The following is a 430,382-nucleotide window of genomic DNA, read 5'->3' on the forward strand; positions in this document are numbered from 1 at the left end:
GTGTTTGGGGCGATCCTGATGGTCGCGGTGGCGGTGGCGGTCGTCGCGATCCTCAGGGTGCCGGTTACCAATCTGATCGCATTCGGGACGACCGCGCCGGTGGCCGGTGCCACGGCAGGCGTGGCCGCGGGCATTGCCGGCGGCGCCATCGCGGGGACGGCGGGAAGTATTGCAAGCCAGGGGTTTGGGCTTGCGGCAGGTATCCAGGACAAGTTCAACTGGAAGGGCGTGGCGCTCGCCGGCATCTCGGGTGGCATAGCCGGAGGACTCAGCCAGTTTGGCGCGTTGGCAAAGGCCGGCGAAATCAACGGCACGCTCGGCAAGGTCGGCAAGTTCCTGGGCGGCACCGGGGTGCTTGGCGGAGCGGCCTCCTCGATCACCGGCAACCTGGTCAGCCAGGGCCTCGGTCTCGCGGTTGGCCTCCAGAGTAAGTTCGACTTTGCCGGTGTCGCAGTAGCTGGCGTAGTCGGCGGGATCAGCGCCGCGGCAGGCGAGGCACTCGCCAGCAAGAGTGGACTATTCGGCATTCATGCCGGCCTTGGGAGCAACACCAACGCCGCTCTGAGCGGCACCGCGAGCGGCCTCGCCGGCGCCGCCGCGCGCAGCCTCATCGAAGGCTCCGACTTCGGCGACAACCTCATGGCCGCACTCCCCGATATCATCGGGGCAACGATCGGCCGGGCGGTGGCGCGAGGCGTGATGGCAGGGAGTCAGCGCCAAGGTCTCGCGGGCCTGTCGCGAGCATCCACGGCACCTGAATATGGGGCATCGTCTCTCGACGGAGACGATCTCTTCGACCTGGGATTGCTGAAGCGGGTGCTCGGCCTCGACCTCTTCGGCGAGGAAGAGATCGTCGTCGTGGGCCAAAGGGATCGCATGACCGCCGAAGGCTATGATTTCCTGCGGCGCCTTCAGGATTCCTCGATCGCAGGCTCGCTATTCGATCGCGGATATCGTCCCGGCAACGTGTTCCTGCAGGGACCGACCAGGCCGACACTCCAGACATACATACGTCGCGATTTCAGCCGGAGCACGCTGCGCCTCCATGCTACCGCGGGGCCCAGCGCTGTGTCATCGAGCGAGACCGGAGCCGGTTATGACAGCATGGGGCAACCGCTGAATGGCCGTTCGAACTATGACGCAGGAAGGCAGCTCAACAACATCATCTCGGATGCGAACAAGGTATCCCTTGGCACCACGCTCGGGCGGCTCGGCGGGTGGCTAACCTACCGTGTGCCCGATGCGGCACAGCGCAACGCTGAAATGTTCGATCCCTATCGCGGCATGACGCCGCAGGGCCGTATGTTTGCACAGGAGATGGACAGGCTGGCTGGTGGTACCGTCTCCGGGATCAGCTATGGTGTCGCGAACGAGTTAGGTGCGAGCGCGGCGGTCAAGGATCTTGTCTATGGCCTTGGGAGTTCGGCGGACGGGTTGTTGCTATCCGGCGCGGCATTGAGGGGGGCCACGATCCAGCCATTCACTGGGCAGAATAGTCTGACCGTGACCGGGGGGCGGACGACGTCCGTTCCCAACCCCTATGGTAAGCTGGGGGGACCGGAGCATCGCGCGACGGTAAGCGTCATTGTGGCGGATATCTCGGCCCGCGGTCTCAAAGCCCGTACGGAGTTCAGCATTGCGACACCGAATGGAGATAGGGGGTCGCGTTCCATCGATGTGGTCGCCATTGACAGCGCCGGTCGAGTGGTCGAGTCCTATCAGGTGGGCAGGCAGACCGGGGCCGGCAATCCGGTTGCCCGCGAAACAAGGGCGATCAACGATATCAGAACGGCACGGCCCGATCTCAATCCCGTGTTCGTTCCCTACAACAAATAAGGTCGATTGCAGATGGCAGGCCGTCAGTTCAGCTTTTTTCTCGGCCCCGCGGATCAGCAGGCGCTAGAGGATGCCATTCGCGCGTCGGGCGATATCGTCTTTCTTGCCGATCGCTCCCACTCGACGAATGGAGAGGAGTTGACCTCATCGATAATCGATGATCCTGAGAAACAGCCCTTCGGCTGTTTGATCGCGCGCCGTACCGATCTCGCCGAGATCCGGTTTAAGCCGACCGGGTACCGTGACGATGATTTCGCCTGCAATGTAACATATGAGCCCGTCGTCGAGTTTGACCGTTTCTTTCTCTTTAAGAATTTCTTGCGTGCTGGACGATTTTATCGCGTCGATAAGTATTGGAACGAAGATGATGAACTCATGAGCAAGTCACCCGAGTTCATTGAATGGGCAGATAGACTCTACAAATTGGTGAAAAAATCTCTCGTCCGGGTAGAGCAGGGGCACTTTGCCGGCGCTGAGGCACTGGCGATGCGCAAATCTGGTATCCCATTTGAAGGCTTGGATATAGAGTTTGCGTCGCTAGAGGACCAAATCGTCCTTTCTAGCCAATGGCTATCTTAGTCTTTTGGTTCGGATTATTGACAATTTTGGGACGCCATACCTAATTTCCGCCCACACTGCAGCGTGACGCGCCCAGCGTATCATATGACGATTCGTGTGAAGCTGTCTTTTGTATCGATCGAGCGGCTTGCAATGTAGGATTTTGCCTGCTGCAATAGCGCTAGGCTGCGCGCTGCTGCCCCGCTCTTTGCATCCGTCGTAACGATCTGAACGTCCGCGCAACGATATTTCCCTGCCGCGCAATTTTATGAGTGAATCTGCGGGCAAAAGTGCGAAGTTAAGCCTACGAAATCCTACAACCGGTGCTGAGGAGAATAGCCGCACGGGCATCGTCTACGACACCGCGGGCCGGGTGACGAGCGAGACGATCGCCGCGCGTCAGACCGTCACGGGCAGCACGTCCGCCACGACGNATAGCCGCACGGGCATCGTCTACGACACCGCGGGCCGGGTGACGAGCGAGACGATCGCCGCGCGTCAGACCGTCACGGGCAGCACGTCCGCCACGACGACCACGACCTACACGACCTACGGCTATGGGGTCGGCGCCGGCACGGGCTATGCGCTGGGTGCGGTGGTGACGATCGATGCCGATACCTGGCAGGGGGGATCGGATTCGGCGGTGCCCGATACCCGGACCACTTATGGTTACAGCTGGTTCGACGGNGGTGCGGTGGTGACGATCGATGCCGATACCTGGCAGGGGGGATCGGATTCGGCGGTGCCCGATACCCGGACCACTTATGGTTACAGCTGGTTCGACGGAGCGGTGCAGTCCTCGATCCAGTACCGCCCGGACATGAACAATTCGACGACCTACAATACCAACTTCGGGCTCACSGCCTCGGGGCAGGTGGCGAGCGCGACGATCGCCGACGGCCGGCCGCGCAGCGTCGCCTTCACGCTCGATGCTTATGGCCAGGCGCTGCGCCGGGACGAGGCCGACAGCAATCCCAATCTCGGCGATCCGCACCAGCTCTGGTACCGCTTCAACGGGCGCCAGCTGGGCACGATCGGCAACGACACGCTCGAGGACGAGGCCGACAGCAATCCCAATCTCGGCGATCCGCACCAGCTCTGGTACCGCTTCAACGGGCGCCAGCTGGGCACGATCGGCAACGACACGCTCGAGGACGGCGACTATGCCGGCTCGATCGCGGCGCGCCAGACCGCGCAGGGCACCGGGCCGTTCCGGGGTGGCCAGAACTATGGCGGCGGCTTCGCGCGCTTCGGCGAGGCCTATGTCCCCTATACCAGCTATGCCCAGGGAGCAGGCGGCGGCAGCTACAGCGCCGAGGGCGGCGAGACGCTGTCGCAGCTGGCGGCGCAGATCTGGGGCGATGCCAGCCTGTGGTACCTGCTCGCCGAGGCCAACGGCATGGCCGGCGACGCCAGCCTCGTCCAGGGTCAGGCGATCACCATCCCGCAGGGCGTCACCCGCAATTCCAACACCGCCACCACCTTCAAACCCTTCGACCCCGCCGAAACGCTGGGCAACCTCAACCCCACCACCCCGAAACCGCAGAAGAAGGCCAAGAACTGCGGGGTGTTTGGGGCGATCCTGATGGTCGCGGTGGCGGTGGCGGTCGTCGCGATCCTCAGGGTGCCGGTTACCAATCTGATCGCATTCGGGACGACCGCGCCNGTGTTTGGGGCGATCCTGATGGTCGCGGTGGCGGTGGCGGTCGTCGCGATCCTCAGGGTGCCGGTTACCAATCTGATCGCATTCGGGACGACCGCGCCTGCAGGAACCGCAGGTGTGGCCGCGGCGGCTGCTGCAGCTGGCGTAGCAGTCCCGACGACGGCGGCGGGAGCCGCGGCACTTGCGGGAACAGCCGCCACCATCGCTGGCGGCGCAGTCGCCGGGATGGCTGGCAGCATTGCGAGCCAAGGCTTTGGTATGGCGACGGGGATCCAGAAGGGAGGCCTCGATTGGAAGGGGATTGCACTGGCTGGAATTTCCGGCGGCGCTGGTGGAGGGCTGGGCCGGGTTGGATTCCTGAACGGCGGTAGCGGCGCTCTGGGTGTCGCGCAGGACATCGCACGCGGTGCACTCGGCAATGCCGCGACGCAGGGGATCGCGGTCGCCACAGGATTGCAGAGCAAGTTCAACTTTGTCGGCGTTGCGGTCGGCGGCGCCGTCGGCGGTGCGGTCGGAGCGGCCAATTTCGGTGGGTTCGGCGGGCGAGTGGCCTCCGGTGTTGCCGGCGCGCTCGCCGGCGGCGCCATGCGCAGCCTGCTCGACGGCTCGGATTTCGGCGACAATATCCTCGCCGCGCTGCCGGACGTGATCGGCACGACGGTCGGTGAGATCGTTGCGGGCGCGGTTATCGGATCGCCGAAGGAAACTTCGATGGCACGACACCGCCGGAGAGGCGGGATAGAAATCGCCCAGGCTGTCCAGAGTACCAGCGGGAACGTCCGTACGGACGCAATACCCAACGATCCTCGCGCCCTCACCGGAGAGATCGTGGTTACGGCGCAGAGGCCCTCCTGGCTCGATCGGCTGGCGGGCAGCATCGGCGATGGCCTGTCGGCACTGTGGCAGTGGAGTGGCGGCGACCACCTGGTCGATCGTTTGACCATGTCGATCAGCCAGGCCGGTTCCGGGGCAGACGCGATCGTCTCGCACATCGTGACGACGAACCAAAACTATTATGGGAATCTCTACAACCAGACCCTCGGCCCGGATTCCGCATACCAGCGCTACATCGGCCAGCGTTTCCTCAGAGCGCTTACGCCGGTACTGACAGCCATCGCCGATTCACCGCTGGGCGATCCCCAGATCGGAATGATAGCTCAGGAATTTCATCCCGCTGCTAGGCTGCCGGGCGCGGGATTAGCCATTGTGCAGCGCGGCCTGCAAGCATTTGCGAGCGGATCGAAACTTACCGCTCGAGTGGCGCCAGCGGCTAAAAGTATCGTTCCATTCGTTGATGCCGCAGAAGGTGCATCGGCGAGGCACATCGCTTGGAGCTCGGATTTGGGCGCGATCAATGACACAGCCGCGGCTTTGGGTCAGCGAGCACTACGCAATTCCGGGGGGGATTGGACAAAATCTGAGGCGCTTTTCAATCGCTACCTTTCGCTGGCGGATGTGAGATTGGCTCGCACCGGAAGTGGATATGCGGTTGAGTTGCAACCTGCTGCAATCGCAGGAGGTGAGCGCGTACCTAGCTTTATCTGGATGCACCGTGGCGATGCGGCTTCTCCGCTAATTATGGGCAGCGATGGAGCGCCTCGCCTATTCGCTTACCCAGGATCACGCCGGCTCGATGCAGGCATTATCGATATGACGGCGACAGCAAACCAGCACGGCTTGAGGCCAGTTGTAAGTGGCTATGACATCACGCTAAACGCAGCCAAATCTCCCGCTGGGGCATATTATCGAGAGTATTTTGGGAACATTCCTATTACCGACATTCGGCTGAGAGCGAGAAACTGACATGGTGACCGCAAATGATATAGGCGAAGTTATTGCATCTGATTTTCTTCAGCCTACCGTCGAAAGGCTAGGCCAGCAGTTGCGCCGAAATATCAAGCTCAGATTAAAGGTCGCACTTGACGGGGAATCTACTGAATGTCGCATTTCCTCGTCAGAGCAGGAAGGGTTTGAAATACTTGATGGCGAAACCCGCGTATTAGCGTCAGATACTGCGATTGCAGGCCGCTACAAATATCATCTGCAGTGCATTTTTCCCGAGCAGAGCGACCTCGAAGGTTTCTCGGGCATAAGGCTCAACGGCGCGGTAGTGATCAACGGAAATTGCGAAAGTAACGATTATTCCGGCTTTATGTACACCTACAATGAGTGGGATTGGGGCGCGAAAGTCAGAGATTTGTAACCGCTGAGGCGGTAGCGGCGAGAGCCCTTGCAATGTAGATTTCACCTGCTGCAAGCGCGCTTGGCCGCGCGCTGCTGCCCGCTCCTTGAGTCCGTCGTAACGACTCTGACCCACGCGCAAGGATATTCCCCTACCGCGCAACTTCATGAGTGAATCCGCGGGAAAAGTGCGAAGTTAAGCCTGCGAAATCCTACAGCCGGTGCCGGTGAGCACGTCAATCGGGGCGGCGTGGCGATTCAGGACATGGTGCTTCGGAACACTTCGACCCGTGTGCCGCCGACGATGCTCGCCGGATCGGACCATTCTTCCACAGAAGTGCGACCAAGCGTGCAATTTAGATGCTTGACGACTTCTGCCGAACCATGTCTCATTGTGGAGTTGGGTTGGGGGAAAGTTGATGTCGGGACTCATCGAGTCTGCGACAGCAATTTTGGGTGCGTCCGAAAAGCGTCTCGAAGTTGCTGCGCGCAATGTCGCGAATGTATCTACGCCCGGATACAAGCGAAGCAGCGGTTTTTCTCAGATTCTCGCGTCCGCGCGCGTGGGCGATACTGTTCCCGATATTGTCGAGCGCAAGGACTTCATGCAGGGCAAGCTGATCTCCAGCAAGAACCCGCTCGATCTGGCGGTGAATGGCGACGGCTTCTTTCAGGTCCGCGCGGGCGATCAGTTGCTCTACACGCGGCAGGGCCAGTTCCAGCTGGCGGAGAACGGGGCCGTCGTCTCGTCGCAAGGCTATGTGCTGCAGCAGGCGGGCGGGGGCGACCTCGTGCTCGACAATGCCGCGGTCACGATCCTCGATGACGGCGCGGTCCTGGATGACGGCCGGCCGGTCGCGCGGATCGGGCTGAGCGCGCCGGCGGCGGGCGCGACGCTGACTGCGCTGGGTGAATCGCACTTCGCCGCCGGCGGCACGATGGAAGAAGTCGCCGATCCCTCGATCCGCCAGGGAATGCTCGAGAGCTCGAACGTCGCGATGGGCGATGAGATGGTGACGATGATGGCGGCGATGCGCCAGGCGGAAAGCGGCGCGCGGCTCGTGCAGGTCTATGACGAGCTGATGGGCCGCGCCCTCACCACGCTGGGAGGGGCACGATGAGCGACGCTTTCCATGTCGGTGCGGTCGGGCTCCAGACGCAGCAGCAGGCGCTCGAGGCGCTCGCCAACAACATCGCCAATGTGAACACGCCCGGCTTCAAGCGCTCGGAAATTCGCTATGCTGACGTGGTGGTGCGTCGTGCCGAGGGCGATGCGGCCTCGGCGCCGGCCTCCGATCCGCAGACGCTGGCCGGTGTGATGCTCGACTCGCAGTTCATGCTCAACGAGCAAGGCGAACTCGAGCGCACCGGCCGCAGCATGGATCTCGCCATCCAGGGCGCCGGGTTCCTCGAGCTGATGGGCCCCGCGGGGCAGACGTTGCTGTGGCGCGGCGGCGCACTCAAGATCAATGACGACGGGCTGCTCGCAACCGACAAGGGGCTGGCATTCCGCGCCGCGATCACCGTTCCGCATGATGCGACGGCGATCGAGATCGGTTCGGACGGCATTGTCCGTGCAACTGTTCCGGACACGGTCGAGCCGGTCGAACTCGGCCAGGTCCAGCTCGTGCGGGTCGATAATCCCGCCTCGGTGTCGCGCCTGGATGGCGGACTCTATCGCATGGGTGACGATACCCAGCTGATCGAGGCGCAGCCCGGAGAGGATGGCGCCGGACTGCTCGTGCAGGGCGCGATCGAGCGTTCGAACGTCGCGCTCACCGACGAAATGGTTCGGCTCATGATGGTGCAGCGCGCCTACGCGGCCAACGCCCAGATCGTCCAGGCCGCCGATCAGTTGATGGGCATTGCGAACGGCCTGCGTCGTTGATCATGCTTTCGTTCCTCCTGATACTGGCCTTACCGGAGGATCGCGGCTGCTTCGAAGCGGCCCGGGCACTTCCCGCCGGCACTCCCGTCGCCGCGGAGAATGTCGTGTCCGTCGCCTGCGAACCCGGTCGCGCCGCCGCAGGCTTGCGGTATGACAAGAGCGCGCAGGTGGCGCTGCTTGTCGCGGCGGTTCCTGAGGGTGAATATCTCGGACGGCTTCCGCATCCGCCTTCGGGGCGCATCGCGAAGGGCGCGCGCCTCACGCTGCGCTCCACGGCCGGGCCCGTCGTCATCGAGCGGGGAGTGACTGCACTGCAGGCCGGCCGTTCGGGAGAACGCATCTTCGTGCAGGATGCAAATGGCGCGACCTTTGCCGTGACCCTGCGGCTTGCGTCCGGAGCCACGGAATGAAGTCGGTTCCGATCCTCTGCAGCTTCGTTCTGGCCGGCGTGGCGCTGCCGGCCGCCGCGCAGGACCTCTATCAGGGAGGCAACTGGTCGGCGATGGCATCGGATCGCCGCGCAGCCGCAATTGGCGATGCGATCACGGTGGTGGTTCTGCAAAGCGCCGAGGCGTCCAACACCACCCAGTCGTCGAGCCGCCGTTCGACCGATTTCGGCGGAGGCCTGCGTGCGGGAGGCGTGGACGAGAGCGGCCAGCTGAATTTCGGCGGAGGTTTCACCGGCCGCGGTGAGATGCGCAGAAGCGAGAAGCTGGTCGCACAGTTGAGCGCTACGATCGAGGAAGTGCTGCCCAATGGCGACTACCGGATCGTCGGCCGCCAGCAGCTTCACGTCAATGGCGAGAACACGACCATCGGTGTGCGTGGGCGCATCCGCCCCTCGGACATCGCGAGCGACAACAGCGTGCTGTCGAGCCGCATCGCCGATGCCCAGATCGACTATGACGGAAAGGGCTTCGTCTCGCGCGGTGCGAAGCCCGGGCTGATCACGCGGCTGTTCAACCTGCTGGGGCTGCTGTGAGGCGGTTTCGTAGTCTGGGCGTTTGTGCGATCGCGTTCGGGCTGTTGGCCGTGGCATCCCCCGAGGCGCTCGCCCAACAGGTGCCGCTAAAGGGACTCGGCCGCTTTGGCGGATGGCGCGACAATGCGCTCGTCGGCTACGGTCTGGTGACGGGACTTTCCGGCTCGGGCGACACGCGTCGCAGCGGCGTGACGCGTCAGGCGATGCGCAATATCCTCAGTCGGTTGGGCACGAATGTCGCCGACGACCAGATCAGCAGCCGCAACGTCGCGGTGGTGATGGTAACCGCCGTGCTGCCCCCATCCGCGAATGTCGGTGACCATATCGATGTCACGGTATCTTCGGTTGGCGATGCGCGTAGCCTCGCCGGCGGCACGCTGATCATGACTCCGCTGCTGGGGCCCGATCAGCGCACCTATGCGCTGGCGCAGGGTCAGCTGGTCGTGGGCGGGTACCGGTTCGAAAGCGAGCTCAACCAGCAGCAGCGCAACTATCCGACAACCGCAGTGCTCCCGGGGGGCGCGACGATCGAGACTGCGGTTGAATCGCGTGTCGCTGCAGGTGATGGCGAGCTTTCCTTTCTTCTCACCAATCCCAGTTTCTCGACAGCGCAGCGCATCGCCGAGCAGATCAACGGCCGGCTCGGCGCGAATGCCGCCAAGGCGCGTAACGCCGACGAGGTCCGGATACGCTTCGCGGGCGGATCGGGCGAGGTTGCCCCTTTCATCGCCACCATCGAGAATATCCTCGTCGAACCCGATCTCCAGCCGCGCATCGTGATCAATGAGCGGACCGGCACCGTGGTCGCAGGCCGTGACGTGATGATTTCGAGCGTCGTGATCGCGCAAGGGGACATCAAGGTGACGGTGACTGCCGAGAACATAGCCTCGCAACCGAGCTTCATCTCGGGCTTCGCCAGCGATGTGCGCAGTCTCGTCGTCACCAACACCAAGCTCGACGTCGAACAAGGTTCGGCCGATGCGAGCTTCCGCTTCCCCAACACCTCGGTCGCGGACCTCGTCCAGGCGCTGACGCGTGCGCGCGTCGACACGCGCCGGACGATCAGTATCCTCCAGGCGATCAAGGCGGCAGGCGCGCTGCACGCCGAGATCATCGTGCAATAGGTCAAACCCATGGACGCGATTTCTCCCCTTTTGATCGCCAAGGCGCTCGACGGCCTTCACGCCCGCTATCAGGCCACGGCCGAGAATATCGCCAATGCGAACACGCCAGGATATCGGCCCATCCAGGTGACGTTCGAGGCGCGCCTACAAGCGGCCGCACGTCAGGGGGACGAGGCGATCGCAGGTGTGTCTCCGCGCACCGAGAGAGCTTCGGTATCGAGCATTACCGGTGGCATGCGGTTGGATCTCGAGGTCGCGACTGCCTCGCAGACGGCGACGCGATACGCCGCCCTTCTGGATATTCTGGGACGCGAAATGGCGATCAGCAGGGCCGTCGTCCGAGGGGGGAACTGAGCAGATGGACGCAATCGAAATCAGCCGCACCGGGCTGGATGTCGAATGGCAACGGCTCGAGGTGATCGCGCAGAACCTCGCCAACATGAACACCAGCCGGACCGCGTCGGGCGAACCCTATCGCGCCGTCCGCCTCCTCTCGGGGCCCAAGGTACGCTTCGCCCGACTGCTCGGCGCGGGCGAAGCGCCGGCGCGGCCGCAGGGGGTCGCGGTCCTCGGCGTCGAACAGGTCGGGAGTGGCGTGCGCCGCGTCCATGAGCCGGGCCATCCCGATGCGGATGCGCAAGGTTTCGTCACCTATCCCGATATCGATCACGCCGCGGAAATGACGCTGCTGATCCAGACGTCGCGCGCCTATGAAGCCAATCTCACGGCGATGTCGTTCGCGCAGCAAATGTATGCGCGCGCGCTCGACTTCGGCAAGCAGTCGTGAACGGGATCGAGGCAATTGCCGCAGTGGGCAACGGTGAGGCACCGCTCGCGCTGCGCGTCGGTCCGGAATCGGCGCGGCCCGGGCCGGTCGCGAGCACCGGCTTTGGCGATATCCTCATGGCTGGATTGCGCGGTGTCGATTCGAAGATCGCGACTGCCGACAAGCTCGTCCAGCAATTCGCGGTGGATGACTCGGTGCCCGTGCATCAGGTGACGATCGCGCTCGAAGAAGCGCGGCTCTCGGTCGAGCTGGCGATGCAGGTCCGCACCCGCCTGGTCGAAGGGTACCGCGAGCTGATGAACATGCCGCTATGAGTGAGGCGATTCCTGCCGGAACAGGGGCCGGGGTCAACCGGCAACTGCTCATGTTCGGCGGCGTCTTCGCGGCGGTGGTCCTGCTCCTGGCCCTGGCCTATTATCTGTTCCTTCGCCCCGATTATGTGGTGCTCGCGCAGGACTTGCGTCCCGCCGACGCCAGTGCCGTTGTCGCTGAGCTCGACAAGCGCGATGCCGACTACAAGCTGAGGGATGGCGGGGCGACGATCATGGTCCCGGCGGATCGCGCGGATGCGACGCGGCTGGCCATATCCGGATCGGATGCAGCTGCGCGCGGACAGATCGGCTTCGAACTGTTCAACAAGTCCGACATGGGCCTCACCAACTTCGCCCAGAAGATCAATTACCAGCGCGCGCTTCAGGGCGAGCTGGTGCGCACTATCATGCAGATGGAAGGCGTGGAGAGCGCTCGGGTCCATCTCGGTCTGCCGGAGCGGGCATTGTTCCGGGGCGAACGTACCCAGCCGAGCGCCGCGGTCACGCTTGCGCTGCGCCCCGGCATGGTTGCAGATTCCGCGCGCGTTGCGGGAATCCAGAGGCTCGTCGCGGCCGCGGTTCCCGATCTTCCCGAGACCAAGGTCGTCGTGCTCGACGCTCAGGGTAGGGTCATCAGTGTTGCGCCGCCGGCAGCCGAGTCTCTCGATCCGGTCGTCGACGAGCAGCAGGCGATCAAGGCCTATTACACTGCGCGTGCGCGCGCCGCAGTCGAGCAGCGGATGCCGGGCCAGAAATTCGCCGTGCGGGTGCTGCTGCTTCCGATCGCAGAGAGCGCGCAGACGGGCACCGCCGCGACCTCCACGGATTGGACCCCGAGTGGCGAAGGCCAGGCGCGAAATTTCCGTCTGCGCGTCCTGCTCGTCACTTCCGCGGCGCTCGGGGCCGACGACCAAGCAATTGCTCGGGAAGCCATTGGCCGCGCGGTCGCGCTCGATCCCTTGCGGGGTGACGATCTCGGCTTCGAGGTCGGGCCAGTCGAGCCGGTCGGCGCATCGCCGGCGCCGCCGTCAGTTGCGAATGCAGGTCCCTTTCGCGAAGCGCCGCCGCCGCTGTCGACGATGCGCGATCCGCAGACGGGATATGGCTGGATCGCCGCCGCCGCTCTGGTGCTGATCGCGGCATTCGGGCTTGTCCTGTTCGCGCGCCGGCGAGGGGCATCGGGATTGGGCTCGAACGAGCAGGAAGCGTTCGCGGCAAAACTGCGGCGTCAGCTCAATCTCGCCGAGGACGCGCCCGATGCTGCTCGCTGAGAACGCGCTGCCGCTTCTGCTGGAAGAGTTGAACGCCATGCCGGCACGCGATCGTCGCGCGATTCTCGCACGGCTGTCGTCCGGCGAACGCGAGCGTCTCGCGCAATTGGCCAAGCCTATGAGCGTAGCGCAGGCGCCGGCCCGGTCGAGCGATATCGAGGCGCGCATCGCGGCGCTGCGAGCAGGGGACGCAGGCGTTATGACACAAGCCGCTGAGGAAGCGCTGCGGCGCTTGCTCGACATCGGATCTGTATCGGCCGCAGCTGCGCGCAAGCCTCAGCCCGGCGCATCGCTGATGGATTCGTTCGGAACCATGCTCCGGCGAGGGCGCGGGTCCGCATGAGCGCACTTCTGAAGCCTGGCGCCGGAGAACGGGTTCGCGCGTTCGGGGGCGGCATCGGCGCGCCCGCTGTGGGAGCCATGCCCGATCCGCGCGATCAGGAATGCGAGCGCCTGCGCGCGCAGCTTGCGTCGCTCGAGAAGAAGCTCGCCGAAGTCGAGGCCGCGGCTACCGAAGCCGTGGGCATCGCGCGCGAAGAGGGGCGCAGCCAGGGATTGCGCGAGGCCGAGGATCGCGAGGCCGAACGCGTCTCCATGCTCGGTGCGGGAATCGACATCGCGATCGGCGACTGGAAGAAGCGTCTCGAGGATTGGGACGGCCTCGCCGCGGCGCTCGCTGGTGCCGCACTCGGCAAGATCTTCGAGCCGCACGACGATCTCAAGGAGCGCGTGACGCGCATGCTAGCGCGTCAGCTTCGCGAGATCCGACGGGCGAGCGTCGTCGCCATCCATGTCAGCCGGAACGATTTCTCCGACGGCGACGCATTGGATCTACTCGGGCGGCGGCTCTGCGCTGACGGTGCGTCGCTTGCGATCGAGGTCGATCCGGAGCTGGAGGCGGGAGCCTCTCGCATCGCCTGCCGGCTCGAGCAGATCGATCTCGACGCCCGCGCACACTGGTCGAAAATCCTCCGGCTGCTCGACGAGATGGCGAGCGGAGTCGATGCAACATGAATGCGCACCCGCTTGTCGGCCGCATCGAAACGGCAGTCCTGGCGAGGCCCTATGGCCATATTCGCAAGGTCGCCGCCGGTTATTTCGAGGCATCGGGCCCCGCCTGCACCGTCGGCGACATCTGCAGGATCGAAAATGACGACGACGGGACGTCGATGCTCGCCGAAGTCGCCTCCTCCGACGAGAGCGGGCTGATCCTCGTGCCCATCGAGCGGAACGGGGCGGTGCAGCCGCGCGCGCGCGTCTATGGGTTGCCACTGGGAGACAGAATCGGGGTCGGCCCGGGCTTTGCGGGACGCGCGATCGATGCGCTGGGGCGGCCGATCGATGATGGCCCGGCGATCCGGGCGGCGGCGACCATTCCCCCGAGCGGCACGGTCCCGCGTCCCCTCGATCGAACGGCGCCGGCGCGCGTCGCGAGTGCCGGGATCCGTGCAATCGACGGCCTGCTGACCTTGGCGATGGGGCAGCGCATAGGAATCTTCGCGGCAAGCGGCGTCGGCAAGACCAGTCTGCTCGAACAGCTTGCCGGTCAGATCGAATGCGATCGCTGCGTGCTCTGTCTCGTCGGCGAGCGCGGACGTGAAGTCGAAGGGATATGGCATCAGCTGTCCCGGCGTGACGATGCGGATCGCTTCACGCTGGTGGCTGCCACATCGGACGAAAGCGCAGCGCTGCGGGTCCGCAGCGTGAACACGGCGCTGGGACTTGCCGAATATTGGCGCGACCAGGGCGAGCATGTCGTGCTGGTCATCGACTCGGTAACGCGGCTCGCGATGGCCCTTCGCGAGATCGGCCTAGCCGCGGGCGAACCGCCGACGGTGCGTGCCTATACGCCGAACGTCTTCGCCGCGCTGCCGCGGCTCGTCGAGCGGTGCGGCGCGGTGCGCGCAGGCGGCGCGATCACTGCGGTGATGACGGTCCTCAGCGAGACCGACGATGTCGACGATCCGATCGTCGAAGTGATGAAGTCGTTGCTCGACGGGCATATCGTCCTGTCCCGAAAGCTCGCCGAGCGAGGCCACTTCCCGGCGATCGATGTGCCGCGCAGCATCAGCCGGCAAGCGCCCCGATTGATGTCGCCCCAACATGCGGCCGCAGCGCGCAATGCGGTCGCAATGCTCGGTACCTATGAAGAAGCAAGGCTTCTGATCGAGAGCGGCATGTACAAGCCGGGCGCCAGTCCAGAGATCGATCGCGCGATCGCCATGCGGGAGCGGCTGGCCGGATTCCTCCAGCAGCGGCAGGATGAGAGCCCTGCCTTCGACGACAGCGTCAGCGCCCTTCGCGCGGCAATGTCGAAGGCCCCCCTATGACCAGACACGCCAGTTCCGCGTTGATCCGCATCGAAGAACTACGCTTGATGCAGCGTGTCGTGGCACAGGTTGCCGCAGTCGAGGCTGCAGCGCACGAGACGTACACACTTGCGGCACTGGACCGGGCGATCAGCCAACGCGACGGCACGCTTGAACAATGGCACCAGCAGCTTTCCGGTTCGGTCTTCTCGCCGGAGATATCGACCGGCTTCGCCGCCGCGTTCCAGCGTAGCGACGAACGCGTTGTGCTGGCCGGCGACACTGCCACCGCCGCCACCGCGGAACGTCAAGCGTGCGATCAGGCCTGGCGCCAGAGCGACGCCCATTGCCGCCAGGCCGGCTCCTTGCTCGCTGAGAGCCGGCGATACGAAGCACGGGCGCGTGACGAAAAGGCCATGGAGACGGCTGCGGACCGCATCTCCCTCAGCTGGAGACGCCGGTGATCCAGTCCCTGCCAGGCCCGTGGGGGGCGCCGCTGCGGCCGGATTCGCCGGTCGAGCCGCGAAAAGCTCCGCTCGATTCCGGCTTTGCCGGGCTTCTCGGCGCTGGAGACCGTCCGATGGTGGTGCGAGAAGGCGCCGAAGTTCCTTGTTCCGGGGCACCCGGATCGCCGTTCGAACCGCTCGCTGCGGACCTGCCTGATCTTGGGGCCGCAAAGGAAGCGAACAGTGCTGCCGAGCGCTTCAACGAGCACGGCTTTTTCGGTGATGCTGTTACGTCACCCGATGCCGGGAACGTCACCGCGCCACCGCAAGAGGGGGTGGCCGCGGGGGGATCCGTCGTCGGCGAGGCGCCGCTCGAAGCGTCTGCGCTTGGTGATTCCAGCTCGCTGATCCTGTCGGACCGGCATGTCTCCGCAAAGCTTGGGGAAGAACCTTCGCAATCGGCACCTGCTGGACGTGCTGGCGGCGTCGCTCGCACGGCGCCGCAGAGGGCGAGCGCAAGTCCTGCCAACGCTCCGTCTGTCACCAGCGAGAATGGTGAGACCTCCGACGGTGTGCAGGAAACCGCGTCGCCGGGCCGGCGCCTGCTAGCGGCCGCTGCAAACCGTGCAGCGCAGGCCGCGACGCGGGTGGCCATCAGCGAAACGGATCTCGGCCTTCGCGTAGCGGCGCTTGCCGGCACGTTGTCGGCCGACGAGCGCACGCGTCTGCGTGACGAAATCGCCGCTCTGCTCTCGCGGCACGGCCTTGTGCCCGGCCACATTCACATCGCTGCCCGGCGTACGCCGCGGGCTTCGGCCCAGGAGAATATCCGATGACCACCGCGATCCAGGCCGTCGACAATAGTGGCCAGAGCGCACAGCAGACCGCCAGCACTTCGGATCAGGCGGCCAGCGCCTTCGGCTTGAGCTTCGAATCGTTGCTCAAGATCATCCTGACGCAGCTGACCTATCAGGATCCGCTGAAGCCGATGGATAATTTCGAGTTCGTCTCGCAGCTCGCGCAGTTCTCGCAGATCCAGCAGGGCCAGACGATGAACGATCGTCTGGAGCAGCTCGTGTCCGCGCAAGGGACGAGCCAGGCGACCGGACTGCTGGGGAAACGCGTCGACGTACCGGCCGGCTCCGCGACGATCTCCGGCAAGGTCACTGCCATCTCGTTCCAGAACGGATCGCCGACGGTGACGATCCAGACCGACGACCAGCGAACGATCAATAACATCGCGATCAGCAGTATCAGCCAGGTCAGATAGGGAGAATAGGCATGTTCGGAGCCATTTATATCGGCCTCAGCGGCCTGAATGCCTATTCCAAGGGCCTTCAGCAGGTGAGCAACAACGTCACCAATCTCAATACCTCAGGATTCAAGAGCTCGACGGTCTCGTTCCAGAACTATTACAGCGCGAAGGACAGCGGTGGCCTGTCCTATACTCCGAACGACCGGAACGGCGGAAACGGCGTCGGGATCGCCGATTCCAGGCTCAGCTTCCAGCAAGGCGAGCTGCGGCAGAGCGACCGTGACCTCGATCTCTCGGTCGACGGGACCGGGTTTCTCGTGCTGCTCGATGGCACCGAGACTCTCTATGCCCGCACCGGGAGCTTCGAAGTCGACAAGGATGGCTATATCATCCTGTCGGGCACCGATTATCGGCTCGCTGCGCTTGATTCATCCAATCATCCCGTCGCCCTATCGGTGGATGCAGTGCGCACCAATCCGCCCAAGGCGACGACGGCGATCAAGTTTGCCGACAATCTCTCGTCGACCGCGACGAGCTTCGCGATAAGCGATCTCACCGTCTACGACGCCAGCGGCGGCGCGCATGTTTGGAAGGTCGCCTTCGCCAAGGATGCTGACGCCGGCGCAGGTGCGTGGAAAGTGACCGTGACCGACAACAAGAACGTAACGATCGGCACCCAATCGCTAAAATTTATCGGTAGCACGGTCGATCCAGCGACAGCCAGGCTCGACTTCACCGACGCGGCCGCTGCCTTCACTGTCTCGCTCGACTTCTCCGGCGGAGTGACATCCTATTCGTCGGGCGAGGTCTCGACCATGCGTTCAGCATCGATCGACGGACAGGCGGTTGGCACGATCACCACCGTGACGGTCAACAGCAAGGGCAAGCTGGAAATCGGCTATTCCAATTCGCAGAAACAGGAACTCGGTGCCATCGCGATCGCCGATTTCCGCGATCCCCAGTCGCTGGAACAGCGCACTGGCGGAATCTTCGCCCAGACCGGTGGCGGCAGCCACGAGTTCCTCAACAGCGAGGACCCGCGGGTCGGCAAGGTCGTATCGAAGCGGCTGGAGGCCTCCAATGTCGATCTGTCGCAGGAGTTCGGCGATCTCATCCTGATTCAACGCGGTTTCCAGGCCGCCTCGCAGATCGTCAGCGTCTCCAACGACATGATCCAGCAGCTCTTCGGCATCCGCGGTCAGGGATGATCGAGGCACGTACCTGGCTGCCGGCGGATGCCAGCCCGGACAAGGCTCAGGCCGCATTGACGCGCACGGTCGCGATATGGTCCAACCACTGGTTTGCAAGGAGCGAGGAGCCTCGCGCCGGCAGGTTTGGGCGGGCGAATGAGATCGGCCGGGACCTGCGCGACGTCGCCTGGCATCGATGCGATACGGGCGCGGCGGTCGGTATCGGCGCAGGCGGCACGATCGCGCTCGGCGCGCGGGCCATGGGCGTCGCATCAGACATTGGCGATCGCACCGCGGCAGATCTCGCCTTGTTGCGACAGCTCGGCGAGGAATGCCTTCAGGATCTGCGCAAGCGAGTGCGGGCCCTGCTTGACCTCGAGTCCAGCGTGCAATGGCGCGAGACGCCGCAAGCGCCGGCTCCGGAGGACATGGTGGTGCGCAGCGAACTGGGCTCCCGAGGCGATGCCGTTCAGCTCGCCATCGCTATGCCCCCGTGGCTGTTGGCGCGACTCATCAGATCCTGCCTTCCCACCGCTCCCGAACTCCCGCCGCTCGCCACGGCGCAAGCGGCGCTCGCAGGCGCGGAGCTCCGTTTGTCAGCCATGCTGGGCGGCTGCGAACTGACACTGGCCGAAGTCGAGGCGTTGGCTCCCGGCGATGTCCTCGTGCTCGATCACCTGGTCGACCGGACGATGCCGCTGGCCATCGAATATCGCATCGCCGGGCGCGGCACCTGCACCGTCGCCGGGACCGGCGAGCATCTCGGACTTCAACTTACTCAAGCTCTTGTTGGATGAACAATCTCGTGATCGATCAGAGTAAAGGCGCCCCGGCAGAACAGGCCGACGAAGCGCCGCGCGTCAGTACCAAGCTCATCCAGAATGTCCCGGTGCAGCTCGAGGCCTTTCTCGGCGGCGTCCGGATGACAGTCACCGAACTGGCGGCGCTAGGGCCGGACAGTATCGTCACGCTCGACACACCGCTCAACCAATCGGTCGAGGTGCGACTCAATCAGCTCGCGGTGGCGCGGGGCGAACTGGTTGCAGTGGGTGACCGGTTCGGAGTCCGGATTTCCGAAATCGTGCAATGGCCTGAGTGACGATGCGTGTTGGACTGGCCGCCTCGGCCATCTGGTTCCTGAATAGCGCGGCCCCCGCGCTCGGCAGCCCGCATCGGCTCGGCGGCGGCGGCGGCGGGGTGGAGGTCTCATTGACGCGGATCGTCATGGCGTTGGTGTTGGGGACGATGCTCGCCGTGCTCGCCGCATTGTTCATCCGGCGCTCAGGCGGGAGACCCGACCTGAAGGCCCTGCGCCGCGTGTTCACCAACCTCCCGTCGATGCGCCGCATCCAGATTATCGAGAGCCGTCGCGTCAGCCAGCACGCCGATCTCTGCCTGGTGCGCTGCGATGACACGGAGTATCTGATCCTGACCTCCGCACAGCAACAGCAGATCGTGCGTACCACCGCCTTGCTGGACGCCCCGCTTGAGGATGGCGCGGCATGAGACTGCGAACGCTGCCTAGCTTGGCACTCGCCGGCATGCTGTGCGCGCCCGCGGCGGCGCACGCCGCCTTGCCCGGCGGCGGTTTGCCCGGAATCGGCACCGATGCGGTGCGCACGATGTTGATCCTGACCATGCTGGCGGTCGTGCCCGCGATCTTGATCAGCATGACCAGCTTCATCCGGATCGTCGTGGTGCTCTCGATGGTGCGGCATGCTTTCGGCATGCCCGAGACGCCGCCCAATCCGGTGCTGGTCAGCCTTGCGCTGTTTCTCACCGCCTTCACCATGTCGCCGACCTTTTCCGCAGTGAATACCGGTGCGTTCGAGCCGCTGATGGCGGGTCGGATTTCGGTCGAGCAGGCGATGGCCCGCGGCAGCGGCCCCTTGCGCGAATTCATGCTGGCACAGACGCGCGATTCCGACATCGAGGCGATCTATGCGATCGCGAAGACGCCGCTTCCCGACAAGCCCGAGCAAGTCGAGATACTGAAGCTCGCGCCCGCCTTCATGCTGAACGAGCTGCGCGTCGCCTTCACCATCGGCTTCGTCATCCTTCTGCCCTTCCTGCTGATCGATCTTGTCGTCGCGAGCATCCTGCTCGCGCTGGGCATGATGATGGTTCCGCCGGCCACGATCTCGCTCCCCATCAAGATACTCATGTTCGTGTTGATCGACGGCTGGGGCCTGATCGTGCAGGGCGTTCTCGGCAGCTTTCGATGAAGCGGCCCGCACGCAAGGGGCTCGATCTCTTGCTACTGCCCCCGCGCGTGGAGGCGTCGCTGTGGCGGCGCCTGCGCTACGAACAGGAACTTCGTTGCCGCGAGCAGATCTTCACGCGCTACCGTGATCTCGCCCGTACGATCGCCGCAAGGCAGCTCCGGGCGCGCCCGCGCAACGGAGTCGAGCTCCCCGACATGGAGCAGTTCGCCTATGAAGGCCTCCTCGTCGCGATCGATCGCTTCGATCCGCTGCGCGGCATTCCCTTCCCGGCGTTCGCGCGGCGACGGATCCTGGGAAGCATCTTCGACGGCGCCTCCAGGATGAACGAAGTCGACGCGCAATATAGCTATCGCAGGCGGCTCGAGGCAGAGCGCGGCCGGTCGCTCGTTGCCGCCGCCGGGCAGGAAGACGATCCCCTTCACGCACTTGCCGCGCTCGTGAGCGGGCTTGCGCTCGGGCTCGTCCTCGCCGAGACGCATCTCGTCGAGAGTGAAGACGGGCGTGACCACCGTCCCGGCGCGTATGAGACGCTCGCCTGGCGCGAACTGCAGGCGCGGCTCGCACAACAAATATCGCAGCTACCGGAGCGCGAGGCCGTGATCATTCGCCAGCATTACGAAAACGGTGTTAGTTTCGCGACGATCGCCGAGATGCTCGGCGTATCGAGGGGACGTGTTTCGCAACTCCACGCCAAGGCGCTGGCGACGTTGCAGAAGCGCCTGGGACAAAGACGATAGGACGAGATGGTCATGAGCCTGTGCAGCGATGAGGAAATGGAGCAGCTGCTCTCGGCGATGAGCGCGAGCGCGCCCGACGAGCTGGCGCTGGCGGAACGGCTGGTCGAGGCCTATCCCGAAGATCCGAGGCTGCAATTCCTGCGCGGCTCCATGCTCGCCGGGCGGGCGCGCCCGATCGAGGCGCATGCGGCGCTGAGCCGTGCCGTGCAGCTTGCCCCCGACTTTGCGCTGGCGCGCTTCCAGCTCGGCTTCTTCGAACTGACGTCGGGCGAAGCGGTCCGCGCGCTCGCCACCTGGGAGCCGCTGACCGAGCTTCCCGCCGACCACTATCTCGCGCTCTTCGTTACGGGGCTGCGGTACCTGGTGCATGACCGTTTCGGTGAGACCGTCACCGCGCTCGAGGCGGGGATCGCCGCCAATGACGAGAATTTGCCACTCAATCGCGACATGCAGCTGATCATCGATCAGTGCCGCGCCCTTGCGCCCGACGGACCTCCAGCCGAGGCGGAGACGTCCGCCACATCCTTTCTGCTCGATCAGCTCGGCGCGCGCGGAACGACGCATTGACCCGTATCGGCAATGTCGATCAGGTGCTCTTGCTGCTGCGCGAGCAGCTGGAGCGCTCCGGCCGGGGCCGGAATGCGGAGCGCAGCGCCAGTACGGCGCGATCGACGGCGGCCACCGCTCCGCCGCTGGAGCGTGCCCGCGCATTGGCTGCGCTCGACGGGCTGCTCGAAGAGGAGGTTCGCCGCGCGGTGGTCCGCGGCCTATTGCTCGACGCGTTCGGCGAATCGATGAGCAACGATCCGGCGTTTCAATCCGTAATCGACAATGTGCTGCGTATCATCACCGACGTGCCGGGCGGGGCTGAACTTGTCGATCGCGCGGTGGCGCAGCTGCGCGCAGATTGAACTTTTCGCTCGAGGTCGTTCAGCCGAGCCGTGTGCCGAGGCGCGCCAGTGCCTGCGCAACGGTCCGGCCGCTGGCGTCGATTTTTGTGTGGAGTGCCTTCTCGAAGATTCGCTGCGCCGTATCGGTATCCCCGGCACCGGCGGACAGCAGCATCGAAGCGAGTGCTGCCGAGAAGCATTGACGGTCCAGGCGAAGCGCGACTTCGCATTGCTGCCGGGCTTTCTCCAGCTTGCCGTCGAGCAGGTCCACCACTGCGAGTGATCCATGCGATTCGGCGAAATTGTCATCGAGCGCCAGGGCGGTCTCGAACCGCTGTCTGGCGGCCGCGTGGTCTCCCGCGATGAAATGCGCCCAGCCCGCGGCGATCCATGAGCCGAGATGGGTTCCGAATAGTTCCGCTCCCTTGTCCAGATCGGCCGTGGCACGGACCTTGTCGCCGCCGAGCATACGCACCAGACCCCGGCCCACCAAGGCACGTGGCGATGAAGGCGCGCGCGCCAGGGCTGCATCGAAGAGCAGCGCGGCTTCGTCGGGATCGTCCTCGCCGAGCGCGAGAGTGCCGAGTGTGGTCAGCGCGTCCGGATGATCGCCGGCCTGTTCCGCCGCGCGTCGCGCGAGCTCGAGATCCTCGATGTCGATCGCGAGGGTCGCGGTCACCGCAGCCAGCCCGCGATGCCCCGGATGCAGCGCGAAAAGATGACGAGCCTGCGCCGTCGCGGCATCGAAATCGCCGCGATCGTGCAGCAACTGCACCAGCAGCTGTGCCGCCTGCGGAAGCGATTCCACGCTTGCCTGGTCGAGCAGGTCCAATGCCGCGTCGAACTTGCCGGCCATGGCCAGCGACCAAGCGCGATTGAAGCGGATCGCCGGTGCATCTTGGCCCGCCTCCATCAGCCGGGCGAAGTATGTGGCGGCGCCTTCCCAGTCCTGGCGCCGCATCGCGATGAGACCGGCGAGGTGCAGCGCCTCGAACGGGAGGGGCGCAATCCGCTCGTGCCGGCCGAGCAGGGCAGCGGCCTCCTCATATTGCCCTTCCTCGAATGCCGCCGAAGCGGCATCGGCTATCAGCCGGACATTGTCGGGATCATGGTCGAGCAATGCGGCGAGACGCGCGTAACGACCGGTTGTCGCGGACGGGGAAGGGGCTTGGGACATCGTCGATAATTATCCTTCCAGCCGTACTACGTCGAATGATTTGAGGCTGATCCGCATCGGAATCTCGCTCACCGAGAGGATCGACAGCCTCGGGATGCTGCGGCGTGTCAGGCTCCTGAGATGACGGCGAATCTCGGCTCCACACAGAAGCACGGGCGCGCGGCCCTGCTTGAACATTTCATCGGCGAGCGGTGAAAGCTTGCGGATCATCTGTTCGGCGAGCCGCGGCTCAACGACCAGTGAGCCATTGCCCGTGCTGGCGCTGATGCTGGCGACGATCTGGTTCTCGACCCGCGGATCGAGGCTGAGCACGGCGAGGTCATCATGGCGTCCGCGAAGCTGCTGGCAGATCGTGTAGCTGATGCGTTGCCGCACCAGTTCGGTCAGCTCGGCCGGGTCCTTCTGGTTGCGCGCGAGATCGACCAGATGTTCGACGATCAGGTCGAGATTGGCGATCGATACGCCTTCCGCGAGCAGGTTCTGCAGCACGCGCTGGACGTCCGACACCGCAAGCGTGTTCGGCACCAGTTCCTCGACCAGCCCCGGCTGCCGCGAGCGCACATCGTCGAGCAGGGCGGCGACCGAGGCGCGGGTGAGCAGTGTACTGACTTCGCTACGGACAATGTCGCCGAAGTGGGTGATCAGCACCGTCACTGGATCGACAATAGTGTAGCCCTCTTCGCGCGCCGCCTCGCTATGTGCATGTTCGATCCAGAAGGCCGGCAAGCCGAAAGCCGGATCGGTCGTCTGCACGCCCTCCAGCGGCGCCTTGTTGCTTTGCGAGGCGATGGCGAGGGTCCGCTCGGCATCGATCCGAGCCGCGCCGTAACGCGCGCCGAAAAGTCGGATCTCGTATTCGTCACCGGCAAGATCCTCGCTGTCGACCAGTTTGACGGCGGGGAAGGCGATGCCGAATTCCTGCTCATGCGCCCGTCGCAGGCCGGCAATCCGCTCGAGGATGAGCGCTTCCTCGCTGCGCCAACTGGCGGCAAGCGCGTTGCCGAGACGTACCTCGAGCGCCGGCGCGGAATTGGTGCCCGCAGCCGCATCGGCGGCGTCGTCGATGAAGGTCTGTGCCTCCACGGCGCGAAGCCGGCGAATGCGCCACCAGGCGGCCAGCGCGGCTATTCCGATCAGCGCGATCGGCCATTTGGGCATGCCGGGCATCAGCAAAAAGGCAAACAGGACGGCGGCCACGATGAGGGGAATGCGTGGCTCGGAGGCAAGCTGGCGGAAGACCTCGCCACTCAGCTGGCGATCGGCAGCAGATCGGGTCACGATGATGCCCGTGGCGATCGAGATGATCAGCGCAGGCAGCTGAGTGGCGATCCCGTCGCCGATCGTGAGCAACGTGAAGCGATGGAGCGCCTCGCCCCATTCCAGCCCCATCTGGGTCACGCCGACGATCCAGCCGGCGATGATGTTGATCAGCAGGATGATGATGCCCGCGATCGCATCGCCCTTCACGAATTTGGACGCACCATCCATCGCGCCATAGAAGCTCGCTTCCTTCTCGAGTTCTTCGCGGCGGCGGATCGCCTCCTTCTGGTCGATGAGCCCCATGTTGAGGTCTGCGTCGATGCTCATCTGCTGGCCGGGCATCGAATCGAGCGTGAAGCGCGCCGCGACTTCGGAAACACGCTGCGCGCCGCTGGTGACGACAACATATTGGACCACGATCAGGATGGCGAAGATGACCAGCCCGACGATGAAATTTCCCTGCACGGCGAACGCGCCGATCGACCCAATGACTTCGCCTGCATTGCCGCCGGTAAGGATCAGGCGGGTAGCGGCCACGTTCAGCGAGAGCCGGTAGAGCGTCGCCACCAGCAGCAGCGAAGGAAAGGTGGAGAACTCGACGGGCTTGCCGACATAGAAGGTCAGCAGCATGATCGACAAACCGAAGCCGAAATTGAGGATGATCGCCAGGTCGAGTAGCGCCGGTGGGATCGGGACGAACAGGATCACCAGAATGGCGATCGTCGCGCTCACCAGCGCCAGATCCTTGTTGTTGCGTAAGAAGTTCTGGAACATGGGTTTCAGGACTGACCGGATGGGAGGGGTGCTGACGCGTCGCGGCGTAGCTGGATGTAGAGATCTGCGACGGCTTCGAAATTTGCCGGCGGGATTTCATCGCCGGTGCTGCATCCGCGATAGAGCGCGCGCGCGAGCGCCGGCCTGGCGAGCACCGGGATGCCGCGTCGCCAGGCCTCTTCCTTGAGCGCGAGCGCGAAGCGGTTGCGGCCCCTGGCCGTCACGGTCGGTGCACCCATACGTTCGGGATCGTAGCGCAGCGCCACCGCGAAATGCTGGGGGTTGACGACCAGCAGGTCCGCGCCGGCGAGCTGCCCGAGATCCTGGCTTGCCGCCACGAACTCCTGGTGGAGCTGTTTGCGCTTCGATTTGATGCGAGGGTCTCCCTCGCGGTCCTTGGCCTCGCGCGTGACTTCGCGCCGGCTCATCCGCATCTGCTTCGCGAATTCGCCGCGCACGAGGATCTGATCCAGTACGACGAACACGAAGGCGATCAGGATGTACACGAGGATGAGGCGCATCATCGCCTCCGCGAGGAGGCTCGGGAGGCGCTCGGTCTCGCTCGCGGTCGTGGCGTACCGGGTCACCGCGTCGCGAAGAAGCAGCCAGGTCGCAGTGATGTAGACGGCGGTCTTGAGAACCGTTTTGAGTGTTTCCTTGAGGAGACGCGCCGAGAATAGTCGTTTGAGGCCCTTCGCCGGGTTCAGGCGCGTAAAATCGGGTTTGAGCGGGTGTGCGGTGAAGATGAACCCGCGAAGCTGGAGGATCTCGAGCAGCACGACGATCGCAAGGATCGTTCCGCCGAGCAGCATCAGCGGCTCGAGCACGCTCCAGTAGATGCGGCCCGGAAGTGCGCCCGCCTGTTCCGGCTGACCGGCGGCGTCGATGCCCGCGACGATGGTCTCGCGCGTCAGTTCGGCAAGCGTGTGCGCAAATCTCTCTCCAGCGATCCCCAGAAACGCGGCGAGCCCGAGCAGGCCGCCCATGAAGCCAAGCTCGACACTGCGCGGGACCATGCCCTTTTCGCGCGCGCGCCTGAGCTTGAAGGGCGTGGCGGTCTCGCTGCGGTTATGCTCCTGCTGTTCCGCCACCGCGCTCAGCCCAGCTCGACCATGGTTTCGAGCGCTGCGCGCAACAGTCGGACGAAAACCGCGCCGGAAAGCGCGAATGCGATCGGCAGCAGCAGTAATGTCGCCAGCGCCTTCACCTGGAAACCGAGCAGCAGCACGTTCATCTGGGGGAGCGTGCGGGACATGAAGGCAACCGCCAGATCGAGCACGAACAGCACGAGCAGCACGATTCCGGCAAGGCCGATTGCCATGAGCATCGCTGCGCCCATGAAGTCGACGAGAATACCGGGATCGCGGCCGATCGCCGCGCTGCCGAGCGGCGTGTGCTCGACCGAAGCCGCCCATGCGCCGAGAAGGTCGCCGCCGCCGCCGATCGCGAAGAACAGCGCGCCTCCGGCATAAGCGAAAAGCGTGCCGACCAGAGGCATCTGCGCCCGCGTGGTGGGATCGACGAGCACAGCGAGTCCGTACCCCGCCTGGATGTCGATCGCACGACCGGCGGTCAGCAGCGCCGCAAAGGCGAGCTGCAGCGGGAGTGCCAGCGTTGTGCCCAGCAGGAGCTCGCTGACTGCGAGCATCGGCAAGCTCGTCGCCCCGAAAAGGTGATGGTCGGTCGCCTGCGGATAAGACGCCACGAGCCATCCCGCCAGGCCGATGCTGAGTATCAGCCGCACCATGGCAGGCACCCGCATCAGCGTGAACGGCTGCGAGAAGGCAAGCAGCGGCGCAATCCTCAGGCTGAGGAGCAGTGTCGCTATCAACTGGCCGGTGAGCTCTTCCATTCCGGGGGCGTCAAGCAGCGAGGCTCGGGATGGCGAGAAACAGCCCACGGGCGAAATCGGTGATCCGCGCGATCATCCAGGGCCCGAGCAGGATCAGTAGCGCCGCAGCGATCAGCAGCTTGGGAACGTAGCTCAGTGTGATTTCCTGGAGCTGCGTCGCCACTTGGAGCACGCTCACGACCAGTCCGACAATCAACGTCGCCGCGAGCACCGGGCCTGCGACGATGATGCAGTTCCACAGCATGTCGTTCATCAAGCCGAGCGCGCGATCTGCTTCCACTCGAACAGCCCCCCGGCAGTAATCAAGCTATGCCGGCTGCCCCGAATCCCCCGGCCCGGCGCGTTCGATCATAGGCACGCGGTCGACACCGGCAATGCGAAAAGCGCCGCTCGAATCTTTTGATGTGGAAACCGCGATTCGAGGGATCAGGCGGTGGCGATTTCACAGGTGCCGGAACGGGTTGCGAGCGCGGCTCGGGCAATGCGGGGCAACCGGACCTCACGCGTTGCAGGGCTGCCCTTCCGTTGCAGGCCGGGCGCGTCGCGTCGTGAGCAAGAGGGCCAGCAGCCCGGTAACCGAAGTCGCAGCCCCGGCGAGGGCCACGGCCGGATAGCCCAGGCCGGCAGCGATCACGCCACCGCCCAATGCCGCACCCAGCGCGTTTCCAAGGTTGAAAGCGCCGATATTGACGGCCGAGGCGAGGTTCGGCGCATCCGCGGCGGCGGTCATCACGCGGATTTGCAGCGGTGGGACCAGTGCAAAGCTCGCGATGCCCCACAGGAAGGTCAGCACCGCCGAAGCCCCGGGGTGCGGCATGAAGAAGGCGAATGCGATCAGGATCGCAGTCAGCGAGGCCAGTGTCACGATCAGGGTGCGATCGACCGAGCGGTCCGCGAACTTCCCGCCCAGCCAATTGCCCACCGTCAGCCCCAGGCCGAAAATGACGAGCATGGCGGTCACGAAGGCCAAAGAGGCATGCGTCACGTCGTGCAGGATCGGCGTGATGTAGGTGAAGACAGTGAACATCGCGCCGGAGCCCAGCACGGTCAGCGCGAGCGCGCCCAGCACTTCGCCGCGCGCGAGGACGCGCAGCTCCGCGAGGGGGCTTTCGCCTTCCGGTGCCGGCAGCGGGGGCAGGGTCAGTCGCAGCGCGACCATCGTGGCGACGCCGAGGGCGGCGATGCCCCAGAACGAAGCCCGCCAGCCGAGATGATCGCCCGCCCAAGTCGCGAGCGGCACGCCTATGACCGTGGCGATCGTCAGTCCCATGAACATGGCGGCGACCGCGCTCGCGCGCCGTTCCGGCGCGACGAGGCCGGCGGCGACCACCGAGCCCACGCCGAAGAACGCGCCGTGATTGAACGACGTGACGATGCGCGCCGCCAGCAACATGCCGTAGCTGTCGGACATGGCCGCGAAGAGATTGCCGGCGGTGAACACGCCGGCGAGCCCGATCAGCAACGTCCGCCGCGGAACGCGCCCGGTGGTCAATGTCATGACGGGCGCGCCGATCATCACGCCGAATGCATAGGCGCTGATCAGCAGGCCGGCGGCGGGGATGGAGACGCCGAGATCGTCGGCGATCACCGGCAGCAGTCCCATGGGCGCGAACTCGGTGACGCCGATCCCGAATGCTCCGACGGCGAGGGCGAGGATGCCCAAATTGAGCTTCATCATTGCCTCCTCAGACCATCGCCGGGTTCAGGCGGGCGAAGCCCTCCTGCTGGCGATAGGGCGTGTGGGGATAGGGTGGCAGCACCTCGCTGGCGGCATCGAGTGCCGCGATCTGCTCGGGCGCGAGCGACCAGCCCGTCGCGCCGAGGTTCTGGCGGAGCTGCTCTTCGTTGCGCGCGCCGATGATCACCGACGAGACCGTCGGGCGGCGCAACAGCCAGTTGATCGCGATCTGGGGCACGGTTCTGTCGGTCTCAGCCGCGATCGCCTCGAGCGCATCGATGACCCGATACAGGAGTTCGTTCTCGACGGGCGGGGCGAATTGCTCGGTCTCGTGCAGCCTGCTTCCCGCGGGGATCGGGCGATTGCGACCGATCTTGCCGGTCAGGCGGCCCCAACCCAGCGGGCTCCAGACAAGTGCGCCGATGCCCTGATCGGCCCCGAGCGGCATCAGCTCGGATTCATAGGCGCGGCCGATCAGCGAATAATAGACCTGGTGCGCCACCAGCCGGGGCCAGCCATGGCGCTCGGCCAGGCCTTGCGCCTTCATCAGCTGCCAGCCCGGATAGTTGGATACGCCGGCATACCGGATCTTGCCCGCCGCGATCAGCAGGTCGAGCGTATGCATCAGTTCCTCGGTCGGGGTGGACGCGTCGAAGGCGTGCAGCTGGAGCAGGTCGATATAGTCGGTTCCGAGCCGCAGCAGCGCTTCATCCACTGCCCGCACGAGCCGGGCGCGGGATGCTCCCCAATCCTGGGGCTCGTCGCTTGTCGGCAATCCGGTCTTGGTCGAGATCAGCACGGCGTCACGGCGTCCCCGAACCGCTTCGCCCAGAATCTCCTCCGAAGCGCCGCCCGAATAGACGTCGGCCGTGTCGAACAGCGTCACTCCGGCGTCGATGCAGATGTCGATCAGCCGCCGTGCCTCGGCGGCATCGCTTTGACCCCAGGCGCTGAACAGCGGCCCCTTTCCGCCGAAGGTGCCGGTGCCGAAGCCGAGCACCGGGACGCGCAGGCCCGAACTTCCGAGTTGCCGATATTCCATGATCCACCGTTATGCTGTTGTCGACGCATAGATGGACGGCGGCCCATTGCTGGAGTAGCGGCGGCGAACGCGAAGGATTTATGCGATGGATGCAAAGCTGAGTGGAGGATCGGACAGGGCGCGGGCGCTGGCACTTTTCTCCGCCGTCGTGGAGGGCGGCAGTTTTTCGGCGGCCGGACGCGCCCTCGACATGAGCCCCTCCGCCGTCAGCCGCGCGGTCGACCGGATCGAGGCGCGGTTGGGGGTCAGGCTCTTGCTACGGTCGACCCGGGCGCTGTCTCTCACCGCGGAGGGCCAGGCCTATTTGCAGGCGGCACGCCGCATCCTGACCGACCTCGACGATGTCGAGCAACAGATCGCAGACCAGGGTGCGCCGCGCGGGCGGCTGCGGATCAACGCCGCGCTCTCTCACGGCCGCCTTTGCGTCGTGCCGCTGCTGGGGGAGTTCGCCGCCCGCTTTCCGCATATCCTGATCGACATCGCGCTCAACGACGCGCTGGTGGACGTCGCCGGCGGACAGGCGGATGTCGCGATCCGCTTCGGTCCCCTGCCGGACAGTTCGCTCACCGCCCGAAAGCTGGGTGAGACCCGGCGCGTGATCGTGGCGTCGCCGGAATATCTGGCGCGACATGGACGACCGGAAGTTCCCGAGGACCTGCACCGCTTCAACTGCCTCAACTTCAATTTCCGTCGCGTGGAGCCGATCTGGCCATTCCGGAGAGAGGGGCGGGACTTCGCTTTGTCCGTCGCAGGCAATATCGAGGCGAACAACGGCGAGACCCTGGGCCAGCTGGCGGCCGCGGGCGTCGGCATCGCCCGGATCGGCCGCTTCAGCGTGGAAACGGAGATCGCCGACGGCAGGCTCGTGCCGCTTCTCGAGGAATTCAACCCAGGCGACGTGGAGCAGATCCACGCGGTATTTGTCGGGGGCGTCAGCACGCCGGCTCGCGTCCGCGTCTTCGTGGATTTCCTCGCGGTGCGCTTGCGCTGACTAAGGGCGGCCAGGCGCGGGCGGGGCCAATTCGAAGATATGGACGGTCGGACCCGCGCGCTGCCCCTCGGCGGGGGTAATGACGGCGCGAAGCCTGCCGCCTTGCGTGAGCGTTGCATATCGGCGCCATTCGGTCGCGAAATCGGCCTGCGCGTCGCGATAGCGGTCATAATGGGTCAGCACCGCATAGCGCGCGCGGCAGCTTTCGAGGCGCGGCGGGGGGACGCTCGCCAGATCGACGATCGGACTGCCCGACCGTAATGTTTCCACCTCGGCATAGCGGATTCGACCCGCGAGCATCGCCCGGGCATCGACGCATCCCGCACTGCCCAGTGGAAACAGCAATTTCCAGGGTCCGTCGACCAGGTCGAGCGCCGCGTGCTCGACAAGGATCGTCGCGTCGGACGGAACATGCGCGCGGACCCACGCCGAGGCGAGCTGGCGGGTATCGTTCGCGCGCGCGACGGCGCGATCCTGCACCGGCGGAAGCATCGGCAGGATCAGGAGCAGGCCGGCGACCGGCTCGACGAGCCGCAACGGGCGGCCCGTCCAGGCGCGCGCCATATCCGAAAGTGCGTGCACAGCGTGTCCCGCCATGATCGCGACGAAGGGCAGCAGCGGCACCAGCCAGCGCTCCCAGCGCAGCGCCTGGATCGAGATCAGTACGGCGAAGGCGCATACGCCCGGCAACAGCGCGATCGCCGGCCCGCGATTGCGCCGCGACAGCAGGATCGCGCCGAAAATGGCCAGCGCGACAACGGCCGCGCCGAACGATCCGGACAGCGAGCGCAGATACCATCCGATATTGTCGAGCAGACCGCCTCCCGTCGATCCCGGATGCACCGGCCGCGCCTCCCCGGTCAGGTTTCGAACGACCGCGGGATAATCGAGCAGCAGATAGGGCGAGGCCAGGAACAGGGTCGCCACGGCCGCGCCGGTGAACAGGAGCAGGTTCCGCGCTTCGCGCTTCCCTTGCCCGATGCGCCAGATTCCGGCGACGATGGGGCTCAGAGCGATCGTCGCGGCGGGCCATTTGGTGGCGCAGCCGAGTCCGACGAAGATGCCGGCCAGCAGAGTGTCGCGCAGCCTGCCGTTCTCGGCGATCGAGAGCGAGGAAGACAGGCAGAGCAGCATGAAGACGCTGGCCTGGATGTCGGTGCGAATGAGCTGCGAATATTCGATATGCACGGCGTTGACCGCCAGGAAGGCCGCGGCCAGCAATCCGGTTTGCGTGCCGCCGATCCGCCGGCCGAGCCGCCACGTCAGATAGACGCAGACGACCCCGCAGGCCGCGATGAGCAGCCTGGCCGGAAGGAACAGGATGCCCGGATCGGCATAGACCGCGCGCACGAACGCGTCGGTATCGGCATAGCGGCCGGTGGCGATGCCGATACTGCCGACGATCAGGTCGATCAGCGCGAGGCAATAGAGCGTGATCGTGCCCGGGTGACCGAACCAGCCGGGGTTCAGGCTGTTGTTCCGCAGCATCTCGATCGCGGTCATCATGAACAGCGGTTCGTCGGGGTCGTTGAGCGCGGGAAGCCCGAAGCCGATCCCGTGAACGCGCAGCCCCGCCGCCGCCAGCAGGATCGACAGCAATATGCCGCGTTGCGTCCAGGAATCGCGGATCCGCTTACGGGCTGGGAGGAAGGATAACGTCATCGTGCTGAAGTGATGACGTGGAGTGACGATGCGAACCGTAATCCTGGCCGGCGGTCTGGGCACCCGGCTCGGCGAAGAGACGTCGGTGCGGCCGAAGCCGATGGTCGAGATCGGCGGCATGCCGATCCTCTGGCATATCATGAAAATCTATTCGTCGAGCGGTTTCAACGACTTCGTCGTGTGCCTCGGCTATAAGGGCTATCTGATCAAGGAGTTCTTCGCGAACTATTTCCTCCACACCTCCGACGTGACGATCGACCTGCGCGGCGGCAACGGCATGGAAGTCCATTATGCCCGCAGCGAGCCGTGGCGGATCACTTTGGTCGAGACCGGCGCGACGACGATGACCGGCGGGCGCCTGGCTGCGATCCGCCCCTATCTCGATCCCGATGAGCCGTTCTGCTTCACGTATGGCGACGGTGTCGCTGACATCGACGTTGGCGCGCTGGTCGATTTCCACAAGCGGCATGGACTGCGCGCGACGATCACTTCGGTGTCGCCGCCGGGCCGCTTCGGTGCGCTCGAGTTCGATGCGGGCAAGGTGGTCGACTTCAAGGAGAAGCCTGCGGGCGATGGCGGCCAGATCAATGGCGGGTTCTTCGTCGCCGATCCCTCGGTGCTCGATCTGGTCGACGGTCCGGATACCGTTTGGGAGGCCGGGCCGCTCGAGCGGCTGGCGCGCGGCGGGGAACTGATGGGATACCGCCACGACGGTTTCTGGCAGCCGATGGATACGCTGCGCGACAAGATGTATCTCGACGAATTGTGGAAGACGGGCAACGCCCCGTGGAAGCGCTGGTGAACAGCTGGCGCGGGCGCCGCGTGCTCGTGACCGGGCACACCGGTTTCAAGGGCAGCTGGCTAAGCCTGTGGCTCAACGCCCTAGGCGCCGAAGTCACCGGCTTCGCCTTGCCGCCGCCGAGCGAACCGAGCCTGTTCGCGGCAGCGCGCATCGACCAGATCGTCCACCATGTCGAGGGCGACATCCGCGATCTGACCGCGGTGCGCGCGGTTGTCGAGGCATCACGGCCGGAGCTGATCTTCCATCTCGCCGCGCAGCCGCTGGTACGCATTTCCTACCGCGAGCCGGTCGAGACCTATGCCACCAACGTGATGGGGACGGTGCATCTGCTCGAGGCAGCGCGCCGCGCGCCCGGCGTTAAGGCGATCGTCTGCGTCACCAGCGACAAATGCTACGAGAATCGCGAATGGGTCTGGCCTTATCGCGAGAGCGATCCGATGGGCGGGCACGACCCCTATAGCAGCAGCAAGGGGTGCGCGGAGCTGGTCGCGGCGGCGTATCGCAGCTCGTTCTTCGCCAATGGGCCCGCGCTTGCCACAGTCCGCGCCGGCAACGTCATCGGCGGCGGCGACTGGGCCGAGGACCGGCTGGTGCCGGACCTCGTCCGCGCCTTCGAGGCGGGCGCCGCGCCGCTGATCCGTTCACCCGATGCGGTGCGGCCATGGCAGCATGTGTTGGAAGCTCTAGGTGGTTATCTCCAGATTGCGGAGCGACTGCTCGCCGGGGAACGCCAGTTCGCCGATGCGTGGAATTTCGGACCTTCGGATGACGATACGCGGCCCGTTTCGTGGATCGTCGAGCGGATGCGCGCGGCTTGGGGCGGTGCGCCGCAGCCACAGGCCGATCATGGTTCGCGGGTGCACGAGGCAGGCCTGCTGCGACTGGACTGCTCGAAGGCGCGGGCGGCGCTGGGTTGGCGGCCGGCGTTGAACCTCGAACAGACGCTCGACTGGATCGTCGCCTGGCACAAGGCGACCGGCCGCGGGGAGGATGCGCGCGCAGTCACCCTCGCGCAGATCGCCGCTTATTCGGCCGCCGCCAGCCAGGGTTCGCTGTCCGTCGCAGCCTGAGCCGGGGCGGTCGCCAGCGTGAGCATGTTGCCCAGCCGCAGGCCCAGCGAGACATCGGGCAGCGGTACGAGGTCGAGCTTCAGGCCCAGCGTCCACGCCGCCTGGCGCACGAGGAACGGCAGCGGGAAATAGTTGCGGCTGCGCGTCACCTGTACTCCCGCATAGCCGGCGCGGCCGAGCAACGCGGTGATCGTCGCCGGATTGTAGAGCTCGGGATGCTGGAGGCAGAAGGGCGGCCAGCGCGTGCCCATCACGCGGCGCAGCAGCGACTTCTCGTTATGCGTCACGATCAGCAGCGTGCCGCCGGGCCGCAGCTTGGCGCGGATCTGCGTCAACATCGCCAGCGGGTCGAGCAAGTGATCGAGCACATGCACCATCACCGCCAATCCCACCGAGCGATCGGGCACGGGTGACAGGTCGTCCATGTCGGTGAGCAGGGTCGCCGGTTCGCCTCCAGCCGAGGCGCGGAGCGTGTCATGGATCGCGCGGTTGGGTTCGAACAGCCAGAAATGCTCGAAGCTTCCGCGTGTCGTCGCCTCGCGGACGATATGGCCGGCGTCCGGTCCTATCTCGAGATAGCCTCCGTCGAACTCACCTCGGACCGCGTCGAAATAGCCTTTCTGGGTAGCCGCGATGGCATCATTGGAGACGATCTCCATGTTGGGCGCCATGCTCGAATAGAGTTTTCCGAGCCGTTCGCGATCGAAGAATGCCGGGTTGTAGAGCAGCCCGCAGCCGAGGCAGCGATGATAGGTGAAGAAGCGTTTCTCGCTGAACAGGCCGGACCAAAAGGGGCGTAATGCCTCGACGGTCATGGTTTCGGCGCGAACCGGGCTGTGCGCTTCCTCGCGCGTGTGGCTGACGCCGCAGGCGGGGCAGGCGCGCTGGAGGAATTCGCTCATACGAGGCCCCCGGCGGATCGGAAGGTGACGCGGCTATGCCAGAACCAGCTGCCGAGGATCAGAAGCGCAGTGAAGCCGAGCTGCGCGATGATCGGAGGCACGCCGCCGAGCTCGACCAGCAGCGGCAGCGCAGCCCAGTTCGCGGCGTAGTTGAACAGGTAGAAGCCGGAGAAAGTACCGAACTCGCGCGCCAGATTGCCGCGGGTACGAAACACGCCGATCTTGTAGGTCGCGAAAGCGAAACACAGGCTGATCGCCTGCGCGACGCCGAGCGCGATCAGATAGTGCGTGTGGAACGCGGGAACGCTCCACAGCAGCAGCGGATAGATCGCCAGCCCGAACGCGGTGTTCGCCGCGCCGGCGAGCAGGAAGCGCAGCGGACGCTCGGCGCGAGCCATCATTCCTCCTCCAGCAACGCGATGCGCATGTTCTCGCGCAGCGTTTCGCGCGGCAGGAACGGCGAGAGGTCTTCCAGCGGCGGCGAGGTTATCCGACCATCGGGGTGCGCCTTGGCGCTGAGCTTGGGAGCGAAGGCGACATGCTCGTCGACCATGATCTCGCAGACCACCGGCCCTTCGGCGGCAAGTGCGTCGGCGATCGCGCCGGGAAGTTCGTTGTGCGATTCCGTGCGGAAATAGGCGAAGCCGAACGCCGCCGCGACCTTGGAGAAATCGGGGAAGGTGACGTTGCTCTTGGGCCCGCCGCCGACCTCGACGCCGTTGAAGAAGTTCCGGTGCGTCTGGAAGATGGACACGTAACCGTTATTGTTGATCAGGAAGACCTTCACCGGGAGGCCGTAGCCCGCGATGGTCTGCATCTCCTGCAGGTTCATCATGATGCTGCCGTCGCCGGCGATCGCGATCACGCGCTGCTTGCCGCCGGTCGCCGCGCACACCCCGATCGCGGCGGGAAGGTCATAGCCCATCGTCGCGCAGCCGGAGTTGGTCCATAGCCGCTGCCCCCGCTTGATCTCGGCGACCTGGAAGCTGACCACGCAGGCGCTGCCGTTGCCGGTGACCACGACATCGTCTTCGCCGAGCTGCGCGAACAATGCGTCCATCGCGGCATAAGGATGGATCGAGGGACCGTGGTCGCGATATTCCGGCAGCATCGCGGGGAAGCGCCGGACGCGCTCGCGCGACCATTCCAGCCATTCCTGGTGTTCCGGCGTCGGCCCCGCATAGGGCGCTTCGACCAGGGCGGGGATCAAGTCGGCGAGGTCCGCCACGACGGGCATATCGGGCGACACGGTCGGCTTGCGCAGCTCCACCGGATCGATGTCGACCCAGATCTTGTACGCCTCGCGCGCGAAGGTCTTCCAATTGTAGCTGACCTGGCGGATGTTGAGCCGGCTGCCGAGTATCAGCAGCAAGTCGGCGCTTTGCGTCACCATGTTGCCGCCGCGGTCGCCGACCGTGCCGGGCCGCCCGGCATAGAGCGGATGCGCGTTCCACAGCACGTCATGCGCGTTCCAGCCAGTGACGACCGGCACGCCGAGCTTCTCGATCAGCCGGAGGAAATCGGCATGCGCGCCGCTCAGCCGCACGCCGCTGCCGGCGAAGACGACAGGGCGCTCGGCCGCCCGGAGCTTCTCCAGAATGGTAGTTGCCGTCGCGCCGAGATCGGTCGCCTTCCACGGCTCGTCGAGCTCGGCCGGATCGAACCCGGCAAGCTGATCGGGATCGATCTTCGCCGCCTGGACGTCGAGCGGAATGTCGAGCCACACCGGACCGGGCCGGCCGGACGTGGCGAGGTAGAGCGCCTTTTCGAGATGGTAGCGGATGCTGAGGGGGTCGAGGACCATCGTGACGTATTTGGTTATCGGGCGGACGAGCTCCTCGATGTCGAGCTCCTGATCGCCGAACTGGCGCAAGGGCAGGCCGGTGGCGCGGACAGTGGTTTCGGTCTTCACCTGGCCCGAGATCACCAGCATGCCGATCGAATCGACATAGGCGCCGTAGACGCCGGTGATCGCATTGGTGCCGCCGGGCCCCGACGTGACGTTGACCACGGCGAGGCGGTTGGTCAGCCGGTAATAGGCCTCGGCCGCCATCGACAGCGCCTGCTCGTGATGGGTGAACGTCGTCCTGAGCTTCGAATGCGTCCCGAGCGCGTGGTTGAGGTGCATCGCGCCGCCGCCGGTGAGCATGAAGACATGGTCGATGCCGTGCGCGGCGAGCCGTTCGGCCACCCAGTCGGCGAGCTTCACTTTAGTCATGGTTTCCATCCGTTGGAGAGCGCGGTGCGGCGGATCGCGTCGTCGAGGCTGGTCGTCGCGGTGACGCCGAGTTCGGCGCGAATGCGCGCGGTAGAGGGTACGTAGCGACCGGGGTTCCAGCCGGGGTCGGGCTTGCCGAGGATCTCGACGCCGGGGCCGCCGAGCAGCGACGCGGTGCGGCGCGCCAGTTCGGCGATCGACACCGCTTCTTCCGAACCGACATTGCAGACCGCGCCGGGCTTGCCGGCAATGAGCAGCGTCCACAGCCATACGGTGAGGTCGGCGGCATAGAGGTACGAGCGTACGGCCTCGCCCGATCCCACGACGCGGATCGTCCGCTTTTGCATCGCGTCACGGATGAAATTGCCCGCGGCGAAATGGGTGTCGAGCGAGAGGAGGGGGCCGAGCAATGCGAAGATGCGCGCGCTGACCACATCCAAGCCGAATTGCTTCGCGTAGATCGCGCAGAGCATCTCCGCGGCGCGCTTGCCCTCGCCATAGGCCGAGAGCGGGTCGCAGGGATCGGGGCCGCCGCGCCAGTCCTCGGCGACGTGCGTTATGTGCTGTGGCTGTGCGCCATAGACCGCGCCCGAGCTCAGGAAGAAGAAGCGTGCGCGGCAGTCCGTGGCAAGATCGAGCGCGCGCCGGGTTCCCTGGACGATCGTGTCGAACATCCGGCGCGGGTCGTTGGCGTTGAGCGCTGCGCTTGCATCGGTCGCCGCGTGGATGACATGCGTATAGTCGTTGGCAGGAGTGGTGAAGCTCGTCGTATCTCCGGCGACAAGACGGAAGCGTGCGGCGAGGTGCGGCACGCGTTCGGCAAAACTGTCGGGATCGCGGCTGAGCAAAGTCACTTGGGCATCGACGCTCGAGCGGGCCAGCGCTTCGAGCATCCAGCGGCCGATGAATCCGGTGCCGCCGGTCATGAAGATCCGCGCCCCGGAAAGCCGCGGCCAGAGCGGCGCGAGCGCCTTATCGATCGCCGCGAGGTCCTGTCCGAAGATCATGCCGGCGCGAGCCCGAGCGACGGGCGGTGCGTCCGATGGGCGCGGACCACCCGGACGATGCTGTCGAGCGCGAGCGCCCAGAGGATCAGCGCCACCAGCCCCGGCCGGACGAAATGGCCGACGGCGAGGCCGAAACTCGGCGTCACCGGCTGGCCGCTCAGCCAGCTGTTGGTGGAGAGTTCGAGCACCGTCGACAGCGGCCAATCGGTGACGAGGCACAGCAGATAGGCACAGACGATCGCGACGATCGGGCCGACACCCTTCCACGGCTCGAGCAAAAGGAGGAAGAGCAGGAAGGTCTGAGTGTAGCCGCCCGGCGACTGCGTCACGAGATACGCGGCGAGCAGGATCGTCGATATGCGGTGGAGGGGAAGGGCCTTGGGCTGGAGCCATGCGCCCGCCAATGTGAGCAATGCGATCGCCTGGCTGGCGCGGATCACGATGGGCACGAGGAACTCGATGTTCTCGACGGTGCGCGAGGGTACGAACTGAAGTATCGGAATCTGCGAGCCGCGGACCAGCAGCAAGGGCGCGTAGCTGGTCGAATAATGGATCTCGTTCCACACCTGCCCGCTCTGGAAGACGACCCAATTGGCGGTGTTCGCCACCAGCTCGACCGGCGTGCCGGCACCGACGATCGCCAGCGTGACGAGATAGAGGAAGATCGTGGCGATCCCCGCCAGCTCGAGTGCGCGCCAGTCGCGCTTCACCGCGTGGGCGAGCACCGGGAGCAGCAGATAGGGCTTGAAGTTGATCGTCACCGCTTCGGCCAGCCAGCGCCACGGTCCGCGTGTGACGAGCGGGCCATGGGCGATGACGAAGCAGGCGAAGGCAACGAGGATGAGGTTGCCGCGCTCGAGCGTGAAGAGGAGCGGCAGACCGAGCCCGAAGGCGATCGTGCGCATCGGCGCGGTGCGCGGATCGGCGCGGCGGAAGCTCAGCCAGACCAGCACCACGTCGAGCACGTAGAAGCCGAGTATCGTCGCGGTGCCGAGCCAATCGCAGTCGCGGGCGTAGAACGGTGACTGGAGATAGCAGCCGGGCAGGCTGAACAGGTCGAGGAACACGAACGACAAAGGCGGGTAGATGCTCCGCCACACGTCATAGGCGCCGGGGCGGTTCGCCCAGAAAGCGGTGTTGAACCAGTCCATGAACGTGTCGTTGGTGTCGAACACGAAGGGTTGCGGCAGATAGCCGGTCGCGCGGAACGCCATGGCGGTGGAGACCACGCTCGCCACCACGGCGAGTGCGAGCAGCAGCTCCGGCAGGAGGCGCAGGCGCCCGTTCACGGCCGCCGGATCAGGGTGCGCGCCGCCGGCCGGGCGCGATCGGAGGGGAAGTTGATCCGTTCGGCCTCGATCACCAGCGGCACGTTGCGGCTGCGCTCGGCGAGCACGCGGACCTGCTCGCCGATCAGGCCGAGGAACAGGAGCAATATGGCGAACATGCCGAAGCCGCATGCGAAGCCGAACAGTGCGAGGCAGGATCCCCCCGTCACCGTCGCGATCGTCGCCGCGACGAGCAGCGGCAAGGCGATCCCTGCGGCGAAGAACGCGAGCAGGATCGGCAGCCGCAGCAGCGACTTGGCCGATCCGGCGAGGCCCGACAGCGCGAAGGAAGCCAAAGCGGCGAAATCGTTCTTGCTCGTTCCAGCGGCGCGCTCGGGCCGGTCGACGGGAATTACGGCCAGCCGGAAACCGCTTTCGACGAGCATGCCGCGGAAGAAAGGCTCGGGTTCGTTCCACGCTGCCAGCGTGTCGATCACTTCGCGATCGTACAGGCCGAAGCCGGTAGCGCCGGGGATCACGGGATAGTCGCCGAACTTGCGCAGAAAGGCGTAGCCCAGCCGGCGGGTGGCGCCGAGCAGTGGCGAGGCGCGCTCCGAGCGCCGCTGGCCGAGCACGACCTGCGCCCCCGCGCGCCACTGACGGACGAATTCGCCGATCATCGCCGGCGGGTCCTGGAAGTCGGCGCACATGCCGATCACTGCCGCGCCCTCGGCCTGGTAGATGCCATAGGTCGGCGAGCGCATCTGGCCATAATTGCGATTGTTGAGGATCGCGCGGATCCGCGGGTCTTCGGCGCAAAGCGTGCGCATCAGGTCGCGGGTGCCGTCGGTCGAGTTGTTGTCGATCAGCACTATCTCGTGCGAGCGGACGTGCCGCGCCGCCTCGACGGTCACCGCGGCGCAGATCGCGCGCACATTCTCCTGCTCGTTGAAGCAGGGGATGACGATCGACAGTTCGGGCGTCATTGCGCGGCCTTGGGACGCAAGCGCAGGTCGATGCCGGTCGCGGGGGCATAGACTTCAGTGAACAGCGCGAGGGCTATCAGCAGCGCCAGCAGCGCCACTGCGGGAATGTTGTACTTGCGCTCGGAATCGAGCCGCGGCGCCTCGATCAGCTGGACGTCCGACGCGGTCTCGGACGCCAGCGTCTCCACCGCGACTTCCTCGGACGAGCGTGCATAGACTTCGTACAGCGCCTGCGCGAAGCGATAGTCGCGATAGAGGTTTAGATACTCACCCGAAACTTCGGACAGGCCGGCGACATTAGGACCAGCGACCCCGGCGCTCGGGCTGGCGGTCCGCGCGATCTGGCCGCGCAGCGACGCGACTTCGGACTGCACCGCCTGGAGCTGGGGGTTCTCCTCGCCCTGGAAGCGTTGGAGCGTCTGGAGCTCGACCAATTTGGCCTGCAACTGCGCCTCCAGTCCCGCGCGCAGCGACAGCGCCGAGCCGAGCTGCGCCTCGGGTTCCGCCAGCTTATTCCGGCGCCGGAAGCCATTGAGTGCGGCTTCGCTCTTCACGACGCGGTCTGCCGCTTCCTTGAAGCGCTCCTGCACTACCTCGCGCTTGCGGCGGACTCGGTCGCGGCCCAGCGCGATGATCCGGTCGCTGATCGCCTGCACATAAGCGCGCGTCATCGCCTCGGCCTGGCGCGGATCATGGGTGCGGACCTCGACTTCGACGATCCCGCCGGTCAGCGAGTGGATGTCGGCTTTCTTCCCCAAGGCGACGCGGGCGCGATCCTGGCTGGCATAACCTCTCGGACCGACCAGCTTGAGCTTCTGGATGACGGCATCGGTGACTTCGGTGCCGCGCGCGATCGCGAGGTACATGTCGATCGGCTGCTTGGCGCCGCCGAACAGCGCCGCGAATCCCTGGAGCTGCCCGCCCAGCGCATTCATCATCGAGCCGAGACCGATGCTGTTATTGTCCTGCGGCACCAATTTGGCGCGGGCGACATAAGGCTGGGGGAAGACGCATAGGACTGCGAGGAGCACCGCCAGCACCGCATAGCCGATCCGGCGGCGGCGCGGTTCCTGTACGAACGCGATCGGGCTCAATCCGTCAGCCCCTTGATCGTGGCCGCGCCGACCAGCCCGCCGAATAGGCTGCCCGTGATGTCGCGCAAGCGCGCCCAGAACTCGCCGCGATTGGCGTCGATTGGGACGTAGACGAGGTCGCCGGGCAAAGCGGGTGCGCGCAGCACGCGCTTGCCGTCGGCCAGCACGGTGCCGTTGGCGCGCACGACGAAGACTTCGCCCTTGTCGCCCATCTTCTGCACGCCGCCGGCCAGCCGGACGAAATCGCCGATCGTGGCGCCATCGCGATAGGCGAAGGAGGCGGGTGTCGGCACCGCGCCGAACACGCCGACCGTCACCGGGTGCGGGGGCACGTAGATGGTGTCGTTATTCTCGAGGATCAGGTCGCCCGGAAGCGCGGTTGCAGTCACCGGCAGGTCGAAGACGAGGCGCCCACTGGGTTTGCGTTCGCGCAGCTGATCGACGATCGAGCGGACCAGGGTGAGATTGGCGGGCTGGACCAGCTGGGCGCGATTGGCCGAAGTCACCGGCTGCGAGGTCAGCAACAATTCGACATCCTCGACGGCGCGTTCGAAGCTCTGCTGCTGCTGCGCCTTGACGCTCTCGCGGGTGATGACGCTGGCATAGGGAAAGGCCTGTGCGGTCAGCCCGCCGGCCTGCGTCACCACGTCGGCGAGGCGCGTACCCGGCTTGAAATAATAGCGGCCGGGCTTCGATACCTCGCCGCTGATCGTGACGAGCACCGCCTGTTGCTCGAGTGGGCGGGCGATGCCGACATTGGAGAGCACGCGGACGATGTCGCCACGGCGCGCCTTCCGGGTCGCCGCTTCCGACGCGCCCAGTTCCTCCCAGCCCGTCTGTCCGCGGCCGAGCGAATCGAACACCATCAACCGGCTCGCGTCCGCCACCGTGTTGACGCCGCCGGCATAGAGGATCGCGTCATTGAGCGTCTCGCCGGGAGCTAGTTCGAAGATCGCCTCGCGATTCACGCTGCCGATCACTGCGACCTGCTCACCGGCCGGGGCGATATAGAGCACGTCGCCGTTCTGGAGGACGGCATCGCCGCTGCGGTCGCCCTTGAGCAGCAGATCGTAGAGGTCGAAGTCCGAGACGACCCGACCGCCTCGGCGCAGCTGGATCGAGCGGAAGCTTCCGCCCGCGGCCGGCCCCCCCGAAGCCAGCACGGCGTTGACGAGCGTCGACAGGCTGCCGACCGTGTACGAGCCCGGCGACGCGGCAAAGCCGGTGACATAGACCGTCACCCCGTGCAGGCGCCCAACCGCAACCTCCAGCTGAAAACCGCGATACTGCCGTGAAACCCGGCGCGCGATGACGTCGTGCACGTCGCCATAGCGCACGCCGCCGACGGTGATCGCGCCGATGCGGGGGACGAAGATGCGCCCCTCGCTGTCGATCGTCAGGCGGAGGTTGGCTGCCTGCACCGAGCCGGTGAGGCCGAGCAGCAGTTCGTCGCCCGGGTTGAGGCGATAGTCCGGTGGCACGGTCGCGCTCGGGCCGGCAGTGAAGTCGCGCGCGCCGGGCACGAGCAGGTCGGCGCCGAAGCGCCTGAGCGGCGTGCCGGCCGCGGCGGAGACGAAGTTCTCGAATTCGCTGGGCGGTGTCGGGGGCACTGGCCGGGTGGCATTGTCCTGCGGCCGATCAAGGGCGCCGCGCGGATCGGGCGCGAGGACACCGATGACGGTCGGTTGATAGGGTGCGGCCTCGGCCTGCGGGACCGCGACCTGCGCCGCGGCGGCGCGGCGGCCGAGCGGGTCCGCTTGCTGTTGCTGCCCCGCCGCGACCGGCGAGGCGAGTTGGGCAGTCGCGGGCAAGGGTGCGGCGGCGAGCGCGCAGCCGGCCAAGAGCTTCCATCGGGAAATCATGCGGCGAGACGATCCTCTTCGACCAATCCGGCCGCGGGGTGGAGAAGGACATCGGCGGCGCGCTCCCACAGCCACGGGCTGGCGGCGGCGAGCACGCCGATGCCGCGGCCGCCGACGCGCCACGGCGAACCATCCCAATGCGTGACGAGCCCACCCGCCTCGGTGACGAACAGCGCACCGGCGGCGTGATCCCAGGGAAGGATGCGCTGGAACAAAGCGACATCATCCTCGCCGTGCGCGAGGCGCGGATAGCTTGCGGCGGCGCAGCGGGGGACGGGGACGACATCGAGGTCGAGATCAGCCCGGGCGTGCACCCGCGCGCGATGATCCGGGGCTAGGAAATGGGTGCCGAGCGCAGCGCGCGGGCGTGGCGCGCCGCTCGGACGGGCACGAACGAGGGCGCCGTCGCAGGTCGCGCCCATCCCGCGCACGGCGTGGCACATCCGGCCGTTCAGCGGATCGAGGATCCAGCCGGCGACCGTGCTGCCATTCTCGACCAAGGCGACCATCATGCCGAACGGCGCACGGCCGCCGGCGAAGTTGGCGGTGCCGTCGAGCGGGTCGATCAGCCAGACCAAGCCTTCGCCGACGCCGTCAAGCAAGGCCGGATCTTCCTCTGCCGCTTCCTCGCCGATGATCCGTGCGCCGAGCCCGAGCGCCGCCAGTCCGTCGTGCAGGCGAAGCTCGGCCTCGCGGTCGACTATGGTGACGACTTCGCCCGCGCTCTTGATGGCGATCTCCGCGTCGGCGAGGCCGCGGAAGCGCGGCATCATCACTTCGGCGGCGACCATGCGCATCAGCGCCGAGACCTCTTCGTGCAGCGGCATCGGATCAGGCAGCCGCGCTGGCGAGACGATCGGCCGCCGCGTCGGCGCTGCGCTCCTGGATCATGCGGATGCGCGACGAATCCTCGTCCGCAATCGCGCTATAATGATCGCGCTTGTTCTCCAGCCAGGCGAGTTCGAATGCCACTGCATTGGCGATGCCTGCCTCGAACGACGGCGAGGTGGCCGCCGCGCCGTCGAAGATCACTTTCCGGGTCTCGAACCGGTCCAGCCGCACACTGCGGATCTCGCGCAGGGCAGGCCCTGCTTCGACCGCGATCGAGCCGCCGACCACGAGCGTGAGATCGTGCGTGGCGCAGGCCTGCGCGACCCGCAGCACGGCGTCGGTGATCTGGCGATCGTTGATCGCGTTGCGCGGCAGCCCGCGCGAAAGGGTGAAGTCGACGCGGCCGAAGACGATTCCGTCGAGCTTTTCCCTGGCGATCGGCAGCATCGCGCCGAGATTGCGCAGCGTCGCCTCGGTCTCGAGGTTGAACAGGAACTGCGTGCCTTCGGGATTATCGCCATAGGTCTTGGCCCTGGCCTCGGCGAACTTGGTGAGGGCGTAGGGTGTCTCGACCATCGGCGCGATGACGTGATCGACGCCGTAGAGCTTCGAGGCGAGCAGGTCCGACACCGCCTCGCAGCCGCCGATCTTGAGCGCGACCTTGAGATCGGCGCGATGCGCGAGCTCGAGCAGGCGCAGGAACTCGTCGGGTCGCGTGCCCTCGGCCTCGAATTCCGCCTTGACCGCAACGACGCCATAGCGGTCGCGACCCATTTTGAGCATGTCGAGCATGCGGCGTTCGGTGGGGTTCATCCTCGCCTCCCTGGCTGAAAAAGCATGTACTGGCAGGGAGTGAGACGGAGCTTGGGCGGGCTTCCCGCAAGATTTCGGCAGGCGGAATTTTTTTCGTTCCGGGCTTACGGGTCGTCCCGAACGGCTCCGTCAAAACAATGATGCCCGGCCTGTTGCCTTTCCACCTGGTTCTGTTGCTCTCGTCCTCCCCGGACTCTGAGCCGGTGGCGCCGGGCATCACCGAACTCCCCGGCGGCAGCCGTGCGGCTTTCCGCGGCGGCGATGCCGATATGCCCGCGCCCGTCCCGGAGCCGCAGGTCGAGGCGGAACCTCGGGATGTGCCGGAACCGCGCGTAACCCTTCCTCGCCTGTCCTCGCGTTTCGGAAGGCGAGGGGATCCGTTCCGGCGGGTGGCTGCAATCCACTACGGCGTCGACATACCCGGCCGCATGGGGACTCCGGTGCTGGCATCCGCACCCGGCGTCGTACGCTTCGCCGGCGCTGCGGGGAGTTACGGCGAAATGGTCGAGATCGATCATGATGGCGCGCTGGCCACGCGCTATGCTCATCTGTCGAGAATCCTCGTGCGCCCGGGGACGCGCGTCGAGCAGGGGCAACCCGTCGCGCTGATGGGATCGACGGGGCGCTCGACCGGCAGCCATCTCCATTTCGAAGTGCGTGTCGGCGGCCGTGCGGTCGATCCGCTGGCGTATCTGGGCGTCTCGACCCCGCAACCGGTCAAGGCTTGGATCAAGGCGGATACGCCCCATATCTCGGCCTTCGCCCGGGCGCGCGCCGGACAATCGCAAGGACGCGCCTTCTGAACCGCTATGGAATCTCCTTTGCAGCAGGCCGGTCTTCGCGTCCCGAACATTTCAGGCCGTCAGCGGCTCATATCGTGCCGCGTTCGATGAACCGCGACGACGAGATCAGCGGGCTCCAGCGCGTTATCCTGAACGAACGCGGCCGGCTGCTCCGCTTCCTCGCCGCGCGCGGGTTGAGCGACGATGCCGAGGACGCGCTGCACGATCTGTGGCAGCGCGTCGCGGCCGCGCCGGCCCAGCCGATCGCGGATCCGCTTTCCTATCTGTTCCGCGCGGCCGAGAATCTGGTCCGCGACCGTCGCCGCTCGATGGTGAGCCGAGATCGGCGGCACCAGGACTGGCACGAGACCAGCGTGCCCAGCGAAGAAGCACCCACCAGCGAGCGATCGCTCATCGCCCGCGAACGCCTGCGCGAAGTCCATTCGACGCTTGCGGCGTTGGGGCCGCGAGTCGAGCTCGTGTTCTGCAAATGTCGGCTCGACGGGCTCGGCCAGGCGGCGATCGCCCGCGAGCTGGGGGTCAGTTTGAGCTCTGTCGAGAAGGATCTGCAGAAGGCGTATCGCGCGCTCGCGCAATTGAGGGCGCAATTCGATGCGGAATGATCGCCTCCGCTCCGTCATAGGGACATCATGGCGATGAGCGCACAGCAGCTGGAACTCGCGGAGGCCGCTCGGCTCTGGGCGATTCGCGTCCAGGATCCGGCGTTCGCCGACTGGGACGGCTTCACCGAATGGCTCGAGCGCGATCCGGCGCATCTGGGTGCCTATGAGACGGCGCTTGCCGACGGCGCCTGGGGAGCCGAGCTGCTCGCGTCGGCGCCGGTCGAGGCGCCGCCGCGGCGGAACTGGTGGCTTCCCGCCGGCGCGGCCGCTGCGGCAGCTATTGCGGTGGTCAGCGGCTGGGCGGTGCTCGATCGCGATGCGCCGGCGCAGCATATCGCGACCGCGCCGGGCGAGCATCGCACGATCGATCTGGCCGACGGATCGAAGCTTGCGCTCAACGGATCGACGCGAGTCACGATCGATCCCGATACACCGCGGCAAGTGGTGCTGGAGCAGGGTGAGGCGCGGTTCGAGGTCCGGCACGATGCGAGCGATCCCTTCGTCGTGCTGTCGGGCGGAGCCCGGCTCGTCGATGCGGGGACGATCTTCAACGTGGTGCGGGAAGGCGACGCGCTCGAAGTCGGCGTTGCGGAAGGCGCGGTGATCTACGAACCGGGCGCAAACGAAGTGCGGCTCGCTCCCGGCGATACGTTGCGGCGTTCAGGCAGGGGCGCGAAGCCGGTGCTCGGCCGGGCGAAGGCGCAGGCGATCGGCAGCTGGGCGTCCGGCGAGCTGCAATATGACGAGCCTTCGCTCGAAGAGGTGGCGCGCGACCTGACGCGCAGCCTGGGCAAGCCGGTGCGGACCACACGGGGCGCCGAGCGGATTTCCTTCACCGGGACGCTGATGCTGCAGGGCACGCCGGAGGAAGTGCTGGCGCGCGCGGAACCGCTGCTCGACGTCAAATTCATTGCAACTGGGGAAGGATGGACGATGTCCCCGGCCCATGGTCCGCCCCGCTAGCCCGCTCGCCCTGATCTGCTTGATGGGGACGTCTCCCGCGCTTGCGCAGGAGCGAGCGGCCGAGGTCGACATCGGTACATCGCGGCTCGATGCGGCGATCAAGCTGCTGAGCCGCCAGACGGGGGCCAGCATCGGCTTTCGCGATACGCAGCTGGCGAGCACCCCGGTGCGCCCGGTGCGGGGGCGGTTCACTGCCTCGCAGGCGCTCGAGCGGATGCTGCTCGGGACGGCCGTTCGCGCGCGGCGGGTCGCGCCGGCAACCTATCTCATCGAACGCTTTACCGCACCCGCGGTCGTCAGGCGTCCACGTCCGGCACCGAAGCCGACGGTACAGGCGGAAACCGCGCCGCCCGCGGAAGAGATCGTAGTCACCGCCACCAAGCGCGATATTCCGCTCGGCGCCTATCCGGGCGGGGTCCAGATCGTAGACGGATCCGCGCTTTCCGCGGCCGAGGGCCTGCGCGGTACCGAGGCCATCGAGGCGCGGATCGCCAGCGTGGCTTCGACTCATCTCGGCCCCGGCCGCAACAAGCTCTTCATCCGTGGCATCGCGGATTCGAGCTTTGTCGGCCCGACCCAGTCGACCGTCGGCCAATATTGGGGGAACAGCCGGATCACGTACAGCGCGCCCGATCCCAATCTTCGGCTCTACGACGTGCAGAGCGTGGAGGTGCTGGAAGGGCCGCAAGGCACGCTCTACGGGGCCGGATCGCTGGGAGGCGTGGTGCGCGTCGTGCCGCGTTCGCCCGATCTGCGAAACTTCGAAGGCGCGGCCTGGGGCGGGGCGATGGCAGTCCAGCACGGCCAGCCCGGCGTCGACGGCGGCGCGATCCTCAATATCCCGCTGAAGGAGGACGTGATCGGCCTGCGGGCGCTCGCCTTCGGATCGGTGGAGGGCGGCTATATCGACGACGTCCAGCGCGGGCTCGAAGACGTCAACCGGGTCCGCACCTTTGGCGGACGCGCGGGCCTACGTGTCGATCCGGGCGACGACTGGACGGTCGACCTCAATGCCGTGGGGCAGCGCATCGACGGCGACGACAGCCAATATGCCGAGCGCGGCGTCGGCGAGCTCGATCGGGCGAGCGGCATCGCCCAGCCGTTCCGTAACGATTACTGGCTGGTCGACCTGGTCGCGCGCAAGGATTGGGGCGCGCTCGAGCTGACATCGTCGCTCGGCTATGCCGGGCAATATGTGTTCGAGCGGTTCGAAGGACCGGCGCTCGCCGATGTGGCCGATCCCACGGTCCGCCCGACCGTCAGTGCCTCCACTGCGGCCTATTCGCAGGCCAACCGTATCTCGATGGTGACCGGCGAAGTGCGGCTCGCCCGTCGCGGCGTCCACGGGACAGGCTGGCTCGTCGCGGCGAGCCTGCTGCACAATCGGGCGCAGACCAATCGTCGCATGGAAGTGTCCCCCTTCGATATACCGCTTACCGGCGTCGCCAATCAGGTCGAGGAAGCGACGCTCTATGGCGAGGGGACAATCGAGCCGCTCGATCGACTCACGCTGACGTTCGGCGGCAGGCTCACGCATGCGCGACTCTCGGGAAGCTCGGAGGACGTGGCCGAGTTGCTCGCCTTTCGGGTCGATCCCGGTGCGCGCGCCTCGCGTTCCGAGACGCGCCTCCTGCCGTCGATCGCCGCGGCATATCGCGCGGGGAACCGGCTGACATTGTTCGCGCGCTACCAGCAGGGCTTCCGGCCCGGCGGCATTGCCGTTCGCCGCGAGTTCATTCAGCGCTTCGCCGGCGACCGCGTCTCGACGCTGGAGGCGGGCGCGCGCTATCGCAGTCCGGCGCTCGATCTCGCACTCAGTGCTTCGGCGACGCATTGGACCGACATCCAGGCCGATCTGATCGACGGCTTCGGTTTTCCGACCACCGCCAATGCCGGCGATGGCCGCGTCTTCTCGATCGGCATGGTCTCGCGTTGGCGCCCGGTCGCGGGGCTGGAGTTGGACGCGGCCCTCTATCTCAACAACAGCAAGGTCACCGAACGCGCCCTGGTGGCGTTGCCGGCGGAAGATCTCGCTGCGACGACGGAGATGCAACGCCTGCCTAACGTGGCGGATGCCACCGGCAGGATCGGCATCGCCTACACCCGGTCGCTCGGCGACGGGCTGGATCTCGTTGCGAACGGCTATGCCCGCTATGTCGGCAAGTCGACGCTGGGGATCGGGCCGATCCTCGGGCGGCTGCAGGGCGATTATGTCGATACCGGCTTCGAGGTGCGCATCGGCGAGACGAAGCGCGGGGTGAGCCTCGCGCTCACCAATCTGCTCGACTCGCGCGGCAATCGCTTCGCGCTCGGCTCCCCCTTCCTGGTGCGGGACCGCGACCAGACCACACCGCTGCGGCCGCGGAGCATAAGGCTGGGCTTCGACCTGGGGTTCTGACGCCGAGTGGGTCGATACTTCTGCGAGTGCCTCCTGCCTCAAGTCCTGAATCCGCACCGGCCGATCAGGCCATCCGAATGTCCGGGGGTGGCTGCGATGTTGCCGGGAGATTTCTGAAATATTTCCAGGAAAGAAGCCGCACCTCGCTCCCCCGCCTATAATTTGAAAACAGGGCGGGATCGTAAAGAATTGACGGGGTGGAATCGTGAAATTGCGCTATTTTTTGCTCGCATTTTCGGCAATCGCAAGTGTGCAGCCGGCCGTGGCTCAAGTATCCGGCGAAACCTTGCCGGCGACGAATAGCGATGATTCCGTGCCACGCGATGATAAGACATCGCATGCTCCTGCGCAGGAAGTGTTCTCGACGGGCGTCGCCAAAGGACGCGATCGGCTCGACAGCGCAACGTCGACCAGTGCACTCAAGGGCAGCGAGGCCGAAAAGCTCGGACCGCGGCCGCTGGCCGACATCCTGCGGGCGATGCCCGGCCTCCGCGTCGAATCCGGCATCGGCGAAGGCAATGCGAACTACACGGTGCGCGGCCTGCCTCTCGCGGCGGGCGGCTCCAAATATATGCAGATCCAGGAGGATGGCCTCCCCGTCGTCGAGTTCGGCGACTTCTTCAACTTCGCTGCCGACGTGTTCTCACGCGCCGATTTCAATCTGGCGCAGATCGAGACGATCCGCGGTGGCTCGGCTTCGACTTTCGCGTCGAATTCGCCCGGCGGCCTCATCAATCTCATCTCGAAGACCGGCGAGGTCGAAGGCGGCGCCGCCCAGTTCACCAAGGGACTCGATTATGGCGAGAACCGCTTCGACATGGATTACGGCGCGAAGCTGAGCGACAGCGTGCGTTTCCATGTCGGCGGCTTCTATCGCTGGGGAGAGGGCCCGCGCGACATCGGCTTCACCGGCTACAAGGGTGGCCAGATCAAGCTGAACATCACGAAGCAGTTCGCAAACGGCTATATCCGCCTGCACGGCAAATATCTGGATGATCGCTCGCCGACTTTCGCGCCCTATTTCTTCAGCCTGACCGGCACCAATGACGATCCCGTGATCGCCAACCTGCCGAACTTCGACATCCGCAAGGATTCGGTACTCTCGCCGCATATCGGCCCGGTCGTAACGCTCGACGGGAAGAACGAATTGGCCCGCTTCGCGCTCGCGAACGGCATGCATCCGGTCTCCAAGTCCGTCGGGCTCGAGGCGCAGTTCGAGTTCGGCGGCTGGACCTTCACCAACCGCGCCCGCTACTCGGCGAGTTCGGGCGATTTCCTTCGCGTGTTCCCCAACACCGCCGACACCGTTGCGGCCTTTTCCGCCTCGCTTGCCGGCGCCGGCGCGAGGGCGACCTACGCGACCGGTCCCAATGCGGGGCAGATCGTCCCCGCGAACGCCAATGGCAACGGCCTGCTCGCGCTCTATTACATGGCCGAGACGCGGGCCCGCAATCTCAACAACTTCACCAACGATTTCCGCGCGACCCGCATCGCCCGGGTCGGAGGCGGCAATCTCACCGTCACCGGCGGCGTCTACAAGGCGATCCAGAAGCTGCGTTCCGAATGGCTGCACTCGTCCTTCGTCGCCGATGTCGCCGGCGACGCCGAGACCGCCATGGTGAACGTGACGAGCGCCGCAGGCGTCCCGCAGACCAATGGCGGCTATTATGCTTATGGGCGTGGTCGCACCAGCAAGTTCCGTCGCATTTTCGACGTCAAGTACGACATCACGGCGCCTTACGGCTCGATCAACTATCATGTCGGCAAGATCGCGATCGGCGGCAGCCTGCGCTACGATATCGGCCGCGTGCGCGGCTCGCTGTTCGGCGCGGACCTGGGCGGGGGCCGTGTGGGTCTGATCTCCTACGATATGACCGGCGATGGCGTGCTGACCGCGCCCGAGCGCAGCGTCGCCTATTTGCCGCTCTCCCAGCCGGCACCGGTGAACTATGATTACGCCTATCTCAGCTACTCGGCGGGCGTGAACTATCGCATTGCCGAACCGCTCTCGTTCTTCGCCCGCTACAGCCGCGGTGCCCGCGCCAATGCGGACAAGATCCTGTTCACGCCGGTGGTCAGTACCGTGGACGGCAGCGCCAGCGACCAGGACAAATATGACGAGGTGCGGCAGCTCGAAGGCGGCATGAAGTTCCGCAAGGCGGGCGCGACGCTGAACGCCACCGCCTTCCTCGCGCATGCAGACGATCACAACGTGCTCAACGGCTCGGCGAACCAGACCATCCGGGCCTATCGCGCTTATGGTCTCGAGCTGGAGGGCGGTTACCGCCATGGTCCGTTCAGCCTCACTGCCGGCGCCACCTACACCAAGGCGAAGATCACCGAGGACAAGCTCGATCCGACCCTGACCGGGAAGGAGCCGCGTCACCAGCCGGCGTGGACCCTGCAAGCTACGCCGCAGTTCGAAACCGGCCAGTTCACGGTCGGTGCCAACGTGATCGGCATCACCAGCAGCTATGCGCAGGACAGCAATCTGCTGAAGATGCCGGGCTTCACCGTGGTGAACGGTTTCGTCCAGTTCCGCCCCGCCGATCGCGTGCAGCTCATGGTGAACGCGGCCAATCTGTTCAATACCACCGGGTTCTTCGAGATCTCGCAGAGTACGGTGCCGGCGAACGGCCTCGGTTCCGGCCGCGCCATCAATGGCCGCACCGTCTCCGCCTCGCTCCGGTACAATTTCTGATCGAGCGCGCGGCGTGTGCCCCGAAAGGGTCACGCGCCGCGCGCTCGAGTCAGGGGCCTGAAGCATCGGCTTTCGGTGCCGGCGCGCTAAGAGGCGTCGGCCGGCTGGCGGACTGGCGTGCAGAAATTCCGCATCCCGTGACGGAAAACCGGCGCGTCGCACTCGTGTCCGGCAGGGAGAAGGATGATCAAGGGGCGGGAAGACCTGGCGAAATGGGTGGGAGCCGAGATCCTTCCCCACGAACGCGATCTGCGCATCTGGCTGCGGCGGCGCTTCGTGGCCGCGGCGGAGGTGGAGGATATCGTGCAGGAATGCTATTGTCGGCTTGCCCGGTTGACCGACGTTTCGCGCATCGCCGAGCCCCGCGCTTACCTGTTCGCGGTCGCGCGCAACATCGCGCTGGAGCACCGCAAGCGCGCCTCGGTCGTCCGGCTGGAAGCCTTGTCCGACATGCGCGACGGGCAAGGCGGCGTGGATTTCCTCTCTCCCGACCGGATCGTCGAGGCGCGGCAGGATCTCGGCCGCCTCCAGTCCGCTCTCGAAACGCTTTCCGATCGCGCTCGCCGGATCTTCATCATGCGCAAGGTCGAAGGGCTGAGCCAGAAGGAGATCGCGGAAGCGCTCGGCGTGACTGAAGCCGTCGTGGAGAACGACGCCAGCCGAAGCTTGCGGGCCGTGCTGCGAGGCATGACCGAACCGGAGCCGGAAGGCATTTCACCCCACCAGGCTGGAGGCTCGCGTGCAAGATCGCATTGAGCAGCAGGCCGCCGAATGGGCGGTGCGGCACCCGCTGCGCCGCGACGAACAGGCGCAACTCGACGATTGGCTCTCGCAGGACGAACGCCATGGCGGGGCATTGCTGCGGGCGATGGCGGGCCTGAGCGCAATCGAGACTGCGCTTGCCGCGGAAGCCGACACCGATGAGCCGGTCCATGCCGAGGACGCGTATCGGCCAACGCGGCGATGGCTGTTGGGCGGAGGCGTCGGGCTGACCGCGGCGGCGGCGGCGAGCGTCGTCCTCGGATGGCCTCGGCTGATAGGGCAGCACATCACGACTGCGCGAGGCGAGATACGCCGGCTTCCCCTTGCCGACGGCTCGGTCGCGACGATCAATTCGGACAGCGACCTGCGGATCGTGCTGGCCGGCGACAGCCGTCGTGTCGATCTCGCGCGCGGGCAGGCATGGTTCCAGGTCGCCAAGGATCGGACGCGGCCCTTCGTCGTCGATGCCGGCATCGCGCAGGCGCGCGCGGTGGGGACTGCGTTTTCGGTGGTTCGGGGGAGGGACGGCGTGCAGGTTGCCGTCACCGAGGGCGTCGTGGCGGTCTGGCCGTCCGATTCTTCGGGAATGATGACCATATTGGAAGCCGGCCAGTTCGCGAACTTCAAGACGGCGGGCGCGGCACCGACCATCGGATCGGCCCCTGGCGAGATCGAGCGCGCGCTGGCATGGCGGAACGGCGAGATCGCGCTCGAGAACGATAGCCTCTCCGAGGCCGTCGCCTCGTTCAACCGCTACAACCGGAAGCAGATCGTGCTGACGGACCAGAGCCTGGCGGAGGAGAAGCTCGTCGGCCTGTTCAAGCTCGACAAGCCGGAGAATTTTGCATCGATGCTTGGCGAGTCGCTGGACCTGGACGTGTCCGTCACCTCCGACGAGATCCGGCTGGCGCGGAAAAATAAGATAAATGATGACGGAAACCCGTGAACGACCACTCGTGGAAGGGAGAGCGCCAACAAGGCGTCATCGCATGAGGGGGAAGGAAGCTTGCGCGCGCACCATCATCTATTGGCCACGTCGGCCATAATCTGCTGCTCGGCGACCGCGTCGTTCGCGACTGCGCAGGTCCGCCAGTTCGACGTCGCCCAACAGCCCGCCAGTTCCGGAATCCCGATTTTCGCGCGCCAGGCGGGAGTCGAGATCCTCGTATCCGGCCCGATCGTCGACGGCGTCCTCGTCAATCGCGTGCGCGGCAGCATGGAGGTTTCGAAGGCCCTGCGTCTGCTGCTGGCGGGGACCGACCTGGTTCCGATTGTCAACGGTTCGAAGATCGTCCTCAAGCGCGGGGAAGCGCCGCGGCGGGTCGTCGCCTCGGCGACGCCGGTACGTCCGCGGCCGTCGCCCGGCCAGGACGCTTCACCTGCCGCGCCGGCGAATGTGCAAATGGAGGAAGCGGCTGAGCCCGAGCAGGAGATCGTCGTCACCGGCGTCCGCCAGTCGCTCGAGCGTGCCGCGAAGATCAAGGAAGGCGCGGTTCAGGTCGTCGACGCGATCGTCGCGCAGGATATCGGCAAGTTCCCCGATCCGACCACCGCCGCCGCGCTCCAGCGCGTGCCGGGCATCCAGGTCCAGAACGACAGCAACAACGAGCTTTCGGGCGTGCGCATCCGCGGCCTCGCCGACATCATGACCACGGTCGACGGGCGCGAAGTGTTCACCACTACCGGCCGCGGCTTCAGCCTGGTCGACATGCCCGCCGAAGCCCTGGCGCGGGTCGAGGTGTTCAAGTCGCAGACCGCCGACCAAATCGAAGGCGGCGTCGCGGGCGGCATCGATCTCAAGCTCAACAAGCCGTTCAACTTCAAGAAGCCGGCGCTGGTAGGGAGCGCGCGGCAGACTTACGCGTCGCGCGTGGGCAAGGCGAACCCCGCGCTCAGCCTGCTCGCCACCGACCGGTTCGATACCGGAATCGGCGAGATCGGCGTGCTGGTCAACGGCACCTGGTCGCACGCCGATTCGATGCGGACGACGGCGTTCATGGACATGCGTCGCAGCTCGGGCGTCGCGCCGCTCAACACGCCGGGCTATCTGATCCCGCAGGTCATCCAGAATATGCCGGATGTCGGCGAGGTGACGCGCAAACAGGTCAATGGCGCGATCCAGTGGCAGGTGAGCCCGTCGCTCCAGGTCTATGTCGATGGTTTCTACACCTATTTCCAGACGACCGCTGGCTTCACCGGGTTCAATCCGCAGCCCTTCACCAGCGGCACGACGATGCGCAATGTCGTCGCCAGCGACAATTGCTTCGACGCGCGCGTCAACGCCAACGGCACCAACCCGACGATCAGCGTCGATGCGCAGGGCAGGTCAATCCTCCAGGCCTTCACCCTCCAGCGGATGTGCGGCGTGAAAAGCGTCCAGTTCAACAATATCGTGATCAACCAGAACTCGTCCTCGCTGCGCTTCACCCAGGAGGCAAAGCAGATCGCCGGCGGGCTGCGCTGGGAGCAGGACCGCGCCAATGTCGTGCTCGATTTCGGTTACCAGACGTCGAACAGCCTGCGCGAGAATGTGAACCTCGAGGCGGGGCAGCGCGTCGCGACGATGCTGCTCGAGACCGATGTCGACGGCGGCCCACGCGTCACCGTGCCCGCGGGCGTGCCGATGAGCAGCGCCAATTTGTCGCTGCGAAACGCGTTCAACCAGAATTTCACTGACGCCGACGGCTCGCTATTTCAGGCGCGCGCGGACGGCGATTACGAGGTCGGCGGCCTGCTCAAAAAGGTGGAGGTCGGCATCCGCTTCGCGCGGCGCGAGGCGGTGCAGCGCGACGTCCAGTCCACCACGCCGATCCCCTACGGCAATATCGGCACCGGGACCGAAGCGACGGCGCGGCTGATCTCGTCGCTGCCGCTGTCGCCGAACATCATCGGCATCATCGGCGAGCTGCCGCGCGTGAATGGCGGGACGAGCTTCGTCGGCATCGCGCCGTCCTATCTTCGCTCGGAAACCGGGCGGAGCGAGTTGCGCAGGCTGTTGAACCTGCCGCTGCGCCAGCCTGACTGGAACCCCACGCGCCAGTTCGACGCGAAGGAGACCACGCTCGCCTCGTACGTCCAGGGCACTTACGAAGTGTCGCTCGGGCACGTCACCCTCGACGGCGTGGTCGGCGTGCGCGTGATCAAGACCGATCGCGACATCAGTACCTTCCGGAGCGTGTCGAGCGCGTCTGTGCCGGTCGACGTCGGCACCTCCGATACCGACGTGCTGCCGACCGCGACCGCGCGGCTCAAATTCCCCGGCGGGTTCCAGGCCAGACTGGCCTATTCGCGGAGCATCCGGCGACCGGAGTTCGGCGACCTGAACCCGACCCAGTCACTCGCGATCACGGTCAATCCCTTTCAGCTCAGCACCGGGTCCGCGGGCAATGCCGAGCTGCGGCCGCAGCGTTCCGACAGCGTGGACGCGACGCTCGAATATTATTTCAAGAGCGGTTTCATCGCAATCACCAGCTATTATCGCCGGATCAAGGATCGCGTCGTCAACGCGTCGAGCCAGGAGACGATCGACGGCATCAACTTCCTGATCTCGCGCCCGCGCAACGTCGGCGAGGCCGAGCTCAAGGGCATCGAGACCAGCGCCCAATATTTCTTCGATTTCCTGCCGGGGAATCTCGCCGGCCTCGGTATCCTCGGTGCGTTCACTATCGCGGACTCGGAGATCGGCGGCAGTGATCTGCTCGCTGGCAATTCGCTCCAGGGCGTCTCGAAGTACAACTTCACGATCGGCGGGCTCTACGATCGCGGCAAATTGAGCGCACGCGTCGTCTATACCTATCGCTCGAAATACTGGAACGAGGACAATAGCGGCGGTGTCCAGCTGCGCCCCCATGATCCGGATCGCCCGGTGACGGACCCGTATCTGCCGACGCTGCTCAGCTGGATCCGCCCGGCGGGCCGGCTCGATTTCAGCGTCGGGCTCGATGTGACCGATGCGCTGCGCTTCGACATCGGCGGGACGAACGTGCTGCGCAACGAGACGAAGCAGTATCGCGGCGCGTCGTGGCTGAACAGCAAGGTCTATGGCGACGAGACCACCTACACGATCGGTGCGCGGGTGCGGTTCTGAGCATGTCTGTGTCGCGCAAGGAGAATGCGATGAAGCCTGGATATGTCCTGCGGTCGGTGATCGCCGCTGCCTCGCTGATGACGATCGCGCAGACCAGTGCCAAGGCGCAGCCGGCCGAGGCGCCGGCCCGGCCCAATCTGGTGGTGTTCCTCGCCGACGATCTCGGCAACGATCTGACGCCGTGGGGCGACAGGAATGTGCGGGCGCCGAATATCGCCAGGCTGGCGCAAGACGGGATGGTGTTCGATCGGGCCTTCGTCGCCTCGCCGGCGTGCGCGCCGAGCCGCGCGGCCTTGCTCACCGGGCTGATGCCCGCGCGCAACGGCGCCGAGGCCAACCAGAAGCCGCCGCGCGCGGATGTCCGCAAGCTGCCTTCGTATCTGCAGGCGCTCGGCTATGAGGTCGTCGCGTTCGGCAAGGTCTCGCATTACAAGCAGACGGGCATGTACGGCTTCGATCATTTCGAGCACGACACGTTCCACGATCCCGACGGCGTCGCCTCGGCGATCGGCTGGCTCAAGGCGCGCAAGGACAAGAGGCCGCTGGCGATCTTCGTCGGCAGCAACTGGCCGCACGTGCCCTGGCCGGAAAGTGCCGAGGGTTATGATCCGGCGGCGATCTCGCTGCCGCCGAAGACAGTGGACACGCCGACGACGCGCGATGCGCGGGCACGCTACTACGCGGCGGTGTCGAAGCTCGACAAGGAAGTGGGCAACACGCTCGAGGCCGTCGATCAGGTCCTGGGCAAGGACACGTTCGTGCTGTTCTCGTCCGATCACGGCGCGCAATGGCCGTTCGGCAAGTGGAACCTCTACGACACCGGCATTCGCGTGCCGACGATCGCGCGCTGGGGCGGCCATATCCGGCCCGGCACGCGGACCGATGCGATGGTCAGCTGGATCGACATCCTGCCGACCCTGGTCGACGTGGCGGGGGGCAAGGCGCCTGCTGGAATCGACGGCAAGACATTCGCGCCGGTGCTCCGCGGCGAGACCGACAAGGGCCGCAGCGAGATCTACACGACGCACAACAACGACGGCAGCATCAACGTCTATCCGATGCGCAGCGTGCGAACCGATCGCTGGAAGTATATCAGCAATCTCCATCCCGAATATGTCTATACGACGCATATCGACCAGTGGGTGAAGCGTGTGGATTCGGGGAAATATTTCCCCTCCTGGCGTGAGGCCGCAAAGGGCGATCCGGCCGCGAAGGCAATCGTCGACGCTTATTATCGTCGCCCGAAGGAAGAGCTCTACGACCTCTCGGTGGATCCCGACGAGAAGCACAATCTCGCCGCCGATCCCCGGCATGCAGACGTGCTGAAGTCGCTGCGATTCCGGCTCGCGGCATGGCGTGCCGAGCAGCACGACGACCATCCAGTGGAAGGGAAGCCGCATTTCGAGGAAGGCTCGCTTTATGGCGAGCCGGACCCGGACCCGAAGCCGCAGTAGTGGTTAGACAGCGCCACCGGAGCGTGCGAGGACGTCTTCCGCAGGCGCTGGCCTTGAGCGGGATTATCGTTACAGGTCCCGCGCAATGTCGCGGCTTGCCCAGCATCTCGAAGATCTTCAACGATTGGAGGCGCTCGGACGTCTTCGAACGCTCCGGCCGCGTCTGGGCACGGATTTCGCTTCGAACGACTATCTTGCGCTCGGTACCGCTTCGCGCATCGGCGAAGCGGTACAGGCCGCGATCGCGCGCGGCGTACCTGTCGGCTCGGGGGGATCCCGGCTGCTGCGCGGCAACGACTCTGAGCATATGCTGCTCGAAGCCGAGGCCGCGGCGTTCTTCGGGGCGGAGGCGGCACTGTTCTTCTCGAGCGGCTATGCGGCAAATGTCGCGGCCTTCGCGGCGCTTCCGCAACGCGGAGATCTCGTCGTCTACGACGCGCTCATTCATGCGAGCGCGCATGACGGCATGCGGCTTGGACGCGCCGAAACGATCGGCGTCGCGCACAATAATGCTGGTGCGTTCGAGGATGCGGTAACGGATTGGCGCCGGCGCGGCGGAACGGGGCGTGCGTGGATCGCAGTGGAGAGCCTCTACTCGATGGACGGCGACCGCGCGCCGCTGGCCGATCTCGTCGGCATCGCCGGGCGGCACGACGCTCTGCTGCTCATCGACGAGGCGCATGCGACGGGAGTGTTCGGCAAGGATGGTTCGGGGCTCGCCGGTGACTTCCACAATGCGGACAACATCGTCACGCTTCACACCTGCGGCAAGGCGCTGGGATGTGAGGGGGCGTTGCTCTGCCTGCCGGCGACTTTGCGCGATTTCATGGTCAATCGCGCGCGTCCGTTCATCTTCTCGACCGCGCCGTCGCCTTTGATGGCAGCCGCCGTCCGCGAGGCACTGCGCTGCCTTGTCGACGAGCCCGGACGTCGCGCTGCGCTGCGCGCGCTTGTCGCGCACGCCGAAGGCGCGCTCGCCGGCTGCGGCGTCCGGCCGACCGGAAGCCAGATCCTGCCCCTGATCGTCGGCGACGACGTGCCCGCCATGGCGCTCGCCGCCGCGCTGCAGGCTCGCGGCTTCGACGTTCGCGGCATTCGCCCGCCGACGGTGCCGGCCGGCACCGCACGGCTGCGCATCTCGTTGACTCTCAATGCCAGCCACGCGGATGTCGATGCGCTCGCCGCGGCCATCGAAGCAGTGCAATGAGGGGGCGCAATCTCGTCGTCACCGGCACCGATACCGATATCGGCAAGACCGTGTTCGCGGCCGGCCTCGCCGCCGCGATGGGAGCCGCCTACTGGAAGCCGATCCAGGCCGGGCTAGAGGATGGCGGCGACAGCGTTCGCGTGGCCGCGCTTGGCGTGAAGTCGGCGCTGCCCGAAGCCTATCGCTTGAGCACGCCCTGCTCGCCGCATCGCGCGGCCTCGCTCGACGGCGTTCGCATCGACTTGGAGAAACTGGCGCTCCCGGCGCTCGCCGGGCCGCTGGTCGTCGAAGGGGCGGGGGGCGTCCTCGTGCCCATTCAAGACGACTTGCTCTATGCAGATCTATTCGCACGGTGGCAGGCTCCCGTGGTGCTCGTCGCGCGCACCGCGCTCGGGACGATCAACCACAGCCTGCTCTCGATCGAAGCGTTGCGCGCGCGCGGGGTGCCGATCCTCGGCATCGCCTTTGTGGGGCCGTCGGTGCCCGACAGCGAGGAGACGATCGAGCGCCTGGGGGGCGTGCGACGGCTGGGGCGCCTGCCATGGCTCGATCCGCTCGATGCCGAAACGCTGGCGGCGGCGTTTGCGAATGCTTTCGATATGGAGGAATTCGCGTGAGCGTCTCCGCCATCTGGCACCCGTTTACCCAGCACGGCCTCGGCGAGCCGATCCCCGAGGTGGTGCGTGCGGAGGGTGCGGCGCTCCATACCGCGGACGGACGGCGGATCGTGGATGCCATCTCGTCCTGGTGGGTCACCACCCATGGTCATTGCCACCCCGTGATCATGGCGGCGATCCGGGAGGCCGCGGGACAGCTCGACCAGATCATCTTCGCGGGCTGGACCCACGCGCCTGCCGAGGCGGTCGCGGCGGGATTGCGGGCGCTGATGCCACCAGCGCTGGCGCGGGTGTTCTTTTCGGATTCCGGATCGACCAGCGTCGAGGTCGCGCTCAAGATGGCGCTCGGCTATTGGCGCAATCGCGGCGAGCCCAGGCATCGCATCATCGTGATGGCGCACAGCTATCATGGCGACACGATCGGCGCGATGTCGGTCGGCGCGCGCGGCGTGTTCAACCAAGCCTATTCCCCTTTGCTGTTCGACGTGGCGACGATCCCGTTTCCCGCGGCCGGTGCGGAGCAGGAGACGCTGGACGCGCTCGAGGCGTTCTGCCGGGAAAAGCCCGCGGCGCTGATCGTCGAGCCCTTGGTGCTGGGCGCCGGCGGGATGCTGATCTATCCGGCCCGGGTGCTCGCGGAGATGCGCCGCATCTGTTCGCAGCACGGCGTGCTGTTCATCGCCGACGAGGTGATGACCGGCTGGGGGCGGACCGGGACTTTGCTCGCCTGTGAGCAAGCCGGCGTAGTTCCCGACATCCTGTGTCTGTCCAAAGGGCTGACCGGTGGCGCGGTGCCACTGGCGGTGACGATGGCGACCGAGCCCATCTACGCCGCGCATTATGCCAATGACCGCGCGCGGATGTTCTTCCACTCCTCCAGCTATACCGCCAATCCGATCGCCTGCGCCGCGGCGGCCGCGAACATCGCGATCTGGCGCGAGGAGCCGGTGCTCGGGCGAGTCGCCGCGCTGGCCAGATCCCAGGCCGTCCGGCTGGAGCGGCTGGCCAGCACGCCGGGCGTGCACAATGCGCGTGCCCTTGGCACGATTGCGGCAGTAGAGCTCGGCGCGGGGGAGGGCGCCTATCTCTCGGCGCTGGGGCCGCGACTGTTGCGGTTCTTCGCGGACCGCGACCTGCTGCTTCGGCCGCTCGGCAACACCGTCTACGTGATGCCGCCTTATTGTATCGGCGATGCAGATCTCGATGCGATCTGGGACGCGATAGGGGAAGCGGCGGGATTTGTCTGAAAATGGCGCGGATGATCCTCGGCGCAGCGCTTCGAACCCGGCTCCCCTGATCTGAACGCCGTCCCTGTTCGCCGTGCCATTGTCGACTGAATCGGCCGAAAATAGCGGTCTTGGCGTCCGCGGATTGCCCGGCTATGGCGAAGTCGTGCCGGTTTAGCTCAGTGGTAGAGCAATGCTTTTGTAAAGCGGAGGTCGTGGGTTCGAATCCTACAACCGGCACCATCCTCGCAAGCAAACCGACGCGTTCAGTGCCGATCCGGCTCGACGCGGGAGCCGATCATCGTCGCGCGTGCCCGCCGCGGTGCCGCGGGCACTCCGCCAATGGCCCGCCCCCTCTCGGATCCAGCTGCGGCACGTTCGGATTCGAGGTGAGCCAATATCCTGGCCATACGACGTACCGAACTCATGGTCGTCGCTTCAGCGGCAAGGATGGAGGGCAGTGAACCCGGATCGCCGCGCACACAAAAAACCTGATCACTTCAATTCCTCGTGACGGGCAGCGCGAGGTATCTGGCGGGGCCTTCACCTGCTCGCAAGCGCCGTTTACAACTTGTTACACCGCGCGTCGGCGGGCTGGAGCTTCAATGCATCCAGCCTCGTTTCGCTCCCGCAAGAATTGTAAAATGTCGTAACATCAAAGGTTTCTTCCTGACTTCAGCTACTCTGAGCGCGGCCTTCCCAGGCCTTGCCGGATCGAATTTCGAGTCATGCCTCCGCCGAGTTGAGCTTGAGCGGCAGTTTCGTCTATGGGCGGCAGGATCGCGGAAAGGGTATGCAGATGAGGCGAGTTGTGGCCGCGGCATTGATCATGGCGCTTGCAGCCTGCACCTCTCCTGTCGGACGTGAAGGCCCGGTGCCGCCAGCCGGCAAGGCACTTGACGACGCCAGCTTCGTCCTTGCGTCCGCGCCAATCGCGGGCGACTCTGTCGCTTCCGAGATGGTCTCGCTCATGCGCCGTGCACTGGTTGCCAAAGGATATCGCGAGGCGCCGGACGGCCGATACCGGCTCGAGGTCGGTCTGGCGGTGGCGCCCTTGCAAGTGGCGGTTCGCGGCGACGGAGATGGCCCGATCAGCCGGGAAGAGGCCCGCAATCCGGTCGTTCTGTGCCGCCCCCGGCGTTATGTGCTCACCACCGGGATGATCGATCGCACCGACGGCAAGCTGCTGTTCCGCAATATGACGGCCGCGCGGCATTGCGGAACCTCGCTCGACAAGCTTCTCCCGCGCATGGTCGAAGCCGCCATCAGCAGTCAGGCGTCGCCGCCGGGAGGGCGGGGATCCTGACGATGAAACGAGAGCCGTTCGGCGTCGCCTCCTGATAGCGAAGACTGCCGCCATGCCGCTCGGCTACTGCGCGGACATAAGCGAGACCGAGGCCGACGCTTGGTTGGGTGTCGGAACTGGTACTGTCGTAAGGCGCGGCCAGTCTGGCACGCCGCTCGGGCGGCACGCCAGGACCACGATCTTCCACCAGAACCTCGAACCAGCCGCCGCGCACGTCCCGGATCTCGTGGATCGCGCAATTGATCTCGCAGCCTTCGGGGCTGAACCTCACCGCGTTGTCGAGAAGGTTCAGGAATGCCCGGGTGAGGGCGTGCCTTTCGCCCGCAACGCAGCGGAATTCGTCGGCGGCCGGCGTGACGATCCGTACGCCTTTTTTCGTAGCCTGCGGCCACAATGCGTCGGCGGCCTCTCCTAGGCAGTCGTGAAGATCGGTCTCCTCGGGATCGAAGCGGGTTTCGCGCAGTCGCGCGAGCTGGACGAAATTGTCGGCGAGCCCAAGCGTGCGTCGGGCATGATAGCCGATTTTGTCGGCCACTTCCGGTGAAAGCGCAGCGCCACCTGCGCTCTCGATCAGCGTGATGATCGAGGCCTGCGGCGAGCGCATGTCATGGCTGAGGAATTCGAGCGCCTGCGACCGGTCGCTCTCGGCGGCGCGAATATCAGTGATGTCCGCGAGGAGATGGATCCAGCCCCGCTGCGCACCGGCAGCATCGGCCAGGGAAGAGCGCCGTGCCGAGAAATGACGCCCGTCAGCTACGATCAGGTCCTGGGACGGTGTTCCATCCTCGACGCGCCGGAGCAGATCGGGAACCTCTTCGAGCAATGCCGCCGCGCCGCGATTGGTCACGAGGACCTCTCCGTCGAGGGTCGTCACGATGAGCGGGTCGGTCACGCCCTCGATCGTATCGCTGACGAGCCGCTTCAGGTCCCGAAGCGCCGCGATCGATCCACTGAGAGCAACAGCGTTCCTGCCCGTCCGATCGAGCTGCGCGCCGTCCATCGGCGCAGCACCGACATCGCCGGAAAGCCGTGCCAGCTCGGACGAGACTGCCTTGTCGATCGCATGCAGCCGCCGCCAGCCCCAGAGCGGGTAGACGAAGAGCACACCCAGCAATGCCGGGCTCGGCGGTAGCCACAGGCCCGCGGCCGCCATGAGCAAGACAGGGCTCGCCATCAGCAGGAGGAACACCGCCAGCGATGCAATCAGGGCTCCCGACGGCCTCAGCACCCAGAACAGCGCCAATAACATGATGGCGGGAAGCGCGCCCGCGACGAGCCGGACGGCAAGCGAGGCTTCGTGCACGAAGCGGTCGGCGAGCAAGGCATTGAGCAGATTGGCCTGAACCTCCACGCCGGCAAGCGTGCCTGCGCCAGCGACGTCGTGACGGTCGCCGAGGCCGCCGGCGCGCGCGCCCACGAGGACAATGCGATCGCGCACGAAATCCGCAGGCAGCCGCCCGCGCAGCAGATCGTCGAACGAAACGGTGCGGAAAGCGCCTGCCGACTGGTAGGGAACCAGCACCGTCATGTCGCCGCTGCGGGAAGCGCGGGCGAACGCCGGAGAGGGGTGGCCCAGCGCCAGCCTGTACGCTTGCTCGGCGAGGTGCGGCCAGCGCCGTTTGCCGTCATCGACTTCGAGCAGGCCGGCTCTGGCGGTGCCGTCTGCCTCATGCGGAAGCGCAACCTGCCCCAGTGCGGCCGCTGCATTGCCGATCGGCCCGACCGGTGGGACGGTCTCGAAGGGGAGGCCATTGACGCCGGGTACATCGAACAGGACGGGGAGTGCGACGCGCGCCTGCCGCAGGGCTCCGCCGAGCTCCGCATCTTCCCCTGCCGATCTGCCCGGTTCAGTGAAGAGCACATCATAAGCGATAGCTGCGGGCTTCGCCGCCGCCAGCTTCCGGATCGCGGCGCCATGCACGCTTCGCCGCCACGGCCATTGTCCTGTCGCTGCGATGCTCGCATCGTCGATCGTCACGAGGAGGATCCGATCGGACGGGGGCGCCGCCCGCAGCTCTAGCACCACGTCATAGATCGCATCGTCGATCTTCGACGTGGCGCGGCTCCACGTAATGCCGACGCTCAGTGCGAGCACCAGGACCGCGATGGCGCACCACTCCAGCAAGAGCCGCCGGCGCAAGCGCTATCGTCTCCGGGATCCGGAAGGTGCCGTGATCGTTAGCTTCTCCGGATCGGTCCACGTTTCGGTGACTTCGCCTTCCTCGACCTGGAGCAACCCCAGGCGCCAGAAATAGAGACCGGCTGGAAGATCCTGAAGCGTGAGCCCATCGTGAACCAGCGCGACTTCGTCGACCACCGGCCGCGTATTGGGCGAGCCGCGCATCAGCTGGAATCGATATCTCCGAATCCCGCGCCCTGCACCCGACCACCGAAAGCGATAGCCGTGCTCGCCCGCCTCGACCCTCCCGTGGATCGAGGCGAGCCGGCGTGTGAAGCTGTAGGATTGCGCCAGCCCCTCCAGCCCGCTCGGTGCGACTGCGGATATGCGTACGAAGAGATTGCCGTTGGGGATTGCCGCAAGGGCAAACACTCCACGGTCGGAGAATTGTTCGGCGACATTGTCGATGAACCCGGCATCGGTCGCGATCACCGCGCGATATCGGACCGCCCCTTCCAGTGGCTGCGCTCGGAATTCGACGAGATCCCCCGTCTGGAGCGTCGCGGGATCCTGAAGAGCCGGAGCCGGCAAAAGCTTTTCGGCGTGCGGCGTGCCATCAGCGCCCAGCGTCGCGCCGAGAGCCCTGTCCAGCGCCAGCGCGTTCGATCCCCCCGGCTGCGAGAAGACGACCTGGCCCGCGAGAACCTCGGTCGCCGCCGCCGTGCGAGACTCCTCGAACGACACGCGAAACTCGGTGCCGCGAACCGCGGTCATGCTGACCGGCGTGCGGATCCGGTAGCGTCCGAAATGGGAGTCCAGCGGCGTGACCTTCGTCTCGAGCCGCCCCTTTTGCACGTCGATTCGGTAGTCGATCGCGCCGGTCAGGAGGATCCGGCGCAGTTCGCGAATGCGAACGCGGCTCTGCGACGGGATCACGACCTGCGATCGATCCGCGAGGATCAGCGTGACGAAGCTGTTCGTGGCGGTGGCGATGTCGGTGCCCTCGCCGATCACCGCGCCGGCGGCCGGCATGACCATGCGACCGGCGACCGTCAGGCTGACGGAGCCGCGATAGCTCGCCAGCCGGGCAGGTTCCACCTTGAAGCGCAGCCACGCGCGCGGGATGGTCAGCCGTCGCCCGACCGGCAACCGCTTTGGGTTGCGAATGCCCGCGAGGCTGAGCAGCGCCCACCAGCGACGTTCGGGAACCAGGAAATTCTGGCTCAACCGGTCAAGCGTATCGCCGCGCCGCACGACATAGGTGATGACATCAGCTTGCGGGGAAGGCGACACAGCGGCGGCGGTCTGCAGTGCGACCGCAAGAAACATGGTCACCCCTCTGCCCCGAAACGCTCCATGCGATAACCATAGCCAGAAATCGCCACGATGCGGTAGCCATTCTCCGGTGTCAGCTTGAGCTTGGTGCGGATCCTCGAGACGTGCATGTCGAGCGTTCGAGTTGAGAGATCCGCGGCGCTCTGCCAGATCGTCTCCAGCAGGTAGCTTCTCGAGAGCGCCCGGTGCATATTCTCGAACAGTGCAAGCGCCAGCTGGAACTCTTTCGCGCTGAGCGAAACATCCTCGTCGCGGACTTGCACGCGCTCCGTGAGGCGATCAAAGGCATAGGGTCCGAAGTGAAGCACGCGCTCCTGAATGGCAGTGGGCATGGCGCGCCGCAGCACCGCTTCGACCCTCGCGACGATCACTGATGCCGTTTCCGGCTTCACGACATAGTCGTCGGCGCCGGCGTGCAGTGCTGCTGCGACATCGTCCTTGTCGGCCCGGCTGGTGAGCATGATGATGGCAGTTGCCCGGGAAACCGCGTCCCGAATTGATTTCAACAGATCCATTCCCGAGCTGTCGGGGAGATTCCAGTCGAGCAGGACCAGATCGAAGGTCTGGCGCCGCAACGCGGCCAGCAAAGCGGCACCGGTGCGATAGCCGATGCAGGAATGGCCGGCGGCTATCAGCGCGGTCGCCGCAAACTCAATGATGCTCTCGTCGTCATCGACTACAGCGATCCGCATGCAGGGCCCTTATTCGGTCTCAACTGAGCCTGGCCTGAGGGGCCGTTCTGGATCGATCGGAATCGATCCCCGGCTGGCATGCCTCCTGCATCTGTCGAGCGGTGGCGCTTTGGCTCCGGGCCGCCCGGTGCTGCAGCTCGTATGCGGATGAACCGTGGGGCGCTGTCATCGACATGGGACGCTGCTAGCAACGTGCCGGGAGAGCGACAATCGCAGCCTTGTAAACAGTTGTAACGCCGCCGCGCCCGTCGGAACCCGCCAGTCCGTGCCGAGCCGCCGTGAGGGGCGATCGCCCGTTGGCGCGCCGGCCCCGGAAACTGCCTCGAATTCGGACGAATCGGATCGCGTCGGCTCGGCTGACGACTTCGCGTACCTCTCGCTGGCGTCATTCGGCAATCCGCACAGGTGGAAGCCAGGAAGTCGGTAAATCCCGTTACAACAGTTTACTAGTGTTCGCAGTTCTTTGGGGAGTAGTTTTGCCTTCGCAATGAGCCCCGCATCCCATCTTGCCGAAAATAACCTGGCATATCGCACGAATATACTCGTGGTGGAGGATGACGTCCGGGTGCGTTCGCAGATCAGCCAATATCTCCGATTGCGGGGCTTCGCGGTGTTTGAAGCTGCCAGCGGCGATGATGCATTGGAGTTCCTTGGTCGCGGCGACGCCGGCATCGCCTGCGTATTCTCGGACGTCCAGATGCCGGGAAACTGTGACGGAATCCAGCTTGCGCGCTGGATCATAGAGAATCGGCCTGGCGTTCCGGTCCTTCTCACTTCGGGCAGTTGCCGCGCGGAGGATCTCGATCCAGCCCTGCGCGAGACATTGCGTATAGTCCCGAAGCCTTACCGGGGTCATGCAGTGGAGGCCGGCATCGTAGCATCGGTGGAGCGGTTTCACCGTCGCGCATCGACGATTTCAACTGCTTGGCCGAAGCATGGCCATGGTACGACCGAACAAGGACACACCCCTATAGCCTGATAGAAGCAACTTGCCGCCCCCATCCGGGCCCGATCGGCCGGGATCATTCGAATTGCCTTGCTGCCGCGCCTGGCCAACAAGTTGACGATCGTTCTCTGGCGCGCGATCCTGCGGCAACGTCTTTTAGAATGAACACGCCTTGAGCCTAAGTGCATTCATCGAGCGCATCTTCGATTGCTCTGCCGAAGCGGCGCATCAGATCGAATCTCGCGCCCGGCTGCGCTTCTATTCGACAGGGGCGACGATCGTGCACCAAGGTGAGCGATGCCAGGACGTGTATCTGTTGGTCCTGGGGAGAGCACGGTCCTTCGTAGTAGCTCCCGATGGCATGCTGGTCCGCTTCTACGACTTTTTGCCCGGCGATCTGTTCGGCGCGCTTTCCGCATCGGATGGACAGATCCATCTCAGCGAAATCTCCGCGCTGGAAAATCTCGATTCCGCAGTTTTCAGCGGGACTGATTTCCTCATTCTGTTGGAAACGCATGCCTGTGTGGGTCTCGCGCTTTCGCGGGGGCTGCTGCGCCAGCTCGAACGGATATCGGAGCAGATGCTATCGCGCACGACCCTTTCGGCAGCCGGGCGCGTTCACGAGGAACTGCTCCGCCTAGCCGAGGGGGGCACGACGATCTCTCCTCCGCCGGTGCTCTCCGAATTGGCCGCGCGCATTTACACCACACGCGAGACGGCATCCCGGACGATCAGCGCACTCGAGCGACGCGGGATCGTTCGCCGCGATGCCGAAGCCCTGGTGATCGTCGCGCCGGGCCGTCTGGCGGAAATGGTGATCTAGCGTTCGCGCAGGGCGTAGAGCGCGAGCGGCTGATCCTGCGCCGTACCGGACAATTCGCCGACCAGTTCCAGCCGTGCGGGGTCGTCCATTCGCGCGCTTGCGGCGAAAGCGGCCCCGAGATGCTCGGAGAAATAGATTGCCGTCGGGGATGTGACGTCGAGCACCCTGCCGACGCGCAACGTTGCGCCTCCGAGCGCGACGACGCCACCGCCGAACGGGGCGGGCATGAAGCGCAGGACGCCTAGGTCTCCTGCGATGCGGACCGGTCCGCTGGCCATGAGCACGGTTCGTAGCCGGACCGCTTCGGATGCAGCCTCCTCAGCCGATCCGAAGTAAAGCATCACTCCGTCGCTGCGCCAGCTCGGGGGCGCGATCAATCCGGGCGGTTCGGACAGCATCGCCAGCCGCTCCGCCATCCGCTCGCCTGCGGTGTCGCCACCTGGTTCGCGGAGACTGACGGCAATAACCGCCGCAAGCCGCCGGTCGCGCGCTTCGCGCTTCGGACGACTGCGCCCGATGGGCATGTGGCCGGTATCGAGCACATGCTGTCTCCGTCCGGTCGCCGCCCAGATGCGCGCGAGACGTGCGCTGTTCGGCGCGGTCGGCACGCCCTGCGGGGCAGCGCTGATGATGAGTTGCACGGCGCGAGTCTGCAGCTGACGGGCACGCATCACGGCGCCTCCCATGGCGAGCTCGTCGGCGAGTTCGCCCATAAGTGCATCGCTCGACTCGCCTTCCTCGTCAATCTCGCGGACCGTTGTCGCCTGCGACAGGATCGCATCGAAGCGGGCAGCGTCGCGGCCGAAAGCTTCGACCGATCGACGCAAGAACGCCGCGCGATCGGTCGGAAGCGTAATATGAAGCTCTGCTCCCCGCGCGAGTAGCCGCTCGGCGATCAGCATATCAGCGCCAGCGGCCAGCGACCCGAAGCCGAAACCGATATTCTCGGCCGCGAGCATGGAGTCGATCCGGCCAATCTGCTCGGCATCCTCCTCGATGCGCATCTGCCCGGCATAATGGAGCGTGTGCGGTGGGCGATAGGCGTCGAGCCAGCTTTGATCGAGCTGCAGCTCGGTCAGGATCGTCGCGAACTGCCGGAGCGTGGTGGCATGATCCTCCCAGGCGCGCGGCGCCAGAGCCACGGCGCCGCGGAACGCGGCTTCGGCGGCGTCGCGCGCGCCGCCCAGCAGCAGCGCCTCAGCGCGCGTCGCCTCAAGATAATAGGGTGTGTCAGGTTCGCCGATGCTCGCGTCGAGCAACGCGACCGCATCGTCCGCCAGCTGTTGTGCGGTGTCGCGTGCGCCGGCGATCAGCGATAGCGTCGCGGCGTTGATCAGCGGATAGGTCGCCGGACGGAGACGCGCTGCGGCCGCATAAGCATCCGCCGCCTGCGCCGCTGCTTCGCGCCGTGCAGTGCCCGACAGGCTCAGCGCACGGTCCTTGAGCAGCCGGCCGCGCAGCGCGAGCACGGCCGGATCATCCTCCACCCGATCGAATCCCGCGGAGCGGAAGAGCTGCCACGCCAGCTCTTCCGCTCCGGACCGTGCCAGCGCGGTGATCGATATCAGCGTCGGCCGAAGCGTGTCCGTCATGAGGGAATTTGGATCATGTTATCCGGCATCTCCTCTCAACCGCCTCGATTCTCGACATCCGGATCGATAATCACGGGGAGCCGACGTACGTTCCCGCTGGCATCTCGGTCGAGGAAGTTGATGTGCAGATTGATGCTGTGCCGAACTCGATCGTCTTCAGCGGGCCGGTCCGGAAAGGGAGTCCTGGCGCAGAAGGAAACGGCTGCAATCCTTCCGCCCTGCGAGTGGGGAATGAGGCGGTAATACTGCCCGCCCAGATCTTCCTTGGTAGTGACGCCGTCCCTTGCATCGAATTCCCAGAAATCGCCCTCCAGTTTCAGGACGATGTAGCATTTCTTAGAAATTGGGAAGTCGAGCGGCGTTGGATTTCGAGTAAATGGTACTGATCCTGCGACAAATTTGGCGATGACATCTTCAGGCCTTTCGCCCGGTTTCAATTCGTATCCCGGGATGCCGCCTTCCGTGTTTTCGATGTGGAAGGTCAATGCCGGCGTGGGGCCGTTGGCGGGGCCGGCTGATTTGATATAGAGCGCCATCAATTTGATGTGACGGATATCGTTTTCGGGTGTGCCGGAGGGCAGTGGTAGTGCGCTCATCGTGTTTCTCCTGCTCGAGAGGGTACGCGACGCAACTCCAACCGCATTTCGTCGAGCGTCGCGGCCAATCCTCGATTGGCCGGATCGCCGGCGACGAGCTTTTCAAGATCCTGGATCGCCTGCCGCAGGCGCACGGTACCCGCCTCGACGGCGCCCATTTCGCGCTCCAGCGCGGCGGTCGCGCGCTCTGACCAGATGCGTTTGCGCTGCAATTGCGCATCGTCCGGTTCGGCCGCGAGGAGCCGTTGAAGGATGGCGCTTTCCGCCACGCGGTGGCGGCCGGCAGCAGGAAGATCGTGGAGCAGTTTGCGATAGGCATCCGCCACCCAGGCATGGCGATTTGCCACGTCCAGCTGACTTTGCCGTTCGTTGGGCGCCAGCACCGCTGCACGCTCCATCGCTCGAAGCGATTTCAGGCAAAGCTCGATCAGACCCGAGAGGCGCTTCTGCTTCTGGCGCAATGTGCAGAGGTTTCCCGTGGCATAGCCGATCTCGCGCAGGCTCCGCACATCGCTCGGGGCGACCGCGAGAAGTCGTTCGGCGAGCTGGGCATAACGTTGGAAGCCCGCATCCGCGGCGGTGAGGTCGTCACGTCTCCACGCAAGATCGCCGATCCAATATTCGCTCTGCGCATGCGCGAAAATGATGTCGGGATCCTTTGGCGCCCGCGCGAGCAGGGCTCCAGTGGTGCGCCGCGCCTCGATGAAGGCGCCGGATGCATTGGCATAATCCTCGCGGTCGAGATCGTCCTCGCCCATGTCGTGCAGGATCTGCGAGCGCCGGGCCAACTCGCCCGGACGCAGGTTGGCGAGATCCTGCGCGGAATAATAAGCCAGCGCGCGCCGATTGGCGGCGGTGAGGACATCGAGGCGGTTCACCGCCTTCAATCGCTCGCGCAGATCGGTTTGCATGAACTCGACCAGCCCTTCCGCGGCCGTCCGCCGCTGTTCCGCCTCGTGCCGCGCGCGAATCGCGACGACACTCAACGCCGTCAGCGCTAGCAGGCCGACCAGCGCCGCGACCGTGACGGCCGTCACGCGCCGCAACCGGCGCTGCGCGTCGCGTTGCACGAGCTCGCCCAGCGGCACCCCGGCGAGACCGGCGAGCAGCTTGAGCAGGCCCAGCCGGCGGCCGTCGCCCTGCTTGCGGAAATCCGCCGCCAAGGGCTCGTTGTGTTCGGCGAGCGCAGGCCCGGGAAATGCGTCGGTGGGCTCGCCGTCGACCAAGGCAAGCAGCAGCGGCGACTCTGGATGTGATTCGCGAAAGGCTTCGATTTCGCGTGCGACCCAAAGCGAGGCCGCGGCAGCGGGCGAGCAGACGACGATCAGGGCTTCCGAAACCTCGATTGCACGCCGTACTGCCTCGCTGAGGCTCGTGGCCGCGGCGAATTCCTCCCGATCGCGGAAGATGGGGCCGAGCCGGGCCGGGACGGTGCCGAAAGAGCCCGGCTGTCCGGTCAGGCGGCGGGGAAAGCGATAGGTTTCGAGGCGTCGATGCAACCAGCGTGCGATCTTCGCATCCTGATGGCTGTAGCTGATGAACGCGCGATAGCGTTCCCCGGTCATGACGCCCCCCTGTCCCCGTCGGAAAGGTGCCAGAGCGGAATAGAGGTGGCAATACGCGCCCTGGCGTGATCGCCATCACGCGCTCCCCTTCCTTGCTTGGCCTATCCTCTACGCACCGCATTCCTGCGACGCATTCTGGAAGGGGAAGGAAATGACCGACATCGTGCTGAAAAATTACGCCGCGGCGCTCAACGATCGCGTTGATGAGCTCGCGCAGGCGACCGACGAGGCAAGTGTTCAGAACGTGCTCGACCGCACAGAGGCCGAAGTCACTCGCAACACGCCCCTGCCGAACACCTTTGTGTACAGGGCCACCGTTCTGGTGCTCGGGGCGAGCGTACTGAGTGTGATCGCCGGACAGATATTGATCACGCTCACGCCGAACGGTCCTCAAATCCCCGACGGCCTCATCGCGATCGGCTCGGCCGCGATCGGCGCGCTCGCCGGCCTGCTTGCCCCCGTGGGGTCCCGCTAGATGCGCTTCACCCACAGGTCAGGAGAGATGCCATGAAATCCATGCTCCCCCTCATGCTTGCCGGCTCGCTATTGTCCGGATGCGCGGGGCGCTACGTGCCGCTTTATGTCTCTCCCGAGCCGGTTGCGGATGCGACGATTCCGGGACGCATCGCGGCCACGCTCAACCGGCTGCATGCCAGGGGCGAAGCGTTCGCGGCAACCTATGGCAAGGCGTCCCGGGAAGCGGATCTCGTCGAAATCCCGTTGATTGGCGCGGCGGTCGCGACGGGGCTGATCGCGGTCAACAAGCCCAAGAGCGGCCCCGACACCGTCGCCAAGATCGCAATCGGGGCGGGAGCCTATACGGCGGGACGCTCGCTCGCCATGCCGGCGAACGGCCCCGATGCGTTTCGGCGGGGCGTCGACTCGATCAATTGCGTGCTCGTCGAGGGTTATGCCTTTGTCGGGGCCGAGGTGGACGCAAGGGTCGACGCGTTGCGGAGGCGCACACGCGAACTCGACATCGAAATCGGCCTCCTCGCGGCCGCAGTGGCTGAGGACGTGGCCACGAATAGAGCGGAAACGATGCCACTCGAGCTGGCACGTGCCAACGCGCGGCTTGCGATTGCGCGGGCACAGGAGGTTTCGAAGGCGGCCCGAGCCCAACTCGGTGCCTATTCGAATGCACCGGGGGTTTTCGAGCAAGCCACCGCGACGATCGTTTCGACGCTTGCCGCGAAGTCGTGGGTGCGCATCACGATCGACGTCTCGGAACTCGCCAAAAAGTGGACCGAACCGCCCGCTGCCGAGGGAGCTGGAGGGTCGCAGGGGCTTCGCGGAAGCGCAGCCGCGCTCATCATCCGGCTCGATGAAAGCCGCAAGAAACTCGACGGCATTGCCGCGGCCGTCGCGGCCGCGAATGAGTTCGACTTCGTCAACCGCCTCACCGCGGTCGTGAAATGTCCGTTGCTGATCTGATCCGAGGTGTAGCCATGGTCGAGAATCGCCGCCGCCCACGCAAGGCGCCCACCACCGTCAGCGAAGATCCGGTTCGCGCCTTCTTCGATCAGGACGCGCTGGGATGGCTGGCGCATCCCAATGTCGTCGGCATTGCCTTGGGACGCAAGCAGACCGCAGGGCAGGACACCGGCGCGGAGGCGATCGTGTTCCGCGTCGCGCGCAAGCTCGAGGATCGCGGCGACATTCTGGCGATCGGCAGCAAACCCATTCCAGCGGAGATCGAGATCGGTGGGCGCCGGTATCCGACCGATGTGCTGGAGGGTCAGTACCGCGCGGGTTCGAGCAACGCCCCGGTCGATCCAAAGCAGCGCTTCCCCTTCATTTGCCCTGGCGTGAGCATCGGCAATGCCGGCGCCGTGGGCGATGCCGGCACGGGAACCGCGGTGGTGCGCCATCTTGAAAGTGGAAAGCTGGCGCTATTGTCTTGCGATCACGTTCTCGGGCGGCGCGACGGCAACGACTTGGCGATGCAGCCGGGGCGCGCCGATGCGGGGCGGCCCAAGGATGTATTTGGGCGCTTGCTGGGCCAGATGCGGGACCTCGACGGCGACGCGGCCATCGCCGCCATCGAACACCGTCCGGCCGAGCCGCGCATCGCCGGCTTGGGAGTTGCGGTGACGAAACTCGGGGTGCCAATGCTCGGGCAGAAGCTGGTGAAGGCGGGGCGTTCCAGCCTCATCACGAAGGGGGAGGTAGTCCAGTCGATCGCTGTGACGCTCATGTCGTATCCGGACAGTGCGCCGATCAACATTCGCGGGTTCGAGATTCGGCCGATCGACAACCAATCCTCGCTGGAAGGCGATTCCGGGGCGCCTTGGATCTTGCTCGACTCAGTCACCGGACGCCCGACGGAGACGCTGATGGGGATCCATGTCGGCAGGACTCCAGACGGAAGGAACAGTTTCGCTTGCTTCGCCACCGACGTGTTCAGACGACTGGGGATCGCGCTAGTGGGCGCGGAATTGGATCGCATTCCCGTCGGACGGCTCGCCAGCATCGGCACTGCCAGGACGCGCGCGACGCCGGCACTCCGTGTCCTGGCCCGCTCAGGCGTGGCACTGCGCGCTGGTCCGGGAGTTGAGTTCAAGCGCCTCGACAATCTGCCTTTCGGTGCGACCGTCTGGCGCCTTGGTGTGGAACGAAACTGGACCAAGGTCGACCTCAAGGGAGATGGGGCTGCCGATGGATTCGTACATTCCGAATTTCTCACGGCGGAGGACGGTGTGTCCCTTTGAATAGAGGCCCGGCTCAGGCGAGTACGGACCCGCGTCAGGGAACGCCGAAGGTCCAGCCCTCCGTTCGTGCCAGATGGGGCGTCAGACCCGTCGGGGCCCAAAGTTCAGGCTGTGACGCGGCGACGCGAAGCCAGGCGGCGGAGAGGATCGCGTCGGTGGCGTGGTCGTCATAACGGGGAAGCGTGGCGTGCGGCCTGGAACCGAACGCGGCGAGCATCACGTCGAGAGTTTGGGCGTCACGGATCTTGGAAATGCCCTTGCGCATGCCGGCGAGGCGGGCGGGGAGGGAGGTGTAGATTTCGACGAGGAGCGGGCCGCTACTGGGCGTGGGCACGAACGGCCATAGACCGAGCTTGCCGCGCAGACGGTGGAGCACGCGCATGCCCGTCAGGCTCGATTTGCCGACCTGGCTCGCCCCGACGAGGTTGAAGCAACTGTAAGGCGAAAGCCGCATCGCTTCCTGGCCATGCTCGCAGACCCGAAAGCGCCCGCGGCCCGGCGGAAACAGGTCGCCGCAATCGCCCCGCTGGCGGAAATGGCGGCGCGCGTGCGGATGCCCGACGAAGCTGGTCGCAGCGAGATGGGGATCGCCGACGCTCAGATCGTCGACCAGCTTCCAGAGCGCAGGCCCGTCCGGCGGCGACATATCCCAGGCGGGGAAATAGGCGCCCTCGTCCTGGAACGGGAAAGCGGGGGAGAGATCTAGGCCGATCAGTGCGCGGGTGCCGGCGGCGGCGAGCTGCTCGAGCCATTCGAGGATGTCCTGCCGCGACCAACGCCGGTCGACCAGCTCGGGCGCCGAGGTGCCCGCACGGGCATGCGCGACGGCAAGCCCCTTGGGGCGCTCGACCGCTTGCCCTGACCAGTCGATCGCGATGAAATCGGTGAAGTTCAGGGCCGCTCCGCCATCCCCGCGGCGATCCGCTGCGGCTTCTTCGCGCGGTCCCACCAGGCGCGCTGGATGTAGAGCTCGACGCGTTTGCGGCTATCCGTGCCGTAGCGGACGAGCAGCATCGGGTAATTGGCATAATGATCGGTCTGCCAGAAGGTGTCCGGATCGGTTTCGAACAGGATATCCTTCTCCGGCGTCGTGACCATCAGCGCGAAGCTGCCTTTCTCGCGGCCGGGCGACAGGAAGCCCTTGCCGTTGACCTTGGGGCAAAGCGTGCCCCACCACGACGCCATCTCGACATCGGGCAAGGTGCGGGCGAAGGCGCAGGCATCTTCCCAATCATTCATCGCGGCGCTTCTCGCGCATCTCGTTCCACCACGCCATGCGCTCGGCAATGCGCTTTTCCATGCCGCGGTCGGTGGGGGCGTAGAAGGTCTGGGGCGCCATTTCCTCGGGCCAGTAATTGTCGCCCGAAAAGCCGCCCTCGGCATCGTGATCATAGGTATAGCCCTTGCCGTAGCCGATCTGCTTCATCAGCTTGGTGGGCGCGTTGAGGATGTTCTGCGGCGGCATCAGCGAACCGGTCTCCTTCGCCGAGCGCCACGCCGCCTTCTGCGCCGCATAGGCCGCATTCGATTTGGGCGCGGTGGCGAGATAGAGGCACGCCTGCGCGATCGCCAGTTCGCCTTCCGGCGAGCCGAGAAAGTCGTAGGTGTCCTTGGCGGCGATGCACTGGACCAGCGCATTGGGATCGGCGAGGCCGATATCCTCGACCGCGGCGCGGGTGAGGCGGCGCAGCACGTAGAGCGGTTCCTCACCGGCGGTGAGCATCCGCGCGAGATAATAAAGCGCGGCCTGCGGATCGCTGCCGCGGATCGATTTGTGGAGCGCCGAGATGAGGTTGTAATGCCCCTCGCGGTCCTTGTCGTAGACCGCGACGCGGCGCTGGAGGAAATCGCCCAAAGCCGCGGGATCGAGCGGCGCCTCGAAGCTTACCGAGAACAAGGTTTCGGCCTGATTGAGCAGGAAGCGCCCGTCGCCGTCGGCGCTGGCGACCAGCGCGTCGCGGGCCTCGGGCGTGAGGGGGAGGGGGCGTTCCTCGAGCTCCTCGGCCCGATCGAGCAGCTTGCACAGCGCCTTGTGATCGAGCCGGTGGAGGATCAGGACCTGCGCGCGGCTGAGCAACGCGGCGTTGAGCTCGAAGGACGGGTTCTCGGTGGTGGCTCCGACGAGCGTGACGGTGCCGTCCTCGACATAAGGCAGGAAGCCGTCCTGCTGGGCGCGGTTGAAGCGGTGGATCTCGTCTACGAAGAGCAGGGTCTTGCGGCCCATCCGGGCATATTCGCGGGCCTCGGCGAAGACCTTCTTCAGATCGGCTACCCCTGAGAACACTGCCGAGATCGCGACGAAGCGCAGGCCCACCGCATCGGCGAGGAGGCGGGCGATCGTGGTCTTGCCGGTGCCGGGCGGGCCCCAGAGGATGATCGAGCTGAGCTTGCCCGCGGCGACCATGCGGCCGATCGCGCCTTCGGGGCCGGTGAGATGTTCCTGGCCGACGACCTGATCGAGCGCCCGCGGGCGCAGGCGATCGGCGAGCGGGCCCGTGGTGGGGGCTTCGGCGGGAGCGGTTTGTTCGTCGGTGGCGAAGAGATCGGGCATCGCCGCCAAGATAGGCGCGCGGGGCGCCGGATACAAAAGTGACGAACACTGCCCGTAAGAGGCTTGCGTAAATGTATTCAAGATATATCTTAGACGCATCAAGACTCGCTAATGAAGGATTTGAGATGCGATTTGGATTTCACCACGGCCGCCATGAGCGCGGCCAGGATTGCGGCGGCCGGCATGGCGGGCCACGCGGCGGCGGCTGGGGACGCGGCGGCCCCTGGGCGTTCGGCGTCTGGGGCATGCACCCGGGCCGCGAAGGCGGACGCGGGCGGCGGATGTTCGACGGGAGCGAGCTGCGGCTGATCCTGCTCAAGCTGATCGAGGAGCAGCCGCGCCACGGCTACGACTTGATCCGCGAGATCGAGGAGCGTTCGGGCGGCGCCTATGCCCCGAGCCCGGGCGTGATCTACCCGACGCTGACCTTGCTCGACGACATGGGCCAGGTCGAGGCCAAGGCCGAGGGCACGCGCAAGGCGTTCGCGATCACCGAGGCTGGCAGCGCCGAGCTCGCGGAGAAGGCGGCCGAGGTCGAGGCGCTGTTCCAGCGGCTCGCCGAGCTCGGCGAACACCAGGCCCGCACCAGCGGCGGCCCGATTCGCCGTGCGATGGGCAATTTGCGCGCCGTGTTGCAGGAGCGACTTGGCGGTTCGGAAGTTGATCCCGAGACCTTGCACCAGGTCGCCGACATCCTCGACGAGGCGGCGCGGAAGATCGAGCGGCTCTGAAAATGCCGCGACTGGAGATGCTGCGGCGCCGGCTGGGGCTGGCGCCGCAAGGGAAGGAACGGGATATGACGATCACGACCGCGAGCGCAACGGCACTGGTGCCGACCGGGAGCCCGAGCAAATATCTCCAGCAATTGTGCAAGCATTGGGCGCACAACCTGCAGGTGGAGTTCACCCCCGAGAACGGCACGGTGATCTTCCCCAGGGACGCGCGCGGGGCAAGCCACCCGGGTGACGCCGTCGCGACGTTCAACGTCGCCGAGACGGGGCTGGAGGTGCGCATCGATGCGTCGTCCGAGGAGCAGCTCGAAGGGCTGAAGGGCGCAGTGGCCCGACATCTCGACCGCTTCGCGTTCCGCGAAGCGCCGCTGGCATTCGACTGGCAATAGACGCTTCCCGCTCGTCCTTTTCGTCATCCCCGCGCAGGCGGGGATCCAGGGTTTCTTTGCTGTATCGCTTGTGACTCTGGATCCCCGCTTGCGCGGGGATGACGGAATTGGGAGCGAGGAACCACAGAATTGAGGGCGGGGAGGGTGACCGCATCCCTGTTCACGCTCGCCACCCGCTGCTAGCAAGCGAGCATGCCGGATAAGCGGGGAATCATCGTTGTCGGGGGAGGCACGGCGGGGTGGCTGACCGCGGCCTATCTCGCGCGTTTTTTCGAGGGGCGGATCGCGATCACATTGCTCGAATCGCCCGAGATCGGCATCATCGGGGTGGGCGAAGGCGCGTTTCCGACGATCCGGTCGACGCTCCAGTTTCTCGGCATCGACGAGACGCATTTCATCCGCGCGGCATCGGCGACGTTCAAGCAGGGCATCCGCTTCGACGACTGGCTGCATGCGCCCGGGCCGGATGGCGCGCGGCACCATTATCTCCATCCGTTCGAGGCGCCCTTCTATACCGAGGGCGGGAGCCTGGTGCCCTATTGGCTGCTCCAGGGCGAAGCGACGCGGCCGCCCTTTGCCGAGGCGGTGACGATCCAGAACCGGGTCGCCGAAGCGCGCCGCGCGCCCAAGAAAGCGGGCGAGGGCGATTATGCCGGGCCGCTGAACTATGCCTATCATTTCGACGCGCGGCGGCTCGCCGAAGTGCTGGAAGCGCGCGCGGCCGAACTGGGTGTGCGCCATCTCCGCGGGCTGCTGACCGGCGTCGAGCTGGCGGAGGATGGCAGCATCGCCTGCGTCCGCACCGACGCGCACGGGGCGCTGGAGGCGGACCTCTATGTGGATTGCTCGGGTTTCCGCGCCGAATTGATCGGCAAGGCGCTGGGCTCGCCCTTCAAATCGGTGAAGCACCAGTTGTTCACCGATCGTGCGCTGGCCTGCAAGATCCCGTACGACCGGCCCGACGCGCCGCTGGAGAGCTTCACCGTCGCCACCGCGCACGCGGCGGGCTGGACATGGGACATCGGGCTCGAAGGCGCGCGGGGCATCGGCTGCGTCTATTCGTCGGCGCATATGTCGGACGAGGAGGCGGCCGAGGTGCTGCGCGGCTATATCGGCCATGATGATTACAAGGCGCGGATCATTCCGTTCGAGCCCGGCTATCGCGAGGCGCAATGGGTGAAGAACTGCGTCGCGGTCGGCCTGTCTGGCGGGTTCCTCGAGCCGCTGGAATCGACCGGGGTGGTGCTGATCGAGGCGGCGGTGGCGATGATTGCCGAGCTCTATCCGCATAACGGCCCCGCCGACGCCCCCGCCGCGCGCTTCAACCGGCTGATCGCCGGGCGCTATGCGAACATCGTCAACTTCTTGAAGCTCCATTATTGCCTGAGCCGGCGTCAGGAGCCGTTCTGGCGCGACAATGCCGATCCGGCATCGATCCCCGAGGCGCTGCGGGAACTGCTCGATCAGTGGCGCTGGCGCCCGCCGAGCCGCTTCGACTTCCTCCTCGATCTCGAGAGCTTCGCCTTCTTCAACTACCAGTACGTCCTCTACGGGATGGAATTCCGGACGGACCTGGCGTCGGGGCGGGGGGATTTTCCCAATGTCGCGGCGGCGGAGAAGCTGTTCGCGCGGATCCGGGCGTTCAGCGAACAGGCGACCAAGGACTTGCCGGGCCATCGCGCGCTGATCCGGGAGATCAATGCGGGGGCGTCGCTGGGGGCTTAGGGAAAAATACCCGCCCCGCGATGCGCACGGGGCGGGCACAGGGGGAACCTCAGGCGGTGGCCAGGCGGCCGTCGATCGCGTCGAGCTCGCCGGTCTGGCGGGCCTTCCTGCCGTAGACGATCTCGAAAACCGGGGTGGCCATCACGGTGGTGACGATCGCCATCAGCACCAGCATCGAGAACAAGGTCGGGCCGATGATGCCCTTTTGCAGGCCGATATTGATGATGATCAGCTCCATCAGCCCGCGCGAATTCATCAGCGCGCCGATGCCGAGCGCGGTGCGGTTGTCCTCGCCCGAGAGGCGCGCCGCGGCATAGCAGGCGCCGAACTTGGCGAGCACCGACACGGCGAGGATGCCGAGGGCGATCAGCAGCAGCGACATGGAATTGACCATGTCCATCCGGGTGTTGAGCCCCGAATACGTGAAGAACATCGGTAGCAGCAGGACGACCGCGAGCGGCTCGACCTTGCGCTTGAGTTCCTCGACGAACAGGCCGCGCGGCATGCAGGCGCCGATCAGGAAGCCGCCGAAGATCGCGTGGATGCCGATCGCGTCCATCAGGAAGGCCGAGAGGCAGAAGAGCAGCATGGTGATCGCGAGGACCTGGCTGCTCATCTCGCCGCGCTTCTCGACTGCGCGGCCGAGCGGCGCGAGCAGTTTCCGCCCGTAGAGGATCATGAAGCCGGCGTAGAGCACGGCGCCGCCGATCGCGATCACTGCGACGCCTGGCCCGGCGCCGAAGGTGGCGAGAACCACCGCGAGCACGCACCACGATGCCGCATCGTCGAACGCGCCGGCGGTGAGCGAGAGCGTGCCGAGCGACGAATTGGCGAGGCCGCGCTCGTTGATGATCCGCGCGAGCATCGGGAAGGCGGTCAGCGCGATGCAGGCGCCCATGAACAGGGTGGCGTTGAACTGGCTGATCCCCGGGGTGAACAGCCCCGGCACGGTGAGCAGGAACGGCGTGATCAGCCCGGCGAGCAGGAACGGCGCGGCGATGCCGGCAGCCGAGACGCTCGCGGCGCTCTTCGCCTTGGACTGGAAATGGTCGAGGCGCAGCGTGAGGCCGACCATGAACATGTAGAGGCCGACGCCGAGCTGTGCGCCGACATAGAGGACGTTGCGCGTTTCCTTGGGGAAGATCGCGAGCTGGAGATCGGGGAGGAACAGCCCGAGCAGCGACGGCCCGAGGATCACGCCCGCGATCATCTCGCCGACGACCTGGGGCTGGTGCAGGAATTTCTGGCCCAGCCAGCCGACCACGCGGCAGGCGAGGATGATCACTGCGAGCTGGAGGAAGAAATGGACGCTGAAGTCTGCCGGCGAATAGCTCTTCGCGGCGTTGACCGCCGGGCCGTGCGGACTGAGCACGTCGGTCAGCGTGAACCAGGCATTGTGCAGGATATCGAGCATGTAACCTCCCCTCGGACGGCAGCTTGTGTGCCTGTCGCGTCGCCCCAAGGAGCGCGGCGTGGGAGACCCGCGCAACTGCAATCCATGCGGGGCCGTGCATTTTTTCGGCCGGGCGGATGTTTCTGTTGCGCGTCGTGCACACAGTAGTAACGTACCTACATGACAACGTGGACAATATAGGTACGTAGCTACGTCATGAAGGTGCTCAGCAGCCGCGAATTCAACCAGGATGTGAGCGCCGCGAAGCGACTCGCGCGGCTCGAGCCGGTGTTCGTCACCGATCGCGGACGACCGACGCATGTGCTGATGAGCATCCAGACCTTCAGGCAGATGAGCGGCCAGCGCGAGAGCATCGTCGACCTGCTCGCGATGCCCGGCGCGGACGATGCCGCGCTCGGTCCCGCCGAGCGCTGGTAATGTACCTGCTCGATACCGGAATCGTCTTCGAACTGCGCAACGCCCGGGCGGGGCAGGCCGAGGCGGGGCTCGCCACCTGGGCCGCCGGCGTGGCGCGCGAGCGGCTGTTCCTCTCGGCGATCAGCCTGGTCGAGCTCGAGGCGGCGGTGGCGCGGACCGCGCGGAGCGACAAGGCCGGAGCCGCCGCCCTGCGCGGCTGGATCGACAATCAGGTGCTGCCGGCGTTCGAAGGGCATATCCTGCCGCTCGACACCGCAGTGGCGCGTCGCCGCGGCCAAATTCCGCTCGCCGATACGCGCGATGCGTTGTTCGCCGCTACTGCGCTGGAGCACGGGCTGACCCTGGTCACGCGTAATGCCGCGGCGTTCAGGGGCGCGCGGCTCAAGCTCTTCGATCCCACAGGCTATCAGCCCGATAGCGTCGATGAGGACGGCGACTGGCGGGCGGCGGCGCGCAACGGGCCGCTCTGGCTACGTAGCCTATTTGTCCGAGGATAATCGCAGTTTTTTAACCTGTGGTGCGTAGCCCTTGACCGGCAGAGGTGGGCAACATGTTCCAGGCGGTCGTCGAATTGATACCCGGAGCCGAGGGCGGTTCCCTTCCGTCGTGGGGCGAGCGCCGCGCGAACGATCGCACCTTGGCCGATATCCAGGCGAGCGTGCGTGCACGAGGGAGCAAGCTCCGGGTCCGCGCCGAAGTCGTCGACATCTCCACCGACGGATGCCGGATCAAGGCCACCGATTATTCCACGGGCGACGATGTGCTCATCGCGCTGGCGCATCTCGCGCCGATCGCGGGGCGAGTCTGCTGGGTGCGCGACGGCGCGGCGGGCGTGAAGTTCGGGACGCGGCTCCACCCCTCGGTCGTGAGCCATCTCGCCACGCTCTGAGGCTCAGCCCTTCGCGCGGCGGTCCATCACTTCGAGATAGGTGTCGATCACCTTCTGGTTGATCGCATCCCATTGATAGGTCTGCGCTTTCGTGTGACCGGCGGACCCCTGTGCCTTGTGGAGCGCGGGATCGGCGACGAGGCGGGCGATCGCGTCGGCATAGGCATCGCAATCGCGCGGCGGGACGAGATAGCCGTCGACTCCGTCGTCGATCAGATCGACCGCGCCGGTCGCACGCGCGGCGACGACGGGGACGCCGCAGGCCATTGCTTCCAGCGTGACGTTGCCGAAGGTCTCTGTGACCGAAGGATTGAACAGGACGTCCATCGAGGCGACGGCGCGGCCGAGATCGTCGCCGCGCTGGAAGCCGGCGAACGCCGCTTCGGGGACGCGTTCGGCGAACCAGTCGCGCGCGGGGCCGTCGCCGATGACGAGGACGCGGTGGGGCACGTCGCGCTCGCGCAGGACGCGGCAGACGTCGGCGAAGATATCGAGACCCTTCTCCAGCACCAGCCGGCCGAGAAAGCCGATCGCGAACTCGTCATCGCCGACGCCGAGGCCGCGGCGCCATTCCATGTCGCGGCGCGTGGGCGTGAAGCGGGCGTGATCGACGCCGCGCGACCATATGCGGACCGGCGTGGTGACGCCCCAGGAGCGGATCAGCTCGGCCATGGATTCGCCCGGCGTCACGACCTGATCGACGCGATTGTAGAAGCGGGTCAGCCCCTTGATCATCAACGGGGCAAGGAAGCCGATGCCGTAATAGGCCGGATAGGTCTCGAAGCGGGTATGGAGCGAGGCGACGGTGGCGATGCCGCGGTCGCGCGCCCAGCTCACCGCGCGATGGCCGAGGATCTCGGGCGCCGAGACATGGACGAGGTTGGGCTTGAAGGCGGCGAGGTCCTCGCGCGTCGTACGCGGCAGATGCCAGGCGAACTTGTATTCGGCGCGGCCGCCCGGGACGGGAAGCGCGGGAACGCTCACCAGATCGCCCGTTGGGGGGAATGCCGGGGTGTCCGTGGTCGGCGAATAGACCCGCAGCGTCACGCCCTGGCGCAGCAGATAATCGGCGAGTTTGTTGAGCGCCTGGTTCGCACCGTCGCGGACGTAATTGTAATTGCCGCTGAACAGGGCGACGCGGAGGTCGGACGCTTGCATCGCGCGGGCGATAGCGGGGGCAGGGGTGAGGGGCAAGTTTGGCTCGCTCCGGGCGGATTCCTCACTGGCCGGACTCAAGGTTTGGGGCCCCATACTCAAACGCGTCATCCCCGCGAAAGCGGGGACCCATCTCCCGCAATATCCACCAGCGCGCCGGTGCATTTTGCCGCTCGGTCAGGAGATGGGTCCCCGCTTTCGCGGGGATGACGAAGAGAGGGGCCGGCTTGTTAGCCACAGCTTGGGGCGGGCCGGCAACCTGCCCGCCGATCCGCGGCGCCAAGCAAGTCCATCGTCCAGCGAAATGCAGTTGTTCCCTTCCTGTTCCTGCGCTAGCGTGGCGGCATGGCGAAGCCGAAGAAGCGATATGTGTGCCAGGCCTGCGGGTCGGTATCCTCGCAATGGGCGGGGCAATGCGCCGATTGCGGCGACTGGAACACGCTGGTGGAGGATGCCGGCGGCGTCGTCACGCCGTTCCAGGCGAAGCACAATCTCCAGTCGGGCGGGCGGGCGATCCAGCTCGTCGGGCTCGATACCGACATTGCGCTGCCCGAGCGGACGGGGACCGGCATTGCCGAGCTCGATCGCGCGCTGGGCGGTGGCTTCGTCGAGGGGAGCGCGACGCTGATCGGCGGCGATCCGGGGATCGGCAAATCGACCCTGCTGCTCCAGGCGGCGGCCAAGATCGCCAGCCGCGGGCTGAGTGTCGCTTATGTCTCGGGCGAGGAAGCGGCGGACCAGGTGCGGCTGCGCGCGCGGCGGCTGGGGCTGGGCAATGCGCCGGTGCAGCTCGCCGCGGCGACATCGGTGCGCGATATCCTGACCACTTTGGGGCAGGGCCCGGCACCGGCTTTGGTGGTGATCGATTCGATCCAGACGATGCACTCAGACCTGATCGAAGGCGCGCCGGGGACGGTGAGCCAAGTGCGGGCGAGTGCGGGCGAGCTGATCCGCTTCGCCAAGGAGCGCGGGACGGCTTTGGTGCTGGTCGGCCACGTCACCAAGGACGGCAGCATCGCGGGCCCGCGCGTGCTCGAGCACATGGTCGATACCGTGCTCGCCTTCGAGGGCGAGCGCAGCCACCAATATCGCATCCTGCGCGCGGTAAAGAACCGCTTCGGCGGCACGGACGAGATCGGCGTGTTCGCGATGCGGAGCGAAGGGCTGGCCGAGGTCGGCAATCCCTCGTCATTGTTCCTGACGCACCGCGACGAGAGCGTGACGGGAACGATCGTCTTCCCCGCGCTGGAGGGCACGCGGCCGGTGCTGGTCGAGGTGCAGGCGCTGACCGTGCGACTGGCGAGCGGCGCCACGCCGCGGCGCGCGGTGGTCGGCTGGGACAGCGGCCGGCTGGCGATGATCCTCGCGGTGCTCGAGGCGCGCTGCGGGCTGAGCTTCTCGTCGTGCGAGGTCTATCTCAACATTTCGGGCGGCTATCGGGTGCAGGATCCCGCGGCGGACCTCGCGGTGGCGGCGGCCCTGGTGTCGGCGCTGGCCGAGCGGCCGGTGCCGGCCGACGCGATCGCGTTCGGCGAAGTCGCGCTATCGGGCGAAGTGCGGCCGGTGGCGCACGGTGCACTCCGCTGTCGCGAGGCGGCCAAGCTCGGCTTCGGCCGCGCGATGGCCCCGGCGGCGCAGGCCGATACCGGCGGGCTGGAAATGGCGGGATTCAAGTCGCTGGGCGCGTTCGTGGATCATTTGCTGGGGCGGTGAGGAACTTGATCCTCCCCGGTACGGGGAGGGTCAGAAGACCCTCAGCGCGGCAGCGTGATCGGCGGCGAATAGTCGGCCATCGTCATGAACACGCTGTCGACCTTCGTCACCAGCTTGCCGGCCGCCTCGGATTGGGCGACCACGGCGCGCCATTCGGGATCCGCGCCGAACGCCTTCCAGTCCGCCTCGCGTGCCTCGCGGCTGGGATAAGCGAGCACATAGATCACGCGCCCCTCGGGGGCGTCCTTGGTCGGCTGCTCGTTCCAATAAGCGACGTTGCGCATGCCGTGCTTCTCGAAAAGCTTGAGCGTATGCTCGCGGAATCGCGCATTGAGCGCGGCGAGCTTGCCGGGCGCGGGATAATAGATGCGCAATTCATAGACGGCGGTCTGCGGATCGAGCGCCGCATGCTGGGCGAACGCCGGGGCCGCGATCGTGGCCAAAGCGAGGCAGGCGAGGGCAAGACGCATATGCGAACTCCGGAGCGGTGAAGGCGAACGATCGCACGCAACGCGCCCTCTCCGCTACCACTTAAAGCCGCCTCAGAACCGGAACGTCAGCGCCGCGCTCGCTGAATGGTCGAGGTTTCGGCGCGAGACGGCGGCGCGATAATCGAGATTCACTTCCAGTCGCTCGCCGATAGCCGCTGCGATGCCGAGCCCGCCGACGAAGCCGTCCTCCGCGATCGGCAGGCCGATGCTCTCGAAGCGGGCGCCGTCGAGCAGCATCGTGACGCCCGGCACCCTGTCCCCGAACACATGCTGCCATCCCGCGGTGCCGTGCAGCGAGAGCTTGCCGCCGCCGATCGGCAGCGCCGTCTCGCCCCGCAGGCCCAGCGTGGCGTAATTGGTGGCCATGGTACCGTGGGCGAGCGCGAGCGCCGCGGTGCCGCCGCGTTCCTGTCCCTGTTCGACATCGAGCGCGACGTGCGCGATGTTCGCGAAGGGCTCGAGCGCGGCGCCGCCCAGTTCGAGGCGCCAGGCGAGCTCGGCAAAGGCCTGGGCGGTAGTGGCGCCGTAATCGGCGCGGACCTGTCCCGCGAGCCCACCGCCGCTGATCGCGCGCCGGGTCGCGACGTCCTGCCAGCTGAACGCCACGCCGGTGCGCGCGGCGAAGGCGCCGAATCGCGCTCCGGCATAGAGGCCGGTATGATAGCTATCGACATCGGCGTCGCCGCTCCCGCGCAGATCGGCGTGGTGATAGCCGCCGAACACGCCCAGCCGAACGTCGCCGTCGGGCGTTTGCGCCTCGATCCCGGCGAGCCCGCCCGCCGTCGAGCGCTCGAGCCGCGCGGCATTGCCGTCGCTGCCATAATGACCCCAGCCGCCGATCGCCTGACCCCAGGCCGATATTCCGGGTTGCCCGAGCGGCGCGCGCATCCGGGCGAGCGCGGTATCGCGGGTCAGGCGGCTGTCCTCGACCAGGGCGGTGCGCAGCGAGGCGTGGAAATCGCCCGATACGCTGTCGAAGGCGAGCCGGGCGCCGGCGGCGTCGGCGTCGATCACCGCGTCGTAGAGCGGGCCAGCCACCATCGACTGGAGCGCGGTGCCCACTGCGCGCTGGTTCTCGCTCAGCGCCACGTCCTGGAACTGGACGTCGTTGCGGTCGAGGGTGAGGCGCACCACCGTCGGCATATAGTCGAGCCGCGGGGTGAGGAAGGCGAAGCTGGATGAGACGCCGTCGAACTTTCCTTCGATGCCGCCTCCCGCGATCAGGATCGTATAGGTCGAGGACGGACGATAGGCGCCGCCGGCGCCGATGTGGAATACCGAGCCGGCGAGATGCGCGACACCCTCGACATAGACCATGTCGCTGAGCACGCCCTGGGGATCGACGTCGACTGCGAAGCGGCTGCCGGGCTCGAAGACGAGATCGCCGAGGATCCGCATCGACGCGACGGGGCCCGAATCCGGCAGTGCGGGGCTGGGGCTCGGAGAAAGCGTACCGCCCCGCGCGACGAAGACCGAGCCGACCCAGCCGTCGCCCGACAGCATCGCGTTGTTCTCGACGATGACATGGCCCGCCAGCGTCCCGTCGACCAGCAGCTCGCCGCCGGCGATCCGCGTGGTGCCTTCGAAAGTACTCGAATGCCCGGTTAGCGCGAGCCGTCCGGCGCCGGTCTTGGTCAGGCGCCCGTCGCCGCGGAACAAGGTGGCCATCGAAACATCGGCCGGCGTATCCAGCTGGAGTTCGCCTCCGCCGAGCAAGGTGGTCACCCTGCTCTTGTAGCGATCCGCCTGCGCCACCAGGCGGCCTTCCTCGACGGTCCAGTCGAGCCGGCTCTCCTTGGCGAGCGTGAGCACGCCGCTGCCGCGCTTGATCATGTCGCCGGACTGCCCGTTCAGGCCGACGATCATGTTGCCGAAAGTGCCGTTGGCACGCTGGTCGAACACCACCGTGCCCGCGTTGAGCAGCGTGTTGCGGATCGAACCGGTGTTGCCGACCAGCGTGCCGCCTTCCACTTCTGTCGGCCCGGTATAGCTGTTGACGCCCGAGAGGATCAGCGTGCCGGCATCGTTCTTGACGAGGCGGGTGTAGCCCGAGATCGGCGCGGAGATCTCGGCGACCATCGTCGAAGCCCATTCGCTGCCGTCGCCGACGCGGAACACGGTGCGCTCGTTGCCTGCGAGGCGGAGGCCGCTGCCCGAGAGCGTATAGCCGGTGACGGCGAACTGCATCCCGCCGGTCTGGATCGCGCCTGCATTGCCGGCGTCGATCACCACTTGCCCGCCGCGCCTGTCGAACACCGAGAAGCCGGTGGCGACGCTGGTCTGGTTAGTCTTGCCGGTGCGATCGGTCCAGCCGGCGATGTCGCGGCGCCAGATGCCCGGGCCGCCATCGATCGCGCCGTTGGCGAAGCGCGTCGGATCGCTGCCATCCCAGAATTGCATCGGCATGCCGCCGACTTCGGAGATCAGGTCGACCGCCCAGGGAATCGTCGTGCTAATCGAGACAAGCGAGCGTTCCTGCCCCGTGGGCAAGGTGCCGATGGTGAGCCCGTTGTTGGTGAGGTTGCCGCCGAAGTTGATCAGTCGATAGACCCCCGCGCCGATCGGGCCGGTGCCGGCGATGTTGATCGTGCCGTCGAGCGTCAGATCGCCCTCGACATAGAACAGCTGCGGGGTGGCCAGATTGCCGAGCCGCGCGTCGATGATCGCGCCGGGATCGAGAACGAGCGAGGACATGCGGAGAAACTCGCCGGGAGTGCCGATCAGCCGCCCGCCGTCGCCGACCGCGACATCTCCGACCGTGCCGTTGCCGCCCAGCCGTCCGCCATCGCCGACATGGAGCGTGCCGCCGAGGCTGCCTTCGACGCGCAGCGCGGCGCCCTGCACTTCGCTGTGGCCGGTGAAGCTGCTCGAATCGGCGGTGAGCGCCAGCAGGCCCTTGCCGGCGACGTCGAAGCGGCCGGCACCCGACAGCGCGTAGCGATAGGTGGACGTGACTCCGGCGACATCGCCCGAGCTGAGCGTCAGCCGCGCGCTGTCGGAAATATCGATATTGCCGCCGAACCCTTCGCCCTCGGCGATCAGGCCGCCTTGCTCGACGCGCCAATCGAGCTGGCTGCCGCCGGCCAGCGTGAGCCTGCCCGCGCCGCGCTTGGTCATTAGCCCCCAGGTGCTGGCCAGGCCGCTGACGCCGCCTTGAAATGTGTCGTCGAACGCCTGGTCGAAGATCACATGGCCGCCATTGTCCAGGTTGCCGCGGATCGAGCGCGTGTCGCCGATCAGCGTGCCGCCATCGACGCGCGTGCCGCCGGTATAGCTGTTGTTTCCGGTAAGGATCAGCGTGCCGAGCGCGTTGTAGAGCAGTCCGCTGGCGCCGGTCAGCTCGCTGTCGATCCGGGTGGTCACGCCGTCGCCGGTGCGAACCGACGTGAACGGCCCGCCATCCAGCAGCAGCCGGCCGCCGGAGAGGCGATAGCCGTTCACTTCGACCAGCATCGAGCTGATCGCCGGCACGCCCGCGCTGTCGTCGATCGTCACTGTGCCTGGCGCGCCGCGGAACACTGCGAATGCGGGCACGGGATTCATCGGGCCGTTGACCGCACCGGCGGGGTCGGTCCAGTTCGGCGCGGTCGCGCTCCACGTGCCGGAGCCGCCGTCGATCACGCCGTTCTGATGCAGCACGGGATTGCCGCCGTCCCAGAAGCGAAGCGTCGGCGCCGTGACCTGAGCGGTGGCAGCGGACGGAGCCGGTTGCGGCGAAGGGGGCGTTGCCGGGGCGACCGGCGGGGGCGATGCCGCCACCTGCGCCTGCGCCGCCCCCGATGCCAATACGGTGCCCACGCCGCAAAGCAGCACCGCGCGATAGCCGCAATGGATTCTTGCCCGCCGCGCAAACGCCCCGTGTCGACCGTTTAGCCGCACAAGCGCCTCCCTGTTACGCAATACTATACCAGTATTCCCTCAGGACCGGGCGATCTTGGCAATGGTTTTGCGCCAACACGTGAAGGCGGCGCGGGGAGACGATTTCGCGGCGATCAGCCGCGCGGTGGTCTGGAAGGACTATCAATCCACAGCGCCGCATCGCACTATGGCGCCATGAAGCAATCGACTGCGATCAAGATCGCCACCGGCGTCGCCGCCGCCGCCATCGGCGGCCTCTTCCTCTATTCGCGCGCGACGCGGCCGCCGGTGATCAATCCCCAGGTGCCCGAGCCCGCAAAACCGGTCGAGCTGGCACGTTATCTCGGCAAATGGTTCGAACTCGCCCGGCACGAGAATCGCTTCCAGAAGGGGCTCGACGCAGTGACGGCCGAATATACGCTCGACGAGGACGGCCGGATCGGCATCGTCAACAGCGGCGTCCAGGGCGGGCCGCGGGGCGAGCGCAGCTATGTCGAAGGCCATGCGATCGTCGCCGACGATGCGACCAATGCCAAGCTCAAGGTCTCCTTCTTCGGGCCGCTCTACACCGGCGATTATTGGGTGCTCGATCATGGCGACGAGTATGAATGGTCGATCGTCGGCGAGCCGAGCGGGCGCTATCTCTGGCTGCTGAGCCGCGAAGCGAAACCCGCTCCCGCCGTGGCCGAGGCGTTGCTCAAGCGCGTCGAGGCGCTCGGCTATGACCGCTGGGCGCTACGGGTGACGCGGCAGGGCTGAGCGGCGGGACGTCCGCTGTCGATCCGGTTGCTGACGCAGCCGCTATTTCTTCACTCGTCACCACGGCCTTGTGCCGGGGTCCACTGTGCGGCACGCGAGCGCCTCAAGGATTTGGCTGCTTTCTTGCGGCATGGTGGACCCCGGCACAAGGTCGGGGTGACGAAGAAGTAGAGTTATCGGAACCGAATATGACGCCTATCGCCATGCCCGGCAGCCGATTATCAGGGCGGCGGGAGGGATGCGTTTCATGGCTTTGACCGGACTCGATATCGTCGTGCTGCTCGCGATCGGCGGGGCGGCGGTGCTGGGATTCCTCCGCGGGTTCGTGACCGAGGTGCTGGCGCTTGGCGCGTGGCTGGCGGTGGTGCTGGTGCTCAAGCTGTTCCACGCGCCATTCGCCGAATTGATGTCGGGTGCGGTGGGAACCGCGCAGGGCGGGGCAGTGCTCGCCTTCGCGATCCTCGCGGGCGTGACCTATCTGGGCGGGCGGCTGATCGCCAACACGATCGGCTCGCGGATGCGCCAGAGCATCCTCGGCCCCATCGACCGGGCGCTGGGGTTCGGCTTCGGAGCACTCAAGGGACTGGTGCTGGTGAGCATCGGCTTCCTGCTGCTCGTCCTCGTCTTCGATACCGTCGGCGGCGGACCGACGGGGCGGCCGGACTGGATCACCCATTCGACGACCTATCCCTTGCTCGACAAATCGAGCGCGACGGTGGCGGATTTCGTCGATCGGCGCCGCAAGGGCGAGCCGGTGTTCGGTGGGGACGAGGGCACGCCGGCGGGGAATTCCGCGAAGTAACACAATCCTCCCTCGCTTCGCGAGGTAGGATTTTTATTGAGGGGGTCGCATCCTCGGCGTGTGTCCCTTAAGTCGGGGGCGGAATGAACGCGCCCCTCTACAACACGCAGATCCTTCGGCTCGCCGCCGAGATTCCCTTTCACGAGCGGCTGGCGGACCCCGCCGGCAGCGTCGAGAAGCGCTCGCCGGTGTGCGGGAGCCGAGTGACCGTCGACGTGGATCTCGACGCCGAGGGGCGGGTCGGCGCAGTGGGGATGCTGGTGCGGGCTTGTGCGCTGGGGCAGGCATCCGCGGCGTTGATGGGCGCGCATGTCGTCGGACGGACGCCTGGGGAGATCGCCGCGGCGCGCGACGAACTGGCCGCGTGGCTGGCGGGCGAGCGGAGCGATCCCCCGGCCTGGCCCGGGCTCGACATCCTCGCGCCGGCGATCGCGCATCGCGGACGCCACGCCTCGATCCGGCTGGCGTTCGAGGCGGCGGCCGAGGCTGCGCTGCAGGCGCACGGCTGATGGAGGATCATTCCGGCCTTTCGCTGCTGCACGACGGCGTGCCGCTGCTCGGCTTCGCACTCGTCTTCGTCCTGATCTTCCGCCGGCTCGGGCTGGGCGCGACCCTGGGCTTCCTCGTCGCCGGCGCGGTGGTCGGGCCGCAAATGCTGGGGCTGGTGGGCGACGCCGAGAGCAAATTGGGCATCGCCGAGCTGGGCATCGCATTGCTGCTGTTCCTCGTCGGGCTCGAGCTGAGCCCGTCGCGGCTATGGCGGATGCGGCGCGACATCTTCGGGCTCGGCCTGATGCAGGTGACCCTGTGCGGACTCGCGGTGGCCGGGATCGTCTGGCTCGCCGCCGAATCGACCCTGGCCGCGGCGTTGGCATTGGGCCTGCCGCTCGCGCTCTCCTCGACCGCGCAGGTGTTGCCGCTGCTGCAATCGGCGGGCCGGCTGCGGACGCCGTTGGGCGAGCGCGCCTTTGCGATCCTTTTGTTCCAGGACCTGTCGATCGTGCCGCTGATCACGATCGTCGCCGCGATGTCGCGCAATCCCGCGGACTTGCACGGCCCCCCCGGCTGGCTGCTCGGGATCTATACCGTGATCGCCATCGTGGGACTGGTCCTCGCCGGGCGCTATGTGCTGCGCCCGGCCTTCCGGCTGATCGGCAATCTCGGCGAGCGCGAGATGTTCGTGTTCGCGGGGCTGTTCACCGTGATCGCGAGCGCGGCGATCATGGAGATGCTGGGGCTTTCGGCGGCGCTGGGGGCGTTCATCGCCGGCGTGATGCTGGCGGATTCGCCGTACCGCCACGAGCTGGAGGCCGATGTCGAGCCGTTCCGTGCGATCCTGCTCGGCCTGTTCTTCCTCGCCGTGGGGATGACGCTCAACTTGCATGCGATCGCCGATCGGCCGCTGTTCGTCGCGGGCATGGCGCTGGCGCTGATCGCGACCAAGGCGGTGCTGATCATGGGGCTGGGCCTGCTGTTCGGGATGAAGCGACGGCCGGCTTTCGCGCTGGGCATATTGCTGAGCCAGGGCGGCGAGTTCGGATTCGTGCTGTTCGCGCAGGCCCAGTCGGCGATGCTGATCACCGGCGAGGCGGCGAGCATCTTCGGGGCGATCGTGACGCTGTCGATGGCGACGACGCCGTTCCTGATGATGGCGACCAGGAAGCTGCGTACCGAGCCCGAGCGGAACGCCGACGGCATGGAGACGCCGCAACACGAAGGCTCGAACGCCGTGGTGGTGGGCTATGGCCGCTTCGGTCAGACGGTTGCGCAGATGCTGATCGGGCAGGGCATACCGGTGACGATCGTCGATACCGATGTCGAGATGATCGAAACCGCGGGGACCTTCGGGATGAAGGTCTATTATGGCGATGGCACGCGGACCGACATTCTCCGACAGGCGGGCGCTGCCGATGCCGAGTTGCTGCTGTTCTGCCAGGACGGCGACGGGCTCGATACCGAAGCGCTGGAGGGGATCCACCATGCCTTCCCCAAGGCGACGATCTTCGTGCGCGCTTATGATCGGCGATCGGTCATGAAGATGAAGGGCGCGCCGATCGCGGGCGCGGTGCGCGAGATGCTGGAGAGCGCGATCGTGATGGCGCGGCGCGCGATGGACGCAGTGGGCGTCGACGCCGCCGAGATCGAAAAGACCGAGGCCGAATATCGCCGCCGGGATTACGAGCGGCTGAAGCTGCAGCGCGAGACCGGCGACATCTATGCCGCGCGCGATTCGATGTTCAGCCAGGCCGGCCAGGCCGCGGCGGCCGAAGCGGACCTCGAGCAAAAATGAAGAACCGGCCCTTCCGCGAACGCATGGGCTTCACGCTGGAGGGCATCCGCACGGGCTGGGCACGCGAGGCGAGCTTCCGCACGCAAACCGCGCTGGTCGGCGTGGTGCTGGCGACGGCTCCGAAGTTTCTGGCGGAGATCGGATGGTGAGACTGGTGACGGTGCTCGCGGCGCTTTCGGGCGCTCTGGCGGTGGCTGCCGGGGCGTTCGGAGCGCATGGCGTGACGGGCCAGCCGGCGGAATGGCTGCGGACCGGCGGGCAATATCAGCTGATCCATGCCGTGGCGGCCCTGGTCGCAGTGCGGATGGGTGCACGCATTTCGCCCTGGCTGTTCGTCGGCGGGGCAGGGGTGTTCGCGGGTACGCTGTACCTGATGGCGCTGGGGCTGCCGCGCTGGCTGGGTGCGATCACCCCGATCGGAGGCGCGGCGCTGATCGCCGGATGGATCTGCCTGGCGGTCGGCGCGGCGCGTGCGCGGGATTGAGTCCCGGCGCGTTAGCCCACCGGTACGAAGGCGAGGTGCTGGAAGTCGTAGCTGAAATCGGCGAGCGGTGAGAGCGGCTTCATCGTCACGCCGGTGACCTTGCCGTTCGCGACGACGAAAGTGACCGTCGCGTCTTCGCCCGCGCCCTTGGGGAAGCGCGTGCGGAAGGTATCCGGACCCCAGGGCTCGAGCGCGCTCTTGAACACCGGGGTGGGCAGGAAGTCGATGTGGAGCCCTTTGCCGCGCGTGGTGACGAGGATGTCACCGTACCAGGGATCGCGATAGCGCCCGGCATAGGCCGAGAGCGGCAGGCTGGGTCCACCGGCGGGTGCCTTGTCGACGCCGCCGCTGCCGAGCTCGGCGAGACCTTCGGCTTCCTGCTTCTTCACCCGCGCCTGTGTTGCCGCGACCCAATCGAAGGCGGGGGCGCCGACGATCTGGTCGAGCAGCGCATTGCGGATGCCGCCGGAGACCGCGTCCTCGGTGTTCGACAGCACCACCACCGCGGCCTTGCGGCCCGGAAGCATCGCGGTCTGGGTGACCTGCCCCGAGAGGCCGCCCGAATGGTGGATCAGCCGTTCGCCGCGATAATCCTGGATGAACCAGCCGAGCGCGTAGGTCTGGGTGACGCCGCGCGCGGGCCAGGTGTCGTTCGGGCCATCCGAAGAGGCGACGATCGTCTGCGGCTTCCACAATTCGGCCTGCTGCGCCGGGCTCCACAATGCACGGCCGTCGGGGAGCTTGCCGCCGGCGAGCTGAAGCTGGAGCCATTTGGCGACGTCGCTGACACTGGCGTTGATGCCGCCGGCGGCGTCGGTCATGATCCCCTCGTCGGGCGCGATGACTTCCATCGGCCCCATGCCGCGCACTGGCGGGCCCAGCCGGGCGTGGCGACCGGCGACGTCGGTCGTGTTGAGGAAACGGAGTGCCGGCACGGCGTCGGTCATGCCGATGGGCCCGAGCAGCCGTTCGGAGACGAAGGCGTGCCACGGCTTGCGCGAAAGCTTCTCGATCAGCAGGCCGGCGACGACGTAGAGGATGTTGTCATAGGCATAGCCTGTGCGGAAACCGCGCTCGGCGGCGAGAAAGGGCAGGGCCCGAATCGCATCGCTCGCGGGACGATCGGTGGCGGGGAACTGCATCAGGTCGCCGGCGCCGAGCGCGAGGCCGCTATTGTGGACGAGCAGGTCGCGGACGGTCATCAATTCGGTGACGCGCGGATCGTGCATCCGGAAATCGGGAAGGTAGTCCTTGACCGGCTTGTCCCACGCGACCTTGCCCTCGTCGACCAGCATCGCCAGCGACGCGGCGGTGAACGACTTCGAGTTGGAGGCGATGCCGAAGCGGGTATGCACGCCGACCGGCGCCGGCTTGCCGAGCGTGCGGACGCCGTAACCCTTGAGATAGACCGGCTGGCCGGGGCGGATCACCGCGACGGCGATGCCCGGGGTCTCGAAGGCGGCCATGAAGCGCGCGACCACACCATCGATCGCGGGGTCGGCCGCCTCCTGGGCGAAGGCCAAGCTCGGCAGCGCCGCGGCGCCGAGGCTCGTCAGCGACAGCGCGAGCGCCTGGCGTCGATTGAGTTGCAGGCCGCTCATGCTGGGATCCCCGATCTGTGAGGAGACCAGCCTAAGCCGCTTTACGGGAGGGGCAAGCCCGACGCTTACTTGTTGACGATCTTCTCGATCTGCGCGGCGGTGACCGGATGATAGGTTGATCGCGCCCCTTCGAAGAAGCGTTTCGCGATCGGCTGGCCCCATTCGCCCTGCTTCATCAGCCCCTCGTAGATCGGGCGGATCAACAGCCCGCGGCCGACGCTGTTCACGAAGACCTGGATCGAGTTGAGCGCGGGGTCATAGCGATTGGCGATCGCCAGCTCGGCCCAGGCCGAGCGGACATAAGCGTTGGTCGAGCCCGACAGCAGGAGCGTCTCGTCGAGCTCCTTGAGGCGCGCGGGCGTCTGCTGGCGCGGCAGGCCATTGAGGAAACGGAGCCATTGCTGAGTCGCCCAGCCCTTGGGATCGACCGCCGAGACCGGGCCGCCCGCCTTGACCGCGGCGAGCTGGGCATCGACCTTCGCCAGCGTCGCCGACTGGACGTGGACTGCGTTCTCAGGGAGCCCCGGCTGATACGCCCAGCGATCGAGCTGGAGCTTGTCCTCGAGCGCCCCGTCGCCCCTGATCAAATTCTTGCGGATATCGGCGAGGAAGCCCGCGGTGGTCTGCGGCTGGAAGGCATGGCGGTCGAAATAGGAGCGCAGATACGCATCGAAGCGCTCGCGGCCGACCGCGCGCTCGATCGTGCGCAGGAAGGTCGAGCCCTTGAAATAATCGAGCTGCCCGGCGGTGGCGCCGGGATCGCCGTGGAGGCGCGTGGTCGGCGCGGCTTGGCCGCCGGCATCGGTGATGTCGCTCTGCAGGCCGTCCCAGTCGAGATCGGCGTACATCGCGGCGCGTTCCTTGCCGTAAACCGCCTCCATGATGCGGTTCTCGAAATAGGTGGTGAAGCCCTCGTTGAGCCACGAATCGGACCAGGTGGCGTTGGTGACGAGATTGCCCGACCAGCTGTGCGCGAGCTCGTGCGCGACGACATCGGTGTTCGAGCGGTCGCCGGTGATGATCGTCGGGGTGAGGAAGGTGAGCGTGGGGTTCTCCATGCCGCCGAACGGGAAGCTCGGCGGCAGCACGAGCATGTCGTAACGGCCCCAGCGACACGGCCCGTAGAGCGCCTCGGCGGCGTCGATCATCTTCTCGACATCGCCGACTTCATATGCGGCGCCCTCGACCATCGAGGGCTCGCTCCACACGCCGGAACGCGGGCCGGTGGCCTTGAAGGCGAGATCGCCGACCGCCATCGCGATCAGATAGGACGGAACGGGCTTGTCCATCTTGAAGCGGAAGCGTCGCTTCTGGTGGGGGACCAATTCGCCCTTCGCGCCGTCGAGCCGCTCGCCGCTCATCACCGCGACGAAGCCGTCGGGCACGGTGAGCGTCGCCGACCAGGTCTGGCGGACGCCGGGGCTGTCCTGCGTCGGGATCCAGCTGCGATTGTTGATCGGCTGGCCCTGGCTGAAGAGGTAGGGCAGCTTCTTGCCCGCGGTGAGCTCGGGCGAGAGCCATTGCAGCGCGCTGGCGCCGGGCTTGGTCGAGTAACGGATCGCGATCTGGTTGCCTGTGGCGGGAAGATCGATCGTCAGCGCCGAGCCAAGCTCCTTGTCGCGCGGCCCCACGGTGTAGCGCAGCGGCTTGCGGTCGGCGGTAGTGACTTCGGTGATGTCGAGATCGTCGACGTCCAGCACGATCTGCTTCGCGCCGGGCGACGGCAGGATGTCGAGCAATGCGCGGCCGGACAGCGTCTTGCTCTCGAAGCTCACGTCGAGATCGAGATCGACATGCGTGACGCGGGCGACCTGCGGCTCGGCGTGCGTCCAGACGTCCTTCGCCTCGGGGGTGGTTAGGACCGGGGCGGGCCTGGCCTGCTGGGCCATGGCGGGGGCAGTGATCACAAGCGCGGCGAGTGCGGGCAGGAGAAGTCGCATGGCGCGTTGCTATGCGGATCGGCGATGAACGGCAACTGAGTCAGGAAAGTTCGGAGGGCGTGAGCCGGATCGGAATCGGCGCGTCGAGCCGGTCGAAGCCGCGCTCGCGCAGCACGTCGTTGCTCTGCTTCGCCTCGCGGCCCCGGGCTTTATCGAGCGACCAGGTGATGTGGTAGGTGCTGCCGTCGGGGCGGTCGGTAGTGCCATGGATCGCGACGACCAGCGCCTGCAGACCTTCGCCGTCATTGACCTGACCGACGACTTGGCCGGCGGTTTCGGTAGGCAGGGGCTGGTCGGTCGCGGATTTCAAAGTGACGTGGTGCGCGATGACGTCCGGCCAAACGGGCGGAAAGCGCGCGATGAGCGCAGCGCGGTCGACCTCGTCCAGCAGCCAGCCGATGGTACGGGGTTCAGGCATAGTCGGGAAACGCGGCCGGCTTGGCGAGGTTCAACCCTCTACAGCTTTGCGGGAGAGGGAGATTTGTTCGTCGAGAAACGCTTCGACGTCGCTCAGGTCCACCGTCTTGTCGAGGAAGGTCTGGCCGATCCCGCGGGCGAGCAGGAAGGGCAGGGTGCCGGCTGCCATCTTCTTGTCGTGGAGCATGTGCTCGACCAGGCGGGCGCCCGAGGCCGAGACACCGGCGGCGGCGAGACCGTCCGGCAGGCCGATCGCGCGGAGATGCGCGGCGACGCGTTCCGCTTCCTGTCCGGAGCACAGCCCAAGCCGCGCCGAATAAGCGAAGGCAAGCGCCATGCCCGCTGCGACGCCTTCGCCGTGGAGCAGCCTGTCGGAGAAGCCGGTCTCGGCCTCGAGCGCGTGGCCGAAAGTGTGGCCGAGATTGAGCAAGGCGCGCCTGCCCGTGGTCTCGCGCTCATCCTCGCCGACGATGCGCGCCTTGGCGGCGACCGAGTGGGAAATCGCATATTCGCGCGCGGCGGAATCGCCGGCGAGCAAGGCCGCTGCATTGGCCTCGCAATATTCGAAGAAGGCGAAATCGTCGATCAAGCCGTATTTGACGACTTCGGCATAGCCGGCGCGAAGCTCGCGCGGCGGAAGCGTGTCGAGTACCTGCGGATCGATCAGGACGATGCTCGGCTGGTGGAAAGCGCCGATCAGGTTCTTGCCGGCGCGGCTGTTGATCGCGGTCTTGCCGCCGACCGAACTGTCGACCTGCGCGAGCAAGGTGGTGGGAATCTGGACGAAGTTGCAGCCGCGCTTGAGGATCGACGTGGCGAAGCCGACAAGATCGCCGATCACGCCGCCGCCCAATGCGATGACATGATCGCCGCGCTCGACGCCGAGATCGAGCAGCTTGTCGGTGAGCGCCTCGAGCTGGGTCCAGCTCTTGGTCGATTCGCCGGGCGGGAGGACGATCGCCTCGCTGGAGGTGCCGAGGCTGGCCTGGAGCGTGGCCAGATGCGCGCGCACATTGGCGTCGGTGACGATGACGAAGCGGCGGCCTTTGGCGAAGGGCGCGAGTGCCTCGCCCGCGCGGCTGAGCAGGCCGGCTTCGATACGGACGTCGTAGCTGCGGTCGCCCAGTGCGACGGGAACGGTATTCAAGTGCGGATCGCCTTCAGGATTTCATCGACGGTGGTGTCGTGCGGAGCCGCCACGCTCTGAACCCGGATCGGGGCGAGCGCATAGAAAGGATTTCTTAGCGTCGCCAACTCGGTGAGGATCTCCTCGGGATCGCGGCCGCGCAGCAAGGGGCGGGTGTCGCGGCGGCGGACGCGATCGGCGAGCACCGCGGGCTCGGCATCGAGCCATATTGCGATCGCTTGATCGAGGATCAGCGCTCGGGTCGCCTCGTTGAGGAAAGCGCCGCCGCCGGTGGCGATAACCTTCGGCGTGCCGTCGATCAGCCGGGCGATCACTCTGCGCTCGCCGTCGCGGAAATAGGGTTCGCCGAATCGTTCGAAGATATCCGAGATCGTCATGTCGGCAGCCGCCTCGATCTCGTGATCGGCATCGACGAAGGGCAGGCGCATGCGCTGCGCGAGGCGCCGGCCGACCGTGGTCTTGCCGGCGCCCATCAATCCGACCAGCACGATCGGCTTGCCCTTCCAGGGCACGTCATGGGCATGCGCTTGCAACATCGTCGGGGGGCTATACAGCGGGGGACGGTCTCGGGCAAAAGGCCCTCGCGTTTCTCAAATCACGGACCTTTCCATGTCCCGTTTCCTAGTCGTGCTCATTGTAATCGTCCTCGTGCTGGTGGGAGGAATCGTCTTTCTCTCGACCCGGAGCACCGAGAAGGAGCCGGTTCGCATGGAGAAGGTGGTCCCGCTTGAAAACCTCACGAAATAAGTTTTCGCGGATCGGGTTTGCGGCGCTGCTGCTCGCCGGCGTGGGGATGCCCGCGCTGGGGCAGGACACGCCCGAATCGCTGCTGCCGCCGGGGTTCGACGATCCCGCACCGACGCCTGCGCCCGCACCCAGGCCGGCCCCCGCGCCGACGCGCGCGGCCGAGCCGATCGCGCCAACGGACGGCGTGGCGCTGCCGCTCGACAATGTGTTGGGGAACGTGGCCCAGGTCGAGGTGCCGCAAACGGCCACGGTCGATCTGTCGCGATACGAGCTTCCCGAATTCGCGCGGCATTCGCTCGATCGGGTGGGCGTGCTCGCCGCGGGCAATACGGCATTCCCCGCCAATGCGTTCGGACGGAGCGACGGGCGCTTCCTGCAGGTGCTGATGCGGCGGATGAACGCGCCGATCGCGTCGCGCTGGGCATCGATCGTGCTGCGCCGCGCGCTGATGTCGCCGCTCGACACTCCGGCCAACGTCAACGGCGCCGACTTCGCCGCGGACCGCGCCTGGGCGTTGCTGCGGATGGGCGAGGCCAATGCCGCACGCGCGGTGATCGACGATGTCGACGCCGACAATTACACCACCTGGCTCTATCAGGTTGCGATGCAGACCGCGCTGGCGACCGGCGATCCGGCGGCTTTGTGCCCGCTCGCCGAGAAGGGCGCAGCGGCCATCCAGCAACGCGGCTGGGCGCTGGCGCAGGCGATGTGCCTCGGGCTCGCCGGCAAGCCCAATGAAGCGGGACAGCGGCTCACCCAGGCACGTTCGGGGACGAGCCCGTCGGACATCGACAATCTGCTCGCCGAAAAGGTGCTCGGCACCGGCGCGCAGGGGCGCCGGGCCGTGACGATCGAGTGGAATTCGGTGCCTCAGCTCACCGCCTGGCGCTGGGGACTGGCGACCGCGACGGGTGTCGAGGTGCCGGCAGAGCTCTATCAGACCGCGGGGCCGCAGGTCCGTTACTGGCAGGCACTGGCACCCAATATCGATCCGGCCGCACGCGCGGCCGCGGCCGAACTGGCGGCAACGGCGGGCGTGTTCTCCAACGCGGGGCTGGTCGATCTCTATTCGGAGATCGAGCAAAGCGGCGATTCGGGCCCCGGCCAGACGATCGCACGCGACCTGCGCACCGCTTATACCGACGGCGACGTGAACAATCGCGTCAAGGCATTGCGCACCCTGTGGGACGGCGCGAACAGCCCGCGCACGCGCTATGCCCGGCTGATCCTGACCGCGCGCGCGGCTTCGTGGATACCGGCGAGCGACAAACTGGAGGATTCCGACCGGCTGATCGCGGCGATGCTCTCCTCGGGATACGAGGCCGCCGCGCTCGAATGGCGGGGCGTGGTCAAGCCCCGCAGCGAAGGCTGGGCATTGCTCGCGCTGGCCGATCCGGGTTTGTCGCGCGTGGCCGCGGGCGATGTCACGGGTTTTGCCGACGGCGGATCGCGGCGCAAGGCGCAGATGCTCGCGGCGGGGCTTGCCGGCCTCGGCCGATTGAATGCGGGCGACGCACAGAGCGTGGCGGCGACGCTCGACGTGCCGATCGGCGGGGTCAATGCCTGGACGCAGGCGATCGACGCTGCCGGACAACGCGGCGACGCGGCGACGGTGGCGTTGCTCGCGGGCGTGGGCATGCAATCGGTGAACTGGGACCATGTCGCGCCCGAGGCCCTGTTCCACATCGTCGCGGCGATGCGCGCGGCGGGAATGGTCAATTATGCGCGGATGATCGCCGTCGAGGCGGTGACGCGGTCGGCTTGACCGGGCAGGCCGACCACGCGCTGATCGAGCGCTTCCTCGAAATGATGCGGGCCGAGGCGGGCGCGGCGGGAAACACCATCGCGGCCTATGGCACCGATCTGCGGCTGGCCTCCGAAGTGCTGGAAGGGAGGCTGGGCGAAGCAGGCTCCCCGGAACTCGAACGGCTGGCGGGCGAATGGCAGGCATTGGCGCGCTCGACGGTGGCGCGCAAGGCGGCGGCGCTGCGGCGCTTTTATGCCTTTCTGGCGGACGAGGGACTGCGCGCGGATGATCCGAGCGCGGCGCTGCCGCGGCCGGGGACGGCGCGGGCGCTCCCGAAGGTACTGAGCATCGAGGATGTCGACGCGATGTTCGCAGTGATCGCGGCCCGGCAGGCGCGGGTGCCGCCGGATCCGCTCGACCTGCGGCTCTCGGCGCTGATCGAGTTGCTCTACGGATCGGGGCTGCGCGCGACCGAATTGGTGTCGCTGCCGCGCAATGCAGTGGCGCCGGACCGGCCCTATCTGATCCTCAAGGGCAAGGGCGGGCGCGAGCGGCTGGTGCCGATCTCCGATCGGGCGCGGGCGGCGGTGGCGGCGTGGCGCGAGCACGTCGCCGGCGGTCGGCCGTGGCTGTTCCCCTCGGGCAAGGCGCATCTCTCGCGCGTGCGGCTCTATCAGCTCGTCCGCGCGCTGGCGGCGGAAGCGGGGATACCGCCCGATCGCGTGAGCCCGCACGTGCTGCGCCACGCCTTCGCGACGCATCTGCTCGAGGGCGGGGCGGACCTGCGCGCGTTGCAGACGATGCTGGGGCATGCGGATATCGCGACGACCGAGATCTATACGCATGTCGACAGCAAGCGGCTGGTCGAGCTGGTTAATCAGCGGCATCCGCTGGGCGAGGCACTGGGCAAGGCCGCGGACGCGGCGCGCGTTGACGCAAAGCCCGGCCCGTCCTAACCGCGCAGCGATGGCAACCTTCCTCGACTTCGAGAAACCGATCGCCGAGCTGCAGAGCCGGATCGACGAGCTGCGCCGTACCGCCGAGGGCGGATCGGTGGACATCCAGGCGGAGATCACGCCGCTCCAGGCCAAAGCCGAGCGGCTGCTCCACGACACCTATGCCCGGCTGACGCCGTGGCAGAAGACGCAGGTCGCGCGGCATCCCGAGCGGCCGCACTTCAAGCATTATGTCGCGGGACTGATCGAGGACTTCATGCCGCTGGGGGGCGACCGCGCCTTTGCCGACGACAATGCGATCATCGGCGGGCTGGGGCGCTTCCGCGGCCGCCGGGTGATGGTGATCGGGCACGAGAAGGGCGACGACACCGCGAGCCGGCTCAAGCACAATTTCGGGATGGGCAAGCCCGAGGGCTATCGCAAGGCGATCCGCCTGATGCAGCTGGCCGACAAGTTCCGGCTGCCGGTGATCACCCTCGTCGACACTTCGGGCGCGTTTCCGGGGGTGCAGGCCGAAGAGCGCGGCCAGGCAGAAGCGATCGCGCGCTCGACCGAGCAGTGCCTCAATCTAGGCGTGCCGCTGGTCGCGACGATTCTCGGCGAGGGCGGCTCCGGCGGCGCGGTCGCGCTGGCGGCGGGTAATATTGTGCTGATGATGGAGCACGCAGTCTATTCGGTGATCTCGCCCGAGGGCTGCGCCTCGATCCTGTGGCGCACCGCGGACAAGGCCCCCGACGCCGCCGAGGCGATGAAGGTGACCGCGCAGCATTTGAAGGAGCTCAAGGTGATCGACCGGATCATCGGCGAGCCGCTGGGCGGCGCGCATCGCGATCCCGGCGCGGCGGTGCTGGCGCTGGGCGATGCGGTGGAGGCGGCGCTGGACGGGCTCGACGGCATGTCGCCCGAGGCGCTGCGCCAGGCACGGCGCGCCAAGTTCCTCGCGATGGGCCGGATCTGAGCCGCACGCCGCCGGCATGACGAGCAAAAGGCCGACGGAACCGGAGTTCCGCCGCCCTTTTTGTTTGTCAGTCGAAGAAGGCTTACTCGGCCTTCATGTTCGACGTGACATTGCTGAAGGTCGTCTTGAGCTGGTTGCCCAGGCCCTGCATCGCGGCAATCGCGGCGACGGCAATAAGCGCGGCGATCAGGCCGTATTCGATTGCGGTCGCGCCCTTCGTGTTCTTCAGAAACCGGCGGATCATTGGTTCACTCCCTCCAAAAACCACGGCCGAACGCATACGTCCAGCTTCGTTGTATATGCGGAACAAAGATCAACGAAAGATGAAGGTGCGGAGCCGGTTTCGGTTGACGGGAGCGTGGGCAAGCAAAAAGGGCGGCGGAACCTTGGTTCCGTCGCCCTTCTCGTGATTTCAGTCGAGGAAAGCTTACGAAGCCTTCATGTTCGACGTGACGTTGCTGAAGGTCGTCTTGAGCTGATTGCCCAGACCCTGCATTGCAGCGATGGCGGCGACGGCGATGAGAGCGGCGATCAGGCCGTACTCGATCGCGGTGGCGCCCTTGGAATTCTTAACGAAGTTGCGAATCTTCTGCATAACCGGTCTCCAACGTTCTAGAACTACTTCATTCACCCGGCCGGCCCGGAGATCCGGTACGGCATCAACTGACCTAGTGGAGGGAAGTAAAGAAACGGATAAATCGAGCCGTTTCCAAGTCGTTAACTACGTTCAGCCCGCGGTCTGGACCTTGGTGCTGACATTGTCCCACATATCGGTGGTCACCGTCCCGAGCGCGAGCAAGGCCGCCATGATGGCGAGCACGATCAACGCACAGATCAGGCCATATTCGATTGCCGTCGCCGCTTTGGAATCGCGGATCAGGCGATGGATCGACTTGGTAAGGGCTCGCATAACGCCCGCTTCTCCCCCAGAGGATTGGTGGAAAATAGAGAAAGAGAATTAACGAAGTGTCGAGAAAGCCTTCCGGATTGTTGCTGGTCGTGGCGGTTGCGCTGGTCGATGGCGAGGGTCGCGTGCTCGTGCAGCAGCGCCCGCCGGGCAAGCCGATGGCGGAGCTGTGGGAGTTCCCGGGCGGCAAGGTCGAACAGGGCGAGGTTCCGGAGGCGGCGCTGGTGCGCGAACTGGCCGAGGAGTTGGGCATCGAAATCGCGATCGAGGCGTTGGCCCCGATCGCCTTCGCCAGCGAAGCGCTGGGCGAACGGCATCTGCTATTGCTGTTGTACGTGGCGAACACTTGGCGGGGCACGCCCGAGCCGCGGCATGCGAGCGCGCTGCAATGGGTGCGTCCGGCCGAGATGCGCGCGCTGGCGATGCCGCCGGCGGACGTGCCGCTGGTCGATGCGCTGGAGCGGTTGCTCTAGTCCGGCCGTTTCGGCTTGAGTGCGTCGGCCAGCGACGCAGTGGCGCTGCCGCGGCGGGCGGGCTTGGGTTGCGAGGGATCGGGAGCCCAGCCGGTCAGATAGACGATCTCGAAGCGTTCGGGCGTGCGGCCGTCGGGCTCGGCGCGGTCGGCGAAGGCAGCCGAGGCACGGACCAGGGTGTCGCGCGTAAGCGGTGCCGGGTTGGGCAGCAGGTTGGTCGCCGCCATGCCGCGCAGGTCGCGTAGCAAATTGGGCAAGCCGGCATAGCGCACCACCAAAGTTTCAACATCTGCGACGGGCAGCGCGAAGCCCGCGCGGGCGAGCAAGTCGCCCGCCGAGCGCACATCGATCTGCGGATGGAAACGCGCCGCGGGACGCTCGGCCTCGGCCTCCTTGACGCAGCCGCGCAGCGTCGAGAGCGTGCCGGCACCGGCGAATGCGCCGAGAAACAGTCCATCGGGACGCAGCACGCGGCGGGCGAGCGTGAGTGCGCCGGGGACATCGTTGACCTGATCGAGCACGCCGACGGACACTACCAGATCGAACGATGCATCGGCGAAGGGCAGGCGGTCTTCGTCGCCCTGTACGCCACCGGATGCCTTGGCAAAGCCGAAGCCGGCGTCGAGGTGGGCGATGCGCGCGCCGGGAATCGCGAGATCGCCGCCGAAGCTGCCGAGATCGAGCACGTCATGGAACTCGCGCCGTACGGCGTCGAGCCGCTCCAGCAGCCCTTCGAGCATATGCTCGCGCAGAAAGGCGAAGCCGGCATAGCCCGGAGCGGCGCGATCGCGGCGACGGCGGCGCGTGGCGCGTGAGAAGATTTCGGAGGCTTGAGAATCGGACACGTGCGGCTTGTGCAGCGGCGCGGCGCCCGCGACAAGGAGCGGCATGGCTGCGCTCGCTTCCCTTGCACGGCTCGCCGACCTCGCGCTGCCGCCGCGCTGCCCCGGCTGCGGCGAAGTGACCGGGGCCGATCATCGTTTCTGCGCTGCGTGCTGGGGAAGCCTGCGCTTTCTCGGGCCGCCCTGGTGTGCGAGCTGCCAATTGCCGTTCGCGTTCGATCGCGGCGAGGGCGCGCAATGTGCCGAATGCATGACCGAGCCGCCGCCGCATGACGGGGTGCGCGCGGCGGTAGCCTATGGCGATGTCGCCCGCGATGTGGCGCTCAAGCTCAAATATTCGAGGCGACTGGCCTGCGCGGAGACGATGGCACAGGCGATGGCGCGGCTGATGCCCGAGGGCGCCGACCTGCTGGTACCGGTCCCGCTCCATCGGTGGCGCATTTGGTCACGCGGGTTCAATCAGGCGGCACTGATCGCCGCGGCGCTTTCGAAGACGAGCGGAGTGCCCATGGATGCCGCAGCGCTGCGGCGCGTGAAGGCGACGCCGGTGCTGCGCGGGCTGGGAGCGCGGGGACGTGCCAGGGCGGTGGCGGGGGCATTTGCGCTAGCCGGGGATGCGAAAGCGCGGCTGGCGGGCAGGACGGTGGTGCTGATCGACGACGTGCACACCAGCGGCGCGACCGCGGCGGCCTGCGCGCGCGTGCTCAAGCGCGGCGGCGCCGACAAAGTGATCCTTCTTTGCTGGGCGCGCGTTCTGGGAGAGGAAGCGCTGGATTGACAAGCGCGGTCGCGAACCACAATTCGAGAGACAAATGGCCAAGATCGAAATCTACACCACCGCGTTCTGCGGTTATTGCTATCGCGCCAAGGCGCTGCTCGACTCGAAGGGTGTCGAATATGAAGAGATCGACATCAGCATGGGCGGCCCACGCCGCGCCGAGATGATCCAGCGCGCCGATGGCCGCACCAGCGTCCCGCAGATCTTCATCCAGGGCAAGCATATCGGCGGATCGGACGATCTCGCCGCGCTCGACCGTCAAGGCGGACTGGACCCGTTGTTGGCGGCATGAAAGCAGCCCTGCTCCAGATGACCAGCGGGATCGATCCCGCCGCCAATGCGCGCACCCTCGTCGAGGGGGTCGAGCAGGCGAAAGCCGGCGGGGCGGCGATGTTGTTCACGCCCGAGATGTCGGGGTTGCTCGATCGCGATCGGGATCGTGCTGCGGGATCATTGGTGCGCGAGGAGGAGGACCGGGTGCTCGTGGCGGTGCGCGAGGCGGCGGCGAAGCACGGGCTCTGGGTGCATCTGGGCAGCCTCGCGGTGCTGCGCGAAGACGGCAAGCTCGCCAATCGCGGCTTCGTGATCGACGAGACAGGCGCGATTCGCGCGCGCTACGACAAGATGCATCTGTTCGATGTCGACTTGCCGAGCGGCGAGAGCTGGCGCGAAGCGAACAGCTACGCGCCGGGCGAGCGCGCCGTGACGGTGGCCACGCCGCTGGGGGTGCTTGGGCTGGCGATCTGCTACGACCTGCGCTTCCCGGACCTGTTCCGCGCTTTGAGCGATGCGGGTGCGACCTTGCTCGCGGTGCCGGCCGCGTTCACCCGCCCGACCGGCGCGGCACATTGGCACGTGCTGCTGCGCGCCCGCGCGATCGAGGCGGCGGCGTTCGTAATCGCGGCGGCGCAGACCGGCATGCATGCCGATGGGCGCGCGACGTGGGGCCATTCGCTGGTCGCGGATCCGTGGGGCGAATTGCTGCTCGACATGGGCGAGCCGGCGGGCCTGGGCTTTGCCGAGATCGATCCGGCGCGCACCGTGGCGGCGCGCGCCCGCGTGCCGGTGCTCAAGCATCGCCGCGCGATCCCGCCGGTCGAATCGCTATGATCGTCTTCGATCTCAAATGCAGTGGCGGGCACGTTTTCGAGGCCTGGTTCGGATCGAGCGCGGCGTGGGAAGAGCAGCGCGCCGCCGGTTTGGTCGCGTGCCCGATCTGCGGCAACGGCGAAGTCGCCAAGGCCGTGATGGCGCCCAATGTCGGCGCCAAGGGCAATAGCCGGACGGCTGCCCCCGCCACGGCCCCGTCGGGCGAGGCTCCACCGCCGGAGGTGGTGAAGGCCGCGATGGAGATGATCGCCTCCGCACAGACGAAGATGCTCGAAACCTCGCAATGGGTGGGCACCGCCTTCACCGACAAGGCGCGCGCGATGCATCTCGGCGATGAGCCGGCGGCGCAGATCCACGGCCAGGCCACGCCCGAACAGGCGCAGGAACTGGTTGAGGAAGGCGTGCCCGTGGCGCCGTTGCTCGTCCCCGTGGTGCCGCCCGAGCGCTGCAATTGATTCCTGTCGCGGCGCTGGCTACCAGCGGCGGCGTGGCCCGGTAGCTCAGCAGGATAGAGCAAGCGATTCCTAATCGAGAGGTCGGAGGTTCGAATCCTCTCCGGGTCACCACTCTCCTCACATAGCGCACCGATGCGCTCCCAGACCGGTTGGCCTAGCCTTCCGTCAGTCCAGATTCCGCTCCAGCGATTGGCTGTTTCCCCGGCCTCGGAAACAGTGCGCCGACTCGTTTCGAAACCAATTGACAAAATGGTTTATTTAATCGCATTTTGATCGGGACGACGATGGCGGGCCCGAAAGGGACTCGCTGCGGATGGAGCGGGCACGCAGAGGCCCACATGGAGGAGGCCTCGGGGAATGCTGGCAGTTGTGCGCTCATTTGGGTCTCGCAGCCTTCGCTCGGCTGGTGCCGGACTCCTGCTGGCCACGGCGTGCGGCTTCGCATTGGGTGGCGCGGTCCACGCCCAGAGCGATCGTCAGGCGCGCGAGCCGGTCGACGAGGCCAATCCGCTGGTCGGCACCGCGCCGCTCGACAGACCCGAGCTGATCGGCAACGCGCCGCCCGCGGGCGAGCCGCTTTATTCGGGGCTCACGTCGCCCGGGGCGCGGTTGCCGCACAGCGCGGTCGAGGCGGCGCCGGTCAATTCCAATGTCGAGCTGAGCTATCTCTGGGGTGTCGCGACGCCCTATTATTACACCAGCCCGACGATGATCGGCTTCACCGGCGGTGGCGGCCCGACTTATGGCGCGCGGGCGACGCCGATGCTGATGCCCGTGGTCGGCGACTGGACGGTGCCGCCGGTCTACAGCCAGGCATATTACGACAAGACGCGCGAGACCGCGGCGCCGGGTTATTATTCGGTCTTTCTCGACAGCTTCAAGACGACGGTCGAACTCACCGCGACGCAGGCGACTGCGCTGATGCGCTTCACCTTCCCGGCAACCGAGCGCGCGCACGTGATCCTCAACCTGCAGGGTCGCGGGGGCACTGTCGAGATCGTCGGGGACCGGACGGTGCGCGGCGTCGTCGCCACGCACAACGACAACGAGGCGCGCGACGGGCGCTATTTCGTCGCGGAGTTCTCGAAACCGTTCAAGAGCTTTGGCACCTTCCGCAAGTCGCCGGGCAACCAGCGTGGCTATGGCATCGGCGACAAGGACGTCCTGCCCGGCGCGCGGACGATCGAGGGCGGCTTTGCGGGCTCCTATCTCGACTTCACCACGCGGCGAGGCGAGGCCGTGCTGGTCAAGATCGCGCATGGCGCCAGCTACGAAGCGGCCGAGCAGCGGCTGCGCACCGAGAGTCCCGGCTGGGATTTCGACGGCGTGCACGGCAAGGCGCGGGCCGAATGGGCGAAGCTGCTCAATCGGGTGCAGGTGACCGGCGGGACGCCGAAGCAGCGGATGCTGTTCTATTCGACCCTGTTCCAGTCCTTCGCCAGCCCGCGGCTGGTGGCGCGCAAGGGCGAACAGTTCACCGATACGAAGGGCAAGACCCAGACCGTCGCCTATGACCGCTACGGGCCGGTGCCGTTCTGGGATACCGGGCGCAACCAGATCGTGCTGCTCGAGCTGATGGAGCCCGAAGTGGTGCGCGACATCATGCAGTCCGAGCTCGACATGGCGCGCGAGCGGGGGTTCATGAACACCTCGTTCCACGGCGACAATGCCGTGTTCCTCTATCTCGGCGCGATGCGGCGCGGGATTCCGTTCGATTATGCCGCGGCGTACGAATTCCTCCGCAGGAACGCGACCGACCCGAAGGGCCCGCGCGACTTCCTCGCCGAGTATGACAAGCAGGGCTGGATCTCGGACGAGATCCCCGCGGGCAATCCCAGTCCGCCTTATGCCGGCGGCAAGGCGGGGGCGGCCAAGACGCTCGAATATGCGTGGGACGATCACGCGATGGCCGAAATGGCCGGGCGGCTGGGCAAAAGCGACGATGCACGGCTGTTCCGCAAGCGAGCGGCCAATTGGCGCAATGTCTTCGACCGCTCGATCGGTTTCGTCCGCGGGCGCACCGCCGACGGCAAGTGGATCGCGCCGTTCGATCCGGCCGAGCCCTATTACAACTTCATGATGAAGGAGGCGTCGGGCTGGTCGACGCTCTGGCTGGTGCCGCACGACGTGCAGGGGCTGATCGATGCGCTGGGCGGCCGCGCCGGCTTCAATGCCAAGCTCGATGAATTCTTCACCAAGCCGTACAATCCCAAGGGCATCTGCCGCGACTGCACCGGCATGATCGGTCAGTACGTCCATGGCAACCAGCCGGACCAACAGGCGCCGTTCCTCTATGCGTGGAGCGGCCAGCCGTGGAAGACGCAGGAACTGACCCGGCGCATCCTGAGTGATCTCTATGGCAGCGATGAAAGCGGCTATGGCTATCCCGGGATGGACGATCAGGGCGCGACTTCGTCCTGGTACGCGATGGCGGCGATGGGTTTCTATCCGGTAGATCCGTCGAGCGACGAATACATCATCGGCAGCCCGATCTTCGACCGATCGATGCTCCGGATGGGCAACGGCAAGGCGCTCGAGATCGTCGCGCGCAACAATTCGGCGACGAACCTCTACATCCAGTCGGCAACGCTGAATGGCCGGCCGTGGAGCAAGCCGTGGTTCCGCCATTCCGATATCGCCGACGGCGCCAAGCTGGTGCTGACCATGGGGCCGAAGCCGAGCAATTGGGGCAGCGCGCCCGGCGACGCACCGCCTTCGATGTCGCGGCACTGAGGGAGAGAGACATGCGATTGTTGACCCTCGCTTCGGTGCTGGCGCTGCTTCCCGCGACGGCACTCGCCCAGCAGGCGTCGCGCGACGACGCCGTCTATACCGGCGCGATCAGCACGCGCTGGGGCAAGGCAGTGACGCCCGAGAACGCCTGGCGCAGCTATCCGCGGCCGCAGCTCCAGCGCGATGCGTGGCAGAATCTCAACGGCCTGTGGGATTATGCGATCGCCAAGGCCGGCACGCCGCAGCCGCAGGCGATGGACGGCAAGATCCTCGTGCCGTTCCCGGTGGAATCCCGCCTGTCCGGCGTAGCGCGTCGCGTGCTGCCCGAGGATCGGATCTGGTATCGCCGCCAGTTCACCGTGCCTGCCGACTGGGCCGGACAGAACGTCATGCTCAATTTCGGCGCGGTCGATTATTCGGCGATCGTCTGGGTCAACGGCGCACCGGTCGGCGCGCACAAGGGCGGATCGGACAGTTTCGGCTTCGACATCACCGCCGCGCTCAAGCCGGGCACGAACGAAATCCTGGTGCAGGTTACCGATCCGACCAGCGCCGGCAGCCAGCCGCGCGGCAAGCAGATCCTGAACCCCGAAGGCATCTGGTACACGGCGTCGAGCGGCATCTGGCAGACGGTGTGGCTCGAGCCGGTGCCCAGGCTCCACATCGCCGATGTCCGCGCGACGCCGAACATCGACACCGGCAAGGTCGAAGTCGATGTCGCGCTGAGCGCCTGGGCTAGCGACACCGACGCGGTGCGCCTCAGCGTCAAATCGGGCGGCAAGACGATCGCCTCAACGATCCTGCGCGCCAACCGCCACGCCAGCATCGCGATCCCGAACGCGCATCTGTGGTCGCCCGAGGATCCGTTCCTCTACGATCTCGTCGCCGAGCTGGTGACAGTGAAGGATCCCTGGGCCGGCAAGCCCGAGCGCGATCGTGCGGCGTATGACGCGCGCTTCACCCGCGGCGAGGCCGATACCTATGCCGCGGCACAGGTGACCGGAGCCCCGCGCGATCGGGTGAAGGCCTATTTCGCGATGCGCAAGATCTCGGTGGGGCCGGGGACGGTAACCGGCCAGCCGATGCTGCTGCTCAACAACAAGCCCTATTTCCAGAACGGCACGCTCGATCAGGGCTGGTGGCCCGACGGCCTGCTCACGCCGCCCTCCGAAGCGGCGATGCGCTACGATCTCGAATTCCTGAAGAAAGCCGGATTCAACATGGTCCGGAAGCACATCAAGGTCGAGCCGGCGCGCTATTATTACGACGCCGATCACATGGGCATGCTGATCTGGCAGGACATGCCCTCGGGCGGCGGCGAGGACCAGTTCCTCGCAGGCACCAGCCAGAGCCAGGCAGTGCTCTCCTCCGACATGATGAGCGATCAGCAGGCCGAGCTTTCGCAGATGATCGGCGACCTGCGCGCCTTCCCCTCGATCGTGACCTGGGTGGTCAACAACGAGGGCTGGGGCCAGTATGATTCCGCCACGCTGGCGCGGCTGGTGAAGGGCATGGACCCGAGCCGGCTGGTCAATGCCGACAGCGGCTGGCTCGACGTCGCGCCCAGCGCATCGGATATGTTCGACATCCACACCTATGAGGACGTGCCCAAGGTACCGACCCGCCAGGCCGATCGCGCGATCGTGATCGGCGAATATGGCGGGGTCGGCTGGCCGATCGAGGGCCATTTGTGGCGCAACGACAAGCGCTGGAGCTATCAGGTCACGACCGACGCCAAGGACTATCTCGCGCGCTATCGGCGCAAGTTCGAAGAGATCGTCCGCCAGGCCAAGGTCCATGGCCTCAGCGCGTCGGTCTATACCCAGACCACCGATGTCGAGGGCGAGATCAACGGCCTGCTGACCTATGACCGCGAGGTCGCCAAGGCGCCGGCCGAGGCATTCGCCCGCATGGCCAAGCCGCTTTGGGAGGCGGAGTCCAAGCCCGCCGCGGTACCTGCAACACCCTAGTTACCAAGCATAATCCTGCTCAAGCGGCGATCTCTCCAACGGATCGTCGGGGGGCGGACACATATCAACTCGATCCAATTGACAAATTGCTTTTAATATTCAGGATACGCACCGAGCGCGAAGGCCGAAGGCCGGCGCGGGGACACACACAAGAGGCCGGAGGCGAGAACGTCGCGGCGAACTGGGAGGAGAGTAAAATGAAATTTCAGCAGATCGAACGGTCTCGCGGACCCTCGCGCAAGCGGATCGCGCGCGACCTGATGCTGTCGGCGAGCGTGCTCGTCGCGATGTGCGGCACGGCGCATGCGCAGGATGCCGGGGCGACGCAGGGCGCCGGCACCGCCCAGGACGCGACGGCGCCGGACGCGCCGCAGGCCGAGGGGCAGGAAGGCGACATCGTCGTCACCGGCTATCGCGCCTCGATCGAGGAGAGCCTGTCACAGAAGCGGCAGGCCAATGCGTTCGTCGACGTGATCACCGCAGAGGATGTCGGCAAGTTCCCCGACAAGAACGTCGCGGACTCGCTGCAGCGCGTGCCCGGCGTGATCATCGATCGCGACGGCGGCGAAGGCAGCCGGGTCAGCATCCGCGGTCTCAGCTCCGATCTGACGCTGACCGAGCTCAACGGCAACTTCATCGCCTCGGCGGACAGCGGCGATCCCTCGCGCTCGTTCAACTATCTGCTGCTGCCTTCGGCGCTGATCGGCAGCGTCGAAGTATTCAAGTCTCCCGAAGCGCGCCTCGACGAAGGTGGCGTCGGCGGCGTCATCATCAACCGCACGCGCAAGCCTTTCGAACTCGATCCCTGGTCGGGCAGCGTCTCGGCCGAGGGCACCTATTCGGACGTCACCAAGAAGGTCGAGCCGAACGTCACGGGGCTGCTCTCCTGGCATAACGAAGACAAGACCTTGGGCTTCCTGGTCGGTGGCACCTATCAGGTGCGCACCAATCGCTCGCTCGGCGCGTCCGCTGACAGCTGGCACTGGTGGACCGACGACAAGGCCACCGGTCCCGCGACCGACGTAAACGGCAACACTTTCGCCAATGATTCCGCGATCGATTATTGGAACAGCGGCGACAATGCCGGCCAGACGACGCTCGGCGGCACGCATTACAGCGGCTATTGGGCGCCCCAGTCGGTTGCCGAAACGATCACCGATCAGAAGCGCAAGCGCCTCGGCATCCAGGCGACGATGCAGGCGAAGCCGTTCGACAATCTCGAGATCACTGCGAACTATTTCCGGTTCCAGCTCAACGGCGATTATACGCGCAGCACGATCAAGGTCCCCGAATGGGGTTTCGGCAGGTTCTTCTCCGACGCGACGTTCGACAAGAGCGGCACGATCATGACCGGCGCGACCTTCACGGTTCCACCGGAAGGAACCGGATGCCGGGTGACGTTCTGCACGATGGAAACGCCCGCGCCGCAGGACACCTATGTCCGCGAGAAGAGCGTCTCCAACACCTATGACGTGCGCGGCAATTGGGAACTCGGCCACCTCAACGTCGATTTCGTGTTCGGCAAGACCAAGGCCACCGGCGGCCCGTCGTTCCAGTTCTACGCCCAGGCCAAGCCGCGCAACGGCACCGTAAACGGCAATGCGCTCAGCCAGTGGAACTTCACCGACCAGTCGATCGCGATGGCGTTCTCGCCCAACGTGATCCAGAACATGCTGAACGGCGTGGCCCAGATCGATCTCGGTTCGACCGGCTCGGGGTTCACCAACAGCTCGATCTCCCAGCGCTACGCACAGGTGGACGTGACCCGGAGTTTCGACGGGTCGTTCATCGACTCGATCCAGGTCGGCGCAAAATGGCGCGATGGCCGCGTCCATCGCGAGACTGGCAAATTCGAATGGTATTCGGATGCCGCCAACACGCTGCGTTTCCAGGATACGCCGGGCGGCGCATTGGCCTTGCCGGAGATCTTCTATCCGAATTCGCTCGGCAACATCGCCGGCGGGTTCCAGACGACCGCTTTCCCGGCGATCAACATCAAGAACTATATCGGGTATCTGAACGACACCTATAACGGGCCGGTTCGCGTTCCCGAGCCGCAGAACGTGTACAACATCCGCGAGAAGATCTGGGCCGGCTATGCCCAGGCGAACTTCAAGATGGACAATGTCCGCGGCAATATCGGCCTTCGCGTGGTCAACACCAAGCAGGACGGCACGTCGACCGACCGCATCACCTACGAGAACGAATATTGCGTGAACGGGCCCGGTGGTCCGTTCGACCCGAACAAGCCCGTGGGCGCGGACGGCAATTGCACGGTGATCCCGGAAGCGCAGCGCCAGGTCCGCGTGTTCAGCCCCAATTCGGAGAGCAAGAGCTACACGGATTTCCTGCCGAGCTTCAACATTTCGTGGGAGGCGATGCCGAACCTGCTGCTGCGTGCGGCAGCGTCGAAGGTCATCGCGCGGCCGGGTTATGGCGATCTGGCGGGCTCGCGTGGTCTGACGTTCAATTCGGATGCGTTCGTATTCGATCGCGCGGAATTCGGCGCGCTGCCGGGGTGGTTTGGCGACGGCGGCAACTTCGATCTGAAGCCGTTCAACGCCTGGCAGTATGACGTCGGCGCGGAATGGTATTTCCACCCTGGCTCGGTGCTGGGCTTCACGCTGTTCCGCAAGGACGTGAAGGACTTCATCGTGCCGGTCGTGATTGATCTGCCGCAGGAAGTCGCCGGCCAGACCGTGACGGTGCAGCAATATGCGACCCAGGCCAACGGCACGAGCGCAGTGTCGCAGGGTGTCGAGGTCTATGCGCAGCATACGCTGGACTTCGGCCTCGGCGCGCAGGTGAACTTCACCTATAACGATACGTCGCAGGCCGCTGTCACGCTGAACGGGACCAAGCTGGGCGAGTCGGCGTTGGTCGGCAGCGCGAAGACGCAGCTCAACGCTTCCGTCTTCTACGAGCACGGTCCCATCCTGCTGCGTGCGTCGTACAATCGCCGCGGAGAGGTCGTGCGTGGGCTGGCTTCGGGTCTCAACATCTATGACGACCCATACGATCAGGTCGATCTCAACGCCGCGGTCGACGTGTTCCGGAACTTCCAGATCACCGGCTCGATCATCAACCTGACCAAGTCGGAACAGCGCCAGCATCTGGGCAACGACACGAAGGACCGTTTCGTCTCGAACGTCTATTCGGGTCGCCGCGCCTATCTCGGCCTTTCGTACAAGTTCTGACGAGGCGCATAAGACGCACGTCGGAAGCCCCCAACTCCCCTAGGAGGTGGCCCATTCCCCCCGGGCCACCTCCACCTTTGTGCAATCGGGCGGGCTTTCGTAACTAGCGGGGAAGGGCGGGCTTCAATCGAGTGACGAGGCGGCATGAAATCCTTGGTTAGGACTGGTCTGATCGCCGCGGCGGCGCTGCTGCTCGCGGGATCTGCCCCGGCGCGCAATCCGATCGTGCCGGGCTGGTACGCCGATCCGGAGATCCACGCATTCGGCGACCGCTACTGGATCTATCCGACCTATTCCGATCATGGCGCCACGCCGGACGTGTCGCCGCGTTTCACCCCGGCGCAGCTGGAACTGCGCAAGCAGAAGATGGTCCGCCCGTCTTACGGCATCCAGACCTTCTTCAATGCCTTCTCCTCGCCCGATCTGGTGCATTGGACGAAGCACGAGCACGTGTTCGACGTCGCCAATGCCGGCTGGGCGGCGTTCGCGATCTGGGCGCCTTCGGTGATCGCGGCGAACGGCAAATATTACATGTTCTTCAGCGCCAACGACATCCAGAAGGATGGCGAACTCGGCGGGATCGGGCTGGCGGTGAGCGACAAGCCCGGCGGTCCGTTCAAGGATGCGATCGGCGAGCCGCTGATCGGCAAGTTCCACAACGGCGCCCAGCCGATCGACCCCTTCGCGTTCCGCGACAAGGACGGGCAGGTCTATCTCTATTATGGCGGCTGGCAGCACTGCAACGTCGTCAAGTTGAGCAAGGACCTCAAGACGATCGTCCCGCATGCCGACGGCGCACTGTTCAAGGAGATCACGCCCCCCGGCTATGTCGAGGGATCGTTCATGATCCAGCGGAACGGCATCTATTACCTGATGTGGTCCGAGGGCGGCTGGACGGGCCCCGATTACAGCGTCGCCTATGCGATGGGGCCGAGCCCTACGGGTCCATTCAAACCGATGGGCAAGATCCTCCAGCAGGATTTCAAGATCGCGCGCGGGGCGGGGCACCATTCGGTGGTCAACGTGCCCGGTACCGACGAATGGGTGATCGCCTATCACCGCCGTCCGCTGAGCGAGACCAGCGGCGAGCGCCGCCAGCTCGCGCTCGACCGGATGGAGTTCAATCCGGACGGCACGATTCGGCCGGTGGTGATGACCAATGACGGCGTGGCGCCGCGGCCGATCATGCCGACGCGAAAGCGTTGGTAAGATGCTGACGCGCCGAATCCGGTCAGGGACTCACATTTCCTCCGTCACCCCCGCGAAAGCGGGGGCCCATCTCGCGAAGCGTGCCGCGTGCGGATCGGGCAGGAGATGGGTCCCCGCTTTCGCGGGGATGACGAAAAAAGGCAATGTCCTGGATAGGTTCTCGATGGGGCCGAAAAAAGAGGGGAAACTGCGGTGAACAAGCGTCTTGTAAACGCACTGCGTGGTGCCGTTGCGCTGCTGATCACGACAGGGCTGTGCCTGCCCCCTCCGATCCTCGCCCAGAGCGCACCGAAGGAGGCCCTGGTCGATCTCGCCAATCCGCTGATGGGCACCGACTCCAGCCACGGCCTCTCCTACGGCAACACCTATCCGGCGGTGGCCGTGCCGTGGGGTATGAACTTCTGGACGCCGGTCACCGGCAAGATGGGCGACGGCTGGGGCTACACTTACGACGCCGAGAAGATCAACGGCATCAAGCAGACCCACCAGCCCAGCCCATGGATGAACGATTACGCGGTCTTCGCGCTGTTCGCGGAGACCGGTGCGCTCAAGATCGATCAGGAGGAACGCGCGAGCTGGTTCAGCCACAAGGCCGAGGAAGCACGGCCGTACAAGTACAAGGTCTATCTCGCCGATTACGACGTGACCGCCGAAGTCGCGCCGACCAACCGCGCCGCGCAGTTCCGCTTCACCTTCCCGAAGAGCGACGACGCGCACATCATCCTCGACGCGCAGAACGGCGGATCCTCGGTGACGATCGATCCAGCGCGGCGGCGGATCACGGGCTATGTCCGCAACAATCACGGCGGCGTGCCGGAGAACTTCAAGAACTACTTCGTCGCCGAGTTCGACAAGGCCTTCGAAGTCACCCGCACCTGGGACAGCAACGGCCAGCTGGGCGCCGCCCTGAGCCGCGAGGACGGCCGCACCGGCGCTGTCGTCAGCTTCAAGACCAGCGACGGCGAGCAGGTCGGGGTCAAGGTCGCGTCGTCGTTCATCAGCCTCGAACAGGCCGAGCGCAACCTAGCGAGCGAGATCGGCCGCGACGGCTATGACGCGACCGAGGCCAAGGCCAAGGCGGCATGGGAGCGCGAGTTCCGCAAGATCGAAGTGAGCGATCCGAGCATCGACAATCGCCGGGTCTTCTATTCGGCGCTGTACCGGATGCTGCAATTCCCGCGCACGTTCCATGAGATCGATGCGGCGGGGAAGACCGTCCACTACAGCCCCTATGACGGCAAGGTCCATGACGGACCCCTGTTCACCGACAACGGCTTCTGGGACACATGGCGCGCGGTGTTCCCGTGGTTCGCATTGGTCTATCCCGAGCTCGACAGCCAGATCATGCAGGGTCTGGTCAACACCTACAAGGAGTCCGGCTGGCTCCCCGAATGGGCGAGCCCCGGCCACCGTGACGTGATGATCGGGTCGAACTCGGCCAACCTGATCGCCGACGCCTATCTCAACGGCGTACGCGGCTTCGATGTCGAGACTCTGTACGAAGCGATGGTCAAGAACGCGACGACGTCGCAGGGCCGCCCGACCGACAAGCGCGGCCGCACGCTAACGGCCGTCGGTCGCGAGGGCGTCGAGCTATACAACCAGCTCGGCTATGTCCCCTACGACGTCGGCATCAACGAGAGCGCGGCGCGCACGCTCGAATATGCCACGGCGGACTTCTCGCTGTCGCGGCTCGCCGCGGCGCTCGGCAAGACCGAGGACGCGAAGAAATACGCCGCGCAGGCGCAGAATTACCGCAAGCTCTACGACGCGGAATCGGGCTGGATGCGCGGACGCAACAAGGACGGCAGCTGGATGAAGCCGTTCAATCCCTATGCATGGGGCGATGCCTTCACCGAGGGCAATTCGATGCATTACAGCTGGTCGGTGATGCAGGACGTGCAGGGCCTGATCGACCTGATGGGTGGCGACCGGAAGTTCGTCGAGCGGCTCGATTCGATCTTCACGCTACCGCCCTTGTTCGAGAACAGCTATTACGGCTCGGTCATCCACGAGACCCGCGAGATGCAGGTGGTGAACATGGGCCAGTACGCCCATGGCAACCAGCCGATCCAGCACATGATCTATCTCTACGACTGGGCCGGCGCGCCGTGGAAGGCGCAGAAGCATGTCCGCGACGTGATGACCAAGCTCTATTCGGCGACGCCCGACGGCTATCCGGGCGACGAGGATAACGGCCAGACCTCGGCCTGGTACGTCTTCTCGGCGCTGGGCTTCTATCCGGTGACGCCGACGGTGGGCGAATATGCGATCGGCAGCCCGCTGTTCCAGAAGGTCAGCGTCAAGATGCCCACGGGCAAGACGCTGACGATCGAGGCGGCGAACAACAGCGCGGCGAACGTCTACATCCAGTCGGTCAGCTTCAACGGCAAGAAGCACGACAAGACCTGGCTGACGCGCGAGGCGCTGCAGGGCGGCGGCACCCTCCACTTCGTGATGGGCCCGACGCCCAACAAGGCGTGGGGCGCGACGAAGGCGGCGGCGCCCTTCTCGATGAGCGCACCGGGAGAGCGTAAATGAACCGTCGTGACATAATTGCCGGAGCAGGTACGCTCGCGCTGGCGACCGGGCTCCCTCGCGCGGCATTCGCGCAGGGCTTGGTCAGCAAGCGGCCACCTTTGAGCGAGCGTCGCTTCACCAGCAAGGCCGTCGAGGCCGAAATCGCGCGCGTGAAGAAGAAGATCGCCGACCCCGAACTCGCCTGGCTGTTCGAGAATTGCTACCCGAACACGCTCGACACCACCGTCACGCTCGGTGAAGTCGACGGCAAGCCCGACACCTTCGTCATCACCGGCGACATCGATGCGATGTGGCTGCGCGACAGCTCGGCGCAGCTCCAGACCTATGTCCATCTGACGCCGAAGGACGCCGATCTGCGCCGGCTGTTTCACGGCGCGATGCAGCGCCAGGCGCGGTGCATCCTGATCGATCCCTATGCCAACGCCTTCACGCGCGATCCGGCCGCCAAGTCGAACCTGCCGGCGATCAACGACAGGACCGAGATGCGCCCAGGCGTCGCCGAGCGCAAATACGAGATCGACTCGCTCTGCTATCCGATGCGCCTCGCGCATGCTTATTGGACCGCCACGCGCGACAAGATCCCGTTCGACGATCTCTGGGCCAAGGGCATGGCGCTCGCGGTGGCGACGCTCCGCGAGCAGCAGCGCAAGCACGGCCCCGGCGGCTATCATTTCCAGCGCGTCGACGCTTCGCCGACCGAGACGCTGATGTTCGGCGGCTTCGGCGCGCCGACGAAGAAGGTCGGGCTGATCCATTCGGGCTTCCGCCCCTCGGACGACGCCTGCGTCTTCCCGTTCCTGATCCCGTCGAACCTGTTCGCGGTGTCCGCGCTCAGGATGCTCGCCACCGTGCTGCGCGAGGCGCGCGGCGATGTTGCGGGCGCGCAGGATGCCGAGGCGCTCGCCGCCGAGGTCCAGCAGGCGCTCGACGCGCACGGCAAGATGCCCGACGGAAAGGGCGGCGAGGTCTGGGCATTCGAAGTCGACGGCTATGGCAACGCCATTTTCATGGACGACGCCAACGTCCCGAGCCTCTCCGGCCTGCCGCTGCTCGGCGCGGCCGACCGCAACGACCCGCTCTACCGCCGCACCGCCGCGCTCGCATGGAGCCCGCGCAACCCTTATTTCTTCGCCGGCACCGCGGGCGAGGGGATCGGCGGTCCGCATGTCGGCATGGACATGATCTGGCCGATGTCGCTGATTACCCGCGCGCTGATGAACGACGATCTGGCAGTGGTCGGCGCGTGCCTCAAGACGCTCAAGGCGACGCATGGCGGCACCGGCTTCATGCACGAGAGCTTCCACAAGGACGATCCGACGAAGTTCACCCGCAGCTGGTTCGCCTGGGCCAACGGACTGTTCGGCGACCTGATCCTCGACATCGAGAAGCGCGCCCCCGCGCTGCTCGCCCAGCGCAATTGAACGGAGCACGACCATGATCGCCGCAAATCGCCGCCAGCTTCTCGGCGGTGCCGGGCTCGCCGCTCTGGGTTCGGCCGCGCCGGGGCTGGCCCGCGTCCAGGGTACGGCAGCGACGAAGCCCGATCTGTTCATCGGCACCGGCGGGCACGGCCACACCTTTCCGGGGCCGTCGCTGCCGTTCGGCATGGTCCAGCTCGGGCCCGACACCGACAATGCGCGCTGGGACGCGTGCTCGGGCTATCACCGCACCGACGGCTCGATCATGGGCTTCTCGCACACCCACCTCTCCGGCACCGGCATCGGCGACATGCTCGACGTGCTGGTGGTGCCGACGCGTGGGGCGCTCGAGCTCGATCCGGGCAAGCTCGACGATCCCGACAAGGGCTATCGCCAGCGCTTCTCCGAAGAACATGCCGAGCCCGGCTATTACCGCGTCAAACTCGAATCCGGAGTGCTCGCGGAGCTGACCGTGACCGAGCGCACCGGGCTCCACCGCTATCATTTCCCGAAGGGCGCCGGGCACATCTTGATCGACTTCGCCCACATGATCATCGACGTGTGGGACAAAGGCATCATCGTCGACCAGGCCTCGCTGGCGATCGACGCCGACGGCGTGCTCACCGGCAGCCGTCGCGTGCATCGCTGGGCGAAGGGCCGGCACGTGCATTTCGCGATGCAGCTTTCGCGCAAGCCCAGCCGCGTCGAATTCTTCGGCGACGACAACAAGCCCGCGCCCGCCGGGGCGAAGGGTGTCGCCGGCAACAAGCTCAAGGTGGCGCTGTTCTTCGACGAAGCCGGCGGCGATCCGATCCTGGTCAAGACCGGCATCTCGGCGGTCGACGTCGCGGGCGCCAGGGCCGCGCTCGCCGCCGAGGCGCCGGGCTGGGACTTCGACCGCGCCGCCACGGCCGCACGCCGCGCATGGGCGAACGAGCTCGACAGCGTCCGCGTCGAGGGCGGGACGCCCGCCCAGCGCACGATCATGGCGAGCGCGCTCTATCATTGCTTCCTCGCGCCGACGCTCTTCACCGATCGCGACGGGCGCTATGTCGGGATGGACCGGCAGGTGCATCAGGCCCCGGCGGATACGCCCGCGTTCAGCACCTATTCGCTATGGGACACCTATCGCGCGCTCCATCCGCTGCTGACGCTCGTCCAGCCCGAGCGCGCGGCGATGTTCACCCGCGATCTGGTCCGCCAGACCCAGCAGAGCCCCTATGGACCGCCGGTCTGGCAGCTCCAGGGCGTCGAGACCGGCTGCATGATCGGCTGGCATTCGGTGTCGGTGCTCGCCGAGGCACGCGCGAAGGGGATCCAGGCGGACTACGCCGCCGCCTGGCCCAATATCCGCCGCCGCGCCTTCGACCGCGACTTCAAGGACAGCGACGGCTCGCTTGGCCGCGGATATTATTACGACCTCGGCTACGTCCCCGCCGACAAGATCTGGGAGTCGGTCAGCCGCACCCAGGAATATGCCTATGACGACTGGGCGATGGCGATGCTCGCCGAAGCGGCGGGGGCGAAGGACGATGCGGACAAGCTGCGCGCGCGCAGCCGGAATTATCGCAACGTGCTCGACGCGGGGACGCGCTTCGCCAAGCCCAAATTCTCGGACGGCAGCTGGTGGGCGAACTATGACCCGATCCAGCTGGGCCACGACGTCAAGAAGCATCGCGACTATACCGAGGCCAATGGCTGGCAGGCGACGTTCCTCAACCAGCACGACGTCTATGGCCTGATCGATCATTTCGGCGGCGACGCGGCGTTCGAGAAGCAGCTCGACGCATTGTTCAACGCGCCCTCGACCTTGCCCGAAAACGCCCCGCCCGACATTTCGGGGCTGGTCGGCCAATATGCACATGGCAACGAGCCCAACCACCACGTCGCCTATCTCTATGCCTATGCCGGCGCGCCGGCGAAGACGCAGGCGATGATCCGCCGGCTGTGCACCGAGATGTACAAGGCCGAACCCGACGGCGAGATCGGCAACGACGATTGCGGACAGATGAGCGCATGGTTCGTGCTGAGTTCGCTCGGCTTCTATCCGGTCGATCCGGTGAGCGCGGTCTATGTGTTCGGTTCGCCCTTGTTCGACCGCGCCGAGGTGCGGCTGGGGCGGGGCAAGACGCTGCGGGTCGTCGCCCGGGGCAATGCGCCCGATGCGCCTTATGTCCAGTCGGTGCGCTGGAACGGCAAGCCCTGGACGCGCAACTGGATCAGCCACGCCGATCTGGCGAAGGGCGGCGAGCTGGAGTTCGAGATGGGCCGCGCGCCGTCGCGCTTCGGCACCGCGAAGGCGGATCGCCCGCCCTCGTTCGGTCGAATCCCGGCGTAGATTGAGGACTTATTCTATTCTTCGTCATCCCGGCCTCGAGCCGGGATCCCGCTTCTTCCGCTCGCCCGAAACACAGCGGGACTCCGGCTCAAGGCCGGGGTGACGGTAGGAATATGGACCTCCAATCTAGCCTAATCTCCCCCGCATGATAAAAGCGCCGCTCGATCGTTGCGGGGTGGAAACGGACGATGGCCCGATACAGAGACGCACTGCCCCAACTCGGCGGCGACTTCTTCCTGACCGATGCGGGTCTGGAAACCGATCTGATCTTCAACCACGGGATCGAGATCCGCGAGTTCGCCGCGCACACGCTGTTGCCCGAAGCCGCGGGCCGGGCGGCGGTGGAGCGCTATTTCGAAGGTTTCCTGAACCTCGCCCGCCAGACCGGCGCAGGCTTCGTTCTCGATACCACGACATGGAAGGCGCATCGGCACTGGGCAGTTGACCTCGGTCAGAGCCCCGAGGAGCTACGCGCGGTGAACGAGGACGCGGTCGCACTGGCGAGCAGCCTGCGCGCGCGTTTCGAGGGCGGACCACCGATCGTCCTCAGCGCAACGATCGGCCCGCGCGGCGACGCCTATCGGCCCGAGCGCCGGATCCGGGCGGACGAAGCCGCGGCTTATTATGCCGAGCAGCTCGGCTGGCTGGCGCCGACCGAAGTCGACATGGTGACCGGCCTCACCTTCACCCAGGCGAGCGAAGCGGCTGGGCTGGTGCAGGCAGCGACGAAGCTGGGGCTTCCGGTCGTCATCTCCTTCACCGTCGAGACGGATGGCCGGCTTCCCGACGGCCAGTCGCTCGCCGACGCGATCCGCGCGGTCGATACGCAGACCGACGGCGCGACTGCATATTTCATGGTCAATTGCGCCCATCCCGACCATTTCTCCGGCGTGCTGCACGACGCGGACTGGGCGCGGCGGATCCGGGGCATCCGCGCCAACGCCTCGCGCCGCAGCCATGCCGAGCTCGACGAAGCGCCCGAACTGGATGCGGGCGATCCGAAGGAACTGGGCCAGCTTTATGCGGCACTTGCCGCGCGCATGCCCTGGCTCAACATCTTCGGCGCGTGCTGCGGCGGCGATCTTCGGCACGTCACCGAGATCGCGCATGCGCTGAACACGCGGCCGGGCCGGCACTCCAGTTAACGCTGGAAATGTAGGATTTGTTCTGCTTTTGTTCGGTCATGGGCGAGCAGCAGAATCTCCAGACCGCAACTTTGCTTGGCGACACGTCAGTTGACGCAAACGCGTCAACCGCTCACCGGTTGACACGGCGTCGCGAACCGCAAAACCCACGCAAATCCGCGGTTTTTGCAGCCAACCAAAAGGTTGGAACGCCAAAGACAGCCAACCTTTTGGTTGGCTGTCGTTCAGGCCGATGCCTTCCACAGCGCCGCCTGCTTGGGCAGCAGGAAATGGCTGAACGGCAGGATCGCCGCGCCCACCGCAGGGGCGTCCTCGGAGAGCGCCGCGCGGATCACGGGGGCCACCATCGGCAACAGGCTCGCGCGTTCCTGCATCAGTTCGTTGGCGCGCTCGGCCAGCCGCTCGAGCAACGCGGTCGGCAGCCGGCCGCCGACCAGTACGGCCGCCGGATTGATCAGGCAGTTGATCGCGTCGAGCGGCACGGTGAGCTGGCGCGCGGCGTCCTCGATCCATGCGGCGACGCATGCGCTGGTCGCCTCATCCGGGTCGGCGGCGCCCATCACGTCGGCGAGCTTGCACCCGTTGCGTTCGAGATGCCGCGCAAGGCCGGACAGCGAGACCATCCGCTGGATCTCCTCGCCCGCAACCGTGCGCATGAAGCCCAGTTCGCCGCTGCGCCCGTCGGCGCCGCGCAGATACGATCCGTCGACCACCAGCCCGCCGCCCAGGCCCGACGAGATCAGGATGTAGAAGAAGCTGTTATTGGTGTGGCCGAGCCCCAATTGCATCTCGCCCATCGCGGCCGCCGCCGCATCGTTCTCGACGAAGACCGGCAGGTTGAGCGGCTCGCGGAACAAATCGACCATGTTGGTCTTGTCCCACGCGGTATATTCTGCGGGTCGGCCGGGCAGGTCGACCAGTCCGAGATCGTCGGGAACCGCGACGCCGATACCGACGACCTTGGCCACGTCCACGCCCGCCCTGCGCAGCATGTTCTTGATCGATCGGCGATAGAGCGCGCGAACCTGATCGGGCAGCGCGAAATCGACTTCCTCGGAGACGCGGATCAGCGTCTCGCCCGAGAAGTCGACCAGCACCAGGGTGATGTGATCGCGGTCGATGTTGACGCCGATCGAATAGCACGCGTCGGGGCGCACCACGAGCTTGGTGGGCGGCTGGCCGCGCCCGCCGCGACGCTGTCCGGCTTCCTCGATCAGCCCGTCCTGCAGCAGTCGCTTGGTGATGTTGGCGATCGCCGGGCCGGTCAGCCCGGTGATCCCGGCGAGTTCGACGCGCGTGAGCGGGCCGAGCACGCGGATGCCGTGCAGCGTCACGCGCTGGTTATGATCGGCGGCGCGCTCGAGATTGGTGCCGGAAAGGCGGGGGCGGGTTCGGGGTGTGGCCGTCATGCGATAGCGCTATCAGTCATCGAAGCCGTCGTCTTCAAGCCTATCATTCCCGACCCTCGACTGTCCGTCCCATCGTTTCCAGCGAGAGTCCCCGGGTTTCGGGGAAATATCGCCAGATCACACCAGCCTGCACCAGCATCGCGCCGGCGAACAGCCAGAATGGCAATGCCTGGGTATATTGCGCCACCACGGGAAAGCCAAAGGCGATCAGCGCGTTCATGCCCCAATGCGTGGCGCTTCCGAGCGATTGGCCGCGCGCGCGCACCGCCGTGGGGAAGATCTCGGACAAATAGACCCAGATCACCGCCCCTTGCGAGATTGCGAAGAACAGGATGAAGCCGATCAGCGCGGGCAATAGCCATGCCTGTCCCTGACCGGTCGAATAGATCGTGGCGACGGACGCCAGTGCGACGGCGGTGCCCATGGCGCCGACCAGCAGCAGTGGTTTCCGGCCGACGCGATCGATGATCGCCATGCCGAGCATGGTCGCGAGGAGATTCGCCACGCCGATCGCAACCGCCTGCAGGTCGGCCGAGACGGCGTCGAAGCCTGCGGCGGCGAAGATGTCGCCCAGATAATAGAGGATCGCATTGATGCCCGAGAGCTGGTTGAACATCGCGAGGCCGATCGCAAGCAGGATGGGGCGGCGGTGGAGCCGCCAGCTCAGCCGGTCGTCGCCCGGCGCGGTGGCGCCCGCGGCGAACTGCGCGAGCAAAGTGTCGGCATCGCCCATGGACAAGGTCTCGATCGCCTCTTTGGCTTCCGCGGTTCGCCCACGATGAAAGAGCCAGCGCGGGCTCTGCGGAACGCGGAGCATCAGGACGAGGAAGAGCAAAGCGGGCGCCGCAGCGACGCCGAGCTTGAGCCGCCACGCCAGCTCGCCGTCGACTGCCTGCGCAATCAGGAAGTTGCTGACATAGGCGCCGAGGATGCCGAGCACGATGCTCAGCTGGAAGAAGCCGACCAGCATGCCGCGCCGTTCGGGCGGGGCGACTTCGGTGATATAGACCGGCGCCAGCACCGAAGATCCTCCGATCGCGAGGCCGCCGAGGAAGCGGAAGGCGACGAGCATCGCGAGCCCGCTGCTCAATGCCGAGCCGAGCGCCGAGACGATATAGGCGACGGCGATCCACAACAGGATCGTGCGGCTGCCATAGCGATCGCCGGGCTTGCCCGCGCCGAGCGCCCCGATCAGCGTGCCGACCAATGCGGCGGATACCGCGGCGCCCAATTGTGCAGGCGAAAGGCCGAACGTGCCGCGAAGCGCCTCGGTCACGCCGGCGATTACCGCGGTGTCGAACCCGAACAACAGCCCCGCAAGACTCGCGGCAATGATCGCCGAGGGGTTCAGCTTGCCATTGGACGCACTCATCGCAATCCTCTCCCTAGCCGTTGTTCGACGGTTGAATTATGTAATTTGGATTATTAATGCGAACCCCGGGCTGTACAAGCCCAGGGATTCACAGGCGGGCACAGCCGCGGAGAGGGAGGGGGAATGTCGAAGGGTTCGTCGTCGTCCATGCGTATCTCGGACGGCGCTTCGACGGGGGAGCTCCCTTTTGCCGGCATCGAGCTCGGGGGCACCAAATGCGTGTGCACCCTTGCCTTCGGGCCGGGCAGGGTCCTCGACCAGCAGGTCGTGCCGACGACCAGCGCCGCGGAGACCCTGCCGGCGATCCTCGAGGTGCTCCACGACTGGTACGAGCATCCGGGTTTTCGCGCGCTGGGCATCGCCTCGTTCGGACCGATCGATCTCGACGCTCGCTCGCTGTCGCATGGCCATATCCTCGCGACCACAAAGGCCGGCTGGGCCGGCACCGACGTGCGCGGCACATTGTCCGCGCCGTTCGCGGTTCCGGTGGGATTCGACACCGACGTCAACGGCGCGGCGCTGGCCGAGGTCGCCTGGGGCAGCGGCCAGGGCATGAGCGATTTCGCTTATGTCACCGTCGGTACCGGGGTGGGCGTGGGATTGATCGTCCATGGCCGTCCCACGCGTGGCTTCGCACACAGCGAATGGGGTCATGTGCGCGTGCCGCGGCTGGCGGGCGACGATCATCCGAGCGTGTGCGGGTTTCACGACGATTGCGTCGAGGGACTCGCCTCGGGATCCGCTCTGGTGGCGCGCCTCGGCGGTCGGGCCGTTCACGACGTGGCGGAGGACGATCCGGTCTGGGAGCCGATCGTCCACACCATCGCAGCCATGGCGCATGCGCTCGTCTGCGGCGCGGGCCCCGAGCGGATCGCGATCGGCGGCGGCGTGCTCACCGCACAGCCGCATCTCGTGGCGCGGATAGAGAAAGCGCTGGTCGAGAGCCTCAACGGCTATATGCGGCTGCCCAGGATCGAGGGCTATATCACTCGTCCGGGGCTGGGCGATATGGCGGGTCCGATGGGTTCGATCGCGCTCGCCGCTACGGCCTTCGCGACTGTCTAGCCAAGTGCGGCGCGCTGTGCGAATTAGCAAATCAAACATAATAATTGCACGCATCGCCGGGCTTTCGCCGTGGCGGAGCGTGCATCGACAGGAAGGATAGCGCCTTGGCCCGTTCGAGCTCGCGTGCAACGCTGGCATTCGCCGCAGTGACGACACTGTTTTTCGCATGGGGCTTCATCACCTCGCTGATCGACCCGTTGGTAGCATCGGTGAAGGGCATCTTCACGCTCACCAATTTCCAGGCGCAGGCGGCCGCGTTCGCGTTCTTCATCGCTTATGGCGTGATGTCCTTCCCGGCGGCGGCCTTGCTCTCGCGCGCCAGGTCGATCCCCACGATCCTGATCGCGCTGGGCCTGATGATCGCAGGCTGCCTGGTGATGCTCGCCGCGGCCAATCTCGCGGTATTCACCCTCGTGCTGCTCGGGCTGTTCATCCTGGCCAGCGGGATAACCATCCTGCAGGTCGCCGCAAATCCGCTCGCGGCCGCGCTGGGCAATCCCAAATACAGCCATTTGCGCCTGACGCTCAGCCAGACCTTCAACTCGTTCGGCACCTTCCTCGGGCCGCTGCTCGGCGCGCACCTGTTCCTCAAGGGCGTCGAGGTCAAGGAAGGCACGGTGATCACCAGCGCCGTGCGTGCCGAGGCATTGGCCGGCATCGATTCGGCGTATCTGTGGATCTGCGGGCTGATCGCCGCGCTGGCAGTGTTCTTCTGGCTCAGCCGCCGCGTCGTCACCGAGGCCGCGCCCCCCGTCGCCTCGACAGCCGGCCTCTTCTCTGCGCTCAACTCGCGCTGGGCGCTCCTGGGCGCGCTCGCGATCTTCCTCTATGTCGGCGCCGAAGTCTCGATCGGCACCCAGATGGCGCTGCTGCTCAACGACGACAGCGTCTGGGGCCACTCCGACGCGGCCTTCGGTGTCCCGATCCTCGGCTATTTGATGGGCAGCGACGGCGTGCCCGGGGTTTCGCTTCAGGAAGCCGGCAAGGCAGTCGCGCTCTACTGGTTGGGTGCCATGGTCGGCCGTGCGATCGGCTCGGCGCTGCTCGCGGCGGTGCGCGCGCATCTGCTGCTGGCGGTGTTCACGGCCATAGCGGCGGCGATGTGCTTCTATGTCTTCGCGGTCGGCGGCGTGACCGCCGGCTTCGTCGCGCTGTCGATCGGCCTGTTCAATTCGATCATGTTCCCTGTGATCTTCACGCTGACGCTCGAGCGTTCCACCGGCACCGCGGAATCGACCTCCGGGTTGCTCTGCACGGCGATCGTCGGCGGCGCCCTGCTGCCGCTGCTGGTCGGCGCGGTCTCCGACAAGACCGGCTATGCGGTCGCGCTGATCGTTCCCGCCGCATGCTATCTGATGCTGTGTCTGTTCGCGGTGCTCGCGGGCCGGGCACCGGTCGTGCGGCAGGACGCCGAGACGCTCTCGGTTCACTGATCCGGGGCTTGACTAAACGATAACCCGCTGGTTATGGAAAAACCATAGCCAGCGAGTTATCGATTAATGCACAATGCTCGAGACATGCTCTTCAAGACGCTCGCCGATCCGACCCGGCGGGCGATCTTCGAGCGTCTGTGCAGAAGCGGCGAACAGACCGTCGGCGCGCTGACCGCGCATGCGGGAGTCTCGCAACCGGCGGTCTCGAAGCATCTCGGCGTGCTCAAACAGGCCGGGTTCGTCCTCGATCGCCACGAAGGCCGGCAGACCCATTATAGTGCGCGGCGCGATGCGCTGGCCCCGCTGATCGACTGGACGAGCGAGATGACCGGCTTCTGGCAAAGCCGCTTCGACGATCTCGAGGACCTGCTCAAGAGGATGGACCAATGACCGATACCGCGACCGAAACGCGCTCCGTAGTCGTCGAGCGCGAGATCGCGCATCCTCCTGAGAAGATCTGGCGCGCGCTCACCCAGCCGCACCTGATCGAGGAATGGCTGATGAAGAACGATTTCAAGCCGGCGGTGGATCACCGCTTCAATCTCAGCGCGGAGTGGGGTGTCCTCGATTGCCAGGTGCTGGAGGTCGAGCCCAACAAGACGCTGGCTTATACCTGGAACGGGCTGGGCCTCGAAAGCACCGTCACCTGGACGCTCAGCGCGGCGGGCACGGGAACGCGGCTGCGCATGGAGCAGGTCGGGTTCAAGCCCGACCAGAAGCTCGCTTATCACGGCGCAAAAGCCGGCTGGCCGCAATTCCTGGGCCGGCTCGAGGAAGTGCTGGCGCGGATGGACTGACGTTCCGCGCCGCCCTGCAATCACGGAGAAATCAAAATGACCGACACGCAGACCGCATCACCCTCCGAATTGATCGATGCGCGGATCGAGGAACTGGGCGACTGGCGCGGCGAGACGCTAAGCCGGCTACGGAAACTGGTGAAGGAAGCCGTTCCCGACGTCGTCGAGGAATGGAAGTGGCGGGGCGTTCCGACCTGGTATCGCGACGGCATGATCTGCACGGGCGAGACCTACAAGAACGCCGTGAAGATGACCTTCGCCAAGGGCGCGGCGCTCGATGACCCCTCGAAGCTGTTCAACTCCAGCCTCGAAGGCAATGCCAGGCGCGCGATCGACTTCCATGAGGGCGAGGAGATCGACGAGGAGGCGCTGAAGTCGCTGCTTCGCGCCGCCGCTGCGCTGAACCGGTCCAAATAATCCACTCCGCCAACTAAAGGAGATCGCCATGAATATGTGGGTCCGCCAGATTCATCGCTGGCTCTCGATGGCCTTCACCGCCGGCGTCCTCGCCTACATCGTCGCGATGGGGCAGGGGCAGCCTCCGGCGTGGCTGGGGCTGTTCGCATTGCTCCCGCTCATCCTGCTGCTGGTCAGCGGGTTGTATTTGTTCGCCCTGCCTCACGCCGCCCGCTGGCGCAGCGGTGGACGTGCGATCTCGCAGAGTGAAAGTAATGGCCGGCAGGCTGCCGCGCCGCCCGGCTGGGTTCCCTAAGCCCTGTTCTTGCGCAGGATCGCGAAAAGGATCGTGAGAAAGGCGACGAGGCGGACCAGATAGACCCAGCTGCGCTGCTCGTCGGGAATACCACCGAGCGCGAGGATCGCCTGGGCGATGCCGAGCAGGAAGAAGGCCGCGGCGAAGGCGAGGAACAACTCGTCGCGCGTGTCGCGCCAGAAGCGCAGGAAGAACAGGGCGGCCGTCGCGAAGCCGAGCGTGACCGCACCGGAGAGGAAGGCGAGCAAGGTCACGCTTCTTCCTCCATGTCCCAGATGAAGCCGAACAGGAGGACAGCCACCGCCGCCAGCGACAGCAATAGCCGCATCTGGCCGAAGTCGATGTCGCGGATCACCAGAAGATCGACGATCACGAACAGATTGTTCACCGCGAGCAGGACGAAGCACAATGCGCTCCACAGCAGCAGCCGCATGCCGCTGCGGCGATAGCTGCGCGCGAGCAGCAGCGCACAGGCGGTGCTCGTCGCGAAGCAGAGCAAATAGACGATCGCGGGGAACCAGGAAGTCATATCAATCCTCCCGCAGCTTGAACGCATCGGCGAAGCTGCTGAGGCTGGAGCGCGGCGTGACGATCATCCGTCGCACTGCGTCCGGCCGGGTGGCGTAGAGCGATTCGGCGGCGCTCGCGAGCGCCTCCACCGCATCGGAGGTCGGCTGGTAGCGAACCAGCTGGCCGGGATCGATGACGACCAGGCCCGCGGCGAGAAGCGCGTCGACACTCTGCGACACGACGAGGTCGCTTCCGCGCAGCGTGATCACCAGCTCCCGCTGCGGCCATGCCCGGTCGCGATGCTTCTGCAGGAAGCACAGCAATTCCAGCGCCCAGACCGAGCGAAAGGTCGAACGAATGAAGTTGGAAACTTCTTGCTTGGCCGGCATCCCGGGTGCCGTCTCCCATCCGCATGTTTCCCCCGAGTGTCGCGCCCTTCCTAATGCTTCGACAAAATGCCGCAACCGGCCACAAATCCGTGCATGCGTTCACTTTTCCTGAAGCATAGCTGTTGCTATGCTGGCTCCGGGCCGGGGGGCCGTAGTGCATTCAGGGCGGGGGGAATTTATTCCAGGAGTGCCAGGTGAACGCCGAACGACCTCGCGATACCCTCGATCGCCGTCAGCTCGTCGCTGCGCTCCGCAGCTTTCGGCGCGGTGACTTCTCGGTCCGGCTGCCCGAGGATCTTCCCGGCACCGACGGCGAGATAGCCGCATTGTTCAACGAAGTTGTCGCCATTGAAGAGGCGATGACCGTCGAATTCGAGCGCTTGTCGCGCGTCGTCGGCAAGGAAGGCAAGATCACCCAGCGCGGCCATGTCCGCGGTGCTACCGGCGGCTGGGAAGCCAAATTGCGGTCGATCAACGAACTGATCGAGGACATGGTCCAGCCGACTGCGGAAGTCGCGCGCGTCATCGGCGCGGTGGCGAAGGGCGACCTCTCGCAATCAATGACCGTCGAGATCGACGGCCGGCCATTGCGCGGCGAATTCCTGCGCATCGGCAAGGTCGTGAACACCATGGTGGAGCAGCTCGCCTCGTTCGCGTCCGAAGTGACGCGCGTGGCGCGCGAAGTGGGCACCGAAGGCAAGCTCGGCGGACAGGCCAAGGTGAAGGGCGTCGCTGGCACCTGGAAAGACCTGACCGACAATGTCAACGCGATGGCGACCAATTTGACGGGCCAGGTGCGCAACATCGCCGAAGTGACCACCGCGGTGGCGTCGGGCGATCTCTCCAAAAAGATCACCGTCGAAGTGAAGGGCGAGATCCTCGAACTCAAGAACACCATCAACACGATGGTGGACCAGCTCAATTCGTTCGCGTCGGAAGTGACGCGCGTGGCGCGCGAAGTGGGCACCGAGGGCAAATTGGGCGGGCAGGCGCGCGTGGAGGGCGTCGCCGGCACGTGGAAGGATCTCACCGACAACGTCAACTTGATGGCCGACAACCTGACCGGTCAGGTGCGCAACATCGCCGAGGTGACCACTGCGGTGGCATCGGGCGACTTGTCCAAGAAGATCACCGTCGACGTGAAGGGCGAGATCCTCGAGCTCAAGAATACTATCAACGTCATGGTGGACCAGCTCAACGGCTTCGCATCGGAAGTGACGCGCGTGGCGCGCGAAGTGGGCACCGAGGGCAAGCTCGGCGGGCAGGCGCAGGTGCCGGGTGTCGCCGGTACGTGGAAGGATCTCACCGACAACGTCAACCTGATGGCCGACAATCTGACCGGCCAGGTGCGCAACATCGCCGAAGTGACCACCGCGGTGGCGTCGGGCGACCTCTCCAAGAAGATCACGGTCGACGTGAAGGGGGAGATCCTCGAGCTCAAGAACACCATCAACGTGATGGTGGACCAGCTCAACGGCTTCGCTTCGGAAGTGACGCGCGTCGCGCGCGAGGTCGGCACCGAGGGCAAGCTCGGCGGTCAGGCGCAGGTGCCCGGCGTCGGCGGTACCTGGAAGGACCTTACCGACAACGTCAATCTGATGGCGGCGAACCTCACCGGCCAGGTCCGCAACATCGCCGACGTGACCACCGCAGTGGCGAAGGGCGACTTGTCCAGGAAGATCACCGTCGAGGTCCGCGGCGAAATCCTCGAGCTCAAGAACACCATCAACGTGATGGTGGACCAGCTCAACGGCTTCGCATCGGAAGTGACGCGCGTGGCGCGCGAAGTTGGCTCGGAAGGCAAGCTCGGCGGACAGGCGCAAGTGGAAGGCGTCGCCGGCACGTGGAAGGATCTCACCGACAACGTCAACCTGATGGCGGGCAATCTGACCGGCCAGGTGCGCAACATCGCCGAAGTGACCACCGCGGTGGCGAAGGGCGATCTTTCCAAGAAGATCACCGTCGACGTGAAGGGCGAAATCCTCGAACTGAAGAACACCATCAACACCATGGTGGACCAGCTCAATTCGTTCGCATCGGAAGTGACGCGCGTGGCGCGCGAAGTGGGCTCGGAAGGCAAGCTCGGCGGACAGGCGAAGGTCGAGGGCGTCGGCGGCACATGGAAGGATCTCACCGACAACGTCAACGATCTGGCGGCGAACCTCACCGGCCAAGTGCGCAACATCGCCGAAGTGACCACCGCGGTGGCGTTGGGCGACTTGTCCAAGAAGATCACCGTCGACGTGAAGGGCGAAATTCTGGAGCTCAAGAACACCATCAACACGATGGTGGACCAGCTCAACGGCTTCGCCTCGGAAGTGACGCGCGTGGCGCGCGAAGTGGGCACCGAGGGCAAGCTCGGCGGTCAGGCGCAGGTGCGCGGTGTCGCGGGGACCTGGGCCGATCTCACCGACAATGTGAATTTGATGGCGGCGAACCTGACCGGTCAGGTTCGCAACATCGCCGACGTGACCACCGCCGTGGCGCGCGGCGACTTGTCCAAGAAGATCACCGTCGACGTGAAGGGCGAGATCCTCGAGCTCAAGGACACCATCAACACGATGGTGGACCAGCTCAACGGTTTCGCGTCGGAAGTGACGCGCGTGGCGCGCGAAGTGGGCACCGAGGGCAAGTTGGGCGGCCAGGCGCAGGTGCCGGGCGTCGGCGGCACGTGGAAGGATCTGACCGACAACGTCAACCTGATGGCGACCAACCTGACCAACCAGGTGCGCGGCATCGCCGACGTGGTCACCGCGGTGGCGCAGGGCAACCTCAAGCGCAAGCTGACCGTGGACGCCAAGGGCGAGATCGCCGCCTTGGCGGAGACGATCAACTTCATGATCGACACGCTTTCGACCTTCGGTGATCAGGTGACCAACATGGCCCGCGAAGTGGGCATCGAGGGCCGGCTGGGCGGTCAGGCGCGTGTGCCGGGCGCCGCAGGCCTGTGGCGCGACCTCACTGACAACGTGAACCAGCTCGCGGCCAACCTGACCAACCAGGTGCGCTCGATCGCCGACGTGGCAACTGCGGTGACCAAGGGAGACCTTACCCGCTCGATCGCAGTGGAAGCGTCGGGCGAGATGGCCGCGCTCAAGGACAACATCAACGAGATGATCCGCAACCTCAAGGATCAGACCTTGAAGAATGCGGAGCAGGATTGGCTCAAGACCAACCTCGCGCGCTTCAGCCGCATGCTGCAGGGCGAGCGCGACCTCACCACCGTCTCGAACCTGATCATGTCCGAGCTCGCGCCGCTGGTGAACGCGCAATATGGCGTGTTCTACGTCACCACGCGCGAGGGCGACGATACCGTGCTCGAGCTCGCCGCCAGCTATGGTGCCGAGAGCAAGGAACAGCTCAAGCCGAAGTTCGCGCTGCGCGAAGGGCTGGTCGGACAGGCGGCGGCTGACAAGCGGCCGATCCTGCTCGAGCATGTCCCCGCCGACTTCCTGCGCATCGGATCTGGCCTCGGCGCAGCGGCGCCGGCCAATGTCACCATCCTGCCGGCGTTGTTCGAGGACGAGGTCAAGGCAGTGATCGAGCTGGCCTCGTTCGGCGACTTCAACGAGACTCACCAGAGCTTCCTCGATCAGCTGATGGAATCGGTGGGCATCGTGCTCAACACGATCGCCGCGACGATGCGTACCGAGGGCCTGCTGAAGCAGTCGCAGCTGCTGACGCAGGAGCTGCAGGCGCGCCAGACCGAGCTCACCACCAAGCAGGAAGAGCTGCACAACACCAACGAGGAGCTGCAGGAAAAGGCGCAGCTGCTCGAGAACGAGAAGCGCCAGGTCGAGGCCAAGAATCTCGAGATCGAAATGGCCCGCCGTGCGCTGGAGGAGAAGGCGGAGCAGCTCGCGCTCACCTCCAAGTACAAGTCCGAATTCCTCGCCAACATGTCGCACGAGCTGCGCACGCCGCTCAATTCGCTGCTCATCCTCTCGAAGCTGTTGTCGGACAATCCGCAGGGCAATCTCAACGAGAAACAGGTCGAATTCGCGCGTACGATCAATTCGGCAGGTTCGGATCTGCTCAATCTGATCAACGACATCCTCGATCTCTCCAAAATCGAATCGGGGACGGTGTCGATCGAGGTCGGCGAGATGCCGATGCAGACGCTGCGCCAGCACATGGATCGAACCTTCCGCCAGCTCGCCGCAGACAAGAGCCTTGCCTTCAACGTCGAGTTCGACGTCGGCCTGCCGGCGACGATCCGCACCGACGAGAAGCGCCTCCAGCAGATCGTGCTCAACCTGCTCTCGAATGCATTCAAGTTCACTGCGCAGGGCAGCGTCACGCTTGCGGTGCGGGCAGCGACCAAGGGATGGAGCACCAACCATCCCGTGCTGCGCGGCGTCGACACCGCGATCGAGATCGCGGTCACCGATACCGGCATCGGCATTCCGCAGGACAAGCAGAAGCTGATCTTCGAGGCGTTCCAGCAGGCGGACGGCACCACCAGCCGTAAATATGGCGGCACCGGCCTCGGCCTGTCGATCAGCCGTGAAATCGCGCGGCTGCTGGGCGGCGAACTGCAGGTCCGCTCGAAGCCCGGCGAGGGCTCGACCTTCACCTTGTTCGTTCCCCTCCAGGCGGTCGCACCCGCGACGACCGGGCAGCAAGGCACCACGGCGCGCTACGACAATAGCGGCGCAATGGTGCCCAATGCGCTGCCGGGCTCATTCGATCTCAGCGACGATCGCGACAGCCTGGGCGGCGATCCGTTCGTACTGATCGTCGAGGATGACCCCACCTTCGCCTCGATCCTGCTCGACATCGCGCGCGGCGCGGGGCTCAAGGGCGTGATCTCGGGTGCGGGAGCAGGGACGCTGGCGATGGTCCGGAAGCTCCAGCCGCAGGCGATCACCCTCGATCTCGGCCTGTCCGACATCGACGGCTTCGTGCTGCTCGACCTGCTCAAACACGACCCGCAGACGCGGCATGTGCCGATCCACGTCATTTCGGGCGCCGACAAGGTCGCCAAGGCAATCGACCTCGGCGCGTTCGGCGTAACCGAGAAACCGGCCGAGAAGGAGGCGCTGGTCGCGGTGTTCCGCGACCTCGCCGAACGCATCGAGAAACATCCCGCGGTGATCGAGTTGGTGCCTGAGCAGACCGAGCAGGTCGTCCAGGCCGGCCGCGCGGTGCCCGAACTGGCCGACGCCAAGATCCTCATTGTCGACGACGACATCCGCAACATCTATTCGCTGACCAGTGTGCTCGAGAGCTATGGCGTCGAAGTGCTCCACGCCGAGGGGGGCAAGGACGGTATCATGATCCTCGAGCAGACTCCGGGCATCGACATCGCGTTGATCGACATCATGATGCCCGAGATGGACGGCTACGAGACCATGCAGCAGATCCGCCAGCGCACCGAATTGGCCGACCTGCCGCTGATCGCCGTGACCGCCAAGGCGATGAAGGGCGATCGACAGAAGTGTCTCGACGCGGGGGCCTCCGATTATATCGCCAAGCCGGTCGATATCGACTTGCTGCTGGCGCTCCTGCGCGTCTGGATCGGCCGCTCGCGCGAGGCGTCGCATTCGAACGACGTGATCGTGGCAGAGCCGAGCTGAGGTGCAGATGCACTCGAAAATTCCGCCCACCGGGACCGCGACGATCGCCGAGGCCGCGCTTGTGACAGACCCCCAAGCCATCGAAGATCGTGCCCGGGTGCTCGTTGTCGATGACGACGAGCGCAATCTGCTCGCGATCCGGACCGTGCTCGAGGACGTGGCCGACGTCGTCGTGGCCAATTCGGGTGAGGAAGCGCTGCGCCAGCTCCTTCGGGGGGAATTCGCGGTGATCCTGCTGGACGTCTATATGCCCGGTATCGACGGCTATGAGACCGCGCAGATCATTCGCTCGCGCGAGCAGACCAAGCGCGTGCCGATCGTCTTCCTCTCCGCCGTCAACAAGGAGAGCCAGCATCTGCTGCGCGGCTATTCGATGGGTGCGGTGGATTATGTCTTCAAGCCGGTCGACCCGGTAGTGCTGCAGTCGAAAGTCGCCGTGTTCGTAGATCTCTTCACCATGACCAAGGAGATCCAGCGCAAGGCCCGGCAGGAGCAGGCCCTGCTCGACGCAAACCTGCGCGCCAATGCCGAGCGACTGCGCATCGAACAGGAGCTCCGTCTCGCCGAGCAGCGACAGGCGGCGATCATCCAGTCGCTGCCGATCATCCTCTATCTCGAGGAAATCGACGCGAACCCGCGCATCCCGAAGTTCGTCAGCGGCAATTTCGCGGCGCTCACCGGTTATGCGTTCGAGGAGATCCAGCAAGCGCCGACCTTGTGGGTGGATCGCCTCCACGCGGAGGATCGTGAGCGAGTGGTCGAGGCGATGGCCGGGCGCAGCGCGGGCCAGTCGCTTTCGATCGAGTATCGCTGGCAATGCGCCGACGGGCAGTACAAGCATTTCCTCGATCAGGCGGTGCTGCTGCGTGATGCCTTCGGCAACCCCGTCGAGTTCGCGGGAACGCTGCTCGACGTGACCGACCGCAAGGAACTGGAGAGCCAGCTCACCCAGGCGCGCAAGATGGACGCTATCGGCCAATTGACCGGCGGCATCGCGCACGACTTCAACAATCTGCTGGCCGCGGTGCTCGGTGGACTGGGGATGATCGAGCGGCGCGTGGTGCTGGATGAGGAGCAGGCGAAGATTGTCGCAATGACTCGCCATGCCGCCGAGCAGGGCGCGGAGCTGGTCAAGCATTTGCTCGCTTTTGCGCGTCGCCAGAAGCTCGAACCCGCCCCCGTACAGATTCCGCGCCTCGCGCAATCGGTGACCAATCTGCTCGCGCACACGCTGGGCGGGCTGGTCGAGCTGGAATGGAAGCTCCACGATCCGGTGTCGCCGGTTTACGCCGACGCCGCGCAGCTGGAGCTCGCCCTGATGAACCTGGTCATCAACGCCCGCGACGCGATGCCCGAGGGCGGTGTGGTCACCGTGGCCGCCGAAGACCGCGAGATCACGGAGCAGGTCGGCCGCACCGGGCTCACGCCGGGCCATTATGTCGTGATCGGCGTGGGCGACACAGGCTGCGGTATCGCGTCAGAGATGATCGAACAGGTGCTCGAGCCCTTCTTCACCACCAAGCCGGTGGGCAAGGGCACCGGGCTCGGTCTGAGCATGGTCTATGGCTTCGCACAGCAATCGGGCGGCGAGGTTCGGGTCGACAGCGAACTCGGCCAGGGCACTCGCGTCGAGATATGGCTCCCGCGAGCGCCCGACGCCGAAATCGAGGCCGAAGCGGATGCCGCGGGCGACGAGACGCTCAACGGCGTCACCGCCGCGATGCGGATATTGCTGGTCGACGACCATGACGGGGTCCGCGCGACCACCGCTGCGCTGCTCGAGGATCTCGGCCACAGTGTGATGCACCTCACCGAGGGCGCCCAGGCGCTCGAACTGTTCCGCAGCGACCCGGCCGCGTTCGACCTGTTGATCACCGATTATGCCATGCCGCGCATGTCGGGCGCCGAACTGGTGCGGCAGGTGCGCAGCGCGCGCGCCGATCTGCCCGCGCTGATCATCACCGGCTATGCCGAATCGGACATGGGCCCCGCCGAATATGACGACGTGCGTGTTCTCGACAAACCGTTCACACCCGAACAACTCAAGGCGGCGTTGCGCGACCGCCGCTGACGGCTCGGCGCTTTGGGCCGGGTCTCAGTCTGCGGCCGCGGTGATCCACCCGATCGCGACATCTTCATGCGCCCCGCCGATCCATGTGCCGGTAACCCCGAATGAATCGTCCAGCGCCACCAGATCGGCGCGGTAGCCGGGGGCGATCGTGCCGAGGCTATCGCCGAGGCCGAGGAGCGCGGCCGGCGCGTGTGCCGCCATGCACGCTGCTGCCTCGACCGACGTGCCGAGCATCTTCACGGAATTGGCGAGCGCCGCGGCCATGTCGAGATGCGATCCGGCGATAGTGCCGTCCTCGTCCCGGCAGATCCCGTCCACAACGCGGATGTGGCGACCCTGGAGCATGAACTCGTCCACGTCGTTGCCGACAGAGGGCATCGCATCGGTGACCAGCATGAGCTGCTCCGGCGGCTTGCAGCGCAGCGCGATCTTCAGCGTGGTCGGGCTGACATGGTGGCCATCGACGATGATTCCGCAGATCAGCTCGGGCCGTTCGAGCGCCGCGCCGGTCAGCCCCGGCGCACGCGAGGTGAGCGGGGACATGGCATTGAACAAATGGGTGATGCCGGTGGCGCCGGCCTCGACCGCAGCGATCGATTGCTCGTACGTGGCGTTGCTGTGACCAGCGGCGACGATCACGCCGGCATCGGCCAGGCGGCGGATCGAGGCGGGATCGGTCTGCTCGGGCGCGAGCGTCACCAGTGTGCGGCCGCGCTTCAGCAAGGTCAGGACGGCGAGGCCCTCGTCGTCGAGCGCGCGGATCTTGTCGGCGCGGTGGATGCCGCGGCGGTCGACATTGAGGAAAGGCCCCTCGATATGGATGCCGAGCACCCCCGGCACCCCTTGAGCGATCGCCTCATCGACCGCAGCGACGGCGCGGCGGATCACGTCGAGATCGTCGCTGATCAGCGTCGGCAGAAAGCCGGTGGTGCCGAAGCGGCGATGTGCCGCGCCGATCGCCGCGATCCCCTCGACCGTCGGCGATTCGTTGAACAGCACGCCGCCGCCGCCATTGACCTGGGTGTCGATGAACCCGGGGAGCAGCATCGCGCCCTCGAGGTCGTGGTGTGCGGAATCGGCGGGAACCTCGCTCGCCGGAACGACGCCGACGATGCGATCGCCATCGACCAGAACGGCTTCGCCGTCGCGAAGGACACCCGCGCGAAGCACGCGGCCATTGACCAGAGCAGTGACCATCAGACGGTTTCGGTGACCTTGGCGAGCAGGGGAGGGCGATCGGGGTCCAGCCCGCGACGCAGCGATAGCGCGTTGACCGCGCGATAAAAGGCCTGGATCTGCAGCATCGGTTCGATCGCAGGGTGCGCAGTCGGGTGCGGCAGCTGGACCGCACCGGGCACCTCGCCGCCGCTCACCAGCACGTCGCCGCCGCGCGCGAGCACATCGGCGACTAGCTCGTCGACGCCGTCGGCGGTCTCGTCACCCTGGCGGAAGACGAGCAGCGGGAAGTCGGGGCCGACCAATGCCATCGGGCCGTGGCGAACTTCGGCAGCGCTGAACGCCTCGGCATGGAGCCCGCAGGTCTCCTTGAACTTGAGCGCGGCCTCCTGCGCGATGCCGAAGCCGAGTCCGCGGCCGATGACGTACAGGCCCTGCGCGCGCGCCAGCCGATCGACCATCGGCGACCAATCGGACGCCCACGCCCGTTCGAGCAGCGCGGGGGCGCCGTACAGTGCCTCGAGCAATTCGCCGTCGCCGGCCCATTCGCCGACGAGGTGGAGCAAACCGGCAAGGCTGGCGATGTACGATTTGGTCGCGGCGACGCTGACTTCGGCGCCGGCATGGAGCGGCAGGAAGGTGTCGACATCGTCCGCCAGCGGCGAATCGGCGGTGTTGACCAATGCGACCGTGCGCGCCCCGCCTTGCTTTGCCGCGCGCATCGCCGAGAGGATGTCGGGGCTCTTGCCCGACTGGGAGATGCCGATCGCCAGCATCCCCGTGAGGTCCGCCGCGGCCCCATAGACCGATGAAATAGAAGGTGCCGCCGACGTGGTCAGCACGCCCAGCCGCGTCTCGATCAGATACTTGCCGAACGTCGCGGCGTGATCCGAGCTCCCGCGCGCGCAGGTGAGCACGCCGCGCGGGTGCGCTGCCCGCAGATCCGCGGCGAGCGCCGTCACTGCGGTCTGATTGGCGGCGAGCTGGCGGCGCACGACCGCCGCGGCTTCACCGGCCTCTTGAAACATCTTGGTCGTCTCGGGACTCGTCACTGCATCAGCCTCGCGTGTCGAGTTCGGCGACGAAATCATAGACATCGCCGCGATACCAGCTCCGCGTCGCCTCGATGACCCGGCCATCGGAAAGGAAACCCCGGCGCTCGATATAAAGTCCTGGAGCGCCCGCTTCGATCCCGAGCAATTTGGCCTGATCGGCATTGAACAGCACGGCGCGGAGCCGCTGGAGCGCGCGGACCGGACGATTGCCAGTGACTTCGAGCGCGGCATACAACGAGGCGCCGACGACTTCCTCGCTGTCGAGGCCGAAGCCGGGGATCGTCGAATATTCGAGCGCCATCGGCGTATCGTCGGCGAAGCGGATACGATTGAAGCGATACACCGCTGTGCCCGGGCTCAGCCCCAGAGTCAGGGCCTCGTCCGGAGTCACGGCACCCGACGATCGGGCGAGCCATTCGCTGCGCACCGTACGCCCGCGGGCGGCCATGTCTTCGGAGAAGGACGAGAGCTTGGCGAACTGCTTCTCGACGCGGCCGGCGACGAAGGTGCCCGCGCCCTGGCGGCGGATCAGCAGGCCCTCATTGACCAGCGTGTCGAGCGCCTTGCGTAGCGTGATTCGCGATACCGAGAGATCGGCGGCGAGATCACGCTCAGCCGGCAATGCCTCATTGGGCTTGAGCACCTGATCGCGCAACGCATCGCGCAGGGCGTCCTCCAGCCGCCGGTAAAGCGGGCCGCCACCGGTTGCATCGAGAGGTCGTATCTTTTCGGCCAGCAGCGGCATGTCGGCTCCCACCATTGGGCTTAGGTGCGTCAGAAGCAATACTAATACCAATAACATACCACAGGCTAGCCATAAAATGCACCTTCTCGGCGCATATGCTCGTCATATTTGTGAAAGATTCCCTCTTGACGAGTGTAGTGGTCTGACGGATGGTCTGCTTAGTGGTATGCAAATGGTATAAAAAAAGACATGCCATAAAAAATCATCTTAAGGGGATGAGACATGGGGATTCGGACTTTTCTTGTCGGCACCGCCAGCGCGATCGCGCTGCTTTCGGGCGCCGCCCACGCACAGACAGCAGATGAAACACCGGCAGCGGCCGGGGCACAGGACGGCGAGGAAATCGTCGTCACGGGCTATCGCGCCTCACTGGCGGCGGCGATCGAGACCAAGCGCAACGCCAATTCGATCGTCGATTCGGTTTCGGCCGAAGACGTCGGCAAATTCCCCAACACCAACGTCGCCGAAGCGCTGACATTGGTACCGGGCGTCACTGTCGATCGCCAGTTCGGTCAGGGCGAGAAGGTTTCGATCCTCGGCACCGATCCGGCGCTCAATCGCACGCTCCTCAATGGCCAGACGGTCGCTTCGGCCGACTGGTTCATCCTCGATTCGCCCGGTCGCACGTTCAATTACGCACTCCTCGCGCCGCAGCTCGTCAGCCGGGTCGATGTGCACAAATCGGCCGAGTCGCGGATCGATGAAGGCTCCATCGGCGGCACGGTCAACGTCGTCACGCGCAAGCCGCTCGATCTCAAGCCGTTCACGGTCGCCGGCACGCTCGGCTATCTCTACAATGACCGCTCGGAAAAGGGCGACGTGCAGGGCTCGGCTTTGGTCAGCTGGCACAACGAGGCCGGCACGCTCGGCTTCCTCGCTTCGTTCCAGCGCGCCAAGGACCAGCTCCGCCGCGACGGCCTCGAAGCCTATGGCACGATCACTGCGGACTTCTGGAACGGCCGCAACGATGCCGGCACCAGCTCGATCACCACGGGCAATTGCACCGGCACCTGCGCGACGACGCTCGCCGCCAATCCCAAGGCGGTGTTCCCCAACGCGTTCGGCACCTCCTATTTCGAGCAGGGCCGCGAGCGCCTGACCTATTCGGCGGCGGCGCAGTGGCGGCCGGTGCCCGAGCTGACGGTCGGCCTCGACTACCTCCGCATCGACGCGACCTACGACAATCTCAATCAGTCGATGTATGCCTTCCCGGGCAACACCTGGAACAGCGCCGGCGCGCTCAATGCGCTCCAGGTGCAGGACGGGATCGTCACCCAGGCATCGTTCACCAACGCGCTGTCGGTGCTCGACGCGCAATATCGCACCGCCGAGATGCATTCCGAGACCTGGCATGGCCAGATCGGCTGGGAAGGCGTCAACTGGGCCCTCAATGTCGAGGGCGGCATGTCCGACGCCGACGGCGGCACCAAGAAGCAGGTGTTCCTCGAGTTCCTCAACTGGGCGAATTACACCGTCGACATCAGCGGTGCGCCAAAGAGCCCCGGCACGCTCAGCTACTCCACCGACGTGCTCGGCAATCCCGCGGCATTCCGGACGGACCCGGGCTGGAGCGGCAACCTCGTCGAGAAGCCGACCAGCGACAAGGAGCGCTATGGCCAGGCGGATCTGACCTTCAAGTTCGACGGGTCGGTGAAGAGCCTGCAGGTCGGTTACAAATATCGTCGCCACGAGACCGGCCAGCGTTATGCGGGCGTCACCGTCGCTGGTGTCAACGTGCCGGCTTCGCAGTTCGATACGAGCCAGGTGAGCGACAATTATCTGCGCGGCTTCAACGGCGTGAACGACCAGATGACCGGCCGTTTCAAGATCAACGGCAATTCGATGGTCGATTATGTCGAGGGCGGCAGCTGGGTGCCCGGAGGTGGGGCGGTCCCGACGCCGTCGCAATTCGCCGCGGTCGAGTTCGCCGCCGGCAATTGGGATGTGACCGAGGATATCCACGCCGCCTATGCGCAGATCAATTTCGAGCAGGGCGCGCTGCGTGGCAATATCGGTGCGCGCTACGTCAACACGTCGAGCGAAAGCGCCGGTTTCGTCTGCACCGCGGGGACATGTGCCACAGCGGCGAACTGGACGTGGCAGGCCACGAACAAGAGCTATGAGAATGTCCTGCCGACGATCAATCTCGCGATCGACCTGAAGAAGGACCTGATCTTCCGTTTCTCGGCAACGCAGGTGATCGCACGGCCGAACTATGCCGACATGACCAACTCGTTCTGGCTGGCGGATTCGATCCTCACCGGCGGCGGCGGCAATCCCGATCTCGATCCTTATGAATCGGACAATTTCAACGCGTCGCTCGAATGGTATTTCGCGCCGCGCGCGATCCTGGCGGGCGAGGTCTTCGTCAAGAGCATCTCGAACTACATCCTGTCGCAGACCGTGCCCGAGGATCATTTCAACACGTCGCAGGGCCGTGTCACCACCTATAATGTCAGCCGTCCGTTCAACGCGGGTTCGGCGCAAGTGAAGGGCTTCGCGATCGCGTATCAGCAGAATCTGCCCTACGGGTTCGGTGTGCTCGCAAACTACACCTATTCGGACGGCGAAGGGCAGGACGGCGCGGACCTGCCGTATAATTCGCGGCACCAGGTGAGCTTCAGTCCGTTCTTCGAGAGCGGACCGGTGTCGATCCGCGGAACCTATACCTGGCGGTCGAAATATTTCACCGGGATCGACCGCGGCGACATGATGTTCGTCCGCGACACGGCGAATGTCGATCTCTCGGCGACGTACAACATCACCGAGAATATCGGCCTGACGATCTCGGGCATGAACCTGACCGACAGCGAGTATTACGCTTATGCCAACACGCCGCGCCTGCCGCGTGGAGTGTACCGTACCGGGCGCAGGGCGCTCGCTTCCGTGAACGTCAACTTCTGAGATGGCGGCACGTGCATGACAGGGCGGCGGAGATTCGAGAGATCGTCTCTCCGCCGCCCATTTTTTCGCCTCGTCGAAATGGCGGGCAGCCGATTGAGCGGGGCGCGAAACCGCCTAAGCTCGTCGTGCATCATCGCCGGGAGCCGCGCTTGATTTCCTTTGCTCGATCACTGGTGGCGCTCGGCGCCGTGCTGGCCGCGACGCCTGCGCTGGCGCAGGTGCCCGGGCTGTTGCCGGTGCCGGCGGAACTGCATGCGGGGAAGGGCGCGCTCGCGGTTAGCGGGAAGACGGCGCTGGTGGTGCCGGACGGAGATGCCGGCGCGCGCAATGCGGCCGAGCGCCTCGCGGCGCTGATCGCGGAATCGCGTGGCCTCAAGCTCGGGGTCGGATCGCGGGCATCGGGACCATCGATCCGGTTCGTCCGCGCCGCGACAGGCAAGCCCGAAAGCTATCGCCTCGACGTGACGCCGCGGGGCGCTGTCATCACCTCGGGTGATGATGCGGGTTTGCTTTATGGCGCGGTCACTCTGTGGCAGGCGATGACGCAGGTGCCGGGGAAGGGCGCAGTCGAGGTTCCGGCGTTCGGCGCCGTGGACGCTCCGCGGTTCGGCTGGCGTGGGCTGATGCTCGACAGTGCGCGGCACTTCCAGTCGCCCGCTTATGTGCGCAAGCTGATCGACTGGATGGCGGTCAACAAGCTCAACACGCTACATTGGCATCTGGTCGACGATCAGGGCTGGCGGGTCGAGATCAGGAAATACCCCAAGCTCACCGAAATCTCAGGCTGGCGCCATCCCGCGACTGCGCCCGGCGCGCCGCAGCTGCCCAGGGTCGGCGGCTATTACTCGCAGGGTGAGATTCGCGGCATCGTCGCTTATGCTGCGCAGCGTAACGTCACGATCGTCCCCGAGATCGAGATGCCCGGCCACGCGCTCGCGGCGATCCGCGCCTATCCCGAGCTCGGCACCGGCGTGCCGATCCCGCCGGGCACCGAGAGCGACTGGGGCGTCTTCCCCTGGCTCTACAATGTCGACGACAAGACCTTCGAATTCCTGGAGGATGTGCTCGACGAAGTGATCACCTTGTTCCCGTCGAAATACATCCATGTCGGCGGCGACGAGGCGGTGAAGGACCAGTGGAAGGGCTCAGCCGAGATCCAGGCGCGGATGAAGACGCTCGGCATCAAGGACGAGACCGCGCTCCAGGCCTGGTTCATGCACCGGATCGGCGAGCACCTGACGAAGCGCGGGCGCAAGTTGATCGGCTGGGACGAGATCCTCGAAGGCGGCCAGGTTCCGCCCGACGCGACGATCACTTCGTGGCGCGGGATCGAAGGCGCGATCACCGCGGCCAAGGCGGGCCATGACGCAGTGCTCAGCCCGTCGCCGACGCTCTATTTCGATCACCGTCAGGGCGCCGGAGACAGCGAGCCGCCGGGCCGCCTTGACGTAATGGACTTGAAGACGATCTATGGTTTCGATCCGGTGCCGCCGGAAATCCCGACGGCGCAGCAGCATCATGTCCTCGGCCTCCAGGCCAATCTGTGGACCGAGCATGTGCGTACCGAGGAACGCGCGGCGTGGATGACCTTCCCGCGGGCCTCGGCGGTCGCCGAGATCGGCTGGTCGGGGAAGGGGGCGAGCGACTTTAACGGCTTCGTCGATCGGGTAATTCCGCAAATGGCGCGGATGCACGGTCTGGGATTGAACGCGGCTATCAGCGCGTTCCAGGTAAAAACCGATGTCGACTACGCGCCCGGCAGGGACGATGTCACTGTCTCGCTCGCCAATCAGGCGGGGCTGACGATGCGCTACACCATCGACGGCAGCGCGATCAGTGCGAAGTCGCCGGTCTATGCCGGCCCGTTCAAGGCGAAGCTCCCCTTCGAGCTGAAGGCGGAAAGCGTGCATGACGGCCGCGGCGTGACCGGGGCGATCGCGCAGAAGGTCACGCAGCAAAGCGTGCGCTGGCGCAGCGACGAGGCGCTCAAGACCTGCACCAATCGCGTCGTGCTCGCGCTCGAAGACGATTATCCGGCGAGCGGCAAGCGCGCGGTCTTCGTCTCCGACATCTTCAATCCCTGCTGGCTCTGGGAGAAGGCGCCCGTCGGCGGTGCAAGGCAGGTCGCCATCACCGTCGGGCAGATCCCGTTCAACTTCCAGGTCGGCAAGGACCGCGACGGCATCAAGTTCCAGACCCCGGCGACGCCCGAAGGCGAATTCGTCGTATATGCGGACAAATGCGAGGGCCCGCGCCTCGCGGTGCTTCCGCTCGCGCCGGCCACCGGCAATCCCGGGCTGACCCGGCTGGTCGCCCCGCTCGCGCCGCGCGCCGGGACCGGGACCTTGTGCATCACCTACACCGCCAAGGGCGTCGATCCGCTCTGGGCGATCGACGCCGTCGAGCTGATCTCGTGAGTAATATGAACACCGATACCATCACGCTGATCGCGCCCTTTGCCGGCTGGCTCGCGCCACTCGAAGCAGTGCCCGACGCAGTTTTCGCCGAACGGATGATGGGCGACGGCTTCGCGATCGACCCGATCGAGGGCCTATTGCGTGCCCCAGCGGCGGCTGAGGTTTTGTCGGTCCCCGACACCGCGCACGCAGTGACGCTGCGGCTCGAGAACGGCGCCGAGTTGCTGCTGCATATAGGCCTCGAAACCGTCGCGCTCGGCGGAAAGGGCTTCTCCGCCAAGGTCGCGGCCGGACAGCGCGTCGCCGCCGGCGACCCACTGATCGAATTCGATCTCGATGCCGTCGCGGAGGGTGCCAAGGCGCTGATCACGCCCGTGGTCCTCGCCAGTGACGGCTACGTCCTGACACTCGAGGCGACCGGCCGGTTCGTCGAAGCGGGCGCTCCGGTCGCGCGCATTGCCGGCAAGCAAGTCCGCGAGGCGGCCCGCAGCGCCGCGGCGGAAGAACGCTTCGAGCGCGAAGTGACCGTCGATGCTGCGCACGGCATCCATGCCCGTCCGGCCGCCCGGATCGCGGCGGCGCTGCGACCCTTCGTCGCCGAGGTCGCGCTGGTCGCCGGCGACAAAAGCGCCAATGCGCGCAGCACGGTGGCGTTGCTCGGACTTGGTGTGACTTCCGGCAGCACGGTGCGGATCGCCGGCGTCGGCGCAGACGCGCGCGCCGCGGTCGATGCTGTGGCCGATCTGATCCTGTCGGGACTGGGCGAGGAGCATGCACACACGCCAGCCGCCCCCCTCATTCGCTCGCAGGGGCCGGTCTGTGCATCACCCGGGCTCGCAATCGGACAGGCATTGCAACTGCGCGCCGCCGACCAGGACGTCCCGGAAGACGGCGCAGGCATTACCGTCGAGCGCACGGCGTTGGACCAGGCGCTCGCCGAAATCGCCGGCAGCCTCGCCGGAGCGCGCGGTCCGGCCGCGGAGATTGCCGAAGCGCATCGCGCGCTGCTCGCCGATCCCGAATTGCTGCGCACCGCCGAGGCCGAGATCGCCGCCGGCCGCAGCGCCGCTTTTGCGTGGCGCGCTGCCACCGCGCAGGCATCCGACGCGATCCGCGCCACCGGCGACGCGCTGCTGATGGAGCGTGTCGCCGACCTGAAGGATCTCGAACGCCAGGTGGTGGCTGCATTGCTCGGCACGTCCGGCGCCAGCGCACCCGCGCTGCGCCCCGGCACGATCCTGATCGCCGACGACCTGCTCCCGTCGCAATTTCTCGCACTGGACGCCGCCAACCTCGCCGGCATCTGCACGGCGGCGGGCGGGCCGACTTCGCACGTCGCGATCCTTGCCGCCTCGGCCGGAATTCCGATGCTGGTCGCGGCAGGCGAAGGCGTGCTGGCGATCGCCGACGGCACGCCGTTGATCCTCGACGCCGATGTCGCCTCGATCGCTACCGATCCGAGCCCCGATGCGCTGGCCGAAGCCAGCGAGCGCCTGTTCGCTACCCGCGAACGTCGCGCCCGTGAGGCCACCGAGGCGCACGAGCCGTGCCGCATGGCCGATGGCACCCGCATCGAGATCTTCGCCAATCTCGGTTCGGTCACCGATGCCGCCGCCGCAGTCGCCGCGGGGGCCGAGGGGTGCGGATTGCTGCGCACCGAATTCCTGTTCCTCGAGCGCGAGACCGCGCCCGACGAGGAAGAGCAGCGCGAGACCTATTCGCGGATCGCCGCCACCCTGGGCGACCGCCCGCTGATCGTCCGCACGCTCGATATCGGCGGCGACAAGCCGGTGCCCTATCTGCCGATGGGCGAGGAGGAGAACCCCGCGCTGGGCCTGCGCGGCGTGCGGCTCAGCCTGGCCCGTCCGGACCTGATGCGGCTCCAGCTCCGCGCGATCCTGCGCGGCGTGCCGGCGGGCCAGTGCCGGATCATGCTGCCGATGGTCGCCGATCTGGGGGACTATCGTCCGGTCCGTGCGCTGCTCGCCGAGGTCCAGGCCGAACTCGGCATCGCCGAACCGGTGCAGCTCGGCGTGATGATCGAGACTCCGGCCGCGGCGATGCTCGCCGGCCAGATCGCGCGCGAGGCCGATTTCCTCTCGATCGGGACCAACGACCTGACCCAATACACGCTCGCCGCCGATCGCGGAAACGCCGCGGTGTCGCAGCGGATCGACGCGATGCACCCCGCCGTGTTGCGGCTGGTTCGCGAAGTGGGTAGGGGTGCGAAGGAGGCCGGGCGCTGGGCCGGGATGTGCGGTGGCCTCGCGTCCGATCCGCTTGCCGCGCCGATTCTCATCGGGCTCGGCATCACCGAGCTCTCGGCGACCCCCGCCGCCATTCCTGGGCTCAAGGCGGTGGTCCGTAAACTCGATCTGAACGCGTGCGTGATGCTGGCGGAGAAGGCGTGCGACGCCGCGTCTCCCGCCGAGGTCCGCGCGCTTGCGCGAGAGGCACAGGCATGAGCTTTCGACCCGCAACCCTTCTCGCCAAGGCGCAGCCGCTCGGCCGCGCGCTGATGCTGCCGATCGCAGTGTTGCCGATTGCTGCACTTTTGCTGCGGCTCGGCCAGGCCGACATGCTCGGCATTCCGTTCGTTGCGGCGGCGGGTGAGGCGATCTTCTCGAACCTCGGGCTGCTGTTCGCGGCGGGCGTTTCGGTGGGGCTGGCGCGCGAGAATCACGGCGCCGCATCGCTGGCGGGCGTGGTCGCCTATCTGGTCGCGGTCGAAGGCGCCAAGGTGCTGCTGCATCTCCCGCCCGACATCGCCTCGGCGCCTGCGATTGAGCAGGCTGCGTGGCGCGTCAAGGAGATCGGCAAGCTTAGCGTCGCGGCCGGCATCCTCGCCGGGATCACCGCGGGGGTGCTCTATAATCGCTTCTCGAACATCAAGCTGCCCGATTATCTCGCGTTTTTCGCCGGTCGCCGCTTCGTGCCGATCGTGGCGGGGCTCGCCGGCCTTTTTGGCGCGGTGCTGTTCGGCTTCGGCTTTCCCTGGTTCGAGGCGGGTGTCGATACGCTCAGCCGCTGGGTGCTCGGCGCGGGACCGATCGGGCTGTTCCTCTACGGCCTGCTCAACCGGCTGCTGCTGATCACCGGGCTCCACCACATCCTCAACAACATCCCGTGGTTCCTGCTCGGCGATTTCAACGGCGCGACCGGCGACATCAAGCGCTTCTTCGCTGGCGACCCGAGCGCGGGCGCGTTCATGTCGGGCTTCTTCCCGGTGATGATGTTCGGGCTGCCGGCGGCATGCCTTGCGATGTACCGCAACGCGCTGCCCGAGCGCCGCAAGGCCGTCGGCGGCCTGCTCCTCAGCCTGGCGCTCACGTCGTTCCTGACCGGCGTCACCGAGCCGATCGAGTTCACCTTCATCTTCCTCGCGCCCGTGCTCTTCGTCGTCCATGCCGTGCTCACCGGCATCGCGATGGTGGTGATGGATCTGTTGGGCGTGAAGCTCGGCTTCGGCTTCTCGGCCGGCATGATCGATTATGTGCTCAACTTCGGCCTCGCCACGAAGCCATTGCTGCTGCTGCCCGTCGGGGTGGCTTATTTCGTCATCTATTATGCCACGTTCAGCTGGTGCATCCGGCGCTGGGATCTGAAGACCCCCGGCCGCGAGGATGAGCCGCTCCCGGCGGCGCACAAAGCGGCGTCAGGCGCGCGCGGACCTGCGGTTCTTGCTGCACTGGGCGGCGGCTCCAATGTCCGCAGCGTCGATGCATGCACCACGCGGCTGAGGCTGGTGGTGGCGGACGTCGCCGCAGTGGACGAGGGCGCGCTGCGGGCGCTGGGCGCGCGCGGTGTGCTCAAGCTCGACAATGGCGGGTTGCAGGTCGTGTTCGGCCCGGTAGCCGACCAGATCGCCGGCGAAGTACGGCAGGCGATCGCTTCGGGACCGGCGGCGGCTCCGGCTGCTCCGCAGCTCGATCTGGTGGCGGTCGCCCGTGCGCTGGGAGAGGGAAATGTCCGTGGCGTGCGGGCCCGGGGCACGCGTCTGCTCGTGGACCTGAAGGATCTGGCCAAGGTCGATCAGGCGGCGCTCGAGCGCAGCGGCATCCTCGCGACGGTGATTCCGGGCGATGCTGCGCAGCCGGTCCACCTGATCGCCGGCGACGGCACCGCGCAACTCGCGGCGGCGCTTCAGCCGGCGAAGTGATTCAGGTCGCGCGCTGGATCAGTCCGGCGCGGTCGGCCTCGAGCAGATCGGCATAGGAAACCCGGCCGGTAGCGCTTTCGATCCAGCATTCGGCGTCGCCATAGCCGCCCTGGCGGACCAATACGAAGGCGCAGTCGCCGAACGGGCCGAACAGCGCCGTGACGGGCCCGCCGCGTGCGGAAGGCCGGTGCACATAGACTTCGGCAAAGGCGTTCATCGGCGGCAGATTCACGGCAGCATTGCTGCAGATCGTGTCCATAACCCCTCCCAGGTTTCCGTCCCTGATCCTTGCCGATCCCCGCGACTCTGATGGTCGGGTCCATGGATCGGTTGGACAGGTTTAGAGTATGCCGCTCCAAATCGGCAGGTCAATGGACAATGGACGCGAAATCGGTGCAACTTGTCTAACCAATCTGTTTGACGCAGACTTGGCGGGGCAGCCGCGAATGTGGCTGGTGCCGCATGAGGGGAGAGGGGGACCGCTGATTGGCACAGGGACCTGCGCATGCGGGTGAGGGACGGCTCGCCGACCGCGCTTATTCGCAGATCGTAGAGATCATCAACGGCGGCGATCTCCAGATCGGCGACCGGTTGCCATCGGAGCCGCGGCTCGCGGAGATGTTCGGCATGTCGCGAACCGTGGTGCGCGAGGCACTGGTCCGGCTGGCGGCCGACGGCATCACCGAATCGCGCCGCGGCGCCGGCTCCTATGTCATGCGGCGTCCCTCCGAACGGCTGGGCGCACACATGCCGATGGCCGAACTGTCGGCGACGCTCGGCACCTATGAGGTCCGCTTCGTGCTCGAGGCGGAGGCGTGCCGGCTGGCGGCGATGCGGCGCTCGCCTGCGCAAATGGAAGTGATCCAGGCGGCAATGGAGGAGCTCCGCGCCGCGTTGCTTTCCAACGGTCCCGCGCATGAAGAGGACTGGGTGCTGCACCGCTCGATCTTCGAGGCCACGGCGAATCCCGCTTTCGTCGCGGCGTTCGATCATCTCGAGGAGGGCATCTACCGGATTCTTCGCGCCGGCGTGGACATCTCGCGCGATCGGCCGCCCGAGGCGATCGGTGCGATGATCACCGAGCACGAGATGGTCGTCGAGGCGATCCGCGCGCAGGACGCCGACGGCGCCGCGCTGGCGATGCGCTGGCATTTGTCGCAGGGGCGGAAGAGGTTGATGCCCTGATCGCGGGGAGGCGGTGGCTTCCCTTCCTCGTCATCCCGGCGAAAGCCGGGATCTCGTGCCGCAGGCCGTTCGCGTGCTGCCTGAGGTCCCGGCTTTCGCCGGGATGACGACTATTTCCACCCCCCACCCAACGCCTTGTACAGCGCCACGGCCGCCTGGCCCTTGGCGGCCTTTGCCTGGTCCGCCCGGCGTTCGGCCGCCAGCAGCGATTCCCGTGCGCGGAGCAGGGTCAGCCGATCGTCTTCGCCGCTGGTCGCGCGCTTCTCGGCCAGCGCATAGGCCGAACGCTCGCGCCCCAGCGCGGCGCTCGCCTCCGTCTCGGCGGCGCGCACATTGAGGAAGCGGTTGATCGCCGCCTCGCTGTCCGAAAGCGCGCCGAGCACGGCTTTCTCGTAGCGCGCGGCAGTGCCTTGGGCGCGGGCGTCAGCGGCGCGGATCTGGGCACGGATCGTGCCGCCCGAAAAGATCGGCCACGAGAAGCTCGGGCCGATCTGGAGCCGCGTGCTGTCGCTCGAGAAGAGGTCGCCCGGCGTGCGCGCCTGCTGGCCGATGCTGCCGAACAGGCTGAAGCGCGGGAACAGGTCGGCAGTGGCGACGCCGATATCGGCGGTGGCCGCGGCAAGCTCGCGTTCGGCACGGCGGATGTCGGGGCGGCGTTCGAGCAGTTCAGAGCGGACGCCGACGAGGATGCGGTCGGGGCTGGCGGGCAGGCGGGCGGGCTTGCGGAGTTCGGGTGCGACGTCCTCGGGCGCCGCGCCGACCAGCGCCGCGATCCGGTACGCGGCCGCCGCCGCCCGCGCCTCGGCATCGGGAACGGCCGCTGCGCCGGTCCGGGCGGCGGCTTCGGCACGTTCCAGTTCCAGCCGCGATGCCTCGCCGGCGTTGAAGCGTAATTGGGTGAGACGGGCGAGCTCGGTGTCGGAAGCGGCGAGCGCCCGTGCAGTGGCGGCATCCGCCTGCGCCGCACGCAGATCGAAATAGCTGCGCGCGACTTCGCCGATCAGCGTCAGCATCACGTCGCGCTGGCCGAACAGGGCCGCGTCGGCGCGTGCGTTCGCCGCTTCGGTCTGGCGGGTGCGGCGGCCCCAGAAATCGAGTTCCCAGCTCGCGTCGAAGCCGAGGTCGAACAGCCGGAACTCGCGGTCGACTCCCGGGATGTTGCCGATCGGCAGCTGGCCGTTCTCGCTCAGCCGGTTCTCGGTGGCCGAGCCGGTCGCCTGCACGCTCGGCAGGCGCCCGCCCGCCACTGCATCGCGGTTCGCGCGCGCTTCGGCGAGGCGCGCTTCGGCTTCCTTGAGATCGGGTGCGCTCGCCAGCGCGCGGTTCACCAGCGCCGAGAGCTGCGGGTCGCCGAAGCTGTCCCACCAGGCGAGGTCGACTGCGCCGGGCGTGCCGGGTTCGAGCCAGGGCGCCTGGCTCGCCGCCGTCGGCGCGGGCCGCTGGTAATCGGGGCCGACGGTGCAGCCGGCGAGGGCGAACAGGGCGAGCAAAAGCAGGCGAGGCATCGGGGTCACTCCATGCGCGCGCGGAACAGCCAGGCCGATGCGGAGAGCGTCGCGCAGGCGATCAGCGCGAGCGGCCAGAGCTGGTGGAACACGGCGGCGGCGGGCATCGCCTTGAGGAACAATCCCTGGACGATGACGAGGAAATAGCGGGCGGGATCGAGATAGGTCACGACCTGCAGCCAGCCAGGCATGTTGTCGATCGGGCTGGCATAGCCCGACAGCAGGATCAGCGGCGTGGTGATCAGGAACACGCCGAGGAACGCCTGTTGCTGCGTCTTCGCGATCGCCGAGACGAGCATGCCGAGGCCGATCAGCGCGAGCATGTACATCGCGAGACTGAGGAAGAAGAGCAAAAGCGATCCGGTGAACGGCACGCCGAACACGAGCGGCGCGATGATCAGATAGAGGCTGCCATTGATCATCCCGATGATGAAGGGCGGGACCATCTTGCCGATCAGGATCTCGTGGACCCGCAGCGGGGAGACCATCAACTGATCGAAGGTCCCGAGCTCGCGCTCGCGCGCCACCGATTGCGAGGTGATCGCGAGGCCGGCGACCGAAGTGATGATCGCGACCAGCGAGGGCAAGGTGAACCAGATATAGTCGAGCGACGGATTGTACCAGTTGGTCACCACGCTGCCCGGCGGCGCGCGTGGGCCCGTCCGGATTACCGTGTCGGCGCCGACGCTCGCGACGATCTGGGTGAGGTAGCCGTTGACGATCTGTGCCGCGTTCGAGCGCCGCCCGTCGAGCACCACGCCCACCGTCGCCAGCTTGCCTGCGGCGACCCGGCGGTCGAAATCCTCGTCTATCACCAAAGCGGCGATCACCTTCTGGTTGTCGATCGCGCCGCGCAGCTCGTGCGGGCTCCGCAAGGGCACGATCTCGCGGAAATTGGGGCTGCCCGCGATCCGGCTGACGATCTCCGCCGAATGCACGCCCGAGCTGCGATCGAGGATCGCGACATCCACATTCTTGACGTCGAGCGTGGTGGCGAAGGTGAAGATGAACAGCTGCATCAGCGGAGGCACGAACAGCACGATGCGCGACTTGGGATCGCGCAGCACTGCCCACATCTCCTTAACGATCATCGCCCAGAGCCTGCGCATCTAATCGAGGCTCCGTCGGGTGACGCGGAATGAGAGTAGGAAAAAGACCATGCCGAAGCCCAGCATGATGCCGATATTGGGCAGCAGCAGCGCCCATTGATCGCCTGCCAGGAACACCGATTGCAGGCTCGGTATCAAATAGCGGGCGGGCACCAGATAGGTCAGCGCCTGGATCGGCCAAGGCATCGAGCTGATCTCGTAGATGAAGCCCGAGAGCAGGAAGGTGGGCAGGAACGCCGAGAGCAAGGCAATCTGGCTGGCAACGAACTGGTTCTTGGTCGCGGAGGAGATGAAGAGGCCAAGCCCCAGCGCCGGCATCAGGAACGCCGACCCGACGACGAACAGGGCAAATACCGATCCGCGGAACGGCACGCCGAACACGAACACGCCGATTACCGTGCACAAAGCCATCGAGGCGAGCGCAAGGAGATAATAAGGGATGACCTTGCTCGCGATGAACTCGGCCATCGAGATCGGCGTGGCCATCATCGCTTCCATCGTGCCGCGTTCCCATTCGCGCGCGACGACCAGCGCGGTGAGCAGCGTGCCGATCATCGTCATCACATTGGCGATCGATCCGGGGACGAGGAAATAGCGGCTCTTGAGCTCGGGATTGTACCAGAAGCGCGACGACACGCCGACGGGCGGTTCCGATGCCCCCGGGTTGCGCTCGAGCCCCTCGGCCGCGGCCCATTGCGCGCGGACGCCCTCGCCGTAAGCCGCGGCGAAATTGGCGGTATTGGGCTGCGATCCGTCGGTGATGATCTGGATCGCGGGCGCGCGGCCCTGTTTGACGCCCTCGCCGAAATCGGAGGGGATGACGATGATCGCGCGCAGGTCCCCCGAGACCATCTTCTCGCGCATCGGCTGGATCGTCCGTGCCATCCTGACCTCGAAATAACGCGAGGTCTGATAGGCCTGCGCCAGCCGCAGCGCCGGCGCGCTCGAATCCTGCAGCACCACGCCAATCCGTGTCCGGCTGCTGTCGAGCGATACGGCATAGCCGAACAGGAACAGCAGGATCAGCGGCAGCACGAAGGCGATCAGGAACGTGGAAGGATCGCGGAGGATCTGCGCGCCTTCCTTGCGGACCAGCGCAAGCAGGCGGCGAAGGGAGAAGCGGGTGGTCATAGCCCCTCCCCTTCAGGGGAGGGGTTGGGGTGGGGCAGTGCGGCAGGCGAAAGGGCTCGGTGAGACCGCCAGGCCCCACCCCCAACCCCTCCCCTGAAGGGGAGGGGCGTTAGAGAGAATGCGCGCCTCACGCCGCCTCCCTTTCGTCGCGTTTGCGGTCGAATTCCTCGATCAGCGCGATGAAGGCGTCTTCCATCGTCGGATCGTCGAGGCCCGCCAGTTTTCCTGCCTGTGCCTTGAGCTCGTCCGGCGTACCGGTGGCGATCTGCTCGGCGCGGTAAATCAGGGTGACGCGGTCGCAATATTCGGCCTCGTCCATGAAGTGCGTGGTGACGAGCACGGTCACGCCCTTCTCGACCAGCCCGTTGATATGCGTCCAGAATTCGCGTCGCGTCACCGGGTCCACACCCGAAGTAGGCTCGTCGAGGAACAGCACCGGCGGTTCGTGCATCACCGCGCAGGCCAGAGCGAGCCGTTGCTTGAAGCCGAGCGGCAACGTGCCGGCATTGACGTCGAGCTTTCCCTTCAGCTCGAAAATCTCGATCATCGCCTCGATCGCGCGCTTGGCCTTTTCGCGGTCGAGATCATAGGCGCCGGCGAAGAAATCGAGATTCTGGCGGACGCTGAGGTCGCCATAGAGCGAGAATTTCTGCGCCATATAGCCGAGCGAGGCGCGCGCATCGGCACGCGATCGGCGCAGATCATGTCCCGCCACGGAGCCGCTGCCGCTGGTCGGTGTCAACAACCCGCACAACATCTTGAAGGTGGTCGACTTGCCCGCGCCATTGGGTCCGAGCAGTCCGAAGATCTGCCCGCGCGGGATCGCGAACTGCATGTCGCTCGCCGCGACGAAATCGCCGAAGCGTCTGGTGAGGCCCTTGGCTTCGATCGCGCATTCGCTGTTCTCGGGGATCTCGCGATAGCGTTCGGCGAGGGCGCTGGTGCCCTTGGGCCCGCCGCCCAGCCGTTCGATGAAGCCGTCCTCGAAGCGAGGCGGCGCGGGCTCGACCGCGCCGCCTTCAGCATCGAGCGATTCGGGGGTAGGAACGGCCACGCCCTCCGCCATCAGCAGCCGCACCGATCGCCCCTGGATCGTGCCGTCGATCACTTCGTCGCGATCAAGCGTCCGGGTGAGGAAATGTCGGCGGCGGTCCTTGAAGCCGGTGACCCGGAACACGCGGCCGGCGACCTTGCCGGTCAGATCGGCCGGCGGCCCGTCGAACAGCAATTTGCCTTCGTTGAGTAGATAGACCGTGTCGCACTTCTCGGCTTCGTCGAGATAGGCAGTAGACCACAAAACGCCGATCCCCTGATCGGTCAGATCACCGACCATCGCCCAGAGTTCGCGCCGCGAGATCGGATCGACGCCGACGCCCGGCTCGTCGAGCAGCAGCACTTTCGGCGTCTTGACCAATGCGCAGGCGAGCCCGAGCTTCTGCTTCATGCCCCCCGAAAGCTTGCCCGCCAGCCGATCCTGAAAGCGCGCGAGATCGGTGAAGTCGAGCAGCCGGTCGAAACTCTCCTTGTGCTCGGCTTTCGGGAGCCCGCGCACTTCCGCATAGAGAGTGAGGTTCTCGATCACCGAGAGATCCTCGTAGAGTCCGAAGCGCTGAGGCATATAGCCGAGATCGTCGAGCTTCTGCCCGGGGGCCGCGCCGAGCACCTCCACCTCGCCACTGTTGGGAGCCATCAGTCCCGCGAGGATTCGGATCAGCGTGGTCTTGCCCGCGCCGTCCGGGCCGACGAGGCCGGTGACCTTGCCGGGTTCGATCGCCATGCTGACGCCGTCCAGCGCGGTGAGCGTGTCGAAGCGCTTCACCAGATTGGAGGTGCGGGCGACGGTTTCCACTAGCAAAGCCCCTCCCTCCTAGGGAGGGGTTGGGGGTGGGTAAGCGGCAGTCGGGCTCGATGCCCGGCTGTCGCTTTTGTTCGTGTCGTGGGAAGGGCTCGCTTCGCTCGCACCCACCCCCGGCCCCTCCCTTGCAGGGAGGGGAGAAGGCTGATCTCAATCCTCATGCCGCACCCGCGCGCCGATAACGCGCACCGTCACCGGCTGCCCCTGGCGCAGCGCGTCGTCGGGATCGTCGACGATCACGCGGAGCTGATAGACGAGGTCGGTCCGCAGATTCTCGGTCTCGACCGATTTCGGCGTGAATTCCGCGCGGGGCGCTATGTAGCCGATCGTGCCCCGATAGGTCTTGGCATTGCCGTCGGCGGTCACCTGCACTTTCATTCCCGGGCTGATCCGGCTGAGGTCGGTCTCGGCGACATAGGCGCGGACTCGCATCGGCCGGTCGATCGACAGCGTCAGCACCGTCTCGCCCGGCTGGACGATGGCGCCGGGTTCGCGGGCGCGGGTGACGACGGTGCCTGCGGTGGCGGCGACCAGCCGGGTGTCCGAACGATCGGTGGCGACGCCTGCGCGGGCGGCCTGCGCCGTTCGCACCTCGGCGGCAGCTGCAGCGATATCCTCCGGCCGGCTGCCCGCCTGGAGCAGCGACAGCCCCTGCTTCGCTTCGGCAAGCTGCGCGGCGGCACGGTCGCGATCGGCGCGGGTCTGTTCCCAGATATCGCGGCTGATCGCGCCGGGTTCGACCAGCGCCTGGCGCCGGGCATAATCGCGCTGGGCATTGGCATAGACTGCCTGCGCCGCCGCGACTCGCGCACGCGCCTGCGCCACGTCCTGCGCGCGTGCGCCGTTGCGCGCCTTGTCGTAATTGGCCTGCGCCTGCGCCACGCGCGCGTCTGCCTCGGCGATGCGGTCGTCGAGCGTCGCGGTATCGAGCGTCGCGAGCAACTGACCCTGGGTCACCTTGGCACCTTCCTCGACGCCAATCCCTGCGATCCGGCCGCCGACGCGGAAACCCATGTCGACTTCGCGGATGTCGACATTGCCGTAGAGCGTCAGCTCGGTTTCGGCGCGGTGCGGGATCAGGCCGAAGCCGCGCGTGGCGAATGCCGCCACGGCGAGCACCACGATCAGCGCGATCACGATCAGGCGGCGTCGGTTCATTGCGGCTTCTCCGAAAGGATGCAGAGCACGTTCGCACGCAGCCTCGCGCGCAGCAGGCGGGCAGTCTCATCGTCGATCTGGTCGACCTGCAGCGCCCGGCACACCGCGGCGCGGCCCGCGCGCAATATCATTGCCTGGCCGAACAACAGGATCGCCATCGCCACTGCCTCGCGGCGGGCGAGATCGGGGCGGGCACGTCCGATCAGCTCGATGAACGCATCGAGCACCGGGTGCATCGCGCGGTTGAACAGCACGTCGAATGCCTCGGTCGGGAATTGCTGCTCGCGGATGATGAAACGCGACCACGCCTCTGTTTCGGGCCGCAGCATCATTTGCGCGAACCCGTCGAGGATCGTCGCCAGTGCCTCTATCGCCGCTTCGCGCGATTCCTGCCCGGCCGCGACAGCGCGTGCGACATTCTCGCCCTGCAGAGCGCGAATCGATGCGGCGATATGCTCCGCGGCGGCGAGGTACAGGCCTTGCTTGCCGCCGAAATGATAGGTGATCGAAGACATCGCCGTACCCGACGCACGAGCGATGTCACGCGTGCTCGCCCCCTCGAAGCCGAGTCGGCCAAATTGGTCGATCGCCGTGTCGAGGAGCGTCGCAGAGACCATGGTCGCCCTTTGTTCGTTCGAACGAACAGTGCATATGCTTGCATCCTTGTCTTGGCAAGGCCCTTGTGCGGTCGGATTTGCGGGCGGATTTGCACCCTGTTTGGCACCTACGCGTTAATACTAGTGATTTTTCCACACTTTGTGATTATGTACCGATCATTATGGAAACTGCCACCTACACCACTGCCAAAGGGCGCCCGCGCGAATTTTGCGTCGACGAGGCGCTTGCCCAGGCGCTCCGCGTGTTCTGGAGCAAGGGTTACGAAGGCGCATCGCTCACCGATCTGACCGACGCGATGGGGATCACGCGCCCCAGCCTCTATGCCGCGTTCGGCAACAAGGAGGCGCTGTTCCGCAAGGCGCTCGATCTCTACGAGCGCGAGAAGCTCTGCTACATGGCGCAGGCGCTCGACGCGCCCACCGCGCGCGGCGTCGCCGAGCGGCTGCTGCGCGGCGCGCTCGAGATGCAGGCGAGCGACTGCGAACCGCGCGGCTGCCTGCGCGTGATCAGCTCGGTCGCGTGCGGAGTCGAGGCTGAATCGATCCGCGACGAGGTCATCGCCCGACGCAAATCCTCGTCGGACGCGCTGATCGCACGCTTCGAAAAAGCCGAAGCAGCGGGCGAGTTACCCGAACATATGAATGCCCAGGCGCTTTCCGGTTATCTGGTTGCATTGCTTCAGGGGCTCGCACTGCAAGCCGGGGCAGGGGCCAGCTACGAAGAACTCGAGCGGCTGGTCGAAACCAGCCTGGCGGTTTGGCCGACGAAATAAGCTGGGAGCTTATTCCGACGCTTTGCCGTCGATTGCCACCGCCGGCAAGCGATGCCGGAAGCTGCGGGAAGAGGCGCGATGCGGGCCCGACGAACGGGCGAGCCGGCGTGCGAAGAACACATACAGCAAGCCGAAGGCGGCGCCGGTGACCGCGAAAAGGATCATCTGCCTCGGACTCGCACTAACGTGACGCGCGCTGGCGAGGGGCGCTGCGAGGATACCGACCACCGCTCCACCGATCACGCAGAGCCATGTGCCCGCCGCGGTGCCGTGGCGAGTCGTCGGCCAGAGCAGCGAGAACAGGATCGCTGCGCCGGGTAGTGCCAGGATGAAAGCGGTGAACCAACTGGCGATTGCCAGCCAGACGAGCCAGGCTCCGCCGGGGAGCGAGTCTCCGGACATGATCACGATGGCGACGGTCGTCAGGACCGCGAAGACGGTCGAACCGAGCAGCGCGCTGGCCAGCACGGCGAGCGCATGGTGGCTGAAGCGAAGCGACTAAGGAGCGATGAGCATTCCCTGGGAATAAATGCCGGTGTTTAACAAGATGTTGCCTGGCTTACCTGACGGAGCGCGGCGCGGTCGCAAATCCCCACCGAAAATCCGTCGCCACCCTCTCGACAAAAAAGATACCGGCCAGTATAGAAAGCCCTTGACGCAACGCAGCACGATTTCTATACCAGTCGGTATGGAAGTGATCCGTCACCTTCGCAACCGGGACCAGACGAAGGAGCTGCCTATGCGTAAGCTTTGCAAACATCGAGGTCAGGCCACGGCCTGAGCCATCGGCGCCCCGCGCGCCGATCCACATTTCAGGCCCAGTCTGCCTGCCGCGCGAATGAGGTTCGTGGGGAGGAAGCTTGCGCCTTCGCGACAACAATCGCCGGTGATCCCGTGGGCCATGCGCCGCGGGCAAGGGAGCGGTGCGTCCGCCGCCGGCCAGAAGGGAGAAGAATCATGGCTTATCTGAACTTCGCCACATTGCAGGGCAGCCCCATTGCGACCCCTGACGATGTAACTGCAGCGCCGCGCACGCGGACCGGCCTTTCCGCGCTCGAATGGCAGGTGGTGGCGATCGCGCAACACGATCGGCTCTCGTCGCTCGAAAAGCCGGGCAAGCTCGCCACTGCGCTCACCATGATTTTCGGCGGCCAGCGGCCCAATCCGGAGCTGGCGGACTCGCGTCTGGAGGCGCTTCGTCGCCTCGCCGTCCACGCTTGGCACAAGGGCTATACCGTGCCGCGCGCCGCGATCCGCGCCTTTCACGAGGCGGGTTTCACCACCGAACAATATGAAACGCTGCTCGCCAGCATCAGCCGGGGCCGGGCAGCCCTCAATCAGGGAAATCGTGCATGAACATGATCACGCGTATCGATCCGGTCGAGCCGAACGAGGCCGAATCGGGTCAGCTCGACCGCAAGCCCCGCCCGCTCTGGCAGAAGGGCGCGTTCGTCGCGCTGCCGGTGCTGCTCGTGGCCGGCGGTGTCGGCTTCTTCAATCGTGAGTCGCCGGCGATCGCCGCGCCGCCGCCGCCCACCGTCACCGTTGCCCAGCCCCTGGTGCGTCAGGTCAGCGAATGGGACGATTATGTGGGCCGCTTCGAGGCAAGCCGCAGCGTCGAAGTGCGTCCGCGCGTCTCGGGGCAGGTCGTCGGCATCCACTTCACCGACGGTGCGATCGTCCAAAAGGGCCAGTTGCTCTTCACGCTCGACTCGCGCCCGTTCGCCGCGGCGCTCGCCGAGGCGCGGGCGGGCCTCGCCACTGCGCAGAGCGATCTGGCGCTCGCCCAGTCCGATCTCGGCCGCGCTGAACGGCTGGTCGCAGCAGAAGCGGTGTCGAAGAGCGATGTCGAGCGGCTCCAGGCGCGTGTCCGTGCGGCGCGTGCCTCGGTCGCTGCGGCTGAGGCCCGGGTCCGTGCCCGTGCCCTGGACGTCGAGTTCACGCAGGTCCGCGCTCCGATTGCCGGCCGCATTTCGGACCGCAAGGTCGATGCCGGCAATCTTGTCGCGGCGGGGGAGGGGGCGGGCGGTTCGCTGCTCACCACGATCAACGCGCTCGATCCGATCTACTTCACCTTCGACGGTTCGGAGGCGCTGTTCCTCAAGACCAAGCGCGCGCAGGCCGAGGGTAATACCCAGTCGCCGGTCGAGATCCGCCTGCAGGACGAAACCGACTATCGCTGGAAGGGCGGGCTCGATTTCACCGACAACGGGCTCGATCCGCGATCGGGAACGATCCGCGGCCGCGCGGTGCTGCGCAATCCGGACATGTTCCTCACTCCGGGCATGTTCGGCAACATGCGGCTTTCGGCGGGCGGCACCGCGCAGGCGCTGCTGATCCCCGATTCGGCCGTCTCGACCGATCAGGCGCGCAAGATCGTGATGACCGTAGGCAAGGACGGAACGCTCCAGCCCAAGCCGATTACGGTCGGACCCGTCGTCGACGGACTGCGCATCGTCCGCTCGGGACTGACTCCGCAGGACCGCGTCGTCCTCGCCGGGGCGCAGATGTCGCCTCCGGGAAGCAAGGTCCAGATCAAGCCGGGCAAGATCGAACCCCAGACTGTTGCGGCACCGCCAGTCGTATCGGCTCCGGTCACGGGCGAGGCCACTTTCGCCCGCTGACCGACCTGCCGCCGGGCGGTCCCCAAGGCCCGGCGGCAGGACCCAATCACTCCGTTCGGCCTGAGCTTGTCGAAGGCCGCATCGCCTCCGCGCGATCGGCTCATGGCTACGCCCTTCGACAAGCTCAGGGCGAACGGATCTGGAAATCCCTCTAACGAGGAGTAGGCCCATGCGCCTCTCGCGTTTCTTCATCACGCGCCCGATCTTCGCGGCGGTCATCGCGATCGTGATCACGATCATCGGTGCGATCGCCTATCTGGCGCTGCCGATTTCGCAATATCCCGACATCGTCCCGCCGACGGTGACGGTCTCCGCCAGCTATCCCGGCGCCTCGGCCGAAACGGTAGCCGAAACCGTCGCCGCGCCGATCGAGCAGGAGATCAACGGCGTCGACGACATGCTCTACCAGTCGTCCCAGTCGACGGGCGACGGCAGCGTCACGATCACCGTGACGTTCAAGTCGGGCACCAATCTCGACGCCGCGCAGGTGCTGGTGCAGAACCGCGTCGCAGTCGCCATTCCCCGCCTGCCCGAGGAAGTGCAGCGGCTCGGCGTGGTGACGCGCAAGACCACGCCGGACTTCCTGATGGTGGTCAATCTGATCTCGCCCGACAACTCGATCGATCGCAGCTACATCTCCAACTACGCGTTGACGCAGGTGAAGGACCGCCTCGCCCGCATCAATGGCGTGGGCGATGTCCGCATGTTCGGTGCACGCGACTATGCGATGCGCGTCTGGATCGATCCGGGCCGTGCCGCGGCACTCGACCTGACCGCGGGCGACATCGTCCAGGCGCTGCGCGGGCAGAACATCCAGGTCGCAGCGGGTTCACTCGGCCAGCCGGGCTCGACGCCCAGCGGCAACGCCTTCCAGCTCAACGTGGAGACGCAAGGCCGCCTCAAGGACCCTGCCGAGTTCGGGCAGGTCGTGATCCGCACCGATAGTGACGGGCGCCAGGTCCGCGTCAGCGACGTGGCCCGTGTCGAACTGGGCGCGGCGGACTATAACGCCAATACCTATCTCTCGAACCAGCCGACCGTGATCCTCGCCGCCTATCAGCGGCCGGGCTCGAACGCACTCGCCGCCGCGAAGGCGATCGAGCACGAGATGAAGGAGATATCGAAGAACTTCCCCAAGGGCCTCGAATATCGCGTCATCTATAATCCGACCGAGTTCATCGCCCAGTCGATCGACGCGGTCTATCACACGCTGGGCGAGGCGATCCTGCTCGTCGTGCTCGTCGTCATCGTTTTCTTGCAGAAATGGCGTGCGGCGATCATTCCGGTGGTCGCGATCCCGGTCTCGCTGATCGGCACGATGGCAGTGCTGCTGCCGCTCGGCTATTCACTCAACAACCTCTCGTTGTTCGGCCTCGTGCTGGCGATCGGCATCGTCGTCGACGACGCGATCGTCGTGGTCGAGAATGTCGAGCGCAACCTCGCGCGGGGCATGTCCTCGCTCGAGGCGGCGAAGACCTCGATGGACGAGGTGTCCGGCGCGCTCGTCGCGATCGTGCTGGTGCTGCTCGCGGTGTTCCTGCCGACCCTGTTCCTCAACGGCCTGTCGGGCGCCTTCTACAAGCAGTTCGCAGTGACGATCTCGGTCGCGACTGCGATTTCGCTGCTCGTCTCGCTCACGCTGTCGCCCGCACTCGCCGCCGTGTTGCTGAAAGGGCACGAAAGCGAGCCGAAGGGTCCGATCGCGCGCGTAATGCGGCGCGGGGCGGACGCGTTCAACCGCGGCTTCGAGCGGATGAGCGAGGGCTATGCGAGGCTCACCCGCGCGCTGGTGACGCGGCCCAAGCGGATGATGGTTACCTATGCCGGTTTGATCGCGGCGACGATCGGCTTGTTCTGGGTGACGCCCGTCGGCTTCATCCCGGCACAGGACCAGGGCTATTTCCTGACCGTCATCCAGCTTCCGCCAGGCTCGTCGCTCGAGCGCACTGACCAGGTGATGCGCAAGGTCGTCGCACGCATCTTGCCGATCAAGGGCGTGAAGGGTTCGGTGATGCTCGCGGGCTTCGATGGCCCGTCGCAGACGCTCGCTCCCAACAGCGCCGCCGCTTATGTGCCTCTGCTTTCGTTCGAGGAGCGCAAGAAGCTCGGCGTCAGCTATGCCGAGATCATGAACGAGGCGCGCAAGCGTACCGCCGACATCAACGAGGCGATGCTGCTCGTGGTGCCGCCGCCGCTCATCCAGGGCATCGGCTCGGCCGGTGGTTATCGGATGATGATCCAGGATCGTGCCGAGCACGGCTATGAGGAACTCGGCAAGACCGCGTACGGGCTGATCGGCAAGGCCAACCAGACCGAGGGCCTCCAGCAGATCTACACCTTCTTCAACACCGCCACACCGCGCGTCTTCGCCGATATCGATCGGCGCAAGGCCAATATGCTCGGCGTGCCGCCGGAGCGGGTGTTCGAGGCGCTCAACGTCTATCTCGGCTCGGCGTTCGTGAACGACTTCAACATGCTCGGGCGCACCTATCGCGTGACTGCCCAGGCGGACGCGCCGTTCCGTGCGACCGAGGCCGACATCGCCAACCTCAAGACCCGCTCGAACTCGGGGGCGATGGTGCCGATCGGATCGGTATCGACCTTCGAGAACAAGACCGGACCGTATCGCGTGACGCGCTACAACCTGTTCCCGGCAGTCGAGGTCGATGGCGATACCGCCCCGGGGTACAGCTCGGGCCGCTCGCTGACGACGATGGAGAAGCTCGCGAGCGAATTGCCACCCGGCTACGGCGCCGAATGGACCGGCATCGCCTTTCAGCAGAAGATGGCGGGGAGCACTGCGGGCCTGGTATTCGGGCTGGCCGTATTGTTCGTCTTCCTCGTGCTGGCGGCGCAATATGAGAGCCTGACCTTGCCGCTCGCGATCGTCCTGATCGTGCCGATGTGTCTGCTCGCGGCAATGGCCGGAGTGAATCTGCGCGGTATGGACAACAACGTCCTCACGCAGATCGGGCTGGTCGTGCTGATCGCGCTCGCTGCCAAGAACGCGATCCTCGTGGTCGAGTTCGCGCAGCAGGCCGAGGCGCGGGACGGGTTGTCGCCTGTGGAGGCCGCTGTGCGTGCCGCGCGCGATCGCCTGCGGCCGATCCTGATGACTTCGTTCGCCTTCATCCTCGGCGCCGTGCCGTTGCTGATCGCGAGCGGGGCAGGGGCCGAGCTCCGTCAGGCGCTGGGCACCGCGGTGTTCTTCGGGATGATGGGCGTGACCGGTTTCGGCCTGCTCTTCACTCCAACCTTCTACGTCGTCTGCCGCGGGCTTGGACAGCGTCTCGCGCGCAGGCGGCGTGGATCGGGGGAGGCACCCGAACCCGTGCTGCAACCTGCTGAGTAACCACTAGCCGTCATCCCGGCGAAAGCCGGGGTCTCAGGCGGCTCCAGTCCCGCCATCGCCTGAGATTCCCGCTTTCGCCGGGATGACGGGCAGGAGGAAATGATATGACTATCTACCGCACTATCCTCGCGACTGCCTCAGCGCTCGCTCTCGCGGCCTGCGCAGCCGGCCCCGACTATGTCGCCCCGGTCCACCCGCAGACTGCCGCCGGCAACTTCATCGCGACCAGCCCGGCGGTGACGCCCGAACCGGTCAAGGGCGATTGGTGGCGGCTCTACAACGATCCGGTGCTCGACCAGCTCGTCACCGACGCGCTGGCCGCCAACACCGACGTCCGGGTGGCGGTTGCCCGCATCGCCCGTGCTCGCGCGGCGCTGCGCGGCGCCCGCGCTGATCGGCTGCCGCAAGCAGGCGTGAGCGCCGGCGCAAATTACGGCCGCCTCCCCGAAGGGCAGCGTCCGCCGGGTGCCGCGCGCGAGGACTGGCAGATCGATGCCGGGCTCGACGTTTCGTACGAAGTCGATCTGTTCGGCCGCGTATCGCGCAATGTCGAGGCATCGCGCGGCGATGTCGCTGCCGCCGAGGCTGATGCGGACGCGGTCCGCGTGATCGTCGCGGCCGAGACCGCGCGTGCTTACGCCGACGCCGCCTCCGCGGCGGAGCGGCTCGCGGTCGCCGAGCGCATCGTCAAGCTGCTCGACCAGTCGATCGACCTGACCGAGCGCCGCCGCAATGTCGGCCTCGCGACGCGACTCGACACCGCCCGCATTGGCGCATTGCGGAACCAGCGTCAGGCCGAAGTCCCCGCGCTCGCCGCCGAGCGCGACGCCGCGTTGTTCCGCCTCGCCACGCTCACCGGCCGCGCTCCCGCCGACCTCCCGCAGACGGCACGCGTGCGCACCGAGACGCTCCGCCTCGACCAGCCGATCCCTGTCGGCGACGGCGCCGCCTTGCTCGCCCGCCGTCCCGATATCCGCGCCGCCGAGCGCCGCCTTGCTGCCAACACCGCACGGATCGGCGTCGCCACTGCCGATCTCTATCCGAAGATCAGCCTTGGCGGTTCTATCGGTTCGACCGGCAACGACGTGGGAGAGATCTTCACCGGTGGCCCGCTGCGCTGGCTGCTCGGCGGATTGATCAACTGGGCAGTCAATCCGGAGCCGGCCCGCGCCCGCGTCGCCGCGGCGGAGGCCGATACCCAGGCATCGCTCGCGACCTTCGACGGCGTTGTCCTTGGCGCGCTGCAGGAGACCGAGACCGCGCTCTCCGCTTATGCTCATGCGCTCGAGCGCCGTGCCGCGCTGCAGGCGGCGCACAACGAGGCGCAGGCGGCGGTCAACATCGCTCGCGCCCGCCAGCGCGAAGGCGACATCGACTCGCTGGCCCTGCTCGATGCCGAACGCACCTTCGCCGATGCCGAGGCGGCGCTCGCCGCGGCCGACGCGCAGATCGCCGACACCCAGGTCGATCTGTTCAAGGCGCTCGGCGGCGGCTGGCAGACGCCGCCGGCTTAGATCCTAACCCGTCACCCCCGCGAAAGCGGGGGCCCATCTCCTGAGCGATCGGCAAAAAGCACCGGCGCGTTTGTGGATGGTGCCGGAGATGGGTCCCCGCTTTCGCGGGGATGACGCGTTTATAACCGCGTCGCTTCTCCAGGCTGAATCATCGCCCCTTGCGTTGTTCCGCCGTCCGCAGCAGCCGCAGCACGTTGCCGCTCCACATCTTCTCGATGTCGGCCGCCGAATAGCCCGCCTGTTGCAGCCGCGCGGTGACCTTGGGCAGTGCGTCGATGTCCTCGAAGCCGGGGACTCCGCCGCCGCCATCCCAATCGGCGCCGAAGCAGACATGGTCGACTCCCGCCACGTCGATCAAATGGAGAACCAGCCGCATATAGGTCTCGAAATCGGCCTGCTGCGACGGCGCCGTCGCCTCGATCGCGCGCAGCCGCCGGGTGAGCGCGGCGACCTGCTCGGTGGTTAGCCCCAGCTTCGCGGCGTCCTCGAGCTTGTCGGCGATCTCCGAGCGTTCGGCATTGGGGTTCGATTTGCCGAGATAGGCGGCGTTGGCGCAAATCGCACCGCCCGAGGCAGCAAGCTTGCGGAGGCGCGCGTCGTCGAGATTGCGCGCATGATCGAAGATCGCCTTCGATCCCGAGTGCGACAGGATCACCGGCGTCTTCGATAGCGCTATCATCTGATCGAGCACTGCGTCCGAGGCATGGCTCGCGTCGAGCACCATGCCCAGCCGATTCATCTCGGCGACCCATTGCTTGCCCAGCGGGCTGAGGCCGTTCCATTTGGGCGTGTCGGTCGCCGAATCCGCGAACTGGTTGTTTCGGAAATGCACCGGCGACGCCATCCGCACCCCGCGCTTGTAGAATTCGCCGAGCAGCGACAGGTCCTCACCCAGCGGATAGCTGTTCTCGATGCTGATGAAGCCGAAGCGCTTGCCCGCTCTGTCGAGTCGCGCGGCGTCGCTCGCCTTGGTCGCCAATCCGATCCGGTCCGGGAATTTGGCGAATGTCGCGTGGATCTCGTCCGAGCGCTTGAATGCGAAGGCCTTGGCGGCCGCATAGCCCTCGGGCGTCAGCGGGCCAGACGCGGTGTAGATCACGAAGAACCCGCCATCGAGATCGCCCGCGTCCATCCGGCCGAGATCGACCTGCACCGGATCGGTCGCGTGATCGTGCCGGTCGCCGAAGCTCCAGCCCGGGCGGGCGAAATGGGCCGGCGTGTCGAGATGCGTGTCGAGCGTCAGCAGTTTCTTGTGCAGGTTCTTGTCCTCCCCGGGCGCGGCAAGGGACGCGGACGCGGTGGTGGCGAGCAGGACAAGCAGGACGAGCTTTTTCATCGGGACCTCGGATCAGCGACAACTTCCCGCAGCATGGCGTGGGGACCGGGCGCCGTACAGCCCGCCGAAGAGGCGCACGCCATAGCCACTAGGCATGGTGCAATCCGTGCTTGTATGTGAAAATTGTTAGCGCTAATAAATATTGTCACCCCACCCGATCAGAGGCCGGGGGACGATTGCGGAAGGGGTCAGAATACGGCGCAGGGCCGGACTCTTTCCTTCCGCGAACAAGGAGGGGGAGTTTGATGACTGAGGTTCGTTCCGGTCGCGGCAAATCACGCGCAAAACTGATTCGCCGCGGTGTTTCCACGCTTGCCCTCGTCGCTACGGGTTGGGCCGCGCCGGCCTTCGCAGCCGACGATCCGGTCGTCGCCGCTGCGCCGCCGCAGGATCAGACCCAGGCTGCCGCGCCGGCCGCCGAGACGCAGGATCAGGAGACGATCGTCGTCACCGGCATCCGCGCCTCGCTCACCACCGCGCGCAACACCAAGCGCAACGCCGATCAAATCGTCGACTCGATCAGCGCGCAGGATATCGGCGCGCTTCCCGATCGCTCGGTCTCGGAAGCGCTCCAGCGCATTCCCGGCATCACGCTCCAGCGCACCAACGAGAACCGCGATCCCGCGCGTCTCGCGGCCGAGGGCGGCGGCGTCTTCATCCGCGGCCTTTCCTGGGTCCGTTCCGAAACCAATGGCCGCGACGTCTTTTCGGCGAATAACGGCCGCGGGCTGAGCTTCGAGGATGTTTCGCCTGATCTGCTCGCCGGCGTCGATGTTTACAAGAATCCCTCGGCCGAAATGGTCGAGGGCGGGGTCGGCGGCATCGTCAATCTGCGGACCCGGAAGCCCTTCGACCAGGCGGGCCAGCTGATCGCGGTCTCGGGCGACTATAACTATGCCGACATGCGCAAGAAGGGCTATTGGTCCGCCAACGGCCTCTACAGCAATCGCTGGGACGTCGGCATCGGCGAGATCGGCATACTGCTCTCGGGCAGCATCAACAATATCGGCAACCGCACCGACAGCATCCAGCTCGGCACCTATACGGTGCGCGCGAACGGCGGCGCGCCCGCCGGATTCCAGAACATTCTCGTGCCCTCGTCGCTCGGCTGGCGCCGTATCGACTGGGAACAGAAGCGCACCTCGTTCAACGGATCGGTCCAGCTGCGCCCCGATCCCGACATGACCTTTACGTTCGAAGCCTTCGTCTCCTCGGCCGACCCGAAGGACATCGAGCATGCCGAGGGCGTCTATCAGCTGCCCGATTATGACTCGACCTATCAGCTGGGCGACGACGGCGTGCTCCAGGCGGGCACCTATCGCAACGCCAACATGGATCTCGACACCCGCTACGGTGAATCGCACAAGGTGACGCGCGACTATTCGATCAACTGGCAATGGACGCCGGACGATCATTGGGCGATCAGCGCCGACGTCCAGCGGGTCCACTCCACTTCGGACGTGCTCAGCTTCACTGCGTTCAGCGAGTTCGGCGTCGCCGGGGCCAATCTCGCCAATCCGGGCTTCGACGCGCGGCGCCCGGACATCCTCTTCGATCTGCGCGGAAACACGCCGAGTGTGAGCACGGTCGAGCACGGCGCGTCGCTCGGCAGTCAGAACAATTACTGGTGGGCCGCCGCGATGGACCATCTCGAGGATAACGCGGCCGGCCAATGGGCCGAACGGCTCGACGTCGAGTATAAGTTCAACGACGACAGCTTCCTAAAGTCGTTCCGTGCAGGCATCCGCGCGACGGACCGCGAGGCCGTAACGCGTCAGACGGGCTACAATTGGAGCCTGCTCTCGATGCAGTATTGGCTGGGGGGCGGGAACCCGGTCTATCTCAATCAGACCGGTTCGCCGGCGAATACGGGGCTGCCACAGCAATCCGAGCTGTTCAACTACGACGATTTCTTCCGCGGCAACGTGGGCCTTCCGGGCGTGGGCTGGTTCCCGTCCGCCGACCTGATGACCAACGGCACGGCGAATGCCTATGGCTATTTGCATTCGACACAGACCGCAGGCTGGGGTTGGGCACCGCTCACAGACCAAAGCTACGAAAACGCCAATCCGGGGACGGACAACGTGCTGGGCGGCGTCGCCACCCAGCAAGAGAAGACGCTCGCAGGCTATGGCATGCTGCGCTTCGGCTCCGATCGCTTCGACGGCAATATCGGCGTTCGCGTCGTTCGCACCAAGAACGAGGCGACCGGCTATCTGAGCGTCGGGACGATCACTTCGCCCTGCACCGCGACGCCCACTGCGCCGGCCTGTTCGGGGCTGGCGCCTGCGCTCGCCTTCTCGAACAATGGCGGCGGCGGGCGGCTCTCGAACGCGACTTATGAGAACAGCTACACCAACGTGCTGCCGACCCTCAACCTGCGGTACAAGGTGACCGACAACCTGCAACTGCGCGTTGCGGCGGGTAGGGCGATGGTACGGCCCAATTTCTCGCAGCTAAGGCCCTATGCCTCCCTCGGCTTCACGCTCAACCCCGCAGGGACCGGGCTGCTGCCGCAGCCCCTGGGCCTCACCGGCCAGGCGGGCAATCCGTTCCTCAAGCCGACCAGGTCCGACCAGTTCGACTTCAGCGCCGAATATTATTTCGGGCGTTCGAACAGCCTGACGTTCGCGGCCTTTTACAAGGACATCAAGGACTACATCATCTCGGGCAACGCCAACGAGACCTATGTCAACAACGGCCAGGCGATGACCTTCAACGTCACGCGCGCGGTCAACGGCGAGCACGGCAAGATCAAGGGCTTCGAGCTGGCGTACACCCAGTTCTTCGACATGCTGCCCGGCCCGCTCGGCGGGCTCGGTCTTTCGGGCAACGTTACCTATGTCGACAGCACCGGCGGGGCCAATCAGCCGGTCAACACGCTCGATCCCAACCAGACCCGCAATGCCGACGATACCACGCTGCCGCTCGAGGGCCTCTCGAAATGGAGCTACAACGTCGCCGCGATCTACGAGAAATACGGAGTCTCGGCGCGGCTCGCCTATAACTGGCGCTCCGAATATCTGCTGACCACGTCGGCCGCCAATCTGAACGCCCCGGTCTGGTCGGAGGATTACGGCCAGCTCGACGGCTCGCTCCTCGTCAGCATCACCAACAACATCAAGATCGGCGTGCAGGGCACCAATCTGCTCAACACGCGCACGTTCCTGGACGTCGGAGGTGCGGTCCTCCATCCGCGCTACAGCTGGACGGATACCGACAGGCGCATCGCCGGCATCATCCGGGCCAGCTTCTGATCCCAGAAACTGGGCGGCGCTCCTTCGGGGGCGCCGCCACTCTTTCTTCCGGGTTCGCTCGCGCCTAACCTCGAAGGCGTCCATGTCCGATCAGGCCATCCGATCCATCATCATCGTCGGCGGCGGCACCGCCGGGTGGATCAGTGCGGCCGTGCTTTCGCGCTTCCTCGATCCCGCACGCTGCAGCATCACGCTGATCGAATCCGAGGAGATCGGCACGATCGGCGTCGGCGAGGCGACGGTGCCGCTGATGCAGCATCTGAACGGCCTGCTCGGCATTGATGAGCGCGAGTTCGTCAAGGCGACGCAAGGCAGCTTCAAGCTCGGCATCGCGTTTCGCGACTGGGGCACGATCGGCAACACCCACTTTCACGGCTTCGGCGATTATGGCGACGCGATCGAAGGCATCGCGCCGCATCATCATTGGCTCAAGCTGCGTGGCGAAGGCGATGCTACGCCGATCGACGACTATAGCCTGCCTTATGCGATGGCCCGCCGCGGCCGGTTCGCGCCGCCGTCGGCCGATCCCGCCAGCCAGACGAGCTTCTATCGCTACGCCTTCCATTTCGACGCCTTGCTCTACGCCCGCTTCCTGCGGAATTACTGCGAGCAGCGCAGCGTCCGCCGCATCGAGGGCAGGGTGGTCGACACCGAGCTCGAAGGCGAGACCGGTCGCATCGCGGCGGTGGTCACTGCCGACGGCCAGCGCCACGCCGCCGACCTGTTCGTGGATTGCTCGGGGTTCCGCGGCCTGCTGATCGAGGAGGCGCTCGGCACCGGTTACGAGGACTGGCGCCACTGGCTGCCCTGCGACAGCGCAGTAGTAGCCCCCAGCGCGCTTATGGGCCCGCCGACGCCGTACACTATCTCCACCGCGCGTGAAGCGGGCTGGCAGTGGCGCATCCCGCTCCAGCACCGGATGGGCAACGGCTATGTCTATTCGACGCGCTTCACCGACGACGAACGCGCGCGCGACCTGTTCACCGCCAATGTCGAGGGCAAGCTCCTCGCCGATCCGCGCGTGCTGCGCTTCACCACCGGCAGGCGCCGGAAATTCTGGAACGGCAATTGCGTCGCGATCGGGCTGGCGGGCGGGTTCATGGAGCCGCTCGAATCGACCAGCATCCAGCTCATCCAGACGGCGATCGCCCGGCTGGTGGAGTATTTCCCCGACCGCAACTGGGATCCGCGCATCGCCGATGAATATAACCGCCTCACTACGAACGAATTCGAGCGGATCCGCGACTTCCTGATCCTGCATTACTCCCTCACTCGCCGCGACGATGCGCCGCTCTGGGACTATTGCCGGGCGATGGAGATGCCCGACACGCTCCGCCACAAGATCGAGGTCTTCAAGGCGACCGGCCGCGTGCCGCTGCTTTCCGAGGAATCCTATCAGGAGCCGAGCTGGGTGGCGATCTTCGCGGGCAACGGTTTCCTTCCCGATCGCTACGATCCGCTGGTCGACCGGCTCGATCCCGAGCGGCTCCGCGCCGGGCTCGCGCATCGCCGCCGCCTGCTCGCCAAGGCCGCCGAAACGATGCCGCCGCACGAATTGTTCATCCAGCGCTGCTGCCTGGCCGAAGCCGCGTGAGCGACGCGCAACTCCGCTCGATCCTGATCGCCGGCGGCGGCACGGCGGGCTGGATGGCGGCGGCGGCGCTGTCGACGGCGCTCAAGCCGCACCAATGCCGTATCGTTCTGGTCGAATCCGAAGAGATCGGCACAGTGGGGGTGGGCGAAGCCACGATCCCGCCGATCCAGCTCTTCAACAAGCTCCTCGGCGTCGACGAGTGCGAATTCGTGCGCGAGACGCAAGGCACCTTCAAGCTCGGCATCGAATTCGTCGGCTGGCTCCGCGAAGGCGAGCGCTATTTCCATCCCTTCGGTCGCTATGGTGACGATTTCGGCCTAACGCCGTTCCACCAGCAATGGCTGCGCGCACGCACGCTCGGCAACGCCACGCCGCTCGACGCCTGGTCGCTCAACCATCAGGCGGCGTATCGCGGCAGGTTCGAGATCCCGACGCCGCAATCGGGCCGGGTCTTCTCGACCTTCTCCTGGGCCTATCATTTCGATGCCTCGCTTTATGCCCGCTATCTCCGCGGGCTCGCGGAAAGCCGTGGCGTGGAGCGCATCGAGGGCAAGATCGCCGAGGTCGTGCTGCGGCCCGAGAACGGATTCGTCGAACGCCTCACGCTCGCCGACGGCCGCGGCCTCGAAGCCGACCTGTTCCTCGACTGCACCGGCTTCCGCGGCCTGATCACCGAAGCCCTCGACACCGGCTATGAGGACTGGACCCGGTGGTTGCCCTGCGACCGCGCGCTCGCCGTTCCGTGCGCGCGTATCGCGGATCCGGAGCCCTTCACGCGCTCGACCGCTCGCCCAGCCGGGTGGCAATGGCGAATCCCGCTCCAGCACCGCACCGGCAATGGCCAGGTCTATTGCAGCGGCGCGATCTCGGACGATGCGGTACACGCCAGCCTGATGGCCAATCTCGACGGCGCGCCCGAGGCCGAACCCCGCCAGCTCCGCTTCACCACCGGCCGCCGGCGCCGCGCCTGGAACCGCAACTGCATCGCGCTCGGCCTCGCCTCGGGCTTTCTCGAGCCGCTCGAATCGACCAGCATCCATTTGATCCAGACGGGCATCTCGCGGCTCCTGTCCTGGTTCCCGGACCGCAATTTCGATCCCTTGCTGGCGACCGAGTATAACCGGCTGGTCGATGCCGAGATGGAGTCGATCCGCGACTTCCTCGTCCTGCACTATCAGGCGAACCAGCGCGACGAGCCGTTCTGGCGCCAGTGCCGCGCAATGGCGATCCCCGATACGCTCGCCGCCAAGATCGAGATGTTCCGCGCCAATGGCCGACTGATCGAGCGCCAGCACGAGCTCTTCCATCCGCCGAGCTGGCTCGCGGTGCTGCTGGGCCAGGGGGTGCATCCCGCCACGCACGATCCATTGGCCGATACGATAGCGCCGCAGGAGCTCGCCGCGATCCTCGGCGGGATGCGTCAGGTGATCGACCAGGCCGTCGATCGCATGCCGACGCACCAGCAGTTCATCGAACACCATTGCCGCGCCGCGGCACGCCCGATCCCGCTCGCATCCTGAATTGGAGCCGTGACCATGAAGCTGCGCATCGTCATCCTGCCGTTGCTGCTGGCGAGTGCCGCGGCTCCGCTCGCGGCTGCCATGCTGCAGGACATCACTGCGGGGATTACCTCCACCAAGACGGCCAGCGCGGTCAGCATCAGTGCCGATCCCGCATTGTCCGATGGGCGGCTCGTGCTGCGCGTCGCCGCGCAGAACCGCACGCGGGCTCCAGTCCCGTTCGGACCAGCCTCGGTGCGCATCACCACTGCTGCGGGCGAAAGCGTCGCAATACGTCCGCTCGCGGCGCTGATCGCCGAAGTGCGTTCGGCCGCGGGGATGGAGGAATCGGGGTCGGTCTCCGTGGTGGCGGCGCCGGCGATCATGACCAACAATTCCGGCCAGAAGGACGTCAGCGGCTATACCGGCGGGATGGGTAACGTGGTTGCGCAGGGCACCCACAAGCGCAAACCCAGGCCCGCCGATGTCGCCGCCGCCGAGAAGCAGATCGCCGCGCTGAAGGCAGGCATCCTCGCCGACGCGACGATCGCCCCGGGCCAGCTTGCGGCGGGCCAGCTCGTCACCGAGAAGATCCGGTTCCCGGGCAAGCGCGAACGCGGACTGGTGGTGACGGTGTCACTTGCCGGCGAGGAACACAGCTTCCGCTTCGACGCGCCGGCGGGTCAGTAAGATCATGAAGTGGAGGAGGGAGCGTCTCCGCATGGGACACGGCGCGTGAAGAGAAGCTAGCGCGATCGAGCTTGGCCCAAACCAGCCGGGTTTTCGGTATGTCCGCTATCGATGGTTAGCCGCGAAAGGTCACACTAGGGTCACACTGCCTGCTTGGTTCTGGCCTGTTCCTGCGCAGGCGATCCAGGAGGGTGTGGACCAGGCAGCATCATACTCCTGTTTTCGCACGAGCACCGATGAGAGGGGCGTTACGATATCAAAGAGCTGGAGGAGGCTGCCAGGCGAAATCCTACATTGCAAGCATGTCTGCAAATGAGTGGAAAGCGGTCGATCAGCGATAACGTGGCCGTCTTGCACGCCCCTCCCTGGAAGGGAGGGGATGGGGGTGGGTGCCGCCGAGGCACTCGGCGGCGGTCGACAGAATATGCTGGCCGGCACCGTCGGGGTTGGCGAGCACGTCAGAGTTCCAGAGACGAAGCACACGCCAGCCCTGCGATTCAAGAAATGTCGTTCGCCGCGCATCGGCTTCCACGGTTTCGATGTGCTGGCTGCCGTCGAGTTCGATCGCGAGCTTCGCCTTCCTGCACACCAGATCGATGATGAAAGGCGCCTCGACGAATTGTCGGGTGAAGGCCGGGCGGAAGCGGGCGACGCGGTGCCAGATCGCAAGTTCGGCAGGCGTCGGGTTGTTGCGCAGCTCGCGTGCACGGGCGGTCAGGCGCGGATCGACACGGCGCAGCATGCGGTGAGCGTACAATGGCTTCGCTTCGCTCGCCAACCCACCCCTAACCCCTCCCTTGCAGGGAGGGGAACAAGAATGACTGATTCTGGGGCGTTAGCAGTCGGATCACCACATATCAGGGCGCTTTCAGCGAAGCTTTCCAGGCCACGCCGCCAGCGTCTGCTCTTCCCTTATTCAGCCGCGTCCGCCGCCACCGGCGTCCGTGCCGCTTGCTTGCGATAGTCGAAAGTCGCGAGGCTGGATGCCTTCATCTCGATCGAGAAGCCCGGCGCGGTCGGTGCGCGATAGGCGCCGTCCTCCACCACGCACGGATCCAGGAAATGCTCGTGGAGATGATCGACATATTCGATCACGCGCCCGTCCGTCGTGCCGGCGAAGCAGAGATAGTCGAGCATCGCGAGGTGCTGGACATATTCGCACAGCCCCACGCCGCCGGCGTGCGGGCACACCGGCAGGTCGTATTTCGCCGCCATCAGCAGCACGGCCAGCACTTCGTTGACGCCGCCCAGCCGGCACGCGTCGATCTGCACCACGTCGATCGCGCCGCGCATGATGAACTGTTTGAAGACCACCCGGTTCTGACACATCTCGCCGGTCGCGACGCGCATCGGCGCCACCGCTTCGCGGATCTGTCGATGTCCCTCGACATCGTCGGGGCTGGTCGGCTCCTCGATGAACCAGGGATCGGCGAAGGCCAGGGCGCCGAGATGGCGGACCGCCTGGTCGACTTCCCAGACCTGGTTCGCGTCGATCATCAGCTTTCGCTCGGGCCCCAATACCTCGCGCGCGATCGCCACGCGGCGGATGTCGTCCTCGACCGATTGCCCGACCTTCAGCTTCACATGATCGAAGCCCTCCGCCACTGCTTCTCGGCACAGCCGTTCGAGCTTGGCGTCCGAATAACCCAGCCAGCCCGCCGAAGTGGTGTAGGCCGGATAGCCCTTGTCGAGCAGCGTCGCGACGCGCTCCGCCTTGCCCGCGGCGCGCGTCTCCAGCAGCGCCACGCCTTCCTCGGGGGTGATGCAGTCGGTGATGTAGCGAAAGTCGATCAGTCCGATTAGCTCGGCAGGCGACATTTCGCCGATCAGCTGCCACAGCGGCTTGCCCGCCGCCTTGGCGAGCAGGTCCCACACCGCATTGACCACCGCGCCGGTGGCGAGATGGATCACGCCCTTCTCGGGACCGATCCAGCGCAATTGGCTGTCGCCGGTGATGTGCCGCCAGAATCGCGCGCCGTCCGCGCGGATCCAGTCGAGGTCGAGCCCCTCGACCAGTGGGGCGAGCGCCTCGATCGCCGCGCAGACTATGTCGTTGCCGCGGCCGATGGTGAAGGTCAGGCCGTGGCCCTCGAGAGCGGGATCGTCGGTCTCGAGGATGCAATAGGCCGCCGAATAATCCGGATCGGGATTCATCGCGTCGGACCCGTCGAGCATCTGCGACGTGGGGAAGCGGACGTCGAGTACGCGCAATTTGCGGATGATGGCCATTACGCGGAGACCAGCTCCCGATGCGCCTGCCGGCTCGTCATGCGTGCCCTTTCGATCATCGGTCTTGCTGCCCCTCCTGCATCGCCCGATAGTCCGGACGATACCATCGCGTGTTCGCAGATGATAACGATTTTCATAGGTGGGAATCGCCTGTGGCGCAAGTTTCCTGTTGTGTTAAAAGACATGGCGACGGAACCGGACACTGAATCGGGGGAATGGGAGGATAATGACAAGGCGACACTGCTTCGCGCTCGACCTGGTCGACGATGCTGCGCTCATCGCCGAGTACGAGGCGTACCATGCCCCGGGGGCGGTCTGGCCAATGGTTCTCGACCATCTCCATGCACAAGGCATCGAGGGGATGGAGATCTGGCGGACCGGCGACCGCATGGTGATGATCACGCAAGTCGCCGACGACTATCCCCGCGCGGTCGAGGCTCCCCCGGAGATCGCCGAATGGGAGACGCTGATGTGGCGCTTCCAGCGTGCGCTGCCCCACGCCGCGCCGGGGGAGAAATGGGTGCCGATGCAACGCATCTTCACGTTCGGCGAAACGCGATGATCGCGAATCGGGCGTCTGCCCGGGCCGCCTGATTCTCAGATGCGGCTGTCGCCCTCGACGAGCTGCTCGGAGATTTGCTCGGCCGCGAGCCGGACCAGTTCGCCGGTCTCCTTCGGCGAGATCGAAGGCTGGAGCTTCTTGAGATAGGGCACGGTCAGCGCCGCCGCGGCCATCCCGCCGCGCATCACTGGTGCCGAGATATCGGTGACGCCCGCGACGAACTTGCTCGGCGTGAGTTCGACCTGACGCTCGCGAATCTCGTCGGCATGCGCGCGGAACGCCGCCAGCTCGGCTTCCGGAAGCTGCGGATCGAGCAGGCTCTCCCAGCGGCGGCGCACATCCTCGGGCTGGAAGGCGTAGAGCACCACTCCCGACGCCGCCTGCACCAGCGGCCGGCGATAGCCGACGCGCACCGAGAAGCCGAGCTGCTCGCTCGACTCCATCCGCGCGACCACCACCATCTCGCCCTGGGTGTGCAATGCGAGATGACAGGATTGACCGACGCTCGATGCGAGCTGGCGCATCACCGGCAGCGCTGCCTCGATCAGGTTGCGCGTGCGCGGCTGCTGCATGCCCAGCGAGAACAGCCGGTCGGTCAGCCGATAGCCTTCGTTCGACGGATCCTGCTCGATATAGCCGCGGAACTCGAGCACCTGGACCATGCGGAACAGCTCGCCATGCGAGCGCTCGAGCCGGTTGACGATGGCGGTCAAAGTCATCGGCCGCGCCTCGGTCGCGAGCAGTTCGAGGACGTCGATTCCTTTTTCGAGCGCGGGGGCCCGATAGCGCGAGTCGATCTCGCTTTTGTCTTCAGCGGCCTTCTTCACGGCACCCCCTCATGGCGTTCTTGCCCGCACCGTGTAACTGTTGCCGGCTCCGGAATGAAGACGGAGCGGCACAGAGGGCGCGGCGGAAAAGTTGCATTCGTATGTGAAGAGTGTTTTTATATGCGCAAGCCCCGGAGAGGGCCATTGGAGGAGAGAATGAGCCACATGGAAGCCCGAGCTCCATTCGCCGCGCCGGAGGCGCTGCCGCGCGGCCGCCATGCCGTCGCAGGGCTGCTCCCGATCATTCTGATCGTCGCCTTGTTCTTCCTCTGGGGCGTCGCGAACAATTTGAACGACGTGCTGATCGCGCACTTCAAGAAGCTGTTCACGCTGAGCGACCTGCAGGCGGGACTCGTCCAGTCGGCTTTCTATCTCGGCTATTTCTGCCTCGCGATTCCCGCCGCTTTGTTCATGCGCGCACGGGGCTATCGCGCTGCCGTGCTGACCGGACTGGGTCTCTACGGGCTCGGCGCGTTGCTCTTCTGGCCGGCGGCGGGTGCGCAGAGCTATCCCTTCTTCCTCGCCGCATTGTTCGTGATCGCCAGCGGCCTCGCCTTCCTCGAAACCTCCGCCAACCCCCTGATCGCGCGGCTGGGATCGGAGGAGACCGCCTCGCGGCGCCTCAACCTCGCCCAAGCGTTCAACCCGCTCGGGTCAATCACCGGCGTCGTGCTCGGTAGCCAATTCATCCTGTCGGGCGTGACGGTCTCGCCCGCGCAGCTGCAGGCGATGACGCCCGCCGCGCTCGAGGCATGGCGCGCGAGCGAAGCCTCCTCGGTCCAGCTCCCTTACCTGGTGATCGGCCTCGTCGTGATCGGCTGGGCGATATTGATCCGTGTCGTCCGGTTTCCTCCGGTGGCGACCGAGAGCGACGTCGACGAAGGCGTCGGCGCGATCGATGACTTCCGCTCGCTGCTGCGCGAGCGCCGGCTGCTGTTCGGTGTCGTCGCGCAATTCTTCTATGTCGGCGCGCAGGTCGGGGTCTGGAGCTATCTGATCCGCTATGCGCAGGTCGCGGTGCCCGGGACCGACGAACACCGCGCCGCCAGCTATCTCACCCTCTCGCTGGCGCTGTTCATGGTCGGGCGTTTCGCGGGGGTCATGCTGATGGGCCGTATCGCGGCGCTACCGCTGCTAGCGAGCTTTGCCGGCATTTCAGCTCTTTTGTGCGTTGTTGCTGCCGCGATGGGCGGTTTCGCCGGAACTGCCGCGCTCGTCGCGACGAGCTTCTTCATGTCGATCATGTTCCCGACGATTTTCGCAGAATCGGTGGCGGGGCTGGGCGCGCGGACCAAATCGGCGGCGGCTCTGCTCGTGATGGCGATCATCGGCGGTGCGGTCCTGACCGCGGCGATGGGCTATACATCGGACGCGAGCGGCTCGATCCTGTGGGCGATGCTGGTGCCGGCCCTGTGTTTTCTCGTCGTCATGGCCTTCGCACTGCGGGCGAGGACGTTGCGGATCTGATCCGTCGTGCACCAGGCCCGATTCGGATCAATTCGACTCGCGGAAAAATGCGATCGCGTGCTTTCAATGTCCATGGCGAGGGCCCATGCATCCGGCGCGATCTGGCAGGCGTTCTTGCCGAGCTGATTGATCTGGGGACCGCCTGGCTGGACCTGAACTTTACCGCAAGCCATGGCAAATAGCCGGAAATTGCGCGATCGCTCCTGCCGGCCGAACGTCGGGCGCGGTGTCCGGAGCGGGCTTACCGGCTAGCGGTGCAGGACGGCCGGGCGGCGGAAAAGGGAGTTAAACGCCGCCCGACCGCACCCCTTAGGGGGGAACCCTCCGGAGCTCAACCTTCATACTCCTGAATACGTGTCGCGGCCAGTACGGAGAATCCCCGTAACGGGACAATCAGGGCAGCGGCCGGATGCCCTCGGTGCGGACTTTCCAGCCATGGCGGGGAAATCCAGGCGCGGTCCCCGACGAGCCTTCCCATCCCGCGGCCATCATCCCCACCGCCAGCAGCAGCGATCCATTCGACGGGAAATAGGTTTCGGCGGCGCGCGCATAGCCCGGTCCGTCGGGTCCCGCGCTTCCGCCGGCGGCGGCAGGGCCCACCAACTGCCTCTCCGCTTCCAGATGGACACGGGGGGTCATCCCGCTCACGCCCCAGCGATTATTGGGCAGGTCGCGAAACAGCCAATCGACTGCTTTCTCCGGATCGCCGAGCCGTGCCGCGGTCATCGCGGCCACGGGGAAGTCCCAGCCCCAGGTCTGACGCAGGTCCCAATGCGACTCGGTGGCGGTGAGCGTGCGGCGCATGGTGGCCCGATCGACCCGGCTCCCCGGGATCAGCCCGAACGCCATCAGGAAGGACGGATGATCGCGGTTGAGGCAGTGCGGCGGCGTTGCGTGGCGGCTGCACGCGAGCGAGGCGGCGGTGCGCCAGAAATCGGGTTCGGTCTCGACGGGCAGATAGAGGCCGTCGCGCTCGGTCGGCGACGCGAGGCCGGCGATCACGCGATCCCATTCCCTATTGCGCGCCAGCCCGCGCCGCTCGCGCCAACTTTGCGCGGTGCCGAGCGCCCAACGATAATATTCGAGCTCGAACGTCGGATTGACCGTGGTCAGCGGCGGATGATTCTCCTGCACCGGAATGATCGGCGGGCCGAGGGCGTAGCGTTCGCCATCGCGACGCGGCCAACTCGCGAGCAGTTGCGCGGTCTGCTCGACCATCTCGCCGTAGCGCGCCAGCGTCGCCCGGTCGCTGCGCGTGCGCCAGACCATTTCGGCCAGATAGATCGGGTGCGGCTGTTGCCACATGATGAACGGATTGACCGTGCTCGGGCTGTTCCAGCCATTGGGCCCGGCCATCTTGCTCCACCAAGCGCCTTCGACGCCATGGCGCCGCGCGACTTGCCGGGCGAAGGGCAGTGCCTGCAGATACCAGGCGAGGCTGCGTTCGAGCAGCTCCGGGCGGCCCCAGCTGGCCCAATGCGCGCCGTGGAATATCAGCATCTCGAGGTGGAACTTGCCGTTCCAGCTGTTCGAGAACAGGCCTTCCTCCTGCGGTGGATATGCACCTGCCTGATTGATCGCCGCGAGATATTGCGAGAGCACCACGCGCCGCTCGAGCTCGGCCGCCCGCGGATCGGTGCTGCCGCTGAAATCCACCGCGCCGCCGCGCATCCAATAGTCGCGCCAATGTCGTGCGACTGCGGCCACGTCGAAGGCACCCGGCTGCCGCCGCTCGCGATCGAAGCTGATGGTGACATCCAGCCGTTCGCCACCGCGGCGAAGCGCACGAAAGCCGTGCGTGCCGGTGCGCCTTACGGCGCCGCCCAGGGCATGGATCGTCGAATAGTGAAGCGTGTCGTCGAGCTGTCGCTCGGCCACCAGTCGATCGGGGCGCTGCTCGAGGATGCGGGTGCGGTGTGCATCGTCGTGCGTCCAGTCCGAAGGATCGGGATTGAGCTTCGCCGAGACGCCCGGATAGCGCATATCGACACCGATCCGGCCCGCTGCGACCAGCGGCGAGCGGATCGACACCATCACCATGTCGCGTGTCGGATGCACCCAGGTCTCGACGCGCACCGGCTGGCCGTCGAACACGAATCTGCTGGTCAGCGATCCCGACCAGAGATCGAGCTTCTGGCGGGTCGCGGACAAGTCGCTGAACTGCGCCTGCGCCCCGTCGCGCCGGAGCAGCGCCAGTCCGATCCGGCCGAGCGAGAAGCGGTGCGGATTCTCGCGCAGCCATTGCAACGCCGGCCTCTTCTCGATCTCGGACCAGTCGCGGACCCACGGATAAGGCTGGTTGCCGCGCCCGGGGACCGGCACCATCACCAGCCCGTCGCGCTCGGTATAGCCCTTGGGGTTGGGGAAGCTGTGCCACGCCCATTGCGCCATGGTCAGCAGCGGCGCGATCGGTGAATATTGCTCGGGAAAGGTCTGTAGCCCGGTGATGTCGGCAGTGAAGCCGAGATTGCCGTTGCCGAGCATCAGCGGGGCGTGCGGGTCGACGCGAGTGAGCGTCACGTTGTGGCGCGTCACCAGGGCGTGGCGGTCGATCGGTTGGGCGGGGGCGGGGGCGGCGACCGCTGCCACCTCACATACCGTCACCCCCGCGAAGGCGGCGAGCGAGCAAAAGCCCCGCCGCCTCATAAAACCGCGTCACCCCCGCGAAAGCGGGGGCCCATCTCGTGCGCGAACAGCAAAATGCACCGGAGGATTGGTGGACAGAACGGGAGATGGGCCCCCGCTTTCGCGGGGGTGACGGCTGGTGGGGCGGCCGTGCCAGCCAAAGCCAAACCTATGCCCGCTGCATCCGCGGCGGCTGGGTCACCGGATCCTTGTGCCCGGGCATCTTCGGATAGTTCGGCCAGTCGAGTCCGGTCACCAATTCGCCGATCTTCACCGGTTTGCCCGTCTCGAAGCAGCGATTGGCGGCGATCCCGATCAGGATCGAGGCGGCACCACTGCGCTCGTCCGCCGAACGCAACAGCGGGTCCTTCGGCGCGTTCGGATCGAAGATGTCGGCGAGCATCACTGCGTCGCCGCCGCCATGTCCGCCCGCGCCGGTGGAGGGGACGATGTCGCGCGGATTTCCGCGCATCGGCACGATCCGCGTCTTGATACGGTCGCCCTCGTCCTGGTTGCTCGCGCCGGCGACGCCCGCCTGTTCGACCACGCTGTGCTCGAGCCGGCCCTTCGTCCCGTTGAACGCGATGTGATAGCCTTCCCACGCATTGAAGGCATTGAGGCTGTAGCTCAGCGTCGTGCCGCCGGCATAGCCGACGATCACGTTCATCGTGTCCTCGATGTTGATCTCGGGACGCCAGACGCACTGGTCGCGGAAATAGCCGTCATATTTCTCGTTATCGAGATAGAGGGCCTTCAATCCCGGATCGGCGGCCATGTCGAAGAAGAAGCTGCATTCGGCCTTTTCCGGGCAAGTGTGGCAGCGCTGGTGCGGCCCGTCGAGCCCGAAGCGGCGTGCCATCTCGGGGGTGTAGAATTCGCGCTTGCCGGTGGCGGCGACGCTGACCGGCAGGTCCGAGAGCCACCAATTGACCAAGTCGAAATGGTGCGTGGCCTTGTGCACCATCAGCCCGCCCGAAATCGCCTTGTTCGAGTGCCAGCGGCGGAAGTAATCGGCGCCGTGGACGGTGTTGAGCAGCCACTGGAAATCGACCGACAGCACGTCGCCGATCTCGCCCGACATCAGCAGCTCCTTCACCTGGCTGCGGAACGGCGAATAGCGATAGTTGAAGGTCACCCGGATGTGCCGGCCGCTGCGCTTGACCGCATCGAGGATGCGCTGCGCCTTTTCGGCGGTGGTCGTCATCGGCTTTTCGGTGATGACGTCGCAGCCCGCGTCGAGCGTACGGACGACATAATCGTCGTGGAATGCGTCGGGAGTGGTGACGATTACCGCGTCGGGCTTCAGCTCGCGCAGCATCTTGTCGAAGTCGGCGGCGAGATAGGGCTGGGGCGGCTTGGCGCCCGCCTTGATCGCTTGGCCGGCCACATAATCGAGCCGGCCGGGATTGGTGTCGCACGCCGCGATCAGCTCGCCATGCGCCTTGTGCGGGCCCCATAAAGCCTGCTGATACATGCGGTTGCGGCTGCCGACACCGACCGAGACATAACGTTTGCGCTTGTCCGCGGCGGCGCTCGCCGCATGGGCGTCGAGTGCGGTCGCGAGCGCAGTGCCTGCCGCGAGTCCGCCGAGAACGTCCCGCCGCCGAACGGCAGGTCCTTCGCTACGATCCATCCTCTATCCTCTCCTGCCGGGCTTTTGTGCCCTTTTTCAACTTCAGCGGCGCGTCACCTCCACCAGGGCGTCGCGCGTGATCTGGTCGATGCTGGTGCAGCCGGTGAGCGCCATCGCGACGCGCATCTCGGCCTCGACCAGCTTGAGCATGTGGCTGACGCCCGCTTCGCCGCGCGCGGCAAGCGCGAACGCCCAGGCGCGTCCGAGCAGCACGCCCTTCGCGCCCAGTGCGAGCATCCGCACCACGTCGAGCCCCGAGCGCACGCCGCCGTCGGCGAGCACGGTCAGCTTGTCGCCAACCGCCTCGGCGATCGCGGGGAGCGCATGCGCAGTCGAGGGCACGCCGTCTAGCTGGCGGCCGCCATGGTTGGAGACGACGATCCCGTCGGCGCCGACCTCGGCAGCGGCGCGCGCGTCCTCGGCGTCGAGGATGCCCTTGATGATCAGCGGGCCGTTCCAGCGCTCGCGGATGAAGTCGAGATCGCGCCAACTCACGGTCGGGTCGAAATTGTTGCGCATCCAGGCGAAGAAATCCTCGAGCCCGGTATTCTTGCCGAGCACGGGTGCGACATTGCCGAGCTGGTGCGGGCGGCCATGCACGCCGACATCCCAGGCCCAGCCCGGGCGCTTCACTGCCTGCCACATGCGGCGCAGGCCGCCGGCCGCGCCGCTCGCCCCAGCGAGCCCTGAGCGATAGTCGCGGTAGCGTGACCCGGGTACCGGCATGTCGACAGTGAACACCAGGGCGTTGCATCCCGCCGCCGTCGCCTGATCGAGCAGTTCGCGCATGAAGCCGCGGTCGCGGATCATGTAGAGCTGGAACCAGAAGGGCGCCGAGGTGCCGCGCGCGACTTCGCCGAGCGGGCAGGCGGAAACAGTGGACAGGCAGAAGGGAATGCCCGCTTTCTCGGCCGCGCGCGCCGCCTGCACCTCGCCACGCCGGGCATTCATCCCCGCCAGCCCGATCGGGGCGAGCGCGACCGGCATCGCGAGCTTCTGGCCGAACAGCGTGGTCGAGAGATCGAGCGACGAGACGTCGCGCAGGATGCGCTGGCGCAGCGCGATTGCCGCAAGATCATCGACGTTCCGTTTCAGAGTCACTTCGGCATAGGAGCCGCCGTCGATATATTCGAACAGGAAATGCGGCAGGCGGCGGCGAGCAAGCTCGCGATAATCGAGGGTGGAAGCTGCTTGTCTCATCGCGTGATATGCTGTGCCATAAGATGGAACCTGCTGTCGAGGCCAGCTTCGGCTGTCGGCACGATGCGCGCAAGGCTCGGCGGTGACCAGCAGTTAAGTGACAATACCCGAATCGATCTGCGCCGGCGGCGCGTTCCGCCCCCATGAACGCATGGTACGAATGATGCTGTGCCATTTTTATCGCACGCATCAAATTTCGCGAGCACCGAGCCACCTTCTACGCATAACTAACTGATAATAAACATAAATCACCCGGGGCATTTTATGCCTGTCGGATGTTGACAACGTAAGACAATTTGGTAGCGTTAACATCGAGTGGCGACATAGCCGGCTCATATAAAAACCATGTGGCGCGCCTTCGCGCCAACAAGGAGGGGACAGATGAATAGCTCACGGCTCACGCCGGCGCTCGCGCGCACGGCTTCCGCAATCGCCATCACCGCTTGCCTGATGCTGCCAGGCATCGCGGCGGCGCAGGACGCCCCCGCGGCGCAGGCGGAACAGACACAGACACCGCAGGACGACACCGCCACCAGCGAGGATATCGTCGTCACCGGCATCCGCGCATCGCTGGATCAGGCGATCGCGATCAAGCGCAACTCCGCCGGCGTCGTCGACGCGATCTCCGCTGAGGACATCGGCAAGTTCCCCGACACGAACCTGGCCGAGTCGCTGCAGCGCATCACCGGCGTGTCGATCACCCGCGCCAATGGCGAAGGTTCGCAGGTCGCGGTCCGTGGCTTCAGCGGCGGCTTCAACCTGGTGACGGTGAACGGCCGCCAGCTGCCGGCTACCAGCATCGACACGAGCACCGGCAATGCCTTCGCGCGCGGCACCGGCCGCTCGTTCGACTTCCAGAATCTGGCGTCGGAAGGCGTCGCCACGCTGGAGGTCTACAAGACCGGCCGCGCCAACATTCCGTCGGGCGGCATCGGCGCATCGATCAATATCGTCACCCGCCGGCCGCTCGATGCGCGCGAGGACGGCCTGTCCGGCTCGATCGGCGCCAAGGCGCTCTACGACACCACGGTCGAGGATGCCGAAGGCGATCTGAGCAAGGTCACGCCCGAAGTGTCGGGCCTGATCAACTGGAAGAACGCCGGCGATACCTTCGGCGTCACTTTGTTCGGCAGCTACCAGCTGCGCGAATCGACTTCGATCCAGTCGAATCCGAACTATTGGAACATCGTGCCGCTGGCCTCTTTCCTGAGCACCGCCGGCCCGTACATCAGCCCGACGACGAACATCACGAATCGTCCGACCACGCCGTACGTCCAGATCCCGAACGACAGCCGTTATCAGTTCTCCGAGAATCGCCGCGAGCGCATCAACGGCCAGGCCGTCGTCCAGTTCAAGCCGTCGGACGCTCTCGAGATCACGGTCGACGGCCTCTATGCCCGCAACAAGCTGAGCGACGAGCGCAGCGAGCAGACCAACTGGTTCCAGCGGCCGTTCACTGACGTCACCTTCGACGACAACAAGCAGATGCAGAGCGCCGTCATTCTTGCCGAGGCGGTCCAGGCGGACAAGGGCTACGAGCAGCAGCGATACGCCACCGACACCGAACTGTACTCGATCGGCGGCAATTTGAAGTGGAACTTCACCGATAACCTCTCGCTGACGCTCGACGCCAACCACTCCAAGTCGACGACCAAACCGGACAATTCGAACGGTTCCTCGGCGACGACGATCTCGATCGGTGCGCCGGTCCGCGCGACGCACCGCGTCGACTACACCACCGGCTTCCCGCAGCAGTCGGAAACGATCAACGACTGCCCTGCGACGAACGGTGGCCGCGGCGGCAACTGCAACAACCAGCTCGACATCGGCGATATGGGAACCCAGATCGCGCGCACGATCACCTCGGAGCAGGAAGCCCGGATCAACCAGTTCGGAGCAGACTTCGCCTGGGACCTGGGCGAGGGGAGCCGCTTCAACTTCGGCGGCGACTATGTCGATTCGAAGATGCGGTCGACGACTTCCAATACCCAGCAGATGCTGGGCGACTGGGGCATCACCGACACCGGGATCGTCAAGCAGATGGCCGGCGATCTCGTCAAAACCTTCTGCATGACCTGCAAGTTCGATAAATATAACCCGAATTCGAGCGGTTCGGCGCTGGTTGCGTTCCGTGGGAACGCAGTCGATCTGCTCGACATCTTCTCGCCTTTTTATGTGAACCAGCCCGGCAGGAATATTGCGCTGCAAGGGTCGGCGGACGATACGGTGGGCGAGAAGACCTGGGCGGTCTATGGCCAGCTGGCCTGGTCCGGCGAGATCGCCGGACGCAAGGCGAACGCATTGATCGGCGTCCGTTACGAACAGACCAGGGTCAATTCGATCTCTCTCCAGTCGGTGCCGCAGGCAATTCGCTGGGCGGCGGACAACGACCTTTATGTCGACGGTGGACCCGCCGGTGATGCCATCACCATAAAGGCGAAGTACGACAATTTGTTGCCGTCGATGGACTTCAACATCGAGGTGTTGGACAACGTTGTGGCGCGTGCCTCGTTCAGCCAGACGCTGGCCCGTGCGGACTATGGCAATCTGTTCGCATCCGTGACTGCGGGAGCACCGAATCGCCCCACGGCTCTCGGCGCAGCGGCTGCGGCCGCAACGGTGCAGGACCCGGGTCTGTTGCCGCTGGAGTCGGACAATTTCGACGTGTCGCTGGAGTGGTACTACAAGCCTTCGAGCTTCGTCTCGATCGGCTTCTTCAACAAGAACGTGCGCAACTTCATCGGCACCCAGGTGACCAACGGCAATCTGTTCGGCCTGCGGGATCCGAGCTCGGGCGCGCCGGGCACACGTTCGGGCATTGCGCTTGATTATCTCAGGAACAACAACATCCCCCTGAGCGACATCAACCTGTTCGCCTACACGGCGCTCCTGGTGCAGAATAACGGGAACCAGGCAGCGGCGACGGCACAATTCCAGGCCAATTATACTCCGGGGACGGGTCTCGGCACGGCGTTCTACAATGCCCTTGCCACCGCGGTCGATATCATCCCCAACGCGAGCGACCCGCTGTTCAACTTCGCGATCAGCGGCCCGGTCAACAACCGTGAAGGCAATATCCACGGCTTCGAAGTCGCATGGACCCACTTCTTCGGTCAGACCGGCTTCGGCTTCTCGGCATCGTACACCAAGGTCGATGGTGACGTGAATGTGGACCCCTATGCCGATCCGAACGTCAACATCTTCGCGTTGACGGGCCTGGGCGACAGCGCCAACTTCACCGCCATCTACGACAAGGGCGGTCTTTCGGCCCGCGTCGCTTACAACTGGCGCGACAAGTATCTGTCGGGAACCAACCAGGGCGGCAACCGCAACCCGCTGTTCACCGACACCTTCGGCACGCTGGACGCGAACATCAGCTACGACATCACCCAGAACTTCTCGGTGTCGCTCGAGGCGGTCAACCTGACGAGCGAGCCGTTCCGTCAATATGCCCGCACCGAGACCAACCTGGTCTATGTCCAGGAGCTGAAGCCGCGCTTCTACCTGGGCGGGCGCTTCCGCTTCTGACCGAATTCGGGAGTGGGCCTTGGGTCCACTCCCGACAAAGGGGGAGAAAGGCCGCCGCGCATTGTGCAGCGGCCTTTTTCTTTTGTCGGTCGCAATCGCGCTGCTAGACCTGAGCATAGACAGGACCGGAGCGGATGAACCCCGTACAGATCAACAATATCGACCATGCGAACCTGCGCGTCAGCCCGAAGGCGGGCGCCGAATTCGGCGACGCCGCCAATCAGGCGCTGGTGTTTCCCGCCGAATTCGAGGAGCTGCAGCGCGAGTTCGCCATCATATTCCGTCGTCGCGAGACCGGGCTTCAGGCATATGCGCTGCTGGGGCTGGACCGCGACGAAAACCTGTTCCTGTCCGGCGACCATTGGACGAGCCGCTATGTGCCCGCGAGCCATCGGCGCGGTCCCTTCTCCATCGGCATAACGCGAAGCTCCGCCGACCCGGAGTCCGGCGAGCCGATGATCCATGTCGACATGGACGATCCGCGCGTCGGCGATGGCGAGGGTCTGCCGCTGTTCCTGGAGCATGGCGGCAATGCGCCCTATCTCGACCATATCTCCGGCGTGCTGCGGCTGCTCTATCAGGAGATGGAGAACGCTCCCGCCTTTTATGCGGCGCTCGACGAAGCCGGGCTGCTCACGCCGGTCACTCTCACCATCGATGTGAGCGAGGATCGGCGATATACCGTGCCCGACGTGCTCGTGGTGGACGTGGAGCGGCTCGCGGCCCTCACCGGCGAGCCGCTTGAGCGGTTGCACCGCTCGGGCGTGCTGCGTCTCGCCATCCTGGCGTTGGCATCGCTGGGCAACGTCCAGCAGCTGATTGCGCGCAAGCAAAAGCTGCTGGACACGATCGGCTGATCGCGATGCCTGCCATCACCCGCCGCACGCGCGTGATCGAGGGGGCGCACGCGTCCAGCCTGCCGGTTGCTGATCTCATCGCCGATGGCCGCCCCGCGATCCTGCGCGGGATCGCGCGCGACGTGCCGCTGGTCGCTGCCGGGCTGGAAGGCGCGGAATCGGCGATTGCCTGGCTCAAGCAGTTCGACGGCGGCCGTCCCGTCACGGCCTATGTCGGCGATCCCGCGATCGGTGGCCGTTTCGGCTATGCCGAAGATTGCACTGCGCTCAATTTTGCCAGGGAGCGCGGATCGCTGTCCGGCTATCTGGACCAGCTTCTCGCCGGCCTGGGCGATCCCAATGCGCCGGCGATCTATATCGGCTCCACCGATATCGATCAGTATATGCCGGGCCTGCGTGCACAGGCCGCGCTGCCGTTCGGCGATCCGCAGCTGGTGGAGAATCCGCCGCTGGTCAGCATCTGGATCGGCAACCGGACCACGGCATCCGCGCATTACGACATGTCGAACAACATCGCCGTCACCTTGGTGGGGCATCGGCGCTTCACGCTGTTTCCGCCCGATCAGGTTGCCAATCTCTATCCCGGCCCGCTCGATCCGACGCCTGCGGGCCAGGTCGTCTCCATGGTCGATTTCGACGCACCCGATTTGGCGCGCCATCACGGCTTTGCCGAAGCGCTTGCGGCGGCCGAGGTGGCGGAGATGGAGCCGGGCGATGCGCTCATCTATCCCGCTTTGTGGTGGCATCAGGTCGAGGCGCTCGATCCGTTCAATGCGATGATCAACTATTGGTGGAACACCTCGCCAGGCTTCATCGACACGCCCCAGACGACCCTGCTCCACGCGCTGCTCAGCCTGCGTGACCGCCCGGAACATGAGAAAAAGGGGTGGAAGGCGCTGTTCGACTACTACGTCTTCGGTGATCCGACACGCGCGGGCGCGCATCTGCCCGAGCATGCGCGCGGCAACCTGGCGCCGATCGACGAGACGAAGGCCCGGCGATTGCGCGCACAACTCCTGAACAGGTTGAACCGATGAACGAACAGGTCGTGAAGCGCGTCGTCATTGCCGGGGGCGGCACCGCCGGCTGGGTCGCCGCGGCGGCGTTGGTCAAGCAGCTCGGGCCGCTGATCGACATCACCTTGGTCGAGTCCGACGAGATCGGCACCGTCGGGGTAGGGGAATCGACGATCCCGACCTCGCGTTCCTTCCACGAACTGCTCGGCATCAACGAGCAGGCGTTCATGCGCGCCACGCAGGCGACCTTCAAACTGGGCATCGCCTTCGAGAATTGGGGCCAGATCGGCGATCGCTACATCCACAGCTTCGGCGAGATCGGCACGCGGTCGACGTGGATGGCCGATTTTCACCATTTCTGGCTCGAGGCGCGCGAACAGGGGTTCGGCGGCAGCCTCGCCGACTATTGCTTCGAGCTGCAGGCGTCGGAGGCGGGCAAGTTCGCCAAGGCCGAAGGGCTCCCGATCAACTATGCCTATCATCTCGATGCGACGCTCTATGCCCGCTTCCTGCGCGGGCTCGCCGAGCCCGCGGGCGTGAAGCGTGTCGAGGGCAAGATCGCGCGGGTTCTCCAGCATCCCGAAACCGGCTTCATCACGGCACTCGTCCTCGAATCCGGTGTCAACATCGAAGGAGACTTGTTCCTCGATTGCACCGGCTTTCGCGCCTTGCTGATCGAGAAAACGCTTCAGACCGGTTATGAAGATTGGACGCGATACCTCGCCACGAACAGCGCTTTCGCCGTGCAGACGCGATCGGTCGGTCCCGCCATCCCGCTGACCCGCGCAATTGCCCATGAAGCGGGCTGGCGCTGGCGCATCCCCCTCCAACACCGCGTCGGCAACGGCATCGTCTTTTGCAGCGAGTTCATGTCCGATGAGGATGCTCGGGCAAAACTTCTCAACGACATAGATGGCGATCCTCTGATCGAACCTCGCCTGATCCGCTATCAGACGGGGGCCCGTCGGAAGGTCTGGAACAAGAACTGCGTCGCGCTGGGGCTCGCCAGCGGCTTCATCGAGCCGCTCGAATCGACGAGCATCCATCTCGTCAAGGTCGCCGTGACGCGGCTGATCCAGGAATTCCCGTTCGGCGGCTGCCACGAGGCGATCGCGAACCGCTTCAACGATCAGTCACGCCATGAGATCGAGGGCATCCGCGACTTCATCACGCTTCACTATCATCTCACCCAGCGCGACGATTCGCCGTTCTGGGATCGCTGCCGGACGATGGAGATACCCGACAGCCTCGCCCAGCGCATGGCACTGTTCCGCGATGACGCGCATGCCTATCAGGACGGGAACGACCTGTTCCGGGTGGACAGCTGGGTGCAGGTACTGCTCGGGCAGGGGCTCGCGCCCACAAGCTATCACCGACTGGCCAAGATGATGGATCCCGACGAGCTGCGAACGGCGCTCGGAACCTTGAAGGCAAACATCGACAAGGGCGTCGCGCGGATGCCGTCGCACCAGGAATTCCTCGCGCAATATTGCCCCGCCGGCGACCCCTGACGCCGCCGGCGGGTGCGTGTTTACTGCGCGGGCTGGGCTTCGTTGCCCTCGTCGCGCGAGACGCGAGCGGTCATCCCCGTGGCGTCGGCATCGTCCTGCGTCTGCTCGTCCGTGCTGAGATCGGTAGGGACTGTCGCAGGTTGCGGAGTGGCGGTGACATTGTCGATCGGAGTCGCGGCCGGGGCCTCGGTCGGCACCACCGCGGTGTTCCCGACTTCGATCGGCGTCATGTTCTCGACATTGTTCGTCGGCGCCGCGGGCTCGTCGTTGCCGCCCGAACAGCCGCCGAGCACCAATGCCCCGGCCACTGCGAACAATGCGATTCGCTTCAAGCTCATGAAATATTCCCCTTTCAACGTGCGGCGACGGCGGTGATCGCCGAGCGCCTTTCGATCTTGGCCGCCAGCGTCTTGTCCCAGCCATAGGGATCGCCGCGGAAATTCATCTGGCCATTCGCGCTCGCGAACGCGGTCCAGTAGAGCAGATAGACATGGACTTGATCCTGCGGCTGGAGCTGGACGCGCTGGGTCTTGCCCGTGGCGAGCGCCTCCTGGATCTGCTCGGGCTGCCAGGCAGGGTCGTTGCGCAGCAGCAATTGCGCAAGCGGGCCGGGCTTTTCCAGCCGCACGCAACCATGGCTGTCGAGCCGGTCGAAGCTCGCGAACCGCGCTTGCGCCGGCGTGTCGTGGAGATACACCGCATAAGGATTGTCGAAGTCGAACTTGTAGAGCCCGAGCGCGCTCTTGGGCCCTGGCTGCTGCTGGATCCGGCGACCCGCGCCGGTGCCGATGATCTTGTAATTGTTGCGCGCCAGATAGGCTGCCCCCTTGGGGAACAGCTCCTTGGCAGCGATCCCGGCGGGCACGTTCCACGGCGGATTGAGCACGATCGAGTGGATGCGCGACTGGAGCATCGGCGTCTCGTTGCCCGGACGCCCGGTGACTGCCTTCATCGAGGCGATCGGGGCGTCACCCTCGAACACGGTGAGCACCGCTGCGGCGATGTTGACCTGGATGCGCTTGGCGGGAAGCTCCTGCGGCAGCCAGCGCCAGCGCTCCATATTCGCCATGATCTGGCGAACGCGATCGGCTGCCGGCACGTTGAGGGCGCCGAGGGTGCCCTTTGAAACCAGACCGGTGGGATTGAGGCCGTAGCGCCGCTGGGCACGGATAACGGCTTCCTTGAGCGCCGCGTCGAACTTGTCGCCCATGGCAACGACATCCCCGTCCTCGACTGCGAGCCGCTTGCGCAGCGCCGCGACCCGAGGCCCGCTCGCACCGACCGCCATGTCGGGACCGGCCGGGAGCGTGGCCCAGCCGCCGGCCGCTTCGATCTTGCGGTAATTGGCGAGGCCCTTCTGGAGTCCGTCGTAACCGGCATAAGGCGGCGGGAGCGCGCGGAACCAGGCGGCGATGCGATCACGCTTCACTGCATCGGCAAAGGCGGGAAGCGGATCATAAGCCGCCGGGCGCAGGCCCCAATCCTGCTGGAAATCGCTGATATCGAGCCGGCCCGAATGGACCGCGCGGGCATAATCGAGTGCGGCGCGAACCACCGCGTCGTTGCCCTGGAGGCGTGGCTGCGCGCTGCCGTCGTGACGCAGGCCGTGCGCGAAGCCGGCATCGGCAAGGAGTTGGGCCAGTTGCGTGGTCTGCGCGGCACTGAGCACCGGCGGCGGAATCACCTGCACGGGAGCGACGAGGGGCACCGGCTGCACCAATGGCACGGCGGGCGGGGTTTGTTGCTGGGCAAATCCCGGGGCAGCCAGCAGCGTGATGACGCTCGCCATCGCGGTGCCCAGCCGCACGGTTCGACCCAAAATCGCTCGCGATATCACACTCAATACTCCTGCCCGGATGCTTGCCCCCCGGCAATTCGGTTGAATCGAGGTGCTAATAGGCGAATTTTGGGTGCGAGTGCGAGCAACTATTAGCCCGCGGCCGAGATATGCCGACCGCGGGCTAAACGGGGGCGCGGATCGCTGTCCGAACTCGAGCCCGGAATCCGCGCCCGCAACGGGCCCCCTCTCAAGAACGGCAGCCACCGCGCGAGCTTGCCTGCTTTCTTCGCGCCGCTAAGCTCGGGTGAAATGCGGGAGGGTTGCCCAACCGCTGAGACAGGAGAGATCAAACATGTCGATCGTCCGTCGCGGCTTTCTGGCCGGCGCGCTCGTATTGCCGCTCGCGGCTCGTGCCCAGACGCAGGAGAGCTGGGAGGACAAGCACCAGCGCCAGCTCAAGGAGGATTGGCCGTGGCTCGGCCGCTATGCCGAGGAGAACCGGAAGCTGCTGGCATCGGGGGCGAGGACGAACATCGTCTTCATGGGCGATTCGATCACCGAGGGATGGCGTGGCAAGCGTCCGGACTTCTTCAAGTCCGGCCGCGTGGGCCGCGGGATCAGCGGCCAGACCACACCGCAGATGGTGTTGCGGATGATGGCCGACGTGGTCGCGCTCAAGCCGCGCTATGTCCACATCATGGCGGCGACCAATGATGTTGCCGGCAATACCGGCAAGATCACGCTCGCGCAGACCTTCGACAATTTCCGCATGATGACGGCCATCGCGCAAGCCAATCGCATCCAGGTGCTGATCGCTTCGGTGCCGCCCGCCGATCATTTCCCGTGGCGACCGGGGCTGGAGACGGTGAAGCCGATCCGCGAGATCAACGCCTGGCTCAAGAGCTACGCCAAGAGCGCCGGCGCGACCTGGATCGATTATTGGCCGGTCCTCGCCGACGAGAAAGGGGCGATGAAACCGGGCATGGCGACCGACGGCGTTCACCCCACCGAGCAGGGCTACGACATGATGGCGACGGTGATCGAGCCGTTCCTGCGGGCGCGTAAGATATGAAGGGGATCGCCGCGGCGGTCCTCCTTTTGTCATCGGCTCCGGCGGCGGCCCAGCGGCTCGAACTGGTCTCGCCGGATGGTATCAACCGCATCACGATGCAGGTCAGCGCCACCGGCACGCCGGTCTATACGGTCGCCCGCCGCGGGGCGCCGGTGCTCGCGCCGTCACCGATCCTGCTCGATCTCGATACGGACACTTTGGGCTATGGCTTGACGATCACCGGCTCAGAACCCACCAGCGGCGATGCCCGCTATCCGATCGTCGCGGGCAAGGCTGCCGAAGGGCATGATCGCTACAACCAGCTAACCGTCCATTTTCAGGAGAAAGGCGGGGCGACGCGCAAGCTCGACGTCGTGTTGCGCGCCTATGACGATGGTATCGCCTTTCGCAGCGTGATCCCGGCCCAGCCGGCGACCGCGGCGGCGATCATCCGTTATGAGCGCACCGGCTTCTATTTCCCGCAAACGTACAAATGCTGGGGGTTCAATGTCGGCAAGTTCGGATCGAGCCATGAGGGCGAGTTCGATCCGATCGATACCAGCCGGATGCGCGACCACAATCTCTTCGACCTGCCCTTTGTCTGTGAGACCGGCAGCGCCGCCTTTGCGCTCGCCGAGGCCGATCTGATCGACTTCGCCGGAATGTATCTGACCGGCCGCGGCGATGGCGGGCTCGGGCTTCAGCTCAAATTGTCGCCTTCGCTCGATGATCCGCGCATCGCGGTGCGCACTCGGATCGGCAGCCCGATCGTCACGCCGTGGCGCGTGGTGATGCTCGCCGACCAACTCGGCAAGCTGAGCGAATCCACCCTGCTCACCAATCTCTCGAGCCCGAGCCGCATCGAGGACACCAGCTGGATCAAGCCTGGCATCGCCAGCTGGGACTGGTGGAACGGCCCGGTGATCGCCAGCCTGCCCGGGCAGCGCACCAGCACTGCGGTCGCCAAGGCGTTCATCGACTTTTCGGCAGCCAATGGTCTGCCCTACGCGATGATCGACGAGGGTTGGTATGCCGGTGCGGGCGGGGGCGGGGTGCGCCGTCCTGGCGTCGACATCACCAGATGGTCCGACGCGATCAACCTCCAGGAAGTGGTCGACTATGCGAAGGCGAAGAAGGTCCGGCTGTGGCTATGGACGCATTGGCAAGCGCTCGACGAGCAGATGGAGGATGCGCTCGCGCTCTACGAGAAGCTCGGCATCGCCGGGATCAAGGTCGATTTCATGGACCGCGACGATCAGTGGATGGTCAACTGGTACACCAAATTGCTGGGCGCGGCGGCGCGGCACCATCTGATGGTCGACCTCCACGGCGCCTATCCGCCGCGCGGGACGACGCGGACCTGGCCCAATTTCATGACGCAGGAAGGCGTGATGGGCGCCGAGTACAACAAGTGGAGCCGCCGGGTGACCGCGCGCCACAATGTGACGCTCGCCTATACCCGGGGATTGCTGGGGCCGATGGACTATACTCCCGGCGGCTTTCGCAACATGACTCCGACGGAATTCAGGATCCGCAACGACCTGCCTTTCGTGCAGACGACCCGGGCGCATGGGCTCTCGATGTATGTCGTCTTCCTCAGTCCGCTGGGAAGCGTCGCCGACAGCCCGGACACCTATGCGGCCACCCCGGCGGGATTCGACTTCATCAAGCAGGTTCCAGCGACGTGGGACGAGACAAGGTTCCTTGCCGGAGAGACCGGCGAGTTCATCGTACTCGCCCGCCGCAAGGGCACGCGCTGGTATCTCGGCGCGATGAACGGGGAGACTGCCCGGACGGTGCGCGTGCCGCTCGCCTTTCTCGGCAAGAAGCCCGTCACCGCGCGGATCTGGACCGACGGCGACAAGGCAGATGCGGTCTCGCTGGAAACGCGCAAGGTCACGGCGGCCGAGACGATCGAGCTCCCGCTCGCAGCGAGCGGCGGAGCAGTGGCAATATTCTCAGACAAATAGGGTTCACAGCTGTCGCATTTTAGGTAAGTTCGGACAAATGACGTGGCGAAGATCGCGGATCTGGGAGAGCGACGATGAAGGTTACGCGCCGGGACATGCTGGTCGCGACGGGCGCGGTACTGGCGACCTGCGCGGCCGGTGCCATCGCCCAGACCGCCCCCGCGAAGCTCGGCCCGACAGTGTTCGACTGGACGAAGATGGACGCGAAGGCCACCGATGTCGGCGCGATCCGCAACCTTGTCCGCCAGCCCACCGCAACGCTCGACGAGCTCGAGATGCACGTCACCACGCTCAATCCGGGACTCGCCTCGCACCCGCCGCATACCCATCCGAATGAGGAGCTGGTGATCGTTCGCGAAGGCACGGTCGAGGTGCTGAACGGCGGCACATGGAAGCGCCTCGGACCGGGCTCCGTGATCTTCAACGCTTCGAATTCGCCGCATGCGTTGCGCAATGTCGGCGAAACACCGGCGACCTACCACGTGATCAACTGGAAGACGGCGGCAACGCCGGCGAAATGAGGAGAACCGCATGCACCGCCGCACGATGCTGACCGGCGCCGGACTGGCCGGAATCACTGCCGCGCTGTCGCCGGAAATGCTCGCTGCCCAGTCGCAGACCCAGGGGAATGCCGTTTCCGCCGACGCGGCGCCGGCCGGCCCGGAGCCGACCGCGAAGCGCCGGATCAAGTTCGGCGTCATCGGACTGGACCATGCGCATATCTACGGCATGACCGACGCGATGATCCGGGGCGGCGGCACGCCGGTCGCGTTCTTCGCCACCGATCCGAAGCAGATCGAGACTTTCCAGAAGCGGTACGGCAACGGCGTCAGGCTCGCCCGCAGCGAGGATGAAATCCTCGGCGACAAGGCGATCCAGCTGATCATCGGCGCGCCGATCCCCGATCTGCGCGCGCCGCTCGGCATCCGGGCGATGCGTGCCGGCAAGGACTATCTCGGCGACAAGCCGGCGATCACCAGCCTCGAGCAGCTCGCCGATGTCCGCCGGGCGATCAAGGAGACCGGCAGGAAGTTCGCGATCATGTATTCGGAGCGGCTCGAGGTGCGCGCCGCGGTCCATGCCGGCGATCTGGTCGCGCAGGGGGCGATCGGCAAGGTGATCCAGACCGTCAACCTCGCGCCCCACCGGGTCAGCGCGCCGAGCCGTCCCGACTGGTTCTGGGACAAGGCCCGCTATGGCGGCATCCTCACCGATATCGGCAGCCACCAGGCCGATCAGTTCCTGTTCTACACCGGCTCGACCTCGGCGCGGGTCGTCGCCTCGCAGACCGGCAATCTCAACTGGCCCGACAAGCCGAAATTCGAGGATTTCGGGGACATGATCGCCACCGGCAACGGCGGGACCGGCTATATCCGCGTCGACTGGTTCACGCCCGACGGGCTGCCGACCTGGGGCGACGGGCGCCTGTTCCTCGTCGGCACCGAAGGCTCGATCGAGCTGCGGAAATATGTCGACGTGGCGGGGCGGCCGGGCGGCAACCACCTCTTCCTCACCGACAAGAAGGGCGTGCGCTACATCGACTGCTCGAAGGTCCCGCTGCCGTTCGGGCCGCAATTCGTGACCGATGTGGTCGAGCGCTCGTCGATCGCGCAGGACCAGGATCAGGCGCTGCTCGCCGCCGAGCTGGTGCTCACCGCCCAGAAGAACGCCACGCGGCCGAAGCTGGGATGATGGGCACCCAACCCACACCCTTACCGTCACCCCCGCGAAAGCGGGGGTGACGATGTGTTTGGAGGATTGCGCATGAACCTCGACATTACTCGACGCGGCATCCTGAAGACCGGCGCGATGATCGCGGCGCCGACGATCGTCCCGTCCAGCGTGTTCGGCCAGAACGCCCCGTCGAACCGCATCACGATCGGCGCCATCGGCGTCGGGCGGATCTCGCGCAGCCACGACATGAAGGAAGTGCACAAGCACGCCGACGCGCAGATCGTCGCGGTGTGCGACGTCGACACGATCCGCCTCGGCGCGGGCAAGGAGCTGGTCGACGCCCGCTACACCGCCAGCACCGGCAAGCCCTATGCGGGCACGCGGATGTACCATGACTATCGCGAGCTGCTCGCGAACAAGGACATCGACGCGGTCCTGATCTCCACGCCCGACCACCAGCATGCCCCGCAGGCGGTCCATGCAGTGCGCGCCGGCAAGCACGTCTATCTCCAGAAGCCCGCCGCGCTGACCATCTCGGAAGGCCGCGCGATGGCCGATGCGGTCAAGGCGAGCGGGCGCATCGTCCAGATCGGCTCGCAGCAGCGCGGGCAGGACCCTTGGCCGCAATTCCACCGCGCCTGCGAGCTCGTCCGCAACGGCCGCATCGGCAAGATCCTTCGGGTCGAAGTAGGGCTGCCCGGCGACCCTTCAGGCCCCGAGGCGCCGCCGATGCCGGTGCCAAGCAACCTCAACTACGACGCCTGGCTCGGCACCACGCCCGAGATTCCCTATACCGAGATCGGCGTCCACCCACAGGACTCGTTCGAGAACCGCCCCGGCTGGCTTCGCATCGAGCAATTCGGCGCGGGCATGATCACCGGCTGGGGCTCGCACCATATCGACACTGCCCATTGGGGCATGGACATGGAGCATTCGGGCCCGGTCGAGATCTGGGGCAAGGCCGAATTCCCCAAGAGCGGCTTGTGGAACGTTCACGGCGCGTTCGAGACGCATGCGCGCTACGCCAACGGCGTGACGATGACCGTTTCCGGCGCGCTGCCCAACGGCGTGAAGTTCATCGGCGACAAGGGCTGGATCTTCGTCACGCGGAGCGGCGCAGTGACGGCGAGCGATCCGGGCGGGCCGCAGATCGATCCGCTCCAGGCGAGCGACCCGAAGATCCTCACCAGCGTGATCGGCCCGAACGAAGTGCATCTGCTCAAGGTCCCCGAGCAGCATCGCAACTGGCTGGATGCCATAAAGACAGGCGTGCCGGTGAGCGCACCGGCCGAGATCGGCCATCGCTCGCTTTCGACCTGCCTGCTCCACTGGACCGCGATGAAGACCGGCCGTCGCCTCAAATGGGACCCGAAGGCCGAGCGCTTCATCGGCGACGACGAGGCGAATGCGATGCTCAGCCGGCCACAACGGGCGAAATACGCGATCTAGAGGTCGCGACGCGCCGCGCGGACGATCTGGTTGACTCCGGTTGACTCGAAAGCGGGTTTTCGCGCGGCGTTGACACGCCATGGGCGTTGATATTCAACGATAAAATTCGTGGCGTGGTTGACACGGGTGCGCCGGACGCGCCTGTGACGCGACACCTTGGCTACACCTGCGCGCCACTGACGCGCCACCAAGGCCACACCCACACGCCGGGTTGGCGCCACCAAGGCTACAGGTACGCGCCATGCGCGTTGAAGGTCTTGCGAATTCGATCGATCCGACGGTGTCAAAGAGCGCGACGGCAAGGCCGACCGCCCGAGGCGAGCAGACGAAATCCTACATTGCAGGGGACGACTGCAGTTCGCCAAAGGCGGAACGGCAGTTTCCGGCGGGAGCCGGAAGGCGGCCGCCACTTCGCACGCCCGTTTTCGCGCCGCTTCGTCCGTGGGAGAACTACTGCAATCAATGCAAGACGATATCAGTGCTGGCTAATAATATTTCGCGGTAAAATGGATGAATAATCTGCGTTTCTACAGCGTCGATGATCGCTGGAGTTTTTGGCAGATTACACTTCGGCGTCACGTATCCAGATACGTTCTGTCTCTCCGTCAAGATACCATCACGATCTGAAGAACTATCCAAGATTCGTTAATTTTACAGTGACAATTGGACAATTATCGCGCACGGAATCGTCTAGACGCCTGCATCGGACGATAGGGAGATCATGGACGGGTGTAAAGTAGACCAAGCAACGATGCTTGCACACTTCGTTGCGAGTACCGAAGGTCGTGCGCTTTTCCTGGCCGATGTTGATGGGAGTATCCTCACCTGGAATCGTGGCGCCGCGCTGCTTACCGGCTGGGACGATGACGAGATAATCGGTCAACCTGTGACGATGCTTTATCCGCCCGCCGACGTGGCGGCCAAAAAGCCGTCTGCTGACCTGGGCCGGGCGGCGGCGGGGCAAACCGTTCACGAGGAGGCCTGGCGCGTCCGCAAGGGCGGCTCGGAATATCTGGCGGACGTCACGACCACCTGCCTCCGCGATGTGGATGGAGCGTTGTGCGGCTATGGCCTGATCCTTGTCGACGCCACCGAACGCAAGGCCGCCGAAGTCGCGCTCGCACGGAGCGCACTGCATCTGCGGTCTATCCTGGCGACCGTTCCGGACCCGATGATCGTGATCGATCATCGCGGCGTCATCCTGTCGTTCAGCGCTGCTGCCGAGCGCCTGTTCGGATTTTCCGAAGCCGACGTGATCGGAAGCAATGTTTCGATGTTGATGCCCTCCCCGGATCGCGACCGTCACGATACCTATCTCGAACGCTACCTCACCACAGGGGAGCGACGCGTAATCGGGATGGGGCGCATCGTCGTTGGCCGGCGTCGCGACGGCACCGACTTTCCGATGGAGCTCTCGGTCGGCGACGTTCAGTCGGACGGCCACCGCATCTTTACGGGGTTCATCCGCGATCTGACCGAGAAGCAGCGTGCGGAACTTCGGCTGCAGGAGCTCCAGTCGGAGCTGATCCACGTCTCGCGCCTTTCGGCAATGGGCACGATGGCATCGACGCTCGCGCATGAGCTCAATCAGCCGCTCACGGCAATCGCAAATTACCTCGAAGCAAGTCGCAAGTTGCTGGAGCGCCCGGAACGCAACGAGGCGATCGAGTCGATGTTCGTCGAAGCCATTGCGGAATCCGCGAAGGAAGCGCTCCGCGCTGGAACGATCGTGCGGCGGCTGCGTGACTTTGTCTCGCGTGGCGATGTCGAAAAGCACGTTGAGGAACTGCCGAACTTGATTGATGAGGCAAGCCGCCTCGCACTGATCGGCGCGAGAGAACGCGGCATCGAGGCCAATTACGCGCTCGATCCCAAGGCGGACGCGGTTCTGGTCGATCGCGTGCAGATTCAGCAGGTATTGGTGAACCTCGTCCGCAACGCCGTCGAGGCGATGTCGGCCTCGCCCGTGCGCCAGATCGTGATCGCCACCAAAGCTGACCGACGCGGCATGGTACGCATTTCGGTCGCCGATACCGGGCCCGGCCTCGCTCCCGAGGTCGACGCTCAGCTCTTCGAAGCGTTCACCAGCACCAAGGAGCGCGGGATGGGGCTGGGCCTTTCGATATGCCGCACCATCGTCGAGGCGCATGGCGGGCGCATCTGGGCCGAGCCGCGATCCGGCGGCGGCACGATCTTCAATTTCACGATCATGGCAGCGGGAGGGGAAGAAGCCGATGACGCAAGAACGAGTCATCCACCTCGTTGACGACGAGGATGCGGTTCGACGCTCCGCCGGCTTCCTGCTGCGGACGTCGGGATACAAGGTGTACACCTATGTATCGGGCGTCGAATTCCTCGCCGACGTGAAGCGAGCCGAGCGGGGATGCATATTGCTCGACGTGCGCATGCCGGTGATGGATGGATTGGAAGTTCAAGCCGAACTCAACCACCGTGGCGTGACAATGCCGGTAATCGTGCTGACCGGTCATGGCGACATCAACACCGCCGTCATCGCCATGAAGGCCGGTGCCTCGGACTTCATCGAGAAGCCGTTCGAGATGGAGGTCCTGACGCAGGCGATCGAAATCGCGTTTGTGAGACTGGAACAAGGCGTTGCCGCAAATTCGCATCGACACGATGCCCAAGTGAGGATCGCGGCACTCAGCCCTCGTGAACGCGACGTGCTGCGAGGGCTGGTGGCCGGCAGGCCCAACAAGGTGATCGCCCATGATTTGGACATCTCGCCGCGCACGGTGGAAGTCTATCGTGCCGGCCTGATGAGCAAGCTGGGGGTGCGCAGCCTCTCCGAAGCGTTGCGCATCGCGTTCGCGGCGGGCATGGCGGGGGATATCGGACCCGTGTCATTACAAGCTGGGGACACCACGTAAAGACGAAGCGGCCGCATCGGGGCATTGTTCGACCGAAATACAGGTCGCAACGTGTCCCAGCCAACCAATCCTCTGTCGCCAGCGCAAGGCATTCATATCCTTCTTGTCGAAGAAGACGAGAATATGCGCCGTTCGTTGCACCTGAAGCTGCGCGCGCATGGCTTCGAAGTCAGCTCCTATCCGGCTGCCGGACTTCTCCTCGCGGACGCCAGGAGCATGAGCGCCGAGATCCTGATCGCCGACTATCAGCTCCAGGGTACTGACGGAATCAAAGTTCTGTGCGAATTGCGCGGAATCGGCTGGCAGGGGCGCGCCATCCTGATCGCGGCCACTCCGTCCATCGCCCTGCGGGAAGCCGCGGCCGCAGCCGGCTATCATGCAGTGCTTGAAAAGCCGCTGCGCCCGAATGAATTGATCAGAGCGGTCACATCGCTCCGAGCGCCTTGAACTCCCGCCGCACGGCCCCGATTGGAAAGTCCGTCCACACCGCATAGAGCGGCCCCGCGACCGGCAAGAGGAGCTTCGCATGATCCGCACGGGACTGATCGGCTTCGGCCTTGGCGGCACGGCGTTCCATGCGCCGTTGATCCACGCCGTCCCCGAGCTGGATCTCGCGGCGATCGTCACGTCGCGCGCCGATGCAGTGCACGCGCGCTATCCCGGGGTGAGCGTGGTGCCTGAGGCTGCCGCGCTGCTCGCCGATCCGGCGATCGAGCTCGTGGTGGTCTGCACGCCCAACGACACGCATTTCCCGCTGGCCAGGGCGGCACTCGAGGCGGGCAAGCATGTCGTGATCGACAAGCCCTTCGCGAACGGGGTCGCCGATGCGGAAGTGCTGGTCGCGCTGGCGGAGGCGCGGGGAAAAGTGCTCAGCGTGTTCCACAATCGCCGCTGGGACAGCGACTTTCTGACGCTGAGGAAGCTGCTGGACGAAGGCGCCTTGGGCGAGGTGGCGCTTTACGAGGGCCGGTGGGACCGCTTCCGCCCTGCCTTGCGCGACAGCTGGCACGAGACAGCAGGCCCCGGCGGGGGCGTGCTGATCGATCTGGGGCCGCATCTGATCGACCAGGCGCTCGCATTGTTCGGCCCGCCGGAAAGCCTGACCGCCGACATCACTGCCCAGCGGGAAGGGTCGCTGGTGGACGATTATTTCGAATTGACCCTGCATTATGGCCGGATGCGCGCCGTGCTTTCCTCGGCCGTGATCATCCCGGCCCCGCGACCCCGCTTCGCCGTGCACGGCACCAAAGCGAGCTTCGTCAAGCACGGGCTCGATCCCCAGGAGGCGCAATTGCGCGGCGGCGGGCGCGCCGACGATCCGGGCCACGGCGTGGAGGATCCCGCCAATCACGGCGTGCTGGTGCACGGCGACGGGACGAAGCAGTCGATCGTGTCCGAGCGCGGCGATTATCGGCTTTTCTATTCCGGAGTCGCACGGGCAATCGCCGCACATTTGCCGCCGCCGGTATCGCCTTCCGATGCGCTTGCCGGCCTCAGGATCATCGAGCTTGCCCGCCAAAGTGCGGCGGAGCGCCGATCGTTACTCTTCTGATACGATCGGGCTCGGGCATTTCCCTTAGGTTCTGGGCTGGCCCGCCCTCACTATACCAAGTTGTTTCCACAGTGGCATCCGCAGGGTAGGGATCGTGCATGCTTAGCCTCTTGGCTGCGTTGTCGACTGGCAGCACCGCGCCGCGTGGAGCCTCCACTGCGTTGCGCGGCGATCTGTTCTGGGCGAACGCAATTGCCGATTCGATTCTGGCGCTCGCCTATTTCTCGATAGCGATTGGGCTGGCTCTGCTGATCCGCCGGCGGCGCGACTTCGCCTTTGGCTGGATGTTCTGGTGCTTCGCCGCATTCCTGATGGCGGACGGCATCGTGCACCTGATGAGCGTGACGGCCCTGTGGCGTCCGCTCGGTGGCGCGGCGTCGATATTCAAAGGGCTGACCGCGGCCGCTTCCATCGCGACGGCGGCAGCGCTCTGGGCCTTGCTGTCCAGGCTGGTTTCGATGCCCTCTCGCGCACAGCTCAGAGACCAGAACGCCGAGCTGGAAGCCTTGATCAAGGAGCGCGACGCCGCGTTCGAGGAACTGCGTGAGCATGTGGCGCAGCGGCAGGAGCTCGAAGCCGCATTGCTCCAGTCGCAGAAGCTCGAGGCGGTTGGCCAGCTTACCGGCGGCATCGCCCACGATTTCAACAATCTGCTCCAGGCGGTGGCGGGCAATCTCGAACTGATCGCCCGCAAGCCCGACGATATCGATCGGGTAGTCGGCTGGAGCGCGAGCGCGCTGAACGCCGTCGAGCGCGGGCGCTCGCTGACCGGCCAGTTGCTCGCATTTTCGAGCAAGCAGCGCTTCGACCTCAATTCGGTGCGGCTCGGCGAACTGGTCGGCGGCGTGAAGGACCTGATCGAGCGTGCCGTCGCCCCGCTCGGACAGCTGCGCGTCGAGCGGATCGATCCGGCCCTCAATGTCGAAGTCGATCCGCTTCAGCTCGAACTCGTGCTGCTCAACCTGGCATTCAATGCCCGCGACGCGATGCCCGAGGGAGGCACGCTGACGATCGCCGTCGATCGCGCCAGCCATGCCGCCGTCCGCGATCTTCCCGACGGCGACTATGTCGCGCTGACCCTGTCGGATACCGGCATCGGCATGTCAGAGGAAGTGCGCGCCCGCGCCTGCGAGCCGTTCTTCACCACCAAGGGGCCCGGCAAGGGCACCGGCATGGGGCTGGCCATGGCGTCCGCGGTGGTCCGTCGGTCCGGGGGAGCGCTGGCCATCGAGAGCCGGGAAGGGGAGGGCACGTCGATCATCCTGCTCCTGCGGGTCGCGACCAGCCAGCCGCGGCGCGTCGTCGGCGACGATGCCCGATCCGATGTGCGCGCCGATCTGTCGGGCTTCACCATCGCGCTGGTCGATGACGATGCGCAGGTTCGCGGCTCGCTGTACGACACGCTGGCTTCGGCGGGTGCGAAGGTGGAGGAAGCGGCCGAGGGCGGGGCGGGGATCGAGCTCGTCCGGCGGTTGCGGCCCGACCTGCTGGTGGTCGACTTCGCAATGCCGGGCATGACCGGCGCCGATGTCGTCCGGAAGGTGCGCGAGGAGCATCCCGGGCTGCCTGTGGTATTGGTCACCGGCTTCGCGGAGTCGGCGAAGCTGGATGCAGTCACCGGGCCGCAGGTCGCGGTGTTGTGGAAGCCGTTCGAGGCGCAGGAATTGCTGCGGAAAGTCGCCGGGCTGCTGCGCCCCTAGGGCAAAGCGCGGCGAAGCTCCTCGATCCATGTCGTCGCCACGCTGTCCGACGGCGCGCGCCAGTCGCCGCGCGGGCTGAGCGCACCGCCGGCCGAGACCTTGGGGCCGTTGGGCATCGCCGAGCGCTTGAACTGGCTGGTCTGGAAGAAGCGGAACAGGAACGCCTCGAGCCATTTGGCGATGGTCTCGAGGTCGTATTCGTTGCGCCCCGCTTCCGGGAAGTCGATCGGCCAGAGCCCGGCCTCGCGGTTGCGCCAGGCGTGCCAGGCCAGGAAGGCGATCTTCGAGGGCCTGAGGCCGTGGCGGACCACATAATGCAGGAAGAAGTCGTGGAGCTCGTAGGGGCCGATGCGGTCCTGCGTGCTCTGCATCTTGCCCTCGGCATCGGCGGGGACGAGCTCGGGGGAGATCTCGGTGTTCAGTATCTGGTCCAGCGTCGCGGCCGCCTGACCCTCGAACTGGCTGGTCTGCAACGTCCAGCGGATAAGGTATTGGATCAGCGTCTTCGGCACGCCCGCATTGACGCCGTAATGGCTCATCTGATCGCCGACGCCATAGGTGCACCAGCCGAGCGCGAGTTCGGACAGGTCGCCGGTGCCGACGACGAAGCCCTGGCGCTGATTGGCGAGGCGGAAGAGATAGTCGGTGCGCAGGCCCGCCTGGACGTTCTCGAAGGTCACGTCATAGACCGGCTCCCCCGAAGCGAAGGGATGGCCGAGATCGGCGAGCATCTGGCGCGCGCTGGGGCGGATGTCGATCTCCTCGCCGGTGACGCTAAGTGCGCGCATCAGCTCCCAGGCGTTTGCCTTCGTCGCTTCGCCGGTTGCGAAGCCCGGCATGGTGAAGCCGAGGATATCCGAACGCGGCCTGCCGAGCCGGTCCATCGCCTTGCACGCCACGATCAGCGCATGCGTCGAATCGAGCCCGCCCGAGACGCCGATGACGAGATGTTTGCTGCCGGTCGATTCGAGCCGTTTGCGAAGGCCTTCGACCTGGATGTTGAAAGCCTCGTAGCAATCCTCTTCGAGCCGCGACGGGGTGTTGGGCACGAACGGGAAGCGGCGGAGCGGGCGGACCAGCCCTCGATCGGCCATGTCGGGCTGGTGTTCGAAGGTGACGCGACGGAAGCGCGTTTCGGGGTGATCGGCGTAGCGCGCGCCGTCGTTGAACGTGCCGTTGCGCAGCCGTTCGAGCCGCAGTCGATCGAGATCCAGATCGGCGCAGACGATCTCGGTGGTCAGCTCGAACCGTTCGGAGCGGGCGAGCAGTTCGCCATATTCGTAGATCAGCCCCTGGCCGTCCCAGGCGAGATCGGTGGTGCTCTCGCCGGGGCCCGAGGCCGAATAGAGATAAGCCGAAAGGGTCCGCGCAGATTGCGAAGCACAGAGCAGTTCGCGCTCGCGCCCCTTGCCGATGACGATGTTCGAGGCGGAGAGGTTGCACAGCACGAGCGCGCCGGCGAGCGCGCCGTCGGTAGAAGGCGGGTTGGGCGCCCAATAATCTTCGCAAATCTCGATGTGGAAGACGAAATCGGTCAGGTCCGACGCGGCGAAGATCAGATCGGCGCCGAACGGCACAGTCTGCCCCGCGACAGTGATGTCTAGGCCAGTCAGGCCCAGCCCCGAAGCGAACCAGCGTTTCTCATAATATTCGCGGTAATTGGGCAGGAATTGCTTCGGCACCACGCCGAGGATGCGGCCGCGGGCGATCGCCAGCGCGCAATTGTAGAGCCGGCCGTTGCGGCGGAGCGCCGCGCCGACCAGCAGCACCGGCTTGAGCTTCGTGCTCGCCTCGACGATCGCGGCGATCCCCGCCTCGGTCGCGTCGAGGATCGCGTCCTGCAGGTGCAGGTCGTCGATCGCGTAGGTGGTGACGTTGAGCTCGGGGAAGACGAGCAGGTCGGCACCCTCGGCATCGCCCTGCTGCGCCAGCGTGATCGTCGACGCGGCGTTGGCGGCGGGATCGCCGACGGTGACCGAGGGCGTGCACACGCCCGCGCGAATCATCCCCTGACGGTGCAGCGAGAAAAAGGGGTGGGACTTCGCCATCACAGCGCCTCCGATAGCATTTCCAGCCCGACGCGCAGGCATTCGATCCGCACCGGCCCGCGGCCGATATCGCCGAAATGCTCCTCGCGATGGGCCGTGGGGCGGCCATCGCGCGCGCAAGCGAAGTGAACGAGGCCCGGTTCGTCGCCGGGCGCGCCGGCGCCGGCGAAGCCGGTGACCGCGAGGGCGACCTGCGCCTTGCTGTAGCGGAGCGCACCCTCGGCCATGCGCCGGGCGACCGCTTCGCTGACCGCACCGTTGGCCTCGATCAATTCGGGAGGGACGCCCAGCATCTCGGCCTTGGCCTCGTTGGTGTAGACGACGAAGCCGCGCTCGAAGGCATGGCTGGCGCCTTCGACATCGGTGAACAGCGAGGCCAGTAGCCCCCCGGTGCAGCTTTCCGCAGTGGCGATCGACAGATCCTTGTCGCACGCTCGCTCGAGCAGCTTGCGCACGGCAGCGTCCACCTCATCGGGGAGGACCGGCGAAAGCGTTTCGGTCATGTAAGGGTCCTAGTCCGTGGCGAGGGCTAATGCCAACCCGGCACGAAGCGGATGGTTGCCTTTCGGCGGCTTGGCGTCGAGCTATCGCCGCTCGCATGTTCAAGCGATGTTGATGACGACCTTGCCTTTCGCCCGGCCCGAATCGACATAAGCCATCGCTTCGGGTGTCTGATCGAACGAGAAGGTCCGATCGATTACCGGCCGGATCGCGCCGGCATCGATCAGGCGGGAAATCTCCGCCAACTGCTCGCCGTCGGCCCGCATGAAGAGGAACGAATAATCGACGCCCAGACGCCGGGCCTTTCTCCGGACCTTGAGGCTCAGCAGCCGCATGATCTGCCGGAAGAACCAGTTCGCACCGATTTCCCGCGCGAAGGCCGGATCGGGCGGGCCCGAGATCGAGATCAGCCTTCCGCCCGGTTTCAGCACCGAAAGCGATTTCTCCAGCACATCGGAGCCGAGCGAGTTCAGGACGACGTCATAGCCACTCAGGCGCTGGTCGAATTCCTCGTTCCGATAATCGATGACGATGTCGGCACCGAGGCCCTTCACCAGATCGATATTGGCGGTGCTGGTCGTGGTCGCGACGGTGGCACCGAGATGCTTGGCCAGCTGGATCGCGATCGAGCCGACCCCGCCCGAACCGGCATGGATGAGAATTTTCTGCCCCGGTTTGACCTGGGCGCGCTCGACCAATGCCTGCCAGGCGGTGAGCGCGACCAGCGGAATCGCCGCGGCCTCCTCCATGCTCAGCCCCGCCGGCTTGAGCGCGAGATCCTTCTCGTTCACGGCGATGCGCTCGGCGAACGTGCCGATCCGATCCTTTGCGGGCCGGGCATAGACTTCGTCGCCGATCTTGAACCGCCGGACGCCGTTCCCCACGCCGATCACCGTGCCGGCAAGGTCGTTGCCCAGCACCAGCGGCAGGCGATAGGGCAGGATGAGCTTGAACTCTCCGTCCCGGATTTTCGTGTCGAGCGGGTTCACGCCGGCGGCATGGATTGCGACGAGCACGTCGCCCGGCTGCGGAACCGGATCGGGCACCTCGCGGAGCGAAAGCGGCCCCTTGTACCTGTCGATGACGAATGCCTTCATGGTCTTCTCCAGATCGGTTCGGGGGGAGGGGGCCTGCCGTTTCATCGGCCGGATCCCGCATTGGCGCGATCGAGCAAGGCGAGCGTGGCTTCGTCCGCGCCGGGGCCGGGGCGGAATCGGATACGGTCTTTCGGAACCGCGACGCCGGTTTGGGGATCGACGAGCGCCAGGCGCAGCAGGCGCCCGGTCTCGCTGTCGACCGTCTCGACCGTGGGCATGCCGAAGCCGGTCGCGTCCCAGCGATCGCCCCACTCGCGTAGCGCCACGCCGACTTTCCAGAGGTCGCGTCCCTTCGCAGTGAGCCGGTATTCGTCGCGCGGAGGGCGATCCTGATACCGAACCCGCTCGACGATGCCGTGTTGCGTTAGATGCTTGAGACGCGCCGTCAGCGTCGCGTTGGGAATGCCGATGCTCGTGCGCAGATCGTCATAGCGACTGAGGCCGAGCGATAGATCGCGGATCAGCAGCAGCGCCCAGCGATCTCCGATCAGCTCGAGCGCGCCGGCGATAGAGCAGCGCATCCCCTCGAATGATTTGGATTTCATGACCGGGCCAATAGCAACTTCAATTATTGAAGTAACACTGCGCCGCGCCGGTTACAAGGGGCATCGGCGCGCGCCACGTGCGGGCGGCGCACGGCTATGGGCCGGTATTGCCGGCGGGGGCCGAGATCATCGCATTGTTGCGCACGGATCCCGACGGATCGCGCGCGAACATGCTGTAGGGTAGGGAGGACATATCGCCACGCCGTCATCCCCGCCTTCGCAGGTATGACGATTGGGGTGAGTCCCTGACTTGGGCCGGATGTCTCCGGCTCAGACCTTGGCGGAATAGATCATCCGGCCGGGGCCGAGGCGCTCGAACACCTTGGCGAGCTCGTTCTCGCCCACCGCGAAACAGCCCTGGCTGCGGCCGAGCTTGCCGTGCTTGGCGATCATGTCGGCATTCGAATACCAGGCCGAATGGACCACGATCGCGCGATCGAAGGCGTTGTTGTTGGTGGGATCGAGACCGAGCAGGCGCTGCGAATCGCCATGCTTGCCCACATAATAATCGGCGGTGAGGAAGGCGCCTTCGCTGGTCGCCTCCGAATCGATCGCGTTCGAGAAGCTGTGGAGCAGCCCGGTATGTTCGGGGTCCGAGCCGATGCCGTGCGCGACGAGATAGCTCTGCACTTCGCCGCTGCCGACGTTCACGATGTGGAAGCGCGGCCGATAGGACGGCGTCGCGAAATCGGCGATGGCGATGCGATCATGCGAGGGAATCCGCATCGAGTGCCTGTCGAGCGCCGCGATCGCGCGCTTGAACAGCTCCGGGCGGATGTTGCCGGGCGCCTTGGGCGCTGCCTTCGCGACTGCCGGTGCGGAAGGAATCGGCACCTGGGCAGGCACCGGAATCGGAGGCGCCGGCGCGGTGGCGATGTTGAGCGTCCGCGTCGCGCAGGCCGAAACCACCGCGCCGCTGGCCATGACAAGCGCCGATCTGATCAGCGCACGGCGCGTCTGCGCCGAGTTCGGATTTTCGATCACTCTTTACCCACTAACCCGCTTCTTATGCCCCGAGTGTATATCAGAGCCCCTTTCATATGGGATTAACATCGGGCCTGTCGCATGCGACTCACCGCATCTGCTGCCCGTTTCGCCGAGTTAAGTGCCGGATGTGGCAACAAAATCGCGCCAGGGGCGTGGCCAGGCCGGTGATTCGCCTCTCGGCACAATTCAGGTTAATTAGAGTTTAAGAGGGGCGGAGCGCGAAGCTTCCGCGGCTTCAGAAAGGCTATGACGATGAAGTCTGGCGCACGCGGCGCATTGTTCCTGGCGGCATTGGCACTTGTACCGGCCGCGCCCGTCGTCGCGCAGGCGCGCGAGGAAATGGCCCAACCGGCGATCCCGAAGCTCAGGGCCGGACAATCGGTGTGGTTCGAGACGCCCGAACTGATCAAGGCGAGCACGGCGGCAAGCCCCGTCCGCATCGTCATCGCGATCCAGCAGCAGCTGGCGCTGGTCTATCGCGGCGATCGGTTGGTCGGAGTCAGCACGGTCTCCACCGGCGCGCCGGGATACGAGACGCCGCTGGGCGAGTTCACCATCCTCGAGAAGAAGGCGTTCCACCGCTCCAATCTCTACAGCAATGCGCCGATGCCCTATATGCAGCGGCTCACCTGGGGCGGGATCGCGCTCCATGCCGGGCAACTGCCGGGCTATCCCGCATCGCATGGCTGCATCCGGCTGCCCAAGGGGTTCGCGCGGGAGCTGTACGATCTGACTGCGAAGGGCGGGACGGTTCTGGTGGTCGACGATGTGATGGACGCGCCGCTGTATCTGCCGCTGGAGCCGGTGCTGACTGCCGATACGCGCGGGCTGACCACGCCCGTGACGAGCTATACGGCGCCGCTGCTGATGGCGGATACCAGCAACCTGGGCGGTGCGGCTTATGACGTGCTGACGCTGGGCGGGGATCCGCCGGCGGATGCGGCGCGGCGGCGGCCGGCGTCTTGGGTGACGGGGCCGGCAGTCGAAACGCGACCGGGCCAGCGCGGCTCGCGCTAGCCCGACGCGGCACTCGCCCGGCGATCGATCGGATCACCGGGCGGGCGTGACGATCAGTTGTTCTTGGTTTCGACCGTGGTTGTGGTCGTCGTGGTCGCGGCGGGCGCGGCCCTGCGGGTGGTCTTGCGCACCGTAGTCTTCTTGCGTGCGCTCGAATAGCTCCGCACCGGGCTGGTCGAGCGCTCGACGGTCGTCACGGTGGTGGTCGGTTGCGCGGCGGCGGCGCGGACCGCTGCGGCATCGGCAGCCGCGCTCGCGGCGGCCTGTTGCGCCTGTTGCGCGCGTGCCTGCGCGGCGGCGGCGTCGCTCTGCGCGATTGCGGCCGCATCCTGCGCGGCGGCGCGCTGGCTGGCTTCGGCGGCGACCTGCGCCTCGGCGTTCAGCCGTGCGTCACGCTCGGCCGATGCCTGCTCCGTCTTGTTGCGCTCGGCCTCCTCGAGCGCCTGGTCGGCTAGCCCCGAAGCGCGGCGCGCCTCGTTGATCGTCGAATCGCGGTGGTCGCGGGCGAGCTGGTCGCGCGCGACGCGCAGCGATTCCTGAGCGCGCGCCATGGTCTCGGCGGCGTGGGTGGTGGCGCCGGCCTTCTCGGCAGCCTCGACCTTGGCGGTCGCTTCGGCGACGGCAGTACGCGCGCGATCGATCCGGCTCTGGGCCAGCGACGGCGTCGCGATCAGCAGCGCCGAAATCCCGACGCCGCGCATGATGACTCCCATGTATCGCATGTCTGCAACTCCTTGGTTGCCCCGCCCTGCGAACGGCTGCGTTATGCGCGAAGTTGCTGCTGCGGCGACGAAACGAGCCTATGCGCCGACCAGGCGAGCTTTTGCGGCGATAATCCGTGCGATTGCAGCATCGAGCGTGGCATCGTCCTTGACGAAGCAGAAGCGCACGATGCTGGTCACCGGTGCTTCGGCGTAGAGAGCGGAGATGGGGATCGCGACCACGCCGGCCGCGTCGATCAGCCGGTCGCAAAAGGCGACGTCGTCGAGTGCGACGCCCGAAGCGGCGAGATCGACCGAAAGGAAATAGGTTGCGGCGCTCGGCAGAACGGTGAGGCCCGCGTCCGTCAGCCCGGTGGCGAGGCGGTCTCGGCCGTGCTGGAAGCGATGGCGGGCTTGCTGCACCCATGCGTCCTGCGTCGCCAGTCCCTCCGCGACGGCCCATTGCAGATTGGGCGGCGTGGTGAAGGTGAGGAACTGGTGTGCCCGGGCGATGACGCGCGCGAGCGGCGGCGCGGCGCATGTCCAGCCGACCTTGAAGCCGGTCAGCGCGAAGATCTTGCCGGCGCTGCCGATCTTGACGGTGCGCTCGCGCATGCCGGGGAAGCCGAGCAGCGGGAGGTGCCGCGCGCCGTCGAAAGTGACATGCTCCCAGACCTCGTCGCAGATCGCGATCAGATCGTGCGCGACGCAGAAATCGGCGATCATGGCGAGTTCGGCGGCGCTGCACATTGTCGCGGCGGGATTGAGCGGGTTGTTGAGAACGAGAAACCGGGTGCGCGGGGTGACGACGGCCTCCAGCGCCGCCGCGTCGATCCGCCAGTGCGGCGGCTCGAGCCGGACGAAGCGGGGCACGCCMCCCGCCTGCCGGACCAGCGGGACATAGGCATCGTAGAGCGGCTGGAAGAGGATGATTTCGTCGCCCGGCTCGATCAGCGCGAACAGCGACGCCGCCAGCGCCTCCGTCGCGCCCGAAGTGACGATCACTTCCTCGGGCGTGAGATCGAGTCCCTGGTGGCGGCCATAATGATCGGCGACCGCCTGGCGCAGCTCGGGCAGGCCGGACATCGGCGGATATTGGTTGGATTTTTCGAGCAATGCGCGGGCCGCGGCTTCGAGCACTGCCTCGGGCCCGCGCCCGTCGGCAAAGCCCTGGCCGAGGTTGATCGCGCCGGTTTCGCGGGCGCGCGCCGACATCGCCTCGAAGATCGTCGTGCCCATCTGCGCGTAGAGCGGGTTCATCGCCGGATTCTGGCGGCTTGCAACCAACCACGCAACCGCCGCATTACCCGTCTCGTTGTAGCATGGCGTATCAGAAGGAAAACCATGACCACCAAGCCGCCGGTACCCGCCGAGAACCAGTCTCCTTATCCGATCGAGGAGCCTCCGCACGATCACAGTCACGATAACGAGACCGTGGCGGCGGTGCGCGAGATCGCTGCGGCCAAGGCGCGTCGCGCGCGCAGCGCACGCCAGCTCGGCATCGGTGCTGCCGTCGGCATCGGATCGGCCGCGATCGTCGCGGGCCTGCTGTTCTGGCGGGGGAACCGCAGGGACGGAAAATAAGGGCGCACCCGACGCGAACATGTCGATGGGCGGATCGCTGGAACACGATCACGCCGGGACCTCCGCTCCTCGCCGCCTAAACGCCCTTTTAACCACCACTGGCCCACAACGGCCCCGCAAATTTGCTCCGGGGCCCCATGGACGACCTGATTCAGGAATTCATCGCCGAGACGCGCGAGACGCTCGAGGCGCTTTCGGGCGAGATCGTCGCGTGGGAAGCGCAGCCTGCGGACCGCGCGCGGCTCGATGCGATCTTCCGCTTCGTGCACACCGTCAAGGGAAGTTGCGGCTTCCTCGATCTCCCGCGTCTGGGTCGGCTGAGCCACGCCGCCGAGGACGTTCTCGCGCAGGTCCGCGAGGGCGTGCGCACGCCGGATCGGCTGCTGGTCAACGCCGTGCTCGCGATCGTGGACCGGATCGGCGAACTGGTCGAGGCGATCGATTCGGGGGCAGCGCTGGATGATACCGGTGACGAACTTCTGATCGCCGCGCTGGCCGAAGGCGCCGAGGAGATCGCACAGACGAGTATGCCCGGGCTGCACCGTGCTGCGGCGCGCAGCGTCCGGCTCAACGTCGATCTGCTCGACCGGATGATGTCGGGCATGTCGGACATGGTGCTGGCGCGCAACGAGCTGGCGCGGCGGCTGCGCGGCGGCGACATCGATCCGACGATCGAGGCGGCGCTCGAGCGGCTCTCGCTCACCGTCGGCGAGATGCGCGACACCGTGACGCGCACGCGCATGCAGAAGATCGACGCCTTGTTCTCGGCATTGCCGCGGATGGTGCGCGACACCGCCGCGGGGCTTGGCAAATCGGTGCTGCTCCAAGTCGAGGGATCGGACGTCGAGCTCGACCGCGAGATGATCGAGATGATGCGCGATCCCCTGGTCCACATCATCCGCAATTCGATCGACCACGGCATCGAGGCGCCGGTGGAGCGCCGCGCTCTCGGCAAACGCGAAAACGGCCGGCTGGTTGTCTCTGCGCGTCAGTCGGGCAACCAGATCATCATCGAGATTACCGACGACGGCCGCGGAATCGACACCGAAAAGCTGATCCGCAAGCTCGTTGCCAATGGCCGCGACGAGGCTAGGCTGCGCGCGCTTCCGGAGCGGGCGAAGCTCGATCTCGTCTTCGAGCCGGGACTCTCGAGCAAGGACGAGGTCAGCGAAGTCTCGGGCCGCGGCGTGGGGATGGACATCGTCCGCGCCTCGATCGAGCAGATCGGCGGTCGGGTCGATCTCGACAGCACGCCGGGCAAGGGGCTGCGGCTCGCGATCCACGTGCCGCTGACCCTGTCGATCATCTCGGCGATCGTGGTCGGTGCGGGCGGGCAGCGTTTCGCGATCTCGAGACAGGCGATCGAGGAGATCGTCACCGATCATGGCGACGCCATCCGGATCGACACGATCGGCGGCGCGGAAGTGCTCAGCGTGCGCGGGCGGCGGATGCCGTTGCTCAACCTGTGCGAAGTGCTCGGGCTGACGCGCGTCACGCATAGCGGGCCGCGGATGATCTCGATCGTCAACATCGGCGAAGGCAGCTACGCGCTCGCCGCCGACATGGTGCTCGACAATGAGGAGCTGGTGATCAAGCCGGCATCGCCGGCGGTGATGTCGACCGGAGTCTATGCAGGGCAGACCTTGCCCGATTCAGGGCTGCCGATGCTGCTGCTCGACTGCACGGGTATCGCCAATGTCGCGGGGCTCGATTTCAGCCGCGACGACGAACAGGTTCAGGACGACGAGAAAGTGGCCGATGCGGAAGCGGGCATTCCGGCCTTGCTGTTCATCGACCTCGACGGCGCACGCCGCGCGGTGCCGCTGGCAGCGGTCGACCGCGTCGAGCAGGTTGATGGCGACAGCGTGCGCTTCGCCGCGGGCCGTTTCCGCGTGACCATCGACGAACGCATCCTGCCGCTCGCGTCGCAGGGCGAGATCGAAGGCCGCGCCAAGCTCAACGTGCTGCGCCTCAAGGACGGCGCCAACGAAGTCAGCTATGCGATCGAGGAGGCGCTCGACATCATCCGCCTGCCCGACGATCTGGTCCCTGCGCGCGAGCCCGGGCCGATCGCGGGCGTGGCGCTGATCGACGGCGAGCAGGTCGAGTTGCTCGATATCCTCTGGGTGTTCGACGAACATGCCGATCGCGACAGCGAGGCGCATGCCCCGCTCTGCCTGATCGCCGGCGACAAGGACGGCTGGATGGCATCGTTCGTGCGGCCGCTGCTCGAGACCGCGGGCTATCGCGTCGTCGCGCAGCTTGGCCAGGGCGAGATCCCCGCAGTGGTGCTCTCCACGGATGAAGCGTCGGCGGAACTCGCCGCCAAGGCGCCGGTGGTGCGGCTGCGCAGCCGCCGCGCGGCGGCGGGCGCGGGCGACGACAGCGTCTATCGTTACGATCGCGCGGGGCTGCTCTCCGCGCTCGAGGCCCGTGTGGCTGGGAAGCGCCGCTGATGACTCATCTCTATCTCATCGCGCAGGTGGCCGGTCGTGCCGTGGCGATCGATTCCGACCAGGTCGAATCGGTGGTCGATATCGGCGAAGTCACGCAGGTGCCGTTGGCATCGCGGCATATCCGCGGACTGGCGGCGCTGCGCAGCCGGGTCGTGACCGTGGTCGATACGCACACCGCATTGGGGCTCGACAGCGCCAGCCAGGCGAAGCGGGCGGTGATTACCCTTGTCGAGGGCCATCACTACGCACTGCTGGTCGACGCACTCGACGACGTCGCGCCGTTCGAATTGCTGCCGCTCGCCGGGGGCGTCGCGCTCGATGCCGCGTGGCGACGCGCCGGTCGCGGCATCGTCGAACGCGACGGCGAACCCATCCTCGCGATCGACCTCGCATCTTTGGTCCCGGGTTATTCCGGGGCGCTCAACTGATTTTGTTCGATTAACGCGACGCTTACGTCTGTTGCCGCACTATGATGGAACAGACGCCTGCTATCGGGGAACGGGGAAACATGAAGACTTGTCTTGTCGTCGACGACTCCAAGGTGATCCGCAAGGTCGCGCGGCACATCCTCGAGACGCTCGATTTTGAAGTTCGCGAGGCCGGTGACGGCCGCGAGGCGCTGGATTCGTGCATCGCGACGCCGCCGGACGTGGTTCTGCTCGACTGGAACATGCCGGTGATGAGCGGGATGGACTTCCTGCGCGCGCTGAAGGATTCGGGGCTGGCGACGCGTCCCAAGGTGGTGTTCTGCACCACCGAGAACGGCATGGCCTATATCCGCGCGGCGATCGAAGCCGGCGCGGACGAATATGTCATGAAGCCGTTCGATCGCGAGACGCTGGAGAGCAAGCTGCAGATCGTCGGCGTCGCCTGAACCCCGGAAACGGAAGTGGCCGTCGCACTCAGCTCGATACTGCCTGATACGCGTGGGCCCGTTCCTCCGGCGCAGGTGCTGATCGTCGACGATTCTGTCGTCGCGCGATCGGTGCTCGGCCGGATGGTGGACGGCACGCGGCACTTCCGCGTGGCGGCGGCGCTGAGCGACGTCGCCGCGGCACTCGATTATCTCCAGACTCGCCGCGTCGACATCATCCTGCTCGACATCGACATGCCCGGCATCGACGGGCTGACGGCGCTGCCCGACGTGATCGCGGCAGGCAAGGGCGCCCGCGTCCTGATCGTCTCCTCCTCCGCGGACGAAGGCGCGGCAGTGACGGTGCAGGCGCTCGCGCTGGGCGCGGCCGACACGCTGGTGAAGCCCGGGATCGGCTCGTTCGGGGGGCGCTTCGCCGAAGTGCTCGAAGAGCGACTGTCGCGGCTGATAGAGGCGCATACCGATTCACCGCCGGTGCCGAATTCGACCACCAGCTTCGGGCCGGTGGCGACGCCTCATGATTTCGATATCGTCGCGATCGGCGCTTCGACCGGCGGCATTCATGCGCTCAGTCAATTCCTGCGCGCCATCCCCGCGAGCTTCCAGACCCCGATCCTGGTGACGCAGCATCTTCCGATCTCGTTCATGGGCTATTTCGCCGCGCAGCTCGCGGTGCTCGGCAGCCGGCCTTGCGAAGTGGCGAGCGATCGCATGCGGATACGGCCGGGCCGGATCATCGTCGCACCCGGCGATGCGCATATGCGCGTGGCGAAGATGTCCGATGGCTGGTCGGTGCGGCTGACCGACGAGAAGTCGCTGAGCGGCTGCATGCCTTCGGTCGATCCGATGTTCGAATCGCTCGCCGAGGTGTTTGGCAAGCGCGCGCTCGCAGTGGTGCTCAGCGGCATGGGGCGCGACGGCGCGGAGGGCGCCAAGCGGCTGGTCGAAGTGGGGGCGAAGATACTGGTGCAGGATCGCGCAAGTTCGGTGATCTGGGGGATGCCGGGCGCAGTGGCCAATGCCGGCCTTGCGAGCGCGGTGTTGCCGCCCGACGAGCTCGGCCGGCTCGTGGCGTGGCAGGGGAGGGCATGATGCACTTCCCGGCATCGACATCGATCGCCTCATCGGGGGCGATGAACCTGATTTCGGCGCTGCTCGAACAGCGCACGGGACAGCAGATCGCGGCAAATCGCGCGTGGCGGATCGAGACCGCGCTCAAGCCTCTGCTGCGCGAGAGGGGACTCGCGTCGCTGGACGAGCTGGTCGCCCAGCTCGTCGCGACGCGGACAGGGGATTTGGGGGATCAAGTCGTGGATGCGCTGTTGAACCAGGAGACGAGCTTCTTCCGCGATGCGGCAGTGCTCGACATGATCGCCGATGCGACAAAGGCGATGCAGGCCGAGATCGGGCGCAAGGCTCGCATCTGGTCGTCCGGCTGCTCGACCGGGCAGGAGCCGTTGAGCCTCGCGATGCTGTTCGACGAGCGCGGCATGGGCGAAGGCACGAACGCGCCCGAGATCGTCGCCACCGATATCTCGCCCGCGGCGCTAACCCGCGCGCGCGCGGGCCATTATTCGCAGTTCGAGATCCAGCGCGGGCTTCCGGTGCGGCGGATGATGACGTGGTTTGACAGCAACGGCGGCGATTGGGCCGCTAAGCCCGAGCTGCTCCGCCGCATCCAGTTCCGCCAGCACAATCTCACCGCGGACGCGCCGCCGCCGGGCAAGTTCGATGTCGTGCTGTGCCGCAACGTCTTGCTCTATTTCTCGCAGGAAGTGCGCCGCGAGGTGTTCGCGATCCTCGCTTCGGCGATCCGGCCGGGCGGGCTGCTCGTGCTCGGCGCCGGCGAAACGGTGATCGGGCTTACCGACCGGTTCCGGCCGTGCGAGCAGTATCGCGGCTTCTACCGCGCCATCGACTCCGCGCCGGTGAAACGCGCCGCTTTCGGCTGACCCCTTGCGGCGAGCGCATCCGCGCTCGTACGGTCGGCGGCGATGACCAGCGGCCTATATATCATCGACGCACCGTCGCCCAATTTCGATGCGCGCGAGCTGCCCGTGTCGATGATCGTGCTCCATTATACCGGAATGGAGACCGCGCAGGCGGCGATCGACCGGTTGCGCGATCCCGAAGCCAAGGTCTCGGCGCATTATCTGGTCGACGAGGACGGGCGGATCCTGCGGCTGGTCGATGAGCGCCACCGCGCTTGGCACGCCGGCCGCTCGCACTGGCGCGGGGTGAGCGATGTCAACTCGGCCTCGATCGGGATCGAGATCGTCAATCCCGGGCACGAATTCGGCTACCAGCCCTTCACCGATGCCCAGATGAGCACGCTGATCCCGCTCGTCGCCGACATCAAGGAACGCCACGCCATCACCCGCGGCAACGTCGTCGGCCATTCGGACGTCGCCCCGGCGCGCAAGCAGGATCCGGGCGAATTGTTCAACTGGCACGCGCTGGCGCGGCTCCGGCTGGCGCTGCCGCGGCCGACGAAGAACCTGGTCGACCCCGGCTGGCCCGATGCCGGGTTCATGCTCGCGCTCGAACGCTTCGGCTATGACGTGAACGACACCGAAGCCGCGGTGACGGCGTTCCAGCGGCGTTTCCGCCCCGAATTGATCGACGGCGAGATCGACATGGAGTGCCGCTGCATCCTGCTCGCATTGCTGCTGCCCAAGCCGCAGGGAGAGGAATAAAACCTGCACGAAAAAGAAGGTTCGCGCGGCGTTCACTTTCTTCGGACATTCCATAGCAGCCAACTCGTCCTATCAGGCAAGGTCGGAGGCAGAACGAATGCTCAACGGTAGCGGAATGACGCGGATGGGCCCGGTACAGGTACGGCTCAGCGGCGTGATCAAGGTCGACGAGAACGACAAGGAAATCCCCGCGGTCAACACGCCGACGGTCGCGGAGGCGACGGCGTTGCTCGATCGCACCGCGCGCGTGAACGGCGCCGATGGGGTGATCGGCGTGGGTTCCGACTATCGCCGCATCGCGATCGGGCGCGGGCCGCTTTCGACGCAGACGCTGATCGCAGTGCAGGCGTGGGGCACCGCGGTGAAGAAGGCCGAGATCGCGGCCAGCGAATCCGACGTCTCGGCGGAGGAAGCCGACGAGGCATAGGCCTTGCGCGCCGCTCGCACGGCGCTAGAGCGGTTCCGCCAGAGGGTCGGGCGGCCGCGTCGATGCTTGCATCGCCGAGGAAAGTCCGGGCTCCACGGAACCACGGTGCCGGGTAACGCCCGGCGGGCCAGCTTGCTGGCTTAGGGAAAGTGCCACAGAGAGCAGACCGCCCACTGGTCCTTCGGGACTAAGGGCAAGGGTGAAAGGGTGCGGCAAGAGCGCACCGCGCGACCGGCAACGGAAGCGGCACGGCAAACCCCACCGGGAGCAAGACCGAATAGGGGCGGCACATGGGCCTGGTTCCGGCCCGTCGCCCGGGTTGGTTGCTTGAGCGGCGGAGCAATCCGTCGCCTAGAGGAATGGCCGCACATCGCGTTTCGGCGCGAGGACAGAACCCGGCTTATAGACCCTCTGGCATTTTAGAAATCTCCCGTCCCTTGCAGGGAGGGGAGAATTGAAGCCTCCGGCTAGCCTAATCGGGCGCGCGCCCCTATCTGGCCAGTCATGGCACGGGCAACGCGTTCATCCGACTGGGGCTTTCCACGCTGGCGCGCTTATGGCGCCGAGCGCGAGGCCGTGCAGGTGCGGCTGTGCGACCGGCATGGCTGCGAGGAACCGGGCGACCGGCCCGCGCCCAAATCGCCCAACAGCCCCGAGCGCTGGTATTTCTGCGAAACGCATGCCGGCGAGTACAACCGCAACTGGAACTACTTCGAGGGCCTGACCGCCGAGGAAGCGGCCAAGCGCGAAGCCGAGGAGCGGCGCGATGCCGGCGGCTTTGCGGAATCGAAGCATAATAGCTGGGCAGGGCCGGGCGACGGCAGCCGCTCGCGCGACGAGATTCGCGCGCTCGAAGTGCTCGATCTCGAAGTCGACGCCGATTTCGAAGCGGTGCGCATGGCGTGGCGCCGGCTCGCCAAATCCAACCATCCCGATGTGAAGCCGGGCGATGCCGAAGCGGCCAAGCGCTTCCAGGCGATCCAGGCGGCCTATGACGTGCTCAAGGTCGCCGAAGAGCGCCGGACGTGGAAGCCCGATTGAAGACCGGCATTCGTTCCAACTGGTCCAATGCCGTTCTCGTCTGCGCGAAATGCTCGAAGAAGCTGGGGGGCGGATTCGGTCCGAAGGGCAGGACGCCGCTCGCCAAGGCGCTTCGGAAGCACCTCGGGCTCAAGAAGGGGCGCAAGGGCGCGGCCGGGATCGTCGAAGTGAAGTGCCTCGGCGTGTGCCCGCGCGGCGCGGTGACGGTGGTGAATGGTGCGCAATCGCGGGACTGGCTGCTGGTGCGCGAGGGGGCGGATCTCGATACAGTGGCGGGGGAATTGGGGCTCTGAAATTCCTCCCTCGCGAAGCGGGGGAGGGGGACCACGAAGTGGTGGAGGGGGCTTCTCCGCGAGCGGTTCGCGTGCGGCCAAGCCCCTCCGTCGCCTTCGGCGCCACCTCCCCCGCTTCGCGAGGGAGGAATGGGTCAGGCCGCGTAACGCTGCGCGGTGTCGCGGATCAGGGCGATCATGTTGGGGATTCCCTGGGTCCGGTTCGAGCTGAGCTGGTTGCGCAGGTCGAAGGGGGCGAGGGCGGCTTCCACGTCGGTGGCGAGGATGTCCGCCGGTGCGCGGTCCTGCACCGTGAGCAACACGAGGGCGATGATTCCCTTGGTGATCGCCGCATTCGAATCGGCGAGGAAGTGGAGCGTGCCGTCATCGCGGCGGGTGGGATAGACCCACACGGCTGCCGAGCAACCGCGGACGAGGGTGGCGTCGGTCTTGAGGGGTTCGGGCATCGGCTCGAGTGACCGGCCCAGATCGATCAGCAGGCGGTAGCGATCGTCGGCGTCGAGGAATTCATATTCGTCACGGAGGTCGGCCAGGCTGGTCATGGCCGATCCGCTAGCCGGGTGGACCCTAGAGGTCCACCCCGGCGGCGATCGCCTCGAGCTTGCGGATGCGCTCCTTGAGGTCGGCGATCTCGATCCGCGAGGCTGCGGAAGGCATTGCCGGCTCTGGCTGCGATGCGGATGCGCGGTGCTCGACGAGTTCCTGGCGCTTGAGTGCCAGCCAGCCGCGCCAGCCCGACAGTCCCGCCGCAGTGACCATCGCGAGGCCGGCGAGGCCCGAGACGGAGAGCGCGATGTAGAGATTGGGATCGACGGTCATTTCATGTCTCCCTGATCAGGGGTTCTTGTCCCGCAGCGCTTCGATCTCGCGGTCGAGACGCAGGCTGCTGGCTTCACTGTCGGTAATGACCCGTTCGAGGACCTGGACGCGATCCTTGAGGGCGCGGACCTCGTCGCGGAGCTTCGCGGCATCGGCGGATGCCGTGTCGTTGCCGCGGAAGATCTCGTTGCCGTGCTTGTCCTTGTGGATGCCGTAGCGTGCCTTGAGGACGCTGCCGATCGTGACGATGACGATGATCGCGACAACCATTTCGAACGGGTTCATCCCATTTACTCCCTTGCGGCGCCTCAGGCGCCCTGTTGCTGCTGTTCCCGGGCCAGCTTTTCCGCGCGGCGGACGGGGCGGTCCCGGGCTTCGGCGAGGGCAATAGCTCCCCCGCACAGTGCCGTCAGCACTGCGAACACGACGATAATCATTTTACTGGTCCTCGGATTTGGCTGCGCCTTGGCGCAGCGGGGTTAGTTGAGCGGCGCTTCGCGCAGCTTTTCGATTTCATCCGCGACGGCGATGCCGCGGTCGGTGACGATGCGTTCGAGAACCCGGACCCTCTGCTCGAGCCGCTCGGTCTGGGCCGCATATTGCGCGGCCTTCTCGGCGACCATCTGCGCCTCGATCTCCATCTGGCGCTCCTTGAGCTTGAACCAGGGCCTGACGAACACGCCGCCGATGATGGCCAGCAGCCCGCAGGAGATGCCGAGGATCGGGATAAGCAGGGGGTTGATCATCGAAGCCTCCTCAATTGCTCTTGGTGCGCAGCTGTTCGATCTCGCGATCGAGGCTGTGCGAACTGTCGGTGACGATGCGCTCGACATTCGCCAGCCGATCCTTGACCGAGCCGAGCTCGGCGCGGAGCTGGGCATTCTCCTGGCTGATCAGCCGAATGCGTTCGACCATCTCGTCGTTCTTCTGCGGGTAGATCGCCTTGCCCCAGCTGTTTTCCAGCGGGTAGCCGTTCTTGATCCTGAGCCAGGTGGTGAAGATCCACCCCGCAATCCCGAAGGCTCCCAGCAGCAGCGCGCCGCCGACGATCCAGGGAAGGTTGTTCATCACGATCATCTCATTCATGTCGATGGTCCTTCCCTCAGCGCAGCGAGTCGATTTCGCGAGCGACGCGCTCGGCGGGGTCGGTGGCGATCCGTTCGAGGACGGCGATCCGCTCCTCGAGCCGGCTGATCTGGCCGGTCAGCCGCTCATTCTCGGTGGAGAGCAGGGCGATCTTGCGATCGGCCTCCAGATCACCGGCGGGCTGGCCGCGGCGGCTCCGGCGGCTCTCCTCCAGCGGGTAGCCGTGCTTGGCGCGGACCCAGGTCTGGAAGGCCTTGGATGCCATGACCGCCGCGACGATCAGCACCGGTACCAGCCAACTCAACTCCCTCATGTTCTTGCTCCCTTTGTCAGCCCCGCCTCAGCGCAGGCTGTCGATCTCGTCGGCGAGCCGGGTGTTGCGGCTCGTATAGTACATCTCGATGTCGGCGAGCCGGCGATCGATGTCGCGGAAGGTCGAGCGGACCTGGGCGGTCGAGCGGCTCGGGTTCGAGCGCACGCCCTGCCAGAACTTCTCTTCCTCGGGTCCCTGATAGAGGCCGGCCGGCTTGCTCGGCGCGAGCCATGCGATCAGGAAGTAGACGAAGATCGACGTGCCGCTGGTCGCAAAGGCGAGGAAGACCATCCCCACCCGGAGCCAGATCGCCTCGATGCCGGTGTAATCGGCGAGGCCCGAGCAGACTCCGAGAACCTTGGCATTCTGCTTGTCGAGATAGAATTTGGTGCGTGTACCGGACATCTCAGTTCCTCCGCGAGATATCGAAGGGGCTCGGTTCCTGGCGCGAGGCCGATACCGGGCGGAAATCGGGGTTGTCGGCGGCGATGATGCGTTCGACGGTGAGCAGGCGCTCCTCGAGCTGGCGAGCCGTGTAGTAGAGCTCGTCGAGGAGCTTCTCGTCCTCGCCGGTGATCGTCGCTGCCGTCTTCCACCGGGTGATATAGTGCATGATCACCCAGGGAAGGCCGACGAACAGGATCCCGACGATGACGATGGGCAGGAATACCTCTTCCATCGCTTACGCTCCCTTGGCCAGCCGTGCCTTCAGCGCTTCGAGCTCGGCATCGACCTTCTCGGACGAGCGCAGCTCGGCGATTTCCTCCTCGAGCGTCTTGGGGACGCCGCCCAGGCCTGCCGCATCGGCGCGGCCTTCGGCGAAGTCGACCCGGCGTTCGAGGACATCGAAGCGCGAGAACGCGTCGTGCATCTTCGAGCCGTTGGTGATCTCGCGCAGGCGGGTGCGGTTGTTGGCGCTCTCCAGCCGGGCGACGATCGAGTTCTGGCGAACCCGCGCCTCGCGCAGCTTGTTCTGGAGCTTGGTGATGTCCTCCTCGGAGCCCTTCAGGGCCTCGTCGAGCACGCCGATCTCGGTGCTGAGCTGCTCGACCATGTCGGAAGCCTTCTGCTTCTCGACCAGAGCGGCCTTGGCGAGATCCTCGCGGCCCTTGGAGAGCGCCAGCTCGGCCTTCTCGGTCCAGCTCTCCTGGAGCTTTTCGAGCTTGGCGATGTGGCGGCGCATTTCCTTCTGGTCGGCGATGGTGCGGGCTGCCGAGGCACGAACCTCGACCAAGGTCTCTTCCATCTCGAGGATGATCATGCGGATCATCTTGGCCGGGTCTTCAGCCTTGTCGAGAAGGTCGGTGACGTTGGCGGCGATGATGTCGCGGGTTCGTGAGAAAATACCCATTCTAACACTCCTTCGTATTGGGACCGCCGGGAGGAACTAGGGGGAGACCCTCCCGGCGGGGTTCCGCTCACCAGGGCAGGTGGAGCGGGGAGACTAAGTGGTGCCTCAGGCGATCGCCGGACCCACCGCACCGGCCATCAGGACGGCGCTGGCGAGGAAGGCGATGGTGACTGCGACAAAGGCGTTGCGGACATTGGCTGCTTCGTAGGTCATGATCTTGTTCCCTGAACCTGGTGTTTTCGTGGCCCGTTACCGAGCTTGCCAACATCTTTGCAGGAGGCGTGCCAATTGCTCGAAACCGCAGAATTCCGCCATTTTTGCTATTCATATGGCATTCAGCCCCAACTTAGGACTTGCCAAGAGTTGGGAAAATTCGCCAAAGGTTTGGCATGGAGCGCGCAACCCAGGTAATCGGCCAATCGGGGGCCTTTCTCGATGCCCTCGAGCGGGCCAGCCGCGCCGCTGCGCTCGACCGCCCGGTGCTCGTCATCGGCGAGCGCGGGACCGGCAAGGAGCTGGTCGCCGAGCGCCTCCACCGGCTGAGCCCGCGCTGGGACCAGCCGCTGATCGTGATGAACTGCGCGGCGCTTCCCGAGACGCTGATCGAGGCCGAATTGTTCGGGCACGAGTCCGGCGCGTTCACCGGCGCGACCAAGGCGCGCGCCGGGCGCTTCGAGGAGGCGCATCGGGGCACATTGTTCCTCGACGAGCTCGGCACGCTGTCGATGGCGGCGCAGGAGCGGCTGCTGCGCGCAGTCGAATATGGCGAAGTCACGCGGATCGGCTCGTCGCGGCCGCTCAACGTCGACGTCCGCATCGTCGCGGCAACCAACGAGCATCTGCCCGACAAGGTCGACAAGGGAACCTTCCGCGCCGACTTGCTCGATCGATTGTCGTTCGAAGTGGTCACCTTGCCGCCGTTGCGCGCGCGGCGGGGAGATATCGAAGTGCTCGCCGAATTCTTCGGGCGGCGCATGGCGTCGGAGATCGGGCTGGCCGACTGGCCGGGCTGGGGCCCGAACGCGCTCGATGCGCTGCTGACCTATGACTGGCCGGGCAATGTCCGCGAGCTGCGCAACGTGGTGGAGCGCGCGGTCTATCGCTGGGAGCGCGAGGGGCCGGTGGATTCGATCGAGATCGATCCGTTCAAGTCGCCGTTCCGGCCGCGGACCGCAGTTGCGGCGCAGGCCCCGGCCCCTGTCGAAGCGGCGCCGGCCCCGGTGGCCGAAGCCGAGCCGGTGGCGGCGTTCGACGGCGGGACCGACTTCAAATCGCGGGTGAATGCGTTCGAGCGGCAAGTGCTGTCGCGTGCGCTGGCCGAGCATCGCTTCAACCAGCGCTCGACGGCCGAGGCGCTGGGACTGACCTATGACCAGCTCCGCCACGCGCTCAAGCGGCATGAGCTGCTGGGAGCGGGGGGCTGACCATTCCTCCTGCTCCCCTCCCTGCAAGGGAGGGGCTGGGGGTGGGTGCGAGCGTAGCGAGCCCATCGGGCTGGGTGGAATGAAGAAAAGGCCGGGCATCGAGCCCGACCTCTTCTTCATTCCACCCCTTGCCCCTCCCTTGCAGGGAGGGGAATCTGCATCCCTCAATGATAATTCGTCATCGCCAGCAGCATCGGCAGCGAGAGCAGCACGTTCAGTCGTGAGGCGATCATCGCGGCCTTGGCGGCTTTCGCCTTGGTGGCGTCGTCGGCCTCGACCAGTCCGAGCGCCTTTTTCTGGTTGGGCCAGATGATGAACCAGACATTGGCCGCCATCACCAGCGCCAGCCACATGCCGATGCCGATCAGCCGGGCGTTCTCGCGCAGCAGCAGGGCGTCTTCGAGCTCGCCATAGAGCCAGGCGAGGATCAGCCCGGTGACCACCGTCAGCAGCGCGGCGTAGCGGAAGAAGAACAGCGCCTTGGGCGCGATGAACTTCGATATGCCGGGTTTCAGCTCGGCCGGGATCTTCGGCATGGTCGGGATCTGGACGAAGTTGAAATAGTAAAGCAGCCCGATCCACGTGATCCCGAAGAAGACGTGGAGCCATTGGAACACGCCGTTCCACAAGCCCAGCGGCGGGTTGAAATAGGGCGCGAACATCAGCCCGATCGCCAGCACGAGGCTGACCGCGAGCACCGCGTGCAGATTGCCGAAAAACTTGTCCATGTGGCTGCTCCCCTTGTTTGCGACGCCGATTGCCCCCGGCGCCGCGCACGACAGCTTATGATCGGAATTTTCGTTTGTCACACGCAATGAAATTTGCGGGACAGGATGGGATTTTCGGGGCTAGGGGGACCGCTTCCCGCCGCGGTTCGTTGGGCGGGTGAACCGAACACGGAGTATCCCCATGGCTTTCGAACTTCCCGCGCTGCCCTATGACAAGGGTGCGCTCGCCCCGCACATGTCGGCGGAGACGCTCGAATTCCACCACGGCAAGCATCACAAGGCCTATGTCGACAAGACCAACGGCTTCGTGACCGAAAAGGGCCTCGACGGCCTGAAGCTGTCCGAGGTCATCCAGAAGGCCAAGGAAACCGGCGACAAGGGCCTGTTCAACAACTCCGCCCAGGTGTGGAACCACAGTTTCTTCTGGCAGTGCCTCTCCCCCGAGAAGCAGGCGCCGACCGGCAAGCTCGCCGATCTGATCAACGACGGCTTCGGTTCGGCCGAGGCGCTGGTGAAGCAGCTGGTGACCGAATCGACCAACCATTTCGCCAGCGGCTGGGGCTGGCTGGTGCTCGACGGCGGCAAGCTCAAGGTGACTTCGCTGCACGACGCCGACACGCCCGTGGTGTATGACGGCATGCTGCCGCTGCTGACCATCGACGTGTGGGAACACGCTTATTACGTCGATTATCGCAATGCGCGCCCGGCCTATCTCGATGCCGTTTCGGCAAACCTGATCAACTGGGAATTCGTCGCGCAGAACCTCGACGGAGCAGGCGTCAGCCGCGCCGATCAGGGCTGATCGCCAACGGACGAATAAGAAAGGGCGCCGGACCGGGTCCGGCGCCCTTTTTGATTCGAATTGAACCCGTCATCCCGGCGAAAGCCGGGATCCAGAGCCAAATGCCGCGTCGTCTGTGACTCTGGGCCTCGGCCTTCGCCGGGGTGACGGTTGGTTGTCGCTCAGCCTTCCGGAGGCAGCGGCGTATCCTCGGGCTTCTCCAGCTGGAGGCCGTGCTTGAGCAGCATCGGGATGTTGAGCATCGCGAAGACCAGGGTCATCGGGATCACCGCCCAGGTCTTGAAGGTGACCCACTGGTCCCAGGTCAGCACCTGGCGCATGACCTCGTTGAGCACTGCCATCGCGAGAAAGAAGCCGGTCCAGTTGATCGTCAGCAGCCGCCAGCCCTTGGCGGACAATCCCGGATAGGCGGTCTCCAGCAGCATCTGGAGCAGCGGCTTCCTGGTGATCAGGCCATAGCCCAGGATCACCGCGAACATCGTGTAGACGATCGTCGGCTTCATCTGGATGAAGGCTTCGTTGTGGAAATAGATGGTGAGCGCGCCGAACGGCAGCACCAGGGCAGCGGTGATCCACAGCATCGGCGAGATGTGCTTCGCCTTCCACCATGAGAGTAGCATCGCGGCCACCATCGCCGCCATGAACGCACCGGTCGCGGCGATGACCCGCTGGATCTGGAGGCCGGGAGCATAGGCGTTGACGAGGAAGAACACCGCGAGCGGACCGAAATCGATCAGCATGCGCAGGCCCGGCGAAGGGGCAGGGCGGGGAGTGGACTGGTTCATATTTGCTTCCGTTCGCCCTGAGCTTGTCGAAGGGCCGTCCTTCTGCTCGCCGGGAATAAAGGGGTAAAGCGGGCCTTCGACAACCCTGGATCAGGTCCGGGGCGAACGGGGAGAGGTGAGTTCCTCCACCCCCGCGATGATGCGCGCCACTTCGTTGGCGTCGAACGGGCGCAGGTCGTCGACCTTTTCGCCCACTCCGATCGCGTGGATGGGGAGGCCGTATTTCTCGGCGGCGGCCACCAGGACACCCCCTCGCGCGGTGCCGTCCAATTTGGTCATGACGAGGCCGGTGACGCCGGCGACTTCCTTGAACACTTCGATCTGGCTGAGCGCGTTCTGGCCCGTGGTAGCGTCGAGGACGAGGACGACGTCGTGCGGCGAGGCCGGGTTGAGCCGGCCGAGCACGCGGCGGATCTTGGCGAGCTCGTCCATCAGCTCGCGCTTGTTCTGGAGCCGGCCGGCGGTGTCGACGATCAGCACGTCGATGCCGGTCGCAGTCGCCTGCTTGACGGCTTCGAAGACGATGCCGGCGGCGTCGCCGCCCTCGGGGCCGGTGACGATCGGCACGCCGATCCGCTCGGCCCAGGTCTTGAGCTGGCCGATCGCGGCGGCGCGGAAGGTGTCGCCCGCGGCGAGCATCACGCCGTAGTCCTGCTCGATCAGCAGGTTGGCGAGCTTGGCGATGGTGGTGGTCTTGCCGCTGCCGTTGACGCCGATGACGAGGATCACCTGCGGGCGCGGAAACGCCTCGATCTCGAGATGCTTCGCGACGGGTGCGAGCGCCTTCTCGATCTCCTCGGCGACGACGAGGCGGATGCCGAGCTCTTCCATGTTGCGCTCATATTGGCCCTCGGCGAGGCGGGCGCGGACGCGCGCGGCGGTGGCGGGGCCGAGATCGGAGGCGATCAGCGCCTCCTCGATATCGTCGAGCGTCGCTTCGTCGAGCCGCGCGCCGGAGAGGCCGGCGAGGTTGCCGAGCAGTCGATCCGAAGTCTTCTTGAAGCCGCCGAGCAGCCGATCGTGCCACGAGGGAGTGGTGCTCATGCGATCAGCTTTCCGTCCTGCACGGCCTTGATGGTCACGGTCACGATGTCTCCAACTTGCGCATGCGGCATGCGGACTTCGGCGAAATTGCCGGCATGGCCGCGATCGCCGGGGCGCTCTACCAGCACTTGCTGCGCGCTGCCTATCAGGCTTTGCAGCCAGCGCGAACGGCGCGTCGCGGCGGCTTCGCGAAGACGGGCGGCGCGGGCCTTGACGATCTCGGGTGCGACTTGCGGCATGCGCGCGGCGGGGGTGCCGGCGCGGGGGCTGTAGGGGAAGATGTGGGGGTGAACCACGTCGCAGTCTTCGAGCAATGCGAGGGTATTGGCGAACATCGCCTCGTCTTCCGTGGGGAATCCGGCGATCAGATCGGCACCGATGGCGATTTCGGGGCGCGCGGCCTTGAGGCGTTCGGTCAATGCGATGCTCTCGGCACGATTGTGGCGGCGCTTCATCCGCTTGAGGATCATGTCGTCGCCGGCTTGCAGGGAGAGGTGGACGTGCGGCTGGAGGCGCGGCTCCTGCGTGAGCAAGGCGAACAGGCGATCGTCGATTTCTACGCCGTCGAGCGAGGAAAGACGCAGCCGGTGGAGTTGGGGGACATGCGTCAGGATGCGCTCGACCAACTGGCCCAGGCTGGGCGCGCCGGGAAGGTCGGGGCCGTAGCTGGTCAGGTCGACTCCGGTGAGCACGATTTCGGCATGGTTTTCGGCCAGCGCGGCGATGCGGTCGATCACCGCGCCGGCAGGCACCGAACGGCTATTGCCGCGGCCATAGGGTATCACGCAGAAAGTGCAGCGATGATCGCAGCCATTCTGCACCTCAACAAACGCCCGGGCGTGGGTGGAGAAGCTTGCGGCGAGGTGCGGAGCGGTTTCGCGGATGGCCATGATGTCCTGGACCAGCACCGCATCACGTGCCTGCCAGGCTTCCGACGAGAGCTTCTCGGCATTGCCGATGACGCGATTCACTTCGGGCATCGCCGCGAAGCCGGCGGGGTCGATCTGCGCCGCGCAACCCGTGACGACGAGTTCGGCGTCGGGCTGTTCGCGCCGGGCGCGGCGGATCGCCTGGCGGGTCTGCTTGACCGCTTCGTTGGTGACCGCGCAGCTGTTCACCACGATCGTGTCTCGCCCCGTCAGCAGCGCACGGATCGACTCTCCCTCGGCAAGGTTGAGGCGGCAACCCATATTGATGATCTGAGGAGAGGAGATCGGCATTGGCGAGCGATCTAGAGTCGACGGCGTCGGAAGTCCACGTGATGGCCGAGGAAGTGCTCGGCTTCTGGTTCGAGGGGCTGATGCCCGAGCAATGGTTCGCGAAATCCGACGAGCTCGATCGGGAGATCGGCGCGCGCTTCGAAAGCCTGCGCCGCGAGGTGCTGGAGAGCAGTGCCGCGGGCTGGCGCGACGACCCGCGGACGTTGCTCGCCGCTGTGATCCTGCTCGATCAGTTCAGTCGCAACGTGCATCGCGGCACGCCCGAAGCCTTCGCCGCCGATCCGCTCGCGCAGGAATTGGCGAGCCTCGCGGTCGAGCGCGGCTGGGACCGCGACATGACGCCGGAGCAGCGTCAGTTCCTCTATCTGCCGTTCGAACATGCGGAGAGCCGCGCGCTGCAGGCGGTGAGCCTAAGCTGCTACGAGGCGCTGGGACTGGAGGAAGCGCTCGAATATGCACGGCAGCACGCCGAGGTGATCGCGCGCTACGGGCGGTTCCCGAGCCGCAATGCAGCATTGGGGCGCGAGTCGACGGCGGAGGAGGTTGCGTATCTGGCCAAGCCGGGGGCGGGATGGTGAAGCACCTTCACCTTATCGTCACCCCGGCGAAGGCCGGGGTCTCGTGCCGTTTCCCGCTCGCCGCCCGAGATCCCGGCCTTCGCCGGGATGACGGTCAGCCTACGAGGCGTTGGTCGGTGACTGCCACAGGCGCTTCTAATTGACTCGAATGGCGGAGCAGGCGGCGCTCGGCGAGCAGTCGGCGGACGCCCGCGATCGAAAGCGGCTTGCCGTAATGCCAGCCCTGCGCTTTGGCGCAGCCGAGCGCGCGGAGCCGTTCCTCGATGGCCGCATCCTCGACGCCCTCGGCGGTGATCGGCAGGTTGAGGCTGTCGCCGAGGCTGATGATCGCATTGACGATCGCCGCAGAGTCCGCGCTCTGATTCAGGGACATGATGAAGCTCTTGTCGATCTTGATGCGATCAAAGGGCAATGCGCGCAGGTGGGCGAGCGATGAATAGCCGGTGCCGAAATCGTCGAGCGCGAGCTGGACACCCTGATTTTTGAGGCTGCCGACGATCGACTGCGCCAGGGCGAGATTGTCGAACAATGCGCTCTCGGTGATCTCGACCTCGAGACGATTGGCGGGGAAGCCGGTCTCAGTGAGCACCTTGATCACCTTCTGCGCCAGCCACGCGTCGCGCAGCTGCCAGGGCGAGATGTTGATCGAGACGCTGAGCGAGGGATCCCAGTCGCGCGCCGCGAGGAACGCTTGCCGCATGATCGACAGCGAGAGCTCGCCGATCATGCCGGTTTCCTCGGCGATCGGGATGAACAATTCGGGGCTGATCGTGCCGCGCGTCGAATGCTCCCAGCGCGCGAGCACCTCGAAGCCGTACAGGCGGCCGGTCGAAAGATCGATCTGCTGCTCGAAATAGGGGACGATTTCCTGCCGCGGGATAGCGAGGCGGAGGCCCGATTCGAGATCGTTGCGAGTCTGCAGCTCGCGCTCCATCGACTGATCGAACCAGGCGAAGCGGTTCCGGCCGGCCTTCTTGGCCTGATACATCGCGATGTCGGCGGCACGCATCAGCGCATCGATGCCCGCGCAATCGAAGTCCGAGCGCGCGATGCCGAGCGAGCAGCTGATGTGGAGGCGCAGACCTTCGGCCTCGAACGGTTGGGCCATGCGGCTGATCAGTTTCTCCGCGATGCGCTCGACGGTCGAGGGTTCGTCGGCGTCGAACAGGAACCCGCAGGCGAATTCGTCGCCGCCCAGCCGCGCGGTGAGCGCGATCGGCGGCATGAAATGCGCGATCTCGCTGGCGACGGCACGGAGCAGCGCGTCGCCCACGGCATGGCCGTGCATATCGTTGATCGTCTTGAAGTGATCGAGATCGAGCATCACCAGCGCCATTGCCTTGCGGCGGCGCTGGGCGCGGACGAACATCGCCGCGCCTTCCTCCGCGAGGCTGCGGCGGTTGAGGAATCCGGTCAGCGGATCGCGACTGGCGAGCTGCTGAGCGCGTTCCTCGGCGGCGGCGCGGATCTGGAGCTCACGGTGTAGCGCGGAGTGACGGCGCCAGCCGAACAGGATCAGCGCTACATTGAGCAGGAGTGCGATCACCAGCGGCTGGGCCGGCGGCTCGGCGCCCTGGAGATAATGCTGCAGCGACTGCGACAGCACCGCGCTGCCGATGCCCACGAACAGCAGGATTGCAGCGACGCTGATCGCGCCCGTGACCACGCTGGTGCGCGGAGCGTGGCCTTGCATCATGTCTTCCTCGAAATCTCGCGACATGGTCGACGCACGCCCCCTAAACGATAACGCTTGTTTTGGCCGTTGAGGGTGTAGATCGGGTTAAACACGGAGCTTTCCGAAACCTTACCGCGGCGCGAGGTGCGAGGTTGCGCTCCGCGCCATCTGCCGCTATGTGCGCGTCCGACCGTTCCCGTGGGACGCGAACATTGTGCACCCCAAGGGGTGACGCCGGCCGACGAGGTTTCGTCCGCCGGCGTGTTTTGCGTTTGGGGGCGGGTGTCAACTTCGGAGTGAACTTGGTCTCATGTTCGATAGTCTGAGCGAACGGCTGGGCGGCGTCTTCGAGCGCCTGCGCGGGCGTGGCGCGCTCAACGAAAGCGATGTCCGCACCGCGATGCGCGAAGTGCGGATCGCGCTGCTGGAGGCCGACGTCGCGCTTCCGGTGGCGCGCGACTTCGTCGAGAAGGTGACCGAGCAGGCGATCGGCCACCAGGTGCTGCGTTCGGTCACTCCGGGCCAGCAGGTCGTCAAGATCGTCCACGACGCGCTGATCGACATGCTCGGCAGCGACACGTCCGAGCTCGAGCTCGGCGTCACGCCGCCGGCGGTGATCATGCTGGTCGGCCTGCAGGGCTCGGGCAAGACCACGACCACCGCCAAGCTGGCGAAGCTGCTCAGCAAGACCCAGGGCAAGAAGGTGATGATGGCGTCGCTCGACGTCAATCGCCCGGCCGCGCAGGAACAGCTCGCGGTGCTCGGCACCCAGACCGAAGTGGCGACGCTGCCGATCGTCGCGGGCCAGACCCCGGTCGAGATCGCCAAGCGCGCGCTCTCCTCGGCGAAGCTGCAGGGCTTCGACGTGCTGATGCTCGACACCGCGGGCCGCCTCCACGTCGATCAGGCGCTGATGGACGAGATGAAGGCGGTGGCGGACATCGCCAATCCGGCCGAAATCCTGCTCGTCGTCGACAGCCTGACCGGCCAGGACGCCGTCAACGTCGCGTCCAGCTTCTCGGCGCAGGTGCCGCTCACCGGCGTGATCCTGACCCGCATGGACGGCGATGCCCGCGGCGGCGCGGCGCTGTCGATGCGCGCGGTGACCGGCAAGCCGATCAAGTTCGCCGGCATGGGCGAGAAGCTCGACGCGATCGAGCCGTTCCATCCCAAGCGCGTCGCCGGCCGCATCCTCGGCATGGGCGACGTCGTGTCGCTGGTCGAGCGGGCCGCCGAGTCGATCCAGCAGGAAGACGCCGAGCGGATGGCGGGCCGGCTCGCCAAGGGCCAGTTCGACATGAACGACCTGCGCAGCCAGCTCCAGCAGATGCGCCGGATGGGCGGACTGGGCGCGCTCGCCGGGATGATCCCCGGCATGAAGAAGGCGCAGGCGGCGATGGCGTCGGGCGCGGTCGACGAGAAGATCCTGCTCCGCATGGACGCGATGATCGGATCGATGACACCGAAGGAGCGCGCCAAGCCGGAACTGCTCAACGCCAAGCGCAAGATCCGCGTCGCCAAGGGCAGCGGCACGACCGTCCAGGACGTCAACAAGCTCATGAAGATGCATCAGGAGATGCAGACGGCAATGAAGCGGCTGAAGAAGATGGGCGGCCTGAAAGGCATGCTGGGGATGCTCGGCAAGGGCGGCCCCGGCGGCGGGATGGGCGGCGTCGGCAACGCGCTCGGCGGGCCCGAAATGGGCGAGATGATGGGCAAGATGGGCGGCGGCCTTCCCGGGCTCCCCGGCGGCGCCAACCTCCCGCCAGGTTTCGAAAATTTCCTGAAAAAGAAGTAATTTAACTCAAGATTGTAAGAAGGAATAACAATGGCACTCTCTATGCGTCTCTCGCGCGGCGGTTCGAAGAAGCGTCCGTATTACCGGATCGTGATCGCCGACGCGCGCAGCCCGCGCGACGGCAAGTTCATCGAGAAGATCGGCACCTACAACCCGCTGCTCGCCAAGGATTCGCCCGAGCGTATCAAGCTCGACGGTGATCGCGCCAAGCATTGGCTGAGCGTCGGCGCGCAGCCGACCGACCGCGTCGCCCGCTTCCTCGACGTCATCGGCGTCAAGGAGCGTGCCGCCAAGAACAACCCGAACAAGGGCAAGCCGGGCGAGAAGGCCGTCGAGCGCGCCGAGGAGCGTGCCGAGAAGGCCAAGGCCGCTGAAGAGGCTGCTGCCGAGGCAGCCGCAGCGCCGGCTCCTGAGCCGGTCGCTGAAGAGCCCGCCGCTGAGGAAGTTGCTCCGGCCGCCGAGGAAGCCGTTGTCGAGGCTCCTGCTGCTGAAGTGACCGAGGAAGCTGCTCCGGCCGCTGAGGAAGCCGTTGCCGAGGCTCCCGCTGCCGAAGTGACCGAAGAAGCCGCGCCTGTCGCCGAGGAGGCTCCGACCGAAGAGGCAGCTGCCGAGGCTCCGGCCGAAGCCGCCGAAGAAAAGTCGGAAGGCTGAGGCACTTGCGGGCCATCATGCGTTTGTCCGGGCGAACCATGTCCAGAGGAGCGCAGGATGGCCAGCAAACCCGATACCGGTCCGGACACCGAGGATCGTGAGAACCCGGGAAGCAACCAGACCAACCCCGCGGGCGCATCCACCGATGCGCCTGCGGAAGGTGGCGACGATGCGCCGCCGCAGCAGCCGGGCTCCCCTGAGGGGTGAGCCTGGCCGCCCGCCAAAATATCGTCACCCCGGCGAAAGCCGGGGTCCAGGGCTGCAAGCGTGCGGCCTGAAGCATGAGGTCCCGGCTTTCGCCGGGATGACGGTTTTATGAGCGACCGCCCCGTCACGCTCGCCGCCGTCATCGGCGCGCACGGCATTGCCGGCGAAGTCCGCCTGAAGGTCTTCGCCGACGATCTCGCCAGCTATAAGAGCTTCAACAACGGCGCGCTGACGCTCAAGAACCTGCGCACCGGATCGAACGGCGCGATCGCCCGCTTCGCCGAAGTGGCCGACCGCAACGCCGCCGAGGCGCTGCGCGGCACCCAGCTGACCGTCCCCCGTTCGGCGCTGCCGCCGCTCGAGGAGGGCGAATATTATCATGTCGACCTGCTCGGGCTTCCCGCGGTCTCCGATGCCGGGGACGCGCTGGGCAAGGTCGTCGCGATCGACAATTATGGCGCGGGTGACGTGCTCGAGATCGAGCGTCCGGACGGTAAGCGCTTCATGGTGCCGATGCAGCCCGAGGCGGTACCCGAATGGGATGCCGAACGGCTGGTGGTCCATAGCGGGTTCGCCGAATGAACCGCATCGCGGTTCTCTCCGATATCCACGGTAATTTGCCCGCGCTCGAAGCGGTTGTCGCCGACGCGGAGGCGCGGGGCTGTTCGCGCTTCCTGAACCTCGGCGATATCCTGTCCGGGCCGCTCTGGCCGGCCGAGACAGCGGACTATCTGATGGCGCGCGACTGGCCGACGATCGCGGGCAATCACGAGCGGCAATTGCTCCATATTCCGCCTGCGCGGATGAACGATTCCGATGCGTTCACCTGGTCGCGTCTGTCGGAAGCGCAACTCCGCTGGCTGGACGCGCTGCCGGCGACGCTGGCGTTGGAGTCGCTGTTCCTGTGCCACGGAACGCCCGGCAGCGACCTGGAGCATTTCCTCGAAACCCTAGAGCAGGACCGGCTGCGGCGTGCCACGGAGGCCGAAGTCGCGAACCGGCTGGGCGATCGGGTGGAGCCGCTGACACTCTGCGGCCATTCGCATATCGCCGGGCTGTCGCGGCTGGCGGATGGGCGGCGCGTCGCCAATCCGGGCAGCGTCGGGCTGCAGGGATATCTTGACGATCACCCGCATTCCTATGTCGTCGAAGGCGAGGATGCGCGGGCGCGCTATGCGATCGTCGAAGCGACCGAAATCACGTTCCATGCGGTAGAATATGATCACGCCGCTGCCGCTGCGAAGGCCGGGCGCGAGGGGCGGGACGACTGGGCACGGGCGCTGGCCACAGGGAAGCCGTGAGCGGAGTTTCGCTTGCCTCTGAATACCTACAATGCTAATGTATATTCAGATGCGAAAGGCCCCTGGTCTTACCGCTGAAGCTCCGGACCACCCCATCTGGTCTGCGCTCTCCCGTTACACCATCGGTCCCGAAGACGCGGCGCTGAGCTTTGCCGAACGGCTGGCGCGCGAGAATGGCTGGAGCCGCGCCGAGGCGGAGCGCGTGATCGAGGAGTATAAGCGCTTCTGCTTCCTGGCGGCCACGGTCGATCATCCGGTCACGCCTTCGGATCAGGTCGATCAGGCATGGCACCTGCACCTCACCTATAGCCGCGATTATTGGGAGCGCTTCTGCCCGGTGCTGGGGCGGCCGCTCCATCACGGCCCGACCGCCGGCGGCGCGGACGAGCAGCACCGTTATTTCACGCAATATGCCGAGACGCTGCGCAGTTACGAGCGCGTCTTCGGCTCCCCGCCCGCGGATCTGTGGCCCGACGCGGCGCGGCGGCTGAACGAGGACCACAAAGCGCGCCGCGTGCACCCGCGCGACGCGATCATCGTACCCCGAAAGGCGATCCGGGCGGCATTGTTGCTTGCGACAGTGCTGGCCGTGCTCGTGCTCGGGGTTCTCTTGCTGAGGAGCTAGACTTTATGCCACTCGGACCCTTCGATCTCACCGGCGGGCCGTTTCTTCTGCTCTACGGCGTGCTGCTGATCTTCACCATCATCGTGGGGATCGCCATTCCGCGCCGGCTCAGGCCCGAGGGCAGGGCGCCGCGCAATCCCGACCTGGATCATCTCGCTTTCCTCGCCGGCGGCAGTTCGCGGCTCGCCGAGGCAGTGACGACCCGGCTGCTCGCGACCAAGCAGCTGGTGATGGACGGGAAGAAATTCCTCGCCGGCGGGCTCGGCGGCACCACGGCCGCCGAACGCAGCGTCCTCGCGCTGCCCCAACCCGCCGATTGGGGCCAGATCGCGGGCGCGGTGGAGCGCCACGCCGATCCGATCCGCGAGCGGCTGATCGCGGAAGGGCTGCTGATGGACGGCTGGACCGGGTTCCAGCTGCGCTTCTGGCAGACTTTGCCGTACTTCCTGCTGTTCGCCTTCGGCTGGGCCAAGCTCCAGATCGGCGAAGCGCGCGGCAAGCCGGTCGGCTTCCTCATCGCGCTGCTGGTGATCACTGCGGTGCTCGCGCTGCTTCGCTTCGCCGTGCTCGACCGGCGGACCCGTGCGGGGCAGGAAGTGATCGACGAGGCGCGCGAGCGATCGGAACGGCTGCGCCGCGCCCCGGCGGAAGGCGAGACCGGGCTTGCGGTGGCGCTGTTCGGAACGACGGTGCTGATCGGTTCGGCCTGGGGCGAGTTTCACCGGATGCGCGCGAACAGCGGCGATAGCGGCTCGGGCGGCGGTGGTGGCGACGGCGGAAGCGGCTGCGGCGGCGGAGGCTGTGGCGGGGGCGGTTGCGGCGGCTGCGGCGGCTGATCAGCGCCGCAGGGGGCGCTGCTCGGCGAGCATGTTGCGGATCGTCGTAGCGGCGACCCCGGCCTCGCCCATCGCGTGGCTGATCTGATCGAGCCCCTTGGCGACGTCGCCGGCAGCGAACAGGCCGGGCACCGAGGTGCGCTGGTGATCGTCGACTTCGAGGCACCCGTCCTCGGCCGCCCGCGCGCCGGCCTGGATCGCAAGGCCTGAACGGATGCGCGAGCCCAGAGCGGGATAGACGCTGTCGAAGGCGAGACGGCCCTGCGCGGTATCGAAGGCGAGCTGGTCCCCTTCGATCGCATAATTGCCGCAGGGTCCATGGATCCGGGCGATGCCGGCTTCGTCGAGTTCGGCAATGCGTTCGTCCGGCAGCGCGTGCTCCCCTTCGGGAGCGATCAGCGTCACATCGGCGGTGTAGCCGCGCAGGAAGAGTGCCTCGTTCGTACCCCTGTCGCCGGTGCCGATCACGCCGACGCGCCTGTCGGTGACTTCATAGCCGTCGCAGATCGGGCAATAGCGGAGCAGCCCGCGCTGGAGCGCTTCGGCGTGGAGCGTGTCGTCCATCTCGGGGCGGTGATTGACCACGCCGGTGGCGAGCAGGATCGCGCGTGCCGGATAGTCGCGCTCGTCGACGCGCGCGATGAAGCCGGTTTCGGCGACGCGCAGCGCGGTGACTTCGGCGAGCTCGCGGACCGCGCCGTATTTCTCGGCCTGCTCGGCCATGCGCGCGAGCAGGTCCTTGCCGGAAATGCCCTCGGGATAGCCGGCATGGTTGCGCGTGCACGGGATCAGCGCCGCGCGGCTGGTGCCGCAGTCGAACAGCCGGATGCTGAGGTGGAAGCGGGCGAGATAGATGGCGGCGGTCAGCCCTGCGGGGCCCGCGCCGATGATGATGCAATCGTCCATCGCGCCCTAACGCACGCCGCGCCGTTTCAGCGCACTTGGCGGGCGACGATAGGTCTGGCGGAAGGCGGCGTTGAAAGATCGCACGCTGCCGAACCCCGCGGCCAGCGCGATCTCGGTCATGCCGAGATCGGTGGTGTCGAGCAGGCGCTTGGCGCGCTGGATCCTCGCGGTGCGTGCCGCCGCCAAGGGCGTGGTGCCGAGATACTGCCGGAACAGCCGCGACAGATGCCGTGCGCCGATGCCGAGCCGGGCGGCGAGCGCCTCCACCCGGGCATCGTCGAGCGCGCCCTGTTCGATCAGCCGCAGCGCCCGGTCGACCGTGGCGCGCGTGCCCTTCCACGCCGGCGAATGCGGGGCCGTCTCGGGGCGGCACCGCAGGCAGGGGCGGAGCCCGGCCGCTTCGGCTGCGGCGGCGCTGGGGAAATAGGAGACGTTGCGCGACAAGGGCTGGCGCACCGGGCAGATTGGGCGGCAATAGATGCCGGTCGATTTGACGCCGATGAAGATCACGCCGTCGAACGCCGGATCGCGGGCATAGCGCACCCGTTCGCACTGGGCGAAATCGAGTTCGGCCTCCGGGGCGTCGAGCGGCGTCATCGGGCCGATCCATAGGCCTTTGCGCGGTGCCTGTCCTCCTGCGCCGGCTGACCGCGTCCGAATCCTGCCAGCAGGCGGGTGCGCGCGGCGCTATCCGGTGTGCAGACGCCGACAAGGAGAGGCTCCATGGCATCGATTCATCACGACATCTTCATCGCCGCGGCACCCGACGCGATATGGCGCGCCGTCCGCGCCGTCGATCGGCTGCACGATCTGCTGGTACCCGGCTTCGTCACTGCCACCGAGATGCTGGGCGGGGAGGGCGCGCCGGTACGCCGCGTCACGTTCGCCAACGGCCATGTCGTGGACGAAGCGATCGTGTCGGTCGATGACGGGCGTCGCCGGCTGGTCTGGACCGTCCAGCAGTTCGAGCATCACAACGGCGTGCTGACGGTGACGGAGGCGGAGGGCGGCGCCCGGGTAAGCTGGACCGCCGATCTGCTGCCCGATGCGCTGGCCGGGACGGTCTCGCCGATGATGGCGCAGGGACTGGCGATCATGAAGGCGCATCTCGAGGGCGCGAAGGCCTGAGCACTTGCCAAGCCCGCGCGGCGCGGGCCATGGGATCGCATGCCGTTCGCTGCCACTGTCCTGACGCTCTACCCCGAGATGTTCCCGGGCCCGCTGGGCGTGTCGCTCGCCGGGCGGGCGCTGCGCGAAGGGCTGTGGAGCCTCGATGCGGTGCAGATACGCGACTTTGCGACCGACAAGCACCGCTCGGTCGACGATACGCCGGCCGGCGGCGGGGCGGGGATGGTGATGCGCGCCGATGTGCTCGCCAGCGCGCTCGACAGCGTCGCGCCCGGGCGCCCGGTGCTGGCGATGACGCCGCGCGGCGCGCCGCTCACGCAGGAGCGCGTGCGGGCGCTCGCGGGGGGCGAGGGGGTGACGATCCTGTGCGGGCGCTTCGAAGGGATAGACGAGCGGCTGTTCGAAGCGCGGGAGATCGAACAGGTATCGATCGGCGACTATATCCTGTCGGGCGGGGAGATGGCGGCGCTGACCTTGCTCGACGCTTGCATTCGGCTGCTTCCCGGAGTAATGGGCGCGCCTTCCAGCGGCATGGACGAGAGCTTCGAAACGGGGCTGCTCGAATATCCGCAATATACCCGACCTGCACTATGGGAAGGGCGCACGATCCCCGAAGTGCTGCGATCGGGGGATCATGCGAGGATCGAAGCCTGGCGACGCGCCCAGGCCGAGACCGACACACGGCTAAGGAGGCCGGACCTTTGGGAGCGCCATGAGGGCGCTCGGGTCCATCCTCCCTCTGGCGCGCGGCGACGAAAATAGGACGAAGAAAATGAACGTCATCCAGACGCTCGAAGCCGAGCAGATCGCCAAGTTCAACGAGACCAAGAAGATTCCGGAATTCCGCCCGGGCGACACCCTCCGCGTCGGCGTGAAGGTCGTCGAAGGCGAGCGCACCCGCGTGCAGAACTATGAGGGCGTGTGCATCGCCCGTGCCAATCGCGGCATGGGCTCGAGCTTCACGGTCCGCAAGATTTCGTTCGGTGAGGGCGTCGAGCGCGTCTTCCCGCTTTATTCGCCGAACATCGACACGATCGAAGTCGTCCGCAAGGGCATCGTCCGTCGCGCCAAGCTCTATTATCTGCGCGGCCGCACCGGCAAGTCGGCGCGTATCGCCGAGCGTCGCGACGTGCGCCCGACCGACGAGGTCGCCGCAGCCGAATAAGCTTTCGAGCAGGGCAATGAAGAGGGCGCGGTGGCGAAGGCTACCGCGCCCTTTTTCGTGGCTCACTCGTAGCTGACGATCTCGAATTCGGTGCCGTCGTAGTCGAGGAAATAGAAGCGGCGGCCGGGATCGTAATCGGCGTGCGCGAAGGGCACGAGCCCCGCGTCGATCACGCGGCGCTCGATATCGTCGAGATCGTCGACGAGGATGCCGACATGGTTGAGCGGCCGGCCCTTCTCGAAATCACCGGCCTGCGGGCCGCCGGGAGGGGTATAGACCGCGAGATAGGTGCGCTCGTCGCCGACATGGATGACGCGGCCATTGTCGCGCGCGGCGCCTTCCCAGCGGACGTGCCAGCCGAACAAGCGATTGAGCAGGTCCGCCATGCGCTCGGGATCGCTGACGGTCAGATTGACGTGTTCGATATAAGGCTGCGGCATGGGGTCCCTTTCCTGTTTGGAAGCCATGCCGCAAGCAGCTACAACCTCAACCTAAGTTGAGGTCAAGCATAAAATCGGAGAGTGGCATGGGGCGCGGAAACGAGCTTCTGACGATCGGCGAGCTGGCGGCCCGCACGGGGCTGTCGGTGTCGGCGGTGCGTTTCTACGAGGGCAAGGGGCTGGTGCATCCGATCCGCACGAGCGGCAACCAGCGGCGCTTCCTGCGTGCCGACATCCGCCGCATCTCGTTCGCGCTGATCGCCCAGCAATTGGGATTCACGCTGCCGCAGATCGCGACCGAGCTGGCGAAGCTGCCCGAGGGAAGGGCGCCGAGCGCCGCCGATTGGAAGCGGATCAGCCGCGGCTTCCGGCAAGTGATCGAGACCCGCGTGGCGCAGCTCCAGCGTACGCTCGACGATCTCGATGGGTGCATCGGCTGCGGCTGCCTGAGCCTTCGGAAATGCGCACTCTATAATCCCGGCGATCGCGCGGCGGCGAACGGCGCGGGGCCGCGCTTCATCCTCGTCTCGCGCAAGGTGGCGCTCAATCTGCAGGACTAGCAGGACTTTACCCGGAGAGCAGGCGCCGCAATAAGGCGGGTTCGCCCGCGCTCGCGGTGCGCAAACTCCGGAGAGTCGGGAATGCGTGAATGGTTGCTGGGATTGGCTTTCGTCGCGCTGGGAGCACCAATGATGACCAGTGAAGCCGCCGCGCAGGGCAAGGACCTCACGCTCGAACGCGTCTTCGCCAGCCCCGATCTCACCGGCAGCGCGCCGCTCCAGCCCAAGCTTTCGCCCGACGGGAAGTTTCTCACGCTGCTGCGCAACCGCGCCGACGAGAAGGAGCGCTACGATCTCTGGGCGATGGACACCGCCACGCGCCAGTGGCGGATGCTGGTCGATTCGAAGAAGGTCGGCACCGGCGCCGAGCTTTCCGAAGCCGAGAAGATGCAACGCGAGCGCGACCGCAGCATCGTCGGCAAGACCGGGATCCTGGGCTATGACTGGGCGCCCGACGGCAAGGCGATCCTGGTGCCCTTGGACGGCGAACTCTATCTCGCGACGCTGGACGGCAAGATCACGCGACTGACGCAGGAGAAGGGATCCAAGCTCAATCCGGTGATCAGCCCCGCGGGCGGCTATGTCAGCTATGTCAACGACCAGAACCTCGTGGTCGGCAAGCTGGCTGGCGGCGCGCTCGCCAAGATCACCGAGGACGGCACCGGCACCGTCCATTGGGGCGAGGCCGAGTTCGTCGCACAGGAGGAAATGAACCGCTTCACCGGCTATTGGTGGTCGCCGGGTGATCGCTACATCGCCGTCGAGCGCTTCGACGAGGCGCCGGTGGGCGTGGTGACGCGCACGGCGATCGGCGCTTCGGGCACCAGCACGTTCCAGCAGCGCTATCCCAAGGCGGGCACGCCCAACGTGCTGGTCGATCTCTACGTGATGGACCCGACGGGGACGAACAAGATCAAGGTCGATCTCGGCAAGGAGACCGACATCTATCTGACCCGCGTCGACTGGGCGCCCGACGCCAGCGCGCTCTACGTCCAGCGGATGAACCGCGACCAGAGCGTGCTCGACATGCTCAAGGTCGATCCGGCGACGGGCAAGTCGATTGTGCTGTTCAGCGAGAAATCGGGGCCGAAGAGCTGGGTGAACCTGTCCGACGCGTTCCAAGCGCTCCGCGACGGCAGCCTGATCTGGTGGTCCGAGCGCGACGGCCACGGCCATCTCTATCGCTGGAAGGCGGGCAAATGGACCCAGCTGACCAAAGGCGACTGGGAAGTCGCTTCCGAACTCGCCGGCGTGGACGAAGCGAAGGGCCGCATCTTCTTCCTCGGCAACAAGGACGGCGTGCTCGAACGGCATTTGTATTCGGTCGACCTCAAGAAGCCGGGGGTGGTGACGCGGCTGACCGAGGCGGGCTGGTGGAACAAGGCAGTGATGGACGGCGCGGCGACGCGGGCGATCATCACGCGCTCGAACACCAATCAGCCTTCGCAGGTCTATCTCGCCGATGCCGCGGGCAAGCGGATCGCCTGGGTGGAGGAGAATGCCGTCACCAGTGCCGCGCATCCCTATAATGCCTATCTAGCCAGTCATCGCGAGCGGCGCTTCGGGACGATCAAGGGCCCGGACGGCAGCACGCTCAACTGGGAGATGATCACCCCGGTGCTCGCGCCGGGCAAGCGCTATCCGGTGTTCTTCCAGCATTATGGCGGGCCGCATTCGCAGACCGTGAGCAAGGCGTGGGGCGGGGCGCTCCAGCAATATCTGGTCGATCGCGGCTATATCTGGTTCCAGATCGACAATCGCGGATCGGCCAATCGCGGCAAGGCATTCGAGGACGCGATCTTCCACGCGATGGGCTCGGTCGAGGTCGAGGATCAGGTTGCGGGGGCGAACTATCTGAAGACGCTGGACTATGTCGATCCGGACAAGATCGTGACCTATGGCTGGTCCTACGGCGGCTATATGACGCTCAAGATGCTCGAAGGCGCGCCGGGCGTGTTCGCCGCGGGCGTGGCGGGCGCGCCGGTGACCAAATGGGACCTCTACGACACCTTCTACACCGAGCGGTACATGGGCGATCCGACCAAGGTGCCGGCGGCCTATGCGGCGTCCGACGCGATCGGAAATGCGGCGAAGATAGCCGATCCGCTGCTGATCCTGCACGGCATGTCCGACGACAATGTGGTGCTCGACAACACTACCGCGATGGCCTCGACGCTGCAGAAGCAGAAGGTGCCGTTCGAGATGATGCTCTATCCCGGCCAGACCCATCGCGTCGGCGGGCCGGGGATCAGCGAGCATCTGTGGGGCACGATCCTCAACTTCCTCGATCGGCATACCAGCGAGGCGAAGAAATAGGCTTTCGCGCCGTCGGTCGCCTTATCGGGCGGCCGGCGGAGGCTTTCCGAAAATTATAGATTTTGCCCCTCGCCACGCAGCTTTTGGTCTGTTAGGGGCGCCACATGCTTCGAAAACCGCGAACTAGCACGCGAATTACCAAACGCGCCTGACGCTCAGGCGCGCGCGAAGCCGAGCTTTGCGTCGAAGCAACTGGAATGCGCTGGCATTCCACCTCATCTACAACCAATGAACCGTTCGTCGGCGCAAGTGCGACGATCCTGATGGAAGGACGAAAATGGGCTACCGTGTCGTGGTCGCAGGCGCCACCGGCAATGTCGGGCGTGAAATGCTGAACATCCTCGCCGAGCGGGAATTCCCGATCGACGAGCTCGCCGTGCTCGCCTCCGCGCGCAGCCAGGGCGACGAGATCGATTTCGGCGAGACCGGCAAGAAGTTCAAGGTCCAGAACATCGAGCATTTCGATCCCAAGGGCTGGGACATGGCTTTGTTCGCGATCGGATCGGAAGGCTCGAAGCTTCATGCCCCGCGCTTCGCGGCGGCGGGCTGCACGGTGATCGACAATGCGTCGCTCTACCGGATGGATCCGGACGTGCCGCTGATCGTGCCCGAAGTGAACCCCGAGGCGATCGACGGCTATACCAAGCGCAACATCATCGCGAACCCGAACTGCTCGACCGCGCAGATGGTGGTGGCGCTGAAGCCGCTGCACGATGCCGCCAGGATCAAGCGCGTCGTCGTCGCGACCTATCAGTCGGTTTCCGGCGCGGGCAAGGCCGGGATGGACGAGCTGTTCGAGCAGTCCCGGAATATCTTCGTCGGCGATCCCGCCACGCCGAGCAAGTTCACCAAGCAGATCGCGTTCAACGTGATCCCGCACATCGACAGCTTCCTCGACGACGGATCGACCAAGGAAGAATGGAAGATGGTGGTCGAGACCAAGAAGATCCTCGATCCGAAGATCAAGGTAACCGCGACCTGCGTGCGCGTGCCCGTGTTCGTCGGCCATTCGGAAGCGATCAACATCGAGTTCGAGGACGAGATCTCGGCTGCGCAGGCCAAGAGCATCCTGCGCGAGGCGCCGGGGGTGATGCTGATCGACAAACATGAGGATGGCGGATACGTCACGCCGATCGAATGCGTCGGCGAATATGCCACGTTCGTCAGCCGCGTCCGCGAGGATTCGACCGTCGAGAACGGCCTGTCGCTGTGGTGCGTGAGCGATAATCTGCGGAAAGGTGCCGCGCTCAACGCAGTGCAGATCGCCGAGCTGCTGGGGCGGCGGCATTTGAAGAAGGCGGCCTGATTCCTGCAGCGTCATCCCGGCCTTGTGCCGGGACGACGTGAAAGGCTTCAGTGCCCCGCCGCCGCAGGATCGGGCTTCTCGATCGGACCTTTGGGGCGGCGGAGGAAGATCACCAGCGGGATCGACAGCGCGGTGACGATCGCCATGCCCCAGAAGTCGTTGAGATAGCCGATCATCATCGCCTGGCGGTTGATCTCGGCATCCGCCATCGCATAGGCGGTCTGGCCGATTCCGCCCAGCGCCTGGAGGAAGCCCGGATCGAGGCCGTCGAGGCTCTCCGCCGAGATATGCGGCGCCAGCGCGGCATGGCTGGTCTGGATGCTGCGGGCGAGCATCGTCGTCACCAGCGAGATGCCCACCGACGCGCCGATGTTGCGCGTCAGGTTCATCAGGCTCGATCCCTCGGTGCGATATTGCGGGGGCAAAGTGGCGAAGGCCATGCCCTGGAGCGGCATGAAGATCATGCCCAGGCCGAGCCCCTGGATGAACCCCGAGATGATCACCGGCGTCGAATCCATCTCGAGTGACCAGTGCGTCATCTCCCATAAGGAGAGCGCGGCGATCACGAAGCCGGTGCCGACCAGCCAGCGCGGATCGAGCCCACGCTGCACGAGCTGCGCCGAGATCGCCATCGTCAGCACCACGCCCACGCCGCGCGGCATCAGCAGCACGCCGGTGTCGAACACCGAATGGCCGTAGAGCGTCTGGAGCATCGGCGGGAGCAGCGCCATCGTCGCCATCATCACTACGCCGATCACCAGCATGAACAGCACCGCGGTGACGAGGTTGCGGTTCTTCCACAGATCGCGGTCGAACATCGGGTTCTTCGCCGTGAACATGTGCACCGTGAACATCCAGAAGGCGATGATCGCGATGAGCATCTCGATCCATACTTCGGTCGACTGGAACCAGTCCTCGGTCTGGCCGCGGTCGAGCATCAATTGGAGCCCGGCTATGCCCAAAGAGAGCATCGAGAAGCCGAAAATGTCGAACCGCCGCTTGCGCACCGGTCGCGACGGCAGCAGCCACCACAGGATCGCGATGCAGATCACGCCCAGCGGCAGATTGACGTAGAACACCCAGCGCCAATTGAAATTGTCGGTCAGCCAGCCGCCGATCACCGGGCCCATGATCGGCCCGACCATGATCCCCATGCCCCAGATCGACATCGCCTTGGCCTGCCGCTCCGGCGGGTTGATGTCGAGCATCACCGTCTGGCTGAGCGGGTTCATGAAGGCGGCGGAAACACCCTGGAGCAGACGGAAGAGCACCATCTCCTCCAGGCTCTGCGCCATGCCGCACAAGGCCGAGGCGATGATGAAGCCGACGGTGGAAATCAGGAACAGGTTGCGCGAGCCGATCCGGTCCGAAAGCCAGCCGGTGATCGGGATCGCGATCGCCGAGGCGACGATATAGCTGGTCAGCACCCAGGTGACGGTGTCGGCGGTCGCGCCCAGCGACGTCTGCATGTGGGGCAGCGCGACATTGGCGATCGTCGTGTCGAGGATCTGCATGATCGTCGCCAGCATGACGCCGAAGGTGAGCAGCCCGCGATTGGTGACGGGGAGCGCGGCCACGCCGGGCTGCGGCGCGGAGGGCGCGGCGGCTGCGGGCTGGGCAGGGCGGGCGGTGGCCATGGTTCCAACAATCTTTGTGGCGTCACCCCCGCGAAAGCGGGGGCCCATCTCCTTCACTGTCCCGGCGTGCTGCGCGTGGTGGAGATGGGTCCTCGCTTTCGTGGGGATGACGATGTTTCGTTATTTGCACTGGTTCCGCAGATCGACCTCGACGTCCGACGACAGGCCCGCGATCAGCGCGCGCGGGCTCTTCTCGTCGATCGCGATGCGGACCGGAACGCGCTGGGTCACCTTCACCCAATTGCCGTTGGCGTTCTGCGCCGGCAGCACCGATGATTCGGACCCGGTGAGCGCGCCGATCGACCAGACATGGCCCTTGAGCTTCAGCCCTGGATAGGCGTCGAAGCTCACTTCGGCGCACTGACCGACGCGCATCTTGTTGAGATCGGTTTCCTTGAAATTCGCCTCGACCCATGAAAGGTCGCTGGTGACGATCGTCACTGCGGGCAGTCCGGTCATCATCTGCTGGCCCACCTGCAGGCGATCGGACTGGCTGACGATGCCGTCGGCGGGCGCGTAGACCTTCGTGCGGCTGAGGTTGAGCAATGCCTGCTCGCGCTGGACGCGCGCCGCGGCGATCGCCGGGTTCTCGCCGGGCACCGCCGCGCCGGTGGCGAGCTTCGAGCGCGCCTCGGCGGCATCGGCCTGCGCGCTCTGCAGCGAGGCACGGGCCTGTTCGAGCGCATGCTGCGCGGCCTGGAAGCTGGCGCGCGTCGTGAAGCCGCGCTTCATCAGCTCGGCCTGGCGGCCATAATCTTCCTGCGCCTGCGCGATGCGGTCGCGCGCGGCCTGGATGTCGGCGCCGGTGCCGACATAGCTGGTCTGCAGCGTCTGGAGTTCGACCTGGGCATTGGCGATCGCCGCGTCGGCCTGCGCCACTGCGATGCGATAGGGAGCGGGGTCGATCTCGAAGAGCAGGTCGCCCTTCCTGACGCGCTGGTTCTCGCGCACCGCGACCTTGACGATCCGTCCGGCGACTTCGGCCGAGACCGAGACCTTGTCATGCTGGACATAGGCATTGTCGGTCGAAGCGAAGCGGCCCGAGGTCAGCCAGAAAAAGCCGACGATCGCGAGGATGATCAGCGGCACGCCGAACATCAATAGCGGCCGCAGCCAGCTGCGCTTGGCGCGCGGCTCGGCGGTTTCCTGCACGGGTTCCCCCTGTGCGCCGGGTTCGATGACTATCGCCTCCGCGGGCGTCTTTTCGATCTTGGGATCGGCGTCAGCCATTTGCGGCCTCTTTGGTCTCGGGTCTGGTTTCGGTCATGTTGGATCGGATGACGTTGAGCGAAGCGACCAGCGCATCGCGCTGCGCAGCGTCCAACCCATGAAGCGCCGCTTCGATCATCTCGTTGGCGATATCGTGAAGCTCGGCGAGCACCGGGCGGGCCTTTTCAGTGAGATGGATGCGCCAGGCGCGCCGGTCGGCGGGATCGGGGCGGCGCTCGACCAGCCCGGCTTCCTCCAGCCGGTCGATCATCCGGGAACTGGTGATCGGCTCGACTTCGAGCAACTCCGCGAGCTGTCCCTGGTTTAGTCCTTCGTGCCGTTCGAGGAGCTTGAGCGTGCGCCATTGCGGGCCCGTCGCGCCGCTCTTGCGCGCGCGCTCGTCGAAGCGGCGACGCATAATGCGCGAGACATCGCTTATGAGGAAACCGACATTATGGGCCATAGCACGCACATAGTAAGCAGGCTTATGGATTGCAATCTAGGACCAGCTTGCATTGTGCGCTGCGGCAATTGCATGGAGGACAATCATGGCGGGTGAGATGACGGGCGGATGCCAGTGCGGGCGCGTGCGCTATCGCGCGACGGTGCACGACGACGAGGCGTATCTCTGCCATTGCCGGATGTGCCAGCGCGCCACCGGCGGGGTGTCGGTCGCGTTCAAGAACCTGTTCAAGAGCGACGTGCATTGGGAGACCGAGCCCGATCGCTACGATTCGTCGCCGATCGCGCAGCGGGGCTTCTGCGCGACCTGTGGGACGCCGCTCACTTATGAAGCGCATGGCCATGACCGGATGGACATGACCGTCGGCAGCTTCGACGATCCCGGGGATTTCGTGCCCACTGAGCATTCGGGATGCGAGAGCTGGCACCGCGCCTGGCTTGACACCAGCCACTTGCCCGCCTCACGGACCGACCAGAACCCGAGCCTCGTGCAGCGCTGGATGAAAACCGTTGGCAAACTTCCCGACTGAGACGCACCGCTTCCAGAGCTTCGACGGAGTCGAGCTCGCCTGGACCGAGATGGGACCAAAGGACGAGGGCGCGCGGCCGGTGGTGCTGATCCACGGCTATTTCTCCACGGCGCACGTCAACTGGATCAAATACGGCCATGCCGAGAAGCTCGCCGCGCGCGGCTTCCGGGTGATCATGCCCGATCTGCGCGGGCACGGGCTGAGCGACCGGCCGCACGCTCCCGCCGCCTATCCGCCCGATGTGCTGATGCGCGACGGCTTCGCGCTGATCGAGCATCTGGGGCTGACCGATTACGACCTCGGCGGCTATTCGTTGGGCGGACGCACGACGCTGCGGATGCTCGTCCACGGCGCGAAGCCGCGGCGGGCGGTGTTGTGCGGCATGGGGCTGGCGGGGCTGACCGACACGCATGGGCGAGGCACTTATTTCAGGCGGGTGCTCACCAATCTCGGCACCTTCGAGCGCGGCAGCTCGGAATGGATGACCGAGGCGTTCCTCAAGACCACCAAGGGCGATCCGGAGGCGCTGCTGCTGATCCTGCAGACCTTCGTCGATACGTCGAGGGAGGAAATCGCGGCGATCGACCTTCCCGCGCTGGTGGTCACCGGCGCCGAGGATTTCGACAATGGCTCGGCGCAGGAGGTGGCGGATCTGCTGCCGCAGGGGCGTTTCGTCGAGATTCCGGGCAATCACATGAGTGCGGTGACTCGGCCCGAGCTGGGGGATGCGATCGTGGGGTTTTTGGTGGACTAACCTTCAATCACGTCATCCCGCGAAAGCGGGGACCCATCTCGTGCGTTGTCCAGCAGGTACGGCAGCGGTGTTTGCCCGCTGCGTTGTTCGGAGATGGGTCCCCGCTTTCGCGGGGATGACGAAAAGAGGGGCGCTTGACCGACCTCGCCCGCCGCGCGAGTGTCCGCGCCATCAACGAACAAAGGGGCTCCCCCACATGATCCGTACCGGCATCTCGATGCTCGCGCTCGTCTCGTTCCTGGCCGCTCCCGCGGTCTCGCAGACCGCGCCGGCGACATCCGCGACCAGCGCGCCCACTGCCGCCGAGGCACAGGCGTTCATCGACCGCGTCCAGAAGGAATATACCGAGTTCAACCTGATCAGTCAGCGCGTCGCTTGGATCAACGCGACCTACATCACCGACGATACCGATGCGCTCGCCGCCGAATATGGCGCGCGGGGCACCGAGATGGCGGTGCGCTATGCGATCGAGGCGGCGAAGTACCAGAATGCGCCGGGGCTAACGCCTGAGCAGAAGCGCCAGCTCACCATGTTGCGCAGCGCGATCACGCTTCCCGCGCCGACCACGCCGGGTGCCGCGCAGCAGCTGTCGGATATCTCGACGCGGCTCGGATCGATGTACGCCAAGGGCAAGGGTACGCTGAACGGCAAGCCGATCAACGGCAGCGACATCGAGGCGGCGATGGGCGAGAACCGCAATCCGGCCGAGCTCAAGGAGATGTGGGTCAGCTGGAACGACAATGTCGGCGCGCCGATGCGCGGCGATTATGCGAAGATGACCGGCATCGCCAATCAGGGCGCCACCGAACTCGGCTTCCCCGACACTGGCACGATGTGGCGTTCGGGCTATGACATGCCGCCGGAAGAATTCGCGAAGCTGACCGACAAGCTCTGGGCCGACGTCAAGCCGCTCTATGTCGCGCTCCACACTTATGTCCGCCGCAAATTGAACGAGAAGTACGGCGACGCGGTCCAGTCGAAGACCGGTCCGATCCGCGCCGATCTGCTCGGCAACATGTGGGCCCAGGAATGGGGCAATATCTACGATGTCGTCGCGCCGGCCGGTGCCGGGGATGTCGGCTATGACGTCGGCGAGCTGCTCAAGGCCAAGAGCTATGACTGGAAGAAGATGGTCCAGACCGGCGAGGGCTTCTATTCCTCGCTCGGCTTCACGCCGCTGCCCGAGAGCTTCTGGCAGCGTTCGCTGTTCCTCAAGCCCGCAGACCGCGAAGTGCTGTGCCATGCCTCGGCATGGGATGTGGACGAGAAGGACGATCTGCGCATCAAGATGTGCATCAAGGTGAATTCGGACGATTTCGTCACGATCCATCACGAACTCGGCCACAATTACTACCAGCGCGCGTACAAGGATCTGCCGCAGCTCTACCGCAACGGCGCGAATGACGGCTTCCACGAGGCGATCGGCGATTTCGTCGCGCTTTCGATCACGCCCGAATATCTCGTCCAGATCGGTTTGCTCGACAAGTCGGCGGTGCCGGGCGCCGACAAGGATACCGGGCTGCTGCTGCGCCAGGCGATGGACAAGGTCGCGTTCCTGCCGTTCGGGCTGCTGGTCGACAAATATCGCTGGCAGATCTTCTCGGGCGAGATCAAGCCCGACGGCTATCAGGCCGGGTGGGACAAGCTCCGCCTGCAATATCAGGGGCTGACACCGCCGGTCGCGCGCGACGAGACGCGCTTCGACGCAGGCGGCAAATATCACGTCGCCGGCAGCGTATCCTATACGCGCTATTTCCTCGCGCGGCTGCTCCAGTTCCAGTTCTACAAGGCGGCATGCGATCAGGCGGGCTGGAAGGGGCCGCTGCATCGCTGCTCGTTCTACGGGAACAAGGAAGTCGGCGCGCGGCTGAACAAGATGCTCGAGATGGGTGCGTCCAAGCCCTGGCCCGACGCGCTGCAGGCCTTCACCGGCACCCGCGAGATATCGGGCAAGCCGATGATGGAATATTTCGCGCCGCTCAAGAAGTGGCTCGACGCGCAGAACAAGGGTCAGCCGCAGGGCTGGTGACACGCCGCGCTTAAAGAAAAGGGGAAACAAGATGATCAAGTACGCGATTGCGCTCGGGCTGGCGGCAGCGCCGCTGGCCGCCCAGGCGCAGACGGCGGGGCCGGTCTCGGTGGAGATCGTCACCACCGGGCAGGTCAGCGTGCCCGCGCAGCGTTACCGGATGTCGGTGACGCTCACTGCCAAGGGCAAGGATGAGACTGCTGCGGGCGCGACGCTCGCGGCCAATCGCGCCAAGCTGATTCAGGCACTCACGGCACTCAATATCCGTGAGGGCCAGGGCGAGATCGGTACGACCAACTCGCTGATGGGCCTGATCTCGTCCTTCGCAGGCGCCAAGTCGAAGCCGAGCTTCAGCCTCGAAACGCTCGAGGAGGATAGCAAGGAGACGCCGCAATCCACCGCTACCGAGACGCTGCACTTCGACGCGCCGACGCGCGCCGCGATCGAGAGCGCCAAGGCGCCGATCGAGGCGAATGGCGGCAAGCTCGACGAGGACGTGCTGCCGCTGCTCACCGACTATGTCGCGCCGACGCGGGCGGCCAAGGCCGCGGCGATCAAGAAGGCGCAGGGCGAGGCCGATGCCTATGCCGCGACGCTCGGGCTCAAGCGCAGCGCGATCGTCAAGGTCAGCGAGAAGCAGGACCCGACCGCCGGCGCGCTCGCGCTGATCGGCGAGTTGGTGACGATCGTCGCACCGAAGAAGGATGGTGCCGCCGACCAGGTCACCGTCAACGCCAGCCTGGTGGTGGAATTCCAGCTCAGCCGCTGACGGGCATTGCAGCGGGGATCATGGATCATGCGCTGGCTCCTGCGCCGCGCGGGCCATACAAGAAGCGAAGGGGAGAGGCGTGAACAACATTCCACCGATTATGTTCGTCGTTTGGGGCAGTGTCGTATTGGGCATGCTCTACTACATCGGTAGCAAGCTGAGTGAGATCGCGGGATATCTCCGCGACCGGCCCTGAATTTCAAACTCCGACACACCCGCTGACGCGATTCACTCGGGCAATTCGTCGGGAATCGTGTTCTCGTCGGCGATCCCCGCGGCGAATTCGGCGGAGCTGTCGGTACCGTCGGGCTGATGCGCGTGCGGGGTTTCGGCTTCGGGCTGTTGCTCGGGATCGATCATGGCGGGCTCCTTTCGCGGGAGAACGCTCGGGGTGCGCCCGATATCCTCCCCCGCTTCGCGAGGGAGGATTTTGACTATCTAAACGGCGGCTCGTTGAATGCCCGCAGCTTGCGGCTGTGCAGCTTGGCGCCTTCGCGGCGGAGCTCCTCGACGGTTTCGATGCCGATGCGGAGATGCTCGTTGATCGCGCGCTCGTAGAAGCGGTTGGCCTGGCCGGGGAGCTTGAGTTCGCCGTGCAGCGGCTTGTCCGACACGCAGAGCAGGGTGCCGTAGGGCACCCGGAAGCGATAGCCTTGCGCGGCGAGCGTGGCCGATTCCATGTCGACGCCGACCGCGCGGCTGAGCGAGAAGCGCAGCGCGGTGGCCGAGTAGCGCAGCTCCCAGTTGCGATCGTCGGTGGTGACGATCGTGCCGGTGCGCAGCCGCTGCTTGAGTTCGTCGCCCGACTGGCCCGAGACGGTCTCGGCGGCACGGGCGAGCGCCAGCTGGACCTCGGCGATCGCGGGGATCGGGATCTCGGGGGGCAGCACGTCGTCCATGATGTGATCGTCGCGCAGATAGGCGTGGGCGAGGACATAGTCGCCGATCCGCTGGCTGGGGCGAAGGCCGCCGCAATGGCCGATCATCAGCCACGCCTCGGGACGGAGCACCGCGAGGTGATCGGCGATGGTCTTCGCGTTGGAGGGACCGACGCCGATATTGACCAAGGTGATGCCCGTCCGGCCGGGGGCCATCAGGTGATAGGCTGGCATCTGGTGGCGGCGCCAGGCGCTGTCCGAGATCAGCCGGTCCATGTCGTCGGCGCTCTCGATGACGATGCCGCCGGCACCCGAGACGCCGGTGTAGCGGCTGTCGGGCCCGAGCTGGCCGCATGCCCAGCGGACGAATTCGTCGACATAGCGGTGATAGTTGGTGAACAGGATGTACTGCTGGACATGCTCGGTCGGCGTGCCGGTATAGTGGCGCAGGCGGGCGAGGCTGAAATCGGTGCGCAGCCCGTCGAACAGCGCCAGCGGCCGGATCCCGTCGGGCGACACCCACAGGCCGTCGGCGATCTCGTCACCGATATGCGCGAGCTCGGTCGCGGGGAAATGGCGGGCTAGCTCGGTCGCCGAGACTTCGTCGAGGCTCAGCGCGTGGCCGGGATCGAGCACATAAGCGAAGGGGATCTCCTGCCGCCCGGTCGTCGCATCGACCTCGACATCGTAATCCTCGATCAGGAAAGTGAGCTGCTCGGTCAGATAGTCGGAGAACATCGCCGGCTTGGTGACGCTGATGCGATACTCGCCGGGATCGACCAGCCGGCCGAACGAACGCGGCGGGGCGGGGCGATCATTGCCGCCGCGATAGGTGAGCCGAATCTCGGGATAAGCGAAGGAGCCGTCGGTGCGGCTAATCGGAGCCGGCGGCGTGCCGTCTTCGAGATAGCGGGTGAGGGCGGCCTGGAGGCGTTCGACCGAGGCGCGATAGAGGCGGTCCAGCTCGGCGACGATGTCTGATGCTTGAGTCATCTTCGATCGCTAATGCGCGAAGATGACTCTGGCAAGACTGCCGGACAGATCGTCGGCCCCCGCCCGTGGACGAGCGGGAGCCGATCGGATCATTTCTTCGAGGCCGGCTCCTTTTCGCCGCCCAATTGGGTGGCGGCATAGACTGCACCGCCCACTGCCGCGGCGGCACCCGCGGCGACCGCGGCTGCGGCGACCGGGTGATCCTTCACTGCCTGCACCGTCGCATCGACTGCGCCGGCAACCGTTTCCTGCGCCGAGGCGAGGAAGGATTTCTCGGAACCCTGGCTCTGGCCGGCGCTCTCGCCGGCCGAACCGCTCGTGCTGTTGCTGTTGCTGTTGGCCATGACGCTTCCCTTTCGTAGAAGTTACATGGATCAACTCCTGCAACGGCACGGCAGTTCCGTTACGGGTGCGGCGTTACAGCTGGCCGAGCAGATAATCGGCCGAGCTGACTTCGAACGCGCCGGGCGCCTCGAGGTGGAGCTGCTCGACGACGCCGTCATTGACCAGCATCGAATAGCGCTTACCGCGGGTGCCGAGGCCGAAGCCGCTGCCGTCCATCTCGAGGCCCACTGCCTTGGCGAAGGTGCCGTTGCCGTCGGCGAGCATCGTCACCTTACCGTCGACGCCCGACGACTTGCCCCAGGCGCCCATCACGAACGCGTCGTTCACCGCGGTGCAGGCGATCTCGTCGACGCCCTTCGCCTTGATCTCGTCGGCCTTTTCGACGAAGCCGGGGAGGTGCTTGGCCGAGCAGGTGGGCGTGAAGGCGCCGGGCACCGAGAAGAGCGCGACCTTGCGGCCGGCGAAATATTCGTCCGAGCCGATCTGCTCGGGGCCTGCCTCGGTCACCTTGACGAGCTGGGTGCTGGGAATGCGGTCGCCAACCTGGATGGTCATTTCACTCTCCTTTTTGAGGTCAATGCTCCAATCGGCGCGGTCGATGACATTTTCAAGCGTGACGGACCCGAAACCGAAGCGATAAGTTGTCGCGGCATGGATTCGACGCCTTATCTCACCGGTCAGTTCCTCCTCGCGATGCCGGGGATCGGCGATCCGCGCTTCGAGCACGCAGTGATCGCTATGTGCGCGCACGACGAGGAAGGGGCGCTGGGCATCGGCATCGGCGAGACGATCGAGGGACTGGGGCTCCACGAATTGCTCAAGCAGTTCGAGATCGATCCCGGCGAGGTGCCCGACGCGCCGGTGCATTTCGGCGGCCCGGTCGAGCCGCGGCGCGGCTTCGTGCTGCACTCGACCGACTGGGGCGGGCAGGACACGATCGATGTCGGCGGGCGCTGGGCGCTTTCCGGCACGATCGACGTGCTCAAGGCGATCGCAGAGGGGAAGGGGCCGAGCCACTGGCTGGTCGCGCTCGGCTATGCCGGCTGGGGCGAGGGCCAGCTCGACGAGGAGATGACCCGGCACGGCTGGTTCAGCACCAGCGGCGACACGAAGCTGCTCTACGACGTCGATGCCCGGCGACGCTGGGCGCAGGGATTTGAGATCGCGGGAATCGATCCGCGGCTGTTGGCGAACAGCACCGGGACGGCGTGAAGATCAGCTTTTCGCGTCGGCCTTGGCGAACTCGCGCAGGGCGTCCTTGCCGATCCAACGCCGGGTTTTGTCGGGCGACGCGGCGAGGGTGGCGGCGAGATCGCGGGCGGCTGTGCGCAAAGCAGGGCTCTGCCTGCCGCCGATCGCACGCAATGCCCAGCTGACCCCTTTCTTGACGAAATTGCGTTCGTCGTCTGCCGCGGCATGGATCAGCGGCAATCGGGTGAGATAATCGGCGTCCGTGCCCTTGCGATGCAGGGCGCAGCTGGCGAGCAAGGCGAAGGCCGCGCGCCGGCCGAACTCCTGGTCGAGCATCGCCCAGCGATCGATCATCGCGAAGGCATGCGGGGTGCGGTCCCACAGCTTGAAGCAGGCCGTGTCGGTGACGGCCCAATTGTCGAGATCGGCGCGCCAGCGGTCCATCCGTTCGGGCGTTACCGTGGCGGGATCGTCGACCATGCAGGCGGCCATCCGCGCTTCGTACACGCCGCACTGCCACAGCGCCTCGGCGAGTTCCGGGTCGCGGCCGAGCGGCTTGGCGACGTCGTGGATCTTCGCCATCGGCACGCCCAGCACCCGGTCCGCCGTGACGATGCCGAAGCGCGGACCCATCGTGTCGCGGAATGCCGGATCGGCATGCGCTTCGAGTGCGCGGAGGACGGGGGTGATGTCTGGGGTCATCGCCGCGCAGAATAAGGCCAGAAGCGGTGATGCGAAATGGTTTCGCTTCGAAAGTGGGTAGCGCTAACATAACGAAAGAACGAAGGCGCGCGAAGATGCCGTGCTCCTGCGAAAGCAGGAGCCCAGGATGGCGCCGTACTGCATTGCCCTGGGCTGCTGCTTTCGCAGGAGCCCGGAGGAGCAAGGGGAGAGCGGCGCATGATCAGAGGTTTGGCTGCGGCATGCGCGCTCGCGCTCTGGGCGACCCCCGTGGCGGCGCAGACCGTCGGCATCTTTGCCAACCACGCCGATATCGGCGATACCGCCACGCCCGGCAGCCTGACCTACGACGCGGGCCGCTATCGCATGACCGCGAGCGGCGCGAACATCTGGGGCGAGAAGGACGCGTTTCATTATGCCTGGGTGCAGCGCTCCGGCGACCTGCACATCGCCGCCGGCATCGCGTGGGAAGGCAAGGGCAAGGACCCGCACCGCAAGGCGGGGCTGATGATGCGGCAGAACCGGACGCCCGGATCGCCTTATGCCGATGTGATGGTGCACGGCGACGGGATGACCTCGCTGCAATATCGCGCCGAACAGGACGGACCGACGCGACAGATCGTCTCCGCCGTCTTGCATCCCAGCCGGGTCCGGCTCGAGCGCGAGGGGAATTTCGTGACTTTCTCGGTCGCTGGGGCGGACGGCAAGCTGGTCCATGCCGGCGGGAGTTACCGGATCGCGTTCCAGGCGCCGGTTCTGGTGGGGCTGGCGGTGTCGGCGCACGACAATGCGGTTACCGAGACCGCGACCTTCTCCAACGTCGAGATGCAGGTGCCGAGCCTCGCTTATGTGCCCGACACGGGATATGCGGCGAAGGTCGAGAGCACGCTCGAAGTGATCGAAGTGAGTGGGGTGCAGAGCCGCAGGGTGGTCCGCCACTTCCCCGGCAAGATCGAGGCGCCGAACTGGACGCGCGACGGCAAGGCGCTGGTCTACAATGCCGATGGCCGGATCTGGCGGATTCCCGTGGAAGGCGGCGAGCCGGTGGCGATCCCGACCGGGCGCAATATCAGGAACAACAACGATCACGGCATCTCGCCCGACGGCAACAGCCTGGTGATCTCGGACCAGTCCGAGCCCGACAATCTCTCGCGCATTTATGTGCTGCCGCTCGCCGGATCGGAGCGCCCGCGCGAATTGGTGAGCGATCCCAAGGCGCGGTCCTATTGGCATGGCTGGAGCCCGGACGGGAAGACGCTGGCTTATGTGCGGGTCGGCACCGATGACGACAGCTACGATATCTGGGCGAAGGATCTGGCCGGCGGACCGGCGCGGCCGCTGATCGTCGGGCCGGGAGTGGACGACGGGCCTGAATATTCGCCCGACGGCAAATATCTGTACTTCAACTCGACCCGTAGCGGCGCGATGGCGATCTGGCGCGCCAACGCCGATGGGAGCGATCCGGTGCAGCTCACCCGCGATCCCGATCGGCGCGACTGGTTTCCGCACGTGTCGCCCGACGGGAAGTGGATCGTGTTCGTGTCGTTCGGGCTCGATGTCGCGCTGACCGACCATCCGCCCAATCGCGAGGACGTGGCGCTCGAGATCATGCCCGCGGACGGCAGCGCGCCGCCGCAGGTACTGACGCGGCTGTTCGGCGGGCAGGGAACGATCAACGTGCCGAGCTGGTCGCCCGACGGGAAGCAGGTGGCGTTCGTAAGCTATCGGCTGGTGCGGTGACGCTTATCCGCCTGTCGGTATGAAGCCGGCGCCGCCCAGCTGGAGCCGACGAAGATCGAGGCCCATTTCGCCACGGAAGCGCGCGACTGCCGCGTCGCCCAACCGACGCATCGTCGCCTGGTCGCGGCGCTTCATGGCATCGCTATAGGCGGCGTGCTGGACGAGGAAGTTGAGCATGAAGGTCTCGGCCATTTCCTGGCGTTGCGCCTCGCTCAGCGCTGCGTGGTGCGGGTTGGATGCGAGGATCGAACGCGTCTGATCGCGGACGGCGAGCACCTGTGCCCGGTTGCCCTCGCGGCCATTGGCCATCGCCCAGTTGAGCAGCCAATAAGCGGCGAAGGCATCGGCCACGTCGCCGCTGCGCAGGCCGTCGGCGGCGACGATCTGCGACCAGTTGGCGATCGGATCGCCGCGTTCCAGCGCCTCGGCAAGCTGGCGGGCATTGGCGGCCCCGACCTTGCCGCTCATCGACGCGATGAACTGCCGGCGTATGCGCGCGCTGACCACCGGGGAGGACCGGTAGCTGGTTACTACGCGGGAAGCGGGAGCGGTGGCCGTGGACTTGCGCCGCGGGGTTGCCGGACGCGTGCCGATCGCCGCCTCGATCCTCTGCTGGTTGAGGATGTCCGAGAGCACATAGTTGTTCGGCAGGACCGTCGGCACGTCGTGCGCCACGGCGGGCATGGCGAGGCTCACAAGGGCCAGGATCGCGACACGAACGGACATGGGATCGAATCCTCCGGATCGGTGACCTTCGGTTGCGGGCCTATCGGAAACGTGCCGGATGAGCGACGGGGTTCGGCGCGTTTTCGGGGCGGCCAGTCGCCCCGAGATGCGACACGATGCCGCTTTCGCAGGGCGAGACGTGCGTGACGACGGCTGGCCGGTGCGACACTTGGTCGTCATCATCGCGGTCCATCTGGCCGGTCGATCGGAGGGGTGTTCGGGATGCGTTATCGTCTTGCTGCCATGCTCGTTGCCATCCTCGCCGCGGGGCCGGCAGGGGCACAGGATTTCCCGGCGATCGGCAGCCAATATATCGACTTCGGCGCGTCGATGGCGTCGGTGGGGCAGATGAACAATGTTCTCGGCTCGACGGTGCGCAGCGGTGGCGGCGATCGTCGGGCCGCTGCGCCGACACGACCGACCGAGGCTACCAGCACGCGCTATCGCGGCTCTCCGGCGATATCCGCGCAGGTCCGCGCGAAATTCGCCGACTTCGTGGCGCGGGCGGACCCGGGCAATGCCGACCGGCTGCGCAAGGCCGTCGAGCAGAACGATTTGTTGGGACTATGGGAAAAGCATGTCGCGGTCGACGGGCTGCGGCGCGGCGACGTTGCGGACGCGATGACGAGCTATTGGGTGCAGAACTGGCAGATTGCCAACAAGGTGCCCTTCGCGAGCCGGGCGCATGTGCAGGCGGTGCGCGGGCAGGTGGCGCGGGCGCTCGGCATGAGCATGGCCTTTGCAAAAATGGGCAATGCCGAGCGGCAGGCGATGGCCGAGACGTTCATGCTCAATTTCGTGGCGCAGGGGTCGGCTTATTCAGACGCGGTGACCCAGCGCGATGCCGCTGCGGCTGCCCGGTTCTCCGATGCGGCGGCCGCGCGGTTTCGTACCGATATGAACCTCGATCTGCGCCGGCTCAAGCTGACTGAGGCGGGACTGGTCGGCTGAGTGGGTACATATAAAGATATCTTTATATCCTACTTGCGCATTCCCATCTGACGCGGTAGGGCGCGCCAATCGCGGCCGGCGAGTCCGGCGCGCGGACCCTTTTATACCTGCTGGAGATCAGCCCGTGGCTACCGTGCTCGACAAGAACGACTACGTCATCAAGGACATCGAACTCGCCGCTTTCGGCCGCAAGGAAATCGAAATCGCCGAGACCGAGATGCCGGGTCTGATGAGCCTGCGCGAAGAGTTCGGCCCGTCGCAGCCGCTGAAGGGCGCGCGGATCACCGGTTCGCTCCACATGACGATCCAGACCGCGGTGCTGATCGAGACGCTTACCGCGCTCGGCGCCGACGTCCGCTGGGCGACCTGCAACATCTTCTCGACGCAGGACCATGCCGCCGCCGCCATCGCGGCTGCCGGCATCCCGGTGTTCGCCGTGAAGGGCGAGAGCCTGGCCGAATATTGGGACTATGTCGGCGACATCTTCAACTGGGGCGCGGACGGTGACGGCACCACCGCCAACATCATCCTCGACGACGGCGGCGACGCAACGATGTTCGCGCTCTGGGGCGCCAAGCTCGAGGCCGGCGCGACTTTGGGCGAGCCGGAGAATGACGAAGAGGTCGAGTTCCAGCGTGCATTGAAGGCGTTCATCGCCAAGTATCCGGGTTACCTGACCCAGACGGTCAAGAACCTGAAGGGCGTTTCGGAAGAGACCACCACCGGGGTCCACCGCCTGTACGAGATCGCCAAGAAGGGCGAGCTGCCGTTCCCGGCGATCAACGTCAACGATAGCGTCACCAAGTCGAAGTTCGACAACCTCTATGGCTGCAAGGAATCTTTGGTCGACGCGATCCGCCGCGCCACCGACGTGATGCTCGCCGGCAAGGTCGCCGTGGTCGCCGGCTTCGGCGATGTCGGCAAGGGCTCGGCCCAGTCGCTCCGCAACGGCGGCGCGCGCGTTCTCGTCACCGAGATCGATCCGATCTGCGCGCTGCAGGCGGCGATGGAGGGCTTCGAGGTCGTGACGATGGACGAGGCCGTCCAGCGCGCCGACATTTTCGTGACCGCGACCGGCAATGCCGACGTGATCACCGCAGATCACATGCGCGCGATGAAGCCGATGGCGATCGTCTGCAACATCGGCCACTTCGACAGCGAGATCCAGATTTCGGCACTGTCGAACTACGAGTGGGACGAAGTGAAGCCGGGCACCGACCTGGTGAAGTTCCCCGACGGCAAGCAGATCATCATCCTCGCCAAGGGCCGCCTCGTGAACCTCGGCTGCGCGACCGGCCATCCGAGCTTCGTGATGTCGTCGTCGTTCACCAACCAGACGCTCGCGCAGATCGAGTTGTGGACCAAGGGCGAGAACTACAAGAACGAAGTCTACGTGCTCCCGAAGCATCTCGACGAGAAGGTCGCGGCCTTGCACCTCGAGAAGCTGGGCGTGAAGCTTTCGAAGCTCAGCCAGAAGCAGGCCGACTATATCGGCGTGCCGGTGGAAGGGCCGTTCAAGCCGGATCACTACCGCTACTGATCGGACGACCGATCGAGACAAGAGGGGCCGCGGTGCGAACCGCGGCCCTTTTTTCATTGCAGGCCGAGCGCGGCTCTGAGCGGGCCCAGCCAGGGTTCGTAATGGCGCCACTGATCGACCGCGTCGCGGTTGATCGGGCGGCGTACCTGTTCGGAGCTGGCTGTGCGGACCGGGCGCTTGTTTTCGTGCGGGGCGAGGCAGGCCGCATCGAACGGCAGCCCGAGAAAATCGAGCATCCGGCGGATTTCAGCCTCGGGATCGGCGAGCAGGGCCTCGTGCTGGATCCGGTGGATCACGCCGGGCATCGCGCCGTCCAGATGTGCCATCAGGCGGACATTGTCGCGATAATAGGCGCCGAGATCCTCGAGCGAATAAGCGAAGGTCTGGCCGCGCGCGAAATGCTGTTTGAAGTTGGAGAAGCAGCACGCCATCGGATCGCGCCGGGCGTCGATGATCCGGGCATTGGGCAGGATCAGGTGGATGAAGCCTGCATAGAGCCAATTATTGGGCAGCTTGTCGACGAAGAATGGCGCGCCGGTCTTGCGGTGGCGGGCGGCGCTTTCGAGGTAACGTGTGCCGAGCGTGGCGGCACTGGCGGAGTCGAGCGCAGTGACGATCTCGGGATGCGCAGCCGCGCGATCGCGCCAGCGTTCGGCGACGAGTGCCTGGACGAGCTGGGGAATGTAGGGGAGCTCGGCAGTGCCCTCGATTTGCGGGTGGCTGGCGAGGATCTGCTCGAGCAGCGTCGAGCCGGCGCGGGGCAGGCCGAGGATGAAGATCGGATCGGCCGCGGGCGTGCCCCAGCCGGCGCGGGCGGCGAAGAAGTCGCGGTCGTAGATGCGGATCGCGCGATCGACTTCGGCGCTCACCAGCTGCCGGTCGTGCGGTTCGAGAGCGAGCCGCAGGCGATTGCCCGCGGCGTAATGCGCGAATGAGCGCGGCCAGTCCCGGCGGTCCTCGAGCGCCTTGCCGAGCGCGAAATGGAGGAAGAGCGCCTTTGGGTCCGCGGGTGAGGCAGCGAGCGCGCGCTCCATCGTCGCGACATCCGCATCGGTGATCCGCCCGGCCTTGAGCTCGGCGAGCGACCACCAGGCTTCGGCCAGATCGGGGGCGATGCCGGTGGCGCGGCGATAGGCGGCGACTGCGTCGTCCTGCCGGCCGAGCGTCTTGAGCAGATGGCCGTACCACATCCAGACATCGGCATTGTCGCCGATGCGGGCGAGCAGCGCCTCATATGTCGACGCGGCTGCGTCATAGTCGCCGAGCTGGGCGAGGATGTTGGCTTTCGATCCGGCGGCGCGGACATGGCCCGGTTCGCGGTCGATCGCGCGGTCGAGCAACGCGAGGCCTTCGTCGGTGCGGCGCTGCTGGACGAGGACAAGCGCGAGGTTCACCCATGCCTCAACATGATCAGGGGCAAGCGCGATCGCCCGGCGGAGCTGTGCCTCGGCCTCGGGATAGATGCCGACCGCGCCGGCGATGTCGGCGAGCATCAGAATCGCGAGGACGTTGTTCGTGTCCTGACGCAGCACGGCGCGGACCGCACGTTCGGCGGCAGCCAGATCGCCGCGGGAAAGGGCCTCGCCGGCCTCGCGAAGAAGCGGCGCGCTATCGATGGAAACGGTCATCGAGATGCGATGCCAGCAAATCGGCGATAGCCCAAGAAAAAGGGGGCCGGGAACGATCCCGGCCCCCAAAGCTTTGTCCGAAGTTCCGATCAGAACTTGGCGACGAAGCCGGCATAGAGGAAGCGGCCGACATTGTCGTAGATGCCGCTGCCGAAGCCCGCGCCAGTGGTGCCGAGCGGCGGCACGGTGTCGAGCAGATTGTCGACGCCGAGATACAGATTGTACGACTTGCCCACGTCCATCTGCACGCGGATATTGTGGTAGAAGGTCGACGGATATTCGGTGATGTCCGAATAGTCCGCATCTTCAGGCGCGCGACCCTGCACCGTGTGCGTGGCTTCCCACGGCGCAACGGTCATCTTGCCGACATAGCGCATCTTGTAGCCGAGCGTGATCGGGCCGGTCTGAAGGTCGAGGCTCCACTGTGCCTCGTCCTTCGGATAGCCGAGCTCACCCAGCTGCTGATCGCGACGACCGGGGTCGGCCGGATCGAGATAGCTGTCGTTGCGGAAGTTATGGCTGTAGATCGCGCGGGTCGATAGGTTGCCGATGTTCCCGATCGCACCGCGATAACCGATTTCGGCATCGATGCCGCGAACCTTCAGCTTCGCATAGTTCAGCGGACCTGCGCGCAGGTTGTTCTCGAGAACCTGGCCGGTGATCTCGCCGCGAGGACCGGTGCCTGCTCCCGTGTAACGCTGGAAGAGGCTGCAATACTGGTTGTTCAGATCCGCGGCATCATAGCAATTATCGAGGATGTCCTGCGCGCCGACCGACGAAATCGTGTTGTTCACGGTGATGTCGTAGAAGTCGACGGTCAGCGACAGCCCGCGTATCCAACGCGGCTGCAGCACGAAGCCGACCGTGTAGGAGTCCGAAGTCTCCGCCTCGAGGTCCGGATTGCCGCCGGACAGGAAGCCGAGCGTTTGCACATACTCGAAATTGTAGCCCGCCGGCACGCCAGCCGCGCGGCAGTTCGCTTCGCGGGTCGCCGTGCCCTCGCCGAGATTGTCGAGCGAGCAGGGATCGGTGACGAACGCGTAGTTCTGGCCGAACGGGGTGTAGAGATCGACGAGCGTAGGTGCGCGCACCGACCGCGAATAATTGCCGCGGAAACGCAAGTCGCGAACCGGCGACCATTCGACGCTGCCGTTATAAGCAAAGACGTTACCGGTCGAGCCCTTATAGTCGGCATAGCGGACTGCGCCGCTCAGCGTCAGGGAGTTGAAGAAGGGCACGTCCTTCAGGATCGGCACACTGAGCTCGCCGAACACTTCCTTCACCTCGAACGACGGCGGATCAAAGGTCGGGATCGAGTTGTAGAAGGTCAGGCCAGCCTGCGTGAACTCGTCCTGCGTATAGGACGCGGTCTCGCGACGATATTCGGCGCCGAACGAGATGCCGACCGGACCGCCAGGCAGTTCGAACCACTTGCTCGAATCGCCGCTGACGAACGCGTTGGCGACGAACTGCGTGATGCGACCGTTGGCTATCGAATCCTGAAGCAGGTAACCCCGCGCAGCATCACTGACATTGTTTACGCCGAAGAAATTGACCGGCCGGCAGGCGGCTACGTCGGCCGCAAGCTGCGCCCCAGCGAAGGTTGGGTTCGCAGCGGTCTCGAGCGCGACGCGCGCCGTCGGATCGACGGTGGCGCGGCAGACGATGTTGCCGTTGGCGACGCCGTTCTGGACGAGGCCCTGATCGACGGCGTCGATCGCGAGCAGGAAGCGCTGGAGGTTCACGTTGCCGAGAATCTTGTTCTCCTCGTCGAACCGACCGTAGTTCGCCGACACTTCGTACGACCAGTTGCTGCCGAACTCGCCGCGAACGCCGCCGACGAGCCGATAGGTGTCGCGCTTGAGCGACTCCTGACGGTTGGTCAGGCTGGTGGCGTTCTCGTTGAAATAGAAGGGCTGGCTCGTGCCCGGCGCAACGCCGTAATAGTCGTTGAGGAAGTTGCGGGCCTGCGCGCTCAGATAGGGGTTGTCGGTGTAGAACACCTCACGGGGCGAACCCGTGACGCCGCCGTTGAAGAAGAACGGGCCGCTGGCACTGCCGAGCACTTCGGAGCGCACATATTTGGCCTCGATGAACGGCACGAACGCCGGCGAGATCTCGAAATGTGCGATCAGATTGGCGCTGTAGCGGTCCTGGCGCGGGCGCAGGCCGAGCTGGGTGCCGTCGCGGAAATTGTCACCGTCGCCGCCGATGAAGCTGCCGATCGAGCTCGCGCCGACCTTGGTACCCGTGACCGGGACAAGGTTGCCGTTGGGCAGGAAGTGATACGAGCAGTAATAAGGGCCGCAGCTGTTGCCCAAGAACATGCCGCCATTGGCATAGCTGCCGCTCCGGATATTCTTGTAGAATACGCGGTCCGGCTTGCCATCGCTACCGTTGGGCGATCCGAACGGGTCATTGTCGACGACCACGAAGCCGTTGTTGTTGCGATACTCTTCGCGATCCGACGCGTAGAAGTCGCCCTGATGCGCATATTCGAGGTTGAGCGCGATGTTGCCACGCCCTCCGGCGAAATTCTTGCCCGCCAGTGCACTGATGTAATAGTCGGGCGCGTCGGAATCGTCGCTGAGGCCGCCCTGACCGCGGATTTGGAAGCCTTCGAAATTGTCCTTGAGGACGAAGTTGACCACGCCCGCGATGGCGTCCGAACCATAGATTGCCGAGCTGCCGCCAGTCACGATGTCGACACGCTCGATCAGATCGGTCGGCATGGCATTGACGTCGGGGGAGACGGCGTTGTTGAGGATGTCGCCTGCGACGTGGCGACGGCCGTTGACCAGCACGAGGGTACGCTGCGGGCCGAGGCCGCGAAGATCTAGCAGGTTCAGTCCCGAAGTGCCGAGGAAGCGCGTCGAGTTCGACTGGCTGAAAGTGCTGGTGAGCGCCGGCAGCTCATTGAGAACGTCACCGACCGAAGTGGTGCCGGTCTGGAAGAATTCCTCGCCGCCGATCGAAGTCACCGGAACCGGCGAGTCGAGATTGGGACGGCGGATGCGCGAACCGGTGACGACGATCGTTTCGCCCGGTGCCTCAGTGGTTTCCTGCGCCTGGTCGACGGTCGGCTCGGCTGCGGTGGTTGCCTGGCCGTCGGTGTCTTGCGCATATGCTGGCGCGGTGCCTATCAGCGCGAGGCCGAGCAAGGCACCCGAACGCAGCGCTGTGGCGGAAAGAAAGCCCACTTTCATCTCGTTACCCCTTTTTCTGGCCGTTACCCGGTAGGGTTGCACGACGCGTGCGGCCGGTGACAAGTGTCATTGATGTTGCAGAATGTTGCTGGCGGAGAGCGTGGCATTTATGCCACTGTTTGGGCGCTAAAATGTTACCAATCCGTAGAAATGCGTAATTTTATTGCGTTTTGCTTCACGGGGCGCACGGGCTTTGGCGGCGCCGCAACAATGTATGCGACGTTCTGAAACCTGATCCCGATTTGCAATAGTATGCGTACTGCTGCGCGGTACGCTCCGCTGTACCTCAAGAAGCTCGGCGTGGAGCTCTCGAAGCTCAGCCAAAAGCAGGCCGATAATATCGGTTGCCGGTGGAAGGCCGTCCAAGCCGGACCAACCGCTACTGAGGCTTTTCGGCATCCACTGAAGAAGGGCCGCCTCTCCATCCGGAGGTGCGGCCCTTTTCGTTTCGGCGGCTATCAGTGTGTTGCAACAATGCTACACTGTTTGCAGAACCGTCACGCGATGTTGCAATGCGGTGGGATCGGAAACATTCTGGAAACGTAACAGGGGAAGGCGTGAGCCGGAATCTTAAAAGGGGATAGTAATGGCGTACTCTGTTTTCCACTCGCGCCGGGTTGGCGGCCGTGCCCGTCTCGCTTTGGCCTCCTCGCTGCTTGCCATGACGATTGCCGCGCCGGCGTTCGCGCAGGAAACGCCGGCACCGACCGCGGATCCGGCGGCAACTGCCGGTCAGTCCGCCGACGCGCAGGAGGCGCCCGACACCGAGATCGTCGTGACCGGTTCGCGCATCGCGCGTCCGGAACTGTCGCTGCCGAACCCGGTGCAGGTGCTCAGCGCCGAGACGATCGAGCAATCGGGCAAGACCAACCTCACCGATTTCCTGGTCAACAGCCCGGCGCTGCTCGGCTCGCAGACCAACATCATCGCCGCGGGCTCGAACCTGACGGGCGGAGCGCAGAATGTCGGCGTGAACAACCTCGACCTCCGCAACCTGGGAACGAATCGCACGCTGGTGCTGGTCGACGGCCGCCGTCATGTCGCGGGCTATCCCGGCAGCGCCGCGGTCGACACCAACACGATCCCGACCGATCTGGTCGAGAAGGTCGACATCCTGACCGGCGGCGCTTCAGCCATCTACGGCGCCGACGGCGTCTCGGGCGTGGTCAATTTCATCCTCAAGAAGGACTTCGACGGTCTGAAGCTCCGCGGCCAGACGAGCATCTCGCAGCGCGGCGATGCCGGTGAATCTTTCTTCGCGGTAACCGCCGGCAAGAACTTCGCCGACGGACGCGGCAACGTCACCGTCGCCTATGAATATAACAAGCAGGATCTGTTCAGCCAGCGGGATCGCCTGAATTACGGGAAGACCGGCCCGTCTTATGCCTTTGTGCGCAACCTCGACGACCCGGACGGTCCTACCGACAATGACGGTGTTCCCGACCGCATCCTCTATACGAACCTGCGCTGGGCTGACAGCTCGCCGGGCGGCGCGATCGACCTCGACGGCGATTTCACGCCCGATCGGACCGGCGAAGGCGGGATCTACGACCTGGGAACCTATCTCCCGGGCTCGGCCTTCACGATCGGCGGATCGAGCACGCCGCGCGAGACCTATTATGGCGACTACACGCCTTTCTCGGAGCGCCACATCGCCAATGTGATGGCGCATTACGACTTCAGTTCCGCGTTCCAGCTCTATGCGGAGGGCAAATATGTCCGCTCGAAGGCCTATACCTTCGCGCAGCCGACCTATGACTTCTATACCGAGCTCGCGCCGGACAACGCCTATCTGCAGCAGCGCTTCGGTGCCGACGCGGCGAACGGCGCGGTGTTCAGCCGCGACAATTTCGACTTCGGCATCCGCCGCTACGAGATGGAGCGCGAACTGTTCCGCACCGTGGTAGGCGCGAAGGGCGAGATCGCGTCGAACCTCAACTATGACGTCTCCTATGTCTTCGGCCAGTCGACGCAGGAAGCTACCAATCTCAACGACCGCATCACCGAGCGTTATTATGCGGCGCTTGACGCGGTGTCCGACGGCGCCGGCGGCATTACCTGTCGCATCAACCTGCCCGGGCAGACGACCATTCAGGGCAATAACTACGGCGGCCAGCCGGTCTATAACGGCGCGCCGAAGACCTTCGCTCCCGGGCAGTGCGTGCCGCTCAACATCCTCGGCGCGGGCTCGCCCTCGCAGGCGGCGCTCGATTTCGTGACGGTCGATCACACCAGCTGGGCGCGCATCCAGCAGCATGTCGTCTCGGCGGCGCTGTCGGGCAACACCGGCGCGTTCTTCAACTTGCCCGGGGGGCCGGTCGGCTTCGCGGTCGGTGCCGAGTATCGCAAGGAGAAGAGCCACTTTATCCCATCGGACTACAGCCTTGCGGGCGCGCTGATGGACGACGCCCCGGCGCGCGTCGACAAGGGTAGCTTCGACGTCAAGGAAGTGTTCGGCGAGATCAACCTGCCGATCCTCGCCGACATGGCGTTCGCCAAGAACCTGTCGATCGGCGGCGCAGTCCGGTTTTCGGATTATTCCACCATCGGCCGCACCACGACGTGGAACGTCAACGGCAGCTATTCGCCGATTCGCGACATCACCTTCCGCGGTACCTATTCGGAGGCGGTCCGCGCGCCGAACATCACCGAACTGTTCGCCGGCGGCAGCGGCTCCTATGAGTTCATAACCGATCCGTGCGGCATCGATCGCATTGCGGAGGGCACCCAGTATCGCGCCGCGAACTGCACCGCGGCGCTGACCGCTTTAGGCATCAATCCGGCGACGTTCGATCCGGGAACCGACTTCACATCGCCGCAGAACAGCAGCCTGCTGGGCTTCCAGGGCGGCAATCGCGATTTGACCGCGGAGACGGCGAAAACCTGGACCGCAGGTGTCGTCCTGCGTCCCAGCTTCGTGCCCGGTTTCGAGCTGTCCGCGGACTGGTACGACATCCGCCTGAAGCAGGCGATCCGGTATTCGACCGCGCAGGACGTCGTCGACCTGTGCGTCGACCAGCCGGACCTGAACAACATTTACTGCAGCGTCATCCAGCGCAGCCCCACCAACGGCTTCATCTCGTTCTTCACGATCATCCCGGAGAATGTGGCGGCGTACGAGACCGCGGGCCTCGACGTATCGCTGAACTATCGGTTCCAGCCGTTCGACAATCTCGGCACGTTCAATATCTCGCTCCAGGGCAATTATCTGAACAAGCTGCAGTTCGTGCCGACGGCGGGCGCGGATCCGAAGAACGAGCTGGAGTCGGCCGCCTATCCGGCCCCGAAGTTCAGCGCGATGTTCGACCTGACCTGGATCAAGGGGCCGGTGAAGGTGAACTACGGCATCAATTGGTGGTCCAAGACCCGCCGCGCCACGCCCGAACAGGCAGCGGCCAACCCCGATTATTATCCCGCCAAGTACATGTGGTACAAGGAGAAGTGGGAGCACGAACTTTATGTCGCCTACGATGTGGACGACCGCTTCAATATCTATGCCGGCGTGACCAATTTGTTCGACACCAAGCCGGATGTTGGCGCGACCGCTTATCCGATCAGTGCGGTCGGCCGAGCGTTCTTCCTGGGCGCCAAGGCAAAAATCTTCTGATGGCCTCCGGCAGCTTCGGTAGCTGGGCGTAAGACAGAATTGTGAGGGCCCGGCGATGCGCTGGGTCCTCTTTTGTTGTCCGCAAGGGCCCGCGGCCGAGAGTCGTCAAGTCGGCCGATCCGGCATTTGCGTCGGATCGTCCCGGCGAGCCGGGCGGCGCTGCGACCGACAGGAGACTCGCTCGTTAGACCCTTGAATTGTGAGGGATAGCGAAGCGCATCTCGATGCCGAGCCTGCACGCGAACGGATCGCCGAGATCCTGCGACAGGCTATGGGCGCGCCCGAAGAAGAGGCGCTGGAGGACGAGACAAGGCGGCTGATGCTGCAGCTCTCGATCGAGCCGCTCGACAACGCGACTCCTGATTTCGCGCCTCTCGCGCCGCACCGGCAGGCGCGGCGACCCTTGCTGGGTCGGCTGCTCGGCAAAGCGATCGACTCCCCCCGCGCATAGCGACACGCGCAAGCCGCTTTCCGATCGGCGGCGCTTTGCCTAAGGGTTGGCCCATGATGGCGCAGCGAAGTCGCGGAGAGGCGGCTTGATCGAGATTCCGCAGTCGGCGGCGATAGTGGCGGGGGCGGTGCTCGCTTTGCTGCTGTTCGGCGGTGCCTGGCTGCTCTTCACCGGTCTGAAGATCCGCGCGGAGGCGCGCGAAGCGGCCAATCGGGACGCGCGGCTGGCCGCTTTGGTCGCCGGATCGCCGGCGCAGGCGATGGTGGTGCGCGCCGACGGCCGGGTCGAGGTGCCGCGGCGGCTGGCCGACTGGCTGGGACTGGATCTCCTGCCGCGCGAACTTTCCGATCTTGTCGGGATCGAAAGCGGGCTGGTGGCCGACGACGCGACCATGCTTTCCGAACATGTCTTCGCCGCGCAAAAGGCTGGGCAGCCCTTCACCATGTCGGTCCGCGCACAGGGATCCGAACGCGCATTGCTGGTGATCGGCGAGCGTGCCGCGGATTCGATGCGCGTGCCCGGTGGGGTGGTGCTGTGGTTCCTCGACGCGACCGAGAGCCAGAGCGAGATCAACCGTCTCCAGCGCGAAGGGGTTCGGCTTCGGACGGCCTTCGACGCGCTGACTGCACTGATCGAGGCGGCGCCGATGCCGATGTGGTATCGCGGACCCGATCTCAGGCTGCTGATGGTCAATTCGGCCTATGTTCGCGCCGTCGAGGGCGGCGACAGCGAGGACGTGGTCGCGCGCGGGCTCGAGCTCGTCGAGGGGGCGGGGCTCGGCGGACCGCTCGCTAACGCGGCGATCGCGCGCGACACCGGCGAGCCGCAGACCACGGCGATGCCGGCGACGATCGGCGGGGCGCGGCGGATGTTGCGGCTGCACGACGTGCCGTTGCCCACCGGCGGCGTCGCAGGCTTCGCGATCGACATCGAGGAATTCGAGCAACTCCGCGGCGGGCTCAAGCGGTTCGGTGAGGCGCAGCGGGCGATGCTCGATCGCCTGTCGGCGGGCGTGGCGCAGTTCGCGCCCGATCGGGCCATGGCATTCTGCAACCAGCCCTTCCGCCGCATGTTCGCGATGAAGAACGAGTGGCTGGCCGATCGCCCCGAGTTCGATCGGGTGCTCGATCGAATGCGCGAGGCCAATCGCCTTCCCGAGGTGCGCGATTATCCGGCGTGGAAGGCCGAACGCCGCGAATGGTTCACCGCGCCGGAAGCGGTCGAGGAGACGTGGAGCGTCGCGGGCGCGCATCTGCGGGTGGTCGCGCAACCGCTGCCCGAGGGCGGGTTGCTGCTCATCTTCGAGGATCGCACCCAGCAATTCGAGCTGCAGCGCGAACATGGCGAGATGCAGCAGGTGCGCACCGCGACGCTGGAGAGCCTCGCCGAAGCCGTCGCAGTGTTCGGCAAGGGGCGGCTGCAATTGTGGAACCGCAAGTTCCGCCAAGTCTGGGGTTTCGAGGACAGCTTCCTCGACGGGCATCCGCAGATCGGCCAATTGGTCAAGGCGGCGGGCCCCAAACTCACCAATCCGGGCCGCGCCGATGTGCTGGGCGATCTGATCCGGCTGGCCGCCAAGGATCGACAGACGCGCGGCAGCAGCGTGGCCTTCACCGACGGGCGGCATTTCGAGATTACCGCGGTGCCGCTGCCCGACGGCAACGCGCTGGTGACGATGCTCGACACCACCGATCATCACCGCGCGGAAAGAGCCCTGCGCGATCGCAACGAGGCGCTGGTGGCGGCGGACCGCGTCAAGACCGCGTTCGTCGCCAATATGAGCTACGAGCTGCGCACGCCGCTGACCTCGATCAAGGGCTTCACCGAGATGCTGCATGGCGGCTTCGCGGGCAAGCTGACGAAGAACGCAGTTGAATATACCGAGGCGATCCTCGTCTCCGTCGATCGGCTGAGTGCGCTGGTCGACGACGTGCTCGATCTGACGCAGAGCGAGGGCGCACCGCTGGAGAAGGTGCCGATCGATCTCGAACTCGCGGCCAATGCCGCCGCCGAGGCTGTCGCGCCGCTCGCGAAGAACAAGAAGATCGAGCTGGTGGTCGAGGATGTCGGGACGGCGGGCAGCGTCACCGGCGACCTGCGCCGGCTGCGGCAAGTGATCGAGCATCTGCTGCGGAACGCAGTGGCCTCCACTCCGGAGAACGGGCGGGTGCTGCTGCATCTCGACGGCAACAGGAAGGTGGCGCGGGTGATCGTGTCGGACAACGGCCCCGGCATGAGCGCGGAAGCCGTGTCGAGGGCGTTCGACAGCTTCGCGCAGCCCGGCATCTCGCGCAGCGGCGAACGCGCATTGGGGCTCGGCATGCCGCTGGCGAAGCAATTCGTCGAGGCGCATGGCGGGCGGATCGAACTGATCTCCGAGCCGGGCGAGGGGACGCTGGTGACGGTCGAGCTGCCGCGATGAGGGGGTTCTTCTTCGATCCTCCCCGGAACGGGGAGGGGGACCATTGGCGGAGCCAATGGTGGAGGGGGCTCGCCCCGAGAGAGTCCGTCGCGGCATGCCCCCTCCACCACTCGCTTCGCGAGCGGTCCCCCTCCCCGTTCCGGGGAGGATCTTGATGCTGCTCGCTTCACCCGAAGAGTCGCTCGTGCTCGGTGCGCGGCTGGCCGAGCTCGTCCGGCCGGGCGACGTGATCGCGTTGTCCGGCCCTCTGGGTGCGGGCAAGACGAGCATCGCGCGCGGGCTGCTCGCCGCGCTCGGGCTGGAAGAGGAGGCGCCGTCCCCCAGCTTTGCGATCGTTCAGCCCTACGACCCGCCGCACGTGCGTTTCCCGGTGCTGCACGTCGATCTCTATCGAATCGACGACGCCGGGGAAGCGGAGGAACTGGGCCTCGACGATGCGCGCGAGGATTCGCTGCTGATCGTCGAATGGCCCGAGCGGCTGGGCGACGAATATTGGCGCGACGCGCTGTGGCTCAGCCTGGAACTGACGCCGGACGGCGCGCGTGTCTTGACAGCCAAGGTGCCCGCGGCATGGAGGGACCGATGGCTCCTGACATGAATCCGCCCGCCGCGGCGCCCGACTTCCTGATCGCCGCCGGATGGGAGGGAGCCGAGATCCGGCCGCTCGCCGGCGACGCTTCGTTCCGCCGCTATTTCCGTGTGGTGCACCATGATCGCAGCGCGATCCTGATGGACGCGCCGCCGCCGCACGAGGATCCGCGCCCGTTCATCTCGATCGCGCGCTGGCTGACCGGGCGGGGCTTCGCGGCGCCGGCAATCCTTTCGGAGAATCTCGAGCATGGTCTCGTCCTGCTCGAGGATTTCGGCGATGCGCGACTGCGCGAGACGGTGGACGCCGCGCCCGAGAGCGAATTGCGGCTCTATGAAGAGGCGGTCGATCTGCTGATCCGGCTCGGGCAGCACGAAGCGGCGGATATCCGGGCTTATGACCTTGCCGAATATCAGCGCGAGGCGGGGCTTCTGCCCGAATGGTATGCCCCAGCGGTGGGTCTCGAAGTCGACATGCAGGGCTATGTCGATGCCTGGGATGCCGTGCTCGCGCCGCTGCTCGCGGGTCACACGCCCGTCACGGTGCTGCGCGATTACCATGCCGAGAACATCATGCTGATCGAAGGCAGTGAGAGCTTGGGCCTGCTCGATTTCCAGGACGCGTTGGCGGGGCACCCGGCCTATGACCTCGTCTCGCTGCTGCAGGACGCGCGGCGCGACGTGGCGCCCGAGCTCGAGACGGCGATGCTCGATCGCTACAAGAGGATCACCGGCGCGGGCGACAGCTTCGACGTGGCCTATCATGTGCTCGGTGCGCAGCGGAACGCCAAGATCGTCGGCATCTTCACCCGACTGTGGAAGCGCGACGGCAAGCCGCGCTATCCGGGATTGTGCCCGCGCGTCTGGGGCTATCTGGAGCGCGACCTGAAGCATCCGGGGCTCAAGCCCGTGGCCGACTGGTTCGACGCGAATATCCCTGTCGAGCTGCGCGGCGACCCTCTCGCCATCGTCGGCGAATGAGCGCGATCTATTCGCTGCGGCCGCAGCCCGAGGCGGCGGTGCCCGAAACCGCGATGGTGATGGCTGCCGGGCTCGGCAAGAGGATGCGCCCGCTGACCGCGACGCGCCCCAAGCCGCTGGTCGAAGTCGCGGGCAAGGCGCTGATCGACCACAGCATCGATCACCTGCGCACCGCGGGTGTGAAGCGCGCGATCGTCAACGTCCATTATCTCGCCGACCAGATGGAGGCGCACCTGCGCGCGCGGGTGAAGGATATCGAAGTCCTGATCTCCGACGAGCGCAAGCAGCTGATGGAGACCGGCGGCGGCATCGTCCAGGCGCGCGAACTGATCGGCAACAAGCCGTTTTTGTGCGTCAACAGCGACAATCTGTGGATCGACGGGCCGGTCGACGCGATCCGTGCCCTCGCGGCGCAGTGGGACGATGACCGGATGGATGCGCTGCTGCTGCTGATCCCGCTCGCGCGCGCCAATTGCCACAAGGGGCAGGGCGATTTCCGGCTCGACGCGATGGGGCGGATCACCGAACGGCGCAAGCCGGGGCGGCTGGCTCCGTTCGTGTTCATCGGCGTCTCGATCCTGTCGCCGCGACTGATCCGCGACTGGCCCGAGGGGCCGTTCTCGACCAATTTGTTCTTCAACCGCGCGCTGGAGGCGGGGCGGCTGTGGGGCGTGGTGCACCAGGGGCTGTGGTTCGACGTCGGCACGCCGGCGGCAGTGGCCGCGGCGGAGGCGGTGCTGGCGCAGATGTGACGCTTTCCGCTAGGGTCACCCGACCAATGCCCGAACGCCTCCATCTCTACACCATCCCGCCGCACCGCGCCTTTGCCGACGCGCTGGCGATCGGGTTGGTGCGGCGGTTCGGGAGCGATCCGCTCAAGCTGGCGCGCGGGCTCGTGCTGCTGCCCAACAACCGCGCCAAGCGCGCGATCCAGGACGCGTTTGTGCGCGCCAGCGAAGGCGGGCTGCTGCTGCCGCGGCTGGTCGCGGTCGGCGATCCGGAGCTCGACGAGGCCGTGTTCGACCGCGCCGACGATGCGGAGCCGATCCCGCCCGCGGTCGACCCGCTCCAGCGCCGGATGATCCTCGCGCGGCTGATCCAGGAAGCGGGCGCGCCGGTCGACGCCGCGGAGGCGGTGCGGCTGGCGGGCGAGCTCGCCACCACGCTCGACCAGCTGCTGATCGAGGAAGTCGCCCCGCGCGCGCTCAAGGAGATCGAGCTCAGCCAGGAACTGTCGGCGCATTGGGAGCGCTCGCTCGAACTGTTCGAAGTGGTGCTGACGCGCTGGCCGAAGGAACTCGAGCGGCTCGGGCGGATCGATCTTGCCGAGCGGCGGCGGCGGCTGATCGACAAGATGGCGAAGCGGTGGCAGATCGCGCCGCCCGAGGGGTTCGTCTGTGCCGCGGGTATCACCGCCTCCGCGCCGGCCTTCGCGCGGCTGCTGCGCACCGTCGCGGAGCTGCCGCAGGGGATGGTGGTGCTGCCCGGGCTCGCGACCGGGATCAGCGAGGCCGAATGGGACGCGCTCGGGCCGCACAAGTCCGATCCGGTCACTGGACGGCGGCGGCGAAGCCTCGAAAGCCACCCGCAATTCCACCTGAAGCTGCTGCTCGACCGGATGGGCGTGCATCGCAGCGAATTCGACCCGTGGCGGGTGGTCAGCGACCACGATGCGCCGCCCGCGCGCAGCAAGGCGATTGCCTCGGCGATGGCGCCGTCCGAGCTGACGCATGGCTGGACGTCACTTCCCGCTGCCGAACGCCGCCTCGACGGCGTGCGCGTGCTCGACGTCGCGACTCCCGCCGAGGAGGCGCAGGGCATCGCGCTGGCGCTGCGCGAAGTGCTGGAGACGCCGGGGCGGACTGCGGCTTTGGTCACGCCCGACCGCGCGCTCGCCCGGCGTGTCGCGGCGCATTGCGCGCGTTGGGGGATCGCGGTCGACGATTCGGCGGGGCAGCCGCTGTCGATCCTGCCGCCGGGGACCTTGCTGCTCGCGCTTGCTGACGCCGCCGCGCAGGGTTTCGCGCCTTTGCCGTTGCTGACCCTGCTCAAGCATCCGTTGACGATGGCGGGCAGGCGCGCCGAATGGCTGGAGGGCGTGCGGCTGCTCGATCGTGCACTGCGGGGGCCGAGGCCGGCGCCGGGGCTTGGCGGGATCGACCGGCATCTGGCCGAGCAGGACGGACGCGACGGGCATCTGCGCCTGGCGGCGGAGCGCTGGTGGCCGGAGGCTCGGGCGCTGCTCGCGCCGCTGGAGGCGTTGTTCGCGGGCGGGCCGCAGCCGGTGCCGGCGCTGCTGGCGGCGCTGCGCGAGACGGCGCAGGCGCTCGGTGGCGACGCGCTCTGGGCGCGTGCCGAGGGGCGCGAGGCGGCGAACCTGCTCGATGCCGCCGAACGTGAGGCGGCGAACGGCCCGCCACGCGCGGAGCCCGAGACGCTCGCGCCGATGCTGCGCACCTTGATGGAGGAAGTCGCGGTACGGCCGCCGCAGGGCGGGCATCCGCGGCTCTCGATCCTCGGCCTGATCGAGGCGCGGCTGCAGACTGCCGACTTGATGATCCTCGGCGGACTGAACGAAGGCGTGTGGCCGGGGCTGCCCGCGCCCGATCCGTGGCTCGCGCCGCGGATCCGGGCGGAATTGGGGCTGCCGGGGCTGGAGCGCCGAATCGGACTTTCGGCGCATGATCTGGCCGGGGCGCTGGGGGCGCCGCAGGTGCTGCTCACGCGGGCGCGACGAGACGCCAGCGCGCCGACCATCGCCTCGCGCTTCTGGCTGCGGCTCGAGGCACTGTCGGGTGGGCTGGAGCGGGCAGGGGAGATCGAGGCGTGGCTGCGCGGGATCGATGATCCGGGCGAGCATCTGCCCGCCGATCGGCCCGCACCGCAACCGCCGGTGGAACTGCGGCCCAAAATGCTGTCGGTCACCGAGGTCGACCGGCTCAAGGCCGACCCTTACGCTTTCTACGCGCGGCGGATGCTGCGGCTGATGCCGCTCGATCCGGTCGATGCCGATCCGAGCGCGGCGTGGCGCGGCACTGCGGTACATGCGGTGCTCGAACGCTGGTTCGAGGAGGACGATTGCGCGCCGGACAAATTGCGCGCGCGGGCCGAGGCGATGCTGGCCGACGAGCGGACCCATCCGATGATGCGCGCCTTGTGGGCGCCACGGCTGATGGAGGCGATCGAATGGATCGCGGCCGCCATCGCCGCCGACCCGTCGCGCAAGGTGATTGCGGTGGAGAAACGCGGCGTGATCCCGTTCGCGGGGGTGGAGCTCAGCGGCACCTTCGACCGGATCGACCGGATGGGCGACGGCAGCCTCGCGATCGTCGACTACAAGACCGGCAAGCCGCCGAGCCTCGCCGCGGTGCGCGAGGGGTTCAGCCTCCAGCTCGGGCTGCTCGGCCTGATCGCCGAGCGTGGCGGGTTCGAAGGGATCGAGGGTCGCGCGAAGCAGTTCGAATATTGGTCACTGTCGAAGAACAGCCGCGGGACGTTCGGCTATATCGAAAGCCCGTGCGATCCGAAGCGCCGCGATTACCTGCCTGCGGACGACTTCATCGACCGCGCGGTGGCGCAGTTCGAGGGCGCCGCGCGGATGTGGCTGACGGGGGACGAGCCGTTCACGGCCAAGCTCCACCCCGATTACGCGCCCTATGCCGAATATGACCAGCTGATGCGGCGCGACGAATGGTATGGGCGTGACTGAAGCCCGCACGCTCCACCCCCTCAAGGGAAATCAGCGCCGTGCCAGCGATCCCGCGCGCCATATCTGGCTCTCCGCCTCGGCGGGGACGGGCAAGACGCAGGTGCTCGCAGCGCGGGTGTGGCGGCTGCTGCTCGCCGATATGGATCCCGGCGCGATCCTGTGCCTGACCTTCACCAAGGCGGGCGCGGCGGAGATGTCCGAGCGGATCACCAGCCGGCTGGCGCGTTGGGTGCGCGCCAGCGACAAGGAGCTGGTCGCCGATCTCGAGGCGCTGGGCGAGAGCATTTCTCCCGAGGGCCGCGCGCGCGCGCGGACGCTGTTCGCCAAGGTTCTCGACGCGCCGGGCGGGGGGATCCGCATCCAGACGATCCACAGCTTCTGCCAGTCGCTGCTTTCGGCCTTTCCGGTCGAGGCGGGGTTGGTCCCGGGCTTCCGGCCGCTCGACCAGCGCGAGGAAGCGGTGCTCGCGCGCGAGGCACTGGCCGAAATGCTGATCGATGCTGGACGGGGCGGCCGCACCGGGCTGATCGACGCGGTCGGTGCGCTCAGCCTCAGGCTGGGGGAGGGTAAGGCCGAGGCGTTCCTGAAGATGTGCGCGTCGAATGCCGAGGCGATGGATGCGTTGCCCAGCGGCATCCAGCCCTTCCTGCGCCGCGCGATGGATTTGCCCTCCGGCGACATCGGCGCCGAGATCGAGCGAAGCTGCGGCGACGACGCGTTCGATCTCGCGGGGTTGCGCGAAATCGCCGCGATGAACGCGAATTGGGGCACCAAATCGGGGCTCGCGCGTGCCGAGGAGATTGCGATGTGGCTGACGCTGCCGCCGGGCAAGCGTGCGCTGCGGCTGGCCGATCTCCACGGCGTGTGGGCGACCGCCAAGGGCGAGCCGCGCTCATTCGGAAAGGGACAGGCGCCGCAGGAGCCGGGGTACGCGGATATCGCGATGCGGCTGCACGGGCGTTGCGCCGAATTGCTCGGGATGAAGGCCCAGGCCGAGTTCGCCGACCTGCTCGCGCGCGGGCTGGAGGCGGGGCGGGCCTATGCCGATACCTATGCACGGGCGAAGCGGCGGGTGGGCGCGGTCGATTTCAACGACCTGATCCGCCGCACCGTCGAGCTGCTCGGCCAGCCGGGGATGGGCGAATGGGTGCGTTACAAGCTCGATCAGGTGACCGAGCATGTCCTGATCGACGAAGCGCAGGACACCAATCCGCAGCAATGGGCGATCGTCAGCAAGATCGTCGACGAGTTCTTCGTCGGCGAGGGCACGCGCGCCGAGCGGGTGCGCACACTGTTCACCGTGGGCGACTACAAGCAGGCGATCTTCGGCTTCCAGGGCACCGATCCGATCTATTTCCGCGCGGCGTTCGAGCGGTTCCGCGCGCTCTCGAATTTCCGGCCCGATGCCGGGTTCGACGTGGAGCCCCGCCCGGTCGAGGAATTGTCGCTGACGCACAGCTTCCGCTCGACCGCACCGGTGCTCGAATTCGTCGACGCAGCGATCGGCGAGCTGCCCGAGCCCGGCATGGGCACCGACGGCGAATTGCACGCCAGCGAAGTGCCCGGCCCCGGCACGGTGACGCTGTGGACGCCGACGATCGAGGGCGGCACCGAGGCCGAGGAAGAGGGATGGGTCCGCGACGCGACCCGCGAGCATGCCAAGCGGATCGCCCAGGCGATCAAGACCTGGCTCGCGGACGGGATGATGCTGGAGAGCAAGGGCCGTGCGCTCCGTCCCGAGGATGTGATGATCCTCGTCAAGCGCCGCGGCGAGCTCGCCTCGCTGATCGTCGCGCGGCTCTATGCCGAGGGGGTGCCGGTGGCGGGAGTCGACCGGCTGCGGCTCAATGCGCCGCTGGCGGTGCAGGATCTGCTCGCGGCGGTGCGCTTCGTGCTCCAGCCCGAGGACGATCTGTCGCTGGCCTCGCTGTTGGTCTCGCCGCTGATCGGCTGGAGCCAGGACGAACTGATGGCAGCGGCGCTCCGGCCCCGACACGCGTCGCTGTGGAGCCATTTGCGCGACACCGCTCGGGACCGGATTGCGCCGCTGGAGGCTTTGCTCAACCGCGCGGATTTCACCACGCCCTATCGCTTCCTCGAGGAGATTCTCTCGGGGCCGCTCGACGGGCGCCGGAAACTGCTGCTGCGGCTGGGCGAGGAAGCACGCGATCCGATCGAGGAACTGCTCAACGCCGCGCTCAATTTCGAGAATGTCGCGACGCCTTCGCTCCAGCGCTTCCTAGACTGGTTCGATCGCGGCGATGTCGAGATCGTCCGCGACGCCGCCCAGCCGGCCGGGGCGGTGCGGGTGATGACTGCGCACGGCGCCAAGGGGCTGCAGGCGCCTTTGGTGATCCTTGCCGATGCGACCGTGGATCCGACGCGGAGCCCGCGCGATTTCCTGCTCTGGGCGCCGGAGGAGCATGAGGGTGCGCCGTTCCCGATCTTCCGGCCGCGCACGGCGGAGCGGGGCGGGGCGCTCGATGCCGTGGTCGCGCAGATCGATGCGCGCGAGCTGCAGGAACATTGGCGGCTGTTCTACGTCGCGGCGACGCGTGCCGAGGAGCGGCTGGTGATCACTGGCGCGCTGGGTCCGCAGGCCAAAGGCGAGCCGCCCGCCGCGAGCTGGTACGCGGCCTGTGCACGGGCCTTCGATGCGCTGGGGGTGGCGGAAGGCGATGTCCGGGAATTCCGCGGGCTCGCGCCGCCTGCGGCTGTTACGGCGGTTGCTCGGACGATGGAGGCGGAAGCTGCGCATCCGGCGCTGCCCGAATGGATCGCGCGGCCGGCCCCCCAGGAAGCCCGTCCGCCGCGGCCGCTCGCGCCGTCATCATTGGGCGACGACAGCGTCGCCGATCCGCCGCCCGGCCCCGCGATGCGCGTCGCTGCCGAGCGCGGGCGCCTGCTGCATGCGTTGTTCGAACGATTGCCCGCGCTCGCACCCGACATGCGCGAGGCGGCGGCCGAACGCTGGCTGGCCGGGCCGGCCGGTGTCGCGGATGCCGCGGCACGCGCGGAGATTGCGGGTGCGGCGCTGGCGGTGATCGGCGATCCGCGCTTTTCTGCTTTGTTCGCGCCCGATGCGCTCGCCGAGGCGCCGATCGCGGCGGTGGTCGAGGGGCTGGTCGTGTCGGGCACGGTCGACCGGCTGGTGGTCGGCCCCGACAGCGTCCGGGTCGTCGACTTCAAGACCGGGCGGCGGGCGCCGGGCAGCGTCGAGGATATCCCGCCTTACCATCTGCGGCAGATGGCGGCCTATTCCGCGGCATTGGCGGTGATCTTTCCCGGGCGGCGGATCGAGGCGGCATTGCTCTATACTGCGGGGCCGACGCTGCACGTTCTGCCGGGCGATCTGCTCGAAGCGCACAAGGCGGACTTGGTTGCCACGGAGCAAAGCTTGGCCTCGCGCGCTTGAGCCGAGAGCGCCGGAGACATAGATACACCATCAAGAACCTATCAGGAGACGTTTCCATGGCCACTCAGGCTACCACCGACGCCAGCTTCGACGCCGATGTCCTCCAGGCGGACAAGCCTGTGCTCGTGGATTTCTGGGCCGAGTGGTGCGGACCATGCCGGATGATCGCGCCGGCGCTCGAGGAAATCGCCGCCGAACTCGGCGAGCAAGTCAACATCGTCAAGCTCGACATCGACGCGAACCCCGATGCGCCGACCAAATATGGCGTGCGCGGCATCCCGACGATGATCCTGTTCAAGAACGGCCAGGTCGCCGCGACCCAGGTCGGCGCGATGCCCAAGAGCGGCATCAAGCAGTGGATCGAGCGCGAGCTCTGATCGAGGACTCATATTTCTTCGTCACCCCGGCCTTGAGCCGGGGTCCCGCTGCCTTCGGGCCGGGCAGAAGAAGCGGGATCCCGGCTCAAGGCCGGGATGACGACAAGGGGTTTCGCGATGGACGCGGTATAGCTGTTATGAATCAACAGCTTGTATAGGTTCTCACCCTAGGAGCTATTCGGCCTCAGCGTGGTGCGGCCGGCGGCCTGGCCGTCGACCGCGCCGCGGCTGAACAGCATCGGTTGCATCCTTCCCTCGATCCACGGCGCATATTGGTCGCGATAATGCGGCGAGCGCGGGTCGTTGGACTGGCCGGGCAGGTTGAGCATCAGCGAATTATCCCACGCGCCGACGTCGATGACCTGCAGATAGCTCGCGCCGCCGCCGACGCGCCAGCCCGGGCCGCTGCCCAGCCAGCGCGCCATCACCGTGTAGGAATCGCCGCCCGTTCCCCTGCCTTCGATGGCGGGAAAGGCGGCGGCGATCGCCGGAATGCGCGACAGCGGATGCTGGATGCGTACCTGATGGAGCGTGTCCCAGCGCCACGCGGCGGGATCGGCGCCGAGCAATTCGCGTGCCGAGGTCCAGGCGGCAGCGAGCGCGGCATCGAGCATCGCATCGCGCGCCGCTTGCGGATCCACGCCGAGGCGCGCGTCGGGCTTGGCGAACAGGCCGAGCAGCACCGAGGGGGCGATCTCCGTGACGAGGTGCTTCGCCCGGGCGGGGACGATCGCGGCGAGCATGCGCCTGCCGAGATCGCGCCACAATATCTCGAAGAGCACCGCCGCTCCGCTGTTCGCGTCGAGCCGCGCATCCCATTGGCGCAGCATCGCGACTGCCGGCTGCGCGGCGAGCGAAGGGCGTTCGGGCAGAAGCGCGAGCAACTGCCGGGCGGGCGTCGACAGCGTATCATGGTGGAGCGCGACGCTGTCGGCGAGGCTGTGCCGCTCCTGATGCGAGAGGACATCGACGATCCGTTCGTAGCGATAGGGATCGCGGAACGAGAATGCGGGGATGCGATTACGCGGCCAATCCGCGGGCAGATTGTTCTGGTTGGCCGAGGCGAACCAGCCTTTCGACGGGTTGTACTCGTTGGGCAGCGCTTCGAAATCGCGCATGCCCGTCCAGTCGTAGCGGCCGTCGCCGGGCACCGGAAGCAGCCCGTCGCCCTTCTTGCGCACCGGCGCATAGCCGATCACCTGCCAGCCGGTGTTTCCGTCCATATCGGCGTAATGGAAGTTGGTCGGCGAGGGGTGCAGGCGGAACGCCGATTTGCGCAGGCTCTTCCAGTCCTTGGCAAGGTTGATCGCAATCATTGCGAACGAACCACAGGCGCCCGGCTGCATCGCGATCGAGGCGATTGCAGTCGCGCGCCGCCGGGCCGGATTGTACGACACCACCGGCCCCTGTTCGGAGTAACGCAGCGTCACGCTCTGCAGCGATCCACCACGCACCGGAATCGCTACTTCCACCCGGCGGAACCGTTTCCAGCCGCCGTCATGGCGATAGCGCTCGGGATCTTCGGGATCGAGCTCGAGCACGAACAGATCGAGCTGGTCGATATGGAAGTTGGTGCGGCCGAACGCGAAGCGATCGGTGTGGCCCTGCATGATCCCGGGCAGTCCGGGCGAGCCGCCGCCGATCACGTCGAGCCCCGGCGCGCTCAGATGCGCGACATGGCGCGGGCCGAAGCCGCCGATGCCGAGATGCGGATCGTTGGCGAGGATCGGGCGCCCGGTGGCAGTGCGCGAGGGCGCGACGGTCCAGGCGTTGCTACCGGCATTGGCGCGTTCGGCCGGGCCCGCGGCGGGATCGGCGACCGGCGTCTCCGCACTGAACGGCAGGCTGCCGAGCTGCAGCATCCCCAGATCGGCCACCGACACCGCCGCCACGTCCAGCCCCTCGGGGACCTTCATCTCCCAGGCGGGACGGAGCGGCGCGATGATCGCGTCGAGATCGAGCAGACCCAGCGCCGCGAGTTGAGCGCGGCGGACTTCGTCATCGGCATTGTCGATCGAGGCGCCGCGCGGGATCACGAGATCCTGCAGGTCCCAGCGAAGCGGCGTGACGTCGAGGATCTTGTATTCGAGCGGCAGCAGCGAACGATCGGCGGCCACTTCGTCGATGCGCGCGTTGATCCCCGCGACATAGGCGCGGGCGCAGGCGAGCACGTCGTCGGGCACGTCGCGCAGCTCGGCACCGAGATCGCCGCGATAATGGAAGAGGCGGGCGGTCGCGTCGTGCTTCGCGAAGCCCGGCCCGAACGCTTCGGCGAGGCGGCCGAGCTCGCGACGGTGCGAGAGATCGAGCTGGAACAGCCGGTCGCGCGCGACGACATAGCCCTGACCGAAAAAGGCGTCGGGGATCGATGCCGCGCGGATGTGCGGCACGCCATAGACGTCGTCGACGATCTCGATCTGCGCGCCAGCTCCGCGCACGACGGTCTCGCGCGCCTGTGCTAGCCGTATGCGCCCGAGCGCCGCCACGGGCGCCAGTGCGAGCGCAGCAGAGGAGCCCAGCAAGAAGGAACGACGATCGAACACGGCAATCTTCCCGCTATGGCATTTCGGGCGCGAAGCTAGCGCCGCGCGCGCGACCCCGTCTCATGGCGAGGGCTACCCTACCCATAAGGTCAGGTTATGGCCGCGACCCATAGTCGGCGGCTATGGCCCGATAAAGCCATAGAACCCCGTGGCCGGTTGACGCTTCGCGCGACCACGGCGCACCTTCGCTTTCGGCATATCCCATGCAATCCAAGAGAGATTGCAGCGATGTGCGATGCATTGCCGCGGAGGGCGTGCGCACGGGCCGGTTCGCCGGTCCCGATAATTCATCCCAAGGGGGGTCGATAATGACGAATCCACGCCGGCAAGCGGATCTTGCAAGTTTCTCGAGCATGGCCGCGCTGGCGCTGGCCTCTCTGATGGCATTGCCCGCGGCGGCGCAGACGGCGGGGTCCGGCACCGCGACGGTGCAGGAGGCTCCGGCCCAGAGCGAAGCGACGGACGAGGACGAACTGGTCGTCACCGGCACGCGCGTCGTTCGCGATGGCTTCCAGGCGCCGACGCCGCTCACGGTGCTGACCAAGGAGGATATCGACAACACCTCGCCGACCAACAATATCGCCGATTTCGTCAATCAGCTGCCGCAGCTCGCCGGTTCGACCAAGCCGGCCAATTCGCGCCTCAACATCTCGAACGGCTCGGCAGGCATCAACGCGCTCAACATGCGCAACCTGGGCGAGGGCCGCGTGCTGGTCCTGGTCGATGGCCGCCGCTCGGTCGGTTCGACCATCTATGGGTGGGTCGATATCAACACCATTCCGCAGGCGCTGGTCGACCGCGTCGAGGTGGTGACCGGCGGCGCATCGTCCGCTTATGGTTCGGACGCGGTTTCCGGCGTGGTCAATTTCGTGCTCAACAAGAAGCTGGAGGGCCTGCGGGTCGAGGGCGACGTCGGCGTCACCACCGTGGGCGACGGCTTCAACTATTCGGGCAGCATCTCGGGCGGCACTTCGTTCGCCGACGGCCGCGGCCACGCCATCTTCAACGCCGAGATCGCGCACCAGGACGGCATCTTCTCGGTCGACCCGGGCGATCGCCCGTGGAACCACACCGGCTATGTGCAATATTCGGATCCTGCCTGGGTCAGCGGGGTCAGCACCACGCCGCGATGGATCACGACCAGGCGTCCGGTCGGCCAGACGAACCAGGCGCCGGGCGGCTTCATCACCGGCTCGGCCGGCGGTGTCGCGAATCGGCTGCGGGGACTCTATTTCGGCCAGAACGGCCAGGTGATTCCGTTTCAGTACGGCGCCATTACCTCTCCGGCATTGGGCAGCGGCAGCGCTCCCACCCGGACGGTGGGCGGAGACTGGCAGCTCAATGATTCGGGCCGCCGGATCGGGCTCAACCCCGAGGACGATCGCTGGGGCGTGTTCGGCCGCCTGAGCTTCGAGGTCGCGGACGGCGTCGAGCTCTTCGCGGAGGGATCGTACAATCGGCAGGAAGTGTTCTTCAACGCCGGGCCCAATTTGTCGTCGTTCACGATGAACACCACTGGCTGCACGACCGTCCCGGTTCCGATCACCTGCAACGCCTATGCGCTCCAGACCCTGGGTGCCGCGCAGCTCGCCGGCATCACCAGCGTCAGCGTCAGCACGACGGCGGCCGACCTGCCGTTCCGCGGCATCAACAACGAGCGCAAGGTGCAGCGCTATGTGATCGGCGCGGAGGGCAGTTTCGACGCCTTCGGCCGGGGTGCGCACTGGGACGTTTTCGCGCAGTACAGCCGCTCCGACCTGCACGAGCAGCTTCGCAACATCATGAACGTCACCCGTCTGGCCAATGCGACCGCCTCGGCCTTCGCTCCGGCCGGAAATGCCGGCGGCTATGCGGCCGGTTCGATCCAGTGCCTGATCAACGTCGATGCCAGCACGACCAACAACGATCCGAACTGCGTGCCGCTCAATCGCCTGGGCGTCGGCGTCGCCAACCCCGCGGCGATCGATTATGCGCTGGGCGACCCGTATCGCGATCAGGTGATGGAGCAGTTCGTCACCGGCGCCAATCTGTCGTTGACGCCGTTCGCCACCTGGGCGGGCGATGTCAGCGTCGCGGTGGGCGGCGAATATCGCGAGGAGAAGATCCGCGGCTCGGTGCCCACCGAGTTCCAGCCGATCGTCACCACCACCGGCACGACCAACCAATGGTCGGTCGGCAACTATCTGCCCTTCACCGGCAAGTATAATGTGAAGGAAGCCTATCTCGAGACCGTGGTTCCGCTGGGCCTGGGGCTCGAGTTCAACGGCGCGGTGCGCGCCACCGATTATTCGAACGCGGGCTATGTCACTACCTGGAAGCTGGGTGCGACCTGGCAGCCGATCGAGGACATCCGCTTCCGCGTGACGCGCTCGCGCGACATCCGCGCACCCAACCTCAACGAGCTCTACCAGGCGGGTACGGCGAACAGCGACACGGTGGGAAATCCCAATTTCGTCCCTGGTGGCACCGGGACGAGCGGGACCCAGAGGTTCGGCTATTCGGGCCTCGTCACCGGCAATCCGGACCTGAAGCCCGAGGTTGCCAATTCGTGGAACATCGGCGCCGTGCTCTCGCCGCGTTTCCTGCCGGGCTTCACTGCCTCGGCCGATTATTTCCGTATCGACTTGTCGGGCGCGATCGACTCGATCAGCGCGCAGGAGATCGTCAATCGCTGTGCCGAGGGTAACCAGAGTTTCTGCGACGCGATCACGGAGGATACGAGCCGCTCGACGCCGAATTCGCCCTATCTGCTGATCCGCAGCCAGCCGTTCAACTTCGTGAGCAGGCTGGTGCGCGGTATCGACTTCGATGCTGCGTACCGCTTCAAACTCGGCAGCGCGGACAGCTTCACGATCAAGGGCACCGCAACGCGCTATATCGAGAACATCGTCAACACCGGCATCCCGGGAACCACGCCGGTCAACACCGTCGGCGTGAACGGCGGCCAGGCAAGCACGCCGACCTGGATCTTCCGCGGCAGCGCGACCTATGCCACCCCGAGCTTCTCGGCCACGGTCACCGGCCGCGGTGTGAGCGCAGGCCGATATGATGCCAACGGCGTCGAGTGCCAGACCGGATGCCCGATCACCACCACGAGCTCGCAGACCCAGACCTATGACGACAACAATGTCTCGGGGCTGTTCTACGTCGACCTGAACCTCTCGCAGAAGATCGTCATGAGCGGTTCCGAAGCGCAGTTCTTCTTCAACGTGACCAACCTGTTCAACCGCTGGCCGCTGCTGCTGCCGGAGACCGGCCTGGCCGCGAACAGCACCTATTCGGACCTGCTCGGCCGGCAGTTCCGGGTCGGCATCCGCTTCAACCTGAAGTGAGGGGGTGGGCGCCGGAGCCGATGCGGCTCCGGCGCCTCGTGGTCAGGTCGGGGACTCATATCCAAAACGCGTCATCCCCGCGAAAGCGGGGATCCATCTCCTGAGCGAGCGGCAAAATGCGCCGGTGCGCATGTGGAAACTGTTGGAGATGGGTCCCCGCTTTCGCGGGGATGACGAAAGGGGGTAGTCTTAAGCTAATTCAATGACTTGAATAGCTCCTGGCCCTAGTTCCCGCGCCCGCGCTCGGCCGCCTCGACGATGCGCAGGATGTTGCCGCTCCACATCTTGGCGAGATCGGTATCGGAATAGCCTGCGGCGCGCAGCCGCTCGGTGACCTTGGGCAGCGCCGAGATGTCCTCGATCCCCGGCAGCCCGCCGCCGCCGTCCCAGTCCGCGCCGAAGCAGACATGGTCGACGCCCGCCACTTCGATCACGTGCAGCACCATCGCCATGTAGCGCTCGAAATCGGCGGCCCAGATCGGCTGGGTCGCGTCGAGCGCGCGCCAGCGGCGCGTGAGATCGGCCTGCTCTTCCGGCGAGAGATCGGCGATATGCTCGTATTTGCCAAATAATGCAGCGCGCTCGGGCGTCATGTTCATGTTTGACAGGAAGATCGTGCTCGCGCAGATCGCGCCGCCCTTGGCCGCCAGCTTGCGAATGCGGCCATCGTCGAGGTTGCGAGGATGGTCGAACGCCCAGCGCCCGCTCGAATGCGAGAGGAGCAACGGCGTTTTCGACAGTTCGAGCATCTGGTCGAACGTGGCGTCCGACGAATGGCTGGCGTCGATCACCATGCCCAGCCGATTCATCTCCTTCACCCATCGGCGCCCGAGGGGTGAGAGGCCATTCCATTTGGGCTTGTCCCCAGAGGAATCGGCGAACTGGTTGTTGGCGCCGTGCACCGGCCCTGCCAGCCGCACGCCGCGATCGTGGAACTCCTCGAGCAGCGAGAGGTCCTCGCCAAGCGGATAGCTGTTCTCCATGCTCTTGAAAGCAACCAATTTGCCTTCGGCATTCAGCCGCCGGGCATCCGCGGAAGTTAGCGCACGCCCGATCCGATCGGGGAACTTGGCGAGGGTGGCGTCGATCAGATCCGAACGACCGCGCGCATAAGCGAGCGCGTCGGCATAGCCCTTGGCCGTCAGCGGCCCCTGCTCGGTATAGATCGCGAAGAAGCCGCCATCGAGCGCGCCGGCTTCCATCCGTTCGAGATCGACCTGGACGAGGTCGGTCGCCGGATCGTGATGTCCCGCAAAGCTCCAGCCGGGCCGGGCGAAGTGGAGCGGCGTATCGAGGTGCGTGTCGAGCACGAGGAAATCGCGGTGCGACTTGTGCGATGGACCTGCCTGTGTGGTCGCACAGCCGGCGAGGAGGAGAAGGACGAGCCCAAACTTCCCCCTCCCTTTTAGGGAGGGGTTAGGGGTGGGTAAGAAAAGGTTGGGCTCGATGCCCGGCCTTTTCTTCATTCCACGCAGCTCGATGGGCTCCCCCGGCCTTCGCCGGGGTCGCACCCACCCCCGGCCCCTCCCTTGCAGGGAGGGGGGAAAAATGCCCCTCACTTCTTCACCTCCGCCACCGGGCGCAGGTCGAGGTCGTGATAGTCGTAGCTGAAATCGGCGATCGGGCTCTCCGCCTTCATCGAGACGCGCGACACCTTGCCGTCGGCATCGAGCGCGAAGGTAACGTAAGCGGGTTCGATCGCCTTGTCGTCGAAGCGCGTGACGAAGGTGTCGTACTGCCAATGGACCAGCTTGCCGGCCATGCGCGGCGTGGTCTTGAAGTCGATGCGCAGGCCGTCGGGGCCGCCGGTGACCGCGACGTCGCCATACCAGGGATCGCGATAGGTGCCGGCATAGCGCTCCAGCGACAGTGAGGGCCCGACCTTGGCAGGTGCGGCCTTGGCGGCGGAGAGCGCCGCCTTTCCGCCGGCGAGACGCTGCTCCATGAACTCGCCGAAGCGCGCCGGCCAATCCTGGTCGGGGACGCCGAGATAGTGATCGGCCAGCATGTGCGCGATCCCGCGGAGCAGTGCTATGTCCTCGGAATTGACCACCACGGCGATGCCGACGTCCTGATCGGGGAGCAGGATGATGTGGGTGATCGAACCGAACACGCCGCCGCCATGCGAGATGATCCGGGCGCCGCGATAGTCCTCCACCTCCCAGCCAAGGCCGTAGGTGCTGAACTTGGGGGTGAGCGGCGCGAGGCTGCCCGGATAGGAGGTGATCGGCTGGACGGTGACGCCCTTCCACATCTCGGCGGCCTGCGCCTCGCTGAACAGCCGCCCGCCGCCGGGCAGTGCGCCATGGCCGAGCTGGATCTTGAGCCATTGCGCGAGATCGTTCGCGCTGAGCGCGAGGTTGCCCGCGGGCGCCGCGGCGCGGCCGAGTTCGTCGCGCTCGTTGAGTTGCTGGTTCGCGCCGTCGCCGCGGACCGCGCCGCCGATCCGGGCGTGGGGGAAGGCGCGGTCGAGCGTGGCCCAACGCGCCTCATAGGTGGCGGTGGCGCTGTTCATGCCGCCGCGCTTGAGGACTTCGGCAGTTACGAAGTCCTCCCAGGTTTTTCCGGTAACCTCTTCGATCAATTGGCCGGCGACCATGTAGAGGATGTTGTCGTAGGCGTAGTTCGAGCGGAAGCTCGTCGCCGGCTTGATATACGCCAGCCGCTTGACGCTCTCCTTGCGCGACAGGCTGCCGCGGGGGACGAAGAGCAGGTCGCCCGCGCCGAGACCTAGGCCGCTGCGGTGGACGAGCAGGTCGCGGATGGTGATCTCGCGCGTGACCCAGGGATCGTACATGCGGAACCACGGCATGTGATCGATCACCTTGTCGTCCCAGCCGATCTTGCCCTGATCGACCAGGATCGCGAGCGCGGCCGCGGTGAACGCCTTTCCGGTCGATCCGGTCTGGAAGATCGTGTCGGCGTCCACCGGCGCGGGATCGCCGAGCTTCCGGACGCCCCAGCCCTTAGCGAGCGTGGTCTTGCCACGCTCGACGATCGCGACTGCGATGCCGGGTGCACCGGTCTGCTTGCGGAGCGCTTCGACCTTGGCCTCGAGGCCCGCGGGCGGATCGGCGAGTGCAGGCATTGCGAGCGCGAGCAGCGGCAAGGCGAGCAGATGGCGCAGGATCATGCGGCGACCTCCCTGGGAGTGGCGGAACGGCGCCGGATCAGCCGCGCCAGCCCGATCGTCATCAGCGGCAGCACGAAAACGGCGAGGAACATGTAGGCGAGCAGGCGGTAACCGCTGGCGATCAAGGCGATCAGCCCGACGCGCTCGGCGACGAACATGCAGACCAACAGCAGCCCGCCGGCGATCGCGGCCCGCGCGCGTGGGCTGAGCTCGATCCCGCGACGGCGGCGCAGCACGCCGGCGACGCGCTCGTTGATCGCGTGGACTGCGCCGGCACCGCTTTCCAGCAACGCGGCGAAGATCATCAGCTGGAACAGCCAGTGGAAGACCGGGGCGTTCAACTGGCGGAGCAGGAAGTCGGAAGGCAGCGTCTCGGCGCCGATGCCGGGATAGAAGGCGACCATGCAGACGAAGAACAGGATCGCCGGCGCCATCGCCAGCGGCCCTGCGATCAGCCCGGCGGTGATGGCGTCGCGCGTGCTGGTGAGGTGGCGCAGGACGGGCAGGATCACGACCGCGCCGATGATGTTGTAGCTGGCGTAGGTCAGCCCGCCCGAGGCCCAGCCGGTCCAGGGCGCGGGCGTCGCGAAACCGGCGGCGATCCGGTCGCCGAAGTTGAACATGCTGAGGATCAGGAACAGCGCATAGACGCCGTAGAGCAGGAAGGAGACGTATTTGAACACGCCTTCGACCGCCGAATTGCCGAGCGACACGGTGGCGAGGATCGCGACCGCGAGCAGCACCGCGCCGACGAAACTGGGCCAGCCGAACATCGCCGCGCCGATCGCCCCCGCGCTCGCCCCGAACACGGCGAGGATCAGCACGACGAAGAGGATATAGGCGATCTCGAACGCGATCCAGGCCGGGCCGAGCAGGTCGGCAAAGAACGCGCGATAGTCGAGGGCGCCCGCCAGCCGAGCATAAGCGAAGGTGGTGGCGGCGATGACGCTCCACAGGAGCATCGCCAGCACCATGCCGGCGAGGCCGCCCCAGGGGCCCGAGGGCAGGAAATACTCGGCCAGCTCGCGTCCGGTGGCATAGCCGCCGCCGATGATGACGGCCTTCATCGCGAAGCCCGGCAGCAGGAAGCGCTGGAACCAGCTCGATCCTGCCGCCGGGATGCTCATGCCAGGCAGCTGGAGACGAGGGCTTCCAAGGCGGGGCCGCCGCGGATCGGATCGGCCACGGGGAGCCCGAGCCGCTCGCTCTCGCGCTCCATCAGCGCACTAGCCTCGGCTTCGTCGAGCGCCGACGTGTTGAAGCTCACGCCGCCGCAGCGGATGGCGGGATTGGTTCGCCGGCCGAGCGCGAGGGTGAGATCGATGATTTCCTCGATCGTCGCGACCTTGTAGCCCGCGGTGCCGAGCATGTCGGAGCGGCCGGGCTCGTGGCAGACGACGAAGACGTCGGGCTGGCTGCCATGGAGCAGGCCGAGCGAGACCGCGGCGTAAGCCGGATGCGCGAGCGAGCCCTGGCCTTCGATCAGGTCCCAATGATCGGGCGCCGCGTCGGGGGAGAGCATCTCCGCCGCGCCCGCCTCGAAATCGGAGACCACGGCGTCCATCGGCATGCCGCCGCCGGCGATCATGATCCCGGTCTGGCCGGTGGCGCGGAAATCGCTGTCCACGCCGCGCTCCCGGAAGGCGCGGGCAAGCGCCAGCGCCGTGTATTTCTTGCCGAGCGCGCAATCGGTGCCGACGGTGAGCAGCCTCTTGCCGCTGCGCTTGCGCCCGGTGGCGACGGGGATGTCGGCCGGAGGCACGCGGATGTCGATCAGCCGCCGCCCGAGCAGGGCCGCTGCCTCGGCAAGCTCGGGGATGTCGGTCAGCCGGACATGCATCCCCGAGACGATGTCGAGCCCCGCCTCCAGCGCCTCGACCAGCGATTTGCGCCACGATTGCGGGATCACCCCGCCGGGATTGGCGACGCCGATCACGAGGCCTTTCGCGCCTTCCACCACTGCCTGGGCGGGCGTCATGTGCGGGAGATCGGTGGTGACGGTGGCGCCGCACGCGAACTCGCCCACGCATTTGTCCCCGGCCCAGTCGCGAAGCCCGAACGCGGTCTTGGCGAACCCCGGTTCGGTCGTGTCGCCGAGGAAGAGGAGATAGGGCTGGGGCAGCACGCGCACGCTCCGATCAGAATGCCAGCTCGGCCGCGAGGCCCAGCGTGCGCGGCTGGAGGGGGACGGTCGAGAGAAAGCCGGGATTGACGGTGGCGACATTGGTGGTGATGCGGCCCGCCTCGTCGGTGAGGTTGCGGGCATAAGCGCGCAGCGTCCATTTGCCGCCGAAGGTGACCGAGGCGTTGAGGTCGAGCGTGGCATAGCCGTCGACCGGTACCGCGAGCGGCGAGCTCTCGACCGCCGAGATGCGATCGCCGACGATGCGGACCGCGCCGCCGACATGCGCCTGCGCCGAGCCGCCGACCGGGAAGCTGTAATCCGCGGTCATCGCCGCGGCGAGCTTGGGCACGTTGGGCAATTGATCGCCATCGGTGCAGTTGTCAGTCGTCTCGGTGCAGCGAGCGTCGGTATAGGCGATGTTGCCACCGACGCTGAACCCGGCGATCGGCTGGAGCAGCAGCGAGGCTTCGAAGCCCTTGCTGCGCGCGGTACCGGCATTGACCAGGCCGTTGATGCCGTTGGAGAAGGCCGCGCTGGTCTGGAGGTCCTTCCAGTCGAGCAGGAAGGCCGCGGCGTTGAAGGTCACTGCCCGATTGAGGAAGCGGGCCTTGATGCCGGCTTCGTAGCTGGTGACTCTCTCCGAATCCACGGTCGTCGGGAAGCCGGGCAGGGCGATGTTCGGGCCGCCCGGGCGATAGCCGGTGGCGGCGCGGGCATAGACCATCGTGTCCGAGTTGATGTTGATCTGGGGGCTGACGCTCCAGGTGACGATTTCCTCGGAAGAGCTGCCGTCGCCGCTGGTGTCGAGGCCGATCAGCGGGATCTGGGTCACCTGCGTGAAGGTCTGATCGTTGCGCGCCCAGCGCAGGCCACCGGTCAAGTGGAAGACGTCGCCGAACTTGTACGTCGCGTTCCCGAAGACGGCATATTCCTTGTAGGTGTTCGGCAGCGCGACGACCGCGAAGGGATCGAACGCCGGGAGCACCGCGCCCGAGGCGTCGAGCGCGCGGACGATCTGGTCGTGGCTATTGTCCTCGTCGGTGTAGAAGAAGCCGAGCTGCCATTCGAACCTGTCGCTCGAAGCCGAAGTGAGGCGGAGTTCCTCGGTCCATTTCTTCTGGTGGAGCGTCGCCGGATAATTGGCGAGCCCGCCCCAGATGACGCCATAGACGCGCGAGGCATCGCTGGTCTCGAGGATGTCGAGCTTGCTGTACGAGGTGGTCGAGCTCAGCTCGGCGAAACCGAAATCGTAGGCGAGCGTGCCCGCATAGAACTGGAAGTCGCTGGTGAAGGGTTCGGGCAGCTGCGAATTGGTGCTGAGCCAGTCGGCGCCGGGCTCCAGCGGACCGTAGGTCGGCGTCTCGTAGAGGATGCTGAAATTGTCCGAGTCGACCGACTGCCACAGGCCGCTGAGCTTGATGGTGAGGTTGCTGTCGGGCTTCCACAGCAAGGCGACGCGGCCGCCCTGCTGGACGGCATCGTTCACGTCCTTCTCGCCGGTGAAGATGTTGTCGATATAGCCCGGCGTTTCGCGGCGCGAATAGCTGGCGCTGACGGCGAGCTTGTCGCTGACCAGCGGCACGTTGACCATGGCGTTCGCCGCCCAGCCCATGTCGCCCCCATGCGCGATGGTGAAGATCTCGCCGCCGGCGCGGACCGACAGGCTGTTGAGATCGGGCTGCACGGTGACGTATTTCAGCAGGCCACCGATCGAGCTGGCGCCATAGAGCGTGCCCTGGGGCCCGCGCAGCACTTCGAGCTGGGCGATGTCATAGGGCATCAGATCGAGCGAAAAGGTCTGCGCGCGATTGTAGATGCCGCTCGATCCGATCGGCGCGTCGTCGAGATACATGCCGACCGTGGCGCTGGGGCCGATCGGCGCGACGCCGCGCAGCGACAGGGTCGATCGGCCGGGCGAGCCGGCATTGTCCACCTGGAAGCCGGGGACATAGGCGGCATAATCGGTGAGCTGCGATCCGCCGGCCTGCTGCATCTGCGCGCCGCCGACGACGCTGATCGAGATCGGCACGTCCTGGAGCCGCTCCTCGCGCTTCTGCGCAGTGACGACGATCTCGTCGTCGCCGGCCACGGCGGCCTCGGGTGCCGACGGTGGTGCGTCCTGCGCCAGCGCTGCAATAGGCAGGAGCAGCGCGCCTGCCGCCACGGTGATCAGCAATTTGGTCCGATTGGTCGTGCGCGTCATCGTCGGTCCTCCCCCAGGAGTTCGATGGCTAATTCTCTAATCAGGATTGTATGATCCGGATTGGAGAATAGTCAACCGATATTGCAATTAGATTGCTGCGGCAGCGCGCGGTGACCCCAGACCGCTTCGGGGCAGCGGATATAGCCGTCCTCGTAGCGGATGCCGGGCTCGCGATCGGCGGCGAGGAAAGTGGGTCCGTCGAGGTCGACGACGTCGCAGAGCTGGCCGAGCAGGAAGGCGGGCGCCATTGCGAGGCTCGACCCGACCATGTTGCCGACCATCACGTCGAGGCCGAGCATCCGCGCGCGCCGGGCGATCGCGATTGCCTCGGTGAGGCCGCCGCATTTGTCGAGCTTGATATTGACCGTGTCGAAGCGGCCGACCAGCGCATCGAGATCGGCAAGCGTGAGCCCGCTCTCGTCGGCGGCGATGGGAATGGGCGAGTCGAACCCGTCGAGATCGGCTTCGCGGCCGCGCGCGAGCGGCTGTTCGAGCAAGGCGATGCCGCATTCGACCAGCACGGCGATCAACGCGTCGAGCTCGTCGACCTTGAACCCTTGATTGGCATCGACGCCGACCCAGCAATCCTTTCGCGCTGCGCGCACCGCGCGGACCCGGGCGACGTCGAGGTCGAGATCGCCGGTGAGCTTGAGCTTGAGCGCGCGGGCATCGGCATAAGCCAGCGCGCCCTCGGCCATCACTGCCGGGTCTTCCGCGCCGAGCGTGAAGGTGGTGAGAAGCGGGCGTGGCTCCGGCAGGTCGGCGAGTTTCCATACGGGCACGCCGGCGCGCTTCGCGTCGAGTTCCCAGAGGGCGCAATCCGCGGCGTTGCGGGCTCCGCCGGGAGGGAGCGCCTGCTGGAGATCGGCGCGTGTCATGCCTTTGGTCAGGCCCTCGCGCACCGTCTCCAGCGCGGCGGTCATCGCTGTTTCGTCGTCGCCGAGATAATAGACGCCGCTCGCTTCGCCGCGCCCGGTGTGGAGGCCGTCACTCAGCGTGACGACCACCACCGGAGACTCGGTGAAGACATGGCCCGAGATCCGGAACGGCTTCGCGAAGGGAAGCCGTTCCACCGCCACGTCGCACGAGAGACGCTGCACCATTGCCCTAGAACTCGGTGCCGAAGCTGATCAGCTTGAAGGCCAGCGCCGTGTACAGGATGAAGAAGGCGTCGAGCACGAGCAGCACGCTCCAGATCCGGGCGAACCAGCCGCGCCTGGCCTTCCAGGTCAACCAGGCGTTCCAGATCGACAGGCCGAATATCCCGAAAAAGACGAGCGTGCCGACGATCTGGAGCAGCAGGATCAGCCAGTCGGTCGAGCCGTGGCTCTCGAAATCCTCGAGACCCGAGATAGCGATTGCCCAGCCGACCAGCACGAGCAGCACCAGCCAGGTGAAACCGCGGACCGCGCGATAGGTGCGGCGTGCCTCGCCTTCGAGCGCGAGTGGGGCGCCGTAGCGGCGGCGGGCGAACCAGCCGACGGGCCAGGACAGCGCGGTGAGGAAGACCACGCCGATGCCGAACAGGAGCGCGGGCATCACCCAGGCGCTGTCGAGCGAAGCCGGCGTACGATACCAGATCATGAAAGGCGAGACTTCGCCGAAGCTCCAGCGCACGACCTTGCCGTCGACGACCTGCGCGGCGAGCCGCTCATGGCCATAGGCGTCCTGCCAGACGAACGGCTCGACTTCGATCAGCTTGCGCGGCGCGCCGCCGGGGCTGGTCAGCGCGGGGATGACCGGACGACCATCGGCGTCGAGGCTGACCTTGGTATCGCCGAGCAGGCCGATGATCTTGGCGAAGCTCGAATCGATGCGGCGGCTGTTGGTCCAGCTACCGACGAGCAGCTTTGCATGCTCCTTCGCAGTCGGAAGCTCGACCGGGGCGGCCTTTTTGGAATCGGGAAGGTAGCGATCGGCGAATTCGTCGAACAGCGAGCCGCGCAGCACGCGCGTGACGCCGTCCTTCCCGCTGCTGTTCATCGAGATGTAGAGCCCGACATTGTCTTCGGGGAAGATCCACAGATCGCTGTGGAAATAGACCGTGTCGCCGCCGTGCGCGATCGCGCGGTGGCCGTTGATGCGCTGTTCGTAGAAGCCGAGCGCCATCTGGTTGATCGCGGGGATCGCGCTGGCCTGGGGCGCGTGCATCAGCTTCGCGGTTTCCGGCTTGAGCAGCGGGCCGCCATTGGCGAGGTGCGCGATCATGAACTTGGCCATGTCGCCGCCGCTGATCGCCGATGCGCCAGCGGGGGCCATGCCGATCAGCTCATAGCCCTTGGCCGGGCCCGAGCCGAGCTCATAGCCCTGTGACATGTACGGCTTGAGGCGGGCGGGCAGGGGCTGGCGGAAGCTGGCGTACTGCATGCCGAGCCGGCCGAAGATGTTGCGCTCGACATAATCGTCGAAAGACATTCCCGAGACGCGCTCGACGATATAGCCGGCCAGCGCGGTGGCGTAGTTGGAATAGGCCGGGGTGGTGCCGGGGGCGTAGATCCGCTCGGGTATGCGGTGCTTGAGCACGTCGCCGAGGCTGGGGACGGGCTTGTCGAAGGTGAGCAGGCCCTTGATGATCTCTTCGAAGCCGGCGGTGTGCGTCATGATGTTGCGCAGCGTGATCGGCTTGCCCTGGTAAGGCGGGATCTTGAAATCGAGATAGCGGTTCACGTCCGCATCGAGGTCGAGCTTGCCCGCCTCGACCTGCTGCATCACTGCGGTCCAGGTGTAGAGCTTCGAAGTCGAGCCGGGGCGGAACAGCGTGGTTGCCGGGTCGACCGGCTTTCGCTTCGCGACGTCGGAATAGCCGAAGCCACGCTGCGTAACGACTTGTCCGTCCTTGACGACGACGACCACCGCGCCGGCGACGTCACCGCGCGCGAGCGCGTAGGGCATGAAGCCGTCGAGCCAGGCGTCGGCATCGGCCTTGGTCAGCGTGGCAGGACCTGCGGGAGTCGCTGGCGCGGCGGCTGGCGGCGGCGTCTGCGCGACCGGGGTCAGCGGGGCGGGCGCCTGCGTGAAGGCCGGTACCCCGATTGCGATGCCGAGCAATCCTGCCGCGAGCACCGCCAGCGAACGTTTCCACATCGCGCTTCCCCTTATGTTTCCCCGCGACTCCGGCATGTGATTGCGCCGGTTTGCGTCTGCGGTTAGGCTATATCCCAAGTGAACTAGTTACGCCTGATTGAGACATAATGATCCTGTTCGGAAAAATGTCAAACTGGGGAATCGGATGGCCACGCGCCTGAAGCCGGAACAACCAACGCTCGGTACGCTGGTGCGTGCGCTGCGCAGCCGCAACGGCTGGACGCTCAAGGAGATGAGTGTCCGCAGCGGCATTCCCGTGTCGACTCTGTCCAAGGTCGAGCATGACCGGCTGACGCTGACCTATGACAAGCTTCTCCAGCTGAGCCAGCGGCTCAACATCCGCATGTCCGAGCTGTTCGCGGAGAATGATTCGGCGGCCGAGGCCCCGGTCACCGCGCGGCGCAGCATCGGCGATCTCGATCATGCGGTGCGCGTGAACACGCCGAACTACGATTATTACTACCTCTGCACCGAACTGCGGCGGAAGCGGATGATCCCGGTGATCACGCGCGTGCGCGCCAAATCGGTCGAGGAGTTCGGTGATCTCGTCCACCATTCGGGCGAGGAGTTCATCTACATCGTCAGCGGGCGGATCGTGGTGCACACCGAATTCTACGATCCCGTGACGCTCGATACCGGCGAATCGATCTACATCGATTCGAACATGGGCCATGCGTACGTCGCGGACGAGGGTTGCGACGAGGCGGTGGTGCTGGGCGTATGCTCCAGCGCCGAGGACGGGCTGATGGATTCGCTGCTCAACCTCCACGGCTGAGGGGAATGTTGCCAGCGGGCGGTTCGTGCGTTCATCTGGTCGAACTCCCTCGAGGCAGACCCTCATGAAACCGCTCACCGAAGCGCATCTCGCGATCCTCCGGCGCCACATGGTCGAAGTGATCGACATCGAGTTCGACTTGCTGAGCGAGGAGATCGAGCGGACGGCACCGAGCCCGCGCGTGCGCGAGGCGTTGCTGGCGGTGCCGCGGCATCTGTTCGTGCCCGCGCAGTTTGCAGCGCTCGCCTATCAGGACAGTCCGCTGCCGATCGGCTTCGACAAGACGATCTCGCAACCCTTCATGGTGGCGCTGATGACCGAGCTGCTCGATCCGCAGGAAGGGGATTCGGTGCTCGAGGTGGGGACCGGGCTCGGCTACCAGACCGCGATCCTCGCCGGGCTGGCGGCGCGAGTGTGGAGTGTCGAGATCGTCGAGGAATTCGCCGGCATCGCCGATGCGCGGCTGCTCGAGCTGGGATACCAAAACGTCGCCATCCGCATCGGCGATGGGTCGCGCGGCTGGGCGGAAGCGGCGCCGTTCGACGCGATCCTGGTCAGCGCGGCGGCGAAGGAATTGCCGGAGGCATTGGTGGGTCAGCTCAAGCCCGAAGGCGGGCGGCTGGTCATGCCGCTGGGCGAGTCCGGCGCGCAGCGGCTGGTGCAGGTGACGCGCGACGGAAACGAGTTGACGATCCGCGAAGTGATGGCAGTGCAATTCACCGAGCTGGAGACCGTTTAGCCGCATGCGGCGCACTCATCGCTTGACACCGGGCGCGCGGACGGGCGTTGAGGCGCGGCTATGGCAAAATCGGCAACCGACCTGATGCAGGAGATCCTGTTCTCCACCGTCCTCGATTCGATCGTGGCGCTGAAGGATGCCGCCAACGGGCTTCCCAACCCGTTGCTGCGCGAGCTCAACAGCATCCACCCGAACACGACCTATGCCGATCTGCCCAAGGAAGTGCAGGCGGCGATCGTGACCAATGTCCGTTCGGCGTTCACCCGGCTGCTCAAGGAGGGCTATTCGGTTGCGCAGGGCGTCGAGCAGCGCCGCGCACCGCCGGCGGCTTCCGCACCGACGCATCGCCCGAGGGGCGGGCCGGGGGATCGCCCGCGCGGGGGATCGGGTGATCGCAGGCCACCGCGCGACGGCCAGGGGCCCAAGCGTGGACCGGGGCCTGGAAACAAGCCGCGGCGGCCGTAATTCCGGTACCCGCGTCCTGACTGTTATTTGGCTCCCGGTTTCGCTGCACCTGCCTGCATCCGGCGCAAATTGACCGATTTGGGTTTGGGCTGGGCGTCTAGAAGTACTTCGAGTTGGCTGCGGATCCCAGGCTGCGTCGCGGCGACGTTGCGTGTCTCGAGCGGGTCGCCGACGAGATCGTACAGCTCGTAATCGCGCGCGCCGGTCTGTTCCTGCGTCCAGCGGACGAGGCGGTAGCGCTCGGTGCGGATCGCCTGGCCGATCCGATTGGGGCGCGGATAGGCGTGATACGCAAAGCTGCGCACGCGCGCCGCGGGATCGTGCAGCACCGGCGTCAGATCGGTGCCGTCGATCGGCTGCGGCCCTGTCGGCCGCTGCAGGCCGGCCAGCGCGGCGAGCGTGGGGTAGATGTCCACCGTTTCGGCGAGCTGGCGCGTCGCCTGGCCCTCGCCGATGCCGGGGCCGGCGAAAACGAGGGGCAGATGCGTCGCCTGTTCGTAATTGGTGTGCTTCGTCCAGATCGCATGGTCGCCGAGATGATAGCCATGGTCGCCCCACAGTACGACGATGGTGTTCTTCGACAGGCCCGAGCGGTCGAGCTCGGCCATCAACTTGCCGATCTGCGCGTCGACATAGCTTACCCCGGCATAATAGCCGTGGATCAGCGTGCGCTTGAGCTCCTCGGGATATTGCGCCTCGGGCGTCTTCTCGTCGATCGGGGCATAGGCGTTGATCTCGCCGCCGACCTTGCCGGCAAATGCCGGCGCGCCGTCGGGCAGGTGTTCGAAAGCCGGCAGCGGCAGCTTCGCGCGGTCATATTTGTCCCAGTAACGCTTCGGCACCGAGAAGGGCAGATGGGGCCGGGCGAAGCCGACCGCGAGGAAGAAGGGCTGGCCGGACGCTTTCAATTCGCCGAGCCGGGTGACGGCCTTGGCGGCGACGCGGCCGTCGGCATAGGCCTGGTCGGGAACGTCGGGCGATTCCCACGCGATCCCGCGCCCGAGCGTGCGGGCATAGGCCCAGACATCGCCCCGCGGGATCTCGAACTCGTTGAACAAGGCGGCCTCGCGGGTCTTGCCCAGCGCCTTGCCCTCGGGCGAGACATATTCGATCACATGATCCTTGTAGGGCGGTGCGGACCAGCTCTGCGGATCGCCGACCGTGTTATGGCCGATATGGAAGGTCTTGCCGATACTCTCCGCGCGATAGCCAGCCGCCATGAAATATTGCGGCATCGTCACCGCGTCGGGCAGATAGTCGCGCAGATTCTGGCCGAAATCATAGATGCCGGTGGAGGTCGAGCGCGCGCCGGTCATCAGGTTCATCCGGCTCGGCGCGCAGACCGCCTGATTGGCATAAGCCAGCTCGAAACGCGTGCCGCGCGCCGCGAGCCGATCGATGTTGGGCGTGATCGCCACCGGATCGCCGAAAGCGCGGATCGCCGGCTTGAGGTCATCGACGAGGATCAGGAGGATGTTGGGACGTTCCGAGGCGGCGGGCGTGGCCTGAACCGGACGGGAGGCATCGCGCGCGGCGGTGCAGCCGGCGGACAGCAGCATCGCCGCGACGGCGCAGGCAGCGCCTGGCCGCCATCTCGCGCTCGAAAGCCCGGCGATGGTGGCGCGAAGCGAAGCCTTGGTGATGCGCAGCCGCATGAGACATCCTTTCCATTCGTGCGGTGAAGAGCATCGTGGGGACGCTCCGCCCGGTTTTCGGTCAGCTTTTGCCGGAGAGGTCGCGCTCTGATGGCGATTCATGGCGTGCTTTGATCATATAAATAGCACCAATACTCGACAGATAAATCATTTTAATGTGCGCCTGAGCCGTGCCGCGGCGTGGTGTCGACCGATGGGCGTGATCGAGCGTTATCGGGCCGTGGTCCGCGCGACAGAGATGCGTGGACCCGAACAGTCGTGGCACGAAATGACGGCATTGCTGGAACTGGTGTTCGAGCCGATCGCGGGCAGGCCCGCCCCCTGATCAGTCCCTGGGCGACCGATCGATATAGTCCAGCACATCCTCGATGAGTTTCGCCATGGCTGCGCTTGCCGCCTCGGGTTTGCCCGCAGCGATCGCATTGTAGACGGCCGCGTGATCGTCGATGCAGGCCTTGCCGCCGGCCTGGCGGTTGGTGATCCGGATCGAGGTGCGCAGCGCCGTCGTCACGATATCGCGGAATTGCGACAGGAACGGATTGCCCGAGGCGCGCAGGACCGCGACATGGAAGTCGATGTCCGCGGCGAGTGGATCCCCATTCCCTTCGGCCGCCTCGCGCATCCGGGTCAGCCCCGACAGGATCGCAGTGACTTGCGCCGGAGTCGCGCGCCGTGCGGCCCATGCCGCCGCCTGCGGCTCGACGGTGAGGCGCAGCTCGTTGAACTGCCGGAGCAATGCACTGGAGAGCTTCTGCTCCATCAGCCAGCGCAGCACATCGATGTCGAACAGGTTCCAGCTCTCTTCGGGCTGGATGAACGTCCCGATCTTCGGCCGCGCGCCGAGTAGCCCCTTCGCGGTGATCATCTTGATCGCCTCGCGGGTTACCGAGCGGCTGATGCCGTGTTCTTTGCTCAGGTCCGCCTCGGTCGGGAAGGACCGGCCCGCATATTCGCCGCGCACGATCGCGCTGCCGACACTGTCGACCAGATTCAGGGTCAGCGTCCGACCGAACTGGCTGCCATTATCCAGGTCCTCTTTCGGCATCGTCGCCATCGCCTTGTTTTTCCCTATTGGCGCCGGCATCCGGACGCGTCTCCGGTGCTAGCGGAAAAAGCCGAGGATGAACACGCCGCGGCGGGGGCGGCACATAGTTGTGTCCCCCAAGGCCGTCCCTAAACCCGCTGACGAGGAAGACGGGTCCCCGCCCGTTGAGCGGCAAAGCGAGGGAATAAGCAAAAGCGTGCCGCCCGTCGGACGACACGCCTCCACTTCCTTCCCGACTGCCGGCGTCAGAACCGGAAGCGGATGCCCAGACGATAGACGCTTTCGAGGAACCGCGTCTGCCAGCGATAGCTCTGGCCCGCCGCATTGAACACGCGCGCGTTGGTCGCGGCGGCGCCCAGCAAATTGGTGGCGTTGAACGAGAGCGTGATGTTCTCGATCGGTGACAGCGTGGCGGCGAAATCCATCGTGCCGCGGCCATCCTCGGTGATCGGGAGCGTCGGGCCGAGCACGCCCGCGCCCAGTGCCGGATCGGCGACCTGGCCGTAGCCGGAAACGAAGTCCGACCGGTAATTGTACGAGAGGCGCGCCGAGAACGACTTGTTCTCGTAGAAGCCCGAGACATTGAAGATGTGATCGGAGATGCCTGCGATCCGCTGCATGCCGGGAAGCGTTGCTGCAAGGCTCGGGGCCAGCTCGGTTCCGTGATCGAGATAGGTGTAGTTCACCAGCGCGCCGAAATTGCTCATCCAGTCCGGAAGCCAGGGCGCGCGGAGGAAGGTGCGCGCGCCGGCTTCGATGCCGTTGATCCGGCCCTTGCCGCCGTTTTCCGGACGGTTGATCCGCAGGCGGCCGAATTCGGCGTCCGCGATGTCGGTGGTGAAGTTGTTGATGAAGCCGTTCAGATCTTTGCGGAAGATGCCCAGGGTGATCGAGCCGCTCTTGCTGAAATAATATTCCAGCGACGCGTCATAGTTGTTCGACTCGATCGGCTTCAGGTCCGGATTGCCGCCCGAAGCGGTGCGGATGCAATCCGGGCTGTTCGGGCCGCTGTCGGGGTTCGTCGGGTCGACCGTACAGATCGGCGGGGCCGCGCCGATCGTGAGCGACGGGTTGAGCTGGCCGAAGCCCGGCCGTGTGCGCGTCTTGGTGAAGGCGAAGCGCATCTGCAGCTCGGGCAGGAAGCGGATCCGCGCGCTGATGTTGGGCAGGAAGTCGTTATAGTTGTTCACGCGGGTGATCGGCGTGACGGTGGTGCCACTCGACGTGGTGGTGCGTGCGAAGCCGTTGATCGTGTCTTCGGTCCGCGTCGCGCGCAGCCCGATCAGGCTATCGACCGGCACGCCGATGTCGAACTCATATTTCGCCTGGACATAGCCCGACCAGGTCTTCTCGTTGCCGGTATAGACGGGGATGCCCCAGGAGGGGCGCCCGGTCGGCTGGCCGGTGGCGGTACGCAATGCGTCGATATTTGCGACGAGGCTGTCGCGTGTCGGGCTCAACCAGGTGACCAGCGAACTTGCGTCATCATTGCGAAAGCCCCGATCCGCAGTCTCATAGTCGAGCGGCAGCAACGTGAAGAGCCGCCCGGCCGGCGCGGTGTCGGTGCGGTTATAGACATAATTGTCCGCGTCGCGCGTGCTGTAGCGAATGCCTGCCTGGAGATTGGTGATCCCGAACGCGTCGAGCTTGTAGTCCATGTCGAGCCGGCCCTGGACGCTACGGCCATGGCCGCGATTGCCGGCCTCGACGATATTGGTCCAGCGATACAGCCCCGGATTGAACAGATCGAAATTGTTCAGCAGCGTCACCGTGCCGCCGCCGACGCCCTGCGGGGTGTCGAACTCGAAATGGCGGGCGGGGGCCGCGGTCAGCTGGTAGTTGAAGATGTAATTGTGGTTGGTGAAGGTCGAATCGGTGAACGCAGCGTCGCCGGTGACCTTCAGATTGCCGCTGTTCCAGATGAAACCGCCGCCCGCCTGATAGGTGTCGGTCCACTGATCGTTGACCTGTTGGACGCCGGTGGGAAGCCCGCCCGCGGCGGCGTCCATGCTGCGGATCAGGTTGGTGCCCTCGAACAGCTGGACATTGGTCAGCGTGGCGAGATCGCCCGAATTGACCTGGAAATTGCGCGGCTCGTTCTTGCCGCGATAGCCCTGGAACAGCCCGTCGAGATAGATTTCCAGCGTCGAGCTCGGCCGCCACTGGAACGACGCCGCTGCATTGGGGCGGAAGCGCGTGCCGCTATTATAGTCGGTGTTGACGAACGAGGGATAGCGCAGCGCCGTCCCGACATGGCCGGGCACCGTCGTGCGGTTGAGGATCGACTGGCTGACGTTGCGCGACGAATCGGTGAACTTGGTGTCGGCATATGAGCCCTCGATCAGGAAACCCATCTCGCCGATTCCGGTGTTCCAGCGCGTGCTGGCGAGCAGGTTCGCCTCGAAGCCGAGCCGCTGCGACTGATACCAGTGCAGCCCGACAAGGGCGCCCGCGACGCGGCTGCCCTTGAAGTCGAGCGGCTTGCGCGAGCGCACGTCGATCAATCCGGCAAGGCCGGGCTCGAGCAGATTGGCGCTCGCCGACTTGTAGACGTCGAGCCGGGCGATGCCGTTCGACGGGAAATCCTGAAGCTGGACGTAGCGCCCTTCGGCGGTGAACACTTCGCGGCCGTTATAGGTGGTGCTGAGGTCCCCCAGCCCGCGAACGGTCACCCCCTGTGCGACGCCGGCGTTGCGGGAGACCTGGACGCCGGTGATGCGGGCGAGCGATTCCGACGCGGTGACGTCGGGCAGCTTGCCGATATCTTCCGCGACGATCGAATCGACGATCTCGTCGGAATTCTGCTTGATCGCCTGCGCGGTCTCGAGACTGCGGCGGATCGCGGTGACGACGATCTCGTCGGATTCCTGTTCGCCCAAATCGGCGTTGACCACGCCCGGCTCTTCGGCGGAACTCAATTGCGGTCCCGCCTGCGCCGCGGCGCTTGTCGGCGCCATCATCAGCGTCAGCGCGGATGTGGTCGCCAGCAGCGAATAGAAGTTTCGGTCGAACACGGATTTCCTCCCCCTTATGTTATGATAATTGACGTGCTTCAATTATCATATTAATCGGTGTTTACAAGAGGGCGCTTCGCTGCCGTTGGGCGGCGTGACAATCAATAAACGGAGGAGAGGGGGGTGAAGGCTGCGACAAGTCGCCGCGGTGTTCTGCTTGCGGGTGCAGCCGCGCTGATCGCGCCGGCCGCGTTGCGTGCGCTGCCCGCGCCGCGCAAACCGAACATCGTGATCCTCTACGCAGACGATCTCGGCTATGGCGATTTGAGCTGCTACGGCGCCACTGCGCTCCGCACGCCCAATCTCGACAGGCTCGCGGCGCGCGGCACACGCTTCGAGAACGCGCATTCACCTTCGGCCACCTGCACGCCGTCGCGATATGCGTTGCTCACCGGGGACTATGCGTGGCGCGCATCGGGCATCCAGATCCTGCCCGGGGACGCGCCCGCGCTCATCCGTCCGGGTCGATTCACGCTCCCCGCGATGCTCAAAAAGGCCGGTTATGCGACCGGGCTGGTCGGCAAATGGCATCTCGGGCTCGGCGACGGCAAGGTCGACTGGAACGGCGAGATCGCCCCGGGGCCGCTCGACATCGGCTTCGACTATGGCTTCTTCATGCCTGCGACGCTGGATCGCGTGCCGACGGTGCTGATCGAGAACCGGCGCGTGGTGAACCTCGATCCCGCCGATCCGATCGCAGTCGATTATCATGACAAAATCGGCGAGGAGCCGACCGGCGCGGAAAATCCGGACCAGCTCGCGTTCCGCGGCGATCCCGAGCATTCGAACACGATCGTCAACGGCATCGGCCGGATCGGATACATGACCGGCGGCCGCGCCGCGCGCTGGAAGGACGAAGCGCTAAGCGACGTCCTGCTGGGCAAGGCGCTCGAGTTCGTCACGGCACGCAAAGACGGGCCGTTCTTCCTCTATTATGCCGTCAACGAACCGCACGTGCCGCGCGCGCCGCACCCGCGCTTCGTCGGCAAATCCGGGCTGGGATCGCGCGGCGATGCGATCCTCCAACTCGACTGGACGGTGGGCGAATTGATGCGCCAGCTCGAACAGTCCGGGATCGCGGACGACACCTTGATCGTGTTCAGCAGTGACAATGGTCCGATCCTGTTCGACGGTTACGAGGATCGCGCGGTCGAGCTGGCCGGCGGCCACCGCCCGGCGGGCCCGTATCGCAGCGGCAAATATGCGATCTACGAAGGCGGCACGCGCGTGCCGATGATCACCTGTTGGCCCGGCGAGGTGCGCGCGGGCCATGTGTCGCACGCGCTCGTCGACCATGTCGATCTCTTCGCCTCGCTCGCCGCGCTGGTCGGACAGGATCTACCGCGCGACGCGGCGGTGGACAGTTTCGACATGCTCGCGCCACTGCTGGGACAGACCGATCGCGGGCGCGACCACGTCGTCGAGGATACCAAGCTCATGATCACTACCGGAACAAAGGTGGCGAGCAGCGGCGAGCGGATCCTCGCGCTGCGCGCTGGCAATTGGAAGCTGATACGCGGCAGCGTCGCGCCGCATGCATTTCACGGTAACGCCATCGGCACCAGCCCAGGCGACCAGCTCTACAATCTTGCGCAGGATCCGGGCGAGCGAAACGATCTGGCGGCCAGGCTGCCCGATCGTGCGCGAACCCTTGCTGCACTGCTCGACAAGATCGAACGCGACGGCCGCAGCCGTCCCTGAAACCGGAGGATAGAATGACGCGGAAGCTTCTCGGACTGAGCGCGGCACTGCTCTTTGTGTGCCCCCCCGCGCTGGCGCAGGGCGCGCTCGGCGCCAATTATAACGAGCATTTCGAAGACGTGGATTATCGCGATCTCGAAAAGGCCGATGCCAGCTGGGTTCGGCTGTTCCTCCCGATGCCGCAGCTCGATCGCCGCCCTCCCGCCGAGCATGGCGCGGTCAAGGCGATCCTCGATGCCGCGGGTCGCGGCTACAAGACGATCCTGACGCTCAAATATCCCTATAACCGCGTCGCCTTTCCCAAGGTGGGCAGCCCCGAATTCGAGAAGCAGCTTGCCCGTACCGATGCGGTGCTGCCTCTGGTGATGGGCAAGGTCGACATCCTCGTCGTCGGCAACGAGCCTTTCATCGAGAGCCGCCAGCAGGACTGGAACGACAATTTCAACGAATTCTACGAGCGGCTGGCGAAGCGCGTGATCGCGTATCGCGCGCAGCATTGCGCCACCGGCTGCAAGACGCATCTCTACATGGGCGCGCTCAATCACATGGAGCGCCCGGCCTGGCGCACCCCCGCGACCGAACGCTGGCTGTCCTTCGTCAAGGCGACGCCCGAGCTTGATGGCGTCAACATCCACCCGCACATCCGCGCGATCGGGGAGTCGAAGCCGTTCCTCGATTATGTCCTGCCGCGGTTGCGAGCGGACCAGAAGTTCATCGTCACCGAATTCTCGCTGGTCTGGTGGTGGCAGGCCAATATGGAAAAGCCGGCGCCTGCCGCGTTCGTCGCGAAATATGGCTTCCCCACGGGCACGCAGAACTGGCAGGTGATCCAGGCGGCGTTGAAGAACCCGTTTCCCAAGGAGCAATGGGATGCGTTTCTGGCGGCCAGCCCGTGGTTCGAGACGCGCAAGCATTATCTTGCCAATCAGATGAAGCTGTTCCGCGACACCGGCCGGCTCGCGGTCGCGACCTATGGGTTCAAGCAGGGCAGCTCGATGTCGGCACAATGGGGCCCGAAAAAGGTGCCGTGGTTGATCAACAGCGTGGTCGCGGCGCGATCGGTGAAACCCAATCCGGACGGCAGCGCGGCGTTCAACTATGCCTGGATCGACGACTTCAAGGCACTGCAGAAGAAGTGATGCGCATGCGCCCTCGAATGCTGACCCTTTGTCTGCTGTCGGCGCTTTGCGTGGCGCCGCCGGTGCTGGCGCAGGATCTCAAAAAGGCGGTGGCCGACGATATCTTCGCCGACCACCCCTCGATGGACCGCAATGCGGTGGTGATGCCGGCGCCGGACGCGAAGCCGGTCGCGCCGTTCTTTTCGGAGCGGGCGATCGGTGACGCCTCGGTCGCGCGCACGGCTGACGGGGGCTGGATCCTCACCGGCACCACGCTGCGCAGCGGCGTGCGTCACGGTATAGAATTGTGGACGTCGAAGGACGGCAAGACGTGGAAGGGCTGGGGGCCGGCGAAGGTTTCCGGCAACGGGATCGTGCTGGACGACGTATCGGAACGCTATCTCGCGCCGTCGGTGACGGTGGCGGGCGAGAGGCTCCATCTCGCCTTTTCCGACAAGACCGGCTGCGCACGCGTCGCCACGGGCTTGGCGGCAAACCCCGGCGGCAGCTTCGCGGCGTCTCCGTGCCTCGTCGAGGACGCGTCGGACGTGTCGCTGTTCGTCGACCGGGATGGCACCGGCTATCTGCTCTGGGGCGGCGGCAATATCGCGAAGCTCCAGCCGGGCTTTGCCCAACTCGCCGAGGCGCCGCGTTTCCTCAAGCCCGACCAGGCGCTGTTCGCCAGGCACCCGCCCGTCGGCAAGGACTGGCCGGTGCGCACGCGCATCGGGCGCTCCGGCGCGACCATGTTCCGCGACGGTGACCGCTATGTGCTCGCTGCCAGCGAAGTGACCGGCCGAATGCGCACCGCGACCGAGGACCTGTTCATGGCCGAAGGGCCAACGCCGTACGGCCCCTTCGGCATGCGGATGCTGGCGGTGCCGCATGCGGGCCGCGGATCGATCGTGCGGATCGAGGGCGGCCTAGCGGCGGCATATAATCCGAAATGCGACGACGGCTTCGCCTTGTTTTGCGAGCAGGTCGGTCTCGTCCCGCTCGAGCGCGCGCCCGACGGCCGGCTGCGCCAAGCGGCGTCGGTGATCACCGAGGACAGCGCCGTCGCGGCACGGAAGCCGCTGATCACCAGCGAGACGATGCGCGATCCCTCGGTCACCCTAGGCGGCGACGGGTTTTACTACCTCGTCGGAACGCTCGACGGTTATGGCTATCACAAGCCCGACGGCGGCGTGAAATTGTGGCGCTCGGCCGACCTGAAGAAGTGGGACGAAGTCGGCTTCATCTGGCGCTGGGAAGGCATGGGCTATGATTTCGGCAAGAACATCGCCGAGCTCTGGGCGCCCGAGATCAAATGGGTCGCGCGCGACAGGACCTATTATCTCGCTTTCTCGGTGATGGAGCGTAGCGTCGGCGGGAAGACCTGGCTCTATCGCTCGACCAGCGGCCAGGCCGAGGGTCCCTACGCCAATGTGACGAAGAGCTATCTGGTGAAGGGGATCGACGGCTTCCCGTTCGAGGACGATGACGGGCTCTATTTCCTGTGGGGCGGCGGCAGCATCGGCAGGCTCAATGCCGCGCGGAACGGCTTCGAAGGGTCGGTGCGCCAGCTGGTCGACGTCGACGGCGATCATGTCGGTTATGAAGGCAATGGCTTGATCAAGGTGAACGGCGTCTATTTCCTCACCGGCGCCGAATGGCACGGTCCGCTGCGCACGCACGGTACCTACGACATGATGTACGGCACCTCGAAATCGCTGTTCGGCCCCTATAGCCAGCGCCGCATGGGGGCGCCGCATGGCGGGCACGGCACGGCGTTCGCGGACAAGCAGGGCCGTTACTGGTACACGATGTTCGGCAACGATCCGACCGCGCCGTGGCGGATGAAGTTCGGTCTGGTGCCGATCGACATCGGCGATCCGGCGTCGATCGGCGTTCCGCGGATCGGCACCGCGCGCGAGTAAGGCGCGACGCAGTCAGCCGCGGATGATGCAGCGGAACCCGATATGGCTGGTCGCGCTCTCGATCGCCTGCGCGTGGCGCGCCGCTGGCCGATAGCGCTGGCAATAGCTTGCCGCGCAGAGATGCGATCCGCCCTTCAGCACCTTGCGCCCGATCGGCGGGCCTGAGGGATCCACGCTGTTCTTCCGATTGCCGCCGCGCGGATCGGGTATCGCGCAGCACGGGCTCTTGTCCTTGCCCGGCCGTGCGACTTTCGGAACCGAATACCAGTCGCGCGTCCATTCCCAGACATTGCCGATCATGTCGTACAGGCCGTGGCCATTTGCGGGGTAGGAGGTCACCGGCGTGGTCCGGTACCCGCCATCGGCGCGTTGGTTGGCGAAGGGGAACAGGCCCTGCCAGTAATTGGCGAGGATCGCGCCGCTCGGCGCCAGTTCGTCTCCCCAGGCATAATCGGCGGCTTCGAGGCCGCCGCGCGCCGCGAACTCCCATTCGGCTTCGGTCGGCAGCATCTTGCCCGCCCAGGCGGCATAGGCCTCCGCGTCGGCATAAGCGATGTGGACCACGGGATGGTCGAGCAGGGTCTCGACCGTGCTGTCCGGACCGGTGGGATGCCGCCACTCGGCACCGGGCACGAATGCCCACCACTGGCTGTAGTCGTCGAGTGCGACCGGCTCGGGAGTTCGTTCGAAGACCAGCGAACCCGCGCGTGCGGTTTCCGCGGTCAGGCCCGGATAATCGCGCGGGTCGGGGACGACCTCGGCAACGGTGCGATATCCCGTCGCATCGACGAAAGCGGCGAACTGGCGATTGGTGACCGGCGTTTCGTCGATCCAGAAACCCCCGACGCGTACGCGCCGGACGGGGCTCTCCTCGGAATAGAAGCGCTCCGACCCCATGGCAAAAACGCCACCGGCAATGTGGCGCATACCCGCCAACTGGTCTGAATTCGTTGACAATTGCTCCATCCGCTTCACCGCTACGCGATCGGACCTTGGGGAACAACGGCATATCGGCGCGCTCTAACGGCTCCGGCGGCACAGCGGCGTCTTCCCCGTCCGTGCAGGACCAGCGGAACCCGATCGCATCCCGCCCGTTCCCTGAAAGGGCGCGCGGGCGGCACTCGCGCTGCGCCTTGTTGCTTTGAAAGGGCGCGGACATCTCGATCGGCCGGACCAACATGCTGTCCCCACCTCCCGCATCGTTGCTGACGAATGCGAGTCTCTTCCTCGATTTCGACGGCACGTTGGTCGATCTGGCGGATCGCCCCGATGAGGTGATCGCCGACGCGGAACTGCGCGCGCTGCTCGCCCGGCTCAACCTTCGACTCGGTGGACGGATGGCCGTGATCAGCGGCCGTTCGATCGCCCAGCTCGACGCGATACTGGGCCCGGTCGCACAGGAAGTCGCATTGTCGGGAAGCCATGGCTGCGAGCATCGCTGGCAGGGCATCTCCGCCCAGCCGCACCGTCCGCCGACGCTCGATCAGGCAGCTGAACGCATGCGCCCGTTCGCCGATCGCTTTGCCGGCGCGGTGCTCGAGGAGAAGAGCTACGGCGTGGCGCTGCATTACCGCCTCTGCCCGGAAATCGAGAAAGAGGCCGTCGCGCTGGCGTGGCACGTCGCGCGCGACCTCGAACTCGAATTGCAGGAAGGCAAGATGATGATCGAGCTGCGTGTACCAGGCGGCGACAAGGGCGTGGCGGTGCGGCGCATGATGCGGCTCGCGCCGATGAAGGGCACCACGCCCATCTTCATCGGCGACGACCGTACCGACGAGAACGGCTTCGAGGCGGTTGCCGAGCTGGGCGGCGCAGGCATCTTCGTCGGCAAGCCCGGAGAGACCGGGGCGCAGTATCTGCTGGAGAGTCCGGCGGCGGTGCGTGCCTGGCTGGAGCGGGCGGCAGCATGACCGCGACGCTCGACCTCTGGCCGATCGGCAATTGCCAGGTCTCCGCGCTCGTCGACCGCAACGGACGCTTCGTCTGGGGCTGCGTGCCCCGGGTCGACGGCGATCCTGCATTCTCCTCGTTGCTCGATGCGGCGCCGCGCGCGGCGGAGGGCGCGCGCGGCTTCTGGGAAATCGACCTCGAGGACTGCGTCGACACCACGCAGCATTATCTGGACAACACGCCGATCCTGGTGACGCGCCATACCGATCGCGACGGCAATGCGATCGAAGTGATCGACTTTTGTCCGCGCTTCCGGCGCAGCGGTCGCATGTACCGGCCGGTCGCGTTCGCGCGCATCGTCCGCCCCGTGATCGGCTCGCCGCGGATCCGCGTCCGTCTGCGTCCGGCGCGCGACTGGGGGGCGAGCGATGCGGCGACGACGCGCGGATCGAACCATATCCGCTATCTGCTCGCCGATACCGTGCTGCGGCTCAGCACCACCGCGCCGATCGGCTGGATCGAGGACGAGCGGCTGTTCCGCGTCGAGCGCTCGCTCCACTTCTTCCTCGGCCCGGACGAGAGCTTCGCTGATGATATTCGCGTCGCGCTGGAGACGATGTTCGACCGCACCGCGCAGGAATGGCGCGAATGGGTGCGGGGGCTCGCCACGCCGTTGGAATGGCAGGAAGCGGTGATCCGCAGCGCGATCACCCTCAAATTGTGCCAGCACGAGGAGACCGGAGCGATCGTCGCGGCGCTCACCACCTCGATCCCCGAACATGCCGGCTCGCAACGCAATTGGGACTATCGCTACTGCTGGATCCGCGACGCTTATTACACGGTTCAGGCGCTAAACCGGCTGGGCGCGCTCGATGTGCTGGAAACCTATCTCGAATATCTGCGCAACATCGTCGACAATGCGAGAGGCGGGCACATCCAGCCGCTGTACGGCGTCGGCGGCGAGGCGCGGCTGGAGGAGCGGGAGGCACCCGGCCTCACCGGCTATCGCGGCATGGGGCCGGTGCGCGTCGGCAACCAGGCCTATGAGCAGGTCCAGCACGATGCCTATGGCCAGATCGTGCTGTCGAACACGCAGAGCTTTTTCGATCAGCGGCTGTTCCGGATGGGCGGCGTTTCCGATTTCGAAGCGCTGGAAACGATCGGCGAACGTGCCTGGGAAGTGCACGACAAGCCCGATGCGGGATTGTGGGAGCTGCGCACCAAGAGCAACGTCCATACCTATTCGGTCGCGATGTGCTGGGCGGCATGCGATCGGCTGGCCAATGCCGCGGCGAAGCTCGGCCTCGCCGAACGCGCCGCCTTCTGGCAGGACCGCGCCGACCGTATCCGCGTCCGGATCGAGCAGTCTGCATGGCGCGAGGGAACCTCGCGGCTCTCGGCGACCTTCGGCGGCGACGATCTCGATGCCAGCCTGATCCAGCTGCTCGATCTTCGTTTCCTGCCGCCCGACGATCCGCGCTTCCGCGGCACATTGCTCGCCGTCGAGGAAGGGCTGCGGCGCGGCAGCCACATGCTGCGTTATGCGACCGAGGACGATTTCGGGCTGCCCGAGACTGCATTCAACGTCTGCACCTTCTGGCTGATCGAGGCGTTGCACGCGACCGGCCGGATCGCGGACGCGCGGGCGCTGTTCGAGGAGATGCTCTCCCGCCGGACCGCGGCAGGATTGCTGTCCGAAGACATCGATCCGCTGACCGGCGAGCTGTGGGGCAATTATCCGCAGACCTATTCGCTGGTCGGCATGATCAATTGCGCGGTGCTGCTGAGCAGGCCGTGGAGCTCAATCCGATGAGCCGCCTGATCGTGGTTTCCAATCGTGTCTCGCCGCCGACCGGCGGCAATGCCAATCAGGGCGGGCTCGCGGTGGCGCTCGCCTCGGCGTTGCGCGAGAGCGACGGCATCTGGTTCGGCTGGTCGGGCGAAGAGGTCGAGCGTTTCACCGGCGAGATCGACTATCAGCGCAACGACGGCGTCGCGACGGCGACGATCGACCTAGAGCCGCAGGATACCGACGAATATTATAACGGCTATGCCAACCGGACCTTGTGGCCGCTCTTCCATTACCGCATCGATCTGGCGGAATACGAGCGCAGCTTCGCCGGCGGCTATGCCCGGGTGAATTCGCGGTTCGCCGATACGCTGCGCCCGCTGATCGAGCCGGACGACCTGATCTGGGTGCATGATTATCATCTGATTCCGTTGGGGCTGGCGCTCCGGCGGCGCGAGTGCCGCAACCGGATGGGCTTTTTCCTGCACATTCCGTGGCCGCCGCGCCGGCTGCTGCTGACGCTTCCGAGCCACGCGGCATTGGTCAAGTCGCTGTTCGCCTATGACGTGATCGGTTTCCAGACCGCGGACTCGCTCGATGCGTTCGTCGATTATGTCCAGGGCGAACTAGGCATGTTCGTCGGATCGGACGGCATCATCCACGTCGCCGGCCGCGTGGTGAAGCTGATCACCTGCCCGATCGGGATCGACGCCGCCGGCTTTCGCCGCGCTGCCGACGATCCCGCCGCGCGCGCCGCGCACGAGGCGATGCTGGAAAGCGCCAACGGGCGGGCGATGCTGATCGGAGTCGACCGGCTCGATTATTCGAAGGGGCTCGAGGAGCGTTTCCTTGCATATGAGCGCTTCCTCGCCGCGCATCCCGAGAAGCACGAACAGGTGTTCCTGCTCCAGATCGCCCCGCCGTCACGCGTCGAGGTCAACAGCTATCAGGAGATCCGCGCCTCGCTCGAAGCGGTGTCGGGCCGCATCAACGGCGCCTATGCCAGCGCCGAATGGGTGCCCATCCGCTACGTCAACCAGGGATATCCGCGCGACGAGCTGGCGGCGATGTACCGCGCCGCGCGCATAGGCCTGGTGACGCCGCTGCGCGACGGGATGAACCTCGTCGCCAAGGAATATGTCGCGGCGCAGGACCCCGACGATCCGGGCGTGCTGATCCTTTCGCGCTTCGCGGGCGCGGCGGAGCAGCTTCGCGAGGCGCTGCTCGTAAATCCCTACAGCGCCGAAGACGTCGCCGATGCGATAGCAGCGGCCCTGGCGATGCCGCGTGAGGAGCGGATTGCCCGATGGTTGCCGTTGATGGCGAATGTCGAGCGCGAGGACGTGACGTGGTGGATGCGCCGCTTCATCGCCGAGCTCGCCGATATGCGACGCGCGGTAGCCTGAGCGAGCGGCAATCGCCTCCGTCGCGGACGGGGGCGATCGCCGACCTAGGTTGAGAACCTATACAAGCTGTTGATTCATAACGGCTGCACTTCGTCCATCGCGAACCCCTTACGTCATCCCCGCTTTCGCGGGGATGACGGATTCTGAATATGAGTCCTGACCCTAGATCGCGCCGGCCTTCAGCTGCTTGACTGCATAATCGGTGGCGCGCGCGGTGAGCGCCATGAAGGTCAGCGAGGGGTTCACGCACGAGATCGACGCCATCTGCGCACCGTCGGTGACGAACAGATTGGCCGCATCGTGCGCCTGGCTCCATTTGTTGAGCACCGATTGCCGCGGATCCGCCGCCATGCGCGCGCCGCCCATTTCGTGGATGGCATCGCCGGGGACGTGCTCGCTGCGGCCGCTCGTCACGTTGAGCAGACCGGCGGCCCTGAGCATCTTCTCGCCCTCGGTCCGCGCATCGTCCATCATCTTGATCTCGTTGTCGCGGAAGGTGACGTCGAAGCGCATCAGCGGAATGCCGAAGCGATCGACCTTGTCGGCGTGCAGGCTGACGCGATTGTCCTCGTACGGCAGGCACTCGCCGAACGCGCCCATGCCGAACTTCCACCCGCCATATTGGCGCATGCCCTGCTTCATCGATGCGCCGAAGCCCTGCGGATAGGCCGGATCGCGTCGCGCGCCGCCCTGATAGCCATAGCCGCGGCGGAACCCGATACCTTCCTCGCCGCCGACATTGCGGAAGCGCGGGATATAGACGCCGCCCGGGCGACGGCCATATTCGATATATTCGGTCATGCCCGGGATATCGCCCGAAATGCCGACGCGGAAGATGTGGTCCATCACGTAGCGGCCCAGCGTGCCGCTATTGTCGAAATGGCTCTTGCCGGTGCCCGGGATCCGCGAGTTCATCAGGATCTGGGTCGACGCCATCGCCGATGCGCAGAGGAAGACGAGACGGGCGGGGATCACTTCGGCCTGCTTGGTCTTGGCATCGACCACGCGGACGCCCGTGACCTTCTTCGTCTTCGGATCATATTCGAGGTTGGAGACGACCGCGTCGGGGCGCAGCGTCAGCCGGCCGGTGGCGCGGGCGGCGGGAAGGGTGACCGCCTGGGTCGAGAAATAGGCGCCGAACGAGCAGCCGCGGCCGCACTGATTGCGGAACTGGCATTTGGTGCGGCCCTGCGCCTCCTTGTCCTCGGTCATGTTGGACAGGCGGGTGTTGATCAGCTTGCGGCCGGGCGAAGTCGCCTCGAGCCGCTCCTTCACCCATTTTTCGGCGATGTTCATCTGCATCGGCGGCTGGAAGGCGCTGTCGGGCAGCTGGGGCAGATTCTCGCGCGAGCCCGACACGCCGATATACTTCTCGACATAATCGTACCACGGCGCGAGGTCGTCATAGCGGATCGGCCAGTCGATCCCGACATTCTCGCGCTTGTTGGCCTCGAAATCCTCAGGGCTCCAGCGGAAGCTCCAGCGCCCCCAGATCAGCGACTTGCCGCCGACCGCGCCGGGGCGGATCCAGTAGAATTTCTCGCCCTCGCCATAGGCGTAGGGGTTGAGCCGGTCGTTGTTGTAGAACTTCCGGTTGCCGGGCGAGACATAGCCGTATTTGGCGATGAAATAATCGCTGTCGAGCAGCGCCTTGGGCATCATGTCGCGCGCCGGGATCTCATAAGCGGGCTTGCCGTCGAAATCGTAATCCTCGCCATGCTCGACCATGATGCCGCGGTCGAGCATCAGGACCTTGAGGCCCTTTTCGGTCAATTCCTTCGCCGCCCATCCGCCGCTCACTCCGGAGCCGATGACGATCGCATCGAACTTGTCAGCCATGCTTGTGATCCTCGAATACTGGGTTACGCGCGCAGACGGCTGAGCGTCGCGAAGCTGGTCTGGATGTCGGGAAGATACGGCGCGGGCGACTGATCGTTCTCGACGTAGAAATGCTTCACGCCGGCCGTGCCGTTGAGCGTGAAGATATCGGCGAAATCGATCACGCCCTTGCCGACGCTGGTCATCTTGCCGTCGGCGGTGCGATCCTTGACATGATAGGCATAGATCCGTCCGGGGTTCCGCTTGATGATCGCCTTGGGATCCTCGCCCGCGGCGACTGCCCAGAACAGGTCGAGCTCGAGCTTGACCAGGGCCGGATCGGTGTCGGCGAGCAGCGTGTCGTACAGGCTGCGGCCGTCGGGCTTGGTCGTGAACTCGAAATCATGGTTGTGATAGGCGAAGTCGAGCCCGGACTTCTTGAGCTGTTCGGCCCAGCGGCTGAAATTGGCGACCGCCGCCTTCCAGCTCTCGGCATTGCGCTGCTCGGCGGTCATGTACGGCAGGATCACCGTATCGGCGCCCAGCGTCTTCGCCATCTTCACTGCGCCGGCGAAATCGCCGCTCAGCGCGTCGTAGCCGATGTGGAGCGAGGGCGATTTGAGCCCGAGCCGATCCATCGTCTTGCGGAGCGCGGCATGATCCATCTTGTCATAGCCGCCGCCGCCATATTCGACTTCGCGATAGCCGATCTTCGCCACCGTCTCGAGCGTGCCCATCGGGTCCTTCGAGAAGAGTTCGCGCACGGTGTAGAGCTGGATCCCGATCGGCTTGGGCTTGAGGCCCTTCGCCACCAGCGGACCGGCCGCGAGCGTAGTCGCGAGCGCGGCACCGCCCGCCATCCATTGCCGTCGGCTGATCATCATGACGAAAACACCTTGTTGACCTTCGAATAGGGATAGGCGCCGTCATACCGCCCGGGAACGGGCAGATATTCGCGCTCCTGGGTGATGCCGACTTCCGAAGTGAAATAGCCGGTGATGACGAGCTGGCGGAACTTCTCGAAGAAGTCCTTGCCGCCGGGAATCTTGTCTTCCATCGCCAGCGTCAGCAGCGCATCCTGCTGCGCGGGCGTCGCCTTGTCGGCCGCGACCTTGTAATCGGCCTGGCTGCGCGTCTCGATCGCGTCGAGGCCGTCGACGATCGGCTTGCGATCGCCGGGCGCGGCCCAGTCGGCGAGCAATTTCTCGATGAAGGCGGGCACGCCGGCGGTGATCGCCCCGGGCGTGTCGGTGGTCGGCATCACCCGCTCGCTGAGCGCGGTCATCAGCGCCCGCTGCTGCGCGGTGAACACCGGGCTGCTCGGCGGCCCGTCGCTGATCGGTGTCATCTGCGCCGCCGCGGCGCGCGCGATCGGCGCGAAGAGGCTGGCACCGAACATCGCGACCATTCCGGCCAGCGCGTCTCTGCGGTCGATAATCATTTCACGATACCCTCAAAGTCGTAGCTCGCCGCCGCTTCGGGCAGCGGGCGTACCCAGATGTTACGGAACGAAACCGGTGAATTATGGTCCTGGAGCTGGATCGGCGCGGCATCGGCATGCGCTTCGTACGTGCCGACCTTGCGCCAGATCGTACCCCCCAGCCAGGGCTGCCGGTTCTGCACCAGCACGCCGTTCAGGAACGCGGTGATATAGGCCGGGCGCAGCAATTTGCCGTCGGCGCCGAAATGCGGGCGCTCGAAGACCACGTCGTAGCTCTGCCATTCGCCAGGCTTGCGCGACGCGTTCACCAGCGGCGGCTTCCAGCCATAGATCGCCCCGACGGTGCCGTCGGCATAAGTGGGGTTCTGATAGCCGTCGAGGATCTGGATCTCGTAGCGCTGCATGAACCAGATGCCGCTATTGCCGCGATCCTGCGAGCTCTTGGTCGGCGGATTGGGTGAGCGGAATTCGAGATGGAGCTGGACGTCGCCGAAGCTCGCCTTGCTGATCAGCGCATTCTCGCCGCCGCCGCCTGCGCGCGGCACCGAAGTGGCGGCACCGTCCTTGACCGTCCAGGGCGTCGTCTGGGGCTGCCACGCGTCGAGCGACTTGCCGTCGAACAGCACCACCGCGTCCGAAGGCGGCGCGCCCGGCACCGCACCCGGCGTGACCACCGTCGGATACGGCCGGTCCGCGTCGTGGACGTGCCACTTGCCGCCGGGCAGCATCGGCGTGTCCTTGAAGCCGGGCTTCTCCTGCGCGAGGGCGGGGCTCCCCGCCATTATGGTCACCGCAATCGCGGCGCCCCATGCGATACGCTTCACTGCTTCCTCCCTCATGCCGCGTCGATCTCGCGATAGGCGGCGATCAGCCGGTCCTCGCCGGCACGTCCGTCGATCGAATTGCCGTGCTCCATGCCGATCACGCCGGCATATTTCTTCGCGCGCAGCCAGCGCACGACGTTGCGGTAATTGACCTCGCCGGTGCTCGGCTCCTTGCGGCCCGGATTGTCGCCGAACTGGATATAGGCGATCTCGTCCCAGCAGCTTTGCAGCGTGTTGATCAAATTCCCGGCCTGGATCTGCTGGTGATAGAGATCGGCGAGCACTTTCACCGCGGGGCTGTGGACACCCTTGGCGACGGCGAGCCCCTGGGGAATGGACTGCATGAACACGCCCGGATGGTTCACCAGCGTGTTCAGCGGTTCCATCACCATCACCAGGCCGTGCGGCTCGACGATCTCGGCGGCGCGGCGCATCGTATCGATGATCCGGCCGGTCTGGATCTCGACCGGCAGCTTGCGATCGAGGAAGCCGGTGACCACCGTCGTCCATTTGGCGTTGAGGCGCTTGGCGACATCGATCGAGGCGCGGATATCGGCGAGGAAAGCCTGGCGGTCGGCGTCGTCGTCACCGCCGAGCACCGGACGGAAGTCCGCCCATCTGGGCATGCTCGCGACGAACACGCCCATCGTCATGCCGCGCTGCTGCAGCGCGCGCGCCATCGCGGTCTGCTCGGCCACGGTGCGGCTCGCCGCTTCATTGTCTTCCCAGGCGGTGAAGCCCTGATCGGCGGCGAAAGAGATCTGTTCGAGCCGATCCCCGCGGCTCTTGAAGCTGCCCTCGTGCGGCGCGAAGCCGAGCGAGAAACGCGCGGCGTTCTGGCCGGACGCGGCGCGACCCATCGTCGCCGCACCCGCCGTGGCCGCACTCGCGGCCAGCACGGAACGCCGGGTCAGCCTCATGCCGCTTCGCCCGCGAGGACGGCACGCGACTTGCCGCGTTCGCGCAGCCAGATGAAACCGAACACCAAAAGCAGGACGACCGGCAGGATCGCGAGGCGCTGGAACGATACCGATGCCGCCGCATCCTCGACCGCGAGCTTGGCAGCGCCGGCCAGCCGCGCAAAGGCTTCGGGACCGCCGGCGAACTCGATCTTCGCCTTGTCGAACATCGCGCCCAGCAGCGGCAGCACGAAGAAGCTGGCGAGCGCGCCCGCCGATCCGACCAGTCCCATCGCCCAGGATCCGCCGCGCGGATAGCGTTCGGCGACCGAGGCGAGCATCGTCGGCCACATCACGCACACGCCCAGTCCCCATACCGTCGCCGCGAGGACCGCCGTCACCGGGGTCTGGGCCTGCGAGAGCATGAACAGTCCGATCGCGGCGAGCAGGCTCGATACCCAGAGCAGCCCCGGATTGGAGATCTTGTTCGCCAGCCGGCCCGCGAAATGGCGGAACACGAACATCAGCGCGTTGACATAGACCAGCAGCAGGATGCCGCGCATGCCGACGCGGTTCGTCAGGGCGACGTCGATCCATTGGCCGGGAGCCAGCTCCGACGCGGCGGTGAGGAACATCGCGCCGAACCAGATGAAGAAGCTGGGGCGCCGGAACACCTCGCTCACCATCTCGCCGAAGCTCACGCCGGTCTCGCTGCGCAGGGGGGGCGGGAAGGTGGTCGTCGCGGCGATCACGACAGTCGCGACGGCGGGGATCATCACCAGCGCCATGATCCCCTGCCACGGCAGCGCCGCCGAGAGGAAGAAGCCGGCAAGTCCGCCGACGATGATGCCGCCCGGGAACCAGGCGTGCAGCACGTTGAGCCGATGGGTGGTATCCTCGGGATAGAGCTGTGCCGTCAGCGGATTGATCGCCGCCTCGGTCAGCCCCCAGCCGATGCCGCTGAGCAGCATGCCGAGCCAGACGATCGTATAGATGGTCATGCCGGTCGCGAGATGGCCCGCGGTGACGATCAGCAGCGGCCCGAAGAAGAAGCACAGCCCTGCGCCCAGCAGGCACCTCTTCATGCCGATCTGATCGAGCAGCGCGCTGGCGATGAACAGAGTGATCGCGAAGCTGAGGAACGCGGCGCCCAATGCCGCGGCGAGCAGCTCGCCGGCCTGCAACGGAGCGATCGGATCGATCCACTCGGCCTTGAGCCCGCTGGCGATCGCGCCGCGGATCGCGAGGCTCGACGCGGCGGTGAACAGGGCCAGCACGCCCAGCCAGAACAGCCGTCCCTTGTTCAATGTCGTGGCCATTTTTTGGCTCCCCTCCCTTATGTTCTTGCCCGCGTCACGTCGTCAGGTCAGCCCCAGCAGCTTGCGGTTGAGCCCCGGATCGCTGCCGCCCGCAAAATCGTCGAAAGCCTTGTCCGCGCGGCGGATCATGTGCGCTTCGATGAACGGCGCGCCTTCGCGGGCACCGTCCTCGGGATGCTTGAGGCAGCATTCCCATTCGAGCACCGCCCAGCCGGCGTATCCATATTGCGTAAGCTTCGAGAAGATTCCGCCGAAATCCACCTGTCCGTCGCCGAGCGAGCGGAAGCGGCCGGGGCGGTCGACCCAGTCCTGGAAGCCGCCATAGACGCCCGATCGTCCGGTCGGGTTGAGCTCCGCGTCCTTGACGTGGAACATCCGGATCCGTTCGTGATAGATGTCGATGAACGACAGATAATCGAGCGCCTGCAGCACGTAATGGCTGGGATCGTAGAGGATGTTGGCGCGCGGGTGATTGTCGACGCCGGCCAGGAATCGCTCGAACGTCACGCCGTCGTGCAGGTCTTCGCCGGGGTGGATCTCATAAGCGAGATCGACGCCCTGTTCGTCGAACGCATCGAGGATTGGGCGCCAGCGCTTGGCGAGTTCGCCGAATGCTTCCTCGACCAGCCCGGCGGGGCGCTGTGGCCACGGATAGAGATAAGGCCAGGCGAGGGCGCCCGAGAAGGTGGCATGCGCGTTCAGTCCCAGCCGCCGGCTTGCCTTGGCGGCGAGATGAAGCTGTTCGACCGCCCATTTCTGACGCTCGGCGGGCTTGCCGCGCAACGCCTCGGGCGCGAAGCCGTCGAACGCGACGTCATAGGCGGGATGCACTGCGACCAGCTGGCCCTGCAGATGCGTCGAAAGCTCGGTGATCTCGACGCCCGCCTCGCGGCAGGTGCCGGCGAGTTCGTCGCAATAATCCTGGCTCTCGGCCGCCTTGGCGAGATCGATGCAGCGGCTGTCCCATGTCGGAATCTGGACGCCGACATAACCGGCATCCGCCATCCAGCGCGCGGCCGAAGGCAAAGTGTCGAACGGCGCGGAGTCGCTCATGAACTGGGCGAGGAAAACCGCCGGACCCTTCATGCCACCGCTCTCCCTGATTCGATCGTCACTTCGCGGTTTCGGCCTTGAGATAGGCGATCAGCGCGGCGCGCTTGGCGGGATCGGTGACCTTCATCGGCATGCGCGTGCCCGGCACCTTCTGTGCCGGCGCGGCGAGAAACTGGTCGAGCGTCTGCGCGTTCCAGACGATGTTCGATGCCTTGAGTGCCGGGCTGTAGTTGAACCCTGGGACCGATCCCGCCTTGCGACCGAACAGGCCGTGGAGATTGGGTCCCATTAGGCTCTTTCCGCCGGCCGGAAGCGTATGGCACGCCCGGCACGCGGCGAACGCCTGCGCGCCCGCATCCTGAACGGGAGGCGCCGCGACGGACGGCAACGTTGTCAGTGTAAGCGCGCACAATGTTGCTGCAACGGGCAGCAGTGCGATCAGAGATTTCATTATCCTCTCCGGTCTTGCAACGATCGGTGGCTATCCTCTAACCGGTTGTTCACACGCGTGGCAACCATTTATCAGATATAAAATCGACGGGCCGTTCGCCGTCGTTAGCGCTAACAAGGAGAGACGATGGAAACGGGCACGCAGCCGCGGATACGCTACGGTATGGTCGGAGGAGGCGAGGGCGCGTTCATCGGCGCCGTGCATCGCATGGCGGCGGCGCTGGACGGCGAATATGAGCTGGTCTGCGGCGCATTCAGCAGCGACGCGGGGCGCAACCGGCGCAGCGCCACGGGGCTGGGTATCGACTCCGCACGAGCCTACGCGACGCTCGATGCGCTGCTCGCCGGCGAGGCGGCGTTGCCCGAGGGCCAGCGGATGCAGGTGCTGGCGATCGTCACGCCGAATCATCTCCACGCCCCGGCGGCGATCGCCGCGCTCGACGCGGGTTTCCACGTGATGTCCGAAAAGCCGATGGCGCTGGACCTTGCCGAGGCGCTGGCGATCGAGGCGGCAGTCGCGCGCAGCGGCAGGCTGTACGGACTCGCTTTCACCTATAGCGGCTATCCGCTCGTCGAGGAGGCGCGGGTTCGCGTCGCGCGCGGCGATCTGGGTGCGATCCGGCTGGTGCAGGTCGAATATTCACAGGGCTGGTTGAGTCAGCCGATCGATCGTGACGGTCAGAAGCAGGCCGAATGGCGCACCGATCCCGCACGGGCCGGGTTGGGTGGGTGCCTCGGCGATATCGGCACGCATGCTTTCCAGCTGGCCGAGCATGTCTCGGGCCTCGCGGTCGAGGAACTCAGTGCCGAGCTGACCACACACGTGCCGGGACGCCGTCTCGACGACGATGTGGCGGCGTTGCTGCGGTTCGAAGGCGGCGCGCGCGGCGTGCTCAAGGCCAGCCAGATCGCGGCGGGCGACGAGAACGGACTGCGGCTGCGCGTGCATGGCGAGAAAGGCGGGCTCGACTGGTCGCAGATGGAGCCCAACACGCTCACTATTCGCTGGCTCGACCGGCCGGCCGAGATCGTCCGCGCGGCCGGACCGGGCCTCGATCCGTTGACCACGGCGCGGCTGCGCACGCCCGCGGGCCATCCCGAGGGCTATATCGAGGCATTCGCCAATTTGTACCGCAGCTTCGGCCGCGCGGTGCGCAACGGAGCGCCCATGCCGCCGCAATGGGGTGCGGCGGACTGGTTTCCGGGCATTACCGACGGACTGCGGACGATGACCTTCGTCGAGGCGATGATCGAGAATAGCGGCGGTGCGGCGAAATGGACTTCGCTCGCGCGCCTTCTCGACCAGCGTCGGGCGAGCGCCGCCTGAGAGATGGCCGAACCGATTGGTGAAGCCGAAATGCCTGCAACTGGAGCCGACCGCCTCATGAAACTTTACCTTCTCCCCATGCTGGCGCTGCTCGGCGCCGCCCCCGCTCCCGCGCCTGCGAAGTGGCAGCGTATCTTCGACGGCAAGACGCTCGCCGGCTGGACGCCCAAGATCACCGGCCGCGCCGCGGGCGAGGATCCGCTGCACATGTTCATCGTGAAGGATGGCGCGATCCGCGTCTCGCACGCCAACTACACCAAGTTCACCGGCGAGTTCGGCCACCTCTTCTGGAAGGCCCCGCTCAAGGCCTATCGCATCCGCTTCGAATATCGGCTGTTCGGCGAATCTCTGCCGGGCATCCAGAGCTGGCAGGCCAGCAATTCGGGGCTGATGTTCCATGCGCAGGCACCGGAGACGATGCGGCGCGATCAGGACTTCCCGGTGAGCCTCGAGTTCCAGATTCTCGGCGTTCCGCGCCCGACGCGGGAGCCGACCGGCAATCTGTGCACGCCCGGCACCACCGTGGTGTTCGAAGGCAAGCGCGATCCGCGCCATTGCATCCTTTCCACCTCGCCGCTGGAGCCGGTAGGCCGCTGGGTTCGGGCGGGGCTGGAGGTGCTGCCCAATGGCGAGGTCACCCATTTCATCGACGGCAAGGCCGTGCTGCATTATTCCGCGATCGAGCTCGACCCAGGAGACAAGGACGCGCAGCCGCTGATCGCGGCGCAGGGCGGCAAGCTGCAGCTGCAGCAGGGCTATATCGCGCTGCAGAGCGAGGGCCACCAGATCGAGTTCCGCAATATCGAGCTGCAGAAGATCGATTGAGGGCGCGGATCAGCGGGGACGTTTCTGCCGGGGCCGTCTGAACCAGAAGGTCCAGACGGTGAGGCTGCCGAGCAGCATCAGCGCCAGGCCGGAGACCGTCATCACCAGCCGCCAGGCGAGCCCGCCGACCTTGGCGGCGTGCAGCGGATAGGCGCCGTTGAAGACCTGGGTCCCCGCGGGGAGCGCCAGCGCGTCGGTGGCGGCGAGCAGGCGGCCGTCGACGGCATCGAAGGCGAGCGTCGAGCGGCCGTTGGGCAGCCATTCGGCGGCACGCTTCATGCGGATCGCGATCGGATCGCCCGGCTTGCGGGGCAATGCCAGGAGGCGGATCTGGGCATCGGGGAAACGCGCATGCGCCGCGGCGATGATCGCGCGCCAGTCCGGATGCGCGGCGAGCGGGCCGCTCTTCGCCTTGGCAGGGGCGTTCGCGGCGAGCGCCGCGCCGGGCGCGCCAAAGGGGGCGATCACGATGGCCGCGAACGGCTTGAAGATCATCATCGTGCCGGTGACCGCCGAAAGCAGCAGCAATGGCGCCATAACGATGCCGAAATCGCGATGCTGCATCACGATCGCCGGCCGACTCAGCCTTCTGGGCCAGAGCCTGAACCTGAATGTCCCCCGCACACGCCACCACAGCATCGCGCCGGTGACGACGAACACTATCGCCGCGAGCCCTGCCACGCCGATGATCGTCTCGCCAAAATCGCCGGTGAAGAGGTGATGATGGAGATCGAAGATCCAGAGCTCGGGACGTTCCCACTGGCTCTGCCAGCGTGTGACCACGTTGCCCGCCTGATCGGCATAGGCGCCGGCGCCTTTGGGCAGGCGCAGCTGGTGCAGCGCGGACCGGTCGCTGGCGTACAGGATCGACTGTGCCTTGGGCTCCGCGGCGAGCAGCTTCTCGGTCGCTGCGCCGATCGCGGCCGGATCCGTGACCAGCGCATCGCCGGCATGAGGGAGCAGCAGCCAGCTCTCCTTGTGGACGAGGATCGTGCCGGTCAGTCCCATGATCGCCAGCACCAGACCGACGATCCCGCCGGTCCAGCGATGTATCAAGTCGAGCAGCTTCATCGGAAGCGCCCTTCACTCAAAACCGGTAATCCCAGCCGAGCGTGAACGCGCGGCCGCGCCCGGCGAAATAGCTCAGATTGTCGGTCGGCAGGCGGGTGTCGGAGCTGTAGTCGATATATTGCTTGTCGAAGAGGTTCGACACGCTGAACGTCAGTCCGCCGAGCCCGGTCTGATAGCGCAGATACACATCGGTGAGCGCGTAGCCGCCGAAATCGTTCAGATAGAGCTTCTGCGGGTGCGCCGGATTAATGTCGTCGATCGCGCGGGCCCTGCCGTCGAAACGGCGCGACAGGAAGAACTGGGTCTGCACGCGCGCGCTGAACGGGCCGCTGGAATAATCGGCGGCGAGGTTGAGGCGGTCGGGGGAGATGTTGGTGCCGTCGAGGTCGCTGTCGACCTTGCCGTCGGGCACGGTGTCGCTGTCGTAGCGTCCGGCGAGATGGGCGTAGCCGACATTCACGTGCAGCCCGTCGATCGGCAGCCTGACGCCCAGATTGACCTCCAGCCCCTGGATTTCGACGCGCAGGCGCTGGACATCGAAGATGCCGCCCGGATTGGCGATGAGCAACTGGCCCTTGTCGCTCGACGACCAGAAATAGGTCACCGAGGCATCGAGCGGCCCGCGCTTCACTTCCATGCCGATCTCGCGATTGTTCGACACGATCGGCGCGATATCGAGGAAATTGTCGATATCGACACCCGCGGTGCCGACCGCGCGCGTGATGCGGCCGATATCGGGCACGGTAAAACCCTCGGCATAGCTGGCATAAGCGCGGATGCCCGGCACCGGCTCGAGGATCACGCCGCCGTTGAGCAGGGCATCGGAGAAGGTGGGCGATCCGCCCGCCACCGCGACGCCGCCATAGGTCGCCGGATTTTTGTTGCGGAAAGTGGTCGACGCCAGCGTGTGGTAATCGTCGACGGTGATCTTCACATTCTCGTAGCGCACGCCGCCAGCGAGGCGCAGCTTCTTGTCGAAGAGTGCGAGGTTCGCCTGGACGAACGGCGCGAGGCTGCGGAAAGCGGTGGGCGGCACCCAGACCCGGCCGGTCGCGATCAGCCGCTGTTCGGTGCTGTCGGTCAGCGCATCGAAGCCGAGCGTCGCGGTGAGCGCCTCGAAGCCCGGGACGGCGCGCTCATAGCTGATCTTGCCGCCCAGCTTGCGCGAGCGGTTCTCGGACTGGTCGAACAGGGTACCAAGCGGCGCGATCGCCGGATCCTGGAAGGTCGGGATCGGTGCGATCTCGCCGCCGAACGTATCGTGCGTGCGGTTGAAGAAGATCTGGCTGACGAGGTTGCCGCCCCAGAGCGACGTGTCGGTATAGGAAAGCGCGATGCTCTCGGTGCGGCTCGCGGCGGGGGTGCCGGGTGGATCGCCGCGCACTGCGCCGGTCGGCACGCCGGTCGCGCGATTGCCGGCGAGCGCGACATAGTCGCCGTCGCCGTCGAGCTCGAAGCGGCTGGCGATCAGATCGAGCCGGCCGGTTTCGCCGACCTGATAGCCGAGGCGGGCGAACAGCGAGAGCGTCTTCGAATCCTGCGTCTCGCCCTGGGTGAGATTCAGGCCGACGCGGCGGCCGTCGCCGTCGTAGAACACGCCGCGCTTCTCATAAGCGGCACCCACGGTCGCATCGAAGCGCCCGGCCTTGTACTGGACGAGGCCCGCGGCCTTGCCGCCGATCCCATCGCCGCGGAAATCATTGTCGGCGGTGCCCTGCAGCAGGACGCGGCCGCTGACGCCGTCTTGCTGCGGTGCGCCCACCGTCACCTGATTGACGATGCCGCCGGTGCCGCCGATCCCCTGCAGCGCGTTCGAGCCGTAGATCAGCTCGACACGATCGACGAAGAAGCCGTCGATCGTGAAGCCGTCGCGGCTGCCGTCGCGCAAGGGAGTCGATTGGGGAATGCCGTTGATCGCATAGAGCGGCGAACGGCCGCGCAGCGTCTCGCCCGCGCCCGAGAGCTTCTGGCGGGTAGGGGAGAAAGAAGGCGTGAGGTTCGCCACGGCATCGGTGACCGAGCCCGAGATCGCGATCTGCTGATCGAGCGTCTTCTTGTCGATCACGTCGATGGTGAGCGGCAATGCGTTGGGCGGAAGGATCGTGCGCGCGGCGGTGACGACGATCTCGTCGGCATCGGGCGCATCGTCCGCAGCCGCGGGCGTGACGGCTACGTCTTGCGCGAACGCCGTGCAGGGCATGGTTGCGATCAATGCGAACAGAGGCAGTGAAAAATGCGAGCGACGCGACATGGGGTTCCCCCGCCTGCTCGGCCTCATGCCGGCAGGTCTGTTGCGGGGCGCCTAGCAGCGGCGATTTTATACTGCAAGTCAATCGCAATAAGATTGCGGGAGGGGGTGGCGATGCCGGTCCCATAGCGATACCCCTTGCCGTCATCCCGGCTCAAGGCCGGGATGACGAGGGGAGAATATGAGACCCGACCCTTAGGTCGGCGGCCCATATCCTAAACGCGTCACCCCCGCGAAAGCGGGGGCCCATCTCCTAGGCGAGCGGCAGAATGCACCGGTGCGCTCGTGGATAATGCTGGAGATGGGTCCCCGCTTTCGCGGGGATGACGAAATGGGGGACGGCCTGTCAGTCAAATCAACAGCATGAATGGCCTCTCAGCCAACCCCGCCCCGCTCACGTGCTGCCCGTCAGTTTGTAGAAGCGGACGGCATTGTTGTAGAAAATGTCGCGCTTCTGCTCCTCGGTCAGGAACGTGGCACTCTCGATCCCTTCGATGGCCAGCCCGATCCCGTCGGGCCAGAACATGTGGTCCGAGCCGAACATGATGCGCTTGCCGAAGCCCGCTTCCACCAGCTTGCGCAGATAATCGTGGAAATGCGCCCGGGGCAGGAGCCAGTCTACCGCCCCGGTATCGACGTTCACATTGGGATACAGCATCAGGATGGCCATGGTGTCGTCGAGATACGGCCAGCCGCAATGCATCAGGTTCAGCCGCAGTTTCGGGTGGCGGTTCAGCGCCTCCTCGACATATTCCGGATTGCCGAAGCGCGCCCGGGCCGGACGGCAGCAGGGATCGAAGGTGGTGCCTTCGGGCATCGTCCCGGTGTGGAGCGCCACCGGGATGTCGAGTTCCTCGGCCATTGCGAGATAGGGATCATATTTGGGATCGCTCAGCGACAGGCCGGCATATTGTGCAGTGACTTCGCCGAGCACCTGCAATTTGCCTCCGGCGAAGGCCCTTCGGAGCAGCTCCACCGGCGGCAGCGGCGTATCGTCGGATCCGCGAATGCCCGCGCCGACGACGAAGCGGCCGGGATCGCGATCGTGCCAATCGATCGCGGCCTGCAGCCGGTCTCCGTCTCCGCCGCTCACCACGCCCTTCACGACATTGTGCCGCTTCATCTCGGCGATGCAGGCCGACAGATGCTCCGCGCCGTTCCGGATCGGGCTCTTCACGCCGCTGATCGGATTGACGATCGGATTGCCGAACGGAGTCGCTGCCGGATAGGCGTGCATATGGACGTCGATGATCGGCCCCGCCTGCGCGGCGCGGGAGGCGAGCCCGGCGCCCGGCAAGGCGAGCGCGGTGGCGGCGCTCGCGCCCAGTTTCAGGAAATCTCTGCGGCCGAAATGCATTCCCGTCCCTCCGACTGTCACCGCAATGTTCCGCGGTGGTCCGGGAACCTGATTATCGCGACCGTTGCGCCGGCGAAATTACCTGGCAGGTCGTTGGGGCCTTTCGAGCGTAGAAACGGCAGATTGAGGACTCATATTAAAAGCACGTCATCCCCGCGAAAGCGGGGGCTCATCTCCGACAGTTTCCACAAACGCACCGGTGCATTTTGCCGCTCGTTCAGGAGATGGGTCCCCGCTTTCGCGGGGATGACGGTAAGGGATTTCGCGAAGGACGAAGTACAACCCTTATGAACCAACGACTTGTATAGGTTCTTACCCTAGAGCATTTCGCCGGCGGCGAGCCTGGCGCACACCGAGGCGGTCAATGCGTCGGCCGGAAAGGCGCAGTCGATCTGGAGCTCGTCCAGCGTCACGTCGAAAGGCGCGGCGAACGTCGTGATCGTCTCGAAGAAGCGCAGCGGCCCCGCCGGACTGCGGAAATCGAGCGTGAGCACCGGTTCGATCTCGCTGCCGATGCCGCGGAAACGCCATTCCTGCGGCACGCCGGGATAGCCGAGCAGTTCGGTCAGCAGCGCCTGGCCATATTCGTCGCCGGGCGTGATCGCGAGATGATCGTGCAATCGGCGCAGGAAGCCCGTAGCGACCGCCGGCCAGTTGAGGATCACCGGGCGGAAATCCTCTGGGTCGAAGATCTGGCGCAGCAGGTTGCTGTGGCGGCTCTCGCGCCCCTGCATCACGAAGCGATTGATGTTCATCGCGCCGTCGTTGCCACCGAGCACGTCGAACTGCCGGTTCAGGATGAAGGCGGGATAGGGATTCTGGTGCTGCAGGATCAGGTCCACGGCGTCGCGCATGCGCTCCAGCGCGGGCGTCGCGAGTTCGCGTTCGGCATATTGCGGCGCATAGCCGGCGGCGAGCAGCAGCGCGTTGCGCTCGCGCAGGGGCAGCGAAAGCGCGTCGGCGATGCGGCCGATGGCGTCGCGCGACGGCTGCGCCTTGCCCGTCTCGACGAACCCGAGATGCCGCGCGGACATGCCGCATTCGAGCGCCATGTCCAGTTGGCTCATGCGCCGCGCGGCGCGCCATTCGCGCAACAACAGGCCGACCGGAGGATAGGGGGCTTTGTCGCGGGTTTCGGCCATGATGGTTTCCCCAGTACGAACGAAACGCCGCGGGAGCCAGCGGAGCATCGCGGGCCCTGCTGCGTTGACGATCCGGGCGCGCATGTCGCGTCCGGAAACCGTGTCAGGAGAAGCCCGATGAAGCTCATTGCATTGGCCGCCGCTCTCGCCGCGATCGGCGGCGCCGCCGCCGCGCAGGATACGCCGCAACAGACTCCGCCCGCGACCAATACGCCGCAGACTCCGTCGCCGACGACGACCACGCCCGATCCCAACACGCCGCCGTCCGATCCCAAGACGGGCACCACCGGTTCGGGGACGACCAGCCTGGCGTCCGAACCGGATCCGGCACCTTCAACCACGGCTACGTCTCCGGCACCCCCAGCCACGGCTGCTGCCCCCATGACCGCTGCTCCGGCGCCTACCGCGGCACGCGAATATCCGCCCTGCTCGCGGACCGTGAAGGACCAATGCCGTCAACGAGGCGGCCGCTGAGCGCGGCTGCCTCTGTCAGTGGACGGGCAGCGGTTCATGCCCCACGGGCAAATGGTGCATGACCGCGTAGATGTCGCGTCGATCGACGGCCTGGCCGCACATCGGGCACAGCTCGAAATGGACGAGTTCGCTATCGTGAGAAACGGTGCTCCGGCTTTGGCCGGGGCCCGCAGTTCGTAAAATAGTCGCGTTTATCACCGGACCACCTTCGCATTAGCATATTGTTTACCATTATAGCGGAGCGCGGTGCGCGGCATTCATGCGATGCAAATTTTTTCCGCCGCGGTCACCGACAATGGCAAAGCGAGTTCACATCGCTTGATCGTCCGATCGGCGCAGCAGCCACTTCCCCCAGTAAAACAGGCCAAAGCCCAAAGCGAAGGGGATGCCGCCGATGAGCAGGGGCAGGATGATGATGCTCGGGTCCTGAAGCGCCATGCCGAACCCCGTGACGACGACGACCAGCGAGCACAGCCCGCTGCAGGTCATGATCAGGATCCCCACTCCCAGGAACAGGCCACCGAAAAGCTGCTTCATGCCTGCCCCCTTGCCCGCTCGAGCACCGGCGCGCCTTCCGCGCCGGGCCGATAGAAGGTGTTGTAGGTGTCGAACGGAATGATCTGCCCCTCCGGCGTCACGAAGTGCACGCAGCTGCGCTTCACTGTCGCGAGGTCGAAATTGTAGCGATCGAGGAATTGCAGGATGACCACGCGGAAGCTGTTCGCATAGCCGAGATCCTCCGGCACGAGCGCCTGGGGCAGGCAGCACAGGACCTCGGCCAGCTTCTCCTCGGTATTGCATTGCGTGGTGGCGAGGCTGAGCAGGCCGACGACTGCCTGGCGCAATGTGGGATAGGCTTCGTAGCTGATCGTGTTCGGCCCCTGCAGGATCAGGTCGCGCGGAAGCAGGGACGTGATCGGCGTCACCGTGCGGCCGTCGCGCAGGCCATAGCCGATGCAGATCTGGTCGGGATTGCAGGGCAGGGGAATCATGTCTTCCATGCCGAACACGCCGGCCTTCACCACTTCGCGGCGGATCTGCGAGAGCAATACGCGATTGGCCTTGGCATCGAACCCCTCGTTGCGGCCGGCATCCTGCACCGGCTGGAACGTGACGCCGCGCACGCAGGACCAGTCGAGCGCGTGGCTGACGATGGCCGCGACCTCCTGATCGTTGACCCCACGCTTCACCACCGCGACGAGCGTCGTCGACAGGCCGACGCGTTCGAGCGCCTCGAGCGCGGCCTGGCGGATGCGCGACAGCCGGGCGCCGCGCAGATTGACGAGCGCATCGTCGTTCAGGCTGTCGAACTGGAGATAGACTTCGAGCCGCGGCGCATAACTCGCAAGGCGCTTCACGAACGCATCGTCCTGCGCGATCCTGAGTCCATTGGTGTTGATCATGATATGGCGGATCGGCCGGCGCTTCACTGCGTCCAGTATCTCGAAGAATTGCGGGTGCAGCGTGGGCTCTCCGCCCGAAAGCTGGACGAGATCGGGTTCGCCTTCGCTCTCGACCAGCGCGTCGAGCATCGTCTCGACCGTGGCGAGCGGCAAATGCCCGCCATGCATGTCCTCGGCATCGGCGAAGCAGACCGGGCAGGCGAGGTTGCAGGCCGAGTTGATCTCGACGATCGCCAGGCAGCTATGCTGTTCATGGTCGGGGCACAGGCCGCAATCGAACGGGCATCCCACTTCTGTGCGGGTCTGGGTGCGGAGCGGGCGATCGCCGGGCTTGAGCCAGTCCTTTTGCGAGCGCCAGTAAGCGAGGTCGTCGCTGATCAGCGTCTTCTGGACGCCGTGCGACCGGCAGCGCTTGAGATAATAGACGCGGTCGTCCTCGATGATGACCTTGGCCGGGACGGGCTCGAGGCAGGTCTCGCACAGGCTGCTCGTCTGCCCATGGAAGATATAGGGCGCCGCCTTACGCTCGGGCGACGGCTGGAGGGGGGCGGTCGCGAGCGATCCAGATAAGGGCATAGGCGCTGAGTCCGATCATCACGAAGTGGAACACGTTGAACGGGCCGAACACCGGGGGATAGGGCTTGAGGAATTCCCAGGCAAATCGCTGGACGGCATAAGCGAGGACGAAGACGTGAAAGCCGTGGCGCACCGCCCAGGGGCGCCCCATCGCCAGCGCGTGCCAATAGACTGCGAGGAACGCCGCCATCGCGAGCGATTCGTAGATCTGGACCGGATGGCGGGAAATGCCGTCGCCGAGATTGACTCCCCAGGGCAGGCCGGTCGGGACGCCATAAGTCTGGTCGCCCATGCCTGCGAAAAGACATCCCCATCGCCCGACGACGATGCCGAGGCACAAGGGGATGACGAAGGGTCCGCCGGTCGATCCCCGCACGCCGCGGAGCCATTTCCAGAGCTCGACCGCGACGATCGCGCCCGCGAGCGCGCCGGCGATCGAGTGCGAGAGGACCGGCCGCGCATCGCGGAGCGTGTTGAGCGATCCGAGCAGCCAGGCGCCGAGCGCGGCGCCCGCGGCAAGGCTGATGAAATAGCCGGGCGCGGTGTGGCGGGCGAGCCCTTCGACGCTGGTCCGGCGATGTCGAAATACCCAACGTGCGCCGAGGAAAGCGGCAAGCCACGCCGCGAGATCGCCGACATAATGATACCAGGGGGCGATCGCGACGTGGAGCACGCCGTCGATTAGCATATTCCGCCGAGTTGCAAGCCTTGCGACGCACCTCAGTCGCGGATGGTTTCCATCGAGATGTAGGTCGAAGTGCTCGCGACGTGCGGCAGGCTGGAGATGCGCTCGCCCAGCACGATGCGATATTTGCGGATGTCGGCGGTGCGGACCTTGAGAAGATAATCGAAGCTGCTCGCGATCATGTGGCATTCCTCGACCTCGGGAATGCGCCGCACCGCCGCGTTGAATTCCTCCAGCGCCTTTTCGCGCGTGTCCGACAGCTTCACTTCGGTGAAGGCGACATGATCGAGCGCGAGCTTCGCGGGATCGATCAGCGCGGTGAAGCCGGTGATCACGCGGGTTTCGATCAGCCGCTTGAGCCGCTGCTGGCAGGGGGTTTTCGACAGGCCGATCCGCTGGGCGAGTTCGGTGACGGTGATCCGCCCATCCTCGCGCAGGACGTCCAGGATCTTGCGGTCATAGTCGTCCAGATCGACCGGCTTCGGGGGCATTTTCATGCAAATCGTCTTTCGGAAGCAAATATGCGTGCTGTAGTGATATCGGAAAGGGTCAAACTAAGACAGATCGTCTTTGCGGCGCGCATTATATCTGCGGCATGTCGACCAATCCCCCTTTTGCCGCCTTCGCGCCGCCGAACCTTCCCCAGACGCCGCTGCGCGTGGCGATCACCCAGGCCTATCGCCGCGCGGAGCCCGAGTGCATTGCTCCGCTGCTCGACGCGGCGACGCTGCCCGAGCCGGTCCGCGCCGATGCCGAGCGCACCGCGCGCGCGCTGATCGCGGCGCTGCGCAAGGAAGGCACCAAGAGCGGGGTCGAAGCGCTGGTGCAGGAATATACGCTGTCGAGCGAGGAGGGCGTGGCGTTGATGTGCCTCGCCGAGGCGCTGCTGCGCATCCCCGACGACGCCACGCGCGACGCGCTGATCCGCGACAAGATTGCCGACGGCGACTGGCGCGCCCATCTCGGCGGCAGCCGCTCGCTGTTCGTCAATGCGGCGACCTGGGGCCTGGTGGTCACCGGCAAGCTGGTCGACAGCGCGGACGATAAGGGGCTGGGCGCCGCGCTCACCCGGTTGATCGCGCGTGCCGGCGAGCCGGTCATCCGCCGCGGCGTCGACCTGGCGATGCGGATGATGGGCGAGCAGTTCATCACCGGCGAGACGATCGAGGAGGCGCTCAAGCGCGCACGCAAGGAAGAGGCGCGCGGCTTCGGTTATAGCTACGACATGCTCGGCGAGGCGGCGGCCACCGCTGCCGATGCGGCGAGCTATTTCGACGATTACACGCAAGCCATCCATGCGATCGGCAAGGCGGCGGGCGGGCGGGGCATCTATGAAGGGCCCGGCATTTCGATCAAGCTCTCGGCGCTGCATCCGCGCTATTCGCGTGCGCAGGCCGATCGGGTGATGCGCGAGCTGCTGCCGCGGGTGCAGGCGCTGGCGGCGCTGGCGAAATCCTATGACATCGGCTTCAATGTGGATGCGGAGGAAGCCGACCGGCTCGAACTCTCGCTCGACTTGCTCGAGTCACTGGCGCTCGATCCGGCACTCGCCGGTTGGAACGGGCTCGGCTTCGTGGTGCAGGCTTATGGCAAGCGCTGCCCGTTCGTGATCGACTGGATCGTCGACCTCGCTCGCCGCGCCGGCCGCCGGATCATGGTGCGGCTGGTCAAGGGTGCCTATTGGGACGCCGAGATCAAGCGCGCGCAGGTCGACGGGCTCGCCGATTTCCCGGTCTATACGCGGAAACTCCACACCGACGTGGCCTATGTCGCCTGCGCGCGGAAGCTGCTCGCGGCGAAGGAGGTGATCTTCCCGCAATTCGCCACCCACAACGCACTGACCCTCGCGACGATCTATCAGATCGCCGGAGCCGATTTCTCGATCGGCGATTATGAGTTCCAGTGTCTCCACGGCATGGGCGAGCCGCTCTACCGGCAGGTGGTGGGCGCGGAAGGGCTGGGGCGGCCCTGCCGCATCTATGCGCCGGTGGGCACGCACGAGAAATTGCTCGCCTATCTGGTCCGCCGCCTGCTCGAGAACGGCGCCAATTCGTCGTTCGTCAATCGCGTCGCCGATCCGGCCGTGTCGATCGACGAGCTCGTCGCCGATCCGGTCGCCGCGGTGCGCGACGCGCCGCAGCCGGGGGCAAAGCATGACGCGATCGCGTTGCCCGCAGATCTCTATCCCGACCGTCGCAACTCGGCCGGTATCGACTTGTCGAACGAGCTCGCGCTCGCTGCGCTGACGCGGGAGCTGCAGGCGAGCGCCGTGGTGCAATGGCGCACCGCTCCCGAAAAGGGAGAGGGCACCGAGCGCCCGGTGCGCAACCCGGCCGATCTTCGCGACGTGGTGGGCAGCGTGGTCGAAACCGATGCCGACGCGGCACGTGCGGCTGTGACACGGGCCGCGGCATCCTCCTGGTCTTCGGTGCCGGTCGGCAAGCGCGCGGGGATGCTCGAGCGTGCGGCCGATGCGATGGAGGCGCGCATGCCGCTGCTGGTCGGCCTGACGATCCGCGAAGCCGGCAAGTCGGCGGCGAACGCGATCGCCGAAGTGCGCGAGGCAGTGGACTTCCTGCGTTATTATGCCGTGCAGGCGCGCGCACTCGGCACGGATGCCCGGCCACTGGGACCGGTGGTCTGCATCAGCCCGTGGAACTTCCCGCTGGCGATCTTCACCGGACAGGTCGCCGCGGCGCTCGTCGCAGGCAATCCGGTGCTCGCCAAGCCGGCCGAGGAGACGCCGCTGATCGCCGCCGAGGCGGTGCGCTTGCTGCACGCAGCAGGAATCCCCGCCGATGCGCTCCAGCTCATGCCGGGCGACGGCGCGATCGGCGCGGCCCTGGTCGGCGCGCCCGAGACGGCGGGCGTGATGTTCACCGGCTCGACCGAAGTGGCGCGGCTGATCCAGAGGCAGCTCGCCGAGCGGCTGTCGGCCGACGGTAAGCCGATCCCGCTGATCGCCGAAACCGGGGGGCAGAATGCGATGATCGTCGATTCATCGGCGCTCGCCGAGCAGGTGGTGGCCGACGTCGTCGCCTCGGCATTCGATAGCGCGGGGCAGCGCTGCTCGGCGTTGCGCATCCTGTGCCTGCAGGAGGAAATCGCCGATCGCACACTGGCGATGCTTAAGGGCGCGCTCGCCGAGCTGCGCATCGGCAACACCGAACGGCTTGCAGTCGATATCGGTCCGGTGATCACCGCCGAAGCCAAGGCAGGTATAGAGAAGCATATCGCGGCGATGCGCGCGCGCGGGCACCGCGTGGAGCAGCAGGCGCCGTCGCCCGAGACCGGGCACGGCACCTTCGTCCCGCCGACGATCATCGAGCTCGCCAGCATCGCCGATCTGGAGCGCGAGGTGTTCGGCCCCGTGCTCCACGTGATCCGCTATGCCCGGGAGGATCTCGATGCGTTGATCGATGCGATCAACGCCACCGGCTATGGACTCACTTTCGGGCTGCACACCCGGCTCGACGAGACGATCGCCGAAGTGACGTCGCGGATCGCGGCGGGCAATCTCTACATCAACCGCAACGTCATCGGTGCGATCGTCGGAGTCCAGCCGTTCGGTGGGCGCGGACTTTCGGGCACCGGTCCCAAGGCGGGCGGGCCGCTGTATCTGCCGAGGCTGGTCCGGGACGGGCCGGTGCCGACGCCACGGGCAGATGCCGCGATCGATCCCGCGCTGGCCGATCTTGCCGTCTGGCTCGACGCGAAAGGCGAGCAGCAGGCGGCGGCGCTCGCGCGGCGGATCGGCGCGGCATCGCCGCTCGGGCGCGAAGTCGAGCTTCCGGGGCCCGTCGGCGAGCGCAACGTCTATGCGCTGCATCCGCGCGGGACGATCCTGCTGGCGCCGGCGAGCCGGGAGGGGTTGTTCCACCAGCTGGCGGCGAGCCTCGCCACAGGTAACCATGTCGCGATCGAGGCCGATGCCGCGCGGATGGCAATGCTGGCGGACCTGCCGGCAAGCGTGCGCGCGCGGATCCGCGGCGATGCAAGCGAGGTTTCCGCCGCGCTCGCCGAGGGGGAAGGTGCCGAAGTCACGGCGTTGCTGACCAGGCTGGCCGAGCGGGAAGGCGCCATCGTCACCGTGCAGGCGGCCTCGGTCGAGGCCTTGCGCGCCCCCGGCGCCTATAGCCTCAACCTGCTGGTCGAAGAGGTTTCGGTCTCGATCAACACCACTGCCGCGGGGGGTAATGCGAGTCTGATGATGCTGGGCTGATCGGCGCGTGTGGTCAGAGCGACGATCCCCGCACACCGGGCCTTTGAAGGCTCAATTCGCCGCCTTCAGACACCGCAGTCAGGGACGAAGTCGGCATCCGGCGGGAACCCGCACCGGGCTGCATCGTGCCATTGCCCGATCAGGCAGCGTCACCACGAAATCGAGATGCAGCGGGTCGGGCGCACCGGGATAATAATCGGTGCTGACGGCTTGCGCCCCGCTCGCCATAGCAGCGCGTGCCTTGGCGAAATTATGGGCACGCGCCTCGATCGTATTGGCGTCGGTGCGGGTCCGCACGATCATTCCCTCCGCCACCCAGCGCCGGATGCGCTCGCCATCGACCAGCGGGTCCTGCACGATCTGGATCGCGGATTCGGGCTGGTCGTCAGGATACCAGCCGAACATCGCGCGTCCGGCAAGCGACGGATGCCCGGCGCGATAGACCTCGGACACCGCCGAGCGCACGTCGAGCAGGATGTAGATCCGGCCCCGCGCCGCCGATAGCGCCGGCCAGCCCCGGCTGCGCACTGCCTCGCGCAGTGTCGGTGCCGTCCCGCGCACGTCGTCGGGCGTGATCAGGCGCTTGCCCGGCAGCACCGAACGGATCTCGCCGTCCAGCGCATCGAGCAACGGCTTGTCCGCGAGCGACAGTGGGCTGGCGATTCCGGATCGGGTCGAGGGTTGATCGGTGGCGTTGATCGTGATCATGATCGGCAGATGATCGGGATGCGCGCGCGACCAGCGGTCGACTTCGCGCAGACATCGCACCAACGTCGTGCAGGTGCTCAGATAGTCCACATCGGGAATGTGGAGCACCTTGAACCCGGGCTTGAGCATCGCCGTGCGATCGAAGCCGGTGGCCTCGCCCGCTGCTTTCGCCCATGCCTCGCCCTTGGGATCGGCATAGAGACCGCCCTTGGGATCGGCGAAGATGTCGAGCTCGATCTGCCGTACGCCGGCATCGAACTGCTTCGACAGCGGCACATGGTAATAATCGAGCCCGTCAGCCGACTTCGGCTCCATCGCCCTCAGCTTCGCCATCACCGCCGCCGGGATGCGCGCCTTGAAGCTGTTGTGCGACCCGACGACCTGAATGTCGTTCATCGCCTGCGGCGACGCCGCTGCGCCGGCCAGAACCAGCGCAGCGACGGTGAAGAGCCCCTTGAGCATCAGAACTCGGTCCTCACGCCGAACAGGATCGTGCGACCCCAATAATGGATTTCGCCGTAGCGCAGCGGATCGTCGTTATAGCTGTACTGCCGCGCTCCGGCGATGTTGATCGCCTCGAGGCTGACCGTCGTCTTGTCGGTAACCCGGAACGAGAGGTTGCCGTCCAGCGAGCCGAACGCGTCGACATAGCTCGGCGTCTGGGTGGTGCTGCCCGTGCCCGACAGATATTTGTCGCGCCAGGTGTAGGAAAGCCGCGCCGATACCGGGCCGTAATCGTAGAAGCCGACCAGATTGAAGCTATTCTTCGACAGGCCGATCAGCTGGTCCTCGATCGTGCGCGCGCCTGCCGTGTAGTTCGCCTGCACCGAAGTGTGGGTGTACGATGCCTGGAGGCCCAGTCCGTCGAACGGCTTCGGCAGGAACGTGAATACCTGGTTATAGGCGGCTTCGGCGCCATAGACCTTGGCGTTGCCGCCATTGACCTGCGTGCTCAGCAGGATCGTGCCGCGGCCGGGGATCTCGACATTGATGTTCTGCGCGGTGATGTAATTGTCCATCGCCTTGTAGAACAACGCCGCGGTGAGCGAGCCCTTGCGGTTGAAATACCATTCGAGCGAGCCGTCGAACTGAGTGGCGAGGAACGGCACCAGCTCGGGATTGCCGCCGCTCCCGGTCGGCGCATCGGTCGACACGCTGATCTGCGGCGCGCTCTGGGTCACGTTGGGCCGGGTGAGCACGCGGCTGGCGGCGAGGCGGGCGACCAGGGTCGGGCTCAGCTCGGCGCGCAGGTTGAAGCTCGGCAGCCAGTTATTGAAGGTTTTGGGGAAGCTCGCCGGGGTCGGCGCGGTACCGATCGTCAGCGTGCCGCTCGCCACCTGATCGGTATGCACATAGCGCACGCCGATATTGCCGGTGATGCTGGTGCCCAGCGCGTAATCGGCGCGGACATAGCCGCTCGCCGTCTTCTCGGTCACGACATAAGAGGCACGCAGATCGCCTGCGCTCAGCGGCGCGTTGGCCACCGCGTCGGTGAACAGCTTGTCGTAGAAGACGCTGGTGATCGGCACGAGCCAGCTGCGCGGCGCATTCCGAGCACGTCGCCCAGGAAGTCGTCGAACGGGATCTGCTCGAACCCGTTCGGCGCGAAGCTGGTCAGCGGAACCTGGCCCGGATTGACGGTGAAATCGCGGCGCCAATAGTCGCGTTTGCGCCAGTGATATTCGCCGCCGGCCGCGATCTTGCTGAGGAAGCCGTCCATCTCGTGGCCGACGTCGAGCCGGGCGTACCAGTCCCAGTCCTTGCTGTTCTTGGGCGCGATGTTGAACGGGTAGAGCACATAGTTCGCGGCATTGGTCGGGTCGACCGGCGTGGTGAAGGTCGGGATCACCTTGTACCCGCCCGACGCGTCATAGGTCAGCGGTGCGAAGAACATCGCACGGCTGCGCACCGTGCCTTCGGCATAGCTGGGATGGAAGCTGTGCGCGTAGGACCAGTTGATATTGGCGGAGACGTCCCAGCCCTCGGGCTTCCAGCTCTGCTTGAGACCGACACTGAGCAGGTCGTGGCGGTTGAGGCTGTATTCGCGCGACGCCATGAAACGCACGTCGTTGATCGTCGCGGCGACCACGGTGTTGCCGTCGAGCTTGGCCGATCCCGGCACCAGCGTCGGGCGGTGTCCTGCGACGCTGGTGTCGTCGGGATAGATGTCGAGGCCGAATTCGTCATAGGCGACGTCGAGCCGCGTCCCGAGCACGTCGAGCGTGGTTTCCAGCTCGGGCGAGGGCCGCCACTGCGTCGAGATCAACCCCGAGACGCGCTTGCGCTCCTCGGTCTCGATCGTCGGTCGGGTGCGGGTTGGCGTGTAATAGCCGGTGCCGAGCACCGAGATGAACCGGTCGAGAGTCCAGCCGGTATTGTACCAGCGATCGTTGCGGACGGACTTGGCCCAATATTGCGCGCCGGCCAGGAGGCCGAAGGTGCCGTCGCCGCTCTTGAAGCTGGTGAGCGCGGTTGCGTTCGGCTTCACCTTGTCGGTCATCGTCGTATAGGTGCCGCGCAGGTTCAGCGTCGTCTTGTTGCCGACATCGAGCGGATGGAACGTCTTGACGTCGATATTGCCGCCCAGCGCGCCCTCGGTCATGTCGGCGGTCGGGGTCTTCACCACGTTGATCTGCGACACGAACTCGGCGGGCAGCATCTCGAAGCGGAACTGACGACCGGCGGCGCCGCCATTCTCGATCAGATCGTTGATCGCGACCGAGCGGCCGTTGAGCATCGTGCTCTGGAACTGCGGCCCAAGCCCACGGACGCTGACATAGAGCCCTTCGCCGCGCGGGCGGGTGATCGCGACGCCGGTGACGAGCTGCAGCGCCTCGGCGACGTTTTGGGTCGGGAATTTGCCGATATCGGTCGAGTTGATCGAGTCGACGCCGTAAGCGGCCTGGCGTTTGGTCTCGGTCGCCGCGGCGAGGCTGCGCGCATAGGAGCCGGTGACGACGATATCCTCGTCGCTGTCGCTCTGCGCGTCGGTCGGGCTGGACGCCACATCGTCGGCGGCAGCCCCCGCAGTCTGCGCGCGAGCAGATGGCGATATGCCCAATGCAAGCATGGTGAACGGCAGCGTCGCCCAAAGCAGGCGGGAATATCGCGACATTTTCTGTTTTCTCCCCCGGGCCAGATGGCCGGCGGAGCCGCCAATAGGGTCACGCTATTGCGGTTTGGCGGCGTGGTCGTTGCAGAACCGTTTAATGTTTCGGGCAGCTGGATGACGCCGGACGGAATTCCGGGAACCGCCGGGCGCGGAGCCGCCGATCCGCCAAAGGCCGGTCTCACCCAAATCCCTTCAGGCGATTCGCGATCATGATCTCCGAGTCGTTTTGGCTTCCCAGGCTTGGGAACGGAGCGAAGGACACATAGATGCAAGGAATCATAATTTTATTATAAGTCGGCGTCGTTTTTTTGTTGGCCATTTTAACCCATTTCATCTTGTCGGCGGCGCATCACTCAACCCCGGCCGGCTCGAACTGCGGCAGTTGACCCGATGAAATACTAGACTGCGACGCTTAAGAACCGACGAAAGCTGCCGGATAGGTTAAATATAATACTGTGACGTAAAATATTTGTCTCGATATTACACAAGTAATAGCCCTGGTATTCTGACTCGTTATATCCAAAGTTATATTTATATATCCTTAGGCGGTATAGGTATTTCTTTAGACTCATCAAATGGTTAATTAAAGCTTTAAAAAATCTTCTTGCGTTTTAGCGAGATGAATCGATCATTAGCCAATCGTTCATTTGCCTTGGGAGGGGCGGGAACTGTGATTGGCCGGTGTTCAATAGGCATATATTTGTTCGCGATCGGTGCCGCCATGCTGCCGCATGCCGCCGACGCACAGACGGTATATGCCGCCGGCCAGCCCGGTGTCGTGGGCGGCAACCGCCAGTTGCCGGTGCAGGTGACCGCTTCGGTCGGGGGCCGTTGCGGCTTCGCGACGGGGTCGGCGCCCTCGGGTAGCTACAATCAGCCCGACTTCGACGTCACCGGCTTCAGCCACGATTTCAGCTTCCAGCTCGATTGCACCGGCCCTTCGCGGGTTGCGGTAGTCTCGGCGAACGGCGGGTTGCAGACCGGCGGATCGGTCTCGCCCGGTTATGCAGCGCTGGCACCCTATGACGTGGCGCTCAACCTGGTCGGCTCGTCGAGCACGGCGACGGGCACCTGCACCGTAGCGACGCTGGCGGCTGCCGCAGCGGCACCCTGCACGTTCCGCGGGCCGGTGAGCACGTCGCAAGGCCTTCTGCTCAATTCCACGTCGGTCAATCAGCCCGGCACGTATCTCCGCGTCAGCGCGCCCGCCTATAACGGCTCGAGCGCGCTGATCGGGGGCATCTATTCCGACACCTTAACGGTGACGGTGAGCGCGGCGTCATGATGGCGCCTTGCACAGAGCGGCTCTCCCAGCCTCGGGGCAGTCGGTCGATTGTCAAAGGGGAGGGGTACCGGGTCGTCGACCCGGCGCACCGTCGGATTCAATCTGAATGGGAAAAGGCAAGACAATGAACAAGTATCTGATCGCGGCGCTCGGCGCCGGCACCATGCTCACCATCGCCGTGCCGGCATCGGCCCAGACGGTGACGGGCACCGTCAACATCACCGGCAGCGTCGCCAACAAGTGCGCCGTCCTGCCCGGTTCGGGCAGCACCTTCACCAGCACGGTGGCGCTCGGCGAACTGGCCCAGGCGGACGGCACGATGGCGACCGACCTCGCCACGCGCTTCAACGCGTCGGGCCCCGCGACGCTCGCATTCCGCGTCGTCTGCAACACGTCGAACCCGACCATTGCGGTCGACTCGACCCAGCTGACCACCGCGGGCGCCGCCTCGGCCGGTTATGCGGCCCGGATCGACTATAACGCTAATGTCGCCGTCGCGCTCTCGCCGAGCGGTTCGACCACGGTGAGCAACGATAGCCGCAATGCGCCGACCGTTGCGACGCCGGCTGGCGGCCCTCTGGCCAACACCGGCAGCGCGAACGTGACCATCACGGCCAGCGCCTTCGGTACGGCCAATGCGACCGACCTGCTCGTCGCGGGTGCGTACACCGGCAACATCTCGATCGTCATCGCGCCGGGCGCGTGATCGGCTTCATCGGAGCATAATGACATGAAGAACTCGATCCTTGCAGTCGCCGCAATTGTCGCCGCTACTGCCGCTCTTCCCGCCGCCGCGCAGTCGACGTCGGCGACGGGCACTGTCACGGTGAACGGTTCGGTCGCCGACCGTTGCCAGTTCACGACGCCATCCGCCGTCATCAATGCCGGCGAACTGGCGCTGCAGGGATCGGGATCGACCGCGGGCAAGCTGGATACCAGCAAGCTCGACGGCCAAACCCGCACGCTGGTCGGCTGGTGCAACGGCACCGCCGCATCGATGAGCGTCGAGGCGCAACCGCTGGTCGACACGACCTTTGCCGGTGCGGCCCCGACGGGCTTCGACAGCGTGGTCAATTATTCGGCGAGCGCGCTCGCCAACAGCGCAACGGCCACCGACACGTCTTTGGCGGCGGGCGCCGGCACGGCCGTTCCGGTCGGCCTGTTCACCGGCAACGTCGTGGTGACCTTGGCAGGCTCCTCGTCGCCGACCGGCGGCATCCTCGTTGCCGGCAGCTATTCGGGCCAGGTCCTGGTCACGCTGACTCCCAACGTCAGCCTGCCACTCTCTGATTGAGGAAACCGGGACCGTGAAGCGCCTTATCCTTCCATTGCTCGCCGCGATCGCCCTGCCGGGTATCGCGCACAGCCAGACGGTGACCGACACCGCAACGGGTGACGTCGCGGTCGGGGGCAACGTCTCCCAGCTGTGCATGCTGGGCACGCCGACGCCGGCACCGGTCGATCTCGGCCAGCTGGCGACGACGTCCGGCACCCGCGTGGGCAGGATCGCCGCAATCGCGCCGCGCTCCGTCACGCTCGCCGGCTCGTTCTGCAACTTTGCCGGCTCCGCGATCACCGTGACCGCGACTGCTTTGGTCAACAATGACGCGACGCCGGCTCCGACGGGGTTCGCCCGCGCGGTGAACTACACGGCAGCGGTCACCAACTGGGCCCCGGGCGCGGCAACCGCGACTACCGGCGCCACAGCGGGCGGCGGAACGCCGAGCGCATCGAGCGTGGGAGCGACGCAGGGGGCGCCGAAGATCGCCGACCTGACCGTCAACCTCTCCAATTTCACTGCACCGTCGGACGCATTGCTGACCGCCGGTTCCTATAGCGGCCTCGTCATCGTGACGCTCGGCCCGGCACCTTCAGGGGGAGGCTCGTGATGAGCATGCATCATCGACTGTTCGGACTGACGGCGCTCGCCGCTTTGTCCTGGGCGGGATCGGCATCGGCGCAGAGCGCGACCGATACCAAGAACTTCATCGTCACCGGCAACGTGCCTTCGATGTGCGTCGGAGGGACCGTAGGGGGTACCGGCTCGACCTTCGCGCTCGGCGTGCTCATCGACGTCAATACCGGCCTGCTGCGCACCGATCTGGCGGCGCCGCCCAAGGTGCTGGCGGGATCGTTCTGCAGTTCGCGCAGCACGATCACGGTCAATGCGACGCCGCTCGCGGCGCAGACCTTCACCACCACGCCGCCCACGGGCTTCTCGCGCTCGGTCAACTATACCGCGAGCGCGGCCGGCTGGACGACGACCGCGGCGAGCTTCACGACCGGTGCGGCAACCAATCCCGCAGCGGTACAGTCGCGGCTCACGGCGTTCTCGGGGGACATCACGGTCTCGATCGGCGGATTCTCGACGGCGGGCGGTGCAACGCAGCGCCTCGTCGCGGACACCAACTATCAGGGCAATGTCACCGTCACTCTGGCGGTGGCCTCCTGATATGAACCGCTCACCGCTCCTGGGAATCGTCTTGGTCGTCGGCGGTCTGCTTTGTGCACCCCCAACCTCCGCACAATCGGCCGTGGCGGCCAAGACTTTGCCGGTCACCGGCAACACCCCCCCGGTCTGCGCGGTGGGTGAGCCCAGGCTGCAGTCGGGCAATCAGATCAATTTCCGCGGTCTCGCCGGCAATACCCTGCAGATCGACCGCATGGTTGATCCGACCACTCTCGCGGTCAGCGCGGCTTCGGTCAATGTCCGCTTCGATGCGGTGTGCAACTATCCGCACCGGCTCCGCATCGAATCGCAGAACAACGGCCTGTGGCCGACACTGCAACGCACCCAGGCCCCCGCGCCCGGCTTCGCTTATGCGGTGCCGTATCGGGCGACGCTGACATGGGGCAACGTCAACGGCTCGCTCAACGCCGACGCGCAGGCACGCCGCGTGGCCGACCAGCGCTTCAACATCGATGAGGCGACGGCGGGTCAAATCGACCTGCGCCTGGCAGTCGCATCCGGAGCGTCGAATATTCGCGACAACGCGCCCATTCTGGCGGGTGACTATACGGACACCCTCCGGATTTTCGTGGAGCCACGCTGATGCTGCGTCTTTCCTTTTTCGCGGCCGGCCTGGTGATCAGCACCGGGGCGCAGGCTCAGGATCTCGCGACCGGCCAGGGCCGGCTCGAGATTGCCGGGCAGGCGCCTGCCGCCTGCGTGCTCAACGCGCCGATCGTGTCGAGCGCGCAGAACGCGGCCTTCGCGTCGACCGGCGCAGCCAGCGGCGAGATTCGTATCGTCCAGCTCGGCGACCCCCAAACGGCGCAGCCGCGCGCGGCTGCGATCGATCTTGCGCTCCCGGTGATCTGCAACGCGCCGCACCGGCTGACCATCACCAGCACCAACGGCGGGCTGCTGCGCGACGGCGGCAACGCCCGCAACCGGCAGTCGCCGACGGGCTTCGGCGAGCTGCTCGGCTTTCAGATCAACGCGAGCTGGGCAGGGCAGACGAGCAGCGTTTTGACCACGACCAGCAGCACACTGGTGATCAACAGCGCCGGTGGCGGCGCCGGTGACATGGACTTGAACATCGTCGTTCCGCCGGGGGGCGGGCCGCTCGTCGCGGGGCGGTACGCCGATACGGTGACCGTGCAGTTTCAAGCGGCAATCTAGAGTAATTGGAGGGGGCAACGTGAAGCGTATTCGATCATTGCTAGCGGGGGCGGCGCTGACGGGGCTGCTCATCTTTCCGCAGCAGCTTGCCATTGCGATGACGGTGCAGCCCGTCATCCTGAACCTGACCCTGTCAGGCAGCGGCATGGCGCAGCTCATCACTGTCGAAAACACCTTCGCGACGCCGCTGCCGGTGGAATTGCGCGTCCAGGCGCTCGATTTCGACCAGAACGGGATCAAGGAAACCGGCAAGGATCCCGGCGACCTGCTGATCTTTCCACCGCAGGCGCTGATCCAGCCCGGCCAGACCCAGTCGTTCCGCGTGCAATATGTCGGCGATCCCGATCTGAAGACCAGCAAGCATTATTACGTCACGGTCGCACAGCTTCCCGTGAAGTTGCCTGCCGGTCAGTCGGCGATCCAGATCCTCTACAATTTCCAGGTGCTGGTGAGCATCGCGCCCAACGGGGTGAAGCCGGCGATCAAGGTGCAGAGCGCCGAGGTCGGGCACAACGAGCAGGGCAAGCCGATCCCCGTGGTGACGCTGACCAATGCCTCGACGGCCTATGGCTATCTTTCCAACGGTCGCCTGCGGATCACCGCAAAGAATACGACCGGCAAGGAAGTGTTCCGGCGGACCTTGTCCGGCCCGGAAACGCAACAGACGATCGGCTTCGGCCTCGTCGGTGCGAACCAGACGCGGCGCATGGCGCTGCCGATCGAATTGCCGGTGGATGGGGGCAGCGTCGATGTCAGCTTCACACCAGACGGCTAAGCGCCGCCCGCGCCGCTTGCTGGTCCTGATGCTCGCAGGGACCAGCATCGGATCGCTCTGCGCACCCGCGCACGCATCGGACCAGCAGGGCACGGTTCCGCAGGTGCAGGAACGGCGCGTGACGCTGGACGCGCCGATACCATCGGCCAACGTGTCGCAGACCAACCTGAACACGACCGGCCGGGACATCGTCCTGACCGTGCCGGTCAAGGACGGGGGCATCTATCTCGGCGACATTCCGCTGACGGTGACGGCCGACAGCAGGCTGGAACTGCCCGCGCAGCGCCTGCTCGATCTCCTCTCGAACGTCCTGAACCAGAACGCCTTCACGGCACTGCAATCGAGCCTGTCGACCAAGGCCACATTGACCCCCGCCGATTTTGCGGGTGCGGGAGTCGTGATCCGCTACAATCCGCAGACGCTGGAGCTCAATCTCGAGATCGCAGCCGAGCGTCGTGCGTCGCGGTCGCTTCAGGTCAGCCCTCTCGACCGGACGAGGGTCGGCAACTTCGCGCCACCCGCCGCGTGGAGCGCCTATCTCAACATCCGCGGCTCCGAGGACTACATCCACGCGGGCGGCGACAAGGGCTTCGCTTCTCCGATCTTTTCGCTCGACGGCGCGATGCGCATCGGCGGCGTGGTCGCCGAGGGCGAGGGGATCTGGCAACCGGGCGCCAACGGCGTGGACTTCCAGCGTCTCGGATCGCGGTTCGTCTATGACGACGAAAAGAACCTCGTGCGCTGGACTGCGGGCGACCTCCAGACGGTGTCGCGCGGCTTCCAGTCGGCTCCGGACATCGCGGGCCTGTCGATTTTCCGTTCGTACAGCGTCCTCCAGCCGCAGCAGCTGATCCGCCCGCGCGGTGATCGTAGCTTCCAGCTCAGCCGGCCCTCGACCGTCGAGGTCCAGGTCAATGGCCAGATCGTTCGCCGCCTCCAGCTTGCGCCGGGCACCTACGACCTGCGCGATTTCCCGTTCACGCAGGGCGCGAACGACATCAGGCTGTCGGTGCTCGACGATACCGGCCGCACCGATCTGCTGCGGTTCAACCTGTTCCTCGACCAGTCGCAGCTGGCCAAGGGATTAAGCGAATTCGGCCTCTATGCCGGCGTGCTCAACCCGCTCGGGCCGCATGGGCCGCATTATACCGACAATCTGGCCTTCACCGGCTTCTACCGCCGCGGCATCAGCGATTTCCTCACGCTGGGCGTCAACGCCCAGGCCGATGAGCACTCGCAAATGGGCGGCGTCGAGGCCGTATTGGCGACGCCGGTCGGCACCTTTGCCGGCAATGTCTCGCTGTCGACGGTAAAGGGGCTCGGCACCGGACGGGCGTTCTCCGGGACGTTCCAGCGGTTGATCCAGCGTTCGGGGGGGCAGGCGGACTCGCTCAACCTGTTCGTCGAATCGCGCAGCCGACAATTCTCGCCGGTGGGCGTCTTCTTGCCCACCAATGCGTTCAGCTATGAACTCGGCGGCGGCTATTCGCATGCATTCGACCAGCGTCTTTATGCCGGCGTCGATGGGCGTTTCTCCAAAGGCCGCGGTATTCAGCGCGACCTCCAGAGCTATCGCCTGACCACCGGCTATCGCATCTCGTCGACCGCGACGCTGACCGCCGATGCGCGGTGGGACAGGGACAATAGCGGATCGCGCTTCGGCGGACTGCTGTCGCTGGTCGTGCGGATGGGGCGCTATTCGACCGGGCGCGTCGACTATGACTCGCGCGCGAACCGCACCCGGGCGTCGTACCAGACGCTCTACGGTTCGGGCGTCGGATCGTACAATTTCACCGCCGATGTCGAGCGCAGCGACAATGGTTCAGGGGTCAATTTCAACGGCAATTACTATACCAACCGGGCGGAGCTGGGGATCGGGCATTTCGGCACGTTCGAAAACACGTTCGGCTCGGTGACCAGCCAGCGGACATCGCTCCGCTTCGGCACTTCGATCGCGGTTGCCGACGGCGCGGTGTCGATCGGCCGGCCGATCTACGACAGCTTCGCGATCGTCCAGCCATACAAGAAGATCCGGGACACCAACATCGTCGTGTCGCCGAGCCCGTTCGGCTACACGGCGAATACGGGGGCGCTGCGCGCCGCCACCGAGCCCAGCCTGAGCTCCTACGCCGAACGCTCGATCTCGGTGAACGCGCCCAATGCGAAGCCGGGCCTCGATCTGGGCACCGGGGCATTCCGCCTGCTGCCGCCGTATCGCAGCGGCTACAAGCTCGTTGTGGGTTCGGCCTATTCGGTTACCGCGATCGGCACATTGCTCGACATCGACGGGGAACCGGTATCGCTGGTCACGGGCTCCGCGACCGAGCTCGCGCATCCCGAGCGGCCGCCGATCACCGTCTTCACCAACCGCGAGGGCCGGTTCGGCATCGGCGGCCTCGCGCCGGGCAAGTGGCGGGTCGAGATGCTCGACGACAAGAAATCGGTCTTCGAAATCACCATTCCCGACGGTGCCGACGGACTGATCCGCATCGACGCGGTCAAAGCGATTAAAGGGCAGTAATGATGGCCAGGCCTCTGTTTAGATACGCAATGTTGGTGGCAGCGGCCGCCGCCGCCTCGCTGCCCGGCACCGCCTGGGCGGCCGGGCGATGCGGCCTGACCACGGTCAGCGGCGGCACCGCCAACCTGACCTATGATCCGTTCAGCGGCAACAACACCACGATCACCCTCGCCGGTGTCCAATTGTCGCGCGTCAACGGATCGGGCGGCGAGAAGACCGCGAACATCGAATTCTACGTCAAGGGCACGACCTCCGCGCAGAACGGGACGGTGCTGACCCCTACGAGCGCGACAGGATCCGGATCGGGCGGCCCGACCGGCGGCAACATCTTCTTCGGCACCAACCAGTCGCCGCCGATCCTCAACATCAACAGCGGCAGTCCGGCCACGGGCGTGTTTCGCTGGGCGTTCACGGGCAACAACGCCGCGTCGGACGTCTTCACGCTCAACCTGCAGATCCAGCTGCCGGCCAACCTCAATCTCAACGCAGGTACGACGCTGCCGTTCGACATCGTCTACAGCTGCAACGGGACGGGCGGCGGCGGCCCGTTCACCGATACCGGCACCGTGTCGAACGCGCTGGTGGTCAACGTGACCGTGCTCAGCGGGCTGCAGGCGAGCTATGTCGGTTCGGTGCTCGATTTCGGCGAGGTCGGCAATGTGACGACGACCCAGGTCACGACCACGCCGGCTGCCTATACGACGCCGAACACCAACTATATCCGCGTCGCCAGCTCGGGCCCCTATTCGGTCGCGATGTCGTCGCAGAACGGCTACAAGCTGACGTTCGCCGGCGGATCGCTCGGCAACGCCGCGCAGACGCTCAATTACCAGGCGCAGTTCCTAGGGCAGACCCGGTCGACCGCAAGCCCCACCTTTTCGACGGTGACCTGCGTACGTGCCGGGACCGACGCGGCATCAGGCATCCTGCCGATCCGCGCGACGTTGCTCGAGGGCGGGCAGGGCAAGACGCCCGCCTCGGTCTACAACGACATCCTCACCGTCACGGTGACGCCGCTGCTGTCGACGGTTCCGTCGCAGCAGAATTGTCCGGCGTTATAGCGTGACGACGCGGAACGAGATGGAGCCCGACTGAACGTCCTGGGGAAGATCGAGAGTCACCGAACGCGCCACGATACCAGCGCGATTGGACTTGCTGATGCGCGTCGAACCCGCATTGCCCAGCGGCACCTTCTGGCCATCGACCAACAGGCTCGCCTTCCCCAGGTTCGGCGAATAATCGGCATAGACTTCGTAGCCGTTGGGGTTGTTGCAGAATTCGTTGAGCGAACCCAGCGACACCTGACCCGGCTGGGTCGGCACAACCGTCGCGTCGACCGTCGCGCGGCAGATCACGGGCACGAAGCCACTGATGCCGATCGAATACTGCGCCGAACCAACCGCAACGTGCGGATCGACGGCCTGCGCACCGGTGGCGACGCAGGTCATCGCCGCAGCAACAACAAAAGCAACCTTCTTCATGTCCGCATTCCTTCAAATTACGGAATGCTTTTCTCATTGACGTGTGAAGATGCGGTCGTCCGGCGTGGTTAAGCCGCTGATAATCTTCGCGTGCGGCATGGAAGCCTCGATCGGATGTGCTCTTGTCGAAGCGCCAAGGCCGACTAGGCCGTATCGACATTCAACTCTTCCCCTCCCTTTTAGGGAGGGGTTAGGGGTGGGTAAGGAAAGCCGGGCTCGATGCCCGGCCTTTCCTTCTCTTCCGAGCCGCTCGATGGGCTCGCTGACGCTCGCACCCACCCCCAGCCCATCATCGGGTGAACAGCGCCCCGCGCTGTTCAGGCCATGCCGGGGGCATGGCCGACCCGATGATCTTGCAGGGAGGGGAGTCAGTTGAATGTCGAAGCGCCACGGCCGACTAGGGAAACCCCTGATTTGTGCCGACCGGCCTGCCATGCGACCCCATTTGCATGGAAATCGGCGCGCCTCGGGGGTCGGGCTCGTTGAACGGGCTGAGGGACGCGGCCGTCCGATTGTGGACGCGGGACCTGGGCACCGCCGCGGCGCGCGACGTTGCGGGTGCGACGCGGCTGTTGCTGGCGATCGTGTCGCTGGATTTCCCGTTCCGGTTCGGGGCCGGGAACGCCATTTGGTCAAATCCGGAGCAGATCGCGCTTGCGGGCTATATGCTCATCGCGGCCGGCACGCTGTTCGGGCGGTTCATTTCGTGGAAGCTCGATGTGCATCTGCGCCCGGTCGCGTGGAGCGCCGACCAGCTGATCTGCCTGCTCATGCTGTTGGCCTATCCGCAGGCGATCGGCCTCTATTTGCCTTTCGTGATCTTCGCTCTCGGCGTTTCGCTCGGGCGATCGCGGGTCGTCTGGGTCGCGCTCGATTATCTGCTGTTTGCCGCAATCATCCTCTTTCACAACCGCCTCGCCGGCATCATGCCGGGGATCGGCGCGGCGAGCGACGAGGCCCTGCGCCTGCAATTCACGCTGGTGACACTGGTCGCCGCCGCCATCCTGGCGTTTCGGGCCAGCCAGGCGGGGGCCGCGGTCGGCGACCGTTGGAACGAGGAATTGCTCGACGCCGGCATCCAGGCGCGAACGTTTCCCATGGCAGGCATCGCGACGAAGCTGTCCGAACGGTTCGGCACCTCGGAGATGCTGATCTGCTGGCAGCGCGAAGTGGACCGGATTCCCGAATGCTACCGGTTCAGCGATGGCGAATTGTCGAACGTCGAACTTGATCCGGCCCTGCTCGAACGGATGCTCGCGCCCGACGCAAGCGGCGAAGGGTTCATCCGGGATTCGGAGAGCGGAAGCGCGCTGGTCGATGCGAAACTCCGGCTGGGGCCGGCCGTGCGCACGATCCCGGCGGGATTCCTGCCGGCGCCGGAGACCGCGGCAGGCGGGAACGTCGCTGCTTTGCCGATCCGGACCGGGGCGCTCACCGGCTATATCTATTTGCTGGATTTCCCCCGGATTTCGGAACTGATGCTCAGCCAGGTCGCCGCCGCGTCGCGCGCGGTGAGCGCGACGCTCGATCGCTATCTGATGTTCGAGGCATGGCGCGAACGGGCGTTCGCCAATGCCCGGCTCGATCTGAGCCGCGACATGCACGACAGCGTGTTGCAGACCCTCGGCGGGCTTCGCATGCAGGTGGCGTCGCTCATCAAGGACAAGGACCTGCCCGTAGCGGCGAGGACCAAGCGGCTCGAATCGCTGCAATCGATCATCGCCGCCGAACAGGCGTGCCTGCGCGAGCTCGTCACCGACGCCAATCTGCCGATCGGCGAAAAGATCGATCTCGCCAGCCATCTGGCGCAGCGCGCCGAGTTGCTGTCGCGGCAGTGGGCAATCACTTGCACGCTCACGACGGATCCGGCCGCGCTCTGGGTATCGCCGGATGTCGCCGTCGAAGTCGAGTTTCTCGTCCGCGAGGCTGTGTCCAACGCCGTCCAGCACGCCAAATCGTCGAGCGTGAATGTCGTGGCCGCGCTGCGCGACGATGCCTTGTTCGTCACACTGAAGAGCGACGGCGCCACCGTGCTGGCATCGGGAACCGGTGCGTCGGGTGTCGAGGGCGTAAAGTCCCAATCGCTGACCCGTCGATTGAACGCGCTCAACGGCCGCGCTTACGCCGATCCGATGGAGCGCGGCGTTCTCTTGTCCATCCGAATTCCACTGGAGGCGATGGTCGATGTCCCGACTGCTGATCGTTGACGACCACCCGATCTTTCTCGAGGGACTGAACCAGTTCCTCGAGACCAATGATCATTACGTCGAATCGACGGCCCGAACGCCGAGCGCGGCGTTGCGGATCGTCGAACAGGGAACGATCGACCTCCTGATCATCGATGTCTGCATGTCCGAAGGCGGCGGGCTGCACGTGCTGCGGACGATGCGCGCCGGCGGAAACCGCCTGCCGGTCATCTTCCTGACGGTCGGCCTGAAACCGGTCGAGACGATGGAAGCGGTCAATCTCGGCGTGAACGGGATCGTCCTGAAGCACAGCGATCCGGAAAACCTGCTGACCTGCATCGAGGCAGTGACTCGCGGCGATACCTGGATCGATCCGACGATCCTCGAAAGCGCGCTCCGGCGCAGCCTGACCGCACATACCGTGCCGGTCCTGCCCAAATACAATCTCACGCGGCGGCAGGAGGAGATCGTGCGGCTGGTCGGGGAGGGGCTGCGCAACCGCGAGATCGGCCAGCGCTGCGGCCTGACCGAGGGAACGATCAAGCTGCACTTGCACCGAATCTATTCGACCCTGGGCATTCAGTCGCGCGCCCAATTGATCATGATGCTAGCCGCGGAATCGCTCTGACTCTGCGTCGCGCCGATCCGTAACGGGCGCAAATACCAGGGAATGGGCTGCGGGCTGACCTGGCCGCTCAGGACTGCGAGCAGCGCGCCGCCGGCGATCGCCACGCCATAAGGGATGGGCCCTCGCGCCTTGAGGCTGGGAATATTGCCTTCGCTCGTCAGGCGGGCGGGGGCGATCCGGCGCAGGAGGATGAACACGATGCTCAGCAGCGCGCCGCCGATCGCCACGAACAGGAACAATGCGGCCGCGCCCCTGAAATCGAACCACAAGGCAGTTGCCGCGAGCAGCTTGACGTCGCCGCCACCCAGCCAGCCCCGCGAAAAGATCAATGCGCCGCCGAGGAAGGTCGCGAGCATGAGGACTGCGTTCTGCCACAGCGTCGGGGTCCAGCCGGCGTGATAGACCCACAGCGGAAACAGCAGGAGGATCGCGATCGGGAACAGGTTCGGGATTCGCAGTTTCCAGATGTCCACCACCGCGGCCAGCCACAGCAGGAGGCAGAGTGCGATCGTCACGAAACTACCGAGCGAGATCATTTCCGGGCGTCCAGTCGCGCGAGGTTGGCGGCCGCGATTCCCTGAAAGACCGGGTCGGCGGCGACGGCCATGGTCAGCCATTTGCGCGCATCGTCGCTGCGTCCGGCGAGCATGGCGGCGTATCCCGCATTGTTGAGCCGCTCGGCCCAGCGCGACGTGCCATCCTTCGGGCCGCGGACCGGTATCCGCCCGAGCGCGCCGGCGGCGATATCGAGATTGTTCGCGATACGCAGGTCGTCGGGAGCCCTGGCACGCGCGCGCGCCAGGATCGGCTCCGCTTCGGCGAAGCGACGCTGCCGGATGCGCGACGCGGCGACGTTGTTGAGCAAAGCAGGCTGCTCGCCCCCGCTCGCCATGGCGCGGGCATAAGCGGCGTCGCTGTCCCCCCAGCGCTCTCTGGCATCATAGGCAAAGCCGAGCGCGGACCAGGCTTTCCAGTCCGCCGCGCAGGTCCGGGTCGCGCCTTCGAGGTGCACGATCGCTGGATCGGCGTCGCCCAGAGCGGATTCGGCCATGCCGAGCCCCAGCAGCACGCGACAATCGCCGGGCACGCGCAGCGCAAGCGCGACGAAATCGCGCCGGGCATCCTGGTGGCGCTCCTGCGCAAGTGCCAGCTGGCCGTGCAATATCTCCAGCTCGGTCGTCGCTTCGCCGGCCTGCGGCGTCATCCGGGCGAGCATCAGCTCGGCCTGCACCAGCCGGCCCGAGCGGATCGCAGCAGCGACCAGCGGCATATCGTCGGCCGGGCTGGCCTGGGCGGCAGTGGAAATCGCCACGGCGCCGAGCAGGATCAGGCGCAACAGGGCGATCATTTCCGTTTCAGCCGGGCATCGAAACCCACGGCATTCGCGCCGACGAGCAACTGCACGCGATTGGCGCGCGACGACGGATAGAGCCGCGTGCGGAACGGCAGCGCGCGGGCAAGGCGGCGTGCCGCGTCACTCGATCCGACGGGAAATACGATTCTGCTTTCGTCGAGCCGCACCGCATTGTCGCCCGTGTCGAGCCGCGACCAGCCGCGGCTGCCCAGAAAGACCTGGATCTTGCGCGCTATCCCCTGCCGCCCGGCGGCGTTGACGATCCGCGTCGGCAACGAAGCGGGCGGCACCGGCGGCGTTGCACGCACAGGCTCGCGCGCGGCAGTGCCGTAGGAAGCCGCGTTGCCCTCCGGCGGCAAGACCAGCCTGACTTCGCCCGCCGACGAGCGATCGAGCCGGGCCTTCGGCGCTGCCGCCCCGGCCGCGGCGACCGGAAGGATCGCCTGGCTCGCGGCAATCACGGGAGCCGAAGGCGTCGCCGCCGCGACCCCGGCATTCGGCGCGTCCTGCGCAAGCATCGCGCGCATGTCGACGTCGAGCAGATCGGCGTCGAAATCCTTCCCCTGCGCCCGCAGCGACTTCCCATAAGCGACGTAGATTTCCGGATCGCGCGGTGCCAGCGCCAGTGCCTGCTGGAAATAGCGGTCGCTGAGATCGAAGCGCTGCAGGCGGTCATAGGCGATCGCGAGCCCCTCGACCGCCTTGGCGTCCTCCGGATTGGCGGAGAGAAAGCGGCGGTAGGTTTCGATACCGAGCCCGTAATTGCCGTTCGCCACGAAACGCTGCGCCGCTGTCAGCGAAACCTCCGACTTCCCCGTGAAGCGCGTGCCCTCAGGCAGAGCGAGCCTGCCGTCGGAACCCATGCAGCCATTGGCGGCCAGCAGGATGCCGCACAGCGCCAGGCGCGAAGGGGGCCCCCTGCGCATCAGCCCGCCATCATCGGCATGAGCTGGCGGACGACGCGGATCGCCGCGGGCAGCATGAGCACGCCGATCATCACCGGCAGCATGCAGGCGACCAGCGGAATCGAGAGCAGGACCGGCAGCCGGTGCGCCTTTTCCTGGGCGAGCATCTTGCTCCGCTCGCGCATCTCGGTCGCATAGATCCGCAGCGTCTGGCCGATGCTCGATCCCAATTTGTTCGACTGGATGAGCAGGGTCGCGAAGGATTTGATCTGGTCCACCCCGGCCCGCTCGCCCATCCGGCGCAGCGCATCCTCGCGCCTGCGGCCCGCGCGGAGCTCGAGAACCGTGTTCGCCAGCAGGCCGGCGACCAGCGGATGCGTGGTCGCCATCTCGCGCCCCACCCGATCGAAAGCCGCCTCCATGCCGAGCCCGGCCTCGACACAGACGAGCATCAGGTCGAGCGCGTCGGGAAAGCCGCGGGTGATCTGGTCCTGACGGCGCGACGCCCGCGCCGACATCCATAGATTGGGCAGATAAAGGCCCAGCACCGCAAGCAGCGAGCCGAACATGTAGAGCTTGAACAGCGAGGGCGGCGCGCCGTTGATCAAGGTCGCGGCGACCAGCAGCAGCGGCAGGCACAGGGTCGTGCCGACGCGAACGAGCGTGAAGACGCGCGGCGCCTGAGGCGAGGTGTAGCCGGCCGCGGCAAGCGTGGCGACCAACCCGGCATTGTTGGTGTCGAGCAACGAGATTCCGCGCTTCTCGATCGCATCGACGAGGCTCGACCAGGCATCGGGGCCGGAGGGTCCGCGCAACGAAGCCGCCGCGCCCGGCCCCCGCGCAGTCGCGGTCTCGGCCAGCCGGCGGCGGATCGCGGCGCGGCTCGTGGCGACGGTCGAAACGCCGATCACCAGCAGAACGACCACCAGGAACAGCCCGCCGAGGATGACGAAGCGCGGAAATTGGTTGAGAGCGGCTTCCCACATCGTCCTAGACCTTCAGGTTCACGAGGCGGCGGATGATGACGAACCCCACCGTATAGAGCGCGATCAGGCATCCGAACCCGACCGAGAACGCCGGATCGTTGGCCACCTGCAGGTAGAAAGGCGGATTGAGCAGGAACAAGGCGACGAACGCCATCACGGGCAACGCCGTCAATATGGTCGCGGTCATCCGCCCTTCCGAGCTCAAAGCGCGAACCATCAGCACCATGCTCGCGCGGTCGCGGATCACCTTGGAGAGGTTCTCGAGGATCTCGGCAAGGTTGCCGCCGGTCTCGCTCTGCACCGACAGCGAAACTACGAACATCCTGAGGTCGTCCAGATCGCAGCGATTGGCCATGTTGTGCAGCGCGTCGCGCAGGTCCGCGCCATAAGCGACTTCATCGGTCACGATGCCGAACTCGCTGCCGATCGGATCGCTCATCTCGTGCGTGAGCAAATCGAGCGCGGCGGCGACCGGATGGCCCGCGCGCAGGCCGCGGACGAAGATATCGAGCGCCACCGGGAATTGCTCGGCCATCCGCTTGCGGCGGCGGTCGGCGCGGCGCGCGATGAACATCAGCGGCAGTCCCAGCCCGGTCGCGCCGGCAAAGCAGGCCGCCATCAATATCGTGCCGAAGCTGATGGTCAGGCCGGCGGCGAGCGCGAACACGACCGTCGCGACGAAGAGCAGGCCGACCGCCAGCACCATCAGAAACAGCAGCCGCGCCGGCGACATGCCGAACGATGCGCCGCGCAGCAGATTGTCGAGCTTGCGCCCCGTATCCGCGAGCGGCCCCGGCAGATAGATGCCGCCGCCCCAGGCATCGCGCCTCAGGCGCGCGAGGACTTCGGGGCGCTGGTGCCCCGTCGCGATGAGGCGCAGGCGCTCGTTGATTGCGCGCACGCCGCCGCGATTGGCGCGGACCCATGTCACCGTTCCCTCGACCGCGAGGATCACCGCGGCGAATATCAGCGCGAGGACGATCAGTCGGATCGAGGTCATCGACATCAGTCGAGCACCGTGTTGGGATTGAAGATGTCGGCCGCCAGGCTGATCCCGCGATCCTCGAGCTCGCGCATGAAGTGCGGCCTGATCCCGGTCGCTTCGAACCGGCCCAATACGCCGCCCTCGTCATCGCGGCCGGTCAGCCGGAAGCGGAAGATCTCCTGCATCGTGACGACCTCGCCCTCCATGCCGATAAGCTCGGACAGGCTGAGCAGCCGCCGCTTGCCGTCGGCGAGGCGGCCGACCTGGATGACGACATTGATCGCCGAGGCGATCTGCGCGCGGGCGGAGCGCGGTGCGATGTCGATGCCGCTCATCCCGATCATCTGCTCGAGCCGGGACAAGGCGTCGCGCGGCGTGTTGGCGTGGACCGTGGTCATCGATCCGTCATGGCCGGTATTCATTGCCTGCAGCATGTCGAACGCCTCGCCGGCGCGGACTTCGCCGACGATGATTCGATCGGGCCGCATGCGCAGCGCATTCTTGAGCAGGTCGCGCTGGGTGACCTCGCCATTTCCCTCGATATTGGGCGGGCGGGTCTCGAGCCGCGCGATATGCGCCTGCTGCAGCTGGAGTTCGGCCGAATCCTCGATCGTCACGATGCGTTCGGCATCGTCGATATAGGCCGACATCGCATTGAGCAGCGTCGTCTTGCCCGAACCGGTTCCCCCCGAGATCAGGATGTTGCGCCGCGCCTCGACCACGGCCCGCAGCACTTCCGCGACCGTCGCGGGAATGCTGCCGAGGCTGGTCAGGCGCGCCATGTCGATCGGCGTGCGCGCGAACTTGCGGATCGAGAGGAGCGATCCATCGACCGCGAGCGGCGGGATGATCGCATTGACGCGCGATCCGTCCGCGAGCCGGGCATCGACATAAGGTGATGCCTCGTCGACCCGGCGGCCCACCGCAGAGACGATCTTCTGGATGACGCGCAACAGATGCCGCTCGTCCTTGAAGCGGACCGGCGAGGGTTCGAGCCGTCCGCGCCGCTCGACGAAGACCGAATCGTGGCCGTTGACGAGGATGTCGGTGATCGACTCGTCCTTGAGGAGCGGCTCGATCGGCCCCAGGCCGAGCAGCTCGTCGAGAATATCGCTGACCAGCCGCTGACGCTCGGCCAAGTTGAGGGCGTGCTTTTGCAGGGATAATTGCTCGTAGACGATTTCGCCGATCTCGCCCTGGACCTGTTCGCGGGTCATGCCGTCGAGGGCGGAGAGGTTGATCAGGTCGAGCAGGCGCTGGTGGAGTTCGACCTTCAGCGCCGTGTTGCGGTCCACCCCCTCGCATGTCGGATCGGCAGGCGCCTCCGCAGCCTTGGCCGCCGCGAGCTCGCCCGCCCGCCTGATCTGCCAGACGCTCATCCGCCGCGCTCGAGCAGCATGTCGATGGCATCGAGCATCTTGCCCAGATCCCGCCCGATCGCGCTCTTCGACTTGATGTCGCGGATCATCGTGCCGCGATTGAGCGCCGTGTTCATCAGCGCGAAGTCGCTGGTCACGCTCAGCCCGATCGGCTTGCCCAGAGTCTCGGACGCGTCGCGCAGGTTGATCTGCTTGAACATCTGCTTCTCGACGCGATTGACGACGACCTGGACCGCGTCGGGACTGACTCCCAATTTGGTCAGCAGCGAGAGCTGCCGCTGCGCCTGACGCAGGCTGGCGATCGACAATTCGATGACCAGGAACACGATGTCGGATTGCGCGACCAGCGAGAGCGACCAGTTGGTCCAGTCGCTCGGCAGGTCGAGAAAGACGGTGCCATATTGCGTCATCGCGAGATGGACGATGTCGCACACCTGATCGGTGCCGACGGCGTCGGTCGGCATCAGTTCGTTCGGCGCGCCGAACAGGCTGAGGCCGGAGGAATGCGTGGCGGCGACCGAGGTCAGGACGGCGGGGTCGAGCCGCTTGCCGGCGTCGAGCAGATCGCTGACCGTCAGATCGGGGTTGACCCCCAGATGCGTCGCCGCGTTGCCGCCCTGCAAATCGAGGTCGAGCAGGCAGGCCGTTCGTCCGCGCTCGCCTTCGCGTTGGGCATAGAGCGCCGCGGCCTGGCTCAGCAACGCCGTCGCGCCGACGCCGCCCACGCTCTTGATGATCGAGATCGTCTTGCCCCTGGCGGTCTCCTCGCTCGTGCCGCGTTCCAGCTCGCTGCGGATCCGCTCGAGCGCGGCTTCCAGATCGCGTCGCGTCAGCGGCAAGGCGACGACGTCGTTAATTCCGGCGCGGAGCAAAGCCTGCATCGCAGTGATCGACGGATCCCGGACTGCGGCGATGATCACCAGCGCCCGGTTCTCATTGTGCAGCCGCGTCAGCCGGCGAAGCGATGCCGGCCGATCCGTGCGCACCTCGACGATGACGACGCGGGCGCGCTTGACGATCTCGGCGGGGATATCGGCCTCGGCATCGAGTTCGCTGGTGTCGAAGGCCATGCCCGCGACCACGCTCTCGCCGAATTCCGCCGCGACGATCTCCTCGTGCGACAGAATCAGTTCGACCATCGCGTCGGTGCGCTTGATGGTCCAGCCGGTAGACGCGAGTTCGGACAAATCTACTTCCACGTTACTAACCTCTAATCGGAGACGTTGCCGATTCCGTCCTCCAGCGTGAGCGCCGTGCTGAAACTGGGCAGCGTGACGCTCGACGAGCCGAAGAAACGGAACAGCATCGGAGTGAATGTGAGACCGTTCAGCTTTACCGTGACCAACGGTGCGACATCGCTTCCATTGGGATCCCCGGCAAAGCCCAGCCCGGAATATTCATATGCCACAGTGACGTTGTTTGCCGTGATTGCCGGATCGAACAGCCGCATCCGGTTCACGATGTTGGCGAATGCGGCAGCGTCGACGGGCGTCAGCGTCGGGCAGGTCTGACCGGTAGCGCAGGTGCAGCTTACCGTTCCGCCGGTCGATTTGCAGCTTGCGCCGCCGAACGCGCTCGACGGGATCGGATCGCCCTGAACAAGGTTGCCGCTGACCGCGAAGCTATAGTTCGAAAGGCCGGTCGGGATCATGTTCGTCGCGACTGCGAAACGCGCCCCCATCTGGGTCGCTTTCTCCGCCCGGTTACATTCCCAGAGGAACCGGCCCATGTCGATCGTGCCGATCAGGAAGGCGATCAGCAGCGGCGCGACCAGGCCGAATTCGGCTGCTGTCGATCCGCGGCGATCGCCGAGCAGCTTCGCCAGCGCGCTCACAGGCCCATCACCGCAGCTTGCGAACGCGCCCTCAGCGACAAATTGGTGCTGGTGAAGCCGAGATTGTTGAACAGCGAATTATAGGGGACGGTGGCCGAGACATTGACCGTGGGGGCCAGCGTCATCCCCTTGTAGAGGCCGGAATAATCGGCCCCGCTGTTGGTGGTCACGCAGTCGTAGCTGACGGTGATCGTCGTCGTGTCGGTCCAGCCGACCAGGCGCGGCGACCCGCCCGATACCAATTGGTTGCGCGCCACGTTGCCGACGTCGGTGACGACCGACCCGCCCGGCACGTTGCCGGTGGACGCGGATGCGCAGGGATAGTTGGAAAAGTTCAGCCGCGATGCATAGCGGGCGCCGTCGCGCACTGCCTTCACGACGACATGCTCGCTGAGGAAATAGTTGCCCAGTTCGACGGCGCCGAACATCAATACGACGAAGATCGGCGCGACCATCGCCATTTCCGCCGCGGCCGAGCCGGCGGAGGAGGCGATCATTCGGGCGAGGGTTGGGTGTCGCATCTGCCGCTACCGGATCAGGTACGGCACGGCGCGCTGGATGACCTGCGCTGTGGAGGCTCCACCGGTGCCCGAGCCGGTCTCGCCGATTTCCTCGACATAGATGTCGGACATGTCGGTTTGCGCGTTGGTGCCGTTGCCGCGCTTGGCAACCGGCTGGACGAGGAAGACGTCGAGCCATTTCGTCACCGTCACGTTGGTCGTCTTGCCATGCAGGTTGGTGGCGTTGCAGTTGATGACCGCAACCGACAGCCGCCGCCGGTCGATTCCCGAACTCGGGCTGATTCCGGCGACGCCGTTGGCCGGCTGGCCGAACGCCTTGTCGTTGCCCAGCGGCTGGCCGACGCTGATCCCCTTGGCCACGCCGCCGACGGTGACGGAAGGGTGGGCGAGTTCCCATTGATAGACCTGGTAGCGGGTGACCGTCGCCGCGGTGTAACCGGCATTGGCCATCGCCGTCTGCCAGTCGAAGGTGCTGCCATAGTTCACTCGGAAAAAGGCGGCGCGATCCCAGGTGCCGTTGCCGATGACCCCACAGGTTGCCGCATCCTTCTTGGCGACCGCGTGGCAGATATCGACTGGATAGCCCATGATCGACGGATCCTCGCTGCCATCGCTCTTGAGCGCGGCGGGCGGATAGGGCGGCTGATAGAAATTGGCGGGAATGTCGTAAGCGCCGGTGCAGCTGTTGCCCGGCGCCTTGCACACCATGTCCTTGCGCACGTTGGTGGAGGGCGAACAGGGTCCGCTGCACCCGATATTGCCGTTGTTGTAGATGTCGAAGCGCGTGTTGAAGGCATCCATGACCGACGTCTTCATGCCCGTGCTGGTCGTCACCCCGCTGACCGGCTGGCAATCGACCTTCAGCGTGTCGTTGCCGAGCAATGCGGCCAGGCCGGGCGCGCCATTGCCCAGTCCGGCCTCCAGCCAGCCGAAATTGCCGGGCGCATCGGCATTGCCCGTGATCAGTTTCAGCCCGAGCCCCGCCACCGCGGTGAACGCAAGATTCTCGTCGGCATTGTTGGCCGGCTCGCCGGGATTGCAGATCATCACCGGCGGGACCTTGCAGATCGACTGGCCCAGGCCGGCAGTGGCCGATGCAGTGATGCTGCCCGAACGCAGCGCCGCGACGACCGGCGTGAGCGCGAAAAATGACTCGCGCCCGGCGGTCGTCACCTTGACGATTGTCGCCGCCGCATCGGTCGTCGTGGCGGTGCCATAGGTGTCGTTGGCGCGATCGTACCCGTCGTAAAAGACCAAAGTCAGGTCGGTCCCCGAAACCGCGCCGGACTTGGCATCGTTGGCGAAGCGGGTCTCGTTCGCGATGAGCTGGCGCGCGGCTCTCGTGGCACGGGCGATCGCGTTCGTCTTGCCGTCGAGTTGCGTCGCGGCGGCCAATGCGGCCTGGTCGGCGACACCTTGCAGCTCGCTGTCCATCCCCGCCATGCGGGCATAATCGAAGCCGATGCCCGCGGCACCGATCAGCGCGAACAGTGAGATGGCGACCAGTGGCGCGACAGAGCCTTCTTCCGAACGCCAGAGATGCCGTCCAGCCCGTCTCATGTCAGTTCGGTCCCGCCCCGCCGCTCGATTTGGTGGTCGTCTGGACCGGCTGCGGCTGCCTGACCGCGCCCTTGCGATAGCGTTCGGATGCGGCGCCCGCGAGATCGCCCGAGCCGCCTTCCATCACCGCGGTTTCGGCGGAGACCGGTCTCGGCTCTGGATTGATGACCTGCAGCGCATAGTCGGTCTTCACCGCATCGCCGAAGGTCGCGTCGATCGGCGTGCAGCCGGCCAGCAGCAGCAGCGCCGGCGGGATGAGGATCTTGGTGCCGCGCATGTCCGCTACCTCCCTTGATGGCCGTTGGGACCGGAGAAGCCGCCCTCCGGCGCCGCCGGAGCGGGCTTTGCCGGATACGGGTTCTTCGGCGCGTCCTTCGGATCCAGCGGATTGGTGCCGACCGCGCTGTCCGTCCTGCCGTTCAGGAACAGGTCGAGCTCGCTGGGCGGCCGCACGCGATCGGTCGGCAGCTTCATCTGATCCGCGGGGACCGGGCGGACCAGCCGCGGCGTCACGATGATGACCAGCTCGGTCTCCTGCTTCTGGAAGCCGGTCGAGCGGAACAGCGTGCCGATGATCGGGATCGAGCCGAGCAGCGGAAACTGCCGGACGGTGCTCTGGAAATCGTTGCGCAGCAGCCCGGCGATCGCGAAGGATTGCCCGTCGCGCAGTTCGAGCGTGGTCTTGGCGCGGCGCGTCTGCAGCCCCGGGATCGTCAGTCCGTTGACGTTGATCGATGCCGAGGGATCGATCGAGCTGACTTCCGGCGCGACCACCAGGTTGATCACGCCGTCGTCGAGGACGGTGGGCGTGAAGGCAAGGCTCACGCCAAACGGCTTGAACTCGACCGTGATGCTGGTGTTGCCGTTCCCGGTTCCCCCGCTGCCCTGCGCGACCGGCACCGGAAATTCGCCGCCGGCCAGGAAGGATGCGGACTCGCCCGACAATGCCACCAGGGTCGGTTCGGCAAGCGTCGTCACCACGCCCTTGCGCTCGAGCGCGTCGAGCGCCGTGAAGATGTTGAGATTGCCGAGCGTGATGCCCTTGGCGACGATGCCGAAGCTGCTCAGCACGCCGGCGAGATCGATCGTCGGCGAGCCGTTTTTGTTGGTCAGCAAGGTGGTGGTCGGCGCCGTGTTGCCGAAGCCGCCCTGGAAGGTGCGCGGGCCGTTGCCGTTGGTGAAGCCGGTGTTCAGGCCAAGATTCTTGGCGGCGGTGCGGTTCATTTCGGAGAAGCGCACTTCGAGCATGACCTGCTGCGAGGCGCCCACCGTCAGCAGGTTGACGACCTTTTCGCCCGAATAGGTCGTCGCGATCTGCTTGGCGCGATCGACCGCGGGACCGCTCGACACCACGCCGGTTAGCACCACCGAATCGCCGGAGATCTGCGCGCCGATGGTCTCGCTGGGCATCAGATCGCGCAGCGTCCGCCGCAGCGTGATCACATCGGGGCCCACCGCGACGTCGACGACCGAGATCAGATTGTTGTTGCGGTCGTACAGGGTCAGGCTGGTCGTGCCGATCTTCTTGCCGAGGACGTAGAGCGACCGGTTGGTCAGCGGCAGCACGTCGGCGATGTCGGCATTGCCGATCAGCGCTTTGGTGAAGGGCCGATCCGCGGTCAGCACCTGGCTCTTGTTGACCGGCACGTCGAGCTGGCCGGCGAGGACGTTCGCGCCCGGAAGCGAAACCGCATCCTGTGCCTGCGCCGCGGCCGGCACGGCCAGCAGGGCGGCGACCGCCAGTGCGCGGGTCAGCGCCCGGCGCGGGGCTATCTCAGTGCGCGCCATAATGACGAACCTCATAGCTGCTGTCCTTGGTCCCGCGGACGATGAGAACGGTCGAGCTGTCGGCAGACGGCGCCGCGGCGATGCTTCTCGCTCTGCGCGGTGGCGGCGGCGCGGCCGACCAGGCCATCGGCGGTTGATAGGTCGGCGCCCTGTCCGAATAGCCGCCGACATAGGCGCCGTCGCGCAGGTCATCGACGCTCACCGTCTCGACCGTCGGGCTCGTCACTGCCGAAGGATTGGCGAGAACCAGGCTGATCTGGCCGACTTGCTGGGCGAGCGCGAGCTTCTGCGCGTCGACTTGCGAAACCTCCAGCGTCGCGGTCTTGCCGATCACCGGCTTGTCCGCGGAATCGCTGGCTTCCTGATCGATCGCGATGACGCGGATCTTCTGCAGCAGGATGTCGGTGATCTGCCCGCCGCCATTGGCGTTGGGCGGGGTTCGGGTGACGAGCACGTCGACCACGTCTCCCGGCAGCACGAACCCGCCGACCCCAGCGACATCGCCGACCCGGACCGCGGCGGCGCGCATGTCCGGCTTGAGCACCGCGGAAATCGCAGCACGCCCGCCCTCGCCGGAAATCTTGGAGCGCAGGATCGGCTCGTTGACTGCCATCGGCCGCAGCGCGACGCGGTTGCGGTTCATCGGCAGAAGCTGCGAGACCGACGAGAAGGTGCCCGCGGGCAGCGTGTCCATCGGCAAATCGATCAGCGTGATCTTGTCGGGCGTGATCACCGTGCCGAATTCGAGCGGCACGCGCGCAACGGCGACCTTGGCCATGCCGCGCGGCGTCGTGGCCTGTCGTTCCTCGACACGCCCCAGATAGCTGTTGGCGAGGAATACCGCCGCGAGCCCCACAAGGATCGCGACGCCGAGAATGATAAGCCCTTGTCCACGCATGACCGCCGCCCCCGCTTGGTCGAATGCACTAATAAACAATCGACAGGGACCGCGCCGAAGCGCGATCCCGTCAGATCGTCAGCAACCCGCGCTGCTCGGCGCGGTGCTGATGCAGTTCGACGCCTTGTTCATGGCGTTGCTGATCGAGCCGCCGAGCGTGNCGCCGTGCGGCTGATGCAGTTCGACGCCTTGTTCATGGCGTTGCTGATCGAGCCGCCGAGCGTGAAGGCGGCCACGGCGATGCCGGTGCCCACGATCGCCAGGATCAGCGCATATTCGGCGGCCGAAGCGCCACTGGTGTCCATCAGAAGATTCTTGATCGTCGTCATGGTGATTTCCTTTCCTGTGCCGGGACCAGCCCGGTCCGGAATGGCGGGGCGCCGCAAGGGCGCCCCGTCGGGATCAGCAGGCCGTGCTGCTCGCCGTGCGGCTGATGCAGTTCGACGCCTTGTTCATGGCGTTGCTGATCGAGCCGCCGAGCGTGAAGGCGGCCACGGCGATGCCGGTGCCCACGATCGCCAGGATGAGTGCGTATTCGGCGGCCGAAGCGCCGCTGGTATCCATCAGAAGGTTCTTGATCGTCGTCATCACAATTCCCCAAACCCCGCCGGAAGAAGACCCCCCGGCCTATGCCCATTCCAAAGCGACGTCGGGAGCGATGGACGCTGGTCTTTTCGCCAGCTGCGCCGGAGCATCCAAAAGCCCGAAAGGCCCGATACGCCTGGATTGCAATCCGACAGGGAACCCAACTGACAACCAAGTCAATAACGCTTTATTTAATGTTTAATTTCCGTGACTTAGCGCTAATTTGCGTTAACTATGATTGAATTTATCCTGTAAAAACAGATATATAGCCTGTATCACCTCCATAACCGATGCGTTCCGTTAACCATCCAGAATCGCTGAAAAAATGTGTCATTCGAGACAAGGGTTATAATCGTTATATCCTTTGACATACATATTCATGGACCGCTCCGGTTATATACCTAGGCCGTTTTATCCCATAACTTCCAGGTTACAGTCTGTTTTCCACGATTAACCAGATTCGGCCTTGCCGGGGGCGACTCGGGCGATAGAGTGAGTCGCGATTGGAGGGGGCTCCATTTCGCGGAATCTTGGGGGATCGAAGTGGAGCGGCCGCAGGTCACCGGGCCTGATCTTTCCGGAACCACCTTCGTGCTTGCGGCGAGCTTCGCCGCCTTCGCCATTGTCGTCGTCCTGTCGTCCGCGCTCGCCGACGGGGATACCGGCTGGCACATTGCGACCGGGGCGTGGATCGTCGCGCACTGCGCCGTCCCGCAGGCCGACCCCTTCTCGTTCACGGCGCGCGGCCAGCCCTGGGTGGCGCATGAATGGCTGTCCGAAGTGGCGATGTATGCGGCCTGGCGCTGGGGCGGCTGGAGCGGGCTGATCCTGCTGTTCGGCGCGGCGGCGGCCGCACTCTATGCCATCATCGCGCTCCATCTGCTTCGTTGGCAGCGGCTCGGTGGGGCGGCGCTGATGCTGCTCTATCTGTCGCTCGGGCTCGCGCAGTCCGTGCTCGCGCGCCCGCACCTGCTCGCGCTGCCGATGCTCGCCGGGTGGCTGGTCGCTTTGCTTCGTGCACGCGAGCGCGAGCGCGCGCCCCCGCTGGCGCTCGCATCGCTGATGCTCGTCTGGGCCAATGCACATGGCAGCTTCGTGTTCGGGCTGGCACTCGCTGGCGGGTTCGGCCTCGAGGCGCTCGTCACCGCGCCGGCGGACAACCGAATGAAGGTGGTTCGCGACTGGGGCCTGTTCGGTGCGGCATGCCTGGTCGCCGCCTTGCTGACGCCGGGCGGGATCGGCGGCCTGTTATACCCGTTCTACGTCAACCACCTGAGCCTGCTCGCTTATATCGCCGAATGGCAGCCGGCGCGATTCGGCGGGGCGTCGGCCCTCGAAGTCCTATTTCTCTCGGGCCTGTTCTTCCTGTTCTTCCGTCCGACGCGCATTCCGGTCCTGCGATTGCTCATCCTGCTCGTGGCGCTGCACCTGACGCTGGACCATGTCCGCAACCAGATGGTGCTGGTCACGCTCGCCGTGATCCTGCTCGCCGAGCCGCTCGGCCGGGCATGGGCCGATGGCGCGGACCGGCCCCGCCCGGCGATACTCCCGCAGGTCTGGACCGCGCGGCTCGCGCTCGCGCCGCTCCTGATCGTCGGGCTGCTGCTGTTCGCCGGCACGGCTGCGTGGCGACTGATCGCGCCGTTCGACCGGACCGACAGCTACGGCGTGCCGATCACGGCGCTCCGGCATGTCCCGCCCGAGTTGCGGCGCCAACCGGTCTTCAACGAATACAGCTTCGGCGGGCTGCTCATATTCGATGGCATCGCACCGTTCATCGATGGCCGATCGGACATGTACGGCGACGATTTCACTGCCCGTTACTACAAGATCTCCAGGGGTGATGCTGGAACCTGGCGTGAGGCCGATGCCCGCTGGAAGTTCGGCTGGACGATCCTGCCGCCCGACAACGCATTGGTGCCTGTGCTCGACAAGGAGCGGGGATGGCGGCGGCTCCATGCCGATAAATGGGCAGTGATCCACGTCCGCGACCGCCCCGCGACCGCACCGCTTCGATGAACGCGCCGTCGCCGGTTTCGATCGGGATGCGCGAATGGCTGCGCGCGAATTCGCGCACGGCGCTCCAGATCGGGCTCTCCACGCTTCTGGTCTACGGTCTGTGCTGGCCGATCGTCGCGCCGGACTTGCCCGAATTCTTCTATCCGTGGATCGACCACATCCTGTCGGCGGGCCGGATCAAGGCCTTCGCGGTCCCCTTCAGCAACTACACGCCGCCCTATCTGTATTTGCTGTCCGCGGCGTCGCTGGTGACCACCAATCCGCTGGCGATCGTCAAGTCGCTGGCGCTGCTGTCGGTGCTCGCGGCCGCCTTCGCGGTACGTCGGCTGATCGGTCGGCGGCCCTTCGCCAACGAGGCGGTGCTGCTGCTCGCGTTGTTGCCGAGCGTGATGACCAATGCTGCGATATACGGCCAATGCGACGGTTATTGGGCTGCCGCCTGTGTCATGGCGACAGTCTCGGCGGTCGATGCGCGGCCACGTGCGATGCTCGTCTGGTTCGGCATCGGCCTTGCGTTCAAGCTGCAGGCGATGTTCCTTGCGCCGTTCGTGCTCGTCATACTCCTGCGGCACAGGCTACGCCTGATCGAGTGGCCGATCCCGCTGGCGATCTATGCACTGGCGATGCTTCCGGCGTGGCTGGCCGGCTGGCCCGCCGCCGATCTGGCAGTGATCTACCTGCGGCAAGGTGCCTATTTCAACACGATCGGAACCGCTCCCGGCCCCTGGGCTATCGTCGCGGCATTTCATGCGCGGGAGCCATTGGCGATATTCGCGCTGGGTTATGCTGCGGCAGCGATCGCGGCCGTCTCCTATGTCGCGGTCTTCGCGCGCAGGCGCCTCGATCCGATGATGACGATGCGCATCGCTCTGCTGTCGGCAATGATGGTCCCCTATCTCCTGCCGAAGATGCACGAGCGCTATCTCCTGCTCGCCGATCTGTTGTCGTTCGCAATTGCAATCATCGCGCGCGATCGCCGATCGGTGCAGATTTTCCTCGCCTGCCAGCTCGCCTCGACGATCGCGATCGTCGGATCGATGTCCGATTTCCTGTATGTAGTTGCGGCAAGCGCGGTTCCGGCCACCGTGGCGATTGCGCTGTTGCTGCTCCAGCTCCGCGCAGACCCGGCTCAGGCAGGCACGCGCCAGCGATAGGTCAGGTTCACGCGGCGCGACAGCAGCAGATAGGGCAGCCAGAGGGCGACGCTGATCAGCACTTTCTTCAGATTGCCCTCGAGCATGTCCGCCAGCGAGGCGCCGACCGGTCCGGGCAGATCGGCGACATGGGCCATCGCGCGCGCGATGCAGATCTGCATCAGGACGTCGATCACCCACACGCCGGCGAGAAAGCGGGGGAAGACCGGGACATGGCGCAATGCGAGGACGAACGCGAAGGCGTAAAGGCCAGACAGGAAGACGAGATCGACGAACATCATCATGTAGAGCATGCGGAACCAGTCGGGCGCCATTCCGCCCAGTGCCGGCATTCCCGCGAGGAACTCGAACGTGCGGAAGGGCACGTTGATCAGAATTCCGATCAGCAGCGAGGCCATGAACCCGCCGGCACCGAACAAGGGCAGCGATCGCGCGGTCACTGCGTCGATGCGCCGCCAGCGGCCGAACTGCGCGAGCCGTCCGGTCGGCTGGGGGACGAACGCGCCGGACGGGAAGGCGCGCAGGCCGAAGAAGATCGTCACGATCGGCGCCACGATCACGAGAAGATAGGGCAGGGCATTCCGGATCGCATCGAGCGGAGTCATGATAGGCGTCGCGGCATAGGCCAGCCGCAAGCCTGCGGCGAAGCTCACCAGAACCACCCAGAAGATCATCAGGCGCGGCAAGCCGACTTCCAGCTTGCTCACCAGCGCCAAACTGCGCGCGCCGAGATGGCGTCTGATCGGCAGGCTGCTCAGGCGATCCATGCGTGCGCGTTCCTCGTACCGCCCGTATCGCCGGCATTATGCCGTCGGAAGCGTTGACGCCACGTAAAGGTTCCCTTGGCCGGAGCGGAGGGGGTCACATTCTCTTGCTTGGTTGCAATCCTGCAGTCACCCACTGGCGGGCGTTCGGATAGCTGCTAATTGATCCTCCGAAGCCGCCGCTGCGGAACGCTGCTTTGCAAGGGGGAATGATGCGGGCGATAACACGGATCGCGGGCGGGATCGCGATGATTGCCTTGCTGGCTGGCCCGGCGCTCCCTGTCGCGGCGGCACCGCCGCAAAGCGCGCCGTCCGTCGATGCCTCGGTTCCCGCCAGCATCCCCGTCACCATCGAGGTGGATGCTGGTGTCCGGCGCGGTCCGCTCAAGCCCATCTGGCGCTTCTTCGGCGCCGACGAGCCTAATTACGCGACGATGAAGGACGGCCGGAAGCTGCTCGCCCATCTGGGCGAACTGAAGCCGGGAGCCGTGTATTTCCGCGCGCACAATCTGCTCAACACGGGCGACGGCACGCCGGCGTTCAAATGGGGCAGCACCAACGCCTATACCGAGAGCGCCGACGGCAAGCCGGTCTATGACTGGACGGTGGTCGACCGGATCATCGATACCTATCGTGCGCGCGGCGTCAGGCCCTATCTCCAGATCGGCTTCATGCCCGAAGCGCTGTCTTCGGCACCGGCGGGGACGCCGTATCAACACAGCTGGCGTCCCGGCTTCGCCTACCACCTCATCGCCGGGGCTTGGAACGCGCCGCCCAGGGATTACGGCAAATGGGCGGAACTCGTCTATCAATGGACGAAGCACAACGTTGAACGTTACGGCCGCGAAGAAGTCGAAAGCTGGTATTTCGAGGTCTGGAACGAGCCCAACGGACCATCCTATTGGACGGGCACGCAGGAAGAGTTCAACAAGCTCCACGACTATGCGATCGATGCCGTTCGCCGGGCGCTTCCCACTGCACGCGTGGGCGGACCCGACGTCGCCGGATCGGGCGGCGTGTTCATGGACACGTTCCTCGCCCATGTCGCGCGCGGCACCAATCACGCCACGGGCAGGATCGGCACGCCGACCGATTTCCTCGCCTTCCACGCCAAGGGGCAGCCGAGCTTCGTCGACGGGCACGTCCGCATGGGGATCGCGACGCATCTGAAGGGCGTGAGCAACGGCTTCGCCAAGATCGCGGCCGTGCCCGAACTGGCGAGCAAGCCGATCGTCATCGGCGAAAGCGATCCCGAGGGGTGTGCCGCCTGCCCCGGTCCGCAGAACGCCTATCGCAACGGCACGATGTATTCGAGCTACACCGCCGCGAGCTTCGCGCGGATCTGGGATCTCGCCGACCAGCACAAGGTGAACCTCGAAGGGGCGCTCACCTGGGCCTTCACCTTCGAGGACCAGCCTTGGTTTGCCGGCTATCGCCAGCTCGCCACCAACGGCATCGACTTGCCCGTCCTCAACGTGTTCCGGCTGTTCGCTCAGCTGGGCGACACGCGCGTCGCAGCACGGAGCAGCGGCCAGATCCCGCTCGCCACCATGATGGAGGCGGGCGTGCGCGATGCTCCCGACATCGGCACGATCGCCACCACGACTGCCGACGGGAAGCTGGCGATCCTCATCTGGTATTATCATGACGACGATCTTGCCGGCCCCGACGCCGCCATCCGCGTGAATCTGGCGGGGCTGGGCCGCGGCAAGAGCCGCCAATTGACAGAGTGGCTGGTCGACGAGAGCCATGCCAATGCCTTCAGCGCATGGAAGGCGATGGGGTCTCCGCAATCGCCCGACGCCGCCCAATATGCCGCGCTGGAGAAGGCCTCCCAGCTCGCGCCGGCGGGGCCGGCCCGTGCCGTCACGGTCGATGGCGGGCGAGCAAGCGTGGAGGTGACTCTGCGTCGGCAAGGCGTCGCCCTGCTCGTCCTGGGAGATTGAGCGGGGAACGCATGCGATCTGCTAACGGGGAGAGCCGTGCACGACCCTCCCCGGCAACCGCAAGCCTGTACCTCGGTCACACGGCGAATATCTGCGATTTTCATGAACCGGAGATGAGTACTAACCTAAGTTGTTTTCCGCGGCGGAAAACCCCGGGAGCCGAATGGGGGCTCGTCCCACTTCACGTTCCGGCGCTTCCCGCTTCCTTGGTCGGCGAGGCGCACTATTGTGCCTGCACTCGGTGTTTCAGACAGAGGAACCAGTCACGTGACGGGCAGGAGAGAGTACAGCGAAGCGGAAAGACGGGAGAGGCGGCAGATTGCGCTGGATGAGCGGACCTGCCGCCTGATCTGCCCGGTCGCCGCCGCGCTGGTCGGCGTCTGTCTGACCGGCATAGGCCTCCTCCGGGTGGTGGCAGTCGTCCACGGGCACGAGACGCTCGCCGACGACATCCTCTCGGTGGATGCCGTGCTGTTCCTCATCGCCACCCTCGCTTCCTATGTCGCGATCCGCAGGCAAGCGCACCGCCGTGTCCATTGGCTCGAACAGATTGCCGACCGCGCCTTCATCGCAGCAATGCTCCTGCTCACCTTTGCCTGTTTCGTGATCACTTATGCAGTGAGCAAGTGAAGGGGCGGGGGCTCGTGAGCGACCCTGGCCGTGCCCGCTTTCCGAAGATGAACTATAGTTCATTCAGCCGCCACCGCTTCGACAGGCGGGATGCGGCAATATCGATGCATGACACGGTCCACGAATCCCCGTCCTCGTGCGCGCTGGCTTCCGGGGACCGGACTCAGCTGGTTGTTTATCGTGCTCGCGACGGTGGGCGCCGTTCTGCTGGGCCTCTATGCGGCGGCCGGTTTCTTCGACCGTGATCCGATTCATATGTTCGGCGCGGGGGGCCGCGGCAAACCCGTAGCGGCAGTGTTCTTCTCCGGGGACATGGGGCTGCGGTTCGGAATGGGGCCTTATATCGCCGACGGGCTCGTCAAGGTGGGCATTCCTGTTCTCGGCGTTTCTTCCTCAACCGCGTTCGCATCGCATCGCACGCGCGCCGAGACCGACGCGATCGTCGCGAATGCGATCCGGCAGACCCTGCAGCAGACGGGCGCGAACCGCATCGTCGTGCTTGGGCAATCCTTTGGCGCGGACATCGTTCGCGTCGGCCTGGCCGACCTGTCGCCGGATCTGCGCGGCAGGGTCGCCGCCGCCGTGCTGGTGGTGCCGGGTGCGGACGCCTATTTCCACGCCGATCCGTCAGGGTTGAGCTATCGCGGCACCCCCGATGCCGATGGTTCCGAAGCGCGGCGCCTCGACTGGCTGCCGCTCACCTGTATCCAGGGTGTAGCCGAGACCGATACGTTGTGCCCTGCACTTGAGATGAAGAATGCCCGGCGGATTGCACTGCCGGGCGGACATTTCCTGCGCAACGATCATCGTCTGCTCGTGCAGACGATCCTTCGCGAGCTGGGTCCTGTGCTGAAGTTTCAGGAGCGTTTCTGATGCGGCTTTTCCTTCCCTCCACATTGGCGTTGTGCGTAGCGGCTGCAACGGCCGCCCAGGCCTCCGGGCCCGCGCACACGCCGGCGGCCTCGACTTCGCGCGATCCGATCTTCGGCTCCTGGACGAACCCCAGCCGCACCATCGTCGTGAAGACCTTGCTTTGCGGCAGCGAGCTGTGCGGTGCGATCGTCGCTGCCGACGCTGAGGCGCAGAACGACGCACGCGAGGCGGGGGTCGAACACCTCATCGGCACCGAATTGCTGCAAAATTATCGAAAGACCGGGAGCGGCCGCTGGACGGGAACGGTCTTCGTTCCCGACATGGCCCGAAGCTTCACGTCGCACATCGTTCAGCGCTCGCCCGATGTGCTCCGCATTTCCGGATGCATTTTGGGAGGCCTGATCTGCAAGTCGCAGGACTGGACACGCATCTGAGTGCGATGATCGCCCTGGCTGCCCCGGTCCGCGTCCGCGACCTGGTGTGGCGGCGGCGCCGTCAGTTGCTCGCCCTCGCGGTGCTCGCCATCGCCATTCTGGCGTTCGAGGCGATCCGGGGTATCCTCGTCGAGGTTCATTATCACGAGATCCGCGAAGTCGTCGCCTCGGTGGAGATCTGGCGGCTCGTTTTGGCCTGCTCCCTCACCGCGGCAAGCTACCTGGCGCTGACTTTCTACGACTGGGTCGCCTTGCGCGCCATCGGTCGCGATTTGCCCTGGCGCACCGCCGCCATCGCCTCGTTCACCAGTAACACGCTCAGCTACAATCTCGGCTTCGCGCTTTTGACCGGAGGATCGGCACGGCTTCGTGCCTATGGCGCGGCCGGCCTCGACTTCGCGGACGTCGCCCGGATCACAGTGCTCACCTCCGCGGCATTCTGGCTCGGCATCCTCGCCGTGGCTTCGGTTGCCCTGCTGTTTGCGGGGACGAGCATCCCTATCGCGGGTTTCCAGATCGAGCCGGCGACGCAGCATCTGCTCGGGGCCATCCTGCTGATAGGGCTCATCTCGGCGCTGGTGTTGCGAGGTCGCGGCGTTGCCGAGCTTCGGATCGGCGGGAACGCCATCCCGCTTCCACCGGTCCGGCTCCTATCCGCCCAGATCGCCACGTCCGTGATGGACCTGGCCTGTGCCTCGGCGGCGCTCTACATCCTGCTGCCCGGAGTGCCGCTTGCGCTCTTTGGCACCTTCTTTCTAGCTTATGCCCTGGCGATCATCGCCGGGTTCATCTCGCATGTGCCCGGCGGGCTCGGAGTATTCGAAGCCACGATCCTCGCGCTGGTTCCCCTAGGGCACGCCGAGCTGTTCGCCGCGCTGCTGCTGTACCGCATAATCTATTATCTGCTGCCGCTCGGAGTGGCCGGGGCCATGCTGGTCGTGCTCGAGGGGCACCGGCTTCGCAAGCCGCTGCTGGCCGGGCTGGGCGCCGCGAGCCGTATCGGCCAGGCGCTCGCGCCGCCGCTCCTGTCGGTGCTCGTGTTCGCAGGCGGCCTCGTCCTGCTCGTGTCCGGAGCCTTGCCGCCGCTTCATGGGCGCATAGCTGCGCTGCGGGACATCGTGCCGCTCCCTTTCATCGAGGCCTCGCATTTTGCGGCGAGCCTCGCTGGCACCGCGTTGCTGCTCGTGGCACCGGCGATCCAGGCGCGGCTGAAGAGCGGGTTCCATGTCGCGCGTGCGCTCCTCCTGACCGGCGCGCTGTTCTCGCTGCTCAAGGGGATAGACTTCGAGGAGGCGAGTGTATTGCTCGTGGTGGCAGCGCTTCTTCAGTATAGCCGGCCTGCCTTTTACCGCCGCTCGGGCATCGGATCGGCGCCCGTGGAAAGCTGGTGGTGGGCGGCTGCGATGATCGCGCTCGCGCTCAGCGCCTGGGCAGGCTTCTTCGCCTATAAGCACATTCCTTATTCGGACGATCTCTGGTGGGACTTTGCCTGGCGAGGAGACGCGCCGCGTTTCCTGCGGGCGACACTGGGGGCGACCATGTTCGTCGCGGGCTGGGCTTTCTGGCGAGTCCTGTCGGTCGCACCCGCGACGAGCGAGTCCTCGGCTCTTCCTGCGGAAGTAGCGGCGACGGCGCTGGCGTCGACGCGCCGGGCCGACTCCATGCTCGCGTTTACGGGAGACAAGAGCTTTCTGATTTCGGCGGCTGGCGACGCGTTCCTCATGTACCGCGTCCAGGGCCGGACCTGGATCACGATGGGCGACCCGGTGGGCCCCGCCGCTGCCTGGCCCGAGTTGATCTGGGAGTTGCGCCGTCGATGCGACACCGGGCGCGGGCGATTATGCCTCTACGAGGTGAGCACAGACATGCTGCCCCTCATCGTGGAGCTGGGCCTCCAGCCGATGAAGTATGGCGAGGAGGCTCTGGTAGATCTCACGCAGGGCTACGGACTTCAGGGCGGCCCGTACAAGTCGCTGCGGCATTCAACCAACAAGGCGATTGCAGCGGGGCTCGTGTTCGATGTCATTCCGGCCGATCAGGTCCTGGCGCATGCAGAGCCGCTGCGCCGCGTCTCCGACGCCTGGCTTGCGCGCAAGGCAGGTCCGGAGAAAGGGTTCAGCCTCGGCCGTTTCGACATGGGCTATCTGTCGCGTTTCGATTGCGCGATCCTGCGCCTCGAGGGTGAGATCGTCGCATTCGCCAATATCTGGGAAACACCCAATCGCGAGGAAATGTCGATCGATCTGATGCGGCACCTGCCGGACACGCCATATGGCGCGATGGACCTCTTGTTGGTGCGGCTGCTGCAATTGGGAGCTGCGCGGGGGTTTCTTAGTTTCAATCTCGGCATGGCACCGCTTTCCGGCCTTCAGGGTGGCGCGCTTGCGCCAATCTGGTCGCGATTGGGCGCGGCAGTATATGGGCATGGCGAACGGCTATACGGCTTCTCGGGCCTGCGCGCGTTCAAGAGCAAGTTCGCGCCCCGCTGGATTCCGCGCTATGTGGGGATATCTCCGGGCGTATCGGTGCCAACCGCGATCCTCGACCTCGCGCGCATCGTTGGGGGCTGAAGCGCCAGCGCCGGGCCCGGATTGAGCCGCTGTGGCGATCTCATCATGCCAACCCGCGCATCGATCCATCGCGGCTTTGGCTTGGACGGAGTGCCGGAGACCGCCTAATTGAACAGGCGAGACCCGCGGCGCATCGATCGCGGCGCGGCCTGGGAGATGCCTCTGTGACGACGATGAGCCCGGCCGACATGGCCCGCACTTTGGGTGGCGGGCTTTTGTCCTTCCCCGTGACCCATTTCCATGCCGACGGCGCGTTCCTCGAAGGGCCGTATCGCGCGCATTGCGCATGGATGCTCTCGCACGAGCTGGCGGGGCTGTTCGCCGCCGGCGGGACCGGCGAATTCTTCTCGCTCACCCCGAACGAAGTCGTCGATGTAGTGCGCGCCGCGGCGGCCGAGGCGAACGGCAAGCTGCCGGTGATCTCTGGCTGCGGCTACGGCACCGCGATCGCCGTCGAGATCGCACGTGGCGCCGAAAAGGCGGGGGCCGACGGGCTGCTGCTGCTCCCGCCTTATCTGGTCGGATCGTCGCAGGCCGGGCTCGCCGCGCATGTCGAGGCCGTGTGCAAGGCGACCGGGCTGGGCGTGATCGTCTATAATCGCGACAATGCGGTGCTCGACGACGAGGCACTTGCGGGACTGTGCGAACGCAACCCCAATCTGGTCGGCTTCAAGGACGGCGTCGGCGATATCGAGCTGATGACGCGGATCTATGCGCGGATGGGTGATCGGCTGACCTATATCGGCGGGCTTCCCACGGCGGAGACTTTCGCCACGCCCTATCTGACGATGGGCGTCACCACCTATTCCTCGGCGATCTTCAATTTCATGCCCGAATGGGCGCTGAATTTCTATCGCGCGGTCCGCGCCGACGATCGCGCCGAAGTGCTCGCCCAGCTCCGCGCTTTCGTCCTTCCCTATATCGCACTGCGCAACCGTGGCCGCGGCTATGCGGTGTCGATCGTAAAGGCGGGGATGCGCGCGGTCGGCCGCGACGCGGGCCCGGTACGCTCACCGCTCACCGATCTGACCGCCGCCGAGCAGGACGAGCTCCGGGCACTGATCGAGCGCGTCAATGCCGGAGCGATCGCGCACGCCGCGTGACTTGGGGCGCGGGGGTGCGATAGACGGGCCCATGTTCGAGCTGAGCCAGCTTCGCTGCTTCGTCGCCGCCGCCGAGGAACTCCATTTCGGCCGCGCGGCGCAACGGCTGAACATGACCCAGTCGCCGCTCAGCCGCCAGATCCAGCTGCTCGAGCGCATTCTCGGCATCACCTTGCTCGAACGGACCAGCCGGCAAGTGAGCCTGACCCCGGCGGGCCGCGTTTTCCTGATCGAGGCCCGCCGCATCGTCCGCCTTGCGGAGAGCGCGGCGCTTTCCGCCCGTCGTGTCGCCAAGGGCGATACCGGCAAGGTCGCGATCGGCTTCACCGCGGTGTCGGGATACAGCCTCGTGCCCCGCATCGTCGCGCAGGCGCGTGCGCGGCTCCCCAATATCGATCTCGAACTGCGCGAGATGGTATCGGGCGATCAGGTCGACGCCTTGCTCACCGGGCTGATCGACATCGGCTTCGTCCGCCCGCCGGTCGACCGGCACGAGTTCGACACCTTGTGCGTCGCACGCGAGCCCTTGGTGGTCGCCTTGCCGCCGGGCGATCCGGGCCTCGGCAAGGCCGAGTTCGCGCTTGCGGACTTCGATGGCGAGCCGCTGATCATGTATTCGCGCGAGGGCGCCGGCTATTTCCACAACATGTTGTTGCGGCTGTTCGACGATGCCGGGGTGTCGCCGCTTTACGTCCAGCACGTCACCCAGATCCATTCGATGCTCGGGCTGGTACAGGCCGGGCTGGCGGCGGCGGTGGTGCCGCAATCGGCCTCGGGCCTGCATCTGATCGACGTCCAGTTCCGCACGCTGCAGACCGAGCCCGAGGCGCCGGTCGAGCTCCACATGGCGTGGCGCCGCGACAATGCGAACCCCGCATTGGAGCCGATGCGCCTGCTCTGCGCGCAGACCGCCGCGACGTGATCGCGCGGCGCACGCTGCTTACGGGCACGCTGCTGCTGCCCGCGGCCGCGTGGCCACGCGGCACCGATCCGGTGGCCGCGACGCGCTACGGTCGGGTGCGGGGTCTCGCGGAGAAGGGCGTCCTGATTTTCCGCGGCATCCGCTACGGCGCCGACACCCGGCCCCGCCGTTTCCAGCGTGCTCTAGCGCCGACCCCATGGTCCGGCGTCGCCGATGCCACGCGCTATGGACCCGCCGCGCCGCAGACTCGCGCGGAGGAACCGACCAGCGAGGACTGCCTGTTCCTCAACATCTGGACTCCGGCGCTCGATCGCGCGCGCCGGCCGGTGATGGTCTACCTCCACGGCGGCGCGCATGCGCACGGCTCGGGCTCGGATCCGCTCTATGACGGCACCAATCTCGTCCGTCGCGGCGATGTGGTGGTGGTGACGCTCAACCACCGCCTAGCCGGGCTCGGCTATGCCTATCTGGCGGGGCTGGGCGGCCCTGCGGAATCGGGCAATGTCGGCAATCTCGACATCGTCCTCGCGCTGCGATGGGTGCGCGACAACATTGCCGGTTTCGGCGGCGACCCTGACAATGTGATGCTGTTCGGCCAATCGGGCGGCGGCGCCAAGGTGGTCACCTTGATGGCGATGCCCGAGGCGCGCCCGCTCTTCCACCGCGCTGCGACGATGAGCGGCCAGCACGTCACTGCCGCCGGCCCGATGCACGCCACTGCGCGGGCGAAGGCGTGGATGGTCAGGGCGGGCGCCGCCGATGTCGCCGCGCTCCACGCGCTGCCGGTCGAGAAGCTCGTCGAGGCGATGGCAATGACCGATCCGCTCGAAGGAAAGGGCGAGATCAGCTTCGTCTCGACGCTCGATCACGGCGTGCTGCCGCGCCATCCTTTCGTCCCCGACGCCCCGCGCGAAGCCGCGCACATCCCGCTGATCGTCGGCAACACCCATGACGAGACCGCGGGCTGGATCGCCGACTGGCTCAAGCGCGGCGACACCAATTGGGAGAACCTTCCCGCGCGCATCGCCTCCCAGATCACCAAGGATGTCGCCCCCGATTGGGTCGCCCGGCGCTATCGCGAAATCTATCCGGAGAAGACGCCGGGACAGATATTGCTCGCCGCGACGACGGCGGGGCGCTCCTGGCCCGGCCATCTGATCCAGGCCGAGGAGCGCGCGAAGATCGGCGCGCCGGCGTGGATGTACCAACTCGATTTCCCCGCGCCCGAACATAATGGCGTGCTCGGTGCGTTCCACACGCTCGACATCCCGCTGGTGTTCGACAATGCCGCGGCGCCGGGTTCGCACACCGGCACCAGTCCCGAGGCGCGGCGGCTGGCAGGACGCATGGCTGATGCGTTCATCGCCTTCGCCCGTACCGGAGACCCGAATTGCGCGAGCATCCCCGCGTGGCCGAAATACGAACTCGACCGGCGCCTGACGATGCTCTTCGACGCCGACACGCGGGTGGTGAGCGATCCGCGCCGCGAGGAGCGGCTGCTCTGGGCGGTGGCGCCCTATATCAAACCGGGCGGTTGACCCCGCTTGCAATGTTGGATTTCACCTGCTTGGCTCGGGCGTCCGCCGCTGCCGGCCGCTCTTTTGACAGGATTTTGATACAGGCGAAATCGCAGCCCGGAAACATGCGTGGCAGTGTCAACTTAGTGTGACCTTTCGCTTCGGTCGCCTCAGCGATGCCACGGGAACGCCAGTGTCGGCCGGTTGGCGTAGCGCCGCATCGCCAGTCGTAGCCGCGCGCCGCAGCCGGGCTCGAGCCGGATCGTGAAGTCGCGGCTGCCCACCGGTGTCGCGCGTCCATCGAGCACCACGTTCTCGATGCGATGCTCGGCATAGGCGCCGCCCTGCACCGTGACGGTGCGTGCCTGCGTGCTGCTCAGATTGACCAAGGTCACTTCGGCCAAAGCGTCGCCGAGCGCGTGCACCAGAGCCGCGACGTCCTCGGGTACGCCGGCGCGCCGCCGGTCGGCATCGAAATAGCGCAGCCGGCAATGCAGCGGCACGCCGCCTTGTGGGGGTGAGGTCGGCGACCAGGACGGCCGGGCGATGTGCAGCCCGCCGGTCATCAGCTGGACGAGGCTGGTCACGCTCGCCGGATTGATCCCGATCGGCCAATCGGCGAGCCGGGTCTCGGGCGTGGTCGGATCCTTCTCGCGTGCCGCCACGCGCGCCGCGATCCGGTCGAGATCGGCCTGCAACGCCTTCACGGGATAACCGGAATTGCGCCCCTCGAGGAAATCGAGCCACGGATGGTCGCCCGCCGCGGCGCGGTCGTCGGCGCGCTGGGTCATGTACCAGATCTCGAAACCGTTGATGCGGTAGGCGCCCGGCTTCCAGCCATACCAGCCCTGCGGCCCATACATCGTAGGCGTCTGGCGCATGCCGTCGACCTGCTTGCCGGCCTCGTTGATCCGCGCGGTCTGGCGCCGCCACAGCTCGATATAGGTCGGGTCGCCGGTCAGCAGCGTACCGTTCATGAACGCCGTGATCGATCGCGGCACACGGTTGCGGTCCTCGCGCTTCCCCGTCTGCGGCACCATCGGCGAGAAGCCCCAGCCATAGACGCCGCCCCACCAATCGGGCGCGATCCGGCCGTCGAGCCCGATTTTGCTCGGCAGGATGTCGTTGTTCGCCTTGGCGCGCTCGACCCATGCGTCGAGATAATCGAGTGCCCAGCGCCGATAGCGCTCGCTGCCGCCCAGCGCATAAGCGTTCAGCCCCAGGGTGGTGGCCTGCAGGTTGAGCGGATTGTCGCAGACCACGTCGCCATATTCGGCATAGTGGTCGAGCGTCTGCTGATAGCTATTTTCGCCGTGCTCCATATGGAAGCGGGCGCCCGCCTCGAACGGATCGCCGGCCCAGTCGAGCGGCGTCGCGGTCCGCAGCATCGGTCCGCGGCTGCCGTTGAGCATCGACCGGATCACGTGGCGCTGCGGATCGTAATTTTTCGCGATGGGATCGCGGCCGGTGTAGAAATCGGCATAGCGGCGGGTGCGCTCGAGCAGCTTGCGGTCGCGCGGCGTCGACATGCCGATCAGGTTGAAGGTGGTGAGCCCTTCCGAATTATGCTGCCAGTCCATCTGGACCGGGAATTCGCGGGAATACATGCCAGCGCGGGCGATCGGCACCTCGACGGTGCGCGCGGCGGTATATTGCCGGAGATGCCCTTCCCAGAAGCGTCGGGTCAGATCGAGGATCCGGTCCGCCCCGCCGAGCGCGTGGAGCATTGCCCAGTCGTTGGTCGCCTCGGCGGCATCGTCGGGGCCGTCATTCGCGCCCCAGCGCTCGAACACGCGCAGCCAGTCCCGCCGATCGACATATTTCGCGTAGAACGCCTCGCATGCCTCGGCATTCGCCTGCAGCAGCCGGCGCTGGAGCAACGCCCAATCCGGCGCCGCCATCGGCGTGCGTGCCACCAGCTCTCCGGAGGCCGCACGCCCGGCGGCGGGGATCATGGCTGCAGCCGCACCGGCAAGGAGATTGCGGCGGCTCAGCTTCATTCGGGCAGCTCCATGCGCCGAATCGGCCCGGCGATGACGAGGAAGGCGAAGATCGTCAGCAGGCAATGCGCGCCGACGAAGATCAGTGCCAGGTCGAACGAGCCCGTCGCGCTGACGATATATCCCACCACGATCGGCGTGACGATGCCGGCGATGTTGCCGAACATGTTGAACACGCCGCCCGACAGCCCCGCGAGGCGGCGCGGCGCGACATCGGCCATGATCGCCCAGCCGAGCGAGGCGATGCCCTTGCCGAAAAAGGCGACCGACATCAAAGTCACCACCAGCCACTCGCTCGGCGCCCAGACGCAGGCGATGATCAGCGAGGCGAGCAGCATCCCGATGACCAAAGGCGTCTTGCGTGCCCAGTCGAGCGAGCCGGTGCGCTTGAGGATGCGATCCGAGATGAAGCCACCGGCCAGCCCGCCGGCGAAGCCGAACAAGGCCGGCGCGGCGGCGGCGAAGCCGGCTTCGAGCACGTTCAGCCCGCGCTCCTTGATCAGATAGATCGGGAACCAGGTCACGAAGAAATAGGTCAGCACGTTGATGCAATATTGGCCGAGATAGATGCCGAGCATCATCCGGTTGGCGATCAGATGCCGAACGTTGCTCCACGCGAAGGCGGGTGCCTTGCCTGCGGCGGCGTCTTCCATATGGATCAGTCCGCCACCGGCCTCGATATGCGCGAGCTCCGCTGCATTGACGCGGGGATGGTTGGCCGGACTGTGAATGAAGCGGATAAACGCAAGGGTCGCCAGCACCCCGAGCACGCCCATCGTCCAGAAGATCGAGCGCCAGCCGTAATTATGCGCCAGCCACCCCATCAGCGGGGCGAAGGCGACCAGCGAGAAATATTGCGCCGAGTTGAAGATCGCCGAAGCGGTGCCGCGTTCGGCGGCCGGGAACCATGCGGCGACGAGGCGGGCATTGCCGGGGAAGGAGGGCGCCTCGGCGAGGCCAACCAGGAAGCGCAGTGCGAAGAGCATCGCGACGACGGGGATTCCGATGATCCAGCCGGCAAAGCCTTGGGTGGCGGTGAACAGCGACCAGAGCAGGATCGCCGCGGCATAGACGCGCTTGGTGCCGAAGCGATCGAGTAGCACCCCGCCGGGGATCTGCGCCAGCACATAGGCCCAGGCGAAGGCGGAGAGGATGAAGCCGGTCTGGACCGGCGTGAGGGCGAGTTCGCGCGCCGCGGCGCTGCCGGCGATCGAGAAGGTCGCCCGGTCGGCGTAATTGACCGAAGTGATCAGGAAGATCAGCGCGATGATCGCGTAACGCACGCGGGTCGGTCTCGCGCCCAGGTCGTTCAAATCGTCTCTCCTCGCCTGGCGCCGCCTGATGGACGGTCTGACCGACGTTCCATCCCTAACCGTGGCGCTCCGGGCGGTCCAAGCCAAAAGGGGGGATGATCCAGTCAGAGTCTGGCTCAATGGCGCCGCGCGTGCGCACAGCCAGCCACCGATCAGTGCAGGGCGTGCATCGATCCATGTCCGATTGAGGTTGGCGTTTGCCGCGCCGGGACGGCTACCCACAGCCTGTACAGCCGGCTCGCCACGAAGCCGGGCGCCCAAGGAGAGGCTGAAGGCATATGTCGCATATTCGAATCCTGAAGACCGTCTTCGCTTTGTCGAGCGCGGCCGCCGCGCTCGCTGCGTCCTCCGTCTGGGCACAGGCTCGGCCCGAGACCAGCGCCGCCCCCGACGCGCCGGCTGAAACGCCCGCGCTGCAGTCCGAACCGGACGACGCCACCGGACCCGAGATCGTCGTCCAGGGCTTCCGCGCCAGCCTGAGCAGCGCGATCAACGTCAAGCGCAACGAGACCGCGACGGTCGACGTGATCAAGGCCGAGGACATCGCCGAATTCCCCGACCTCAACCTCGCGGAATCGCTCCAGCGCATCCCCGGCGTCGCGATCAGCCGGGTCAACGGCGAGGGCCGCAACATCTCGGTCCGCGGGCTCGGCCCCGAATATAGCCGGGTGCGGATCAACGGCATGGAGGCGATCGGCACCACCGGGGGCACCGACAATTCGGGCGGCGTCAACCGCGGCCGCGGCTTCGATTTCAACATCTTCTCGTCGGACCTGTTCAACAGCCTCGCGGTGCGCAAGACCGCGACCGCCGATGTCGAGGAGGGTTCGCTCGGCGGCACCGTCGACCTGCAGAGCGCCCGGCCGTTCGATTACAAGAAGAACACCGCGGTGATCGCGGCGGCGGCGAGCTACAATGACCTCGCCCGCAAGACCAAGCCCCGCGTCTCGGGCCTCGTCACCGCCACCACCGACGACGGCAAGTTCGGCGTATTGCTCTCGGTCGCCTATGAGGAGCGCCGCCTGACCGAGGAAGGCGCGAACATCACGCGCTGGACCTATGGTGGCTTCAACGGCGGCTTCAATCCGGCCTCGACGATCGCCGGCAAGACGATCGCCCAGATCAACGACACCAATCCCGAAACCGCGCTCTATCATCCCCGCATCCCGGGGCTAGTGAGCTACGATATCGAGCAGAAACGCCTCGGCGCGGCGCTGTCGTTCCAGTTCCAGCCGACCGACAAGACCCTGCTCTCGATCGACGGCCTCTATTCGCGCCTCGACGGGACGCGCACCGAAGCGCAGTTCCAGGCGATCGGCTTCAGCCGCTCAGGGACCGGCAAGCCGCAGACGATCATCCGGTCGGGCACTGTCGATGCCGACAACAACATCATCAGCGGCACCTTCGACGCCGTCGATCTGCGCACCCAGTCGCGCTACGACGAGCTCAAGACCGATTTCTACCAGGTCACCGCGACGCTCGACCAGAAGATCGGCGAGAACCTCAAGGTCGGCGGAGTCGTCGGTTATTCGCGCTCGGAGTTCCGCAACCCCGTCCAGACCACCGTCACGATGGACGCGGCGAACACCAATGGTTTCTTCTACGATTTCTCGACGCGCTTCCCGACGATCCGTCCGGGCGTGGACGTGACCAATCCGGCCACCTTCGCGTTCACCAACGGCACGTCCGAGGTCCGCATTCGCCCGCAGACCGTCGACAACAGCTTCACCAACGCCAAGGGCTTCGTCGAATGGACGGTGAGCCCGATCGTCAAGCTCAAGGCCGGGGCGGACTGGCGCAAGTTCGAATATATGTCGACCGAGCGCCGCCGCCTCCAGGGCGAGACGGTGGTGACCACGCTCACCGCCGCGCAGCTCGCGCCGTTGACGATGCTCTATTCGGGCTTCGGCCGTGGGCTCGACGTGCCCGAGGGAACGCCGACCGCTTGGGTCGTCCCCAATCTCACTGCATTCCAGAACGCGCTCAACACGTACAGCAATCCGCTCTACGCGACCGGCGGCGTGCAGAACGCCACCGCACGCGGCTCGTTCGTCACCGTCGAGGAGAAGGATCTCGGTTTCTGGGGCATGGCCGAGTTCAACCTCGCCGATGCCGGCCTGCCGGTGCGCGGCGACGTCGGCGTGCGCTACGTCAAGACCGACCAGTTCTCGACTGGCTATGCCGGCCAGGGCGCGACGGTGGACCTGGTCGGCGCGGACCGCAGCTACAATCGCTGGCTTCCTTCCGCGAACCTCGTTTTCGACGTGAGCCCGAACCTGCTTGTCCGCCTCGCCGCGGCCAAGACCATCGCCCGCGCGGGGATCGGCTCGCTGACCCCGGGCGGCAACCTCAACGTCTCGGGCGGCAACCGCACCTTCAGTTCGGGCAACCCGAACCTGCTGCCCACCGAATCGACCAATCTCGACGCGTCGGTCGAATGGTATCCGGCGCCAGGTTCGCTCTACGCGGTGTCGGTGTTCCAGAAGGATATCGGCACCTTCGTCCAGACGCTCAGCACCACCGTTCCCTATAGCAGCCTCGGTCTGCCTGACTCGCTGCTGGCGGGTACGACGGCGAGCCCCTCGGACGCCTTCATCGTCAGTCAGCCGGTCAATTCGAACGGCGGCCTGCTGCGCGGCTTCGAAGTCAACGTGCAGCAGCCCTTCACTTTCCTGCCGGGCTTCCTCTCGAACTTCGGCGTGCTCGCGAACTACACCTATGTCAGCTCGGACATCGAATATCTGCTGGCGGCCAACGGCTCGGCGACGGTCGAGGCGTCGCTGCTCGGGCTCTCGAAGAACGCCGCGAACGCGACGCTCTATTACGAGACGAAGAAGTTCTCGATCCGCGGCTCGGTGGCGTATCGCTCGAATTATCTCACGGCTGTGCCGGGGACCGAGGGCAATGCGTATAACGGTACCAATGAGACGACCAATTTCGACGCGCAGATCTCGTACAACGTCACCGACAATCTCAAGCTCAGCCTCGAGATGATCAACCTCACCGACGAGAAGAACGACCAGTTCGTCGACGAGACCAACCGGCTCAATGTGCTCACGCACAGCGGACGGCAATTCGTGCTCGGCGCACGCATGGCATTCTGACGCCCTCCTGTCGAATGCCGGTTCAGGGCCAGCCGCCATGCGGCTGGCCCTTTTTTATCGCGATGAGCGCGGTTCCATCGGCACTTCGCCGAGGATGAACTATGCAACTGGTGTTTGAACGCGGATGCTAGCCTGCGCGCGAAAATATCCCGGCGCTAGGCGTTTCGCGTGGCATTGGTGATTCTGGGGAGAAGCAGGAAGAAGCCCGCGGCGGAGAATGCCAGCGCCACCGACAGTAAAGCCATCGGCGCCAGGTTGCTCCCTGTCGCGTCGCGCACTGCCGGCACGGCGTTCTGCGCAACGAAACCGCCCAGATTGCCGATCGAGTTGATCGCCGCGAGACCAGCCGCGGCATGGGCGCCGGTCAGCAGTCGCTGCGGAACGCTCCAGAACATGGGCTGACCCGCGAAGACGGCGGCGGCAGCGAGGCAGAGACAGGCGAACTTCACTGCGGAGCCCGGCAGCACTACGCTGCCGAGCAGGGCCATCGCAGCGATCAGCATCGGTGCCACGATATGCCAGCGGGTCGCGCCATGCCGGGCGGCGTGGCGCGGCACCGCCCAAAGCGCGAAGGCGACGCAGATCCAGGGAATTACGTTGATGATCCCGTTCTGCAGGTTCGAGGCGCCGAATCCCTTGACGATCGTCGGCAGCCAATAGCTGAGCCCATAGGCGCCGAGCGGCATCCCGAAATAGAGTGCGGCCAATAGCAGAACGCGTGGATCGATCAGTGCACGCCAGGCAGAGCCCTCCAGCGCCTGCCTGGGTTCGGCCGCGAGTTCGGCTGCGAGCCAGGCCTTGTCCACGGCGCTCAGGAACCGCGCCTCGTCGGGCCGATTGGGCAGCGCCATCAGAACCACTGGAACCAGCAGCATCGCGGGGATGCCGGTGGCGAGGAATACCCATTGCCAGCCGGCGAGGCCTGCAACGCCGCCGAGTTCCAGCAACGCGCCGCCGATCAGCGAGCCGACCGCATTGGCGATGGCGCTCGCGATCATGAACCAGCCGACCATCTGCGCGCGCCGTGCCTGGGGATACCAGAGCGTGAGCACATAGAGCACGCCGGGGAAGAAGCCCGCTTCCGCGACGCCCAGAAGGAAGCGCAGCACATAGAACATCGTCGCGTCCTGGGTGAAGCCGAGCGCCAGCGTGATCAGCCCCCAGGTCCCCATGATCCGCGCGAACCACAGGCGCGCGCCGACCTTGGCCAGAATCATGTTCGCGGGGGCCTCGAACAGGAAATATCCGAGGAAGAACAGGCTGGCACCCAGCCCGTAGGCCGCTTCGGACAGGCCCAGTGCGTCGACCATCTCGAGCTTCGCGTAGGAGACGTTCTGCCGATCGATATAAGCAATTAGGTACATGATGCAGAGCAGCGGCATGAGCCTGCGGCTGATGCGGCGGAGCGTGCCTTCGCCTTCTGGCGCGTTCGTCGACTTCTCGGCCGCGGTCTGTTGCATGTCTTCCCTCTCCCGAGCGCATTATGGCTGGTTGTGCCGCATCCGGCCAGCACGAGCAGGGCGATGCGGGCCGGTTGCGATTGTCGATCAGTGAGACAGCGGCGCATCGGTGCCCGCGCGCCGGTTTGGCCAGGGCCACAATTTTCGGCCGACGACGCGACCGATTTGATGCACGACGTCTACGAGCTGGCGATCACCGGCGAGCGGCTGCCGCTGCCCGGCCTGTCGCGCGACAGCTTCACGCTGATCGGCTATTATGAGGACACCTTTTCGGTGCGCGCGCCCTATACCTCGCGCAGCGAATATCTGAACAGCGTCGGTGGTGCGGCATATCGGGCACGGCGGACCGGAACAGCAGCGTTCGAGACGTACATGGGCAAAAAGGGTCTCACCGGTCCCCTCGGAAATCGCGGGCAGGGACAAGGTCGAGAAGGCGCTGCAGGGGTTTGCGGAGCGCGAAGATCAGCAGTGCGCCGGCAAAGGCTATCGCCGCGTCGAGCGTCCAGAAGGCGGCATTGCTCATCCGATCGTAGAAGCTGCCGACCCAGCCCATCAGCGTCGATCCCGCGAACAACGACAGATAGGCGCCGCCCATCAGCGTTGCGTTGACCTTCGCCGGCGCGGCCTGCGAGATCAATGCGAGCAGGATCGGCCAGAACCACATGAACGCCACGCCCATGCCGACAAAGCCGAGCAGCGCCCATAGCACCGAAACCTGGCCATCCGCGCCGGCGGTGACGCCGCCCAGCGCGAACAGCAAAGCCGCGGCGCCGATGATCGCAGAGCCGATGCCGATCTTGACGATGTTGCCGGGCTCGCGCCCGCGACGCGCCTGCCACGCCCAAAGCGCTACTAGCGGCGCCGCGATGGCGATGCTCGAAAAGCTCTCGACCGAATTGAACCAGCTCGCCGGAACCGCGCCGAAGGGCGAGAGCAAATCGACATGCTGGTCGATCCAGACGATCCCGATGTTCCAGATCATCGGATAGGCGATGTTCGCCGGGATGGTCAGCGCGATCAGGCCGATCAGCGCCCAGGTTCTGCGCCGCTCCTCGGCGGTAAGCGGAGGGAGGGCGACGCGATTGGCACGCTTCGGTCCGTCCCCGGGGAAGTGGCGCTGCCCGGCGAGATAGATGCAGAATGCCGCCAGTATCACCGTAGCCGCCAACGCGAAGCCTGCATGCCATCCATATAGCGCCGCGACGCTCCCTGTGGCGAGCGGGCCGAGCACCGCGCCGATGTTGATGCCGGTTGCATAGAGCGTGAAGCCGCGGGCGCGCAGAGACTCGGCAGCGGGCGGATAGAGCGTGCCGACCTGCGCCGCGATATTGCCCTTGAGACAGCCCGAGCCGAGGATCAGCATCACCAGCGCGGCCAAGAAGCTCGGGTCGAACGACATCGCGATATGGCCGCCGCTCATCAGCAGCGCGCCGAGAATTACGGTGCGCCGTGGCCCCAGCCAGCGATCGGCGAGAAGTCCGCCGAGGATCGGGGTGAAATAAACGAGGCCGCTATACCAGCCGAAGATCAGCGAGGCGAAGGCCTGGTTCGAAATCGGCCCGCGAAGCTCGAACAGCGCGCGGAGCTGGGCAAGGCCGAGGACCTGCGATGCATGATCGGGCAGCAGCAATTGCTTGACCAGGTAGAGCGCGAGCAGCGCGGTCATGCCGTAATAAGAGAAGCGCTCCGCCAGCTCGGTTACCGCGAGATAGGCCAGGCCCTTGGGATGGCCCGCGAGGCGGCCGCCTTGCTCGACAGTGTCGGTCATCGTTGCACCTCTATCGAGCGTTTCATTTCCGCCACACGTAATTCGGCGTGGCGGTGACTTCGGCGGGCGCGCTCATCAGGTTGGCACCGCGCTTGGGATCGCTTGCCGCTGCTTGATCGACGAAGCCCGAATAGGCACCGCGGGCGAAGGAGGCGCCGCGCTGCTCGACATCGCCGATCAGCTGCGCGGTCCCCGACAGGACGATATTCTGCTCGAACTCGCCGATGCCGGCGAAGGTCGTGGTGACGCGGGCGTCGTCCCTGAGGATCGTATTGCCGCGGATCACCGACAGCGCTGAGGCGCGGGCGTTGCCGAGCAACTGGCCGCCATGGATCACGGCATGGTCCTCGACGCGGGCATTGCCGCGCACGCTGCCCGAGAGCACCCGGGCGTAGGGTCCGACATAGGCCGAGGCGCCGACCGTGGCACCCGCCGCGACCCAGCCGCCGCCATAGGCGTGGCGGTGCCCGCCGGCGATCGGGGGGACGCTCGCAGGCATCGCGCCGGCGAATTGCACCATCCACGGATAGCGGTAGATCGCATGATATGGCTGTTCCCAGTGGATATGGTGGAACTGCGAAGGCGTGCCGACCACGACCATGTACAGGCCCTGGTCGTCGGGACGGACGGCGAGGGTTGCGGTGCCATCGGCACCGCGCTGGAGCGGTGAGTAACGGCTCTCGCCTGCCGCATCGACCGCGATTAGTCCCCAGCGCCAGCCAGAGGCGGGAGCGGGGATTGCAGCGGGTTCACCGGCGAGGCCCGGCAGTTTCATGATAGCCGGAGCAGTTTGCACCACGCCGCGGAAAGTGGCGGTGATGCTGGCCGCGTCCTTGTCCGGGTGGAGCCTAACGATATTATAGCCCCAGCGCTGCGGCGCCCATGCCGCAGGCACCGTGAAGCGTCGCTTCTGCAGATCGAGCGGATCGAGTACGGTCGTGCGCAGCGGCCGGTCGTTCGCTTGCTCGTAGCCGCCATATTCGCGGCGATACACCGCGCCTTGGTCCGATCCGTCGGGATTGGTGTAGTCCCAATGGGCGTTGTGCATCGCCCAGTCGCCGAATGCGTCGTTGAGCTGCGCCAGCGTCCAGCGCTGATTGCGCATCAGCACTTCGATCGGGTCCGCCTTGTCGGCGCCGGGCTCGCCGCGCTTCGGGGCCTTGCGCCAGATGTCGTTGACCACCGCATAGCCGAAACGGTCCTTGAGATATTCGAGGAACTGCCAGTTGCAGTAACGGACGCGGGTCGAGCCGTAATAGAGGTGCGGATAGTTGACCGACAGCACCGAGCAATGCGTGTTGCCGCGGAATTCGGGAAGCTGGGTAGTCATCCAATTGGCATGGCTCTCCCACAGCCAGCCGCCATAGGGCGTGTCGCGGAACGAGCCGGTGCCGCCCTGCAGCGAATGGGTCAGCTCGTGCGCAAGGCCGAAGCGATCCTTGAGCCCGCCCGGCCCGATCCACATGCCGATATTGCCGGCATCGTCGACGCCGCCGGTCAGGCCATAGCTGGCATCGATGAAGACATTCGCCTTGCGCTTGGTGGCGGTGGCGCAATCCGGCTCGGGAAAGTCGAGCGTGGCGAGGAAATAGGACCAGACATACTCGAGGTGTTCCCCGGCCGATCTGGCGACATCGGCGGGCACGAGGTCGCCCGCCCAGTGGAAGGCGAAATGCGGCGTCTCATAGCGCAGCGGCAGTTTGGAGTTGGGGTCCGCCGGATTGGTGGCGACGGGCTTCCAAATGCCCGCGACGCACGTCGCGCTCGCGTTGCCGCCGCCGAGGATGAGCGCCAGTCCCATGGTGACGGCGGAAACACGAAGCCGCATCAGCGCGGGCTGAGCTCGACGATCGTCGGCGTGCTGCCGAGCGGGATCGTATAGGCGTCACGCTCCAGCGTGCCGGTGGACGGTGTCAGCGCCTTCGCGCCGGTCGTCGTCGTTTCGATCCGCAGCCGCGCCACGGGGGTTGTCGCCGTTGCAGGGTCGAGCGTCACGTTGATCGCGCCGTTGACCGGCGTGTAGGTGACGTTGGCGATCTTGCCGGCGTCGAGCGTGATCCACGCCCCCGCAGGGGCAACGAACAGCCGCGATCGGGCGCCGTCCTTCGGCGCAATCTGCACGCCGTCCTTGCCGATCGTCACGTCGCCGCCGAAGCCGAGCCAGCCGAAGGTCGGATCGTTGACAAGGTAGGTCGCTGCCGCGAGCGCATGGCCATAGAAGCCCATGCCGTAATCGCCGGTATACGGGTCCCATTTCATCATATCCGGCCAGGCGTGGAACGCCGCCGAGGAGAAGCCCTCCCGGTCGATATTGGTGATGCCGCCCATCATTCCGCCGTACGCGACGCGGAGCAGATGCAGGTCCTTCGGGTTCTGGCGATAGGCGTCGAACAAGGGGACTGCGTTGAGCGCCGAGCCGTAATGGTGGATTTGGCGCTCGATCCGCGGATATTTGCCGCCATAGAGGAAGTCCCAATAGCGGCGGGCATTGCCGTTATAGCCCCAGCTCGGGATCGTCGGATCATAGCCGAGGATCACTTCGCGGGTGATTTCGGCCTGCGGCTGGTAGCCGAAATAGCGCATCCATGCATAGACTTCGGGCTGACCGGTCGAATCCCACGGCATCTCCGATCCGAACGGGAATTTGAGCGTGCGCCAGTGATCGGCGCGCTTCTTCATCAGCTTTTCCATCTCGGCGGCCTCTGCGGCGAGACCCTCGCGCTTCAGGTCCTTGAGGATGTCGACGAAGACATCGCCCTCCATCAGCCCGAATTCGGCATAATAAGGCGCGTCGCGCATCATCGCGACAGTGGTCTGGTATGCGTGTTCGAGATACCAGCGCCAGTCGTGCGTCTTCACAAGGCCGGGATGGTTGCGCGCGATGCGATAGAGCACCCAATGCCCGATCGCGACGTGTGGATAGTTATAAGCGCGGCCGAGATCGTTCGCGTCCTTCTCCTTCCACGAGGTCCACGATTTCCACTTGTCGGCGTCCTTGTAGAGATCGGGGAACTTGGCCGGGTCATAATAGAACAGGCTCTTCTTGACTGCGCCGGCCTGCGGGCCCTCGGCGATCTGGAGGTTGCCGACGACGGTCTCGGTCACCAGCCGTTCGAGCTTGGCGACCTCGGCGGGATCGGGATTGTCGAGCTGCTTCATCGTCGCGGCGACCCACGCGCCGCCGCCGCCCTCGTCGCTCATCCCGGCGATCCACACGCGCGGCTCGACATCGACGATCTTCTTCGCCTCGTTGTCGTATGTCAGGATCGCCGGCGAACGCCCGAACGGATCGCCCTTGCCCTCATACCATTGCTTGGTCGTCGAGAAGCGTCCGAGATCGGCCATAGTCTGCTCGAGCGGCTTGGTGACGAAATAGCTGACCGTCTGCACCTGCCCGTCGGCATAAGTGAGCGTCAGCCGTGCCTGGCCCCATTGCCTGCCGCGGATGTTGAGCCTGGCCCAACCCTTTTGCGCACCCGCGGGCGTCGCCTCGACCGCGCCCGCCGGATAGCTCTCGATCTTGCGGATCGCGCTGGGCGCCTTGATGAACAGCGTGGCGGACTGGTCTTCGGGCACGACATAACCGGGAATGCCGACGGCGACCGGGCGCTTGTTGGCGATCAGCGTGGTCTCGATGTCGCGGATCGACGGCGTCTCGGTCATCCGCACCCCGACCTCGATCGTCTGACCGGGCGCGAGGGTGCGCCTGGTGGGTGCGTTCCATTGCTCGCCGGCGTCCTTCCACTCGCGGTCGGCATAGCCGACGCTGTGCACCGTCCAGTCGTAAAACCCTTCCGAGGTCTGGCCGCGCTGGCTCTTGTCGGTGAAGATCGAGCCTTTGGCTTCGCGCGGATTCTTGAGCGGGGCCCAAGCCTCGAGCGGGCTGCCCTTTTCGGGGAGCACGAGCAGCGCGGGACCTTGGCCGTTGAGGCGGGTGACCTGCAGATAGCCGGCGTCGCGGCCGATATAGGGATCGACGAAGCTCGCCTCGGCATGCGCCTGATCGAGGTTGCGATCGGTGATGATATTGTCGAACACCATCGGCATGCCGAGCGCGCCGATCTCCAGCGGCGCGCCTGAGCTGTTGGTGATGCGGAAGCGCAAGGCGAGCAGCCCGGCCTCGTTCACCCAGCGACGCTCGACCTTGAACGGCGGGTCGGCGCCCATGCTCGCGGTGATGTCCGCCGCCGCGATCACCTTGCCAGTCCTCGGAAGCAGCCGGATCGGCTTGCGTGCCTGCGCCGAGGCGAAGTCGCGCCATTCGCCGCCGGGCGCGCGGACGCGCAGGTTGAGGTCACCGATATGATTGTAGCCGTCGCCGGCGCGCTCGGGCTCGCGCGCAGTCGGCACGAAGCTGAAAGCGGGCTCGGCGGCGGGCGAGAGACGCGCCAGCGTCTGGGTGTCGCTGCGCAGCGCGACTTCAAAGCTGCCGACCTTGTACGGCGTGGTGTGGACCGGCGGATAGACCGGCTTGGGCCGCTCCTGCGCCATCAGCGCGGGGACGCAGACCGCGGACGAGGCGCCGGCGAGGAGAAGGGTCGCGGGGCCGAGGAAGCGGGCAGTGCGCATGGGGGTTCTCATTTCTCGGTTGCGCCGATCGCCGGCATGGCGGGATCCGGCTCGGGCAAAGATAGCACCGGCGGTTTCTCGTCGAGCAGATGGCGTGTGAAATAGTCGCGGAGCTTGCGCCAGAAGAAGGGCTGGGCGACGCGGTGCGTGGTGTTCGGCAGGATCACGACATCTACGTCGCGCCCCGCGGTGATCAGCGCATTCGCCAGGCGCATGCTCTCGGTGACGGGAACATTGTCGTCGATGTCGCCGTGGATCAGTAGCAGCTTGCCCCGCAGGTTCTTCGCGACCGACATGTTGGAGTTGCGCTCCCACACGGCTTCGTCGGGATTGCCCATCGAGACTTCGGGCCACCACGCCTTGTCGAGCCGCAGATCGTGATTCCCCGACGACGCGACGGCGACCTTGAAGAAGTCGGGCCGGCGCAGCACGAATCGTGCGGCGTCATAGCCGCCTGCCGAGCCACCATAGACGCCGACACGGGTGGCATCGATGTACGGATATCGGGCGGCCATCTGGCGGATCATTGCGATATGATCGTCCAGCCCGACTTCGCCGAGATTCTGCCAGGCGGGAAGGCGGAAGGCCTGACCGCGGCGTGAAGTGCCGGTGCCGTCGATGGTGACGACGATCGCACCCAATTGCGCGACGCTGTTCGCACCGGCGGTGACCGCACCGTTCCAGCTTGTCGGCACGTTGGTGGTGGTCGGGCCGGTATAGACCGCGTCGATGATCGGGTAGCGCGCCTTCGGATCGAAGTTCGCCGGGCGCCAGATCATCCCATAGAGCCGAGTCTTGCCGTCGGCGGCGAGGCCGGTGAACGGCTCGGGCGGGGTGTAGCCGCTCGCGAACAACGCGCTTCCGTCCGCCGTGGCGAGGTCGGTGACGATGCGGCCATCGCGTGCGTCACGTACAACCGTGCGGGTGGGGACGGTCGGGCTCGACATCGCATCGATGAAGTATTTGCCGTCGGGCGATACTTCGACTTCGTGATCGAGCGGCTCGGGGGTGAGCAAGCCGGGTTGCTTGCCGTCCAGCGTCACGCGATAGAGCGCGCGGTAATAGGGATTGCGGTTGCGTTCGCGGCCGACGCCGGTGACGAGAAGCGTACGCTCTTTCGCGTCGAGATGCGCGACGTCGAGCACCTCCCAATCGCCGCGGGTGAGCGGGATGCCGCCGTCCGGGTCACCGGGCCGGACGAAATAGAGCTGTGCCCAACCGGAGCGCTCGGAAATGGAAAGCTCGCCGCCAAGCTCGGGTGCGGGGCGCAGATTGCTGGAAGTCACTGTGACGATCGGCTGGACCGCTTCGCGCGCAGTGATGGTCGCCTTGCCGGTCTTCGGATCGGCTTCGTAGACGACGAGCTGTTTGTAGCCACGCTCGGTCCATTGGACGCGGACCTTGCCGCCCGACCAGCCCATGTCGGGCGGGGAGGGGTAGAGGATCGATTCCGAAGGCACGTCGAGCGGAACGAGGGTCGCGCGCCTGCGCTTGAGGGCATCCTCGACATCGACCGTGAAGCGCGTCGCCTGCGGCAGCTTGGCGGCGCCGGCGAGCGGATACACATATTGGAAGCTGCGCGGATAGAAGCTGCCCGGCGGGTTTTCCTGCGTGATCGAAAGCCGTTCGACGCCGCGCGTGTCGAGCCGCCAGCTCAGGATGCTGCGGCTGTCGGGTGACCACATCACCGACACCGGCATCTTCGGTTCTTCGGTGCCGGCCTTGAGGATGTCGGCGAGCTGCGGAATGCTGCGGCCATAAGACTGCTCGCGCGTGCCGTCGGTGGTCAGCGCGACCTGGCGGCCGGACTTTCGATCGCGCGCGAACAGGTTGAAATCGCGCGCGACGATCTCGAAGCGGCCGTCGGGCGATACGGCGCCTTCGCCGTCGGGCGCGCCCTTCTTCGCTTCGGCCAGTTCGCCGGCGCCGCTCAGCGTCCATTGCTTGTCGGCGACGCCGAAGGTGAGGGTGCCGTCCTTCGCACTGTAATCGGCGTCCTCGAGGCGCAGTGCGAGTGCGTCGACTTCCTTGCCGGTCGCCTTCGCCACCAGTTCAGCCAGCCGCGCCTCGTCGACGATCGTACGCGACTGGCTCGTGGCGAGTTCGAGATAGCGGATCTGCCGCTTGCCCGCGCTGCCGAGCCGGTAGAGGATGCCGGTGCCGTCGCGCGTGAAGGTCGCGCGCAGATCGGCGTTGACGATCAGTTTGTCCAGTTCGGGACGCAAATATCGATCGGCGCGGGCATAACGGTCGGCGATGCTCGGGGTCGGCGTCGGATCGGCATTGGCCGCCAGGAGCAACGGCCCCGACAGTAAAGCGACGATCAGCCCCGGCCGCCATCCTGCTCGATCCTGTTGCATCCGCGCCCTCCCTTGTCCCGGCATATCGAGGCAGAGACGCCAGCTCAACTAAAATTATACGGTATATGGTATGACGCCGTTGCATTTCGCTCCGGACCCGGTAGCGTTGAGCCAGGAGAGTTGGGCTTGGGCGGATATAGTACCCATATCAGGCGGGGCACGCTGCTCCAGAGCGACAGTGCGCAGCGGCTGCAGGGCTCGCTCGCCCAGCAGCTTGCCGTGATGATCCTGTCCGGCGAACTGCCCGAAGGACATGTCTTCCCGAGCGAGCTTGATTATGCCGAGCAGATCGGCATGTCGCGTTCGGCGTTGCGCGAGGCGTTCCGGATGCTCTCCGCCAAGGGGCTGGTCGAGAGCCGGCCCAAGGCGGGGACGCGCGTGGCCTCGCGGCGGCAATGGAGTCTGCTCGATCCCGATCTGCTCGCCTGGCAGTTCGAGGCGAAGCCGAGCCTCAAGTTCGTGTTCGACCTGTTCGAGCTGCGCATGGTGGTGGAGCCTAATGCCGCCGCGTTCGCCGCCGAACGGCGCAGCGAGGCGCAATTGGCCGCGATGGGCGAGGCGCTCGACATGATGGCCCTGTACGGGCTCGCCACCGAGAAGGGGCGGTACGCCGACCAGCGCTTCCACATGATCATGATGGAGGCGACGCAAAACGAAGCGATGATCGCGTTGGCGAGCTCAATCCTCGCGGCGATCGCCTGGACGACGATCTACAAGCAGCGCAAGCGTGCGCTGCCGCGCGATCCGATCCCCGAGCATCGCGCGCTGCTCGATGCGATTGCTGCCAGCGAGATCGAAGGCGCCCGTGCGGCAATGACCGAACTGGTCCGCCTCGCGCTCTCCGACACCGAAATCTCGCTGCTCGACGAGCCTTGAAAGGGAGGAATTTGTGACGCTCCATTCGAGGATTGACGCTCCACATCCTCAACGATAATCGTATACGGTATTCAGGAGACCAAGATGCAGATGATGCGCGCTTCCCGGCGGGAATTGATGTTCGGAGCCGCTGCGCTGGCGGTGACGGCGCAGGCCGGGATTGCGCGCGCCGCGGCCGCCGGAGCGTTCGCGCCCAGGGGCGTCAAGCCGCTGCCGCTCGCTTCGGTCCGCTTGCGGCCGTCGGACTATGCCACTGCGGTCGAGGTCAACCGCAAATATCTCTATCGGCTCAGCCCCGATCGACTTCTGCATAACTTTCGCAAATATGCCGGGCTCGCACCCAAGGCCGAGATTTATGGCGGATGGGAAAGCGACACGATCGCGGGCCATACCCTAGGTCATTATCTGACCGCTTTGGTGCTGATGTGGCAGCAGACCGGCGATGCCGAGATGCGCACCCGCGCCGATTACATCGTCGATGAACTCGCCGAGGCGCAGGCCAAGCGCGGTACCGGCTATGTCGGTGCACTCGGACGCAAGCGGAAGGACGGCAGCGTCGTCGACGGCGAGGAGATCTTCGGCGAAGTGATGAAGGGCGAGATCAAGTCCGGCGGGTTCGATCTCAACGGCTCGTGGTCGCCGCTTTACACCGTGCACAAATTGTTCGCCGGGCTGCTCGATGTCCATGGCGCATGGGGCAACAAGAAGGCACTGGCGGTCGTCGAGGGGCTAGGCGGCTATTTCGAACGGGTGTTCGCAGCGCTCACGCCCGCGCAAATCCAGGAAGTGCTGGGCTGCGAATATGGCGGGCTCAACGAGAGCTATGCCGAGCTGCACCAGCGCACCGGCCATCCGCGCTGGCTCAAGATGGCAGAGACACTCTACGACAACCGCGTGCTCGATCCGCTGAGCAACCGCGAGGACAAGCTCGCCAATTTCCACGCCAACACCCAGGTGCCCAAGCTGATCGGGCTGGCGCGGATCTACGATATCACGGGCGACGAGAAGCGCCGGACCGCGGCGACCTTCTTCTGGGAGCGGGTGACCGGGCATCATAGCTATGTCATCGGCGGCAATGCCGACCGCGAATATTTCTTCACGCCCGACACCGTCGCTGACCACATCACGGAGCAGACCTGCGAGCATTGCAACACCTACAACATGCTCAAGCTCACCCGGCATCTCTATGGCTGGCAGCCCGACGGCGCGCTGTTCGACTTTTACGAACGCGCGCATCTCAATCATGTGATGTCGGCGCAGGACCCGGTGACGGGCGGCTTCACCTATATGACCCCGCTGATGACCGGCAGCGAGCGCGGCTATTCGACGGTGGACGACGATGCCTTCTGGTGCTGCGTCGGCAGCGGCATGGAGGTCCATTCCAAGCATGGTGAGTCGATCTTCTGGGAAGACGATGCCGGCGGGCTGATCGTCAATCTCTACATCCCCGCCGACGCCAGCTGGGCGAAGCGCAGTGCCGAGCTGACGCTGGAGACCAATTATCCGTTCGCGCCCGAAAGCACGCTGACCTTCAATAAGGTCAAGGCAGGTCGTTTCCCGGTGGCGCTGCGCGTGCCCGGCTGGGCGGCGGGCAAGGCGGTGGTCAGCGTCAACGGTAAGCCGGCCACGCCCGCATTCGAGCGCGGCTATGCCGTGGTCGACCGGCGCTGGAAGGCTGGCGACACGGTGTCGATCGCGCTGCCGCTCGAGCTCCGGATCGAGGCGGCGCCGGGCGACGAGAATACCATCGCCGTGCTCAGCGGGCCCATGGTGCTCGCCGCCGATCTGGGGGCGAAGGAGACTAAATGGGAGCAGGCTGATCCGGCGCTGGTCGGTGCCGATCTGCTTGCGGCTTTCACTCCGAGCGACCCTGCGAAGGGTATCTTCGATACGCGCGGGGTGGTGCGTCCGGCTGACTTGCAGTTCGTGCCCTTCTATCGCCAGTACAACCGCCGCAGCGCGACCTATTTCAAGCGCTTTTCGGAGAGCGCCTGGGCAGCCGAGGAAAAGGCGTTCCTCGCGGAGCAGGCGCGGCTGAAGGACATTGCTGCGCGTTCGGTCGACGTGATGTTCCTCGGCGAGATGCAGCCCGAGCGCGACCACAACCTCACCTCGGAGATTTCCTACCCGGTCACCTATCGCGGCCGGCAGGGGCGCGACGCGCGTTCGGGCGGGTTCATCGAGTTCACCCTCAAGCCCAAGGATGGCCCGCTGATCCTGCAGGCGACTTATTGGGGCGGCGAGCGCAAGCGCGACTTCGACATCCTCGTCGACAATGTGAAGGTCGCCACCCAGACGCTCGACAACGACAGACCGGGCAAGTTCTTTGACGTGGAGTATCCGCTCCCCGAGCCGCTGACCAAGGGCAAGAAGGAAGTGCGCGTTCGGATCGTGCCGCATGATCGCAGCACCGCCGGCCCGATCTTCGGGGTGCGGCTGTTCACTGCCAAGCCGGGCGTCAAGATTTGAGCGGGGCCGCGGCCGGCGTCGCGATGACGCTCGACGAATTGCGTGAACTCGCCCGGGCCAAGCTGCGCGCGGCCGGGCTTGCGGGCGAGCATGCCGATGCGGTGGCCGAGACGATGGTGTCCGGCGAGCGTGACGGTTGCGCCAGCCATGGCATCTATCGTTTGCTCGTCGCCGATCGCAGCATCCGCGCCGGGGTGGTGGTGCCAGATGCGGTGCCGCGGGTGTCGGAGCCCAAAGCTGGCTTGGTACGCGTCGATGGCGGAGGCGGGTTTGCGCAGCTCGCGTTTGAGCGCGGCATGCCGTTGCTCGTCGAGAAGGCGCGCGCCAACGGGATTGCGGCTTTGGCGCTGAACAATTTCGTCCACTTCGCTGCGCTCTGGCCCGAGGTCGAGGCATTGGCAGAGCAGGGACTGGTCGCACTGGCCTTCACTCCCAGCCATGCCTGGGTCGCGCCGACGGGCGGGACCAAGCCGGTATTCGGCACCAATCCGATCGCGTTCGGCTGGCCGCGGCCGGGACGCGAGCCGTTCGTGTTCGACTTCGCCACCAGCGCGGTCGCGCGCGGCGAGATCGAGCTGCATCGCCGCGAGGGCCGGGCGATCCCCGCGGATTGGGGCTATGATTCCGAGGGTCGCAGCACCACTGACGCCGAGGCGGTGCTGAACGGGGCGATGCGGACCTTTGGCGGGCACAAGGGCTCGGCGCTGGCGGCGATGGTCGAATTGCTCGCCGGGCCGCTGATCGCCGACATGACCAGCGCGGAATCGATTGCCGCCGACAAGGGCCGCGGTGGCTCGCCGATCGGCGGTGAGCTGATCCTCGCGATCGATCCGGCGGGGTTTCTGGGCGATGCGGTGCAGGAACATCTGGAGCGGGCCGAGGCGCTGTTCGACGCGATCGAAGGGCAGGGTGCCCGGCTGCCCTCGCAGCGGCGTTATGCCGCGCGGACGCGGAGCCTGACGCAAGGCGTGACGATCCCCGCAGCGCTGTATGCGGACATCATGGCGATCGGAGTTTGAACGTGCAGGCTTGGCGCAAGGCAGGGATTTTGCTGGCGGGGGCGGCCATGCTGACGGCGGCCGCGCCGTTGCCCGGACCCGATGCGCAATTGCGGAAACTCTACACCGAGGAATATGCATGGCGGCAGCGCCAGCAGGCGCCCAATGAGGACAGCCCGAAAGACCAGAAGCTCGGGCTGCCCGATGTCGGCCCCGCGGCGCAGGCCGAGCGACTGGCGCGCTGGACGGCGACGCTCGCCGCGTTGAGCAAGATCGACCCGGCGCGGCTCTCGGCCGCCGAGCGCGTCAATTACGCGGTCTTCAAGGGCCAGATCGAAGCTTTGCTCAACGAGCAGAAATACCGCGACTACGAAAAGCCGCTCAACGCGGATTCGAGCTTCTGGGGCGACTTGGCCGAATCCGCGCGAGGCGATTTCTTGCGCGAGGAGGATTATCGCCGCTACCTTGCGACGTTGCGCGACGTGCCTCGCTATTTCGACCAGCAGATCGCCAATATGCGCGCCGGCCTGAAGCGTGGCTTCACGCCGTCGCGGATCACGCTGCAGGGGCGCGATGCCGGCGTCGCCAAGGTCGCCGAGGCGAAGACGCCGGCGGACTCGCCCTTCTTCGCGCCTTTCGCCAAGTTTCCTGCGGGCATGCCGGCAGAGACGCAGGCGAAACTGCGCGCCGAGGGTGAGGCGGCGATCCGCGAGGCAGTGGTGCCGGCGTACGCCAAGCTGCTGCGCTTCCTCCGCGAGGAATATATCCCCGGCGCCCGCACCACCCTCGGGGCCTATGACCTTCCCGACGGGCGGGCCTATTACCAGTCCAAGGTCGCCGAATATACCACGCTCGATCAGACGCCCGAGCAGGTCCATGTGATCGGCCTCGCCGAAGTCGCCAAGATTCGCGCGCGGATGCACGACGTGATGCGGCAAGTTGGCTTCAAGGGCGACCTTGCCGCCTTCCTCAAGTTCCTGCGCACCGATCCGCAATTTTACGCCAAGACCCCGCAGGCGCTGCTCGATCGCGGCGCGTGGATCGCCAAGACCTTCGACGGCAAGGCTTCCAAATACTTCGGCCGGCTACCGCGCAGCCGCTTCGCGATCATTCCGGTGCCCGACGACATTGCGCCTTTCTACACCGGCGGACGTGGCGGGCCGGGCGTTTACCTGATCAACACCTACAATCTGCCCGCACGCCCGCTTTACTCGCTGCCGGCGCTGACCTTACACGAGAGCGCGCCGGGCCATGCCTTCCAGATGCCGCTCGCGGCGGAGAACAAGGACCTGCCCGCGTTCCGCCGCGACACCTATCTCTCGGTCTATGGCGAGGGCTGGGCGCTCTATTGCGAGGCTCTGGGCGAGGAGATGGGGATGTACCAGACGCCGTACGAGGTGTTCGGCATGCTCTCCTACCAGATGTGGCGCGCCGCGCGGCTGGTGGTCGATACCGGCATCCATGCGCAGGGCTGGAGCCGCGAACGGGCGCAGCAATTCCTCCACGACAACACCGCGCTGGCCGATCACGAGATCGAGACCGAAGTCGATCGCTACATCGCTTGGCCGGGTCAGGCGCTGAGCTATTACACGGGCGAGCTGGCGATCCTGAACGCGCGCGCCCGGGCCGAAAAGGCACTCGGCGCGAAGTTCAACCTCCGCGCTTTCCACGACGCGGTGCTCGCTTTGGGATCGGTGCCCATCCCCGAGATCGACCGCCGCGTCGACCAGCTCATCGCCGAGGGCGGCAAGGGCCCCTATCCCGACGAGGAATGACATGACCCGACTGCCTGTCTTCGCCGCATTGCTGGCGATGCTGCCGTGCGCCGCCTGCGCCCAGACGGTGGTCTCGAAGGGCAATCCGATCCTCGCCGACGGCCGCTTCTACACGACGGACCCGGCGCCGCTGGTCGACGGGGACACGCTCTATGTCCTCACCGGGCGCGACATCGCCGAGCCCGAGGTCAACGACTTCATCATGCCCGAGTGGCAACTGCTGTCGACGCGCGATCCGGCGTCGCGCAAATGGCAGCACATTCCCGGCTTCATCCGCCCCGAGAACGTCTTCGCCTGGGCCGAGCCGGCGCGGGCTTATGCCGGGCAGATCGTCAAGGGCGCGGACGGCCGCTTCTATTTCTACGCGCCGGTGCTCGAGAAGGACAGCGACGCGAAGGACCGGTTCGCGATCGGCGTGGCGGTGGCGGATCGCCCGACCGGGCCGTGGAAGGATGCCCATCCGGCGGGGCCGATCATCTCGCAGAAGCTGCCCGTCGCGAACAATATCCAGAATATCGATCCGACCGTGCTGCTCGACGATGATGGCCGGGCCTACATTTATTGGGGCACGTTCGGTCAGCTGCGCGGGATGGAGCTCGAACGCGACATGATCACGCCCACGGGGCCGGAGACGCGGATCGAAGGGCTGACCGGCTTCTTCGAGGCGCCGTGGATCCTGAAGCGCAAAGGCGTGTATTACATGCTCTATGCCGGCAACAAGGCGGGCCCGGATAGCGACTGCACGCCGGCAGTATATTATGCCTGCCAGGCCTGGGGCACCGCGGCCTCGCCGCTGGGGCCGTGGACCTATCGCGGCGTCGCTTTGCGCCCGGTTTCCTCGACCACCTCGCATGCCGGTGCCGTGGAATTCAAAGGCAAGTGGTACATGGCGTATCACACCGCCGACGCTATGGGCGGGGGCCATTTCCGCCGCAGCGTGGCGATCGACGAAATGCAGTGGGACGACAGCGTCTCGCCCGCGGCGATCCGCCCGGTGGTGCCGACCCGTGCGCCGCAGTCTGCGCCCAAGCCGACGCGCAACATTGCCGGCTCGGCTTCGGCGGTGTCGTCGAACGTCGTGCCGGTGCAATATTGGATCGCCGCGCTCAACGACGCCAAGGTCCGCGCCAATCCGCTGCCGCCCGAGATGTGGGGGACGTGGACCGGCAACAATCCGAAACAGCCTTGGGTCGAATATCGCTGGAAGGAGCCGGTGACGATCGACGGGTCGCGTGTCTATTTCTTCGCCGACCAGCCCGCCGGATCGGGGATCGGCGTGGCGCCGCCCGCGGCGTGGCACCTCGAATATTGGGACGGCGGGTGGAAGCCGGTGGCGGGAGCCGGCAGCTATGGCACCGCGGCCGGGGTGTTCCAGTCGGTCAGCTTTCCGAAAGTGACGACGCGCTGCCTGCGGGCGGTATTCGATGCGTCGGGCACCGGGGGCACCTTCGCGGGGGTCGGCGTGCAGGAATGGGAAGTGCTCGCGCCGCGGCCCCGCGTGCCGGCGGCGCCGGGCGTTGCCGCCTCTGGGTGCGGGAAGAACTAGACGCCTGTCCACCTGCTGGTTGAGCGTGCGGCGGCGATGCGCGTTAAATGATTGATATTAAACAAGGAGAAGAATGGAAGTTGACACTGGGTTGACACTGCCTCGCTTGATGCGCCCGCTGCGCGACATCGAAGCGACCGCACGCGCGCCGTGTGAATCTCCTGGTCCTGGTATGGATCCGCCCGACAATGTCAAAGAGCCGGTTGCGAGACCGCCCACCCCTCAGGCGGAGAGCTCGACAACCCTTGATAAAATACCGTCATCCCGGCCTTGAGCCGGGATCCCGCTTCTTCGTCCGAAAGGCAGCGGGACCCCGGCTCGAGGCCGGAGTGACGAGGAGTGAGGCAAGCAGACGAAATCCTACATTTCAAGATTGAAACCGCGCCGCGCAGGTTCAGCAGATCTCGGCGGTGCTTTTCGGGATCGGCCCTGGCGGCACGCGCGCGGGATGCTTGTAGAAGGGATCGCCCGGCAGGCGATGCCGGTCGCCATAAACCGCGCGCAGCACCGCGGCGAGCGCCGGGTCGTGCCGGCGCAGATCCGTGTCGGACAGGATGCGCACGCCGTCCACCACGGCTAGCTTGTTCGAATTGAACCAGAATTGCGTGCCCTCGGCCCAATATTCCTGGACCGTGGTCGCGCCATATTCGCCGGTCCACAGGCCCTTGTCCTTCGCCACGGCATAGGCCTTTTCGACCTGCCTATAGAGCCTGGGATCCACCGCCTCGACCGCGTAGAGGATCGCGTGCGAGAATTCGTGGACGAGGATCGTCTCGCCATAATATTTGGTGCCGGGGATCGCGAGGAGGTTCTCGGTTGCGGCGCTGGTCAGCAGCCCACCCATGCCGCGCGCGCGGCGGCCCCAATATTCGCGGTCGGTCAGCCGGCCGATCCGCACGTCATAGAGTTTGCGCTCGCAGCGCGTGAGCCGCGGATCGTCGATCGCCGGCTTCTTCCAGTCGCGCTGCTCGGGGACGTCGGTGGCGCGTTCGTCGACTCCCATCACCATCACGCGCTGCCCGGCGCGGACAAGTTCGCGGGCGAGATCGGGACGGTGCGCGAGCATGGCCACCATCATTCGCCGCGCCACCCGCAGCGCTTCGTCGGGCACTGCCTGCGACGACGACACCGGGATGCCGTCCGCGTCGACCGATTTGACGTAGAAGGAGTCTAGCCCGAGCGCCGCCGGCGGCGGGCCGACCGGCGCGGGCTTGCCGGCGCATGCGCCGAGCGTGGCGGCGGCGATCAGCAGCGGAAAGGCACGCCTCATGCGAAGGGTCGGTCGATCGAATGCTGCGGCTCGGTGAACCAGGCGGCGCCGGTCTCGGTCACGTACATATGGTCCTCCAGCCGGATGCCGAAGCGCTCCGGTACGACGATCATCGGCTCGTTCGAGAAGCACATGCCCGGCGTCAGCGGCGTCCGATCGCCGCGGACGAGATAGGCCGGCTCGTGGATCGCCAGCCCGATGCCGTGCCCGGTGCGGTGCGGCAGGCCGGGCAGGCGATAATCGGGGCCGAGCCCGGCGCGTTCGAGCACGCGGCGCGCGGCGGCATCGACACTCTCGCACGGCGCGCCCGGTTCGACTGCGTCGAACGCGGCGGCCTGTGCCTCCTTCTCCAGCGTCCAGAGAGCGCGGATCTCGTCATCGACTGCGCCAAACGCATAAGTGCGGGTGATGTCCGAATGATAGCCATCGACCGTGCAGCCGGTATCGATCAGCACCAATTGGCCTTCCTCGAGCTGCTGGTCACCCGGCAGCCCGTGCGGATAGGCGGTGGCGGTCCCGAACTGCACCGCGCAGAAGGTGGAGCCGGCAGCGCCGAGCGCACGGTGGGCATCGTCGATGAAGCGCTTGATCGTGCTGGCGCCGATGCCGGGTTCGAGGATGCGCGCGGCGCGGCGATGGACCTCGAGCGTCATCGCCTTGGCCTGATGCATCAGTGCGAGCTCGGTCGCGGATTTGACCATGCGCAGACCGTCGATCACCAAAGCGCCGGAGACCGGCCGGAACGATGCGCGCAGCGGCTCGGACCAATGGAACGGGAGCAGGGGATCGAGCGCGAGCACCGCGTTCGGCGCAAGGCTGTCGGCGATCAGCGCCAACGGGCTCTCATCCTCCTCCCACAGCAGCAATTCGGCGTCGATCGCCAGCTCGGCCTCCAGCGATCCGCGCTCGAAGGCGGGGCAGAGGATCCAGGGCTTGCCGCTGGCCGGCAGCAGCATCGCCACCAACCGCTCGGTCGGCGACCAGCCGATCCCGGTAAAGTAGCGCAGGCTCGGCCCGGCATTGACCAGCAATGCGTCGGCGCCGATCGCCGCAAGTCGCGCGCGGGCGCGCTCCAGTCGCGTGTCGCGCTCGTCTTTGCCGATGGGCGGGGCAGGGGAAGGCCATTGCTCCAGCGCGGCGAGTTCTGCCGCGATGGTCGAGCCGCCGATGGTCATGCGCGTCCTCCTTTGCCGTCGAAACGTTCGAGGTCGAACGGCGTCAGATCGATATGGGGATTGGTTTCGTTGGCCAGCGCCGCTACCAATTCGGCGGTGATCGGCGCGAGCGTCAGGCCCAGATGCTGGTGCCCGAAGGCATAGAGCAGATTGGTCGCGCGGCGCGACCGGCCGATCGCCGGCAGATAATCGGGCAGGGTAGGGCGGGCGCCCATCCAGCGCGTGAACGGCGGATGCATCGGCAGGCCGAGCTCGGCGACATGGCGTTCGAGCCGCTCCCATTTGCGCGGATCGGGCGGGGCATCGGGACGCGCGAGTTCGACGAAGCTCGCCGCCTGCACGGTATCGGCATAGCGGGTGACGATCATCGAGCGATCCTCGAACACGATCGGTGGAAGGTCGGCCGGCCAGTGATCCGCGGCGGCGCGTATATGGTAGCCGCGTTCGGCGATGATCGGGGCATTGTGGCCGGCATGCTCGACCAGTGGCTTGCTGCCGACGCCCGCGGCGACGAGCACGAGATCGGCATCATGGCCGGGTATCCGGGCACGGCCGTGTTCGACGGTCAGCGTGCCGGACTCGCGCAGGATCTGCCCGCCGTGGCGGACCACGTCGTGTTCCAGTGCGTCCGCGAGCTTCCCGAGATCGGCGATCTGGCCGGTGCCTTCGAAGCGTAGGGCGCCTGCGATCGGCGCGCGCGTCACCGCTCGTATCCGCGCGAGATCTTCGGGCTTGGCGTCGCCGATGCGGGCGGTGCCGATATCGGCGGCGCGCCACGCCGTCTTGCCGGCTTCCGCCTTCGCCGAATCTGCCCAGGCGACGAAATGGCCGTCGGTCTTCACCAGCTCCGGCGCCCAAGGCGCGCGCTGCCATGAAGGGAGCGCCTCGGCGAGCAGGCTGCGCAGGGCATCGCTGCCCGCGCGGAAACGGTCGGGTCGCGTGGCGGTGAGGAAGCGCAAGGCGAAGGGAAGCCAGTCGCCGATCGCGCGCACCGGCATGTCCAGCGCCCCACCGGCGGCGAAGCGCCGGCCCCAGGCCGAACGCAGGCTCGCGATCGAGGCGAGCGGCGCCACCTGTTCGGTCGCGATGTGCCCGGCATTGCCCCAGGACGCCGCGTCGCGAGTCTCCGATGTCTCCAGCACGGTGACTCGATGTCCGGCGCAGAGCAGCGCGGACGCGCAACTCAACCCTATCACCCCGCCGCCAACGATCGTAACCTGCTTCACCGCCACTCCTCTATTGCAACGCAAAAATCCGTATCGTATACGTTATTCGACTTCAAGAACGGGGTATCAAATGACGATCGGTTGGAAGGGCGTTTTTCCTGCAGTGACGACTCAGCTGAGGGAGGATCTGTCGATCGACCTGGCCGATACCCAGCGCGTAGTGGACGATTTGATCCGTGACGGCATTACCGGCGTGATCGCGCTGGGGACGGTGGGCGAGAACAACTCGCTGGATTTCGAAGAGAAAGTCAGCGTGCTCTCCGCGATCGTCGAAGTGGTTGATGGCCGGGTTCCGGTGATCACCGGCGTTTCGGAATATGATACGCGGCGCGCGGTTCGTTATGCCCAGGCCGCGGAAAAGGCCGGCGCCGATGGCCTGATGGTGCTGCCGCCGATGGTCTATGTGCCGAAGCCGCATGAGATGGTCGCCCATTTCAGGGGAGTGGCCGAGAAGACCGGGCTCCCGATCATGCTCTACAATAATCCGCCTGCCTATCGCAGCGTGATCGACAACGAAGTGCTGGAAGCGCTGCGCCCGGTGAAGAACATCGTCGCGGTCAAGGAATCGGCGCCGGACACGCGCCGCTTCACCGATTTCCGCAATGCATTCGGCGAGCGCTACGTGCTGTTCGCGGGGCTCGACGATGTCGCGCTCGAAGGCCTGTTCCTCGGCGCGCAGGGTTGGGTCTCGGGCCTCACCAATGCGTTTCCCAAGGAATCGGTCGAGCTGGTCGCGGCGTTCGAGCGCGGCGACTACGCCAAGGCGCTCGAAATCTATCGCTGGTTCATGCCGTTGCTCCATCTCGATGCCGAGCATGACCTCGTCCAGTCGATCAAGCTCGCCGAGCAGGTGATGGGCCGCGGTTCCGAGCGGGTGCTGCCGCCGCGCTATCCGCTCGAAGGCGCCCGCCGCGCCGAGGTGATCGCCATGGTCGAGAAGGCAGCGGCGACGCGGCCTTCGCTGAGCGTCGCGCAGGCGGCCTGACGCACAAGATGCGGCATACTTTCTTCTGCATCGACGGCCATACGGCGGGCAATCCGGTTCGGCTGGTGGCCGGCGGTGCGCCGTTGCTCAAGGGCGCGTCGATGTCGGAAAGGCGGCAGGACTTCCTCGCGCGCTTCGACTGGATCCGCACCGGCCTGTGCTTCGAGCCGCGCGGGCACGACATGATGTCGGGTGGGTTCCTCTACCCGCCGACCCGGCCCGACGCCGATATCGGCATATTGTTCATCGAGACCTCGGGCTGCCTGCCGATGTGCGGGCACGGCACGATCGGGATGGTCACGTTCGGGCTCGAGCACGGGCTGATCCAGCCCGCCGAGCCCGGCAAGCTGCGGATCGAAGTGCCCGCGGGGGTGATCGACATCGCCTACACGCAGGAAGGCGACAAGGTCACTGCGGTGCGGATCACCAATGTGCCCGCTTATGTCGCGGCGCGAGGCATCCAGGTCGATGTCGAAGGCATCGGCCCACTTTCGATCGACGTTGCCTATGGCGGCAATTATTACGCGATCATCGAGCCGCAGGGCGGCTATGCGGGCCTCGACGATCTCGGCGCGTCGCGGCTGATCGACCTCAGCCTGCGTATTCGCGAAGCGGTGCGTGAGAAGTTCGAGCCGGTGCATCCGCTCGACTCCACGATCCGCGGAGTCAGCCACATCCTGTGGGCGGACAAGCCCCGCGGGGACGGCGCCGACGGGCGCAACGCGGTATTCTATGGCGACAAGGCGATCGATCGCAGTCCGTGCGGCACCGGGACCTCGGCGCGGCTCGCGCATCTGGCGGCGGCGGGAAAGCTCGCGGTCGGCGATCGCTTCGTCCACGAGAGCTATATCGGCAGCCGCTTCATCGGCCGCGTCGAGGCGGAAACACGCCTCGGCGATCAGCCTGCAATCATTCCGTCAGTGGAAGGGTCGGCAATCGCAACGGGTTTCAACACGATCTGGATTGATCGTGCTGATCCTTTCTGGGAAGGGTTCCAGGTCAAGTAATGCTTCAGAATCCGCGCCGTTCATCCGAACACAGGCGCTCCCACTGCAAGGAGAGACGGTCATGAGCATCGTCGTACGTACGCTTGCCGATCGTGTATTCGAGATCGTGCGCGAGCAGATCGTGATCGGACAATTGCCGGACAATTTGCCGATCCGTCAGGATGCCTTGGCTACCGAACTGGGGGTCAGCAAGATCCCGTTGCGCGAGGCACTGGCGCGGCTCGAACAGGAAGGGCTGCTGACCAGCCACGCCAATCGCGGCTATTTCGTCCAGCCGATGTCCGCGCAGCAGGTCGACGAGATCTACGTACTCCGCCTCGCGATCGAGCCGCCGGCCGCAGTCTATGCCGCCGAACGCGCGACCGAAGCCGATCAGGCCGCCGCGATCCAGGCCTTTCACGAGCTCGACGGCGCAGCCGCCAGCAACCTTGCCGAAGTCGCAGTGCGCAATCGCGATTTCCACACCGCATTGGTGCGGCCCGGCGGCCGGCTGCTGACCACCCAGTTGGTGGAGCGGCTGTCGATCCTCGCCGAGCGTTACGTCGTCGCGCATCTGCAGCCCGCGGGCCGCGAATCGCGGGCGCATACCGAGCATCAGGACTTGCTCGACGCGTGGCTCGCGCGGGACGGGGCGAAGCTGACGACGCTGCTCACGGGTCACATCCAGGGCACGCTCGACGACCTGCGCCAGCAATTCGGTTCGACGACCTAGACGACAAAAATCAGGGGGAAAGCTGCATGTTCGGTCCGCGCAAGTCGCTCGATTCAGTAACGAAGCACGCGGAGGGCCATGCACTCGCCAAGACGCTCAGCTGGCCGCATCTGATCGCACTCGGGGTGGGCGCGATCGTCGGCACCGGCATCTACACGCTGACCGGCGTCGGCGCCGAGCGCGCCGGGCCGGCGGTGATCCTCGCCTTTGCGATTGCCGGCGCGGTCTGCGCCTGCGCGGCGCTCGCTTATGCCGAGCTGGCGACGATGATCCCCGCCGCGGGCAGCGCCTATACGTTCAGCTATGCTGCGCTCGGCGAGAAGGTCGCCTGGGTGGTCGGCTGGAGCCTGGTGCTGGAGTATTCGCTGGCCTGCTCGACCGTGGCGGTCGGCTGGTCGGGCTATCTGGTCGGCTGGTTGCAGGCGGCGGGCGTGCATCTGCCCCCCGAGCTTCTCGCCGGGCCGCATGCGGGCGGCATCATCAACCTGCCAGCCGTGATCGTCGCGCTGAGCGTGATGGGGATGCTGGTGGCCGGCACGCGGGAGAGCGCCACGCTCAACATCGTCCTCGTCATCATCAAGCTGGTTGCCTTGGGCGTGTTCGTCGCCTTCGCGCTGCCTGCGTTCGATGGCCACAACCTCGAGCCGTTCATGCCCTATGGCTTCGGCTCGACCGAAGTCGGCGGAGAAAAGCGCGGGGTGATGGCCGCCGCTGCGATCGTCTTCTTCGCATTCTACGGGTTCGACGCGGTCGCCACCTCGGCCGAGGAGGCCAAGCGGCCCGGCCGCGACCTGACCATCGGCATCGTTGGTTCGATGCTGGTCTGCACGATCATCTATATGCTCGTCGCCGTCGCCGCGGTCGGCGCGCTGCCCTTCCAGCAGCTCGCCAATTCGGCCGAACCGCTGGCTTTGGTGCTGCGGTCGCTCGGCCAGCCGGTGGCGGGCCATCTGATCGCGCTTGCCGCGGTCGTTGCGCTCCCGTCGGTGATCCTCGTGATGATGTACGGCCAGAGCCGGATCTTTTTCGTGATGGCGCGCGATGGCCTGCTGCCGCGCAGCCTTGCCAAGGTCTCCCCGCGCACCGGCGCGCCGACGCGGATCACGCTGATCACGGGCGTGGTGATCGCAGCCGTCGCGGGCTTCTTCCGCCTCGACGAGATCGCCGAGCTCGCCAATGCTGGGACGTTGCTGGCGTTCATCGCGGTCGGCGCCTGCCTGATGGTGCTGCGCAAGCGCGCGCCCGATGCGCCGCGGCTGTTCCGCTGCCCGGCGCCCTATGTCGTTGGCACGCTGGCGATCCTCGGCTGCCTCTATCTGCTGTTCAGCCTGCCGTCGGCGACGATCCTGCGGTTCATCGTCTGGAACCTGATCGGGCTGGCCGTCTATTTCGCTTATGGCTGGCGGCACAGCGAAGTGAAGCGGCAGGCGCTGCCCGCCTGACCTGAGTTTCGGACTTTTCATTACCGCTCACCGACAAGGAGTAGCCCCGTGCGACACCTGCTGACTGCGCTTGCCCTCACGACATCGCTCACGTCCGGAGCGGCGCTCGCACAGACGCGCTTCGACGGCGTCTGGCTGTTCGACCACGCCGGACCCAATCCGGGCGTCACCATGCTGCAGGTCGCCAGCGACGGCGCCCGGATCACCGGCGCGGTGACCACTAAATGGTACGGCCCGGTGACGATGCAGAATGCGCGGCTCGACAAGGGCGTACTCACCTTCGACGTGCGCAACCTCAACGACCGCGAACATCCCACGCGCACCTGGACCGTGAAGCAGACGCCGAAGGGCGTGCGGCTCGTGGGTCAAATGTGGTTCTCCAAAATCGACGCGGCGGGCCGCCGCGGCACGGTGAAGCAAGCCGAGGCGCGGGCCTTCCGCTTCCAGACGCTGCCCGATTGGCGGGTAGTGGAACAGGTGCCGCTCGCGCCGAGGCCGCCGATGGGCTGGAGCAGCTGGAACAAGTTCGCCGAGAAGATCGACGACAAGACGATCCGTGCGATGGCCGATGCGATGGTCTCCACCGGTCTGCGCGACGCCGGCTACGTCTATGTGAACATCGACGACGGCTGGCAGGGCACGCGCGGCGCCGACGGCCGCATCCGGCCGAACGCCAACTTCCCGGACATGAAAAAGCTGGCGGACTATGTCCATTCGAAGGGGCTCAAGCTCGGCATCTACAGCTCGCAGGGGCCGCGCACCTGCGCCGGGTTCGAAGGGAGCTATGGCCATGTCCGGCAGGACGCGCAGACCTTTGCCGACTGGGGTATCGACTATCTCAAATACGATCTGTGCTCGGGCGAATATTTCTACGCCGATGCGGATACGGTGAAGCGCAGCTATGCCGAAATGGGCGCGGCGCTGAAGGCGACCGGACGGCCGATCGTCTATTCGCTGTGCGAGTATGGCCGGTTCGACGTCGGCGCCTGGGGCCGGCAGGTCGGCGGGCACCTATGGCGTACCACCGGCGACATCACCGACGATTATCCCACGATGGCGCGCATCGGCTTCGACAGGAACGGCAAGCCCGAGCACACCGGCCCGAACGGCTTCAACGATCCCGACATGCTCGAAGTGGGCAATGGCGGTATGTCGCTGGACGAATACACGACGCACATGACGCTCTGGGCGATCTCGGCCGCGCCGCTGTTGATGGGACACGACCTGCGCCGGACGCCGCCCGAGATGCTGGCATTGCTCGAGAACCGCGAAGTGATCGCCGTCGATCAGGACGAGAAGGGAATCCAGGGCAGGGCGGTGCGCAAGGACGGCGCTCTCGAGATCTGGGCCAAACCACTGGGCGACGGCGCGGTCGCGTTGGCACTGTTCAACCGGGGCGATGCCGCAGCGAGGATGGAAGCGCGCGCCGCCGACGCAGGCTTCGCTACGCTCACCGCCGCGCGCGATCTTTGGCGCGGGAAGCCGGTGGCGACCGACGCACTGACGTTCGACGTACCGGCGCACGGCGCGGTGATGCTGCGGGTGCAGGGCGAATAGCCAAAAGAAAGGGCGGGCCGCTTTCGCGACCCGCCCAGTCGGGGCAAATCTGGCCGCCGCTAGAAGCGGAAGCGGGCGCTTGCCTGCACCGTGCGCGCCTGCTCGCGCACGCCCACGGGCAGCGAATCATATGCACCGAAATAGGTGCTGGCGTTGTTGCGCAGGATGTTCGTCGCCTCGAGACTAAGTGTCATGAACTTGACCGGCGTCACGTTGATCGCCGCGTCGAGGCGGGAGGTCGCCTTCATATAGACCGAGTAGCCCGGGTTCACATAGTCGATATAGGTCTTGAACTTGGAGCGGACATTGTAGGCTACCCGCGCGCTGAACGTCGGCGTGTCGTAGAACAGTGCGACGTTCCCGGTATATTTCGAGGTGTACGGCGCGTCGAACACGCCGGGCACATCGGGCGTATTGTCGTCGCGATAGAGCTCAAGACGCGAAACCGGAATGTAGGTGAAATTGGCATTCACGCCGAAATTCCGCGCGAACCCGGGCAGGAAGCCAAACATCGTATTGCCCTGCAACTCGAAGCCGAAGATCTTGCCGGGGCCGGCGTTGCGCGGCTTTCCGACACGATAGCGGCCGCCGAGTTCGGGAATATATTCATACGCGTCGATGTCGCCGATCTTCGGCAGGGTATAATAGATGAAGCCGTTCTGATTCTTGAGGAACGCGCCGAGCGATACCATGCCGCCGGTGAAATAATGCTCCAGCGAAGCGTCGAAATTATTCTCCTGGATCGGTTTCAGATCGGGGTTGCCGGCATATACCGGGTTGGTCGGGTTGATGATGGCGTCGCGCAATTCCTTGAAAGTGCGCAGATCGTAGAAGCCCGGGCGCTGTACGTTGTGGGTGTAGGATAGCCGCAGCTGAAGCTTCGGGGTGAAGTGGAGGTTCACCGTCGCGCTCGGCAGCATGTCCGTGTAATTGCCCTTCGACGACGTCAGCCGGTGCTGGACATTGTAGTCGATGACTCCGTTGATCACGTTGAAGTAATTCTGCGTGCTCTGCGCGGTGCCCCAAGTGTTGACGTAGCGAAGCCCGATCGTGCCGTCGATTGGGAAGGGCGCGTCGAGGCCCCAATTGAGGATGCCGTATGCAGCGAAGGTTCGCTCGGTTTCGCGATAGGACGAGCCCGGATCATTGTTGCCCGGCTGCTCGGGGTTCCAGTCGTTGCCGAGCAGGTCTGCGCCGTTGGCCATGACATAGTCGCGCATCGCGCTGAAGTTATCGTAATATTGCGCGTTGTCGAAATGGTACCAGCTCGGCACCTCGCCGCTGCGGATGTCGGGCGTCGAGGTGACGAAGCTGTTGCCGGTCGCCGCGGCCGCCGCCTCCATCGACGGTGCGGTCGCCGTGTTGAAGTAGAACGCGTCGCGATAGCCGTAGGTGTAGCCCATCGTGCGCTTGGTGAAGCGGGCGCCGAACTGGATCGAGCGAAGCAATCCCTTGCCGGTGTCGATGGTGAAGTCGAGATTGCTAGCGAAGAACGTATCGTTGTTGCCGCCATTCTGGTCATGGACCTGGTAGAGGCGATAATCCGCGAGTGTATTCAACGAATTGTTGGGAAAGGTGATGTACGGTCCGCCACCGGGAACGTTGTCCGAATTGAAGTAGACATCTACCGAGGTTGCGCCGGCAATGCGGGACTGCTGCTGGACGAAATAATAGTTCGTATCTGACCAATTATACTGATTTGAGAAGGTGATGTGCACATTGCCGCCGGCCCAATTCGTCACGAAATTGGTGCCGTAGGTGTCGGTGCGCGTTTTCTGATAGAGCGAAAGCGGCCCGCCGGGGACGCCGTTCAGGTTATTGAGCGTGACCGACTGGATCGTGCCGTTCTCGTCGACGACGAGGTTTGAATAGCTGCCCTGGTCGGTATTGGTCTGCAGTTTGAGATAGTCGCTGACCGCCGTCTGGCGGGCGCCCAGATACGAGCCTTCGAGCACGAAATCGAGCTTCGGGCTTGCGCGCCACTGCCACGAGGCGTTGAGCGAGGGGCGCTTGATCGAGCCCGATTCCACTCCATAGGTCACGGCATAGGGAACCAGAGTGTCGCGGAGTGCGACCGGAACGCTGGTGTTGGACGGGCTGCCGGTGAAAAAGCCGATCTGCCCCGGCGATTCCGCGGCGACGAAATTCTCATTATATTTGTTGTTGGTCAGCGAGCCGTTGAACAGGAAGCCCATTTCGCCGATCGGCGTATCGAAGCGCTCGGCGAGCAACAGGCTCGCATAGGGGCTCTTGGTGTTGCCGATGTCCGAGAAGGTCTCGCGGAAGCTGCCCGCGACCGTCAGGCCCTTTCGCAGGTCGAGCGGACGGCGCAGCTCGATATTGACCGTGCCGGCAATGCCGCCTTCCGGCTGATCGGCGCTGCGGGTCTTGTAGACATCGACCGACTTCAGCAATTCGGCGGGAATATCCGCGAGATTGAGCGAGCGCGAGCCGGCCACCCCGGCTTCGTTGCCATTGATCGTGGTCTGCACGTCGCCGAGGCCGCGGATTGTGACGCTCGATCCTTCGCCATGGACACGATCGATCTGCACGCCGGTGACACGCGACAGCGCTTCGGGAACGTTGTTGTCGGGAAGCTTGCCGACGTCTTCTGAAACGACCGAGTCGACGATCTGCTTGGCGTTGCGCTTTTTCGCGTTCGCCGAGTCGACGCTGCCGCGGATGCCGACGACGAGGATCTGGTCCTGCGAAGGTTCTGTCGTCTCGACCTCGTCCTGCGTCTGAGCGTCCTGCGCCATGGCCTGTGTCGCGGCCAGTGCGCCTGCCGAGACCGTAGCCAATGCGAGCGCCCGCGTGATGCTTTGAAAACCAGTGCCAACCCGAATCTTCATCTCGTGTCTCCCCCTCTGCCGTTCTCGGCTATACTATATAATGTATACCATATGACCGAGTTTGCCGCTGTCAAGAGACTGAAACAGTCGTTCGACGGGTGAGCGGCACAGGCAATGTGTCTCGGACGGCGCCCATTGACGGCGCCGATATGCGCTCTCGGTCCAAATGGAGGAGGGCCGTCCGGGTCTGCAGGATGAGGCGGGGCGGAGGTGAGCTGTGTCTGGCTCGTTACAATCCCGTTGCAAAGCGCATTGATCGCTGACATTGTATACCGTACACGATATCAGATATATGATGAAGGGGACGAGATATGCGGAAGCATCGTGCATTGCTGGTCGGTAGCGCCGTGGCAGCCTTGGTCGCCTACAGTTCGTCAGCAGCAGCCCAAGGCGTCGAAGAGGGCGTATCCCCTCAGGAAGCATCCCCGACCGAAATCACGGTCACCGGCACCCGGATCCAGCAGCCGGGCCTGATCAGCACCAGTCCCGTCACCACGGTCGATTCGGGCGAGATCCGTCTCCAGGGCGCTACGAACATCGAGAATGTGCTCAACCGGCTGCCGCAGGTCACCGCGGACGCCAACGAGAACGTCTCCAACGGGTCCGACGGCACGGCGCGAGTCAATCTGCGCAATCTCGGCAGCAACCGGAACCTGATCCTGGTCAACGGGCAGCGCTTGCTGCCGATCCAGGCCACCGACGTGAACTTCCTGCCTTCGTTCCTGGTCGATCGCGTGGACGTGGTCACCGGTGGGGCCTCGGCGGTTTACGGCTCGGACGCGATTTCGGGCGTGGTCAACTTCATCCTGCGCAAGGATCTGAACGGCGTGCTCGCCGACGTCCAGTACGGCTTCTCCAATCATCACAACGACGATCAGGCGCGCCGCGCCCTGATCTCCGCCAGCGGTTATCAGAACGCCTTGTCCTCGCCGATCGACGGACAGCGCTTCGACGCCAATATCGCAGTCGGCAAGAACTTCGCCGACGGGCGCGGCAACATCATGGCCTATTTCGGCTATCGCGAGGTGCAACCGATCACCCAGGCCAACCGCGACGTCTCCGCCTGCGCGCTCGATCCGACCAACAATAATACAGAATTCACCTGCGGCGGCTCGTCGAACAACGAATTCGGGCTGTTTCAGCCGTTGACCGGGCCCAATGCCGGAGTCGCTTTCAACAACACCCGCGACGGCGCCAAGACCTGGGTACCGTACGACAGCAGCTTTCGCTATAATTACGCGCCGCTCAACTATTTCCAGCGCAACGACAAGCGCTACACCGCCGGCGCCTTTGCACGGTTCGAGGCCGATCCCGCGGCCGAAGTCTACGCCAGCTTCATGTTCATGGACGACCGCACCAATTCGCAGGTCGCGCCCTCTGCATTGTTTCAGGGCACGACTTACACGGTCAATTGCAACAATCCCCTGATAAGCGCGCAGCAGGGGCAATTGCTGTGCGGTGCGGCGTATGGCACCGCGGCGACGCAGGACCTGTTCATCGGCTATCGCCCGGTGGCGGCGCCGGCCCGGCCGCGGCGCGACGACCTGCGCCACACCGACTTCCGGGTCAGCGGCGGCGTCCGCGGCGAGGTCGCGCCCGGCATCAGCTATGACGTCAACGGCCTGTTCTCGCGCGTGCTGTTCAACGAGAACTATCAGAACGATATCGACCCGGTCCGCGCCAATCGCGGCCTCAACGTGGTCAACGTCAACGGCGTGCCGACCTGCAGGTCGGTGGTCGACGGCAGCGACCCCGCCTGCGTGCCGCTGAACGCCTTCCAATATGCCGGGCTGTCGGCAGAATCGCTCGATTACATCTATTCGCCCACCTTCACGCGCGGGATGGACAAGGAAACTGTGCTCAGCGGCACGGTCACTGCCGACCTGACCAGCTATGGCGTGCAGAGCCCCTGGGCCGATCAGGGCCTGGGAATAGTGCTCGGCGTCGAGCATCGCCGCGAGAGTCTGGTCTTCCACGCCGACGCGCTCGCGCAACAGAAGGGCACGCTCGAGGCTCGGGGGGCGTTCAACGTCACCGAGTTCTTCACCGAAGTCCGCCTGCCCATATTCGAGAACCGCCCCTTCGCCGAGGAGCTGACGCTGACCGGCGGCTATCGCTATTCGAAGTACAGCACCCGCGACGAAGGCATATCGACCTACAAGGGCGAGATCGCCTGGGCGCCGATCCGCGACATTCGCTTCCGCGCCGGCTACAACCGCGCGATCCGCGCACCCAACATCTCGGAACTGTTCGCGGCGCAGGGACTGGGCAACATCTCGGCGCAGGATCCGTGTTCGGGGGCGTCGCCCAGCGCCACCGCGGCGCAGTGCGCGGCGACCGGCGTCTCCGCGGCGCAATATGGCCATATCATCGAATGCCCGAGCGAGGTCTGCGTCGCGCAGGGCGGCGGCAATCCGGCGCTGCGGCCCGAACAGGCCGACACCTATACCGCGGGCGTCGTGCTCTCGCCGCGCTTCCTCAAGCGCTTCTCGCTGTCGATCGACTATTTCAACATCAAGGTGCGCGACTATATCTCGTCGATCCCGGCATCGCTGACGATCAGCCAGTGCATCGCCACCGGCGATCCGTTCTTCTGCTCGCTGTTCCACCGCGACCCGCGCACCGGCGTGCTGTTCGGCGAACAGGGCTATGTGATCTCGACCACGCAGAATACGGGTTCGCTCAAGACCTCGGGCTTCGACATCGGTGCGAACTACGCGGCCGATACCGGAGTGGGCGGGTTCAGCCTCTCGTTCATCGGCACGTGGCTCAAGGAACTGCGCAACGAGCCGCTGCCGGGCCTCGGCAGCTATGATTGCGTCGGGCTGTTCGGGCCGACTTGCGGCCAGCCGAGCCCCGAATGGCGGCACCAGGCGCGGCTGAGCTGGTCGGACACCACCGACATCGCCTCGGTTTCGCTCAACTGGCGCTATATCGGGCCGACCAAGCTGAGCAACAACACCGACGATCCGTTCCTCACAGGCCCCGCCTATGTGCTCAACGCCAGTCTGCCGGCGTACAGCTATTTCGACCTAGCGCTCTCGGCTAAGGTCCAGAAGAACATCGCCTTCCGCCTCGGCGTGAACAACCTGCTCGACAAGGACCCGCCGGCGGTCGCCCAGGGGCTGCTCTACAGCTTCGGCAACGGTAACACCTATCCCGGCGTGTACGATGTGGCGGGACGGACCTTCTTCATCGGTCTCAACGCCGAATTCTGAGGACGAATTTTCGAACGGGGCGCGGCGAGGTGGTCAGGATGCATCTGATCACGCTGCGCGACCGTCATGATGATGGGGTATCGGCGCCAGGTTGATGCGCTGAGCGCTGCGCTCGCGGCGGCGGAGGCTGCCATCGAAGGTGGCCCGCGACTCCGCGCAATAGTCGCTCGAATTGTGGTTACCCCCTCGCCAGGAAGTGGTGGCATTCGCCACTTTGCGCGCACTCTGGGCGGCAACGCCTGGAGTAGGCCATCGCGTGTCGAGGCAGCCGCATCGACACTTTGACGTCGCGGACCCGGGTCGAGAACGGTATTATTTGTCTCCCCTGCATTAAGGCCTAAACAAACTCCGATTTCCCCCGATCAAAGCTGTGAGGGGGGCCACCGGCCGCTCCGTTTTGAGGGTGGGACGATGGTTGCGATCTTCACGGGTGCGGGGACCGGTCTTGAGCGCGGTTCGGGCAATGTGCTGGGATCATCGGGGCTGCTCGGTTCGGCGGGCTTCGGGCGCAGCGGTCAGGGCATCTTCCTGAATGCGGCGAACGGCAATCTGCTGATCAATCGCCAGGACGAGTTTCTCGTCGGGCGCGGGCCCGATGCGGGGGTTGCCCGCACCTACAACAGCCTCGGCAACATGTCCGACGACAATGGCGACAACTGGCGCCAGAGCACCCAGCGCGCGGTGCGTCTCAACGGGACGGCCAACAGCTGGGGCAGCTCGGTCACCCACCGGATGGGCGACGGTTCGGAAGTTGCTTATTACTGGAGCGGCTCCGCTTATGTCGCGGCCGGCGGGGCTGGTGTCCGTGACAAGATCATCAACATCGACGGGTCCGTGCTCCGCTGGACCGATGGCGACAGCGGCATCGTCGAGACCTATGAGAATGACGGCATAACCGAATGGCGACGCCTGAAGACCGTCGCCGACACCAGCGGCAACGCAGTCACCTATGGCTATACCGGCGACAAGCTCACTTCGATCACCACCGCGAATGGCGAGACGATCACCTATAGCTGGACCGGCAACCATATCACGCAGGTGAATTCGGGCGACGGCACGCTGACCCGATATTTCTACGACAGCTACGACCGGCTCAATCGCGTCGATGTCGAGCTGACCAGCGGTGGCAGCGTCTATTCGACCTCGTACACCTATCACGGCAGCTCGAAGCTGGTCGCCACGATCAGCGAGACCGCCGGCTCTTCTGACCCGATCGCCTTTGTCTCGATCGCCTATGACAATGACAACCGGGTCACCAGTTTGACCCAGACGGTGTCGACAGGTGTCACGCGCACGACGAGCCTCGTTTATGGCGAGGGGTACACCAGCGTCACCGATCCGGCCGGGCAGGTGACAACACTTTCGTACGACTGGAACGGCGCACTCATCCAGATCACTGCCCCGCCGGCCCAGGCTGGCGCCGCGCAGCAAACCGTGACTTTCGGCTACAATGAGGACGGCGATCTCAGCAGCGTCACCGACGCGCTCGGACAGGTCACGAATTATAATCGCGATAGCTGGGGCAGGGTGGTCACGCAGACCGATCGGCTCGAAAACATCACTGAACGCACCTTCAATGCCGCCCACCAGGTGCTCACCGAGACGCGCGCCGGATCGGGCACGACCCGCTATGTTTATGACAGTCTGGACCGGCTGGTCTACGTCGTCACACCCGAAGGGCGCGTCACGCGCAACTGGTACGATACCGTCGGCCAACTCTACTTCATCAGCGATTTCCCGGATTATCTCTACGACCTGAGCGGCTTTGCAGTCGACGAGGCTCCAAGCCAGGCGCAGCTCAACAACTGGTGTGATGGCCTTCCCGAAACCGCCAGTTCTGAGATCGCGTACATGCTCTTCGACGCGCGCGGTAACGTGACACAGCGCCGTCAGGCGAGCCAGAACAATCACTATGGATCGCCGAATACGGCAGGCGGTTATTCCGACGAATTCTTCACCTACGATTCAGCGGGTAGGCTGCTCACCCGCCGTATCGAGGGGCAAGCCACGGAAAGCTTCGTCTATGACGGGCTCGGCCGGATCACTGCCAGCACCGATCTGAACGGTGGGACGACGAGTTTCGTCTTCAACGATGCAGCGATGCAGGCGGTGGTGACGCTCGCCAACGGCTTCGTCCAGACCTCGGTATACAACAAGGCCGGGGAACTGGTCAGCTT

General features: G+C 65.9%; 365 protein-coding genes, 2 tRNA genes, 1 other RNA gene and 3 pseudogenes. 211 read left to right on the forward strand and 160 right to left on the reverse strand.

Annotated elements, in window-relative coordinates:
• The 26 genes from ASE13_RS17230 to ASE13_RS17355 all read left to right on the forward strand — a co-directional run.
• Nucleotides 1-1,836, forward strand: a 1,836-nt coding sequence (locus tag ASE13_RS17230) for a hypothetical protein (RefSeq protein WP_414885468.1), incomplete at its 5' end; no start/stop codon positions are given.
• 12 nt (nucleotides 1,837-1,848) lie between these two features.
• Entirely contained in the window at nucleotides 1,849-2,415 is a 567-nt protein-coding gene (locus ASE13_RS17235) for a hypothetical protein (protein ID WP_056619087.1), read from the forward strand.
• Between the two features lie 3,446 nt (nucleotides 2,416-5,861).
• The gene (locus ASE13_RS19970) at nucleotides 5,862-6,260 is read left to right on the forward strand and encodes a hypothetical protein (RefSeq protein WP_156404964.1); all 399 of its coding nucleotides are present in this window, start codon (nucleotides 5,862-5,864) and stop codon (nucleotides 6,258-6,260) included.
• 397 nt (nucleotides 6,261-6,657) lie between these two features.
• A complete protein-coding gene (locus tag ASE13_RS17245; protein WP_082596994.1) occupies nucleotides 6,658-7,359 on the forward strand; it encodes a flagellar hook-basal body protein in 702 nt (233 codons plus the stop codon).
• A complete protein-coding gene (locus tag ASE13_RS17250; RefSeq protein WP_056619097.1) occupies nucleotides 7,356-8,126 on the forward strand; it encodes a flagellar hook-basal body protein in 771 nt (256 codons plus the stop codon). The genes ASE13_RS17245 and ASE13_RS17250 overlap by 4 nt, the downstream gene beginning before the upstream one ends.
• A 2-nt stretch (nucleotides 8,127-8,128) precedes the next feature.
• Nucleotides 8,129-8,536, forward strand: coding sequence for a hypothetical protein (locus tag ASE13_RS17255; RefSeq protein ID WP_056619100.1), 408 nt, complete (start codon nucleotides 8,129-8,131; stop codon nucleotides 8,534-8,536).
• The gene (locus tag ASE13_RS17260) at nucleotides 8,533-9,108 is read left to right on the forward strand and encodes a flagellar basal body L-ring protein FlgH (RefSeq protein WP_056619102.1); all 576 of its coding nucleotides are present in this window, start codon (nucleotides 8,533-8,535) and stop codon (nucleotides 9,106-9,108) included. The genes ASE13_RS17255 and ASE13_RS17260 overlap by 4 nt, the downstream gene beginning before the upstream one ends.
• 50 nt (nucleotides 9,109-9,158) lie before the next feature.
• On the forward strand, nucleotides 9,159-10,232 hold the full coding sequence (gene flgI, locus ASE13_RS17265; protein ID WP_082597068.1) for a flagellar basal body P-ring protein FlgI: 1,074 nt from the start codon (nucleotides 9,159-9,161) through the stop codon (nucleotides 10,230-10,232).
• A gap of 9 nt (nucleotides 10,233-10,241) precedes the next feature.
• Entirely contained in the window at nucleotides 10,242-10,586 is a 345-nt protein-coding gene (locus ASE13_RS17270) for a flagellar basal body rod protein FlgB (protein WP_056619105.1), read from the forward strand.
• A gap of 4 nt (nucleotides 10,587-10,590) precedes the next feature.
• Nucleotides 10,591-11,019 carry a flagellar basal body rod protein FlgC gene (flgC, locus tag ASE13_RS17275; protein WP_056619108.1) on the forward strand — a complete coding sequence of 143 codons (429 nt, stop codon included), beginning with the start codon at nucleotides 10,591-10,593 and terminating at the stop codon, nucleotides 11,017-11,019.
• Entirely contained in the window at nucleotides 11,016-11,333 is a 318-nt protein-coding gene (locus tag ASE13_RS17280; protein WP_056619110.1) for a flagellar hook-basal body complex protein FliE, read from the forward strand. Before flgC ends, ASE13_RS17280 begins: the two co-directional genes overlap by 4 nt.
• Complete coding sequence (gene fliF / locus ASE13_RS17285; RefSeq protein WP_082596997.1) at nucleotides 11,330-12,601, forward strand: flagellar basal-body MS-ring/collar protein FliF; 1,272 nt, start codon at nucleotides 11,330-11,332, stop codon at nucleotides 12,599-12,601. Before ASE13_RS17280 ends, fliF begins: the two co-directional genes overlap by 4 nt.
• Complete coding sequence (locus ASE13_RS17290) at nucleotides 12,588-12,944, forward strand: hypothetical protein (RefSeq protein WP_056619116.1); 357 nt, start codon at nucleotides 12,588-12,590, stop codon at nucleotides 12,942-12,944. The genes fliF and ASE13_RS17290 overlap by 14 nt, the downstream gene beginning before the upstream one ends.
• On the forward strand, nucleotides 12,941-13,615 hold the full coding sequence (locus ASE13_RS17295) for a hypothetical protein (RefSeq protein ID WP_156404965.1): 675 nt from the start codon (nucleotides 12,941-12,943) through the stop codon (nucleotides 13,613-13,615). Before ASE13_RS17290 ends, ASE13_RS17295 begins: the two co-directional genes overlap by 4 nt.
• Nucleotides 13,612-14,931 (forward strand): FliI/YscN family ATPase, encoded by a 1,320-nt coding sequence (locus ASE13_RS17300; protein ID WP_056619123.1) that lies wholly within the window; start codon nucleotides 13,612-13,614, stop codon nucleotides 14,929-14,931. Before ASE13_RS17295 ends, ASE13_RS17300 begins: the two co-directional genes overlap by 4 nt.
• A 20-nt stretch (nucleotides 14,932-14,951) precedes the next feature.
• Complete coding sequence (locus ASE13_RS17305; protein ID WP_156404966.1) at nucleotides 14,952-15,374, forward strand: hypothetical protein; 423 nt, start codon at nucleotides 14,952-14,954, stop codon at nucleotides 15,372-15,374.
• Entirely contained in the window at nucleotides 15,371-16,192 is an 822-nt protein-coding gene (locus ASE13_RS19975) for a hypothetical protein (RefSeq protein WP_156404967.1), read from the forward strand. The genes ASE13_RS17305 and ASE13_RS19975 overlap by 4 nt, the downstream gene beginning before the upstream one ends.
• A complete protein-coding gene (locus tag ASE13_RS17315) occupies nucleotides 16,189-16,626 on the forward strand; it encodes a flagellar hook assembly protein FlgD (protein ID WP_056619132.1) in 438 nt (145 codons plus the stop codon). Before ASE13_RS19975 ends, ASE13_RS17315 begins: the two co-directional genes overlap by 4 nt.
• An 11-nt stretch (nucleotides 16,627-16,637) precedes the next feature.
• Nucleotides 16,638-17,819, forward strand: a complete 1,182-nt coding sequence (locus tag ASE13_RS17320; protein WP_056619133.1) for a flagellar hook-basal body complex protein — start codon at nucleotides 16,638-16,640, stop codon at nucleotides 17,817-17,819.
• The gene (locus ASE13_RS17325) at nucleotides 17,816-18,598 is read left to right on the forward strand and encodes a flagellar motor switch protein FliM (RefSeq protein ID WP_056619136.1); all 783 of its coding nucleotides are present in this window, start codon (nucleotides 17,816-17,818) and stop codon (nucleotides 18,596-18,598) included. Before ASE13_RS17320 ends, ASE13_RS17325 begins: the two co-directional genes overlap by 4 nt.
• A complete protein-coding gene (locus ASE13_RS17330) occupies nucleotides 18,595-18,900 on the forward strand; it encodes a FliM/FliN family flagellar motor switch protein (RefSeq protein ID WP_082596999.1) in 306 nt (101 codons plus the stop codon). The genes ASE13_RS17325 and ASE13_RS17330 overlap by 4 nt, the downstream gene beginning before the upstream one ends.
• A complete protein-coding gene (locus ASE13_RS17335) occupies nucleotides 18,897-19,307 on the forward strand; it encodes a hypothetical protein (protein WP_162254711.1) in 411 nt (136 codons plus the stop codon). The genes ASE13_RS17330 and ASE13_RS17335 overlap by 4 nt, the downstream gene beginning before the upstream one ends.
• Nucleotides 19,304-20,026: a flagellar type III secretion system pore protein FliP gene (fliP, locus tag ASE13_RS17340; protein WP_056619142.1), complete on the forward strand. Its 723-nt coding sequence runs from the start codon at nucleotides 19,304-19,306 to the stop codon at nucleotides 20,024-20,026. The genes ASE13_RS17335 and fliP overlap by 4 nt, the downstream gene beginning before the upstream one ends.
• Nucleotides 20,023-20,763, forward strand: coding sequence for a sigma-70 family RNA polymerase sigma factor (locus ASE13_RS17345; protein ID WP_056619145.1), 741 nt, complete (start codon nucleotides 20,023-20,025; stop codon nucleotides 20,761-20,763). The genes fliP and ASE13_RS17345 overlap by 4 nt, the downstream gene beginning before the upstream one ends.
• A gap of 6 nt (nucleotides 20,764-20,769) precedes the next feature.
• A complete protein-coding gene (locus tag ASE13_RS17350) occupies nucleotides 20,770-21,330 on the forward strand; it encodes a tetratricopeptide repeat protein (RefSeq protein WP_056619149.1) in 561 nt (186 codons plus the stop codon).
• On the forward strand, nucleotides 21,327-21,674 hold the full coding sequence (locus ASE13_RS17355) for a hypothetical protein (RefSeq protein WP_056619152.1): 348 nt from the start codon (nucleotides 21,327-21,329) through the stop codon (nucleotides 21,672-21,674). The genes ASE13_RS17350 and ASE13_RS17355 overlap by 4 nt, the downstream gene beginning before the upstream one ends.
• Nucleotides 21,675-21,693: 19 nt before the next feature.
• Here ASE13_RS17355 and ASE13_RS17360 read toward each other — a convergent pair whose 3' ends face one another.
• The 7 genes from ASE13_RS17360 to ASE13_RS17390 form a co-directional block, all read right to left on the reverse strand.
• On the reverse strand, nucleotides 21,694-22,830 hold the full coding sequence (locus tag ASE13_RS17360; RefSeq protein WP_082597002.1) for a tetratricopeptide repeat protein: 1,137 nt from the start codon (nucleotides 22,828-22,830) through the stop codon (nucleotides 21,694-21,696).
• A gap of 9 nt (nucleotides 22,831-22,839) precedes the next feature.
• The gene (locus ASE13_RS17365) at nucleotides 22,840-24,864 is read right to left on the reverse strand and encodes a flagellar biosynthesis protein FlhA (protein WP_056619158.1); all 2,025 of its coding nucleotides are present in this window, start codon (nucleotides 24,862-24,864) and stop codon (nucleotides 22,840-22,842) included.
• A 5-nt stretch (nucleotides 24,865-24,869) separates the two neighbouring features.
• Nucleotides 24,870-25,955 carry a flagellar biosynthesis protein FlhB gene (locus ASE13_RS17370; protein ID WP_056619165.1) on the reverse strand — a complete coding sequence of 362 codons (1,086 nt, stop codon included), beginning with the start codon at nucleotides 25,953-25,955 and terminating at the stop codon, nucleotides 24,870-24,872.
• Between the two features lie 5 nt (nucleotides 25,956-25,960).
• Nucleotides 25,961-26,716 (reverse strand): flagellar biosynthetic protein FliR, encoded by a 756-nt coding sequence (locus ASE13_RS17375; RefSeq protein ID WP_056619168.1) that lies wholly within the window; start codon nucleotides 26,714-26,716, stop codon nucleotides 25,961-25,963.
• Nucleotides 26,717-26,726: 10 nt separating this feature from the next.
• Complete coding sequence (fliQ, locus tag ASE13_RS17380; protein ID WP_156404968.1) at nucleotides 26,727-26,996, reverse strand: flagellar biosynthesis protein FliQ; 270 nt, start codon at nucleotides 26,994-26,996, stop codon at nucleotides 26,727-26,729.
• 219 nt (nucleotides 26,997-27,215) lie between these two features.
• The gene (locus ASE13_RS17385) at nucleotides 27,216-28,391 is read right to left on the reverse strand and encodes an MFS transporter (RefSeq protein WP_056620076.1); all 1,176 of its coding nucleotides are present in this window, start codon (nucleotides 28,389-28,391) and stop codon (nucleotides 27,216-27,218) included.
• Nucleotides 28,392-28,401: 10 nt separating this feature from the next.
• Complete coding sequence (locus ASE13_RS17390; RefSeq protein WP_056619170.1) at nucleotides 28,402-29,436, reverse strand: aldo/keto reductase; 1,035 nt, start codon at nucleotides 29,434-29,436, stop codon at nucleotides 28,402-28,404.
• An 85-nt stretch (nucleotides 29,437-29,521) separates the two neighbouring features.
• Here ASE13_RS17390 and ASE13_RS17395 point away from each other — a divergent pair, with 85 nt between their 5' ends.
• Nucleotides 29,522-30,427: a LysR substrate-binding domain-containing protein gene (locus tag ASE13_RS17395; RefSeq protein WP_056619174.1), complete on the forward strand. Its 906-nt coding sequence runs from the start codon at nucleotides 29,522-29,524 to the stop codon at nucleotides 30,425-30,427.
• On the opposite strand, the gene ASE13_RS17400 is transcribed toward ASE13_RS17395, so the two are convergent.
• Nucleotides 30,428-32,089 carry an ArnT family glycosyltransferase gene (locus tag ASE13_RS17400; RefSeq protein WP_162254712.1) on the reverse strand — a complete coding sequence of 554 codons (1,662 nt, stop codon included), beginning with the start codon at nucleotides 32,087-32,089 and terminating at the stop codon, nucleotides 30,428-30,430.
• A 28-nt stretch (nucleotides 32,090-32,117) separates the two neighbouring features.
• Between ASE13_RS17400 and rfbF the strand changes: the two genes are divergently transcribed.
• Both rfbF and rfbG read left to right on the forward strand, forming a co-directional pair.
• Nucleotides 32,118-32,891: a glucose-1-phosphate cytidylyltransferase gene (gene rfbF / locus ASE13_RS17405; RefSeq protein ID WP_056619180.1), complete on the forward strand. Its 774-nt coding sequence runs from the start codon at nucleotides 32,118-32,120 to the stop codon at nucleotides 32,889-32,891.
• On the forward strand, nucleotides 32,888-33,961 hold the full coding sequence (rfbG, locus tag ASE13_RS17410) for a CDP-glucose 4,6-dehydratase (protein WP_235537030.1): 1,074 nt from the start codon (nucleotides 32,888-32,890) through the stop codon (nucleotides 33,959-33,961). Before rfbF ends, rfbG begins: the two co-directional genes overlap by 4 nt.
• Here rfbG and ASE13_RS17415 read toward each other — a convergent pair.
• Genes ASE13_RS17415 through ASE13_RS17460 form a run of 10 tightly spaced genes read right to left on the reverse strand, consistent with a single transcriptional unit; the run spans nucleotide 33,916 to nucleotide 44,942 of the window.
• Complete coding sequence (locus ASE13_RS17415) at nucleotides 33,916-34,863, reverse strand: class I SAM-dependent methyltransferase (protein ID WP_056619183.1); 948 nt, start codon at nucleotides 34,861-34,863, stop codon at nucleotides 33,916-33,918. The two genes, rfbG and ASE13_RS17415, sit on opposite strands and share 46 nt — an antisense overlap.
• Entirely contained in the window at nucleotides 34,860-35,261 is a 402-nt protein-coding gene (locus ASE13_RS17420) for a GtrA family protein (RefSeq protein WP_235537031.1), read from the reverse strand. Before ASE13_RS17420 ends, ASE13_RS17415 begins: the two co-directional genes overlap by 4 nt.
• Nucleotides 35,261-37,081 (reverse strand): thiamine pyrophosphate-binding protein, encoded by a 1,821-nt coding sequence (locus ASE13_RS17425; protein WP_235537032.1) that lies wholly within the window; start codon nucleotides 37,079-37,081, stop codon nucleotides 35,261-35,263. The genes ASE13_RS17420 and ASE13_RS17425 overlap by 1 nt, the downstream gene beginning before the upstream one ends.
• Nucleotides 37,078-38,088: an NAD-dependent epimerase/dehydratase family protein gene (locus ASE13_RS17430; RefSeq protein ID WP_056619193.1), complete on the reverse strand. Its 1,011-nt coding sequence runs from the start codon at nucleotides 38,086-38,088 to the stop codon at nucleotides 37,078-37,080. The genes ASE13_RS17425 and ASE13_RS17430 overlap by 4 nt, the downstream gene beginning before the upstream one ends.
• Nucleotides 38,085-39,377 carry a hypothetical protein gene (locus ASE13_RS17435; RefSeq protein WP_056619196.1) on the reverse strand — a complete coding sequence of 431 codons (1,293 nt, stop codon included), beginning with the start codon at nucleotides 39,375-39,377 and terminating at the stop codon, nucleotides 38,085-38,087. Before ASE13_RS17435 ends, ASE13_RS17430 begins: the two co-directional genes overlap by 4 nt.
• Complete coding sequence (locus tag ASE13_RS17440) at nucleotides 39,374-40,342, reverse strand: glycosyltransferase family 2 protein (protein WP_056619198.1); 969 nt, start codon at nucleotides 40,340-40,342, stop codon at nucleotides 39,374-39,376. Before ASE13_RS17440 ends, ASE13_RS17435 begins: the two co-directional genes overlap by 4 nt.
• Nucleotides 40,339-41,436 carry a hypothetical protein gene (locus ASE13_RS17445; protein ID WP_056619202.1) on the reverse strand — a complete coding sequence of 366 codons (1,098 nt, stop codon included), beginning with the start codon at nucleotides 41,434-41,436 and terminating at the stop codon, nucleotides 40,339-40,341. The genes ASE13_RS17440 and ASE13_RS17445 overlap by 4 nt, the downstream gene beginning before the upstream one ends.
• A complete protein-coding gene (locus tag ASE13_RS17450) occupies nucleotides 41,433-43,298 on the reverse strand; it encodes an SLBB domain-containing protein (protein ID WP_056619205.1) in 1,866 nt (621 codons plus the stop codon). The genes ASE13_RS17445 and ASE13_RS17450 overlap by 4 nt, the downstream gene beginning before the upstream one ends.
• On the reverse strand, nucleotides 43,295-44,125 hold the full coding sequence (locus tag ASE13_RS17455) for an inositol monophosphatase family protein (RefSeq protein ID WP_056619208.1): 831 nt from the start codon (nucleotides 44,123-44,125) through the stop codon (nucleotides 43,295-43,297). The genes ASE13_RS17450 and ASE13_RS17455 overlap by 4 nt, the downstream gene beginning before the upstream one ends.
• Nucleotides 44,126-44,129: 4 nt before the next feature.
• Nucleotides 44,130-44,942 carry an aldolase/citrate lyase family protein gene (locus ASE13_RS17460; RefSeq protein WP_235537033.1) on the reverse strand — a complete coding sequence of 271 codons (813 nt, stop codon included), beginning with the start codon at nucleotides 44,940-44,942 and terminating at the stop codon, nucleotides 44,130-44,132.
• A 389-nt stretch (nucleotides 44,943-45,331) separates the two neighbouring features.
• Here ASE13_RS17460 and ASE13_RS20310 point away from each other — a divergent pair, with 389 nt between their 5' ends.
• The 14 genes from ASE13_RS20310 to ASE13_RS17530 all read left to right on the forward strand — a co-directional run bounded on the left by ASE13_RS20310 (nucleotide 45,332) and on the right by ASE13_RS17530 (nucleotide 63,068).
• On the forward strand, nucleotides 45,332-45,745 hold the full coding sequence (locus ASE13_RS20310; protein WP_235537034.1) for a M23 family metallopeptidase: 414 nt from the start codon (nucleotides 45,332-45,334) through the stop codon (nucleotides 45,743-45,745).
• Between the two features lie 86 nt (nucleotides 45,746-45,831).
• On the forward strand, nucleotides 45,832-46,347 hold the full coding sequence (locus tag ASE13_RS17470; protein WP_056619212.1) for an RNA polymerase sigma factor: 516 nt from the start codon (nucleotides 45,832-45,834) through the stop codon (nucleotides 46,345-46,347).
• Nucleotides 46,348-46,380: 33 nt separating this feature from the next.
• On the forward strand, nucleotides 46,381-47,310 hold the full coding sequence (locus tag ASE13_RS17475) for a FecR family protein (RefSeq protein ID WP_162254713.1): 930 nt from the start codon (nucleotides 46,381-46,383) through the stop codon (nucleotides 47,308-47,310).
• Nucleotides 47,294-49,708 (forward strand): TonB-dependent receptor domain-containing protein, encoded by a 2,415-nt coding sequence (locus ASE13_RS17480; RefSeq protein ID WP_235537035.1) that lies wholly within the window; start codon nucleotides 47,294-47,296, stop codon nucleotides 49,706-49,708. The genes ASE13_RS17475 and ASE13_RS17480 overlap by 17 nt, the downstream gene beginning before the upstream one ends.
• Nucleotides 49,709-49,913: 205 nt before the next feature.
• Nucleotides 49,914-52,409: a TonB-dependent receptor domain-containing protein gene (locus ASE13_RS17485; RefSeq protein WP_056619219.1), complete on the forward strand. Its 2,496-nt coding sequence runs from the start codon at nucleotides 49,914-49,916 to the stop codon at nucleotides 52,407-52,409.
• A gap of 183 nt (nucleotides 52,410-52,592) precedes the next feature.
• Nucleotides 52,593-53,165, forward strand: coding sequence for an RNA polymerase sigma factor (locus tag ASE13_RS17490; protein WP_235537036.1), 573 nt, complete (start codon nucleotides 52,593-52,595; stop codon nucleotides 53,163-53,165).
• Complete coding sequence (locus ASE13_RS17495) at nucleotides 53,149-54,117, forward strand: FecR family protein (RefSeq protein WP_056619222.1); 969 nt, start codon at nucleotides 53,149-53,151, stop codon at nucleotides 54,115-54,117. The genes ASE13_RS17490 and ASE13_RS17495 overlap by 17 nt, the downstream gene beginning before the upstream one ends.
• Before the next feature lie 81 nt (nucleotides 54,118-54,198).
• Complete coding sequence (locus ASE13_RS17500) at nucleotides 54,199-57,258, forward strand: TonB-dependent receptor (RefSeq protein ID WP_056619225.1); 3,060 nt, start codon at nucleotides 54,199-54,201, stop codon at nucleotides 57,256-57,258.
• Between the two features lie 29 nt (nucleotides 57,259-57,287).
• Nucleotides 57,288-58,712 carry a sulfatase gene (locus tag ASE13_RS17505; protein WP_235537037.1) on the forward strand — a complete coding sequence of 475 codons (1,425 nt, stop codon included), beginning with the start codon at nucleotides 57,288-57,290 and terminating at the stop codon, nucleotides 58,710-58,712.
• Nucleotides 58,713-58,797: 85 nt separating this feature from the next.
• On the forward strand, nucleotides 58,798-59,919 hold the full coding sequence (locus tag ASE13_RS17510; RefSeq protein WP_056619228.1) for an 8-amino-7-oxononanoate synthase: 1,122 nt from the start codon (nucleotides 58,798-58,800) through the stop codon (nucleotides 59,917-59,919).
• Nucleotides 59,916-60,536 carry a dethiobiotin synthase gene (gene bioD, locus ASE13_RS17515; RefSeq protein WP_056619231.1) on the forward strand — a complete coding sequence of 207 codons (621 nt, stop codon included), beginning with the start codon at nucleotides 59,916-59,918 and terminating at the stop codon, nucleotides 60,534-60,536. The genes ASE13_RS17510 and bioD overlap by 4 nt, the downstream gene beginning before the upstream one ends.
• Complete coding sequence (locus ASE13_RS17520; protein ID WP_056619234.1) at nucleotides 60,533-61,783, forward strand: adenosylmethionine--8-amino-7-oxononanoate transaminase; 1,251 nt, start codon at nucleotides 60,533-60,535, stop codon at nucleotides 61,781-61,783. Before bioD ends, ASE13_RS17520 begins: the two co-directional genes overlap by 4 nt.
• Nucleotides 61,784-61,930: 147 nt before the next feature.
• Nucleotides 61,931-62,005 (forward strand) — tRNA-Thr (locus tag ASE13_RS17525).
• Nucleotides 62,006-62,504: 499 nt separating this feature from the next.
• Nucleotides 62,505-63,068 (forward strand): hypothetical protein, encoded by a 564-nt coding sequence (locus tag ASE13_RS17530; protein WP_156404970.1) that lies wholly within the window; start codon nucleotides 62,505-62,507, stop codon nucleotides 63,066-63,068.
• Here ASE13_RS17530 and ASE13_RS17535 read toward each other — a convergent pair.
• From ASE13_RS17535 to ASE13_RS17545, 3 genes are read right to left on the reverse strand one after another with little or no spacing between them, the layout of a single operon-like run.
• Nucleotides 63,028-65,208 carry a CHASE2 domain-containing protein gene (locus ASE13_RS17535; protein ID WP_082597013.1) on the reverse strand — a complete coding sequence of 727 codons (2,181 nt, stop codon included), beginning with the start codon at nucleotides 65,206-65,208 and terminating at the stop codon, nucleotides 63,028-63,030. The genes ASE13_RS17530 and ASE13_RS17535 overlap by 41 nt on opposite strands.
• A gap of 3 nt (nucleotides 65,209-65,211) precedes the next feature.
• Nucleotides 65,212-66,516: a FecR domain-containing protein gene (locus ASE13_RS17540; RefSeq protein ID WP_056619243.1), complete on the reverse strand. Its 1,305-nt coding sequence runs from the start codon at nucleotides 66,514-66,516 to the stop codon at nucleotides 65,212-65,214.
• A 2-nt stretch (nucleotides 66,517-66,518) separates the two neighbouring features.
• Nucleotides 66,519-67,214, reverse strand: coding sequence for a response regulator transcription factor (locus tag ASE13_RS17545; RefSeq protein ID WP_056619246.1), 696 nt, complete (start codon nucleotides 67,212-67,214; stop codon nucleotides 66,519-66,521).
• A 487-nt stretch (nucleotides 67,215-67,701) separates the two neighbouring features.
• Here ASE13_RS17545 and ASE13_RS19570 point away from each other — a divergent pair, with 487 nt between their 5' ends.
• Together ASE13_RS19570 and ASE13_RS17555 are read left to right on the forward strand one after the other, a co-directional pair.
• A complete protein-coding gene (locus tag ASE13_RS19570; RefSeq protein ID WP_082597015.1) occupies nucleotides 67,702-68,193 on the forward strand; it encodes a response regulator in 492 nt (163 codons plus the stop codon).
• A 139-nt stretch (nucleotides 68,194-68,332) separates the two neighbouring features.
• Entirely contained in the window at nucleotides 68,333-68,983 is a 651-nt protein-coding gene (locus ASE13_RS17555) for a Crp/Fnr family transcriptional regulator (protein ID WP_082597017.1), read from the forward strand.
• Here the strand turns inward: ASE13_RS17555 and ASE13_RS17560 are convergent.
• The 3 genes from ASE13_RS17560 to ASE13_RS17570 are packed head-to-tail and all read right to left on the reverse strand — an operon-like array spanning nucleotide 68,980 to nucleotide 72,736.
• Entirely contained in the window at nucleotides 68,980-70,575 is a 1,596-nt protein-coding gene (locus ASE13_RS17560; protein WP_056619253.1) for a TRAFs-binding domain-containing protein, read from the reverse strand. The genes ASE13_RS17555 and ASE13_RS17560 overlap by 4 nt on opposite strands.
• 35 nt (nucleotides 70,576-70,610) lie before the next feature.
• Complete coding sequence (locus ASE13_RS17565; protein WP_056619256.1) at nucleotides 70,611-71,171, reverse strand: nucleotide synthetase; 561 nt, start codon at nucleotides 71,169-71,171, stop codon at nucleotides 70,611-70,613.
• Nucleotides 71,168-72,736 (reverse strand): toll/interleukin-1 receptor domain-containing protein, encoded by a 1,569-nt coding sequence (locus ASE13_RS17570; RefSeq protein ID WP_056619260.1) that lies wholly within the window; start codon nucleotides 72,734-72,736, stop codon nucleotides 71,168-71,170. Before ASE13_RS17570 ends, ASE13_RS17565 begins: the two co-directional genes overlap by 4 nt.
• A 151-nt stretch (nucleotides 72,737-72,887) precedes the next feature.
• Here ASE13_RS17570 and ASE13_RS17575 point away from each other — a divergent pair, with 151 nt between their 5' ends.
• Genes ASE13_RS17575 through ASE13_RS17585 form a run of 3 tightly spaced genes read left to right on the forward strand, consistent with a single transcriptional unit; the run spans nucleotide 72,888 to nucleotide 75,447 of the window.
• On the forward strand, nucleotides 72,888-73,211 hold the full coding sequence (locus ASE13_RS17575; protein WP_056619264.1) for a hypothetical protein: 324 nt from the start codon (nucleotides 72,888-72,890) through the stop codon (nucleotides 73,209-73,211).
• A 32-nt stretch (nucleotides 73,212-73,243) separates the two neighbouring features.
• Nucleotides 73,244-74,170, forward strand: coding sequence for a hypothetical protein (locus ASE13_RS17580; protein WP_056619267.1), 927 nt, complete (start codon nucleotides 73,244-73,246; stop codon nucleotides 74,168-74,170).
• A 14-nt stretch (nucleotides 74,171-74,184) separates the two neighbouring features.
• Complete coding sequence (locus tag ASE13_RS17585) at nucleotides 74,185-75,447, forward strand: SH3 domain-containing protein (protein WP_056619270.1); 1,263 nt, start codon at nucleotides 74,185-74,187, stop codon at nucleotides 75,445-75,447.
• Nucleotides 75,448-75,481: 34 nt separating this feature from the next.
• On the opposite strand, the gene ASE13_RS17590 is transcribed toward ASE13_RS17585, so the two are convergent.
• Genes ASE13_RS17590 through ASE13_RS17600 form a run of 3 tightly spaced genes read right to left on the reverse strand, consistent with a single transcriptional unit; the run spans nucleotide 75,482 to nucleotide 77,998 of the window.
• Complete coding sequence (locus ASE13_RS17590; RefSeq protein WP_235537038.1) at nucleotides 75,482-76,396, reverse strand: hypothetical protein; 915 nt, start codon at nucleotides 76,394-76,396, stop codon at nucleotides 75,482-75,484.
• Nucleotides 76,339-76,686 carry a hypothetical protein gene (locus tag ASE13_RS17595; RefSeq protein ID WP_056619272.1) on the reverse strand — a complete coding sequence of 116 codons (348 nt, stop codon included), beginning with the start codon at nucleotides 76,684-76,686 and terminating at the stop codon, nucleotides 76,339-76,341. Before ASE13_RS17595 ends, ASE13_RS17590 begins: the two co-directional genes overlap by 58 nt.
• On the reverse strand, nucleotides 76,679-77,998 hold the full coding sequence (locus ASE13_RS17600) for a replication-associated recombination protein A (RefSeq protein ID WP_056620096.1): 1,320 nt from the start codon (nucleotides 77,996-77,998) through the stop codon (nucleotides 76,679-76,681). The genes ASE13_RS17595 and ASE13_RS17600 overlap by 8 nt, the downstream gene beginning before the upstream one ends.
• A gap of 125 nt (nucleotides 77,999-78,123) precedes the next feature.
• On the opposite strand from ASE13_RS17600, the gene ASE13_RS17605 reads away from it, so the two are divergent.
• The 3 genes from ASE13_RS17605 to ASE13_RS17615 all read left to right on the forward strand — a co-directional run bounded on the left by ASE13_RS17605 (nucleotide 78,124) and on the right by ASE13_RS17615 (nucleotide 80,843).
• Nucleotides 78,124-78,729 carry a PadR family transcriptional regulator gene (locus ASE13_RS17605; RefSeq protein ID WP_056619275.1) on the forward strand — a complete coding sequence of 202 codons (606 nt, stop codon included), beginning with the start codon at nucleotides 78,124-78,126 and terminating at the stop codon, nucleotides 78,727-78,729.
• Nucleotides 78,730-78,794: 65 nt separating this feature from the next.
• Nucleotides 78,795-79,118 carry a DUF2218 domain-containing protein gene (locus ASE13_RS17610; protein ID WP_056620099.1) on the forward strand — a complete coding sequence of 108 codons (324 nt, stop codon included), beginning with the start codon at nucleotides 78,795-78,797 and terminating at the stop codon, nucleotides 79,116-79,118.
• Nucleotides 79,119-79,310: 192 nt separating this feature from the next.
• Complete coding sequence (locus ASE13_RS17615; RefSeq protein WP_056619280.1) at nucleotides 79,311-80,843, forward strand: tryptophan halogenase family protein; 1,533 nt, start codon at nucleotides 79,311-79,313, stop codon at nucleotides 80,841-80,843.
• A 49-nt stretch (nucleotides 80,844-80,892) separates the two neighbouring features.
• Here the strand turns inward: ASE13_RS17615 and ASE13_RS17620 are convergent, their stop codons facing one another.
• Nucleotides 80,893-82,257 carry a cation:proton antiporter gene (locus ASE13_RS17620; RefSeq protein ID WP_056619282.1) on the reverse strand — a complete coding sequence of 455 codons (1,365 nt, stop codon included), beginning with the start codon at nucleotides 82,255-82,257 and terminating at the stop codon, nucleotides 80,893-80,895.
• A gap of 195 nt (nucleotides 82,258-82,452) precedes the next feature.
• Here ASE13_RS17620 and ASE13_RS17625 point away from each other — a divergent pair, with 195 nt between their 5' ends.
• The 3 genes from ASE13_RS17625 to ASE13_RS17635 are packed head-to-tail and all read left to right on the forward strand — an operon-like array spanning nucleotide 82,453 to nucleotide 83,563.
• On the forward strand, nucleotides 82,453-82,674 hold the full coding sequence (locus tag ASE13_RS17625) for a type II toxin-antitoxin system Phd/YefM family antitoxin (protein ID WP_056619285.1): 222 nt from the start codon (nucleotides 82,453-82,455) through the stop codon (nucleotides 82,672-82,674).
• Nucleotides 82,674-83,171, forward strand: coding sequence for a PIN domain-containing protein (locus ASE13_RS17630; RefSeq protein ID WP_056619287.1), 498 nt, complete (start codon nucleotides 82,674-82,676; stop codon nucleotides 83,169-83,171). Before ASE13_RS17625 ends, ASE13_RS17630 begins: the two co-directional genes overlap by 1 nt.
• 53 nt (nucleotides 83,172-83,224) lie before the next feature.
• Nucleotides 83,225-83,563: a PilZ domain-containing protein gene (locus ASE13_RS17635; RefSeq protein WP_156404971.1), complete on the forward strand. Its 339-nt coding sequence runs from the start codon at nucleotides 83,225-83,227 to the stop codon at nucleotides 83,561-83,563.
• 3 nt (nucleotides 83,564-83,566) lie between these two features.
• Here the strand turns inward: ASE13_RS17635 and ASE13_RS17640 are convergent, their stop codons facing one another.
• The gene (locus ASE13_RS17640; protein WP_056619293.1) at nucleotides 83,567-84,721 is read right to left on the reverse strand and encodes a glycosyltransferase family 4 protein; all 1,155 of its coding nucleotides are present in this window, start codon (nucleotides 84,719-84,721) and stop codon (nucleotides 83,567-83,569) included.
• 342 nt (nucleotides 84,722-85,063) lie between these two features.
• Here ASE13_RS17640 and radA point away from each other — a divergent pair, with 342 nt between their 5' ends.
• Nucleotides 85,064-86,431 carry a DNA repair protein RadA gene (gene radA / locus ASE13_RS17650; protein ID WP_056619299.1) on the forward strand — a complete coding sequence of 456 codons (1,368 nt, stop codon included), beginning with the start codon at nucleotides 85,064-85,066 and terminating at the stop codon, nucleotides 86,429-86,431.
• A gap of 41 nt (nucleotides 86,432-86,472) precedes the next feature.
• Here the strand turns inward: radA and ASE13_RS17655 are convergent, their stop codons facing one another.
• Nucleotides 86,473-86,901 carry an NIPSNAP family protein gene (locus ASE13_RS17655; protein ID WP_056619302.1) on the reverse strand — a complete coding sequence of 143 codons (429 nt, stop codon included), beginning with the start codon at nucleotides 86,899-86,901 and terminating at the stop codon, nucleotides 86,473-86,475.
• A gap of 72 nt (nucleotides 86,902-86,973) precedes the next feature.
• Nucleotides 86,974-90,735, reverse strand: a complete 3,762-nt coding sequence (locus ASE13_RS17660) for an autotransporter domain-containing protein (RefSeq protein ID WP_056619305.1) — start codon at nucleotides 90,733-90,735, stop codon at nucleotides 86,974-86,976.
• Nucleotides 90,736-90,975: 240 nt separating this feature from the next.
• Between ASE13_RS17660 and ASE13_RS17665 the strand changes: the two genes are divergently transcribed.
• The 6 genes from ASE13_RS17665 (at nucleotide 90,976) to ASE13_RS17685 (ending at nucleotide 95,115) form a co-directional block, all read left to right on the forward strand.
• A complete protein-coding gene (locus ASE13_RS17665) occupies nucleotides 90,976-91,539 on the forward strand; it encodes a lipocalin family protein (protein ID WP_056619308.1) in 564 nt (187 codons plus the stop codon).
• A gap of 247 nt (nucleotides 91,540-91,786) precedes the next feature.
• Nucleotides 91,787-92,341: a CvpA family protein gene (locus tag ASE13_RS17670; RefSeq protein WP_056620100.1), complete on the forward strand. Its 555-nt coding sequence runs from the start codon at nucleotides 91,787-91,789 to the stop codon at nucleotides 92,339-92,341.
• 83 nt (nucleotides 92,342-92,424) lie between these two features.
• Nucleotides 92,425-92,850, forward strand: coding sequence for an iron-sulfur cluster assembly scaffold protein (locus tag ASE13_RS17675; protein WP_056619311.1), 426 nt, complete (start codon nucleotides 92,425-92,427; stop codon nucleotides 92,848-92,850).
• Complete coding sequence (locus ASE13_RS17680; protein ID WP_056619313.1) at nucleotides 92,850-94,631, forward strand: cation:proton antiporter; 1,782 nt, start codon at nucleotides 92,850-92,852, stop codon at nucleotides 94,629-94,631. Before ASE13_RS17675 ends, ASE13_RS17680 begins: the two co-directional genes overlap by 1 nt.
• Nucleotides 94,628-94,780, forward strand: a complete 153-nt coding sequence (locus ASE13_RS19980; RefSeq protein ID WP_156404972.1) for a hypothetical protein — start codon at nucleotides 94,628-94,630, stop codon at nucleotides 94,778-94,780. The genes ASE13_RS17680 and ASE13_RS19980 overlap by 4 nt, the downstream gene beginning before the upstream one ends.
• Entirely contained in the window at nucleotides 94,777-95,115 is a 339-nt protein-coding gene (locus ASE13_RS17685; RefSeq protein WP_056620104.1) for a DUF423 domain-containing protein, read from the forward strand. The genes ASE13_RS19980 and ASE13_RS17685 overlap by 4 nt, the downstream gene beginning before the upstream one ends.
• An 11-nt stretch (nucleotides 95,116-95,126) precedes the next feature.
• Here the strand turns inward: ASE13_RS17685 and ASE13_RS17690 are convergent, their stop codons facing one another.
• The 5 genes from ASE13_RS17690 to ASE13_RS17710 form a co-directional block, all read right to left on the reverse strand.
• Nucleotides 95,127-96,716, reverse strand: a complete 1,590-nt coding sequence (locus ASE13_RS17690) for a serine hydrolase (RefSeq protein WP_056619316.1) — start codon at nucleotides 96,714-96,716, stop codon at nucleotides 95,127-95,129.
• Nucleotides 96,717-96,781: 65 nt separating this feature from the next.
• Nucleotides 96,782-98,656 (reverse strand): M1 family metallopeptidase, encoded by a 1,875-nt coding sequence (locus ASE13_RS17695; RefSeq protein ID WP_056619319.1) that lies wholly within the window; start codon nucleotides 98,654-98,656, stop codon nucleotides 96,782-96,784.
• 40 nt (nucleotides 98,657-98,696) lie between these two features.
• The gene (locus ASE13_RS17700; RefSeq protein WP_056619322.1) at nucleotides 98,697-99,074 is read right to left on the reverse strand and encodes a hypothetical protein; all 378 of its coding nucleotides are present in this window, start codon (nucleotides 99,072-99,074) and stop codon (nucleotides 98,697-98,699) included.
• Between the two features lie 30 nt (nucleotides 99,075-99,104).
• Complete coding sequence (aroB, locus tag ASE13_RS17705) at nucleotides 99,105-100,220, reverse strand: 3-dehydroquinate synthase (protein WP_056619324.1); 1,116 nt, start codon at nucleotides 100,218-100,220, stop codon at nucleotides 99,105-99,107.
• Entirely contained in the window at nucleotides 100,217-100,756 is a 540-nt protein-coding gene (locus ASE13_RS17710; protein WP_056619326.1) for a shikimate kinase, read from the reverse strand. The genes aroB and ASE13_RS17710 overlap by 4 nt, the downstream gene beginning before the upstream one ends.
• 191 nt (nucleotides 100,757-100,947) lie before the next feature.
• On the opposite strand from ASE13_RS17710, the gene ASE13_RS17715 reads away from it, so the two are divergent.
• Genes ASE13_RS17715 through ASE13_RS17725 form a run of 3 tightly spaced genes read left to right on the forward strand, consistent with a single transcriptional unit; the run spans nucleotide 100,948 to nucleotide 104,628 of the window.
• Complete coding sequence (locus ASE13_RS17715; protein WP_235537039.1) at nucleotides 100,948-102,732, forward strand: hypothetical protein; 1,785 nt, start codon at nucleotides 100,948-100,950, stop codon at nucleotides 102,730-102,732.
• Complete coding sequence (locus tag ASE13_RS17720; RefSeq protein ID WP_082597020.1) at nucleotides 102,729-103,670, forward strand: tyrosine recombinase; 942 nt, start codon at nucleotides 102,729-102,731, stop codon at nucleotides 103,668-103,670. Before ASE13_RS17715 ends, ASE13_RS17720 begins: the two co-directional genes overlap by 4 nt.
• A gap of 10 nt (nucleotides 103,671-103,680) precedes the next feature.
• The gene (locus tag ASE13_RS17725) at nucleotides 103,681-104,628 is read left to right on the forward strand and encodes an acetyl-CoA carboxylase carboxyltransferase subunit alpha (protein ID WP_056619329.1); all 948 of its coding nucleotides are present in this window, start codon (nucleotides 103,681-103,683) and stop codon (nucleotides 104,626-104,628) included.
• A gap of 82 nt (nucleotides 104,629-104,710) precedes the next feature.
• On the opposite strand, the gene ASE13_RS17730 is transcribed toward ASE13_RS17725, so the two are convergent.
• The 3 genes from ASE13_RS17730 to ASE13_RS17740 all read right to left on the reverse strand — a co-directional run bounded on the left by ASE13_RS17730 (nucleotide 104,711) and on the right by ASE13_RS17740 (nucleotide 105,538).
• Nucleotides 104,711-104,872, reverse strand: coding sequence for a Flp family type IVb pilin (locus ASE13_RS17730; protein ID WP_056619331.1), 162 nt, complete (start codon nucleotides 104,870-104,872; stop codon nucleotides 104,711-104,713).
• A gap of 183 nt (nucleotides 104,873-105,055) precedes the next feature.
• Nucleotides 105,056-105,223, reverse strand: coding sequence for a Flp family type IVb pilin (locus tag ASE13_RS17735; protein ID WP_056619334.1), 168 nt, complete (start codon nucleotides 105,221-105,223; stop codon nucleotides 105,056-105,058).
• A gap of 132 nt (nucleotides 105,224-105,355) precedes the next feature.
• Entirely contained in the window at nucleotides 105,356-105,538 is a 183-nt protein-coding gene (locus tag ASE13_RS17740) for a Flp family type IVb pilin (protein WP_056619336.1), read from the reverse strand.
• A 56-nt stretch (nucleotides 105,539-105,594) separates the two neighbouring features.
• On the opposite strand from ASE13_RS17740, the gene ASE13_RS17745 reads away from it, so the two are divergent.
• The gene (locus ASE13_RS17745; protein ID WP_235537040.1) at nucleotides 105,595-106,008 is read left to right on the forward strand and encodes a (deoxy)nucleoside triphosphate pyrophosphohydrolase; all 414 of its coding nucleotides are present in this window, start codon (nucleotides 105,595-105,597) and stop codon (nucleotides 106,006-106,008) included.
• On the opposite strand, the gene ASE13_RS17750 is transcribed toward ASE13_RS17745, so the two are convergent.
• The gene (locus ASE13_RS17750) at nucleotides 106,005-106,898 is read right to left on the reverse strand and encodes a class I SAM-dependent methyltransferase (protein ID WP_056619342.1); all 894 of its coding nucleotides are present in this window, start codon (nucleotides 106,896-106,898) and stop codon (nucleotides 106,005-106,007) included. The genes ASE13_RS17745 and ASE13_RS17750 overlap by 4 nt on opposite strands.
• Between ASE13_RS17750 and ASE13_RS17755 the strand changes: the two genes are divergently transcribed.
• The 13 genes from ASE13_RS17755 to ASE13_RS17815 all read left to right on the forward strand — a co-directional run bounded on the left by ASE13_RS17755 (nucleotide 106,897) and on the right by ASE13_RS17815 (nucleotide 125,744).
• Complete coding sequence (locus ASE13_RS17755; RefSeq protein ID WP_056619345.1) at nucleotides 106,897-107,628, forward strand: ComF family protein; 732 nt, start codon at nucleotides 106,897-106,899, stop codon at nucleotides 107,626-107,628. The two genes, ASE13_RS17750 and ASE13_RS17755, sit on opposite strands and share 2 nt — an antisense overlap.
• A gap of 34 nt (nucleotides 107,629-107,662) precedes the next feature.
• Complete coding sequence (gene grxC, locus ASE13_RS17760) at nucleotides 107,663-107,920, forward strand: glutaredoxin 3 (protein WP_056619349.1); 258 nt, start codon at nucleotides 107,663-107,665, stop codon at nucleotides 107,918-107,920.
• Entirely contained in the window at nucleotides 107,917-108,738 is an 822-nt protein-coding gene (locus tag ASE13_RS17765) for a carbon-nitrogen hydrolase family protein (RefSeq protein WP_056619353.1), read from the forward strand. The genes grxC and ASE13_RS17765 overlap by 4 nt, the downstream gene beginning before the upstream one ends.
• Complete coding sequence (locus ASE13_RS17770) at nucleotides 108,735-109,193, forward strand: DUF1178 family protein (protein ID WP_056619356.1); 459 nt, start codon at nucleotides 108,735-108,737, stop codon at nucleotides 109,191-109,193. The genes ASE13_RS17765 and ASE13_RS17770 overlap by 4 nt, the downstream gene beginning before the upstream one ends.
• 34 nt (nucleotides 109,194-109,227) lie before the next feature.
• Nucleotides 109,228-109,304, forward strand: a tRNA-Arg gene (locus tag ASE13_RS17775).
• A 246-nt stretch (nucleotides 109,305-109,550) separates the two neighbouring features.
• Nucleotides 109,551-111,926 carry a GH92 family glycosyl hydrolase gene (locus ASE13_RS17780; protein WP_056619361.1) on the forward strand — a complete coding sequence of 792 codons (2,376 nt, stop codon included), beginning with the start codon at nucleotides 109,551-109,553 and terminating at the stop codon, nucleotides 111,924-111,926.
• Between the two features lie 11 nt (nucleotides 111,927-111,937).
• Nucleotides 111,938-113,896, forward strand: a complete 1,959-nt coding sequence (locus ASE13_RS17785; RefSeq protein ID WP_082597022.1) for a glycoside hydrolase family 2 protein — start codon at nucleotides 111,938-111,940, stop codon at nucleotides 113,894-113,896.
• A 197-nt stretch (nucleotides 113,897-114,093) separates the two neighbouring features.
• On the forward strand, nucleotides 114,094-117,093 hold the full coding sequence (locus ASE13_RS17790; RefSeq protein WP_056619363.1) for a TonB-dependent receptor: 3,000 nt from the start codon (nucleotides 114,094-114,096) through the stop codon (nucleotides 117,091-117,093).
• A 144-nt stretch (nucleotides 117,094-117,237) separates the two neighbouring features.
• Nucleotides 117,238-118,302, forward strand: coding sequence for a glycoside hydrolase family 43 protein (locus tag ASE13_RS17795; RefSeq protein WP_056619366.1), 1,065 nt, complete (start codon nucleotides 117,238-117,240; stop codon nucleotides 118,300-118,302).
• A gap of 192 nt (nucleotides 118,303-118,494) precedes the next feature.
• Entirely contained in the window at nucleotides 118,495-120,843 is a 2,349-nt protein-coding gene (locus ASE13_RS17800; protein ID WP_056619370.1) for a GH92 family glycosyl hydrolase, read from the forward strand.
• Nucleotides 120,840-122,264, forward strand: a complete 1,425-nt coding sequence (locus ASE13_RS17805; protein WP_056619373.1) for a glycoside hydrolase family 125 protein — start codon at nucleotides 120,840-120,842, stop codon at nucleotides 122,262-122,264. Before ASE13_RS17800 ends, ASE13_RS17805 begins: the two co-directional genes overlap by 4 nt.
• A 13-nt stretch (nucleotides 122,265-122,277) precedes the next feature.
• Nucleotides 122,278-124,599, forward strand: coding sequence for a GH92 family glycosyl hydrolase (locus ASE13_RS17810; protein ID WP_056619377.1), 2,322 nt, complete (start codon nucleotides 122,278-122,280; stop codon nucleotides 124,597-124,599).
• Between the two features lie 188 nt (nucleotides 124,600-124,787).
• Nucleotides 124,788-125,744, forward strand: coding sequence for a homocysteine S-methyltransferase family protein (locus ASE13_RS17815; RefSeq protein WP_056619380.1), 957 nt, complete (start codon nucleotides 124,788-124,790; stop codon nucleotides 125,742-125,744).
• A gap of 224 nt (nucleotides 125,745-125,968) precedes the next feature.
• On the opposite strand, the gene ASE13_RS17820 is transcribed toward ASE13_RS17815, so the two are convergent.
• A complete protein-coding gene (locus tag ASE13_RS17820; protein WP_056619384.1) occupies nucleotides 125,969-127,153 on the reverse strand; it encodes an ROK family transcriptional regulator in 1,185 nt (394 codons plus the stop codon).
• Nucleotides 127,154-127,196: 43 nt separating this feature from the next.
• Nucleotides 127,197-128,525 carry a sugar porter family MFS transporter gene (locus ASE13_RS17825; RefSeq protein ID WP_056619387.1) on the reverse strand — a complete coding sequence of 443 codons (1,329 nt, stop codon included), beginning with the start codon at nucleotides 128,523-128,525 and terminating at the stop codon, nucleotides 127,197-127,199.
• Between the two features lie 147 nt (nucleotides 128,526-128,672).
• Between ASE13_RS17825 and ASE13_RS17830 the strand changes: the two genes are divergently transcribed.
• From ASE13_RS17830 to ASE13_RS17855, 6 genes are all read left to right on the forward strand, one after another.
• Nucleotides 128,673-129,590, forward strand: coding sequence for an ROK family protein (locus tag ASE13_RS17830; protein ID WP_056620116.1), 918 nt, complete (start codon nucleotides 128,673-128,675; stop codon nucleotides 129,588-129,590).
• A 104-nt stretch (nucleotides 129,591-129,694) separates the two neighbouring features.
• Nucleotides 129,695-131,023: an MFS transporter gene (locus tag ASE13_RS17835; RefSeq protein ID WP_235537041.1), complete on the forward strand. Its 1,329-nt coding sequence runs from the start codon at nucleotides 129,695-129,697 to the stop codon at nucleotides 131,021-131,023.
• A gap of 84 nt (nucleotides 131,024-131,107) precedes the next feature.
• On the forward strand, nucleotides 131,108-131,413 hold the full coding sequence (locus ASE13_RS17840; RefSeq protein ID WP_235537042.1) for an ArsR/SmtB family transcription factor: 306 nt from the start codon (nucleotides 131,108-131,110) through the stop codon (nucleotides 131,411-131,413).
• Nucleotides 131,410-131,820, forward strand: a complete 411-nt coding sequence (locus tag ASE13_RS17845; RefSeq protein WP_056619393.1) for an SRPBCC family protein — start codon at nucleotides 131,410-131,412, stop codon at nucleotides 131,818-131,820. The genes ASE13_RS17840 and ASE13_RS17845 overlap by 4 nt, the downstream gene beginning before the upstream one ends.
• A 36-nt stretch (nucleotides 131,821-131,856) precedes the next feature.
• Nucleotides 131,857-132,237 (forward strand): DUF1801 domain-containing protein, encoded by a 381-nt coding sequence (locus tag ASE13_RS17850; protein ID WP_056619396.1) that lies wholly within the window; start codon nucleotides 131,857-131,859, stop codon nucleotides 132,235-132,237.
• Nucleotides 132,238-132,265: 28 nt separating this feature from the next.
• Nucleotides 132,266-132,532, forward strand: a complete 267-nt coding sequence (locus ASE13_RS17855) for a hypothetical protein (protein WP_056619400.1) — start codon at nucleotides 132,266-132,268, stop codon at nucleotides 132,530-132,532.
• On the opposite strand, the gene ASE13_RS17860 is transcribed toward ASE13_RS17855, so the two are convergent.
• Genes ASE13_RS17860 through ASE13_RS17870 form a run of 3 tightly spaced genes read right to left on the reverse strand, consistent with a single transcriptional unit; the run spans nucleotide 132,529 to nucleotide 133,431 of the window.
• The gene (locus ASE13_RS17860; RefSeq protein ID WP_056619403.1) at nucleotides 132,529-132,786 is read right to left on the reverse strand and encodes a DUF5985 family protein; all 258 of its coding nucleotides are present in this window, start codon (nucleotides 132,784-132,786) and stop codon (nucleotides 132,529-132,531) included. The two genes, ASE13_RS17855 and ASE13_RS17860, sit on opposite strands and share 4 nt — an antisense overlap.
• Entirely contained in the window at nucleotides 132,783-133,061 is a 279-nt protein-coding gene (locus ASE13_RS17865; RefSeq protein ID WP_056619406.1) for a DUF5985 family protein, read from the reverse strand. Before ASE13_RS17865 ends, ASE13_RS17860 begins: the two co-directional genes overlap by 4 nt.
• A gap of 1 nt (nucleotide 133,062) precedes the next feature.
• The gene (locus tag ASE13_RS17870; protein ID WP_056619409.1) at nucleotides 133,063-133,431 is read right to left on the reverse strand and encodes a hypothetical protein; all 369 of its coding nucleotides are present in this window, start codon (nucleotides 133,429-133,431) and stop codon (nucleotides 133,063-133,065) included.
• A 194-nt stretch (nucleotides 133,432-133,625) separates the two neighbouring features.
• Here ASE13_RS17870 and ASE13_RS17875 point away from each other — a divergent pair, with 194 nt between their 5' ends.
• Nucleotides 133,626-139,010, forward strand: a complete 5,385-nt coding sequence (locus ASE13_RS17875; RefSeq protein ID WP_056619412.1) for a HAMP domain-containing protein — start codon at nucleotides 133,626-133,628, stop codon at nucleotides 139,008-139,010.
• Between the two features lie 97 nt (nucleotides 139,011-139,107).
• Entirely contained in the window at nucleotides 139,108-141,081 is a 1,974-nt protein-coding gene (locus ASE13_RS17880; RefSeq protein WP_200955778.1) for a response regulator, read from the forward strand.
• 24 nt (nucleotides 141,082-141,105) lie between these two features.
• Here the strand turns inward: ASE13_RS17880 and nagA are convergent, their stop codons facing one another.
• Genes nagA through ASE13_RS17895 form a run of 3 tightly spaced genes read right to left on the reverse strand, consistent with a single transcriptional unit; the run spans nucleotide 141,106 to nucleotide 144,057 of the window.
• Nucleotides 141,106-142,278 (reverse strand): N-acetylglucosamine-6-phosphate deacetylase, encoded by a 1,173-nt coding sequence (gene nagA, locus ASE13_RS17885; protein ID WP_056619415.1) that lies wholly within the window; start codon nucleotides 142,276-142,278, stop codon nucleotides 141,106-141,108.
• Nucleotides 142,278-143,285, reverse strand: a complete 1,008-nt coding sequence (locus ASE13_RS17890) for an SIS domain-containing protein (protein WP_156404994.1) — start codon at nucleotides 143,283-143,285, stop codon at nucleotides 142,278-142,280. The genes nagA and ASE13_RS17890 overlap by 1 nt, the downstream gene beginning before the upstream one ends.
• A gap of 28 nt (nucleotides 143,286-143,313) precedes the next feature.
• A complete protein-coding gene (locus ASE13_RS17895; protein ID WP_056620126.1) occupies nucleotides 143,314-144,057 on the reverse strand; it encodes a GntR family transcriptional regulator in 744 nt (247 codons plus the stop codon).
• Nucleotides 144,058-144,279: 222 nt separating this feature from the next.
• Here ASE13_RS17895 and ASE13_RS17900 point away from each other — a divergent pair, with 222 nt between their 5' ends.
• The 4 genes from ASE13_RS17900 to nagE all read left to right on the forward strand — a co-directional run bounded on the left by ASE13_RS17900 (nucleotide 144,280) and on the right by nagE (nucleotide 153,537).
• Complete coding sequence (locus ASE13_RS17900; protein WP_056619422.1) at nucleotides 144,280-146,961, forward strand: TonB-dependent receptor; 2,682 nt, start codon at nucleotides 144,280-144,282, stop codon at nucleotides 146,959-146,961.
• A 149-nt stretch (nucleotides 146,962-147,110) separates the two neighbouring features.
• Nucleotides 147,111-149,378 (forward strand): beta-N-acetylhexosaminidase, encoded by a 2,268-nt coding sequence (locus ASE13_RS17905; RefSeq protein ID WP_156404973.1) that lies wholly within the window; start codon nucleotides 147,111-147,113, stop codon nucleotides 149,376-149,378.
• Nucleotides 149,379-149,383: 5 nt separating this feature from the next.
• The gene (ptsP, locus tag ASE13_RS17910; protein WP_156404974.1) at nucleotides 149,384-151,843 is read left to right on the forward strand and encodes a phosphoenolpyruvate--protein phosphotransferase; all 2,460 of its coding nucleotides are present in this window, start codon (nucleotides 149,384-149,386) and stop codon (nucleotides 151,841-151,843) included.
• A complete protein-coding gene (gene nagE / locus ASE13_RS17915) occupies nucleotides 151,840-153,537 on the forward strand; it encodes an N-acetylglucosamine-specific PTS transporter subunit IIBC (protein WP_056619427.1) in 1,698 nt (565 codons plus the stop codon). The genes ptsP and nagE overlap by 4 nt, the downstream gene beginning before the upstream one ends.
• A gap of 1 nt (nucleotide 153,538) precedes the next feature.
• On the opposite strand, the gene ASE13_RS17920 is transcribed toward nagE, so the two are convergent.
• The gene (locus ASE13_RS17920; protein WP_056619430.1) at nucleotides 153,539-153,796 is read right to left on the reverse strand and encodes a hypothetical protein; all 258 of its coding nucleotides are present in this window, start codon (nucleotides 153,794-153,796) and stop codon (nucleotides 153,539-153,541) included.
• A gap of 227 nt (nucleotides 153,797-154,023) precedes the next feature.
• Between ASE13_RS17920 and ASE13_RS17925 the strand changes: the two genes are divergently transcribed.
• A complete protein-coding gene (locus ASE13_RS17925) occupies nucleotides 154,024-154,722 on the forward strand; it encodes a FadR/GntR family transcriptional regulator (protein ID WP_056619433.1) in 699 nt (232 codons plus the stop codon).
• A gap of 110 nt (nucleotides 154,723-154,832) precedes the next feature.
• On the opposite strand, the gene ASE13_RS17930 is transcribed toward ASE13_RS17925, so the two are convergent.
• From ASE13_RS17930 to ASE13_RS17955, 6 genes are all read right to left on the reverse strand, one after another.
• Complete coding sequence (locus tag ASE13_RS17930; protein WP_056619436.1) at nucleotides 154,833-156,227, reverse strand: efflux transporter outer membrane subunit; 1,395 nt, start codon at nucleotides 156,225-156,227, stop codon at nucleotides 154,833-154,835.
• 5 nt (nucleotides 156,228-156,232) lie between these two features.
• A complete protein-coding gene (locus ASE13_RS17935; RefSeq protein ID WP_056619439.1) occupies nucleotides 156,233-157,336 on the reverse strand; it encodes an ABC transporter permease in 1,104 nt (367 codons plus the stop codon).
• Nucleotides 157,337-158,467, reverse strand: coding sequence for an ABC transporter permease (locus tag ASE13_RS17940; protein ID WP_056619443.1), 1,131 nt, complete (start codon nucleotides 158,465-158,467; stop codon nucleotides 157,337-157,339).
• 127 nt (nucleotides 158,468-158,594) lie between these two features.
• A complete protein-coding gene (locus tag ASE13_RS17945) occupies nucleotides 158,595-160,316 on the reverse strand; it encodes an ATP-binding cassette domain-containing protein (protein WP_235537043.1) in 1,722 nt (573 codons plus the stop codon).
• 156 nt (nucleotides 160,317-160,472) lie between these two features.
• Nucleotides 160,473-161,480, reverse strand: a complete 1,008-nt coding sequence (gene hlyD / locus ASE13_RS17950) for a secretion protein HlyD (protein WP_056619450.1) — start codon at nucleotides 161,478-161,480, stop codon at nucleotides 160,473-160,475.
• Nucleotides 161,477-162,097, reverse strand: coding sequence for a CerR family C-terminal domain-containing protein (locus tag ASE13_RS17955; protein WP_056619453.1), 621 nt, complete (start codon nucleotides 162,095-162,097; stop codon nucleotides 161,477-161,479). Before ASE13_RS17955 ends, hlyD begins: the two co-directional genes overlap by 4 nt.
• A 161-nt stretch (nucleotides 162,098-162,258) precedes the next feature.
• Here ASE13_RS17955 and ASE13_RS17960 point away from each other — a divergent pair, with 161 nt between their 5' ends.
• Nucleotides 162,259-162,870 (forward strand): TetR/AcrR family transcriptional regulator, encoded by a 612-nt coding sequence (locus tag ASE13_RS17960; RefSeq protein WP_056619456.1) that lies wholly within the window; start codon nucleotides 162,259-162,261, stop codon nucleotides 162,868-162,870.
• A 9-nt stretch (nucleotides 162,871-162,879) separates the two neighbouring features.
• Here the strand turns inward: ASE13_RS17960 and ASE13_RS17965 are convergent, their stop codons facing one another.
• Entirely contained in the window at nucleotides 162,880-163,338 is a 459-nt protein-coding gene (locus ASE13_RS17965) for a hypothetical protein (protein WP_056619460.1), read from the reverse strand.
• Between the two features lie 489 nt (nucleotides 163,339-163,827).
• Here ASE13_RS17965 and ASE13_RS17975 point away from each other — a divergent pair, with 489 nt between their 5' ends.
• From ASE13_RS17975 to ASE13_RS17990, 4 genes are all read left to right on the forward strand, one after another.
• On the forward strand, nucleotides 163,828-164,226 hold the full coding sequence (locus ASE13_RS17975; protein ID WP_056619466.1) for a hypothetical protein: 399 nt from the start codon (nucleotides 163,828-163,830) through the stop codon (nucleotides 164,224-164,226).
• Nucleotides 164,223-165,494: an efflux RND transporter periplasmic adaptor subunit gene (locus ASE13_RS17980; RefSeq protein ID WP_056619470.1), complete on the forward strand. Its 1,272-nt coding sequence runs from the start codon at nucleotides 164,223-164,225 to the stop codon at nucleotides 165,492-165,494. Before ASE13_RS17975 ends, ASE13_RS17980 begins: the two co-directional genes overlap by 4 nt.
• 169 nt (nucleotides 165,495-165,663) lie before the next feature.
• Complete coding sequence (locus ASE13_RS17985; protein ID WP_056619472.1) at nucleotides 165,664-168,846, forward strand: efflux RND transporter permease subunit; 3,183 nt, start codon at nucleotides 165,664-165,666, stop codon at nucleotides 168,844-168,846.
• A gap of 104 nt (nucleotides 168,847-168,950) precedes the next feature.
• Nucleotides 168,951-170,360: an efflux transporter outer membrane subunit gene (locus ASE13_RS17990; RefSeq protein WP_056619474.1), complete on the forward strand. Its 1,410-nt coding sequence runs from the start codon at nucleotides 168,951-168,953 to the stop codon at nucleotides 170,358-170,360.
• 148 nt (nucleotides 170,361-170,508) lie between these two features.
• On the opposite strand, the gene ASE13_RS17995 is transcribed toward ASE13_RS17990, so the two are convergent.
• Nucleotides 170,509-171,696 (reverse strand): dipeptidase, encoded by a 1,188-nt coding sequence (locus ASE13_RS17995; protein ID WP_056619479.1) that lies wholly within the window; start codon nucleotides 171,694-171,696, stop codon nucleotides 170,509-170,511.
• Between the two features lie 245 nt (nucleotides 171,697-171,941).
• On the opposite strand from ASE13_RS17995, the gene ASE13_RS18000 reads away from it, so the two are divergent.
• The 4 genes from ASE13_RS18000 (at nucleotide 171,942) to ASE13_RS18015 (ending at nucleotide 178,736) form a co-directional block, all read left to right on the forward strand.
• The gene (locus ASE13_RS18000) at nucleotides 171,942-174,953 is read left to right on the forward strand and encodes a TonB-dependent receptor (RefSeq protein ID WP_082597024.1); all 3,012 of its coding nucleotides are present in this window, start codon (nucleotides 171,942-171,944) and stop codon (nucleotides 174,951-174,953) included.
• An 82-nt stretch (nucleotides 174,954-175,035) separates the two neighbouring features.
• Nucleotides 175,036-176,547, forward strand: coding sequence for a tryptophan halogenase family protein (locus tag ASE13_RS18005; RefSeq protein WP_056619482.1), 1,512 nt, complete (start codon nucleotides 175,036-175,038; stop codon nucleotides 176,545-176,547).
• Complete coding sequence (locus tag ASE13_RS18010; protein ID WP_082597027.1) at nucleotides 176,544-178,067, forward strand: tryptophan halogenase family protein; 1,524 nt, start codon at nucleotides 176,544-176,546, stop codon at nucleotides 178,065-178,067. The genes ASE13_RS18005 and ASE13_RS18010 overlap by 4 nt, the downstream gene beginning before the upstream one ends.
• Before the next feature lie 15 nt (nucleotides 178,068-178,082).
• The gene (locus ASE13_RS18015; protein WP_056619485.1) at nucleotides 178,083-178,736 is read left to right on the forward strand and encodes a hypothetical protein; all 654 of its coding nucleotides are present in this window, start codon (nucleotides 178,083-178,085) and stop codon (nucleotides 178,734-178,736) included.
• A gap of 331 nt (nucleotides 178,737-179,067) precedes the next feature.
• Here the strand turns inward: ASE13_RS18015 and ASE13_RS18020 are convergent, their stop codons facing one another.
• Both ASE13_RS18020 and ASE13_RS18025 read right to left on the reverse strand, forming a co-directional pair.
• The gene (locus ASE13_RS18020) at nucleotides 179,068-179,478 is read right to left on the reverse strand and encodes an endonuclease domain-containing protein (protein WP_321164357.1); all 411 of its coding nucleotides are present in this window, start codon (nucleotides 179,476-179,478) and stop codon (nucleotides 179,068-179,070) included.
• 170 nt (nucleotides 179,479-179,648) lie between these two features.
• A complete protein-coding gene (locus ASE13_RS18025; RefSeq protein ID WP_056619488.1) occupies nucleotides 179,649-180,965 on the reverse strand; it encodes an L-fuconate dehydratase in 1,317 nt (438 codons plus the stop codon).
• Between the two features lie 226 nt (nucleotides 180,966-181,191).
• Here ASE13_RS18025 and ASE13_RS18030 point away from each other — a divergent pair, with 226 nt between their 5' ends.
• Complete coding sequence (locus ASE13_RS18030) at nucleotides 181,192-181,527, forward strand: L-rhamnose mutarotase (protein WP_056619491.1); 336 nt, start codon at nucleotides 181,192-181,194, stop codon at nucleotides 181,525-181,527.
• Between the two features lie 35 nt (nucleotides 181,528-181,562).
• Here the strand turns inward: ASE13_RS18030 and ASE13_RS18035 are convergent, their stop codons facing one another.
• Nucleotides 181,563-182,354, reverse strand: coding sequence for an IclR family transcriptional regulator (locus ASE13_RS18035; protein WP_056619494.1), 792 nt, complete (start codon nucleotides 182,352-182,354; stop codon nucleotides 181,563-181,565).
• A gap of 156 nt (nucleotides 182,355-182,510) precedes the next feature.
• Between ASE13_RS18035 and fucP the strand changes: the two genes are divergently transcribed.
• Complete coding sequence (gene fucP / locus ASE13_RS18040; RefSeq protein ID WP_414885519.1) at nucleotides 182,511-183,821, forward strand: L-fucose:H+ symporter permease; 1,311 nt, start codon at nucleotides 182,511-182,513, stop codon at nucleotides 183,819-183,821.
• Nucleotides 183,822-184,214: 393 nt separating this feature from the next.
• On the opposite strand, the gene ASE13_RS18045 is transcribed toward fucP, so the two are convergent.
• The 3 genes from ASE13_RS18045 to lldD form a co-directional block, all read right to left on the reverse strand.
• Nucleotides 184,215-186,410, reverse strand: coding sequence for a hypothetical protein (locus ASE13_RS18045; protein ID WP_235537044.1), 2,196 nt, complete (start codon nucleotides 186,408-186,410; stop codon nucleotides 184,215-184,217).
• A 205-nt stretch (nucleotides 186,411-186,615) separates the two neighbouring features.
• On the reverse strand, nucleotides 186,616-188,079 hold the full coding sequence (locus tag ASE13_RS18050) for a Gfo/Idh/MocA family oxidoreductase (RefSeq protein ID WP_056619500.1): 1,464 nt from the start codon (nucleotides 188,077-188,079) through the stop codon (nucleotides 186,616-186,618).
• 42 nt (nucleotides 188,080-188,121) lie between these two features.
• Complete coding sequence (gene lldD / locus ASE13_RS18055) at nucleotides 188,122-189,279, reverse strand: FMN-dependent L-lactate dehydrogenase LldD (RefSeq protein ID WP_056619503.1); 1,158 nt, start codon at nucleotides 189,277-189,279, stop codon at nucleotides 188,122-188,124.
• Nucleotides 189,280-189,660: 381 nt separating this feature from the next.
• On the opposite strand from lldD, the gene ASE13_RS18060 reads away from it, so the two are divergent.
• The 4 genes from ASE13_RS18060 to ASE13_RS18075 all read left to right on the forward strand — a co-directional run bounded on the left by ASE13_RS18060 (nucleotide 189,661) and on the right by ASE13_RS18075 (nucleotide 196,191).
• Complete coding sequence (locus ASE13_RS18060; protein ID WP_056619506.1) at nucleotides 189,661-192,807, forward strand: TonB-dependent receptor; 3,147 nt, start codon at nucleotides 189,661-189,663, stop codon at nucleotides 192,805-192,807.
• 134 nt (nucleotides 192,808-192,941) lie between these two features.
• Nucleotides 192,942-193,664, forward strand: a complete 723-nt coding sequence (locus ASE13_RS18065; protein ID WP_056619509.1) for a SapC family protein — start codon at nucleotides 192,942-192,944, stop codon at nucleotides 193,662-193,664.
• A 5-nt stretch (nucleotides 193,665-193,669) separates the two neighbouring features.
• On the forward strand, nucleotides 193,670-194,701 hold the full coding sequence (locus ASE13_RS18070) for a cupin-like domain-containing protein (protein WP_056619512.1): 1,032 nt from the start codon (nucleotides 193,670-193,672) through the stop codon (nucleotides 194,699-194,701).
• Nucleotides 194,698-196,191, forward strand: coding sequence for a tryptophan halogenase family protein (locus ASE13_RS18075; RefSeq protein ID WP_056619514.1), 1,494 nt, complete (start codon nucleotides 194,698-194,700; stop codon nucleotides 196,189-196,191). The genes ASE13_RS18070 and ASE13_RS18075 overlap by 4 nt, the downstream gene beginning before the upstream one ends.
• A 20-nt stretch (nucleotides 196,192-196,211) precedes the next feature.
• Here the strand turns inward: ASE13_RS18075 and ASE13_RS18080 are convergent, their stop codons facing one another.
• Nucleotides 196,212-196,529, reverse strand: coding sequence for a hypothetical protein (locus tag ASE13_RS18080; protein ID WP_056619517.1), 318 nt, complete (start codon nucleotides 196,527-196,529; stop codon nucleotides 196,212-196,214).
• A gap of 14 nt (nucleotides 196,530-196,543) precedes the next feature.
• A complete protein-coding gene (locus ASE13_RS18085; RefSeq protein ID WP_056620141.1) occupies nucleotides 196,544-197,980 on the reverse strand; it encodes a L,D-transpeptidase family protein in 1,437 nt (478 codons plus the stop codon).
• A 343-nt stretch (nucleotides 197,981-198,323) separates the two neighbouring features.
• On the opposite strand from ASE13_RS18085, the gene ASE13_RS18090 reads away from it, so the two are divergent.
• The 10 genes from ASE13_RS18090 (at nucleotide 198,324) to ASE13_RS18135 (ending at nucleotide 210,255) form a co-directional block, all read left to right on the forward strand.
• The gene (locus ASE13_RS18090) at nucleotides 198,324-199,043 is read left to right on the forward strand and encodes a GDSL-type esterase/lipase family protein (protein ID WP_056619520.1); all 720 of its coding nucleotides are present in this window, start codon (nucleotides 198,324-198,326) and stop codon (nucleotides 199,041-199,043) included.
• On the forward strand, nucleotides 199,040-200,992 hold the full coding sequence (locus tag ASE13_RS18095; protein ID WP_056619523.1) for a glycoside hydrolase family 97 protein: 1,953 nt from the start codon (nucleotides 199,040-199,042) through the stop codon (nucleotides 200,990-200,992). The genes ASE13_RS18090 and ASE13_RS18095 overlap by 4 nt, the downstream gene beginning before the upstream one ends.
• A gap of 74 nt (nucleotides 200,993-201,066) precedes the next feature.
• The gene (locus ASE13_RS18100; RefSeq protein WP_056619528.1) at nucleotides 201,067-201,513 is read left to right on the forward strand and encodes a cupin domain-containing protein; all 447 of its coding nucleotides are present in this window, start codon (nucleotides 201,067-201,069) and stop codon (nucleotides 201,511-201,513) included.
• A 10-nt stretch (nucleotides 201,514-201,523) separates the two neighbouring features.
• Entirely contained in the window at nucleotides 201,524-202,684 is a 1,161-nt protein-coding gene (locus tag ASE13_RS18105; RefSeq protein ID WP_056619533.1) for a Gfo/Idh/MocA family protein, read from the forward strand.
• Nucleotides 202,685-202,756: 72 nt separating this feature from the next.
• Nucleotides 202,757-204,115, forward strand: a complete 1,359-nt coding sequence (locus tag ASE13_RS18110; protein WP_056619536.1) for a Gfo/Idh/MocA family protein — start codon at nucleotides 202,757-202,759, stop codon at nucleotides 204,113-204,115.
• A gap of 751 nt (nucleotides 204,116-204,866) precedes the next feature.
• Nucleotides 204,867-206,381 carry a PAS domain S-box protein gene (locus ASE13_RS18115; RefSeq protein ID WP_056619539.1) on the forward strand — a complete coding sequence of 505 codons (1,515 nt, stop codon included), beginning with the start codon at nucleotides 204,867-204,869 and terminating at the stop codon, nucleotides 206,379-206,381.
• Entirely contained in the window at nucleotides 206,350-207,003 is a 654-nt protein-coding gene (locus tag ASE13_RS18120) for a response regulator transcription factor (RefSeq protein ID WP_056619541.1), read from the forward strand. The genes ASE13_RS18115 and ASE13_RS18120 overlap by 32 nt, the downstream gene beginning before the upstream one ends.
• Before the next feature lie 51 nt (nucleotides 207,004-207,054).
• Complete coding sequence (locus ASE13_RS18125; protein WP_235537045.1) at nucleotides 207,055-207,450, forward strand: response regulator; 396 nt, start codon at nucleotides 207,055-207,057, stop codon at nucleotides 207,448-207,450.
• Nucleotides 207,451-207,529: 79 nt separating this feature from the next.
• The gene (locus tag ASE13_RS18130; RefSeq protein ID WP_056619548.1) at nucleotides 207,530-208,555 is read left to right on the forward strand and encodes an oxidoreductase; all 1,026 of its coding nucleotides are present in this window, start codon (nucleotides 207,530-207,532) and stop codon (nucleotides 208,553-208,555) included.
• A gap of 98 nt (nucleotides 208,556-208,653) precedes the next feature.
• Nucleotides 208,654-210,255, forward strand: coding sequence for a response regulator (locus ASE13_RS18135; protein ID WP_056619550.1), 1,602 nt, complete (start codon nucleotides 208,654-208,656; stop codon nucleotides 210,253-210,255).
• Here ASE13_RS18135 and ASE13_RS18140 read toward each other — a convergent pair.
• From ASE13_RS18140 to ASE13_RS18160, 5 genes are all read right to left on the reverse strand, one after another.
• Nucleotides 210,252-212,303: an NAD(+) synthase gene (locus ASE13_RS18140; RefSeq protein WP_056619553.1), complete on the reverse strand. Its 2,052-nt coding sequence runs from the start codon at nucleotides 212,301-212,303 to the stop codon at nucleotides 210,252-210,254. The genes ASE13_RS18135 and ASE13_RS18140 overlap by 4 nt on opposite strands.
• The gene (locus ASE13_RS18145; protein ID WP_056619556.1) at nucleotides 212,303-212,806 is read right to left on the reverse strand and encodes a CinA family protein; all 504 of its coding nucleotides are present in this window, start codon (nucleotides 212,804-212,806) and stop codon (nucleotides 212,303-212,305) included. The genes ASE13_RS18140 and ASE13_RS18145 overlap by 1 nt, the downstream gene beginning before the upstream one ends.
• Before the next feature lie 99 nt (nucleotides 212,807-212,905).
• On the reverse strand, nucleotides 212,906-213,901 hold the full coding sequence (locus tag ASE13_RS18150) for an NADP-dependent oxidoreductase (RefSeq protein ID WP_056619559.1): 996 nt from the start codon (nucleotides 213,899-213,901) through the stop codon (nucleotides 212,906-212,908).
• Nucleotides 213,902-213,942: 41 nt separating this feature from the next.
• Entirely contained in the window at nucleotides 213,943-214,446 is a 504-nt protein-coding gene (locus ASE13_RS18155; protein WP_056619562.1) for a winged helix-turn-helix transcriptional regulator, read from the reverse strand.
• Between the two features lie 270 nt (nucleotides 214,447-214,716).
• Nucleotides 214,717-215,427, reverse strand: coding sequence for a murein L,D-transpeptidase catalytic domain family protein (locus ASE13_RS18160; RefSeq protein WP_056620144.1), 711 nt, complete (start codon nucleotides 215,425-215,427; stop codon nucleotides 214,717-214,719).
• A gap of 258 nt (nucleotides 215,428-215,685) precedes the next feature.
• On the opposite strand from ASE13_RS18160, the gene ASE13_RS18165 reads away from it, so the two are divergent.
• Nucleotides 215,686-216,450 carry a L,D-transpeptidase family protein gene (locus ASE13_RS18165; protein ID WP_156404975.1) on the forward strand — a complete coding sequence of 255 codons (765 nt, stop codon included), beginning with the start codon at nucleotides 215,686-215,688 and terminating at the stop codon, nucleotides 216,448-216,450.
• A 53-nt stretch (nucleotides 216,451-216,503) separates the two neighbouring features.
• Here the strand turns inward: ASE13_RS18165 and ASE13_RS18170 are convergent, their stop codons facing one another.
• The gene (locus tag ASE13_RS18170) at nucleotides 216,504-217,172 is read right to left on the reverse strand and encodes a hypothetical protein (RefSeq protein WP_156404976.1); all 669 of its coding nucleotides are present in this window, start codon (nucleotides 217,170-217,172) and stop codon (nucleotides 216,504-216,506) included.
• A 78-nt stretch (nucleotides 217,173-217,250) separates the two neighbouring features.
• The gene (locus ASE13_RS18175; protein WP_056619571.1) at nucleotides 217,251-218,411 is read right to left on the reverse strand and encodes an aminotransferase; all 1,161 of its coding nucleotides are present in this window, start codon (nucleotides 218,409-218,411) and stop codon (nucleotides 217,251-217,253) included.
• Nucleotides 218,412-218,495: 84 nt separating this feature from the next.
• Between ASE13_RS18175 and ASE13_RS18180 the strand changes: the two genes are divergently transcribed.
• From ASE13_RS18180 to ASE13_RS18225, 11 genes are all read left to right on the forward strand, one after another.
• On the forward strand, nucleotides 218,496-218,735 hold the full coding sequence (locus tag ASE13_RS18180) for a hypothetical protein (RefSeq protein WP_056619574.1): 240 nt from the start codon (nucleotides 218,496-218,498) through the stop codon (nucleotides 218,733-218,735).
• Nucleotides 218,736-218,872: 137 nt separating this feature from the next.
• Nucleotides 218,873-221,191, forward strand: a complete 2,319-nt coding sequence (locus ASE13_RS18185) for a chemotaxis protein CheA (protein WP_056619577.1) — start codon at nucleotides 218,873-218,875, stop codon at nucleotides 221,189-221,191.
• Complete coding sequence (locus ASE13_RS18190; protein ID WP_056619579.1) at nucleotides 221,191-221,619, forward strand: chemotaxis protein CheW; 429 nt, start codon at nucleotides 221,191-221,193, stop codon at nucleotides 221,617-221,619. The genes ASE13_RS18185 and ASE13_RS18190 overlap by 1 nt, the downstream gene beginning before the upstream one ends.
• Nucleotides 221,620-221,699: 80 nt before the next feature.
• Nucleotides 221,700-222,065, forward strand: coding sequence for a response regulator (locus ASE13_RS18195; protein WP_056619580.1), 366 nt, complete (start codon nucleotides 221,700-221,702; stop codon nucleotides 222,063-222,065).
• 75 nt (nucleotides 222,066-222,140) lie between these two features.
• Entirely contained in the window at nucleotides 222,141-223,157 is a 1,017-nt protein-coding gene (gene cheB, locus ASE13_RS18200; protein WP_082597084.1) for a chemotaxis-specific protein-glutamate methyltransferase CheB, read from the forward strand.
• 41 nt (nucleotides 223,158-223,198) lie between these two features.
• Nucleotides 223,199-224,017 carry a CheR family methyltransferase gene (locus ASE13_RS18205; RefSeq protein WP_056619583.1) on the forward strand — a complete coding sequence of 273 codons (819 nt, stop codon included), beginning with the start codon at nucleotides 223,199-223,201 and terminating at the stop codon, nucleotides 224,015-224,017.
• A 42-nt stretch (nucleotides 224,018-224,059) separates the two neighbouring features.
• The gene (locus tag ASE13_RS18210) at nucleotides 224,060-224,761 is read left to right on the forward strand and encodes an N-acetylmuramoyl-L-alanine amidase (protein ID WP_056619584.1); all 702 of its coding nucleotides are present in this window, start codon (nucleotides 224,060-224,062) and stop codon (nucleotides 224,759-224,761) included.
• 97 nt (nucleotides 224,762-224,858) lie between these two features.
• Complete coding sequence (locus ASE13_RS18215; protein ID WP_156404977.1) at nucleotides 224,859-225,188, forward strand: hypothetical protein; 330 nt, start codon at nucleotides 224,859-224,861, stop codon at nucleotides 225,186-225,188.
• A gap of 38 nt (nucleotides 225,189-225,226) precedes the next feature.
• Nucleotides 225,227-225,607, forward strand: an RNA gene (gene rnpB / locus ASE13_RS19055) — RNase P RNA component class A.
• Between the two features lie 85 nt (nucleotides 225,608-225,692).
• On the forward strand, nucleotides 225,693-226,229 hold the full coding sequence (locus tag ASE13_RS18220; protein WP_056619588.1) for a J domain-containing protein: 537 nt from the start codon (nucleotides 225,693-225,695) through the stop codon (nucleotides 226,227-226,229).
• Nucleotides 226,226-226,522 carry a hypothetical protein gene (locus ASE13_RS18225; protein WP_056619590.1) on the forward strand — a complete coding sequence of 99 codons (297 nt, stop codon included), beginning with the start codon at nucleotides 226,226-226,228 and terminating at the stop codon, nucleotides 226,520-226,522. The genes ASE13_RS18220 and ASE13_RS18225 overlap by 4 nt, the downstream gene beginning before the upstream one ends.
• A gap of 134 nt (nucleotides 226,523-226,656) precedes the next feature.
• Here ASE13_RS18225 and ASE13_RS18230 read toward each other — a convergent pair whose 3' ends face one another.
• Genes ASE13_RS18230 through pspA form a run of 10 tightly spaced genes read right to left on the reverse strand, consistent with a single transcriptional unit; the run spans nucleotide 226,657 to nucleotide 230,091 of the window.
• Nucleotides 226,657-227,064 carry a SufE family protein gene (locus tag ASE13_RS18230; protein ID WP_056619593.1) on the reverse strand — a complete coding sequence of 136 codons (408 nt, stop codon included), beginning with the start codon at nucleotides 227,062-227,064 and terminating at the stop codon, nucleotides 226,657-226,659.
• Nucleotides 227,065-227,089: 25 nt separating this feature from the next.
• Entirely contained in the window at nucleotides 227,090-227,341 is a 252-nt protein-coding gene (locus ASE13_RS18235; RefSeq protein WP_056619597.1) for a hypothetical protein, read from the reverse strand.
• Between the two features lie 15 nt (nucleotides 227,342-227,356).
• Entirely contained in the window at nucleotides 227,357-227,626 is a 270-nt protein-coding gene (locus tag ASE13_RS18240) for a hypothetical protein (protein WP_056619600.1), read from the reverse strand.
• Between the two features lie 23 nt (nucleotides 227,627-227,649).
• Entirely contained in the window at nucleotides 227,650-227,778 is a 129-nt protein-coding gene (locus tag ASE13_RS20370; RefSeq protein WP_268801310.1) for a hypothetical protein, read from the reverse strand.
• A 42-nt stretch (nucleotides 227,779-227,820) separates the two neighbouring features.
• Nucleotides 227,821-228,087 (reverse strand): hypothetical protein, encoded by a 267-nt coding sequence (locus ASE13_RS18245; RefSeq protein WP_056619604.1) that lies wholly within the window; start codon nucleotides 228,085-228,087, stop codon nucleotides 227,821-227,823.
• A 10-nt stretch (nucleotides 228,088-228,097) separates the two neighbouring features.
• A complete protein-coding gene (locus ASE13_RS18250) occupies nucleotides 228,098-228,418 on the reverse strand; it encodes a hypothetical protein (RefSeq protein ID WP_414885560.1) in 321 nt (106 codons plus the stop codon).
• A 25-nt stretch (nucleotides 228,419-228,443) separates the two neighbouring features.
• The gene (locus ASE13_RS18255; protein WP_156404978.1) at nucleotides 228,444-228,740 is read right to left on the reverse strand and encodes a hypothetical protein; all 297 of its coding nucleotides are present in this window, start codon (nucleotides 228,738-228,740) and stop codon (nucleotides 228,444-228,446) included.
• 27 nt (nucleotides 228,741-228,767) lie between these two features.
• Nucleotides 228,768-229,145, reverse strand: a complete 378-nt coding sequence (gene pspC / locus ASE13_RS18260; protein ID WP_056619612.1) for an envelope stress response membrane protein PspC — start codon at nucleotides 229,143-229,145, stop codon at nucleotides 228,768-228,770.
• Nucleotide 229,146: 1 nt separating this feature from the next.
• Nucleotides 229,147-229,419, reverse strand: a complete 273-nt coding sequence (gene pspB, locus ASE13_RS18265) for an envelope stress response membrane protein PspB (protein WP_025560079.1) — start codon at nucleotides 229,417-229,419, stop codon at nucleotides 229,147-229,149.
• A gap of 3 nt (nucleotides 229,420-229,422) precedes the next feature.
• Nucleotides 229,423-230,091: a phage shock protein PspA gene (gene pspA / locus ASE13_RS18270; RefSeq protein WP_056619615.1), complete on the reverse strand. Its 669-nt coding sequence runs from the start codon at nucleotides 230,089-230,091 to the stop codon at nucleotides 229,423-229,425.
• 389 nt (nucleotides 230,092-230,480) lie between these two features.
• On the opposite strand from pspA, the gene pspF reads away from it, so the two are divergent.
• Nucleotides 230,481-231,515: a phage shock protein operon transcriptional activator gene (gene pspF, locus ASE13_RS18275; protein WP_056619618.1), complete on the forward strand. Its 1,035-nt coding sequence runs from the start codon at nucleotides 230,481-230,483 to the stop codon at nucleotides 231,513-231,515.
• A gap of 164 nt (nucleotides 231,516-231,679) precedes the next feature.
• On the opposite strand, the gene ASE13_RS18280 is transcribed toward pspF, so the two are convergent.
• On the reverse strand, nucleotides 231,680-232,243 hold the full coding sequence (locus ASE13_RS18280; protein ID WP_056620149.1) for a urate hydroxylase PuuD: 564 nt from the start codon (nucleotides 232,241-232,243) through the stop codon (nucleotides 231,680-231,682).
• A gap of 181 nt (nucleotides 232,244-232,424) precedes the next feature.
• Here ASE13_RS18280 and ASE13_RS18285 point away from each other — a divergent pair, with 181 nt between their 5' ends.
• Complete coding sequence (locus ASE13_RS18285; protein WP_056619621.1) at nucleotides 232,425-233,045, forward strand: superoxide dismutase; 621 nt, start codon at nucleotides 232,425-232,427, stop codon at nucleotides 233,043-233,045.
• 161 nt (nucleotides 233,046-233,206) lie between these two features.
• On the opposite strand, the gene ASE13_RS18290 is transcribed toward ASE13_RS18285, so the two are convergent.
• The 3 genes from ASE13_RS18290 to mtaB all read right to left on the reverse strand — a co-directional run bounded on the left by ASE13_RS18290 (nucleotide 233,207) and on the right by mtaB (nucleotide 236,094).
• On the reverse strand, nucleotides 233,207-233,830 hold the full coding sequence (locus ASE13_RS18290) for an inner membrane-spanning protein YciB (protein ID WP_056619624.1): 624 nt from the start codon (nucleotides 233,828-233,830) through the stop codon (nucleotides 233,207-233,209).
• A 90-nt stretch (nucleotides 233,831-233,920) separates the two neighbouring features.
• Entirely contained in the window at nucleotides 233,921-234,874 is a 954-nt protein-coding gene (gene ftsY, locus ASE13_RS18295) for a signal recognition particle-docking protein FtsY (RefSeq protein ID WP_056619627.1), read from the reverse strand.
• Nucleotides 234,871-236,094: a tRNA (N(6)-L-threonylcarbamoyladenosine(37)-C(2))-methylthiotransferase MtaB gene (mtaB, locus tag ASE13_RS18300; RefSeq protein ID WP_056619630.1), complete on the reverse strand. Its 1,224-nt coding sequence runs from the start codon at nucleotides 236,092-236,094 to the stop codon at nucleotides 234,871-234,873. The genes ftsY and mtaB overlap by 4 nt, the downstream gene beginning before the upstream one ends.
• Between mtaB and ASE13_RS18305 the strand changes: the two genes are divergently transcribed.
• Nucleotides 236,094-236,672, forward strand: a complete 579-nt coding sequence (locus ASE13_RS18305) for a DUF924 family protein (protein ID WP_235537046.1) — start codon at nucleotides 236,094-236,096, stop codon at nucleotides 236,670-236,672. The two genes, mtaB and ASE13_RS18305, sit on opposite strands and share 1 nt — an antisense overlap.
• Before the next feature lie 94 nt (nucleotides 236,673-236,766).
• Here ASE13_RS18305 and ASE13_RS18310 read toward each other — a convergent pair whose 3' ends face one another.
• Entirely contained in the window at nucleotides 236,767-238,365 is a 1,599-nt protein-coding gene (locus ASE13_RS18310; RefSeq protein WP_235537047.1) for a putative bifunctional diguanylate cyclase/phosphodiesterase, read from the reverse strand.
• A 292-nt stretch (nucleotides 238,366-238,657) separates the two neighbouring features.
• Here ASE13_RS18310 and ffh point away from each other — a divergent pair, with 292 nt between their 5' ends.
• The 7 genes and pseudogenes from ffh (at nucleotide 238,658) to ASE13_RS18340 (ending at nucleotide 243,765) form a co-directional block, all read left to right on the forward strand.
• Complete coding sequence (ffh, locus tag ASE13_RS18315) at nucleotides 238,658-240,145, forward strand: signal recognition particle protein (protein WP_056619637.1); 1,488 nt, start codon at nucleotides 238,658-238,660, stop codon at nucleotides 240,143-240,145.
• 30 nt (nucleotides 240,146-240,175) lie between these two features.
• Nucleotides 240,176-240,652: pseudogene (gene rpsP, locus ASE13_RS18320) on the forward strand (30S ribosomal protein S16); the annotation flags it as partial.
• 201 nt (nucleotides 240,653-240,853) lie between these two features.
• A complete protein-coding gene (locus tag ASE13_RS19985) occupies nucleotides 240,854-241,003 on the forward strand; it encodes a hypothetical protein (protein WP_156404979.1) in 150 nt (49 codons plus the stop codon).
• 108 nt (nucleotides 241,004-241,111) lie between these two features.
• Nucleotides 241,112-241,585, forward strand: coding sequence for a ribosome maturation factor RimM (gene rimM / locus ASE13_RS18325; protein WP_056619643.1), 474 nt, complete (start codon nucleotides 241,112-241,114; stop codon nucleotides 241,583-241,585).
• Nucleotides 241,582-242,304 (forward strand): metallophosphoesterase family protein, encoded by a 723-nt coding sequence (locus tag ASE13_RS18330; protein WP_056619646.1) that lies wholly within the window; start codon nucleotides 241,582-241,584, stop codon nucleotides 242,302-242,304. Before rimM ends, ASE13_RS18330 begins: the two co-directional genes overlap by 4 nt.
• Before the next feature lie 49 nt (nucleotides 242,305-242,353).
• Nucleotides 242,354-242,929 (forward strand): glycine-rich domain-containing protein, encoded by a 576-nt coding sequence (locus ASE13_RS18335; protein WP_056620155.1) that lies wholly within the window; start codon nucleotides 242,354-242,356, stop codon nucleotides 242,927-242,929.
• 5 nt (nucleotides 242,930-242,934) lie between these two features.
• The gene (locus ASE13_RS18340) at nucleotides 242,935-243,765 is read left to right on the forward strand and encodes a TIGR04222 domain-containing membrane protein (protein WP_056619649.1); all 831 of its coding nucleotides are present in this window, start codon (nucleotides 242,935-242,937) and stop codon (nucleotides 243,763-243,765) included.
• Here the strand turns inward: ASE13_RS18340 and ASE13_RS18345 are convergent, their stop codons facing one another.
• Nucleotides 243,766-244,671, reverse strand: coding sequence for an NAD(P)/FAD-dependent oxidoreductase (locus tag ASE13_RS18345; protein WP_056619653.1), 906 nt, complete (start codon nucleotides 244,669-244,671; stop codon nucleotides 243,766-243,768).
• 6 nt (nucleotides 244,672-244,677) lie between these two features.
• Nucleotides 244,678-245,268, reverse strand: coding sequence for a bifunctional transcriptional activator/DNA repair enzyme AdaA (locus ASE13_RS18350; RefSeq protein ID WP_056619656.1), 591 nt, complete (start codon nucleotides 245,266-245,268; stop codon nucleotides 244,678-244,680).
• A gap of 126 nt (nucleotides 245,269-245,394) precedes the next feature.
• Between ASE13_RS18350 and ASE13_RS18355 the strand changes: the two genes are divergently transcribed.
• From ASE13_RS18355 to rplS, 3 genes are read left to right on the forward strand one after another with little or no spacing between them, the layout of a single operon-like run.
• Nucleotides 245,395-245,799, forward strand: coding sequence for an SRPBCC family protein (locus ASE13_RS18355; RefSeq protein WP_056619660.1), 405 nt, complete (start codon nucleotides 245,395-245,397; stop codon nucleotides 245,797-245,799).
• 39 nt (nucleotides 245,800-245,838) lie between these two features.
• A complete protein-coding gene (gene trmD, locus ASE13_RS18360) occupies nucleotides 245,839-246,561 on the forward strand; it encodes a tRNA (guanosine(37)-N1)-methyltransferase TrmD (RefSeq protein ID WP_056619665.1) in 723 nt (240 codons plus the stop codon).
• Between the two features lie 10 nt (nucleotides 246,562-246,571).
• On the forward strand, nucleotides 246,572-246,964 hold the full coding sequence (gene rplS / locus ASE13_RS18365; RefSeq protein ID WP_056619667.1) for a 50S ribosomal protein L19: 393 nt from the start codon (nucleotides 246,572-246,574) through the stop codon (nucleotides 246,962-246,964).
• 62 nt (nucleotides 246,965-247,026) lie between these two features.
• Here the strand turns inward: rplS and ASE13_RS18370 are convergent, their stop codons facing one another.
• Complete coding sequence (locus ASE13_RS18370) at nucleotides 247,027-247,404, reverse strand: VOC family protein (protein WP_056619669.1); 378 nt, start codon at nucleotides 247,402-247,404, stop codon at nucleotides 247,027-247,029.
• An 86-nt stretch (nucleotides 247,405-247,490) separates the two neighbouring features.
• On the opposite strand from ASE13_RS18370, the gene soxR reads away from it, so the two are divergent.
• The 3 genes from soxR (at nucleotide 247,491) to ASE13_RS18385 (ending at nucleotide 251,586) form a co-directional block, all read left to right on the forward strand.
• Entirely contained in the window at nucleotides 247,491-247,964 is a 474-nt protein-coding gene (soxR, locus tag ASE13_RS18375) for a redox-sensitive transcriptional activator SoxR (protein ID WP_056619672.1), read from the forward strand.
• Between the two features lie 132 nt (nucleotides 247,965-248,096).
• Nucleotides 248,097-250,280 carry a DPP IV N-terminal domain-containing protein gene (locus tag ASE13_RS18380; protein WP_235537048.1) on the forward strand — a complete coding sequence of 728 codons (2,184 nt, stop codon included), beginning with the start codon at nucleotides 248,097-248,099 and terminating at the stop codon, nucleotides 250,278-250,280.
• 277 nt (nucleotides 250,281-250,557) lie between these two features.
• Nucleotides 250,558-251,586 carry an aspartate-semialdehyde dehydrogenase gene (locus tag ASE13_RS18385; RefSeq protein ID WP_056619678.1) on the forward strand — a complete coding sequence of 343 codons (1,029 nt, stop codon included), beginning with the start codon at nucleotides 250,558-250,560 and terminating at the stop codon, nucleotides 251,584-251,586.
• A 47-nt stretch (nucleotides 251,587-251,633) separates the two neighbouring features.
• Here the strand turns inward: ASE13_RS18385 and ASE13_RS18390 are convergent, their stop codons facing one another.
• From ASE13_RS18390 to ASE13_RS18400, 3 genes are all read right to left on the reverse strand, one after another.
• On the reverse strand, nucleotides 251,634-253,223 hold the full coding sequence (locus ASE13_RS18390) for a DHA2 family efflux MFS transporter permease subunit (RefSeq protein WP_056619680.1): 1,590 nt from the start codon (nucleotides 253,221-253,223) through the stop codon (nucleotides 251,634-251,636).
• A gap of 120 nt (nucleotides 253,224-253,343) precedes the next feature.
• Entirely contained in the window at nucleotides 253,344-254,453 is a 1,110-nt protein-coding gene (locus tag ASE13_RS18395) for an HlyD family secretion protein (RefSeq protein ID WP_056619683.1), read from the reverse strand.
• Nucleotides 254,446-254,895, reverse strand: a complete 450-nt coding sequence (locus ASE13_RS18400; protein WP_056619687.1) for a MarR family winged helix-turn-helix transcriptional regulator — start codon at nucleotides 254,893-254,895, stop codon at nucleotides 254,446-254,448. The genes ASE13_RS18395 and ASE13_RS18400 overlap by 8 nt, the downstream gene beginning before the upstream one ends.
• 85 nt (nucleotides 254,896-254,980) lie before the next feature.
• Here ASE13_RS18400 and ASE13_RS18405 point away from each other — a divergent pair, with 85 nt between their 5' ends.
• The 4 genes from ASE13_RS18405 (at nucleotide 254,981) to ASE13_RS18420 (ending at nucleotide 258,976) form a co-directional block, all read left to right on the forward strand.
• On the forward strand, nucleotides 254,981-255,424 hold the full coding sequence (locus ASE13_RS18405; protein ID WP_056619695.1) for a GFA family protein: 444 nt from the start codon (nucleotides 254,981-254,983) through the stop codon (nucleotides 255,422-255,424).
• A complete protein-coding gene (locus ASE13_RS18410) occupies nucleotides 255,405-256,178 on the forward strand; it encodes an alpha/beta fold hydrolase (RefSeq protein WP_056619698.1) in 774 nt (257 codons plus the stop codon). The genes ASE13_RS18405 and ASE13_RS18410 overlap by 20 nt, the downstream gene beginning before the upstream one ends.
• A gap of 196 nt (nucleotides 256,179-256,374) precedes the next feature.
• On the forward strand, nucleotides 256,375-258,207 hold the full coding sequence (locus ASE13_RS18415) for a M2 family metallopeptidase (RefSeq protein ID WP_056619701.1): 1,833 nt from the start codon (nucleotides 256,375-256,377) through the stop codon (nucleotides 258,205-258,207).
• Between the two features lie 31 nt (nucleotides 258,208-258,238).
• The gene (locus ASE13_RS18420; protein WP_056619704.1) at nucleotides 258,239-258,976 is read left to right on the forward strand and encodes an SIMPL domain-containing protein; all 738 of its coding nucleotides are present in this window, start codon (nucleotides 258,239-258,241) and stop codon (nucleotides 258,974-258,976) included.
• Nucleotides 258,977-259,204: 228 nt separating this feature from the next.
• Here ASE13_RS18420 and ASE13_RS20375 read toward each other — a convergent pair whose 3' ends face one another.
• From ASE13_RS20375 to ASE13_RS18435, 4 genes are all read right to left on the reverse strand, one after another.
• A complete protein-coding gene (locus tag ASE13_RS20375; RefSeq protein WP_268801311.1) occupies nucleotides 259,205-259,336 on the reverse strand; it encodes a hypothetical protein in 132 nt (43 codons plus the stop codon).
• 74 nt (nucleotides 259,337-259,410) lie between these two features.
• Nucleotides 259,411-260,847, reverse strand: coding sequence for an AMP nucleosidase (locus tag ASE13_RS18425; protein WP_056619709.1), 1,437 nt, complete (start codon nucleotides 260,845-260,847; stop codon nucleotides 259,411-259,413).
• Between the two features lie 89 nt (nucleotides 260,848-260,936).
• Nucleotides 260,937-261,191 (reverse strand): hypothetical protein, encoded by a 255-nt coding sequence (locus ASE13_RS18430; RefSeq protein ID WP_056619713.1) that lies wholly within the window; start codon nucleotides 261,189-261,191, stop codon nucleotides 260,937-260,939.
• A gap of 73 nt (nucleotides 261,192-261,264) precedes the next feature.
• The gene (locus ASE13_RS18435) at nucleotides 261,265-261,747 is read right to left on the reverse strand and encodes a peroxiredoxin (RefSeq protein WP_056619719.1); all 483 of its coding nucleotides are present in this window, start codon (nucleotides 261,745-261,747) and stop codon (nucleotides 261,265-261,267) included.
• A gap of 96 nt (nucleotides 261,748-261,843) precedes the next feature.
• Here ASE13_RS18435 and ASE13_RS18440 point away from each other — a divergent pair, with 96 nt between their 5' ends.
• A complete protein-coding gene (locus tag ASE13_RS18440; RefSeq protein WP_056619722.1) occupies nucleotides 261,844-262,404 on the forward strand; it encodes a YqgE/AlgH family protein in 561 nt (186 codons plus the stop codon).
• Nucleotides 262,405-262,407: 3 nt separating this feature from the next.
• On the opposite strand, the gene ASE13_RS18445 is transcribed toward ASE13_RS18440, so the two are convergent.
• A complete protein-coding gene (locus ASE13_RS18445; protein ID WP_082597035.1) occupies nucleotides 262,408-263,085 on the reverse strand; it encodes a DNA alkylation repair protein in 678 nt (225 codons plus the stop codon).
• 198 nt (nucleotides 263,086-263,283) lie between these two features.
• Between ASE13_RS18445 and ASE13_RS18450 the strand changes: the two genes are divergently transcribed.
• Nucleotides 263,284-264,804 carry a TolB family protein gene (locus tag ASE13_RS18450; RefSeq protein ID WP_056619727.1) on the forward strand — a complete coding sequence of 507 codons (1,521 nt, stop codon included), beginning with the start codon at nucleotides 263,284-263,286 and terminating at the stop codon, nucleotides 264,802-264,804.
• Between the two features lie 3 nt (nucleotides 264,805-264,807).
• Here ASE13_RS18450 and ASE13_RS18455 read toward each other — a convergent pair whose 3' ends face one another.
• A complete protein-coding gene (locus ASE13_RS18455) occupies nucleotides 264,808-265,530 on the reverse strand; it encodes a DUF6683 family protein (RefSeq protein ID WP_056619736.1) in 723 nt (240 codons plus the stop codon).
• Nucleotides 265,531-265,752: 222 nt separating this feature from the next.
• Here ASE13_RS18455 and ASE13_RS18460 point away from each other — a divergent pair, with 222 nt between their 5' ends.
• Together ASE13_RS18460 and ahcY are read left to right on the forward strand one after the other, a co-directional pair.
• Nucleotides 265,753-266,481 carry a DUF6683 family protein gene (locus ASE13_RS18460; RefSeq protein WP_156404980.1) on the forward strand — a complete coding sequence of 243 codons (729 nt, stop codon included), beginning with the start codon at nucleotides 265,753-265,755 and terminating at the stop codon, nucleotides 266,479-266,481.
• A 124-nt stretch (nucleotides 266,482-266,605) separates the two neighbouring features.
• Nucleotides 266,606-268,021: an adenosylhomocysteinase gene (ahcY, locus tag ASE13_RS18465; RefSeq protein ID WP_056619745.1), complete on the forward strand. Its 1,416-nt coding sequence runs from the start codon at nucleotides 266,606-266,608 to the stop codon at nucleotides 268,019-268,021.
• Nucleotides 268,022-268,074: 53 nt separating this feature from the next.
• Here ahcY and ASE13_RS18470 read toward each other — a convergent pair whose 3' ends face one another.
• Nucleotides 268,075-269,649 (reverse strand): tetratricopeptide repeat-containing sulfotransferase family protein, encoded by a 1,575-nt coding sequence (locus ASE13_RS18470; protein ID WP_056619748.1) that lies wholly within the window; start codon nucleotides 269,647-269,649, stop codon nucleotides 268,075-268,077.
• 89 nt (nucleotides 269,650-269,738) lie between these two features.
• Complete coding sequence (locus tag ASE13_RS18475) at nucleotides 269,739-272,855, reverse strand: TonB-dependent receptor domain-containing protein (protein ID WP_082597037.1); 3,117 nt, start codon at nucleotides 272,853-272,855, stop codon at nucleotides 269,739-269,741.
• Nucleotides 272,856-273,441: 586 nt separating this feature from the next.
• Between ASE13_RS18475 and ASE13_RS18480 the strand changes: the two genes are divergently transcribed.
• The 9 genes from ASE13_RS18480 to trxA all read left to right on the forward strand — a co-directional run bounded on the left by ASE13_RS18480 (nucleotide 273,442) and on the right by trxA (nucleotide 288,405).
• Nucleotides 273,442-276,462, forward strand: a complete 3,021-nt coding sequence (locus tag ASE13_RS18480) for a TonB-dependent receptor plug domain-containing protein (RefSeq protein WP_056619750.1) — start codon at nucleotides 273,442-273,444, stop codon at nucleotides 276,460-276,462.
• 199 nt (nucleotides 276,463-276,661) lie between these two features.
• Nucleotides 276,662-276,913 carry a hypothetical protein gene (locus ASE13_RS18485; RefSeq protein ID WP_056619753.1) on the forward strand — a complete coding sequence of 84 codons (252 nt, stop codon included), beginning with the start codon at nucleotides 276,662-276,664 and terminating at the stop codon, nucleotides 276,911-276,913.
• 85 nt (nucleotides 276,914-276,998) lie between these two features.
• Nucleotides 276,999-279,335: a PAS domain-containing sensor histidine kinase gene (locus tag ASE13_RS18490; protein ID WP_056619756.1), complete on the forward strand. Its 2,337-nt coding sequence runs from the start codon at nucleotides 276,999-277,001 to the stop codon at nucleotides 279,333-279,335.
• 154 nt (nucleotides 279,336-279,489) lie between these two features.
• A complete protein-coding gene (gene tsaE / locus ASE13_RS18495) occupies nucleotides 279,490-279,933 on the forward strand; it encodes a tRNA (adenosine(37)-N6)-threonylcarbamoyltransferase complex ATPase subunit type 1 TsaE (protein WP_056620163.1) in 444 nt (147 codons plus the stop codon).
• Nucleotides 279,930-280,904 carry an aminoglycoside phosphotransferase family protein gene (locus tag ASE13_RS18500; RefSeq protein ID WP_200955795.1) on the forward strand — a complete coding sequence of 325 codons (975 nt, stop codon included), beginning with the start codon at nucleotides 279,930-279,932 and terminating at the stop codon, nucleotides 280,902-280,904. Before tsaE ends, ASE13_RS18500 begins: the two co-directional genes overlap by 4 nt.
• A complete protein-coding gene (locus ASE13_RS18505) occupies nucleotides 280,901-281,656 on the forward strand; it encodes a nucleotidyltransferase family protein (RefSeq protein WP_056619765.1) in 756 nt (251 codons plus the stop codon). Before ASE13_RS18500 ends, ASE13_RS18505 begins: the two co-directional genes overlap by 4 nt.
• A gap of 26 nt (nucleotides 281,657-281,682) precedes the next feature.
• The gene (gene addB / locus ASE13_RS18510) at nucleotides 281,683-284,613 is read left to right on the forward strand and encodes a double-strand break repair protein AddB (RefSeq protein WP_056619767.1); all 2,931 of its coding nucleotides are present in this window, start codon (nucleotides 281,683-281,685) and stop codon (nucleotides 284,611-284,613) included.
• Nucleotides 284,600-288,028 carry a double-strand break repair helicase AddA gene (gene addA / locus ASE13_RS18515; RefSeq protein WP_056619779.1) on the forward strand — a complete coding sequence of 1,143 codons (3,429 nt, stop codon included), beginning with the start codon at nucleotides 284,600-284,602 and terminating at the stop codon, nucleotides 288,026-288,028. The genes addB and addA overlap by 14 nt, the downstream gene beginning before the upstream one ends.
• 56 nt (nucleotides 288,029-288,084) lie before the next feature.
• Nucleotides 288,085-288,405, forward strand: a complete 321-nt coding sequence (gene trxA / locus ASE13_RS18520) for a thioredoxin TrxA (protein ID WP_056619782.1) — start codon at nucleotides 288,085-288,087, stop codon at nucleotides 288,403-288,405.
• A 167-nt stretch (nucleotides 288,406-288,572) separates the two neighbouring features.
• Here the strand turns inward: trxA and ASE13_RS18525 are convergent, their stop codons facing one another.
• A complete protein-coding gene (locus ASE13_RS18525; RefSeq protein WP_056619785.1) occupies nucleotides 288,573-290,948 on the reverse strand; it encodes a penicillin acylase family protein in 2,376 nt (791 codons plus the stop codon).
• A gap of 308 nt (nucleotides 290,949-291,256) precedes the next feature.
• On the opposite strand from ASE13_RS18525, the gene ASE13_RS18530 reads away from it, so the two are divergent.
• Nucleotides 291,257-294,280, forward strand: coding sequence for a TonB-dependent receptor plug domain-containing protein (locus tag ASE13_RS18530; protein ID WP_056619787.1), 3,024 nt, complete (start codon nucleotides 291,257-291,259; stop codon nucleotides 294,278-294,280).
• A gap of 224 nt (nucleotides 294,281-294,504) precedes the next feature.
• Here ASE13_RS18530 and ASE13_RS18535 read toward each other — a convergent pair whose 3' ends face one another.
• The 7 genes from ASE13_RS18535 to ASE13_RS18565 all read right to left on the reverse strand — a co-directional run bounded on the left by ASE13_RS18535 (nucleotide 294,505) and on the right by ASE13_RS18565 (nucleotide 304,825).
• Nucleotides 294,505-295,746, reverse strand: a complete 1,242-nt coding sequence (locus tag ASE13_RS18535; protein ID WP_082597040.1) for a dipeptidase — start codon at nucleotides 295,744-295,746, stop codon at nucleotides 294,505-294,507.
• 89 nt (nucleotides 295,747-295,835) lie between these two features.
• Nucleotides 295,836-297,413, reverse strand: coding sequence for a serine hydrolase (locus ASE13_RS18540; RefSeq protein WP_056619789.1), 1,578 nt, complete (start codon nucleotides 297,411-297,413; stop codon nucleotides 295,836-295,838).
• Nucleotides 297,410-298,540: a hypothetical protein gene (locus ASE13_RS18545; protein WP_056619791.1), complete on the reverse strand. Its 1,131-nt coding sequence runs from the start codon at nucleotides 298,538-298,540 to the stop codon at nucleotides 297,410-297,412. The genes ASE13_RS18540 and ASE13_RS18545 overlap by 4 nt, the downstream gene beginning before the upstream one ends.
• On the reverse strand, nucleotides 298,537-299,538 hold the full coding sequence (locus ASE13_RS18550) for a DUF1611 domain-containing protein (RefSeq protein WP_235537061.1): 1,002 nt from the start codon (nucleotides 299,536-299,538) through the stop codon (nucleotides 298,537-298,539). Before ASE13_RS18550 ends, ASE13_RS18545 begins: the two co-directional genes overlap by 4 nt.
• Nucleotides 299,539-299,551: 13 nt before the next feature.
• Entirely contained in the window at nucleotides 299,552-301,741 is a 2,190-nt protein-coding gene (locus ASE13_RS18555; RefSeq protein WP_056619796.1) for a TonB-dependent receptor, read from the reverse strand.
• Between the two features lie 71 nt (nucleotides 301,742-301,812).
• Nucleotides 301,813-302,844, reverse strand: a complete 1,032-nt coding sequence (locus tag ASE13_RS18560; RefSeq protein ID WP_056619798.1) for a dipeptide epimerase — start codon at nucleotides 302,842-302,844, stop codon at nucleotides 301,813-301,815.
• Nucleotides 302,845-302,848: 4 nt separating this feature from the next.
• Nucleotides 302,849-304,825 (reverse strand): serine hydrolase domain-containing protein, encoded by a 1,977-nt coding sequence (locus tag ASE13_RS18565; RefSeq protein ID WP_056619801.1) that lies wholly within the window; start codon nucleotides 304,823-304,825, stop codon nucleotides 302,849-302,851.
• 145 nt (nucleotides 304,826-304,970) lie between these two features.
• On the opposite strand from ASE13_RS18565, the gene ASE13_RS18570 reads away from it, so the two are divergent.
• The 3 genes from ASE13_RS18570 to ASE13_RS18580 all read left to right on the forward strand — a co-directional run bounded on the left by ASE13_RS18570 (nucleotide 304,971) and on the right by ASE13_RS18580 (nucleotide 306,804).
• Nucleotides 304,971-305,600 (forward strand): helix-turn-helix domain-containing protein, encoded by a 630-nt coding sequence (locus ASE13_RS18570; protein WP_056619809.1) that lies wholly within the window; start codon nucleotides 304,971-304,973, stop codon nucleotides 305,598-305,600.
• Nucleotides 305,601-305,664: 64 nt separating this feature from the next.
• Nucleotides 305,665-306,339, forward strand: a complete 675-nt coding sequence (locus tag ASE13_RS18575) for a protein-L-isoaspartate(D-aspartate) O-methyltransferase (protein ID WP_056619812.1) — start codon at nucleotides 305,665-305,667, stop codon at nucleotides 306,337-306,339.
• A gap of 60 nt (nucleotides 306,340-306,399) precedes the next feature.
• Nucleotides 306,400-306,804 carry a hypothetical protein gene (locus ASE13_RS18580; RefSeq protein ID WP_056619814.1) on the forward strand — a complete coding sequence of 135 codons (405 nt, stop codon included), beginning with the start codon at nucleotides 306,400-306,402 and terminating at the stop codon, nucleotides 306,802-306,804.
• A gap of 23 nt (nucleotides 306,805-306,827) precedes the next feature.
• On the opposite strand, the gene ASE13_RS18585 is transcribed toward ASE13_RS18580, so the two are convergent.
• Nucleotides 306,828-308,459, reverse strand: a complete 1,632-nt coding sequence (locus tag ASE13_RS18585) for a sulfatase (RefSeq protein WP_235537050.1) — start codon at nucleotides 308,457-308,459, stop codon at nucleotides 306,828-306,830.
• 193 nt (nucleotides 308,460-308,652) lie between these two features.
• On the opposite strand from ASE13_RS18585, the gene ASE13_RS20380 reads away from it, so the two are divergent.
• Nucleotides 308,653-308,784 carry a hypothetical protein gene (locus tag ASE13_RS20380; protein ID WP_268801312.1) on the forward strand — a complete coding sequence of 44 codons (132 nt, stop codon included), beginning with the start codon at nucleotides 308,653-308,655 and terminating at the stop codon, nucleotides 308,782-308,784.
• Here the strand turns inward: ASE13_RS20380 and ASE13_RS18590 are convergent, their stop codons facing one another.
• Both ASE13_RS18590 and ASE13_RS18595 read right to left on the reverse strand, forming a co-directional pair.
• A complete protein-coding gene (locus ASE13_RS18590) occupies nucleotides 308,785-309,504 on the reverse strand; it encodes a FadR/GntR family transcriptional regulator (protein ID WP_235537051.1) in 720 nt (239 codons plus the stop codon). It abuts the gene before it with no gap.
• Nucleotides 309,505-309,749: 245 nt separating this feature from the next.
• Nucleotides 309,750-312,518 carry a TonB-dependent receptor gene (locus ASE13_RS18595; RefSeq protein WP_056619821.1) on the reverse strand — a complete coding sequence of 923 codons (2,769 nt, stop codon included), beginning with the start codon at nucleotides 312,516-312,518 and terminating at the stop codon, nucleotides 309,750-309,752.
• 123 nt (nucleotides 312,519-312,641) lie between these two features.
• Between ASE13_RS18595 and ASE13_RS18600 the strand changes: the two genes are divergently transcribed.
• The 3 genes from ASE13_RS18600 to ASE13_RS18610 are packed head-to-tail and all read left to right on the forward strand — an operon-like array spanning nucleotide 312,642 to nucleotide 317,256.
• Nucleotides 312,642-314,219 (forward strand): sulfatase family protein, encoded by a 1,578-nt coding sequence (locus ASE13_RS18600; RefSeq protein ID WP_082597045.1) that lies wholly within the window; start codon nucleotides 312,642-312,644, stop codon nucleotides 314,217-314,219.
• 14 nt (nucleotides 314,220-314,233) lie between these two features.
• Nucleotides 314,234-315,358 (forward strand): hypothetical protein, encoded by a 1,125-nt coding sequence (locus ASE13_RS18605; protein WP_082597047.1) that lies wholly within the window; start codon nucleotides 314,234-314,236, stop codon nucleotides 315,356-315,358.
• Nucleotides 315,359-315,375: 17 nt separating this feature from the next.
• A complete protein-coding gene (locus tag ASE13_RS18610) occupies nucleotides 315,376-317,256 on the forward strand; it encodes a family 43 glycosylhydrolase (protein WP_235537052.1) in 1,881 nt (626 codons plus the stop codon).
• 12 nt (nucleotides 317,257-317,268) lie between these two features.
• On the opposite strand, the gene ASE13_RS18615 is transcribed toward ASE13_RS18610, so the two are convergent.
• Nucleotides 317,269-318,183: a formylglycine-generating enzyme family protein gene (locus tag ASE13_RS18615; protein WP_056619828.1), complete on the reverse strand. Its 915-nt coding sequence runs from the start codon at nucleotides 318,181-318,183 to the stop codon at nucleotides 317,269-317,271.
• A gap of 251 nt (nucleotides 318,184-318,434) precedes the next feature.
• Here ASE13_RS18615 and otsB point away from each other — a divergent pair, with 251 nt between their 5' ends.
• From otsB to ASE13_RS18630, 3 genes are read left to right on the forward strand one after another with little or no spacing between them, the layout of a single operon-like run.
• On the forward strand, nucleotides 318,435-319,166 hold the full coding sequence (otsB, locus tag ASE13_RS18620) for a trehalose-phosphatase (RefSeq protein WP_056619831.1): 732 nt from the start codon (nucleotides 318,435-318,437) through the stop codon (nucleotides 319,164-319,166).
• Entirely contained in the window at nucleotides 319,163-320,959 is a 1,797-nt protein-coding gene (locus tag ASE13_RS18625; protein ID WP_056619834.1) for a glycoside hydrolase family 15 protein, read from the forward strand. Before otsB ends, ASE13_RS18625 begins: the two co-directional genes overlap by 4 nt.
• Nucleotides 320,956-322,341 carry an alpha,alpha-trehalose-phosphate synthase (UDP-forming) gene (locus tag ASE13_RS18630; RefSeq protein WP_056620179.1) on the forward strand — a complete coding sequence of 462 codons (1,386 nt, stop codon included), beginning with the start codon at nucleotides 320,956-320,958 and terminating at the stop codon, nucleotides 322,339-322,341. The genes ASE13_RS18625 and ASE13_RS18630 overlap by 4 nt, the downstream gene beginning before the upstream one ends.
• A gap of 162 nt (nucleotides 322,342-322,503) precedes the next feature.
• On the opposite strand, the gene ASE13_RS18635 is transcribed toward ASE13_RS18630, so the two are convergent.
• Genes ASE13_RS18635 through ASE13_RS18670 form a run of 8 tightly spaced genes read right to left on the reverse strand, consistent with a single transcriptional unit; the run spans nucleotide 322,504 to nucleotide 330,146 of the window.
• Nucleotides 322,504-324,180 (reverse strand): GMC family oxidoreductase, encoded by a 1,677-nt coding sequence (locus tag ASE13_RS18635; RefSeq protein ID WP_056619842.1) that lies wholly within the window; start codon nucleotides 324,178-324,180, stop codon nucleotides 322,504-322,506.
• Between the two features lie 23 nt (nucleotides 324,181-324,203).
• Nucleotides 324,204-325,043, reverse strand: a complete 840-nt coding sequence (locus ASE13_RS18640) for a sugar phosphate isomerase/epimerase family protein (RefSeq protein ID WP_056619846.1) — start codon at nucleotides 325,041-325,043, stop codon at nucleotides 324,204-324,206.
• Entirely contained in the window at nucleotides 325,040-325,597 is a 558-nt protein-coding gene (locus tag ASE13_RS18645; protein WP_056620182.1) for a gluconate 2-dehydrogenase subunit 3 family protein, read from the reverse strand. The genes ASE13_RS18640 and ASE13_RS18645 overlap by 4 nt, the downstream gene beginning before the upstream one ends.
• Complete coding sequence (locus ASE13_RS18650; RefSeq protein WP_235537053.1) at nucleotides 325,597-326,424, reverse strand: DUF1080 domain-containing protein; 828 nt, start codon at nucleotides 326,422-326,424, stop codon at nucleotides 325,597-325,599. The genes ASE13_RS18645 and ASE13_RS18650 overlap by 1 nt, the downstream gene beginning before the upstream one ends.
• A gap of 11 nt (nucleotides 326,425-326,435) precedes the next feature.
• On the reverse strand, nucleotides 326,436-327,344 hold the full coding sequence (locus ASE13_RS18655) for a hydroxypyruvate isomerase family protein (protein ID WP_056619855.1): 909 nt from the start codon (nucleotides 327,342-327,344) through the stop codon (nucleotides 326,436-326,438).
• Nucleotides 327,341-328,642 carry an MFS transporter gene (locus ASE13_RS18660; RefSeq protein ID WP_056619859.1) on the reverse strand — a complete coding sequence of 434 codons (1,302 nt, stop codon included), beginning with the start codon at nucleotides 328,640-328,642 and terminating at the stop codon, nucleotides 327,341-327,343. The genes ASE13_RS18655 and ASE13_RS18660 overlap by 4 nt, the downstream gene beginning before the upstream one ends.
• Before the next feature lie 42 nt (nucleotides 328,643-328,684).
• The gene (locus ASE13_RS18665) at nucleotides 328,685-329,728 is read right to left on the reverse strand and encodes a sugar phosphate isomerase/epimerase family protein (protein WP_056619861.1); all 1,044 of its coding nucleotides are present in this window, start codon (nucleotides 329,726-329,728) and stop codon (nucleotides 328,685-328,687) included.
• A 25-nt stretch (nucleotides 329,729-329,753) separates the two neighbouring features.
• Complete coding sequence (locus ASE13_RS18670) at nucleotides 329,754-330,146, reverse strand: c-type cytochrome (RefSeq protein ID WP_056619864.1); 393 nt, start codon at nucleotides 330,144-330,146, stop codon at nucleotides 329,754-329,756.
• A gap of 126 nt (nucleotides 330,147-330,272) precedes the next feature.
• Between ASE13_RS18670 and ASE13_RS18675 the strand changes: the two genes are divergently transcribed.
• Together ASE13_RS18675 and ASE13_RS18680 are read left to right on the forward strand one after the other, a co-directional pair.
• A complete protein-coding gene (locus tag ASE13_RS18675) occupies nucleotides 330,273-331,472 on the forward strand; it encodes a Gfo/Idh/MocA family protein (protein ID WP_056619867.1) in 1,200 nt (399 codons plus the stop codon).
• 57 nt (nucleotides 331,473-331,529) lie between these two features.
• On the forward strand, nucleotides 331,530-332,297 hold the full coding sequence (locus tag ASE13_RS18680) for a DUF1080 domain-containing protein (RefSeq protein WP_056619869.1): 768 nt from the start codon (nucleotides 331,530-331,532) through the stop codon (nucleotides 332,295-332,297).
• Between the two features lie 9 nt (nucleotides 332,298-332,306).
• Here the strand turns inward: ASE13_RS18680 and ASE13_RS18685 are convergent, their stop codons facing one another.
• From ASE13_RS18685 to ASE13_RS18700, 4 genes are all read right to left on the reverse strand, one after another.
• On the reverse strand, nucleotides 332,307-333,368 hold the full coding sequence (locus ASE13_RS18685) for a PepSY-associated TM helix domain-containing protein (protein WP_056619874.1): 1,062 nt from the start codon (nucleotides 333,366-333,368) through the stop codon (nucleotides 332,307-332,309).
• Between the two features lie 16 nt (nucleotides 333,369-333,384).
• Nucleotides 333,385-335,619: a TonB-dependent receptor gene (locus tag ASE13_RS18690; RefSeq protein ID WP_056619879.1), complete on the reverse strand. Its 2,235-nt coding sequence runs from the start codon at nucleotides 335,617-335,619 to the stop codon at nucleotides 333,385-333,387.
• 391 nt (nucleotides 335,620-336,010) lie between these two features.
• Nucleotides 336,011-336,973, reverse strand: coding sequence for an amidohydrolase family protein (locus ASE13_RS18695; protein ID WP_056619882.1), 963 nt, complete (start codon nucleotides 336,971-336,973; stop codon nucleotides 336,011-336,013).
• Nucleotides 336,974-337,290: 317 nt separating this feature from the next.
• Nucleotides 337,291-338,115, reverse strand: coding sequence for a helix-turn-helix domain-containing protein (locus tag ASE13_RS18700; RefSeq protein ID WP_056620185.1), 825 nt, complete (start codon nucleotides 338,113-338,115; stop codon nucleotides 337,291-337,293).
• 117 nt (nucleotides 338,116-338,232) lie between these two features.
• Here ASE13_RS18700 and ASE13_RS19990 point away from each other — a divergent pair, with 117 nt between their 5' ends.
• A complete protein-coding gene (locus ASE13_RS19990) occupies nucleotides 338,233-338,589 on the forward strand; it encodes a hypothetical protein (RefSeq protein WP_156404982.1) in 357 nt (118 codons plus the stop codon).
• A 309-nt stretch (nucleotides 338,590-338,898) separates the two neighbouring features.
• Here the strand turns inward: ASE13_RS19990 and ASE13_RS18705 are convergent, their stop codons facing one another.
• The 4 genes from ASE13_RS18705 to ASE13_RS18720 are packed head-to-tail and all read right to left on the reverse strand — an operon-like array spanning nucleotide 338,899 to nucleotide 341,750.
• Nucleotides 338,899-339,126 (reverse strand): hypothetical protein, encoded by a 228-nt coding sequence (locus tag ASE13_RS18705; RefSeq protein WP_056619885.1) that lies wholly within the window; start codon nucleotides 339,124-339,126, stop codon nucleotides 338,899-338,901.
• Nucleotides 339,123-340,568, reverse strand: a complete 1,446-nt coding sequence (locus tag ASE13_RS18710) for a radical SAM protein (RefSeq protein ID WP_056619888.1) — start codon at nucleotides 340,566-340,568, stop codon at nucleotides 339,123-339,125. Before ASE13_RS18710 ends, ASE13_RS18705 begins: the two co-directional genes overlap by 4 nt.
• Complete coding sequence (locus ASE13_RS18715) at nucleotides 340,513-341,256, reverse strand: prolipoprotein diacylglyceryl transferase family protein (RefSeq protein ID WP_056619891.1); 744 nt, start codon at nucleotides 341,254-341,256, stop codon at nucleotides 340,513-340,515. Before ASE13_RS18715 ends, ASE13_RS18710 begins: the two co-directional genes overlap by 56 nt.
• A gap of 32 nt (nucleotides 341,257-341,288) precedes the next feature.
• Entirely contained in the window at nucleotides 341,289-341,750 is a 462-nt protein-coding gene (locus ASE13_RS18720; RefSeq protein WP_056619894.1) for an Lrp/AsnC family transcriptional regulator, read from the reverse strand.
• Between the two features lie 98 nt (nucleotides 341,751-341,848).
• Here ASE13_RS18720 and putA point away from each other — a divergent pair, with 98 nt between their 5' ends.
• On the forward strand, nucleotides 341,849-345,475 hold the full coding sequence (gene putA / locus ASE13_RS18725; protein WP_056619896.1) for a trifunctional transcriptional regulator/proline dehydrogenase/L-glutamate gamma-semialdehyde dehydrogenase: 3,627 nt from the start codon (nucleotides 341,849-341,851) through the stop codon (nucleotides 345,473-345,475).
• Between the two features lie 78 nt (nucleotides 345,476-345,553).
• Here putA and ASE13_RS18730 read toward each other — a convergent pair whose 3' ends face one another.
• From ASE13_RS18730 to ASE13_RS20390, 3 genes are read right to left on the reverse strand one after another with little or no spacing between them, the layout of a single operon-like run.
• Nucleotides 345,554-346,645, reverse strand: coding sequence for a Ca2+-dependent phosphoinositide-specific phospholipase C (locus ASE13_RS18730; protein ID WP_056619900.1), 1,092 nt, complete (start codon nucleotides 346,643-346,645; stop codon nucleotides 345,554-345,556).
• Entirely contained in the window at nucleotides 346,645-347,712 is a 1,068-nt protein-coding gene (locus ASE13_RS20385; protein ID WP_268801314.1) for a TonB-dependent receptor, read from the reverse strand. The genes ASE13_RS18730 and ASE13_RS20385 overlap by 1 nt, the downstream gene beginning before the upstream one ends.
• The gene (locus ASE13_RS20390) at nucleotides 347,649-349,298 is read right to left on the reverse strand and encodes a TonB-dependent receptor (protein WP_268801315.1); all 1,650 of its coding nucleotides are present in this window, start codon (nucleotides 349,296-349,298) and stop codon (nucleotides 347,649-347,651) included. Before ASE13_RS20390 ends, ASE13_RS20385 begins: the two co-directional genes overlap by 64 nt.
• Nucleotides 349,299-350,016: 718 nt before the next feature.
• Here ASE13_RS20390 and ASE13_RS18740 point away from each other — a divergent pair.
• The 10 genes from ASE13_RS18740 (at nucleotide 350,017) to ASE13_RS18785 (ending at nucleotide 358,562) form a co-directional block, all read left to right on the forward strand.
• Nucleotides 350,017-350,580 (forward strand): hypothetical protein, encoded by a 564-nt coding sequence (locus tag ASE13_RS18740; RefSeq protein ID WP_156404983.1) that lies wholly within the window; start codon nucleotides 350,017-350,019, stop codon nucleotides 350,578-350,580.
• A 124-nt stretch (nucleotides 350,581-350,704) separates the two neighbouring features.
• Nucleotides 350,705-351,286 carry a hypothetical protein gene (locus ASE13_RS18745; RefSeq protein WP_056619907.1) on the forward strand — a complete coding sequence of 194 codons (582 nt, stop codon included), beginning with the start codon at nucleotides 350,705-350,707 and terminating at the stop codon, nucleotides 351,284-351,286.
• Between the two features lie 24 nt (nucleotides 351,287-351,310).
• Entirely contained in the window at nucleotides 351,311-351,874 is a 564-nt protein-coding gene (locus ASE13_RS18750) for a hypothetical protein (RefSeq protein WP_056619910.1), read from the forward strand.
• Between the two features lie 13 nt (nucleotides 351,875-351,887).
• Nucleotides 351,888-352,469, forward strand: coding sequence for a hypothetical protein (locus ASE13_RS18755; RefSeq protein ID WP_156404984.1), 582 nt, complete (start codon nucleotides 351,888-351,890; stop codon nucleotides 352,467-352,469).
• Nucleotides 352,469-353,032, forward strand: coding sequence for a hypothetical protein (locus ASE13_RS18760; RefSeq protein WP_056619917.1), 564 nt, complete (start codon nucleotides 352,469-352,471; stop codon nucleotides 353,030-353,032). Before ASE13_RS18755 ends, ASE13_RS18760 begins: the two co-directional genes overlap by 1 nt.
• 1 nt (nucleotide 353,033) lies before the next feature.
• Nucleotides 353,034-353,633 (forward strand): hypothetical protein, encoded by a 600-nt coding sequence (locus ASE13_RS18765; protein ID WP_156404985.1) that lies wholly within the window; start codon nucleotides 353,034-353,036, stop codon nucleotides 353,631-353,633.
• Nucleotides 353,633-354,205 (forward strand): spore coat protein U domain-containing protein, encoded by a 573-nt coding sequence (locus ASE13_RS18770; RefSeq protein WP_056619922.1) that lies wholly within the window; start codon nucleotides 353,633-353,635, stop codon nucleotides 354,203-354,205. Before ASE13_RS18765 ends, ASE13_RS18770 begins: the two co-directional genes overlap by 1 nt.
• A gap of 19 nt (nucleotides 354,206-354,224) precedes the next feature.
• A complete protein-coding gene (locus tag ASE13_RS18775) occupies nucleotides 354,225-354,980 on the forward strand; it encodes a molecular chaperone (protein WP_056619924.1) in 756 nt (251 codons plus the stop codon).
• Nucleotides 354,955-357,501: a fimbrial biogenesis outer membrane usher protein gene (locus ASE13_RS18780; protein WP_156404986.1), complete on the forward strand. Its 2,547-nt coding sequence runs from the start codon at nucleotides 354,955-354,957 to the stop codon at nucleotides 357,499-357,501. The genes ASE13_RS18775 and ASE13_RS18780 overlap by 26 nt, the downstream gene beginning before the upstream one ends.
• A 29-nt stretch (nucleotides 357,502-357,530) precedes the next feature.
• Nucleotides 357,531-358,562 (forward strand): hypothetical protein, encoded by a 1,032-nt coding sequence (locus ASE13_RS18785; protein ID WP_056619927.1) that lies wholly within the window; start codon nucleotides 357,531-357,533, stop codon nucleotides 358,560-358,562.
• Here the strand turns inward: ASE13_RS18785 and ASE13_RS18790 are convergent.
• Nucleotides 358,557-358,982, reverse strand: coding sequence for a hypothetical protein (locus tag ASE13_RS18790; RefSeq protein WP_156404987.1), 426 nt, complete (start codon nucleotides 358,980-358,982; stop codon nucleotides 358,557-358,559). The two genes, ASE13_RS18785 and ASE13_RS18790, sit on opposite strands and share 6 nt — an antisense overlap.
• 482 nt (nucleotides 358,983-359,464) lie before the next feature.
• Here ASE13_RS18790 and ASE13_RS18795 point away from each other — a divergent pair, with 482 nt between their 5' ends.
• Both ASE13_RS18795 and ASE13_RS19995 read left to right on the forward strand, forming a co-directional pair.
• The gene (locus ASE13_RS18795) at nucleotides 359,465-361,189 is read left to right on the forward strand and encodes a sensor histidine kinase (RefSeq protein WP_162254714.1); all 1,725 of its coding nucleotides are present in this window, start codon (nucleotides 359,465-359,467) and stop codon (nucleotides 361,187-361,189) included.
• Nucleotides 361,167-361,796: a response regulator gene (locus tag ASE13_RS19995; RefSeq protein WP_156404988.1), complete on the forward strand. Its 630-nt coding sequence runs from the start codon at nucleotides 361,167-361,169 to the stop codon at nucleotides 361,794-361,796. The genes ASE13_RS18795 and ASE13_RS19995 overlap by 23 nt, the downstream gene beginning before the upstream one ends.
• Here ASE13_RS19995 and ASE13_RS18805 read toward each other — a convergent pair.
• From ASE13_RS18805 to ASE13_RS18875, 15 genes and pseudogenes are all read right to left on the reverse strand, one after another.
• The gene (locus ASE13_RS18805; protein ID WP_056619935.1) at nucleotides 361,748-362,332 is read right to left on the reverse strand and encodes a prepilin peptidase; all 585 of its coding nucleotides are present in this window, start codon (nucleotides 362,330-362,332) and stop codon (nucleotides 361,748-361,750) included. The genes ASE13_RS19995 and ASE13_RS18805 overlap by 49 nt on opposite strands.
• The gene (locus tag ASE13_RS18810) at nucleotides 362,329-363,144 is read right to left on the reverse strand and encodes a tetratricopeptide repeat protein (protein WP_056619940.1); all 816 of its coding nucleotides are present in this window, start codon (nucleotides 363,142-363,144) and stop codon (nucleotides 362,329-362,331) included. Before ASE13_RS18810 ends, ASE13_RS18805 begins: the two co-directional genes overlap by 4 nt.
• Nucleotides 363,141-364,076, reverse strand: coding sequence for a LytR C-terminal domain-containing protein (locus ASE13_RS18815; RefSeq protein ID WP_056619943.1), 936 nt, complete (start codon nucleotides 364,074-364,076; stop codon nucleotides 363,141-363,143). Before ASE13_RS18815 ends, ASE13_RS18810 begins: the two co-directional genes overlap by 4 nt.
• Nucleotides 364,076-365,041, reverse strand: a complete 966-nt coding sequence (locus tag ASE13_RS18820) for a type II secretion system F family protein (protein ID WP_056619947.1) — start codon at nucleotides 365,039-365,041, stop codon at nucleotides 364,076-364,078. The genes ASE13_RS18815 and ASE13_RS18820 overlap by 1 nt, the downstream gene beginning before the upstream one ends.
• A gap of 4 nt (nucleotides 365,042-365,045) precedes the next feature.
• Nucleotides 365,046-366,047 carry a type II secretion system F family protein gene (locus tag ASE13_RS18825; RefSeq protein ID WP_056619954.1) on the reverse strand — a complete coding sequence of 334 codons (1,002 nt, stop codon included), beginning with the start codon at nucleotides 366,045-366,047 and terminating at the stop codon, nucleotides 365,046-365,048.
• Entirely contained in the window at nucleotides 366,047-367,405 is a 1,359-nt protein-coding gene (locus ASE13_RS18830; protein WP_056619955.1) for a CpaF family protein, read from the reverse strand. The genes ASE13_RS18825 and ASE13_RS18830 overlap by 1 nt, the downstream gene beginning before the upstream one ends.
• Nucleotides 367,402-368,592 carry an AAA family ATPase gene (locus ASE13_RS18835; RefSeq protein ID WP_156404989.1) on the reverse strand — a complete coding sequence of 397 codons (1,191 nt, stop codon included), beginning with the start codon at nucleotides 368,590-368,592 and terminating at the stop codon, nucleotides 367,402-367,404. Before ASE13_RS18835 ends, ASE13_RS18830 begins: the two co-directional genes overlap by 4 nt.
• 23 nt (nucleotides 368,593-368,615) lie before the next feature.
• Entirely contained in the window at nucleotides 368,616-369,239 is a 624-nt protein-coding gene (locus ASE13_RS18840; protein WP_056619967.1) for a TadE/TadG family type IV pilus assembly protein, read from the reverse strand.
• A complete protein-coding gene (locus ASE13_RS18845; RefSeq protein ID WP_056619970.1) occupies nucleotides 369,236-369,760 on the reverse strand; it encodes a TadE/TadG family type IV pilus assembly protein in 525 nt (174 codons plus the stop codon). The genes ASE13_RS18840 and ASE13_RS18845 overlap by 4 nt, the downstream gene beginning before the upstream one ends.
• A 6-nt stretch (nucleotides 369,761-369,766) precedes the next feature.
• On the reverse strand, nucleotides 369,767-371,320 hold the full coding sequence (locus tag ASE13_RS18850) for a pilus assembly protein TadG-related protein (RefSeq protein WP_056619973.1): 1,554 nt from the start codon (nucleotides 371,318-371,320) through the stop codon (nucleotides 369,767-369,769).
• A gap of 1 nt (nucleotide 371,321) precedes the next feature.
• Nucleotides 371,322-371,597, reverse strand: coding sequence for a hypothetical protein (locus tag ASE13_RS18855; RefSeq protein ID WP_056619976.1), 276 nt, complete (start codon nucleotides 371,595-371,597; stop codon nucleotides 371,322-371,324).
• A 5-nt stretch (nucleotides 371,598-371,602) separates the two neighbouring features.
• Entirely contained in the window at nucleotides 371,603-373,123 is a 1,521-nt protein-coding gene (locus tag ASE13_RS18860) for a type II and III secretion system protein family protein (protein ID WP_235537054.1), read from the reverse strand.
• On the reverse strand, nucleotides 373,095-374,006 hold the full coding sequence (gene cpaB / locus ASE13_RS18865; RefSeq protein WP_056619981.1) for a Flp pilus assembly protein CpaB: 912 nt from the start codon (nucleotides 374,004-374,006) through the stop codon (nucleotides 373,095-373,097). The genes ASE13_RS18860 and cpaB overlap by 29 nt, the downstream gene beginning before the upstream one ends.
• 161 nt (nucleotides 374,007-374,167) lie before the next feature.
• A pseudogene (locus tag ASE13_RS18870) lies at nucleotides 374,168-374,335 on the reverse strand (Flp family type IVb pilin); the annotation flags it as partial.
• Between the two features lie 73 nt (nucleotides 374,336-374,408).
• Nucleotides 374,409-374,594, reverse strand: coding sequence for a Flp family type IVb pilin (locus ASE13_RS18875; protein ID WP_056619987.1), 186 nt, complete (start codon nucleotides 374,592-374,594; stop codon nucleotides 374,409-374,411).
• Between the two features lie 540 nt (nucleotides 374,595-375,134).
• Between ASE13_RS18875 and ASE13_RS18880 the strand changes: the two genes are divergently transcribed.
• Nucleotides 375,135-376,610 (forward strand): hypothetical protein, encoded by a 1,476-nt coding sequence (locus ASE13_RS18880; protein WP_056619990.1) that lies wholly within the window; start codon nucleotides 375,135-375,137, stop codon nucleotides 376,608-376,610.
• Complete coding sequence (locus tag ASE13_RS18885; protein WP_056619992.1) at nucleotides 376,607-377,764, forward strand: hypothetical protein; 1,158 nt, start codon at nucleotides 376,607-376,609, stop codon at nucleotides 377,762-377,764. The genes ASE13_RS18880 and ASE13_RS18885 overlap by 4 nt, the downstream gene beginning before the upstream one ends.
• Here the strand turns inward: ASE13_RS18885 and ASE13_RS18890 are convergent.
• A complete protein-coding gene (locus ASE13_RS18890; RefSeq protein ID WP_056619994.1) occupies nucleotides 377,740-378,531 on the reverse strand; it encodes a DUF2569 family protein in 792 nt (263 codons plus the stop codon). The two genes, ASE13_RS18885 and ASE13_RS18890, sit on opposite strands and share 25 nt — an antisense overlap.
• A gap of 209 nt (nucleotides 378,532-378,740) precedes the next feature.
• Between ASE13_RS18890 and ASE13_RS18895 the strand changes: the two genes are divergently transcribed.
• The 8 genes from ASE13_RS18895 to ASE13_RS18930 all read left to right on the forward strand — a co-directional run bounded on the left by ASE13_RS18895 (nucleotide 378,741) and on the right by ASE13_RS18930 (nucleotide 388,544).
• Entirely contained in the window at nucleotides 378,741-380,474 is a 1,734-nt protein-coding gene (locus tag ASE13_RS18895; protein ID WP_200955781.1) for a GH39 family glycosyl hydrolase, read from the forward strand.
• A 228-nt stretch (nucleotides 380,475-380,702) separates the two neighbouring features.
• Nucleotides 380,703-381,104 (forward strand): hypothetical protein, encoded by a 402-nt coding sequence (locus ASE13_RS18900; RefSeq protein WP_235537055.1) that lies wholly within the window; start codon nucleotides 380,703-380,705, stop codon nucleotides 381,102-381,104.
• A gap of 180 nt (nucleotides 381,105-381,284) precedes the next feature.
• The gene (locus ASE13_RS18905; RefSeq protein ID WP_235537062.1) at nucleotides 381,285-381,977 is read left to right on the forward strand and encodes a virulence factor; all 693 of its coding nucleotides are present in this window, start codon (nucleotides 381,285-381,287) and stop codon (nucleotides 381,975-381,977) included.
• Nucleotides 381,977-382,411 (forward strand): DUF2147 domain-containing protein, encoded by a 435-nt coding sequence (locus ASE13_RS18910; protein ID WP_082597055.1) that lies wholly within the window; start codon nucleotides 381,977-381,979, stop codon nucleotides 382,409-382,411. Before ASE13_RS18905 ends, ASE13_RS18910 begins: the two co-directional genes overlap by 1 nt.
• Nucleotides 382,412-382,416: 5 nt before the next feature.
• Complete coding sequence (gene mprF, locus ASE13_RS18915) at nucleotides 382,417-384,981, forward strand: bifunctional lysylphosphatidylglycerol flippase/synthetase MprF (protein WP_082597057.1); 2,565 nt, start codon at nucleotides 382,417-382,419, stop codon at nucleotides 384,979-384,981.
• A 173-nt stretch (nucleotides 384,982-385,154) separates the two neighbouring features.
• Complete coding sequence (kdgD, locus tag ASE13_RS18920) at nucleotides 385,155-386,084, forward strand: 5-dehydro-4-deoxyglucarate dehydratase (protein WP_056620009.1); 930 nt, start codon at nucleotides 385,155-385,157, stop codon at nucleotides 386,082-386,084.
• 31 nt (nucleotides 386,085-386,115) lie between these two features.
• A complete protein-coding gene (locus tag ASE13_RS18925) occupies nucleotides 386,116-387,006 on the forward strand; it encodes a LysR substrate-binding domain-containing protein (RefSeq protein WP_056620012.1) in 891 nt (296 codons plus the stop codon).
• A complete protein-coding gene (locus tag ASE13_RS18930; protein ID WP_082597060.1) occupies nucleotides 387,003-388,544 on the forward strand; it encodes a carboxylesterase/lipase family protein in 1,542 nt (513 codons plus the stop codon). The genes ASE13_RS18925 and ASE13_RS18930 overlap by 4 nt, the downstream gene beginning before the upstream one ends.
• Nucleotides 388,545-388,693: 149 nt before the next feature.
• On the opposite strand, the gene ASE13_RS18935 is transcribed toward ASE13_RS18930, so the two are convergent.
• Together ASE13_RS18935 and ASE13_RS18940 are read right to left on the reverse strand one after the other, a co-directional pair.
• Entirely contained in the window at nucleotides 388,694-390,523 is a 1,830-nt protein-coding gene (locus tag ASE13_RS18935; RefSeq protein WP_056620015.1) for a hypothetical protein, read from the reverse strand.
• A complete protein-coding gene (locus ASE13_RS18940; RefSeq protein WP_056620018.1) occupies nucleotides 390,520-391,836 on the reverse strand; it encodes an MFS transporter in 1,317 nt (438 codons plus the stop codon). Before ASE13_RS18940 ends, ASE13_RS18935 begins: the two co-directional genes overlap by 4 nt.
• Before the next feature lie 278 nt (nucleotides 391,837-392,114).
• On the opposite strand from ASE13_RS18940, the gene ASE13_RS18945 reads away from it, so the two are divergent.
• Nucleotides 392,115-394,940, forward strand: a complete 2,826-nt coding sequence (locus ASE13_RS18945) for a TonB-dependent receptor (RefSeq protein WP_056620020.1) — start codon at nucleotides 392,115-392,117, stop codon at nucleotides 394,938-394,940.
• Nucleotides 394,941-395,095: 155 nt separating this feature from the next.
• Here the strand turns inward: ASE13_RS18945 and ASE13_RS18950 are convergent, their stop codons facing one another.
• The 5 genes from ASE13_RS18950 to ASE13_RS18970 all read right to left on the reverse strand — a co-directional run bounded on the left by ASE13_RS18950 (nucleotide 395,096) and on the right by ASE13_RS18970 (nucleotide 405,097).
• Nucleotides 395,096-396,400 carry an MFS transporter gene (locus ASE13_RS18950; RefSeq protein WP_056620024.1) on the reverse strand — a complete coding sequence of 435 codons (1,305 nt, stop codon included), beginning with the start codon at nucleotides 396,398-396,400 and terminating at the stop codon, nucleotides 395,096-395,098.
• Nucleotides 396,401-396,788: 388 nt separating this feature from the next.
• Nucleotides 396,789-398,168 carry a peptide MFS transporter gene (locus ASE13_RS18955; protein WP_056620027.1) on the reverse strand — a complete coding sequence of 460 codons (1,380 nt, stop codon included), beginning with the start codon at nucleotides 398,166-398,168 and terminating at the stop codon, nucleotides 396,789-396,791.
• A gap of 22 nt (nucleotides 398,169-398,190) precedes the next feature.
• Nucleotides 398,191-399,996 (reverse strand): Svx/AvrXca family virulence/avirulence protein, encoded by a 1,806-nt coding sequence (locus tag ASE13_RS18960; protein ID WP_156404991.1) that lies wholly within the window; start codon nucleotides 399,994-399,996, stop codon nucleotides 398,191-398,193.
• On the reverse strand, nucleotides 399,996-402,737 hold the full coding sequence (locus ASE13_RS18965; RefSeq protein WP_056620030.1) for a DUF5695 domain-containing protein: 2,742 nt from the start codon (nucleotides 402,735-402,737) through the stop codon (nucleotides 399,996-399,998). The genes ASE13_RS18960 and ASE13_RS18965 overlap by 1 nt, the downstream gene beginning before the upstream one ends.
• 8 nt (nucleotides 402,738-402,745) lie before the next feature.
• Nucleotides 402,746-405,097, reverse strand: a complete 2,352-nt coding sequence (locus ASE13_RS18970) for a S9 family peptidase (RefSeq protein ID WP_056620033.1) — start codon at nucleotides 405,095-405,097, stop codon at nucleotides 402,746-402,748.
• Nucleotides 405,098-405,223: 126 nt separating this feature from the next.
• Between ASE13_RS18970 and ASE13_RS18975 the strand changes: the two genes are divergently transcribed.
• The 5 genes from ASE13_RS18975 (at nucleotide 405,224) to ASE13_RS18995 (ending at nucleotide 412,761) form a co-directional block, all read left to right on the forward strand.
• A complete protein-coding gene (locus ASE13_RS18975) occupies nucleotides 405,224-405,973 on the forward strand; it encodes a FadR/GntR family transcriptional regulator (RefSeq protein WP_235537056.1) in 750 nt (249 codons plus the stop codon).
• Between the two features lie 117 nt (nucleotides 405,974-406,090).
• Nucleotides 406,091-408,442 carry a glycoside hydrolase family 127 protein gene (locus tag ASE13_RS18980; RefSeq protein ID WP_082597101.1) on the forward strand — a complete coding sequence of 784 codons (2,352 nt, stop codon included), beginning with the start codon at nucleotides 406,091-406,093 and terminating at the stop codon, nucleotides 408,440-408,442.
• Nucleotides 408,443-408,465: 23 nt separating this feature from the next.
• The gene (locus ASE13_RS18985) at nucleotides 408,466-409,461 is read left to right on the forward strand and encodes an Ldh family oxidoreductase (RefSeq protein WP_056620036.1); all 996 of its coding nucleotides are present in this window, start codon (nucleotides 408,466-408,468) and stop codon (nucleotides 409,459-409,461) included.
• Between the two features lie 47 nt (nucleotides 409,462-409,508).
• A complete protein-coding gene (locus ASE13_RS18990; RefSeq protein WP_056620038.1) occupies nucleotides 409,509-411,215 on the forward strand; it encodes a DUF885 domain-containing protein in 1,707 nt (568 codons plus the stop codon).
• 1 nt (nucleotide 411,216) lies between these two features.
• On the forward strand, nucleotides 411,217-412,761 hold the full coding sequence (locus ASE13_RS18995) for a family 43 glycosylhydrolase (protein WP_056620040.1): 1,545 nt from the start codon (nucleotides 411,217-411,219) through the stop codon (nucleotides 412,759-412,761).
• A 394-nt stretch (nucleotides 412,762-413,155) separates the two neighbouring features.
• Here the strand turns inward: ASE13_RS18995 and ASE13_RS19000 are convergent, their stop codons facing one another.
• Genes ASE13_RS19000 through ASE13_RS19010 form a run of 3 tightly spaced genes read right to left on the reverse strand, consistent with a single transcriptional unit; the run spans nucleotide 413,156 to nucleotide 416,432 of the window.
• Nucleotides 413,156-414,031, reverse strand: coding sequence for a glycoside hydrolase (locus tag ASE13_RS19000; protein ID WP_235537057.1), 876 nt, complete (start codon nucleotides 414,029-414,031; stop codon nucleotides 413,156-413,158).
• Nucleotides 414,028-415,206 carry a M24 family metallopeptidase gene (locus tag ASE13_RS19005; protein WP_056620044.1) on the reverse strand — a complete coding sequence of 393 codons (1,179 nt, stop codon included), beginning with the start codon at nucleotides 415,204-415,206 and terminating at the stop codon, nucleotides 414,028-414,030. The genes ASE13_RS19000 and ASE13_RS19005 overlap by 4 nt, the downstream gene beginning before the upstream one ends.
• Nucleotides 415,203-416,432, reverse strand: a complete 1,230-nt coding sequence (locus ASE13_RS19010; RefSeq protein ID WP_056620205.1) for an NAD(P)/FAD-dependent oxidoreductase — start codon at nucleotides 416,430-416,432, stop codon at nucleotides 415,203-415,205. Before ASE13_RS19010 ends, ASE13_RS19005 begins: the two co-directional genes overlap by 4 nt.
• A gap of 70 nt (nucleotides 416,433-416,502) precedes the next feature.
• Between ASE13_RS19010 and ASE13_RS19015 the strand changes: the two genes are divergently transcribed.
• The 5 genes from ASE13_RS19015 to ASE13_RS19035 all read left to right on the forward strand — a co-directional run bounded on the left by ASE13_RS19015 (nucleotide 416,503) and on the right by ASE13_RS19035 (nucleotide 422,135).
• The gene (locus ASE13_RS19015) at nucleotides 416,503-417,417 is read left to right on the forward strand and encodes a dihydrodipicolinate synthase family protein (RefSeq protein ID WP_056620047.1); all 915 of its coding nucleotides are present in this window, start codon (nucleotides 416,503-416,505) and stop codon (nucleotides 417,415-417,417) included.
• Between the two features lie 8 nt (nucleotides 417,418-417,425).
• Nucleotides 417,426-418,424, forward strand: a complete 999-nt coding sequence (locus ASE13_RS19020) for a 4-hydroxyproline epimerase (protein WP_056620050.1) — start codon at nucleotides 417,426-417,428, stop codon at nucleotides 418,422-418,424.
• Nucleotides 418,425-418,485: 61 nt separating this feature from the next.
• On the forward strand, nucleotides 418,486-419,136 hold the full coding sequence (locus ASE13_RS19025; protein WP_056620053.1) for a GntR family transcriptional regulator: 651 nt from the start codon (nucleotides 418,486-418,488) through the stop codon (nucleotides 419,134-419,136).
• Between the two features lie 26 nt (nucleotides 419,137-419,162).
• On the forward strand, nucleotides 419,163-420,578 hold the full coding sequence (locus ASE13_RS19030) for an amino acid permease (protein ID WP_056620056.1): 1,416 nt from the start codon (nucleotides 419,163-419,165) through the stop codon (nucleotides 420,576-420,578).
• Nucleotides 420,579-420,626: 48 nt separating this feature from the next.
• Complete coding sequence (locus ASE13_RS19035) at nucleotides 420,627-422,135, forward strand: glycoside hydrolase family 27 protein (RefSeq protein ID WP_056620061.1); 1,509 nt, start codon at nucleotides 420,627-420,629, stop codon at nucleotides 422,133-422,135.
• A gap of 59 nt (nucleotides 422,136-422,194) precedes the next feature.
• Here the strand turns inward: ASE13_RS19035 and ASE13_RS19040 are convergent, their stop codons facing one another.
• A complete protein-coding gene (locus ASE13_RS19040; protein ID WP_082597065.1) occupies nucleotides 422,195-424,987 on the reverse strand; it encodes a TonB-dependent receptor in 2,793 nt (930 codons plus the stop codon).
• Between the two features lie 311 nt (nucleotides 424,988-425,298).
• Here ASE13_RS19040 and ASE13_RS19045 point away from each other — a divergent pair, with 311 nt between their 5' ends.
• On the forward strand, nucleotides 425,299-428,205 hold the full coding sequence (locus ASE13_RS19045; protein ID WP_056620067.1) for a TonB-dependent receptor domain-containing protein: 2,907 nt from the start codon (nucleotides 425,299-425,301) through the stop codon (nucleotides 428,203-428,205).
• Between the two features lie 411 nt (nucleotides 428,206-428,616).
• Nucleotides 428,617-430,382 (forward strand): annotated as a pseudogene (locus ASE13_RS19050) (RHS repeat protein); the annotation flags it as partial.

It is taken from the genome of Sphingomonas sp. Root241 (assembly GCF_001428865.1).
GTDB lineage: Bacteria > Pseudomonadota > Alphaproteobacteria > Sphingomonadales > Sphingomonadaceae > Sphingomonas.

Coding starts and splice junctions, on each gene's coding strand:
- ASE13_RS17235 (WP_056619087.1), top strand. CDS start 1,849: ATGGCAGGCCGTCAGTTCAGCTTTTTTCTCGGCCCCGCGGATCAGCAG.
- ASE13_RS19970 (WP_156404964.1), top strand. CDS start 5,862: ATGGTGACCGCAAATGATATAGGCGAAGTTATTGCATCTGATTTTCTT.
- ASE13_RS17245 (WP_082596994.1), top strand. CDS start 6,658: ATGTCGGGACTCATCGAGTCTGCGACAGCAATTTTGGGTGCGTCCGAA.
- ASE13_RS17250 (WP_056619097.1), top strand. CDS start 7,356: ATGAGCGACGCTTTCCATGTCGGTGCGGTCGGGCTCCAGACGCAGCAG.
- ASE13_RS17255 (WP_056619100.1), top strand. CDS start 8,129: ATGCTTTCGTTCCTCCTGATACTGGCCTTACCGGAGGATCGCGGCTGC.
- ASE13_RS17260 (WP_056619102.1), top strand. CDS start 8,533: ATGAAGTCGGTTCCGATCCTCTGCAGCTTCGTTCTGGCCGGCGTGGCG.
- ASE13_RS17270 (WP_056619105.1), top strand. CDS start 10,242: ATGGACGCGATTTCTCCCCTTTTGATCGCCAAGGCGCTCGACGGCCTT.
- flgC (WP_056619108.1), top strand. CDS start 10,591: ATGGACGCAATCGAAATCAGCCGCACCGGGCTGGATGTCGAATGGCAA.
- fliF (WP_082596997.1), top strand. CDS start 11,330: ATGAGTGAGGCGATTCCTGCCGGAACAGGGGCCGGGGTCAACCGGCAA.
- ASE13_RS17290 (WP_056619116.1), top strand. CDS start 12,588: ATGCTGCTCGCTGAGAACGCGCTGCCGCTTCTGCTGGAAGAGTTGAAC.
- ASE13_RS17295 (WP_156404965.1), top strand. CDS start 12,941: ATGAGCGCACTTCTGAAGCCTGGCGCCGGAGAACGGGTTCGCGCGTTC.
- ASE13_RS17300 (WP_056619123.1), top strand. CDS start 13,612: ATGAATGCGCACCCGCTTGTCGGCCGCATCGAAACGGCAGTCCTGGCG.
- ASE13_RS17315 (WP_056619132.1), top strand. CDS start 16,189: ATGACCACCGCGATCCAGGCCGTCGACAATAGTGGCCAGAGCGCACAG.
- ASE13_RS17320 (WP_056619133.1), top strand. CDS start 16,638: ATGTTCGGAGCCATTTATATCGGCCTCAGCGGCCTGAATGCCTATTCC.
- ASE13_RS17325 (WP_056619136.1), top strand. CDS start 17,816: ATGATCGAGGCACGTACCTGGCTGCCGGCGGATGCCAGCCCGGACAAG.
- ASE13_RS17330 (WP_082596999.1), top strand. CDS start 18,595: ATGAACAATCTCGTGATCGATCAGAGTAAAGGCGCCCCGGCAGAACAG.
- fliP (WP_056619142.1), top strand. CDS start 19,304: ATGAGACTGCGAACGCTGCCTAGCTTGGCACTCGCCGGCATGCTGTGC.
- ASE13_RS17345 (WP_056619145.1), top strand. CDS start 20,023: ATGAAGCGGCCCGCACGCAAGGGGCTCGATCTCTTGCTACTGCCCCCG.
- ASE13_RS17350 (WP_056619149.1), top strand. CDS start 20,770: ATGGTCATGAGCCTGTGCAGCGATGAGGAAATGGAGCAGCTGCTCTCG.
- ASE13_RS17360 (WP_082597002.1), bottom strand. CDS start 22,830: ATGTCCCAAGCCCCTTCCCCGTCCGCGACAACCGGTCGTTACGCGCGT.
- ASE13_RS17365 (WP_056619158.1), bottom strand. CDS start 24,864: ATGTTCCAGAACTTCTTACGCAACAACAAGGATCTGGCGCTGGTGAGC.
- ASE13_RS17375 (WP_056619168.1), bottom strand. CDS start 26,716: ATGGAAGAGCTCACCGGCCAGTTGATAGCGACACTGCTCCTCAGCCTG.
- ASE13_RS17385 (WP_056620076.1), bottom strand. CDS start 28,391: ATGAAGCTCAATTTGGGCATCCTCGCCCTCGCCGTCGGAGCATTCGGG.
- ASE13_RS17390 (WP_056619170.1), bottom strand. CDS start 29,436: ATGGAATATCGGCAACTCGGAAGTTCGGGCCTGCGCGTCCCGGTGCTC.
- ASE13_RS17395 (WP_056619174.1), top strand. CDS start 29,522: ATGGATGCAAAGCTGAGTGGAGGATCGGACAGGGCGCGGGCGCTGGCA.
- ASE13_RS17400 (WP_162254712.1), bottom strand. CDS start 32,089: ATGACGTTATCCTTCCTCCCAGCCCGTAAGCGGATCCGCGATTCCTGG.
- rfbF (WP_056619180.1), top strand. CDS start 32,118: ATGCGAACCGTAATCCTGGCCGGCGGTCTGGGCACCCGGCTCGGCGAA.
- ASE13_RS17415 (WP_056619183.1), bottom strand. CDS start 34,863: ATGAGCGAATTCCTCCAGCGCGCCTGCCCCGCCTGCGGCGTCAGCCAC.
- ASE13_RS17420 (WP_235537031.1), bottom strand. CDS start 35,261: ATGGCTCGCGCCGAGCGTCCGCTGCGCTTCCTGCTCGCCGGCGCGGCG.
- ASE13_RS17425 (WP_235537032.1), bottom strand. CDS start 37,081: ATGACTAAAGTGAAGCTCGCCGACTGGGTGGCCGAACGGCTCGCCGCG.
- ASE13_RS17430 (WP_056619193.1), bottom strand. CDS start 38,088: ATGATCTTCGGACAGGACCTCGCGGCGATCGATAAGGCGCTCGCGCCG.
- ASE13_RS17440 (WP_056619198.1), bottom strand. CDS start 40,342: ATGACGCCCGAACTGTCGATCGTCATCCCCTGCTTCAACGAGCAGGAG.
- ASE13_RS17450 (WP_056619205.1), bottom strand. CDS start 43,298: ATGATTTCCCGATGGAAGCTCTTGGCCGGCTGCGCGCTCGCCGCCGCA.
- ASE13_RS17455 (WP_056619208.1), bottom strand. CDS start 44,125: ATGCCGCTGCACGAAGAGGTCTCGGCGCTGATGCGCATGGTCGCCGCC.
- ASE13_RS17460 (WP_235537033.1), bottom strand. CDS start 44,942: ATGAACCCCACCGAACGCCGCATGCTCGACATGCTCAAAATGGGTCGC.
- ASE13_RS17470 (WP_056619212.1), top strand. CDS start 45,832: ATGAACCGCGACGACGAGATCAGCGGGCTCCAGCGCGTTATCCTGAAC.
- ASE13_RS17475 (WP_162254713.1), top strand. CDS start 46,381: ATGAGCGCACAGCAGCTGGAACTCGCGGAGGCCGCTCGGCTCTGGGCG.
- ASE13_RS17480 (WP_235537035.1), top strand. CDS start 47,294: ATGGTCCGCCCCGCTAGCCCGCTCGCCCTGATCTGCTTGATGGGGACG.
- ASE13_RS17490 (WP_235537036.1), top strand. CDS start 52,593: ATGATCAAGGGGCGGGAAGACCTGGCGAAATGGGTGGGAGCCGAGATC.
- ASE13_RS17505 (WP_235537037.1), top strand. CDS start 57,288: ATGAAGCCTGGATATGTCCTGCGGTCGGTGATCGCCGCTGCCTCGCTG.
- ASE13_RS17510 (WP_056619228.1), top strand. CDS start 58,798: ATGTCGCGGCTTGCCCAGCATCTCGAAGATCTTCAACGATTGGAGGCG.
- bioD (WP_056619231.1), top strand. CDS start 59,916: ATGAGGGGGCGCAATCTCGTCGTCACCGGCACCGATACCGATATCGGC.
- ASE13_RS17540 (WP_056619243.1), bottom strand. CDS start 66,516: ATGTTTCTTGCGGTCGCACTGCAGACCGCCGCCGCTGTGTCGCCTTCC.
- ASE13_RS17545 (WP_056619246.1), bottom strand. CDS start 67,214: ATGCGGATCGCTGTAGTCGATGACGACGAGAGCATCATTGAGTTTGCG.
- ASE13_RS19570 (WP_082597015.1), top strand. CDS start 67,702: ATGAGCCCCGCATCCCATCTTGCCGAAAATAACCTGGCATATCGCACG.
- ASE13_RS17560 (WP_056619253.1), bottom strand. CDS start 70,575: ATGACGGACACGCTTCGGCCGACGCTGATATCGATCACCGCGCTGGCA.
- ASE13_RS17565 (WP_056619256.1), bottom strand. CDS start 71,171: ATGAGCGCACTACCACTGCCCTCCGGCACACCCGAAAACGATATCCGT.
- ASE13_RS17570 (WP_056619260.1), bottom strand. CDS start 72,736: ATGACCGGGGAACGCTATCGCGCGTTCATCAGCTACAGCCATCAGGAT.
- ASE13_RS17575 (WP_056619264.1), top strand. CDS start 72,888: ATGACCGACATCGTGCTGAAAAATTACGCCGCGGCGCTCAACGATCGC.
- ASE13_RS17580 (WP_056619267.1), top strand. CDS start 73,244: ATGAAATCCATGCTCCCCCTCATGCTTGCCGGCTCGCTATTGTCCGGA.
- ASE13_RS17585 (WP_056619270.1), top strand. CDS start 74,185: ATGGTCGAGAATCGCCGCCGCCCACGCAAGGCGCCCACCACCGTCAGC.
- ASE13_RS17595 (WP_056619272.1), bottom strand. CDS start 76,686: ATGAATGATTGGGAAGATGCCTGCGCCTTCGCCCGCACCTTGCCCGAT.
- ASE13_RS17600 (WP_056620096.1), bottom strand. CDS start 77,998: ATGCCCGATCTCTTCGCCACCGACGAACAAACCGCTCCCGCCGAAGCC.
- ASE13_RS17605 (WP_056619275.1), top strand. CDS start 78,124: ATGCGATTTGGATTTCACCACGGCCGCCATGAGCGCGGCCAGGATTGC.
- ASE13_RS17610 (WP_056620099.1), top strand. CDS start 78,795: ATGACGATCACGACCGCGAGCGCAACGGCACTGGTGCCGACCGGGAGC.
- ASE13_RS17615 (WP_056619280.1), top strand. CDS start 79,311: ATGCCGGATAAGCGGGGAATCATCGTTGTCGGGGGAGGCACGGCGGGG.
- ASE13_RS17620 (WP_056619282.1), bottom strand. CDS start 82,257: ATGCTCGATATCCTGCACAATGCCTGGTTCACGCTGACCGACGTGCTC.
- ASE13_RS17625 (WP_056619285.1), top strand. CDS start 82,453: ATGAAGGTGCTCAGCAGCCGCGAATTCAACCAGGATGTGAGCGCCGCG.
- ASE13_RS17630 (WP_056619287.1), top strand. CDS start 82,674: ATGTACCTGCTCGATACCGGAATCGTCTTCGAACTGCGCAACGCCCGG.
- ASE13_RS17635 (WP_156404971.1), top strand. CDS start 83,225: ATGTTCCAGGCGGTCGTCGAATTGATACCCGGAGCCGAGGGCGGTTCC.
- ASE13_RS17640 (WP_056619293.1), bottom strand. CDS start 84,721: ATGCAAGCGTCCGACCTCCGCGTCGCCCTGTTCAGCGGCAATTACAAT.
- radA (WP_056619299.1), top strand. CDS start 85,064: ATGGCGAAGCCGAAGAAGCGATATGTGTGCCAGGCCTGCGGGTCGGTA.
- ASE13_RS17655 (WP_056619302.1), bottom strand. CDS start 86,901: ATGCGTCTTGCCCTCGCCTGCCTCGCTTTGGCCACGATCGCGGCCCCG.
- ASE13_RS17665 (WP_056619308.1), top strand. CDS start 90,976: ATGAAGCAATCGACTGCGATCAAGATCGCCACCGGCGTCGCCGCCGCC.
- ASE13_RS17670 (WP_056620100.1), top strand. CDS start 91,787: ATGGCTTTGACCGGACTCGATATCGTCGTGCTGCTCGCGATCGGCGGG.
- ASE13_RS17675 (WP_056619311.1), top strand. CDS start 92,425: ATGAACGCGCCCCTCTACAACACGCAGATCCTTCGGCTCGCCGCCGAG.
- ASE13_RS17680 (WP_056619313.1), top strand. CDS start 92,850: ATGGAGGATCATTCCGGCCTTTCGCTGCTGCACGACGGCGTGCCGCTG.
- ASE13_RS19980 (WP_156404972.1), top strand. CDS start 94,628: ATGAAGAACCGGCCCTTCCGCGAACGCATGGGCTTCACGCTGGAGGGC.
- ASE13_RS17690 (WP_056619316.1), bottom strand. CDS start 96,716: ATGAGCGGCCTGCAACTCAATCGACGCCAGGCGCTCGCGCTGTCGCTG.
- ASE13_RS17695 (WP_056619319.1), bottom strand. CDS start 98,656: ATGCGACTTCTCCTGCCCGCACTCGCCGCGCTTGTGATCACTGCCCCC.
- ASE13_RS17700 (WP_056619322.1), bottom strand. CDS start 99,074: ATGCCTGAACCCCGTACCATCGGCTGGCTGCTGGACGAGGTCGACCGC.
- ASE13_RS17710 (WP_056619326.1), bottom strand. CDS start 100,756: ATGTTGCAAGCGCATGCCCATGACGTGCCCTGGAAGGGCAAGCCGATC.
- ASE13_RS17725 (WP_056619329.1), top strand. CDS start 103,681: ATGGCAACCTTCCTCGACTTCGAGAAACCGATCGCCGAGCTGCAGAGC.
- ASE13_RS17730 (WP_056619331.1), bottom strand. CDS start 104,872: ATGATCCGCCGGTTTCTGAAGAACACGAAGGGCGCGACCGCAATCGAA.
- ASE13_RS17735 (WP_056619334.1), bottom strand. CDS start 105,223: ATGCAGAAGATTCGCAACTTCGTTAAGAATTCCAAGGGCGCCACCGCG.
- ASE13_RS17740 (WP_056619336.1), bottom strand. CDS start 105,538: ATGCGAGCCCTTACCAAGTCGATCCATCGCCTGATCCGCGATTCCAAA.
- ASE13_RS17755 (WP_056619345.1), top strand. CDS start 106,897: ATGGCTGCGCTCGCTTCCCTTGCACGGCTCGCCGACCTCGCGCTGCCG.
- ASE13_RS17750 (WP_056619342.1), bottom strand. CDS start 106,898: ATGCCGCTCCTTGTCGCGGGCGCCGCGCCGCTGCACAAGCCGCACGTG.
- grxC (WP_056619349.1), top strand. CDS start 107,663: ATGGCCAAGATCGAAATCTACACCACCGCGTTCTGCGGTTATTGCTAT.
- ASE13_RS17765 (WP_056619353.1), top strand. CDS start 107,917: ATGAAAGCAGCCCTGCTCCAGATGACCAGCGGGATCGATCCCGCCGCC.
- ASE13_RS17770 (WP_056619356.1), top strand. CDS start 108,735: ATGATCGTCTTCGATCTCAAATGCAGTGGCGGGCACGTTTTCGAGGCC.
- ASE13_RS17780 (WP_056619361.1), top strand. CDS start 109,551: ATGCTGGCAGTTGTGCGCTCATTTGGGTCTCGCAGCCTTCGCTCGGCT.
- ASE13_RS17785 (WP_082597022.1), top strand. CDS start 111,938: ATGCGATTGTTGACCCTCGCTTCGGTGCTGGCGCTGCTTCCCGCGACG.
- ASE13_RS17790 (WP_056619363.1), top strand. CDS start 114,094: ATGAAATTTCAGCAGATCGAACGGTCTCGCGGACCCTCGCGCAAGCGG.
- ASE13_RS17795 (WP_056619366.1), top strand. CDS start 117,238: ATGAAATCCTTGGTTAGGACTGGTCTGATCGCCGCGGCGGCGCTGCTG.
- ASE13_RS17805 (WP_056619373.1), top strand. CDS start 120,840: ATGAACCGTCGTGACATAATTGCCGGAGCAGGTACGCTCGCGCTGGCG.
- ASE13_RS17810 (WP_056619377.1), top strand. CDS start 122,278: ATGATCGCCGCAAATCGCCGCCAGCTTCTCGGCGGTGCCGGGCTCGCC.
- ASE13_RS17815 (WP_056619380.1), top strand. CDS start 124,788: ATGGCCCGATACAGAGACGCACTGCCCCAACTCGGCGGCGACTTCTTC.
- ASE13_RS17820 (WP_056619384.1), bottom strand. CDS start 127,153: ATGACGGCCACACCCCGAACCCGCCCCCGCCTTTCCGGCACCAATCTC.
- ASE13_RS17825 (WP_056619387.1), bottom strand. CDS start 128,525: ATGAGTGCGTCCAATGGCAAGCTGAACCCCTCGGCGATCATTGCCGCG.
- ASE13_RS17830 (WP_056620116.1), top strand. CDS start 128,673: ATGCGTATCTCGGACGGCGCTTCGACGGGGGAGCTCCCTTTTGCCGGC.
- ASE13_RS17840 (WP_235537042.1), top strand. CDS start 131,108: ATGCTCTTCAAGACGCTCGCCGATCCGACCCGGCGGGCGATCTTCGAG.
- ASE13_RS17845 (WP_056619393.1), top strand. CDS start 131,410: ATGACCGATACCGCGACCGAAACGCGCTCCGTAGTCGTCGAGCGCGAG.
- ASE13_RS17850 (WP_056619396.1), top strand. CDS start 131,857: ATGACCGACACGCAGACCGCATCACCCTCCGAATTGATCGATGCGCGG.
- ASE13_RS17855 (WP_056619400.1), top strand. CDS start 132,266: ATGAATATGTGGGTCCGCCAGATTCATCGCTGGCTCTCGATGGCCTTC.
- ASE13_RS17865 (WP_056619406.1), bottom strand. CDS start 133,061: ATGACTTCCTGGTTCCCCGCGATCGTCTATTTGCTCTGCTTCGCGACG.
- ASE13_RS17870 (WP_056619409.1), bottom strand. CDS start 133,431: ATGCCGGCCAAGCAAGAAGTTTCCAACTTCATTCGTTCGACCTTTCGC.
- nagA (WP_056619415.1), bottom strand. CDS start 142,278: ATGGTCACTGCTCTGGTCAATGGCCGCGTGCTTCGCGCGGGTGTCCTT.
- ASE13_RS17890 (WP_156404994.1), bottom strand. CDS start 143,285: ATGTTTCAAGAGGCCGGTGAAGCCGCGGCGGTCGTGCGCCGCCAGCTC.
- ASE13_RS17895 (WP_056620126.1), bottom strand. CDS start 144,057: ATGCCGCTGCTGGCCGAAAAGATACGACCTCTCGATGCAACCGGTGGC.
- ASE13_RS17900 (WP_056619422.1), top strand. CDS start 144,280: ATGGGGATTCGGACTTTTCTTGTCGGCACCGCCAGCGCGATCGCGCTG.
- ptsP (WP_156404974.1), top strand. CDS start 149,384: ATGAACACCGATACCATCACGCTGATCGCGCCCTTTGCCGGCTGGCTC.
- nagE (WP_056619427.1), top strand. CDS start 151,840: ATGAGCTTTCGACCCGCAACCCTTCTCGCCAAGGCGCAGCCGCTCGGC.
- ASE13_RS17920 (WP_056619430.1), bottom strand. CDS start 153,796: ATGGACACGATCTGCAGCAATGCTGCCGTGAATCTGCCGCCGATGAAC.
- ASE13_RS17930 (WP_056619436.1), bottom strand. CDS start 156,227: ATGCCTCGCCTGCTTTTGCTCGCCCTGTTCGCCCTCGCCGGCTGCACC.
- ASE13_RS17935 (WP_056619439.1), bottom strand. CDS start 157,336: ATGCGCAGGCTCTGGGCGATGATCGTTAAGGAGATGTGGGCAGTGCTG.
- ASE13_RS17940 (WP_056619443.1), bottom strand. CDS start 158,467: ATGACCACCCGCTTCTCCCTTCGCCGCCTGCTTGCGCTGGTCCGCAAG.
- hlyD (WP_056619450.1), bottom strand. CDS start 161,480: ATGAACCGACGCCGCCTGATCGTGATCGCGCTGATCGTGGTGCTCGCC.
- ASE13_RS17955 (WP_056619453.1), bottom strand. CDS start 162,097: ATGGTCTCTGCGACGCTCCTCGACACGGCGATCGACCAATTTGGCCGA.
- ASE13_RS17960 (WP_056619456.1), top strand. CDS start 162,259: ATGGAAACTGCCACCTACACCACTGCCAAAGGGCGCCCGCGCGAATTT.
- ASE13_RS17975 (WP_056619466.1), top strand. CDS start 163,828: ATGGCTTATCTGAACTTCGCCACATTGCAGGGCAGCCCCATTGCGACC.
- ASE13_RS17980 (WP_056619470.1), top strand. CDS start 164,223: ATGAACATGATCACGCGTATCGATCCGGTCGAGCCGAACGAGGCCGAA.
- ASE13_RS17985 (WP_056619472.1), top strand. CDS start 165,664: ATGCGCCTCTCGCGTTTCTTCATCACGCGCCCGATCTTCGCGGCGGTC.
- ASE13_RS17990 (WP_056619474.1), top strand. CDS start 168,951: ATGACTATCTACCGCACTATCCTCGCGACTGCCTCAGCGCTCGCTCTC.
- ASE13_RS17995 (WP_056619479.1), bottom strand. CDS start 171,696: ATGAAAAAGCTCGTCCTGCTTGTCCTGCTCGCCACCACCGCGTCCGCG.
- ASE13_RS18000 (WP_082597024.1), top strand. CDS start 171,942: ATGACTGAGGTTCGTTCCGGTCGCGGCAAATCACGCGCAAAACTGATT.
- ASE13_RS18005 (WP_056619482.1), top strand. CDS start 175,036: ATGTCCGATCAGGCCATCCGATCCATCATCATCGTCGGCGGCGGCACC.
- ASE13_RS18015 (WP_056619485.1), top strand. CDS start 178,083: ATGAAGCTGCGCATCGTCATCCTGCCGTTGCTGCTGGCGAGTGCCGCG.
- ASE13_RS18020 (WP_321164357.1), bottom strand. CDS start 179,478: ATGCTGCGCCGTGTCGATCCGCGCCTGACCGCCCGTGCACGCGAGCTG.
- ASE13_RS18025 (WP_056619488.1), bottom strand. CDS start 180,965: ATGGCCATCATCCGCAAATTGCGCGTACTCGACGTCCGCTTCCCCACG.
- ASE13_RS18030 (WP_056619491.1), top strand. CDS start 181,192: ATGACAAGGCGACACTGCTTCGCGCTCGACCTGGTCGACGATGCTGCG.
- fucP (WP_414885519.1), top strand. CDS start 182,511: ATGAGCCACATGGAAGCCCGAGCTCCATTCGCCGCGCCGGAGGCGCTG.
- ASE13_RS18050 (WP_056619500.1), bottom strand. CDS start 188,079: ATGGATCGTAGCGAAGGACCTGCCGTTCGGCGGCGGGACGTTCTCGGC.
- lldD (WP_056619503.1), bottom strand. CDS start 189,279: ATGAGACAAGCAGCTTCCACCCTCGATTATCGCGAGCTTGCTCGCCGC.
- ASE13_RS18060 (WP_056619506.1), top strand. CDS start 189,661: ATGAATAGCTCACGGCTCACGCCGGCGCTCGCGCGCACGGCTTCCGCA.
- ASE13_RS18065 (WP_056619509.1), top strand. CDS start 192,942: ATGAACCCCGTACAGATCAACAATATCGACCATGCGAACCTGCGCGTC.
- ASE13_RS18070 (WP_056619512.1), top strand. CDS start 193,670: ATGCCTGCCATCACCCGCCGCACGCGCGTGATCGAGGGGGCGCACGCG.
- ASE13_RS18075 (WP_056619514.1), top strand. CDS start 194,698: ATGAACGAACAGGTCGTGAAGCGCGTCGTCATTGCCGGGGGCGGCACC.
- ASE13_RS18080 (WP_056619517.1), bottom strand. CDS start 196,529: ATGAGCTTGAAGCGAATCGCATTGTTCGCAGTGGCCGGGGCATTGGTG.
- ASE13_RS18085 (WP_056620141.1), bottom strand. CDS start 197,980: ATGGCGAGCGTCATCACGCTGCTGGCTGCCCCGGGATTTGCCCAGCAA.
- ASE13_RS18090 (WP_056619520.1), top strand. CDS start 198,324: ATGTCGATCGTCCGTCGCGGCTTTCTGGCCGGCGCGCTCGTATTGCCG.
- ASE13_RS18095 (WP_056619523.1), top strand. CDS start 199,040: ATGAAGGGGATCGCCGCGGCGGTCCTCCTTTTGTCATCGGCTCCGGCG.
- ASE13_RS18100 (WP_056619528.1), top strand. CDS start 201,067: ATGAAGGTTACGCGCCGGGACATGCTGGTCGCGACGGGCGCGGTACTG.
- ASE13_RS18105 (WP_056619533.1), top strand. CDS start 201,524: ATGCACCGCCGCACGATGCTGACCGGCGCCGGACTGGCCGGAATCACT.
- ASE13_RS18110 (WP_056619536.1), top strand. CDS start 202,757: ATGAACCTCGACATTACTCGACGCGGCATCCTGAAGACCGGCGCGATG.
- ASE13_RS18115 (WP_056619539.1), top strand. CDS start 204,867: ATGCTTGCACACTTCGTTGCGAGTACCGAAGGTCGTGCGCTTTTCCTG.
- ASE13_RS18120 (WP_056619541.1), top strand. CDS start 206,350: ATGACGCAAGAACGAGTCATCCACCTCGTTGACGACGAGGATGCGGTT.
- ASE13_RS18130 (WP_056619548.1), top strand. CDS start 207,530: ATGATCCGCACGGGACTGATCGGCTTCGGCCTTGGCGGCACGGCGTTC.
- ASE13_RS18135 (WP_056619550.1), top strand. CDS start 208,654: ATGCTTAGCCTCTTGGCTGCGTTGTCGACTGGCAGCACCGCGCCGCGT.
- ASE13_RS18140 (WP_056619553.1), bottom strand. CDS start 212,303: ATGGCGAAGTCCCACCCCTTTTTCTCGCTGCACCGTCAGGGGATGATT.
- ASE13_RS18145 (WP_056619556.1), bottom strand. CDS start 212,806: ATGACCGAAACGCTTTCGCCGGTCCTCCCCGATGAGGTGGACGCTGCC.
- ASE13_RS18150 (WP_056619559.1), bottom strand. CDS start 213,901: ATGAAGGCATTCGTCATCGACAGGTACAAGGGGCCGCTTTCGCTCCGC.
- ASE13_RS18155 (WP_056619562.1), bottom strand. CDS start 214,446: ATGAAATCCAAATCATTCGAGGGGATGCGCTGCTCTATCGCCGGCGCG.
- ASE13_RS18165 (WP_156404975.1), top strand. CDS start 215,686: ATGAAGTCTGGCGCACGCGGCGCATTGTTCCTGGCGGCATTGGCACTT.
- ASE13_RS18170 (WP_156404976.1), bottom strand. CDS start 217,172: ATGCGATACATGGGAGTCATCATGCGCGGCGTCGGGATTTCGGCGCTG.
- ASE13_RS18180 (WP_056619574.1), top strand. CDS start 218,496: ATGACCACCAAGCCGCCGGTACCCGCCGAGAACCAGTCTCCTTATCCG.
- ASE13_RS18185 (WP_056619577.1), top strand. CDS start 218,873: ATGGACGACCTGATTCAGGAATTCATCGCCGAGACGCGCGAGACGCTC.
- ASE13_RS18190 (WP_056619579.1), top strand. CDS start 221,191: ATGACTCATCTCTATCTCATCGCGCAGGTGGCCGGTCGTGCCGTGGCG.
- ASE13_RS18195 (WP_056619580.1), top strand. CDS start 221,700: ATGAAGACTTGTCTTGTCGTCGACGACTCCAAGGTGATCCGCAAGGTC.
- ASE13_RS18205 (WP_056619583.1), top strand. CDS start 223,199: ATGAACCTGATTTCGGCGCTGCTCGAACAGCGCACGGGACAGCAGATC.
- ASE13_RS18210 (WP_056619584.1), top strand. CDS start 224,060: ATGACCAGCGGCCTATATATCATCGACGCACCGTCGCCCAATTTCGAT.
- ASE13_RS18215 (WP_156404977.1), top strand. CDS start 224,859: ATGCTCAACGGTAGCGGAATGACGCGGATGGGCCCGGTACAGGTACGG.
- ASE13_RS18220 (WP_056619588.1), top strand. CDS start 225,693: ATGGCACGGGCAACGCGTTCATCCGACTGGGGCTTTCCACGCTGGCGC.
- ASE13_RS18230 (WP_056619593.1), bottom strand. CDS start 227,064: ATGACCAGCCTGGCCGACCTCCGTGACGAATATGAATTCCTCGACGCC.
- ASE13_RS18235 (WP_056619597.1), bottom strand. CDS start 227,341: ATGACCGTCGATCCCAATCTCTACATCGCGCTCTCCGTCTCGGGCCTC.
- ASE13_RS18240 (WP_056619600.1), bottom strand. CDS start 227,626: ATGAACCCGTTCGAAATGGTTGTCGCGATCATCGTCATCGTCACGATC.
- ASE13_RS20370 (WP_268801310.1), bottom strand. CDS start 227,778: ATGATTATCGTCGTGTTCGCAGTGCTGACGGCACTGTGCGGGGGAGCT.
- ASE13_RS18245 (WP_056619604.1), bottom strand. CDS start 228,087: ATGATCAACCCCCTGCTTATCCCGATCCTCGGCATCTCCTGCGGGCTG.
- ASE13_RS18250 (WP_414885560.1), bottom strand. CDS start 228,418: ATGATCGTGATGAACAACCTTCCCTGGATCGTCGGCGGCGCGCTGCTG.
- ASE13_RS18255 (WP_156404978.1), bottom strand. CDS start 228,740: ATGAGGGAGTTGAGTTGGCTGGTACCGGTGCTGATCGTCGCGGCGGTC.
- pspC (WP_056619612.1), bottom strand. CDS start 229,145: ATGTCCGGTACACGCACCAAATTCTATCTCGACAAGCAGAATGCCAAG.
- pspB (WP_025560079.1), bottom strand. CDS start 229,419: ATGGAAGAGGTATTCCTGCCCATCGTCATCGTCGGGATCCTGTTCGTC.
- pspA (WP_056619615.1), bottom strand. CDS start 230,091: ATGGGTATTTTCTCACGAACCCGCGACATCATCGCCGCCAACGTCACC.
- pspF (WP_056619618.1), top strand. CDS start 230,481: ATGGAGCGCGCAACCCAGGTAATCGGCCAATCGGGGGCCTTTCTCGAT.
- ASE13_RS18280 (WP_056620149.1), bottom strand. CDS start 232,243: ATGGACAAGTTTTTCGGCAATCTGCACGCGGTGCTCGCGGTCAGCCTC.
- ASE13_RS18285 (WP_056619621.1), top strand. CDS start 232,425: ATGGCTTTCGAACTTCCCGCGCTGCCCTATGACAAGGGTGCGCTCGCC.
- ASE13_RS18290 (WP_056619624.1), bottom strand. CDS start 233,830: ATGAACCAGTCCACTCCCCGCCCTGCCCCTTCGCCGGGCCTGCGCATG.
- ftsY (WP_056619627.1), bottom strand. CDS start 234,874: ATGAGCACCACTCCCTCGTGGCACGATCGGCTGCTCGGCGGCTTCAAG.
- mtaB (WP_056619630.1), bottom strand. CDS start 236,094: ATGCCGATCTCCTCTCCTCAGATCATCAATATGGGTTGCCGCCTCAAC.
- ASE13_RS18310 (WP_235537047.1), bottom strand. CDS start 238,365: ATGCAAGGCCACGCTCCGCGCACCAGCGTGGTCACGGGCGCGATCAGC.
- ffh (WP_056619637.1), top strand. CDS start 238,658: ATGTTCGATAGTCTGAGCGAACGGCTGGGCGGCGTCTTCGAGCGCCTG.
- ASE13_RS19985 (WP_156404979.1), top strand. CDS start 240,854: ATGGCCAGCAAACCCGATACCGGTCCGGACACCGAGGATCGTGAGAAC.
- rimM (WP_056619643.1), top strand. CDS start 241,112: ATGAGCGACCGCCCCGTCACGCTCGCCGCCGTCATCGGCGCGCACGGC.
- ASE13_RS18330 (WP_056619646.1), top strand. CDS start 241,582: ATGAACCGCATCGCGGTTCTCTCCGATATCCACGGTAATTTGCCCGCG.
- ASE13_RS18335 (WP_056620155.1), top strand. CDS start 242,354: ATGCGAAAGGCCCCTGGTCTTACCGCTGAAGCTCCGGACCACCCCATC.
- ASE13_RS18340 (WP_056619649.1), top strand. CDS start 242,935: ATGCCACTCGGACCCTTCGATCTCACCGGCGGGCCGTTTCTTCTGCTC.
- ASE13_RS18345 (WP_056619653.1), bottom strand. CDS start 244,671: ATGGACGATTGCATCATCATCGGCGCGGGCCCCGCAGGGCTGACCGCC.
- ASE13_RS18350 (WP_056619656.1), bottom strand. CDS start 245,268: ATGACGCCGCTCGACGCCCCGGAGGCCGAACTCGATTTCGCCCAGTGC.
- ASE13_RS18355 (WP_056619660.1), top strand. CDS start 245,395: ATGGCATCGATTCATCACGACATCTTCATCGCCGCGGCACCCGACGCG.
- trmD (WP_056619665.1), top strand. CDS start 245,839: ATGCCGTTCGCTGCCACTGTCCTGACGCTCTACCCCGAGATGTTCCCG.
- rplS (WP_056619667.1), top strand. CDS start 246,572: ATGAACGTCATCCAGACGCTCGAAGCCGAGCAGATCGCCAAGTTCAAC.
- ASE13_RS18370 (WP_056619669.1), bottom strand. CDS start 247,404: ATGCCGCAGCCTTATATCGAACACGTCAATCTGACCGTCAGCGATCCC.
- soxR (WP_056619672.1), top strand. CDS start 247,491: ATGGGGCGCGGAAACGAGCTTCTGACGATCGGCGAGCTGGCGGCCCGC.
- ASE13_RS18380 (WP_235537048.1), top strand. CDS start 248,097: ATGACCAGTGAAGCCGCCGCGCAGGGCAAGGACCTCACGCTCGAACGC.
- ASE13_RS18385 (WP_056619678.1), top strand. CDS start 250,558: ATGGGCTACCGTGTCGTGGTCGCAGGCGCCACCGGCAATGTCGGGCGT.
- ASE13_RS18390 (WP_056619680.1), bottom strand. CDS start 253,223: ATGGCCACCGCCCGCCCTGCCCAGCCCGCAGCCGCCGCGCCCTCCGCG.
- ASE13_RS18395 (WP_056619683.1), bottom strand. CDS start 254,453: ATGGCTGACGCCGATCCCAAGATCGAAAAGACGCCCGCGGAGGCGATA.
- ASE13_RS18400 (WP_056619687.1), bottom strand. CDS start 254,895: ATGGCCCATAATGTCGGTTTCCTCATAAGCGATGTCTCGCGCATTATG.
- ASE13_RS18405 (WP_056619695.1), top strand. CDS start 254,981: ATGGCGGGTGAGATGACGGGCGGATGCCAGTGCGGGCGCGTGCGCTAT.
- ASE13_RS18415 (WP_056619701.1), top strand. CDS start 256,375: ATGATCCGTACCGGCATCTCGATGCTCGCGCTCGTCTCGTTCCTGGCC.
- ASE13_RS18420 (WP_056619704.1), top strand. CDS start 258,239: ATGATCAAGTACGCGATTGCGCTCGGGCTGGCGGCAGCGCCGCTGGCC.
- ASE13_RS20375 (WP_268801311.1), bottom strand. CDS start 259,336: ATGATCGATCCCGAGCAACAGCCCGAAGCCGAAACCCCGCACGCGCAT.
- ASE13_RS18425 (WP_056619709.1), bottom strand. CDS start 260,847: ATGACTCAAGCATCAGACATCGTCGCCGAGCTGGACCGCCTCTATCGC.
- ASE13_RS18430 (WP_056619713.1), bottom strand. CDS start 261,191: ATGGCCAACAGCAACAGCAACAGCACGAGCGGTTCGGCCGGCGAGAGC.
- ASE13_RS18435 (WP_056619719.1), bottom strand. CDS start 261,747: ATGACCATCCAGGTTGGCGACCGCATTCCCAGCACCCAGCTCGTCAAG.
- ASE13_RS18440 (WP_056619722.1), top strand. CDS start 261,844: ATGGATTCGACGCCTTATCTCACCGGTCAGTTCCTCCTCGCGATGCCG.
- ASE13_RS18445 (WP_082597035.1), bottom strand. CDS start 263,085: ATGACCCCAGACATCACCCCCGTCCTCCGCGCACTCGAAGCGCATGCC.
- ASE13_RS18450 (WP_056619727.1), top strand. CDS start 263,284: ATGATCAGAGGTTTGGCTGCGGCATGCGCGCTCGCGCTCTGGGCGACC.
- ASE13_RS18455 (WP_056619736.1), bottom strand. CDS start 265,530: ATGTCCGTTCGTGTCGCGATCCTGGCCCTTGTGAGCCTCGCCATGCCC.
- ASE13_RS18460 (WP_156404980.1), top strand. CDS start 265,753: ATGCGTTATCGTCTTGCTGCCATGCTCGTTGCCATCCTCGCCGCGGGG.
- ASE13_RS18470 (WP_056619748.1), bottom strand. CDS start 269,649: ATGACCGTTTCCATCGATAGCGCGCCGCTTCTTCGCGAGGCCGGCGAG.
- ASE13_RS18475 (WP_082597037.1), bottom strand. CDS start 272,855: ATGAAAGTGGGCTTTCTTTCCGCCACAGCGCTGCGTTCGGGTGCCTTG.
- ASE13_RS18480 (WP_056619750.1), top strand. CDS start 273,442: ATGGCGTACTCTGTTTTCCACTCGCGCCGGGTTGGCGGCCGTGCCCGT.
- tsaE (WP_056620163.1), top strand. CDS start 279,490: ATGCTGCTCGCTTCACCCGAAGAGTCGCTCGTGCTCGGTGCGCGGCTG.
- ASE13_RS18500 (WP_200955795.1), top strand. CDS start 279,930: ATGAATCCGCCCGCCGCGGCGCCCGACTTCCTGATCGCCGCCGGATGG.
- ASE13_RS18505 (WP_056619765.1), top strand. CDS start 280,901: ATGAGCGCGATCTATTCGCTGCGGCCGCAGCCCGAGGCGGCGGTGCCC.
- addB (WP_056619767.1), top strand. CDS start 281,683: ATGCCCGAACGCCTCCATCTCTACACCATCCCGCCGCACCGCGCCTTT.
- addA (WP_056619779.1), top strand. CDS start 284,600: ATGGGCGTGACTGAAGCCCGCACGCTCCACCCCCTCAAGGGAAATCAG.
- trxA (WP_056619782.1), top strand. CDS start 288,085: ATGGCCACTCAGGCTACCACCGACGCCAGCTTCGACGCCGATGTCCTC.
- ASE13_RS18530 (WP_056619787.1), top strand. CDS start 291,257: ATGACGAATCCACGCCGGCAAGCGGATCTTGCAAGTTTCTCGAGCATG.
- ASE13_RS18535 (WP_082597040.1), bottom strand. CDS start 295,746: ATGAAGAAAAGGCCGGGCATCGAGCCCAACCTTTTCTTACCCACCCCT.
- ASE13_RS18540 (WP_056619789.1), bottom strand. CDS start 297,413: ATGATCCTGCGCCATCTGCTCGCCTTGCCGCTGCTCGCGCTCGCAATG.
- ASE13_RS18545 (WP_056619791.1), bottom strand. CDS start 298,540: ATGAGCATCCCGGCGGCAGGATCGAGCTGGTTCCAGCGCTTCCTGCTG.
- ASE13_RS18555 (WP_056619796.1), bottom strand. CDS start 301,741: ATGACGCGCACGACCAATCGGACCAAATTGCTGATCACCGTGGCGGCA.
- ASE13_RS18560 (WP_056619798.1), bottom strand. CDS start 302,844: ATGGTGCAGCGTCTCTCGTGCGACGTGGCGGTGGAACGGCTTCCCTTC.
- ASE13_RS18565 (WP_056619801.1), bottom strand. CDS start 304,825: ATGTGGAAACGTTCGCTGGCGGTGCTCGCGGCAGGATTGCTCGGCATC.
- ASE13_RS18570 (WP_056619809.1), top strand. CDS start 304,971: ATGGCCACGCGCCTGAAGCCGGAACAACCAACGCTCGGTACGCTGGTG.
- ASE13_RS18575 (WP_056619812.1), top strand. CDS start 305,665: ATGAAACCGCTCACCGAAGCGCATCTCGCGATCCTCCGGCGCCACATG.
- ASE13_RS18580 (WP_056619814.1), top strand. CDS start 306,400: ATGGCAAAATCGGCAACCGACCTGATGCAGGAGATCCTGTTCTCCACC.
- ASE13_RS18585 (WP_235537050.1), bottom strand. CDS start 308,459: ATGCGGCTGCGCATCACCAAGGCTTCGCTTCGCGCCACCATCGCCGGG.
- ASE13_RS20380 (WP_268801312.1), top strand. CDS start 308,653: ATGGGCGTGATCGAGCGTTATCGGGCCGTGGTCCGCGCGACAGAGATG.
- ASE13_RS18590 (WP_235537051.1), bottom strand. CDS start 309,504: ATGCCGAAAGAGGACCTGGATAATGGCAGCCAGTTCGGTCGGACGCTG.
- ASE13_RS18605 (WP_082597047.1), top strand. CDS start 314,234: ATGACGCGGAAGCTTCTCGGACTGAGCGCGGCACTGCTCTTTGTGTGC.
- ASE13_RS18610 (WP_235537052.1), top strand. CDS start 315,376: ATGCTGACCCTTTGTCTGCTGTCGGCGCTTTGCGTGGCGCCGCCGGTG.
- ASE13_RS18615 (WP_056619828.1), bottom strand. CDS start 318,183: ATGCGCCACATTGCCGGTGGCGTTTTTGCCATGGGGTCGGAGCGCTTC.
- otsB (WP_056619831.1), top strand. CDS start 318,435: ATGCTGTCCCCACCTCCCGCATCGTTGCTGACGAATGCGAGTCTCTTC.
- ASE13_RS18625 (WP_056619834.1), top strand. CDS start 319,163: ATGACCGCGACGCTCGACCTCTGGCCGATCGGCAATTGCCAGGTCTCC.
- ASE13_RS18630 (WP_056620179.1), top strand. CDS start 320,956: ATGAGCCGCCTGATCGTGGTTTCCAATCGTGTCTCGCCGCCGACCGGC.
- ASE13_RS18635 (WP_056619842.1), bottom strand. CDS start 324,180: ATGGCTGACAAGTTCGATGCGATCGTCATCGGCTCCGGAGTGAGCGGC.
- ASE13_RS18640 (WP_056619846.1), bottom strand. CDS start 325,043: ATGATGATCAGCCGACGGCAATGGATGGCGGGCGGTGCCGCGCTCGCG.
- ASE13_RS18655 (WP_056619855.1), bottom strand. CDS start 327,344: ATGAGGCTGACCCGGCGTTCCGTGCTGGCCGCGAGTGCGGCCACGGCG.
- ASE13_RS18660 (WP_056619859.1), bottom strand. CDS start 328,642: ATGGCCACGACATTGAACAAGGGACGGCTGTTCTGGCTGGGCGTGCTG.
- ASE13_RS18665 (WP_056619861.1), bottom strand. CDS start 329,728: ATGAAGGGTCCGGCGGTTTTCCTCGCCCAGTTCATGAGCGACTCCGCG.
- ASE13_RS18670 (WP_056619864.1), bottom strand. CDS start 330,146: ATGAAATCTCTGATCGCACTGCTGCCCGTTGCAGCAACATTGTGCGCG.
- ASE13_RS18675 (WP_056619867.1), top strand. CDS start 330,273: ATGGAAACGGGCACGCAGCCGCGGATACGCTACGGTATGGTCGGAGGA.
- ASE13_RS18680 (WP_056619869.1), top strand. CDS start 331,530: ATGAAACTTTACCTTCTCCCCATGCTGGCGCTGCTCGGCGCCGCCCCC.
- ASE13_RS18685 (WP_056619874.1), bottom strand. CDS start 333,368: ATGAAGCTGCTCGACTTGATACATCGCTGGACCGGCGGGATCGTCGGT.
- ASE13_RS18690 (WP_056619879.1), bottom strand. CDS start 335,619: ATGTCGCGTCGCTCGCATTTTTCACTGCCTCTGTTCGCATTGATCGCA.
- ASE13_RS18695 (WP_056619882.1), bottom strand. CDS start 336,973: ATGCATTTCGGCCGCAGAGATTTCCTGAAACTGGGCGCGAGCGCCGCC.
- ASE13_RS18700 (WP_056620185.1), bottom strand. CDS start 338,115: ATGGCCGAAACCCGCGACAAAGCCCCCTATCCTCCGGTCGGCCTGTTG.
- ASE13_RS19990 (WP_156404982.1), top strand. CDS start 338,233: ATGAAGCTCATTGCATTGGCCGCCGCTCTCGCCGCGATCGGCGGCGCC.
- ASE13_RS18705 (WP_056619885.1), bottom strand. CDS start 339,126: ATGAAGCAGCTTTTCGGTGGCCTGTTCCTGGGAGTGGGGATCCTGATC.
- ASE13_RS18710 (WP_056619888.1), bottom strand. CDS start 340,568: ATGCCCTTATCTGGATCGCTCGCGACCGCCCCCCTCCAGCCGTCGCCC.
- ASE13_RS18715 (WP_056619891.1), bottom strand. CDS start 341,256: ATGCTAATCGACGGCGTGCTCCACGTCGCGATCGCCCCCTGGTATCAT.
- ASE13_RS18720 (WP_056619894.1), bottom strand. CDS start 341,750: ATGAAAATGCCCCCGAAGCCGGTCGATCTGGACGACTATGACCGCAAG.
- putA (WP_056619896.1), top strand. CDS start 341,849: ATGTCGACCAATCCCCCTTTTGCCGCCTTCGCGCCGCCGAACCTTCCC.
- ASE13_RS18730 (WP_056619900.1), bottom strand. CDS start 346,645: ATGCTCAAGGGGCTCTTCACCGTCGCTGCGCTGGTTCTGGCCGGCGCA.
- ASE13_RS20390 (WP_268801315.1), bottom strand. CDS start 349,298: ATGTCGCGATATTCCCGCCTGCTTTGGGCGACGCTGCCGTTCACCATG.
- ASE13_RS18740 (WP_156404983.1), top strand. CDS start 350,017: ATGCTGCCGCATGCCGCCGACGCACAGACGGTATATGCCGCCGGCCAG.
- ASE13_RS18745 (WP_056619907.1), top strand. CDS start 350,705: ATGAACAAGTATCTGATCGCGGCGCTCGGCGCCGGCACCATGCTCACC.
- ASE13_RS18750 (WP_056619910.1), top strand. CDS start 351,311: ATGAAGAACTCGATCCTTGCAGTCGCCGCAATTGTCGCCGCTACTGCC.
- ASE13_RS18760 (WP_056619917.1), top strand. CDS start 352,469: ATGAGCATGCATCATCGACTGTTCGGACTGACGGCGCTCGCCGCTTTG.
- ASE13_RS18765 (WP_156404985.1), top strand. CDS start 353,034: ATGAACCGCTCACCGCTCCTGGGAATCGTCTTGGTCGTCGGCGGTCTG.
- ASE13_RS18770 (WP_056619922.1), top strand. CDS start 353,633: ATGCTGCGTCTTTCCTTTTTCGCGGCCGGCCTGGTGATCAGCACCGGG.
- ASE13_RS18780 (WP_156404986.1), top strand. CDS start 354,955: ATGTCAGCTTCACACCAGACGGCTAAGCGCCGCCCGCGCCGCTTGCTG.
- ASE13_RS18785 (WP_056619927.1), top strand. CDS start 357,531: ATGTTGGTGGCAGCGGCCGCCGCCGCCTCGCTGCCCGGCACCGCCTGG.
- ASE13_RS18790 (WP_156404987.1), bottom strand. CDS start 358,982: ATGAAGAAGGTTGCTTTTGTTGTTGCTGCGGCGATGACCTGCGTCGCC.
- ASE13_RS19995 (WP_156404988.1), top strand. CDS start 361,167: ATGTCCCGACTGCTGATCGTTGACGACCACCCGATCTTTCTCGAGGGA.
- ASE13_RS18805 (WP_056619935.1), bottom strand. CDS start 362,332: ATGATCTCGCTCGGTAGTTTCGTGACGATCGCACTCTGCCTCCTGCTG.
- ASE13_RS18810 (WP_056619940.1), bottom strand. CDS start 363,144: ATGATCGCCCTGTTGCGCCTGATCCTGCTCGGCGCCGTGGCGATTTCC.
- ASE13_RS18815 (WP_056619943.1), bottom strand. CDS start 364,076: ATGCGCAGGGGGCCCCCTTCGCGCCTGGCGCTGTGCGGCATCCTGCTG.
- ASE13_RS18820 (WP_056619947.1), bottom strand. CDS start 365,041: ATGTGGGAAGCCGCTCTCAACCAATTTCCGCGCTTCGTCATCCTCGGC.
- ASE13_RS18825 (WP_056619954.1), bottom strand. CDS start 366,047: ATGTCGATGACCTCGATCCGACTGATCGTCCTCGCGCTGATATTCGCC.
- ASE13_RS18830 (WP_056619955.1), bottom strand. CDS start 367,405: ATGAGCGTCTGGCAGATCAGGCGGGCGGGCGAGCTCGCGGCGGCCAAG.
- ASE13_RS18845 (WP_056619970.1), bottom strand. CDS start 369,760: ATGCGACACCCAACCCTCGCCCGAATGATCGCCTCCTCCGCCGGCTCG.
- ASE13_RS18850 (WP_056619973.1), bottom strand. CDS start 371,320: ATGAGACGGGCTGGACGGCATCTCTGGCGTTCGGAAGAAGGCTCTGTC.
- ASE13_RS18855 (WP_056619976.1), bottom strand. CDS start 371,597: ATGCGCGGCACCAAGATCCTCATCCCGCCGGCGCTGCTGCTGCTGGCC.
- ASE13_RS18860 (WP_235537054.1), bottom strand. CDS start 373,123: ATGAGGTTCGTCATTATGGCGCGCACTGAGATAGCCCCGCGCCGGGCG.
- cpaB (WP_056619981.1), bottom strand. CDS start 374,006: ATGCGTGGACAAGGGCTTATCATTCTCGGCGTCGCGATCCTTGTGGGG.
- ASE13_RS18875 (WP_056619987.1), bottom strand. CDS start 374,594: ATGACGACGATCAAGAACCTTCTGATGGATACCAGCGGCGCTTCGGCC.
- ASE13_RS18885 (WP_056619992.1), top strand. CDS start 376,607: ATGAACGCGCCGTCGCCGGTTTCGATCGGGATGCGCGAATGGCTGCGC.
- ASE13_RS18890 (WP_056619994.1), bottom strand. CDS start 378,531: ATGGATCGCCTGAGCAGCCTGCCGATCAGACGCCATCTCGGCGCGCGC.
- ASE13_RS18895 (WP_200955781.1), top strand. CDS start 378,741: ATGCGGGCGATAACACGGATCGCGGGCGGGATCGCGATGATTGCCTTG.
- ASE13_RS18910 (WP_082597055.1), top strand. CDS start 381,977: ATGCGGCTTTTCCTTCCCTCCACATTGGCGTTGTGCGTAGCGGCTGCA.
- mprF (WP_082597057.1), top strand. CDS start 382,417: ATGATCGCCCTGGCTGCCCCGGTCCGCGTCCGCGACCTGGTGTGGCGG.
- kdgD (WP_056620009.1), top strand. CDS start 385,155: ATGAGCCCGGCCGACATGGCCCGCACTTTGGGTGGCGGGCTTTTGTCC.
- ASE13_RS18925 (WP_056620012.1), top strand. CDS start 386,116: ATGTTCGAGCTGAGCCAGCTTCGCTGCTTCGTCGCCGCCGCCGAGGAA.
- ASE13_RS18935 (WP_056620015.1), bottom strand. CDS start 390,523: ATGAAGCTGAGCCGCCGCAATCTCCTTGCCGGTGCGGCTGCAGCCATG.
- ASE13_RS18945 (WP_056620020.1), top strand. CDS start 392,115: ATGTCGCATATTCGAATCCTGAAGACCGTCTTCGCTTTGTCGAGCGCG.
- ASE13_RS18950 (WP_056620024.1), bottom strand. CDS start 396,400: ATGCAACAGACCGCGGCCGAGAAGTCGACGAACGCGCCAGAAGGCGAA.
- ASE13_RS18955 (WP_056620027.1), bottom strand. CDS start 398,168: ATGACCGACACTGTCGAGCAAGGCGGCCGCCTCGCGGGCCATCCCAAG.
- ASE13_RS18960 (WP_156404991.1), bottom strand. CDS start 399,996: ATGCGGCTTCGTGTTTCCGCCGTCACCATGGGACTGGCGCTCATCCTC.
- ASE13_RS18965 (WP_056620030.1), bottom strand. CDS start 402,737: ATGCGCACTGCCCGCTTCCTCGGCCCCGCGACCCTTCTCCTCGCCGGC.
- ASE13_RS18970 (WP_056620033.1), bottom strand. CDS start 405,097: ATGCAACAGGATCGAGCAGGATGGCGGCCGGGGCTGATCGTCGCTTTA.
- ASE13_RS18980 (WP_082597101.1), top strand. CDS start 406,091: ATGTTCGGAGCCGCTGCGCTGGCGGTGACGGCGCAGGCCGGGATTGCG.
- ASE13_RS18985 (WP_056620036.1), top strand. CDS start 408,466: ATGACGCTCGACGAATTGCGTGAACTCGCCCGGGCCAAGCTGCGCGCG.
- ASE13_RS18990 (WP_056620038.1), top strand. CDS start 409,509: ATGCTGACGGCGGCCGCGCCGTTGCCCGGACCCGATGCGCAATTGCGG.
- ASE13_RS18995 (WP_056620040.1), top strand. CDS start 411,217: ATGACCCGACTGCCTGTCTTCGCCGCATTGCTGGCGATGCTGCCGTGC.
- ASE13_RS19000 (WP_235537057.1), bottom strand. CDS start 414,031: ATGAGGCGTGCCTTTCCGCTGCTGATCGCCGCCGCCACGCTCGGCGCA.
- ASE13_RS19005 (WP_056620044.1), bottom strand. CDS start 415,206: ATGACCATCGGCGGCTCGACCATCGCGGCAGAACTCGCCGCGCTGGAG.
- ASE13_RS19015 (WP_056620047.1), top strand. CDS start 416,503: ATGACGATCGGTTGGAAGGGCGTTTTTCCTGCAGTGACGACTCAGCTG.
- ASE13_RS19020 (WP_056620050.1), top strand. CDS start 417,426: ATGCGGCATACTTTCTTCTGCATCGACGGCCATACGGCGGGCAATCCG.
- ASE13_RS19025 (WP_056620053.1), top strand. CDS start 418,486: ATGAGCATCGTCGTACGTACGCTTGCCGATCGTGTATTCGAGATCGTG.
- ASE13_RS19030 (WP_056620056.1), top strand. CDS start 419,163: ATGTTCGGTCCGCGCAAGTCGCTCGATTCAGTAACGAAGCACGCGGAG.
- ASE13_RS19040 (WP_082597065.1), bottom strand. CDS start 424,987: ATGAAGATTCGGGTTGGCACTGGTTTTCAAAGCATCACGCGGGCGCTC.
- ASE13_RS19045 (WP_056620067.1), top strand. CDS start 425,299: ATGCGGAAGCATCGTGCATTGCTGGTCGGTAGCGCCGTGGCAGCCTTG.